Source organism: Mycobacterium sp. G7A2, from assembly GCF_041902445.1.
Taxonomy (GTDB): domain Bacteria; phylum Actinomycetota; class Actinomycetes; order Mycobacteriales; family Mycobacteriaceae; genus Mycobacterium.
In genome coordinates this window covers 4388512-4840139 of record NZ_CP169251.1, presented here as the reverse complement: position 1 = coordinate 4840139, position 451628 = coordinate 4388512, and the positions used below count along the sequence as shown (strand labels likewise).

The 451628-nt window shown below is 68.1% G+C and carries 431 protein-coding genes, 5 pseudogenes, 1 riboswitch and 1 other annotated feature (2 of these 438 only partly in view); of the genes and pseudogenes, 254 read left to right on the top strand and 182 right to left on the bottom strand.

Going from position 1 to position 451628, the window contains the following annotated elements; translation table 11 throughout:
- The 5 genes from rfbC to ACEWX3_RS22925 form a co-directional block, all read right to left on the bottom strand.
- Positions 1-492: the 5' portion of a dTDP-4-dehydrorhamnose 3,5-epimerase gene (gene rfbC, locus ACEWX3_RS22945; protein WP_374157783.1), read on the bottom strand. Its footprint begins 111 nt before the window's first position; only the first 492 of its 603 coding nucleotides appear in the window; its start codon is at positions 490-492; its stop codon lies off the left edge, out of view.
- Positions 489-1484, bottom strand: coding sequence for a dTDP-glucose 4,6-dehydratase (rfbB, locus tag ACEWX3_RS22940; protein ID WP_221349419.1), 996 nt, complete (start codon positions 1482-1484; stop codon positions 489-491). The genes rfbC and rfbB (ACEWX3_RS22940) overlap by 4 nt, the downstream gene beginning before the upstream one ends.
- 19 nt (positions 1485-1503) lie before the next feature.
- Entirely contained in the window at positions 1504-2391 is an 888-nt protein-coding gene (locus ACEWX3_RS22935; RefSeq protein ID WP_374157782.1) for an LLM class F420-dependent oxidoreductase, read from the bottom strand.
- A gap of 84 nt (positions 2392-2475) precedes the next feature.
- The gene (locus tag ACEWX3_RS22930; protein WP_207065614.1) at positions 2476-3951 is read right to left on the bottom strand and encodes an ATP-binding protein; all 1476 of its coding nucleotides are present in this window, start codon (positions 3949-3951) and stop codon (positions 2476-2478) included.
- A 109-nt stretch (positions 3952-4060) separates the two neighbouring features.
- Positions 4061-5725 carry an FAD-dependent oxidoreductase gene (locus ACEWX3_RS22925; protein WP_207065613.1) on the bottom strand — a complete coding sequence of 555 codons (1665 nt, stop codon included), beginning with the start codon at positions 5723-5725 and terminating at the stop codon, positions 4061-4063.
- 99 nt (positions 5726-5824) lie between these two features.
- On the opposite strand from ACEWX3_RS22925, the gene ACEWX3_RS22920 reads away from it, so the two are divergent.
- The gene (locus ACEWX3_RS22920) at positions 5825-6673 is read left to right on the top strand and encodes a universal stress protein (protein ID WP_207065612.1); all 849 of its coding nucleotides are present in this window, start codon (positions 5825-5827) and stop codon (positions 6671-6673) included.
- Here the strand turns inward: ACEWX3_RS22920 and ACEWX3_RS22915 are convergent, their stop codons facing one another.
- Positions 6674-7363 (bottom strand): hypothetical protein, encoded by a 690-nt coding sequence (locus tag ACEWX3_RS22915; RefSeq protein WP_374157781.1) that lies wholly within the window; start codon positions 7361-7363, stop codon positions 6674-6676.
- A 104-nt stretch (positions 7364-7467) separates the two neighbouring features.
- On the opposite strand from ACEWX3_RS22915, the gene ACEWX3_RS22910 reads away from it, so the two are divergent.
- A complete protein-coding gene (locus tag ACEWX3_RS22910; RefSeq protein WP_374157780.1) occupies positions 7468-8142 on the top strand; it encodes an SRPBCC family protein in 675 nt (224 codons plus the stop codon).
- Between the two features lie 87 nt (positions 8143-8229).
- Complete coding sequence (locus ACEWX3_RS22905) at positions 8230-9099, top strand: universal stress protein (RefSeq protein ID WP_374157779.1); 870 nt, start codon at positions 8230-8232, stop codon at positions 9097-9099.
- Positions 9100-9206: 107 nt separating this feature from the next.
- On the opposite strand, the gene ACEWX3_RS22900 is transcribed toward ACEWX3_RS22905, so the two are convergent.
- Positions 9207-9638, bottom strand: coding sequence for a nitroreductase (locus ACEWX3_RS22900; protein ID WP_221349406.1), 432 nt, complete (start codon positions 9636-9638; stop codon positions 9207-9209).
- Between the two features lie 422 nt (positions 9639-10060).
- Between ACEWX3_RS22900 and acsA the strand changes: the two genes are divergently transcribed.
- From acsA to ACEWX3_RS22870, 6 genes and pseudogenes are all read left to right on the top strand, one after another.
- Complete coding sequence (gene acsA, locus ACEWX3_RS22895; protein WP_374157778.1) at positions 10061-11857, top strand: acetate--CoA ligase; 1797 nt, start codon at positions 10061-10063, stop codon at positions 11855-11857.
- Positions 11854-12831 carry a pyruvate dehydrogenase (acetyl-transferring) E1 component subunit alpha gene (pdhA, locus tag ACEWX3_RS22890; RefSeq protein WP_374157777.1) on the top strand — a complete coding sequence of 326 codons (978 nt, stop codon included), beginning with the start codon at positions 11854-11856 and terminating at the stop codon, positions 12829-12831. The genes acsA and pdhA overlap by 4 nt, the downstream gene beginning before the upstream one ends.
- A pseudogene (locus ACEWX3_RS22885) lies at positions 12828-13804 on the top strand (alpha-ketoacid dehydrogenase subunit beta). Before pdhA ends, ACEWX3_RS22885 begins: the two are co-directional and overlap by 4 nt.
- On the top strand, positions 13801-14994 hold the full coding sequence (locus ACEWX3_RS22880; protein ID WP_374157776.1) for a dihydrolipoamide acetyltransferase family protein: 1194 nt from the start codon (positions 13801-13803) through the stop codon (positions 14992-14994). Before ACEWX3_RS22885 ends, ACEWX3_RS22880 begins: the two are co-directional and overlap by 4 nt.
- Positions 14995-15002: 8 nt before the next feature.
- Complete coding sequence (locus tag ACEWX3_RS22875; RefSeq protein ID WP_207065601.1) at positions 15003-15266, top strand: acyl carrier protein; 264 nt, start codon at positions 15003-15005, stop codon at positions 15264-15266.
- Positions 15267-15277: 11 nt separating this feature from the next.
- Complete coding sequence (locus tag ACEWX3_RS22870) at positions 15278-15565, top strand: ANTAR domain-containing protein (protein WP_374157775.1); 288 nt, start codon at positions 15278-15280, stop codon at positions 15563-15565.
- On the opposite strand, the gene ACEWX3_RS22865 is transcribed toward ACEWX3_RS22870, so the two are convergent.
- Genes ACEWX3_RS22865 through ACEWX3_RS22850 form a run of 4 tightly spaced genes read right to left on the bottom strand, consistent with a single transcriptional unit; the run spans position 15546 to position 17777 of the window.
- Positions 15546-15944, bottom strand: coding sequence for a DUF302 domain-containing protein (locus ACEWX3_RS22865; RefSeq protein ID WP_207065599.1), 399 nt, complete (start codon positions 15942-15944; stop codon positions 15546-15548). The two genes, ACEWX3_RS22870 and ACEWX3_RS22865, sit on opposite strands and share 20 nt — an antisense overlap.
- 43 nt (positions 15945-15987) lie before the next feature.
- Positions 15988-16257 carry a metal-sensitive transcriptional regulator gene (locus tag ACEWX3_RS22860; protein WP_163673220.1) on the bottom strand — a complete coding sequence of 90 codons (270 nt, stop codon included), beginning with the start codon at positions 16255-16257 and terminating at the stop codon, positions 15988-15990.
- A 60-nt stretch (positions 16258-16317) separates the two neighbouring features.
- A complete protein-coding gene (locus ACEWX3_RS22855) occupies positions 16318-17193 on the bottom strand; it encodes a sulfite exporter TauE/SafE family protein (RefSeq protein WP_207065641.1) in 876 nt (291 codons plus the stop codon).
- A gap of 5 nt (positions 17194-17198) precedes the next feature.
- A complete protein-coding gene (locus tag ACEWX3_RS22850; RefSeq protein WP_207065598.1) occupies positions 17199-17777 on the bottom strand; it encodes a rhodanese-like domain-containing protein in 579 nt (192 codons plus the stop codon).
- A 174-nt stretch (positions 17778-17951) separates the two neighbouring features.
- On the opposite strand from ACEWX3_RS22850, the gene ACEWX3_RS22845 reads away from it, so the two are divergent.
- From ACEWX3_RS22845 to ACEWX3_RS22835, 3 genes are all read left to right on the top strand, one after another.
- Positions 17952-19331, top strand: coding sequence for a rhodanese-like domain-containing protein (locus ACEWX3_RS22845; protein ID WP_207065597.1), 1380 nt, complete (start codon positions 17952-17954; stop codon positions 19329-19331).
- A gap of 33 nt (positions 19332-19364) precedes the next feature.
- Positions 19365-19739 carry a thioredoxin gene (trxA, locus tag ACEWX3_RS22840; RefSeq protein ID WP_207065596.1) on the top strand — a complete coding sequence of 125 codons (375 nt, stop codon included), beginning with the start codon at positions 19365-19367 and terminating at the stop codon, positions 19737-19739.
- Between the two features lie 361 nt (positions 19740-20100).
- Positions 20101-20697 carry a hypothetical protein gene (locus ACEWX3_RS22835; protein ID WP_207065595.1) on the top strand — a complete coding sequence of 199 codons (597 nt, stop codon included), beginning with the start codon at positions 20101-20103 and terminating at the stop codon, positions 20695-20697.
- On the opposite strand, the gene ACEWX3_RS22830 is transcribed toward ACEWX3_RS22835, so the two are convergent.
- Positions 20684-21619, bottom strand: a complete 936-nt coding sequence (locus ACEWX3_RS22830; protein ID WP_374157774.1) for an alpha/beta hydrolase — start codon at positions 21617-21619, stop codon at positions 20684-20686. The genes ACEWX3_RS22835 and ACEWX3_RS22830 overlap by 14 nt on opposite strands.
- A 186-nt stretch (positions 21620-21805) precedes the next feature.
- On the opposite strand from ACEWX3_RS22830, the gene ACEWX3_RS22825 reads away from it, so the two are divergent.
- Positions 21806-22990 carry an alpha/beta hydrolase family protein gene (locus tag ACEWX3_RS22825; protein WP_374159926.1) on the top strand — a complete coding sequence of 395 codons (1185 nt, stop codon included), beginning with the start codon at positions 21806-21808 and terminating at the stop codon, positions 22988-22990.
- Positions 22991-22996: 6 nt separating this feature from the next.
- Here ACEWX3_RS22825 and ACEWX3_RS22820 read toward each other — a convergent pair whose 3' ends face one another.
- Entirely contained in the window at positions 22997-23887 is an 891-nt protein-coding gene (locus ACEWX3_RS22820; protein ID WP_374157773.1) for a universal stress protein, read from the bottom strand.
- 273 nt (positions 23888-24160) lie between these two features.
- On the opposite strand from ACEWX3_RS22820, the gene ACEWX3_RS22815 reads away from it, so the two are divergent.
- Both ACEWX3_RS22815 and ACEWX3_RS22810 read left to right on the top strand, forming a co-directional pair.
- Positions 24161-24883, top strand: a complete 723-nt coding sequence (locus ACEWX3_RS22815) for a peroxiredoxin (protein ID WP_374157772.1) — start codon at positions 24161-24163, stop codon at positions 24881-24883.
- A gap of 105 nt (positions 24884-24988) precedes the next feature.
- Positions 24989-26260 (top strand): hemolysin family protein, encoded by a 1272-nt coding sequence (locus ACEWX3_RS22810; RefSeq protein ID WP_207065592.1) that lies wholly within the window; start codon positions 24989-24991, stop codon positions 26258-26260.
- Here ACEWX3_RS22810 and ACEWX3_RS22805 read toward each other — a convergent pair.
- The 4 genes from ACEWX3_RS22805 to ACEWX3_RS22790 all read right to left on the bottom strand — a co-directional run bounded on the left by ACEWX3_RS22805 (position 26257) and on the right by ACEWX3_RS22790 (position 31876).
- Positions 26257-28980: a cation-transporting P-type ATPase gene (locus ACEWX3_RS22805; RefSeq protein ID WP_374157771.1), complete on the bottom strand. Its 2724-nt coding sequence runs from the start codon at positions 28978-28980 to the stop codon at positions 26257-26259. The two genes, ACEWX3_RS22810 and ACEWX3_RS22805, sit on opposite strands and share 4 nt — an antisense overlap.
- Before the next feature lie 92 nt (positions 28981-29072).
- Positions 29073-29948: a universal stress protein gene (locus ACEWX3_RS22800; protein ID WP_374157770.1), complete on the bottom strand. Its 876-nt coding sequence runs from the start codon at positions 29946-29948 to the stop codon at positions 29073-29075.
- A 76-nt stretch (positions 29949-30024) separates the two neighbouring features.
- Entirely contained in the window at positions 30025-31011 is a 987-nt protein-coding gene (locus ACEWX3_RS22795; protein ID WP_207065588.1) for a magnesium transporter, read from the bottom strand.
- Positions 30995-31876, bottom strand: a complete 882-nt coding sequence (locus tag ACEWX3_RS22790; protein WP_374157769.1) for a universal stress protein — start codon at positions 31874-31876, stop codon at positions 30995-30997. The genes ACEWX3_RS22795 and ACEWX3_RS22790 overlap by 17 nt, the downstream gene beginning before the upstream one ends.
- Positions 31877-32058: 182 nt before the next feature.
- Here ACEWX3_RS22790 and ACEWX3_RS22785 point away from each other — a divergent pair, with 182 nt between their 5' ends.
- The 9 genes from ACEWX3_RS22785 to truA all read left to right on the top strand — a co-directional run bounded on the left by ACEWX3_RS22785 (position 32059) and on the right by truA (position 38855).
- On the top strand, positions 32059-33768 hold the full coding sequence (locus ACEWX3_RS22785) for a SulP family inorganic anion transporter (protein WP_374157768.1): 1710 nt from the start codon (positions 32059-32061) through the stop codon (positions 33766-33768).
- 247 nt (positions 33769-34015) lie between these two features.
- A complete protein-coding gene (gene infA / locus ACEWX3_RS22780; protein WP_003418601.1) occupies positions 34016-34237 on the top strand; it encodes a translation initiation factor IF-1 in 222 nt (73 codons plus the stop codon).
- 94 nt (positions 34238-34331) lie between these two features.
- Positions 34332-34445, top strand: coding sequence for a 50S ribosomal protein L36 (rpmJ, locus tag ACEWX3_RS22775; RefSeq protein WP_003879483.1), 114 nt, complete (start codon positions 34332-34334; stop codon positions 34443-34445).
- 155 nt (positions 34446-34600) lie between these two features.
- Complete coding sequence (gene rpsM / locus ACEWX3_RS22770; RefSeq protein ID WP_152515773.1) at positions 34601-34975, top strand: 30S ribosomal protein S13; 375 nt, start codon at positions 34601-34603, stop codon at positions 34973-34975.
- A gap of 6 nt (positions 34976-34981) precedes the next feature.
- Entirely contained in the window at positions 34982-35401 is a 420-nt protein-coding gene (gene rpsK, locus ACEWX3_RS22765; RefSeq protein WP_152515774.1) for a 30S ribosomal protein S11, read from the top strand.
- A gap of 20 nt (positions 35402-35421) precedes the next feature.
- Positions 35422-36027 (top strand): 30S ribosomal protein S4, encoded by a 606-nt coding sequence (rpsD, locus tag ACEWX3_RS22760; protein WP_152515775.1) that lies wholly within the window; start codon positions 35422-35424, stop codon positions 36025-36027.
- Positions 36028-36114: 87 nt separating this feature from the next.
- The gene (locus tag ACEWX3_RS22755; RefSeq protein WP_207065585.1) at positions 36115-37179 is read left to right on the top strand and encodes a DNA-directed RNA polymerase subunit alpha; all 1065 of its coding nucleotides are present in this window, start codon (positions 36115-36117) and stop codon (positions 37177-37179) included.
- A gap of 97 nt (positions 37180-37276) precedes the next feature.
- Positions 37277-37888, top strand: coding sequence for a 50S ribosomal protein L17 (rplQ, locus tag ACEWX3_RS22750; RefSeq protein WP_374157767.1), 612 nt, complete (start codon positions 37277-37279; stop codon positions 37886-37888).
- Positions 37889-37898: 10 nt separating this feature from the next.
- Positions 37899-38855 (top strand): tRNA pseudouridine(38-40) synthase TruA, encoded by a 957-nt coding sequence (gene truA / locus ACEWX3_RS22745; protein WP_374157766.1) that lies wholly within the window; start codon positions 37899-37901, stop codon positions 38853-38855.
- A gap of 4 nt (positions 38856-38859) precedes the next feature.
- On the opposite strand, the gene ACEWX3_RS22740 is transcribed toward truA, so the two are convergent.
- From ACEWX3_RS22740 to ACEWX3_RS22725, 4 genes are all read right to left on the bottom strand, one after another.
- Complete coding sequence (locus tag ACEWX3_RS22740; RefSeq protein ID WP_374159925.1) at positions 38860-39462, bottom strand: cutinase family protein; 603 nt, start codon at positions 39460-39462, stop codon at positions 38860-38862.
- A gap of 97 nt (positions 39463-39559) precedes the next feature.
- A complete protein-coding gene (locus ACEWX3_RS22735) occupies positions 39560-40225 on the bottom strand; it encodes a cutinase family protein (RefSeq protein ID WP_286182644.1) in 666 nt (221 codons plus the stop codon).
- A 36-nt stretch (positions 40226-40261) separates the two neighbouring features.
- Positions 40262-40888 (bottom strand): cutinase family protein, encoded by a 627-nt coding sequence (locus ACEWX3_RS22730; protein ID WP_207065636.1) that lies wholly within the window; start codon positions 40886-40888, stop codon positions 40262-40264.
- An 87-nt stretch (positions 40889-40975) separates the two neighbouring features.
- Entirely contained in the window at positions 40976-42034 is a 1059-nt protein-coding gene (locus ACEWX3_RS22725; protein WP_374157765.1) for a DMT family transporter, read from the bottom strand.
- Positions 42035-42141: 107 nt separating this feature from the next.
- Between ACEWX3_RS22725 and ACEWX3_RS22720 the strand changes: the two genes are divergently transcribed.
- Together ACEWX3_RS22720 and eccB are read left to right on the top strand one after the other, a co-directional pair.
- Positions 42142-42693, top strand: a complete 552-nt coding sequence (locus ACEWX3_RS22720) for a CGNR zinc finger domain-containing protein (protein ID WP_207065635.1) — start codon at positions 42142-42144, stop codon at positions 42691-42693.
- 42 nt (positions 42694-42735) lie between these two features.
- The gene (eccB, locus tag ACEWX3_RS22715; protein ID WP_374157764.1) at positions 42736-44106 is read left to right on the top strand and encodes a type VII secretion protein EccB; all 1371 of its coding nucleotides are present in this window, start codon (positions 42736-42738) and stop codon (positions 44104-44106) included.
- On the opposite strand, the gene mycP is transcribed toward eccB, so the two are convergent.
- Positions 44071-45375, bottom strand: coding sequence for a type VII secretion-associated serine protease mycosin (gene mycP, locus ACEWX3_RS22710; protein WP_374157763.1), 1305 nt, complete (start codon positions 45373-45375; stop codon positions 44071-44073). The genes eccB and mycP overlap by 36 nt on opposite strands.
- Positions 45372-46721 (bottom strand): type VII secretion integral membrane protein EccD, encoded by a 1350-nt coding sequence (gene eccD, locus ACEWX3_RS22705; protein WP_374157762.1) that lies wholly within the window; start codon positions 46719-46721, stop codon positions 45372-45374. Before eccD ends, mycP begins: the two co-directional genes overlap by 4 nt.
- A gap of 95 nt (positions 46722-46816) precedes the next feature.
- On the opposite strand from eccD, the gene eccCb reads away from it, so the two are divergent.
- From eccCb to ACEWX3_RS22675, 6 genes are all read left to right on the top strand, one after another.
- Entirely contained in the window at positions 46817-50401 is a 3585-nt protein-coding gene (gene eccCb, locus ACEWX3_RS22700) for a type VII secretion protein EccCb (RefSeq protein WP_374157761.1), read from the top strand.
- Positions 50398-51501, top strand: coding sequence for a type VII secretion-associated protein (locus tag ACEWX3_RS22695; RefSeq protein WP_374157760.1), 1104 nt, complete (start codon positions 50398-50400; stop codon positions 51499-51501). Before eccCb ends, ACEWX3_RS22695 begins: the two co-directional genes overlap by 4 nt.
- Before the next feature lie 86 nt (positions 51502-51587).
- Positions 51588-51929 (top strand): WXG100 family type VII secretion target, encoded by a 342-nt coding sequence (locus tag ACEWX3_RS22690; protein ID WP_207065577.1) that lies wholly within the window; start codon positions 51588-51590, stop codon positions 51927-51929.
- A 13-nt stretch (positions 51930-51942) separates the two neighbouring features.
- Positions 51943-52239, top strand: coding sequence for a WXG100 family type VII secretion target (locus ACEWX3_RS22685; RefSeq protein ID WP_207065576.1), 297 nt, complete (start codon positions 51943-51945; stop codon positions 52237-52239).
- Between the two features lie 166 nt (positions 52240-52405).
- Positions 52406-53722, top strand: coding sequence for a helix-turn-helix domain-containing protein (locus tag ACEWX3_RS22680; RefSeq protein WP_207065575.1), 1317 nt, complete (start codon positions 52406-52408; stop codon positions 53720-53722).
- 88 nt (positions 53723-53810) lie between these two features.
- Positions 53811-54737, top strand: a complete 927-nt coding sequence (locus ACEWX3_RS22675; protein WP_374157759.1) for an alpha/beta hydrolase — start codon at positions 53811-53813, stop codon at positions 54735-54737.
- Here ACEWX3_RS22675 and ACEWX3_RS22670 read toward each other — a convergent pair.
- Positions 54700-55245, bottom strand: coding sequence for a TetR/AcrR family transcriptional regulator (locus tag ACEWX3_RS22670; RefSeq protein WP_374159924.1), 546 nt, complete (start codon positions 55243-55245; stop codon positions 54700-54702). The two genes, ACEWX3_RS22675 and ACEWX3_RS22670, sit on opposite strands and share 38 nt — an antisense overlap.
- A 166-nt stretch (positions 55246-55411) precedes the next feature.
- Here ACEWX3_RS22670 and adh point away from each other — a divergent pair, with 166 nt between their 5' ends.
- A complete protein-coding gene (adh, locus tag ACEWX3_RS22665) occupies positions 55412-56935 on the top strand; it encodes an aldehyde dehydrogenase (protein WP_207065572.1) in 1524 nt (507 codons plus the stop codon).
- 249 nt (positions 56936-57184) lie between these two features.
- Positions 57185-58702, top strand: coding sequence for a glycerol kinase GlpK (gene glpK, locus ACEWX3_RS22660; protein WP_207065571.1), 1518 nt, complete (start codon positions 57185-57187; stop codon positions 58700-58702).
- 33 nt (positions 58703-58735) lie between these two features.
- On the opposite strand, the gene ACEWX3_RS22655 is transcribed toward glpK, so the two are convergent.
- Positions 58736-59140, bottom strand: coding sequence for a heme-binding protein (locus ACEWX3_RS22655; protein WP_207065570.1), 405 nt, complete (start codon positions 59138-59140; stop codon positions 58736-58738).
- 231 nt (positions 59141-59371) lie between these two features.
- On the opposite strand from ACEWX3_RS22655, the gene ACEWX3_RS22650 reads away from it, so the two are divergent.
- On the top strand, positions 59372-60082 hold the full coding sequence (locus ACEWX3_RS22650; RefSeq protein ID WP_221349290.1) for an MIP/aquaporin family protein: 711 nt from the start codon (positions 59372-59374) through the stop codon (positions 60080-60082).
- Between the two features lie 29 nt (positions 60083-60111).
- Here ACEWX3_RS22650 and cobA read toward each other — a convergent pair whose 3' ends face one another.
- From cobA to ACEWX3_RS22635, 3 genes are all read right to left on the bottom strand, one after another.
- Complete coding sequence (gene cobA / locus ACEWX3_RS22645; RefSeq protein ID WP_374157758.1) at positions 60112-61230, bottom strand: uroporphyrinogen-III C-methyltransferase; 1119 nt, start codon at positions 61228-61230, stop codon at positions 60112-60114.
- Between the two features lie 28 nt (positions 61231-61258).
- A complete protein-coding gene (locus ACEWX3_RS22640) occupies positions 61259-61909 on the bottom strand; it encodes a response regulator transcription factor (protein WP_207065567.1) in 651 nt (216 codons plus the stop codon).
- 191 nt (positions 61910-62100) lie between these two features.
- A complete protein-coding gene (locus tag ACEWX3_RS22635; RefSeq protein WP_374157757.1) occupies positions 62101-62823 on the bottom strand; it encodes a (2Fe-2S)-binding protein in 723 nt (240 codons plus the stop codon).
- Positions 62824-62955: 132 nt separating this feature from the next.
- Here ACEWX3_RS22635 and ACEWX3_RS22630 point away from each other — a divergent pair, with 132 nt between their 5' ends.
- From ACEWX3_RS22630 to ACEWX3_RS22610, 5 genes are read left to right on the top strand one after another with little or no spacing between them, the layout of a single operon-like run.
- Entirely contained in the window at positions 62956-63384 is a 429-nt protein-coding gene (locus tag ACEWX3_RS22630; protein WP_207065565.1) for a diol dehydratase small subunit, read from the top strand.
- A gap of 11 nt (positions 63385-63395) precedes the next feature.
- Complete coding sequence (locus ACEWX3_RS22625; RefSeq protein WP_207065564.1) at positions 63396-65117, top strand: propanediol/glycerol family dehydratase large subunit; 1722 nt, start codon at positions 63396-63398, stop codon at positions 65115-65117.
- Positions 65114-65719, top strand: coding sequence for a propanediol/glycerol family dehydratase medium subunit (locus ACEWX3_RS22620; RefSeq protein ID WP_374157756.1), 606 nt, complete (start codon positions 65114-65116; stop codon positions 65717-65719). Before ACEWX3_RS22625 ends, ACEWX3_RS22620 begins: the two co-directional genes overlap by 4 nt.
- Before the next feature lie 2 nt (positions 65720-65721).
- The gene (locus tag ACEWX3_RS22615) at positions 65722-67554 is read left to right on the top strand and encodes a diol dehydratase reactivase subunit alpha (protein WP_374157755.1); all 1833 of its coding nucleotides are present in this window, start codon (positions 65722-65724) and stop codon (positions 67552-67554) included.
- A complete protein-coding gene (locus ACEWX3_RS22610; protein ID WP_374157754.1) occupies positions 67547-67927 on the top strand; it encodes a glycerol dehydratase reactivase beta/small subunit family protein in 381 nt (126 codons plus the stop codon). Before ACEWX3_RS22615 ends, ACEWX3_RS22610 begins: the two co-directional genes overlap by 8 nt.
- Here the strand turns inward: ACEWX3_RS22610 and ACEWX3_RS22605 are convergent.
- Positions 67893-69407, bottom strand: coding sequence for a precorrin-2 C(20)-methyltransferase (locus tag ACEWX3_RS22605; protein ID WP_207065560.1), 1515 nt, complete (start codon positions 69405-69407; stop codon positions 67893-67895). The genes ACEWX3_RS22610 and ACEWX3_RS22605 overlap by 35 nt on opposite strands.
- Before the next feature lie 205 nt (positions 69408-69612).
- Here ACEWX3_RS22605 and ACEWX3_RS22600 point away from each other — a divergent pair, with 205 nt between their 5' ends.
- Positions 69613-70767, top strand: a complete 1155-nt coding sequence (locus ACEWX3_RS22600) for a GAF domain-containing protein (RefSeq protein WP_207065559.1) — start codon at positions 69613-69615, stop codon at positions 70765-70767.
- Between the two features lie 21 nt (positions 70768-70788).
- On the opposite strand, the pseudogene ACEWX3_RS22595 reads toward ACEWX3_RS22600, so the two are convergent.
- From ACEWX3_RS22595 to ACEWX3_RS22580, 4 genes and pseudogenes are all read right to left on the bottom strand, one after another.
- Positions 70789-71352, bottom strand: a pseudogene (locus ACEWX3_RS22595) (LysE family translocator); the annotation flags it as partial.
- A 54-nt stretch (positions 71353-71406) separates the two neighbouring features.
- Entirely contained in the window at positions 71407-71859 is a 453-nt protein-coding gene (locus tag ACEWX3_RS22590) for a PaaI family thioesterase (RefSeq protein ID WP_374157753.1), read from the bottom strand.
- A 26-nt stretch (positions 71860-71885) separates the two neighbouring features.
- Entirely contained in the window at positions 71886-73322 is a 1437-nt protein-coding gene (locus ACEWX3_RS22585; protein WP_207065557.1) for a PLP-dependent aminotransferase family protein, read from the bottom strand.
- Complete coding sequence (locus ACEWX3_RS22580) at positions 73319-74452, bottom strand: branched-chain amino acid aminotransferase (protein ID WP_374157752.1); 1134 nt, start codon at positions 74450-74452, stop codon at positions 73319-73321. Before ACEWX3_RS22580 ends, ACEWX3_RS22585 begins: the two co-directional genes overlap by 4 nt.
- A gap of 147 nt (positions 74453-74599) precedes the next feature.
- Here ACEWX3_RS22580 and ACEWX3_RS22575 point away from each other — a divergent pair, with 147 nt between their 5' ends.
- Positions 74600-75454 carry a hypothetical protein gene (locus ACEWX3_RS22575; RefSeq protein ID WP_374157751.1) on the top strand — a complete coding sequence of 285 codons (855 nt, stop codon included), beginning with the start codon at positions 74600-74602 and terminating at the stop codon, positions 75452-75454.
- Here ACEWX3_RS22575 and ACEWX3_RS22570 read toward each other — a convergent pair.
- Positions 75451-75981, bottom strand: a complete 531-nt coding sequence (locus ACEWX3_RS22570; RefSeq protein WP_152515808.1) for a helix-turn-helix domain-containing protein — start codon at positions 75979-75981, stop codon at positions 75451-75453. The genes ACEWX3_RS22575 and ACEWX3_RS22570 overlap by 4 nt on opposite strands.
- Positions 75982-76075: 94 nt before the next feature.
- Between ACEWX3_RS22570 and ACEWX3_RS22565 the strand changes: the two genes are divergently transcribed.
- Together ACEWX3_RS22565 and ACEWX3_RS22560 are read left to right on the top strand one after the other, a co-directional pair.
- Positions 76076-76849, top strand: coding sequence for an aldolase (locus tag ACEWX3_RS22565; RefSeq protein WP_374159923.1), 774 nt, complete (start codon positions 76076-76078; stop codon positions 76847-76849).
- 28 nt (positions 76850-76877) lie between these two features.
- Positions 76878-77774 carry a dihydrodipicolinate synthase family protein gene (locus ACEWX3_RS22560; RefSeq protein WP_374157750.1) on the top strand — a complete coding sequence of 299 codons (897 nt, stop codon included), beginning with the start codon at positions 76878-76880 and terminating at the stop codon, positions 77772-77774.
- Between the two features lie 9 nt (positions 77775-77783).
- Here the strand turns inward: ACEWX3_RS22560 and ACEWX3_RS22555 are convergent, their stop codons facing one another.
- The gene (locus ACEWX3_RS22555) at positions 77784-79421 is read right to left on the bottom strand and encodes a peptide chain release factor 3 (protein WP_374157749.1); all 1638 of its coding nucleotides are present in this window, start codon (positions 79419-79421) and stop codon (positions 77784-77786) included.
- 243 nt (positions 79422-79664) lie between these two features.
- Between ACEWX3_RS22555 and rplM the strand changes: the two genes are divergently transcribed.
- The 6 genes from rplM to ACEWX3_RS22525 all read left to right on the top strand — a co-directional run bounded on the left by rplM (position 79665) and on the right by ACEWX3_RS22525 (position 84666).
- Positions 79665-80108 (top strand): 50S ribosomal protein L13, encoded by a 444-nt coding sequence (rplM, locus tag ACEWX3_RS22550; protein WP_152515811.1) that lies wholly within the window; start codon positions 79665-79667, stop codon positions 80106-80108.
- A gap of 125 nt (positions 80109-80233) precedes the next feature.
- A complete protein-coding gene (gene rpsI / locus ACEWX3_RS22545; protein WP_221350824.1) occupies positions 80234-80671 on the top strand; it encodes a 30S ribosomal protein S9 in 438 nt (145 codons plus the stop codon).
- Positions 80672-80967: 296 nt separating this feature from the next.
- Positions 80968-81339, top strand: coding sequence for a hypothetical protein (locus ACEWX3_RS22540; protein WP_207065554.1), 372 nt, complete (start codon positions 80968-80970; stop codon positions 81337-81339).
- A gap of 161 nt (positions 81340-81500) precedes the next feature.
- Positions 81501-82838: a phosphoglucosamine mutase gene (gene glmM / locus ACEWX3_RS22535; protein ID WP_207065553.1), complete on the top strand. Its 1338-nt coding sequence runs from the start codon at positions 81501-81503 to the stop codon at positions 82836-82838.
- 36 nt (positions 82839-82874) lie between these two features.
- Complete coding sequence (locus ACEWX3_RS22530; RefSeq protein WP_374157748.1) at positions 82875-83189, top strand: type VII secretion target; 315 nt, start codon at positions 82875-82877, stop codon at positions 83187-83189.
- Complete coding sequence (locus ACEWX3_RS22525) at positions 83182-84666, top strand: hypothetical protein (protein WP_374157747.1); 1485 nt, start codon at positions 83182-83184, stop codon at positions 84664-84666. Before ACEWX3_RS22530 ends, ACEWX3_RS22525 begins: the two co-directional genes overlap by 8 nt.
- Here the strand turns inward: ACEWX3_RS22525 and ACEWX3_RS22520 are convergent.
- A complete protein-coding gene (locus tag ACEWX3_RS22520; RefSeq protein WP_374157746.1) occupies positions 84644-85783 on the bottom strand; it encodes an acyl-CoA dehydrogenase family protein in 1140 nt (379 codons plus the stop codon). The two genes, ACEWX3_RS22525 and ACEWX3_RS22520, sit on opposite strands and share 23 nt — an antisense overlap.
- 35 nt (positions 85784-85818) lie before the next feature.
- On the opposite strand from ACEWX3_RS22520, the gene ACEWX3_RS22515 reads away from it, so the two are divergent.
- Together ACEWX3_RS22515 and ACEWX3_RS22510 are read left to right on the top strand one after the other, a co-directional pair.
- Positions 85819-86403, top strand: a complete 585-nt coding sequence (locus tag ACEWX3_RS22515) for a TetR/AcrR family transcriptional regulator (protein ID WP_207065631.1) — start codon at positions 85819-85821, stop codon at positions 86401-86403.
- Between the two features lie 98 nt (positions 86404-86501).
- Positions 86502-87677 (top strand): geranylgeranyl reductase family protein, encoded by a 1176-nt coding sequence (locus tag ACEWX3_RS22510; protein ID WP_207065549.1) that lies wholly within the window; start codon positions 86502-86504, stop codon positions 87675-87677.
- A gap of 9 nt (positions 87678-87686) precedes the next feature.
- Here the strand turns inward: ACEWX3_RS22510 and ACEWX3_RS22505 are convergent, their stop codons facing one another.
- The 3 genes from ACEWX3_RS22505 to ACEWX3_RS22495 are packed head-to-tail and all read right to left on the bottom strand — an operon-like array spanning position 87687 to position 90067.
- Complete coding sequence (locus ACEWX3_RS22505) at positions 87687-88109, bottom strand: PPOX class F420-dependent oxidoreductase (protein WP_152515818.1); 423 nt, start codon at positions 88107-88109, stop codon at positions 87687-87689.
- 21 nt (positions 88110-88130) lie between these two features.
- A complete protein-coding gene (locus ACEWX3_RS22500) occupies positions 88131-89171 on the bottom strand; it encodes an LLM class F420-dependent oxidoreductase (protein ID WP_207065547.1) in 1041 nt (346 codons plus the stop codon).
- Positions 89172-89221: 50 nt separating this feature from the next.
- Positions 89222-90067, bottom strand: a complete 846-nt coding sequence (locus ACEWX3_RS22495; RefSeq protein WP_374157745.1) for a dienelactone hydrolase family protein — start codon at positions 90065-90067, stop codon at positions 89222-89224.
- Between the two features lie 55 nt (positions 90068-90122).
- Here ACEWX3_RS22495 and glmS point away from each other — a divergent pair, with 55 nt between their 5' ends.
- Positions 90123-91997: a glutamine--fructose-6-phosphate transaminase (isomerizing) gene (gene glmS, locus ACEWX3_RS22490; protein WP_374157744.1), complete on the top strand. Its 1875-nt coding sequence runs from the start codon at positions 90123-90125 to the stop codon at positions 91995-91997.
- A gap of 130 nt (positions 91998-92127) precedes the next feature.
- On the top strand, positions 92128-92511 hold the full coding sequence (locus tag ACEWX3_RS22485) for an STAS domain-containing protein (RefSeq protein ID WP_207065544.1): 384 nt from the start codon (positions 92128-92130) through the stop codon (positions 92509-92511).
- A 1-nt stretch (position 92512) separates the two neighbouring features.
- Here the strand turns inward: ACEWX3_RS22485 and ACEWX3_RS22480 are convergent, their stop codons facing one another.
- Positions 92513-92887: a nuclear transport factor 2 family protein gene (locus ACEWX3_RS22480; RefSeq protein ID WP_374157743.1), complete on the bottom strand. Its 375-nt coding sequence runs from the start codon at positions 92885-92887 to the stop codon at positions 92513-92515.
- A gap of 47 nt (positions 92888-92934) precedes the next feature.
- On the opposite strand from ACEWX3_RS22480, the gene ACEWX3_RS22475 reads away from it, so the two are divergent.
- The 8 genes from ACEWX3_RS22475 to tsaD are packed head-to-tail and all read left to right on the top strand — an operon-like array spanning position 92935 to position 100602.
- A complete protein-coding gene (locus tag ACEWX3_RS22475; protein WP_374157742.1) occupies positions 92935-94350 on the top strand; it encodes an NAD(P)H-hydrate dehydratase in 1416 nt (471 codons plus the stop codon).
- Between the two features lie 10 nt (positions 94351-94360).
- A complete protein-coding gene (locus ACEWX3_RS22470; RefSeq protein ID WP_374157741.1) occupies positions 94361-95767 on the top strand; it encodes a glutamate decarboxylase in 1407 nt (468 codons plus the stop codon).
- Positions 95768-95811: 44 nt separating this feature from the next.
- Complete coding sequence (gene alr / locus ACEWX3_RS22465; protein ID WP_374159922.1) at positions 95812-96963, top strand: alanine racemase; 1152 nt, start codon at positions 95812-95814, stop codon at positions 96961-96963.
- On the top strand, positions 96960-98048 hold the full coding sequence (locus ACEWX3_RS22460) for an alpha/beta fold hydrolase (protein WP_207065542.1): 1089 nt from the start codon (positions 96960-96962) through the stop codon (positions 98046-98048). Before alr ends, ACEWX3_RS22460 begins: the two co-directional genes overlap by 4 nt.
- Positions 98041-98505, top strand: a complete 465-nt coding sequence (tsaE, locus tag ACEWX3_RS22455) for a tRNA (adenosine(37)-N6)-threonylcarbamoyltransferase complex ATPase subunit type 1 TsaE (RefSeq protein ID WP_207065541.1) — start codon at positions 98041-98043, stop codon at positions 98503-98505. Before ACEWX3_RS22460 ends, tsaE begins: the two co-directional genes overlap by 8 nt.
- Entirely contained in the window at positions 98502-99131 is a 630-nt protein-coding gene (gene tsaB / locus ACEWX3_RS22450; RefSeq protein WP_374157740.1) for a tRNA (adenosine(37)-N6)-threonylcarbamoyltransferase complex dimerization subunit type 1 TsaB, read from the top strand. The genes tsaE and tsaB overlap by 4 nt, the downstream gene beginning before the upstream one ends.
- Positions 99128-99583 (top strand): ribosomal protein S18-alanine N-acetyltransferase, encoded by a 456-nt coding sequence (rimI, locus tag ACEWX3_RS22445; protein ID WP_207065539.1) that lies wholly within the window; start codon positions 99128-99130, stop codon positions 99581-99583. Before tsaB ends, rimI begins: the two co-directional genes overlap by 4 nt.
- The gene (gene tsaD, locus ACEWX3_RS22440) at positions 99580-100602 is read left to right on the top strand and encodes a tRNA (adenosine(37)-N6)-threonylcarbamoyltransferase complex transferase subunit TsaD (RefSeq protein WP_374157739.1); all 1023 of its coding nucleotides are present in this window, start codon (positions 99580-99582) and stop codon (positions 100600-100602) included. Before rimI ends, tsaD begins: the two co-directional genes overlap by 4 nt.
- Positions 100603-100615: 13 nt before the next feature.
- Here the strand turns inward: tsaD and ACEWX3_RS22435 are convergent, their stop codons facing one another.
- The 3 genes from ACEWX3_RS22435 to ACEWX3_RS22425 are packed head-to-tail and all read right to left on the bottom strand — an operon-like array spanning position 100616 to position 102521.
- Complete coding sequence (locus ACEWX3_RS22435; RefSeq protein WP_374157738.1) at positions 100616-100879, bottom strand: hypothetical protein; 264 nt, start codon at positions 100877-100879, stop codon at positions 100616-100618.
- 2 nt (positions 100880-100881) lie between these two features.
- Complete coding sequence (locus ACEWX3_RS22430; RefSeq protein WP_374157737.1) at positions 100882-101865, bottom strand: hypothetical protein; 984 nt, start codon at positions 101863-101865, stop codon at positions 100882-100884.
- Positions 101787-102521: a DUF222 domain-containing protein gene (locus tag ACEWX3_RS22425; protein ID WP_374157736.1), complete on the bottom strand. Its 735-nt coding sequence runs from the start codon at positions 102519-102521 to the stop codon at positions 101787-101789. Before ACEWX3_RS22425 ends, ACEWX3_RS22430 begins: the two co-directional genes overlap by 79 nt.
- A gap of 330 nt (positions 102522-102851) precedes the next feature.
- Between ACEWX3_RS22425 and ACEWX3_RS22420 the strand changes: the two genes are divergently transcribed.
- From ACEWX3_RS22420 to groL, 3 genes are all read left to right on the top strand, one after another.
- Entirely contained in the window at positions 102852-103154 is a 303-nt protein-coding gene (locus ACEWX3_RS22420) for a hypothetical protein (RefSeq protein ID WP_207068479.1), read from the top strand.
- A gap of 252 nt (positions 103155-103406) precedes the next feature.
- Positions 103407-103709, top strand: coding sequence for a co-chaperone GroES (groES, locus tag ACEWX3_RS22415; protein ID WP_152515832.1), 303 nt, complete (start codon positions 103407-103409; stop codon positions 103707-103709).
- An 89-nt stretch (positions 103710-103798) separates the two neighbouring features.
- Positions 103799-105427, top strand: coding sequence for a chaperonin GroEL (gene groL, locus ACEWX3_RS22410; protein WP_221349245.1), 1629 nt, complete (start codon positions 103799-103801; stop codon positions 105425-105427).
- Between the two features lie 62 nt (positions 105428-105489).
- On the opposite strand, the gene ACEWX3_RS22405 is transcribed toward groL, so the two are convergent.
- Positions 105490-105987 (bottom strand): MarR family winged helix-turn-helix transcriptional regulator, encoded by a 498-nt coding sequence (locus ACEWX3_RS22405; protein WP_374157735.1) that lies wholly within the window; start codon positions 105985-105987, stop codon positions 105490-105492.
- A gap of 133 nt (positions 105988-106120) precedes the next feature.
- Here ACEWX3_RS22405 and ACEWX3_RS22400 point away from each other — a divergent pair, with 133 nt between their 5' ends.
- Together ACEWX3_RS22400 and ACEWX3_RS22395 are read left to right on the top strand one after the other, a co-directional pair.
- Positions 106121-107065, top strand: coding sequence for an NADP-dependent oxidoreductase (locus tag ACEWX3_RS22400; protein WP_374157734.1), 945 nt, complete (start codon positions 106121-106123; stop codon positions 107063-107065).
- A 47-nt stretch (positions 107066-107112) separates the two neighbouring features.
- Positions 107113-107493: a hypothetical protein gene (locus tag ACEWX3_RS22395; RefSeq protein ID WP_374157733.1), complete on the top strand. Its 381-nt coding sequence runs from the start codon at positions 107113-107115 to the stop codon at positions 107491-107493.
- A gap of 5 nt (positions 107494-107498) precedes the next feature.
- Here the strand turns inward: ACEWX3_RS22395 and ACEWX3_RS22390 are convergent, their stop codons facing one another.
- The 3 genes from ACEWX3_RS22390 to ACEWX3_RS22380 are packed head-to-tail and all read right to left on the bottom strand — an operon-like array spanning position 107499 to position 113228.
- On the bottom strand, positions 107499-110702 hold the full coding sequence (locus ACEWX3_RS22390) for a hypothetical protein (RefSeq protein ID WP_374157732.1): 3204 nt from the start codon (positions 110700-110702) through the stop codon (positions 107499-107501).
- A complete protein-coding gene (locus tag ACEWX3_RS22385; protein ID WP_374157731.1) occupies positions 110699-111949 on the bottom strand; it encodes a polysaccharide pyruvyl transferase family protein in 1251 nt (416 codons plus the stop codon). The genes ACEWX3_RS22390 and ACEWX3_RS22385 overlap by 4 nt, the downstream gene beginning before the upstream one ends.
- Position 111950: 1 nt before the next feature.
- Complete coding sequence (locus ACEWX3_RS22380; protein ID WP_374157730.1) at positions 111951-113228, bottom strand: oligosaccharide flippase family protein; 1278 nt, start codon at positions 113226-113228, stop codon at positions 111951-111953.
- 174 nt (positions 113229-113402) lie between these two features.
- On the opposite strand from ACEWX3_RS22380, the gene ACEWX3_RS22375 reads away from it, so the two are divergent.
- The 5 genes from ACEWX3_RS22375 to ACEWX3_RS22355 all read left to right on the top strand — a co-directional run bounded on the left by ACEWX3_RS22375 (position 113403) and on the right by ACEWX3_RS22355 (position 117120).
- The gene (locus tag ACEWX3_RS22375; protein ID WP_374157729.1) at positions 113403-114188 is read left to right on the top strand and encodes a dolichyl-phosphate beta-glucosyltransferase; all 786 of its coding nucleotides are present in this window, start codon (positions 113403-113405) and stop codon (positions 114186-114188) included.
- 41 nt (positions 114189-114229) lie between these two features.
- Entirely contained in the window at positions 114230-115429 is a 1200-nt protein-coding gene (locus ACEWX3_RS22370; protein ID WP_221349231.1) for a glycosyltransferase, read from the top strand.
- 107 nt (positions 115430-115536) lie between these two features.
- Positions 115537-115878, top strand: coding sequence for an STAS domain-containing protein (locus ACEWX3_RS22365; protein ID WP_221349229.1), 342 nt, complete (start codon positions 115537-115539; stop codon positions 115876-115878).
- On the top strand, positions 115875-116255 hold the full coding sequence (locus tag ACEWX3_RS22360; protein WP_374157728.1) for an STAS domain-containing protein: 381 nt from the start codon (positions 115875-115877) through the stop codon (positions 116253-116255). Before ACEWX3_RS22365 ends, ACEWX3_RS22360 begins: the two co-directional genes overlap by 4 nt.
- Positions 116256-116439: 184 nt before the next feature.
- Positions 116440-117120, top strand: coding sequence for a response regulator transcription factor (locus ACEWX3_RS22355; protein WP_207068491.1), 681 nt, complete (start codon positions 116440-116442; stop codon positions 117118-117120).
- 7 nt (positions 117121-117127) lie between these two features.
- Here ACEWX3_RS22355 and ACEWX3_RS22350 read toward each other — a convergent pair whose 3' ends face one another.
- From ACEWX3_RS22350 to ACEWX3_RS22340, 3 genes are read right to left on the bottom strand one after another with little or no spacing between them, the layout of a single operon-like run.
- Positions 117128-117769, bottom strand: coding sequence for a histidine kinase dimerization/phospho-acceptor domain-containing protein (locus tag ACEWX3_RS22350; protein WP_374157727.1), 642 nt, complete (start codon positions 117767-117769; stop codon positions 117128-117130).
- Positions 117766-118302, bottom strand: coding sequence for a heme NO-binding domain-containing protein (locus ACEWX3_RS22345; RefSeq protein ID WP_207068493.1), 537 nt, complete (start codon positions 118300-118302; stop codon positions 117766-117768). Before ACEWX3_RS22345 ends, ACEWX3_RS22350 begins: the two co-directional genes overlap by 4 nt.
- Positions 118302-121085: a response regulator gene (locus ACEWX3_RS22340; RefSeq protein WP_374157726.1), complete on the bottom strand. Its 2784-nt coding sequence runs from the start codon at positions 121083-121085 to the stop codon at positions 118302-118304. Before ACEWX3_RS22340 ends, ACEWX3_RS22345 begins: the two co-directional genes overlap by 1 nt.
- 103 nt (positions 121086-121188) lie before the next feature.
- Here ACEWX3_RS22340 and ACEWX3_RS22335 point away from each other — a divergent pair, with 103 nt between their 5' ends.
- Both ACEWX3_RS22335 and ACEWX3_RS22330 read left to right on the top strand, forming a co-directional pair.
- Positions 121189-121764 (top strand): hypothetical protein, encoded by a 576-nt coding sequence (locus ACEWX3_RS22335; protein WP_374157725.1) that lies wholly within the window; start codon positions 121189-121191, stop codon positions 121762-121764.
- A 32-nt stretch (positions 121765-121796) separates the two neighbouring features.
- A complete protein-coding gene (locus tag ACEWX3_RS22330) occupies positions 121797-122288 on the top strand; it encodes a hypothetical protein (protein WP_207068496.1) in 492 nt (163 codons plus the stop codon).
- A 75-nt stretch (positions 122289-122363) separates the two neighbouring features.
- On the opposite strand, the gene ACEWX3_RS22325 is transcribed toward ACEWX3_RS22330, so the two are convergent.
- Complete coding sequence (locus tag ACEWX3_RS22325; protein ID WP_152515838.1) at positions 122364-122654, bottom strand: WhiB family transcriptional regulator; 291 nt, start codon at positions 122652-122654, stop codon at positions 122364-122366.
- A 394-nt stretch (positions 122655-123048) separates the two neighbouring features.
- On the opposite strand from ACEWX3_RS22325, the gene ACEWX3_RS22320 reads away from it, so the two are divergent.
- From ACEWX3_RS22320 to ACEWX3_RS22310, 3 genes are all read left to right on the top strand, one after another.
- Entirely contained in the window at positions 123049-123852 is an 804-nt protein-coding gene (locus ACEWX3_RS22320; RefSeq protein ID WP_374157724.1) for a hypothetical protein, read from the top strand.
- Positions 123853-123982: 130 nt separating this feature from the next.
- Positions 123983-124561: a sigma-70 family RNA polymerase sigma factor gene (locus ACEWX3_RS22315; RefSeq protein WP_152515840.1), complete on the top strand. Its 579-nt coding sequence runs from the start codon at positions 123983-123985 to the stop codon at positions 124559-124561.
- Positions 124554-125786 (top strand): anti-sigma-D factor RsdA, encoded by a 1233-nt coding sequence (locus ACEWX3_RS22310; protein WP_374157723.1) that lies wholly within the window; start codon positions 124554-124556, stop codon positions 125784-125786. Before ACEWX3_RS22315 ends, ACEWX3_RS22310 begins: the two co-directional genes overlap by 8 nt.
- Before the next feature lie 31 nt (positions 125787-125817).
- Here the strand turns inward: ACEWX3_RS22310 and ACEWX3_RS22305 are convergent, their stop codons facing one another.
- Positions 125818-126222 carry a DUF5319 domain-containing protein gene (locus ACEWX3_RS22305; protein ID WP_152515842.1) on the bottom strand — a complete coding sequence of 135 codons (405 nt, stop codon included), beginning with the start codon at positions 126220-126222 and terminating at the stop codon, positions 125818-125820.
- A gap of 164 nt (positions 126223-126386) precedes the next feature.
- Between ACEWX3_RS22305 and guaB the strand changes: the two genes are divergently transcribed.
- The 3 genes from guaB (at position 126387) to ACEWX3_RS22290 (ending at position 130909) form a co-directional block, all read left to right on the top strand.
- Positions 126387-127943, top strand: a complete 1557-nt coding sequence (gene guaB, locus ACEWX3_RS22300) for an IMP dehydrogenase (RefSeq protein WP_221349217.1) — start codon at positions 126387-126389, stop codon at positions 127941-127943.
- Between the two features lie 20 nt (positions 127944-127963).
- The gene (locus tag ACEWX3_RS22295; protein ID WP_374159921.1) at positions 127964-129091 is read left to right on the top strand and encodes a GuaB3 family IMP dehydrogenase-related protein; all 1128 of its coding nucleotides are present in this window, start codon (positions 127964-127966) and stop codon (positions 129089-129091) included.
- A gap of 81 nt (positions 129092-129172) precedes the next feature.
- Entirely contained in the window at positions 129173-130909 is a 1737-nt protein-coding gene (locus tag ACEWX3_RS22290; protein WP_374157722.1) for a GMC oxidoreductase, read from the top strand.
- 376 nt (positions 130910-131285) lie between these two features.
- Here the strand turns inward: ACEWX3_RS22290 and ACEWX3_RS22285 are convergent, their stop codons facing one another.
- Positions 131286-132278 (bottom strand): alpha/beta fold hydrolase, encoded by a 993-nt coding sequence (locus tag ACEWX3_RS22285; RefSeq protein WP_374159920.1) that lies wholly within the window; start codon positions 132276-132278, stop codon positions 131286-131288.
- Positions 132279-132415: 137 nt separating this feature from the next.
- Between ACEWX3_RS22285 and ACEWX3_RS22280 the strand changes: the two genes are divergently transcribed.
- The 3 genes from ACEWX3_RS22280 to guaA all read left to right on the top strand — a co-directional run bounded on the left by ACEWX3_RS22280 (position 132416) and on the right by guaA (position 137085).
- Positions 132416-133561: a glycosyltransferase gene (locus ACEWX3_RS22280; protein WP_374157721.1), complete on the top strand. Its 1146-nt coding sequence runs from the start codon at positions 132416-132418 to the stop codon at positions 133559-133561.
- A gap of 1125 nt (positions 133562-134686) precedes the next feature.
- Positions 134687-135364: a response regulator gene (locus tag ACEWX3_RS22275; RefSeq protein ID WP_207068501.1), complete on the top strand. Its 678-nt coding sequence runs from the start codon at positions 134687-134689 to the stop codon at positions 135362-135364.
- A gap of 161 nt (positions 135365-135525) precedes the next feature.
- Complete coding sequence (guaA, locus tag ACEWX3_RS22270; RefSeq protein WP_207068502.1) at positions 135526-137085, top strand: glutamine-hydrolyzing GMP synthase; 1560 nt, start codon at positions 135526-135528, stop codon at positions 137083-137085.
- A 3-nt stretch (positions 137086-137088) separates the two neighbouring features.
- On the opposite strand, the gene ACEWX3_RS22265 is transcribed toward guaA, so the two are convergent.
- Genes ACEWX3_RS22265 through ACEWX3_RS22245 form a run of 5 tightly spaced genes read right to left on the bottom strand, consistent with a single transcriptional unit; the run spans position 137089 to position 142251 of the window.
- Positions 137089-137991 carry a MerR family transcriptional regulator gene (locus ACEWX3_RS22265; RefSeq protein WP_221349211.1) on the bottom strand — a complete coding sequence of 301 codons (903 nt, stop codon included), beginning with the start codon at positions 137989-137991 and terminating at the stop codon, positions 137089-137091.
- 11 nt (positions 137992-138002) lie between these two features.
- Complete coding sequence (locus tag ACEWX3_RS22260; RefSeq protein WP_374157720.1) at positions 138003-139499, bottom strand: flavin-containing monooxygenase; 1497 nt, start codon at positions 139497-139499, stop codon at positions 138003-138005.
- A 3-nt stretch (positions 139500-139502) separates the two neighbouring features.
- Positions 139503-140429 (bottom strand): ferritin-like domain-containing protein, encoded by a 927-nt coding sequence (locus tag ACEWX3_RS22255; protein ID WP_283610437.1) that lies wholly within the window; start codon positions 140427-140429, stop codon positions 139503-139505.
- A 14-nt stretch (positions 140430-140443) separates the two neighbouring features.
- Positions 140444-141274 carry an SDR family oxidoreductase gene (locus ACEWX3_RS22250; RefSeq protein WP_207068508.1) on the bottom strand — a complete coding sequence of 277 codons (831 nt, stop codon included), beginning with the start codon at positions 141272-141274 and terminating at the stop codon, positions 140444-140446.
- A gap of 2 nt (positions 141275-141276) precedes the next feature.
- Positions 141277-142251, bottom strand: coding sequence for an alpha/beta hydrolase (locus ACEWX3_RS22245; protein WP_374157719.1), 975 nt, complete (start codon positions 142249-142251; stop codon positions 141277-141279).
- Between the two features lie 176 nt (positions 142252-142427).
- Here ACEWX3_RS22245 and ACEWX3_RS22240 point away from each other — a divergent pair, with 176 nt between their 5' ends.
- Positions 142428-143135: a hypothetical protein gene (locus ACEWX3_RS22240; protein WP_374157718.1), complete on the top strand. Its 708-nt coding sequence runs from the start codon at positions 142428-142430 to the stop codon at positions 143133-143135.
- 1 nt (position 143136) lies between these two features.
- Positions 143137-144711 carry a DNA polymerase Y family protein gene (locus ACEWX3_RS22235; RefSeq protein WP_374157717.1) on the top strand — a complete coding sequence of 525 codons (1575 nt, stop codon included), beginning with the start codon at positions 143137-143139 and terminating at the stop codon, positions 144709-144711.
- A gap of 15 nt (positions 144712-144726) precedes the next feature.
- Here ACEWX3_RS22235 and ACEWX3_RS22230 read toward each other — a convergent pair whose 3' ends face one another.
- Together ACEWX3_RS22230 and ACEWX3_RS22225 are read right to left on the bottom strand one after the other, a co-directional pair.
- Positions 144727-145755, bottom strand: a complete 1029-nt coding sequence (locus ACEWX3_RS22230; RefSeq protein WP_374157716.1) for a nucleoside hydrolase — start codon at positions 145753-145755, stop codon at positions 144727-144729.
- Entirely contained in the window at positions 145752-147767 is a 2016-nt protein-coding gene (locus tag ACEWX3_RS22225) for an SDR family oxidoreductase (RefSeq protein WP_374157715.1), read from the bottom strand. The genes ACEWX3_RS22230 and ACEWX3_RS22225 overlap by 4 nt, the downstream gene beginning before the upstream one ends.
- Before the next feature lie 72 nt (positions 147768-147839).
- Between ACEWX3_RS22225 and ACEWX3_RS22220 the strand changes: the two genes are divergently transcribed.
- The 3 genes from ACEWX3_RS22220 to ACEWX3_RS22210 all read left to right on the top strand — a co-directional run bounded on the left by ACEWX3_RS22220 (position 147840) and on the right by ACEWX3_RS22210 (position 153390).
- Positions 147840-148703 carry a MaoC/PaaZ C-terminal domain-containing protein gene (locus tag ACEWX3_RS22220; protein ID WP_374157714.1) on the top strand — a complete coding sequence of 288 codons (864 nt, stop codon included), beginning with the start codon at positions 147840-147842 and terminating at the stop codon, positions 148701-148703.
- A 216-nt stretch (positions 148704-148919) separates the two neighbouring features.
- On the top strand, positions 148920-150056 hold the full coding sequence (locus ACEWX3_RS22215) for a GGDEF domain-containing protein (protein WP_374157713.1): 1137 nt from the start codon (positions 148920-148922) through the stop codon (positions 150054-150056).
- 43 nt (positions 150057-150099) lie between these two features.
- Positions 150100-153390 (top strand): error-prone DNA polymerase, encoded by a 3291-nt coding sequence (locus ACEWX3_RS22210; RefSeq protein ID WP_374157712.1) that lies wholly within the window; start codon positions 150100-150102, stop codon positions 153388-153390.
- Positions 153391-153432: 42 nt separating this feature from the next.
- Here ACEWX3_RS22210 and ACEWX3_RS22205 read toward each other — a convergent pair whose 3' ends face one another.
- Positions 153433-153846 carry a TIGR03667 family PPOX class F420-dependent oxidoreductase gene (locus ACEWX3_RS22205; RefSeq protein ID WP_374157711.1) on the bottom strand — a complete coding sequence of 138 codons (414 nt, stop codon included), beginning with the start codon at positions 153844-153846 and terminating at the stop codon, positions 153433-153435.
- A 23-nt stretch (positions 153847-153869) separates the two neighbouring features.
- On the opposite strand from ACEWX3_RS22205, the gene ACEWX3_RS22200 reads away from it, so the two are divergent.
- Positions 153870-154511 (top strand): nitroreductase family protein, encoded by a 642-nt coding sequence (locus tag ACEWX3_RS22200; RefSeq protein ID WP_374157710.1) that lies wholly within the window; start codon positions 153870-153872, stop codon positions 154509-154511.
- A 4-nt stretch (positions 154512-154515) separates the two neighbouring features.
- Here the strand turns inward: ACEWX3_RS22200 and ACEWX3_RS22195 are convergent, their stop codons facing one another.
- A complete protein-coding gene (locus ACEWX3_RS22195; RefSeq protein WP_255729359.1) occupies positions 154516-154968 on the bottom strand; it encodes a tRNA (cytidine(34)-2'-O)-methyltransferase in 453 nt (150 codons plus the stop codon).
- Positions 154969-155039: 71 nt separating this feature from the next.
- Between ACEWX3_RS22195 and ACEWX3_RS22190 the strand changes: the two genes are divergently transcribed.
- Positions 155040-155651: a class I SAM-dependent methyltransferase gene (locus ACEWX3_RS22190; RefSeq protein WP_374157709.1), complete on the top strand. Its 612-nt coding sequence runs from the start codon at positions 155040-155042 to the stop codon at positions 155649-155651.
- Positions 155652-155676: 25 nt separating this feature from the next.
- Here the strand turns inward: ACEWX3_RS22190 and ACEWX3_RS22185 are convergent, their stop codons facing one another.
- Positions 155677-155829 carry a hypothetical protein gene (locus ACEWX3_RS22185; RefSeq protein ID WP_170311197.1) on the bottom strand — a complete coding sequence of 51 codons (153 nt, stop codon included), beginning with the start codon at positions 155827-155829 and terminating at the stop codon, positions 155677-155679.
- Between the two features lie 175 nt (positions 155830-156004).
- On the opposite strand from ACEWX3_RS22185, the gene ACEWX3_RS22180 reads away from it, so the two are divergent.
- From ACEWX3_RS22180 to ACEWX3_RS22140, 9 genes are all read left to right on the top strand, one after another.
- On the top strand, positions 156005-156715 hold the full coding sequence (locus ACEWX3_RS22180; protein WP_286183265.1) for a GntR family transcriptional regulator: 711 nt from the start codon (positions 156005-156007) through the stop codon (positions 156713-156715).
- A gap of 104 nt (positions 156716-156819) precedes the next feature.
- The gene (locus ACEWX3_RS22175; protein WP_207067642.1) at positions 156820-158340 is read left to right on the top strand and encodes an NCS1 family nucleobase:cation symporter-1; all 1521 of its coding nucleotides are present in this window, start codon (positions 156820-156822) and stop codon (positions 158338-158340) included.
- A 239-nt stretch (positions 158341-158579) separates the two neighbouring features.
- A complete protein-coding gene (locus ACEWX3_RS22170; protein ID WP_374157708.1) occupies positions 158580-161237 on the top strand; it encodes an ATP-binding protein in 2658 nt (885 codons plus the stop codon).
- Positions 161234-161647, top strand: a complete 414-nt coding sequence (locus tag ACEWX3_RS22165) for a roadblock/LC7 domain-containing protein (protein ID WP_221349184.1) — start codon at positions 161234-161236, stop codon at positions 161645-161647. The genes ACEWX3_RS22170 and ACEWX3_RS22165 overlap by 4 nt, the downstream gene beginning before the upstream one ends.
- Positions 161648-161654: 7 nt before the next feature.
- The gene (locus ACEWX3_RS22160; RefSeq protein WP_221349182.1) at positions 161655-162026 is read left to right on the top strand and encodes a DUF742 domain-containing protein; all 372 of its coding nucleotides are present in this window, start codon (positions 161655-161657) and stop codon (positions 162024-162026) included.
- Positions 162007-162582: an ATP/GTP-binding protein gene (locus ACEWX3_RS22155; RefSeq protein ID WP_207067638.1), complete on the top strand. Its 576-nt coding sequence runs from the start codon at positions 162007-162009 to the stop codon at positions 162580-162582. The genes ACEWX3_RS22160 and ACEWX3_RS22155 overlap by 20 nt, the downstream gene beginning before the upstream one ends.
- Before the next feature lie 4 nt (positions 162583-162586).
- Positions 162587-163141, top strand: a complete 555-nt coding sequence (locus tag ACEWX3_RS22150; RefSeq protein ID WP_374157707.1) for a pentapeptide repeat-containing protein — start codon at positions 162587-162589, stop codon at positions 163139-163141.
- Between the two features lie 95 nt (positions 163142-163236).
- A complete protein-coding gene (locus tag ACEWX3_RS22145) occupies positions 163237-163713 on the top strand; it encodes an Rrf2 family transcriptional regulator (protein ID WP_374157706.1) in 477 nt (158 codons plus the stop codon).
- Complete coding sequence (locus ACEWX3_RS22140) at positions 163710-164930, top strand: globin domain-containing protein (RefSeq protein WP_221349176.1); 1221 nt, start codon at positions 163710-163712, stop codon at positions 164928-164930. The genes ACEWX3_RS22145 and ACEWX3_RS22140 overlap by 4 nt, the downstream gene beginning before the upstream one ends.
- On the opposite strand, the gene ACEWX3_RS22135 is transcribed toward ACEWX3_RS22140, so the two are convergent.
- The 3 genes from ACEWX3_RS22135 to ACEWX3_RS22125 all read right to left on the bottom strand — a co-directional run bounded on the left by ACEWX3_RS22135 (position 164927) and on the right by ACEWX3_RS22125 (position 168780).
- A complete protein-coding gene (locus ACEWX3_RS22135) occupies positions 164927-165538 on the bottom strand; it encodes a TetR-like C-terminal domain-containing protein (protein ID WP_374157705.1) in 612 nt (203 codons plus the stop codon). The two genes, ACEWX3_RS22140 and ACEWX3_RS22135, sit on opposite strands and share 4 nt — an antisense overlap.
- Positions 165539-165730: 192 nt before the next feature.
- The gene (locus ACEWX3_RS22130; protein WP_374157704.1) at positions 165731-168445 is read right to left on the bottom strand and encodes an FHA domain-containing protein; all 2715 of its coding nucleotides are present in this window, start codon (positions 168443-168445) and stop codon (positions 165731-165733) included.
- 185 nt (positions 168446-168630) lie between these two features.
- Entirely contained in the window at positions 168631-168780 is a 150-nt protein-coding gene (locus ACEWX3_RS22125; RefSeq protein WP_374157703.1) for a hypothetical protein, read from the bottom strand.
- Between the two features lie 151 nt (positions 168781-168931).
- Here ACEWX3_RS22125 and ACEWX3_RS22120 point away from each other — a divergent pair, with 151 nt between their 5' ends.
- Entirely contained in the window at positions 168932-169495 is a 564-nt protein-coding gene (locus tag ACEWX3_RS22120; protein WP_221349168.1) for a TetR/AcrR family transcriptional regulator, read from the top strand.
- Here ACEWX3_RS22120 and ACEWX3_RS22115 read toward each other — a convergent pair.
- Complete coding sequence (locus ACEWX3_RS22115; protein WP_374157702.1) at positions 169479-170687, bottom strand: NADH:flavin oxidoreductase; 1209 nt, start codon at positions 170685-170687, stop codon at positions 169479-169481. The two genes, ACEWX3_RS22120 and ACEWX3_RS22115, sit on opposite strands and share 17 nt — an antisense overlap.
- A 39-nt stretch (positions 170688-170726) precedes the next feature.
- Between ACEWX3_RS22115 and ACEWX3_RS22110 the strand changes: the two genes are divergently transcribed.
- Positions 170727-171584, top strand: a complete 858-nt coding sequence (locus tag ACEWX3_RS22110; RefSeq protein WP_207067840.1) for a bifunctional methylenetetrahydrofolate dehydrogenase/methenyltetrahydrofolate cyclohydrolase — start codon at positions 170727-170729, stop codon at positions 171582-171584.
- The gene (locus tag ACEWX3_RS22105) at positions 171581-171874 is read left to right on the top strand and encodes a DUF3017 domain-containing protein (RefSeq protein ID WP_207067839.1); all 294 of its coding nucleotides are present in this window, start codon (positions 171581-171583) and stop codon (positions 171872-171874) included. The genes ACEWX3_RS22110 and ACEWX3_RS22105 overlap by 4 nt, the downstream gene beginning before the upstream one ends.
- Positions 171875-171906: 32 nt before the next feature.
- Here the strand turns inward: ACEWX3_RS22105 and ACEWX3_RS22100 are convergent, their stop codons facing one another.
- A complete protein-coding gene (locus ACEWX3_RS22100; protein ID WP_221349166.1) occupies positions 171907-172968 on the bottom strand; it encodes a diguanylate cyclase in 1062 nt (353 codons plus the stop codon).
- 213 nt (positions 172969-173181) lie between these two features.
- Here ACEWX3_RS22100 and ACEWX3_RS22095 point away from each other — a divergent pair, with 213 nt between their 5' ends.
- Complete coding sequence (locus ACEWX3_RS22095; protein WP_207067838.1) at positions 173182-174309, top strand: ferredoxin reductase; 1128 nt, start codon at positions 173182-173184, stop codon at positions 174307-174309.
- Positions 174310-174318: 9 nt separating this feature from the next.
- Positions 174319-175542, top strand: a complete 1224-nt coding sequence (locus ACEWX3_RS22090; protein WP_221349164.1) for a fatty acid desaturase — start codon at positions 174319-174321, stop codon at positions 175540-175542.
- A 108-nt stretch (positions 175543-175650) separates the two neighbouring features.
- Here ACEWX3_RS22090 and thpD read toward each other — a convergent pair whose 3' ends face one another.
- The 8 genes from thpD to ACEWX3_RS22050 form a co-directional block, all read right to left on the bottom strand.
- Complete coding sequence (gene thpD, locus ACEWX3_RS22085) at positions 175651-176541, bottom strand: ectoine hydroxylase (RefSeq protein ID WP_207067836.1); 891 nt, start codon at positions 176539-176541, stop codon at positions 175651-175653.
- A 26-nt stretch (positions 176542-176567) separates the two neighbouring features.
- Entirely contained in the window at positions 176568-176960 is a 393-nt protein-coding gene (locus ACEWX3_RS22080) for an ectoine synthase (RefSeq protein WP_207067835.1), read from the bottom strand.
- Positions 176961-176991: 31 nt separating this feature from the next.
- Entirely contained in the window at positions 176992-178278 is a 1287-nt protein-coding gene (ectB, locus tag ACEWX3_RS22075; RefSeq protein WP_374157701.1) for a diaminobutyrate--2-oxoglutarate transaminase, read from the bottom strand.
- 53 nt (positions 178279-178331) lie between these two features.
- Positions 178332-178916 (bottom strand): diaminobutyrate acetyltransferase, encoded by a 585-nt coding sequence (gene ectA / locus ACEWX3_RS22070; protein ID WP_207067833.1) that lies wholly within the window; start codon positions 178914-178916, stop codon positions 178332-178334.
- Positions 178917-179141: 225 nt separating this feature from the next.
- A complete protein-coding gene (locus tag ACEWX3_RS22065; protein WP_374157700.1) occupies positions 179142-179873 on the bottom strand; it encodes a class I SAM-dependent methyltransferase in 732 nt (243 codons plus the stop codon).
- Positions 179870-180997 carry a homoserine O-acetyltransferase gene (locus ACEWX3_RS22060; RefSeq protein ID WP_374157699.1) on the bottom strand — a complete coding sequence of 376 codons (1128 nt, stop codon included), beginning with the start codon at positions 180995-180997 and terminating at the stop codon, positions 179870-179872. The genes ACEWX3_RS22065 and ACEWX3_RS22060 overlap by 4 nt, the downstream gene beginning before the upstream one ends.
- Positions 180998-181007: 10 nt before the next feature.
- Positions 181008-182369: a bifunctional o-acetylhomoserine/o-acetylserine sulfhydrylase gene (locus tag ACEWX3_RS22055; RefSeq protein ID WP_374157698.1), complete on the bottom strand. Its 1362-nt coding sequence runs from the start codon at positions 182367-182369 to the stop codon at positions 181008-181010.
- 128 nt (positions 182370-182497) lie between these two features.
- A riboswitch (SAM riboswitch) is annotated at positions 182498-182617 on the bottom strand.
- Between the two features lie 69 nt (positions 182618-182686).
- Positions 182687-183529: an alpha/beta fold hydrolase gene (locus ACEWX3_RS22050; RefSeq protein WP_207067829.1), complete on the bottom strand. Its 843-nt coding sequence runs from the start codon at positions 183527-183529 to the stop codon at positions 182687-182689.
- A 74-nt stretch (positions 183530-183603) separates the two neighbouring features.
- Here ACEWX3_RS22050 and ACEWX3_RS22045 point away from each other — a divergent pair, with 74 nt between their 5' ends.
- Positions 183604-184416: an exodeoxyribonuclease III gene (locus ACEWX3_RS22045; RefSeq protein ID WP_374157697.1), complete on the top strand. Its 813-nt coding sequence runs from the start codon at positions 183604-183606 to the stop codon at positions 184414-184416.
- A gap of 12 nt (positions 184417-184428) precedes the next feature.
- Here the strand turns inward: ACEWX3_RS22045 and ACEWX3_RS22040 are convergent, their stop codons facing one another.
- Positions 184429-185454, bottom strand: a complete 1026-nt coding sequence (locus ACEWX3_RS22040) for an esterase/lipase family protein (protein ID WP_374159919.1) — start codon at positions 185452-185454, stop codon at positions 184429-184431.
- Between the two features lie 35 nt (positions 185455-185489).
- Complete coding sequence (locus ACEWX3_RS22035; RefSeq protein ID WP_374157696.1) at positions 185490-186152, bottom strand: TIGR03086 family metal-binding protein; 663 nt, start codon at positions 186150-186152, stop codon at positions 185490-185492.
- Positions 186153-186236: 84 nt separating this feature from the next.
- Here ACEWX3_RS22035 and ACEWX3_RS22030 point away from each other — a divergent pair, with 84 nt between their 5' ends.
- From ACEWX3_RS22030 to yhjD, 3 genes are read left to right on the top strand one after another with little or no spacing between them, the layout of a single operon-like run.
- A complete protein-coding gene (locus ACEWX3_RS22030) occupies positions 186237-186623 on the top strand; it encodes a MarR family winged helix-turn-helix transcriptional regulator (protein WP_374159918.1) in 387 nt (128 codons plus the stop codon).
- 34 nt (positions 186624-186657) lie between these two features.
- Positions 186658-187674, top strand: a complete 1017-nt coding sequence (trpS, locus tag ACEWX3_RS22025; protein WP_374157695.1) for a tryptophan--tRNA ligase — start codon at positions 186658-186660, stop codon at positions 187672-187674.
- Between the two features lie 39 nt (positions 187675-187713).
- The gene (yhjD, locus tag ACEWX3_RS22020) at positions 187714-188754 is read left to right on the top strand and encodes an inner membrane protein YhjD (protein ID WP_374157694.1); all 1041 of its coding nucleotides are present in this window, start codon (positions 187714-187716) and stop codon (positions 188752-188754) included.
- Between the two features lie 3 nt (positions 188755-188757).
- On the opposite strand, the gene ACEWX3_RS22015 is transcribed toward yhjD, so the two are convergent.
- Entirely contained in the window at positions 188758-189969 is a 1212-nt protein-coding gene (locus ACEWX3_RS22015; protein WP_374157693.1) for a D-alanyl-D-alanine carboxypeptidase family protein, read from the bottom strand.
- Positions 189970-190188: 219 nt separating this feature from the next.
- Here ACEWX3_RS22015 and ACEWX3_RS22010 point away from each other — a divergent pair, with 219 nt between their 5' ends.
- Together ACEWX3_RS22010 and ACEWX3_RS22005 are read left to right on the top strand one after the other, a co-directional pair.
- A complete protein-coding gene (locus ACEWX3_RS22010; protein WP_207067823.1) occupies positions 190189-191355 on the top strand; it encodes a metallophosphoesterase in 1167 nt (388 codons plus the stop codon).
- A 123-nt stretch (positions 191356-191478) separates the two neighbouring features.
- On the top strand, positions 191479-191640 hold the full coding sequence (locus ACEWX3_RS22005) for a hypothetical protein (RefSeq protein WP_207067822.1): 162 nt from the start codon (positions 191479-191481) through the stop codon (positions 191638-191640).
- A gap of 116 nt (positions 191641-191756) precedes the next feature.
- Here the strand turns inward: ACEWX3_RS22005 and ACEWX3_RS22000 are convergent, their stop codons facing one another.
- Positions 191757-192059 carry a hypothetical protein gene (locus tag ACEWX3_RS22000; protein WP_207066579.1) on the bottom strand — a complete coding sequence of 101 codons (303 nt, stop codon included), beginning with the start codon at positions 192057-192059 and terminating at the stop codon, positions 191757-191759.
- A 231-nt stretch (positions 192060-192290) separates the two neighbouring features.
- On the opposite strand from ACEWX3_RS22000, the gene ACEWX3_RS21995 reads away from it, so the two are divergent.
- Together ACEWX3_RS21995 and ACEWX3_RS21990 are read left to right on the top strand one after the other, a co-directional pair.
- On the top strand, positions 192291-193115 hold the full coding sequence (locus tag ACEWX3_RS21995; protein WP_207067821.1) for an alpha/beta fold hydrolase: 825 nt from the start codon (positions 192291-192293) through the stop codon (positions 193113-193115).
- A gap of 5 nt (positions 193116-193120) precedes the next feature.
- The gene (locus ACEWX3_RS21990) at positions 193121-193591 is read left to right on the top strand and encodes a nuclear transport factor 2 family protein (protein WP_221349139.1); all 471 of its coding nucleotides are present in this window, start codon (positions 193121-193123) and stop codon (positions 193589-193591) included.
- A 74-nt stretch (positions 193592-193665) separates the two neighbouring features.
- On the opposite strand, the gene ACEWX3_RS21985 is transcribed toward ACEWX3_RS21990, so the two are convergent.
- The 3 genes from ACEWX3_RS21985 to ACEWX3_RS21975 all read right to left on the bottom strand — a co-directional run bounded on the left by ACEWX3_RS21985 (position 193666) and on the right by ACEWX3_RS21975 (position 196676).
- Positions 193666-194691 (bottom strand): SMP-30/gluconolactonase/LRE family protein, encoded by a 1026-nt coding sequence (locus ACEWX3_RS21985; protein WP_374157692.1) that lies wholly within the window; start codon positions 194689-194691, stop codon positions 193666-193668.
- Positions 194692-194772: 81 nt separating this feature from the next.
- Positions 194773-196158, bottom strand: coding sequence for an aspartate aminotransferase family protein (locus ACEWX3_RS21980; protein ID WP_374157691.1), 1386 nt, complete (start codon positions 196156-196158; stop codon positions 194773-194775).
- Complete coding sequence (locus ACEWX3_RS21975) at positions 196155-196676, bottom strand: Lrp/AsnC family transcriptional regulator (RefSeq protein WP_152516030.1); 522 nt, start codon at positions 196674-196676, stop codon at positions 196155-196157. Before ACEWX3_RS21975 ends, ACEWX3_RS21980 begins: the two co-directional genes overlap by 4 nt.
- A 134-nt stretch (positions 196677-196810) precedes the next feature.
- Between ACEWX3_RS21975 and ACEWX3_RS21970 the strand changes: the two genes are divergently transcribed.
- Positions 196811-198304 (top strand): gamma-aminobutyraldehyde dehydrogenase, encoded by a 1494-nt coding sequence (locus ACEWX3_RS21970; protein WP_374157690.1) that lies wholly within the window; start codon positions 196811-196813, stop codon positions 198302-198304.
- A gap of 75 nt (positions 198305-198379) precedes the next feature.
- On the opposite strand, the gene ACEWX3_RS21965 is transcribed toward ACEWX3_RS21970, so the two are convergent.
- A complete protein-coding gene (locus tag ACEWX3_RS21965; RefSeq protein WP_221349130.1) occupies positions 198380-199237 on the bottom strand; it encodes a universal stress protein in 858 nt (285 codons plus the stop codon).
- 16 nt (positions 199238-199253) lie between these two features.
- Complete coding sequence (locus tag ACEWX3_RS21960) at positions 199254-200768, bottom strand: APC family permease (protein WP_374157689.1); 1515 nt, start codon at positions 200766-200768, stop codon at positions 199254-199256.
- A gap of 123 nt (positions 200769-200891) precedes the next feature.
- Here ACEWX3_RS21960 and ACEWX3_RS21955 point away from each other — a divergent pair, with 123 nt between their 5' ends.
- Entirely contained in the window at positions 200892-201809 is a 918-nt protein-coding gene (locus tag ACEWX3_RS21955; protein WP_374157688.1) for a sigma-70 family RNA polymerase sigma factor, read from the top strand.
- Here the strand turns inward: ACEWX3_RS21955 and ACEWX3_RS21950 are convergent.
- Positions 201793-202773, bottom strand: coding sequence for an LLM class flavin-dependent oxidoreductase (locus ACEWX3_RS21950; protein ID WP_374157687.1), 981 nt, complete (start codon positions 202771-202773; stop codon positions 201793-201795). The genes ACEWX3_RS21955 and ACEWX3_RS21950 overlap by 17 nt on opposite strands.
- 39 nt (positions 202774-202812) lie before the next feature.
- Positions 202813-203415: pseudogene (locus tag ACEWX3_RS21945) on the bottom strand (carboxymuconolactone decarboxylase family protein); the annotation flags it as partial.
- A gap of 96 nt (positions 203416-203511) precedes the next feature.
- On the opposite strand from ACEWX3_RS21945, the gene ACEWX3_RS21940 reads away from it, so the two are divergent.
- The 6 genes from ACEWX3_RS21940 to ACEWX3_RS21915 all read left to right on the top strand — a co-directional run bounded on the left by ACEWX3_RS21940 (position 203512) and on the right by ACEWX3_RS21915 (position 211949).
- Complete coding sequence (locus ACEWX3_RS21940) at positions 203512-205707, top strand: MMPL family transporter (RefSeq protein ID WP_374159917.1); 2196 nt, start codon at positions 203512-203514, stop codon at positions 205705-205707.
- Between the two features lie 114 nt (positions 205708-205821).
- A complete protein-coding gene (locus ACEWX3_RS21935; protein ID WP_374157686.1) occupies positions 205822-206910 on the top strand; it encodes a polyprenyl synthetase family protein in 1089 nt (362 codons plus the stop codon).
- Complete coding sequence (crtI, locus tag ACEWX3_RS21930) at positions 206910-208418, top strand: phytoene desaturase family protein (RefSeq protein ID WP_374157685.1); 1509 nt, start codon at positions 206910-206912, stop codon at positions 208416-208418. Before ACEWX3_RS21935 ends, crtI begins: the two co-directional genes overlap by 1 nt.
- On the top strand, positions 208415-209359 hold the full coding sequence (locus tag ACEWX3_RS21925; protein ID WP_221349119.1) for a phytoene/squalene synthase family protein: 945 nt from the start codon (positions 208415-208417) through the stop codon (positions 209357-209359). The genes crtI and ACEWX3_RS21925 overlap by 4 nt, the downstream gene beginning before the upstream one ends.
- Positions 209360-209403: 44 nt before the next feature.
- Positions 209404-210951, top strand: a complete 1548-nt coding sequence (locus tag ACEWX3_RS21920; protein WP_374157684.1) for an FAD-dependent oxidoreductase — start codon at positions 209404-209406, stop codon at positions 210949-210951.
- Positions 210948-211949 carry a DUF5914 domain-containing protein gene (locus ACEWX3_RS21915; RefSeq protein WP_374157683.1) on the top strand — a complete coding sequence of 334 codons (1002 nt, stop codon included), beginning with the start codon at positions 210948-210950 and terminating at the stop codon, positions 211947-211949. Before ACEWX3_RS21920 ends, ACEWX3_RS21915 begins: the two co-directional genes overlap by 4 nt.
- Before the next feature lie 48 nt (positions 211950-211997).
- Here ACEWX3_RS21915 and idi read toward each other — a convergent pair whose 3' ends face one another.
- Positions 211998-212543 (bottom strand): isopentenyl-diphosphate Delta-isomerase, encoded by a 546-nt coding sequence (gene idi, locus ACEWX3_RS21910; RefSeq protein WP_221349114.1) that lies wholly within the window; start codon positions 212541-212543, stop codon positions 211998-212000.
- A gap of 104 nt (positions 212544-212647) precedes the next feature.
- On the opposite strand from idi, the gene ACEWX3_RS21905 reads away from it, so the two are divergent.
- Both ACEWX3_RS21905 and ACEWX3_RS21900 read left to right on the top strand, forming a co-directional pair.
- On the top strand, positions 212648-213859 hold the full coding sequence (locus ACEWX3_RS21905; RefSeq protein ID WP_374159916.1) for a glycosyltransferase: 1212 nt from the start codon (positions 212648-212650) through the stop codon (positions 213857-213859).
- 90 nt (positions 213860-213949) lie between these two features.
- Positions 213950-215143 (top strand): AI-2E family transporter, encoded by a 1194-nt coding sequence (locus ACEWX3_RS21900; protein WP_207067807.1) that lies wholly within the window; start codon positions 213950-213952, stop codon positions 215141-215143.
- A 7-nt stretch (positions 215144-215150) separates the two neighbouring features.
- Here ACEWX3_RS21900 and ACEWX3_RS21895 read toward each other — a convergent pair whose 3' ends face one another.
- Positions 215151-215654: a CGNR zinc finger domain-containing protein gene (locus ACEWX3_RS21895; RefSeq protein ID WP_207067806.1), complete on the bottom strand. Its 504-nt coding sequence runs from the start codon at positions 215652-215654 to the stop codon at positions 215151-215153.
- A gap of 85 nt (positions 215655-215739) precedes the next feature.
- On the opposite strand from ACEWX3_RS21895, the gene ACEWX3_RS21890 reads away from it, so the two are divergent.
- Together ACEWX3_RS21890 and ACEWX3_RS21885 are read left to right on the top strand one after the other, a co-directional pair.
- Positions 215740-216603 carry an alpha/beta fold hydrolase gene (locus ACEWX3_RS21890; protein ID WP_207067805.1) on the top strand — a complete coding sequence of 288 codons (864 nt, stop codon included), beginning with the start codon at positions 215740-215742 and terminating at the stop codon, positions 216601-216603.
- Positions 216604-216674: 71 nt separating this feature from the next.
- Positions 216675-217433: a MerR family transcriptional regulator gene (locus tag ACEWX3_RS21885; protein ID WP_374159915.1), complete on the top strand. Its 759-nt coding sequence runs from the start codon at positions 216675-216677 to the stop codon at positions 217431-217433.
- 6 nt (positions 217434-217439) lie between these two features.
- Here the strand turns inward: ACEWX3_RS21885 and ACEWX3_RS21880 are convergent, their stop codons facing one another.
- From ACEWX3_RS21880 to sdhC, 4 genes are all read right to left on the bottom strand, one after another.
- Positions 217440-218219: a succinate dehydrogenase iron-sulfur subunit gene (locus ACEWX3_RS21880; RefSeq protein ID WP_163673331.1), complete on the bottom strand. Its 780-nt coding sequence runs from the start codon at positions 218217-218219 to the stop codon at positions 217440-217442.
- A gap of 4 nt (positions 218220-218223) precedes the next feature.
- A complete protein-coding gene (gene sdhA / locus ACEWX3_RS21875) occupies positions 218224-219978 on the bottom strand; it encodes a succinate dehydrogenase flavoprotein subunit (RefSeq protein WP_374157682.1) in 1755 nt (584 codons plus the stop codon).
- Positions 219979-219993: 15 nt separating this feature from the next.
- Complete coding sequence (locus ACEWX3_RS21870) at positions 219994-220413, bottom strand: succinate dehydrogenase hydrophobic membrane anchor subunit (protein WP_152519566.1); 420 nt, start codon at positions 220411-220413, stop codon at positions 219994-219996.
- Between the two features lie 71 nt (positions 220414-220484).
- On the bottom strand, positions 220485-220913 hold the full coding sequence (gene sdhC, locus ACEWX3_RS21865) for a succinate dehydrogenase, cytochrome b556 subunit (protein WP_221349105.1): 429 nt from the start codon (positions 220911-220913) through the stop codon (positions 220485-220487).
- Between the two features lie 242 nt (positions 220914-221155).
- On the opposite strand from sdhC, the gene ACEWX3_RS21860 reads away from it, so the two are divergent.
- The 3 genes from ACEWX3_RS21860 (at position 221156) to ACEWX3_RS21850 (ending at position 224232) form a co-directional block, all read left to right on the top strand.
- Positions 221156-221560: a cytidine deaminase gene (locus ACEWX3_RS21860; protein ID WP_207067803.1), complete on the top strand. Its 405-nt coding sequence runs from the start codon at positions 221156-221158 to the stop codon at positions 221558-221560.
- 263 nt (positions 221561-221823) lie between these two features.
- Positions 221824-223134 carry a thymidine phosphorylase gene (locus ACEWX3_RS21855; RefSeq protein ID WP_221350800.1) on the top strand — a complete coding sequence of 437 codons (1311 nt, stop codon included), beginning with the start codon at positions 221824-221826 and terminating at the stop codon, positions 223132-223134.
- A 9-nt stretch (positions 223135-223143) separates the two neighbouring features.
- On the top strand, positions 223144-224232 hold the full coding sequence (locus ACEWX3_RS21850) for an adenosine deaminase (protein ID WP_374157681.1): 1089 nt from the start codon (positions 223144-223146) through the stop codon (positions 224230-224232).
- A gap of 24 nt (positions 224233-224256) precedes the next feature.
- Here ACEWX3_RS21850 and ACEWX3_RS21845 read toward each other — a convergent pair whose 3' ends face one another.
- The 4 genes from ACEWX3_RS21845 to ACEWX3_RS21830 form a co-directional block, all read right to left on the bottom strand.
- Positions 224257-225522, bottom strand: a complete 1266-nt coding sequence (locus tag ACEWX3_RS21845; protein ID WP_207067801.1) for a primosomal protein — start codon at positions 225520-225522, stop codon at positions 224257-224259.
- A gap of 66 nt (positions 225523-225588) precedes the next feature.
- Positions 225589-225807 carry a hypothetical protein gene (locus ACEWX3_RS21840; protein ID WP_207067800.1) on the bottom strand — a complete coding sequence of 73 codons (219 nt, stop codon included), beginning with the start codon at positions 225805-225807 and terminating at the stop codon, positions 225589-225591.
- 76 nt (positions 225808-225883) lie between these two features.
- Positions 225884-226990, bottom strand: coding sequence for a C40 family peptidase (locus tag ACEWX3_RS21835; RefSeq protein WP_374157680.1), 1107 nt, complete (start codon positions 226988-226990; stop codon positions 225884-225886).
- On the bottom strand, positions 226990-227295 hold the full coding sequence (locus ACEWX3_RS21830; protein ID WP_207067798.1) for a type VII secretion target: 306 nt from the start codon (positions 227293-227295) through the stop codon (positions 226990-226992). The genes ACEWX3_RS21835 and ACEWX3_RS21830 overlap by 1 nt, the downstream gene beginning before the upstream one ends.
- 51 nt (positions 227296-227346) lie before the next feature.
- On the opposite strand from ACEWX3_RS21830, the gene upp reads away from it, so the two are divergent.
- The 3 genes from upp to ACEWX3_RS21815 all read left to right on the top strand — a co-directional run bounded on the left by upp (position 227347) and on the right by ACEWX3_RS21815 (position 229512).
- A complete protein-coding gene (gene upp, locus ACEWX3_RS21825; protein ID WP_207067797.1) occupies positions 227347-227970 on the top strand; it encodes a uracil phosphoribosyltransferase in 624 nt (207 codons plus the stop codon).
- Positions 227971-228078: 108 nt separating this feature from the next.
- A complete protein-coding gene (locus ACEWX3_RS21820) occupies positions 228079-229068 on the top strand; it encodes an IS481 family transposase (protein WP_099961896.1) in 990 nt (329 codons plus the stop codon).
- 69 nt (positions 229069-229137) lie between these two features.
- Positions 229138-229512 (top strand): DUF202 domain-containing protein, encoded by a 375-nt coding sequence (locus ACEWX3_RS21815; RefSeq protein ID WP_207067796.1) that lies wholly within the window; start codon positions 229138-229140, stop codon positions 229510-229512.
- A gap of 21 nt (positions 229513-229533) precedes the next feature.
- Here ACEWX3_RS21815 and ACEWX3_RS21810 read toward each other — a convergent pair whose 3' ends face one another.
- Positions 229534-231132, bottom strand: a complete 1599-nt coding sequence (locus ACEWX3_RS21810) for a phospho-sugar mutase (RefSeq protein WP_374157679.1) — start codon at positions 231130-231132, stop codon at positions 229534-229536.
- 49 nt (positions 231133-231181) lie between these two features.
- Positions 231182-231643: a MarR family winged helix-turn-helix transcriptional regulator gene (locus ACEWX3_RS21805; protein WP_283613428.1), complete on the bottom strand. Its 462-nt coding sequence runs from the start codon at positions 231641-231643 to the stop codon at positions 231182-231184.
- A gap of 91 nt (positions 231644-231734) precedes the next feature.
- On the opposite strand from ACEWX3_RS21805, the gene ACEWX3_RS21800 reads away from it, so the two are divergent.
- Positions 231735-232859 carry an AbrB family transcriptional regulator gene (locus tag ACEWX3_RS21800; RefSeq protein ID WP_374157678.1) on the top strand — a complete coding sequence of 375 codons (1125 nt, stop codon included), beginning with the start codon at positions 231735-231737 and terminating at the stop codon, positions 232857-232859.
- Here the strand turns inward: ACEWX3_RS21800 and ACEWX3_RS21795 are convergent.
- On the bottom strand, positions 232805-233608 hold the full coding sequence (locus ACEWX3_RS21795) for a purine-nucleoside phosphorylase (RefSeq protein WP_374157677.1): 804 nt from the start codon (positions 233606-233608) through the stop codon (positions 232805-232807). The genes ACEWX3_RS21800 and ACEWX3_RS21795 overlap by 55 nt on opposite strands.
- A 68-nt stretch (positions 233609-233676) precedes the next feature.
- On the opposite strand from ACEWX3_RS21795, the gene ACEWX3_RS21790 reads away from it, so the two are divergent.
- Together ACEWX3_RS21790 and ACEWX3_RS21785 are read left to right on the top strand one after the other, a co-directional pair.
- Positions 233677-234858 carry a M20 family metallopeptidase gene (locus ACEWX3_RS21790; protein ID WP_374157676.1) on the top strand — a complete coding sequence of 394 codons (1182 nt, stop codon included), beginning with the start codon at positions 233677-233679 and terminating at the stop codon, positions 234856-234858.
- The gene (locus tag ACEWX3_RS21785; RefSeq protein ID WP_207067790.1) at positions 234855-236024 is read left to right on the top strand and encodes an amidohydrolase; all 1170 of its coding nucleotides are present in this window, start codon (positions 234855-234857) and stop codon (positions 236022-236024) included. Before ACEWX3_RS21790 ends, ACEWX3_RS21785 begins: the two co-directional genes overlap by 4 nt.
- 60 nt (positions 236025-236084) lie before the next feature.
- On the opposite strand, the gene ACEWX3_RS21780 is transcribed toward ACEWX3_RS21785, so the two are convergent.
- Both ACEWX3_RS21780 and ACEWX3_RS21775 read right to left on the bottom strand, forming a co-directional pair.
- Positions 236085-236573 carry a beta-class carbonic anhydrase gene (locus ACEWX3_RS21780; RefSeq protein WP_374157675.1) on the bottom strand — a complete coding sequence of 163 codons (489 nt, stop codon included), beginning with the start codon at positions 236571-236573 and terminating at the stop codon, positions 236085-236087.
- A 55-nt stretch (positions 236574-236628) separates the two neighbouring features.
- A complete protein-coding gene (locus ACEWX3_RS21775) occupies positions 236629-237585 on the bottom strand; it encodes a sulfite exporter TauE/SafE family protein (RefSeq protein ID WP_374157674.1) in 957 nt (318 codons plus the stop codon).
- Between the two features lie 300 nt (positions 237586-237885).
- Here ACEWX3_RS21775 and ACEWX3_RS21770 point away from each other — a divergent pair, with 300 nt between their 5' ends.
- Positions 237886-239130: an ROK family protein gene (locus ACEWX3_RS21770; RefSeq protein ID WP_374157673.1), complete on the top strand. Its 1245-nt coding sequence runs from the start codon at positions 237886-237888 to the stop codon at positions 239128-239130.
- Between the two features lie 25 nt (positions 239131-239155).
- On the opposite strand, the gene ACEWX3_RS21765 is transcribed toward ACEWX3_RS21770, so the two are convergent.
- The 4 genes from ACEWX3_RS21765 to ACEWX3_RS21750 all read right to left on the bottom strand — a co-directional run bounded on the left by ACEWX3_RS21765 (position 239156) and on the right by ACEWX3_RS21750 (position 243322).
- On the bottom strand, positions 239156-239620 hold the full coding sequence (locus ACEWX3_RS21765; protein WP_207067786.1) for a GreA/GreB family elongation factor: 465 nt from the start codon (positions 239618-239620) through the stop codon (positions 239156-239158).
- Positions 239621-239744: 124 nt separating this feature from the next.
- Positions 239745-240998 carry an NAD(P)/FAD-dependent oxidoreductase gene (locus ACEWX3_RS21760; RefSeq protein ID WP_374157672.1) on the bottom strand — a complete coding sequence of 418 codons (1254 nt, stop codon included), beginning with the start codon at positions 240996-240998 and terminating at the stop codon, positions 239745-239747.
- Positions 240999-241109: 111 nt separating this feature from the next.
- Complete coding sequence (locus ACEWX3_RS21755) at positions 241110-242663, bottom strand: PucR family transcriptional regulator (RefSeq protein WP_374157671.1); 1554 nt, start codon at positions 242661-242663, stop codon at positions 241110-241112.
- Positions 242664-242749: 86 nt separating this feature from the next.
- On the bottom strand, positions 242750-243322 hold the full coding sequence (locus ACEWX3_RS21750) for a TetR/AcrR family transcriptional regulator (RefSeq protein WP_207067783.1): 573 nt from the start codon (positions 243320-243322) through the stop codon (positions 242750-242752).
- Positions 243323-243533: 211 nt separating this feature from the next.
- On the opposite strand from ACEWX3_RS21750, the gene ACEWX3_RS21745 reads away from it, so the two are divergent.
- Entirely contained in the window at positions 243534-246428 is a 2895-nt protein-coding gene (locus ACEWX3_RS21745; protein WP_374157670.1) for an RND family transporter, read from the top strand.
- Between the two features lie 557 nt (positions 246429-246985).
- On the opposite strand, the gene ACEWX3_RS21740 is transcribed toward ACEWX3_RS21745, so the two are convergent.
- Entirely contained in the window at positions 246986-247465 is a 480-nt protein-coding gene (locus tag ACEWX3_RS21740; RefSeq protein ID WP_207067781.1) for a gamma-glutamylcyclotransferase, read from the bottom strand.
- 77 nt (positions 247466-247542) lie between these two features.
- Here ACEWX3_RS21740 and ACEWX3_RS21735 point away from each other — a divergent pair, with 77 nt between their 5' ends.
- From ACEWX3_RS21735 to ACEWX3_RS21710, 6 genes are all read left to right on the top strand, one after another.
- Entirely contained in the window at positions 247543-248958 is a 1416-nt protein-coding gene (locus tag ACEWX3_RS21735) for an NAD(P)H-quinone dehydrogenase (protein ID WP_374157669.1), read from the top strand.
- Between the two features lie 79 nt (positions 248959-249037).
- On the top strand, positions 249038-250777 hold the full coding sequence (locus ACEWX3_RS21730) for a hypothetical protein (protein ID WP_374157668.1): 1740 nt from the start codon (positions 249038-249040) through the stop codon (positions 250775-250777).
- A 33-nt stretch (positions 250778-250810) separates the two neighbouring features.
- Positions 250811-252529 (top strand): glycerol-3-phosphate dehydrogenase/oxidase, encoded by a 1719-nt coding sequence (locus ACEWX3_RS21725; RefSeq protein ID WP_152519568.1) that lies wholly within the window; start codon positions 250811-250813, stop codon positions 252527-252529.
- Between the two features lie 50 nt (positions 252530-252579).
- Positions 252580-253380: an RluA family pseudouridine synthase gene (locus ACEWX3_RS21720; RefSeq protein WP_374159914.1), complete on the top strand. Its 801-nt coding sequence runs from the start codon at positions 252580-252582 to the stop codon at positions 253378-253380.
- Positions 253381-253808: 428 nt separating this feature from the next.
- A complete protein-coding gene (locus ACEWX3_RS21715) occupies positions 253809-254153 on the top strand; it encodes an RNA-binding protein (RefSeq protein ID WP_221350794.1) in 345 nt (114 codons plus the stop codon).
- Positions 254153-254923 carry an SDR family NAD(P)-dependent oxidoreductase gene (locus tag ACEWX3_RS21710; RefSeq protein WP_374157667.1) on the top strand — a complete coding sequence of 257 codons (771 nt, stop codon included), beginning with the start codon at positions 254153-254155 and terminating at the stop codon, positions 254921-254923. The genes ACEWX3_RS21715 and ACEWX3_RS21710 overlap by 1 nt, the downstream gene beginning before the upstream one ends.
- Before the next feature lie 2 nt (positions 254924-254925).
- Here the strand turns inward: ACEWX3_RS21710 and ACEWX3_RS21705 are convergent, their stop codons facing one another.
- Complete coding sequence (locus ACEWX3_RS21705; RefSeq protein ID WP_374157666.1) at positions 254926-255525, bottom strand: TetR/AcrR family transcriptional regulator; 600 nt, start codon at positions 255523-255525, stop codon at positions 254926-254928.
- A gap of 141 nt (positions 255526-255666) precedes the next feature.
- Here ACEWX3_RS21705 and ACEWX3_RS21700 point away from each other — a divergent pair, with 141 nt between their 5' ends.
- Complete coding sequence (locus tag ACEWX3_RS21700; RefSeq protein WP_221350792.1) at positions 255667-256836, top strand: aromatic ring-hydroxylating dioxygenase subunit alpha; 1170 nt, start codon at positions 255667-255669, stop codon at positions 256834-256836.
- 108 nt (positions 256837-256944) lie between these two features.
- Here ACEWX3_RS21700 and ACEWX3_RS21695 read toward each other — a convergent pair whose 3' ends face one another.
- Positions 256945-257721 (bottom strand): enoyl-CoA hydratase/isomerase family protein, encoded by a 777-nt coding sequence (locus tag ACEWX3_RS21695; RefSeq protein ID WP_374157665.1) that lies wholly within the window; start codon positions 257719-257721, stop codon positions 256945-256947.
- A 10-nt stretch (positions 257722-257731) separates the two neighbouring features.
- On the bottom strand, positions 257732-258421 hold the full coding sequence (locus ACEWX3_RS21690) for a TetR family transcriptional regulator (RefSeq protein ID WP_152516077.1): 690 nt from the start codon (positions 258419-258421) through the stop codon (positions 257732-257734).
- Between the two features lie 69 nt (positions 258422-258490).
- On the opposite strand from ACEWX3_RS21690, the gene ACEWX3_RS21685 reads away from it, so the two are divergent.
- The 4 genes from ACEWX3_RS21685 (at position 258491) to ACEWX3_RS21670 (ending at position 262994) form a co-directional block, all read left to right on the top strand.
- A complete protein-coding gene (locus ACEWX3_RS21685) occupies positions 258491-259567 on the top strand; it encodes a ferredoxin reductase (protein WP_221349060.1) in 1077 nt (358 codons plus the stop codon).
- Positions 259568-259615: 48 nt separating this feature from the next.
- Positions 259616-260782: a fatty acid desaturase gene (locus ACEWX3_RS21680; protein WP_374157664.1), complete on the top strand. Its 1167-nt coding sequence runs from the start codon at positions 259616-259618 to the stop codon at positions 260780-260782.
- A gap of 32 nt (positions 260783-260814) precedes the next feature.
- Positions 260815-261282: a hypothetical protein gene (locus ACEWX3_RS21675; RefSeq protein WP_283612103.1), complete on the top strand. Its 468-nt coding sequence runs from the start codon at positions 260815-260817 to the stop codon at positions 261280-261282.
- Positions 261283-261422: 140 nt separating this feature from the next.
- On the top strand, positions 261423-262994 hold the full coding sequence (locus tag ACEWX3_RS21670) for a phospholipase D-like domain-containing protein (RefSeq protein WP_374157663.1): 1572 nt from the start codon (positions 261423-261425) through the stop codon (positions 262992-262994).
- A 15-nt stretch (positions 262995-263009) separates the two neighbouring features.
- Here ACEWX3_RS21670 and ACEWX3_RS21665 read toward each other — a convergent pair whose 3' ends face one another.
- The 3 genes from ACEWX3_RS21665 to ACEWX3_RS21655 form a co-directional block, all read right to left on the bottom strand.
- Positions 263010-264434 (bottom strand): PE-PPE domain-containing protein, encoded by a 1425-nt coding sequence (locus ACEWX3_RS21665; protein WP_374157662.1) that lies wholly within the window; start codon positions 264432-264434, stop codon positions 263010-263012.
- A 343-nt stretch (positions 264435-264777) separates the two neighbouring features.
- A complete protein-coding gene (gene nei2, locus ACEWX3_RS21660) occupies positions 264778-265530 on the bottom strand; it encodes an endonuclease VIII Nei2 (RefSeq protein ID WP_207065527.1) in 753 nt (250 codons plus the stop codon).
- The gene (locus ACEWX3_RS21655; RefSeq protein WP_374157661.1) at positions 265530-270065 is read right to left on the bottom strand and encodes an ATP-dependent helicase; all 4536 of its coding nucleotides are present in this window, start codon (positions 270063-270065) and stop codon (positions 265530-265532) included. Before ACEWX3_RS21655 ends, nei2 begins: the two co-directional genes overlap by 1 nt.
- Before the next feature lie 184 nt (positions 270066-270249).
- On the opposite strand from ACEWX3_RS21655, the gene ACEWX3_RS21650 reads away from it, so the two are divergent.
- Both ACEWX3_RS21650 and ACEWX3_RS21645 read left to right on the top strand, forming a co-directional pair.
- The gene (locus tag ACEWX3_RS21650; protein WP_207065525.1) at positions 270250-270504 is read left to right on the top strand and encodes a hypothetical protein; all 255 of its coding nucleotides are present in this window, start codon (positions 270250-270252) and stop codon (positions 270502-270504) included.
- 32 nt (positions 270505-270536) lie between these two features.
- Complete coding sequence (locus tag ACEWX3_RS21645) at positions 270537-270896, top strand: heme-binding protein (RefSeq protein WP_286182635.1); 360 nt, start codon at positions 270537-270539, stop codon at positions 270894-270896.
- Between the two features lie 3 nt (positions 270897-270899).
- Here the strand turns inward: ACEWX3_RS21645 and ACEWX3_RS21640 are convergent, their stop codons facing one another.
- Positions 270900-271550 carry a TetR/AcrR family transcriptional regulator gene (locus ACEWX3_RS21640; protein WP_374157660.1) on the bottom strand — a complete coding sequence of 217 codons (651 nt, stop codon included), beginning with the start codon at positions 271548-271550 and terminating at the stop codon, positions 270900-270902.
- Positions 271551-271599: 49 nt separating this feature from the next.
- On the opposite strand from ACEWX3_RS21640, the gene ACEWX3_RS21635 reads away from it, so the two are divergent.
- Together ACEWX3_RS21635 and ACEWX3_RS21630 are read left to right on the top strand one after the other, a co-directional pair.
- Positions 271600-272964: a cytochrome P450 gene (locus tag ACEWX3_RS21635; RefSeq protein ID WP_374157659.1), complete on the top strand. Its 1365-nt coding sequence runs from the start codon at positions 271600-271602 to the stop codon at positions 272962-272964.
- A 92-nt stretch (positions 272965-273056) separates the two neighbouring features.
- Complete coding sequence (locus tag ACEWX3_RS21630) at positions 273057-273422, top strand: carboxymuconolactone decarboxylase family protein (RefSeq protein ID WP_374157658.1); 366 nt, start codon at positions 273057-273059, stop codon at positions 273420-273422.
- Here the strand turns inward: ACEWX3_RS21630 and ACEWX3_RS21625 are convergent.
- A complete protein-coding gene (locus ACEWX3_RS21625; RefSeq protein WP_221349048.1) occupies positions 273419-274228 on the bottom strand; it encodes an SDR family NAD(P)-dependent oxidoreductase in 810 nt (269 codons plus the stop codon). The genes ACEWX3_RS21630 and ACEWX3_RS21625 overlap by 4 nt on opposite strands.
- Before the next feature lie 102 nt (positions 274229-274330).
- A complete protein-coding gene (locus ACEWX3_RS21620) occupies positions 274331-275875 on the bottom strand; it encodes an aldehyde dehydrogenase family protein (RefSeq protein WP_374157657.1) in 1545 nt (514 codons plus the stop codon).
- A 75-nt stretch (positions 275876-275950) separates the two neighbouring features.
- Between ACEWX3_RS21620 and ACEWX3_RS21615 the strand changes: the two genes are divergently transcribed.
- Positions 275951-276409: an Lrp/AsnC family transcriptional regulator gene (locus ACEWX3_RS21615; RefSeq protein ID WP_374157656.1), complete on the top strand. Its 459-nt coding sequence runs from the start codon at positions 275951-275953 to the stop codon at positions 276407-276409.
- A 49-nt stretch (positions 276410-276458) separates the two neighbouring features.
- Complete coding sequence (lat, locus tag ACEWX3_RS21610) at positions 276459-277802, top strand: L-lysine 6-transaminase (RefSeq protein ID WP_374157655.1); 1344 nt, start codon at positions 276459-276461, stop codon at positions 277800-277802.
- Here lat and ACEWX3_RS21605 read toward each other — a convergent pair.
- Positions 277771-278331: a restriction endonuclease gene (locus tag ACEWX3_RS21605; protein ID WP_374157654.1), complete on the bottom strand. Its 561-nt coding sequence runs from the start codon at positions 278329-278331 to the stop codon at positions 277771-277773. The two genes, lat and ACEWX3_RS21605, sit on opposite strands and share 32 nt — an antisense overlap.
- Before the next feature lie 99 nt (positions 278332-278430).
- Here ACEWX3_RS21605 and ACEWX3_RS21600 point away from each other — a divergent pair, with 99 nt between their 5' ends.
- Complete coding sequence (locus tag ACEWX3_RS21600) at positions 278431-278781, top strand: hypothetical protein (protein WP_221349040.1); 351 nt, start codon at positions 278431-278433, stop codon at positions 278779-278781.
- Positions 278782-278990: 209 nt separating this feature from the next.
- A pseudogene (locus ACEWX3_RS21595) lies at positions 278991-279867 on the top strand (hypothetical protein).
- Between the two features lie 154 nt (positions 279868-280021).
- Here ACEWX3_RS21595 and ACEWX3_RS21590 read toward each other — a convergent pair.
- Both ACEWX3_RS21590 and ACEWX3_RS21585 read right to left on the bottom strand, forming a co-directional pair.
- Positions 280022-280264 carry a CsbD family protein gene (locus tag ACEWX3_RS21590; RefSeq protein WP_207065514.1) on the bottom strand — a complete coding sequence of 81 codons (243 nt, stop codon included), beginning with the start codon at positions 280262-280264 and terminating at the stop codon, positions 280022-280024.
- Positions 280265-280489: 225 nt separating this feature from the next.
- Positions 280490-280636, bottom strand: coding sequence for a hypothetical protein (locus tag ACEWX3_RS21585; protein WP_207065513.1), 147 nt, complete (start codon positions 280634-280636; stop codon positions 280490-280492).
- Between the two features lie 119 nt (positions 280637-280755).
- On the opposite strand from ACEWX3_RS21585, the gene ACEWX3_RS21580 reads away from it, so the two are divergent.
- Positions 280756-281187: an ATP-binding protein gene (locus ACEWX3_RS21580; RefSeq protein WP_163673375.1), complete on the top strand. Its 432-nt coding sequence runs from the start codon at positions 280756-280758 to the stop codon at positions 281185-281187.
- A gap of 62 nt (positions 281188-281249) precedes the next feature.
- On the top strand, positions 281250-281972 hold the full coding sequence (locus tag ACEWX3_RS21575; protein ID WP_374157653.1) for an RNA polymerase sigma factor SigF: 723 nt from the start codon (positions 281250-281252) through the stop codon (positions 281970-281972).
- Here ACEWX3_RS21575 and ACEWX3_RS21570 read toward each other — a convergent pair.
- Positions 281943-282386, bottom strand: a complete 444-nt coding sequence (locus tag ACEWX3_RS21570) for an STAS domain-containing protein (protein ID WP_374157652.1) — start codon at positions 282384-282386, stop codon at positions 281943-281945. The two genes, ACEWX3_RS21575 and ACEWX3_RS21570, sit on opposite strands and share 30 nt — an antisense overlap.
- 281 nt (positions 282387-282667) lie before the next feature.
- Between ACEWX3_RS21570 and ACEWX3_RS21565 the strand changes: the two genes are divergently transcribed.
- Together ACEWX3_RS21565 and ACEWX3_RS21560 are read left to right on the top strand one after the other, a co-directional pair.
- Positions 282668-283183 (top strand): NTP transferase domain-containing protein, encoded by a 516-nt coding sequence (locus ACEWX3_RS21565; RefSeq protein WP_374157651.1) that lies wholly within the window; start codon positions 282668-282670, stop codon positions 283181-283183.
- A 123-nt stretch (positions 283184-283306) separates the two neighbouring features.
- Entirely contained in the window at positions 283307-283549 is a 243-nt protein-coding gene (locus ACEWX3_RS21560) for a hypothetical protein (protein WP_152516103.1), read from the top strand.
- Between the two features lie 115 nt (positions 283550-283664).
- Here the strand turns inward: ACEWX3_RS21560 and ACEWX3_RS21555 are convergent, their stop codons facing one another.
- From ACEWX3_RS21555 to ACEWX3_RS21545, 3 genes are all read right to left on the bottom strand, one after another.
- Entirely contained in the window at positions 283665-283982 is a 318-nt protein-coding gene (locus ACEWX3_RS21555; RefSeq protein ID WP_374157650.1) for a hypothetical protein, read from the bottom strand.
- A 384-nt stretch (positions 283983-284366) separates the two neighbouring features.
- Positions 284367-286169 (bottom strand): acetyl/propionyl/methylcrotonyl-CoA carboxylase subunit alpha, encoded by a 1803-nt coding sequence (locus ACEWX3_RS21550; RefSeq protein ID WP_207065510.1) that lies wholly within the window; start codon positions 286167-286169, stop codon positions 284367-284369.
- A 95-nt stretch (positions 286170-286264) separates the two neighbouring features.
- Complete coding sequence (locus ACEWX3_RS21545; protein ID WP_374157649.1) at positions 286265-287398, bottom strand: diguanylate cyclase; 1134 nt, start codon at positions 287396-287398, stop codon at positions 286265-286267.
- A 286-nt stretch (positions 287399-287684) separates the two neighbouring features.
- Between ACEWX3_RS21545 and ACEWX3_RS21540 the strand changes: the two genes are divergently transcribed.
- Positions 287685-288923 carry an EAL domain-containing protein gene (locus tag ACEWX3_RS21540; protein WP_374157648.1) on the top strand — a complete coding sequence of 413 codons (1239 nt, stop codon included), beginning with the start codon at positions 287685-287687 and terminating at the stop codon, positions 288921-288923.
- A gap of 254 nt (positions 288924-289177) precedes the next feature.
- Positions 289178-289783, top strand: coding sequence for a CBS domain-containing protein (locus ACEWX3_RS21535; protein ID WP_207065507.1), 606 nt, complete (start codon positions 289178-289180; stop codon positions 289781-289783).
- 6 nt (positions 289784-289789) lie between these two features.
- Here the strand turns inward: ACEWX3_RS21535 and ACEWX3_RS21530 are convergent, their stop codons facing one another.
- A complete protein-coding gene (locus ACEWX3_RS21530) occupies positions 289790-290569 on the bottom strand; it encodes a DeoR/GlpR family DNA-binding transcription regulator (RefSeq protein WP_207065506.1) in 780 nt (259 codons plus the stop codon).
- Between the two features lie 136 nt (positions 290570-290705).
- On the opposite strand from ACEWX3_RS21530, the gene ACEWX3_RS21525 reads away from it, so the two are divergent.
- The 11 genes from ACEWX3_RS21525 to ACEWX3_RS21475 all read left to right on the top strand — a co-directional run bounded on the left by ACEWX3_RS21525 (position 290706) and on the right by ACEWX3_RS21475 (position 303522).
- Complete coding sequence (locus ACEWX3_RS21525) at positions 290706-291587, top strand: class II fructose-bisphosphate aldolase (RefSeq protein WP_374157647.1); 882 nt, start codon at positions 290706-290708, stop codon at positions 291585-291587.
- Positions 291584-292906: a D-tagatose-bisphosphate aldolase, class II, non-catalytic subunit gene (locus ACEWX3_RS21520; RefSeq protein ID WP_374157646.1), complete on the top strand. Its 1323-nt coding sequence runs from the start codon at positions 291584-291586 to the stop codon at positions 292904-292906. Before ACEWX3_RS21525 ends, ACEWX3_RS21520 begins: the two co-directional genes overlap by 4 nt.
- Positions 292903-294033, top strand: a complete 1131-nt coding sequence (locus ACEWX3_RS21515) for an SIS domain-containing protein (RefSeq protein ID WP_221349018.1) — start codon at positions 292903-292905, stop codon at positions 294031-294033. The genes ACEWX3_RS21520 and ACEWX3_RS21515 overlap by 4 nt, the downstream gene beginning before the upstream one ends.
- On the top strand, positions 294030-295052 hold the full coding sequence (locus tag ACEWX3_RS21510) for an N-acetylglucosamine kinase (RefSeq protein WP_374157645.1): 1023 nt from the start codon (positions 294030-294032) through the stop codon (positions 295050-295052). The genes ACEWX3_RS21515 and ACEWX3_RS21510 overlap by 4 nt, the downstream gene beginning before the upstream one ends.
- Positions 295049-296020, top strand: a complete 972-nt coding sequence (locus tag ACEWX3_RS21505; RefSeq protein ID WP_374157644.1) for a DMT family transporter — start codon at positions 295049-295051, stop codon at positions 296018-296020. Before ACEWX3_RS21510 ends, ACEWX3_RS21505 begins: the two co-directional genes overlap by 4 nt.
- Positions 296017-297321: an alpha-glucosidase/alpha-galactosidase gene (locus ACEWX3_RS21500; RefSeq protein WP_374157643.1), complete on the top strand. Its 1305-nt coding sequence runs from the start codon at positions 296017-296019 to the stop codon at positions 297319-297321. The genes ACEWX3_RS21505 and ACEWX3_RS21500 overlap by 4 nt, the downstream gene beginning before the upstream one ends.
- A 12-nt stretch (positions 297322-297333) precedes the next feature.
- Positions 297334-298611 carry an ABC transporter substrate-binding protein gene (locus tag ACEWX3_RS21495; protein WP_374157642.1) on the top strand — a complete coding sequence of 426 codons (1278 nt, stop codon included), beginning with the start codon at positions 297334-297336 and terminating at the stop codon, positions 298609-298611.
- Between the two features lie 106 nt (positions 298612-298717).
- Positions 298718-299659: a carbohydrate ABC transporter permease gene (locus tag ACEWX3_RS21490; RefSeq protein WP_374157641.1), complete on the top strand. Its 942-nt coding sequence runs from the start codon at positions 298718-298720 to the stop codon at positions 299657-299659.
- Positions 299656-300501, top strand: a complete 846-nt coding sequence (locus ACEWX3_RS21485) for a carbohydrate ABC transporter permease (RefSeq protein ID WP_374157640.1) — start codon at positions 299656-299658, stop codon at positions 300499-300501. Before ACEWX3_RS21490 ends, ACEWX3_RS21485 begins: the two co-directional genes overlap by 4 nt.
- An 11-nt stretch (positions 300502-300512) precedes the next feature.
- Positions 300513-301589 carry an ABC transporter ATP-binding protein gene (locus ACEWX3_RS21480; RefSeq protein ID WP_374157639.1) on the top strand — a complete coding sequence of 359 codons (1077 nt, stop codon included), beginning with the start codon at positions 300513-300515 and terminating at the stop codon, positions 301587-301589.
- Positions 301590-301743: 154 nt separating this feature from the next.
- Positions 301744-303522 carry an SLC13 family permease gene (locus ACEWX3_RS21475; RefSeq protein ID WP_374157638.1) on the top strand — a complete coding sequence of 593 codons (1779 nt, stop codon included), beginning with the start codon at positions 301744-301746 and terminating at the stop codon, positions 303520-303522.
- Between the two features lie 48 nt (positions 303523-303570).
- Here the strand turns inward: ACEWX3_RS21475 and ACEWX3_RS21470 are convergent, their stop codons facing one another.
- A complete protein-coding gene (locus tag ACEWX3_RS21470; RefSeq protein WP_374157637.1) occupies positions 303571-303936 on the bottom strand; it encodes a hypothetical protein in 366 nt (121 codons plus the stop codon).
- 196 nt (positions 303937-304132) lie between these two features.
- Between ACEWX3_RS21470 and ACEWX3_RS21465 the strand changes: the two genes are divergently transcribed.
- Together ACEWX3_RS21465 and ACEWX3_RS21460 are read left to right on the top strand one after the other, a co-directional pair.
- A complete protein-coding gene (locus tag ACEWX3_RS21465; RefSeq protein ID WP_152516112.1) occupies positions 304133-304507 on the top strand; it encodes a metalloregulator ArsR/SmtB family transcription factor in 375 nt (124 codons plus the stop codon).
- Positions 304504-306138, top strand: coding sequence for a SulP family inorganic anion transporter (locus tag ACEWX3_RS21460; protein WP_207065494.1), 1635 nt, complete (start codon positions 304504-304506; stop codon positions 306136-306138). Before ACEWX3_RS21465 ends, ACEWX3_RS21460 begins: the two co-directional genes overlap by 4 nt.
- Positions 306139-306181: 43 nt before the next feature.
- On the opposite strand, the gene ACEWX3_RS21455 is transcribed toward ACEWX3_RS21460, so the two are convergent.
- A complete protein-coding gene (locus ACEWX3_RS21455; protein WP_207065493.1) occupies positions 306182-306592 on the bottom strand; it encodes a SufE family protein in 411 nt (136 codons plus the stop codon).
- Positions 306589-307497, bottom strand: a complete 909-nt coding sequence (locus ACEWX3_RS21450; protein ID WP_152516115.1) for a sulfurtransferase — start codon at positions 307495-307497, stop codon at positions 306589-306591. Before ACEWX3_RS21450 ends, ACEWX3_RS21455 begins: the two co-directional genes overlap by 4 nt.
- Positions 307498-307729: 232 nt before the next feature.
- Here ACEWX3_RS21450 and ACEWX3_RS21445 point away from each other — a divergent pair, with 232 nt between their 5' ends.
- Complete coding sequence (locus ACEWX3_RS21445; protein ID WP_374157636.1) at positions 307730-308083, top strand: hypothetical protein; 354 nt, start codon at positions 307730-307732, stop codon at positions 308081-308083.
- A gap of 250 nt (positions 308084-308333) precedes the next feature.
- Positions 308334-309719 carry an MFS transporter gene (locus ACEWX3_RS21440; protein ID WP_207065490.1) on the top strand — a complete coding sequence of 462 codons (1386 nt, stop codon included), beginning with the start codon at positions 308334-308336 and terminating at the stop codon, positions 309717-309719.
- A gap of 60 nt (positions 309720-309779) precedes the next feature.
- Here the strand turns inward: ACEWX3_RS21440 and ACEWX3_RS21435 are convergent, their stop codons facing one another.
- A complete protein-coding gene (locus tag ACEWX3_RS21435) occupies positions 309780-311042 on the bottom strand; it encodes an aspartate aminotransferase family protein (RefSeq protein ID WP_374157635.1) in 1263 nt (420 codons plus the stop codon).
- Between the two features lie 78 nt (positions 311043-311120).
- Here ACEWX3_RS21435 and ACEWX3_RS21430 point away from each other — a divergent pair, with 78 nt between their 5' ends.
- The 4 genes from ACEWX3_RS21430 to ACEWX3_RS21415 all read left to right on the top strand — a co-directional run bounded on the left by ACEWX3_RS21430 (position 311121) and on the right by ACEWX3_RS21415 (position 314415).
- Positions 311121-312575 carry an NAD-dependent succinate-semialdehyde dehydrogenase gene (locus ACEWX3_RS21430; protein ID WP_374157634.1) on the top strand — a complete coding sequence of 485 codons (1455 nt, stop codon included), beginning with the start codon at positions 311121-311123 and terminating at the stop codon, positions 312573-312575.
- A 113-nt stretch (positions 312576-312688) separates the two neighbouring features.
- Positions 312689-312937, top strand: a complete 249-nt coding sequence (locus ACEWX3_RS21425; RefSeq protein ID WP_221348992.1) for a ribbon-helix-helix protein, CopG family — start codon at positions 312689-312691, stop codon at positions 312935-312937.
- Positions 312931-313275, top strand: coding sequence for a type II toxin-antitoxin system PemK/MazF family toxin (locus tag ACEWX3_RS21420; RefSeq protein ID WP_374157633.1), 345 nt, complete (start codon positions 312931-312933; stop codon positions 313273-313275). Before ACEWX3_RS21425 ends, ACEWX3_RS21420 begins: the two co-directional genes overlap by 7 nt.
- Positions 313276-313587: 312 nt before the next feature.
- Positions 313588-314415, top strand: coding sequence for a hypothetical protein (locus tag ACEWX3_RS21415; protein ID WP_374157632.1), 828 nt, complete (start codon positions 313588-313590; stop codon positions 314413-314415).
- Position 314416: 1 nt separating this feature from the next.
- Here ACEWX3_RS21415 and ACEWX3_RS21410 read toward each other — a convergent pair whose 3' ends face one another.
- On the bottom strand, positions 314417-315097 hold the full coding sequence (locus ACEWX3_RS21410) for a GntR family transcriptional regulator (protein ID WP_374157631.1): 681 nt from the start codon (positions 315095-315097) through the stop codon (positions 314417-314419).
- Complete coding sequence (locus tag ACEWX3_RS21405; protein WP_374157630.1) at positions 315094-315819, bottom strand: maleate cis-trans isomerase; 726 nt, start codon at positions 315817-315819, stop codon at positions 315094-315096. The genes ACEWX3_RS21410 and ACEWX3_RS21405 overlap by 4 nt, the downstream gene beginning before the upstream one ends.
- Positions 315820-315867: 48 nt before the next feature.
- On the opposite strand from ACEWX3_RS21405, the gene ACEWX3_RS21400 reads away from it, so the two are divergent.
- The gene (locus tag ACEWX3_RS21400) at positions 315868-318720 is read left to right on the top strand and encodes an FAD-binding and (Fe-S)-binding domain-containing protein (RefSeq protein WP_374157629.1); all 2853 of its coding nucleotides are present in this window, start codon (positions 315868-315870) and stop codon (positions 318718-318720) included.
- Positions 318721-318831: 111 nt separating this feature from the next.
- On the opposite strand, the gene ACEWX3_RS21395 is transcribed toward ACEWX3_RS21400, so the two are convergent.
- The gene (locus ACEWX3_RS21395) at positions 318832-319554 is read right to left on the bottom strand and encodes an Asp/Glu racemase (RefSeq protein WP_374157628.1); all 723 of its coding nucleotides are present in this window, start codon (positions 319552-319554) and stop codon (positions 318832-318834) included.
- Between the two features lie 80 nt (positions 319555-319634).
- Between ACEWX3_RS21395 and ACEWX3_RS21390 the strand changes: the two genes are divergently transcribed.
- From ACEWX3_RS21390 to ACEWX3_RS21380, 3 genes are read left to right on the top strand one after another with little or no spacing between them, the layout of a single operon-like run.
- Positions 319635-320615 carry a D-2-hydroxyacid dehydrogenase gene (locus ACEWX3_RS21390; RefSeq protein ID WP_374157627.1) on the top strand — a complete coding sequence of 327 codons (981 nt, stop codon included), beginning with the start codon at positions 319635-319637 and terminating at the stop codon, positions 320613-320615.
- Positions 320615-322039, top strand: coding sequence for an amidase (locus tag ACEWX3_RS21385; RefSeq protein WP_374157626.1), 1425 nt, complete (start codon positions 320615-320617; stop codon positions 322037-322039). The genes ACEWX3_RS21390 and ACEWX3_RS21385 overlap by 1 nt, the downstream gene beginning before the upstream one ends.
- Positions 322036-322542 (top strand): DUF3830 family protein, encoded by a 507-nt coding sequence (locus tag ACEWX3_RS21380; protein ID WP_374157625.1) that lies wholly within the window; start codon positions 322036-322038, stop codon positions 322540-322542. The genes ACEWX3_RS21385 and ACEWX3_RS21380 overlap by 4 nt, the downstream gene beginning before the upstream one ends.
- On the opposite strand, the gene ACEWX3_RS21375 is transcribed toward ACEWX3_RS21380, so the two are convergent.
- A complete protein-coding gene (locus ACEWX3_RS21375) occupies positions 322530-323819 on the bottom strand; it encodes an acyltransferase family protein (RefSeq protein WP_374157624.1) in 1290 nt (429 codons plus the stop codon). The genes ACEWX3_RS21380 and ACEWX3_RS21375 overlap by 13 nt on opposite strands.
- Before the next feature lie 240 nt (positions 323820-324059).
- On the opposite strand from ACEWX3_RS21375, the gene ACEWX3_RS21370 reads away from it, so the two are divergent.
- Entirely contained in the window at positions 324060-324401 is a 342-nt protein-coding gene (locus ACEWX3_RS21370) for a hypothetical protein (RefSeq protein WP_374157623.1), read from the top strand.
- Between the two features lie 10 nt (positions 324402-324411).
- Here ACEWX3_RS21370 and ACEWX3_RS21365 read toward each other — a convergent pair whose 3' ends face one another.
- The 3 genes from ACEWX3_RS21365 to ACEWX3_RS21355 are packed head-to-tail and all read right to left on the bottom strand — an operon-like array spanning position 324412 to position 327023.
- Positions 324412-325041, bottom strand: a complete 630-nt coding sequence (locus tag ACEWX3_RS21365) for a nucleoside triphosphate pyrophosphatase (RefSeq protein ID WP_374157622.1) — start codon at positions 325039-325041, stop codon at positions 324412-324414.
- A 28-nt stretch (positions 325042-325069) separates the two neighbouring features.
- Positions 325070-325348, bottom strand: a complete 279-nt coding sequence (locus tag ACEWX3_RS21360; protein ID WP_374157621.1) for an acyl-CoA carboxylase subunit epsilon — start codon at positions 325346-325348, stop codon at positions 325070-325072.
- Positions 325349-325397: 49 nt separating this feature from the next.
- Positions 325398-327023 (bottom strand): acyl-CoA carboxylase subunit beta, encoded by a 1626-nt coding sequence (locus ACEWX3_RS21355; RefSeq protein WP_374157620.1) that lies wholly within the window; start codon positions 327021-327023, stop codon positions 325398-325400.
- Between the two features lie 483 nt (positions 327024-327506).
- Between ACEWX3_RS21355 and ACEWX3_RS21350 the strand changes: the two genes are divergently transcribed.
- The 7 genes from ACEWX3_RS21350 to ACEWX3_RS21320 all read left to right on the top strand — a co-directional run bounded on the left by ACEWX3_RS21350 (position 327507) and on the right by ACEWX3_RS21320 (position 335935).
- Entirely contained in the window at positions 327507-327935 is a 429-nt protein-coding gene (locus ACEWX3_RS21350; protein ID WP_374157619.1) for a hypothetical protein, read from the top strand.
- Positions 327936-328202: 267 nt separating this feature from the next.
- A complete protein-coding gene (locus tag ACEWX3_RS21345) occupies positions 328203-329900 on the top strand; it encodes a DUF4012 domain-containing protein (RefSeq protein ID WP_374157618.1) in 1698 nt (565 codons plus the stop codon).
- A gap of 226 nt (positions 329901-330126) precedes the next feature.
- The gene (locus ACEWX3_RS21340; protein WP_374157617.1) at positions 330127-331641 is read left to right on the top strand and encodes a polysaccharide biosynthesis tyrosine autokinase; all 1515 of its coding nucleotides are present in this window, start codon (positions 330127-330129) and stop codon (positions 331639-331641) included.
- Positions 331642-332331: 690 nt separating this feature from the next.
- Positions 332332-333219 (top strand): N-acetylneuraminate synthase family protein, encoded by an 888-nt coding sequence (locus ACEWX3_RS21335; protein WP_374157616.1) that lies wholly within the window; start codon positions 332332-332334, stop codon positions 333217-333219.
- Positions 333220-333274: 55 nt separating this feature from the next.
- The gene (locus tag ACEWX3_RS21330) at positions 333275-334123 is read left to right on the top strand and encodes a phytanoyl-CoA dioxygenase family protein (RefSeq protein WP_374157615.1); all 849 of its coding nucleotides are present in this window, start codon (positions 333275-333277) and stop codon (positions 334121-334123) included.
- Between the two features lie 88 nt (positions 334124-334211).
- Positions 334212-335090 (top strand): FkbM family methyltransferase, encoded by an 879-nt coding sequence (locus tag ACEWX3_RS21325; protein WP_374157614.1) that lies wholly within the window; start codon positions 334212-334214, stop codon positions 335088-335090.
- A gap of 41 nt (positions 335091-335131) precedes the next feature.
- Entirely contained in the window at positions 335132-335935 is an 804-nt protein-coding gene (locus ACEWX3_RS21320; protein WP_374157613.1) for a methyltransferase domain-containing protein, read from the top strand.
- 107 nt (positions 335936-336042) lie between these two features.
- Here ACEWX3_RS21320 and ACEWX3_RS21315 read toward each other — a convergent pair whose 3' ends face one another.
- From ACEWX3_RS21315 to rfbA, 7 genes are all read right to left on the bottom strand, one after another.
- On the bottom strand, positions 336043-336960 hold the full coding sequence (locus ACEWX3_RS21315) for a glycosyltransferase family 2 protein (protein ID WP_374157612.1): 918 nt from the start codon (positions 336958-336960) through the stop codon (positions 336043-336045).
- Between the two features lie 564 nt (positions 336961-337524).
- On the bottom strand, positions 337525-338736 hold the full coding sequence (locus tag ACEWX3_RS21310; protein ID WP_374157611.1) for a hypothetical protein: 1212 nt from the start codon (positions 338734-338736) through the stop codon (positions 337525-337527).
- Between the two features lie 160 nt (positions 338737-338896).
- Positions 338897-339946 (bottom strand): hypothetical protein, encoded by a 1050-nt coding sequence (locus ACEWX3_RS21305; protein ID WP_374157610.1) that lies wholly within the window; start codon positions 339944-339946, stop codon positions 338897-338899.
- Positions 339943-341109: a cytidylyltransferase domain-containing protein gene (locus ACEWX3_RS21300; protein ID WP_374157609.1), complete on the bottom strand. Its 1167-nt coding sequence runs from the start codon at positions 341107-341109 to the stop codon at positions 339943-339945. Before ACEWX3_RS21300 ends, ACEWX3_RS21305 begins: the two co-directional genes overlap by 4 nt.
- A 237-nt stretch (positions 341110-341346) precedes the next feature.
- Positions 341347-342765, bottom strand: coding sequence for a sugar nucleotide-binding protein (locus ACEWX3_RS21295; protein ID WP_374157608.1), 1419 nt, complete (start codon positions 342763-342765; stop codon positions 341347-341349).
- Between the two features lie 14 nt (positions 342766-342779).
- On the bottom strand, positions 342780-343778 hold the full coding sequence (rfbB, locus tag ACEWX3_RS21290; protein ID WP_374157607.1) for a dTDP-glucose 4,6-dehydratase: 999 nt from the start codon (positions 343776-343778) through the stop codon (positions 342780-342782).
- Entirely contained in the window at positions 343778-344647 is an 870-nt protein-coding gene (gene rfbA / locus ACEWX3_RS21285; protein WP_374157606.1) for a glucose-1-phosphate thymidylyltransferase RfbA, read from the bottom strand. The genes rfbB (ACEWX3_RS21290) and rfbA overlap by 1 nt, the downstream gene beginning before the upstream one ends.
- 1321 nt (positions 344648-345968) lie before the next feature.
- On the opposite strand from rfbA, the gene ACEWX3_RS21280 reads away from it, so the two are divergent.
- Positions 345969-347393: a hypothetical protein gene (locus tag ACEWX3_RS21280; protein WP_374157605.1), complete on the top strand. Its 1425-nt coding sequence runs from the start codon at positions 345969-345971 to the stop codon at positions 347391-347393.
- A 594-nt stretch (positions 347394-347987) separates the two neighbouring features.
- Here ACEWX3_RS21280 and ACEWX3_RS21275 read toward each other — a convergent pair.
- Positions 347988-349210 (bottom strand): annotated as a pseudogene (locus ACEWX3_RS21275) (IS3 family transposase); the annotation flags it as partial.
- Positions 348795-348926 (bottom strand) — a sequence feature (AL1L pseudoknot). Its footprint overlaps the pseudogene before it by 132 nt.
- A 183-nt stretch (positions 349211-349393) precedes the next feature.
- Here ACEWX3_RS21275 and ACEWX3_RS21270 point away from each other — a divergent pair.
- On the top strand, positions 349394-350725 hold the full coding sequence (locus ACEWX3_RS21270; RefSeq protein ID WP_163676268.1) for an IS256 family transposase: 1332 nt from the start codon (positions 349394-349396) through the stop codon (positions 350723-350725).
- A gap of 128 nt (positions 350726-350853) precedes the next feature.
- On the opposite strand, the gene ACEWX3_RS21265 is transcribed toward ACEWX3_RS21270, so the two are convergent.
- Positions 350854-352038 carry an IS30 family transposase gene (locus tag ACEWX3_RS21265; RefSeq protein ID WP_374159913.1) on the bottom strand — a complete coding sequence of 395 codons (1185 nt, stop codon included), beginning with the start codon at positions 352036-352038 and terminating at the stop codon, positions 350854-350856.
- 901 nt (positions 352039-352939) lie between these two features.
- Positions 352940-354436, bottom strand: a complete 1497-nt coding sequence (locus ACEWX3_RS21260) for a sugar transferase (protein WP_374157604.1) — start codon at positions 354434-354436, stop codon at positions 352940-352942.
- A 702-nt stretch (positions 354437-355138) separates the two neighbouring features.
- On the opposite strand from ACEWX3_RS21260, the gene ACEWX3_RS21255 reads away from it, so the two are divergent.
- Complete coding sequence (locus ACEWX3_RS21255; protein ID WP_374157603.1) at positions 355139-355840, top strand: low molecular weight phosphatase family protein; 702 nt, start codon at positions 355139-355141, stop codon at positions 355838-355840.
- Between the two features lie 408 nt (positions 355841-356248).
- Positions 356249-356767 carry a PH domain-containing protein gene (locus ACEWX3_RS21250; RefSeq protein ID WP_374157602.1) on the top strand — a complete coding sequence of 173 codons (519 nt, stop codon included), beginning with the start codon at positions 356249-356251 and terminating at the stop codon, positions 356765-356767.
- Between the two features lie 10 nt (positions 356768-356777).
- Here the strand turns inward: ACEWX3_RS21250 and ACEWX3_RS21245 are convergent, their stop codons facing one another.
- On the bottom strand, positions 356778-357440 hold the full coding sequence (locus ACEWX3_RS21245; RefSeq protein ID WP_152516163.1) for a GtrA family protein: 663 nt from the start codon (positions 357438-357440) through the stop codon (positions 356778-356780).
- Positions 357441-357582: 142 nt separating this feature from the next.
- Here ACEWX3_RS21245 and ACEWX3_RS21240 point away from each other — a divergent pair, with 142 nt between their 5' ends.
- On the top strand, positions 357583-358743 hold the full coding sequence (locus ACEWX3_RS21240; protein ID WP_374159912.1) for a 5-(carboxyamino)imidazole ribonucleotide synthase: 1161 nt from the start codon (positions 357583-357585) through the stop codon (positions 358741-358743).
- Complete coding sequence (gene purE, locus ACEWX3_RS21235) at positions 358725-359240, top strand: 5-(carboxyamino)imidazole ribonucleotide mutase (protein ID WP_207067413.1); 516 nt, start codon at positions 358725-358727, stop codon at positions 359238-359240. Before ACEWX3_RS21240 ends, purE begins: the two co-directional genes overlap by 19 nt.
- 57 nt (positions 359241-359297) lie before the next feature.
- Here the strand turns inward: purE and ACEWX3_RS21230 are convergent, their stop codons facing one another.
- Entirely contained in the window at positions 359298-359981 is a 684-nt protein-coding gene (locus tag ACEWX3_RS21230) for a GntR family transcriptional regulator (protein ID WP_374157601.1), read from the bottom strand.
- Between the two features lie 85 nt (positions 359982-360066).
- Here ACEWX3_RS21230 and ACEWX3_RS21225 point away from each other — a divergent pair, with 85 nt between their 5' ends.
- Genes ACEWX3_RS21225 through ACEWX3_RS21205 form a run of 5 tightly spaced genes read left to right on the top strand, consistent with a single transcriptional unit; the run spans position 360067 to position 364621 of the window.
- On the top strand, positions 360067-360849 hold the full coding sequence (locus tag ACEWX3_RS21225) for an HpcH/HpaI aldolase/citrate lyase family protein (protein WP_374157600.1): 783 nt from the start codon (positions 360067-360069) through the stop codon (positions 360847-360849).
- Positions 360846-361643, top strand: coding sequence for a carbon-nitrogen hydrolase family protein (locus ACEWX3_RS21220; RefSeq protein ID WP_207067410.1), 798 nt, complete (start codon positions 360846-360848; stop codon positions 361641-361643). Before ACEWX3_RS21225 ends, ACEWX3_RS21220 begins: the two co-directional genes overlap by 4 nt.
- A gap of 10 nt (positions 361644-361653) precedes the next feature.
- A complete protein-coding gene (dctP, locus tag ACEWX3_RS21215) occupies positions 361654-362724 on the top strand; it encodes a TRAP transporter substrate-binding protein DctP (RefSeq protein ID WP_374157599.1) in 1071 nt (356 codons plus the stop codon).
- Positions 362721-363239, top strand: coding sequence for a TRAP transporter small permease subunit (locus ACEWX3_RS21210; protein WP_374157598.1), 519 nt, complete (start codon positions 362721-362723; stop codon positions 363237-363239). The genes dctP and ACEWX3_RS21210 overlap by 4 nt, the downstream gene beginning before the upstream one ends.
- Positions 363236-364621 carry a TRAP transporter large permease gene (locus ACEWX3_RS21205; RefSeq protein WP_374157597.1) on the top strand — a complete coding sequence of 462 codons (1386 nt, stop codon included), beginning with the start codon at positions 363236-363238 and terminating at the stop codon, positions 364619-364621. Before ACEWX3_RS21210 ends, ACEWX3_RS21205 begins: the two co-directional genes overlap by 4 nt.
- 77 nt (positions 364622-364698) lie before the next feature.
- On the opposite strand, the gene ACEWX3_RS21200 is transcribed toward ACEWX3_RS21205, so the two are convergent.
- The gene (locus ACEWX3_RS21200; protein ID WP_374157596.1) at positions 364699-364896 is read right to left on the bottom strand and encodes a hypothetical protein; all 198 of its coding nucleotides are present in this window, start codon (positions 364894-364896) and stop codon (positions 364699-364701) included.
- Between the two features lie 126 nt (positions 364897-365022).
- Between ACEWX3_RS21200 and ACEWX3_RS21195 the strand changes: the two genes are divergently transcribed.
- A complete protein-coding gene (locus ACEWX3_RS21195) occupies positions 365023-366192 on the top strand; it encodes an acyl-CoA dehydrogenase (protein ID WP_374157595.1) in 1170 nt (389 codons plus the stop codon).
- A gap of 149 nt (positions 366193-366341) precedes the next feature.
- Positions 366342-366713: a hypothetical protein gene (locus ACEWX3_RS21190; protein WP_374157594.1), complete on the top strand. Its 372-nt coding sequence runs from the start codon at positions 366342-366344 to the stop codon at positions 366711-366713.
- Here ACEWX3_RS21190 and ACEWX3_RS21185 read toward each other — a convergent pair.
- From ACEWX3_RS21185 to ACEWX3_RS21165, 5 genes are all read right to left on the bottom strand, one after another.
- A complete protein-coding gene (locus ACEWX3_RS21185) occupies positions 366710-367501 on the bottom strand; it encodes a biotin--[acetyl-CoA-carboxylase] ligase (RefSeq protein ID WP_374157593.1) in 792 nt (263 codons plus the stop codon). The two genes, ACEWX3_RS21190 and ACEWX3_RS21185, sit on opposite strands and share 4 nt — an antisense overlap.
- A 137-nt stretch (positions 367502-367638) precedes the next feature.
- Positions 367639-369387, bottom strand: coding sequence for a PecA family PE domain-processing aspartic protease (locus ACEWX3_RS21180; RefSeq protein ID WP_374157592.1), 1749 nt, complete (start codon positions 369385-369387; stop codon positions 367639-367641).
- A gap of 399 nt (positions 369388-369786) precedes the next feature.
- Positions 369787-370119 carry a hypothetical protein gene (locus ACEWX3_RS21175; protein ID WP_374157591.1) on the bottom strand — a complete coding sequence of 111 codons (333 nt, stop codon included), beginning with the start codon at positions 370117-370119 and terminating at the stop codon, positions 369787-369789.
- Between the two features lie 96 nt (positions 370120-370215).
- The gene (locus ACEWX3_RS21170) at positions 370216-370932 is read right to left on the bottom strand and encodes a TIGR03089 family protein (RefSeq protein ID WP_374157590.1); all 717 of its coding nucleotides are present in this window, start codon (positions 370930-370932) and stop codon (positions 370216-370218) included.
- Between the two features lies 1 nt (position 370933).
- Positions 370934-372415: an LCP family protein gene (locus ACEWX3_RS21165; RefSeq protein WP_374157589.1), complete on the bottom strand. Its 1482-nt coding sequence runs from the start codon at positions 372413-372415 to the stop codon at positions 370934-370936.
- A gap of 66 nt (positions 372416-372481) precedes the next feature.
- On the opposite strand from ACEWX3_RS21165, the gene rfbD reads away from it, so the two are divergent.
- The 3 genes from rfbD to ACEWX3_RS21150 all read left to right on the top strand — a co-directional run bounded on the left by rfbD (position 372482) and on the right by ACEWX3_RS21150 (position 375391).
- Positions 372482-373354, top strand: coding sequence for a dTDP-4-dehydrorhamnose reductase (gene rfbD / locus ACEWX3_RS21160; protein WP_374157588.1), 873 nt, complete (start codon positions 372482-372484; stop codon positions 373352-373354).
- Positions 373355-373418: 64 nt separating this feature from the next.
- On the top strand, positions 373419-374312 hold the full coding sequence (locus tag ACEWX3_RS21155) for a glycosyltransferase family 2 protein (RefSeq protein WP_207067399.1): 894 nt from the start codon (positions 373419-373421) through the stop codon (positions 374310-374312).
- Positions 374312-375391, top strand: a complete 1080-nt coding sequence (locus ACEWX3_RS21150) for a sugar phosphate nucleotidyltransferase (RefSeq protein ID WP_374157587.1) — start codon at positions 374312-374314, stop codon at positions 375389-375391. Before ACEWX3_RS21155 ends, ACEWX3_RS21150 begins: the two co-directional genes overlap by 1 nt.
- Before the next feature lie 77 nt (positions 375392-375468).
- Here ACEWX3_RS21150 and ACEWX3_RS21145 read toward each other — a convergent pair whose 3' ends face one another.
- The 4 genes from ACEWX3_RS21145 to cofD all read right to left on the bottom strand — a co-directional run bounded on the left by ACEWX3_RS21145 (position 375469) and on the right by cofD (position 379405).
- Positions 375469-376302 (bottom strand): hypothetical protein, encoded by an 834-nt coding sequence (locus tag ACEWX3_RS21145; protein ID WP_374157586.1) that lies wholly within the window; start codon positions 376300-376302, stop codon positions 375469-375471.
- An 86-nt stretch (positions 376303-376388) separates the two neighbouring features.
- Positions 376389-376937, bottom strand: coding sequence for an NUDIX hydrolase (locus tag ACEWX3_RS21140; protein ID WP_374159911.1), 549 nt, complete (start codon positions 376935-376937; stop codon positions 376389-376391).
- 141 nt (positions 376938-377078) lie between these two features.
- Complete coding sequence (locus tag ACEWX3_RS21135; protein ID WP_374157585.1) at positions 377079-378422, bottom strand: coenzyme F420-0:L-glutamate ligase; 1344 nt, start codon at positions 378420-378422, stop codon at positions 377079-377081.
- Positions 378419-379405: a 2-phospho-L-lactate transferase gene (gene cofD / locus ACEWX3_RS21130; protein ID WP_374157584.1), complete on the bottom strand. Its 987-nt coding sequence runs from the start codon at positions 379403-379405 to the stop codon at positions 378419-378421. The genes ACEWX3_RS21135 and cofD overlap by 4 nt, the downstream gene beginning before the upstream one ends.
- A gap of 448 nt (positions 379406-379853) precedes the next feature.
- Here cofD and ACEWX3_RS21125 point away from each other — a divergent pair, with 448 nt between their 5' ends.
- Positions 379854-380123 carry a WhiB family transcriptional regulator gene (locus ACEWX3_RS21125; protein ID WP_207067430.1) on the top strand — a complete coding sequence of 90 codons (270 nt, stop codon included), beginning with the start codon at positions 379854-379856 and terminating at the stop codon, positions 380121-380123.
- Between the two features lie 68 nt (positions 380124-380191).
- Here the strand turns inward: ACEWX3_RS21125 and ACEWX3_RS21120 are convergent, their stop codons facing one another.
- Complete coding sequence (locus ACEWX3_RS21120) at positions 380192-380614, bottom strand: metallopeptidase family protein (RefSeq protein ID WP_207067429.1); 423 nt, start codon at positions 380612-380614, stop codon at positions 380192-380194.
- Between the two features lie 132 nt (positions 380615-380746).
- Here ACEWX3_RS21120 and ACEWX3_RS21115 point away from each other — a divergent pair, with 132 nt between their 5' ends.
- The 4 genes from ACEWX3_RS21115 (at position 380747) to manA (ending at position 385035) form a co-directional block, all read left to right on the top strand.
- The gene (locus ACEWX3_RS21115; RefSeq protein ID WP_152516189.1) at positions 380747-381175 is read left to right on the top strand and encodes a DUF3499 domain-containing protein; all 429 of its coding nucleotides are present in this window, start codon (positions 380747-380749) and stop codon (positions 381173-381175) included.
- A gap of 130 nt (positions 381176-381305) precedes the next feature.
- Positions 381306-382697 (top strand): phosphomannomutase/phosphoglucomutase, encoded by a 1392-nt coding sequence (locus ACEWX3_RS21110; RefSeq protein ID WP_163673470.1) that lies wholly within the window; start codon positions 381306-381308, stop codon positions 382695-382697.
- The gene (locus tag ACEWX3_RS21105; RefSeq protein ID WP_163673471.1) at positions 382694-383803 is read left to right on the top strand and encodes a TobH protein; all 1110 of its coding nucleotides are present in this window, start codon (positions 382694-382696) and stop codon (positions 383801-383803) included. Before ACEWX3_RS21110 ends, ACEWX3_RS21105 begins: the two co-directional genes overlap by 4 nt.
- A 5-nt stretch (positions 383804-383808) precedes the next feature.
- Positions 383809-385035: a mannose-6-phosphate isomerase, class I gene (gene manA / locus ACEWX3_RS21100; RefSeq protein ID WP_163673472.1), complete on the top strand. Its 1227-nt coding sequence runs from the start codon at positions 383809-383811 to the stop codon at positions 385033-385035.
- Here the strand turns inward: manA and ACEWX3_RS21095 are convergent.
- Positions 384980-386350, bottom strand: a complete 1371-nt coding sequence (locus tag ACEWX3_RS21095) for an FAD-dependent oxidoreductase (protein WP_374157583.1) — start codon at positions 386348-386350, stop codon at positions 384980-384982. The two genes, manA and ACEWX3_RS21095, sit on opposite strands and share 56 nt — an antisense overlap.
- A 66-nt stretch (positions 386351-386416) precedes the next feature.
- Here ACEWX3_RS21095 and ACEWX3_RS21090 point away from each other — a divergent pair, with 66 nt between their 5' ends.
- From ACEWX3_RS21090 to ACEWX3_RS21055, 8 genes are all read left to right on the top strand, one after another.
- Entirely contained in the window at positions 386417-387895 is a 1479-nt protein-coding gene (locus tag ACEWX3_RS21090; RefSeq protein ID WP_207067390.1) for an APC family permease, read from the top strand.
- A gap of 77 nt (positions 387896-387972) precedes the next feature.
- Positions 387973-388836: a type IV toxin-antitoxin system AbiEi family antitoxin domain-containing protein gene (locus ACEWX3_RS21085; RefSeq protein ID WP_374157582.1), complete on the top strand. Its 864-nt coding sequence runs from the start codon at positions 387973-387975 to the stop codon at positions 388834-388836.
- 153 nt (positions 388837-388989) lie between these two features.
- A complete protein-coding gene (locus ACEWX3_RS21080; protein WP_374159910.1) occupies positions 388990-390231 on the top strand; it encodes an alkane 1-monooxygenase in 1242 nt (413 codons plus the stop codon).
- The gene (locus tag ACEWX3_RS21075) at positions 390228-390398 is read left to right on the top strand and encodes a rubredoxin (RefSeq protein WP_163673477.1); all 171 of its coding nucleotides are present in this window, start codon (positions 390228-390230) and stop codon (positions 390396-390398) included. The genes ACEWX3_RS21080 and ACEWX3_RS21075 overlap by 4 nt, the downstream gene beginning before the upstream one ends.
- A gap of 81 nt (positions 390399-390479) precedes the next feature.
- The gene (locus ACEWX3_RS21070) at positions 390480-390668 is read left to right on the top strand and encodes a rubredoxin (RefSeq protein WP_207067388.1); all 189 of its coding nucleotides are present in this window, start codon (positions 390480-390482) and stop codon (positions 390666-390668) included.
- 74 nt (positions 390669-390742) lie between these two features.
- Complete coding sequence (locus ACEWX3_RS21065) at positions 390743-391375, top strand: TetR family transcriptional regulator (RefSeq protein ID WP_207067387.1); 633 nt, start codon at positions 390743-390745, stop codon at positions 391373-391375.
- Between the two features lie 119 nt (positions 391376-391494).
- Positions 391495-392958 carry an adenosylhomocysteinase gene (ahcY, locus tag ACEWX3_RS21060; RefSeq protein ID WP_207067386.1) on the top strand — a complete coding sequence of 488 codons (1464 nt, stop codon included), beginning with the start codon at positions 391495-391497 and terminating at the stop codon, positions 392956-392958.
- A 1-nt stretch (position 392959) separates the two neighbouring features.
- Positions 392960-393484, top strand: coding sequence for a hypothetical protein (locus tag ACEWX3_RS21055; RefSeq protein ID WP_374157581.1), 525 nt, complete (start codon positions 392960-392962; stop codon positions 393482-393484).
- A 60-nt stretch (positions 393485-393544) separates the two neighbouring features.
- Here the strand turns inward: ACEWX3_RS21055 and ACEWX3_RS21050 are convergent, their stop codons facing one another.
- Both ACEWX3_RS21050 and ACEWX3_RS21045 read right to left on the bottom strand, forming a co-directional pair.
- Positions 393545-395911 carry a sulfatase-like hydrolase/transferase gene (locus ACEWX3_RS21050; protein WP_374157580.1) on the bottom strand — a complete coding sequence of 789 codons (2367 nt, stop codon included), beginning with the start codon at positions 395909-395911 and terminating at the stop codon, positions 393545-393547.
- Positions 395912-395949: 38 nt separating this feature from the next.
- Positions 395950-398691: an alpha/beta hydrolase fold domain-containing protein gene (locus ACEWX3_RS21045; RefSeq protein ID WP_374157579.1), complete on the bottom strand. Its 2742-nt coding sequence runs from the start codon at positions 398689-398691 to the stop codon at positions 395950-395952.
- A gap of 98 nt (positions 398692-398789) precedes the next feature.
- Between ACEWX3_RS21045 and ACEWX3_RS21040 the strand changes: the two genes are divergently transcribed.
- From ACEWX3_RS21040 to lpqB, 6 genes are all read left to right on the top strand, one after another.
- Positions 398790-399419, top strand: coding sequence for a dTMP kinase (locus ACEWX3_RS21040; protein ID WP_374157578.1), 630 nt, complete (start codon positions 398790-398792; stop codon positions 399417-399419).
- A 117-nt stretch (positions 399420-399536) separates the two neighbouring features.
- The gene (locus ACEWX3_RS21035; RefSeq protein ID WP_374157577.1) at positions 399537-400214 is read left to right on the top strand and encodes a hypothetical protein; all 678 of its coding nucleotides are present in this window, start codon (positions 399537-399539) and stop codon (positions 400212-400214) included.
- Between the two features lie 349 nt (positions 400215-400563).
- The gene (gene mtrA, locus ACEWX3_RS21030) at positions 400564-401250 is read left to right on the top strand and encodes a two-component system response regulator MtrA (RefSeq protein ID WP_152516202.1); all 687 of its coding nucleotides are present in this window, start codon (positions 400564-400566) and stop codon (positions 401248-401250) included.
- A complete protein-coding gene (locus tag ACEWX3_RS21025) occupies positions 401247-401459 on the top strand; it encodes a hypothetical protein (RefSeq protein ID WP_374157576.1) in 213 nt (70 codons plus the stop codon). Before mtrA ends, ACEWX3_RS21025 begins: the two co-directional genes overlap by 4 nt.
- The gene (gene mtrB / locus ACEWX3_RS21020; RefSeq protein WP_374157575.1) at positions 401456-403111 is read left to right on the top strand and encodes an MtrAB system histidine kinase MtrB; all 1656 of its coding nucleotides are present in this window, start codon (positions 401456-401458) and stop codon (positions 403109-403111) included. The genes ACEWX3_RS21025 and mtrB overlap by 4 nt, the downstream gene beginning before the upstream one ends.
- Positions 403112-403128: 17 nt before the next feature.
- Complete coding sequence (gene lpqB, locus ACEWX3_RS21015) at positions 403129-404871, top strand: MtrAB system accessory lipoprotein LpqB (protein WP_207067773.1); 1743 nt, start codon at positions 403129-403131, stop codon at positions 404869-404871.
- A gap of 59 nt (positions 404872-404930) precedes the next feature.
- On the opposite strand, the gene ACEWX3_RS21010 is transcribed toward lpqB, so the two are convergent.
- From ACEWX3_RS21010 to ACEWX3_RS21000, 3 genes are read right to left on the bottom strand one after another with little or no spacing between them, the layout of a single operon-like run.
- Complete coding sequence (locus tag ACEWX3_RS21010; protein WP_374157574.1) at positions 404931-405941, bottom strand: VOC family protein; 1011 nt, start codon at positions 405939-405941, stop codon at positions 404931-404933.
- The gene (locus ACEWX3_RS21005; protein WP_207067717.1) at positions 405941-406789 is read right to left on the bottom strand and encodes an alpha/beta fold hydrolase; all 849 of its coding nucleotides are present in this window, start codon (positions 406787-406789) and stop codon (positions 405941-405943) included. Before ACEWX3_RS21005 ends, ACEWX3_RS21010 begins: the two co-directional genes overlap by 1 nt.
- Before the next feature lie 28 nt (positions 406790-406817).
- Positions 406818-408365, bottom strand: a complete 1548-nt coding sequence (locus ACEWX3_RS21000) for a bifunctional 3-(3-hydroxy-phenyl)propionate/3-hydroxycinnamic acid hydroxylase (RefSeq protein ID WP_374157573.1) — start codon at positions 408363-408365, stop codon at positions 406818-406820.
- A gap of 195 nt (positions 408366-408560) precedes the next feature.
- Between ACEWX3_RS21000 and ACEWX3_RS20995 the strand changes: the two genes are divergently transcribed.
- From ACEWX3_RS20995 to ACEWX3_RS20975, 5 genes are all read left to right on the top strand, one after another.
- Entirely contained in the window at positions 408561-409340 is a 780-nt protein-coding gene (locus ACEWX3_RS20995) for a 2-keto-4-pentenoate hydratase (RefSeq protein WP_207067718.1), read from the top strand.
- A gap of 17 nt (positions 409341-409357) precedes the next feature.
- The gene (locus tag ACEWX3_RS20990) at positions 409358-410311 is read left to right on the top strand and encodes an acetaldehyde dehydrogenase (acetylating) (protein ID WP_374157572.1); all 954 of its coding nucleotides are present in this window, start codon (positions 409358-409360) and stop codon (positions 410309-410311) included.
- Complete coding sequence (gene dmpG / locus ACEWX3_RS20985; RefSeq protein WP_374157571.1) at positions 410308-411321, top strand: 4-hydroxy-2-oxovalerate aldolase; 1014 nt, start codon at positions 410308-410310, stop codon at positions 411319-411321. Before ACEWX3_RS20990 ends, dmpG begins: the two co-directional genes overlap by 4 nt.
- 120 nt (positions 411322-411441) lie before the next feature.
- Positions 411442-412092, top strand: a complete 651-nt coding sequence (locus tag ACEWX3_RS20980) for a TetR/AcrR family transcriptional regulator (RefSeq protein ID WP_374157570.1) — start codon at positions 411442-411444, stop codon at positions 412090-412092.
- 117 nt (positions 412093-412209) lie between these two features.
- A complete protein-coding gene (locus ACEWX3_RS20975) occupies positions 412210-412647 on the top strand; it encodes a ubiquinol-cytochrome c reductase iron-sulfur subunit (protein ID WP_374157569.1) in 438 nt (145 codons plus the stop codon).
- A gap of 52 nt (positions 412648-412699) precedes the next feature.
- Here ACEWX3_RS20975 and ACEWX3_RS20970 read toward each other — a convergent pair whose 3' ends face one another.
- A complete protein-coding gene (locus tag ACEWX3_RS20970) occupies positions 412700-413440 on the bottom strand; it encodes an IclR family transcriptional regulator (protein WP_374157568.1) in 741 nt (246 codons plus the stop codon).
- A gap of 135 nt (positions 413441-413575) precedes the next feature.
- Here ACEWX3_RS20970 and ACEWX3_RS20965 point away from each other — a divergent pair, with 135 nt between their 5' ends.
- From ACEWX3_RS20965 to secA, 8 genes are all read left to right on the top strand, one after another.
- Positions 413576-414337: an MIP/aquaporin family protein gene (locus ACEWX3_RS20965; RefSeq protein ID WP_374157567.1), complete on the top strand. Its 762-nt coding sequence runs from the start codon at positions 413576-413578 to the stop codon at positions 414335-414337.
- Between the two features lie 17 nt (positions 414338-414354).
- A complete protein-coding gene (dhaK, locus tag ACEWX3_RS20960; protein ID WP_374157566.1) occupies positions 414355-415353 on the top strand; it encodes a dihydroxyacetone kinase subunit DhaK in 999 nt (332 codons plus the stop codon).
- A gap of 15 nt (positions 415354-415368) precedes the next feature.
- Positions 415369-415989 carry a dihydroxyacetone kinase subunit DhaL gene (dhaL, locus tag ACEWX3_RS20955; protein ID WP_207067775.1) on the top strand — a complete coding sequence of 207 codons (621 nt, stop codon included), beginning with the start codon at positions 415369-415371 and terminating at the stop codon, positions 415987-415989.
- A gap of 5 nt (positions 415990-415994) precedes the next feature.
- The gene (gene ptsP / locus ACEWX3_RS20950; protein WP_374157565.1) at positions 415995-418418 is read left to right on the top strand and encodes a phosphoenolpyruvate--protein phosphotransferase; all 2424 of its coding nucleotides are present in this window, start codon (positions 415995-415997) and stop codon (positions 418416-418418) included.
- 183 nt (positions 418419-418601) lie between these two features.
- Positions 418602-419432 carry a hypothetical protein gene (locus ACEWX3_RS20945; RefSeq protein ID WP_374157564.1) on the top strand — a complete coding sequence of 277 codons (831 nt, stop codon included), beginning with the start codon at positions 418602-418604 and terminating at the stop codon, positions 419430-419432.
- 294 nt (positions 419433-419726) lie between these two features.
- Positions 419727-420449 carry a ComF family protein gene (locus tag ACEWX3_RS20940; protein ID WP_374157563.1) on the top strand — a complete coding sequence of 241 codons (723 nt, stop codon included), beginning with the start codon at positions 419727-419729 and terminating at the stop codon, positions 420447-420449.
- 325 nt (positions 420450-420774) lie between these two features.
- Positions 420775-421416: a ribosome hibernation-promoting factor, HPF/YfiA family gene (hpf, locus tag ACEWX3_RS20935; protein ID WP_374159909.1), complete on the top strand. Its 642-nt coding sequence runs from the start codon at positions 420775-420777 to the stop codon at positions 421414-421416.
- Between the two features lie 123 nt (positions 421417-421539).
- A complete protein-coding gene (gene secA, locus ACEWX3_RS20930; RefSeq protein ID WP_207067729.1) occupies positions 421540-424347 on the top strand; it encodes a preprotein translocase subunit SecA in 2808 nt (935 codons plus the stop codon).
- A gap of 89 nt (positions 424348-424436) precedes the next feature.
- Here the strand turns inward: secA and ACEWX3_RS20925 are convergent, their stop codons facing one another.
- Positions 424437-424931 (bottom strand): Rv3235 family protein, encoded by a 495-nt coding sequence (locus ACEWX3_RS20925; protein ID WP_374157562.1) that lies wholly within the window; start codon positions 424929-424931, stop codon positions 424437-424439.
- 206 nt (positions 424932-425137) lie between these two features.
- Between ACEWX3_RS20925 and ACEWX3_RS20920 the strand changes: the two genes are divergently transcribed.
- The 5 genes from ACEWX3_RS20920 (at position 425138) to ACEWX3_RS20900 (ending at position 430521) form a co-directional block, all read left to right on the top strand.
- Positions 425138-426547 carry a wax ester/triacylglycerol synthase family O-acyltransferase gene (locus ACEWX3_RS20920; protein WP_207067731.1) on the top strand — a complete coding sequence of 470 codons (1410 nt, stop codon included), beginning with the start codon at positions 425138-425140 and terminating at the stop codon, positions 426545-426547.
- A 19-nt stretch (positions 426548-426566) separates the two neighbouring features.
- Positions 426567-427412 carry a polyphosphate kinase 2 gene (gene ppk2 / locus ACEWX3_RS20915; RefSeq protein ID WP_207067732.1) on the top strand — a complete coding sequence of 282 codons (846 nt, stop codon included), beginning with the start codon at positions 426567-426569 and terminating at the stop codon, positions 427410-427412.
- A 47-nt stretch (positions 427413-427459) separates the two neighbouring features.
- Positions 427460-427972 carry a hypothetical protein gene (locus tag ACEWX3_RS20910; protein ID WP_207067777.1) on the top strand — a complete coding sequence of 171 codons (513 nt, stop codon included), beginning with the start codon at positions 427460-427462 and terminating at the stop codon, positions 427970-427972.
- A gap of 68 nt (positions 427973-428040) precedes the next feature.
- The gene (locus ACEWX3_RS20905) at positions 428041-429195 is read left to right on the top strand and encodes a ferredoxin reductase (RefSeq protein WP_374157561.1); all 1155 of its coding nucleotides are present in this window, start codon (positions 428041-428043) and stop codon (positions 429193-429195) included.
- 69 nt (positions 429196-429264) lie between these two features.
- Positions 429265-430521: a fatty acid desaturase gene (locus tag ACEWX3_RS20900; protein WP_374157560.1), complete on the top strand. Its 1257-nt coding sequence runs from the start codon at positions 429265-429267 to the stop codon at positions 430519-430521.
- A gap of 108 nt (positions 430522-430629) precedes the next feature.
- Here ACEWX3_RS20900 and ACEWX3_RS20895 read toward each other — a convergent pair whose 3' ends face one another.
- The 3 genes from ACEWX3_RS20895 to aroA form a co-directional block, all read right to left on the bottom strand.
- Entirely contained in the window at positions 430630-431478 is an 849-nt protein-coding gene (locus ACEWX3_RS20895) for an aldo/keto reductase (RefSeq protein WP_374157559.1), read from the bottom strand.
- A gap of 83 nt (positions 431479-431561) precedes the next feature.
- Positions 431562-432542 carry a ribosome small subunit-dependent GTPase A gene (rsgA, locus tag ACEWX3_RS20890; RefSeq protein WP_374157558.1) on the bottom strand — a complete coding sequence of 327 codons (981 nt, stop codon included), beginning with the start codon at positions 432540-432542 and terminating at the stop codon, positions 431562-431564.
- A complete protein-coding gene (aroA, locus tag ACEWX3_RS20885; RefSeq protein WP_374157557.1) occupies positions 432539-433846 on the bottom strand; it encodes a 3-phosphoshikimate 1-carboxyvinyltransferase in 1308 nt (435 codons plus the stop codon). The genes rsgA and aroA overlap by 4 nt, the downstream gene beginning before the upstream one ends.
- A gap of 97 nt (positions 433847-433943) precedes the next feature.
- Here aroA and ACEWX3_RS20880 point away from each other — a divergent pair, with 97 nt between their 5' ends.
- On the top strand, positions 433944-434717 hold the full coding sequence (locus ACEWX3_RS20880) for an SOS response-associated peptidase (protein ID WP_221348839.1): 774 nt from the start codon (positions 433944-433946) through the stop codon (positions 434715-434717).
- Complete coding sequence (locus ACEWX3_RS20875) at positions 434714-436216, top strand: methyltransferase (RefSeq protein WP_374157556.1); 1503 nt, start codon at positions 434714-434716, stop codon at positions 436214-436216. The genes ACEWX3_RS20880 and ACEWX3_RS20875 overlap by 4 nt, the downstream gene beginning before the upstream one ends.
- A 2-nt stretch (positions 436217-436218) precedes the next feature.
- On the opposite strand, the gene ACEWX3_RS20870 is transcribed toward ACEWX3_RS20875, so the two are convergent.
- From ACEWX3_RS20870 to ACEWX3_RS20850, 5 genes are all read right to left on the bottom strand, one after another.
- The gene (locus ACEWX3_RS20870) at positions 436219-436995 is read right to left on the bottom strand and encodes a class I SAM-dependent methyltransferase (RefSeq protein ID WP_374157555.1); all 777 of its coding nucleotides are present in this window, start codon (positions 436993-436995) and stop codon (positions 436219-436221) included.
- 194 nt (positions 436996-437189) lie between these two features.
- A complete protein-coding gene (locus ACEWX3_RS20865; protein ID WP_374157554.1) occupies positions 437190-438035 on the bottom strand; it encodes an SDR family oxidoreductase in 846 nt (281 codons plus the stop codon).
- A gap of 345 nt (positions 438036-438380) precedes the next feature.
- On the bottom strand, positions 438381-438869 hold the full coding sequence (locus ACEWX3_RS20860) for a YbaK/EbsC family protein (RefSeq protein WP_374157553.1): 489 nt from the start codon (positions 438867-438869) through the stop codon (positions 438381-438383).
- Between the two features lie 18 nt (positions 438870-438887).
- Positions 438888-439832, bottom strand: coding sequence for a hypothetical protein (locus ACEWX3_RS20855; protein ID WP_374157552.1), 945 nt, complete (start codon positions 439830-439832; stop codon positions 438888-438890).
- Complete coding sequence (locus tag ACEWX3_RS20850; RefSeq protein ID WP_374157551.1) at positions 439829-440491, bottom strand: hypothetical protein; 663 nt, start codon at positions 440489-440491, stop codon at positions 439829-439831. The genes ACEWX3_RS20855 and ACEWX3_RS20850 overlap by 4 nt, the downstream gene beginning before the upstream one ends.
- Before the next feature lie 273 nt (positions 440492-440764).
- Between ACEWX3_RS20850 and ACEWX3_RS20845 the strand changes: the two genes are divergently transcribed.
- Together ACEWX3_RS20845 and rsrA are read left to right on the top strand one after the other, a co-directional pair.
- Positions 440765-441403, top strand: a complete 639-nt coding sequence (locus ACEWX3_RS20845) for a sigma-70 family RNA polymerase sigma factor (RefSeq protein ID WP_207067744.1) — start codon at positions 440765-440767, stop codon at positions 441401-441403.
- Positions 441400-441735: a mycothiol system anti-sigma-R factor gene (gene rsrA, locus ACEWX3_RS20840; protein WP_374157550.1), complete on the top strand. Its 336-nt coding sequence runs from the start codon at positions 441400-441402 to the stop codon at positions 441733-441735. The genes ACEWX3_RS20845 and rsrA overlap by 4 nt, the downstream gene beginning before the upstream one ends.
- A gap of 96 nt (positions 441736-441831) precedes the next feature.
- Here rsrA and ACEWX3_RS20835 read toward each other — a convergent pair whose 3' ends face one another.
- Positions 441832-441924, bottom strand: a complete 93-nt coding sequence (locus ACEWX3_RS20835; RefSeq protein ID WP_003882799.1) for a 50S ribosomal protein bL37 — start codon at positions 441922-441924, stop codon at positions 441832-441834.
- A gap of 145 nt (positions 441925-442069) precedes the next feature.
- On the opposite strand from ACEWX3_RS20835, the gene ACEWX3_RS20830 reads away from it, so the two are divergent.
- On the top strand, positions 442070-442285 hold the full coding sequence (locus ACEWX3_RS20830) for a biotin/lipoyl-binding carrier protein (protein ID WP_152516226.1): 216 nt from the start codon (positions 442070-442072) through the stop codon (positions 442283-442285).
- A 6-nt stretch (positions 442286-442291) separates the two neighbouring features.
- Entirely contained in the window at positions 442292-443788 is a 1497-nt protein-coding gene (locus ACEWX3_RS20825) for a sensor histidine kinase (protein ID WP_207067746.1), read from the top strand.
- 121 nt (positions 443789-443909) lie between these two features.
- Here ACEWX3_RS20825 and whiB1 read toward each other — a convergent pair whose 3' ends face one another.
- Positions 443910-444164 (bottom strand): transcriptional regulator WhiB1, encoded by a 255-nt coding sequence (gene whiB1 / locus ACEWX3_RS20820; protein ID WP_152516228.1) that lies wholly within the window; start codon positions 444162-444164, stop codon positions 443910-443912.
- Positions 444165-444453: 289 nt separating this feature from the next.
- Entirely contained in the window at positions 444454-445410 is a 957-nt protein-coding gene (locus ACEWX3_RS20815; RefSeq protein WP_221348825.1) for a diacylglycerol kinase family protein, read from the bottom strand.
- 127 nt (positions 445411-445537) lie between these two features.
- Between ACEWX3_RS20815 and ACEWX3_RS20810 the strand changes: the two genes are divergently transcribed.
- The 3 genes from ACEWX3_RS20810 to ACEWX3_RS20800 are packed head-to-tail and all read left to right on the top strand — an operon-like array spanning position 445538 to position 446598.
- A complete protein-coding gene (locus ACEWX3_RS20810; protein WP_207067748.1) occupies positions 445538-445687 on the top strand; it encodes a metallothionein in 150 nt (49 codons plus the stop codon).
- Positions 445688-445744: 57 nt separating this feature from the next.
- On the top strand, positions 445745-446188 hold the full coding sequence (aroQ, locus tag ACEWX3_RS20805) for a type II 3-dehydroquinate dehydratase (RefSeq protein WP_221348823.1): 444 nt from the start codon (positions 445745-445747) through the stop codon (positions 446186-446188).
- Positions 446188-446598, top strand: coding sequence for a hypothetical protein (locus tag ACEWX3_RS20800; protein WP_207067750.1), 411 nt, complete (start codon positions 446188-446190; stop codon positions 446596-446598). Before aroQ ends, ACEWX3_RS20800 begins: the two co-directional genes overlap by 1 nt.
- Here the strand turns inward: ACEWX3_RS20800 and ACEWX3_RS20795 are convergent.
- From ACEWX3_RS20795 to ACEWX3_RS20785, 3 genes are read right to left on the bottom strand one after another with little or no spacing between them, the layout of a single operon-like run.
- Positions 446547-447032, bottom strand: a complete 486-nt coding sequence (locus ACEWX3_RS20795) for an N-acetyltransferase family protein (RefSeq protein WP_374157549.1) — start codon at positions 447030-447032, stop codon at positions 446547-446549. The two genes, ACEWX3_RS20800 and ACEWX3_RS20795, sit on opposite strands and share 52 nt — an antisense overlap.
- Positions 447025-448125, bottom strand: coding sequence for an isochorismate synthase MenF (locus ACEWX3_RS20790; RefSeq protein ID WP_207067752.1), 1101 nt, complete (start codon positions 448123-448125; stop codon positions 447025-447027). Before ACEWX3_RS20790 ends, ACEWX3_RS20795 begins: the two co-directional genes overlap by 8 nt.
- Positions 448122-448733, bottom strand: coding sequence for an acid phosphatase (locus ACEWX3_RS20785; RefSeq protein WP_207067753.1), 612 nt, complete (start codon positions 448731-448733; stop codon positions 448122-448124). Before ACEWX3_RS20785 ends, ACEWX3_RS20790 begins: the two co-directional genes overlap by 4 nt.
- An 82-nt stretch (positions 448734-448815) precedes the next feature.
- Here ACEWX3_RS20785 and ACEWX3_RS20780 point away from each other — a divergent pair, with 82 nt between their 5' ends.
- Positions 448816-449619, top strand: coding sequence for a ParA family protein (locus tag ACEWX3_RS20780; protein WP_152516236.1), 804 nt, complete (start codon positions 448816-448818; stop codon positions 449617-449619).
- 73 nt (positions 449620-449692) lie between these two features.
- Here the strand turns inward: ACEWX3_RS20780 and ACEWX3_RS20775 are convergent, their stop codons facing one another.
- Positions 449693-450904 carry a hypothetical protein gene (locus ACEWX3_RS20775; protein ID WP_374157548.1) on the bottom strand — a complete coding sequence of 404 codons (1212 nt, stop codon included), beginning with the start codon at positions 450902-450904 and terminating at the stop codon, positions 449693-449695.
- 20 nt (positions 450905-450924) lie between these two features.
- On the bottom strand, positions 450925-451628 hold the final stretch of the coding sequence (locus tag ACEWX3_RS20770; RefSeq protein WP_207067755.1) for a DEAD/DEAH box helicase. It continues 817 nt past the right edge of the window; only the last 704 of its 1521 coding nucleotides appear in the window; the start codon falls outside the window, past its right edge; its stop codon occupies positions 450925-450927.

Here is a 451628-nt window from a genome sequence, read left to right as displayed (position 1 = left end):
CGCGAGGTGGTGTTCGATGGGCCACTGGATGCCGATCGCGGGATCGGTGGCCAGGATCGTGTGCTCGCGCGCCGGGGTGTAGGGGGCCGAGCACAGGTACATCACCGTCGAATCGTCCTCCAGCGCAAGGAATCCGTGGGCGAGCCCCTCGGACAGATAGATGCTGCGGCGGCTGCGGTCGTCCAGCAACACGCCGTCCCAGCGCCCGAACGTGGGCGAGCCCAGCCGGATGTCGACGGCGACGTCGAACACCGCCCCGCGCACGCACGTCACGTACTTCGCCTGGCTCGGCGGCAGCTCGGCGAAGTGCAGACCGCGCAGGACACCGGCCGAGGACACCGAGCAGTTGGCCTGTGCGAGCGCGAAGTCGTGTCCGGCGAACTCACGAAACGCCGACTCGGTGAACCACTCGAAGAACGTCCCCCGGGCGTCACCGTGCAGGCGCGGGGTGATCTCCCACGCGCCGGGGACGGCCAACTCGCGCGCGGTCACTGGCCGCGGCCCGCGTAGGTCGCTTCCACGGCGTTCTTCAAAGGCCCCCACCATGATTCGTTGGCCTCGTACCAGTCGATGGTGGCGCGCAGCCCCTGCTCGAAGTCGGTGTGGCCGGGCCGCCAGCCGAGTTCCTGATACAGGGCCGACGGGTCGATGGCGTAGCGCAGGTCATGCCCGGCGCGATCGGTGACGTGATCGAAGTCGTCCTCGGAGCGGCCCATCAACCGCAGAATCGTGCGCATCACGGTCAGATTGTCGCGCTCGCCCTCGGCGCCGATCAGGTAGGTGCGTCCGAGGGTGCCGTCGGTGAGGATGCGCCACACGGCGCTGTTGTGGTCCTCGACGTGGATCCAGTCCCGCACGTTGGCGCCGCGCCCGTAGAGCTTGGGGCGCCGCCCGGTCAGGATGTTGGTGATCTGGCGCGGGATGAACTTCTCGACGTGCTGGTACGGGCCGTAGTTGTTCGAACAGTTCGAGATCGTCGCAGCCACCCCGTAGGACCGCACCCAGGCCCGCACCAGCAGGTCGGCGGCCGCCTTCGTCGACGAATAGGGGCTGGACGGCTGATACGGCGTGGACTCGGTGAACCGGTCCGGCGCATCGAGCGGCAGGTCCCCGTACACCTCGTCGGTCGAGACGTGATGCAGGCGCACGCCGTGGCTGCGCACCGCTTCGAGAACGGTGAACGTTCCCACGACGTTGGTGTGTACGAACGGTGCGGGGTCGGCCAGCGCGTTGTCGACGTGCGTCTCGGCGGCGAAGTGCACGACGGCGTCGGCGTCGGACACCAGGCTGGTCACCAGGGCGGCGTCGGTGACGTCGCCCTCGATCAACCTGACCTGGTCCGCCACCGGCGCCAGCGACTCCCGGCTGCCGGCATAGGTGAGCGAATCGAGCACGCTGACCTGCACGTCCGGGCGCTCACGCACGGTCGCGTGGACGAAGTTGGCACCGATGAACCCGGCGCCGCCGGTGACCAGCAACCGCATAGCCCGCAAGCGTAGCGGCCTAGCTGGACAACCCCAGCGGACCCGCCAGCTCCTCGAGCGTCGACAGCAGCTCGTCGGGACCACCGAGCACCTGGATGGCGACGTGGTCGGCGCCGGCCTGCAGGTGCTCGGTCAGCCGCGCGGCGATCTGGTCGGGCGACCCGTAGGCGACGAGGGAGTCGATCAACCGGTCGCTGCCCGGGCGCTCCACGTCGTCGTCGGTGAATCCGAGACGCTTCCAGTTGTTCACGTAGTTCGACAGCCCGAGGTAGAAGTCGACGGTTTCGCGACCGACCTCACGGGCCTTCTCGGCGTCGTCGGTGAGCACGACCTTGTGTTCGGGCGCGATGAGGACCGTGGGGCCCAGCAACTCGCGCGCCTGACCGGTGTGCACCGGGGTGGTCAGGTACGGGTGCGCGCCCGCGGACCGCTGGGCCGCCAGCTGCAGCACCTTGGGACCCAGCGCGGCCAGCACCCGCCGACTGGTCGGCACCGTGGCCGAGTCGAGCACGTCCAGATACTCCTCGAGCGCCTCGTAGGGCTTGGTGTACTGCTCGGTGTGCTCGGGATGCCCGACGCCGACGCCCAGCAGGAAGCGGCCGGGAAACGCTTCTTCGATGCGGTGATACGACGAGGCCACCTCGCGCGCGTCGGCGGTCCAGATGTTCACGATCCCGGTGGCGACCTGCAGGTTCTCGGTCTTCTCCAGGATCGGCTCGACGAAGGCGAGGTCGGCCGCCGGAGAGGCGCCCACCCACACCGTGCCGTAGCCGAGTTTTTCGATCTCCACCGCCTGCTCAGGGCTGACCGGTGCGCCGGTCCACACCCCGAAATCCCCGAGTGCGGGCTTGAGGGAGACACCCTGTGTGGTCTGGTCGTCCTCGCGCGAGCGCTCGTCGGATGTCATGGGGGAGGGGTTCCTTCCGGTCGGAGGTGGCGTCGGTGCGGTATCAGCTTCTCAGTCACCGGGGGTACCCGCGCCGAAGCCGGGTCAGTCTCCCTCGCCGGCGGTCATCGGTGCGTCGGGGGCCGGCGCCTGCAGCGGAAGGCAGACGATGAACGTCGTGTCGCCGGGCTTGGACTGCACCGACAGGTTGCCGAGGTGCTTCTTGACGACGATCTGCCAGGCCAGGTCCAGACCGAGCCCGGTACCTTCGCCGAACGGTTTGGTGGTGAAGAACGGTGTGAAGATGCGCTCGATGTTGTCCTCGGAGATGCCGGGCCCGGTGTCGCCGATCTCCACCCGGATCATGTCCTCGTTCTCCCGCCGGGTGCGGATGGTCAACGTGCCGTGGCCGTCCATCGCCTGGATCGCGTTGTCGATGATGTTCGTCCACACCTGGTTGAGATCGCCCGGGTAACACAGCAGTTCGGGCAGCGACGTGTCCTTCTCCCACACCAGCTCGACCGGTTTGTCCTTGCCGACCTTGTCGCCGAAGATCGTCTTGACGGTGCTGTAGAGCAACTCGTGCACGTTGGCGCTCTGGTATTCGGCACGGTCCATCTGCGAGTACTGCTTCGCGCCGGCCAGCAGTGCCGAGATCCGCTTGCTGGCCTCGGCGATCTGGTTCATCAGCAGCTCGTTGTCGATGGTGTACTTCAGCCAGCCGATCGCTCCGGGCAGCGTCGCCGAGCAGTCGACGTCGTCGATCGACGCCTGTACCCGTTCCAGCCAGTCCACGTCCAGGCCGGCCTCGACGAACGTGGGGGCGTAATCCCAGGCGCTGGAGATGCCGTGTGACTCCAGCCAGTCGCCGATGTGGTCCTCCCGGTCGGAGGTCTCCAGCGCGGTGAGCTCCTGGGACTTCGACTTGGCGACCTGTTCGGCGACTTCGTCCTGGATGCTGACCAGCACCTTCAGTGCGGCGGGGGTGAATTTGCCCTCGGCCAGCATGGCCAGCTTGTGGCGCATCTTGCCGACCCCTTCGCGCAGGTCGGCCACCGCGCGGGCGGTCGCGCCGGCGGGGTTGTTGAGCTGGTGGGTCAGCCCTGCGGACAGTTGGCCCAGCGCCAGCAGCTTCTCGCGTTGCCCCACGATCTGGCGTTGGCGCATCCCGCCGACCATGTGGCCTTCGAGCAGGTGCACCGCCATCGGGAACTCGTCGCGCATGAACCGGGCGAACGCGTCGGCGTCGAGGACGAAGAACCGCGACGGGCGGGTCACCCGCACCGAGGCCTGGTAGACGTGCTCTTCACCGGGGATGTAGGCCGACCAGGCCCCGCAGTACACCCCGCGTTGCGACGTCCGGTTGGTCTCGATGTCCACACCGCCGGAACGCTTGGACATGACCAACTCGCCGTCGATCAGGACGTAGAAGCAGGTGGCGGGTTCGCCCTCGACGTGGATCGGACCCGGTTCGAACGTCGCGATGTGGCCGTTCTCGCACAGAATCTGCAGCTGACGGTCGGACAGCGCCTCGAACAGGAACAGGCTGCGCAGCTCATCGGGCAGGCATTTCTCACCCACGGTGGATCCTTCCAACGGTCAACTCGGAACCTGCTGTGTCGGAGCGTGCAGGGGCACTGGAGAAGTGAAACGCGAATCACCCGGTGTGGATTCCATGACCGGCTCGGCCCTACGTTTCGGCCAGGTAGCGGTGCACGAGCATGACGGCCATCGACCCCTCACCGACCGCGGCGGCCACCCGCTTGGCGGAGTCGGCGCGCACGTCGCCGGCCACGAACACCCCTGGCACGCTGGACTCCAGGTGGTGCGGCGGGCGTTCCAGGGTCCATCCGCTGACGTCGCGCAGGTCCGGGCCGGCGACGACGAATCCGTGGTCGTCGCGCACCACGACGCCGTCGAGCCAGTCGGTGCGCGGTTCGGCGCCGATGAAGATGAACATCCGGCCGCAGTGGAACTCTTCGCGTTCGCCGGTCTGGTTGTTCTCCAGACAGATGCTCTCCAGGTGTCCGTCCCCCTTCACCGCGTGCACGACGGTGTAGGGCAACTCCTTGATGTTGTCCTGGGCGCGAATCTGCTGGATCAGGTAGTGCGACATCGAGTCTTCGAGGGTGCGCCGGCTGACGATGGTCACCGACTTGGCGGTGCGGGCCAGGTACATCGCGGCCTGCCCGGCCGAGTTGGCGCCGCCGATGACATAGACCTCGTCGTCCTCACAGTCCGAGGCGACCGACGTGGTCGCGCCGTAGTACACGCCGGCACCGGTCAGATCCGCACACCCCTCCGCCGACAGCTGGCGGTATTCCACACCCATCGCGAGGATCACCGCGCGCGTGCCGATCGAGCGGCCGTCGGACAGGTGCACCGTGCGGGCGTTGCCGTCGATGTCCAGACCGGTGACCTCGGCGGCGGTGATCAGTTCGGCGGAGAACTTCTCGGCCTGCCGACGGGCGCGCTCGGCGAGCTGTGATCCCGGAACGCCGTCGGGGAAGCCGAGGTAGTTCTCGATGCGGGAGCTCTGGCCGGCCTGTCCGCCGGTGGCGGTCCGTTCGATGAGGACGGTCTTGAGCCCCTCGGATGCTCCGTAGACGGCGGCGGCCAGGCCGGCGGGCCCACCGCCGACGACGACGAGGTCGTAGAAATCGCCCGCGGGCGTCGTCGTGAGGCCCAGCGTCGCGGCCAGCTCCGCGTCGGTGGGGTCGACCAGCGTCTCGCCCTGCTCGGTGATCACCACCGGCAGGATCAGACCGTCCTGGCCCGCGGCTTCGAGCAGTTGCGCGCCACGCGGTTCGTCGGACCGAAACCAGGTGTAGTACAGCCGGTTCCGGGCCAGGAACTCACGCACTTCGGACGACCGCGCGTTCCACGGGTGCCCGATGATCTTGGTGTGCGGGATGGCCCGGTCGCCGGCCGCCCGCCACGCCTCGATCAGCGCGTCGATGACCGGGTAGAGCTTCTCCTGCGGAGGATCCCAGGGCTTGAGCAGGTAGTGGTCGAGGTCGACGACGTTGATCGCGTCGATCGCGGCGTGGGTGTCGGCGTAGGCGGTGAGCAGCACGCGCCGGGCCGCCGGGTAGACATCCATCGCGGCTTCGAGGAACTCGATGCCGCTCATCTGCGGCATCCGGTAGTCGGCGACGAACACCGCGACGGTCTCTCCGCGCAGCTTCAGCTCGTTGAGGGTCTCCAGCGCGTCAGGGCCCGACTCGGCCCGCACGATGCGGAACTTCTCGCCGTAGTGCCGACGAAGGTCGCGGGCTACCGCACGGGACACCGCGGGGTCGTCGTCGACGGTGAGGATCACCGGTTTGCGGGGCTGGTGCTCAGGTCCAGTCATCGCCTCAAGTATGCGCCTCGTGTCCAGCGGAAATCGCGGTCGGGTTGGCGGGTGAAAGGTACCCTTCCCCGCCGCGGCGGAGCGGCCTAGCGTGGGTGCATGCCGACCAACGTGATCGTGGGATACGACGGCTCGCCCTCGGCGGGTGAGGCCATCAGCGCCGGGGCGTCGTTGTTCCCCGAGGCGCATGCCTGGGTGGTGTACGTCTGGACGCCGCCCTTCGGCAGCACGAGGCTGCGTCGGCGGTTGCGCACCTCGGCTCGCGACATCGACGACCTGGTCGAGCTGATCGAGCGCGAAGGGCAGCGGGAGGCCGACGCCATCGCCGCCGCCGGAGTCGCGCTGGCCACCGCGGCCGAGTGGGACGCCGAACCGCTCGTCAATCGCACGATGGGATCCGACGGCCTGCGGCTCGCGCAACTGGCCGAGCAGTTGCACGGCGATGTCATCGTCGTGGGCAGCCGGGGCCTCAGCGGTACCGACGCGGTGCTGGGCAGTGTCTCCGATCTGGTCGTGCATTACGCGACGGTGCCGGTGCTGGTGGTGCCCAATCCGCTGTTGATCAAGGAGTTCGAGGCGCTGGCCGACGGGCCGGTGGTGGTGGGCTATGACGGTTCCGACGGCGCCGAGAAGGCGCTCGACAGCGCGCGCCGGCTGTTTCCGGGCCGGCGGCTGCTGCTCGCCGCCGTCCGCGACGGGGACGAGGACGTGCCGCTGGGTCCCGCGGCGCGTGACGCCGAGCTGCTGTCGCTGCGGATGCCGAAGCTCGCCGGCCCGGCTTCGCGGGTGGCGGCCGACCTGCTCGTCGAGTGCGCCGACCAGCACGACGCCGCGGTGCTGGTCGTAGGCTCGCGGGGACGCTCGACCATCCGCGAGGTGCTGCTCGGGAGTGTCGCGCGCGGGGCGGTACACCGTACGCACCGCCCGGTGCTCGTCGTGCACGGATGATCAGGGCGTGGGAAGTGCGGCGACTTCCGCATGGGGTGCGGTGGCGCCCCGTGAACGCTCAACGCGGCGGGCGATGCCGCGCAGCATCTTCTGCTCCATCACGAAATGCGGGACATCGAACCAGAAGTGCCCGACGGGGCCGCCGCTGCCGCGCGCGATCAGCCGGGTCCGGTCGCCGTCGGGGCGAAGCGTGAACGACCAGCAGCCCGAAGCCTTCTGCCCTCGATCCAGACGGTCGAAATCGGCCGGCGAGACGAGCACGAGGTGGGAGCCGGGCTCGACGGCGGCGACGATCTGCCGGGCGGCGGGACCGTAACGGCGCGCCAGCCACACGGTGTCGCCGGTGTTGAGCTGCTGCCATTCGGGATGCACGATGGCCGCGTTGTGCATGTCGGCGCCGACCGCGCGTTCCAGCAACGAGTAGCTGTAGAAGCCGCCCCGGTCCTCGCCGATCTGAGCAAGCCACGGCCAGACCTCGGCCGGCGGTGCGTCGACGGTGACCGCCCGTGTGGTGCGGGGGGACGGCCGCGACGGAATAGCCTCGACCACGTCGTCACCCGGCATCACCGCGGCGATCTCGTCGTTGCGGGCGCCCCAGGTGTACATCCACGGCCGCAGGTGGACGTGGTACCACGCTGCGATCCCGACGGCGGCCATGATGTCCGCCAGCCCCGGCCGGTACCTTCCCATGGTTCGACGGTATGACGGGGCGTCGCTTGGTGATAGGGACAAAGGTCCTCCTCTGAGGACTACCGGCCCTATCGTGTGCGCAGAAACGACGTGAAGCTCGGATCATGGCGAACACGATCGTGAAGGCTCTCGCAGCCGGGGCACTGCTGTATGCGGCGCGCCGGTACTTCCGCGACTGGGGCACCACCAAGGCCGAATCCAGCGGAAAGATGCCCGGCGATGAACTTCTCGCAGCACCGGTGCTGCAGGCCACCGAAGCGGTGTGGATCGATGCCGGTGCAGAGACGGTCTGGCCGTGGCTGGTGCAGATGGGGCAGGACCGCGGTGGTCTCTACAGCTTCGAGAAACTCGAGAACGCGGTGGGTTTGGGTTATCGCAACGCCGACCGTATCCACCCGGAATGGCAGCACATCTCCGTCGGCGACGTGGTCCGGCTCGTCCCGAAAGGCTGGCTGGGCTTGCCGGACGGGATCGAGCTCAGCGTCGCGGAGCTGATCGACGGCCAGTCGATCGTGTTGCGTGCGCAGCCGGGTCGGCCGTGGGACGTCGTGTGGTCCTTCCACGTCATCCCGCACTGGGATGACCGGTGCCGGTTGGTGATCCGGTCGCGCCTGGCCCTGCGCCACCCCGCCGAGGTCGCGGTCGGCGAGCTTCTCGGCCCGGCCAGAGCCTTCATCACCCGGGGGATCCTGCTGGGTATCAAGCGGCGCGCCGAGGGCCGGGGCCAACCGGGGGCACCGGCGGCAGCGTCCGGCGCCGCTCTGCACCGTCCGGGTTAGACGGGCGAACAAGCGAGAGAGATATCCAGGTGCACAAGATGATTCGCGGGCGCTGACGTGTCTGGAAGGTCCGCCGCTCATGGAGTTGTGGTCGGCACGGACGGATCGTCCAACGCGCTCGTGGCGGCGCAATGGGCCGCCCGGGCCGCCGCGTTCCGAAACGTCGACGTGACCGTCGCGCACGTCGTCGGAAACCACGCGGACGACACCGTGGTCGCGACCTGGTCGTGGCCGACCGGCCGGGCACCCGACGCGGTTCGCGAACTCGCCGAACGCGACACCGGTGGCGTGCTCGCCCGCTCGGTCGCGGCCGCCGCGGAGAGCGGAGAGGGGGACCGGAAGGTCCGTTCCGTGCTGTGCCACGGCAGACCGGTGGCGGCACTTGCGGAGCTGTCCAGGTCGGCCCAGTTGGTCGCGGTGGGCGGCCACGGGGTCACCGGTCGGCATCGGCGCGGGCTGGGCCCGGTGAGCCGGGGCGTCATCCAGCATGCGCACTGCCCGGTGGCCGTCGTCCGGGAGGAGCCCAGCCACCCGTCGCCACACCATCGCCCCGTGCTGGTCGGTGTCGACGGGTCCCGCGCCTCGAACCTCGCCGCGGTCATCGCGTTCGACGAAGCGGCGTGGCGCGGTGTGGATCTGCTCGCGATGCATGTCTGTCACGACTCCGAGGCGCCACCGGCCGGCGGGAAGCGTGACCCGTTGCTCGTCGAGGCGGCCGAGGCCATCCTGACGAAGTCGCTGTCGGCGTTGCGGACACAACATCCCGCCGTCCGGGTCCACCACCTGGTGCGGTTCTGGAATCCGGTACGCCAACTCCTCAGGCAAGGCGAGCGGGCGCAGCTCATCGTGCTCGGGAGCCACGGTCGTGGCAGCGTCAGCGGCGCCCTGCTCGGATCGGTCAGTGCGGCGGTCGCCGAGCACGCCCGGGCTCCGGTGATCGTGGCGCGTCACCGCTGAGCTCGCCGGAATCCGATTCGTTTCTGTCCAGGTGTTCGAGGCGTGGCGGCACAGCTACCCGTCGCAGTACGACGAGTCCCGGTGGGTCGACGAGTATGCGGACGCGTTCACTGGTCTCGATCCCGCCCGGTGAGGTCGGACGCCAGAGCAAACCTGGCGAAGTGATCGATCCCGAAGCGCTGGAAAACACGCAGTCGACCGGGCGGGAGCAGACCAGCTGCCGTCGAGGCGTCGACGATCGTCGGACCCGCCACCTCGTACGTGTCACCTTTGGACGTGATCGTTGCGCCGCCGGCCGCCTGGGTGTTGCGAAGCCAGTCGACGGTGGTTCCGTAGGGAAGGGGGACGAGGAACCCGCCCGCGACCTTGTCCGCCACGACGGGGGTGGCGTACCTCCTGCCGGAGCAACGCCCCTCGTGCTCGACAAGCGCTGCATACCAGTGTTTGCGTCCGGCGGCCCGCACCATCATCGGGTTGAGCACGTGCTTGTTGAACGTCCGCACCGCGTCGCGCACCGGGCTCATCGTGTCGCGAGACATGCCCACATGGTCGCCGGGCCCCGAAGTCGCGCGTCAGGGCCGAGCGGACTGTCCTGTAAGGACCAAAGGCATCCGATCTCCGGGATGTGACTTTCGTCTCTATTGCCGGGCACCCGGCTGGAAAACGATGGGTTCGGTTCGTCTGTCGACAGGAGTGACGATGACATCGACCGACCACACAGCCGGGGTCCGCAGTGCGCTCGACGACGTCGCCTGGCAGTTCCTCCGTTCGGAGTTCGCCGGCGAGATCTACCTGGGCTGGCCATCGACCGCCGACTCGACGCGTTTCTGCGCCACCGCGGATACGACCAGCTCCACGACGACGGGACCGCCTACGAGGCCCTGTTGGACAGGGTCATGGCCAACATCGGTGCCGCCCTGCAAACCGGCGTTGTGCCGCAGCAGAATTAGGGAAGCCTGCCATGAATGTGATCCACAAACGCGCCGATGACTGGCGCGTGGAACCGAATTTCACGGATTACGAGGGAACGCGGGCGAGGTTCGCGTGGCAGGACGCACCCGACGTGTGCGAAGGGATGGAGGGCGGCGGGTGCAACATCGCCTTCGCGGCGCTCGATCGGCATGTGCACGGTCCGGCGGCCACGCGGACCGCATTGCGGTTCGTCTCCGCCGCGGGCTCGGACGGTGCCGTGCAGACCCGAGATCTCAGCTACGCCGAATTGGCGGGCTGGGCGCACCGATTCACGAACGTCCTGCGCGCCCTGGGTGTGGGCAAGGGCGACCGGGTGTTCACGCTGACCAGCCGCTGCCCCGAGCTCTACGTCGCGATTCTCGGCTCATTGCGCAACGGAAGTGTGGTCTCGCCCCTGTTCTCGGCCTTCGGACCCGAGCCCATCGCCACCCGCCTGACCCTGGGCGAAGCGAACGTCTTGGTCACCACCAAGGCGCTGTACCGCAAGAAGGTCGCGACGATCCGCGACCGGGTGCCGTCGCTGCGCCACGTGCTGATCATCGATGGCGATGCCGACGACGCCGTTCCCGGAACGCTGGGATTCTGGCCGTTGCTGGACGCGGCCGGCCCCGAGGCCCCGATCGAGGTCACCACCGCCGAGGATCCGGCGTTGCTGCACTTCACCAGCGGCACCACCGGCACACCCAAGGGCGCCCTGCATGTGCACGGCGCGGTGACGATGCACTATGTCACCGGGAGGTACGCGCTGGACCTGCATCCCGACGACATCTACTGGTGCACAGCGGACCCGGGCTGGGTGACGGGGATGTCCTACGGGGTCATCGCGCCGCTTCTGCACGGGGTGACCTCCATCGTCGACGAAGCGGACTTCGACGCCGAGCGCTGGTACCGCATCCTGGAGAGCCAAGGCGTCACGATCTGGTACACCGCACCGACCGCGATCCGCATGCTGATCAAAGCCGGTCCCGAACTCGCTTCGCGGTTCCGTTTCCCGAAGCTGCGCTTCATCGCCAGTGTCGGCGAGCCGCTCAACGCGGAGGCGGTCTGGTGGGGCCAGCGGGTACTGGGATTGCCCATCCACGACAACTGGTGGCAGACCGAGACCGGCGGCATCATGATCGCCAACACCCCGGCCTTCGACATCAAGCCTGGCTCCATGGGCCGCCCGCTGCCCGGCGTCGAGGCGTACATCGTCCACCGCCGCGACGACGGGACCGTCGCCGTGGTCACCGAACCCGGCGTCGACGGGGAGTTGGCGCTCGAGCCGGGGTGGCCGTCGATGTTCCGGGGCTACCTGAATCAGGAGCAGCGCTATCGCGACAGTTTCGTCGACGGTTTGTACCTGTCGGGTGACCTGGCCAGCCGGGACTCGGACGGCTACTTCTGGTTCGTCGGCCGCGCCGACGACGTCATCAAATCAGCGGGACATCTGATCGGACCGTTCGAAGTCGAGAACGCGCTGACCGACCACCCCGCCGTCGCTGAAGCGGCGGTCATCGGCATCCCGGACGCCACGTCGGGTGAAGTGGTCAAGGCCTTCGTCACGCTGAAGAACGACTACACGGCCGGTGAGGACCTGCGCCGAGAACTGATGGCGCACGCCCGCACCCGACTGGGCACGGCAGTGGCCCCCAAACAGATCGAGTTCACCGACGCGCTGCCGCACACCCGCAGCGGCAAGATCATGCGGCGGTTGCTCAAGGCCCGAGAGTTGGGGCTCCCGGAGGGCGACACGTCCACGATCGAGACGGTCGAGCGTCCCGATGTGCAGGAGGTGCGCTCATGAGCGCCGACCCGCTGGCCCGGCCGCTGTTGGCGGACATGGTCCGGGTGCGTCGCATGGAGGAGAAGTGCGCCGAACTCTACGGTGAGACGAAGATCCGCGGGTTCCTGCACCTGTACGTGGGGGAAGAGGCGGTGGCCGCGGGATCGCTGCGGGCCCTCGACGCCGACGATGCGGTGGTCGCGACATACCGCGAACACGCGCACGCGCTGCTGCGCGGAGTGCCCATGGCGTCGATCATGGCCGAGATGTTCGGCAAGCAGGAGGGCTGCTCGCGGGGCCGTGGCGGGTCGATGCACCTCTTCGACGCCGACCGCAGATTCTACGGCGGTAACGCCATCGTCGCCGGGGGACTGCCGCTGGCCGTCGGACTGGCACTCGCCGACGCCATGCAGCAGCGAAACCGCGTGACCGGGTGTTATTTCGGTGACGGTGCGGTCGCCGAGGGCGCCTTTCACGAATCGTTGAACATGGCGGCGCTGTGGCAACTCCCCGTGTTGTTCTGTTGCGAGAACAACCTGTACGCGATGGGCACCGCGCTCGAACGTGCCCAGTCCCAGACCGATCTCGCCGCCAAGGCTGCCGCCTACAACGTGGCGACGTTGACCGTCGACGGAATGGATGTCGCGGCATGCCATGACGCCACAGCGAAGGCGGTCGACTCCATCCGCACCGCGGGCGGCCCCTTCTTCCTGGAGTTCCGCACCTACCGCTTCCGCGCTCACTCGATGTTCGACCCCGAGCTCTACCGCGGCAAGGCCGAGGTCGAGGAATGGCGCACCCGGGACCCGATCACGCTGTTCACCGATCGGTGCCTACGCGACGGACTGCTGGCTCCCCAGGACATCGCCGACCTCGAGCAGGCGGCCGACTCCGAGGTCGATGCGGCCGTGGCCTTCGCCGACGCCGGCACGTGGGAGGACGTCGCGGACCTGGAACGTGATGTGCTCACCCCGGCAGCGGAGGTTCGGCGATGAAGACGACATATCGCACCGCAGTCCACGACGCGCTCCGAGACGCACTGCGCGACGACCCCCGCGTGGTGTTGATGGGCGAGGACGTCGGCCGTTACGGCGGCACCTACGCGGCGTCCAAAGGCCTGCTGGAGGAATTCGGCCCCGACCGGTGCGGGACACACCGCTGTCGGAGCTGGGGTTCGTCGGGGTCGGAATCGGTGCCGCGCTGGGGGGACTCCGCCCGATCGTCGAAGTGATGACCGTCAACTTCAGCCTGCTGGCCCTGGACCAGATCGTCAACACGGCCGCCACGCTGCGCCACATGTCCGGAGGTCAATTCTCGGTTCCGCTGGTGGTGCGGATGGCCACCGGGGCGGGACGGCAGCTGGCGGCTCAGCACTCGCACAGCCTGGAGAACTGGTATGCGCACATCCCGGGCATCAAAGTCGTTGCCCCCGCGACGGTGCAGGACGCGTACGGGATGCTGGCCTCCGCGCTGGCCGACCCCGATCCGGTCGTGGTGTTCGAGCACGTCACGTTGTACAACACCGCTGCCGATGTCGACACGCTGGCGGCGCAGGACATCTGCTCGGCGGCCGTGCGCCGGACGGGCTCCGACGTCACGGTGATCGCCTACGGCGGCTGTCTGGCCAAAGCACTGGACGCCGCCGACGAGCTGTCTCTGGCCGGAATCAACTGCGAGGTCATCGATCTGCGGGTGCTGCGTCCGTTGGACACCGAGACGATCCTGGACTCGGTGCGCAAGACCCATCGCGCTGTCGTGGTCGACGAAGCATGGCGGACAGGGAGTCTGGCCGGTGAGATCAGTGCCCAGATCGCCGAGAACGCGTTCTTCGACCTCGACGCGCCGATCGCCCGTGTCTGCAGCGCGGAGGTGCCGATGCCGTACGCGAAGCATCTGGAGCAGGCGGCGTTGCCGCAGCGTGACGACATCGTCGCGGCGGTGCGCACCACGATGGGTGGGCAGCCGTGATCGAGTTCACGATGCCGGCCCTCGGTTCGGACATGGACGAAGGCACGCTCGACCAGTGGCTGGTTTCCCCCGGTGACACGGTGGAGCGCGGTCAGGTCGTCGCGGTCGTCGAAACGACCAAGGCGGCAGTCGAAGTCGAGTGCTGGCACGAAGGAACGGTCGGGGAGCTGCTGGTGCCGGTGGGGCAGACCGTAGAGGTCGGGACGCCGCTGGCGACGTTGCTCGAGCCCGGGGAGCGCCCCGGTCAGACACCTGCTGTGAAACCCGCGACCGTCCCTGAGCCACCCGCGGTCGTCGAGCCGGCTCGAGGGGAGATCATGCCGGCTCCGACCGCGGGTCCCGCGGCAACCTCACACCGCCGGTGGGTTTCGCCGGCGGCGCGCCGTCTTGCCCACACGCTGGGCGTCGACGTCGATGCCGTGACCGGTTCCGGCCCGCAGGGTGCGGTCACCATCAGGGATGTCGAACACGTTGCGGCCGAGGCGAAGAAGCCCCTGCGCGGGCGCACCCCAGCAGACCGGGCTGTGGAGATGCGCCGGTCCATCGCGGCCGCGATGAGCAGGTCCAAGCGTGAGATCCCGCACTACTATCTGGCCGACGAGGTCGTGATGGACTCGGCAATGGCGTGGCTGGGTGAGCGCAACGCCGCTCGGCCGATCACCGAGCGGGCGTTACCGGCGGTCCTTCTGCTCAAGGCGGTCGGCATGGCGGCGCAACGGTTTTCGGAGTTCAACGGCTTCTGGCGCGACGATCGGTTCGTTGCGGCTGACGCCGTGCACGTCGGGGTGGCGATCTCGTTGCGCGGCGGCGGCCTGGTGGCGCCGGCGATCCACGAAGTCGGCGCCAAGAATCTCGACGAGCTCATGGCCGACCTCACCGACCTGGTGGCGCGCGCCCGCGCCGGCTCGCTGCGGAGCTCCGAGATGTCGGACCCGACGATCACGGTCACCAACCTGGGCGATCAGGGATCGGCGACCGTTTTCGGCGTGATCTATCCACCGCAGGTCGCGCTGGTCGGATTCGGTAAGCCGGCCCAGCGGGTGTGCGCGGTGGACGGCGGCATCCGGATCGCGACCACCGTCCAGGCCACGCTGGCGGCCGACCATCGGGCCAGTGACGGGCACCGGGGGGCGCTGTTCCTCAGCGCCATCAACGACCTGTTGCAGCAACCGGAACTCCTGGAGAAGTGAGAGAAGAGATGACGCAGACCCACCTTGGCATCCGCGACGAGGTCCTGGCGGTGCTGACCGCGATCGCTCCCGAAGTCGAGCCGGACGAGATTCGCGACGACGCGCTGCTTCGTGACCAGGTCGACCTCGACTCGATGGACTGGCTGAACTTCCTGGTCGGCCTGCACAAGCGGTTCAGTGTCGACATTCCCGAAGCCGACTACCGGAAGTTGCGCACGCTGAACGACGTCATCGGCTACCTCGCCGACCGCTCCGCGATGGGGTCGGCGTGAGGAGCGTCATGATGCGTGCCGAGTCCACCCGCACCGAACTCGATACCGCCGTCGGAGTACTGATGGGGCGTCGACATTGTTCGGCCGCAACGGCGTTCGCGGAGATCGCGGAGGCCGCCCGTCAGACGGGCATCGGCGCGACGGCGTTGAGCCGCGCCCTGATCTCGTTGACCAGTGGTGTCTCCAGTCGTTTCGACCATCGTGACGAAGTCGAGTCACGCTGGGGCGAGGTGCTGGGCCTGGCGGGACGCGCCGGCGGCCCCGACCCCGGCGACGACGTCAGTTCTGCAGCGAGTTGATGGCCGCGCGCAGTTTGGCCGCGACCTCGTCGGCGACCGGCTTCACCTGCTCTTCACCGGTGACGTCGACGAGGACCTGCGGATCCATCGCCTCGACGAGCACCGCGGCCTCATCGGACGGGTCGGCGCGCACAACGACGTTGCAGGGCAACAGGAGACCGATCTGGCGATTGACGTCGACGGCGCGGTGGGCCAGCGGGGGGTTGCATGCGCCGAGGATCAGATACTGCTCCATGTCCTCACCGAGCTTGGCTTTCAGGGTGGCCTGCATGTCGATTTCGGTGAGCACGCCGAATCCTTGCGCCGCGAGTGCTTCTCGGGTGCGGGTCACGGCGTCGTCGAAGGAGGTGCGCAGCACGGTGGACAGTGCGAATCCCATGGGATCTCCTTTTCGGGGAAGTACGTTTCTTCGGCCTGTGGTGTCACGCTAGCGCCAGAAAGAGCTTCTCCAGTTCGTCTTCGGTCATCGGCTTGCCGGCGTCCGAGGTGTCGCCGGTGGCGCATTCCCGCAACCCGGTCGCGACGATCTTGAATCCCGCCCGGTCGAGCGCCCTGGACACCGCCGCCAACTGCGTGACGACCTCCTTGCAGTCGCGCCCTTGCTCGATCATCGCGATGACGCCGGACAGCTGTCCCTGGGCGCGGCGAAGCCGGTTGAGCACCGCTGCGGTGGAGTCTTCATCTCCGGTCATGGCGGTCACTCCTTTCTGTCACTATGACTCCATGGTACGCCCCGGGGTATTCTCCCCGGGTCACGTCGCTGCGGCAGTGGTGTCACGCCGCCCGGCCAACCGCGCCAGCGGGCACCGCGCGTACCGGGCACAGACCAGCGAGGTTGCCCCTGCGAGGGCGACCACCGCGGCGGTGGCGGCGCCGACGGCCGGGCCCACCTCCTGCCACAGGATCACCGAGGACATCGCCAGCACGAACCAGCCGAATGCCTTGCGCAGGGAGTCGGGGTCGATCACCGCGGTCAGGCGCGCGCCGATGAGCGCGCCGACCAGGGCTGCCGCGGTGACGGCACCGGCCAGCGCCCAGTCGATCTGCACGCTGGACAGGTATCCGGCCAGGCCGGCGAACGACTTCATCGCGATCACGACCAGTGAGGTCCCGACCGCAATCGGCATGGGCAGCCCGCCGAGCAGGGCCAGCGCCGGCACGACGAGGAAGCCGCCGCCCGCACCGACCAGGCCGGTGACCAGGCCGACGACCAGGCCCTCGGCCACGACCTTGCCGACGGGCAACGACGACGGCGCGGCACCGGGGTCGACGTCCTTTCGGCCGCGCAGCATCGCCACGGCAGTGGCGATCATGATCGCCGCGAAACCGATCAGCAGCACCGATCCCGGGATGAAGCGGGCCAGCAGGCCGCCGCCGTAGGCGCCCGCCATGCCGGCGATGCCGAAGAAGAGGCCGGTGCGCCATTGCACCCGGCCGGCCCGGGCGTGGGAGATGGCGCCGACGGCGCTGGTGGCCCCGACCACCAGCAGGGATGTCGCGATGGCCTGCTTGGCGTCCATGCCGGCCACATAAGCCAGCAGCGGCACAGTCAGGATGGATCCGCCGCCTCCGAGCAAGCCGAGGGAGACGCCGACCAGCACGGCCAGGCCCACCGTCAGCGCGATCATGGCAGTCATTTCGCGTCCACCAACTGGGCAACCACCGTGCGCAGATCACAGCTTGCGCCGCGGTTGTAGGGCAGCTTGGCCAGCAGCATGCCCATTGCGCACGTGTTGGTCACGGCGGCGAAGGTCAGGCCGGCCCCGATGGCGAAGGCCACCCATTTCAGCCCGGGCACCAGGATGCTGGCGAGGATGCTGACGGCGACGATCAGCCCGGCCACCAGACGCACCTGACGTTCCAGGTCCCAGCGCTGGCCGCGCTGGTTCACCACGAATCCTCCTGTCTGCCAGGCGGTGATCCCCCCGTCGAGGATGTGCACGTTGGGCAACCCCGCTTTGCGCAGGGTCTCCTCGGCCTGGGCGGCGCGCTGCCCGGAGCGGCACACCAGCACCACGTCCTCGTCCACGTGGGCGATGATTTCGTCGCGGTGTTCGCGCAGCAGGTCGAGCGGCACGTTGTACGAGCCGGGCATGTGGACGGTCTCGAACTCGCCGGGGGTACGGACGTCGAGCACGCGCGGGGGCGCGGCAGAAGCCAGGCGCCGGTTCAGTTCGGCCGAATCGATCATGGCGGGCATCGGTGCGGTCATCGGTGAATCCTTTCTCAAGATACCCATAGGGGTATAAACTGACATCATTCATACATACCCTAGGGGGTATAGTCAAGCGGGAATAGCAACGGCGGAACCGGTGCTCATAATACCCATAGGGGTATATAGGCGAGCGACGTTCTCGCCGCCCACCACGTCAGGAAGGGAAATCCGATGGTTCTGGAGCAGTACTACATCGAATGCCTGTCACACGCGTCGTATCTGATCGGCGACGAGTCCACCGGTCGCGCGATCGTCGTCGACCCGCGCAGGGACATCACCGACTATCTCGCCGATGCCCAGAGGTACGGGCTGACCATCGAAGGGGTCATCAACACCCACTTCCACGCCGACTTCGTCTCGGGGCATCTCGAACTCGTCGAGGCGACCGGAGCGTGGATCGGTTTCGGTGAAGCCGCCGAAACCGACTACCCGATTCGCCGCCTGGCCGATGGGGAGCATCTGTCGCTCGGCGAGGTCGATCTGGAGATCTTGTCCACGCCCGGTCACACCTGGGAATCGATCAGCGTGCTCGTGCGTGAGCACCCCGACGCCGTGCCCACCGCGGTGCTGACCGGCGACTCGCTGTTCATCGGCGATGTCGGGCGCCCCGACCTGGTCAACATCGGCGACAGCTCGACCAGCGATCTGGCCAGGGCGATGTATCACACCCTCCACGACAAGCTGCTGAGGCTGCCCGACAGCGTCACGGTGATGCCCGCACACGGCGCCGGATCGTCCTGCGGCAAGAATCTGTCCACCGAGCTGACCTCGACCATCGGCGAACAGCGCCGCACCAATCCGTCGGTGCAGCCGATGTCCGAGCAGGACTTCGTCGAACTGGTCACCCACGGTCAACCCGCCGCGCCGGCGTACTTCTCGGTCGACGCCGCGATGAACAAGCGCGTCCACCCGCTTCTGGTCCAGGACCGCAGTATCCCGGTGCTGACGGCGACGCAGATCCGCCAGGCGCTGGCCGACGGGGTGCGCGTCGTCGATGCGCGCAGCGTCGAGGACTTCGCCGCGGGCCACCTCCGGGGTTCGGTCAACGTCGGCTTCGACGGCCGCTTCGCCGAGACCGGGGGCATGGTGGCCGGGATCGGTGACAGGATCGCGCTGATCGCCTATCCCGGGGAGGAGCAGGAAGCCGCGCTGCGGCTGGCCCGGGTGGGGTCGGACAACGTCATCGGCTACTTCGCGGTGGGTCGCGCTGGTGGGTTCCCCGCCGAGTTGGCCGATCTGGTCCGCACCGCGCCCCGCGTCACGGTGGCCGAGCTGGACCGCATGCTCACCGACGATGCCGTCACCCTCGTGGACATCCGCAACCCGGGCGAAGTCGAGGCGGGCAGCATCCCGGGCGCGATCCCGATGCCGCTGGCGAACCTGCGGATGCGGCTGGCCGACATCCCGAAAGAGCGCCCGATCGTCGTGCACTGCGCCGGCGGGTGGCGCTCCAGCGTCGCGGCCTCGCTGCTGCGCGCCGAAGGGTTCGACACCGTCTCGGACCTCGAGGGCGGCTACCACGCCTGGGCCGACGCGCACGTGAGTGCCTGACCGAAAATACCGACACGAGAACAGGATCAACCGATGAACACCCGCAACCTCACCCTCGCCGACTTCGAAGCCACCATCACGGAAAGCCCTGTCGTCCTCGTGGACTTCTGGGCCTCGTGGTGTGGACCGTGCCGCGCCTTCGCCCCCGTCTTCGAGCGATCCGCCGCGGCCCACCCAGATGTCGTGCACGCCAAGGTGGACACCCAGGCCGAGCAGCAGCTCTCGGCACTCCTCGGCATCCAGTCGATTCCGACGGTGATGGCATTCCGAGAGGGAGTCCTGGTCTACAGCCAGGCCGGTGCGATGCCGCCCGCTGCGCTGGAGGACCTGATCGGACAGGTTCAGGGACTGGACATGGCGCAGGTGCGCGCCACGATCGCCGAGCGCCAAGCCGACGCGCGGGTCTGACCCGCTCGATCACCGAGGAGGTTTCCCATGTGTTATCCGGCCACGTGTCCCGTCTGCGGAAAGACGGGCTGGCAGGGATGCGGTCAGCACGTCGACGAGGTCATGCGCTCTGTGCCGCCCTCGCAGCGCTGTACCTGTCCGTCCCACGGTGCTGACCCGAATCCGCCGCGAAGACGGGACCTACGGCCCTGATGCCAGGGCTGTCACGGTCATAGCGTCGTCCGTGACGGGGTTTCGTATCGATCGCTTCGGGAGGGCGCCATGGATTGGCCGACCGCCGCCGTGCTCATCGCCGCCATCATCGCCGTGATGGCGGTGGTCAGCACCTACATCGCGTCTCGAACGTCGAAGTGACATCGAGATGACCCAGTCCGCGTCGCCGCCGGGTGCGCACGCCGGGCACCCCGGCACCTGCCCGGCGTGTGGGGCGCAGCTCGACGCGTGGCTGGAGCCCGCAAACCGCCCCTGGTACCGCCGGTTTTCTGTGTGGATCGCCGCGACGGTGGTCGGCACCGTGGTACTGACGTCGGCGTTCCTCGCCGTCACCCTGTCCGATCACCCGGACGACACGGCACGCCTCACGCCCGCGGACCGCACTGCACTGGCCGAATGGTGGTCGAGCGCCTACCCGGCCGTCCACGATCTCGAAACCGGCGTCAACGACACGACCCGCGCCATGCAGCAGCTGGACGCAACGGTGGTCGCATCGGCGTGCCAACGGATGCACGACGCCGCGGCGGTGGCGGTTCCCGCGCACCTGCCGGCGCCCGACCCGTACGTCACCGCGGAGTTGACTGCGGCCGCCGGCGACGCCCACGCCGCGGCGCACATGTGCCTCTCGGTGCTGCAGCGATCGCTGAACAACTACGACGGCGAGTTCGCCTCCACACTGGAGCAGGCCGACAGGCATCTCGACGATGCGCTGGAGTTGGTGAACCGCAGCATCACCGAGCAGTAAGCGGCATCAGGTGACGCAGCAGGAAGTCGCGGTGGTCCCGGGCGACCTCGTCGCGGACGGCACCGTGGTACATGTCGAAATGCCCGACCGGGTATATCCGGATCTCGGGATGCTGTGCCCGGCCCACCTTCTGCAACACCAAAGCCGATGACACCTCCGAATCGTCACGGGCCAGTGTCACCAGGAGTGGGCAGCGGATCTTCTCGACCGAGCCGGCTCGGTACCGGGGAGCGTGAAACAGGAACCGCGGGGTGAACTCGTTACGCCAGCGGGGAGAGCCCTGCTCGACCTGTCGGAACAGGCCCGCCAGCGCGGGATCGCTGAACGCGGCATGGCCGAGACGTCCGTAGACGGGCAGGTAGTGCGGTGACGCTCCGAGCCGTCCCCGAGCCGCGTCGAGAAGGGCCGAACCCACCAGTCGCGCCGCGGCCAGCGCACTGCGCGCGGGGCCGGGGTGAAAATGCGGTGGTCTGTAGCGCCCCCGCAGACCCCTGTACATGTCGAGAGCGGGCACGTTGGCGACCACCGCTGCCAACCCGGGGTCCTCGGCCGCGATGACGATGACGTGGCTGCCGCCCAGCGAGGTCCCCCACAGGGCGACACGATCGGCGTCCACGTCATCGCGAGACCGAACGTGGGCGAGCGCGCTGCGGATGTCCGCCAGTTGGCGCTGCGAATCCACCAGTTGCCGCGGCCGGCCCTCGCTCGCGCCGAAATGGCGGTAGTCGAACGTCAGCACGGCGAACCCGGCGGCGGCGAACACTGCGGCGAAGTCGGGGAGAATCCAGTCCATCGTCCCGGAGAAGCCGTGCGCCATCACCACGCACGGATGACGCCCCGGTCGGTCCGGTCGGTAGAACACAGCGGCGATCGTCGACCCGCCGGACTCGAAGGCAACCTCGCGGGCTCCGTACCCGACCATGTGTGGAGCGTATGCCGGATTTTCGGCCAGGCGGTCACCCGCCGTGTGACCAAGGACTCCTGTGGGCGTCCCAGGCCTGCCGCTAGCGTCGGGGGAATGGATTCCAGCGACGCCGCCGGATCGAGCCGGCCACTGCGGCGTTCCGTCGTCGACCGCGTGCCTGGTTCGGCTCCCGTGCGCAACGTCATTGGGCCTTTGACCAGGACAGGAAGGTACTACGCACGGTCGTGGCGCGACTATCTCGACGACGGGCCCCAGCAGATGCCGATCGCCCGGCCCACCGTCGCGCTGGCCGCCGAGGCCCTGCGCGACGAAGTCGTCCTGCTCGGCCTGCGGGCGCGCCGTCCGGTCAGCGATCCCCAGGCGTTCGAACGTATCCACGCCGAGGTCCTGGCGGCGCTCGAGTTCTACGGCGCCGGTGGATGGCTGGACAAGCCGAAGGGGTTCTTTCGTGCCCCGGGGCGGTTGGACGAGCTGGAGGTCCGCCCGGTGCAGCGTCGAAACCGGTCGTATTTTCGGCTGCGCTGGAACAGCGGCTATCGCCCGCGTCGCGACGAGCCCGGCGCCGACAGATGGTTGGGCTACCAGGCGGTCAGTCATGGCTACGGTCTGATGCTGCGCCACCGCGAGCCTCGGCCGTGGCTGGTGTGCGTTCACGGCACCGAAATGGGCCGGGCGGCGATCGACCTGGCGCTGTTCCGGGCGTGGTACCTGCACGAAAGGCTCGGGCTCAACGTCGTTCTCCCGGTCCTGCCCCTGCACGGTCCCCGTGCGAAGGGGCTGCCCAAAGGCGCTGTGTTCCCCGGTGAAGACGTGCTCGACGACATCCACGCCACGGCCAACGCCGTCTGGGATGTCCGGGGCGTGTTGGGCTGGATCCGGGCACAGGAACCCGACGCCTCGATCGGGATTTACGGGTTGTCGCTGGGGGGCTTCGTCGCCGCTCTCGTGGCCAGCCTCGACGACCACCTGACCTGCGCGGTGCTCGGTGTTCCGGTCGCCGACCTGATCGAACTGCTCGGGCGGCATTCGGGGTTGTCGCAGGACGATCCCCGTCGAGAGACCATCGCGCTGGCCACTCCGCTCGGCCGAATGATCTCGCCGCTCTCGCTGACACCGAAGGTGCCGATGTCCGGCCGCTTCATCTATGCCGGTCTCGCCGATCAGGTGGTTCATCCGCGCGAGCAGGTCAACAGGCTGTGGGACCACTGGGGCCGGCCCGAGATCGAGTGGTACCGAGGCGGTCACGCGGGCTTCTTCCAGTCCCGTCCGGTGCAGCAGTTCGTCACCGACGCCCTGATCCAGTCGGGGTTGGTCATCGGAGCCGACCCCGCCGACCGGTCCGGTCGTCCGGACACCCAGACCGGCTGAGGCGAATCAGTCCTGCCGCGCGACGATCACCGGAACTTGCGCCGAGTGCACGAGCGCACTGCTCACCGACCCCAGCAGCATGCCCGAAAAGCCGCCGCGGCCATGGCTGCCCACCACCACGAGCTGGGCGCGGCCGGCATGTTCGAGTAGCCGCAGGCCCGGCCGGTCGGCGACGACCACCCGTTGCACTCCCACGTCGGGGTACTGAGCCTGCCAGCCGGACAGCCTCTCGGAGAGCACCTCTTCTTCGCGCTCTTTGATGTTGCGCCACTCGATCGGCGCCCAGTTGACACTCGGGAATTCGAGGGGGCCCATGTCCGTCCACGCGTGCAGCGCAACCAGGTCGACGCCACGGCGGGACGCCTCGTCGAACGCGATCGCCGTGGCCCGTTCCGACGCCGGTGAACCGTCGATACCCACCAGGACGGGATCCCGTGGGGAAGGAGTGTGTTCGGTGTGGATGACCGCGACCGGGCAGTGCGCATGATGGACCAGTCCGGAACTGACCGAACCCAACAGCGCACGGTCCACGGCACTTTGTCCGAGGCAGCCGACCACCACCAGCGCGGCCGACTTCGACATGTCGACCAGTGTGGGGACGATCGGCCCCATGATCACCTCGGTGTTGACTCGCGACATGTGTTGTGGCGCCACCTCGCAAGCCAACTTGCGGGCGTCGTCGACGATGCGACGTGCCCGATCCTCCTCAGCCCGCGCATAGCTCGCCGGCATGTCCGGCATCGGCGACGACGGCAGCACGATCGGCGGCACCACATGCACCAGGCTCAGGGCCACGCCCCGCGATTGCGCGTCCTGCGCGGCCCAGGTCACTGCGGCGGCCGAGGACGCGGACCCGTCGACCCCTACCACGACGCCATGAGATGACATGTCGGTCATGTGGCTCTCCCGTCCCCGCTTCGTTGCAGCTTCACTCTATTCAGGAATCCCTCGCGGATCCGGAGCAGTTGGTCGTCGCTGTGAGGGACTTCAGACCTTTCTTCGCAGCCGATTTCGTCGCCGTACAGGGCCCGTCGGCGTATCGGTTGCACACTGCCTCCCACTGTGTGGCATCACACAACCGAGCTGTTCAGGTCGGGTCATTGGACCCTATCGTCGGATACCCCATAGGGTATAGTTCATCAGTAGTGATCGCGCAGAGAGGAAGCATTCATGACCGCCATCGAGACACCGATCCCCGTCACGGGAATGCCCCGAATCGGTGACCCCGCACCGTCGTTCACCGCAAGCACGACCCAAGGGGACATCAGTTTTCCGTCCGACTACGTCGGCAGGTGGGTCATCCTGTTCTCCCATCCGGCAGACTTCACCCCGGTGTGCACCAGTGAATTCATGACATTCGCCTCGATGCAGAAAGAGTTCGCGGCCTACAACACCGAGCTGGTCGGGTTGTCGGTAGACGGTCTCTACAGCCACATCGCATGGTTGCGCACCATCAAGGACAAGATCGCGTTCCGTGACATGCGCGACGTCGAAGTGACGTTCCCGCTCATCGACGACGTGTCGATGGAGATCGCGCAGAAGTACGGCATGATCATGCCGGGTGAGGACTCCACCAAGGCGGTTCGCGCCGTGTTCGTCATCGATCCCAAGGCCGTGATCCGGGCCATCATCTACTACCCGCTGAGTCTGGGCCGCAACTTCGACGAGCTGCTGCGCGTGGTCAAGGCACTGCAGACCGCCGACCATTTCGAGGTCGCGACCCCGGCGGACTGGCGCCCCGGCGACGCCGTGATCGTGCCGCCGGCCGGCTCGTGTGGGACGGCCGACGACCGGATGACCGGCGGCGTCGACGGGGTGGAGTGCGAGGACTGGTTCTTCTGCACCAAGCAGCTTCCCGCCGACGAGGTGGACGCAGCGATCCGCCACCGCTGAGGCATTGTCCGGCCCGGCCTCGCCGGAGGCGCATACTTGCGCCGCAGGCGGCGGCCCAGCAGGCTGCTAAGCGTGACCAGCATGACGGTTCGCGGGTAGCGAGCGATGGACGGATATTGGTTCGACCTGGCACTGGTCGCGTTCCTCGTTCTGGTCAACGGGCTGCTGGCCGGCAGCGAGGCGGCGTTCATCTCGTTGCGGGAAGGGCAGCTGCGTGAGCTGGAACGCCGGGGCAAGCATCGTGATCGGCTCGTCGTGCGTCTGGCGCGCGAACCCAATCGGTTCCTGGCGACCATCCAACTCGGTATCACGCTCGCCGGCTTCCTCGCCTCGGCGACCGCCGCCGTCACGCTCGCCGAACCGCTGACCGCCCAACTCCAATTCCTCGGCGGCGCAGCGCAACCGGTCGGTATCGCCATCGTCACGGTGGTGGTCACGGCATCGACGTTGGTGGTCGGTGAGCTCGCACCCAAACGTCTCGCGATGCAGCACTCCCGGCGCTGGGCAGCGTTGGTCGCCTCGCCGCTCAGCGCCCTTGCGACGATCACCGGGCCCATCGTGTGGTTGCTGGGCAAGGCGACCGATGTGGTGGTCCGCGTGCTCGGCGGCGACCCGCATCGGGGGCGCGAAGAGCTGACCTTCGAGGAACTGCGGCAACTGATCACCAGCCACGGGGGCCTGACCGCCGAGCAGCGCACCATCATCTCGGGTGCGTTGGAGATCCACGAACGTCCGCTGCGCGACGTGGTGGTGCCACGCACGGCGGTGTTCCGGCTGAACGGGGACATGCCGGTGGTGCAGGCGCGTGCCGAGCTCGCGGAGTCGGGGCACACCCGGGCGCCGGTCGTGGCCGCCGGCGAGCTCGACGACACTGTCGGAGTGGTACACCTGCGCGAGCTACTCGGTGCCGACGGCACGGTCTCCGACGTGGCGCGCGCGGTGCTGAGCCTGCCCGACAGTGTCCGGGTCACCGCCGCACTGAACCGGATGCTCGCCGAACGCGAACAGTTCGCGCTGGTGATCGGCGAACGCGGCGGCGTGGCGGGCATCGTCACCCTCGAGGATCTGCTCGAGGAGATCGTGGGCGAAATCTACGACGAAGCGGACCAGGACATCCGATCGGCACGGGTGCTGTCGGACGGTAGCCGGATACTGCCCGGCACCTTCCCCGTTCACGATCTCGTCGACGTCGGTATCGATGTCACCGACTTCCCCGGCGGTGACTACACGACCATCGCCGGGTTGGTGTTGTCGGTCCTGGGCCGCATCCCGACAGAGCCGGGAGACCACGTCGAAGTCGGGACTTACCGCATCGATGTCACTGCCGTAGACCGCAACGCGATCACCGAGGTGCGGGTGCGCCCGCGGTACTCCTAGATTCGACGAACCGTGCTGCTGCGGGCGCGTAGCCACTTTTCGGACGCCACCACCAGGCTCACGACGACGGCGATGCCGAAGATCCGTAGCCAGACCTCGGCGTCCAGAGGGGCGGTATCGAAGATCGTGTTCATCACCGGCAGATAGGTGATCGCCATCTGCGCGACAGCCTGCACAGCGACGCCGACGATCAACCACCGATTGGTGAAAAGGCCGATCCGCCAGGCCGAGCGGGTGAGCGATCGGCAGCTGAACAGGTAGAACGCCTCGACCACGACGAACACGTTGAGAGCCGTGGTGCGCGCTTCGGCCAGCGAAGCGCCCTGTGCCAGTTCCCATTCGAACAACCACCAGGAGCCCGCGACGAGCAGGCTTGATACCAGAAGGATTCGGCCCATCAGAGCTCGGGTCAGCAACGGTTGACCGGGATCGCGTGGCGGCCGCGTCATGATTCCGGCCTCCTTGGGTTCGAAGGCCAGCATCAGGCCGAGCGCCACGGCGGTGGTCATGTTGATCCACAGGATCTGGGTGGGCAGGATCGGCAACATCGCCCCCATCGCGATGGCCGCCAGGATCACCAGTCCCTCACCGATGTTGGTGGGCAGCGTCCACGTGATGAACTTGGTCAGGTTGTCGAACACCCCGCGGCCTTCCTCGACCGCGGCCTCGATGGTGGCGAAGTCGTCGTCGGTGAGCACCATGTCGGCTGCGTCCTTGGCGACCTCGGTGCCACCCCGGCCCATCGCCACACCGATGCTGGCCTGCCGTAACGCCGGTGCGTCGTTGACGCCGTCGCCCGTCATCGCGACGACATGTCCTTTGGCCTGAAGAGCTTCGACCAGGCGCAACTTCTGTTCGGGGGAAACCCGCGCGAAGACGCTGGCCTCGTCGACGAGGTCGGGGAATTCGTCCGCGCTCGACGCGGCGAGTTGCGCGCCGGTCATCACCGACCGCTGTCCGGGCCCTCCCGGGGCGAGAACGCCCACGGACTCCGCGATCGCGCTGGCGGTACCCGGATGGTCGCCGGTGATCATCTTCACCGCGATACCCGCGGAGTGGCAGGCCGCGACCGCCGGTGCGGCCGCGTCCCGCGGCGGATCCAGCATGGCCTGCAGGCCCGTGAACGTGATCGATCCCGCTATCTGCGCCTCGGTGAAGCGCGACGGATCGGCCGGTACCGCCACTCCGCACGCGAGGACCCGTAACCCCTCGGCGGCCAGCGCTTCGGCCGCAGCCACCGCCGCGGATCGGTCGACGCGGCGTAGCGTGCCGTCGGCATCCATCTGTCGTTCACACAACTCGAGCAGGCGCTCGACCGAACCCTTGACCAGCACGACGTGACGGTGCCGTGCGGACTGGTGCAGGGTGGCCATGTACTGGCGTTCGGAGCTGAACGGGATCGCCCCCACCCGCGGAAAGTCGTTCCGAAGGTCCTCGATCGCCAGGCCCGCCTTCGCGGCGACCACGAGCATCGCGGCCTCGGTCGGATCGCCGGCGATCTGCCACCGTGGCCCGTCGGGCGAGAGTGCGGCGTCATTGCACACGGCACCGGCGACCAGCGTCCAGCGCAACGACTCGTCGGCGTCGACCGGCATCGGCTCGCCGTCACCTGTGAGGAGTGCTCCGGTGGGCGCGTAGCCGGATCCGGTTGCGGTCACGGCACGTTGTGGAGTCCACACCTTGCGCACCGTCATCTGGTTCTCGGTGAGGGTGCCGGTTTTGTCGGCGCAGATGACTGTGGTGCCGCCCAGCGTCTCGACCGCGGGCAGCCGCCGGATGACCGCACGTCGCTTGGCCATTCGTGCGACACCGATGGCCAGTGTGATGGTGACCGCCGCCGGCAGGCCTTCCGGAATGGCGCCGACCGCCAACGCGACCGCGGCGGTGAAGGTCTCCACTGCGTCCTGCCGGCGCGCCAAACCGAGGGCAAAGGTGGCAGCGGCCAGGGCGAGGATGCCGATCGTCAGGATCTTGCTGAACCAGGCGAGTTTGGCGGTCAGCGGCGTGGCGAGCGTCTCGGCCGCGCCGACCAGGCGGTGGATCTCACCGATCTCGGTCTCCGAACCGGTAGCCACGACGATCCCGGCTCCCGAACCGGCGGTCACCAGCGTCCCGGAATAGACCATGTTGCAGCGGTCGGCCACCGGCGTGGCTTCCGGCAGCATCACCTCGGTCTTGTCCACCGGCACCGACTCCCCGGTGAGCGCGGACTCGTCCACGCGCAGTTCGCTCTCCCGGATCAGTCGGACGTCGGCCGGCACCTTGTCGCCGGCCTCGACCAGGACGAGGTCACCGGGCACCAGCTGATCGGAGCCGATGGTGCGTTCGCGGCCGTCGCGAATCACCTTGGCCTCGGTGCGCACCATGGAGCGCAGGCTCTGCAGGGCGGTTTCGGCCTTGGTCTCCTGCACGAATCCGACGATGGCGTTGACCGCCACCACGGCGAAGATCACGACCGAATCGACATATTCGCGCAGCGTGGCGGTCACGACGCCGGCTACCAGAAGCACATAGATCAGGGGGTGGTGGAACTGGCGAAGTACCCGGGTGACCAGGCCGGCCCCTCGCGGCGCGGGAAGAGTGTTGAGCCCGAACTCTTTCAGCCGTTCGTCGGCCACCTCGGTGGTCAGCCCCCGATGGGGGTCGGTCTGCAACAACAGCACGACCTCGTGGGCGGCGAGACCGTGGTGCGCGTTCGCCGTCACTGCGTCGGTGTTCACTTCTGTACCGTCTCAAGCCGACGCGGCTGCTGCCAGGCCCGGTCGACGGCTATCCGTAGGGACTTTCGTCCCTAGCTGTGAGAGTGCTTCGCTCAGCGGGGCCGCACGACGACGACCGGCACCGTGGCTGCCTGCACCACCGCGCTGCTCACCGACCCCAGAAGTGTCGCTGCGACGGTGCCGTGGCCGTGGCTGCCGACCACCAGCAACTGGGCGGACTCGGCCTGTTCCACGAGGCGACGGGCGGGCTGGTCGACGACCACCACGCGTCGTGTCGTCACATCGGGGTAGCGCTGGTGCCACGGGCTCAGCTGTTCGGTCAGTTCGGCGTCGACCGCGGAGCGCACCTCCTCGAAGTCGAAACCGGGCATCTCGAAGGCGCCGGGTGACCACCAGGCATGCACCACCACCAGTTCCACGCCGCGACGACTCGCTTCGTCGAAGGCGAACGCGATAGCCGGCTGCGAGGCGGGCGATCCGTCGTAGCCCAGCACGACCGGCGCCGCGGGATCGGGTTCGTTCTCCATCTCCGGGATCACCGCCACGGGGCCGTGACCGCGGTGCACCAACCCGGTGCTGACGCTGCCCTGGAAGATCCGGCCGAGGGCGCCGCGGCCGTGGGTGCCGACCACGACGAGGCCGGCGGTCTTGGAGCGTTCCACCAGCGCGGCCGTGGGGGTGGTGACGGCGAACTCGGCGGAGACGGGGACGGAGTCCCCGGTGATCTCTCTGGCGATCGTCGTGGCGTCGTCGAGGATGTCCTGGCCGATCTGACGCTGGAAGTCCATGATGCCGGTCGGCACCGGCGCGATCGGCCACGTCCCCATCGGCAGGGTGGCTGCGTAGACGACGACCAGTGCCGTCTGGCGCAGCTTCGCGTCTAGGGCTGCCCACTCGAGTGCTGCCTGCGAAGACGGCGAATCATCAACCCCGACAACGATCTCCGTGCTCTCGGCGGCGTCAGTCATCAGGGGCTTCCTTTCGCTGTCTACGGGCGTCGGGCCGGATGACCCGGCCGCTATGGGCGACTCTATGACGACCGGCTCAACCGAGGAACACCGAGACCGCGGCGAAGTACAGCAGGATCGACAGCAGATCCTGCACGACGGTGGCCAGTGGTCCCGAACCGAACGCCGGGTCCTTGCCGAGGCGGTGCAGCAGCCACGGCAGACACAACGCCACCACGGTGGCCACCGTGCTCGCTCCCAGAATCGCCACCGAAACCGCCAGCGCCAGCGCGACGTTGCCCGTCATGACAGCGACGAGCGGCCACATCACAGCACCGAGCAGCAGACCCATCGACAACCCGGTCAGCGCTTCACGGCCGGTGATCCGGCGGATCCCGACCCCGACCGACAGCCCCCGGATCGCCAGCGTCTCGGTCTGGGTGCCCACCGCGTCTGCGAGGTAGACGATGCCGGGGACGAAATAGGCGACCGCGAGGTCGGCCGACAACTGCGCCTCGAACGCCGTCATCAACACCGCCGACACCATGGCCCCGAGCAACCCGATCAACAGCCAGGGCAACCGGTGCCACAATCGCCGCCCGATCGACTCGACGCTGGTGGACCGCGCATGCTCGACATCGCTGAGGAAGCCGCCGAGGCGGGCCAGGTCCTCGTCGTGTTCCTGGAGCAGAACGGTGAGCAACTGCTGAGGCGAGATCAGTCCACGGAAGCGACCGTCCTCGTCGACCACCGCCAGCCCTGGCTCCCCACGCTGCACGGCCTGCCACGCGGCGTGCTCGCGGTCCGTGTCCGGGGCGACCACCGGCGGGTTGGCATCCATGACGTCACGCAGGCAGGCGCCGGCAGGCGCGGCCAACAACTGTTCGATGGTGGCGACGCCCACCAGGTGCCGGCCGTCGAGCACGGCCACCGCTGCGGCGCTGTCGAACCGGCGGCCCCGCATGGCGTCGAGCGCCGCGTCGACCGGGGTCAGCTCATCAGCGGTGGGGACCCGGGTCGAGGCGTGGTGCAGCGCCGCGTCGGCGGAGGCGAGCAGATCGCCCGGTTCAGCTGGAGCGTGCAACGATCACCGGCGTCCGGGCGGACTGGGCCACCGCGGTCCCCACCGAACCCAGCAGCATGCCGGCGAAACCGCCGCGGCCGTGACTGCCGACGACGACGAGCTGGGCGGACTCGGCCTGCTCGAGCAGCTGATGGGCGGGCCGGTCGCGCACCACCACGCGCCGTACCTGCACCTCCGGGTAGCGCTCCTGCCAGCCGGCCAACCGCTCGGCGAGCAGCTCCTCGGCCTGGGGGCGCAACGTCATCCACTCTTCGTTGGGGAACGCATAGATGGTGGGGTCACTCCAGGCGTGCACCGCCACCAGTGGCACCGCCCGCCGGGACGCCTCGTCGAAAGCCACCGCCACCGCGGTCTCCGACGCCGGCGACCCGTCGACACCCACCACGACCGGGGCCTGCTCGGACTGCATCGTCGCGTCGGCCTGCTCGTGGACCACCGCCACCGGGCAGTGGGCGTGGTGGATGAGGCCGGAGCTGACCGAGCCCAGCAGAGCCCGGCCCACCCGGCCGAGTCCCCGGTTGCCGACCACGAGCAGTTGCGCGTCCTTGGACATGTCGACCATCGTCTTCGTGGCGTTGCCTTCTTCCACGTGTTCGCTGATCGTGATCGGACCGTCGTCGGCGACTGCCTGCTCGGCCACCAGCGTTGCCTGGCGCAGGATTTCGCGGGCGCGGCGCTGCGCGATCTCGTCGAGTTCACCGGATACCGACACCTCGTACCAGGTGAGGGCTTGCGCGGTGGGCAGAACGTGGGCCAGCGTCAGCGGTACCCCGTGCAGGAGCGCTTCCCGCGTGGCCCATTCGACGGCCGATTCGGCCTCCGGCGAGCCGTCCACCCCGACCACGATTCCTCGATGTGATGCCATGATGACCTCCTCGAACCGACGATCCGGCAGTGCCGGCGAACCTGGATCGACGGTATGGCGCAGCGACGACCGGCGCCGGAGGCATACGTCACCGTGCGGCAGGGTCCAAATGCCTCTACCGGTCAGCGCCGGATGATCTAACGTCGATCCGGACCGGGGAGGGCCGCACGCCGAGGAGGGCCATGATCGGCGCCGGGTGGGTGACGCAGGTCGTACCCGGGCTGGCCAACTTCCGCGGCTACCCCCGTACCGCGGTGCGCGGCGACGTCCTGGGCGGTCTGACGGTGTCGGCCTATCTGGTGCCGCAAGCCCTCGCCTATGCCACCCTCGCCGGGCTCGCTCCCGTTGCCGGTTTGTGGGCCGCATTGCCTCCGTTGGTGATCTACGCGTTTCTGGGCTCGTCGCGCCAGCTGTCCATCGGTCCCGAGTCCACCACCGCGCTGATGACGGCAGCGGTGCTGGTGCCGGTGGTGGGTTCCGCCGACCCCGGCCGTTACGCCGCACACGCCGCGACGTTGGCGCTTCTGGTCGGGGTGATCTGCGTCGTCGCCGGGCTGCTCCGGCTGGGTTTCCTGGCGAACCTGCTCTCCCGGCCGGTGCTGGTCGGATATCTGGCCGGCATCGCCGCGATGATGGTGGCCAGCCAGCTGGGCCGGCTGACCGGTGTGACGGTCTCCGGCGACTCGGTCATCGAGCAGGTGCGCACCTTCGTGACCGTGGTGCCCGAGTTGCACTGGCCCACAGTGGCACTCAGCGCGGCGGTGCTGGCGGTGATCTTCGCGCTCGACTCTCGCGCGCCGCGCCTTCCCGGCCCGTTGATCGGCATCCTCGCGGCGACCGCCGCGGTCGCGCTGTTCGCGGGGTCCCGCAACGGCGCCGACGTGGTCGACGTCGTCGGCGCGATCCCGGCAGGACTGCCCGTTCCGGACTGGCCTGCGTTGTCCGGCGAGATGCTCGGCGACCTCGTCGTCCCCGCACTGGGGATCGCCGTCGTGGCGTTCTCCGACAACGTGCTGACCGCGCGGGCCTTCGCCTCGCGCCGAGGTGAGGACATCGACCCCCATGCCGAGCTGCGTGCGCTGGGGGTGTGCAACCTCGTCGCCGGGATGTTCCGGGGATTCCCGATCAGCTCGAGTGGCAGCCGTACCGCGCTCGCCGACGCCGCAGGGGCCCGCACCCAGGTCTACTCGCTGGTGGTGCTCGGGGTGCTCGCCACCGCGCTGGTCTTCGGGGGAGGCGTCATGGCCGCCATCCCGTCCGCCGCGCTGGGAGCGCTGGTCGTCTTCGCCGCCACGAAGCTGGTCGACGTCGCCGAGTTCGGCCGGCTGGCCCGCTTCCGCCGCAGTGAGTTGGTGATCGCACTGGCCACCACCGCGGCGGTGGTCGTCTTCGGGGTGCTCAACGGCGTGCTGGTCGCGATCGGGTTGTCGGTGGCAGACCTGTTGCGCCGGCTGGCGCACGCCCACGACAGCGTCCAGGGCCTGGTGCCCGGCCTGCCGGGAATGCACGACGTCGACGACTATCCGGCGGCGACGGTGGTGCCCGGACTGCTGGTCTACCGCTATGACGCGCCGCTGTTCTTCGCCAACGCCGCCGACTTCCGTCGCCGCGCCCTGGCGGCGATCGAGGACTCGCCACGACCCGTGCGCTGGTTCCTGCTCAACGCGGAATCCAATGTCGAGGTGGACCTGACCGCTCTGGACGCGCTGGAACAGCTGCGAACCGAGTGCGAGCGGCGCGGCATCGTGTTCGCGATGGCGAGAGTGAAACAGGATCTGCGCGACGCGCTCGCCGCAGCGGGGCTTCTCGACCGCATCGGGCCCGACCTGATCTTCATGACGCTGCCCACCGCGGTCGAGGCGTATCGCCAGGCCCACCCCGACTGCGGGTGACCACGGCTGGGTTTGTCGTGCCGGGACCGCTGGTCAGCGGATTTTGGGCCCGGACGCTCTCGGAGTAGCATGGACCAACGGTGCGGCTACCGCGCCGACTTCTTTGCGTGCCCTGTCGGGAATTCCCGGGAATTCTCCAGATCCGGCCCACGTTTTCAAGTCGGACCGAAGGCTGTGCTGACCAGGCCGATGAGGCTGAGCAGGCCAACAAGCCGATACGAAACGAAAGCAAGGATCGCTACAGAGTATGGCCAAGAAAGACGGTGCCATAGAGGTCGAGGGCCGTGTTGTCGAACCTCTGCCCAATGCGATGTTCCGCATTGAGCTGGAGAACGGACACAAGGTCCTCGCCCACATCAGCGGAAAGATGCGGCAGCACTACATCCGCATCCTCCCGGAGGACCGCGTCGTGGTGGAGCTGTCTCCCTACGACCTGTCCCGCGGCCGCATCGTGTACCGCTACAAGTGACGATCGCTCGCGCGAGGGATCGACAACCGAGCGCACGCGTCCGTCGCACACGCACAACCACCCCGACCGAAGCAAGAGAAGGATCGAACGAGCCGTGAAGGTGAACCCGAGCGTCAAGCCGATCTGCGACAAGTGCAGGGTGATCCGCCGGCATGGGCGGGTCATGGTGATCTGCTCCGATCCCCGCCACAAGCAGCGGCAGGGCTAGACAGCAGACCAGCTGAGCAGCACCCACAACTGAATGCAGAAATCCCAGCACCACTGAGGGCATAGGGCCCTCGACACACGTCCGGCACGGAGGCCGGACCCCACACGGGGAACGGGCTGGGACAAGACCTCCGCAGAGAACGAGGAATGGCACACATGGCCCGACTAATGGGCGTTGACCTCCCGCGCGACAAGCGCATGGAGGTCGCACTGACCTACATCTACGGCGTCGGCCGCACCCGGTCGCAGGAGATCCTGGACGCCACCGGCATCAGCCGCGAACTGCGCACCAAAGACCTCACCGACGACCAGGTGACCCAGCTGCGCGACTACATCGAGGGCAACCTCAAGGTGGAGGGTGACCTGCGCCGCGAGGTGCAGGCCGACATCCGTCGCAAGATCGAGATCGGCTGCTACCAGGGCCTGCGGCACCGCCGCGGCCTGCCGGTGCGCGGCCAGCGGACCAAGACCAACGCGCGCACCCGCAAGGGTCCCAAGCGCACCATCGCCGGCAAGAAGAAGGCCAGGTAATCAGACATGCCACCACAGAAGAAGGCCGCGGGTACCGCCGGTAAGCGGGGTAAGACCACCCGCCGCAGGGAAAAGAAGAACGTCCCGCACGGCGCCGCGCACATCAAGAGCACGTTCAACAACACGATCGTCTCGATCACCGACCCGCAGGGCAACGTCATCGCCTGGGCGTCGTCGGGGCACGTCGGCTTCAAGGGGTCGCGCAAGTCGACACCGTTCGCCGCGCAGCTGGCCGCCGAGAACGCGGCCCGCAAGGCGCAGGAGCACGGCGTGAAGAAGGTCGACGTCTTCGTCAAGGGCCCGGGTTCGGGCCGCGAGACCGCGATCCGTTCGTTGCAGGCCGCCGGTCTCGAGGTCGGCGCAATTTCCGATGTCACCCCGCAGCCGCACAACGGCTGCCGTCCGCCCAAGCGGCGCCGGGTCTAGGGAAGAGGAGTTAGAAACACATGGCTCGTTACACCGGACCCGTCACCCGCAAGTCGCGCCGCCTCGGCGTCGACCTCGTCGGTGGAGATCAGTCCTTCGAGAAGCGCCCTTACCCGCCCGGCCAGCACGGCCGTGCGCGGATCAAGGAGAGCGAGTACCGCCAGCAGCTGCAGGAGAAGCAGAAGGCCCGCTTCACCTACGGCGTGATGGAGAAGCAGTTCCGTCGCTACTACGAGGAGGCCAACCGCCTCCCCGGCAAGACCGGTGACAACCTGCTGCGCATCCTGGAGAGCCGGCTCGACAACGTCGTCTACCGTGCCGGCCTGGCCCGGACCCGCCGGATGGCGCGTCAGCTGGTCAGCCACGGCCACTTCACCGTCAACGGCGTGAAGGTCGACATCCCCAGCTACCGGGTCGCGCAGTACGACATCATCGACATCAAGGACAAGTCGATCAACACCCTGCCCTTCGAGGTCGCCCGCCAGACCGCCGGCGAGCGTCCCATCCCGGGCTGGCTGCAGGTCGTCGGCGAGCGTCAGCGCATCCTCGTGCACCAGCTGCCCGAGCGTGCGCAGATCGATGTTCCGCTCACCGAGCAGCTGATCGTCGAGCTCTACTCGAAGTAGCGCTCACTGTTCCGGGGCGGCATCCGCCGCCCCGGAAACACCTAACGGCATCAAATAGCGGTTGCCGAGAAGGAGAAGAGAAACACCATGCTGATCTCTCAGCGTCCCACCCTCAGCGAAGAGACCGTCGCCGAGAACCGCTCGCAGTTCGTCATCGAGCCCCTCGAGCCGGGATTCGGTTACACCCTGGGCAACTCGCTGCGGCGCACGTTGCTGTCGTCGATCCCGGGCGCGGCCGTCACCAGCATCCGCATCGACGGAGTGCTGCACGAATTCACCACCGTCCCCGGGGTGAAGGAAGACGTCACCGACATCATCCTGAACCTCAAGAGCCTGGTGGTGTCCTCCGAGGAGGACGAGCCGGTCACCATGTACCTGCGCAAGCAGGGACCCGGTGAGGTCACCGCGGGCGACATCGTCCCGCCGGCCGGTGTCACCGTGCACAACCCGGACATGCACATCGCCACCCTCAACGACAAGGGCAAGCTCGAGGTCGAGCTCGTCGTCGAGCGCGGCCGCGGCTACGTGCCTGCCGTGCAGAACAAGGCTTCCGGCGCCGAGATCGGCCGTATCCCGGTCGATTCCATCTACTCGCCGGTGCTCAAGGTGACTTACAAGGTCGAGGCGACCCGCGTCGAGCAGCGCACCGACTTCGACAAGCTGATCCTCGACGTCGAGACCAAGAACTCGATCAGCCCGCGCGACGCGCTCGCCTCGGCGGGTAAGACGCTGGTCGAATTGTTCGGTCTGGCACGGGAACTCAACACCGAGGCCGAGGGCATCGAGATCGGTCCGTCACCGGCCGAGGCCGACCACATCGCCAGCTTCGCGCTGCCGATCGACGACCTCGACCTGACCGTGCGCTCGTACAACTGCCTCAAGCGCGAGGGTGTGCACACCGTGGGCGAGCTCGTGGCCCGCACGGAGTCCGACCTGCTGGACATCCGCAACTTCGGCCAGAAGTCGATCGACGAGGTGAAGATCAAGCTGCACCAGCTGGGTCTGTCGCTCAAGGACAGCCCGGCCAGCTTCGACCCGTCCGAGGTCGCCGGCTACGACGTCGCCACCGGCACGTGGAACAGCGACGCCGGCTACGACTCGGGCTACGAGGCCGACGACAACCAGGACTACGCCGAGACCGAACAGCTCTAGGCGCGAAACCGAACAGCTCTGAGCCCACCGGCTCTGAAGAAAAACCGTCCCGGTCCTACCTGATACGGGGGCCGGCCCCATTTAGGAGATAGTCGCAATGCCCAAACCCACCAAGGGTCCTCGCCTCGGCGGGTCGTCCTCGCACCAGAAGGCGCTGCTGGCCAACCTGGCCACGTCGCTGTTCGAGCACGGCCGCATCAAGACCACCGAGCCGAAGGCCCGGGCGCTGCGGCCGTATGCGGAAAAGCTCATCACCCACGCCAAGAAGGGCACGCTGCACAACCGGCGTGAGGTGATGAAGAAGATCCGCGACAAGGACGTCGTGCACATCCTGTTCGCCGAGATCGGTCCGTTCTACGCGGACCGCAACGGCGGCTACACCCGCATCGTCAAGGTCGAGAACCGCAAGGGCGACAACGCCCCGATGGCGGTCATCGAGCTGGTGCGGGAGAAGACGGTGACGTCGGAGGCCGACCGGGCGCGCCGGTCAGCCGGGGCCCAGAAGGTCGCCGCCGCCGCTGCGCCGCAGGCTGCTGTCGAGCCGGAAGCCGCCGAGGGGCCGACCACAGAGGACGAGTCGGTCGAGGAGACGGTGGACGAGATCAAGGCCGAGGACGCCGCGATCGAGGAGGCGCAGGCCTCCGAGGCCGAGGCCGTCGCGACGGAAGAGGCCGCCGAGGCAGCCGACGAGGATGACAAGAAGTCCTAGCGATTCTGCTGTGAACAAGCCCGCCATCGACACCGGTGGCGGGCTTGTTCCGTTTCCCTCCTCGCGTGCGGGGTCTCCCTTTTCCTCCTCGCGTGCGGGTGCTCCTTCTTCGTCGAGTGACGAGACCCGTCTGCGTCTCGACATCGCTTACGACGGAACGGACTTCGCCGGCTGGGCGACGCAGGCCGGGCAGCGCACGGTGGCCGGAGTGCTCGACGAGGCCCTGTCGACGATCTTCCGGGTGCCGGTCGTCACCAGAGCGGCGGGACGCACCGACGCCGGCGTGCACGCCGCCGGCCAGGTCGCCCATGCCGATATCCCGTCGACCGTGGTGTCGCACGCCTATCCGCGGACGGTGCGTGCCGGTGAAGCCGAGTTCGGGCCGCTGGTGCGCCGCCTCGCCCGGATGTTGCCCGAGGACGTCCGGGTGCGGGACATCACTCGCGCCGCGACCGGATTCGATGCACGGTTCTCGGCGCTGCGGCGTCACTACGTCTACCGTCTGACGACGGCGCGGTACGGCGCCGATCCGCACGAGGCGCGGTTCGTGACCCCCTGGCCGCGTCCGCTGGACGTGGCCGCGATGGCTGACGCCTCCACCGCGCTGCTGGGCCTGCACGACTTCGCCGCGTTCTGTCGGCACCGCGACGGGGCGACGACGATTCGGGAGCTGCAGCGGCTGGACGTGACCGCCGACGGCGACCGGGTGAGCGTGCTGGTCAGCGCCGACGCGTTCTGCTGGAACATGGTCCGTTCACTGGTCGGAGCGTTGCTCGCGGTGGGGGAGCAGCGCCGCGACTCCCGGTGGTGTGCGCGACTGCTGACCGCGACGGCGAGGTCCAGTGACTTCGCGGCCGCCCCGGCCCGGGGCCTGACCCTGGTGTCGGTGGATTACCCGCCCGACGCCGAACTGGCCGAGCGCAACCGGGTCACCCGGGACATGCGCACGTCCGACGAGGTCGGCTGACCGCTCAGAGCCGGCCCGCGACGAAGTCGGCGGCCTGGTTGACCATGCCGGCGTTGATGTAGGCCGGGGCGAGGTGGTCAGCCCAGTAGTCCTGCCAGTTCTCCGGATCGGTGGGGTTGCAGATCGGGTCGTCGCCGTGACACAGCTCGATGGTCCGGTCACTGTAGAGCGGATTGAAGTTGGAGATCGGCCCGACCCAGGCGATGCCGTTGCCGAACAACGCCACCGCGGCGATGTGCCGGTCGGCCCCGGCCGGCAGCGGGTTGCGGAATCCGAACGCTGCGATCGGCACGGCGAGGACCACGTCGGTGACGGCCGCGCCCAACGAGTAGCCGCCGAGCACCAGCCGGGTGTCCGGGCAGTTGTCCATCATGTACTGGATGCGCCGGCTCATGTCGTTGGCGCCGATGTCGATCTCGGTGTCGGCGGGATAATTGACCGAATACAGGTCGATGTCCATGCCGGTCTTCTGGCGCAGCGCACCGATCAACGCGCTGCCGATCTGCCCGGCGCCCGCCGGTTCGACGCGGCCCCGCGCGAAGATCAGTTCGGCCTGCGGGCAGGACTGGGCCGCGGCACCAGGGGCCAACGCCACGACGGTCGGCATCAGCACGGTCAGGACGAGGAACAGGGCTCGGCATCGCCGGGCCAGAGCAACGATCACCTGCCCGATATTAACGGCGAAGGTGAAAGCGGGCAGGCGGTCAGACCCTTCCCGCGACGAAGCCGGCCGCCGGTCCGATGAACTCGGGGGTCTCATAGCGGGTGTGGGCGAACGGGTTGCGGCCGTCCGAGCAGATCGGGTCGCCGTCGGCGCACAGGTCGATGGCCTTGCCCGCGAACGAGCCCGTCGCCGACACCGGATTGCCGAACTTGGTCGCCGGGTTGCCGAACACCGCCACCGCCGCGACGTTGCCGTTCAGGCTGCCCGCCAACGGGGGCGCCGAGCCGATGGTGCCGATGCGGTTGCCCAGCGGAGGCACCCCGGCGAGCATGTCGACCACCGCGGCACCTTGGGAGTAGCCGCCGAGCACGATGCGGGTGCCGGGGCACTGCTGGGCCATCAGCGCAATGCGGTTCTCGGCATCGGTGGCGCCGCCCGCGGCGTTGAGGAAGTCATACGTCGCCGGATAGTTCACTCCGTAGGTGCCGACGGTGCGGCCGCCGAGCTGTGCGCGCAGCGAATCTGCCAGCGCCTGCCCGACTCGTCCGACCCCTGGCGCTTCGCTGGTCCCGCGCGCGAACACCACCTCGACGTCCGGGCAGGGCTGCGCGGACGCCGTGGCAGGCGAGAGGACTGTCGCCGCCACCGGGAACACCGCGGCGGCGGTCGCCGCCAGGACGCGGCGGACGAATCGGTGGGAAAGCACAAGACACCGTAGCGTATGCCGGTCAGACGTCCGAAGTCAGACGAGACCGGCGACGAACGACGCGGCCTCGTTGGTCAATCCGCTGGACACGTAGGCGCTGTGGGCCGGGACGCTGTCACCGTCCGAGCACACCGGGTCGCCGACCGTGCACAGGTCGATCGCCCGCGTTCCCCAGACCGGGCTGGCTGTCATCGGCAGGCCGACCTTCGCGGTCGGGTTACCGAACACGGCGACCGCCGCGACGAAGTCGGGAGCGTTGGGCGGCAGTGGGTTGGTGAACCCGACCGCGGGGAACGGCACGGCGGCGATGATGTCGATGACCGCCGCACCCTGCGAGTAGCCGCCGAGCACCATCCGGGTGCCGGGGCAGTTGGCCATCATGAACTGGACCTGCCTGCTGGCGTCGTTGGCCCCACCGGCCGCGGCGAGGAAGTCGAAGCTGGCCGGATAGTTGACCGCGTACGCGTTGACCGACCGACCGCCGACCTTGCCGCGCAGCGAGTCGACGAACGCCGCGCCGACGCGGCCCAGGCCGGGTGTGTCGTCGGTGCCGCGCGCGAAGATCACCTCGATGTCGGGACAGCCCTGGGCCTGCGCCGTGGTGGCGCCCGGGCCGAGGACGACGGCGGTGGCCGCGACGAGCGCCGCGGCGCACACCGACATCAGCCGGGTGATCGGTCGGGTGGGCCGGGCATCAAGATCGGAGGTCACCCTCGCGATGATAGCTAGCCGGGCTATCGGCCGCCCGTACTAGCGCAACGCCTCCGGGGCTGCGGGTGCATCGGGCCACGTCACCGTGTCGTCGAGACCCAACGCCTCGCCGCGGTCGCCGGCCCGCGCGAGCGCGAGTCCGGCCAGCACGATGGCGCCTCCGATGGCCTGGGTGCCGGTGATCGCCTCGCCGAGCAGCAGCCAGGCGGCGAGCACGGCGAACATCACCTCGGAGAGCCCGACCAGGGAGGCGAAGCGAGGCTGCAGCTTGGCGATGCCGACGATGCCCAGGGTGTAGGCGATCGCGGTGGGGATCAGCCCCAGGGCGACGACCGGCACGATCCACGACGTGGTCATTCCGGCGATCACGGCGTCGTTGGCGGTGAAGGTCAGCGGCATCACCCCCGTGGCCCCCAGCGCGGCGACCGCCGCCGCGCCGACGACGAGGCCGGCGGCGGCCAGCGTGATCGGGTGCAGCGGCGCCGCGTCCCCGGCGCCGGGCTTGGCGGTCCGCGAGGTGTCCGACCAGAGGAAGTAGCACGCCGCGCACACCGCGGCGGCCAACCCGAACCCGACGCCGACGAGGTTGATGTCGGCACCGGAAACCCCGTGCGGCCCGACGACGCCGAGCACCAGCATGATGCCCGCGATGGCGAGGGCCACACCGCCCAGTGTCAGGTTGGTGGGGCGCCGACGCGTGGTGGCCCACAGCCAACCGACCACCAGGATCGGTGCGGTGTACTCGAGAAGCAGCGCCACGCCGACCGACAGGTGGGCCACGGCGTTGTAGTAGAACAGCTGGGCGCCGGCGATGGGTACCAACCCGTAGAGCACCACGGTGCGGGCATGGGCCCGCGCCTCGGTGAGCCACCCCGGCCGCACGAACGAGGCGAACACGGCCATGGCCAGCGCGCCGCCGGCCAGCCGTGCGGTGACGGCACCGGTGGGGCTCCACCCGGCTTCCATCAGTGATTTCGCGAACGGTCCGGACGATCCGAAGGCGAGCGCGGAGCCGATGGCGAAGAGTAGACCCATCTGGAACTGGTGCGCCTGGGTGGCGCCGGCGCGCGGCGAGGACTGCGTCAGATCGGCGGCCATGGTTCCACCTCCAGAGAAAGGCCAGGTAGCCCGCCTACGCGGGCTGGATGTAAGGAGTAAAATGAGCTTCGGTCATGACAGTACTGGCGGAGGAGGTCATGAGTCAAATGCTTTTCAATCATGACACCGAGCACACGCTGCGCGCCGTGGCTGTCCTGATCAACAGCGACCGGGTCGACGGTGAACGGCTGGGCGATCTCGCCGCGCTCGACGAGTATCTCGACAGCTTCGGCTGGACGGGCCGGCGCGACCACGACGCTGCCGAGTTGGCTGCCGTCCACCGGCTGCGTGACCGGCTCGGCCGGATCTGGGAGGCCGCCGACGACGAGGCCCGCGCCGTCGGAGGAGTGAACGCGCTGCTCTCCGACACCCGGGCGGCGCCGTGGTTGACCCGCCATCCCGAGATGCCCGAGTGGCACCTGCACCTGGCGTCGATCCACGATCCGCTGTGGCAACGGATGGGCGCCGAGATGGCGATGGCGCTGGCGGACCTGATCCGGTCGGGGGAGCTGCGCCGCCTCAAGATCTGTGCCGCCCCCGACTGTGAAGCGGTGCTGGTCGACCTGTCGCGCAACCGGTCCGGCAAGTTCTGCGACACGGGCAACTGCGGCAACCGCCAACATGTCGCCGCCTACCGGGAGCGCCGCTCCAACAAGTGATCTGAGCCCGCCCCGGCCGTGGTTACGCTCACCAAGGGGCTCATGAGACGACAACCGACCACGCGGCTACAGATCAGCGGACACCGGTTCCTGATGCGGCGCACCGCACATGCGCTGGTGCGCGGCGACGCCCGGATGCTCGACGATCCGCTTGCCGCTCAGTCGATCTCGTTGGTCATCGGGGCGGTGCTCGCGGTGGTGGCCGTCGCGGTCGCGGCCGTGCCGGCAGTCCTACGACCGGCCGGGGATCTCGGCGACGCACCGATCATGCTGGTCCGGGACAGCGGCGCGTTGTACGTGCGCATCGACGACCGCGTGCACCCGGTGTTCAACCTCGCCTCGGCCCGGTTGATCATCGGTTCCCCTGCAGAACCCCGGATCGTCTCGCAGCAGGCGGTCGACCGCGCATTGCGTGGACCCATGGTCGGCGTTCCCGGCGCCCCACCGCACGTTGCGCCGCCGGTGGCCGACGGTCGGTGGACGGTGTGCGATGACGCCCGTTCCGAGCTCACCACCGTCATCGCCGGAGCAGCGCCCCGGGACCTGACCGAGGGGCGCAGCGTGTTGGTCACCGCGCGCGGCGAACCCGCCGCCCCCACCTACCTGCTGTACGGCGCCTGGCGCGCACGTGTCGACCTGCGCCATCCCGCCGTGGTTCGCGCCCTGCGGCTCGACGGACTCGTGCCGCAGCCGGTGTCCCCGCTGCTGTTGGCTGCCATTCCGGAGGCACCGGCGATCGTGCCGCCACACATCCCCTCCGGTCGCTCCGCGCTGCCGGGCATGGCGGCCGGCACCGTGCTGAGGGTGCCCGGCGCTGCGCCCGCCTCCGACGAGCTGTTCGTCGTCCTCGCCGGCGGCGTCCAGCGCGTCGGGCAGGTCGCCGCCGATCTCATCCGCTACACCGACGCCCGGGCGGCCCGGGAGATCCCTGCCGTGGGCGCCGACCGCATCGGTGCCCTGCCGGTGGTCGACAGCCTGCCCGTCACCACCTTTCCACAGCGTGCCGGTGTCAGCGCCGATCCCGTCGTGTGTGCGCGCTGGGACGCCGACGCCGAACCGCACACTGCGCTGCTCACAGGTGCCGAGCCGGCGGCAGGCCACACCTCGCTGCCTCTCGCACAAGCCGATGGTGGCGGTCCGGCGCTGGACGCGGTGGCGATCCCGGCGGGTCATGGCAGCTATGTCCGTTCCGTCGGCCTCAGCGGCGACACACACCAAGCCGGACCCACGTTCCTCGTCAGCGACGCCGGGGTGCGATACGGCGTCCCCGACGCCGACGCCGCGGCGGCACTGGGTCTGCCCGACCCGCCGGTGCCCGCCCCCTGGCCGGTGCTGGCTGCACTGCCCGCCGGACCGGACCTCAGCCGGGCGGCGGCCTCAGTCGCCCGGGACGGGGTCGCGGCGTCGCCGTGACCGGGCACCCGCGGCGACGGCCACACTGAGCGCCACGCAGATTCCCGCTGCCCGCAGCGCGGTGTCCCGGGCGCCGGTATCGGTGACCGGCGCCGCCGGGGTGAGGGTGAGGGGCTCTGTCGACGGCGTCGGGCGCGGCGATGATCCGCCGCTGACCGCTGCCAGCGCGTCGACCAGGCCGTGGCCGACCTCGGCGTTCCAGCCGGCGCCGGGATGGCGTGCGGTGTCCTCGATACGGCGCATGACCTGGCGTGCGGTCAGTTCGGGAAAACGGGCCCGCACCAGCGCGGCGACCGCGCTCACCGTCGGTGCGGCGTAACTCGTGCCCGTGACCCGCACCGTGTCCTCACCGACCGCTGCCAGCGACACGATGTCCTCGCCGGGCGCGGCCACGTCGACCCACGGCCCGGCAAGCGTGAACGGCGAGGCGACGCCGCCCGGCCCGACCGAGGCGACGGTCAGCACGAAGTCGTCGTACCAGGCCGGGCTCGCCACGACGGCGACGTCGGCCCAGTCGCTCGAGGCGTCCGGGTTGCCTGCCGGGCACTGACCCGGCCCGTCGGTGTTGCCGGCCGCGGTCACCACGACGACGTTCTTGACGTCGACGGCGTACGCGAGCGCAGCGCCGAGCGCGCGGTCGTCGAGGCCGGCGCCGGCCGGCAGGCAGGCCACCGATGAGATGTTGATGACGGTCGCACCCAGGTCGGTGGCGGTCCGCACCGCGGCTGCCAGCGTGGCCACATCGCCGTAACCCGAACCGGCCGGATCGGTGTCGGCCCGGAACTTGTTGCTGGACTGGCGGATCGCCATGATCGAGACGTCTGGGGCGATACCGGTGAACCCGTTCCCGGTGGGGTCGGGCGCCGCCCCGATGATCGCGGCGACCGCGGTGCCGTGCCCGTCGCAATCGTCGGTGCCGTCACCGCTCGAGACATAGTCGCCGCCGGCGCGCAGGTGCGGCAGACGTCGGTGCCGGGCCACCCCGGTGTCGATCACGGCGACGGTCTGGCCCGCTCCTCTGGTCAACGCCCACACCGCGCGCAGATCCTGTCCGGCGACCTGGCCCGGCCGGCCGCCGGTGTCCGACGCCGTCGGATCGGCGGTGACACAGTCGCCGAACCGGGTGGTGGGCTGCGGCGGACCCGGCGGAGCCGGTGCCGGCAGGAGATTCTCGTCCACCGGCGGCGGGGTGACCGCGGACGCGGAGGGTGGGGCCCACACCGCGGCGGCGACCAGCGTCGCGGCGGCCAGAGTCCTGGGCGACCTCACGGCAAGCCCAGGTTGCGCGCTACGTCATACAGGCCGCCCGCCCACGCCGCCAGCGGCACCACCGCCGCGGCGGACAGATAGTCCAGCACGTTGACCGACTGACGCAGAACAGGATTGGCGATCTCATCCCCACGGCGCACACCGATGACAGCAAGGCCCGCTGCCCCGGTGACCCCGGCCATCCAGTACGCCTGCGCCGGTGCGGTGACCGCTGCGCCCGCGAGGGCGGTCGCCAGCGCGGCCATTGCGGCGAAGCCCAACGCGATACGGCGTCGGCCGTCGGAGTGCACACGCTGGCGCAGCGACAACACCAGTCCGATGTCGACCGCGAGCAGCACCGCCGCGAGGCGCACGGGAAGCGTCGCCTCCGGGGACCGCGCGGCGTCGAGCGCGACCAGGGCGACAGCCAGGGCCGCGGCCCCCGCCGAACCGGTGACCACACTGGTCAACAGCCGGTGCGCATCCGCCGATCGCTTCTCGTCGACCACGCTGTGGGAAGGGCCGATTCCGGCAACGGTGATGGCGAGTTTGGGCGCCACCGACAACACGACCACCGCGGTGACCGCCAGCAGCGAGCCCGCCACCGCAATCCTCGGCGAGCTCAGCGTGCACACTGCCGCAACCGCCACCACGCCGGCGGCAGCGGTGACGACCGCACCGAGGGCGACACTGTCGCGACATGCGCTGCGCGCCATCGACGTCGACATCACCAGTGCCGCCGAGGCGGTCAGCAGCAGCGCTGCCGGCGCAGGTGGATCCGGGACGGCCAGGAATCCCGCGGCGGCGGCGAATGCCACTGCGGCAAGGCCGGCAGGCGTCGTCGCCGCGTGTGCGGTTCGTCGCACGGCCAGGGCGGCCGCCGAGCTGGACAGCGCCAGTACCGCCGCGACCCACAAGGGGCCCGGGGCCGGCGTCTGCGCCCCCGACCATGCCAGGGTCGCTGCGGCGGCCAGGCATCCCGTCAGGCCGACCCAGGACCCGGCGCGGCTCCAGCCGGTGGTGGAACCGTCCGCGGCGGTGAGTACTGCGGCACACCCGTCGCCGGGAACCCGTTGAGGCGTCGGCGGTTCGGTCGTCGACAGGAGGATCAGCTCGCCGTCGGCGATGCCGCTCTCGTGCAGGGTCAGCGACGGGTCCAGGCGCTGGCCGGCCAATCGGGACGCGTACCACCCCAGCGGTGGCGATGCCGAGCTGGGGCCGCCGGGTTCGGCGGGCCCGACGACGGCGTCGACGATCTCCAGCATCATCGAGCCCAGCGGACAACCGGTGGGCAGCATCAGATCGGCCTGCGACCATCCGCGCGGCCCGGCGGCGTGAACGGTCACCCGGCACAACGTATCCGTCACGGCATCAACGTAACTCGGGTGCAACCCGGCGTCGCGCAGATCTTCGTCCGCCTGTGGATGGAACCCGCTAATGCCTCGATGCGTCTATTCAGATGATGGAGCACACCGAAACGCCGCGGTCCCGGCCGCCGCCAGGCCAACTCGTGATCGACCCTCCGCCGGAGGTGCCGCGGACACCACCACCCAACCCGATGGCCAGACTGCTGCCGGTCGTGATGATCGTCGCCGTCGCGGGTATGAGCGCGGTGTATCTGACCTCGGGTGCACCGCGCAGCCCGACCTTCCTGCTCTTCCCGGTCATGATGGCCGTGTCCCTCGTCGGCACCCTCGTCTACGGTGCCAGGGGAGCGGGCCGGGGCGCCGAGATCAATGCCCAGCGGGCCGAATACCTGCGCTACCTCGACACCGTGCACGCCATACTGGCGGAGTCGGCCGACCAGGAACACCGCCGCCTGCATCGGGCCCACCCGGAACCCGCGGCGCTCTGGAACCTGGCCGGTGGCGACCGGATGTGGGAGCGGGGCCCGGCGCACCCCGATCACCTGACCGCCCGGATCGGGGTGGGCGAGGGGCCGTGCGCCACCACCGTGGTGGCGCCGCGGACCCCGCCTGCCGGCGCGGCCGACCCCGTCACCGTCGCCGCGGTGCACGAGCTGGTGCGTCGGTGGTCGCTGAGCAGGGGTGTTCCGGTCCTGTTGCGGCTGAACGACAGCCGGAGCATGTCGGTCGAGGGTGAGCCGGCGGCGGCACGATCGGTCGCGCGTGCGCTGCTGTGCCAGTTGGCGATGCTGCACGCACCCCACGATCTCGGTGTCACCGCCCTGCTCGACGACGCGGCGGCGCCGCACTGGGACTGGCTGAAATGGTTGCCGCACACCCGCGACCCCGATGCGGCGTCACACCGGGTGCTCCTCGTCGACGGTGCAGCGGAGCCGCCGGCCGCGCCGGGCTGCACCGTTGTCGTCCTGCATGCCACAGAGCCGGCGGCCGCGCCGACGATCCGCGTCGACGGGGTGGTGTACCAGGTGGCGCTCGACGTGCTGGCGTTACCCGACGCCACCGCCTGCGCGCGGCGGATCGCCGGGAGTGCCGATGCGGCCCCGGGCCGGCAGGCGGGGGCGGGTCGGGCGCCGGACTGGCCGGCGCTGATGGGCATCGAGGATCCGGCGGGGATCGACGTGGACCAGGTGTGGGGCGCGAGGTTGACCGCGCCGATCGGAGTGGCCGCCGACGGCGCGCCGCTGCATCTCGACATCAAGGAGGCCGCCGCAGGAGGCATGGGGCCGCACGGACTGTGTGTCGGCGCCACCGGATCCGGCAAGTCGGAATTCCTGCGGACACTGGCCCTGGGCATGATCGCCGCCCACTCACCCGAGTCCCTCAACCTCGTGTTGATCGACTTCAAAGGTGGCGCAACATTTCTGGGGATGGACACCGCGCAACACGTCTCCGCTGTCATCACCAACCTCGCCGAGGAGGCGCCACTGGTGGCCAGGATGCGCGACGCACTGACCGGGGAGATCAATCGGCGCCAGGAACTCCTTCGGGCCGCCGGCAACGCCACCGACATCGGCCAGTACCGGCGAATGTGGGAGCGTGATCGGTCCATGGCGGCGCTGCCTGCACTGTTCATCGTCGTCGACGAATTCTCCGAACTGCTCAGCCAGCATCCCGACTTCATCGACGTGTTCGTCGCGATCGGGCGGCTGGGCCGCTCGTTGGGCATGCACCTGCTGCTCGCCAGCCAGCGTCTCGACGAGGGCAGGTTGCGCGGACTGGAAACCCACCTGTCCTACCGAATCTGCCTGAAGACGTTCTCGGCCGCGGAATCCCGGGCGGTCATCGGTGTCGCCGACGCCCACCACCTGCCACCGGATCCCGGAGCCGGCTATCTCAAGACCGCCGACGGCCGGCTGACCCGGTTCCACACCGCGTTCGTCTCCGGTCCGCACCTGTCCATGGTTCGTCGAGAGGGGCCTGTCGCGGTGCGGCGGTTCACCCTGGCCGACACCGCGTCGCCTCCCGCCCCGGCATCGGCCAACTCGTCGCGGCCGCTGCTGGAGGTGGTGCTGCACGCGCTGGCCGGCCGCGGACCGGCCGCGCACCGCATCTGGTTGCCGCCGCTGCATCGGGCGCCGCCACTACCGGCGCTGCTGGCGGCGACCCCCGCCGCGCCCTTGCGGGCGCCCGTCGGCATCGTCGACTCCCCGTTCGAGCAGCGATACGATCCGCTGCTCGTGGACGTGTCCGGGGCGACCGGTCATGTCGCCGTTGTCGGTGCGCCGCGCTCGGGCAAGTCGACGGCGCTCGCGACGGTGATCACCGCGCTGGCCGCGACCCACGATGCGGCTCAGATGCAGTTCTACTGCCTCGATTTCGGCGGGGGCGCGCTGGGCGCGGTGGCAGGGCTGCCGCACGTCGGCTCGGTCGCCACCCGCGCCGAGGCCGACCTGTGCCGACGCACCGTCGCGGTGCTGGAATCACTGCTGCGAACGCGGGAATCGGCGATGCGCAGGCTCGGCCTCACGTCGTTCACCGAGTACCGCCGCCGCGCCGCGGCCGAGCCGGACAGTGTCGACGACCCCTACGGCGACGTGTTCCTCGTGGTCGACGGCTGGGCGGTGCTGCGCCAGGAGTTCGACGGGCTCGACTCGGCGATCACCGCGATCGCCGCACAGGGGTTGGCCTTCGGCGTGCACGTCATGCTCTCGACGGCGCGCTGGGCGGATTTCCGCCCGGCGCTCAAAGACCAGATCGGCACCCGGATCGAGCTCAGGCTGGGTGACCCGGCCGATTCGGATATGGACCGGCGGCGCGCCCGCGAACTCACCACCCGACCGCCCGGACGCGGCCTGACCCGCGACGGAAAGGAGATGCTGCTCGCCCTGCCCGACGCAACCGCGGTGCGCCGACCGTCCGACACCGGCCGGGCCCGGCCCGTCGAGGTGCTGCCGGCGCTGATTCCCCACCACCGGATCGACCGCCGCGGCGACGTGGTGCTCGGTCTCGGTGAACGTGAGCTCGCGCCCATCACCATAGATTTCGACCGACACCCACATCTGCTGGTCCTCGGTGACGGTGAATGCGGCAAGACCGCGGCGCTGCGGCTGCTGTGCACCGAACTGATCCGCACCGCAGAGCCCAGCAGCGCACGCATCGAGCTCGTGGACTATCGGCGCACCCTGCTCGGCGTCGTCGAAACCGCCCATCTCGGCGGCTATTCGGTGTCAGGGCCGGCGCTGTCGGCCCGCATGGCGACGCTGTCTGCCCAGCTGGACGCTCGGATGCCGGACGAGACCGTCACCCAACAGCAGCTCAGGGACCGGTCCTGGTGGGACGGGCCGGACATCTTCGTCGTCGTCGACGACTACGACCTCGTCGCCGGCGCCACCGGCAACCCGCTGACGCCGCTGGCCGACTACCTGCCCCACGCCAAGGACCTCGGGCTGCATCTGATCGTCGCGCGCCGCTCCGGCGGCGCCGCGCGGGCGATGTTCGATCCCGTCCTGGCCCGGCTGCGCGACATGGGCTGCTCGGGGTTGATGATGAGCGCCGGCCCCGACGAGGGTGTGTTGCTCGGCGCCACGCGGCCCACGCTGCAACCGCCGGGCCGTGGCACCTTGCTGGTCCGGGGCCGGGCCGACGAACTGATCCAGCTCGGCTGGGTGCCGCCACCGTGACGGCGGTGATCGAGGTCGGTCCGGTGACGGTGAGAGGTCCGGGAGCTGCTGCACCGCAACGGAGCCGACAGGCCGTCGACTGTATCGACGACACGACCACGCTGCTGGACGATCGACCGCTGCCGGTGGGCAGGCTCTGGTGCGACGTGCTCGGCGCCGCAGCCGCCGGGAGCGGGGGACCTCTGGCGGTGGTGGTGCCCACCTGGTGGCCGGTCGCCCGGGTCGAGGTGCTCACCGCGGCCGCCCGAGGTCTCGGTGCCGGGGTCACGGTGGTGCGACGGGCCGCGCTTCTCGGCGGGGACACCCGCGCCACCGTCGTCGAACTGAGCAGCGAGCTGGTCGTGATCGCCGCTCCCGGAGTGTCGCCCACGGTGCTTCGCCGCGACGACGAGGCTCTGGTCGATCTCCTGGGGGGTGCGAACGAGGTGATCGTCGATGTCCCCGCGGCCGTGGCACCGCCGGCCCCGGCGGTCACCGCACGCCTTCGCGCCGGGGGCGCACCCGTGTCCTTCACCGACCGTGCCCGGGTGGCAGCGGCCGCCGAACAGAGGTGCGCCGTCGCGCCCCGGCCGGTGCCGGCGGCGTGGTGTCGTCGACGTCTGCCGGCGCTGTTCGCCGGGGCGGCTGTCACCGTGGCGACCGGGGCGGTTCTGGCGCATGGGCCGGCGGAACAGGTTGACGCGACAGCGATCCTGGTGGAGGGTCGCGCCGCCGTGCGGGTGCCCGCCGACTGGGTCGCCGAGCGCCTCACCGACGGCCCCGGCTCGGCTCGGGTACGCGTCGGTCCGCCTGGTGGGTCGACGGCGCTGCACGTCACTCAGTCCGATGGTCCCACCGCGCAGCCGGTGGGCGAGTCGCTCAGACGCGCCCTGCAAGCTGAGCCGCCCGGCGTGTTCTCCGATTTCGACGCCGGCGCCCGAGTCGCGGGCAGACCGGCGGTCACCTACCGCGAGCACCGGGCCGGAACCGAAATCACCTGGGCCGTCGTCGTCGACGGCACGCTGCGTATCGCGATCGGCTGCCAGAGCGCCGCCGGACACCGCGACGCCGTCGCCGGGCCCTGTCTGGAGGCGGTGCGGTCCGCGCGGGCGGTGCGGTGAAAGTTTTCGTCGACGGCACGGAACCGAACGGGCGCCTCGGCGCGTCCAATCTCATAGATCACCCGCCCGAACCCGGAAGGATCGCGATGCCGACCCCGCCACCGCCCCCGCAATCTGCAGGATCTGCCCTCACCACCGACTTCGACCTGATGCTGGCGGTCGCCGGGAAGACCGACGCCCGCAACGACGAGATCCGCGCGATGCTGCAGTCGTTCGTCGCCGCGATGAGCAGTGTGCCGCCCTCGGTGTGGGGCGGGGTCGCGGCCACCCGGTTCCGTGAGGTCATGGAGCGCTGGAACGGCGAGTCGCTGAAACTGCACGCCGCGCTGCAACGGATCGCCGAGACGATCCGGGACAACGAGCGCATCCTGCGGACCACCACCGACGGCCACGCCGACCGCATCGGCTCCGTCGCCGCCACGATCTGAGGAGCCCACATCCATGAACGCCACACTGTCCTACGACTTCGGTGAGATCGAGTACACCGTGCGCCAGGAGATCCACGCCACCTCTGCCCGGCTGAACGCGGCACTGGATGACCTGCGCGCTCAGATCGCGCCGCTGCAGGCGACCTGGAGTCGCGAAGCGGCCGAGGCCTACCGCGTCGAACAGGCCCGGTGGGAGCAGGCCGCCGCGGCGCTCAACGACATCCTGATCAGCCTCGGCAACGCGGTCCGCGACGGCGCCGACGACGTCGCCGCCACCGACCGCAGCGCCGCCCGAGCCTGGGGCGGGTGATCGCCGCCCCACCAGAGTCTGCGCGGCCTCGGCACGGAGGGGAGCCGGCCGGGGCCGCGCAGTACACCCTCAGACGCGTCTCGTGCGCTACCCTGGCGCCAGGTGTGATGACCGGCACAGTGCCCGTTGCTGCTGCCAGGTCCACCGCGAGGAGCGTGAACGGCGGGTGACAACTCCGAAAGCATCGCGCGGACGGGCGACGACCCGCCCGTCGTCTTCTGCGCTGCGTACGGTCCACGAATTGTTCGTCGCCGGCGAGGTCGACGCCAACTTCCTGAACACGAATTCGGTGCGGCCCGTCGTCGCACAGAGCTGGCAGCGCAGCCTGGCCGGCGGGGTCGATCCAGACCTGGACGGCGCCCGCGCGGCCGCGGCCGTCGCCGCGGTCGAACGACTGCGCGAGACGCACCCGCTGGCGCCCGCACTGCCCGTCATCCGGCGGCTGCTGGTCGCCGACGCCGCCGACTCCGGCGTCGTCGTGGCGGTCAGCGCCGCCGACGGCACACTGCTGTGGGTCGAAGGGGACCCGGCCGCATGCCGCAAGGCCGAGGCGATGAACTTCGTGCCCGGCGCCGACTGGAGCGAGCGCGGCGCAGGTACCAACGCGCCCGGTACCGCCCTGACCCTGGATCGCGAGATGCAGATCCGCGGTTCCGAACACTTCTCCCGCGTCGTGCAGCCGTGGAGTTGCACCGCGGCGCCGGTGCACGACCCGAGCACCGGCGCGCTGCTGGGCGCCATCGACCTGACCGGCGGCAACCAGGTGGCCACCACCCAGACCCTGGCGCTGGTGCGCGCCACCGCGGTCGCCGTCGAGAACCATCTGGCGCTGCTGCGGGTGTCGGGTATCTCCGGGATCTCGGCCGAACCGGCTGCCCGCAAACCGCATCTGGTCGTCCTGGGCGGCGACCGCCCCCGCTGGGTCACCACCGACAGCTACGGCCATCTGCGGGCGGCCAGCCTGACCGGCCGGCACGCCGACATCCTCGTTCTGCTCAGCCGGCACCCCGAGGGTCTGTCGGCCGATCACCTGGCGGTGCTGCTCGACGACAAGAGCCTCGACGTCGTCACCGTGCGCGCCGAGATGTCGCGGCTGCGCAAAGTCGTCGGTGCCGAGAACCTCGGGTCACGGCCCTACCGGCTGCTCGCCCCCATCACCAGCGACATCGGCGAGGTGTTCGCCGCCCTCGACGCCGGTGACGTCGAGACCGCGCTGACGCGCTACCCCGGCCCGCTGCTCACCCATTCGGTGTCGCCGGCCATCGGCCGGCTGCGCACCCAGCTGTCGACCACGCTGCGGGAAGCGGTGCTCGCCGAACACGCCCAGGGGCGCAGCAGCCCGCTGCGTCGCTGGCTCGAGCTTCCGGAGGGACGCGACGACCGCGACGGCTGGCAGGCGCTGCGAGACAGCGCCGGCCTCACCGCGGTGGCCCGTGCCCAGGCCGGCGGCCATCTGGCCGGCCTGGACTTCGAGCTCGGCTGAGCAAACCTGAGCAACAGAAACAATCCCCAGCTCAGCGGCCATGCCAAGGCGAGTTGTCAGCGGCGCCCGCGCTTCCGACCATGAGTCCATGGACTACCGGAGCTACGCACAGTTCCTGCCCGCCCGCTACGTGAACAATCTCGCGCCACCGACCAGCACCTGGTGGCAGTGGCGCGGCACCCGGGTGCACATCTCCAGAGCGCCGGCGCCCGGAGCCGACGTGCGCATGATGCTCATCCACGGCGGCGGTGGGTACAGCGGGGCACTGTGGCCCGTCGCGGCGGTCGCCGCGGGCAGCGATGTCGACGGGGCCGACGTGCTCGCCCCGGACCTGCCGTTGTACGGGGACACCGTCGTGGCGCAGCCCGCGCGGGTGCGCTATCCGGACTGGGTGGCGCTGTTGACCGATCTGGTGACCGCCGAGCGCGCCGCCGACCCGCGCCCGCTGATCCTGTTCGGCGCCAGCATGGGCGGCATGCTCGCCTACGAGGTGGCCGCGCGGACGGGTCAGGTGGCCGCCGTGGTGGCGACCTGCCTGCTCGACGTGGCCGACCCTGCCGCGCGGGCCGCCGCCACCCGCTACCCGTTCCTGGGCCGGTCCGCGCCCGCTGTACTGCGTGCGCTCGACCCGGCCCTGGGCCGTGTTCGGGTCCCGATCCGTTGGCTGGCCGACATGACCCAGATGAGCAACGACCCCGCGCTCTCCCGTCAGTGTGCGGCCGATCCCCGCGGCGGCGGAGCCAGCGTGCCGCTGGGCTTCGTGTCCAGTTGGATGAACTTCCCGCACACCGCTGCTGAAGATTTCACCGCCGCGCCCGTCACCCTGGTCGCGCCCACCGCCGACACCTGGACTCCGCCGGAGCTGAGCATCCGTTTCCTGCAGCGCATTTCGGCGCCCACCAGTCTGGTGCGGCTGGAGAACTGCGGGCACTACCCGATCGAGGAGCCCGGGCTGGGCCAGCTGCGCGAGGCGATGCTCACGGTCCGCGGCCAGGTGGCGGCACAAGCTGGTTGACGGTCGCCATCAGGGCGTCGATGTCGAAGCCGTGCCGGGTCATCACCCGGTGCAGGTGCGCGTCGACGGTGTGCACCACCGTGCGCGCGGCCCGCTGCGGGTCGTCGCCACCGCGGTCGCAGCGCTTCAGATGAAACGCCACCTCGTCGCAGATCCGGTCCTCGAGCGCCTGCACGGTGGCCAGCTCGTCGAGCCCGCGCGGTGCCAGCCGGTGCACCAGCGCGTGCAGCCGCGGCCGGTCGGCGTGCTCGGCGACGACGGCGTCGAGGAGTGTGCGCAGGGTCGTGTCGAACGGGGGAGCGTCGGCGCGCAGTCGCGCGAACACCTCGGTCAGCCGGCGATCGGCGTCGTTCAGGTGCTTCTCGGCCACCGCGCGCAACAACGCCAGCTTGTCGGGGAAGTACTGGTAGAGAGTGCCGATCGAGAACCCGGCGCGCTCGGCGATGCGGTTGGTCGTCGCGCCCGCACCCTCCCGGGAGAACACCGCAGCGGCGGCTTCCACCAGCATGTCGACCGTGTCGCGGGAGCGCTTCTGGCGGGCACGGCGGCGAGGTGTGTTGCTCGGTGGGGCGATGCCCGGAATTGTCCTCGCTTTCCGCTCCACGATGCAACCGTGCTGCAACGGTTCCGCGCGTAGGTTGAGTGACGCACCACACACGAGCAGGAGACTCACCATGACTGTGTACGCCCGACCCGGGACGGACGGCTCGTTGATGTCGTTCAAGGCCCGCTACGACAACTTCATCGGCGGTCAGTGGGTACCGCCGAACGCCGGTCGCTACTTCGAGAACCCGACACCGGTCACCGGACAGCCGTTCTGCGAGATCCCGCGATCGGACGAAACCGACGTCGAGAAGGCCCTCGACGCCGCCCACGCCGCGGCGCCGGCCTGGGGTAAGACCGCCGCCGCCGAGCGCGCGCTGATCCTGAACAAGATCGCCGACCGCATGGAGGAGAACCTCGAGTCGATCGCGCTGGCCGAGTCCTGGGACAACGGCAAGCCGATCCGCGAGACGCTGAACGCCGACATCCCGTTGGCCGTCGACCACTTCCGGTATTTCGCCGGCGCGATCCGCGCGCAGGAGGGCTCGCTGTCGGAGATCGACGACGACACCGTCGCCTACCACTTCCACGAGCCGCTCGGTGTGGTCGGACAGATCATCCCGTGGAACTTCCCGATCCTGATGGCGACGTGGAAGCTGGCGCCGGCGCTGGCCGCGGGCAACGCGGTGGTACTCAAGCCCGCCGAGCAGACGCCCGCCTCGATCCTGTACCTGTTCGAGCTGATCGGTGATCTGCTGCCCGCCGGTGTCGTCAACATCGTCAACGGGTTCGGCGTCGAGGCGGGTAAGCCGCTGGCCTCGAGCAACCGGATCGCCAAGATCGCGTTCACCGGTGAGACCACCACCGGCCGGCTGATCATGCAGTACGCGTCGCAGAACCTGATCCCGGTGACGCTGGAGCTCGGCGGCAAGAGCCCGAACATCTTCTTCAACGACGTGATGGCCGCGGCCGACAACTATCAGGACAAGGCGCTCGAGGGCTTCACGATGTTCGCCCTGAACCAGGGTGAGGTGTGCACCTGCCCGTCGCGCTCGTTGATCCAGGCCGACATCTACGACGAGTTCCTGGCGCTGGCGGCGATCCGCACCAAGGCGGTGCGCCAGGGCGACCCGCTGGACACCGAGACGATGATCGGCGCGCAGGCGTCCAACGACCAGCTCGAGAAGATCTTGTCCTACATCGAGATCGGCAAGAGCGAAGGCGCGCAGGTGGTCACCGGCGGCGAGCGGGCCCAGCTCGGGGGTGAACTCAACGGCGGCTACTACGTCGCGCCGACGATCTTCACCGGCAACAACAAGATGCGGGTGTTCCAGGAGGAGATCTTCGGACCGGTGGTCGCGGTCACGTCCTTCACCGACTATGACGACGCGATCAGCATCGCCAACGACACGCTCTACGGCCTGGGCGCCGGGGTGTGGAGCCGCGACGGCAACACCGCCTACCGGGCCGGCCGGGACATCAAGGCCGGCCGGGTGTGGACGAACTGCTATCACCAGTACCCGGCGCACGCCGCGTTCGGTGGCTACAAGCAGTCCGGCATCGGCCGCGAGAACCACAAGATGATGCTCGACCACTACCAGCAGACCAAGAACCTGCTGGTCAGCTACAGCGATCAGGCCCTCGGGTTCTTCTGACGAGCGCTCGCGCGAGGAATCGAGCACTCTGAGCACCCTGATCTCCTGGACGCAAACTCGCACGGATTTCCCTCGATCCGTGCGAGTTTGTGTTTTCACCGGTAGTCGCCCGACATGCTCAAGCACGGCAACGCTTTTCGGCCCCACCGTTCGGATAGTTTGCGGCAATACGGCCTGAGTCCGCAGCACGGCCGATAGGTTGGACGGTGTCACCGGCGGGGCGCCGGTCGAGGATTCAAGGAGCGGGAATTGGGCGACTTCGTAGCTGCTATCGACCAAGGAACGACCAGCACCAGGGCGATGGTGTTCGACCACGCCGGACGTGAGGTGGCCCGACACCAACTCGAGCACGAGCAGATCCTGCCCCGGGCGGGGTGGGTGGAGCACAATCCCGTCGAGATCTGGGAGCGCACCGGCTCGGTCCTGCAGACGGCGCTGAACAAGTCCGATCTGTCGGCACAGGACGTGGTGGCTCTCGGCATCACCAACCAGCGCGAGACCGCGCTGGTGTGGAACCGCAAGACCGGCCGGCCCTACTACAACGCCATCGTGTGGCAGGACACCCGCACCGACCGGATCGCCTCGGCGCTGGATCGTGACGGCCGCGGTGACGTCATCCGCCAGAAGGCCGGTCTGCCGCCGGCCACGTACTTCTCCGGCGGCAAGATCCAGTGGATCCTGGAGAACGTCGACGGGGTGCGTGAGGCCGCCGAACGCGGTGACGCCATCTTCGGCACCTGTGACACCTGGGTGCTGTGGAACCTCACCGGTGGTACCCGCGGCGGGGTGCACATCACCGACGTGACCAATGCCAGCCGCACCATGCTGATGAACCTGGAGACGCTGGACTGGGACGATGAACTGTTGTCGTTCTTCGGGATTCCGCGCCAGATGCTGCCCGCGATCGCGTCGTCGTCGTCCCCGGACGCCTACGGTGTGACGCATCCGGCCGGTCCGCTGGACACCGAGATCCCGCTGACCGGAATCCTGGGTGACCAGCAGGCCGCCATGGTGGGTCAGGTGTGCCTGAGTTCCGGTGAGGCCAAGAACACCTACGGCACCGGCAACTTCCTGCTGCTCAACACCGGTGAGAAGATCGTGCGCTCCGAGCATGGGCTGCTGACCACCGTGTGCTACCGCTTCGGCGACGCCAAACCGGTCTACGCCCTGGAAGGGTCCATCGCGGTGACCGGCTCGGCGGTGCAGTGGCTGCGCGACCAGCTCGGCATCATCAGCGGTGCGGCACAGAGTGAATCGCTGGCGCGCCAGGTCGAGGACAACGGCGGGGTGTACTTCGTGCCCGCGTTCTCCGGGCTGTTCGCCCCCTACTGGCGTTCGGACGCCCGCGGCGCGATCGTCGGGCTCAGCCGCTTCAACACCAACGCCCATCTGGCCCGGGCGACGCTGGAGTCGATCTGTTACCAGTCGCGCGACGTCGTCGACGCGATGGAAGCCGACAGCGGTGTGCATCTGGAGGTACTGAAGGTCGACGGCGGCATCACCGCCAACGAACTGTGCATGCAGATCCAGGCCGACGTGCTCGGCGTCGACGTGGTCAAGCCTGTCGTCGCCGAGACCACCGCGCTGGGCGCGGCGTACGCCGCCGGGCTGGCCGTCGGGTTCTGGAAGGACGAGGAGGAATTGCGCGCCAACTGGCAGGAGGGGCAGCGCTGGTCACCCGACTGGAGCGAGGAGCAGCGCGAGTCCGGGTACGCGGGGTGGCAGAAGGCCGTTCAGCGGACGCTGGACTGGGTGGACGTCGACTGATCGGTCGACGGACCGCGCGGCGCCGGGCCGGCGTCAGCCCGCCAGGGCTGCGACGCCGGCCTCGGCCACGGTGACGTCCTGAGCAGCGCTGCCGGCGCTGACACCGATGGCGCCGACCGTGACGCCGTCGAGTTGGAGCGGGATGCCGCCCCCGAACACCACCAGTCCACCGGAGAGCTGTTCGAGTCCGTACAGTTCGGCACCCGGCTGCACCAGGCCCATCAGGGCGGCGGTGGGCGCGTTCATCAACACCGATGTGGTGGCCTTGCGCGTGGAGATGTCGATGCTGGCCTTGATCGCACCGTCCATGCGGGCGAACGTGACCAGGTGCCCGCCGTCGTCGACGACGGCGATGTTCATCGGCTGACCGATCTCGTCGGCTTTGGCGATGGCGGCCTCCAGGACGGCCTGGGCTTTCGTCAACGGCAACGAGGTCATTGGTGAACCTTTCGAAAGAGCGGTACGGCAACTGTTTTGATTCGGCTCCGATGCTATGGCCTGGAGCGCCGAGACACACCGTGTTCGTGCGGCTTCGGCGTCGCCGGGCCCGCCAACCTAACCGAAAGCCCAGTGCTACGGCCAGTTGCCGGTTGGGACCTGCTCTGTAGCGAGGCTTTCCGCGCCGCCGGCGCCGACACTGGCAGGACACCCACTTCGGAAAGGCTGGCAGTGTCGTACACCGACATCTTCATCTGGGAGCTCCTGGGCACCGGCGTACTCGTGTTGATCGGCAACGGTTCCGTCGCGGCGGTCGTGCTGAAGAACTCGTTCTCGCACGGCGGCGGTGGCGACTGGCTCGTCATCGTATTGGGTTGGGGCTTCGGCGTCTTCACCGGTGCCAGCATCGCCGAGCCGTCAGGCGCGCACATCAACCCCGCGGTGACGTTGGCGGTGGCCATCAACGGCGGTGTCCCCTGGGGCAGTGTGCCGTTCTACATGGGCGGTCAGTTGCTGGGCGGCATCCTCGGCGCGGTTCTGTGCTGGGCGGCGTTCAAGCTGCAGTACGACCACAACGACGACAACTCCGGCACCCGGGCGATCTTCTGCACGGCCCCCGCGATCCGCAGCACCGGGTGGAACCTGGTCACCGAGGTGATCGCGACTTTCGTATTGCTGCTGTGGATCTTCACCACCCCGGCCGTGAACGACACGCTGGGTTACGCCGGGGTCACCTTCGTCATCATGGCCATCGGGTTCGGCCTCGGTGGTCCCACCGGCTACGCCATCAACCCCGCCCGCGACCTCGGTCCCCGCATCGCGTACGCGCTGCTACCGATCAAGGGCAAGGGTGACCCGCTGTGGTCCTACTCCTGGGTGCCCATCGTCGGCCCCTTCATCGGGGCGGCGCTGGCAGCACTGCTGGCCGGCGTGCTCACCTGAGCCGCCGGCGGCGGCGACGAAAGTGCTTGTCAGGCTTGCAGGATGGCGACCGGCTGAACCGACTCGGCGGTCACCCGCCCGGGGATGAATCCGGCCACCGCGCCGATCACCGTCGTCGCGGGCGGGCCGATCCGGGCGAACCGGGCGGCCTGCGCGATCGTGGCCAGCGTGGCGCGCACCTGCCGCTGGCTGGACAGGCATCCGTCGGCGATCACCGCGGCCGGGGTGTCAGGATCGAGTCCGGCCTCGGTGAGCGCGCGGCTGATGGCTTCGAGATTGGCGACGGCCATCATCAACACGATGGTGGTGTTCGCCTGCGCCAGCGCGGCGTAGTCGACGGTGGAGTCGGGGTGCCCCGGCGGCACGTGCCCGGACACCACCGTGAATCCCTGGGTGAGGCCACGATGGGTCACCGGGATCAGCGCAGCGGCGGGCGCGGCGATCGAGGCGCTGACGCCCGGGATCACATCGACCAGGATCCCGGCGCGCAGACAGTGGTCGAGCTCCTCGCCGCCCCGGCCGAAGACGAATCCGTCCCCGCCCTTGAACCGGACGACGGTGCGGCCCGCCGCGGCATGCTCGACGAGCAGCGCGTTGATGGTGCTCTGCTCGGTGCGCCGCCCGCCGGGGATCTTGGAGACGTCGACGATCTCGGCGTTCGGTGCGAGGGTGGCCAGCGCCGCGACCGGTGCCAGCCGGTCGGTGACGATCACGTCCGCGCCGGCCAGCGCGTCGCGCCCGGCGACCGTCAGCAGGCCCGGGTCGCCGGGTCCGCCGCCGACGATGACGACCCGGCCGGGGCCCGCACGGCGGGTGGTGGGGGCGGCCGGCGGTTCGGCGCAGATGCAGAGCCGGTTGAGTTGTTCTGCCCGTCGCGCGATGTCGTGGTCGCCGTCCCGGCTGCCGGTCTGCGCGAACACGATTGTCGCGGAGCCGATGTCGGCGGCCGTCGGCTCGCGCCGGTGCAACGTGAGCAGACCGCGTTCGGCGAGATCGTCGAAGTACGGGGCGGGGGAGGGGCAGGCGATGGTCAGCACGGCCCCGGCATCGACCAGCGCCGCTGCGGTCGAGATGGCGCGTGCCGAGGCTCCGGCGAGCAGGACGCGACGTCCGTGCACCGGTAACTCGACGGTGACACCCGCGGTCATCGGTTCGTCCCGACGGCGGCCGAAGTCATCACCGTCCCCCGATCACCCTGCCGCGCAACGCCGTCGACACCAGCGCGGCCCTGCGGTGCACACCGAACTTGCCCATGATGTTGTGCAGGTGGAACTTCACCGTCGCCTCGCTGATGAACAGGTTGCGTGCGATGGTGCGGTTGTCCAGGCCGTCGGTGAGCAGGTGCAGTACCTCGTGCTCCCGACGCGTCAACACCGGTGTGCATGCCTCGTCCGGTGCGGCGACCGGCGCGCGCAGCCGGGTGATCACGGCGTTCGCGCACGACGCGTCCAGCGCGTTGTGCCCGGCGGCCACCCGCATCAGGGTGGCGAGCAACTCGTGGGAGGTCGACCGCCGGTCGATCAGTCCGTCGGCGCCCGCCCGGATCAGATCCAGCGGGTCGGTCTGGGGGTCGTCGGTGTCGATGACGACGACCACCTTCGGCCGCGGATGCAGATCGGCCAGCAGCGTGGGGAGTGTGACGTCGCGGTCGGTGCCGAACACCAGCAGGTCCGGTCGCAGGCTCTGCAGTCGGCCCACCAGTTCGGCCCCGGGGCGCATGTTGCCGACGAGCAGGACGCTGTCGGTGCGCGACATCATGTGCACCAGGCCGTGCCGGAGCAGTTCGTCGTCGGTCACCACCGCGGCCCGCATTCGGCGCGGTGACACCAAACCCCTTCGTGCGCTGGGAATTTGCGTGCTTCTGGCTAGGTCGGCGCGCGGCGGGGGCGCGGTGCGCACTGCGTAGTCGCTGGGGGACAAACTCATCGGTGACTCCGTCCGGTCGGTCGGCGGGCCGAATGCTAATGAGGCCTGCGTTGCATCGACGTTGCAATGAGACCCGGGTCCGAGGGCGGCGCTCAGCGTGGCGCGTCGGCGCCGTGCAGCACGCAGTCCCCGCACAGGCCCCCGTGCGGTGCCTGATAGAACAGGCAGCAGCTGCGCCTGCGGAACGCGCCTTGGGCAGTGTCGACGGTCCCGCGCAGCCTCTGCGTGTCGGCCAGCGCGGTGACGAGCTGGCGGCCCGCGCTCACCAGCGACCGGTCTGTCATGCCCAGCACGGTCACCGCTCCGTTGGCCGACGAGACGACGTTGCCCCACATGACCTGCGGAGACAGCGCGACGTCGGCATGCAGGCGGTCGATCAGCGGCGCCAGGGCGTCGCCGAGCAGCGCGGTGTCGATGGCGCGGGCGGCGGTGAGCGCGTCCCCGGTGTCGCGCCACTCGAGCCCGGTGGCGCCGAACTGCACCGAATGCCCCGCGGTGCGCCAGCGCAGCGATCGCGCGGTCAACATGGGGACGGCGCGCAGCGCGGCGAACGATCCGAGCGCCGGTGACATCAGTCGGGCCGCGATCGCCATCTGCAGCGAGGAGGCGGCCACCCGCACCGGGACATCGGTGGGTGCGCACCCCGAGAAGCCGGCGATCGCCGCCCGGGTGGCACCCACCCGATCGGCGAGGGCCGCGGTGTCGAGCAGTTCGGCCAGGGGCCGCCAGCCGGAGCCCGTCGCCGTGTCCAGCGCGAAGTATCCGCCGAGGCGGGCAACGCGTTCCGGCACGGCCGGATCGGTGTGGTCGTCCATCGGGCGCACACGCTAGTACCGGCGAAACTGCAACGTCGGTGCAACGTGACCCGAGCCACACTGGTTCGCGGACTTTCCCAAGTCACGACACACCTGGGCGGCCGGTGCCGCCCCGTACCGCTGGAGAAGTGCATGACGGAACCCGACCTCGACCCCGCGGTGGACTACCCGTTGAGCGTGAACCGCAGGGACCTGCTGGTCACGCCCACCGGCAAGCCGCTGGATGCGATCACGATGCCCGCGGTGATGGCCGGCGACGTGGACGCCGCCGATCTGCGGATCAGCCCGGAGACGTTGCGGTTGCAGGCTCAGATCTCGGAGAAGTCCGGCCGCCCCGCGCTGGGCGCGAACCTGCGTCGCGCCGCGGAGATGACCGCGCTGTCCGACGAGCGGGTCCTGCAGATCTACAACGCGCTGCGCCCGAACGCGTCGAGCAGGGCCGAGCTGGAGGCGATCGCCGACGAACTGTCCTCGACGTACCACGCGGAACTGCTCGCCGCGTTGGTGCGCGAAGCCGCGGAGGTCTACGAGCGCCGCGACATTCTGGCCACGAGCGAATAGGAGAGACGGACATGACTGCCTCAGTTGCCCCTCAGGGTTCCCCGCTCGACGGGGTGCGTCACTCGCTGCGCACCGAGGTGCTGGAGAACCGGCCGGTCAACCTCGACGGCTTCGTCGAGGAATGGCCCGAGGTCGGCATGGTCGCGATGGACAGCCCCTTCGACCCCGCGCCCAGCGTGCGGGTGCAGGACGGGGTGATCGTCGAGATGGACGGGGTCGCGCGGGCCGACTTCGACTTCATCGACCAGTTCATCGCCGACCATGCGATCGACATCGAGACCACCGAGGACTCGATGGCGTTGCCGGCCGTCGAGATCGCCCGGATGCTGGTCGACCCGAACACCTCCCGCAGCGACGTCATCGCGGTCACCAAGGGTTTGACCCCGGCGAAGCTGCTCGAGGTCGCCAAGACGATGAACATCGTCGAGATCATGATGGGGATGCAGAAGATGCGCGCCCGTCGTACCCCGGCGAACCAGGCGCACTGCACCAGCGCCCGGGACAACCCGGTGCAGGTGGTGTGTGAGGCGGCCGAAGCCTCGATCCGTGGATTCTCCGAGGTGGAAACGACTTTGGGCGTGGTGCGCTACGCCCCGCTGGTGGCCATGGCGTTACAGATCGGCAGCCAGGTCGGCGAGGGGGTGGCGCTGACCCAGTGCGCCCTCGAAGAGGCCACCGAACTCGAACTCGGCATGCGCGGCATCACCGCCTATGCCGAGACGATCTCGGTGTACGGCACCGAACCGGTGTTCGTCGACGGAGACGACACCCCGTGGTCGAAGGCGTTCCTGGCCGCGGCCTACGCCTCCCGGGGCATCAAGATGAGATTCACCTCGGGTACCGGCTCGGAGGTGCAGATGGGCAACGCCCAGGGCAAGTCGATGCTGTACCTGGAGATCCGCTGCATCCTGGTCACCAAGGGTGCCGGTGTGCAGGGCCTGCAGAACGGCTCGATCTCCTGCATCGGCGTGCCGGGTGCGGTGCCGGCCGGAATCCGCGCGGTGGCTGCCGAGAACATGATCGCCTCGGCGGTCGACCTGGAATGCGCCTCGGGTAACGACCAGTCGTTCTCGCATTCGCCGATGCGCCGAACCGCCCGGTTGATGCCGCAGATGATGCCCGGCACCGACTTCGTCTGCTCCGGATACTCGGCAACGCCCAACTACGACAACATGTTCGCCGGCTCCAATGTCGACAGCGACGACTTCGACGACTTCAACACCATTCAGCGCGATCTGCAGATCGACGGGGGTTTGCGCCACGTCAAGGAGGACGACATCCTCGCCGTGCGCACCCGGGCCGCCAAAGCGCTGCAGGCGGTGTTCGACTACCTGGATCTGCCGGTGATCTCCGACGCGGAGATCGACGCGGCGGTGTACGCCAACGGCTCGGCCGACCTGTTGCCCCGCGATGTGCTGGAAGATCTCAAGGGTGCCCAGCAGGTCATGGACCGCGGCATCACCGGCCTGGACCTGGTGAAGGCGCTCGAGTCGACCGGGTTCTCCGATGTCGCCGCCAACCTGCTGGCCGTGCTGCGTCAGCGGGTGTCCGGTGACCTGTTGCAGACCTCGGCGATCATGACCCCCGCGCTGGAGCCGTTGTCGGCGGTCAACGACGCCAACGACTACCAGGGGCCGAGTACCGGCTACCGCCCGTCGGGGGCGCGGTGGGAAGAGATGAAGAAACTGCGACACGTGACCAGCGCGTCGAACCCCGAGATGGAGGTCGAGTGACCGTGGCGAGCACCACCAGCGACGTACAGCGGACGATGAGCTTCAGCGAGATCGGGCCCGCGCAGCGCGGATCCCGTTCCGACGAGGTGGTTCTCGCCGTCTCGCCGGCGTTCGCGGACTTCTTCACCCAGACCATCGTCAACATCCCGCACGCCGAGGTCATCCGTCAGATCCTGGCGGGAATCGAGGAGCAGGAGGTCGCGGCCCGGGTGATCCGGGTCCGGCACAGCTCCGATCTGGCGGTGGTGGCGCACACGGCGGCCAAGTTGTCCGGTTCGGGCATCGGTATCGGGATCCTGTCTCGCGGCACGTCGATGATCCATCAGCGTGACCTGCCGCGGTTGTCGAGTCTGGAACTGTTCCCGCAGTGTCCGTTGCTCACGCTCGAGACCTACCGCAACATCGGCTCCAACGCCGCCCAGTACGCCAAAGGTGAGTCGCCGCAGCCGGTTCCGACGCTCAACGACCAGATGGCCCGTCCGCGGTGGCAGGCCAAGGCGGCGCTGCTGCACCTGAAGGAGACCGAGCAGATCAGCAAGGGCGCCAAACCGGTCGAGGTGCAGGCCGAGTTCTCCTCGGCGGCCCCGGCGGCGCTGTCCTGACGGTGCACCGGACGGTCGTCGGGGTCGACATCGGCAATTCCACCACGGAAGCCAGTCTCGCCCGCATCGGCCCCGACGGCACGGTCGACTATCTCGGCGGCGCACTGACCCGCACCACCGGGATCAAGGGCACCGTCAAGAACGTCGACGGTGTCGTCAAGGTCGTCACCCGCGCCGCCGAGCACGCCGGGGTCGGGCTCGGCGCCGTCGACGTGGTGTTGCTGAACGAGGCGACGCCGGTCATCAGCGGGCTGGCGATGGAGACCATCACCGAAACGATCATCACCGAGTCCACCATGATCGGCCACGATCCGCGGACGCCGGGAGGCCGGGGCCTGGGCGTCGGCACCATCGTCGCCGCCGAGACCCTGTCCGATCAGGCACCGGGCGAACCGGTGATCGTGCTGGTCGCCGGTGGCGTGGACTTCGATGTCACCGCGGCCACCCTCAATGCCGCGATGGCACGCGGAATCGACGTCGTCGCAGCGATACTCGGCAACGACGACGCCGTGCTCGTCGCCAACCGGCTGACGGTGCCGATGCCGATCGTCGACGAGGTGTCGCGGATCGACGCGGTGCCGGTCGGCATGCTGGCCGCCGTCGAGGTGGCCGCGCCCGGGCAGTCGATCCGCACGCTGTCCAACGCCTACGGTCTGGCCACGATCTTCGGCTTGGACGCCGAACAGACCAGGACGGTGTCCCCGGTCGCGCGGGCGTTGACGGGTAACCGGTCGGCGGTCGTGGTGCGCACCCCGTCCGGAGACGTCGAGGACCGTCCCATCCCGGCCGGGTCACTCGAGCTCATCGGGGTCAACCGCACGGTGTGTGTCGACGTCTCCCGCGGCGCGGCAGAGATCATGGCCGAAGTCGAACGGGTCTCTCCGCTGGCCGATGTCGCCGGGGAGTCGGGCACGAACACCGGCGGGATGATCTCCACCGTCCGCCAGAGCATGGCGGACCTCTCCCAGCACGAGCTGCGCGACGTCAAGATCAGGGATCTCCTCGCGATCGACACGCTGGTCCCGCAGGAGGTGCGCGGCGGGGTGGCCGGCGAGGTCGCGCTCGAGAACGCGGTCGCGCTCGCGGCGATGGTGCGAACCCGGGAAAGCGGTATGCAGGCTGTCGCGGCCGTCATCGCCGAGCAGCTCAGCGAGGCCGCGGGCCGGGACATCACCGTGCGGGTCGGGGGGGTGGAGGCCGAGATGGCGGTCCGGGGCGCGCTGACCACGCCCGGCACCGATACGCCGCTGGTGGTGCTCGACATGGGCGGCGGCTCGACCGATGCCGCGGTTCTCGGGACGCGCGGCGATGTGCAGGCGGTGCACCTGGCCGGGGCGGGCGATCTGGTGACCAAACTCATCGACGCCGAACTCGGCCTGGAAAACCTGGAACTCGCCGAGGGCGTCAAGAAGTACCCGGCGGCCAAGGCGGAGAGCTTCTTTCACGTCAGGATGGAGAACGGCACCGCGCAGTTCTTCGAGAAGGCTCTCCCCGCCACCGCATTCGCCCGGGTGGTGACGCTGTCGCCCGAGGGTATGTCGCCGATCCCGACGCGGCATTCCCTCGACCGCATCCGGCAGGTGCGCCGTACCGCCAAGGAGCGGGTGTTCGTGGTCAACGCGCTGCGCGCGTTGCGTTCGGTCGCCCCCGGCGGCGATCTGCGCCGGATCGGGTTCGTCGTGCTGCTGGGCGGTTGTGCACTGGACTTCGAGATCCCCGAGCTGATCGCCGACGCGTTGGCGCCCTACGGCATCGTCTGCGGCACCGGCAATGTTCGTGGCAGTGAGGGGCCCCGCAACGCGGTGGCCACCGGCCTGGTGGCGGCCTATGCGTGACGGTGGTCAACCCGAACGGCCGGCAGTCCACGTGCTCAGTGTCGCCGCCGGACCTGTCGAGCGCGAGGTCCTCGCGGGGATCGAGGAGGAGGGGGTGCCGTTCGAGCTCAGCCGACCCGCCACCGACACCGACGCCGACGAACTCGCGCACACCGCGGCGCGGGCGTCGTCGCTCGATGTCGGGGTGGGCATCGACCGGCGCGGCCGGGTGCGCATCAGCCACGAGATGCTCACGGCGCCGATGCCCGACCTCGCGTGTGACGGCGCCGCGTCCGCCGGCGCCGCGCGACGGGCCGGGCACAACGCGGCACGCATCGTCGTGGGGGTGCCCCTGCGGCTCAGTCCGCCGGCTGCTCGTAGCGCCGCGACGTGAACACCAGGTCCCCGGCGGCGCGAGCGACGACGCGGGTCGTCGACGACCCGATGATGAGCAGGGTGCGCATGTCGACGGCGGCGGGATCCAGCCCGGCGACCGTGGTCGAGGTCAGGCGCTGCTGCTCACCGCCCACGTCATGACCGAGGATGACGGGCCGGTCTGCCGGCAACCGTTGCTGCAGCAGCTCCTTCAAGGCTGCCACCTGCCAGCCGCGGCTGCGCGACCCGGGGTTGTAGACGGCGATCACCAGGTCGGCGTCGAGGGCGCTGTGCAGGCGGCGTTCGATGACCTCCCAGCTCTTGAGCCGGTCGGACAGCGAGATCGTCATGTAGTCGTGGCCCAGCGGCGCGCCCACCGCCGCAGCGACGGCGTTGGCCGCCGTCACCCCCGGCACCACCCGCACCGCCACGTCGTGGAACTGCGGTTCGGCGGCCACCTCGGCCACCGCTGCGGCCATCGCGAAGACGCCGGGATCACCGGAGCTGACCACCGCGACCCGCGCGCCGCGGCGGGCGAGATCCAGGGCCATGCAGGCGCGCTCGGATTCGACCTGGTTGTCGCTGGGGTGCATGCGTTGGCCGGGACGCGGACAGATCCGCCCCAGGTAGGTCTTGTAGCCCACCAGATCGGTGGCCCGCGACAGCTCGGTCCGCACCTCGGGGGTGGTCCACCGGTCGGCGCCGGGGCCGAGTCCGACGACGACGACCTCGCCGGCCTGGGCCGGATCGCCGACCGACGGGTTGTTCAGCGGCCCGGGCACCACCACCATCGAGAAGTACGGCACCGACGCCGGGTCGACCTCGTCGACCGGTGCGACCTTCTGGGCACCGGTGGACGCGCGCTCGACGTACCATGCGCGATCGGCGACACCGGCCGCGTCGAGGGCCTCGCGGACCTTCGCGAAGTTGCGCCCCAGCTTCATGATCGCCGCGGCGTCACAGTCCCGCAGGCGGCGCACCAGTTCGGCGGTCGGCAGCGTGCCGGGCAACACGGTCAGCGTCTCCTCGCCCTCGACCAGCGGAGTCCCCACCGCCATCGCCGACGCGGACACCGAGGTCACACCGGGAATGATCTCGGTGTCGAACCGTCCGGCGAGCCGCTTGTGCATGTGCATGTAGGAGCTGTAGAACAGCGGGTCTCCCTCGGCCAGCAGCGCGACGTCACGGCCGGCGCTCAGATGGGCCGCCAGCACGTCGCTGGCCGCGGTGTAGAACTCCGCCAGCGCACCCCGGTAGCCGCCGGGATGGTCGGTGGTCTCGGTGGTGACCGGGTAGACGAGCCGCTCGTGGATCTGCCCGTCGCGCAGGTACGGCTGAGCCACCGACAGCGCGATGCTGCGGCCGTGCCGGGCGCAGTGGAACGCGACCACGTCGGCCCGCTCGATTGCGCGTGCCGCCTTGAACGTGACCAGCTCGCTGTCGCCGGGGCCGAGGCCCACCGCCCAGAGTTTCCCCGGCGCCCGCTCATCACTGCCCATGCGTTGACGTTAACCCGGCCTGCCCGCGCCGGACAGGCTGAGTCCCGCCTTCCCGACGAACGTCTAGGCCCGCCTCCGGACCGGGCAAGAGAGATCTGGTTCACAGGAAGTTCGGCTAACGTTTCATTAGACAGGTCATTAGGACAGATCACGGGAAGGAGGCGGCTGCTCCCCGCCGTCGGCTGGCAGCGTGCCGCATAACCGGATGGCCCACAGGCAGGTGCAGGAGCTGCACGAACTCGTCGTGGCCGGCCAGGTCGACCCGACCGAGCTCGGTGACATGGCGCTTCGCGAGATCGTCGCCGACAGCTGGCGCCGAAGCATCAGCAGAGGGGTCGATCCCGATCGTCAGGGCCCTCAGTCGGCAGACGACAACGAACTCGAGCGTCTGCGCCGTGCGCACCCGTTGACCACGGCGATGCCGCTGATCCGCCGTCTGCTGGTCGACGACGCCGCCGAGGCCGGGCACATGGTCGGCGTGGCCGACGCCTCCGGGACGCTGCTGTGGGTGGAGGGCAACCGCCGGGCGTGCCGCAAGGGCGAGGCGATGAACTTCCTGCCCGGCGCGGACTGGAGTGAACGCAGCGCAGGCACCAATGCTCCCGGGACGGCGTTGGTGGTGGACCGCGAGGTGCAGATCAGGCGGTGGGAGCATTTCTCCCGCGTGGCCCAGCCGTGGAGTTGCACGGCCGCTCCTGTGCGCGACCCGACCACCGGAGAGCTGTTGGGCGTGATCGACCTGACCGGCCACGCGGACGCGGCCGCACCCCAGACCCTGGCCTTGCTGCGGGCCACCGCGCTCGCCGTCGGCAAGTACGTCGCGTTGCAGCGGCTGACGCAGACCGCCGCCGAGGCGGGGCCCGGCTCCTGCAGCGCGCGGTTGACCGTGTTGACGGCCCGCCGCCCCACGTGGACGGTCTGTCGCGGCGCAGGTGCCGGGCAGTCGGTCAACCTGGCCCCGCGCCACGCCGACATCCTGGTGTTGTTGATGCAGCACCCCGAGGGGCTCAGTGCCGACCATCTGGCGGTGTTGCTCGACGACAACGACCTCGACGCGGTCTCGGTGCGCGCCGAGATGTCGCGGCTGCGCCGCGCGATCGGGGCCCGATTCCTGGGCTCGAAGCCCTACCGGCTGCTCGAACCGGTGACCAGCGACCTCGACGGTGTGCTCGACGCGCTGGCGACCGGGGACATCTCGCGGGCGCTGGACCTGTGCTCCGGCCCGCTGCTGCCGAATTCAGGTTCGCCGGGAATCGCCCGGCTGCGCGTCGAGGTGTGTGCCGCGCTGCGGTTGGCGGTCATCGAGGCCAATGACGACGCTCTGCTCGCGCGCTGGCACCGCACCGGCCACGGCAGCTGAGGCCTGGCCCAGCGCGTAGACGCCGAAGCCGAGAAGGCAGAGCCCACAGATCGATTCGAGGACTGCACGGTTGTGTGGGCGGCTCAGGCGTCGCCGGGCCAATCCGGACATCACAGAAACGCCGGTGAGGAAGACCATCCCGACGGCGGCGTGGATCAGTCCCAGCAGCGCGCCCAGCCAGACGGTGACGGGCCGGCCGAAGAACAACGCCGGCATGACCGAGAGGTAGAAGACGCCGATCTTCGGGTTGAGGACGTTGGTGGTCAGGCCCGTCAGGAAGTGGGTGACCGCCGCCCTGCGGTGCGGTGGGTGCGGCGGCGCAAGGTCGATGTCGACCGCCTCACGCCACGAAGCGCGGGCGGCCGCGAAGCTGCGGATCGCGAGGTGACACAGATAGATCCCGCCTGCCGCGGCAATCAGTCCGGAGGCCAGCGGGTTCCGGCCCAGGATCATCGCGGCGCCCAGCCCCGCCAACGCGCCCCACAGCACCGGCCCGCACACCACCCCTGTCGCGGTGACGATGCCGGCGCGGGTGCCGTCGCGCAGGCTGGCGTTGAGCACGAGCACGGTGTCGGCCCCGGGCATGAGCACGACGACGACGGCGATCCCGGCGAACGCCGCAACGGCGCGATCCACCCGTCACTCCGTGTCGGCGGTGTCGACCAGCCGGATCAGGGTCTGTCGCCCGGTCGCCACGTGGGTGCGGCTTCCGGCGTTGACGGCGAAGGCCTCGAGTCGGCACACGGTCAGGGTCCGACCGCTCTTGAGCACGGTCGCTTCGGCGACCAGGACGTCGCCGATCGCCGGGGCCAGCAGGTTGACGGTGAAATCGACGGTCAGCACCGAGTCCCGCGGCGAATAGGTGGACATCCCGGCGTAACCGCCGGCGGTGTCGACCAGGGCACTGGTGGCACCGGCGTGGAAATAGCCGTGTTGCTGGGTCAATTCGGCGCGATAGGGCAGGTGCAGGGCGCAGAAGCCGCGACGCAGCTCGGCGATGGTCGCGCCGAGGTGTGTCATGAGCCCCTGGCGGGAGAAGCTGTCGGTGATGTGCCGGGTGATGTCGGCGTCGAGGTCGCCGGACTTCGCCATGGGCGGTCCTTTCGCTGGTCGAGGTGCTACAGGGTCGGTGGGAGCCGGTGGTGCGCGGCCGCACCGGCGAGCGGGAGCAGCGACTCCCACGTGTCGCGCAGGATGCCGACGCCGCGCCGGATGCGGTCGGGGTCGCCGGTGAACGGCACTCTGATGAATCGTTCGTGCGCTCCGTCGGTGCCGAACTTGGAGCCCGCGGTGATCCGGACCCCGCGACGTTGCGCGGCCTGTGCCAGCGCCGAACTGATCGGGGCTCCCAGCCCCACCCACAGCGAGAGCCCGCCGCGGACGACGGGGATGTCCCAGTCGGGCAGCTGGGTGCGCAACAGTTCGGTGAGCAGGTCGCGTCGATCGCGCAGCAGCGCGCGCCGGTGGGTCAGGAAGTCGTCGTAGTTTGCGAGCACGTCGGCGGCGACCGTCTGGTCGAGTACCGATGTGCCGAGGTCACCGGCGGGACGGGCGCCGACCATCCGGCTGAGCAGAACAGGGTCGGCGCGGACCCAGCCGATGCGCAGCCCACCCCAGATGGTCTTGCTCAACGACCCGACGCTGACCACGGTGCCGGCCGAGTGCCGGCCGGCCAGACAGGCGAACGATGGTGGCGCGCTCGGCCTGTCGATGTCGAGGTCGGCGGTGGTCTCGTCGACGAGCAGCAGCGTCCCGCTCCGGCGTGCCGCATCGAGGACCCGCTCGCGGACCGCTTCGGGCATCGTTGCACCGGTCGGGTTGTGAAAGTCCGGAATCAGGTACGCGAGCTGCGGTCGCACGCGCGTGACGACGCTGGCGAGATGCTCGCCGTCCCAACCGAGATTCGACACCGGCGTGCTCGCCAGGCGGCCGCCGGCGGTGAGAACGGCCTCGTAGGCATGGGGGTAGGTCGGTGCTTCGACGACGACGTTGTCCCGGTGCCGCAGCACTGTTCGGCACACCAACGCGATGGCGTGCTGGGCGCCGACGGTGATCATGATCTGTTCGGCGGTTGTCGGGGCACCCAGCGCGCAGTAGCGCTCCGCGATCTGTTCCCGGAGGTGCCGTTCCCCCACGAGATCGAAACCCGGGTGCGCCAGGATGGTCGTCGCGGCTTCACCGGCGCGGCGTAAGACGTCGCTCAGTCCGGGGACCGGCGGGGGAACGGCGCGCGCGAAGTCGACCTCGGTTCCCGACGTCGCGGTGGGGGAGGTGGGCAGCACGGCGACGCTGCCGGAACCCCGCACGCTGATGAGATGTCCGCTGTCCCGCAGGGCGCGGTAGGCGGCGACCACGGTGGTGCGGCTGCGTCCGAGGGCGTCGGCCAGTTCCCGCTCGGCGGGTAACCGGGTGTAGGTGGCGATGCGGCCGTCGTCGAGCAGGAGGGCGATGCGCGCGGCCAGCGCGCTGTACACCGCATCGCCGACCTCCCACTCACCCAACAGCGCGACCAGTTGCCTGGCTCCGATGTGTGCCCGGGCGAGAGACCGCGTCATCGCCGGGCAGGTCCCAGATCGAGCAGCCAGCCTCTCCGGTCCGGGATCGTGCCGTGCTGGATGCCGGTGAGCTGCGCCCTGAGTTCCCTTGCCATGGAGGCGCTTCCGCTTGCGCGGGTGGCGATCACCGTGTCTTCGGTGACGAGTTCGGCGATCGGTGTGATCACCGCGGCAGTGCCCGCGGCGAACACCTCGGTGAGCTCACCCGTGGTGGCCGTCGCTTTCCACTCCGCGATGCTGATCGGCCGCTCCTCGACCCGATGGCCGCGATCGCGAGCCAGTTCGATCACGCTGTCGCGGGTCACCCCGGCCAGGATGGCCCCGTTCAACGGCGGCGTGACCAAGGTTCCGTCGGCGAAGACGAAGAAGATGTTCATGCTGCCGGCTTCCTCGACCCAGGTACGCGTGGCGGCGTCGGTGAACAGCACCTGCTGGCAACCGTGTGCCTTGGCCTCGGTCTGGGCCACCAGCGCGGCGGCGTAGTTACCGCCACACTTGGCTGCGCCCGTGCCGCCCGCGCCGGCGCGGGAATGACTCGGCGACAACCACAGTGAAATCCCGGACTCGGCGTCGTCGAAGTACGAGCCGGCGGGGCTGGCGATCACCCCGTACGTCGCGTGCCGGGCCGGTCGCACACCGAGGAGAGCCTCCGTGCCGATGACGAACGGCCGCACGTACAGGCTGTCTCCGGGCCGGTCGGGCACCCACGCGGCGTCGACGAGGGCCAGCTGGCGGATCGATTCGACGAACAACCCGGTGGGCACGGCCGGCAAGGCCAACCGTGCCGCCGAGGCGGCGAACCGCCGGGCATTCATGTCGGGCCGGAACAGGCGCAGGTGACCGTCGCGGTGGCGGTACAACTTCAAACCCTCGAAGATCTCCTGCCCGTACTGCAGCGCCGTCGCGGCCGGATCCATCGGCAACGGCCCGTAGGGCACCACGCGCCGGTCGTGCCAGCCGTTTCGCTCGCTGAAGTCGACGAGCACCATGTGATCGGTGAAGTGCGCGCCGAAGCCCGGGGCGGCCAGCACCGCCGCCCGGTCTCGCTCGGAGCGGGCGGCCGGATTGAGAGTCACGCGGAAACCACCGTGGGCAACGGTGTCGGGCGCGTGCAGCGTCTGCTGGGTCACGCTCGTCTCCTCCTCAGGATCGGTCGGACTGCCCAGTCAACGTGATCCAATCGCCGCTGTCAGCGGCCAATTCGGCGAAAGTGGACTGGTCCACCGCTGCGGGATTGGCGCTGCCCGCAGGTCGGGCGGGCGTGCAGAATGCCGCGCATGGCCATCGAACGACCCGAACGCCGGTTCTGGCGGGTCTACGAACCCGTGCACGCCGTCTGCTACTTCGACCCGGCATTCGCCGCGGCCATGGTCGAGGCGGGGCTCACCGGCGGCTGGAACGGCTACTTCGCCGGTCGCGCCTTTCCGCTCGGCGCTCCGCCTGCGCAGGTGGTGACCGCGCTGTTCTACGGGTTTGCACCGGCGATGGTGGCCCGTGCCGTCCCCAAGATCTGGAACCGGATCACCCCCGCCGGTGTGCGTGAGGCGCGCTTCGCGGCCGCCGACGCGGTGGTGGGGGTTCACGCGGCGGCCGGGTCCACCGACGACCTCCGCCGGGTCACCGCCAACGTGGAACGGGTGGTCGACTCGCTGGCGGTCGACGGCCGAGCGCTGGCCGGCGCGTGGCAGTCGGTGGCGCGTCCGGCGTCGTGGTGTGCGCGCCTGTGGTTGGCGGTGACGGCGCTGCGGGAGCACCGCGGCGACGGGCATGTGGTCGCCGCGACCGCGTGTGGCTTGACCGGTCTGCAGGCATCGATCACCCATGTCGCCACCGGAGCGCTGGATCGCGATGTGCTGCAACGTAACCGGGGTTGGACGGACGAGCAGTGGGCGAAAGCGATCGAGGAGCTGCGGGAGCGCGGGGTGCTCAGCGCCGACAGCGCGCTCACCGGCGCAGGCGTGGCGTTACGCGAGAACGTGGAGCGGCTCACCGATGACCTGGCGACCGGCCCGTGGCGCGCGCTCGACGACGCCGAATGGACCATGCGCACCCTCGGCCGGCTCGCCACTGTCCTCGTCGATCGCGGAGTGGTGCCCGTGCCCAATCCGATGGGGGTTCCCCGGCCCGCCTAACGCCCCGGTGCCCGCGGACCGTCGTGCGTGACGACGACGACTTCGGGGGTCTCGGAGCTCGTCTGGCGCAGCTTGTGCGGACGTGATGCATCCAGATAGGCGCTGTCACCCGTCTCGAGCGCAATGACGTCGCCGTCGTAGCTGAGCTCCACACTGCCGCGATGCACGAAGATCAGTTCCTGGCCCTGGTGCGACGCATGAGGGTGGGTGGTGAACTGCCGGCCCGGCCGGACGAGGAACGGGACCATGGTCTTTCCCAGCATCGCTGCGGCGATCGGGTGGTGGCGCTCGGCCGCGCCGACGGGTGCCCGCTCGATGCAGATTCGCGCGGCGGACGGGTCATCGTTGAACAGCTGCGCGACGTCGACGCCGAGGGCGCGGGAGATCCGTAGCGCCGCCGCGATCGACGGATTGCTCTGCCCGCGTTCCACCTTGGACAGGTAGCTCTTCGTCAGCCCGGTCTCTTCGGCGAGATCGTCCAGCGTCAGTCCGCTCTGCTGGCGTACCGCTCGGAGGAGGGTGCTCACCGCGCCACCCTAGCATTTCCGATATGACACAAAGTGTCCTATAGTGAACGCGTTGTCATTTCATCCACCGGAAGGGAGCCTCGTGACCACAACCATGAGCACAGCCAAGACCGACTTGATGAAGCGAGCGTTGGACGGCATGAAGCGCAACGTCGCGGAGTCCCCGCTGACGGTCCGCGAGAAAGTGGCGCTGACTTGCCGTGCGCTGTTCGATGCCGGGCACGACTCCGGTCTGGCGGGGCAGATCACCGCCCGTGCCGAAACGCCTGGCACCTACTACACCCAGCGACTGGGACTGGGCTTCGACGAGATCACCGCCGGCAATCTGCTGCTGGTCGACGAGGACCTCACCGTCCTGCAGGGCGAAGGAATGGCGAACCCTGCCAACAGGTTCCATTCGTGGATCTATCGGGCGCGTCCGGATGTCCACTGCATCGTGCACACCCACCCCTTTCACGTCGCTGCCCTGTCGATGTTGGAGGTGCCGCTTGTCGTCTCGCAGATGGACATCGCGCCGCTCTACGACGACTGTGCCTTCCTGCCCGAGTGGCCCGGAGTTCCGGTGGGAAACGAGGAGGGTGAGATCATCTCGGGCGCGCTGGGTGACAAGAAGGCCATCCTGTTGGCCCATCACGGCCACGTCGTGGCGGGCTCGAGCGTCGAAGAGGCATGTTCACTGGCGATGCTGATCGAGCGCGGAGCGAAGCTGCAACTGGCTGCGATGGCGGCGGGCACGATCGCTGAGCTTCCGGATCGCCTGGCCCGAGAAGCCCACGACTGGACGCTGACACCCAAGAGAAGCCAGGCCAACTTCGCCTACTACGCCCGCAGAGCGTTGGTTCACCATCCCGACGCATTGACGAACTGACCTTCCACCCCAACAGAACGGAGCCACCATGTCCCAATTCGATCCACTGCAAGGAATTGTCGCCTACCCGATCACGCCGTTCACCGATGGCGGCGACGCTGTCGACACCACCGAGCTCGCCGCGCTTGTCGAGCGATTGGTGACGTCTGGCGTGCACGCCATCGCCCCGCTCGGGAGCACCGGTGAGTCGGCGTACCTCACCGAAGCGGAGTTCGATGCCGTGGTCGACACCACGGTCGCCGCCGTCGACGGCCGGATCCCGGTTGTCGTCGGGGCCTCGGACCTCACCACCGCCAACACGATCCGCCGCGCCAGGTACTCCGAGCGCGCAGGTGCCGACGCGGTGATGATCTTGCCGGTGTCCTACTGGAAGCTCACCGACCGTGAGATCGCCCAGCACTACACCCGGGTCGCGGCCGCAGTCGACCTGCCGATCATGGCCTACAACAATCCGGCTACCAGCGGCATCGACATGTCCCCGCAACTGCTGGTGCAGATGTACGCCGACATCGACAACGTGACGATGGTCAAGGAGTCCACCGGCGACCTCTCCCGGATGCTGCGCATCAAGGAGCTCACGGATGGGGCGCTGCCCTTCTACAACGGCAGCAATCCGTTGGTGTTGGACGCGTTGAAGGCCGGCGCCGCCGGATGGTGCACTGCGGCACCGAACCTTCGCCCGCAGCCGTGTATCGACCTGTATGCGGCGGCGTCGGCCGGTGACTACCGGAAGGCCCAGGCGATCTATGACGACCTGGCGCCGCTGTTGCGGTTCATCGTCGCGGGCGGTCTGCCGACCACGGTCAAGGCCGGCCTGGACGTGCTGGGTCGCGGCGCCGGCGACCCGCGGGCACCGTTGCTGCCGCTGGACATCGAGGGTCGCGCGGAACTCGCGGCGATGCTGGATATTCCCCGGCCCGCCTGACCGAACGCCTCAGCTCTGGGCGGCTACCAGGGAATGCAACGTGATGTCCGGGTTGTCGCGCTGGAAACCCTGGAGCCGCCACGGAGTGGAGAACAGCACCAGCATCACCCCGTCGGAGCGGGTCAACACCTCCGCCGACACCTGCTTGTTCATGAACTCGGCGTCCTCGGGGTCGACGATGCGGGCCACCTGGTAGGGCAACGGTTCCAGCGCGATCGGGGCGCTGAGTTCGGTGGCCATCCGGTGGGTGGCCACCTCGAACTGCATCGGGCCGACGGCCGCGAGCACGGGAGCCTGTTCGCCGCGCAGGTCGGATCGCAGCACCTGCACCACGCCCTCCTGCTCGAGTTGTTCGATTCCCCGGCGGAACTGCTTGTGCTTGCTCGGGTCGGTGCCGCGGGCGACTGCGAAATGCTCGGGGGAGAAGCTCGGGATCGGTGGAAACTCCACGGGCACATCCCGATACAACGTGTCGCCCGGACGCAGCGCGGCGGCATTGGCCAGGCCGATCACGTCGCCGGGCCACGCGGTGTCGAGCGTCGAGCGCTGCTGGCCGAACACCGACTGCGCGTACTTCGTCACGAACGGTTTGCCGGTGGCCGCATGGGTGAGGACCTCACCGCGTTCGAAGGTGCCCGAACACACGCGCGCGTAGGCGATCCGGTCTCGGTGCGCGGAGTCCATTCCCGCCTGGACCTTGAACACGAACGCACTGAACGGCGACGCGACGGCGCGCCGATTGCCGTCGACGTCCACCGCGCCGGCGGGCGCCGGGGCGAGCTCGACGAGGACATCGAGGAGCTGGTTGACCCCGAAGTTCAGTGCCGCGGAGGTGAACAGCACCGGTGAGGCTGCGCCGCTGCGGAACTGGTCCTCGTCGAAGTCGGACCCGTCTGCGGAGAGCAGCTCGGACTCCTCGACAGCGGTATCCCAGTCCACTCCCGCGGCGGCGTGGGCGTCGGAGGCGGCGATGTGTTCCTCCGGTGCCGCGGTGGCGCCGCCCGCGGTGCGGGTGAAGCGGATGAACATCCCGGACCGGCGGTCCAGCACGCCCCGGAAGTCCCCGGCGATGCCCACCGGCCACGTCAGCGGGGTGGTCCGCAGCCCGATGCGCTCGTGGATCTCGTCCATCAACTCCAGGGCGTGTCGGCCCGGCCGGTCCCACTTGTTGATGACGGTGATGATCGGGATGCCCCGGTGCTTGCAGACCTGGAACAGCTTCAACGTCTGTGGTTCGAGCCCCTTGGCGGCGTCGATGAGCATCACCGCGCAGTCCACCGCGGTCAGCACCCGGTAGGTGTCCTCGGAGAAGTCGGCGTGGCCGGGCGTGTCCAGCAGGTTGATGACACAGTCCCGGTACGGGAACTGCAGTGCCGTCGAGGTGATCGAGATGCCTCGGGCCTTCTCCATCTCCATCCAGTCCGACACGGTCGAGCGGCGACCCGCCTTGCCGTGGATGGCGCCGGCCTCGGTGATCACCCGCGCATGCAGGGCCAGGGCCTCGGTGAGCGTCGATTTACCGGCGTCGGGATGGCTGATCACGGCGAAGGTGCGGCGGCGCTGCGCTTCGGCGGCGATGCGAGCGGTGGCGCGGTCACCGCCGCCGGTGGTGGTCGGCGAGGCGGCGTCGAGGGCAGAGTCGGTCATGTCAGAGGAAATGGTATGGCCGATTCGGCGTCGATCCGTAATCGAGCCGCGGGCCGCGCCCGGGAGCGCGTTTTGACCTGCGCAGACACCCCCGGGTAGGCTGCCACGTTGGCGTGTGCTGGCCTTGCGGCCACAGGTCGCCTCGGGTCCCCGCCGGTCGCCGAGGTCGTGCTGACGTGCACGCCGGACCGGCACCCGGGATCACCCCGGGATCCACCCGAGTAAGAGGAAGAGGTACGCGCTGTGCCTACGTACACGCCGAAGGCGGGTGACACCACGCGTTCGTGGTACGTCATCGACGCCACCGACGTGAGGCTCGGCCGGCTCGCCGTAGCAGCTGCCAATCTGCTGCGCGGCAAGCACAAGCCGACGTTCACGCCCAACGTCGACGGCGGTGACTTCGTCATCGTCATCAACGCCGACAAGATCTCCGTCAGCGGTAACAAGCCGCAGCGGACGTTCCACTACCGCCACTCGGGTTATCCCGGTGGTCTGCGCCGCCGCTCGGTCGCCGAGATGCTGGAACGGCATCCCGACCGCCTCGTCGAGAAGGCGATCGTCGGCATGCTGCCGAAGACCAAGCTCGGCCGCCAGATCCAGAAGAAGCTGCGCGTGTACACCGGATCGGAGCATCCGCACACCGCTCAGCAGCCGATTCCGTACGACGTCAAGCAGGTGTCCCAGTGACTGAATCCGACTTCACCGAAACCGCCGCGGTGCCCGAGCCGATCGAGACCGCCGAGGCCGTCGAGGTCCCCGAGGCCGTCGAGGTCGCTGAGGGCGCCGAGACCCCCGTGGCTGTCGAGGACGCGGTGTTCGCCGACGACCACGATGCCCACGTCGCGGCCGACCCGTTGCTGTTCGACCGTCCGATCCAGACCGTCGGCCGCCGCAAGGAGGCCGTGGTGCGGGTGCGCCTGGTGCCCGGCACCGGACAGTTCCACCTCGACGGGCGCACGTTGGAGAACTACTTCCCCAACAAGGTGCACCAGCAGCTCATCAAGGCTCCGCTGGTGACCGTCGACCGCCTCGAGCAGTTCGACATCTACGCCCACCTCGACGGTGGCGGCCCCTCCGGGCAGGCCGGCGCGCTGCGGTTGGCGATCGCCCGTGCGCTGATCCTGGTCCAGCCCGAGGACCGTCCGGCGCTCAAGCGGGCCGGGTTCCTGACCCGTGATCCGCGCGCCATCGAGCGCAAGAAGTACGGCCTCAAGAAGGCGCGCAAGGCGCCTCAGTACAGCAAGCGCTGATCTCAGCACGGCATGGCGCCCGGTTCGTTCGCATCGCGAGCGGCCGGGCGTCAGTCGTCTGTACGGGTTTGCACAGCGAACTCGCAGCGGCAGTTCTGGTAACGCGCTATTGCGGTGTGAACTGTGTTGATGCCGGTTCAGCTACCTAGTCACCCTCACCGACGGGTCGTTTGCGGGACCGGACCGACGCTATCTGGCCGAGCGCAGCTTGAATTCCCCGGCCGGGTTCGGACAGCCTCGATTGCGGAGCGCGGCAACGACAGTCCGCGGCTCCGCGACTGAGAAGGAGTGAATTGATGAGCTTCGTGAAGAACGCCGCAGCGGGTGCCGTCCTCGGAGGGTCGGTGCTGTTCACCGCGGGACTCGGCGTAGCGAATGCGCAGCCCGTCGAGACGACCCCGGACGGTCTTGTGAACATCGCCGTCGGCGACACGACGATCCTGCAGGGCGTGCCCACCGACGCGGCCGCCGCCACGGCGGGGGCCCTCTGTGCCAGCGCCCCCGAGGACGTCAACGCGCTCGCCGAGCAGGTCGATGCCGACGGCACCGACCAGACCGTGTGTGCGGGCCTGCCGGGTGGCGATCTGATGCTCACCCAGAACGTGAGCGCAGAAATGGAGCAGCCTGAGGCCGGCGCTGCGGACGACGCTGGTCAAGAGGCTGGGTAAGTAGCAGCCGACTCACCGCCCACACCCGCACCGGGTGTGGGCGGTGAGCTCTGTTCGGGGCTCGGCGTGGGAGAATCACGCGGTTGTATCGATCCGGCGACGGCACGGACCGGCCTGTCGCCGGTTGGCTTCCTCGCGGGCGGCTGTGAGAGGTTGGCACGATGGCTCGACTGTTCGGCACCGACGGAGTGCGCGGCGTCGCCAACCAGGACCTGACCGCTGAGCTCGCGGTAGCGCTGGGGGCGGCCGCGGCCCGGCGGCTCATCAGAACCGGCGCGACCCGCAGGCGGGTCGCGGTCGTCGGTCGGGACCCGCGCGCCAGCGGGGAGATGCTGGAAGCTGCGGTGATCGCCGGGCTGACCAGCGAAGGAGTGGATGCGCTGCGGGTCGGCGTGCTGCCCACCCCCGCCGTGGCGTATCTGACCAGCGCCTACGACGCCGACTTCGGCGTGATGATCTCCGCGTCGCACAACCCGATGCCCGACAACGGCATCAAGATCTTCGGCCCCGGCGGCCTCAAGCTGGACGACGCGACCGAGGATCGCATCGAGGAGCTGGTCCGTCAGGGCCCGGGCAACCGCCCGACCGGCGCGGGAATCGGGCGAATCGTCGACGCCGAGGACGCGTTGGAGCGTTATCTGCGCCACGTCGGCAAGGCCGCCACCACCCGGCTCGACGGATTGACCGTGGTGGTCGACTGCGCGCACGGTGCCGCGTCGACGGCCGCGCCGGACGCCTATCGGGCGGCCGGCGCCACCGTGGTGCCGATCCACGCCGAGCCGGACGGGTTGAACATTAACGACGGGTGCGGCTCGACGCACATGGAGACGTTGCGCGCGGCCGTGGTCAGCCACGGTGCCGATCTGGGCCTGGCCCATGACGGTGACGCCGACCGCTGCCTGGCCGTGGCCGCGGACGGCACGGTGATCGACGGTGACGCGATCATGGTGGTGCTGGCCCTGGCCATGCAGGAGGCCGGCGAGCTGGCTTCCGACACGCTGGTGGCGACCGTGATGAGCAACCTGGGTCTGCACCTGGCGATGCGCGCGGCCGGTGTGCAGGTCCGCACCACCGGTGTCGGCGACCGCTATGTGCTCGAAGAACTCCGTGCCGGTGAGTTCTCGCTCGGCGGCGAGCAGTCCGGCCACATCGTGCTGCCGGCGTTCGGCACCACCGGCGACGGCATCGTCACCGGGTTGCGGCTGATGGCCCGGATGGCCCAGACCCGCCGAAGCCTGGCCGCGCTGGCCGAACCGATGCAGACGCTGCCTCAGGTGCTGATCAACGTCGAGGTCACCGACAAGGCGGCGGTGGCCCGAGCGCCGTCGGTGCAAGAAGCGGTCGCCCGGGCGGAGGCCGAGCTCGGCGACACCGGACGGATCCTGCTGCGCCCCTCGGGCACCGAGCAGATGGTGCGCGTGATGGTCGAGGCGGCGGATGAGGACACCGCCAGACAATTGGCGGCGCGGGTGGCCGAGTCGGTCAGCGCCCAGAACTGAGGGAACCGATCGCGGGTCGCCCGCGTCTGATCTCGTATGGGATCGGCTGGGGCGACGCGGGTGGACACCGCAGGACTGCGCGCGATGGCGCGCGAATACGACACGGCATCGGCGATCATCGACGCGGCGGTGCGTAACCAATTGGGAAGTCTACGTTTCGGCGCCGCGCTTTCGGGCCGTGCCTACGCCGCGCACGGCGGCGAGCTGGCCACGGCCCTCGCCGAGCTGTCGACGGCGCTGCGTCTGTGGTCGCGCGCCGCAGCCGAGATCGCTGTGGCATTGCAGAACTCGGCGATCCGGTACGGGGCGGCCGCTGACCGGTCGGCCGACCAGATCGCCGCACATGGCTGAGAAGCGTGACGTCACAGCGCGATTGGCCGACGGCATGCCAGCGGTACTGACGGTGCAACAGTATGTCGCCGCCAGCGCGCAGGTGGGGTACCGGCACCCCGACCTGACCGTGCACGCGGGCCAGTTGCAGGACTGGTACCGCAGCGAGGACGGCATGGACCTCGAAGCGCTGCTCCACGATTGCGGTGTGCTCGAGGCGGCCGCATCTGCCGCGGACGAGGCCGTCCAGGTGCAGGACCGGCAACGCGCCGCGCTGCCGGACATGTGGCAGGGAGTCGGCGCGGCCACGTCCGCGGAGTTCCTGCGCCGTCACAGTGACGCATCGGCCACGGTGGCGGCCGCCCTGCATACGGCGCGCGAGGCGATGGAGGCGCTGCGGGAACAACTCTGGGAAGCCGTTGACGACAAGGTCGGCGCGGTGATCGAGATCGAGGGCAGAGCCGCCACGACGCGGACCGACTGGTCGGCGGCCGCTGCGACCGTCACGTCCGGTGTGGGTGACCGGTCCACGGCCGGCGAGCTTGTCGACCACGCGGTGAAACCGTTCGTGGACAGCGTGATTCGCACCGACTGGCTCGCAGCGATGCGGACCGCGATGTCGTCGGTCAGTACCGCGTATCAACAGGCCACGGGCGACATCGCGGGAGCGCGGCTTGCCGATTTCGCGATTCCCGGTGATCTCGGCCCCGTGTGGAGCGCCCCGACACCGCCGAGCGGTGACCGGCCCGATGAGGAGCCATGGTCGGTGGCATCGATGCCGGCTCCGGCTCCGGCGCCGGTTGTCGGTTCGGCCGGCGGCGTCACCGCTCCCGCGGTACCTGCTCCTGCCACGGTGCCCGCCGCGTGGCCGGCACCCGCTCCGGCTGATATGTCTCCTGCGCCCGCGGAAGCGGCTCCGCCTGCCATGTCGTCACTGGGTTCGGCGGGCCCGGCGCTGCCCGGGCTCGGCGGGGGCGGCGGTCTGTCCGGTTTGGGTCAGCCGTTCACCGACGCGCTGACCGGGCTCGGCGGGGGCGGCGGTCTGTCCGGTTTGGGTCAGCCGTTCACCGACGCGCTGACCGGGCTGTTGGGCGGCGGCGGTGGCCTGCCGGAGCCCGCACCTCTCGACGTTCCCGAATTGGACGACCCTGTCGACACCGTGGAGGACGAGGACGAGGACGCCGACGAGGACGCCGACGAGGACGACGCCCACGAGGACGACGAGGACGACCAGGACCCCGAGGGCGACGCCGGTGAGGGCCCGGGGCAGGACCCCGACGAGCCCCCCGGGGGCGAGCCCGAGGAGCCGGGAGAGGGTGCCGCCGCCGAACCGATGCCCGCGCCGACACCGCCGCCTCCGCCGCCCCCGCCACCGCCGGCCGAGCCACTGCCGCCGGTGGCGGAGACCGAGGTCGACGAGCGGACTCCGTGCGAGATCGCGGCCGACGAACTACCGCAGGTCGGCGAAGCGCAACCTAGCGAGCCAGGTGACGGCTGATCACCAGCCGCTGAATCTGGTTGGTGCCCTCGAAGATCTGCATGATCTTGGCCTCGCGCATGTACCGCTCCACCCGGTAGTCGCGGGTGTAGCCGGCCCCGCCGAACACCTGCACGGCATCGGTGGTCACCTTCATCGCCGCGTCCGTCGCGATGAGCTTGGCGACCGACGCCTGGCGCGAGTACGGCATCCCGGCGTCGCGGCGGCGGGCCGCGTCGAGATAGGTGGCCCGTGCGGCGTCGACCGCGGCGGCCATGTCGGCGAGCAGGAATCCCAGCCCCTGATGGTCGATGATCCTGCGGCCGAACGTCGTTCGCTGCTGACTGTAGGAGACTGCCTCGTCGAGGGCGGCCTGCGCCAGCCCGACGGCCACCGCGGCGATACCGAGGCGCCCGGAATCCAGTGCACTGAAGGCGATCTGCAGACCCTGCCCCTCGGACCCGATGCGCCGGTCAGCTGGCACGAATGCGTCGTCGTAGTGTGCGGCCGTGGTGGGCACCGCATGCAGCCCCATCTTCTCTTCGGGTCTGCCGAACGTGAGGCCGGCGGTGTCGCGGGGCACGAGGAAACACGAGATGCCCTGCGAACCCTCCGCGGTGCGGGCGAACAGGTTGTAGAAGTCCGCGATCCCGCCGTGGGTGATCCACGCCTTGGCGCCGGTGATCCGGTAGCCGTCGCCGTCGGCGGTGGCTCGGCAGCTCAGGGCGGCGGCGTCCGACCCGGCCTGTGGTTCGGAGAGGCTGTAGGCGCCGATCGTGGCACCGCCCAGCATGTCCGGTAGCCAACGCTGCCGCTGTTCGTCGGTGCCGAAGGACATCAGCGGATGACACGAGAGGCTGTGCACACTGACCGCGACGGCCACGGCCGCCCAGCGGGCGGCAAGTTCCTCGAGTACCTGCAGGTAGACCTCGTAGGGCTGCCCGCCGCCACCCCACCGCTCGGGGTAGGGAAGGCTCAGCAGCCCGGCTTCGCCGAGCGTGGCGAACACGCCTTCGGGATAGGTCTCGTGCTTCTCGTGATGGTCGACGATCGGCGCGAGGGTCTTGTCGGCGATCTGTCGCGCGAGCTCGACGACGTCGCGGGCCTCGTCGGTCGGCAGCAGCCGGTCTACAGCCATACCGCGAACAGTACTATAGGACGTTCTGCAGTACTATCGAGCGGGTGACCAGGCCAGCGTTCGCCACCCGGCGGCGGACCGAATTGTTCGACGCGCTGGTCGCGCTGTTGCTGGCCGAGGGTTTCGCGCATCTGACCCTCGACGACATGGCCGCACGGCTGCGCTGTTCGAAGTCCACGCTCTACACGCTCGCGGCGAGCAAGGAGCAGCTCGTCCAGGCGGCGACGGTGCACTTCTTCCGCTCGGCGACCGAGTTCGTCGAGGACCGGGTGGCGGCCACCACCGGTGCGCGGGACCGGATCGCCGCCTATCTGTCCGCGGTCGGGGCGGCACTGGACCCCGCCTCCGAGCAGTTCATGACCGACCTCGACGGCTTCGCTCCGGCTCGGGCGGTCTACGAGCAGAACACCGGCATCGCCGCCCGCCGGGTGCAGGAACTGATCGCCGAAGGCGTCGCGGCCGGCGACTTCCGTGACGTGCATGCCGCGTTCGCCGCCGATCTGGTTGCCGCGGCGATGGTGCGCATCCAACAGCGCGTGGTGCGGCGCACCACCGGGCTCGACGACGCCGATGCCTACCGCGAGCTCGCCGCGATAGTCACCGCGGGCATCCGAGCCTGATGGGCAGGGTATTCCTGTCAGTTTGCTGAACGGGCAGTCCGCAACGCTGACAGCGTCGAATACCTGACGACCACTCAGGCGAGCGAAGGCGGTATTCGATGACTGACCGATACGACGTAGTGGTGGCCGGCGGTGGGCCGGCTGGATCGGCGGCCGCCTGGCAGGCCGTCCGGAACGGGGCCCGCGTGTTGTTGTGTGACAAGGCGGAATTCCCGCGGGACAAGCCGTGCGGCGACGGACTGACTCCACGCGCGGTGAGTTACCTGCAGAAGATGGGGCTGGGTGACGAGGTGGCTCGCTTCCACCGGCTCAACCGCGCCACCATCTTCAGTCCCAGCGAATGGGAGCTGTCTTTCCCGAACCGGCCCGGGATGCCCGACCACGGCCACGGCATCCGCCGCACCCAGTTGGACACCATGCTGATCGACCACGCCGCATCGGCCGGGGCCGACGTGAGGCAGGGTGAGGAGGTTGTCGGTGCCGTCACCGACGAGGACGGCCGCGTCACCGGCATCACGCTGAAGGGCGGCGAGCAGGTGCGTGCCGACGCGGTGATCGCTGCAGACGGCGCCTATTCGCCGGTCAAACGCTCACTGAAGCTGGACAGTCGCTATCACGGTTACTCAGCCATCGCGATACGTGCCGAGATGTCCGCGGTGCGCCCCGACTCCGACTCTCTGGACATTCATCTGAAGATCTCCCACCGCGGCGATCAACTGCCCGGCTACGGCTGGGTGTTCCCTCTGGGCGACGGACGGGTCAACGTGGGGCTGGGTTACGTGAACAGCTACCGGCACTGGAAACAGATCAACGCAGCCGAGTTGCTGGGACAGTTCATGGCCACTTTGCCGCCTGACTGGGAGCTGCCGCCGGTCGGCGCTCTGCAGAAGTCCAAGGCGTTGCAGGGCTGGCGGTTACCGATGGGTTTCACGGCCTGGCCGCCCTGGCGCCCGGGCGTGCTGTTCGCCGGTGATGCGATGGGCGCCGCCCGCCCGGTATCGGGTGCCGGGATTTCCAAGGCGCTGCAATCGGGGCTGGCCGCCGGGGAGTGCGCGGTCGCCGCGCTGGCCAACGGTGGGCCCACCGACTTCACCCACTACGAGCAGGCGGTCAACGCGACGTGGGGCCGCGAGTACCGGCGCGGGAGAATGTTCCACCGCTTGGTCGGCGTGCCCGCCCTGACCACAGCCGGGCTCACGGTGCTGGACAAAGTGGCTCACCCCCGGTTCCGCGCGCGACTGCTGTTCTGGGAGAACACCCTGTCGGGCAGTTGAGGCCGGCTGTCAGTCGGCCAGGTTGAAAGCCTTGACGATCTTGGTCGGCCGCACGCGCACGACCAGTTCACCAGGCACTCCGTTGCGGCGGCCGAACTCCTGGGCGCGGTCGGCACCCATGTAGCGGCCGCCGATCCGGGTGGCGGTGGCGACCAGCTCCTCGGGGTCCTCGCTGAGCGTCACCTCGCCCTGCACCTGGACGAACGAGAACGGCGGCCGTTCGTCGTCGACGCACACCACGACCCGCGGGTCCCGGCGCAGCGCCCGGCCCTTGGCGGTGTCTTTGCCCGTGTTGAAAACGAGCTCGCGGCCGTCGACGACGAACCACACCGGCGCGACCAGTGGCCGCCCGTCGGCGGCGACGTAGCCCAGCTTGGCGGTGCGGGTGCCCTCGGCGAGGAATTCGATGACGTCGTCGGTCAGCTCAGCCATGGACTCAGCCTACGGTCGTCGTCAGGGCAGCAGCTTCTGCAATTCCTCGACGAAGCCGACGGTCTCGCGGCGATCACCCGACAACGGATGCACCAACAAGGTCGTGACGCCGGCATCGGCGAAGGCGGCTACTCGCTCCTTGACGAAGCCGGCCGGTCCGACGAGCGAGACCTGCCGAACCAGGTCATCGGGAACCGCGTCGATGGCCTCGGCCTTCTTGCCCGCCAGGTACAGATCCTGGATGTGGTCGGCGACCTCACCGAACCCGTACCGCGTGGCCAGGCTGTGATAGAAATTCCGGCCGCGTGCCCCCATACCGCCGATGTAGAGCGCCAGCTGCGGCTTGGCCCACGACAGCCGTTCGTCGACGTCGTCGCCGATGGCCAGGCTCGCGCTGACCATCACGTCGAGCGGACCCAGGGCCGGGTCGCGTTTGGCGGCACCGGCGCGCAGCGCGTCACCCCAGACCTCGTCGGCCTTCTCCGGGTAGAAGAACACCGGCTGCCACCCCTCGGCGATCTCGGCGGTCAGCTCGACGTTCTTGGGTCCGAGCGCAGCGATCGTGATCGGGATGCGCTCGCGGACCGGATGGTTGATCAGCTTGAGAGGTTTGCCCAGGCCGGTGCCCTTCTCGGCGGGCAGCGGAAGCTGGTAGTGCTTGCCGTCGTAGGCCAGCCGCTCCCGTCGCCACACCTGCCGGCAGATGTCGACGACCTCCCGCGTACGCCCGAGCGGTGCGTCGAACGGGAGACCGTGAAAGCCCTCGATGACCTGCGGGCCGGAGGTGCCCAGTCCCAGCCGGAAGCGGCCGTCGGAGACGTAGTCGAGGCCGGCGGCCGTCATCGCCATCAGAGCGGGGGTGCGGGTGTAGATCGGGACCACGCCGGTGCCCAACTCGATGCGGGAGGTGCGGGCGGCCAGGAAACCCAGCTGGCTGATCGCGTCATAGGAGTAGGCCTCGGCCACCAGGGCCAGGTCGACCCCGAGCTTCTCGAGTTCGACGACCTCGTCGACGGCCTCCAGGAAGCCGCCCGCGTAACTCAGGAAGATGCCGGTGCGCATCACCAAGTTATATACCCCAACCGGTTGGTTGGGCGCGCGTGGGCGGGATGCTACGGCTTGAGCAGCGCGACGACCTTGTTCTCGAGGTCCACGGGATCGTCGGCGAACGGGTCCATCACCGGCGCCTTCGGCAGCTCGACCTCGGCATCGGCGAAGTCGCGGTACTCCTTGTCGCCCGCGAGCTGGTACAGCAGATATCCGGTCATCAGCGCCCGCACGGTTTTCTGCGAGCTCTTGTCGGCGCCGGGCAGTCCGACGACACGGCCCAGCCGCCGGCCCTCCACCAGGCCGCCGGACTTGGCTTTGGGTGTCGAGCGCAGGGTGGCGGATTTCCACACCCGCGCCAGCTCGACCGCGTTGGATCGCAACGTCATAGGGTCACCGGGGGCGGTCAAGATCAGCCCCGGCACCGTCAGGGTGGCCGCAGGTTGCTCGGCAGGCGGGCTGCTGACCGTGGGATAGGCCGCGAAGGCCGCTTTGACTCTGCTCGGCATCCCCGCCGCGGCGAACACCGCCGCCGACGCACCGAAGCCGTGACCGGCGACCCCGAGCTTCTCGGGATGCACGCTGATGTCGCCGGTGCCCAGGCGCACGCCCGCGATGATGTCGAGCGCGGTGCCCATGTCATAGGCCAGATTCAGTGCCGACGGGGCGAACCCGATCTCGGTGTCGACACCGGCCGCGACGATGCCCCAGGAAGCCAGATGCTCGAGTGTCGCGTGGTAGCGGTGTGCCGATGTGATCCAGTCGTGAGCGAACACCACTCCAGGCAGGTTCGTACCCGCCGCCGGGGTGTAGACGACCCCGGGCAGACCGGCAAAACCCAGGTCACCCCGCATGACGCGCTGTGGACCGCGCCGGGTCAGCGCGCCAAAGAGCTTCTTGGTACTCGCCACCCGAAGACCGTAGCCCACCAGGGTTCGAGGTGCTTCTGCCGTACCCTGGTTGCCTATGTGCGGAATCGTCGGCTACGTCGGGCAGCGCCCTGCCTGCGAGATCGTCGTCGATGCGCTGCGCCGCATGGAGTACCGGGGTTACGACTCGGCAGGCGTCGCGCTTCTCGACGGTAGTGGTGGGCTCATCGTGAGTCGCAAGGCGGGTCGCGTGGCGAACCTGGAAGCAGCGCTGGACGAGGCCGGTATCAACGGCGCCAGCGGAGCGACCGGGCTCGGACACACCCGGTGGGCGACGCATGGCAGGCCCACCGATCGCAACGCCCACCCGCACCGCGATGCCACCGGCAAGGTCGCGGTCGTGCACAACGGCATCATCGAGAACTACGCCGCGTTGCGTCACGAGCTGGAGCTCGCAGGCGTGGAGTTCGCCAGCGACACCGACACCGAGGTCTCGGTGCACCTGGTGGCGCGCGAGTTCGCCCACGGCAGGCACGCCGGCGATTTCGCGGCGTCGGTGCTGGCCGTGCTGCGCCGCCTGGAGGGGCATTTCACCCTGGTGTTCGCCCATGCCGACGAGCCGGGCACGATCGTGGCTGCGCGCCGCTCGACCCCGCTGGTGCTCGGTGTGGGCGACGGCGAGATGTTCGTCGGCTCCGACGTCGCGGCGTTCATCGAACACACCCGCGAGGCCGTCGAGTTGGGCCAGGACCAGGCGGTGGTCGTCACCGCCGGGGGCTACCGGATCACCGATTTCGACGGTAACCCCGCCGTGGCCGATGTCGACTACCGCAGGTTCCACATCGACTGGGACACCTCGGCCGCCGAGAAGGGCGGCTACGAGTACTTCATGCTCAAGGAGATCGCCGAGCAGCCCGACGCGGTGTCGGACACACTGTTGGGCCATTTCGTCGACAACCGCATCGTGCTGGACGAGCAGCGCCTGTCGGACCAGGAGCTCCGCGACATCGACAAGGTCTTCGTCGTCGCCTGCGGCACCGCCTACCACTCCGGGATGCTGGCCAAGTACGCCATCGAGCACTGGACGCGGCTGCCGGTCGAGGTCGAACTGGCCAGCGAGTTCCGGTATCGCGATCCGGTCCTGGACAGCCACACGCTGGTCGTGGCGATCTCACAGTCCGGTGAGACCGCCGACACGCTCGAGGCGGTGCGCCACGCCAAGGAGCAGAAGGCCAAGGTGCTGGCGATCTGCAACACCAACGGCAGCCAGATTCCCCGGGAGTGCGACGCGGTGCTCTACACGCGCGCCGGACCGGAGGTCGGGGTGGCCTCGACGAAGACGTTCCTGGCCCAGATCGCCGCCAATTATCTTGTCGGGCTTGCCCTCGCCCAGGCGCGCGGCACCAAATACCCCGACGAGGTGGCCCGCGAGTACCACGATCTGGAAGCCATGCCCGAGATGATCTCGCGGGTGCTGGCCACCTCCGAGCCGGTGATGCAGCTGGCGCAGCAGTTCGCTCCGTCGCCGACGGTGCTGTTCCTCGGTCGCCATGTCGGGTTCCCGGTGGCGCTCGAGGGAGCCCTCAAGCTCAAGGAGCTGGCATACATGCACGCCGAGGGCTTCGCGGCCGGCGAGCTCAAACACGGCCCGATCGCGCTGATCGAGGACAACCTGCCGGTGATCGTGGTGATGCCGTCGCCGAAGAACGCCGCGATGCTGCACGCCAAGCTGTTGTCGAACATCCGGGAGATCCAGGCCCGCGGGGCCATCACGATCGTCATCGCCGAGGAGGACGATGACACGGTGCGGCCCTACGCCGATCACCTGATCGAGATCCCTTCGGTGCCAACGCTTTTCCAGCCGCTGCTGTCGACCATTCCGATGCAGCTGTTCGCTGCCGGCGTGGCCCGGGCTCGCGGCTACGACGTGGACAAGCCGCGCAACCTGGCCAAGTCGGTGACCGTCGAGTAGTAACGCCGAAGCATGTGGGTTCGATAAGAAAAGTATGAGTTTTCTGGCAGCTTGGTCGCCGCTGCCGTGGCTCCTCTGACGAATCCGGTGCGACCGCGCTTATCTGCGCAAACAAAGGTCGGGAAATCACATGCTGGAACACCATGGGTACGAACGCAGCGGTCGCTGCACGGTGAGCCCACGCCGCGACGGTGACGCGCTGGTGCTGCACGTCGCCGGCGATCTGGACGTGCTCACCGCGCCGACGCTGATGACACACCTGGACGTCGCGTTGAGCGGCGGTGCTGCGCTGCTGATCGTCGACCTCCTCGACGTCACGTTTCTGTCCTCGGCGGGAATCAGCGTGCTCGTCGAGACGCACCGCCTGACCGAACCGGCGGGGGTGTCGCTGCGGGTGGTCGCCGAGGGGCCGGCGACGAGCAGGCCGATGCGCCTGATGTGCGTCGACCAGATCATCGACCTCTATCCGACCCTCGAGGACGCGCGAGCCGGACGACCGGCCACCGCGACCTGACTCAGCCGCGAGGCGACTGCTGGTACAGCACCAGTCTCCACCCATCGGCTGTGCGGTGATACACCGACGACATCGCCGCCACGAACGGTTCGGGCTGTCCGTCCCGGTGCGCGGTGCCGGTGTAGACCAGCGCGGCGGTGTCCGCGGAGATCTCGATCACCTGCACGTCGGTGATGTCATAGCGCGACCACGGCGGCGACTGGCCCAGCGCCGCCGTCACGGTCGCACGGTCCATCACCATGCCGTTGGCCAACACCATGACCGCGTCGTCGGTCATCAGCGAGCCGTAGAACTGATCGCCGGTGCCGTCGCACAGCGACCGCCAGCCGGCGTGTTCGAGTTCGAGCAGTTCACTCAACGTCATGCCTGTCGTCATACCCACTGTGCTCCATGACCAGAACGTCGCCGCGTAGCGTGGAACTCATGCGGTCCTACTACACCGCCCAGCAGATCCGTGACGCCGAGGCGCCGCTACTGGCCGCGCTGCCCGACGGGGTACTGATGCGCCGCGCGGCGTTCGGGCTGGCCACCGCGATCAGCCGGGAGCTGGGAACTGTCAACGGTCGCACCGTGTGCGCAGTCGTCGGTTCCGGCGACAACGGCGGAGACGCGCTGTGGGCGGCGACGCTGCTGAAGCGTCGCGGTGCCGGTGCCCGCGCGGTCCTGCTCAACCCCGACAACGCGCACCCCAAGGCGCTGTCCGCATTCCGCGCCGCCGGTGGCCGCATCGTCGAAACCGTGCCAGCGGCAACTGATCTGGTGATCGACGGCGTCGTCGGAATCTCGGGCTCAGGTGCGTTGCGGCCGAATGCGGCCGAGGTGTTCGCCGCCGTGGAGCAGGCCGGTATCCCCGTCGTCGCCGTTGATCTGCCCAGCGGTCTGGACGTGCACACCGGGGCCGCCGAGGGGGCCCACGTCGACGCCGCGCTGACCGTCACGTTCGGCGGACTCAAACCGGTGCATGCGCTCGGACGCTGCGGCAGGGTCGAACTCGTCGACATCGGGCTGGACCTGCCGCCCTCGGACATTCTCGGGTTCGAGGCCGCCGACGTCGCCGCGCGCTGGCCGGTGCCCGGACGTGCCGACGACAAGTACAGCCAGGGCGTCACCGGCGTGATGGCAGGGTCGTCGACGTACCCCGGGGCGGCGATCCTGTGCACCGGTGCGGCGGTCGCGGCCCACTCGGGCATGGTGCGTTACGCGGGAACCGCGGCGGGCGAGGTGGTTTCGCACTGGCCCGAGGTGATCGCCACACCCAGCCACGCCACCGCGGGCCGGGTCCAGGCCTGGGCGGTGGGACCCGGGCTGGGCACCGACGAGGCGGGCGCGTCCGCGCTGTGCTTCGCGCTCGAGTCCGATCTGCCGGTGATCGTCGACGCCGACGGGCTGACGATCTTGTCGGCGCACCCGGAGCTGGTGGCCGATCGGGAGGCGCCCACGGTGCTGACACCGCATGCCGGCGAGTTCGCCCGTCTGGCGGGGTCGCCGCCGGGCGACGACCGCATCGCCGACACCCGCAAGCTCGCCGATCGGTTGGGGGTGACCGTCCTGTTGAAGGGCAACGTCACCGTCATCGCCGAGCCCGGGGCCGGGCCGGTCTACCTCAACGTCGCCGGCAATTCCTGGGCGGCCACCGCGGGCTCGGGTGACGTGCTCACCGGGGTCATCGGAGCGCTGCTGGCCGGCGGTCTGCCGCCGGGTGAGGCCGCAGCAGCGGCGGCGTTCGTGCACTCGCGCGCCGCCGAGGCGGCGGCCTGCGATCCTGGTCCGGCTCCGGTGCCGACGTCGTCGTCGCAGATCCTGGCGCATCTGCGCACAGCGTTGGGTTCGATCCTCTAGAAATAGGGGCATGCCCAACGTCTCACGTCACTCGTCTCTGACCCCCGCCTACACGGGTCGGATGTCCACCTCACCCATCCCGGCGCTGCGGCTGCCCGACGAGTCCCTCGACCCGGAGAATGCCTACCGGTTCATCCACGACGAGTTGATGCTCGACGGCAGCTCACGGTTGAACCTGGCGACGTTCGTCACCACGTGGATGGATCCCGAAGCGGGGCAGCTGATGTCGGAGACGTTCGACAAGAACATGATCGACAAGGACGAGTATCCGGTCACCGCGGCGATCGAGCAGCGCTGCGTGTGCATGGTGGCCGACCTGTTCCACGCCGAGGACCTGCGCGACGACGATCCGTCCAGTGCGACCGGGGTGTCCACCGTGGGCTCCAGCGAGGCGGTGATGCTCGCCGGGCTGGCGATGAAGTGGCGGTGGCGCGAGCGGGCCGGTTCCGGAGAGGGACGGGACTGGAAGAACCGCACCCCCAACCTGGTGATGGGTTCCAACGTGCAGGTGGTGTGGGAGAAGTTCTGTCGCTACTTCGACGTCGAAGCCCGCTATCTGCCGATGGAGGACGGGCGCTACGTCATCACCCCCGAACAGGTCGTCGACGCCGTCGACGAGAACACGATCGGGGTGGTGGCGATCCTGGGCACCACGTTCACCGGCGAACTCGAGCCCGTCGGGGACATCTGCGCCGCGCTGGACAAGCTCGCTGCTGACGGCGGGTGCGATGTGCCGGTGCACGTCGACGCCGCCAGCGGCGGGTTCGTGGTGCCGTTCCTGCATCCGGACGTGGTGTGGGATTTCCGGCTTCCCCGGGTCGTGTCGATCAACGTCAGCGGACACAAATACGGGCTGACCTATCCCGGCATCGGCTTCGTGGTCTGGCGCAATGCCGAGCACCTGCCCGAGGACCTGGTGTTCCGGGTCAACTACCTCGGCGGCGACATGCCGACGTTCACGCTCAACTTCTCCCGGCCCGGCAACCAGGTGGTGGGTCAGTACTACAACTTCCTGCGGCTCGGCCGCGACGGCTATCTGCAGGTGATGCGGTGCCTGTCGGAGAACGCGCAGTGGCTGGCCCATGAACTGGCCGGGATGACCGGACCCGACCGGAAGCCGGTCTTCGAGGTGATCTCCGACGGATCGGCCATCCCAGTGGTGGCGTTCAAGCTGGTCGACGGCATCAAATACACGGTCTTCGACGTCTCGGCGCTGCTGCGCGGGTTCGGCTGGCAGGTCCCGGCCTACACCATGCCCGACGACGCGGCCGACATCGCGGTGCTGCGCATCGTGGTCCGAGAGGGCTTCTCGGCGAACCTGGCCCGCGCCCTGCGTGACGACCTGGTCAAGGTCCTCGACAAGCTCGATGCCATCGACGTGGGCGGGTTCGCCGACGAGGCGCATTTCGCCCACTGACACCGCGCCTGGGACAATCGGGCGCAGTGACCACCACGCCGAACATGACCCAGCACCTGTCGGGGGCTCTGCCCGTCGCGTCAGTCGACCTCGACGCGATCGCCGACAACGTCGCTGTGCTGCGCGAACGCGCCGGGTCAGCCGCGGTGATGACCGTCGTCAAGGCCGACGGCTACGGCCACGGCGCCACGGAGGTGGCCCGGGCGGCGTTGGAAGCGGGTGCCGCCGAGTTGGGGGTCGCGACCGTCGCCGAGGCGGTGCACCTGCGCCAGACCGGTATCACCGCACCGGTGCTGGCCTGGCTGCACCCGCCCGGCACCGACTTCGCGCCCGCACTGCAGGCCGGCGTCCAGATCGCCGTCTCCTCGCCCCGCCAGCTCGCCGACCTGCTCGACGCGGTGTCGCGCACCGGCTGTCAGGCCACGGTGACCGTCAAGACCGACACCGGTCTCAACCGCAACGGCGTGGGGGAGAGCGACTACCCGGCGGTGCTCGACGGGCTGCGCAGGGCCTGCGCCGACGACGCGGTGCGGGTACGGGGGCTGATGTCGCACCTGGCGCACGGAGACGACCCCGAACATCCCTTCAACGACGAGCAGGCCCGCCGGCTCACCGCCCGCGCGATGCTGGCCCGCGACTTCGGACTCGAGTTCGAGGTCGTGCACCTGAGCAACTCGCCCGCCACCATGACGCGCCCGGACCTGGCCTTCGACATGGTGCGCCCGGGCCTGGCGACCTATGGACTCAGCCCTGTTCCCGAGCGCGGCGATCTCGGGCTGCGTCCGGCGATGACGGTGACGTGCCCGGTCACCCTGCTGCGCCCCGTCGCCGCGGGTGAGAGCGTGTCCTACGGGCACACCTGGACGGCGACGCGCGACACCACACTGGCGCTGATCCCCGCCGGTTACGCCGACGGCGTGTTCCGGTTGCTCAGCAATCGGATGCAGGTGAGCATCAACGGACGTCGCTACCCCAATGTGGGCCGGGTCTGCATGGACCAGTTCGTGGTCGACCTGGGACCCGGAGCCGTCGACGTCGCCGAGGGCGACCAGGCCGTCCTGTTCGGGCCCGGTGACCACGGGGAACCGACCGCACAGGAGTGGGCGGACCTGCTCGGGACCATCAGCTACGAGGTCGTGACCAGTCCCCGCCGGCGCATCGCACGGGCCTACCTGCGCGGAGGTCGGTCCCGGTGAGCGCCCGGGCGGGGTGGCTGGCCGGTGCGGCCGGGGTGACCGCCGTGGGCACTGCCGCGGGTCTGTCGGTGGCGAAGTCGTTGCGGCGCAAGTTCAGCGACGACGATCCGTACCGGGACGAGGATTTCGAGCTGCTCGACGCCGACCGCAGCTCTGTCGTCACCACGCCCGACGGAGTGCCGCTGGCCGTGCGCGAGGTCGGTCCCGAGAACGCAGGCCTCACTGTCATTTTCGCGCACGGGTTCTGCCTTCGGATGGGATCGTTCCACTTTCAGCGGGCCCGGCTCAGCGAGCAGTGGGGTGAGCAGGTCCGCATGGTTTTCTACGATCAACGCGGGCATGGCCAGTCCGGGGAGGCGCCACCGGACACCTACACCGTCGAACAGTTGGGCCAGGACCTCGAGAGCGTGCTCGCAGTGGTGGCCCCCCGCGGCCCGGTGGTGCTGGTCGGGCATTCGATGGGCGGCATGACGGTGCTGTCGCATGCTCGGCAGTATCCGCAGCGCTATCCCACCAGTGTCGTCGGTGCGGCGTTGATCGCCTCTGCCGCAGAGGGGGTGGCGCGTTCGCCATTGGGTGAGATCCTGAACAACCCGGCGTTGGAGGCGGTTCGGTTCACAGCCAGGTACGCCCCTGCGCTCGTACATCGGGGACGCGGTGCGGCGCGTTCGGTGATCGGTCCGATCCTGCGAGCGGCGTCCTATGGGGATCACCGAATCAGCCGCAGCGTGAATGCCTTCTCCGAGCGGATGATGCACGACACCCCGATCGCGACGCTGGTGGAGTTCCTGCATGCGCTGGAGGTACACGACGAGACCGCGGGGCTGACGACGCTGAGCAAGGTGCCGACTCTGGTCGCGTGCGGGGACCGTGACCTGCTCACGCCGATGGACTACTCGCAGGACATGGCCGACCAACTGGCCAAGTCTCAGCTCGTGATCGTCGGCGGCGCAGGTCATCTCGTGCAGCTCGAGCGTCCCGACGTCATCGACGACGCGCTGGTGCGTCTCGTCGAGCGGGCGACGCCGTCCAAACTCGTGGCGTTGACCCGTCGGATGCGGCAGCGGGTGGGGTTGCATGGCTGACCGGGGAGGTACGGCCGAGCTGTCGACCGCCGAGGACACGATCGCCTTGGGCGCCTCTTTGGGGCGCTCCCTGCGGGCCGGAGACGTGGTGGTGCTGTCCGGGCCGTTGGGTGCCGGGAAAACGGTGCTGGCCAAGGGGATCGCACAGGCGATGGACGTCGAGGGCCCGGTGATCTCGCCGACGTTCGTGCTGGCGCGGGTGCATCGGGCTCGTCGCGCCGGCGCGCCGGCGATGGTGCACGTCGATCTGTACCGGTTGCTGGACCAGACGTCGGTGGACCTGCTCGGCGAGCTGGACTCCCTGGATCTCGACACCGACCTCGACGACGCGGTCGTCGTCGTCGAATGGGGTGAAGGCGTCGCCGAGCGGCTGTCCGACAGCCACCTCGACATCCGGCTGGAACGCGCCCCCGACACCGAAACCCGCACGGCGATCTGGAATTGGAGTCGGCCGTGAGCAGGGTGGTCCTGGCGATCGACACCGCCACCCCGGCCGTCACCGCGGGGGTGGTGCGGTGCGACGAGTCGGGTGATGAGGTGCTCGCCGAGCGTGTCACGGTCGACGCGCGCGCCCACGCCGAGCAGTTGACCCCCAACATCGTGGGCGCCTTGTCCGACGCTGGGCTGGCCGCAGATCGTCTCGACGCGGTCGTGGTGGGTTGCGGGCCCGGCCCGTTCACCGGACTGCGCGTCGGGATGGCGACCGCCGCAGCGTTCGGGCATGCGCTCGGGATCGCGGTGCGCGGGGTGTGCAGCCTGGATGCGATCGCGGCGGGGACGACGGGCGACGTGCTGGTCGTCACCGATGCGCGCCGCCGGGAAGTGTATTGGGGTCGCTACCGTGACGGTGTGCGTGTCGAAGGTCCGGCCGTCAACGCTGCGACCGACGTGCCCGCAGGTGCCGGGGCGGTGGCCGGTTCCCCTGAACACGCGGCGTTGTTCGAGTTGCCTAGGCTGGCGCCGGTGTATCCGAGCGCCGCCGGACTGGTTGCCGCCGTGGCTGATTGGGATGTCGAGCCACAGCCGTTGGTGCCACTCTATCTGCGCAGACCCGACGCGAAACCGCCGGCGGCCTCGCGATGAGCACGGTCGTGTACGGCCCGCTGACCCCGCGTGATGCCGCCCGCTGCGCGGAGCTCGAGTCGCTGTTGTTCGACGGCGACGACCCCTGGCCCGAGCGCGCGTTCCTGGCCGAGCTCGCCGCAAAGCACAACCACTATGTCGCGGCACGCGTCGACGACAAGCTGGTGGGATACGCCGGAATCGCACGCCTGGGCCGCGTGAAGCCCTTCGAGTACGAGGTCCACACCATCGGCGTCGATCCGGCCTATCAAGGGCAGGGAATCGGCCGGCAGCTGCTGCGCGGCCTGTTCGACTTCGCCGGCGACGCCACGATTTTCCTGGAGGTCCGCACCGACAACGCGGCGGCGATCGCGCTGTACGAGAGCGAGGGCTTCGAACAGGTGGGGCTGCGTAAGCGGTACTACCGGGTCAGCGGCGCGGACGCCTACACGATGAAACGGGATCGGCGATGATCATTCTGGCTATCGAGAGTTCCTGCGACGAAACCGGTGTCGGGATCGCTGAACTCGGCGGCGACGGTTCGGTCACGCTGCTCGCCGACGAGGTGGCGTCCAGCGTCGACGAGCATGCCCGGTTCGGTGGGGTGGTGCCCGAGATCGCCTCGCGTGCGCATCTGGAGGCGTTGGGGCCGACGATGCGCCGTGCCCTGGCCGCGGCCGGGATCGCGCGGCCCGACGTCGTCGCGGCGACGATCGGCCCGGGGTTGGCGGGCGCGTTGTTGGTCGGGGTGGCCGCGGCCAAGGCCTACGCGGCGGCCTGGGGGGTTCCGTTCTACGCCGTGAATCATCTGGGCGGACACCTGGCCGCCGACGTCTTCGACCATGGCCCACTGCCCGAAGCCGTCGGGTTGCTGGTGTCGGGCGGACACACCAATCTCCTGCATGTGCGCTCGCTGGGGGAGCCGATCGTCGAGCTCGGCTCTACCGTCGACGACGCTGCCGGGGAGGCCTACGACAAGGTGGCGCGGCTGCTCGGGCTGGGCTATCCCGGGGGCCGGGTGCTCGACGAGCTCGCCCGTGACGGGGACCGCGACGCCATCGTGTTTCCGCGGGGGGTGACCGGGCCGCGCGACGACCCGCACGCCTTCAGTTTCTCCGGCCTGAAGACCGCCGTGGCCCGCTATGTGGAGCGCCATCCCGAGGCTTCGCAGGCCGACATCGCCGCGGGCTTCCAAGAGGCGGTGGCCGATGTGCTGACCCTCAAGGCAGTGCGCGCCGCACGCGAGTTGGGGGTGTCCACGCTGCTGATCGCCGGAGGAGTGGCGGCCAACTCGCGGCTTCGGGAACTGGCCGCCGAGCGCTGTGAGGAGGCCGGGATGACGCTGCGCATTCCACGCCCGCGGTTGTGCACCGACAACGGCGCCATGATCGCCTCCTTCGCCGCGCACCTGATCGCGGCCGGCGCTGAGCCGTCCCCGCTGGACGCTGTCAGCGATCCCGGGTTGCCGGTGGTGCAGGGCCAGGTGGCCTGACAGCACGCCCCGGTCAGAACGGTGGTGGGTCATTGGGGTCGTTGCGGTAGTCGGGTGGGCGGTTGATGGATTGCCGGAGGGCGTCGACTGCCTCTTGGCGGGCGTGCCATTCGGGGTCTCGGGGGTTGTGGGGGATGGCGTTGCGGCGGGCGCGGCGTTGTTCGGCGGCTGCTTGTTCGGCGGCGCGGTCGAGTTCGGCTTGGAGCGCGTTGTGTTGGCGGGCGGCGGTGATGTAGGCGGCGCGGTTTTCGGCGCGGGTGCGTTGGCGTAGCGGCATCTTCAGTGCCCGTCTCGGGTGGTGGCGGGGCGGTGTGGGGCGGGTGGGTTGTCGTGGTGGGGGTGGGTCTGTGGTGGTGGCCCAGGTGGGGAACAGCAGCGCCGAGAACGGTCGTGTGGTGTAGGTGTGCCCGGTGGGGGTGCTGATGTGCAGGGTGCCGTCGGGTTGTTGCTGTTCGGTCCAGCCTTCCCAGAATGTTTTGAGCAGGTGGTGCAGGCGGCATTTGCCGTTGAGGTTGCTGGGTGGGTGGGTCCGGCCGGCCAGGGGTCGCTGTGGTCGAGGTCGGTGTCGAGGGCGGGGCGGTCGCAGCCGGGGACGCGACAGGTCAGGTCGCGGCAGCGCACGAATTCGTCGTGGGCGGTGGTGGGCCGGTAACCGGGGGTGACCGGCAGGGCGCGGGGGTCGGCCACTGTACGAACTTTGGCGCCGCGGGTGAGGACTTCGGCCAGCACCGCGGGGGGTAGCACCGCTGCGCGCAGCCCGAGGATCACCGCCGGACGAGCCGGGGCGGCGGGGGCAGGTTGAGGGGCCGGAGCAGGGTGAGGCGCCCTCGCCGGTGGCGGGGTGGTCTGCGGGGCAGCGGGTTTGGGCTGCGGCGGGGGCTGTGGGGCAGCCTCGGGCTGTGAAAGAGGCTCCGGCTCGGGGTCGGGTTCCGCCCCAGGTTCGGGTGGGGGTGCGGGCGGTCCAGCACTGTGCGCGGGCGCGGGGCTGGATTCGCAGACAGCATCAGGTTCGAGTTCGGCGTCGGTGTCGGTGTCGGTGTTGGGGGTGTCTCCGTTGCCGTGTAGGGCGGGGTCGGGGGTGGCGGTGAGGGTGGTGTGGTCGGCGACGACGTGGACGGTGATGCTGGTGGCGCGGGCGTCGGGGACGGCGGCGACCGGGCAGTCGGGTTTACCGCACTGGCAGCTCAGATGGAACGCTCCGGCGAACACCGCGCCGAACGCGTCGGCGCGTTTTGGGCGGTGGTGCGCGGATCCTCGCCGCACACGCTGTTGACCATGGCTTTGAGGCGGGCCGCGGCGATCGCGGCGTCGAGGGAGTTGATCCGGCCCCACACGCTGGTGGTGCCCGCGGCTTGATCGCGGCCGCCGATGCGGACATCGCGGCCGCGGTGGGCGGTGGCCGCGCGCCGGACTGCGTCGGGGTCGAGGGTGTGGATCCACACGGTGATCGCGGTGTCGAGTTTGTCGCCCGACAGCGTCCCCCAGGTGCTGGCCGCGGTGGCGAACTGTTCGTCGAGTTGGGCCCACACCTGTTCGTCGACGACCAGGGCGCACAGCCACACGATGCGCGCGACCACGCGCTCGCTGACGTGGCCGGCCAGGAAGCGGGCGTTGAGGCGGGGCAGGTGATCGCGCAGGGTGACCGCGGTGTCCATCAACGCCACGGCGCGGCCGTGGGAGACGGTCAGTGCGCACCCGATCTGGGCGGCGGCCTCATCGACGGGGTCACAGGCCCAGCGGGTGCGCACCGGATCAGCGTCGGCGGTGGTCTCGGCGCGGCGGCGCCGTTCGGCGACCGCGGCCAACAGTCGGGCCTGGGCTGCGGCCGCCGTGCTCGACCAGCCGGTGATCGCCTCGATCAACTCGCCATCGGAGATGTCGGCCAGAGCGGCCGGACCAGGAAGCGAACCATCGAACATGTGTGCGATTTTATCGACGCAGAGCGACCGCACACCCGCGGATCGACCGTCCGCCGTCCACGTTGGGGATGAAAACGCGATTGGGGATAACCCCAAGCAGGGTTCAACTCGCGACTCGGGACAACCCCAAGGCGGAGCGGGGTCCGTGATTGGGATCAACGCCAAGCAGGGCTCGACTCGCGACTCGGAACAACCCCAAGCAGGGCTCGACTCGCGACTGCGGATAACCGCTTTCTGCCACCCGCCGCTCAATTTCTGCCAACGGAAATCAACCGCCTGACCTGCGGGTTACACCGGGCAGACCTCAAGATCAGAAAAGGGGAAGTCGACATGAACAAGATCACTTTCGCTACCGTCGCCGCCGCCGGCCTGTCCGCCGCCATCCTCGGTCTGGCCGCTCCGGCCGCCGCTGCACCTAGTGGCTCGGACGCCCAGGCGACCATCAGCCAACTGGAAGCCGACGGCAATCGCGTCATCGTCAACCGGCTGTCGAGTGCGCCGTTGTCACAGGCGGAGGTTGTCGCGGTACGGCCCGGACCGGCGCTGCGCGGCACCGTGCCCAACGCGGGCTACAACGACGACAATCGCCAGGGTGTCGTGACCGGCCAGGTCTACTACGTCGACGTCCGCTGAGCGGACGGTCGGGCAGGAGTCCGCTGAGCGGATTGTCGACGACGAGGGGCGCCCAACCGGGCGCCCCTCGTGCGTCTGTTGCCCCTGGAATCGAGATGTACAGACCCAAGCCTTGAGTGCTAGCACTCGCGTGTATAGAGTGCTAGGTGGCAGTCGGACCGCCACGTGTCGACACCCGCGACGACGGCGCGAGGAGGACCACCGACCGCCACGTACACACACCTACATCAGTAACAGTGAAGGGGCTCCATCGTGGCGAGCGTGAACATCAAGCCACTCGAGGACAAGATCCTCGTACAGGCCAATGAGGCCGAGACCACGACCGCTTCCGGTCTGGTCATCCCCGACACCGCCAAGGAGAAGCCGCAAGAAGGCACCGTCGTCGCAGTTGGCCCCGGCCGCTGGGATGAGGATGGCGAGAAGCGGATCCCTCTGGACGTGTCGGAGGGCGACGTGGTGATCTACAGCAAGTACGGCGGCACCGAGATCAAGTACAACAACGAGGAGTACCTGATCCTCTCGGCCCGCGACATTCTGGCTGTCGTCAACAAGTAAGCGATCGTGTTCCGCCCCGGACGTTCCCGCACGCGCGGGTGATGTCCGGGGCGGCACGCGTTTTACCCCTCGACTAGGGAAAGACATCTATGAGCAAACAGATTGAATTCAACGAAACCGCGCGCCGCGCGATGGAGGCCGGTGTCGACAAGCTGGCCGACGCTGTCAAGGTGACGCTCGGCCCGCGTGGTCGGCACGTGGTGCTGGCCAAGGCTTTCGGTGGACCGACCGTCACCAACGACGGTGTGACCATCGCCCGCGACATCGATCTCGAGGACCCGTTCGAGAATCTCGGCGCGCAGCTGGTCAAGTCGGTCGCCACCAAGACCAACGACGTTGCCGGTGACGGCACCACCACCGCGACCGTGCTCGCACAGGCCATGGTCAAGGCCGGGCTGCGCAACGTTGCCGCGGGCGCCAACCCGATCGCGTTGGGGTCGGGCATCAACAAGGCCGCCGATGCCGTGTCGGAGGCGCTTCTGGCAGCGGCCACCCCGGTCAACGACAGCAAGGCCATCGGCCAGGTCGCCGCCGTGTCCTCGCGCGACCAGCAGGTCGGCGAGTTGGTGGGCGAGGCGATGACCAAGGTCGGCACCGACGGTGTCGTGACGGTCGAGGAGTCCTCGTCGCTGAGCACCGAGCTGGAGATCACCGAGGGTGTGGGCTTCGACAAGGGATTCCTGTCGGCCTACTTCGTCACCGATTTCGACTCGCAGGAAGCCGTCCTGGAGGACGCGCTGGTGCTGCTGCACCGCGAGAAGATCAGCTCGCTCCCCGATCTGCTCCCGCTGCTGGAGAAGGTCGCCGAGGCCGGTAAGCCGCTGCTGATCGTGGCCGAAGATGTTGACGGCGAAGCGCTCTCGACTCTGGTGGTCAACTCGATCCGCAAGACGCTCAAGGCCGTCGCGGTCAAGGCGCCGTTCTTCGGCGACCGCCGCAAGGCGTTCCTGGACGACCTCGCCGTCGTCACCGGCGGACAGGTGGTCAACCCTGACGTCGGCCTGATCCTGCGCGAGGTGGGCCTGGAGGTGCTGGGCACCGCCCGCCGCGTCGTCGTCGACAAGGACAGCACCGTCATCGTCGACGGTGGCGGCACCCAGGAAGCCATCGACGGCCGAAAGGCGCAGCTGCGCGCGGAGATCGAGAACAGCGACTCCGACTGGGACCGCGAGAAGCTCGAAGAGCGGTTGGCCAAACTGGCCGGCGGCGTCGCCGTCATCCGCGTCGGTGCTGCGACCGAGACCGACCTCAAGAAGCGCAAGGAGGCGGTCGAGGACGCCGTCGCCGCGGCCAAGGCCGCCGTAGAAGAGGGCATCGTCGTCGGCGGCGGTGCGGCCCTGGTGCAGGCCCGGGCCAGCCTCGAGGACCTGCGCAAATCGCTGAGCGGTGACGAGGCGTTGGGTGTCGAGCTGTTCGCCGGCGCGCTGGCGTCGCCGCTGTACTGGATCGCCACCAACGCCGGCCTGGACGGTTCGGTCGTGGTCAACAAGGTGGCCGAACTGCCTGCGGGGCAGGGCTTCAACGCCGCCACGCTGACCTACGGCGACCTGGCCGCCGACGGTGTGGTGGACCCGGTGAAGGTCACCCGCTCGGCGGTGCTGAACGCGGCGTCGGTGGCGCGCATGGTGCTGACCACCGAGACCGCGGTCGTCGAGAAGCCCGAAGAGGCTGAGGACGACGGCCACGGCCACGGCCACGGGCATCACCACCACCACTGAGTGCACAACGAGAAGCGCCCCCGATCCGACAGGGTCGGGGGCGCTTTCGTGTGTCGGGTCTGTCATCGCGGTCCGGAACGTTCGCGCCGCCGTGGGGCGGCGGAACGGGGTGGCAGCGCGCGCATCTGCTGCAGGGTCCGGCTCATGATGTCGCCGAGTGCGGACACGTCCTGGTCGGACAGCGGGTCGAACAGCAGCCGGCGGACCACCTGGATGTGACCGGGAAGCACCCGGGCGACCCGGTCCCGCCCCTCCGTGGTGATCTCGACCAGGGTGGCGCGCTGGTCCTGCGGATCGCTGTGGCGACTGATGAGCCCCGATCTCTGCAGCAGCGCAGCTTGATGGGTCAGCCCGCTGCGGCTGTACACGACGCCGTCGGCGAGTTCGGTCATGCTCAATGCGCGCCCGGCGTCGACGAGCTTGGCGAGGATCTCGAACTGGACATAGCTGAGCCCACCTTCGGCCTGCAGCTGTTGCTGCACTGCGTGCTGCAGCAGGCTCACCGCCTCGGTCAACGCGAAGTAGGTGCGCATCTGGGCCGGTTCCAGGGGATCCACCACGGCTCGAGCATAATGCTTCGATATCGAAGTAGTGAGACGGTTGTCACATCTCATCCGGAAATGCTTCGCGGTCGAAGCAGGTTACTCCCCACGGAACCGCTTCGAAATCGAAGCAAATACCAGAGGAGAGATCATGAAGGCAGCTCTGTACCGCCGCTACGGCGACGCGGACGTCGTGGAGTACGCAGACATCGCCCGCCCGGTCCCGGGTACGGGGGAAGTACTGGTGAAAGTTGCCGGGACCTCGTTCAACCCGGTCGACTCGGGTATCCGCGGCGGCTACCTGACCGAGGCCTTTCCCATCAGCCTTCCGCACGTGCCGGGGATCGACGTCGCGGGCACGGTCGCCGAGGTCGGCGACGACGTGACCGAGTGGAAGGTCGGAGACGCCGTGGTGGGACTGCTTCCGATGACCGCCCCGGGAGCGGCCGCGGAGTACGTCATCTCTCCAGCCGATGTGCTGGCGCCTGCTCCAACGACAGGCGTGCTGGCCGACGCTGCGGCGTTGCCGACCGTGGGTTTGACCGCGTGGCAGGCGTTGTTCGAGGTGGCGCACCTGCACGACGGACAGACGATCTTCATCAACGGGGCCGGGGGCGCGGTCGGAGGCTACGCCGTTCAGTTGGCGAAGGCGGCCGGGGCAGTGGTGACCACGACCGCGAAACCCACTGACGCCCAACGCCTGCGTGACCGAGGCGCCGACCGGGTCGTCGACTACATCGACTATCGGACGACGCCATTGGCCGTCGACGGACAGCCGTTCGACGTGGTGCTCAACCTCGTCAGCACCGATCCGGAGCAGACGGCGGCGCTCATCGACATCATCACCGACGGAGGGGTCTTCGCGGGAACCATGACGTCGGGACCTGACGCACCCCCGCGCGGTGTGCGGGCACAACGGGTCTTCGTGCGCAGCGATGCGGCCCAGTTGCGCGATCTGGTTCAGCGCGTCGACACCGGACAACTCGTGATCGACGTCGCCGACCGCCGCCCCTTGAGCGCGATCGCGGCCGTGCACGCCGACGCCGACGCGGGACGGCTTCCCGGGAAGACGATCGTCACGCCCGCCACGGACTGACGCGAAACGGGATACGCTGCTCGTGGACTCGGGTCACTGGAGGATTCATGTCCGATACGCGTCGGCGTCGCGCGGCGGCCGGGCTTCTCGCCCCGGCCGCCGCGCTGACCGCGATCACGACGGCGGCGCCACCGGCAGCCGCCCAACCGATGGACCCCATCCCGGGCAACGGTTTCTTTCTCGTCGCGCCCGACATCTCGCCCGGCCTCTACCGCACCGCAGGGACGGCGTCGGTGTTCGGGGTGTGGATCAACGATGTCCCGACACAGGACTCGATGTGCCTGTGGTTCACCTACAGCACCCCCGATGCGAACAAGGACAACGTGGTGTCGACCAACATCTCCATGGGCCCGATGTTCGCCAACATCAACTCCACCGTGATGGCATTCGAGTCGCGCAACTGCCAGCCCTGGACCCGGGTGAGCTGAGCCGGTCACCGCTCGTCATCCGGGTCGCGCCGGATGTGACGGCGGATGAACGCAAGGGCGGCAAGGACGAGCAGGACCGTCGCCGCGAGGTGCAGCCACCGCCCGCCGATACCGCCCGGATCGGCCGTCTTGAGGTCGTCCATGCCGCCGAGCAGTTCGAGAAGCTGTTCGAGGGTGGGGCCTTCGTTAACCTCACCACCGACGGCGTCCGACGACTCCAGGATTCCGGAGCGGACATCCGAGCGCTGCGCGCAGTCGAGGTCATTCACGTTCTGAACCACATTCACCGACGGCGGCAGGGCAACCTGCTGGTATTCCTGCTCCGGGATCATCAGCAGTCCCTCGAGCAGCATCGGGTTGTCGTCGAGTTTGTCGATCACCACGGAGTGCGCGCCGCCCTCCGCGGTCACCACACCGAGATCGAAGTACGCGTAACGAAGGTTCACCGGAATGAGCTCATTGGGAATCAGTTGTGCCAGTTGGTCTGCCGAGAGTCCCGAAACCGGCGTGGCGGTGCGGTTGGGGTCGTAGACGACCTGCTTGCCGAAGAACTGGAGCGAATCGGGCGGAGAACGCAGCTCCAGCTGGTTGTCGAGACCGAGGGACTTCGATCTCACGTCGAGATCATTGGCGGTCGCGGCGGCGCGCATCAAGACCCGGTATCGACCTGTCTCCGGAACGCGAACCGGCACTTTCACTTCCGTGGCCCGTGGCAGTCCGGTGAACGACCCCGCGAGGGTGCCGAAGATGCCGGGGGTGACCATCTCGGTGCGATTGAACTTGGTGAACGAGAACATCAGGAACAACCGGAACATCGGTGACAGATAGTAGGCCGAGGTGATGACGTCGGAGTTGAAGGCGTTGCCGGTCGGGGTGGGCGGGAAGAAGCTCGGTGGGTGGTCTACCGACCAGATGTCCAGGGCAGCCTCCCGCGGATCGGCGGCGATGAGGTTGACGGGCTTCCCGTCCTCGGTGCCCTCGAAGTCCGAGATGTAGGCGAAGTCGTAACACCGGCTGAGGTCCAGCCGGTCGAAGACTGTGTTGAGGAAGCCATTCCACGAGGTGTCGAACAATAGGACCGGTCTGTCCGGCGGGTCCGGGTCGTCAAGTCGGTACAGCACGAAGCTGTCGTTCTCGTAGAGCTGCTGCACGTGGTTCGGAACCGATTCGATGCCTTCTCGCAGATAGGTTTCGATGTCCGGCAGATACTCGGCACCGACGCCGCGGTTGTTCTCGATCTGCTTGTTGAGCACCAGGTACTCCAGGCCCATGTCGCGTGCGATGTCGACCCACCAGTCCTGCTTGTAGTACAGCGCGCGCAGCAGCAGGAAGAACTCGAATTTGTTTTTCTTGTCCCCCGTCAAGCCGTAGTAGAAGCTCGGCTGGTCCAGGTAGTAGATGTAGAACTTGTCGATGAATTTGTGCGGCACTCCATCTGGGCCGACGACGAGCTTGGCGGTCTCCGTGGGTGGAAGGACGACGGTCTTGCCCTTGGGCAGTTCGACCAGCTGTTCTTTCAGGGCCCGCAGATCTTCCAACGGATAGGCTGAGAAGAAGTCGTCGAAGTCACCGGTGGTGTAGGCCGACCGGTAGCTCTCGTTGGACAACAGCGGTGTGAAGAGTCCGACGCCCAGTGCGACCGTCAGCGCGACCGGGATCGCGGCGGTGCCCCGCACCCGCGGTCCGGCACGCGCGGACATCCGCCGGCCGAGCACTCCCAACGCCCACGCCACGGCCAAGCCCAGCAGCAGCGGGCCCAGCATGAACAGGATCAGCTGGAATCGATGCGGAAACCGCAGCACCTGAACGACCGTCGAGGCGATTCCGAGCGTGGCGTCGCCTGCGGTCGCGTTGATCTCGGCGACCGACCGGGTGAGCGCGGCGACGGAGCGGTGGAAGGTCGGGAACCAGGTCGGGTCGCCGTATCCGACGGTGGCCCAGATCGCGAAGGCCACGTTGACGTAGATGACCCCGAAGAGCTGGCGTTGCGGTCGTCCGGTCAACAGGGTGCGCCGCACCGCCGGCACCATCACCGGCACCAGGATCAGGATCGTGTAGACGATGTTGGAGACACGGGGAACCTTGGCGAGGTAGTCGCCGAAGTTGACCTTGTCCATGATCCCGGCGAGATCCCAGGACAGGATGTGCACCAGCGACACCGACGCGTCTCGGATGAAGTAGTAGTCGCCGGGCACGGTTTCGGAGAGGTCCGGTACACCACGCAGTGCAACGAATTTCACGAACAACGCATAGGGCACCAGCGCGAAGACTCCCAAGGACGCAAGCGCCCAACCGCATTTCATCGTCGTCGTGGCGTTCACGCGCGCGAGCGCTGCCCGCAGCTTCGCCACGCGTCCCGCGGATCGCCGGAAGTCGCGCAGTTGGGCTCGTCGGGTTCGAACCGGAACCCGGGCCGCCGCCCAGAATCGGCTGAGCCCACCGGAGCGCACGGCCTTGGCCGTCTCGCCGATGACGAGTGTCATCACCGCCAGTCCGAGGAACAGGGCGAACAGCACCAGGTAATGCACCGCGGGATTCAACAGCGTCACCAGGCACGCGGCGATCATCCGGCGACCCCACCGTGTCGCCCGGAACAGCAACGCGTCCATCATCATGTAGGCGCTGATCGTCATCAGGCACATGCCCAGGACCAGCGTGTAGAAGTGGGTCACCTTCGCATAGATCATGATCATGTAGATCAGGGCCGTCGGCGCGGCGGTCGCGAGGTAGACATTCGTGGCGGGCAGAGCGGGAAAGCTCCGGCGCATGAACCACGAGGTGGTGAGGTAGGCGGCGCTGACGATGGCGGGCAGCACGAGCAACACCGCGAACGGGAGCACCATGTAGTGCCGCAACCAGGTGGTCAGAAACGAATATCGGACCCTGAACTCGTATCCGTTGGTCAGTTCGTTGAATTCACCCGCCGCCTGTTCGAAAAGCTGGCTGTCGGGGTTGAAGAACGGGACCAGTTCGTCGCCGACCAGGACCCGCTTCCCGGACAGGATGTCGGGTATCGCCAGCGCCACGTCGCGGAAGACGACGAAGCTCGCGACGAAATACACTGCGCAGACCACCGCCGCGATGCGGTGGTGCGCGCAATTGTCCGCGGTGAAACGGGATCGGTGTCGACCGGTACCGGCGGCGCCGTCATGCGCAGGCCGCGACCCGCGGGGACGGGTGTCGTCGGTCTGCTCGGCGGCGATCGTCACGCGGCGGGCAACTCCCATGTTCGCGACGGGGCCGCGACCCAGGCACGCAGCGATGCGAATGCCGACGCGGCGTCGCGCCGCTTGACAGCTGCCACGGCGGCGATTCGGTTGCGTTCAGCGCCTCCCGAATCGGCCGCGCGCAGGATCGACTCCGCAAGAGCGGCCGAGTCCAGATCGGCGGAGACGTCGAAGGACCGGCTTTCGATGCCCAGCTGGGCGACGAGCTCGCGCACCTTCACGTCGTAGGGCAGCGCGACGACCGGACGGCCCACGACCACTGCGAGAACGATGGCGTGCAGTCGCTCGCTGACGACGACGTCGCAGTCGGCGATGAGGGAGGCCACCTCGTGATGGTCGGCGGGGGCGTGGACGTACACGCGGGCTTCCGCGCGGCCACTGACCCGCTCGAGGACCCCCTCGAGCACCTCGAGATCGGTGCCGGCCTTGAAACCGCACTGCATCGGCAGCGCGTGGAACTCGACACGGCGCGTGTGGGCCACCTCGTCGAGCGCGGCGACGAGTCGATCGAGGAACTCGTCCCATTCGTCGGCGGCGTCGACGTCTTTGTTCAGATTGACGGCGATCCGGAGCGGACGGTCGGAGCCGGGCCCGGGACGATCGTGTTGGCCGAGTGAGACGGCGTCGCGCGCCCACACGGCGTCGGGCACCAGCCGCACCTTGCGCCGCGGGCAGCCGACGGACAGCGCGAATCGGTATGACCCCTCGTCCCGCACGGAAATGAGCCAGACGAGACGCAGGATGGCCTTGACCAACAACCTGCCCGGCGCGGACGCCACGGGACCGATGCCGACGTTGGCCATCATGACGGGCTTGCGGGCCAGTCTGGCCAGCAGCACCACGGCGAGCACCATGGTCAGCGTGGCGTACCGCCATCTGCCGACCGAGCGGTACAACTCCTTGAGAATGTTCCCGCCGCCGAAGATGACGACGTCGCAGCGCCACAGGTGCGTGAGCAGTCCTCGCCGGTCCGAGGCGGTGTCGAAGACCGTGACGTCGAACCGCTGGGCAAGCTGGGCGGTGGTCGCGGCGGGCGCGTACGAGTTGACCGCGTAGGCGTTGTCGGGCCCCAGCTCGGTGAGGAACGTGTCGAGCAGAAGCTCGTCGCCGACGTTGGCCTGACCGTGGGTGCCGAGGAACAGGACCCGGCGGCCGTGGGGTTGCGGCGACACGGACGACAGGCGGGGGGACACGGTCGCCCCGCGGGCGCTGTGCGTGGTGGCGCTCATGTCATCGGTCTCCGTGCTCGTCGGATCGATTGTCGCAGAGGTGTGCGCCGCCCACGAGCAAACCGGTGACGGCCATCGCAGCGACCTGGGAGAGCGCCATCGCCATCGGTGTGGTGCCGAAGGTGATCAGCAGAAGTGTCTGCAGCGCAGCGCCCAGCAGAAGGGCAATCGGTGCCCGCCAGCGGCCGGCGGCGAGGTCGAGGCTGGCGATCAGATTGGCCACAGCGAACAGGGTGGTCGCGATGGCGTACGGAACGAGGATGTCGACCGCGTCGGTGTAAGCCTCTCCGAGCAGGAGCGGTGCGAGCGTGTCGCCGACCAGCGCGAGTCCGAGAATGCCTATCGTGCAGGTGGATACCACCATGGCGAGAGCTCGGGACGAGGCCGCGCGCCGCTCCGCGGTGTTCTCGGCGCGGGCGATGACGGGAAACGTGCTGTGCACCACGGCCCACGAGAGGAAGAACAGTCCCCTTCCGATGACGGCGGCCGCGGCGTAACCGCCGGCGGCCTCTGGTGACATCAGGGCCTTGGCCAGCACGACATCCCCGTTGGCGATGACGACCTGGCCGACGAGCAGGACGGTCGCTGCCACCGAGACGGCGGCGGTTGCAGGGGGCGCGGCGGATGTGGTGTCCCGTTCGCCGTGGGTCGCGGTCACCACACGGTGGCGGACGACGAGCGCAGAGGCCACGAACGACACCGAGATCGCCACTGCCGCCCCGATCACCCCGAACCCGAGGGCGAGCATGACCAGCGCGATCCCGACTCGGGTGACCGCCTCCACGGCGTAGCTGATGGCCAGCCGGCCCAGCCGCAGATCGCCCTGCAGCGCCCCGCGCATCACCGCCTGCGCCAGGTAGACCGGGAGACCGATCCCGATCACGACGAACAGCAGCGGTGTCGAGGCGCTGAAGGTGTGCGCGAGCACCGTCGAGCCCAGCACCAGCGCGGCCGCCGCAGCGCCGCCGAGCCCCCAGGCCCAGCGTGTCAGCCTGCGGCGCATCGCAATGGCCACCGGATCGTCGATCGCCCCGCTGCGGGCCGACAGCAGCTGCAGCGTCGCCGCGGCCGCGGCCGCGATCAGGACCACGTTGACCGCGAGGTTCGCGTCACCGAACTCCGCCGGCGACAGGAACCGGGCGAGCACCAAATTGAGTGCGTAGTTGGCGGCGCTGACCCCGAGCATCGTGACGGTCAGGATCGCTGCGCCGTCGAGATGCCTGCGGGCCGCGCTCGGCGGCGTCGGTTTCACCGCGTTGGGCGGTTCGGTGGTGAGCACACGTGTCATCGTCGGCGGTGGTTCTCAAGCGGGTACGCGGTGAAGTCTCAAGAAATCGTCAAGATTGTCGAGCGTCGGTGGGATAGCTGGAAACTTGTCCATCCCTTGAGATTTCGTAGCAGGTCTTCTTGAGGCGCCGTCCTTACGTTCGATCGCAGAGCGAAAGGACCCCCCATGACCTACCCCGATTACGCCCACTGGCGCGACACCCGACTCGCCGGCACGCCGGATGTGACGGTGGTGATCCCGGCCTACAACGAATGCGACCGGATCGTCCCGACCATCGGAGCCATCTCGGCGCATCTGTGTGCATCGGGGTTGTCCTGGGAGTTGGTCGTCTCCGACGACGGCAGCACCGACGGCACCGCCGACCTCGTCAGGTCGCTGCGATTGGCCAACGTCACGGTGCTCGAACCGGGGGTCAACCGCGGCAAGGGTGCAGCTGTCCGAGACGGTGTGATGGCGGCACGAGGCCGGTTCGTTCTGTTCAGTGACGCCGACATGTCCACGCCGATCGAGGAATTCGACCGCCTGCTGACGGCCGTCCGACGCGGAGTCGGTGTCGCGATCGCCTCCCGGGCAGCCGAGGGAGCCCAGGAGTGCGGTCGTGGACGCCTGCGCAGCTTCATCAGCGCGGCGTTGCGCGGTGGCGTGCGCGCAGCCACCGGGGTGCGCGTCAAGGACACGCAGTGCGGCTTCAAGCTCTTCACCCGCGAGTCGGCCCGGATGCTGTTTGCCGCGTCGCGCGTCGACGGCTTCTCATTCGACCTGGAGGTCCTCTGGTTGGCCCAACGCTGGGGTCTGGACATCGAAGAAATCCCCGTGCAGTGGATCGAGGCCCCGGGCTCCAAAGTCAAACCCGGCCGGGAATCGCTGCGCTTCCTCCGCGACGTTGCCGCGCTGCGCTACCGCGATCTGCGCGGCCAGTACACCTCCAGCGCGGTCGCCGCCGCCGCGTGATGCGACCCGTCCACCCTTCACTGCCCGAGACGAGGAAGAACATGACAGTCACCGAACGCTTGCGGGTCGGCCTGGTCACCGCGTATCCGCCGAGTCAGACCACCCTCAACGAATACGGATACCACCTGGCCCGTCACCTGGCTGCCAAGCCGGAAGTCGACGAGCTGGTCCTGTTCCACGACGACGTGGCCGACGGTGTCGGCGATGTGCCCGACGGGGCGCGGGCGGTGCCGGCCTGGCGGTACGGCTCGCTACGAAACCCGGTGCGCATCGCGCGTGCGGTCCGGGCGGCTGACGTCGACGTCGTTCTCGTCAACGCCCACTTCACCAGCTTCGGCGCCACCAAGGTCGCGGCGGCACTGGGACTGTTCCTGCCGGTGCTCCTTCGCGCGCTCGGGATTCCGAGCATCGTGTTGCTGCACAACCTGGTCGACACCGTCGACCTCGAAAAGGCCGGATACTCGTCGAGTCCGCTGCTGACCAGGATTCTGTCACTGGCGGGCAGCCTGGTCACCAGAATGGTGCTCGCCGCCGACAAGGTCTGCGTGACCATGCCCCAATACGTGGACGTCTTGCGGACGAAGTACGGCGCACGGCACGTGTACCTGGCACCACACGGGAGCTTCGAGGAGCCGGACGCCATCGAACGTGACCTCCTGGCGACGCCGTCACTGCTGGCATTCGGCAAGTGGGGGACCTACAAGAAGGTCGAGGTTCTTCTCGACGCGCACGCGCTGCTGCGTTCGCAAGGGGTGGACGTCGAGGTCGTCATCGCCGGCACCGACAGCCACAACGCGGTGGGCTACCTCGACGCGATCAAGCGCACCTACCGTGATCTGCCGGGCGTGCACTTCACCGGCTACGTCCCCGAGGAGGACGTCCCGAGCGTGTTCGGCTCGGCGACCATCGCGGTCTTCCCCTACACGAGTACGACGGGATCCTCGGGCGTCCTGCACCAGGCCGGCTCCTACGGCTGCCCGGTGGTCCTGCCCGACATCGGCGACCTGGCCGAATGCGTGCGTGAAGAGGGCTTCGAAGCGCTCACCTTCGATCCCGGCGATGCGGACTCTCTTGCCGGGGCCGTGCGCGCGTTGCTCGTCGACGCCGACCGCAGGAACGCCATGGGGGAGGCCAACCGGGCTGCGGCATGCGGCATTCCGCTCACCGACGTGGCCGACTGGCACCTGGCCCATCTCCAGGAGATCCGTGTGCTGCCGCACCTCACCGGCGCCGAATCTTGACCCGATCCTGACAATTGCGCCCCCTCGGCCTTGCAGATGGCTCCCTAACGTCAGAAGTGGCCGGACCGCGGCCCTGAACCGACCCGACAACTCACACGAGGTGAACCATGATCGCAACGACGACGGCGGTGACCGCCGACATCCCCGTGACACCAGCGCACACCACCGCGGAGGCGATCGTCCTGCCGCGACGCTTCGACGTCCACGAGGTCGCGCGCTTCGAAGCGGCGGTCAACCGGGTGTCGATGCCAGGGACGCTGGTGGCGATCGACGGGTCCGCGGTGCGTTACCTGGACCGGGCGGCGATGGACGCGCTGATCCAGGCCCGGTTGCGGTGCATCGACCACGGCGGAGACCTCGCACTGTCCGATCTCAGCGTGGCCGCCCGCGTCATCCTCGAGCTGACCGGACGGTACGACGCGCTCAACCCGCGCAGGGATGCGGCATGAGCGTCACCATCCTTCGGCCCCGGACCGAGTGCGATCCGGTCGAGGCAATGCGGCTCCGGACGAGCTTCACGACGGCTGTCGGCAACGGAGCCACCGGCGTCATCGTCGACCTCACCGGTGTGCGTGAGCTCTCGGGAGCGGGCCTGGCGGCGGTCACCCATCTGGTCACCCAAGGCGCGCGGACCGGCATCGCGGTCCGGGTGTTGTTGCCAGAGCAAGGATCCCGGGCCGCGCGCATCATCGAGCAGGCCGATCTCGCACGGTTCCTCCGCCCTGGCGGGCTGTGGAACCCGACACCAGCCGGTCGAAACCGAACAGCAGCCGGTTGCGGCGTGACGATCGCGAGCCGCCGCGCTGCGTCATTGCAGCGGTCGTGACACCCGACAAGGAGTGACTTCCCATGGACCCGGACATACTGTGCGCATTCCGCAACAACCGGCGCCTGCGCCGGTCCGCGTGGGGGTGCAAGGATCCTTTGCCGCACCGGCTGAGCGAACGACCCCCCAACGCGAGGTTTCGGCCCGCGGCCGCCGGTGATGAAGGCACACTGGGGGAGTGCGCGTGTTGATCGTCGATGACTCCCCCGAGGTGGTCGAGTTGCTGCGGCCGGTGCTCATCCAGGACGGCCACGAGGTCGCTGTCGCCGACAACGGCCGCGACGGTCTCGACCTCGTCGGCAGCTTCCGACCCGAGATCATCCTGCTCGACGTGGTGCTGCCCGAGATCGACGGTCTCGAGGTGTGCAGACGTCTGCGAGGATCCTCGGACGCCCACGTCATCATGCTCACCTCGAAAGACCACGAAGTGGACCGGGTCGTCGGGTTGTCGATCGGCGCAGACGACTACGTCACCAAGCCGTTCTACCCACGGGAGGTTTCTGCCCGGATCAGCGCAGTGGGCAGGCGGTCCCGAGCCACGACAATCGAATCGCCCTCCGAACCGCAGGAGCGGGTGTTCGGTGACCTGCGCATCGATCCGGCAGCGCGCCGGGTGTCGGTCTCCGGCCGGGAGGTGGTGCTGACGAAGAAGGAGTTCGACCTGCTCGACGCGATCACCTCCCGCCCGAAAGTCGTGCACACCCGGGAGATGTTGCGCGACGGCATCTGGGGTCCGGACTGGTTCGGCGACGACCACGTCGTCGACGTGCACATCGGCAACCTCCGCAAGAAAATCGACAGTGCCGGCGACAAGAGCCGCATCGAAACCGTGCGGGGTGTCGGCTTCCGTCTCGCCGGCAGCTGACTTTCCGTCACCGTAGTTCGAGGCCGGCCGGTCCGACGGCGAGATGCACGTCGATGACCGGGTCGTCTCCGTTCAGCCGCTCACGGATCAGAAGGAGAACCTGGCGATCGAACTCGTCTGGGCTGCCGGGGTACACCTGCCCGGGTGGGGCGTCGCTGTGCAGGATCAACAACTTGCCCGACCGCGCCGCCAGCTGATGCCAGCCACCTTCATACGCCGCCACGAGATCGGCCAGCGGCACGCGCTCCCGCGCCCCGTCGGTTCCGGCGGCGGCCGCGGCGACATCGAGGGCCCCGCGCATCTGCGCGAGGAGGTTTCGCAGTTCGGCGAGCTGCTGCGCACTCAGAGATGTTTCCTCGGAAAGTGATTCGGCCATGAAGAAGAGCGCTGTCAGCGGTGTGCGCAGATCATGGGTCAGTGCGGCCAGGCGCCGCTCGCTGTCAGTCACCGCCTCGGATGCCGCTCGGCGCGCCGCCTCCAACTCCGAGGTCCGCAGGGCGAGCTTCTCTTCCAGCTGCTGGCGCAGCTCCCAGCGCTCAGACGCGACTCGCTCGGCGATCGCCTCGGCCTGATGTCGGGCCGACTTCTCGCGGGCCAGCCGGCGCTCGAGGCGCGCGACGGTCGCGGCGTGATCCTCGGGTTCGCTCAACCGGCGGCCTTGATGCGGATGGTGCAGCGGGAATCCCCACGCTGACGGCAGCTGGGCTGGTCGACCACCACCGCTTCACCGTAGAAGTCCGCGACCCCCATCACCAGCCCCTCGGCGAGCATGCACATGTCGCGTACCGACAGGTAGTCCAATTCGAGTTCGTCACCGTTGTCGCGCAGCGCGAAGCGGGGCACGCTCGCTCCGGGATAGAGCTTGAGGACCTCGGGGTGGATGACGGCGTTGACCTTCGGCAGAAACTCACGCAGCGAGGTCGGCGCCTCGGGAAAACCGGCGTAGCGGGCCATCAGCGGCTTGAAGGTGAGCCGCCCGAGCGTGCGTTGGACGTCGTCGACCGAACACCCGAGCCGGTCCGCCGCGGCATGCGCCAGAGCAACCAGCTCGGCGTCGGGGTAGTTTCCCAGAGCCGTGTAGGCCCCTTCCAGATCACACGCGGTCAGCAGCTCATCCCACATCTGCTCACCCCAGCGCGCCGACACCGCCTCCTCGACCGCGTTGAGCAGGACACCCTTCATCACGATCCTCCTTGGTTGACAAGCCGCCCGAGTCGCGCCTGCAGGCACGCGATCGAGGCATCCACCAGGTCCTCGAGCCCGGTCTCCGACATCTCAGCGACCGGGTCGGCTGAATCCTCGACGGCTCTGAGCCGTTCGGCCAGCGCCACTGCACCGAGCATCACGCTCGGGGATCGGATGGCATGGGCACTGCGCCGCACCGCATCCGCGTCGCGGTCGGCGGCAACGTGACGCAGCTCCGCGAGCCGGCGCGGCATTTCGGCCACGAAGGCCGCGACGACCTTCTGCAGTGGCTCGGTGCCGAGCTCCTCGATCATGCGGTCGATCCGCGCCTCGTCGAGGATCTTCGCGTCCGTTGTGTTCTCCAGCTGACCGTTGGTGTCCGGCCTGCCCGTCGCGTCCTGTGGGCGACCCGCACCGACGAAGCGGCTGATCTCCGCGGCAAGGGTGGACGACAGAAGCGGCTTGCCCAGGAAACCGTCCATTCCCGCCCGTTCGCACGCGTCCCGGTTGGAACCGACCGTCGATGCCGTCAGCGCCAGGATCGGGATGTGCGCGCCGGTGCTGCGCTCGGCGGCCCGGATACGGCGGGTCGTCTCGTATCCGTCCATGACCGGCATGTTGCAGTCCATCAGCACCACGTCGAAGCGTTGCGTATCGAGTCGTTGCAGCGCCTCGTGTCCGTCGGCGGCGGACACACAGTCGTAGCCGAGCTTCTGCAGCTGCGTCTCGACCAGCAGCCGGTTCGTCGGATTGTCGTCGACGACCAGAATCAGCTTGCGCGTGGTGTTTTCGCCGGCGGCCGGCGCCGAGACCGACCTCGGCTCCGGCGGTTTCGCCTCCGGCAGCGGCAGGGTGAAGTGAAAGGTCGAGCCGTGGCCTTCGAGGCTGGCGACCTGAAGACCGTCACCGCCCATGGCTTTGACGAGCCTGTCGGAGATGGCCAGCCCCAGCCCGCTGCCACGCTCGGCGTCGGAGCCCCGCACCTGGGCGAAGGGCTCCATGATTCGCGCGATGTCCTCGCCCGGGATCCCGGGGCCGGTGTCGGTGACGGCGAACCGGATCAGATCTGTGCTCGTCTCGTCGACACCGGAGACCTCGAGATCGACACGGCCTTCGCGGGTGAATTTCTTGGCGTTCGACACCAGGTTGCGCAGCACCTGGTGCAGTCTGTCCGCATCTCCGGTCCGCCAGTTCGAGATGGTGGGGTCGACGGAGACGCCGAGTTGCAGGCCCTTCGCTTCGGCCTTGAGCCGCGACATCTCGATGACCTCGTCGACCATCTCGCGGAGCGGAAACGGCTCGGCCGCGATCGTGGTGCGCCCGGCGTCCAGGCGTGACAAATCGAGCAGATCCGCGACCAGGCGGGTGAGACGTTCGGCTTCCATCCGGATCCGGCGCGACCACTCGGCGGCTTCGTTGCGGCCCTCAGCGCTGAGCTGATGCTCCAGCAGTTCGGCGAAGCCGAGGATGGCGTGGATCGGGGAGCGGATCTCGTGGCTCACCGTCGCCACGTAGTCAGATTTCTGACCGGCCAACCCGATCGCATAGTCGAGAGCCCGTTGCAGCTCCAGTTCCACCTCCACCTGAGTGTCGATGACCCGAAGCGAGACGATGACGCCGTCCACACCGCCTTCGACATCGGTGTAGGGCTTGCCGTGTCCTTCGACCCACCGGTATCCGCCGTCGGCGGTCGCGATCCGGAATCGTTCCACCGCTGCCTTGCCGTCGGCGATCCTGCCCAGCGCGGCGAACACGTCCTCGAGATCGTCCGGGTGAATCCGGGGCACGAAGTCCGCGCCCGTCCAGACCTCCGGGGACCAGCCGAACGCCGCCTCGATGGACGGGGAGACCCAGGTGGGTACGGTGCCCCGCAGGTGAGCGACGATGTCGACGGCGTTGTCGGCGAGTATCCGATACCGCTCCACTGCTTGAGCCCGGTGCCGCTCGGCCTCCTCACGGGCACGGCTCTGGGCCAACTGGTCGCCCATCATCCGGTGGACCCGGCGGCTGATGAGGAAGAAGGGGATACCGAGAATGAGGGTGGCCATCGTGACCGACAGAACCCACACTTCGTTGCCGCGAAGGCCGAACTGCAGCAGGATCAGGCGCCAGATGGCGACCCAGATCGGTACCAGCGCGAACGTCAGCACCAGCCGCACCAGCATCCTGCGGTCGGGCCGGGCCACCAGCCAGGCCACCGGCTGGCGGTCCGGACGTGAAGCCATGGTCGCGTCGACGAGAAGCGCGAGCGCGACCGCCGTGGTGGCGTTCATACCGACCACCGGCGATCCACTGAGCATCTGCGCGGCATCGAGCAGGTAGGTCACCAGCGCAACGAGCGGCAATGCCCCGGCCGCCACAACGCTCACCGACCAGGCCCGGGCGACCCAACGCCCGTCCTGTTCCAGCAGCGCCACCGCCGCGGCGAGTGCGGCAACGGACAACGCGGTCTGCGCGGCCGGGCTCGCGGGGCCCGTCTGCTGCAGCAGATCCCGCCCGAGCAAGACGACCGCGAGCGCGCCGGCCACCACCGCCAGGCCGCGCCCGACCCGCACTGTGCGCGGGGTCGGCCGTCCCGACTGCAGCCACACGGCTGTGCCGAGCGCGGCCAGCAGCCCGGCACTCCACGGAGCCATCGCCGGCCAGTCGGGGTGAATCTGCGCCAGCAGTTCGATGCCGGTGGTCCGGTCGAGGAGGTCGAGCAGTATCAGAGCGAACACCAGCGCGACGGCGCCGCGAATCCACCACACCAAAGGCACGTCAGCGTCGGTTTCAGCCACCCGAATCACCCACCCCTCAGCGATTGGAGCGTACTCGGCACTGGTCGCTCGCGGGCCCAAAGTCCCTAGTGAAGCCCGGCATCTGACGGCACACTCGATGGTCATGGCCACCCCGATCACGCGTCGCGTTGCGCTCACCGCCCTGGGCGCCCTCGCGGCGGGAAGTGTGGTGGGCATCGGCTGTGCGCGACGGATCGTCGGCGGGCCGGGCCTGGACGGGATCCGCCTGACCCAGGGGCCCGGCGGGGGCATGGGTGTCGGCCCGGTCGACATGCGGGCCTACATGGACATGTTCCGGCGGCACACTCAGATCAACCGGTCCGTCGAAGCGATCCCCGGCGGTGTGCGCACCATCACCGAGTCGGACGTCCCTGAACTCGCTGCGCAGCTGCAGGCGCACGTCTCATCCATGTACTCCCGCCTTACTGACGGCCGCGAGGTGTCGTGCCTGAGCTCGAGCCTGCCCACGCTGTTCCGTCATGCCGCGGACTACCAACGGGCGCTGACGTTCACCTCTACCGGGGTGATCGTCGAGGAGACCGCCGGGGACCCGGTGTTGGTGCAGGCTATTCGGGACCACGCGGCGGAGGTCAGTGGGTTCGTGCGAGACGGGATGCCCGCGATGATGCAGGACCTGATGGGGCCGGGCGGGATGATGCCGGGGCCACATCACCGGTGATCCGGTGGGGCGGCCTGACATGATCTCCAACCATGGCATGGGAGTGGGTGCCCCACGTCGCGACGGCCACCGTCGGCGTGGCGGGCATTGTCGGGACGTGGCTCACCGCCAACAGGGGACTGGCGCACGAACGCCGGCTGGCTACCGAAGCGCGCCAGCAGCAGCGGCTGGAGAACGCCTACGTCGGCCTCCTCGATGTCGCCGAGCGGGTGGGGCACTGGGCGCAGCTGGCCTGGCCGGTACTCGACAGCGACCCGCCCCGGCCGGTCCCTGAGCTGCCCCCGCTGGCCGAGCAGGCCCACACCGAGGCCCTGGTGCGCGCATTCGGTTCGGACAAGGTGCTCGAGCGGATGAAGACCTGGCGCGACATCGTGCGCACGATGCGCGCGCTGGACATCCAGATCCGGGCAGCGGACGGCGGTCAGCCGGACGCCAGGAGGGACTTCGAGGGCTTACGCGCCCAGGAGATGGTGGCCCGCGAAGCGCTCGGCGATCAGGTCGCCGTCGACCTCGGGCACCGCTAGACACATCTGGACGCGACGACACCCCGACGGCAAAGACCGGCCGGGGTGTCGCGACACTTCGGGTAGAGGGACGGTTCAGGCGGTACGGCGGATGCCGCGCTTGAGGAGCAGTTCGCGCTCGGACTCCGACAGGCCGCCCCAGATGCCGTACGGCTCGCCGACTGCCAGCGCATGAGTGCGGCACTGGGTGATGACCGGGCAACGCCGGCACATCTCCTTGGCGCGCATCTCACGCTGAGCGCGGGCCCGGCCGCGCTCTCCGTCGGGATGGAAGAACATCGCGGAATCGACGCCCCGGCAAAGCCCTTGCATCTGCCAATCCCAGATGTCGGCGTTCGGACCGGGTAACTGCTGCGGCTGTGGCATTTCGAATACCCCTCTCTACACACCCATTTCGCTGCTCACTGGATGCGTGAGTCGTGGAACAGATCCGAGCACAGTCGCCGATGACCACTCGTGCACACAACGTAGAAGGGCTTCGGAATTCGCGTCAATACTCTGGGTATGTGCGGAACCGCATATCGGCGGGCGCAGAATTTACATTCCGTTCATCGTCGTGACCCGTGCGCAGCGAGTTCGGTGCTAGTCGCGCGTGAACCGGGTATGGCTGTCGCACCGTTTGTGCTGATCAGTCGGCGCCGTACTGCTCGGGTATTCAAGGCGGCCGAGTAGGCAGTTGACATATCGGTAACACGCGATCAATCAACTGTTAACTGACGCAATTCTCAAAAACCATCCGAATCGGTAGCCTCGCCTTTCGATGAGTATCGGCACCGGGTCGAATGTTGCCGTTCTGGCCGACGTCGCGTTCGGCAGCAACCCCGGGATGTGGCCGCTGCCGCGAGCGGTGACGGCATCCGAGTTGTGGCTCCGCGCCGTCGCCTCGGCCGGGCAGGGTCGCTACAGCTGCGCGCTGGCCGACCTCGAGCAGCTCGACCGCCTCGCCGACGCCGGCCCGCTTCGTGCGCTGGGGCTCAGCACCAGAGCGTCCTTTCACCGCCAACTCGGCTGGCATGATCGGGCGCGCCCGCTGGACGGTCAGGCACTGGCCCTCGCGGGTGGGGACGCCCAGAGCGGCGCCGACGCGTTCATCGGACTGGCCGCCGACGCACTGGGGGTCGGCCGGTTCGCGGCCTCGGCGTGTGCGCTGGCCCGCGCATCCCGGCTGGTGGACGACGCCGGCGCGCCGCGGCTTCCGGTTCGGCACGCCTGGGTGTCGGCGGAGCTGGCCATGGTGCGGGGTGAAGGTCCGGACGCGGTCGCCCACGCCGACACCGCGCTGGCCCTCGCCGACGACCTCGGCTCGGTCCGGCACCGCGTCAAGTCGACGGTCGTCCTGGCTGCCGCCCTGTGCTGTCGGGGCGAGACGGCCGCCGCGAGCCGCCGGGCCGACGAAGCGCTCGCCGGTGCCGGGCAGGCCGGTCTGATTCCGCTGCGATGGGCGGCGGCCGGCTTGCTCGCCGACATCGGGAGTCAGACGCACTCACCAGCTCAGATTCGGGGCATTCGGGACGACTGCGTCGCAATCGTGACCAGATGGGGCGGCGTGTGGCGTCCACGGTAAGCGGGTTGGGCCCACGTCAATAGTTATTGTTTAGCTGAGCCACGCCCCGAGGCGGGCTTCTGCCGCCAGGCAGCATCACCTCCCACCAACGGGATGTGTCCCGCACGTAACGCTGGAGATATCGGCCACGATGACATTTTCGGGAGAACGTCTCGATGCTGTCGTTGCCAAGGCCGTGGCAGGCGATCGAGATGCCCTTCAGGAAGTGCTGGCGACCATCCGCCCCATCGTTGTCCGGTATTGCCGGGCTCGGGTGGGGACCACGGAACGCAGCGGTCTGTCAGCTGATGACGTTGCACAGGAGGTGTGCTTGGCCGCCATCACGGCGCTGCCGCGCTACAAGGATCAGGGACGACCCTTCCTGGCCTTCGTCTACGGCATCGCTGCACACAAGGTCGCTGACGCGCATCGTGCCGCCGGACGCAATCGGGCTGACCCGATGGACGTCGTTCCGGAACGGTCCTCGAACGACGCCAGCCCCGAGCAGCTGGCGATCGACTCCGAATCGTCGGCCCGGATGGCCGTCCTGTTGCAGACCTTGCCCGAGAAGCAGCGCGAGATCCTGATCCTGCGCGTCGTCGTCGGGATGAGCGCAGAAGAGACCGCGGAAACGGTCGGCAGCACTCCGGGCGCCGTGCGCGTCGCCCAGCATCGCGCGTTGGCGAAACTGAAGGCCGAGCTGACGGCGGCGGGGCGTGACCATGCCTGACTTCGGACGCTGGAACGCCAACGGCGGTGATCCGTCCCTGAGCGACATCAACCGCAGCGATCAGTTCCTCGACGCGCTGGCGTCGGGGGGCCCGGTGTACGCCGCCGATCAGGGCGAGGCGGAGCTGGCCGATCTGCTGGCCGGCTGGCGCGACGACATTCGCGAGACTCCGACCTCGGTCAGGGTGACGCCGCAGCAGGCGGCGCAGGCGCTGGAGCGCGCCGGTTCGTCGAGCAGACGCCGGCGCCTGTCGCTCGCGGTGGTCGGTTCGGCCGCCGCCGCGGTGCTGTGCCTGGGCGGGTTCGGCGCCGTCATCGCCGGCGCAGGCCCCGGTGACGCGCTGTACGGGCTGCGCACCATGCTGTTCGGTGAGCAGGCTGCCCCGCGCGACGACGCGGTGATCCTGGCCGCCCAGACTGAGATGCAAGAGGTCCAGCAGCTCATCAACCAGGGCGACTGGCAGGCTGCGCAGGCCAAGCTGGAGGCGGTCACCACCACGGTCGCGACCGTCGGGGACGTCGAGCGCAAAGAGGAACTGGTGAGTCAGTGGCAGGAGCTCACCGTCAAGGTGGAGGCACAGGACGCCGCCGCGACGGTCCCGCCGGGCGCGCCGCTGCCGACCTTCCCGGAGTTGCCCGCCGTGGTGCTCGACCCGCTGACGCCGGCCTCAGAAACCTCGGGAACCTCCGAAACCTCGGGAACCTCGGAAACCTCGGAAACCTCGGGAACCTCGGGAACCTCGGCGACAGAGACGACTGCTCCGACCTCGGAGACGACGGCACCGTCGGGAACGACGAGTTCCCCGACCTCCGGGACGACGGCGCCGAGCACTTCGGAACAGGAGGAGGCGACTTCTCCGTCGGCGACGACGTCGAACGCTCCGTCGACGCCGACATCGACCTCCACGTCGGGGACGCCGCGGGCCACCACCACGGCGCCGTCGGCGACAACGACCACCCCGTCGGCCGCCCCCTCCTCTGCGGGACAGTCCACGTCGACGTCGGTCGTCACGCGGGCCTCGTCGTCGGTGGCCGCCACAGCATCGTCGGCCGCGCCGAGTGCGACACCGTCGGTGACGCCGCGTGGCACGGTGACGACGACGGCCGCGGCACCGTCCGCGGCGGAGGAAGAGGTCGAAGAGCCTGCATCGACACCCGCAGTGCCCCCGGTGACCACGACGACAGTGCTTCCGGTGGCGCCGATCGTGCCCGACGAGCCGAACTAGCCGCAGGCGGCCCCGCCGAGGAGTTCAGCTCTCAGCGATAGCCGTCGGACTCCGACGCGGCTTCGTTGAGCGAGGCGTCGGCGTAACCACGGCAGTAGTCCCACGTGACATAGGCGTCGGGCTCGGGATCGTAGGCGGGTTCGTGGGGCCGGACCGTGCCGTCGACGAGCAGCTGCAGCAGGTTCGCCCGCAGCATGTCCCAGTCGTGATAGTGGTCCTGCTGGCATTCGTCACAGCAGACCACGAGACCGCGAATTCCCTTGTGCGCGAGCAATGCTTCATACACGGCCAGATCGGCCAGATCGGCCTCGACCGCGATCCGCTCCTGCGGATCGAGCGGTTGTCCCGGCTCCAGGGCGTCCAGCGCTGCCGACGGGTCGCTCGGGTCGTCGGCGAACGGGTCGGGAGGCAGTCCTGGGGGCAGGTGGTCTCGCACGTTTCCAGACTACGCAGCACCCCTGGGATCGCGCCAGCGCTCCGGCGGCACGTCGCGGAGGGACTCGCGCAGCAACTTCGGGTGTGACACACGATGCCGATAGGATGTGGTCTTCAGGGCGGGTCTCTCGCCTAGCTGCATCTTTGTCACTGGAGGCTTCATCTATGTCGATCGCCGAAAGCAGCGTCCCGATCGCCGTGCCCGTGCCGACCGGGGGCGACGATCCCACGAAGGTCGCGATGCTCGGGCTGACGTTCGACGACGTGCTGCTGTTGCCGGCGGCATCCGATGTGATTCCGGCCACGGCCGACACGTCGAGTCAGCTCACCCGCAGGATCCGGCTGAAGGTGCCGCTGGTGAGCTCGGCGATGGACACCGTCACCGAGGCGCGGATGGCGATCGCGATGGCCCGCGCCGGCGGGATGGGCGTGCTGCACCGCAACCTGCCGGTCGCCGAGCAGGCCGGTGCGGTCGAGACCGTCAAGCGGTCCGAGGCGGGGATGGTCACCGATCCGGTGACGTGTTCGCCCGACAACACGCTCGCCGAGGTCGACGCCATGTGCGCGCGGTTCCGCATCTCGGGGCTGCCGGTCGTGGACGACCGCGGCGCGCTGGTGGGCATCATCACCAACCGTGACATGCGCTTCGAGGTCGACCAGTCCAAGCCGGTCTCGGAGGTGATGACGAAGGCTCCGCTGATCACCGCCCAGGAGGGGGTGTCGGCCGAAGCCGCGCTGGGGTTGTTGCGCCGCAACAAGATCGAGAAGCTGCCGATCGTCGACGGGCACGGCAGGCTGACCGGGCTGATCACCGTCAAGGACTTCGTCAAGACCGAGCAGTTCCCGCTGGCCACCAAGGACAGTGACGGCCGGCTGCTGGTAGGTGCCGCGGTCGGCGTCGGTGAGGATGCCTGGACCCGCGCGATGACGCTGGCCGACGCCGGGGTCGACGTCCTCGTGGTGGACACCGCGCACGCTCACAACCGGGGTGTGCTCGACATGGTGCGCCGGCTCAAGACGGTGGTCGGCGACCGGGTCGAGGTGGTCGGCGGCAATGTCGCCACCCGTGCCGCGGCCGCCGCGCTGGTCGACGCCGGCGCCGACGCGGTCAAGGTGGGCGTCGGGCCCGGCTCCATCTGCACCACCCGCGTCGTCGCCGGAGTGGGTGCACCGCAGATCACCGCGATTCTGGAGGCGGTCGCGGCGTGCGCCCCGCACGGCGTGCCGGTCATCGCCGACGGCGGTCTGCAGTATTCGGGTGACATCGCCAAGGCGCTGGCGGCGGGGGCCTCGACCGCGATGCTGGGGTCGCTGCTGGCGGGCACCGCCGAGTCGCCGGGTGACCTGATCCTGGTGAACGGCAAGCAGTTCAAGAGCTACCGCGGCATGGGTTCGCTGGGCGCGATGCAGGGCCGGTCGAGCGGAGGAGGCGGGGCCAGGGTGTCCTACTCCAAGGACCGCTATTTCCAGGACGATGTGCTCTCCGAGGACAAGCTGGTGCCCGAGGGCATCGAGGGCCGGGTACCGTACCGGGGGCCGCTCTCGACGGTCATCCACCAGCTGACCGGCGGACTGCGCGCCGCGATGGGTTACACCGGTGCGGCGACCATCGAGCAGCTGCAACAGGCTCAGTTCGTGCAGATCACCGCGGCCGGGCTGAAAGAGAGCCACCCCCACGACATCACGATGACCGTGGAAGCCCCCAACTACACCACCCGCTAGAGGACCTCCGCATGCGCGACATGGTCGAGATCGGCATGGGCCGCAACGCCCGCCGGACCTACGAGCTCCACGACATCAACATCGTGCCGTCCCGGCGCACCCGGTCGTCGAAGGACGTGTCGACGGCGTGGCAGCTCGACGCGTACCGATTCGACATCCCGGTGGTCGCGCACCCCACCGATGCGTTGGTCAGCGTCGAGTTCGCGATCGAACTGGGCCGTCTCGGCGGGCTGGGGGTGCTCAACGGCGAGGGGCTGATCGGCCGGCACGCCGACGTCGACGCCCGCATCGCCGAGGTCGTCGAGGCCGCCGAGAAGGAGCCCGACCCGGCCGTCTCGATCCGGCTTTTGCAGCAATTGCACTCGGCGCCTTTGGATCCCGATCTGCTCGGGGCGGCGGTCGCCCGCATCCGCGAGGCCGGGATCACCACCGCGGTGCGGGTCAGCCCGCAGAACGCGCGGGCGCTGACCCCGGCGCTGGCCAGCGCAGGGCTGGACCTGCTCGTCATCCAGGGCACAATCATCTCCGCCGAGCGCGTGGCCCAGGACGGCGAGCCGCTGAACCTGAAGACGTTCATCTCCGAACTCGACATGCCGGTGGTGGCCGGCGGGGTGCTCGACCACCGCACCGCCCTGCATCTGATGCGCACCGGGGCGGCCGGCGTCATCGTCGGCTACGGCTCGACGATGGGGGTGACGACCTCCGACGAGGTGCTGGGCATCAGCGTGCCCATGGCGACCGCGATCGCCGATGCCGCCGCTGCGCGCCGCGAGTACCTCGACGAGACGGGTGGGCGCTACGTGCACGTGCTCGCCGACGGGGACATCCACACCTCCGGCGATCTGGCCAAGGCCATCGCCTGCGGCGCCGACGCCGTGCTACTCGGGACACCGCTGGCCTCGGCGGCCGAGGCGCAGGGCGGGGGATGGTTCTGGCCCGCCGCGGCCGCGCACCCGTCGCTGCCGCGCGGAGCACTGCTTCAGGTCGCCGCGGGCGAGCGCCCGTCTCTCGAACAGGTGCTCACCGGCCCGTCGGATGATCCGTTCGGGGCGTTGAACCTGGTCGGCGGCTTGCGCCGGTCGATGGCCAAGGCGGGTTACTGCGACCTCAAGGAGTTCCAGAAGGTGGGGCTGGCGGTCGGCAACTGAGTGCGGGCTCGAACGACCCTGCTTTACAAATTAGGCTTCCCTGTCTAGAAATCTACCCGTTGGTAGGTCCATACTGGGCGGATGCAGCCTGACTACGACGTCGTGATCATCGGTTCCGGATTCGGTGGCAGCGTGACCGCGTTGCGGCTCACCGAGAAGGGCTACCGGGTGCTGGTGCTCGAGGCCGGACGGCGCTACGAGGACGCCGACTTCGCCAAGACGTCGTGGAATCTGCGCAAGTTCCTGTGGGCGCCGGCGCTGGGTTGCTTCGGCATCCAGCGCATCCACCTGCTGCGCAACGTGATGATCCTGGCCGGCGCCGGCGTCGGCGGCGGGTCGCTGAACTATGCCAACACGCTGTACGTGCCACCGGAGCCGTTCTTCAACGACCCGCAGTGGAAAGACATCACCGACTGGCGCGGCGAGCTGATGCCCCACTACGACCAGGCCCAGCGGATGCTCGGCGTGGTCACCAACCCGACGGTCACCGACGCCGACAAGATCATGCAGCAGGTCGCCGACGACATGGGCGTCGGCGACACCTGGGTGCCGACCCCGGTGGGCGTGTTCTTCGGCAACGACGGAGAGAAGACGCCCGGCAAGACCGTGCCCGACCCGTACTTCGGCGGGGCAGGTCCGGCGCGCACCGGCTGCATCGAATGCGGATCCTGCATGACGGGGTGCCGCTACGGAGCGAAGAACACGCTGCTGAAGAACTACCTCGGCCTGGCCGAGAAAGCCGGCGCCCACGTCCGGGCGATGAGCACCGTCACCGACTTCCGCCAGCGCCCCGACGACCTGTGGGAGGTGCGCACCGTGCGCACCGGCAGCAAGCTGCGACGCGGCAAGCGCACCGTGACAGCGACGCACGTGGTGCTGGCGGCGGGCACCTACGGCACCCAGCGGCTGCTGTTCAAGATGCGCGACACCGGCCGGTTGCCGCAGCTGTCGGACCGTCTCGGGGTGCTGACGCGGACCAACTCGGAGTCGATCGTCGGCGCCGGACGCCTCGAGGTCTCCCCGGACATGGATCTGACCCACGGCGTGGCGATCACGTCGTCCATCCATCCCACCGCCGACACCCATGTCGAACCGTGCCGCTACGGCAAGGGCTCCAATGCGATGGGCCTGCTGCAGACGCTGATGACCGACGGCGCCGGCCCGCTGGGCACCGACGTGCCGCGGTGGCGGCAGCTGCTGCAGCTCGCGGCTGCGGATCCGCGGGGAATGCTGCGGATGCTCAACCCGCGCCGGTGGAGCGAGCGCACCGTCATCGCGCTGGTGATGCAGCATCTCGACAACTCGATCACCACCTTCACCAAGCGCAACCGGTTCGGCATCCGCCGCTACTCGAGCAAACAGGGCCACGGCGAACCCAACCCGTCCTGGATCCCGGTCGGCAACGAGGTGACCCGCCGCATCGCCGAGAAGATCGACGGGGTCGCGGGCGGCACGTGGGGGGAGTTGTTCAACATCCCGCTCACCGCGCACTTCCTCGGGGGCGCGGCGATCGGTGACAATGCCGACCACGGCGTGATCGACCCGTATCACCGGGTGTACCACTACCCGACGCTGTCAGTCGTCGACGGTGCGGCCATCTCGGCGAATCTCGGCGTCAACCCGTCACTGTCGATCACCGCCCAGGCCGAACGGGCGGCAGCGCTGTGGCCGAACAAGGGCGAGCAGGACCTGCGGCCCGCGCAGGGGGAGGCGTACCGGCGGTTGACGCCGATCGCCCCCGCGCATCCGGTGGTGCCGGCCGAGGCTCCCGCGGCGCTGCGCAACCTCCCGATCGAGCCGGTCAGCTCGGCGGGGTAGCGGAGTCGACGCCGCTGCGACTATTCAGGGTTCATCGGCCTCGTTATCGTGTGGGCGTGAACTGTACGTACGCGGTGGAGATACCTGCAACTTGCGAGATTATCCGCCATCAATAGGGCTCGTAGTGTCGAAGTCAGCCCGGCGCAGTCACCACGTTGGGCACTTAAAGCATCGTTGGTTGCAGTAGCGGGCTGCGAGCAACGATTTTTCTGACCGTTTCAGTTTGGTGACACGTGCTCCTCTCGAATTCGTCGACTCGGCAGGAATGTTGCAACTCTCTCGAACGACGGACCGATTAGCCATGCGGTCGTTCGGCTCAGATCGTTGCCCGTCAGGATTCGACTTCGTCGATCGTGTGTTGCGGAAGCCTGCAGGCTTACCCAATAGTGAGAAGCGAACTGAGCACCAAGCTGCTTAAGCAGTCGCGGTCCTCGTGGTGCGCTAAATGGCCCGCGCCAGTAATGAGATGGACCTCGCAATTTCCGAATGTTGACGCTAGCCGGTCGATTTCAGCAGCCGTCGACATGGGATCGCGATCGCCCGCAATAATTACTGTGGGAGCTGTGATTCTGGAAGCCGAGTCTAGGCAACTATTGCTTGCCGCAATTGTGAGTTGGTCGGCGATATCTTTTGGCGAAGGCGCGAAGCCGCGCTCTCTAAGGGAATTTTTGCGAATGTGCCACATCCCGCCAATTCCGCGCCGAGCTAGCATGCTATTCGACACGTTTTCGAGCGTTCGCACGCCAGTGGCGATATTTGCGGTCCACATCGGGCCGCGTAGCACCTTTATAGCGACTGACAATGCTGCTCGATTCAGCACCCCGCCTAGCCCAACTCGTTTCGTTGAAGGCACGCAGGCCACAGGTGAAATTAAAATGAGCCCCAGTAAGTTGACGTTGCTGGATTGCGCAGCGGCCGCTGCGGCAATCGTGGCGCCGAAGGAGTGCCCAAGCAGTACCACTGGTCGTCGACCGACGATCGACTCAATAACGTCGATTGTTAGCTTTGACAGACTGGAAATTGACGCACGCTGGTCGGTAATTGAGTTTTGAGAAACACCGTTCCCTGGAAGGTTGACCGTTAGCGTGCGGTATCCGTTCGCTACAAGGGGTGTGAGCACCGCTCTCAAGCCGAGGTCAGTCCCCTTCCAGCCGGGTAAAGCCACCACGGAGAAAGCGTGGTGGTCCGAAACCGAGTCCGCAACCACTATCGGTTGCCCGCTCTGCGACTGCACTTGCAGATAGCGAACCGTCAGGGCGGTTGGGCGCCTTCGTGGTGTTGACACGACATCATGCGCCGCGGACCCGTGCCAGCGCGGTTCTGCTGGTCCTGAGTAGTCGCGCACCGCTCCATCCTCTCTCGAGCGCATTCCCACCCATGGGCGGAATCGGCCCATCGTATGACCCAAGAGTTCGACAGCGTAGATCTTGGTCGAGCCTTAACAGGTGAATGCCGCTTTGAGATGGGTAGATCGTAAGTTGGAGCTCCCTTCGCTAACGTTGCGCCGTGAGGATTTTACTTGCCGGTGATACGTACCCGCCGGACGTTAATGGTGCCGCCGTATTCGCGCGCCGCCTCGGCGAAGGTCTCGCGAGGAGAGGTCATGAGGTGCACTGCATTGCGCCGTCTCCTGCGGGTTTCTCGTATAAGGAAAGATCGGCAAATGTATGGGTTCACCGAACGCCGTCTTTTAAATATCCTTGGCACGCACATTTTTATATTGCTGACTTGAGGCGAGTAAATAGATACGTCGATACGGTCGTAGCCGACGTTGCCCCAGATATTGTGCATATCCAATCTCATTTTCTAGTCGGTCGAGCCGCTGCCAGGTCCGCCATGCAGCGACACATTCCGCTCGTAGCAACTAACCACTTCATGCCCGAGAACTTACGACACCAGCTCCCTTTTGGGATGGGAGGATCTCTTTACCGCCTTCTAGCTAAATGCTCGTATTTGGACCTTAGGCACGTACTGCGCGCTGCCGCGACTGTCACTGCGCCGACAACGCACGCTGCGAATCTGCTCAGCGCCCAAGCTCACGTGCACAATGTCATTCCGATTTCGTGCGGAATTGATTTGAAGGAATTCCGTCCGAATAACGTTAAGCGAAAAGCCGCGGGGGATACTGTACTCTTCGTCGGACGCCTCGAGGTTGAGAAGCATGTAGACGAAATTCTGAATGCTTTAACCTTACTGGACTCCAAAATACAGCTGAATATTGTTGGCATCGGCTCGCAAGAAATCGTGCTGCGAAAGCTTGCCACGTCACTCGGGATCGATGACCGCGTCCACTTTCGGGGTTGGCTCAACGACGAAGATCTCCGCGCCGAGTATCGTAACGCTGACGCGTTCTGTATGCCTGGCACTGCAGAGTTGCAAAGTATTGCTACCTTGGAAGCAATGGCTGCAGGTCTTCCCATCGTGGCAGCTAATTCGCATGCGCTACCGCTGCTAGTCAAGCCCGGGGTGAACGGAGAACTTTTCACTTCGGGTAATGTCGTCGAACTTGCTGGTGCAATCAGTCGTGTCCTGGCGACAACTGCGAATTGGCGGGAGTTAAGCGAGGGAAGCCGTTTGATGGCGGGTAGCCATGACCTCTCCTCCACTCTGGATTCATTTGAGGCGGTGTATATGGCATGCAAACCTACGTAGGTGCGTGCATTGTAAACCGCTCTGCTTACCGGACTTCAAGAGCGCAATACTCTGGACGCCCAAGATTATGTACACGACTAAAATTACGGCATAGATTAAGAGGAAAGGCCAATAAGCACGGTAAACCCAGACATGAAAAATGGTAAGTTTTGGTAGGCTAAAGATCGCTATTGCCGCGAGAATGAGGGCGTAAAAATATGGAGGGAGAAATGCGAAAAACTGGACGATCGGGACTACCTTTCCAGATCTGCCATAATTCACTCGGTCAGTCTCGGCCTTCGATCCAATTTCGCTAGGAGAAGAATTCCAGTTGCGCTGGACGGAGGGGCTGCATTGCTTTATTATCTCCATTTCGAGCCACTCAATCGAGCGTGAGCGAATGGCACTCGTACCAAAAAGTATGAGATGGTAACCTGCGAAAGCGCACGAGATAATCGGGAGGGTCAGCACCACCCAAACCTTCGCTACTGTGTCCACATCGATGGTTTGATTTTGCATCAACACTAATAGGCCTACGGCGGCAGTAAAAAACGTCGTTGCCGCAAACCATACGGCCAAAGTGTCTTTCTGTAGTGCGGATCCGATCTGTCGTTCGACCGCGTACAAGCCGGCAATTCCTGGCGGGTAGGTCGGGGGATCTCCCCCAGCCTCATAAAACCTGCCGGTGCTATCAATAGGCAACTTTCCCCCTGCGTGGAACGGTAATTCTTACGGAAGACAATAACCGCGATTGCTGCAAGTGCTTGGCTCTGACGTCTGTGATCCTGACGATCGTCGGGGTCGGCGAGGGCGACGAGCACCGCGATCGAGTTGACGGTGTGACGCATGAGGAGGCCAACGGTGGCGGCGCGCGTCATAAGTTCACGGCGGGACGCCTCGCCCATGCGGTCGCCACCGTGTCCGGCCATGCGATCCCCCATGCGTTCACCCATTGTCGCCACGGCCCTCCCCAGCCAAGCCAGCAGGTCGGTCGAACGTATCAATTCGCTGCGTGGACTGTTCTCCAGCGGGTATCTCGCTAACTTCCGGCGCGTTCCTGTCGCGTCGCGTCGGTGGCCTGGGATTAAATACCGGGCAGGGGCAAACAGATTTCTGTCTGTGTTCAGTCGGGGGGTGTGACGGGGGATGGCCCGCGAGGGGGACGCGCGGACGCCGGTGCGGATCGCGATCATCGACGATCACGACGTCGTGCACGCGGGGATACAGGCGTGGTGTGGGGAGGCGGAGCCGCCGATCGAACTCGCGGCGAGTTTTCTGCAGCCGGCCGAGTACTTCGCCGCCTACACCGAGCCGGCCCGCGACATCGACGTGGTGCTGCTGGACCTGCAGATCGAGGGCCACCGGCCCGACTTCGACACGCTGCGCCGACTCGCCGACGGTGAGCAGCGCGTCATCATCTACTCACACATCAACACCGACGAGGTGATCCTGCGCTGCCTGGAGTTGGGCGCGGTCACCTATCTGGTGAAGTCCGAGGGCAAACGCCACCTCATCGAGGCGATCCATTCCGCGCACACCGCGACGCCGTATGTGGGGCCGCGGATGGGCAAGGCGATGCTCAACGACGGCACCGTCGGCAGGATCAAGCTCTCCGAGCGGGAGAAGCAGGTGCTCATCGCCTGGTTTCAGACCGAGAGCAAGGATCTGGTCGCCAAGAGGTTGTTCATCGCCCCGACCACGGTTCGTACGCACCTGCAGCGGGCGCGGGCCAAGTACGCCGCGGCGGGCCGGCCGGCGTCGACGAAGTCGGCGTTGTTGGCGCGTGCGATCGAGGACGGCATCTTGAGCCTGAAGGATCTGTAGCGATTTCGGTCGTTCGGGTGACAGACCCGCCCAGCCCACGCGGGATAGCGTGGGCGTGCTCATGAGCGAGGGGGGATCGCCGGTGGCGCCGACTGCATCGGGGGGACGGTCGGCGCGCCGGCGATCGCCGTGGTGGACACCCTGCCCACTAAGCTGACCGGGTGGAGTCAGCAGCCCCCCGCCCCGTGTTGGTCGTCGACTTCGGCGCGCAGTACGCACAGCTGATCGCTCGTCGCGTCCGGGAGGCGCGGGTGTACTCGGAGGTCATCCCGCACACCGCCAGCGTCGAGGAGATCAAGGCCCGGGACCCGCGCGCCGTGGTGCTGTCCGGCGGACCGGCCAGTGTCTACGCCGAAGGTGCCCCGCAGCTGGACCCCAAGCTCTTCGACCTCGACGTGCCGGTGTTCGGCATCTGCTACGGTTTCCAGGCCATGGCCCAGGCCCTCGGTGGCACCGTGGCGCACACCGGCACCAGTGAGTACGGTCGCACCGATCTGAAAGTGACTGGCGGTCAACTGCATTCCGATCTGCCGGAGACCCAGCCGGTGTGGATGAGCCACGGTGACGCCGTCACCGCAGCTCCGGCCGGGTTCGACGTGGTGGCCACCAGCGCTGGGGCACCCGTGGCGGCGTTCGAGGACCGGGCGCGGGGCTTCGCCGGTGTGCAGTACCACCCCGAGGTCATGCACAGCCCGCACGGTCAACAGGTGCTCAGCCGCTTCCTGCACGAGTTCGCCGGCATCGACGCGGTGTGGACACCGGCCAACATCGCCGACGCGTTGGTCGAGCAGGTGCGGGCACAGATCGGTGACGGTCGGGCGATCTGCGGCTTGTCCGGTGGCGTCGACTCCGCGGTGGCGGCCGCGCTCGTGCAGCGGGCCATCGGGGACCGGTTGACCTGTGTGTTCGTCGATCACGGCCTGCTTCGTTCGGGCGAGCGGGCGCAGGTGCAGCGTGACTTCGTCGCGGCGACGGGCGCCAACCTGGTGACCGTGGACGTCGCCGACCGCTTCCTCGAGGCGTTGACCGGCGTGCTGAACCCGGAGGGCAAGCGCAAGATCATCGGCCGCGAGTTCATCCGCGCGTTCGAGGGTGCGGTGCGTGATGCGCTGGGTGCCGCGGACGGTGAGATCGAGTTCCTCGTGCAGGGCACGTTGTATCCCGACGTGGTGGAGTCCGGCGGCGGATCGGGAACCGCGAACATCAAGAGCCACCACAACGTCGGTGGTCTGCCCGGTGACCTGAAGTTCACGTTGGTCGAACCGCTGCGGCTGTTGTTCAAGGACGAGGTGCGCGCCGTCGGCCGCGAGCTGGGGCTGCCCGAGGACATCGTTGCGCGGCAACCGTTCCCGGGTCCCGGCCTGGGCATCCGCATCGTCGGCGAGGTGACGGCCGAGCGCCTGGACACGTTGCGCCGCGCCGACGCCATCGCCCGCGAGGAGCTGACGTCGGCCGGCCTGGATCGCCAGATCTGGCAGTGCCCGGTGGTGCTGCTCGGCGATGTCCGCTCGGTCGGCGTGCAGGGTGACGGCCGCACCTACGGTCACCCGATCGTGCTGCGGCCGGTGTCCAGCGAGGACGCGATGACCGCGGACTGGACCCGGGTGCCCTACGAGGTGCTGGAGCGCATCTCGACCCGGATCACCAACGAGGTCCGCGAGGTCAACCGGGTGGTGCTCGACATCACCAGCAAGCCGCCGGGCACCATCGAGTGGGAGTAGCGCCTACGGGTCGGGGGTGTGCTCGTCGGGAGTGTGCTCGACGGCCTGGGCGAGGATGCCCGCGATGACCGATTCGACGGCGGTCTCGATCGAATGAGCCAGCGTCGCCGTCACCGCTGACACCGCCTGCGTGCGGAACCGCACCAGCATCGTGATCATCTCGGCGACCTCGGTGTCGGGCGGCAGGGCGGTGCCAGGGTTGAGCCGGTCCCCGATGTGTTCGACACCCGCGGTCACCAGGATGGCGCTGATCTGGTCGACCAGCGGGGCGATCTGTTCGTGCAGGTCGATCAGTTTGTCGGTGCTGACGCCGTACTGGCGGATCTCGGTGAACGCCTCGATCAGCTTGGGTCGCACGATGGTGGCGTCGTGGCCGTCGTCCTCCAGCTTGATCACGCCCAGGCCGACCATCCGGTCGAAGCCGGCGTCGTCGTCGACCAGTCGCCTGGCCTCGGCGACGGACATGCGTTCGGGCTTCTCGGCGGCCCAGGTGCCCGCGATCGCCGATTCCAGCCCGAGCATGTCGCCCACGTCCTTGCCCTGCTCCCACGCCGAGAGCATCTCGTTGACGTGGGCGATGTTGTACCCGCGGTCGAGCAGCGAGGTGATCATCCGCAACCGGGTCAGGTGGGTGTCGTTGAACAGCGCGATGCGTCCGACTCGCAGCGGCGGATGGAGCAGACCCCGGTCGCGGTACACCCGGATGTTGCGGGTGGTGGTGCCGGCCAGCCGGGCGAGGTCGTCGATCCGGTACTCACCCGAGGCCGCCACCCCGTGGGGCTGCACCGCCGCGTCGAACAGCTGCGACACCGCGGATTCGATCACGTCCCGGGAGCCGCGCCGGATCCGGCGCAGGATGCTCGGGATCGGCCCGGTGGGGCGGGGGGAATCGGGTGCCGACGACATGTCAGGCGATGTCAGGCCGACGACGTGAGGGCCCGCGGACGTGCGTCCACGGCCTCGTAGTCGGAGAATCGGAAGGCTCGCATCTGTCGACGATACTGCGTGGCCAGTCCGGGGTACATCGAGGCGTTGAACCCGTCGGGGGTCAGGTACCAGCTCGTGCATCCCGACATCCACGTGGTCTTGGCCAGCCGGCGCTGCAACCGGTCGTTGTAGCGCCGCTGCACGTCGGCACGCACGTCCAGGTAACGCAGGTTCTGCCGCAGGATCGTGGTGATCCCGGTGACCGCGTACTCGATCTGCCCTTCGACGTAGACGAGCAGCGAGTTGTGCCCCGGCCCGGAGTTCGGCCCGGTCATGAAGAACAGGTTCGGGTAGCCGTGTGCGCTGGCACTCTTGTAGGCCTCGGCGTGGTCGCGCCATTCCTGCTGTAGTGACCGGCCGCCGAGCCCGGTCACCGGAAACGGCGGGCCGGACAGGTGCACGTCGTAACCCGTGGCGAACACGATGGCGTCCAGGTGGTGTTCGACGCCGTCGCTGGTGCGGATCCCGGGTGGGCTGAGTGTCGCGATGGGCCAGTCGATCAGCTTGCAGTTGTCGCGCTGCAAGGCCGGGTAGTAGTCGCTGGAGACCAACATCCGTTTGCAGCCCGGGGTGAAGTCGGGGGTGAGCTGGCGCCGTAACCAGGGGTCGTCGACGGCGCGGCGCAGATGCGCCTTGCCCAGTCGCGCGACGAGACCGCTGAGCGGGGTGTTCCACACCAGGGCGGCGGCGCTGGCCTCGTGTCCCCAGTAGAGGGCCTGCCGGGCGAGTTCCTGCGCCGCGGGCACCTTGGCGAACAGGGTCTGGACGGCGGCCGGCATCGGGGGATCCACCCGCGGCAGCACCCAGCCCGGGGTGCGCTGGAACACCTTGACGAATCCCGCGGTTTCGACGAGCTCGGGCACGATCTGCACGGCGCTGGCCCCGGTCCCGATCACGCCGACGCGCTTGCCGGTGAAGTCGTAGTCGTGGTCCCACGCCGCGCTGTGGATCTTCGTGCCCCGGTAGGTGTCCAGGCCGCGGATGTCGGGGAACTTGTGATCGGCCAACGGGCCGGATGCCATGACGACGGTCCGGGCGTGGAACGTGGTGCGGGTCCCGGTTTTCGCCGTCCACACCCCGGCCGCCTCGTCGAAGCTCAGGCGGGTGATCTCGGTGCCGAACCGGATCAGCGGCCGCAGCCCGAACTGGTCGGTCAGCTCTTCGATGTGGGCGCAGATCTCGGCCCCCGACGGGTAGGCCCGGGACCAGGCGGGGTTCTTGACGAACGACAGCGAGTACAGCAGCGACGGGATGTCGCAGGCGATGCCGGGGTAGGTGTTGTCCCGCCACGTGCCGCCGACACGGTCGCTGCGCTCGACGATGACGATGTCGTCGACGCCGGCCTCGCGCAGCTTGATGGCGGTGCCCAGGCCGGTGAACCCGGCGCCGATGATCAGGGTGTCGTGAATGTGCTTGGCAGAAGGCATCGGTCAGGCCGCCGGCTCGTGGGTCAGCTCCTTGAACCAGCTGGGTATGGGTCGCAGCAGCGCCTTCGGGTAGCGGTCGGAGGCCCACACCATCGAGTTGGCCAGCAGGTGGTAGGGGTGGCGCGGGTTGACGACCATCGAGGCGTGCTTGCGCAGCACCCGATAGGTGGGCACCCGATGGGTGTGCTCACCGCGTTCGCCGAGGGTGCGGAACCGCTTGACCGCGTTGTAGAGCCGTTCGGGCTCCAGGCCCATGCCGACGATCTCGTTGCGGATCCGGTTGAGCAGCGGGATGTACATCACCGCGCCGATGATGAGCCCCGGGGTGGCGACGCTGCCGACGAACTCGATGGCCAGCCGTCGCACATCGGCGTGGCCGATCATGTTCAACACCTCGAAATCGACGGTGATGTGCCGGGATTCGTCGTTGTTGATCTTCTCGAACACCCGGTGACAGACGGGGTCGTCGACCTCTTCGAGCAGGAATTTCAGCAGTGCACCGTCCAGGGCCACCTCGAGCATCGGAATCACCGTGCCCAGGATCGACAGCGACATGTCGTCGGCGTAGGTGTCCAGCCAGTCCATCGCGAGGCGGATGTTGACGTTCGGCTCGGGCATCTCGCCGTCGTCGAGCATGCCCCACCGTTTCATCAGCGCCAGTTCGGCATTGGCGTGGCGTTGCTCTTCGGCGTGGAAGTAGCGGTAGATCTCGGCGATGGTGGGGGTGGGTGCCTTCTTGGCCAGCGCGGCGAAACCGCGCGCGCCGATGTTCTCGATCCAGCACAGGTCGGCCATGAACGCCTTGAGCTTGGGCCGCTGCTCGTCGGTGATCAGCTCGGCGCCGGGCGCGTCCCAGTCGATGTCGGCCAGTGCCCACTGGCGGTCCTTGATCTTGGCCAGCATGGCATCCATGTCGATTCTTGATTTCATGGCCACGGCCCTCTCTAGGTGGTGATGCGGGTGGTGACGCCGACGGCGCGGGTGTACACCGTCGGGGTGAATCGTTTGACGCCCCAGAAGATCCGGGAGTCGGGTTGGGGCATGCAGTACAGGCCGCCGCGGTCGTTGGTGTCCAGACACATGCGGGCGACCCGGTCGGCGGAGAAACCGGTCCACCGCATCAGCTGGTCGGCGAGTTGGGTCGAGCGATCCGAGATCCGTCCTGCCCCGACGATGTTGGTCTTGACGAAGGTCGGACACAGTGCCGTGACGTGGATACCGGTGCCGGCGAGTTCGGCGGCCAGTGTCTCCGACAGCGACAACGTGCCGGCCTTGCTGACGTTGTAGGCGGCCATGCCCGGCAGGGCACCGAACGCTGCGGCGGAGGCGACGTTGATGATGCCGCCGTATCCGGCCTCCCGCAGCAGCGGCGTGAACACGTGACAGCCGTGGATCGGCCCCCACAGGTTGATGTTCAGCACCCAGGTCCAGTCCCGCAGGTCGGTCTCACCGATGGGGCTACCGCCGGCGCCGACACCGGCATTGTTGATCACCAGCGTCGGCGGACCGTCGAACCATGACTGCGCCTGCTGAGCCAGCCGGTACACCGCGTCGACATCGGTGACATCGCACTGCTGCGCGATCGCCTGCCCGCCCCGGTCGGTGATGGCGGCCGCGGTGCGTTGCGCGGCGTCGAGATCGATGTCGCTGCACACCACTCGGCCGTCGCGACGCGCCAGTTCGGTGGCGAAGGCCGCTCCGATCCCGCTTCCGGCGCCGGTGATCACCGCGTCGGCGCGGTGGCTGCGGCGGCGGGACGACCCGAAGAAGAGCATGGTCAGCCCACCTGTTCGATGCGGTCGCCGGCCAGGGCCCCGGTGACGAACGCGGCGATCTCCCGCATCGCCGGTGCCGCCTCGGGAGACAAGCGGGGCAGCGCCTGGAAGACGTGGACCTGGTCGGGCCAGATCTGCAGATCGCACCGACCGCCTGCGGCCCTCAGGTCGTCGGCGAGTGCGACGGCGTCGGCCGAGAGCATCTCGGCGCCACCGGCCTGGATCAGGGTGGGCGGCAGAACGCGGCCACCGGCGACGTCGAGCATCAACCGCGGGTGGGCGGGATCGATTCCGGTGCAGTACAACTCGACGAGCCGGGCGGCGTCGCGGGCGCGGATGGCCGGGTCGCGACGGTGCTGTTCGGCGGTGCGTGCCAGTGCGAACGTCAGATCCACCAGCGGGGAGAGCAGGACCAGTGCGGCGGGATGGGCGACGTCGGATTGCAGGAGCAGATCGACCGACAGGTGTCCGCCGGCGGAGTCACCGGCGACCACGACCTGCTCGGGCGCCACCCCGTGCTGGGTGGTCATCCAGTGCCAGCCGCGGTGGACATCCTCTGCGGCAGTGGGGAACCGGTGCCGGGGGGCCAGTCGGTAGTCGATGCTGAAGACAGGAAGTCCGGTCAGCCTTGACAGCCAGGCGGTCAGTCGGCGGTGGGTGCGCGGTGAGCACAGGGCGTAACCGCTGCCGTGCACGAAGTAGATGGCGCCGCGGTCGAATATGTCGTTCTGCGAGACCCCGGCGCCGTACACCCATTCACCGACGACGCGGCCGCCGTGGGCGTCGACGGTGTCGACCGGGGTCACCGTGGTGCCGGTCAGGCCGGGTCCGCAGGTGTCCATGATGCGGGCGACGATCTGGCGGGAGGTCCACAGTCCCCAGGCTTGCTCGGCTGGGAGCACCCTGCTGATCTCCCGCAGGGTCATGCTGCTGACCGCCGCCGCGGTGCGGGAGCGCAGGGAACCTCGAGTCGGCATGGGGGGATACAACTCCGAATGATGACAGTTGTCAATGTCACTATTTTTGGATGGCACTGATCGCATCCCGCTTTGGTTGACGGTTGTCGGTGGGCCGGTGTTTACTGGCGATATCGAACAAACTTTCGAACAACACGCCTGAGTCGGATGATCCGGATGAGGAGGAAGGTGCTGCTGTGACAACGGCAAGAAGCCTGGGCCGATCTCCGGAAAGCCGTGCTGAACAGGTAGAACAGCTGCGACGCCGGATCGCCTCGATGTCGGCCAAGGGTGCGGGGAAGGTCGGTGGCAGCCGGCGTGCCGTGGCGGCCGAAACCGGTCTCCCGATCGACCATGATTCTTTGCTGCCGATGCCGGAATCGCTGGCCGAACTACTCCCCGGTTCGTTGCCCCGCGGAACTGTGGCGGTGGTGTCGGGCGCCAGATCGCTGGAAGTGAGTCTCGTGGCGGCCGTGACGGCCGAGGGTGGACACGTCGCTGTCGTCGGGCGGCCCGATCTCGGGCTGCTGGCCGCGGTGGAGATGGGTGCGGACCTGAGCCGGATCGCGATGGTCCCGCATCCGGGCAGCGACCCGGTGGAGGTGGCCGCGGTCCTGCTGGACGGGATGGATCTGGTGGTCCTCGGCCTGGGCGGGCGGTCGGTGCCGGCGAGCCGGGCGCGTGCACTGGTCGCGCGGGCCCGCCAACGCGGTTGCACCCTGCTGGTGGCCGACGGGGACTGGCAGGGCGCCTCGACCCGGCTGGAGGCCCGGGTCAGCGGCTACGAGATCGCCGGCGGACGAGACGGGGTCCCCACCCCCGGATGTGGCCGGATCAGCCGGGTGCGGCTGGCAATGCGCGCTCGCGGCCGCTCCGTGCGTCCGGTCCAGGCGGTCGGCGGATGAGATGAGTTCCAGGGTCTTGGCGCTCTGGTGCATGGACTGGCCGGCCGTCGCCGCCGCCGCCACGATCGGCGTGGCGCCGACCATGCCGATCGCGGTCACACTGGCCAACCGGGTTGTCGCGTGCTCGGCGGCGGCGCGGGCGGTCGGCGTCCGGCGAGGTCTGCGGCGCCGCGAAGCGCAGGCGCGCTGTCCCGAGTTGCATGTCGTCGCCGCCGATCCCGCGCGCGACGCCCGCCATTTCGAACGCGTCACGGGCGCGGTCGACGAGTTGGTCCCGCGTGCCGAGGTGCTCCGGCCGGGACTGTCGGTCCTGCCGGTGCGCGGAGCCGCCCGTTACTTCGGGTCCGAGCAGGCCGCCGCCGAGAAGCTGGTCGACGCCGTGGCCGCCGCCGGAGCCGAATGCCAGGTCGGGATCGCCGACCAGTTGCCGACGGCGGTCTTCGCGGCCCGTCCCGGCCGGATCGTCGAACCGGGTCAGGACGCGGTGTTCCTGTCCGGACTGTCCATCCGGCAGCTGGCCGCCGAGCCCAGCCTGGCTCCCGCCGACCGGGAGAATCTGACAGATCTGCTGTGGCGAATGGGCATCCGCACGGTCGGACAGTTCGCCGAGCTGCCACGCGGCGATGTGGCGTCGCGGTTCGGCGCCGACGCGGTCACCGCTCACCGCATCGCCTGTGGCGAGCCGGGCCGGCCGCCGTCGGGGCGGGACGCCGAGGACGAACTCGACGCGGTGATGAACTGCGACCCGCCGATCGACCGGGTGGACGCGGCCGCGTTCGCGGGCCGGTCCCTGGCCAGCGTGCTGCACCGCAGCCTGCTCGCCGCCGGGGTCGGATGCACCCGGCTGGCCATCCACGCCGAGACCACCAACGGTCAAGAGCTGGAACGTGTCTGGCGATGCGCCGAGCCGTTGACCGAGGATGCCACCGCCGACCGGGTGCGCTGGCAACTGGACGGGTGGCTCAACCGCAGGCATCAGCAGGACCGGCCCTGCGCACCGATCAGTGTGCTGCGGTTGCGGCCGGTCGAGGTGGTATCGGCCGAGGCGTTGCAGTTGCCGTTGTGGGGCGGACTCGGGGAGGAGGACCGGCTGCGGGCGCGGCGGGCCCTGGTCCGGGTGCAGGGATTGCTGGGCCCCGACGCCGTCAAGGTTCCGATACTCAGCGGCGGGCGCAGCCCCATGGAACGGATCACCTTCATCGCGCTCGGGGACGAACCGGTCCCCGCGGCGAACCCCGACCAGCCGTGGCCGGGCCAACTGCCCGAACCGTCACCGACGGTGCTTCTCGACGATCCGGTCGAGGTGCTCGATGTCGACGGCAATCCGGTGCGGGTCACCGCGCGGGGGCTGTTCACCGCCGACCCGGTCCGGTTGGAGGCCCCCGGGTGCACCGGAAGGCTGTCCTGGTGGGCGGGCCCGTGGCCGGTCGACGAACGATGGTGGGATGCCGCCGCGGAGGCGCGCAGCGGGCGAGCGGCGCGGGCTCAGGTCTTGGTGGGTAGCGGCGGAACCGCTCGCGCGCTGCTGCTGTGCTACCGGCAGCGGCGGTGGTACCTCGAGGGGGCCTATGAGTAGGTGATCCGGAACGACTTATGAATGAACTGACGGACCGGGGTGGCCCAGTTGCCTGGCGAACGCAGCCACCCGGGCGATGAACCGGTCGAAGAACGCGGCAGGGTCGACGTCGACTCCGATGAGCGCGTGGGGTTCTCGACCCCAGTGACCACTCCAGTCGGCGATGGTCATTCCCCGGGTCAGGGTGCCGGTCAGCTCGACGTCCACCGCCGCCGGGCGGCAGGTCACCAGCTCGGGGTCCAGCGCCACGGCGGCGGCCACCGGGTCGTGCAGGTGGGCCAGATAGCCCTCGCCCTGGCTCTCGTGGAACTCGAAGTAGAACCGCATCGCGTCCGACAGCACCCGGATCAGCGGGTTCGGTCGCTGTCGGATGTCGGCGGCTTCGGCCTCCCGCGCGAGCCGATCCAGCAGCGCGGGCGTCATGACGACGTTCTCGGTCAGGTTGAGCCCCAACACGACCGGCGGTTGTCCTGCCCGCCAGGCCGCATAGACCTGCTGTGTCGCCTCGGGGTCGACGCTGGTGTTCCACTCCGCCACCGGGGTGGTGTTGCCGCGGTAGTCGAAGGACCCGCCCATGATCACCAGCCGGCGCAGTAGCTGCGGCAGAGCCGGCTCGGCGCGCAGGGCCAGCGCCAGGTTGGTCAACGGGCCGGTGGCGATCCCGATCAGTTCGCCGGGATGGGCGTGGGCCGCGCGCACCCACGCCTCGGCGGCATCGTAGGACGTGGGGGTAGCGGTCGGCTCGGGTAACTCGGCATAACCGAGCCCTTGCGGTCCGTGCGTGTCCTCCGCGGTGCGCAGCGGCGCCGACAACGGGATCTCGGATCCCGTGGACACCGGGACCCCGGTGATCCCACACAATTGCAGCAGCGCCAGGTTGTTGCGGCACACCTCGTGCACGCCGACGTTTCCTGCCGTGGAGGCGATACCGACCAGGTCGGCCTCCGGGCTGGCGAACAGGTAGGCCAGGGCCATGGCGTCGTCGACGCCGGTGTCCACGTCGACGAAGACAGGATGGGTCGGCCCGACCGGCACGGCACTCACCAGTGGACGCCGGGCACCAGCCGTACCGCCTGCTTGACCGGACGCGGTACCCGTACCGCGGGCACCGGGCTCACCCGCCGGCGGGGCCGGCGGGAAGCGGGCCGTTGCGCCGGGGCGGGACGGTTCTCGACCACGCCGCGCGCTGCCGCGGAATCGGGGTAACCCAGATAGAGCTGATGCAGCACGCGACGCGACAGCCTCGGGGTGAAGTACATGCCGACATCGGCCAGTGTGCCGACCGGGGTGTCGATGCGAGCCGGCTTGTCCACCAACCCTCGGACCACCATCGCGGCGGCGTGTTCGGCGGAGATCGGGGGCATCGGGTTGAGCCTACGGGACGGTGCGATCATCGGCGTCTTCACCAGCGGCATGTGGATGGTGGTGAAGGTGATGTGGTCCGAGAGGGTTTCGGTGCCAACGACTTCGGCGAACGCGTCGAGAGCGGCTTTGCTCGGGATGTAGGCGCTGTACTTCGGGCTGTTGGCCTGCACACCGGCACTGGAGACGTTGACCACGTGGCCGAACCGCCGTTGCCGCCAGTGCGGCAGCAGAGCCAGCACCATGCGCACCGGCCCGAAGTAGTTGACCGCCATCACCCGCTCGTAGTCGTGCAGCCGGTCGGTCGACGCGATCACCGATCGGCGGATCGACCGCCCGGCGTTGTTGACCAGGTAGTCGACGTGGCCGAAGCGGTCGAGGATGTCGGTGACGGTGCGGTCGACGGCTGCCGAGTCGGTGACGTCGCAGCTGAACGCATACGCCTGCCCGCCGGTGGCGCGGATCTCGGCGATCAGTTCCTCGAGCGCCTCTCCGTTGCGCGCCAGCGCGAACACCGTCGCACCGCGCGCGGCGACCGCCACCGCCGAGGCGCGGCCGATGCCGCTGGAGGCACCGGTGATGATGACGTGCTTGCCGACCAACGGGCCGGCGGGATCATCGCGACGGGCCCGGCCCGGATCCAGGTGACGCGCCCAGTACCGCCACAGCGTTCCGGCATAGGAGCCGAACTCGGGCACCGTGATTCCGCTGCCCCGCAGCGCCTCTGCCGTGTGCTCGCTGCGGAAGGTCGGCATCAGGTCGACGACGTCGAGGATCTCGGCGGGGACCCCGAGCTGGGTCGCGGCCATGTTGCGCAGGATCTTGGCCCGACCACCGACCTGGAGCAGCGGTGCGGCGGCGGCCCGGGGCAGCGACCCGACCAGGGGCGGCAGCCCGGCCGCGGGGGCGATGCCGCGATAGATGCCGCGCAGGCCCGTCTTCGTCGGCGCGGTCAGGTGGAAGGTCTGGCCGTCCCGGCCGTCGAGGTGCATCAACGCCGTCATCGCCGAGACCACGTAGTCGACCGGCACGATGTTGGTGCGCCCGCTGTCGGGCAGCATCATCGGGGTGAAGCGCGGCAGCCGCGCGAGTGCGGACAGCACACCGAAGAAGTAGTAGGGGCCGTCGACCTTGTCCATCTCCCCGGTGCGCGAATCGCCGACCACGACCCCGGGCCGGTAGATGCGGTACCGCAGCCCGTCGGCGGTGCGGACCAGGCGCTCGGCGTCGAACTTGGTCCGGTGGTAGGGCGTCGGCAGATCCTGGCCGAGGTCGAAGTCGTCCTCGGTGAACACGCCGCGATGCGTACCGGCCACCGCGATCGACGACACGTGATGCAGCGTCGCGTCCAGGCGCCCGGACAGTCCGATCACCGCGCGGGTGCCCTCGACGTTGGCGATTCGCTGGCGGTCCTCGGCGGCGGTGATGTCGTAGACCGCAGCGCAGTGCACCACGTGGTCGATGGCACCCAGCGCGTCGACGACGGCGTCGCTCAACCCGAGGTCCGGCGCGGTGAGGTCGCCGACCAACGGCTGCACCCGCTCGTCGGCCCACCCGACGGCCAGGCGGTCGAAGCGGCCGAGCGACTCGGCGCGCACCAGCACGTGCACGGCCTCCGTGCCCGGCAGCGAGAGGATTTCGGCGATCAGTCGGCGGCCAATGAACCCGGTACCGCCGGTAACGACATAGCGCATGCGAGTCATCGTCACGGGTCGCCGAACAAAGGTCAACACCCGACGCAAACCCCGCCGGATACAGTCGCGTCCATGCCGATCGATCCCCACGCCGTTGGCGTCACCACCGACCCGCAGGTATTCGAATGGACAGACCGCGACACCCTGCTGTACGCGCTCGGCGTCGGAGCCGGGACGGCTGACCTCGCGTTCACCACCGAGAACAGCCATGACGTCGAGCAGCAGGTGCTGCCGACCTACGCGGTGATCGCCTGCTCGCCGTTCGCCGCGGCCACCACGATCGGCAGCTTCGACTTCAGTCGTCTGCTGCACGGTTCCCAGGCGATCCGGGTGTTCAGCCCGCTGCGGCCGGCGGGGCGGCTCAGCGTCGTCAGCGAAGTCGCCGACATCCAGGACAAGGGTCCGGGCAAGAACGCCGTCGTCATGCTCAAGGCCACCGGCAGCGACCCCGACACCGGCGAGCGGGTCGCCGAATCGCTGATGACGCTGGTGATCCGCGGCGAGGGTGGATTCGGCGGTCAGCCCGGGCAGCGGCCACCCGCTCCGGAGTTTCCCGCGCGGGAACCCGATGCGCGGCTGGCCCTGCCCACGCGTGAGGACCAGGCGCTGATCTACCGCCTGTCGGGTGACCGCAACCCGCTGCACAGCGACCCGTGGTTCGCCCAGCTCGCCGGTTTTCCGACGCCGATCCTGCACGGCCTGTGCACCTACGGGGTCGCCGGCCGGGCTCTGGTCGCCGAGTTGTGTGACGGAGACGCCACCAGGATCGCCGCGATCGCGGCGCGGTTCAGCTCGCCGGTCTTTCCCGGCGAGACGCTGACCACGTCGATCTGGCGCCAGGAGTCGGGCGCCGCGGTGTTCCGCACCGAGGCCTCTGCGTCCGACGGGTCCAACGCCCGCGTTGTGCTCGACGACGGCGTCGCCGAGTTCCGCTGACGCGAGAGCCCGCCACCGGATTCGTCGCCAAGGTTTCCTCGACCCTGGGCATCGGTTTGCTGGGCTGGTAGATTTCCCGAAGGCGGGGGTGTGGTGAACTGCCTCTTGAGGGTGTCCAGACGGGGTGGGTGGGTGTTTGAAAATTTGCGGCATTCCGCCGCCTCGGTCATAGCGCCAGCGCTGTGGCGCTCGGATCAGTATTACTGGTTTACTGCCGTGCTGGCCGCCCGCGGCCTCCAGACCGTCTCCTGCCGCGTGGTGGCGACGTGCATCGTCGCCCTGGGTGTGGTTCCGATGGTGTTGATGGCCAGCGCGCTGGGCCCACAGACCGCGGCAACCCGCGGCCTCGCGATCTTCGTCGGGCTGGGTTGTCTGGGCGTGGCGGCGCTGTGGTTGCGCCAACACTGGCCGACGCGGGCGCAGTCGCTGCTGTCCGTCGTCGTCGGCACGGTGGGCATCGGGGTGTCCGCGCTGAACGTGTCCAGTCCCATCGCCGGCTTCTTGGGTGCGACGACGTACGTGTTGCTGACGGCGTTCGTGGTGTGTTTTCACTCGGCTCGGTTCCTGGTCTTCTCCTGGACCGTGGGAGCCGTCGTGGTCGCGGTGCTGTTCGCCCGGCTGGCCCCTGACGATCTTGCGCTGGCCCTGTGTGCGGCAGGTGTCGTGGTATCGCTCAACGTGTTCATCGCGCTGGTCTGCCGGGCGGCGGTCACCCTGGTCCAGCCCGACGCGCACCACGGCGACATCGAGCAGGTCACCGGGTTGCTGCACCGCGACGCGTTCTACCGCGGGGTGGCCACCCTGTTGGCGTCCCGCAGTCGCAGCGACGACCAGTACCTGGTCATGGTCGCGGTCAACATCGACAGCTTCTCGCTGCTGATGGGTCTGTCCGGTGCACAGGCCGGCACCAGGGCACGCGTCGCCGTGGGACAGGCGCTGCGGGAAACCGTCCGGCACAACGCGATCGTCGCGCACGTGTCCTCCGGCGGTTTCCACGACTTCCTGATCGCCGACTCGTTCACGACCCCGGATGCCTCTCCGCTGGTCGAGCGCATCCGGGGGGCGATCGCCGGGACCCCGCAGAAACTCACCGCCAGCATCGGCGTCGTCTGCACACCGCTGCCGCCGCTGGCCGCCGAACCGCCCGACGAGGTGGTGGACAAGCTCATCTCGGTCGCCACCACGGCCATCGAGCAGGCCCGGATGGCCGGGGGCAATCAGGTCCGCTACGTGTTGCGACCCGACCTCGCTGAGGACTCGGGCGACGCGGATGACACGGATGACGCGGGCCACTCCGACGGCCCCGGCGCCCCGGGATTCGACGACTGGCCGGACAACGGCAAGAGCGCCTGAGAACCCCTCGCGCTGTCGAATGTTTGTTCGATAGACTGGCGCGGTGGGATGGCACAACGGCCCGCCGAGCTGGACCGAGATGGAGCGCGTGCTCAATGGTCGGGCGCGCCGGGCCGGCCGGCCCATTGACGAGCAGGCCGGCGACGGTGGGGACAGCCCGGCCTGGTCGCGCAAGCGGGGGGAGTACCGGGCCCCGGACAGACGCCGCAGCCCGCCGGTCGCGACGCCCTATGCCGAGTTGCACGCACATTCGGCCTACAGCTTTCTCGACGGCGCCAGCACGCCGGAGGAACTGGTGGAGGAGGCGGCCCGGCTCGGTCTGCGTGCCCTGGCCCTGACCGATCACGACGGGCTCTACGGGGTGGTGCGGTTCGCCGAGGCGGCCCGGGAGCTCGACATGGCCACCGTGTTCGGTGCCGAGCTGTCGCTCAGCGGGGTCAGCCGCACCGACGAGCCCGATCCGCCGGGGCCGCATCTGCTGGTGCTCGCCCGGGGGCCGGAGGGGTATCGGCGGTTGTCGCGGCAGCTGGCTCACGCGCACCTGGCCGGTGGGGAGAAGGGCGTGCTGCGCTACGACTTCGACGCGTTGACCGAGGCGGCGGGCGGGCACTGGCACATCCTGACCGGCTGTCGCAAGGGGCATGTCCGGCAGGCGCTGGCCTCCGGTGGTCCGGCGGCGGCCGAGGCGGCGCTGGCCGACCTGGTCGAGCGGTTCGGGCGGGATCGGGTCAGTGTCGAGCTCACCCACCACGGTCACCCGCTCGACGACGAACGCAACGCCGCGCTCGCCGCGTTGGCGCCCCGCTTCGGGCTCGGCGTCGTCGCCACCACCGCCGCGCATGTCGCCGGACCCGACCGGGCCAGGCTCGCCATGGCGATGGGGGCGATCCGGGCCCGCAACTCGATGGACGACGCCGCGGGGTATCTTGCGCCGCTGGGGGGTTCGCACCTGCGCTCCGGCGCGGAGATGGCCCGGATCTTCCCCGCCGGCGTGGTGACGGCTGCGGCCGAGCTCGGCGAGCAGTGCGCGTTCGGGTTGGCGCTGATCGCGCCGAAGCTGCCCCCGTTCGACGTCCCCGACGGCCACACCGAGATCAGCTGGCTGCGGCACCTGGTCGCCGAAGGCGCCCGGGACCGATACGGCCCACCCGAGCGCGCCCCCCGCGCCTACGCCCAGATCGAGCACGAGCTGGCCGTCATCGAGCAACTCGGCTTTCCGGGCTATTTCCTGGTGGTGCACGACATCACCCGGTTCTGCCGGCTCAACGACATCCTCGCCCAGGGCCGAGGTTCGGCGGCCAATTCGGCGGTCTGCTACGCACTGAAGGTCACCAACGTCGACCCGGTGGCCAACGAGTTGCTGTTCGAGCGGTTCCTGTCCCCGGCCCGTGATGGTCCGCCCGACATCGACATCGACATCGAATCCGACCTGCGGGAGAAGGCGATCCAGTACGTCTACCAGCGTTACGGTCGCGAGTACGCCGCCCAGGTGGCCAATGTGATCACCTACCGCGGCCGCAGCGCGGTACGCGACATGGCCCGCGCCCTGGGATTCTCCCAGGGGCAGCAGGATGCCTGGAGCAAACAGATCAGCCGATGGAACGGCCTGGCCGATTCCCCGGACGTGGAAGGCATTCCGGAGCAGGTGGTGGACCTGGCCATGCAGATCTCCAACCTGCCCCGGCACATGGGCATCCACTCCGGCGGCATGGTGATCTGCGATCGCCCCATCGCCGACGTGTGCCCGGTCGAGTGGGCCAGGATGGAGAACCGCAGTGTGCTGCAGTGGGACAAAGATGACTGCGCGGCAATCGGTTTGGTGAAGTTCGACATGCTGGGCCTGGGGATGCTGTCCGCGCTGCACTACTGCATCGACCTGGTCGCCGAGCACAAGGGCATCGACGTGGACCTGGCCAAGCTGGATCTGGGTGAGGATGCGGTGTACGAAATGCTGCAGCGGGCCGACTCTGTCGGGGTGTTCCAGGTGGAGTCCCGCGCGCAGATGGCCACCCTGCCCCGGCTCAAGCCCAGGGTGTTCTACGACCTCGTGGTCGAGGTCGCCCTGATCCGCCCGGGCCCGATCCAGGGCGGCTCGGTGCACCCCTACATCAAGCGGCGTAACGGTGAAGAAGCCGTCACCTACGACCATCCGTCGATGGAGTCCGCACTGCGCAAGACGTTGGGGGTGCCGCTGTTCCAGGAGCAGCTGATGCAGTTGGCGGTCGACTGCGCGGGTTTCTCGGCGGCCGAGGCCGATCAGCTGCGCCGCGCGATGGGCTCGAAGCGGTCGACGGAGAAGATGCGCCGGTTGCGGGGCCGATTCTTCGACGGGATGCGCGAGCTGCACGGCATCACCGGGGAGGTGGCCGAACGGATCTACGAGAAGTTGGAGGCGTTCGCCAATTTCGGTTTCCCGGAAAGTCATTCGCTGAGCTTCGCGTCGCTGGTGTTCTATTCGTCGTGGTTCAAACTGCATCATCCAGCGGCGTTCTGCGCAGCGCTGTTGCGGGCACAGCCGATGGGTTTCTACTCGCCGCAATCGCTGGTCGCCGATGCCCGCAGGCACGGGGTCGTCGTGCACGGCCCGGATGTCAACGCCAGCCTCGCCCACGCCACGCTGGAGAACGCCGGCATGGAGGTCCGGCTGGGCCTGGGCAGTGTCCGGCACATCGGCGACGAGCTGGCCGAGAAGCTGGTCGACGAACGGAAAGCCCACGGCCCGTTCATTTCTCTTCTCGACATGACCGCCCGCGTGCAGTTGTCGGTGCCGCAGACCGAGGCGCTGGCCACCGCAGGAGCACTGGGGTGTTTCGGCATCACCCGCCGTGAGGGACTGTGGGCGGCGGGGGCGGCGGCCGCCGAGCGGCCCGACCGGTTGCCGGGGGTGGGCTCGTCGGCGCAGGTGCCGTCGTTGCCCGGGATGACCGAGTTGGAGCTGGCGGTGTCGGACGTGTGGGCGACCGGGGTGTCCCCGGACAGCTATCCGACCCAGTTCCTGCGGGCCGATCTCGACCGGATGGGAGTGGTGCCCGCCGACCGCCTGCTGGGTGTGCCCGACGGCACCCGGGTGCTGATCGCCGGGGCGGTGACGCACAGACAGCGGCCGGCCACCGCGCAGGGGGTGACGTTCGTCAACCTCGAGGACGAGACCGGCATGGTCAACGTGCTGTGCTCGCCGGGGGTGTGGTCGCGTCACCGCCGATTGGCGCAGTCGGCGTCGGCGCTGGTGGTGCGCGGCATCGTGCAGAACGCCACCGGCGCGGTCACCGTGGTGGCGGACCGCATGGGTCCGCTGAGCATGCGGGTGGCCTCGAAGTCCCGCGACTTCCGCTGAACGGGGCGTGTCGTGTGCAAAAGCGCGCGCTCGCTGGACGTTTCAGCCCGGCGTCGGTGTGGTCCACACCTTGTCGATGCTGATGCGCAGGCGCAGGTCGTACTGGCCCATCGAATCGGTGAGACCGATCTGCTCGGCGTCGCCGGCGTACTTCGCCCAGTACGGGGCGTCCTCGCGCGGGTCGGCGCCTTGCGCGTCGACGGTCGTGATGCCGCCGACGACGATGATGCCGGAGCCGTGGCCGTCGGAGTCCAGGTTCAGGCTGGCCCGGGGATGGCGGCCGATGTGGCGGACCTTCGCCGCGCCCGGCTCGGTGTAGACCAGCACATCGGCGCCGTCGAAGTAGAACCACACCAGGCGTGGCACCGGTTGCCCGGATCGGGCGACGGTGGTCAGCCAGCCGTAGTGATCGGACTGGAGTCGTTCGATGACGTCCTGCGGTAATTCGATTGCCATGTCGCGAATGTAGTCTCGAAAAAATGACGCTGAACTTATCTGCCGATGAAGTCCTGACCACCACCCGTTCGGTGCGCAAGCGACTGGATTTCGACAAGCCGGTTCCGCGGGAGGTGCTGGTGGAGTGCCTCGACATCGCTCTGCAGGCGCCCACCGGGTCGAACAACCAGGGCTGGCAGTGGGTGTTCGTCGAGGATGCGGACAAGAAGCGCGCGTTGGCCGAGATCTACCGCACCAACGCCACCCCGTATCTGGCGATGGAGAAGCCGCAGACCGGCGACCTGCGTGACCAGCAGCGTCCCCGGGTCGAGGACTCGGCGCGCTACCTCAACGACCACCTCCACGAGGTTCCGGTGATGCTGATCCCCTGTCTGGAGGGCAAGCCCACCGACACGCCGTCGGGGCAGAGTGCCGGGTACTGGGGTTCGTTGCTGCCGGCGGTGTGGAGCTTCATGCTCGCGTTGCGCTCGCGGGGCCTCGGGTCGGCATGGACCACGCTGCATCTACTCGGTGACGGTGAGCGTCAGGCCGCCGAGCTCCTCGGCATTCCGTTCGACTCCTACAGCCAGGCGGGCCTGTTCCCGGTGGCCTACACCAAGGGCACCGACTTCCGGCCGGCCAAACGGCTGCCGGCCGAGCAGCTCACCCACTGGGACACCTGGTAGCCGTTCAGCCGGCTCCCGCATAGCCGTGCTGGCGCCAGGCCTCGTAGACCGCGACGGCCGCGGCATTGGACAGGTTCAGGGAGCGCCGCCCGGAAAGCATCGGAATGCGCACCGTCGCGCTGATGTGCGGGTCAGCCAGCGTGGCCTGATCCAGGCCGGTGGGTTCGGGGCCGAACATCAGCACGTCGCCCGGTTGATAGGCCACCTCCGCGAACGACGTCGATGCGTGCGCGGTGAACGCATAGACCCGGGCCGGCATCAGTGCCTGCCACGCAGTTGCCAGATCGGCGTGCACCGTCACCGAGGCCAGATCGTGGTAGTCCAGTCCGGCGCGGCGCAGCTTCGGTTCGGACAGGTCGAACCCGAGGGGCTCGACCAGGTGCAGCGCACAGCCGCTGCCCGCCACCATCCGGATCGCATTGCCGGTGTTGGGCGCTATCCGCGGCGAGAAGAACATCACGTTGAACACAACTGCCCATCTTTGCGGGTCCCCGCGCGGCCTCCGACACCATCCCCGACACTGAGGCCATGGTCGAAACGAGCTTGTGGATGCAGAAGGTGGCGGCCGACCCGGGGCATTCGGCGTGGTACATCGAGCGTTTCCGGGCCATGGCGCGGGCCGGTGACGACCTGGGCGGCGAGGCCCGCTTCGTCGACGCGATGGCGCCGCGCGGGGCGCACATCCTCGATGCCGGGTGCGGTCCCGGCCGCGTGGGCGGATATCTGGCCGCGGCCGGTCACCGGGTGGTCGGGGTCGATGTCGACCCCGCGCTCATCGCGGCGGCAGAACAGGACCATCCCGGACCTCGTTGGCTTGTCGGCGATCTCGCCGAGCTCGACCTGCCGGCCCGGGGCGTCGGTGAACCCTTCGACGTCATCGTGTCGGCCGGCAACGTGATGACGTTTCTGGCGCCGAGCACCCGGGTGCCGGTGCTGTTCCGGCTGCGGTCCCACCTGCGGGCCGACGGGCGGTTGGTGATCGGCTTCGGCGCCGGCCGCGATTACGAGTTCGGCCAGTTCCTGGCCGATGCGGTCACCGCGGGACTCGCCGCCGAGCTGCTGCTGTCCGCCTGGGACGTCCGGCCGTTCACCGAGGACTCGGGTTTCCTCGTCGCACTGCTGGTGCCGACCGTGCCGTGATGGCCGACCGGGTCGCCAGAGTCGTTCAGTCCAAACAGGTTTCGTATGCAGCGATGGAGACCAACCCCGCGAATGTCTCGGCGTCGACCACTTCGCTGCTCATCGCTCGCATCATCGGTGAGTCGCCGATCTCGGACGCCTCGGCCAGCGTGGCCACCTCTACCCCGTTACGGACCATCGTCGCACCTCCTTGTGCAGTGTCCAGGTTACGCGCCTCGCGCTGACCAACCCGGCTCCGTCCCCAACCAGTGTCGCGTGCGTGTCGCCGTCGTGGGCCTCAGGGGCGTAACGATCCCCTTGCGGTTCAGACGCTGTTACGGTGGCTGGGCAGTCCACAGGCGGCGGGAGGACGCGTGGCGAGGATTCGGCGCGGCCCGCGATTCACTGCGCACCTGCAGAATTCGTTCACCCAGACCGGGCAGAGCCACGTCGTCGACGATCTGCGGCACGCCATTCTGTCCGGTGACCAACCGCCCGGCACGGTGATTCCCGTCGACGAAGTCGCGGCCCACCTCGGCGTCAGCCCGATCCCGGTACGGGAGGCGCTGATGACATTGATCGGTGAAGGTCTGGTCGAACGCCGGCCCCACGTCGGCTACCGGGTGACGACGCTGACGTTCGAGGAGTTCACCGACCTCTACGAGGTGCGCGAGGTGCTGGAGGCCTCCGCCCTGGTCTCGTCGGTGCGCAACGCCGGCGTCGACGACGACGTGCAGATCAGGGCCAGTCACACCGAGTTGGATGCGGCCATCCGCTGCAGTGATCACCGCTCCTTCCACACCGAATCGCGCCGGCTGCATCTGGCGCTGATGCGTCCGTCGAAGATGAGCCGGCTGATCAGCATGTACGAGTCGGCGTGGAACCTGACCGAGCCGACCAGCCCGATGTCGCACGTCTCCGAGGAAGCGCGCCGGCAGTTCCACGCCGATCACGCCGAGATGATCGACGCGTTCGTCGACCGCGACGTCGACGCCCTGGTGGCCGCGTCGCACCGACACTACGAGCACCTGCGGGCCGGGTTCGATTCCCTGCGCGGGGACGCGGAGCTGTTTCGCGCTCCGTAACTCCTATATGTGATCGGTAACACCGGGTTGACATTGTGGTTGCGTTGCCGGAAACACCGCGTTCCTAGCGTGACGTGTCGAGCCCACCGCGCTAGGAGACTGCATTGACCACCGAAGCAGCGCCGTTGACCGCTGGTACCCACACTGGGCCAGCCGGAACGTCGATCATCAAGCCGTCGTACCACCCCCGGCTGACCAACGAGGATCTCGCGCCGCTGGTCGAACAGAAGTGGAACTGGTACAACATCTTTGCGTTCTGGATGGCCGATGTGCACAGCGTCGGCGGGTACGTGACCGCAGGCGCGCTGTTCGCCCTGGGCCTGACCAGCTGGCAGGTGTTCGTCTGCCTGATAGTCGGCATCTGCATCGTGCAGTTGTTCTGCAACCTGGTCGCCAAGCCCAGTCAGGTTCAAGGCGTTTCCTATCCGGTGGTGGCGAGGGCTTCGTTCGGGGTGATGGGCGCCAACATCGCCGCCATCATCCGGGGCAGCATCGCCATTGCCTGGTACGGCGTGCAGACCTTCCTGGCCGCCGGCGCGCTGACCATCGTCATCCTGAAACTGTTCCCCAGCCTCGAGGCGTATGCCACCGACGAAACCAGCTTCCTCGGGTTGTCCTACGTGGGTTACGTGAGCTTCGCGATCCTGTGGGTGGTCCAGGCCGTGGTGTTCTGGTGGGGCATGGAGATGGTGCGCTGGCTCTGCGACATCAGCGGCCCGTTGATCTACGCGATGATGTTCCTGCTGTGCATCTACATGATGGCGCGCGCCGATTGGCAGATCAGCCTGACTCTTTCCGACGAGCAACTCTCGACCGGACAGCAGATCGGCGCGATGTTCGGCGCGATCGCGTTGGTCGTGTCCTATTTCGCGGGACCCATGCTGAACTTCGGTGACTTTGCGCGCTACTCGAAGTCGTTCAAGCAGCTGAAACTGGGCAACCTGATCGGTCTGCCGATCAACTTCGTCGTCTTCTCGCTGCTGGTCGTGCTGACCGCGTCGGCGACCCTGCCGGTGTTCGGCGAGGTCATGACCAATCCGATCGACACGGTGGAGGCCATCGACACCTACACCGCAGTGCTGCTCGGCGGGTTCACCTTTGTGCTCGCCACCATCGGTATCAACATCGTGGCCAACTTCGTCGCGCCGGCGTTCGACTTCTCCAACGTCAACCCGCAGAAGATCAGCTGGCGTACCGGCGGCATGATCGCTGCCTGCGGGTCGGTGTTGCTGACCCCGTGGAACTGGTACAACAACGACGAGGCCATCTTCTGGACGCTGGGGCTGCTGGGCGCGCTGATCGGTCCGCTGTTCGGCATCCTGATCGCCGACTACTACCTGGTGCGCAAGCAGCATGTCGTCGTGGACGACCTGTTCTCGATGGAGGAGTCGGGCACCTACTGGTACAGCAAGGGCTACAACCCGGTGGCGGTGAAGGCGACGATCATCGCAGGGATCGCCTCGATCGGTTCGGTGGTGGTGCCGAAGGTCACCGGGGTGGTGTCCGACCTCGGGTCCTACAGCTGGTTCATCGGATGCGCGGTTGGGTTCGCGGCGTATTACCTGCTGGCCTACCGCGCGAATGTCGCGAACGTGGCCGGTCGGGACGTTGTCGAGGCCGGCTGACTGATACGGCCCGGTACGTCGTAATCCGGGTTTGCCAGCATGAAACGTGCTGGGAGGCGCGCAGTTTGCCGGGCCGCTGTTGACATGGCCAAGTGTGGAATCCGCGGGGCTCGGCTGGCATACTCGTCCAATTGCCAGGCCAGGTAGGCCGGCATCCCCAGGGCGACATCAGCAGGAAGCCGGATGAACGACGACCGAACTGTGATCTGCGCGCACGCCGTCGACAGCGTGCGCCGCCGATGAAGTCCGCCGACCGCCCGTCGCGGGTGGCTCTGTCCAACTGGCCGGTGCGGTGGAAGGTGCTCGCCATCGCGGCGGTCCCGCTGATCCTCGCCGGCGTGTTCGGTGGGCTGCGGATCCACTCCAGCGTCACCGAGGCAGGCGAGCTGCAACGGGCCGCAGAACGCGCCGAGATGGTTCCGGCGATCGCGGACTACATGGGCGCTCTCGAGCAGGCGATGGTCACCGCCACGCAGGGCGGTGACACCGGGTCGGCGTTGACGGTGTACGGCTCGGCGCGCTCGGAGTTGGAGCGGCGCGTCACCGACACCGATCTGCCGGACAGCACCCGGCTGGCCGCCAACACACTGCTCGATTACGGCCAGGATCTGCTGGACGGGATCTCGGCCAACACGATCGACCTGCGCGGCCGGGTGACGACCTACGCGCCGTTGTTGCTCACCGCCGAGACGGCGATCACCGGGCTGGTGGATACCGATGACCAGACCGTGCAGGCAGAAGGGGACGCGCTGGCGCGGGCGGTCGGCGCGCGCGGGCAGATGGCAATGCAGCAGATGCTGGTCACCAGCGGTGGCGGGCTGCCCGAGCCGGAGCTGCGTTCGGCGATGATCACCATCGCGGGCACGGAGCCGTCCACGGTGTCGGCCATGGGCGGCTACTTCGGTGGCGCGACCGATCAAGCCGCCTCGCTGCGCTCGGAGATGGTGCGGCGGATGTCGATGCTGTCCGACCCTGCGTCCGTGCTGGTCGGAAACCCTGACCTGCTGGCTTCCCAGCAGGTCACCCGCGACATCGCCGACGGGCTGATCGCCCAGACCACCCACTCGATCCCGGCCACCGTGAACAGGCAGGCGGCCGATGCTCGGACGGCGGCGATCCGGGACGCCGCACTCGTCGGCGCGGCGATCGTGGTGGCGCTGTTGCTCGTCACGCTGGTGGCCCGCACGCTGGTGCGGCCACTGCGCACGCTGCGCGACAGCGCGCTCAAGGTCGCCCACGAGGACTTGGCGCGCGAGGTCGAACACGTGCGCACCGACGGCAAGACCTTCCCCGTCCAGCCGGTCCCCGTGCACACCTCCGAAGAGGTGGGTCAGGTCGCGCACGCCGTCGATGAACTACATGAGCAGGCGGTGCTGCTGGCGGGTGAGCAGGCCCGACTGCAGCTGCAGGTCACCGACATGTTCGAGACGCTGTCGCGGCGCAACCGCACACTGGTGGACCAGCAGCTGTCGCTGATCGACCAACTGGAGCGCGACGAGGAGGACCCCGACCGGCTGCAGAGTCTGTTCCGGCTCGATCACCTGGCGGCGCGGATGCGGCGCAACGGCGCCAACCTGATGGTTCTCGCGGGTGCGCGGATTCCGCGCGAGCAGGCCGAACCGGTGGCGCTGACGGCCGTCGTGAATGCGGCTGCTTCCGAGGTCGAGGACTACACCCGGGTGGAACCGGCCGACCTGCCCGACACCGAGGTCTCCGGCGCCGTCGCCGGTGACCTGGTGCATCTGTTGGCCGAGCTGCTCGACAACGCGCTGCGTTACTCTCCACCGGCGAACCCGGTGCGGGTGTCGGCGGTGCACACCGGTAACGGCGGTCTGGTCGTCGAGGTCAGCGACACCGGTCTGGGCATGACCGAGTCCGATCTGCGGGTCGCCAACACCCGGCTGGAGTCCGGCGGTGAGGTCAATCCCTACACCGCCCGCCACATGGGACTGTTCGTGGTCGGCAGGTTGGCCATGCAGCACGGTCTGGTGGTTCGGCTGCGCAGCACCACCGCCACCCGCGAGCCCGGGGCGGGCACCACGGCCGGGGTGTACGTGCCGGCGACGTTGCTGGCCACCAGGGCCCGTCGGCAGCCGGCGGTGACCGCGGCACCGGCGGCGGAACCTGCCGCGCTCCCTGCCGTGGCGGCCCCTGCGCCGGCGCCGAGGAAGGTGACACCCGACCCCGCGACCGCACCGGCCGAGCTGCCCCGGCGCAGACCGGGTTCCAGTCGTAGGGGTGGTGTCTCCGGACCGGCCGGACAGCCGGTCCCGCCGCAGCGTTCCGACGTCGCCGCCTTCTTCGCCCCCAGACCCGAACGCATCTGGTCGCCGCCGGTGACCGAGGACGTCTCGCCGCCGGCAGCCAACGGCGACATTCGGCCCGTCCAGGAGTCCCCGGTGACCCGGGAGGTCGAGGACGCCCCGGTGACCCGGGAGGTCGAGGTGACTGGGACCGCCGAGGACGATGATGCGATCTACCAGAAGATGCTGTCGGAATGGCTGGTCGATCCGCACGAGTTGTCGCAGAATCCCGACCTGAACTGGAAGTCGGTCTGGGACCACGGCTGGTCGGCGGCCGCAGCCGCCGAGAAGACCCCCGTGAGCGCCCACACCGTGGACGGTCTGCCGGTGCGCCAGCCCGGTGCGCGCCTGGTTCCGGGGGCGGCCGGCCAGGACAGCCACCATCACGGCGGTCACCCGGTAGCATCGCCGGTCAGTCACGACCGCAGCCACGACCGCAATGGCAACGACACCGGCAACAGCGCTGGGAACGGCGCGCACGGCAGGCATCTGCGTGATCCCGACGCCGTGCGCACCAGCATCGGCCGTCACTTCGGTGGCGTCCACGCCGCCAGGGCGAAAGTGCAGGAGACCGGAGGAGCCCACGCCGAATGACCCCGCATCCGCAGAACGAGCGGGATTCGCTGGATTGGCTGGTGTCCAGATTCGCTCGGGACGTGTCCGGGGTGTCCCACGCCGTGCTGGTGTCGGCCGACGGTCTGCTGATCGCGGCCAGCGAGCACATGCCGGGGGAGCGCGCCGACCAGCTCGCCGCGGTGACGTCCGGGTTGGCGAGCCTGTCCACCGGGGCAGCGCAGTTGTTCGACGGCGGTTATGTCCTGCAGTCGGTGGTGGAGATGGAGAACGGATATCTGCTGCTGATGCGTGTCGGCGACGGGTCCAACCTGGCCGCGTTGGCGACCCGGCACAGCGACATCGGGCAGATCGGCTACGAGATGGCGATGCTCGTCGAGCGCGTCGGTGCTGTCGTCTCGCCGCCGCGCCGGACCCCGCAGCACTCGTGAGCGATCCATGGCTGGCGATGGTGACCGCGGTACCGGTGAGCCCAGCCTGGTCCGGCCGTACACGCTGACGGCCGGACGAACCGACGCGCAGGTCCAGTTGGCCCTCGAGGCCGCGGTCGGCATGGTCGCGGCGGTGCCGCCGCCCCGCTGGCCGTCCACCGACGTGCGGTGCCAGATCCTGGCGCTGTGCACCGGGCGGCCTTCGGTAGCCGAGATCGCGGCGCATCTCTCACTGCCGCTCGGCGTGGCGCGGGTGCTGGTGGGGGACCTGGTAGTGCAGGGTTACGTGCAGGTGCACGCCACCCTCGGCGCGACCGACACGGTCGATGCCCGGCGAGAACTGATCGGAAGGACGTTGCGTGGCCTCAGGGCGCTCTAGCGGACAGGCGTCGACGAAGATCGTCATCTCCGGCGGGTTCGGCGCCGGCAAGACGACGTTCGTGGGTGCGGTGTCGGAGATCGTTCCGCTGCGCACCGAGGCCCTGTTGACCAACGCCTCGGAGGGCGTGGACGGGCTGGAGGCCACACCGTCGAAGTCGACCACCACGGTGGCGATGGACTTCGGCCGGATCAGCCTGGGCGACGATCTGGTGCTGTACCTGTTCGGCACCCCGGGGCAGCGCCGCTTCTGGTTCATGTGGGACGACCTGGTCCGCGGGGCGATCGGCGCGATCATCCTCGTCGACACCCGCCGGCTGGCCGACAGTTTCGCGGCGGTGGATTTCTTCGAGGCGCGCCGACTGCCGTTCCTGGTCGCCGTCAACGAATTCGACGGTGCGCCACGCCATCGGCTGTCTGCGGTGCGCGAGGCGCTGGCGCTGTCCGAGCAGGTGCCGATCCTGCGGGTCGATGCCCGCAGCCGCGAGTCGGCCAAGGCCGCGTTGATCGCGGTCACCGAATACGCGCTCAGCAGGCTGCCCGCCGCGGCCGGCTGAACCGGTGCGCGACGTCGAAACCGACCGGGAGTTCACCGGCGAGGACTTCCGCGACGAAGACCTGAGCCGGTTGCGCACCGAGCGGGTGGTGTTCACCGAATGCGACTTCTCGGGCGTGGACATGGCGGAGTCCGAGCATGAGGGCTCGGCGTTCCGCAACTGTACGTTTCGCCGCACGTCGCTGTGGCACAGCACGTTCCGGCACTGCAGCTTCCTCGGCTCGACGTTCGTCGAGTGCCGGATGCGGCCGTTGACGCTGGTCGAGGTGGACTTCACCCTGGCCGTGCTCGGCGGGGCCGACCTGCGTGAACTCGATCTGTCGGACTGCCGGTTTCGCGAGGCCAGTCTGGTCGGCACCGACTTGAGGCGCGCGGTGCTGGCCCGATGCGACCTGACCGGGGCGCGTGTGCAGGGTGCTCGGATGGACGGTGCCGACCTGCGCGGCGCCCGCAGCGATGCGTCGCTCTGGACGACGGCCGGGCTGCGTGGCGCCAAGGTCGACGTCGAGCAGGCGGTGCGGTTCGCCGCCGCCCACGGTCTCGACATTCACGGCGGCTGAAGACCGCGCAGGTCAAAAAACCGCACGTCACGAGGTGTTTGACGGCACACCCGTAAAAGTCGCATTTGCGATGCGCAATTTATAGCGTGCAAGGCATGCAGCTCACCCGGTTCACCGATCTCGGCCTTCGGGCCGTGATGTTGCTGGCCGCGGGCGAAGCCGACGGTCGGCGGGTCACGACCGGATCCATCGCCGCCGGCGCGAATGCCTCGGAGAACCACATCGCCAAGGCGGTGGCCCGGCTTTCCGACCTGGGACTGGTATCGGCCCGGCGCGGCCGGCTCGGAGGTCTGACACTGACCGACGAGGGCCGAAACGCCTCGATCGGGTGGCTCGTTCGCCGTCTCGAAGGTGACCGGGAGGTCGTCGAGTGCGGTGGCGCCGCCCCCTGCCCGCTGGTACCGGCGTGCCGGCTGCGGCGGGCGCTGGCCGACGCCAAGGAGGCGTTCTACCGCGAGCTCGACCACCACACCGTCAACGACTTGGCCCGAGGCGCAAGCCTTCCTGTGCTCGCCGTGCCCGCTGTGCCCAGACCGCACCATCCGAAAACCGAAAGGACCGATCACCCATGACCGAGACCATCGTCGCCGCCGAGCTCGACCCCGCCCACGCGGAGCTGATCTCGGCGACGCTGCCGCTGGTCGGCGCACACATCGACGAGATCACCCGCGAGTTCTATCGCCGGATGTTCGCCGCGCACCCCGAGCTGCTGCGCAACCTGTTCAACCGGGGTAACCAGGCCCAGGGGGCCCAGCAGAGGGCGCTCGCGGCGTCGATCGCCACCTTCGCGACCCACCTGATCGATCCGGCGCTGCCACACCCCGCGGAGTTGCTGTCGCGCATCGGACACAAGCACGCCTCGCTCGGCGTCACCGCCGACCAGTACCCGATCGTGCACGAGCATCTGTTCGCCGCCATCGTGGAGGTGCTGGGCGCGGACACCGTCACGGCTGAGGTGGCCGAGGCCTGGGACCGGGTGTACTGGATCATGGCCGACACGCTGATCGAGCTCGAGCGCGGGCTCTACCGCGCGGCCGGGGTCGGGGAGGGCGACGTCTACCGCCGCGCCCGGGTGGTGTCGCGCGTCGACGACCCGTCCGGCACCGTTCTGGTCACGGTGCGCACCGACGGTCAGATGTGCGGCCTCGCGCCCGGGCAGTACGTGTCGGTGGGCGTGACGATGCCCGACGGTGCCCGGCAGTTGCGGCAGTACAGCGTGGTGAACTCTGCCGGGTCCGGGGAACTCACGTTCGCGGTCAAGCCCGTCGTCGCGACCGGCGGGCAGCCCGCCGGGGAGGTGTCCAGCTGGATCGCGGCGAACCTGCGCGTCGGCGACATCCTCGACGTCACGGTGCCGTTCGGTGACCTGCCCGTGCCCACCGGCGCCGAGCCGCTGGTGCTGATCTCGGCCGGCATCGGCGCCACCCCGATGATCGGTGTGCTGGACTACCTGGCCGTGGAGGCTCCCGAGGTGCGCGTGCACGTGCTGCACGCTGACCGCAGCGCGCAGAGCCACCCGCTGCGCGGGCGGCAGCGGGAACTGACCGACCGGTTGCCCAACGCCACCCTCGAGGTCTGGTACGAGGACGGGGTCGGCGCAGACGCCCCGGATGCACACGCCGGGCTGCTGAATCTCGACGCCGTGCCGCTCGCCGAGGACGCGCAGATCTATCTCTGTGGCAACAACGGCTTCGTGCAGGCGGTGCGCGCGCAGTTGACGCAACGCGGGGTGCCCGCGTCGCGGGTGCACTGCGAGCTGTTCTCGCCCAACGACTGGCTGCTGGGCTAGGCGCGGGTCACCGCGCGCGCGACCAGGTCGGCGACCGCCTGGCAGTAGTCATGCGTCGCCGGCCGGTCGCTGTACAGGGCGAGGGTGTGCAGCGGTGAGCTCACCAACTGCATGACCACGGTGGGGCGGACGTCCTCGCGCAGTTCGCCGCGCGCCTCCGCCCGGCGCAGGATCTCGTTGACGGCCTGCTGGCGCGTGGCCCAGAACTGTGCCCGGGTCTCGACGTCGACCTCGTAGGACTTGCTGTCGACGACCATCATCCGCGCGATCCGGCGGCCGACCGGGTCGTTGAGATACCGGGCGATGCAGTGGGTGAGCGCGGACAGATCCCCGTGCAGAGAACCCGTGTCGGGCATCTCGGTGATCTCCCGGGTGTAGTTGAGCAAGGCATCGACGATCAGCTGCCGTTCGGTTCCCCACGTCTGCCGGAAGAAATCCGGGGTGAGCTGAGCGCGATTGGCGGCGCCTTCGATGCTGAAGCGGTCCACGCCCCACTGCTGCAACTCGTCCAGCGCTGCGTCCAGCGCCGCCTCGCGTGTCGACCCGTGTGACACCTGATCGTCCCCCCGGTTGTGCCGTACCCGGGCTGAGAGTACGGAAAATGACATGTTCTGCCCAAATCTAGGACAACATGGCGTGCCGCGGCTAGATCAGGCTGTGCGGAATGGCCCTCGCCCGCGTCGTCGTCAGGCTGTGCAGGATTGCCCGACTCCTCACGGGCTCGTCCCTCGCCCGCTTCGTCGTCAGGCTGTGCAGGATTGCCCGACTCCTCACGGGCTCGTCCCTCGCCCGCTTCGTCGTCAGGCGGCCTTGAGCCTGATTCGCCAGCGCACGAAGCCCAGATAGAAGACGCTGATCGCGGCCAGCATCGCCATGTCGAACAACCAGGCGCCCGAGGTGTGCTCCCAGTGCCTGTCCTGCGGGGTCAACGGCCCGGGCACCAGCCGGATCAGGTCGATGGTCGACGCCGACGCCGCGAAGCCCCAGCGCGCCGGCGTCGCCCAGGACAGCTGATCCAACACGATGCGGTCCGTCACCGGGATCATGCCGCCGGAGAACACCAGCTGGCTCATGACCGCGACGACCAGCAGGGGCATGATCTGTTCGGCGGATTTGGCCAGCGCCGACAGCGCCAGACCGACCATCGCCGAGGCCACCGTGGTGGATGCGATGTCGACGAACAACTCGAGGCTGCGGTTGCCGATGACCGCGCCGCTGTCCACCGCGCCGGGTCCCCACCCCTTGCCCAGGATCGCGATGGAGGTGACGATCGCCGACTGGACGACCGCGAACACGGTGAACACGAACACCTTGGCCAGCAGGTAGGCGGTGGTGGACAAACCGACGGCCTGTTCACGGCGGAAGATCGCACGTTCGCCGATCAGTGCGCGGATGGTCAGGGCGGTGCCCATGAAGATGGCGCCGACGTTGAGCATGACCAGGATCTGTCCCGGTTCGTTGGGTGCCGGGCCGCCTTGGATGGCGGTCACCGGGACGCCGAAGCCGACGTCGCCGGGCACCGACAGCGACAGCACGCCCATGATGAACGGAAGCGCCATCAGGAACGCGAAGTAGCCGCGGTCAGACACCACCAGGCGCACCTGCCGGCGCGCGATCGTCGACAACTGCCGGCGCACGCTGGTGCGAGTCGGGTTCCCCAGTTCCGACGGTGCCAGCGCAGCTGGCTGAGGTGGGGGAGGGCCGTGTTGGGCCAGGTAGCGCTCGTGGGCGCCGGTCGGGTCGCCGGCGACGCTGGAGAAGATGTCGGCCCAGTTGGTGGTACCCATCGACGGACCGATCTGGCTGGGCGGACCGTAGAACGCGGTCATGCCGCCCGGGGCCAGCAGCAGCACCTGGTCGCAGACGTCCAGATAGGTCAGCGAGTGGGTGACGACGAGCACGACGCGGCCGGCGTCGGCCAGCTGGCGCAGCATCGTCATCACCTGGCGGTCCAGGGCGGGGTCGAGACCGGAGGTCGGTTCGTCGAGGATCAGCAGCGACGGGCCGGTCAGGAGTTCGAGTGCGACCGAGGCGCGTTTGCGCTGCCCGCCGGAGAGCTTGTCGACGCGGGTGTCGGCATGCTTGGTCATCTCGAGTTCTTCGAGGACCTGCGCCACGACCTGGGCGCGGTCGTCCTTGGTGGTGTCCGGCGGCAGGCGTAACTCGGCGGCATACATCAGCGCCTGATTGACGGTCAGCTCACCGTGGACCACGTCGTCCTGGGGGACCATCCCGATCCGGGAGCGCAGCGACGCGTACTCGGCATGGATGTCGTGGCCTTCGAAGGTGACGGTGCCGGACGTCGGATGGGTGTAGCCCGCGACCTGCCGGGCAAACGTGGACTTGCCGGCGCCGGAGGGGCCGATCACCGCGGTCAGCGTGCCGGGACGGGCGGTGATGGAGATGTTGTCGAGCAGCGTCTTGTCGCCCTCGATGGTCCACGTCAGTCCGCGCACGTCCAGACCGCCGGTGGCGGTGTCGGCGGCGGTCTCGGTGCGGCGGGCCAGGGCGCCGCCGTGGAACACCAGGTCGACGTTGCCGATCGTGACGGTGTCGCCGTCGTTGAGCAGCGCGGTGTCCACACGGGCGCCGTTGACGAATGTGCCGTTGATGCTGCGGTTGTCGCGGATCTCGGTTCCGGCCGCGGTAGGCACCAGCGTGGCGTGGTGCCGCGAGGCCAGCACATCGGGGATGACGATGTCGTTGTCACCCGCACGGCCGATCTTCGTCGACCCGGGCGGTGTCTCTGCGGGCCGGCCCGGCCGCAGGATCCGCAGCATGCTGGTCGCGATGTTGCCGTCCGCGGACCGGGGTGCGGCGGCGGGGCCCATCATCGTGGCCGACTCCATCTCCGAGGACGAGATGGGCTGGGGTGCACCCGGTTGGGCGACCGAGGGCGGAGCCGTCGAATAAGACACCGAGGGCGGAGTAGTCGAATGGGGCACCGACGGCGGAGTAGTCGAATGGGGCACCGACGGCGGAGTCGTCGAATACGAGCCTGACGCCGGGGCCGGTGAATAAGCCACGGACGGCGGAGCTTGGGGGGCGGGTCGCGGGGGTGGCGCGCTCGGCGGGTAGGTGCCCGGTGCGCTCTGGTACGGCCGGGCGCCGCTGGGATAGCCCGGCTGCGGCGGGACCGGCGAACCGCTCGGACGGCCCGGCACCCGGATCGACGTCGTGGAGGGCGGCCGGCCGGCCGATCCTTGGTGGCGGCCGACGTCGAAGGTCAGCAGCGGACCGTCAGGATTGCCGAGGTGGATCTGCTGACCGTCGACGATCTCGACGGTCGGCACCCGTCGTCCGTTGACGAAGATGCCGTTCAGCGAACCGTTGTCGACGGCGAGCCATCGGCCCTGCTCGAATCGCAGCACCAGATGGGCACGCGAGATCAACGGGTGGGCGATGCGGACGTCGGCGCGCAGGTCCCGACCGACCACGACGTCGCTTCCGGCCGCAAAGGTCCGTGTGGAACCGTCGTGCCGCACGGTCAGCGCAGGGGATGCGGGTCGGCTCACGGAGCCGCTCCGGCGGCGACATTAGACATCGCGACAACTCTAACCGGCGCTTCCAGGCGCGGATGCTCCACCTGACGGTGTCTGTGATCTGTTGCAGCGCCGTTATCCGTCCGTTTCGTACGGCGATGACGTGTGCGAACGCCGCGTCGACGCGGGTGTGGCGTCGCGTGCGGCGCCTCGGTACGTCACCATGAGGGCGACGTGTCGCCGGCGCCGATCTCGAGGAAAGCCACGGCCGGGTCGTACGCCGCATCGGTGCGCCCCCGCACCTCGGCGATCGTCGCGACACGCCCGTGGTGCTCGCCGCCGACGCCGTGCGGCATCGCGACGCTCACTGTCGCATGGAAACCTGCTGAGAGCGCGGCGGATAACGCGACGGCATCACCGTCGGAAAGGGCGCGACAGACGGGCTCGGCGACGGCGATGGCGGTGGGCGCGGGCGGCTGCCGTCATATTAGAGATGTACCTCTACTTTAGGGTGGTGCAATGCCGCGGCCCGCCCGATACTCCGTAGACCTCCTTCTCGATGTGGCCGCGGAGCTGCTGGCCGCCGAAGGGCCTTCGGCCGTCACGATGTCTGCGGTCGCCCGCGCCGCGGGAGCGCCGAGCGGCTCGGTGTACCACCGCTTTCCCACTCGCGCCGCCCTGTGCGGCGAGCTGTGGGTGCGCACCGAGGAGCGGTTCCAGGAGGCGCTGATCGACGCGCTGTCGGAGGACAACGACGCGCAGCAGCGCTGCGTCGCCGGGGCGTTGCGGATCGTGCAATGGTGCCGCGAGAACTCGACCGAAGCGCAGGTGCTGCTGGCCGGCCCGCACGAGCTCGGTCTGGGGGACTGGCCGGACACGATCGCCGGTCGGCGGAAGCGCTTGCAGCGCAAGCTCCGTAAGGCGATGAACGACCTGCCCGACGAGGAGGGACGGGTCAGTGCGGCCGTGCTCGACGTGCCCGGCGCCATCGTGCGCCGTCATCTCCGGGCTCGTCAGAGCATTCCGGTCAGCGCCGACACGATCGTCGCCGACTGCGCCCGGGCGCTCATACCCCCGGTGTGACGGTGTCCGGGGAACCGGTCACCACACAGTGCGTGTGGCTGTAGATCGTCGCCATGCACTGATTGCAATGCGTGCACAACGATTTCACCGCCTCACCGTCGGCCTGGATCCGGTTGAGCAGATCCGGTTCGGCCAGCAGCGCGCGCCCCATCGCGACGAAGTCGAACCCCTCGGCCATGGCCAGGTCCATCGTCTGGCGGTTGGTGATGCCGCCCAGCAGGATCAGCGGCATCGACAGCTCGGCGCGGAACTGCTTGGCATCACGCAGCAGGTAGGCCTCTCGGTAGGGGTACTCCCGCAGGAACTTGGTGCCCGTCATCCGGATGCCCCAGCGCAGCGGCGGCTTGAAGGCGCCGGCGAACTCCTTGATCGGCACATCGCCGCGGAACAGGTACATCGGGTTGACCAGAGAGCTGCCGGCCGTCAACTCGATCGCGTCCAATCCTCCGTCCTCCTCGAGCCACTTCGCGGTCTGCAGCGCTTCCTCGGTCGAGATGCCACCCCGCACCCCGTCGGCCATGTTCAACTTCGCCGTCACCGCGATCGGTGTGCCGGCCTTCTCCACTGCCCGGCGCACCGCCAACACTGTTCTGCGGGCGACCTTGGCCCGATTGGCCAACGACCCGCCGAACTCGTCGGTGCGCCGGTTGATCAGCGGCGACAGGAACGAACTCGCGAAGTAGTTGTGCCCGAGATGGACCTCGACAGCGTCGAAGCCGGCGTCGATGGCATAGCGTGCCGCCGCGGCATGGGCCGCCATGACGTCGTCGATGTCGGCTCGGGTGGCGTGGCGGGCGAACCGCATCGACAGCGGGTTGAAGAACCGCACCGGCGCCAGCGCGGTGGCCTTGTTCGACCGCGCGTTGGCCACCGGACCGGCGTGACCGATCTGAGCGCTGATCGCCGCACCCTCGGCGTGGATGGCGTCGGTGAGGCGACGCAGCCCGGGGATCGCCTCCGGACGCCAGTAGATCTGGTTGCCCTCGGTGCGGCCGCCCGGGGACACCGCCAGGTACGCCACGGTCGTCATGCCGACCCCACCGGCGGCAGGCAGCCGATGGTAGGTGATCAGATCATCGGTGACCAGTGCATTCGGGGTCGACGCCTCGAAGGTCGCCGCTTTGATGACACGGTTGCGCAGGGTGATCGGGCCCAGCTTGGCAGCAGTGAACACATCGTTGGGGGCTGTCATGTCGCAGAGCCTGCCACGGCTGCTGTCAGAATGGCAGCCGTGGGTGCAATCACTTTGGACGGCAAGGCCACGCGCGACGAGATTTTCGTCGATCTCACCGAGCGGGTGAAGAAGCTCACCGACTCCGGTCGCACGCCGGGGCTGGGCACGGTGCTGGTCGGTGACGACCCCGGTTCGCAGGCCTACGTGCGGGGAAAGCACTCCGACTGCGCCAAGGTGGGCATCAACTCGATCCGTCGCGACCTGCCCGCCGACATCAGCCAGTCGGCGCTCGAGGAGGTCCTCGACGAGCTCAACGCGAACCCTGACTGCACCGGCTACATCGTGCAGTTGCCGCTGCCCAAGCACCTGAACGAGAACGCTGCGCTCGAGCGGGTCGACCCCGGCAAGGACGCCGACGGGCTGCACCCGACGAACCTGGGCCGGCTCGTGCTCAACGAGCCGGCACCGTTGCCGTGCACGCCGCGCGGCATCGTGCATCTGCTGCGCCGCTACCAGGTCGAGATCGCCGGCGCGCACGTCGTGGTCATCGGGCGCGGTGTCACGGTGGGCCGGCCGCTGGGGCTGCTGCTGACCAGGCGCTCGGAGAACGCGACCGTGACGCTGTGCCACACCGCCACCCGGCATCTGCCACAGATCACCCGGGAGGCCGACATCATCGTCGCCGCGGCCGGGGTGCCGCACATGGTGACCGCGGAGATGGTGCGTCCGGGCGCGGCCGTCGTCGATGTCGGGGTCAGTCGCGACGACGCCGGCAAGCTCGTCGGCGACGTGCATCCCGGGGTTTGGGACGTCGCCGGCCACGTCTCCCCGAATCCCGGCGGGGTGGGTCCGCTGACCCGGGCGTTCCTGCTGACCAACGTCGTCGAGCGCGCCGAGGCCGCCGCAGCCTCGTGACGCTGAAGGATGTCGCCCGCAAGGTGTTCGCCGGGCAGTGGCCGATCTTGCTGGTCGGCCTGTTCCTGGTGGCCGCGTTCGGGTTGGTCGCCTTCGGTTACTGGCGTCGCGGTGCCGCCGTGATGGCGGTCGGTGTCGGAGTGGCCGCCGGCTTGCGGCTGATGCTGTCCGAGGATCGTGTGGGGTTGCTCGCGGTGCGCAGCCGCACGGTCGACGTGGTGACCACCGCGTCGGTCAGCGCGGCGATGCTGTACATCGCCTGGACCATCGATCCTCTCGGTACCAGCTGAGGCGCCCTCGTCGGTTGCGGACGGGCCGGCTCTCATGCACGGTGTACCCGGTTGCCCCCGTTGCGCTTTGCGACATACATCGCCGAGTCCGCGGTTGCGATGAGCTGGTCGATCTGCGGAGAACTGTCGTCACCTGGCAGCTGTGCGAGCGCGGCGGTGCTGATTCCGACGCTCGCCGTCACGTGGTGGGGTAGCTCAGCGATGTGTTCGCACAGACGATGCACGTCGTTTTCGATCGTTTCCGCCGACCCGATCGCGGCGACGAGGAACTCCTCCCCGCCGGCCCGGCACACCGTCGCGCCGGGCGGACCATTGCGCCGCAGCACGTCACCGACGGCGCGCAGGGCACGGTCGCCAGCCGGGTGCCCTTTGGAGTCATTGAGATATTTGAAGGCGTCCAGATCGACCATCGCGACGACGAGTTCCCCGTCGGCGGGGGTGCCGCCCTTCAGGCGGCGGAGGAGGATGTCCGTGAAACCCCGCCGGTTCAACAACCCGGTGAGCGGGTCCACGTCCGATCGCATCGCGTAGGTGCCGAGGGCTCGGGATGCTCCAGCGATGGCCGCCGGCAGCGCGGCGTTCAGGAACAGGATGAGCCAGAATGCGGCAAGCGCGGTGGCCAGATTGGTTTCGGCACCGAGTTTCGCGCACGCCACCGTCGCTGTCCCCGTTGCCACACCGAAGTTGAACAGCACGAGCCTGAGGTTGTGGAAGAACGCGACATACCCGCCGGTGACCGTGGTGGCGGTTGCGCCGAGAACGGCCAGTGCAGGGGTGGGTTGGATGAAGCTCCACCCCGATATCAACAGGATGCCCGCAACCATGGCCAGCGCGGACTGCCGGCGGGTGGGCCAGCGGATCAACCAGAACGCCGCCATCGACGCCGCGAAGCAGGCGAAGAGTGAGACGAGAATGTACTTGGGCGCCGAGGGCAGACTCAGTGCGAAGAGCGAAGTCGCGGTGATCAGCGCCGTCGAGACGGACAGGACCGCCATCATCCATTGCGCCGACCGGCGCAGTCCCCGCTCCGCCAGAAACTGGCTGGTCCAGTCGAACCGGTCCGGATCGCTCCACCGTCGTTGGGTCCGTGCCATTCAGGGGCGCCCCGCTCGGGAATCAAGATCGGCGAATCCTGTCGACAAGACTATACAAATCGGCACGGCTGTCGTCATGTTCGGCGGGGCCTGGCGGCCCGCATGAATGTGGCGGGCCCCGCCGCAGGCGATGTTTGGTTACTGCTCAGTAAGGTTACTCGTCCGCCGTCAGCGTTGTGACAGCTGTCACAGCACCGAGAGACGGGAGGCCTGATGTCGGCGATCAAAGCGTTGGCCCGGTGGAGCAAGGCTCCCGCGCGGGACGTCGAAACGGCGTCGGGACCCTGGGTCAACATCGTGCGGGGATTGGCGGCCCGGGCGACCACTCCGTTGCTGCCCGACGACTACCTGTCTTTGCTGAACCCGCTGTGGTCGGCGCGCGAACTGCGCGGCGAGATCATTGCGGTGCGGCGGGAGACCGAAGACACCGCCACGGTGTTCATCCGCCCGGGATGGGGTTTCGCCGGGGACTACCGACCCGGCCAATACGTCGGCATCGGACTGCGGGTCAACGGCCGGTGGCACTGGCGGTCGTATTCGTTGACCTCGGTGCCCGAACAGGACGGTGAGCAGATCTCGATCACGGTCAAGGCCACCCCCGAGGGGTTTCTGTCGACCCACCTGGTCAACGGTGTCGAACCGGGCACCGTCATCCGGTTGGCGGCGCCGAAAGGGGACTTCGCGCTGCCCGATCCGCCCCCGCCGGCACTGTTGTTCATCAGCGCCGGCAGCGGGATCACCCCGATCATGGGCATGCTGCGCTCGCTGCGGGCGCGCGAACAGCACCCCGACATCGTCCACGTGCACTCGGCGCCGTCGGCTGACGCGGTGATCTTCCACGACGAGCTGCGCGAACTGGAGAGCAAGCAGGACGGATACCGGCTGCATCTGCAGCTGACCGACAGCGATGGCCATGTCGACTTTGCGCAGTTCGACACGGTGGTGCCCGACTGGCGGGAACGTTCGGCGTGGGCCTGCGGTCCCGCGGCAATGCTCGATGACGTCGAAAACCTCTGGAAGGAGCACGGTCTCGACAGCGAGCTGCACATGGAGCGGTTCACCATCGCCGCCACCGACAAGGGCGGCGAGGGCGGCACCGTCACGTTCGCCATCTCCGACAAGCAGGTCGAGGTCGACGGGGCGACGACCCTGCTCGAAGCCGGTGAGCAGGTCGGCATCCAGATGCCGTTCGGCTGCCGGATGGGAATCTGCCAGACCTGCGTGCTGCCGCTGGACGGCGGGCACGTCCGCGACATCCGCTCCGGTGACGAGCACGGCGCCGGCGATCGTATCCAGACCTGTATCTCCACCGCATCCGGCGACTGCACCATCAACATCTGAGAGGCAACCATGGCCATCACCGACATCAAGGCGTACGCCCACCTGACCGACGAGGACATCGAAGCGCTGGCGGCCGAACTCGACGCGATTCGCGCGGAGGTCGAGGAGTCCCGCGGCGAGCGCGACGCTCGCTACATCCGGCGCACCATCCAGTTGCAGCGGGCGCTGGCCGCGGGCGGGCGTATCGCGTTGTTCGCCAGCAGCAGTCGCCTGGCCCGCATCGCGGGAACGGCGATGCTGGCCAGCGCCAAGATCATCGAGAACATGGAGCTGGGCCACAACGTCATTCACGGTCAGTGGGACTGGATGAACGATCCCGAGATCCACTCCACCGAGTGGGAATGGGACACCGCCTGCCCGTCGGCGCAGTGGAAGCACTCCCACAATTTCGTCCATCACAAGTACACCAACGTCGTCGGACTCGACAGCGACGTCGGCTACGGGATCATGCGGGTGACGCGTGACGAGCCGTGGGAGCCGTGGATGATCGGCAACCCGGTGTACAACCTGCTGCTGGGCACGCTGTTCGAGTGGGGCGTGGCGCTGCACCACATCGAGACCGAGAAGATCCGCAACAAAGAGAAGACCTGGGCCCAGGCGATGAAGGATCTGCGGGTCATGGGCAAGAAGATGGGCAGGCAGGCCGGCAAGGACTACCTGGTGTATCCGGCGTTGGCGGGGACGAACTGGAAGAGCACCCTCAAGTGCAATGTGGTCGCCAACCTGATCCGCAACTACTGGGCCTACATGGTCATCTTCTGCGGGCACTTCCCCGACGGGGCCGAGAAGTTCACCGTCGAGGAGTTCGAGAACGAGACGCGCGGGGAGTGGTATCTGCGGCAGATGCTGGGGTCGGCCAACTTCAACGCCGGACCCGTGATGGCGTTCATGAGCGGCAACCTCTGCTACCAGATCGAGCACCACCTGTTCCCCGACCTGCCCAGCAACCGGTACGCGGAGATGAGCGTGCGGATACGTGAGCTGTGTGAGAAGTACGATCTGCCCTACACCACCGGACCATTGGCCCGTCAGTACTGGCAGTCGTTCTGGACGATCCTCAAACTCGCGCTGCCCGATAGGTTCCTGCGGGCCACGCCCGACAACGCGCCCGAGACGAACTCCGAGCGCCGCTTCGAGGCGGCGGTGCCGCTGGCCAAGACCAACGGGGACACGTCGGGACGGCGTCGCGGTCTGCGCACGGCGATCCGGCAGCGGATGACGTCCGCAGCCTGACAATCCTGCCTGTGCTGCGCCGAACGTGCTCTGCCGGTAACGGTTTCACTCAACGGTCTACCGTGCGAGCACGTTCGGCGCCGACGTCGGGCCACGCCGGCGGGGACGCTACTGCAGGCCGGCGGGGACGATGTCGCGGGCGGCCAGGAAGCTGGGGCGCCGGGATTTGGCGGCGAACGGCTCGACGAGGCCGTTGTCCACCGAGTTGAACACCAGGAACACGTTGGAGCGCGGATACGGCGTGATGTTCGAGCCCGACCCGTGCAGCAGGTTGGCGTCGAACCACAATGCGGTGCCCGCCGGTCCGGTGAACTGGTCGATGCCGCGTTCGTCGCACGCTTTGACCAGGGTGTCCTGGTCGGGGGTGCCGATGCGCTGGGATACCAGCGACGACGTGTAGTTGTCGTCCGGGGTCGCCCCCACGCACGGATAGAACGTCTGGTGCGAACCCGGCATCACCATCAGCGAGCCGTTGAACGGATAGTTGTCGGTGAGCGCGATCGAGCAGGAGACCGCCCGGATGGCGGGCATACCGTCTTCGGCGTGCCAGGTCTCGAAGTCCGAGTGCCAGTAGAAACCGCTCCCGGTGAAGCCCGGCATCATGTTGATCCGTGCCTGGTGGATGTACACGTCGCTGCCGAGCAGTTGACGCGCCACCGGCAGGACGGTCTCCAGGCCCACCACCTCGGCGATCAGATTGCTGAGCAGGTGCGGTTCGAACACCGAGCGGATGCCGCCACCGGGCTCGCGGATGACCCGCGGGTCATCGTGATCGAGCTCGGCGCCGAGGCGGTTGAGCTCCATCGACAACGGCGGCAGCCACTCCGGCCCGACGGTGCGGGGCCGGATGAGGTAGCCGCCATCGGCATAGCTCTGAAGCGCCTCGTCGTCGAGCGGGCCCTGATCGGCACTGCCCCACACACCGGGTTCGATGCGCGGGATCGGCGGGATCGCGTGGTCGAGTCGGGTTGGATAGTGGTCGTCAGTGCGTGTGTTCATAGGCAAAAACTTCGTTGGCTAGTTGGTCATGCGATTTGCGCTGGCGGAGGGTACGCCCCTGTCTCGTCGTGGACCTCACGGCCGGTGACCGGCGGGTTGAACACACACAGCATACGCATCTGCTCGTCGCAGCGGATGCGATGGCGTTCATGCCCGTTGAGCAGGTACATCGAGCCGGCTTTGAGCGGATGTTCCTCGCCGGTCTCGAGGTTGGTCAGCACGCCGGAGCCCTCGACCAGCCAGACGGCCTCCACGTGGTACTGGTAGTGGAACTCGTTGACCGAGCCGGCCTGAATCGTCGTCTCGTGGAACGAGAATCCGACCCCGTCGTCGGCCAGGATGATGCGCTTCGATCTCCAGGTCCCGTCCGACACATCGCGTTCGGTGCCGGTGATGTCGTCAGTGGTGCGCACGATCATGAAATTGTCACTCCTCGGGTGTGGGTTTCGGTCAGCCGAGTGCGGCGGAGATGGACTCGTCGAGCACCTCGAGCCCGGCGGTCAGGTCGGCCTCCGATGTGGTCAGCGGCGGCAGCAGCTTGACGACCTCGTCGGCCGGGCCACTGGTTTCGGCGAGCAGACCACGTTCGAACGCAGCCTTGCAGACCGCGCCGGCCAGATCGGCATCCTCGAATTTCAGCCCCTGGACCATACCGCGGCCGCGGGCGCTGATGCCGTCCCGGTTGGCGGCCATCTTCTCCATCAGATCGCGCATGAGCGTGCCCTTGGACAGCGTCTCATCGCTGAATGTGCTGTCCTGCCAATAGGTTTCCAGCGCCTTGGTGGCGGTGATGAATGCCGGGTTGTGCCCGCGGAAGGTGCCGTTGTGCTCGCCGGGGGTCCACACGTCGAGATCGCGGCGGAACAGCGTCAGCGCCATCGGCAGCCCATAGCCGCTGATCGACTTGGACAGCGTGACGATGTCGGGGGTGATCCCGGCTTCTTCGAAGCTGAAGAACGGCCCGGTGCGCCCGCACCCCATCTGCACGTCGTCGACGATCAGCAGGATGTCGCGCTTTCGGCACAGCTGCTCCAGCGCCTGCAGCCACTCGGCGCGGGCGACGTTGACGCCGCCTTCACCCTGCACCGTCTCCACGATCACCGCGGCCGGCCGGTTCAGCCCGCCGCCGGAGTCGTCGAGCACCCGCTCGAACCAGTGGAAATCTTCGGTGACCCCGTCGAAGTAGTTGTCGTAGGGCATCGGGGTGGCGTGCACCAGCGGGATGCCGGCGCCGGCCCGCTTCATCGAGTTACCGGTCACCGACAGCGCGCCCAGCGTCATACCGTGAAAAGCGTTGGTGAAGTTGATGATCGATTCGCGACCGGTGACCTTGCGGGCCAGTTTGAGTGCTGACTCCACGGCGTTCGCGCCGGTCGGGCCGGGAAACTGCACCTTGTAGTCAAGTTTGCGCGGAGCCAGGATGACGTCGTTGAAGGTCCGCAGGAAGTCGGTCTTGGCCACCGTGGCCATGTCCAGCGAGTGGACGATCTTGTCCGAGGTCAGGTAGTCGATCAGGGCCTGCTTGAGCGCCGGGTTGTTGTGGCCGTAGTTCAGCGCGCCGGCACCGCCGAAGAAGTCCAGGTAGCGGCGCCCGTCGACGTCGGTGACCCAGGAACCCTGGGCGGTGTCCATGACGGTGGGCCAGCCGCGGCAGTAGCTGCGGACCTCGGACTCGATGCTGGTGTACTCGTCGGGAAGGCTGGGTTGCGACAGTGTCGACTCCGTAGTGATGGTCATTGACATCCTTTCGTTCGACCTATTGCAGTTCTGCACTAGTCGTTTCAATTACTTCAATCGTTCAAAGGGGCCGTGATCGGTCCGATTCGCAGCAGTGGTTCGTCCTCGTGTGCGCCCTCGGGGTCCAGGTCTGCGGCCGAGAAGTGGTCGTGCTCGGTCATCGGCACACCGTGCCGGCGGGCCAGCCCGCCGAACAGCGCGCGCGATGATGCGTTACTCGGTGCGACGGTCGCCTCCACCGTCACCGGGTGTCCGCCGCGTTCGCTGCGGATGCGGTGCACAAGTGCGTCGAGCATGGCTCCACCGAGTCCGGTGCCACGCTCCGAGGCGGCGACCACGACCTGCCACACGAACAGCACGTCCGGTCGCTGCGGAGGGTGGTACCCACCGATGAACCCGCATACACGTCCATCTCGCTCCGCAACGATGGAACTATCGGCAAAGTCGGTGCACAGCAGCACATAGGCGTAGGTGGAGTTCAGGTCCAGCACACCGCTGTCGGCGACCAGCTTGTGCACGGCCAGCCCGTCGGCCGCGCGCGGACGGCGCAGGTGCTGTTCCCTGGGTTCAGGGCGTGGTTGCCCGCCTGGGGCGCTTTCACCTGAAAGATCGTTTAGCGCAGGGTTGACCGATTCCATAAGTTGTTAGCTGTCACCACCGAGTTACGTATCGCGTGTCGAATTTCAAATCGTCGGCCCAACGAACGTATGCGAGGTGACGTGCCGACTTCAAGTTGCTCGACGACGCAGTTGACCAGGTAGTCAGCCGTCCGCACCGTGCTCAGCTGGGCAAACACGCACGAAGGCGTGTGCAAAACCTGTGAGCGTATTGTTTCCGAATTGTTACCTCGGCTGTGGGCTGGGTCATGCGATCATCGCGCGCACGCACACCGTCACGTAGGGCAGTGCCAGGCCGTTGGCGCCCGCCAGCGCGGGGTGCGTGTCAAGTAGCCGGCGGACCTGCTCGAGTGTGCGCGTGCGAACGTTCTCCGGCGAGGTGATGCAGTAACTGCGCGAGGCCACCAGGTCGATCAACGCCTGCGGAGTCAGGTAGCTGGTCCACTCCACCTGGTGCCGTGCGACATCGGTGAACGGCGTCGGCAGCTCGACCGTCTGGCTGAATGGGTCGGCCTCGTGGCCGATGATGCGCCCCAGCTCTTTGACCCAGCCGAGACGTTCGTCACGGTTGTTCCACACCAGCCCCAGCCGCCCCCCTGGTCGCAGTACCCGGGCCACCTCCTGGATCGCCCGCTCGGGGTCGAACCAGTGCCAGGCTTGGGCCACCAGCACGGCGTCCACGCTGTCGTCGGGCAGGGGAATCTCCTCCGCCGTGCCCAGCAGCGCCGGCGTGTCGGGCAACGACCGGGTCAACAGCTCCAGCATCTCCGGAACCGGGTCGACGGCGACGACGTCGAGGCCGCGCTCGGCCAGGCGGGTGGTGAGCTTGCCCGTCCCGGCGCCCAGGTCCAGGACACGGCGTGCACCGTCGGGGAGCAGCCAGTCGATGGCCTCGGGCGGATACGACGGGCGACCGCGCTCGTAGGCGGCGGCCTCGGCACCGAACGACAGGGAGCGCTGTCGCGAGGTCTCGGTCACCGCTCCGCGAGTTCCAGGGTCCGGCGGATCAGTTTGCCGACAGCCTCGGTTTCGAGCAGGAAGCCGTCGTGTCCGTATTTCGAGTCCACCACGTCGAGACCGTCGCAGCCGGGCAGCAACTCGGCCAACTCGGCCTGCAACCGCAGCGGGTACAGCCGATCGGAGGTGATGCCACCGACCACCGCGGGCACCGGGCAGCCCCGCAGCGCGGCTTCGATCCCCCCGCGGCCACGGCCGACGTCGTGGCTCGACAGCGCGTCGGTGAGAGTGACGTAGGTTCCGGCGTCGAAGCGCGCGACCAGCTTTCGGCCCTGGTACTGCAGATAGCTCTGCACCGAGTAGCGTCCGCCGCCACCGGGGTCCTCCCCGGCCTGCGGGTCGTTGCCGAATCGGTCGTCCAGTTCGTGCTCGCCGCGGTAGGTCAGATGTGCGAAGCGCCGCGCGATCTCGAGGCCGACGTCCGGGCTGCGGCCTGTGCCGTAGTAGTCGCCGCCGCACCAGTTCGGGTCGGCCTTGATGGCCGCGACCTGGTTGGACTGTGTGCCGATCTGGTCGGCGGTCGCGCGGGCGCCGACGGCCAGGACCAGCCCGGCCCGGACCCGGTCGGGATGGGTGATCATCCACTCCAAGGCACGGGCACCGCCCATCGAGCCGCCGACGACGGCGGCGACTTCGCTGATACCGAGGCGGTCCAGCACCGCGATGTCCGCGGCCACCTGATCGCGGATCGACACCGCGGGAAAGCGTGAGCCCCAAGCTTTTCCGTCGGGCGCGGGCGAACCCGGCCCGGTGGAGCCGCGGCACCCGCCCAGCACGTTGGTCGAGATCGCGCACCAGCGGTCGGTGTCGATCGGGGCACCCGGTCCGGCCACCCCGTCCCACCATCCGGCGGTGGGATGACCGGGTCCGGCCGGTCCGGTGATGTGCGAGTCGCCGGTCAGCGCGTGCAGCACCATCACCACGTTGTCCCGCTCGGGCGACAGTGTGCCCCAGCGTTGCACCGCGATCGACACGTCCTCGACGACCTGACCGTTCTCCAGGGTGAGCGAGCCGATGTCGATGACACCCACCTCGCCTTCGGGGGGCAGCGTCACCGGGTGCGCAACCACGTCCACGATTGTCACGTCACGATCCCTAGAACGAGGCAACGGTGTGCGGATCCGTACTCGTGGAAGCCGACCGGGTACGGGCGGCCCCGGCGGCGGCGAAGCCCTGCTCGAGGTCGGCGACGATGTCGTCGATTCCTTCGATGCCGACCGCGAGACGGACCAGCCCCGGGGTCACCCCGCTGGCGAGCTGCTCCTCGGGTGACAACTGCTGGTGCGTCGTCGACGCCGGATGGATGACCAGGGAGCGGACATCGCCGATGTTGGCGACATGGCTGTGCAGGGTCAGCGCGTTGACGAAGGCCTTGCCGGCATCGATGCCGCCCTCCAGTTCGAAGGCCAGCACCGCGCCGGTTCCCTTGGGTGCCAGCTTCTTCCCGAGCTCGTGCCACGGTGAGCTGGGCAGCCCGGCGTAATTGACCGAGATGACGTCGGGGTGTGCGGCCAGGTATTCGGCCACCCGCTGCGCGTTGGCCACATGGCGTTCCATGCGCAGGCTCAACGTCTCCAGGCCCTGCGCGATCAGGAAGGCGTTGAACGGTGAGGCCGCCGAACCGAGGTCGCGAAGCAATTGCACCCGCGCCTTGAGCGCGAACGCCGGCGCGCCCAGTTCGGCGAACACCACACCGTGGTAGCTCGGATCGGGGTTGGTGAAGCCGGGGAAGCGGCCGTTGGTCCAGTCGAAGGTGCCGCCGTCGACGATCACGCCGGCGATCGCGGTGCCGTGTCCGCCCAGATATTTGGTCGCCGAGTGCACGACGATGTCCGCCCCGTGGGCGAGCGGCTGGATCAGATACGGCGTGGCGATCGTGTTGTCGACGATCAGCGGGACCCCGGCGTCGTGGGCGACGGCTGCGACGGTCGGAATGTCGAGGACGTCGATCTGCGGGTTGGAGATCGTCTCCCCGAAGAACGCCTTGGTGTTCGGCCGGACCGCGGCACGCCACGACTCGGCATCGTCGGGGTTGTCGACGAAGGTGACGTCGATGCCGAGCTTGGGCAGCGAGTAGTGGAACAGGTTGTAGGTTCCGCCGTACAGGCGCGGGCTGGAGACGATGTGATCGCCGGCGTTGGCGATGTTGAGGACCGCGAACGTCTCCGCGGCCTGGCCGGAGGCCAGGAACAGGGCGGCCACCCCGCCCTCGAGGGCGGCGATGCGCTGTTCGACGACGTCGGTCGTCGGGTTCATGATCCGCGTGTAGATGTTGCCCGGTTCAGCCAGGCCGAACAGCGCCGCGGCGTGATCGGTGCTGTCGAAGCTGTAGCTGGTGGTCTGGTAGATCGGCAGAGCCCGCGCGTGGGTGGCGGTGTCGGGCTGCTGTCCGGCATGGACCTGCTTGGTCTCGAACGACCACCGGGCGCTGGGGTCGGTGTTGTGCTCGCCGCTCATTGTTGTGTTCTCCTCCGCGAAGGGGCCTGGAATGGGTGAGGTGATCGCTGCTGCGCGTTACCGACAACAGTGGATCGGTGACCTCGCCATCAGGTGTCCCCATCTACTCAGGGGGCCCGTTCACGGCGGACCCGCGCTTGCCGCGTAGCCGGTGTGGCTACTCAACCTGGTTCATCACCCGGGGCACCCCACCGCGGTTGGAGGGTTGCCGGCCAGCAAGCCGGGGCTTCACGCTGGCGCTCATGACCGAGACGAAGCGTAGCGCACTGCGCAGCGACGATGCCAGCGGGTTGGACGCGCGGAGGTGCTGACCGGCGTCAGCCGGTGGCCTGCCCGGGGTCGGCGCGGGAGTCGGAGTGCCGGTCGATGAAGTCGGCGATCAGCGCCGAGATCTGGTCGGGTGCCTCGAGCATCGGAATGTGTCCGACGCCGGGCAGGCGGACGACCTCGGCGCTGTCGGGCAGATGCTGCAGGAAGTAGCGGTTGCCGCGGGGAGTCGGGAACACCCGGTCCTTCTCGCACAGCACCAGTTGGGTCGGCGCGCCGAGACCGGCCAGCTCCAGCAGTCCGGGTAGGTGCAGCGTCTTGACCAGCAGCTGCAGGTAGGCGCGGCAGTGGGTGGCGTCCTCGACGAGGGCGCGCAGCTCGGCCTCGGGCGGTCCGTCGGCGGGTCCGCTGACCGGAAGGGTCGCCAGCCGGCGGACGAACGGCCACGTCAGGATGCGCGGACCCACCAGCCGGGCCGCGATCAGCGCCGGGCCGCCGAGGACGAACTTCAGCACGGTTTCGTACTTGGACAGCGAGTGGTGCGGCCACCCTCCAGCCGGGGCGATCGCGGTCAACGTCCGGGCCCGGCCGCGGCGCTCGAGCTCGAATGCGGCCCAGCCGCCCAGCGAATTGCCCACGATGTGGGCGGTCTGCCAGCCCAGCTCGTCCATCCGCTGCTCGATGTCGTCGACGAGCATCGCGGTGTGCAGCAGCCAGCTCGGCGACGGACGCCCGCCGTGGTGGCCCAGCATCGTCGGGGCGTACACCTCGAACCGACCCGTGGCGGCCAGGTCGGCAGCGACGGTGTTCCAGACGTTCTGCGAGCACAGGAAAGGGTGCAGCAGCAGGACCGGCTCGCCGGTTCCGGCGTGGATCGGCTCTCGTTGTGCCATGCGCCCGACACTAAGGTGATACCGCCGGTACCGCAAGAATGTGCGCGCCGTCCGGCCCGTTATGGTCGGCGGTCGTGACAGGCCCTCTCACGGTGAGCACCGTCAACGTCAACGGCATCCGGGCGGCGGTCAAGCAGCGCTCGGCCGAGAACCTCGGGTTGTTGCCGTGGCTGAGGCAGACCACCGCCGACGTGGTGTGCCTGCAGGAGACCAGGGCGGACGACGAGCAGCTCGCCGCCGCGCTGGCCCCGGCATTGGCCGACGGCTGGCATCTGGCCTCGGCCACGGCGCACGTCAAAGGCCGCAACGGTGTCGCCCTGCTGTCCCGCGCGCCGTTCGACAACGTCAGGATCGGCTGCGGCGCCGAGGAATTCGCCTGCCACGGCCGCTACATCGAGGCGGACACGGCCGGGGTGACGGTGGGCAGCGTGTACGTGCCCACCGGCGAGGCGGAGACCGAACGGCAGCGGGAAAAAGAGCGCTTCATGGCCGCCGTGCAGGCCCGGATGGCCGATCTGCTGGCGCGAGGTGCCGATGCGGTGCTGTGTGGGGACTGGAACATCGCGCACACCGAGAACGACATCAAGAACTGGAAGGGCAACGTCAAGAAGGCCGGCTTCCTGCCTCAGGAGCGGCAGTGGTTGACCGACCTGCTGGCCACGGGCTGGACCGACGTCGTGCGCCAGGCGCATCCCGGGGTGCCCGGCCCGTACGCGTGGTGGTCGTGGCGCGGCAAGGCGTTCGACAACGACGCCGGCTGGCGCATCGACTACCAGCTCGCCACCCCGAAGCTGGCCGCGCGCGTGGCGTCGGTGCGCACCGAACGGCCGGCCGCCTACGCGTTGCGCTGGTCCGACCACTGTCCGGTCACCGTCGAATACCGCTGACCACGAGGACACTCAGGCCGCCGGGCAGCCCTCCCGGTTGGGGCCGTCCAGGGCCGCGGGGGCGTTCTCGATGGCGGCGTGCACCGCGTCGAGGACCGCCGGATCCCACGTCAACGCGGTCTGCCAATCCAGGTCGGCCAGGTTGGACACATAGATGCTGTGCGTGTCGTCGAACACATGGCAACGCCGGTGCGGCAGCACGGGATCGCCGATATCGGCGGCCAGCGCGCTCTGCAACGCCACCAGGCCGTCGTTGGGCCAGACCGCCGAGTTCACCGGACCCTGCTTGGTGAACTTCTTACCGGCGATCAGCACCACCGGGATCTGGTCGAGGACCCCTGACTGGAATTCGTTCCAGCCGTTCTCGCCCATCAGGTACGCCTGATTGACTTCTCGGCCCGAACCGGCCATCAACCGCTGCACCTCGGTCTTCATGTCCTTCATCGCGCTCTCGCAGAATTCGTCGCCGAGGCAGTCGGACAGCGGAAGCAGACCGTTCGCGTAGTCGGACAGGTAGGAACCCTGCCACGGTGTCCCGAGGGTGGTCAGCGAGCGGACGCGCACCGGAGAATCCGTCGACACGAGCACCCGGATCGCGGCGCGGGAGTACAGACCGCCCATCGAGTGGCCGACCAGATCGACCTCGTTGACGCCTTTCTCGGTGTGCAACCACGTCAGGAAGCGCGCCAGGTGCTCGCCGGCGGTGTCGATGCTGCCGGTGGAATTGACCGTCATGTTCTCCGGCAGCGTGACCGGGCAGACCCCGAACGCGCCGAAGCCGGTCTGGTCGACCACCTGGCCGCGTCCGGCCATCGCCGGCGAGGTGTACACCGTCAGCCCCTTGTCGAGCAGGTACTCCCGCAGTGCGGTGTCGGTGTTGCCTGCCGCGAGCCCGGTGGCACACGCCTGGTCCGGGGTGGTGAACGGGCTCGTCGCGTCGCCTCCTGAGACGATGACCGCCGCGCTCGTCGAGTCGCGGGACGCGGATCCACCGTCGCTCTGGCATCCGGCCAGTGCCGCCGTCATCAAGGCGGTCACACTCAAAGCCAGCAATCGTCGCACGAAGCGGAATGCTAGCCCTGCCGTCGGTGACCCGTACCGGAGTTGGCCGCAGACATCGCAGCAATCCCGTCAGCGTCACGGCCCAGATGGCGCAGGAGTTGGGCGAAGTCGTCACCGACGTCGGCGTCGGTCTCGGTTGGCTGGACCGAGCGCGCGAACGGGAAGGCGCGGTCGTCACGAATCTCGCCGTCGGGCACCGCCATTGCGATGGGCAGCGCAGCGGCGATGACATCGGCGGGCAAGCGGTACGGCCGTCCGAGCGTGGTGGCGACGTCCCATCCGTGCACCACGTAATCGACGAAGTGGAAGCCCAGTGCCATCGCGCCGGGCACGGTGATCTCGGGTCCGAGTTCAGGCAGAGCGAACAGCGCGTCTTCGACGCCGTCGGTGGCGAACGCCCGGAGCGCGTCGTCGGCGGCCGAAGCGTAGGTGCCGGCCGGATCGGCAGTCACGGCGCCCGCGTAGGACTCGGCGTTCCACACCGCGTGCTCGCGACCGCCCCCGCGCGCCGCCGCGGCGAATCCATGATGCTGGGCGGTCATGTGGGTCAGCAGGTCCGCAAGCGTCCATCCGGCGCACGGCGTGGGCAGCGTCAGCATGTCGGGCCGCACGCGTCGGACCACCGCGACGGAGGACTCGATGGCGGTCCGGTGCTGAGCGTTGAACGTGTACATGAGCAGATAATAGGCATCCGCATATCATTGTGCAATGCTTATGCTGTCGCGGTGGCCTCCGGAACGCGCCCCGATCTCGCGGCGATGCTCACGCCGCTGCTGCGCGAACTGGTTGCCGCAGAGAAGCCGGCTCTCGCCCGACACGACCTGACCATGTGGGGTTATGTCGTGCTGTGTGCGTTGGATCGAGGGACAGTACGGACACAGGCCGCGCTCGCGCAGGCGGTGAACGCCGACAAGACCCGGATCATCGGCACTCTCGACGAACTGCAGGACCGGAATTTGATCGAACGACGTCCCGACCCTGAAGACCGACGGGTTCGGCTGCTGGCGATCACCGATGCGGGTCGTGCGGTCAAAGAAGCGGCGCAGGCGGAGATCCAATCGGGCGAAGAACGATGGCTGGGCCTGTTGACCGCCGAGGAACGCTCGGTGTTCCTGCGCGCGCTCCAGCGGATGACCCACGCGTGACCTCGCGCCCAGCAATGGGAAAATGGTCAGCACCATGAGCACCACAACCAAGCCGGTCGTCTTCTCCGGCGCGCAGCCGACCTCGGATTCCCTGCATCTGGGCAACGCCCTGGGCGCGGTGGCCCAGTGGGTGGGTCTGCAGGACGGCCATGACGCCTACTTCTGCGTAGTCGACCTGCACGCGATCACCATCGCGCAGGAACCCGAGACTCTTCGCAAACGCACCCTGGTCACCGCCGCGCAGTACCTGGCCCTGGGTATCGACCCGCAGCGGGCCACCGTGTTCGTCCAGAGCCACGTCCCAGCCCATGCTGAATTGTCCTGGGTGCTGGGGTGTTTCACAGGTTTCGGACAGGCCTCGCGGATGACGCAGTTCAAGGACAAGTCGCAGAAGCAGGGTGCTGATGCCACCACGGTCGGCCTGTTCACCTATCCGGTGTTGATGGCTGCCGACGTGTTGCTCTACGACACCGACCTGGTGCCCGTCGGTGAGGACCAGCGCCAGCACCTGGAACTGGCACGCGATCTGGCGCAACGGATGAACGCCCGATTCCCGGACACGTTCGTGGTGCCCGAACCGATGATCCCCAAGGCCACGGCCAAGATCTACGACCTGGCCGACCCGACCGCGAAGATGAGCAAGTCGGCGGCCACCGACGCGGGGCTGATCTCGCTCCTCGACGATCCGGCCAAGACCGCCAAGAAGATCCGTTCCGCGGTCACCGACAGTGAACGCGAGATCCGCTTCGACCCGGAGGCCAAACCGGGGGTGTCCAACCTGCTCACCATCCAGGCCGCGGTCACCGGCGCCGACATCGACAAGCTCGTCGACGGTTATGCCGGACGCGGGTACGGAGACCTCAAGAAGGAGACCGCCGACGCGGTCGTGGAGTTCGTCACCCCGATCAAGAACCGGGTCGACGAGCTTCTTGCCGACCCCGCAGAACTGGAGAGTGTGCTGGCCACCGGTGCACAGCGCGCACGTGAAGTGTCTGGACAGACGTTGCGGCGGGTATATGACCGCCTAGGGTTCTTGCCAGCGAAACCATAAAGCCGTCGCTGGGCGACGATGACAGATCCAGGGGGTCGGATGACCGGGCCGTCCGCGACCGAGGCCGACGAGAAGCCCGGTTTCCTCGACCGGATGCGTGCCCGCATGCCGTGGTTCGACCACGTCATGCGGGCTCAGGAGCGGTACAAGACGAGCAAGGGCGATTTCTACGCCGCGGGCATCACCTACTTCACGATCTTCGCGTTGTTCCCGCTGCTCATGGTGGGCTTCGCCGTCGGAGGCTTCGTGCTGGCCAGCCGGCCGGAACTGTTGGTGGAGATCCAGGACCAGATCAGGGGCAACGTCTCCGGTGACCTCGGGCAACAACTCGTCGAGCTGATGGAGGCGGCCATCGAGTCGCGCACCACGGTCGGCATCATCGGGTTGGCCACCGCCGCGTGGGCCGGTCTGGGCTGGATGAACAACCTGCGCGAGGCGCTCAGCCAGATGTGGGGGCTCTACCGCGACGAACTGCCCGGGTTCGTCAAGACCAAGCTGTCGGACCTGCTCGCCCTGGTGTCGCTGTTCCTGGCCAGCGTGCTGACGTTGTCGCTGACGGCGCTGGGCAACACCGGTGTCATCGAGGACATTCTGTTGTGGCTGGGGTTCCCCGACTCCACGGCGTTGACCGTGGTGCTGCGGGTGGCCTCGATCGTCATCTCGATCCTGGTGTCCTGGTTGCTGTTCACCTATGTGATCGCGCGGTTACCGCGGGAGTCGGTCAGCTTTCGTAGCAGCATGCGCGCGGGGTTGATCGCCGCGGTGGCGTTCGAGGTGTTCAAGCTGGTCGCCTCGATCTATCTGAAATCGGTGCTGACCGGCCCGGCGGGCGCGACGTTCGGTCCGGTGCTGGGCCTGATGGTGTTCGCCTACATCACCGCGCGGCTGGTCCTCTTCTCCACGGCATGGGCGGCGACGCTGCCGGAGAACATGGGGGAGGAGCCGGTCCCGCCCCCCGGGCCGGCGGTCATCAACAACCGCATCATCCACCGTCCCGGCCTTCGTCCCTGGCAGGCCGCTGCGGCCGTCGCCGCGGGAGCCGTTGGTGCGCTGAGCCTTTCGCGGTGGCGGCAGCGGTAGTCGTCAGTGCTGCGGGCGCCGGTTGAGTGCTCGGGCGCCCATGATGAGGCTGAACACGATCACGCTGCCGATCACGCCCACGCCGACCCGCACCGGCATCGCGTCAGCGTCGGGCAACACGGCGTCGGCCATCGTGGTCGTCGTCGCGGACTCGGGGCCCGGTTCCGGCGCGACGAGCGCCGGGTCGGGTTCGATCAAGGTCCCCACCTTGGTGCCGGGCGCGGTGGCGAATCCGTAGTCGAGCAGCCGAACCGCTTGCTCCCACGGCGCGATCGGTTGGCGGGTTCCGCGCAGCAGCACCGCGATCAGCCGGCGGCCGTCGCGTTCGGCCGCGCCGACGTACGTCTGGCCCGCATCGTCGGTGAAGCCGGTCTTGCCGCCCAGCGCCCCGAGATAGTTGGCGAGCAGCTTGTTGTCGTTCTCGATCGGGTAGCTCGACCCGTCCCGGCCGGGGAAGGTGAAGTCGCGGGTGGCCACGATGTCCGCGAACACCGGGTTCTTCCAGGCGTATCGGTAGAACAGGCCCAGGTCGTACACCGAGGTGCTCATGCCGGGGCCGTCGAGTCCGGACGGGGTGGCGATCCGGGTGTCGCGAGCGCCCAGTTGCCCGGCGAGCACGTTGAGCTTGTTCAGCGTGGTCTGCATGCCGCCCATCTGCATGGCCAGCGCGTGCGCCGCGTCGTTGCCGGAGTACATCAGCAGCCCGTGCAGCAGGTCGTTGATGGAGTAGAAGCCGCCCTCGCCGACCCCGACCTTGGTGCCCTCCTGGGCCGCGTCGTCGGCGGTGCCCGGCACCACTTTGTGCAACGGCAGATCGCGAAGGGCCTGCGCGGCGGTGGCGACCTTGATGACGCTGGCGGGTCGGTGCCGGCCATGCGGGTCCCGGGCGGCGATGACGTCACCGGTGTCGAGGTCGGCGATTAGCCATGCCTCCGCCGAGACCTCCTCGGGCACCGGCGGGGTCCCCGGGGCGGTGATGATGCCGCAGCCGGACAGCGCGTCGCCGCCCATCGGTTTGGCGGGCACGGGCAGCGGAGCCGGCGGATCACCGAACTCGGGTACCTCCGACAGGTCGACAGCCGGCGGTGTCGTTTCGCGGTAAGGGCAGATGTTGGGGTCGACCGCGGGGTCGGCCGCCGCGCCCGGGGCCATCACCAGCATCCCGGCCATGACCAGCGCCGACGCGCGCACGCAGAAGTTCCGTAGGGTCGCCATCGTGAGCGCAGATTAAGCGATGCGGGCCGTCGGATCGGTGCGCCACGCGGTGACTGTTGTGATCAGTGTTGCAATTGTGACTCACCCTCTGCGTTCAGACTGCGACCACTGCGGGGTCCTCTCGCACTTTCCCGCCAGGAGCGCAGCCTCAACGCAGGGGCCGTGACTTTCGTCGGCCGAACTAGGGTGGTGCCAACGCCGCGTCACGCTAAGGACCCCATGTTCATCCTTGTTCTCGGCTCGATCCTCGGGCTGATGCATCTCTATGTCTGGAAGCGGACGGTCAAGGACACGACCTCGCCCGGCCGGACGAGAGTCCTGATGTCGGCGGCTCTGGTGCTGCTGCTGGCGCTGTTGATCGCCGCCCTCGTGTTGCCCCGGACACTCGGGGTGACCCACACCGGGTGGGTGGCCTGGCCGGGATACCTGTGGTTCGGCGTGGTGGTGTACCTGTTCCTGCTGCTGCTCGCGGTGGAGCCGGTGCGGCTGGTGCTGTGGCTGGCGCGTCGGCGCCGGCGCGCCGACCCACCGGCGGCGGAGCCGACCGTGGATCGCCGGGTGTTTCTGGCCCGCACCACCGCCGCAGCAGCGGGAGTCGCGGCCGTCGGGTTGGTCGGCGTCGGCGCCACCACCGCGCTGAGGCGCCCCGATCTGCTCCGCGTTCCGGTCCGCCTGCGGCGCCTCGACCCTGCGATGGACGGCTTCCGCATCGCCGTGGTGTCCGACATCCATCTGGGACCGCTGCGCGGACGGGCACACACCGAACGGATCGTGTCGATGATCAACGCGACCGAACCCGACCTGGTAGCCGTCGTCGGCGATCTGGTCGACGGGACCGTGGCCGAGCTCGGCTCCGCCGCACAACCGCTGCAGGACTTGGTCTCCCGCGAAGGGACATTCTTCGTGACAGGCAATCACGAGTACTTCGTCGAGGACACCGCCGAGTGGTTGACCGAACTCGAAAGGTTCGGGATGAACATTCTGCGCAACGAGAGCACCCGGATCCGTCGCGGCAGCGGTGGTTTCGTCCTCGCCGGTGTCAACGATCCTGCCGGCGACTCGGATTCAGCCGGGCCGGACTACGAACGGGCGCTGGCCGGTGCGACCCCCGACCAACCCACGATCTTGTTGGCGCACCAACCGGTCCAGGTACAGCAGGTGGCGCAGCGGGGCGTCGACCTCCAGCTCTCCGGTCACACCCACGGCGGTCAGATGTGGCCGTTCCACTACGCGGTCGAGCTGGCCCAGCCCGCGTTGGCCGGGTTGTCCGAGGTGGACGGGACGCAGCTGTACGTCACCCGCGGAGCAGGCTTCTGGGGACCACCCGTCCGTATCGGGGCGCCGCCGGACATCAGCGTATTGACGTTGCGCAGCGACAGCGTTTAGCCCCCGACCGGGCCGGGCATTTCTTATCAAGTTCACGGCAAACGACGACGCAAATACTCAGGTCACCTGGGCACGCTTGTCGTATCCAGCCTCAGCGGAAGGGCTCTGAACATGATGCCGACCATGACGACGAAGACCGCCGCCAACCCAGTTGTCCACCTGGAATCGCACCCGGCCTGGCGTGCCTCGCGACGGCGTGCCCGCGAGCTCGACGAGGCCATGCGCCGACACCCGTCCTACCAGTCGAGGACAGAACTGCCGCCGGTCCGGCTGCACAGCGTCTAGCACCGCGACGAAAAGGGGCACCCCGGGTACTCGGGGTGCCCCTGTGTCGTCGGGCGGTCCGCTCAGCGGACTCTTGTTTGATTATCCGCTCAGCGGACTCTTGCCTGATTATCCGCTCAGCGGATGTCGACGTAGTAGACCTGGCCGGTGACGACGTCCTGGCGGTTGTCGTCGTTGTAGCCGGTGTTGGGCACGGTGCCGCGCAGGGCCGGTCCCGGTTGGACGGCGACGACGGTCGCCTGCGACAGCGGGGTGTCGGACAGGCGGTTGACGATGACGCGGTTGCCGTCGGCTTCGAGCTGGCTGATGGTCTGCTGGGCATCGGAGCCACTCGGGGCGGCGGCGGCGGGGGCGGCCAGTCCCAGGACGGCGGCGGTCAATCCGGCAGCGGCGGCGGTGGCGACAGTGATGCTCTTCATCTCGGTTCCTCTTTCTGATCTTGAGTTCTGCCCGGTGTAACCCGCAGGTCAGGCAGTTGATTTCCGCTGGCAGAAATTGACCGGTCGCTGGCAGGAATCGACTACTCCCGCGCCAAAACCGGGTGGTAGCCGGAATACTGTGATGGTCGTCAGCGTCGATGACACACGCCGGCCTCACGAGCACGATCGACGCCAGGCAGGTCCGAACCGATCGACAGCGAAGGAACCCGCATGGCCACCATCACCACGTCCGACGGCACCGAGATCTTCTACAAGGACTGGGGTTCCGGCCGGCCCATCGTCTTCAGCCACGGCTGGCCGCTGTCGTCGGACGACTGGGACAACCAGATGTTGTTCTTCGTGCAGCAGGGCTACCGCGTCATCGCCCATGACCGACGCGGTCACGGCCGCTCCACCCAGACTCCCGGCGGTCACGACCTCGACCACTACGCCGACGATCTCGCGGCGCTCACCGAGCACCTCGACCTGCGCGGCGCCATCCACGTCGGTCACTCCACCGGCGGCGGCGAGGTCGTCCGTTATCTCGCGCGCCACGGACAGAGCCGGGTCGCCAAAGCCGCCCTCATCAGCGCGGTGCCGCCGTTGATGGTGCGCACCGAGGCCAACCCCGACGGGTTGCCGAAGGACGTCTTCGACGATCTGCAGTCGCAACTGGCCGCCAACCGGTCGGTGTTCTACCGCTCGCTGGCCGCCGGACCGTTCTACGGGTTCAACCGACCCGACACCGAGCCGTCGGAGGCGATCATCGAAAACTGGTGGCGCCAAGGCATGATGGGAGACGCGTTGTCCCACTACGACGGCATCGTGGCGTTCTCCCAGACCGATTTCACCGAGGATCTGACGAAGATCACCGTGCCCGTCCTGGTGATGCACAGTGTCGACGACCAGATCGTCCCCTACGTGGCGTCGGGTCCGAAATCGGCTGAGCTGCTTCAGAACGCGACGCTGAAGACCTATCAAGGCTTTCCGCATGGCATGCCGACCACCCACGCGGACACCATCAACGCCGACCTCCTCGACTTCATCAAGGAGTGACGGCCGTGTCTCCCGTCGCGCCGGCGCCACCGTTCACACGCGACACCGCCGCCGCCAAAGTCCGCGCCGGAGAGGATCTGTGGAACACGCGCGACCCGCACCGCGTCGCGCTCGGTTACACCGTCGACAGTTGGTGGCGCAACCGGTCGGAGTTCCTGCGCGGCCGCGAGCAGATCGTCGACTTCCTCACCGCCAAATGGCAACGGGAGCTGAACTACCGGCTGATCAAGGAGCTCTGGGCACACGGACCCGACCGGATCGCGGTGCGGTTCGCCTACGAGTACCACGACTCGTCGGGACAGTGGTTTCGCGCCTACGGAAACGAGAACTGGCAATTCGAGTCGGACGGTCTGATGAAGACCCGGCACGCCAGCATCAACGACGTCGCGATTGCCGACTCAGAGCGGTTGTTCCATTGGGACTCATCCGGTCCCCGTCCGCCGGACCACCCCGGACTGAGCGATCTGGGTCTGTGAGAAGAACGGACTCACCGCGTTCAGAATGCGCTCACGGTGCTGCTCTCTCGCACTTTCCCGCCACAGCCGCAGTCTCAACGCCGGGGGAGTCGGGTCTGCTCGAGGTCGACCCAGCCGAGGTATCCCGCGCCGATGCTGCCCAGCCAGAGCCGCCCGTGGGCCTCGACGGCTGCGGTGACCATGCTGAAGTTCGGATGGGTGGTGCGCAGACCCGCAACCGGTTCGCCGCTGTCGGGGTCGAACGCCACCGCCCACACCACCGACGCCGGCTTCGGCTGCAGGCGTGGCGGTAGCCGCCACACCATCTTGCGCAGCATCGGTGGCCCTGCCGCCAGGCGATCGGCCACCGGGTTGGCCGGGGTGACCATGGCGCACCAGATCCGGCCTTCGGCCCCGGTCGACAGGTTGTCGGGCATTGCGGGCAGGTTGACCGCCAGCGGTGTCAGCTGACCGGCCTGCGGGCCGGTCAGCCAGTACTTGGACAGGCGCCGGCCCTGTGTCTCGGCGATCACCAGCGCCGAGCCGTCCGCGGTCAGCGTCACCCCGTTGGCGAAGTACAGACCGTCGACAACGGTGGTGACGGTGCCGTCCGGGTCGAGGCGGTGCAGCGCCCCGCGCCCGCGCGCCTCCAGGATGGCCCCGACATAGTCGGCGACCGTGAACGCGCTCGTCGACTCGGTGAAATAGACGGTGCCGTCCGCGGTTTCGACCACATTGGAGCAGAACTGCAAGATCCGGCCACCGACCTGCGTGACGAGGGTCGTGACATCGCCGGTGGCGGTGTCGACGGAGAGCAGCCCCTTCGGGCTGTCGCATACCAGCAGCCGTCCGTCCGCACGGAAACCCAGGCCGAGCGGACGCCCGCCGGTGTTTGCGACGACCTCGGCGGCGCTGCCGTCGGGTCGCAACCGCACGATGCCGCCGTCGTGGGCACCGGTCCACAACTGCCCGTCACTGCCGACGCGGACATCCTCGGGCTCGCCGCCGGGCACCGGTACCAGGTTGATCACCGGAGCGGGGACCTCGGGTAGCGCGTCCACGGCGGGGGCCTGCCACCGCACCGGATCGACGGGTGGCTTGGATCTCGCGGGGACGTTCACACCAGAAGTCTCGCCGGAATTGCGCTCCGCGAGGGGAGTTCGCGCGAAAACGCGCTCGGAACGCAATTCCGGCGGAGACGTCTACATGCGTGCCGAGGCCTCGCTCAGTACGCCGTGCAGGATGTCGTAGATCGCGTCGAACTCCTTCTGCCCGCAGATCAGCGGCGGAGCCAACTGCACCACTGGGTCGCCGCGGTCGTCGGCGCGGCAGTACAACCCCGCCTCCCACAACGCCGGCGTCAGGAACCCGCGCAGCAGCCGCTCGCTCTCCTCGTCGTTGAAGGTCTCCTTGGTGGTCTTGTCCTTGACCAGCTCGATGCCGTAGAAGAACCCTTCACCGCGCACGTCACCGACGATCGGCAGGTCGTGCAGCTTCTCGAGCGTGGCGCGGAACGCCGGCGCCATCTGCTTGACGTGGTCGTTGATGCCTTCACGCTCGAAGATGTCGAGGTTGGCCAGGGCCACCGCCGAGGACACCGGGTGCCCGCCGAAGGTGTAGCCGTGCCCGAACGTGGTCTTGCCGTCGTTGAACGGCTCGAACAACCGGTCGCTGGCGATCATCGCCCCGATCGGGGAGTACCCCGAGGTCAGACCCTTGGCGCAGGTGATCATGTCGGGTACGTAATCGAAGTCGTCACAGGCGAACATCGACCCGATGCGGCCGTAGGCGCAGATCACCTCGTCGGAGACCAGCAGCACGTCGTACTCGTCGCAGATCTCGCGGACCCGTTCGAAGTAGCCGGGCGGCGGCGGGAAGCAGCCGCCGGCGTTCTGCACCGGCTCCAGGAAGACGGCCGCGACGGTGTCGGGGCCCTCGAACTCGATGGCCTCGGCGATGCGGTCGGCGCAGTAGGCGCCCCACGCCTTGATGTCGGTGTCATACGGCGCGGGTGCGCGGTAGAAGTTGGTGTTCGGCACCCGGAACCCGCCGGGGGTCAGCGGCTCGAACGGCTTCTTGAAGTCGGGCAGGCCGGTGATGGCCAGCGCGCCCTGGGGGGTGCCGTGATAGGCGATGGCCCGCGAGATCACCTTGAACTTGCCGGGCTTGCCGGTCAGCTTGAAGTACTGCTTGGCCAGCTTCCAGGCTGATTCGACGGCCTCGCCGCCGCCGGTGGTGAAGAACACCCGGTTCAGGTCGCCGGGGGCGTAGTGGGCGAGACGCTCGGCGAGCTCGATCGCCGTCGGCGTGGCGTAGGACCACAGCGGGAAGAACGCCAGCTTCTCGGCCTGCTTGGCGGCGGCTTCGGCGAGCTCCTTGCGGCCGTGGCCGGCCTGGACCACGAACAGTCCGGAGAGCCCGTCGATGTACTGGCGGCCCTGGTCGTCCCAGATGTGGACACCCTCGCCGCGGGTGATGATCGGCGGGGTGATGCCGGCGCCGTGCCGGGCGAAGTGTCCCCACAGATGGCGGTTGGCCTTGGCGCCCAGATCTGTGGACACCTCGGGTGCGATATCGGTTGTTGTCATCGTGTTCCCCAATTATATTGCTGCTTAACAAGTTTGAGATAGACGAGCGTTTCTGTGGATATCACTCCCGGCAATGCGCGGATCTGGGTGTTGAGTAGGTCGAGCAGGCTGTCGTCGTCCTCGCAGACCACTTCGACGATCGCGTCGAAGGATCCTGCGGTGAGCACCACGTAGTCCACCGACTCGATGGCGGCGAGTTTCTCCGCGATCTTGGTGGTGTCGCCGGTGCAGCGGATGCCGATCATCGCCTGGCGCGCGAAGCCCAGCTGCATCGGATCGGTGACCGCCACGATCTGCATGACGCCGGCGTCGACCATGCGCTGCACGCGCTGACGCACGGCCGCCTCGGACAGGCCGACCGCCTTGCCGATGCCCGCATAGGAGCGGCGGCCGTCCTGCTGCAGCTTCTCGATGATCGCCTTCGACAGCTCGTCGAGCTGGAACGCGGCCCCGGGGCGGGACTGGTTGACGCGGAAAGAGACGGGGCCGACGGCGCGCGGTATCCCCGGGTTAGCCATGCCGATGATTGTGCACGGAATCCGTCGTCGCAAGCAACCAGAACCATGAAATCACGCGTGGCGGGTATCTGACGCTGAGGTAATACGTACCCGCGGCATGGCTATCCCGCACGCTGCGCGATAGCGTTGGGTGCATGACTGTGGTTTCTTCGCAGACGGTGGCCGGCAGCTGGATCGACGGAGCGCCGGTGACCACCGGCGGCCCGGCGCACACGGTGACCAACCCGGCCACCGGCGCCCCCGTCGTCGAATTCGCGCTGGCGGGCCCCGGTGACGTCGACGCCGCGGTGGCGTCGGCCCGTCGTGCCCTGCCCGGCTGGGCCGGGGCCACCCCGGCCGAGCGCTCCGCGGTGCTGGCCAAACTCGCCAAGCTGGCCGAGGAAGCCACCGACACGTTTGTCGCTGAGGAGGTCGCCCAGTGCGGCAAGCCGGTGCGGCTCGCCCGAGAGTTCGACGTGCCCGGCAGTATCGACAACATCGACTTCTTCTCCGGCGCCGCCCGGCTTCTCGAGGGCAAGGCGTCGGGGGAGTACTCCGGGGATCACACGTCGTCGATCCGCCGGGAGGCCGTCGGTGTCGTCGCGACCATCACGCCGTGGAACTACCCGCTGCAGATGGCGGTGTGGAAGGTGATCCCGGCGCTGGCCGCGGGCTGCAGCGTCATCATCAAGCCCGCCGAGATCACCCCGTTGACGACGCTGACACTGGCACGGCTGGCCAGTGAGGCCGGCCTGCCGGACGGGGTGTTCAACGTCGTCACCGGCGGCGGCGCCGACGTCGGCACCCGGCTCGCGGGACACGCGGGCGTCGACATGGTGACGTTCACCGGCTCGACACCGGTGGGCCGCAAGGTGATGGCCGCCGCCGCGGTGCACGGGCACCGCACCCAGCTCGAACTCGGCGGCAAGGCGCCGTTCGTGGTGTTCGACGACGCCGACCTCGACGCCGCGATCCAGGGTGCGGCCGCCGGCGCGCTGATCAACACCGGCCAGGACTGCACTGCGGCCACCCGCGCGATCGTCGCCGCCGACCTGTACGACGATTTCGTCGCCGGTGTGGGCGAGTTGTTCGGCAAGATCGTGGTGGGCGACCCGGAGGACCCCGACACCGACATCGGCCCGCTGATCACCGCGGCGCACCGCGCCAAGGTCGCGGGCATGGTGGAGCGGGCGCCCGGCGAGGGGGGCCGGATCGTCACCGGCGGTGTCGCACCTGACGGGCCGGGATCGTTCTACCGGCCGACGGTGATCGCCGACGTGTCCGAGCAGTCCGAGGTGTGGCGCGACGAGATCTTCGGGCCGGTGCTGACGGTGCGCCCGTTCACCGATGACGACGACGCGCTGCGCCAAGCCAACGACACGGCCTACGGGTTGGCGGCCTCGGCGTGGACGCGTGACGTGTATCGCGCGCAGCGGGCGTCACGCGAGATCCACGCCGGCTGCGTGTGGATCAACGACCACATCCCGATCATCTCGGAGATGCCGCACGGCGGGTTCGGCGCCTCCGGGTTCGGCAAGGACATGAGCCAGTACTCGCTCGAGGAATACCTGTCGATCAAGCACGTGATGAGCGACATCACCGGCGTGGCCGACAAAGAATGGCACCGCACGGTTTTCGCCAAGCGGTAGGTGGCCGCGAACGTGCATTCCCGGTAGCCGCCGAGAGGTTCGCGCTACCACCTGTGCACTCTCGCGACACCAGCCTCAGGCGTGCGGCACCACGATCACCGGCACGTCCACCCCGGCGAGGATGCGGGCCGCGGTCGACCCCAGGAATATCCGGCGCGGGGCCGCGAAGCGGGCCGACCCGACCACCAGCAGATCGCCGTCCTCCCACTTGAGCTTCTTCAGCGCCGATTCCAGCGTCATGCCGGAGGCGACCAGGGATTCGATGTCGGGACTGTCCGGCACCGCCCGCGCCGCCTCGACGAGGTTCTTCTCGGCGGCGGCGACCTGCGCGGCCCGCACCTCCTTGGCGTCGGCGGCCTCGGCGAGGTTCTCCGCGGACACCAGCGACAGCATCCGGATCTCCAGTTGCGCCGCGCTGGCCAGCGTCAGTGCGAACGGCAGCGGGTTGTCCTCCCCGGGTCGGGTGGGCACCGCGGCGGTCACGGCGTCGAACGACTCGTCGGGATCCTCGGCGTAGCCGCGCGGGGCCAGCGCCACCGGGATCGGCGAGGTGTGCAGCAGTGCCCCGGTGACCGGGCCGATGGTGTGGCGGCCGAAGAAGCCGTCGCGGGCACCGCCGACGACGATCAGATCCGAGTCGTGCTGCTCGGCGAACTCGATCAGCTTCTGCGCGAACGACTCCCCGACGGTCACCGTCGCGGTGGCGTGGACGCCGTCGGCCGCCAATGCGGCCACCGCTTTGCCGGCCCACTGTTCACCGTGCTCGATCAGCCACTGCTGGTACTCGGCCCGGCCGGGGTGCCCGTCGGGCAGTTCCTCGCGGACGACCAGCACGACGTCGACCGTCGCGTCGAAAGTGCGGGCGAGCGCGCTGGCCAGCGCGACGCCGTCGTCGCCGGTCGGGGTGGCAAGGTAGCCGACGGTCAGATGCATTGCAGGGCCTGCCTGTTCAGAAGGTGTCGGGAACTTTGACTTCGGTGGTGGCGTTGAGCGTCTCTCCCCGGAAGAACCGCTTGGTGCCGAAGGCGAAGCACAGCAGCATCAACGGGATGCCCAGCACCAGCATGCCGACGCCGAGCACGAACACCCCGCCCAGCGAGCCGAACGCGGTGTAGCCGTAGTCGGGCTGGATCATGTCCTTGGCGCTGATGACGAACGCCACCGCCATGAAGGTGCCGCCCAGGAACGGGAAGATCCCGCGGAAGAACAGGTTTCGCGTCGACTCGAACAGCGTGCGGCGGAAGTACCACACGCAGGAGAATGCGGTGATGCCGTAGTAGAACGCCACTGCCAGGCCCAGTGAGGCGATGGAGTCGGCCAGCGCGTTCTCCGACAGGATCGTCAGCAGAAGGTAGAAGAACAACGCCGACAGGCCCATCACGATGGTGCCGAAGGCGGGAGTCATGTACCGCGGGTGCACGTAGGCGAACCGCTTCGGGATGGCCTCGTAGACGGCCATCGACAGTGTTCCGCGCGCGGTCGGCAGGATGGTGGTCTGTGTCGAGGACAGCGCCGACACCGACACGGTGAGCAGCAGCAGCGACGCGGCGAGGCTGCCCGCGACCGGTTCTCCCAGCACGGTGAGCACGTCGTCGGTGTTCATCGCGTTGTTCAACCCGATCCCGACGTCGCCGAACCCGGCGAACGACTGGATGGCGTAGGCCACCAGCACGTAGGTGCAGACCAGGATGACGGTGGTGATCAGCGCCGCGATGCCCGGTGTCTTGCCGGGGTCCTTGGTCTCCTCGCCGACGGCCAGGCACGCGTCCCAGCCCCAGTAGATGAACACGCACAAGATGATCGCCGCGGCGATCGACGAGAGGTCGAGCCCGCTGGGCCACAGCCACGACAGCTGCGGCGTGATGGCCTGTGCGCCTGCGGTGCCGGCAAAGACCCGGACAAGTGCGATGATGCTGACGACGATGAGCACACCGAACTGGATGGCGATCAGCACGTTCTGCATCCGTTCGCTGACCACGATGCCGCGCGCGGACAGTGCGGTCATCGCCAGGATGAAGAACGAACCGAGTGCCACCTTGGCGAAGACGTTGTCGGCCAACGCGTCCAGGCCCAGGAAATTGAACAGGTAGATCGCCGCGATCTCGGCGACGTTGGCCAGCACGATGATCGCCGACACCGCCAGTCCCCAGCCGCCGATCCAGCCGACCCAGGGGCCGAACGCCTTGACACCCCAGGTGAAGGTGGTGCCGCAGTCGGGGGTGTCCTGGGACAACTCCTTGTAGGCGAACGCCACCAACAGCATCGGGATGAACGCCAGGACGAACATCGACGGCGCCTTCTCGCCGACCGCCAGCACGACGTAGCCCAGGGTGGCCGCCAGGCTGTAGGCGGGGGCCACCGCGGCCAGGCCGATGACGACGTTGCCGACGAGGCCGAGTGCCCCCGCTTGCAGACCCTTGCCACCGACGGCAGGCGTCACGGGAGGTTCATCGGTGATTGCCATGCGCGAAATATACGGTTCCGATGGTTGTTGTGCGCGCCGTACGCTGAAATAGTCGCGACTGCGCTGATCTGCAACGAAATCCGATGGTGCTGAGATGTCGGCAGCGAGTTTTACACTCGTTTCATGACCGCGGGCACCGGCGCCGGTGACTTCGAGCAATTGCGGCCGCATCTGGTCGCCGTCGCCTACCGATTGACCGGTACGGTCGCCGACGCCGAAGACGTCGTGCAGGACGCCTGGCTGCGGTGGGAGGCCCACCGCGAGACGGCAATCGATGATCTGGCGGCATGGCTGACGACCGTGGTCAGCCGGCTGAGTCTGGACCGGCTGCGCTCGGCGGCGCGTCGGCGCGAGATGTACGCGGGGCAGTGGTTGCCCGAGCCGGTCGTCACGACGGTCGACGGCGACGATCCGCTCGCGGCTGTGGTGGCCGGTGAGGACGCCCGGTTCGCGGCGATGGTGGTGCTCGAGCGGCTGACGCCCGACCAGCGGGTGGCTTTCGTCCTGCACGACGGCTTCGCGATGCCGTTCTCTGAGATCGCCGAGGTGCTCGGGGCGACGCCGGGGGCTGCGCGGCAGCTCGCCTCACGGGCGCGCCGGGCCGTCGCCGGGGCCTCGAAGCCTGCCGACGAGCACGCCGAGGTGGTCGGGAAGCTACTGGCCGCGATGGCGTCCGGGGATGTGGCGGCGGTGGTCGAGCTGCTGCATCCCGAGGTCACGTTCACCGGGGATGCGAACCGCCGCGCCCCGACTGCCCCGCAGGTCATCCGGGGCAGCGACAAGGTGACGCGGTTCCTGTTCGGGCTGGCTCGCCGCTACGGCCCACGGCTGTTCGAGGTCGCTGCCCCGTGCCTGGTCAACGGTGAGTTGGGGTTGTTCACCGCCGGTGCCGCAGCCAACGATGAGTGGCCGGCGATCGCACCGCGCATCCAGGCGATGACGGTCAGCGACGGCCGGGTGGTGGCGATCTACGACATCGCGAACCCGGACAAGTTCACCGGCTCCCCTCTCGGCCGGGACCTGGTCACCCGTCTGGGGTGAGCTGGGGGATGACGTATTCGGCGAAGCAGCGCAGGGACTCCACTGTTCGCGCCGGATCGCCGATCGCCTCGTGGTAGACCGCTATCCGGTGGGCGCCGGTCTCGAGGATGAAATCGCCGAGCTCGTCGACGACGCAGCCCACCGAGCCGATGATCGCGGATTCGGCCACCATCTCTGCCATCGCTTCCGGCCCGGCGGGGGTGCCGTCGGGTCCGAGGTGACGATTCGGCGCCTGTGGTACGTGCGGATGGTCACCGTCGCGGAAGGACTGCACCAGCGCATTGCGGAGCCGGTCCCGCGCGTCGGTCGAGTCGTCGACGATCGCGATCACGGTGTGTAGATGGTCGGGCTGGTTGACGCCGCCGGCGGCGCGGTAGCGCTGCTCCAGTGCCACCCGGGCCGCTACGGGCGTGGCGAAATAGTGTTGCAGCGCAAGTCCGTTGGTGGCCGCGCATTTGATTCCCGGTTCGCTGCCGGTGGCCAGCAGCAGCGGCGGATGCGGTCGGGTCCGTGGTGCTGGCTGGACGTCTCCGGGGGTCTGGGTCGACCACAGGTCCAGCAACCGGTCCACTGTGGCGTGCGGCTCGTCGTCCCACCGGGCCACGTCGATGTCGAGTCTCTGGTAGTCACGCAGGTAGCCGCCGCGGCCGAGGCCGAGCTCGAAGCGGCCGCCGCTGAGCTGATCGAGCAGTGCGGCGCGCTCGGCCAGATCGACGGGGTGGGCCAGCGGCGAAAGCACCACCGAGGTGCCGACCCGGATGGCGCGGGTGCGGCCGAGCAGGAAGCCGGCGGTGGTCAGCGCGCTGGGGTTGAGTCCGAAGCGGATGAAATGGTGCTCGGTGACCCAGAGTTCGTCGTAGCCGAGCTGTTCGGCGAGCTCGGCTTGGGTCAAGGTCAGATCGAAGACGTCCTCGGGGGTCGCGCCGAGGTTCGCGCTCATGTTGAGCAGGACACCGAATCGCATGGCGACTTAGGCTACCCTAAGTCGCCATGCGGTTGGGGCTCAGTGCCACGGCACCCGGCAGGCGTCCCCGGAGTTGAACCCCTGCTCGGCGATGCCCAGCGCGGTGTTCATCCGGGCCCGCATGTTCTCCACACCGATCTGATACGTCAACTCGATCACCCCGCGCTCGCCGAAGCGGTGACGCAGATCGTCGACCTGTCCGTCGGTGACGGTGTGCGGGTCGGCGGTCATCGCATCGGCGTAGGCGATCGCGGCGCGCTCGTCGTCGGAGAAGTGCGACGACGTTGCGTAGTCGTCGATCTCGGTGAGTCGTGTCAGGTCCAGACCTTCCATGCGCATCAGCATCGAGCCGAAGTCCACACACCATCCGCAGCCGATGCGGCGCGCGGTCCAGTACACCGCCAACTCCCGCACGCTTGCCGGCAGGGTGTGTGACGTCCGCTCCAGCAGGGTTTCGTGCACCGCCCCGGCCAGCAGCAGCCCGGGGTGGTGCGCGGTGACGGTGAAAGGTTCGGGCACCTCACCGAAGCGACCGCGGGTGATGCGATACATCAGGCGGGTGATGAGCGGGGCGCGGTCGGGGGACAGGGCGGGGATTCGAGGGGTCATGTCCCTTTGACGAGACGGCCCGCCGGCATGTGACAACGCTGACGCATCCCTGACGAATCCCCGCCCCGGCTTTCCGGCGGGCCGCGCGGTGACGCACTCTGCAGGCAGAAACTGACGTGAGGGTCAACCCTGCTGTATCGGATTGCACTGCTGGCCATTGCCGCGCCTCGTCGAATCGTGGCGGTCGCGGCGATGGTGATGGTTGCCTCGGCCATCTTCGGTATTCCGGTGGCAAGCCAGCTCACCGCGGGTGGGTTCCAGGACCCGACCTCGGAGTCCGCCCGCGCCGCCCGGGTGCTCACCGACACCTTCGGCCGCGGGGATCTGCAACTGGTGTTCGCCGTCACCGGGCCCCGTGTACAGGCCGAACCCGTCGGGCGGAGACTTGTCGACCGACTCGAGTCGGACCCGAACGTGGTGCGCGTGGTCTCCGCGTGGACCGCACCCGAGCAGGCGGCGGCGTTGGTCAGCCGCGACGGGCAGACCGGCCTGGTGGTGGCCGAACTGACCGGCGGCGAGGAACGAGCCCCCCGCTACGCCGAGCAGATCGTCGACGAGGTCGAGCCGGCGATCCTGCCCGGCTACCCCGACGTCACTGTGCGCGCCGGCGGCTCGGCGATGGTGTACGCCCAGATCAACGCCCAGACCCAGCGCGACGTCCTGGTGATGGAGGCCATCGCGCTGCCGCTGAGCTTCCTGGTGCTGGTGTGGGTGTTCAAGGGGCTGCTGGCCGCCGCGGTGCCGGTGGCGGTGGGGGCGCTGGCGATCGTCGGTTCGATGGCGGTGTTGCGGCTGGTCGCCCTGGGCACCGATGTGTCGATCTTCGCGCTGAACCTGACCACCGCGCTGGGTCTGGCGCTGGCCATCGACTACACGCTGCTGATCGTCAGCCGCTTCCGCGACGAGGTGGCTGCGGGGGCGCCGCGTGAACAGGCGCTGGTGACGACGATGGTCACCGCGGGCCGGACCGTGCTGTTCTCGGCGTTGACGGTCGCGCTGTCGATGGCGGCGATGGTGCTGTTCCCGATGTATTTCCTGAAATCGTTCGCCTACGCCGGGGTGGCGACCGTGGCGTTGTGTGCGGCCGCCGCGGTGCTGGTGACGCCGGCGGCGATCATGATGCTCGGTGACCGGCTCGACGCACTCGATGTCCGGCGGGTGGTGCGGCGCCGTCCCGACCCCGTCGACGCCCACGAGCGGTTCTGGTATCGGTCGACGAAGTTCGTGACCCGCCGCGCAGTGCTCGTCGCGCTGGCGGGCACGGTGCTGCTGGTGGCGTTGGGCCTGCCGTTCCTGCGCGTGTCCTGGGGGTTGCCCGACGAACGGGTGCTGCCGCGGTCGGCGTCGGCGTATCAGGTCGGCGAGCTGGTGCGCACCGCGTTCCCGGACAACGCCGAGGCCTCGCTGACGGTGGTGGTGCCCGACGCCGGCGGGCTGACCGCGCAGGACTACGAGCGCTACGCCACGGCCGCATCCCGCATCGGCGGGGTCACGACGGTCAGCGCGCCGCCGGGCCTCTACGCCGACGGCCGCTGGGTCGGTCCGCCCTCGGAGGCGGCCGGGACCGGTGCCGGGGCGGCGTTCCTGACCGTCGGCAGCACCACGGCGCTGTTCACCGATGCCTCGCAGCGCCAACTCGACGCCCTCCGGGCGCTGCCCGGGCCGGGGGGCCGCGATGTCGCGATCACCGGGATCGCGCAGGTCAACCGCGACAGCGTCGCCGCGATCGAACAGCGTCTGCCCGTGGTGCTCGGGGTGATCGCCGCCATCACCCTGGTACTGCTGTTCGTGCTGACCGGCAGTGTCGTGCTGCCGATCAAGGCACTGATCCTCAACATGTTGTCGCTGACCGCGGCGTTCGGAGCGCTGGTGTGGATCTTCCAGGAAGGGCATCTCGGCGCGTTCGGCACCACTCCGACCGGAGCGCTGGTGGCCAACATGCCGGTGCTGCTGTTCTGTATCGCGTTCGGCCTGTCGATGGACTACGAGGTGTTCATCATCGCCCGTATCCGGGAGTTCTGGCTGGCCAGCGGCCGGACCCGGGCCGACAACGACGAGAGCGTGGCGCTGGGGCTGGCCCATACCGGGCGCGTGGTGACCGCGGCCGCGCTGATCATGTCCATTTCGTTCGGCGCCCTGATCGCGGCGCAGGTGTCGTTCATGCGGATGTTCGGCCTCGGCCTGACGCTGGCGGTGCTGGTTGACGCGACGCTGGTGCGGATGGGGCTGTTGCCGGCATACATGCGTCTGATGGGCCGATGGAACTGGTGGGCTCCGCCGGTTTTGAGCAGACTGGTGAGCAGACCGGGAACGTCGCGAAATTAATCCAGGCGTCAACCCATCCGTTCGGGGTACTGCTCCGAATGCAGGTGTGAGCAGCGCAGACCACACAGAAGGAGCGGTCGTTTGAACAGGGGTGATCGACCGGGAGCGCGCCTGATGGCGCCCAACGGCTGGGGCGGGCCATCGCTCGGCCTGGCGACGTGGCGCGAAGAGGTGCGCGACGCGGTGCGCGAGCACGTCAGCGAGTTCGTGCGCGGCGAGTGCGTGGATCGCCTGGGCGACGCCAACGTGGGTGTGGCCGGGGAACTGCTGTGCAACTTCCTCGAGGGCGGCAAATACGTGCGCTCGACGTTCATGTACCTGGGCTGGCTGTGCGGCGCCGACGAGGACCCCGCCGCGTTGCGCGCCTCGGCCAGCCTGGAGCTGCTGCACGCGTTCGCGCTGATGCAGGACGACGTCATGGACGGTTCGCCGATGCGGCGCTCCCGCCCCGCCGCGCACGTCGTGTTCGCCGGCTGGCACCGCGACCGCGCGATGACCGGATCCCCCGAGCGGTTCGGCGAGTCCGCGGCGATCCTGCTCGGCGATCTGTGCCTGGTGTGGGCCGAGGAGATGCTGCGTCGCAGCGGTGTCGGTGAGCACGCGCTGTCGCGGGTGTGGCCGCGCTACGACGCGATGCGCACCGAGTTGGCGATCGGCCAGTTCTCCGATCTGGTCAACAGCTCCCAGACCTACCCCCGCCTCGACCAGGTGCTCGACGTGCTGCGGCGCAAGTCCGGCAACTACACGGTGCGTCGGCCGCTGGAGATCGGCGCGGCGATGGCCGGCTGCAACCGCGGCGTCATCGACGCGCTGGCCGGCTACGGCGCCGCCATCGGCGAGGCGTTCCAGCTGCGCGACGACATCCTCGGGGTCTTCGGCACCCCGGCCCTGACCGGGAAGTCGGCCGGCACCGACATGGAGGACCGCAAGGCCACCAGCGTCATCGTCGCGGCCTACGAGCTCGCCGACCCGTCGCTGCGCCGCCAGCTCGCCGAGCTGATGGTCGCCCCCGACATCGACGCCGCCGCCGTCGAGCAGTGGCGCAACCTGATCGTCGCCAGCGGCGCCGTGCAACGGATCGAGGACCTGATCGCCGACCGGCACGCCGAGGCGCTGAGCCACCTCGACCGCGCCACCATCCCCGACCGACCCCGAGCCGCGCTGGCCGACATGGCCATCGCCTGCACCCAGCGAGCAGCCTGATGCGCACCGTGAACGGAAAGACCGATCGAGTCGTCATCGTCGGGGCCGGGCTGTCCGGCCTGTCGGCAGCACTGCAGCTGGCCGGACGTGGACGCGCCGTCACCGTCGTCGAGCGCGGCGAGCATCCCGGCGGGCGGGTCGGCCGCGCCGACATCTCCGGTTACCGCATCGACACCGGCCCGACGGTGCTGACGATGCCCGACATCATCGACGACGCGTTCGCCGCGGTCGGGCGCTCGCTGGCGGAGTGCCTGCCGATCGACCCGGTCGCCCCCGCCTACCACGCCTCGTTCGCCGACGGCAGCGCGCTGCACGTGCACACCGACGCGACCGCGATGGCCACCGAGATCGAACGGTTCGCCGGCCGCGCCGAGGCCGACGGCTATCTGCGCCTGCGGGACTGGCTGACCAAGCTGTACCGCACCGAGTTCGACGGTTTCATCGGCGCGAATTTCGATTCGCCGCTGTCGCTGCTGACCCCCCAGCTGGCCCGGCTCGTGGCGCTGGGCGGGTTCCGCCGGTGGGAACCGTTGATGCGCAAGTTCCTCACCGACGAACGGCTGCTGCGGGTGTTCACCTTCCAGGCGCTCTACGCCGGGGTGCCGCCGCAGGGCGCGCTGGCGGTGTACGCGGTGATCGCCTACATGGACACCGTGGCCGGGGTGTACTTCCCGCGCGGCGGTATGCGCGCGCTGCCCGACGCGATGGCCGCCGCCGCAGCTGACGCAGGCGTCGAATTCGTCTATGGGGCAACGGTTTCGGATCTGGAGTTCGCCGGGTCCCGCGTGACGGCCGTGCGTACCGCCGAAGGTCACCGGGTGCCGGCCGACGCGGTGGTGCTGACCACGGAGCTGCCCGACACCTACCGGATGATCGGTCGCACCCCGCGACGGTTGTTGCGACACCGGGCGGCCCCGTCTGCGGTCGTCGCCCACGTCGGTTGCGCGGCAGTCGATCCCGGCGTCGGGCATCACACCATCCTGTTCGGCGAGGCGTGGAAGCAGACCTTCCGCGACATCATCGACGACGGCCGCGCCATGGGTGATCCGTCGCTGTTGGTGACCCGCCCGACCGCCGGTGACCCGTCGCTGGCGCCCACCGGGCGCGACCTGCTCTACGTGCTGGCCCCGGCGCCCAATACCGAGGTCGGCACCGTGGACTGGGATGCCGCGGGACCGGGTTACGTCGACCAGATGCTCAGCGCCGTGCGGGGGCGGATGCCCGGTGTCGCGGAGGACGCCGAGGTGCTGCACGTCGTCACCCCGACCGACTGGGGCCGGCAGGGCATGGCCGCCGGTTCGCCGTTCGCGTTGGCGCACACCTTCGCCCAGACCGGGCCGTTCCGCCCGGCCAACACCGTCCGCGGCATCGACAACGTCGTGCTCGCGGGCTCATCGACGGTCCCCGGAGTCGGGGTTCCGACGGCGATCCTGTCCGGCCGGTTGGCCGCCGACCGGATCACCGGTGTCGTTGCCCCTCGCCCCACATCAGAGGTGAACCGCTCATGATCAGCACCGAGCTCGACGCCGCCGGCGTACGCGAACCGTCGCTGCGCGCGGCTTATCAGCACTGTCGCACCGTGAACGCCCAGCACGGCAAGACGTTCTTCCTGGCCACCCGGCTGCTCGCGCCGCGTCAGCGGCCCGCCGTGCACGCGCTGTACGGGTTCGCCCGCGGCGCGGACGACATCCTCGACGACTTCGACGCACGCACCAACGAGGAGCGCGCCGACCAACTCCAGAAGCTGTCCACCCGGCTGTTCAACAGCCTGGTCGAAAACCGTTCCGGTGACGGCAATCCGACGTTGACGGCGGTGGTCGACACTGCCCGCAGATACGACATCGGCTGGGATCTGTTCGACGATTTCCTGGCGTCGATGCGGATGGATCTGACCGTCACCGACTACCCGGACCGCAAGTCGCTCGAGCGTTACATGTACGGCTCGGCCGAGGTGATCGGACTGCAGCTGCTGCCCGTCCTGGGGACGGTCGGACCCCGCGAGGAAGCCGCTCCGTACGCCGCGGCGCTGGGAAAGGCCTTCCAGCTGACCAACTTCCTGCGCGACATCGATGAAGACCTGTCCCGCGGTCGCGTGTACCTTCCGGCCGACGAGCTGGCCGCCCACGGGGTGGACCGCGACCTGCTCGAGTGGTGCCACACCAACCGGCGCACCGAGCCGAAGGTGCGTGCCGCGCTGGCCGAACAGCACGCCATCACACGTGCGGTCTATGAGCAGGCCCGCCCCGGCATCGACACGCTGGCACCGAGTTCGCGTCCGTGCGTGGCCGCCGCGCTGACGCTGTACTCCGACATCCTGGCGCGCATCGAGGCAATCGATTTCGAGATCTTCGGCCGCCGCGCCACGGTGAGCAAACCGCGGCGGTTGGCGGTCGCGGTGGCGGGTATCGGCAGGGCGTGGGCGAACCGTATCCGGTATGGAAGTGTGTGACGGGTGGATCGCCGGCCGTACCTGATTACGAAGAACGCAGGAGCGTGGCGGTGATCCCGGACGGGGTGGACCGGCACAGGCAGACGCTGCCGGGTTCACCCGGGCCGTCGGCCGTGCCCGCCGGATCGCCGCGCCCGCGGGTGGTCGTCGTCGGCGGTGGCATCGCCGGGCTGGCCGCAGCCACCGGGCTGGCGGAGCGGGGCGTGGCGGTCGACGTCATCGAGGCGGAGAATCACCTGGGCGGACGGGTCGGCGGCTGGCCCGACACCCTCGCCGACGGGTCTCCGGCGGCGATGAACCGGGGCTTTCACGCGTTTTTCCGGCAGTACTACAACCTGCGGGCCCTGTTGCGGCGCACCGACGCCGGCCTCACCGCACTGAGCCCGGTCGACGACTATCCGTTGATCGACGGGCAGGGACGCGTCGACACGTTCCGCGGGCTGCCCACCGCACCCCCGTGGAACGCGTTGGTGTTCGCGTTGCGCAGTCCCACCTTCCGGCTGCGGGACCTGCTGTCGCTGGACGCCAAGGCCGCCGCACCGTTGGCGGCGGTGTCGGTGCCGCAGACCTATGAGTTGCTCGACGACCGCGATGCGGCAACGTTCCTGCGCGACATCAACTTCCCCGAGGCGGCGCGCCATCTCGCGTTCGAGGTGTTCGCCCGCAGCTTCTTCGCGCGGCCCGAGGCGTTGTCGGCGGGCGAGTTGGTCACGATGTTCCACATCTACTTCCTCGGTTCCAGCGAGGGGCTGATCTTCGACGTCGCGAACGCCAACTTCGATGTGGCGCTGTGGAATCCGTTGAAGGCCTATTTGCAGGACCGTGGGGTGGAATTTCACACCGGGGTCCGGGTCGACACCGTGGCCACGAACGACACCGTGGTGGTGACGAGTGCGACCGGCCGCTCGTTCAGCGCCGACGCGGTGGTGTTGGCCACCGACGTGCCGGGACTGCGCCGCATCGTGGCCGCCTCGCCGGGCCTGGGTGATGCGCAGTGGCGCGACCGCGTCGCGGCCCTGCAGACCGCGCCGCCGTTCGTGGTGCTGCGATTGTGGCTGGATCGGCCGGTCCGCGCCGATCGTGCCCCGTTTGTCGGGACAGGAGGCCGTGAACCGCTGGACAATGTCAGTGTGGTCAGTCGCTATGAAGCCCAGGCCCGTCAGTGGGCCGCGCGCACCGGCGGCTCGGTGGTCGAGCTGCACGCCTATTCGGTGTCCGACGAGGACGGCGACGACATGGTGCGTGAGGCGCTGTTGAAACGCATGTACGAGCTGTATCCGGAAACGGTCGACGCGACGATCGTCGACGAGCGGTTGCTGCGCCGCGCCGACTGCCCCCGCTTCGCGCCCGGCGACTTCGCCGACCGGCCCACGGTGACCACCCCCGACCCGCGGGTGGTGTTGGCCGGAGACGGGATTCGCATCGATCTTCCGGTGGCGTTGATGGAGCGCGCGGCGACGACCGGGTGGAGTGCCGCCAACCAGCTGCTCGGCGGCTTCGGGCTGGCCGGGCATCCGCTGCAGACCGTGCCCAACCGGGGCCGCTCGACGCTGCTGCGACGACTGGCCGGTTCGACGACGGGGGCGAGATGAGCACGGGAATCGGGTGGCGTGACCGGCTGAAGAAGGCGTGGCCGTTCGAGATTCTCGCGCCCGCGGAGTGGGCGGCCCAAACACCGACCTGGCAGGACGCGAACCCGGCGGTCATTCGCGCGGCGCTGGCGCGCGCCCAGCGCCGACCGGGCGGCAACTGGTTCGTCTTCGCGGCGAGTTCGTCGATCGGCGACAAGCCGTTCGGGACCTCGGTGGCCGGCCACGAAGTGGTGGCCTGGCGCAAACCCGACGGCACGCTGGTGGTGGCTCCGCGCGCCTGCCCGCACCTCGGTGCCGACTTGGCCTCGGCGCCGGTGGACTGCGGCGAGCTGGTGTGTCCGTGGCACGGCTTGCGGCTCGGTCAGCGCCGGCACGGCACCTGGAAGCCGTTCACCGCCGACGACGACGGCGTGCTGTGCTGGGTCCGCCTCGACGACACCGCCGAGGTCACCCCGGCCGAGGTGCCGGTGGTTCCGCCCCGCCCCGAGCAGCCCAGGATCGCGGCCGTCACCCGACTCGACGGGGTCTGCGAACCGCAGGACATCGTCGCCAACAGGCTCGACCCCTGGCACGGCGGCTGGTTCCATCCCTACTCGTTCACCAAGCTGCGGGTGCTCAGTGCCCCGCCGATCGACACCGAGCTTCCCGAGCAACTCGACAAGTTCGTCGTCGAGGTGACCTTCCGGATCGGGCGGCTCGGGGTGCCCGTCATCGCCGAGTTCACCACGCCCGGACCGCGCACGGTCGTCATGCGCATCGTCGAGGGCGAGGGGCTGGGCAGCGTCGTCGAGACGCACGCCACCCCTGTCGCCGTCGGCCTCGACGGTCGGCCGCGGACCGCGGTGATCGAGGCGGTGATCGCCCACTCCGATCGGCCCCACTTCGGCAAGGGCATGGTCGCGGCGCCGCTGATCCGGCCGGCGATGAAACAGGCCGCGACGCGGCTGTGGCGCGACGACCTGGCGTACGCCGAGCGGCTCTACCAGCTCCGGTCCTAGCCGCTGCTCAGGTCATCACGACAGCTCAGGTCCTCCCCAGCTCAGGTTTCAACGATGATGTCCCACACCCTCCGCGTCGAGCAGTGGAACCTGTTTGGCCGCCCACGGGCTGATCGCCCAGCCGAACTCGGCGGCTGCCCGCAGTTGCTGCCACGGAACCCAGGTGTAGTCCATGATCTCGTCGCGGTCGGCGCGCACCGGTCCGACGACGCGCGCGCTGAACACCGGGCACACCTCGTTCTCGACGACGCCGTCGGCGGCGATCGCGACGTAGCGGAAGTCGGGCAGCACGCAGCGCAGATCGGTGATCTCGACGCCGAGTTCCTCCCGCACCCGCCGGGCCACCGCATCGGCCATCGCCTCGCCGGGGGCGGGGTGCCCGCAGCAGGAGTTCGTCCAGATGCCGGGGAACGTCTTCTTGTGCAGCGCGCGGCGGGTCAGCAGCACCGAACCGGCGTCGTCGAACAGATAGCAGGAGAACGCCAGATGCAGCGGCGTGGCGGTGTGGTGGACGTCGGCCTTTGGCGCCGAGCCGATCGTGCGGCCCTCGTCGTCGAGCAGGACCACCAGCTCCGGGGTGTCTACGGCTGTCATGTCAGGCATTCGTCACTGGATACCCACCGGATGGGTTCGCGATGTCGGCGTGTCCGCGCGCGCCCGCCGCGACTGCCCACGCCGACGTCACCGGGGCGGGTGCGATGGCGGTAGTGCTGGCCTACACCCCGCCCGCGTTCGGGCATCTGTTCCCGTTCTGCGCCCTGCTGACGGAGATGGCGGGGCGCGGTCACGAGATCCACGTCCGGACGCTGGCCGCCGGGGTGGACATGTGCCGAGGTCTGGGCTTCAAGGCCGCCCCCGTCGACGCTCACCTCGAGGACCTGCAGCCCTCCAGTGCGGCGGGTGTCCTGGTGTCAGCCAGCAAGACGGTGCGCGAGCTGGCCGAACGCGCGGCGGCGGAGGTCGGGGATTTCCAGCGCGCGGTGCGGGCGACCGACCCGGACCTGATCATCGTCGACGCGAACTGCTGGGGAGCCCTCTCTGCGGCGGAGGCCCAGTCGCGGCCGTGGACGGCGTTGTCGCCGTTCGTGCCGTACCTGCGCAGCCCCGGTTCTCCGCCGTTCGGCGCCGGCAAGCGTCCGTTGCCCGGGCGGTGGGGCCGCGTGCGGGACTGGGGCGTCGGCACCGTCACCGGGGTCGTCTTCGATCGGCCGTTCCGCACAGGCATGGCCCCGGTGCGCGCGGGGCTGGGCCTTGCCGCGGTGGACAGCGCCGATGCGCTGTTGCGGCGCGCGCCGCTGCTGTTGGTCACCACGGGCAAGCCGTTCGAGTATCCCCACACCGACTGGGGGGATTCGGTGGAGTTGATCGGTCCCGCAGAATTCGACCCTCGGGCGGATCGTCCTGGCTGGCTCGACGAGATCGACGAGCCGGTGGTGTTGGTGACCACCTCGTCGGTGCGGCAGGCCGACGAGGCGCTCGTCGATGCCGCGGTGGCGGCGCTGCGCGACGAACCGGTGCACATCGTGGCGACGCGGCCGGCCGACGAGGACGCCGAGGTGTTTCGCCGTCCCGGTGTGACGATGGCTCGGTTCGTGCCGCACTCGTTGGTCCTCGAACGGGCGGTCTGCGTCGTCACCCACGGCGGTATGGGAATCACCCAGAAGGCGTTGAGTCGCGGAATCCCTGTCTGCGCAGTGCCGTTCGGTCGCGATCAGTTCGAGGTGGCGCGCCGGGTGGAGGTCGCCGGGTGCGGCACCCGGTTGCCGGCGCGCCGGTTGACCGTGCCCCGGCTGCGTTCGGCGGTGCGCACCGCGATGACGATGACCGACGGTGCCGCCGCCGTCGCGGCGGGATTCGCCGCGACAGGCGGTGTGCGCCGGGGCGCCGACCTGCTGGAGCGCCGGCTCTAGTCGGCGAATCGGGCGCGCTATCGGCCGCGGGTGACGCGTTTCGCGCCGGATTCGCGGTGACGGGGGTGCGCGGTGGGTAAGAAGAGGGGCGTGAACGAGGAAACGACGCAAGGCCGTGATCGCGGGTCGGTGTACGCCGTGCATCTACGCTCCAGTGCGGTCGTCGCCGTGCAGTTCGTCGCCGTCGCCGCGGCGCTGTGGGTGTTGGCCTGGGTGGTGGGGGAGACGTGGGTGATCCTGCTGCCGGTGTTGCTGGCGTTGATCGCGTGCACCGTGCTGTGGCCGCCGGTGCGCTGGCTGCGTAGCAAGGGCCTGCCGCCGGCGGCGGCGGTGATGGCGACGCTGCTGCTGGCCGTCCTCGTGGTCGCCGGGGTGATCGCGGCCGTGGCCCCGGCGGTGGTGGAGCAGTCCACCGAGCTCGCCCAACAGGCCTCCGCCGGTGTCGTCAAGGTCCGCGACTGGCTCGGCGGCCCGCCGCTGAACATCAGTGAATCCCAACTCAATTCGGCGGTGTCGGCGATCACCGATCGGCTCAACTCGAGCGGGACCCAGATCGCCACCGGGGTGTTCTCCGGGGTGGGCGCTGCGACGTCGGCGCTCGTCACCGTGTTCACCGCGATCGTGGTGACCTTCTTCTTCCTCAAGGACGGGCCGCGGTTCCTGCCGTGGCTGCGTCGCCATGTCGGCCGTCCGGCCGGGCCGCATCTGGCGGGGGTGTCCGAGCGGGTGTGGTCCACCCTAGGCGGATTCATCCGCACCCAGGCGGTGGTCAGCCTCATCGACGCGGTGCTGATCGGCATCGGTCTGGTCATCGTGGGGGTGCCGCTGGCCTACGCCCTGGCGATCATCACGTTCATCGGCGGCTTCGTGCCGATCGTCGGCGCGTTCGTCGCCGGCGGCCTGTCGGTGTTGATCGCGCTGGTGTCCAACGGTCCGGTCGACGCCCTCATCGTGCTGGGCATCATCGTCGCGGTGCAGCAGCTGGAGGGCAACGTGTTGCAGCCCTGGCTGCAGTCGAAGTCGATGAACCTGCACGCGGTGATCGTCCTGCTGGCGGTCACCCTGGGGGCGTCGACGTTCGGGGTGATCGGGGCGTTCCTGGCGGTTCCGGTGGCCGCCGCGGCAGCCGAGATCATCCGCTACTACGGCGAGCACGTGTCCGGGCTGACCGGCGACGGGGCCGAACCCGACGCCGACTCCGAAGCAGAAGCCGGCCCCGAATCCGACGCTGGGGCCGAGCCGGACAGCGAGGACGACGCGGACGCCGCGGCGGAGGTGCCCTGACCGTCGATCAGGCGCGGGTGCGCTGATAGTGCCTGCGGGCCTTCATCCTGTTGCCGCAGACGGCCATCGAGCACCAGCGCGCGTTGTTGGGTCTGCTGCGGTCGAGCAGGAACAGATGACACGCGGTGTTGGCGCACGGCCGGAGCCGGCCCGGATGGCTGATGCGCAGGCCGTCCCAGGCCAGCGCCATGCGCGCCGCCGTGTCGGCGCCGCTCACCTGCCACGTCACTCCGCTGTCGTGCACCACCGGGCGCAGGTCGACTCCGGACAGGAAGGGTGCCAACAGTTCGGGTGAGGCGCCGTCTCGGACCACCGCGTGCAGCGCCGCGCGCACCCGGATCAGGGCGTCGCGTTCGGCTGGTTCCAGGGCGAGGCCGCGCGCGGCCAGCCACGCCTCGGCGTCGTGAGGGTCGGCGAGGTCGTCGGTCGGGACACCGTCGATGACGGGGGTGGTGTTCAACAGGTCCAGCAGCAGCGCCTCGTCGTCGGTGCCGGTGACGCACAACTCCATCGCTAACCTCCAAACGTCTCTTGACAGGTTACATGCTTTCCGGTTGACTGCGGCTAACCAGCAAAACAGCGATTAGGAGTTAGTTATGTCGGCCGTTCATCATCGCTACGCCACCGTCGCCGGTCGCGCAGTCTTCTACCGGGAGGCCGGCCCCGCCGACGCCCCCGTCATCGTCCTGCTGCACGGCTTCCCGACCAGCTCGTTCATGTTCCGCAACCTCATCCCGGAACTGGCCGACCAGTACCGGGTGATCGCGCCGGACTTCCTCGGTTTCGGCTATTCGGACGCACCCCCGGTCGAGGAGTTCGACTACACCTTCGACGCGCTGGCCGATCACACCGCGGGCCTGCTCGCACAGCTCGGAGTCGACCGGTACGCGATCTATGTCCAGGACTACGGGGCGCCGGTCGGGTGGCGGCTGGCGCTGCGCGACCCCGCGGCGATCACGGCGATCGTCACCCAGAACGGCAACGGCTACGACGCCGGCTTCGTCCCCGAAGGCTGGCAGCCGGTATGGGCCTACCAGCGGGAACAGAACCCCGAGACGGCCGCCGCGCTGCGCGAGTTCCTGTCGTTCGAGGCGACCCGGCACCAGTACCTCGCCGGCGTGCCCGACCCCAGCGTGGTCAGCCCCGACACCTGGCATCACGACTACGCGCTGCTGTCGCGGCCGGGCAATGACGCCGTCCAGCTGAAACTCTTCCTGGACTACGCGAGCAATCCCACGCTGTACCCCAAGCTGCACGACTACCTGCGCGCCAGCGGAGTGCCCGTGCTCGCGGTGTGGGGTGACGGGGACCCGTTCTTCGGCCCGGACGGCGCGCGGGCGTTTGCCGAGGACGCCGTGGACCCCGAGATCCACCTGTTCGAGGGCGGCCATTTTCTGTTGGAGAGCGCGCTGCCGGAGGTGACCGAGCTGATGCGCGACTTCCTGGTCCGCCGGGGATGAGTCACGATTGACGCCTTGACCCTCACGTGGCGTCAGGCGCCACCCTGATCGACATGACGCAGGAGAAGCAGGTGGACGAGCTCACGGTGGGTGAGGTCGCGGAGCGCTTCGGCATCACCGTCCGCACGCTTCACCACTACGACGACATCGGGTTGCTGACCGCGAGCCGGCGAACGGCCTCGGGTTACCGGGTCTACACGTCGGCAGACCTCACCCGCTTGTCCCAGATCATCATCTACCGCAGGCTCGAGTTCCCGCTCGACGAGATCGCGAGCCTGCTGGCAGAAGGGGACGAGGTCAGCCACCTGATTCGCCAGCGCGAACGCGTCATGTCCCGGCTCGACGAGATGGCCACGCTCGTCGAGGCAATCGATCAGGCACTGGAGAAGGCGATGACGAACACCCCCATGACCGACGACGACATGCGTGAGCTGTTCGGTCCCGGCTTCGACGACTATCAGGCCGAGGCCGAGCAGAAGTGGGGTGAGACCGACGCCTGGCAGGAGTCGCAACGCCGGGCCAAGTCCTACGGCAAGGCCGAATGGGTCCGGATCAAGGCCGAGGGCGAAGCGGTCGAAAAGGCCCTGTCCGACGCGTTCCGGGCCGGGCTACCCGCCGACTCGGCCGAGGCGATGGACGCCGCCGAGCAGCACCGCCTGCACGTCAACCGCTGGTTCTACGACTGCCCGCCGGACTTTCACCCCAACCTGGGTGACATGTACGTCAGCGACCCGAGATACGTCGAGACCTACGACGAGACGTTCGGACTGCCCGGGCTCGCGGCCTACTGCCGCGACGCGATCCACGCGAACGCGGACCGCCTCGCCTGATGCGCCCTAGCGGGCGAACATCAACGCGCGCTTGACTTCCTGGATCGCCTTCGTGACCTGGATGCCGCGCGGGCAGGACTCCGTGCAGTTGAACGTCGTGCGGCAGCGCCACACCCCGTCGACGTCGTTGAGGATGTCCAGCCGCTCGGCGGCACCCTCGTCACGCGAGTCGAAGATGAACCGGTGGGCGTTGACGATCGCCGCCGGGCCGAAGTAGGAGCCCTCGGTCCAGTACACCGGGCAGCTGGTGGTGCAGCACGCACACAGGATGCACTTGGTGGTGTCGTCGTAGCGGGCCCGGTCGGTCTGGCTCTGGATGCGCTCGCGGGTCGGCTGGTTGCCGGTGGTGATCAGGTACGGCTTGATCGCGCGGTAGGCGTCGAAGAACGGCTCCATGTCGACGACCAGATCCTTTTCTACGGGCAGACCGCGGATCGGCTCGATCGTGATGGTGAGCTGTTTGTTCGGGTTCTTGGGCAGCATGTCGCGCATCAGCACCTTGCACGCCAGCCGGTTGACGCCGTTGATGCGCATCGCATCCGAGCCGCACACCCCGTGCGCGCAGGAGCGGCGGAAGGTCAGCGTGCCGTCCAGATACCACTTGGCGTAGTGCAGCAGGTTCAGCAGCCGGTCGGTGGGCAGGCACGGCACCCGGAAGCTCTGGAAGCCGGCGGCATCCGGGTCCTCGGGGTTGAACCGCGCGATCTTCAGCGTCACCATCACCGCGCCCTCGGGAACGGGTGGCAGTTCGGGATCCTTCGTCTCGACCTCGGGAGCGATAGTCATCTTCTCAGTACTTCCGTTCCATCGGCTCGTAGCGCGTCTGCACGACGGGCTTGTAGTCCAGGCGGATGTCGGCCAGCAGGCCCTCGCCGGCCTTGTAGGCCATGGTGTGGCGCATGTAGTTGGTGTCGTCGCGGTTCGGGTAGTCCTCGCGGGCGTGCCCGCCGCGAGACTCCTTGCGGTTCAACGCCCCGGCGACGGTGACCTCGGCCAGCTCCAACAGGAAGCCCAGCTCGATCGCCTCGAGCAGGTCGCTGTTGTAGCGCTTGCCCTTGTCGTGCACCGTGATTCGCGAATACCGCTCCTTCAGCGCGTGAATGTCGGTCAACGCCTGCTTGAGGGTCTCCTCGGTGCGGAACACCGCGGCGTTGTTGTCCATCGACTGCTGCAGCGCTCCGCGGATGTCGGCGACGCGCTCGTTGCCGTGGTCGGACAGGATGTCGCCCACCCAACCGGCCACCATGCCGGCCGGGTTCTCCGGCAGCTCGACGAAGTCGTGGCCCAGCGCGTAGTTCGCCGCGGCGATGCCCGCGCGACGGCCGAAGACGTTGATGTCCAGCAGCGAGTTGGTGCCCAGCCGGTTGGCGCCGTGCACCGACACACACGCGCACTCGCCGGCGGCGTAGAGGCCCGGCACGACGGTGGTGTTGTCGGAGAGCACCTGGCCGTTGACCGTCGTCGGGATGCCGCCCATCACGTAGTGGCAGGTGGGGTAGACCGGCACGAGCTCCTTGACCGGGTCCACCCCGAGGTAGGTGCGGGCGAACTCGGTGATGTCGGGCAGCTTGGATTCGAGCACGTCCTCGCCGAGGTGGCGCACGTCGATGTAGACGTAGTCCTTGTTGGGTCCGGCGCCTCGGCCCTCGAGGACCTCGAGGACCATGGAGCGCGCGACGATGTCGCGCGGGGCCAGGTCGACGATCGTCGGCGCGTAGCGTTCCATGAACCGCTCGCCGTCGCCGTTGAGCAGTCGGCCCCCCTCGCCGCGCACGGCCTCGGAGATCAGGATGCCCAGCCCGGCCAGACCGGTCGGGTGGAACTGGTGGAACTCCATGTCCTCCAGCGGAAGTCCCTTGCGGAAGATGATGCCCAGGCCGTCGCCGGTCAGCGTGTGCGCGTTGGAGGTGGTCTTGTACATCCGGCCCGAACCGCCGGTGGCGAACACGATCGCCTTGGCGTGGAAGACGTGGACGTCCCCGGTCGCCAGCTCGTAAGCGATGACACCGGTGGCCACCGGGCCCGACGGGGTCTGGGTCATGGCGATGTCGAGGGCGTAGTACTCGTTGAAGAACTCGACGTCGTGTTTGACGCAGTTCTGGTACAGCGTCTGCAGGATCATGTGGCCGGTGCGGTCGGCGGCGTAGCACGCGCGCCGGACCGGCGCCTTGCCGTGGTCGCGGGTGTGCCCGCCGAACCGGCGCTGGTCGATGCGACCCTCAGGGGTGCGGTTGAACGGCATCCCCATCTTCTCCAGGTCGAGCACCGCGTCGATGGCCTCCTTGGCCATGATCTCGACCGCGTCCTGGTCGGCGAGGTAGTCGCCGCCCTTGACGGTGTCGAAGGTGTGCCACTCCCAGTTGTCTTCCTCGACGTTGGCCAGTGCGGCGCACATCCCGCCCTGGGCGGCGCCGGTGTGGGACCGGGTCGGGTAGAGCTTGGTCAGCACCGCGGTCCGCGCCCGCGGACCGGCCTCGACGGCGGCACGCATGCCCGCGCCGCCCGCGCCGACGATGACGACGTCGTGGCGATGTTCAACGATCATGGTTTCTGCTCCTCGTCAGGAGATCGTGGCGTCGAAGGTCAGCAGCACATAGGTGCCCAGCACCAGCGTGAAGGCGACCGACAGCGCCAGCAGGGTGTTCAGCCAGAACTTGGTGGAGTCCTTGCGGCTGTAGTCGGCGATGATGGTGCGCATACCGTTGCCGCCGTGCAGCTGGGCGAGCCAGAGCATCAGCAGGTCCCAGGTCTGCCAGAACGGCGAGGCCCAGCGCTGCGCGACGTAGTTGAAGTCGATGCGATAGACGCCGCCATCCCAGATGAGCCCGATGAACAGATGGCCCAGCACCAGGAAGATCAGCGCTACGCCGGAAAACCGCATGAACAGCCAGGTGTACTTCTCGAAGTTCGGCATGCCGCCGCCGCGCCGCTTGGAGCGCGGGTTGTCCAGGCCGGCGGGCCGGTCGTAGCTGCTCTGCATCACCGGGGCGGGACCGCCGCGGTCGCTGATGTGGTCGTAGGGGTTCTCGCCCCGGCGGTGTTCGACGGCGCTCACAGGAACCGCTCCGCCATGTGCATGCCGATGACCCCGACCGCGGGGATCATCACGGCCAGCCACACGCCGGCGATCACCCACAGCATGAGCCTCTGGTACTTCGGTCCTTGTTGCCAGAAGTCGATCAGGATGATGCGGACCCCGTTGAGCGCGTGGTAGAGCACCGCGGCGACCAGGCCGATCTCCATCAGGCCGACGATCGGGGTCTTGTAGGTGTCGATGACCTCGTTGTAGGCCTCGGGGCTGACCCGCACCAGCGCGGTGTCGAGCACGTGGACGAACAGGAAGAAGAAGATCGTCGCACCGGTGATGCGGTGCAGCACCCACGACCACATCCCGGGATCGCCGCGGTAGAAGGTGCGTCGACGCAGCCGCGGGGCGGGTGCCGCCTCGCTTCCGGTCAGACTCGGTGTCTGCGTGCTCATCTGGCCTCCAACGCCATCGGTGGACGCTCGGGGCGGGGCCCTCGAGGCCCCCCCGTGACAGGCGTGGCCTGGACCGCTGCCCCAAACCTCGGGGCGACTCTAAACCCATCATCCACCTCGATCGAACTAGCGTGGAGCCGATCAGGGCGTCAAAGGTGTGAAGTTAGGTCTGCCTATTCGGCCGGCCGAGCCGACGGACGGGGATTCGGAATGCATTCAGATGAGGGGTCGGTGAGTCGGAAATGACGGCCGGGATCGATTGGGAGACATTGCGGGACAAAGCGATTGCGGCATCGAAGGACGCCTATGCGCCGTACTCGCGGTTCCCGGTGGGGGCGGCAGGGCTGACCGACGATGACCGAATGGTGACCGGCTGCAATGTGGAGAATGTCTCATATGGCCTAGGTCTCTGTGCCGAGTGCGGTGTGGTCTGCGCACTACATTCCGGTGGCGGCGGACGGCTGGTCGCGCTCGCCGTCGTCGACGCCACCGGCGCCCCGTTGATGCCGTGCGGCCGGTGCCGTCAGCTCCTGCTGGAGCACGGCGGTCCGGAGCTGCTCGTCGACCATCCCGCCGGGCCCCGCCGGCTGGCCGACCTGCTGCCCGACGCCTTCGGGCCCGACGACCTGGCGCGGGTGCGGTCATGACCGGGTCGTTCGACGCTCCGGTACCGAATGTCGCGCCCGGGGGCGCTCCGGTGTCGAATGTCGCGCCCGGGGGCGCTCCGGTGTCGAATGTCGCGCCCGGGGGCGCTCCGGTGTCGAATGTCGCGCCCGGGGGCGCTCCGGTGTCGAATGTCGCGCCCGGGGGCGCTCCGGTGTCGAATGTCGCGCCCGGGGGCGCTCCGGTGCCGAATGTCGCGCCTGGGGGCGCTCCGGTGTCCGACAGCGCGTTCGACGCGCTGAAATCGATGTCGCATCTCGATGCTCCGTCCGTGATCCGGACCAAGCGCGACGGGGGAGCCCTGTCCGACGAGGCCATCGACTGGGTCATCGACGCCTACACCCACGGCCGGGTCGCCGACGCCCAGATGTCGGCGCTGCTGATGGCGATCTTCCTGCGGGGGATGACCGGCGCCGAGATCACCCGCTGGACCGCGGCGATGATCGACTCGGGGGAGCGGCTGGACTTCACCAACCTGCGGTCGATGGACGGCACGCCGCTGGCGCTGGTGGACAAGCACTCGACCGGCGGCGTCGGCGACAAGATCACCATCCCGCTGGTGCCGGTGATCATGGCCTGCGGAGGAGCGGTCCCGCAGGCGGCCGGGCGGGGGCTCGGTCACACCGGCGGCACGCTGGACAAATTGGAGTCCATCCCCGGATTCAGCGGCGAGCTCACCAAAGCCCAGATCCGCCAACAACTCTGCGACCTCGGCGCGGCGATCTTCGCTGCCGGCGAGTTGGCGCCGGCCGACCGCAAGATCTACGCGCTGCGCGACGTCACCGCCACGACGGAGTCGCTGCCGCTGATCGCCAGCTCGATCATGAGCAAGAAGATCGCCGAGGGCACCCGCGCGCTGGTGCTCGACTGCAAGGTCGGCTCGGGCGCCTTCCTGGCCACCGAGGCGGAATCCCGTGAGCTGGCCCGCACGATGGTCGACCTCGGTACCGAGCACGGACTGACCACCCGCGCCCTGTTGACCGACATGGAGGTGCCGCTGGGCCGTACCGTCGGCAACGCGGTCGAGGTCGCCGAGTCGCTGGAGGTACTCGAGGGCGGCGGTCCCGACGACGTCGTCGAGCTGACGCTGGCGCTGGCCCGGGAGATGCTCGACGCCGCCGGACTCGACGCCGTCGACCCGGCGCAGACCCTGCGCGACGGCACGGCGATGGACCGGTTCCGCGCGCTGGTCGAGGCCCAGGGTGGTGACGTGGCGGCGCTGCGCGCCGAGGCGCTACCGCTCGGCGAGCACAGCGAGACCCTCACCGCGCCGCGCGGTGGCACGATGGGTGACATCGACGCGATGGCGGTAGGGCTTGCGGTGTGGCGGCTCGGAGCGGGCCGCTCGATGCCCGGTGAGCAGGTGCAGTTCGGGGCGGGCCTGCGCATCCACCGCCGGCCAGGTGAACCCGTCGCCGCCGGTGAGCCGCTGTTCACCCTCTACTCCGACACGCCGCAACGTTTCGGGGCAGCATTGGCCCAACTCGACGGCGCCTGGTCCGTCGGGGACGAGGCTCCCGTCGCGCGCCCGCTGATCATCGACCGGATCGGGATGTAGGAGGTTGCAGTGACCACACCGTTGACGCTGGAGACCATTCGGCAGGCGCCCAAGGCGCTGTTGCACGACCACCTCGACGGCGGCCTGCGCCCGGCCACCGTGCTCGAGCTCGCCGATCAGTACGGCTACGACCAGCTGCCTGAATCCGATGTCGACAAGCTGGCCACGTTCTTCCGCACCGCGGCGCACAGCGGGTCGCTGGTGCGTTATCTGGAGCCGTTCGCACACACGGTCGGCGTCATGCAGACCCCCGAAGCGCTGCACCGGGTCGCCCGCGAGTGCGTCGAAGACCTCGCCCGTGACAACGTCGTGTACGCCGAGATCCGGTTCGCCCCTGAACTGCACATCGACGGCGGGCTCTCGCTGGACGCGGTCGTCGACGCGGTGCTGGCCGGGTTCGCCGACGGGGAGAAGGTCGCCGCGGCCGAGGGCCACGCGATCGTGGTGCGCTGTCTGGTCACCGCGATGCGTCATGCCGCGCGGTCCCACGAGATCGCCGCGTTGGCGGTGCGGTTCCGGGACCAGGGGGTGGTCGGTTTCGACATCGCCGGGGCCGAGGCCGGCCATCCGCCGACCCGCCACCTCGACGCGTTCGAGTACATGCGCAGCAACAACGCCCGGTTCACCATCCACGCCGGGGAGGCGTTCGGGCTGCCGTCGATCCATGAGGCGATCGCGTTCTGCGGGGCCGACCGGCTCGGCCACGGCGTGCGCATCGTCGACGACATCGAGGTCGATTCCGACGGCACGGCGCGGTTGGGTCGGCTGGCGGCGCTGCTCCGGGACAAGCGGATCCCGTTCGAAATGTGCCCGAGTTCCAACGTGCAGACCGGCGCGGTGGCCAGCATCGCCGAGCATCCGTTCGACAGGCTGGCCCGGTTGCGCTTCCGGGTCACGGTCAACACCGACAACCGGTTGATGAGCGACACCACGATGAGCCTGGAGATGCTGCGGCTGGTGGAGGCGTTCGGCTACGGCTGGAGCGATCTGGAGCGGTTCACCATCAACGCGATGAAGTCGGCGTTCATCAGTTTCCCCGAGCGGTTGGCCATCATCGACGAGGTCATCAAACCCCGCTACGCCGTGCTGATCGGCTGACCCCGCGCACCTGGCGCGGCGAAATCACTCCTGGCGCAGGCGGGACTCGACGAAGGACTCCAGCGACTCCCACTGCTCGACGGCGTCGGCGAACGATCCGCCGGTCGGGCGTCCGGTCTCGTCCGGCTCGAGGACGTGGCCGATGACCCGGCCCAGCGCGGTGTCGGGCGCCAGCTTGGTCTCGACGCTGGCCTCTTCGGCATAGTCGCCGACATCGCGGATCAGCTCGACCGCGAGTTCGAGCTGGTCGCGGTCGAGGGCATCGGGCCCCTCGGCCAGGTCGTCGGCGATTCCGGTGAGCACGTAGACGTTGTCGTCGGTGACGTCGATGCGCAACGAGCCGTCGGTGGCCGCGGTGCGGATGTCGTCGTAGGTGGCCAGGTCGGACAGGTCGTGGTCGTGTTCGTCGGCCAGATAGCGCGCCAGCGCGCGCTCGGAGCCGAACACGCTGATGCGGCCGTTGCGGCCCAGGAAGATCGGCCGGTCGTCGAGGTAGCAGCGCAGCGTGAACAGCGTGCCGCCACTGGTCATGATGCGCACCGGGTCGATGCCGACCCGCTGCCAGAAGTCTTCGTCGCTGCCGAGCACCCGGGTCTGAGCCGCTGCTTCCAGCTCGGCGGACTCTTCGTCGGTGTCCACCACGTCGTCGATCACGACGTCGTCCTCGGCCACGTCGTCGTCCAACTCGGGGGCCGGCTCGTCGAGCTCGGCCTGCGCCTTCTGCGCGGCGGTGCGGTCGACGTCGGGAGTGGTGATGATCGCGTCGATGGCCTCCAGGACGTTGTCCCAGCCGCGGGCGATGATCTTCTCGATCTCGGCCCACCGCTTGCGCCCGGCGCGCCCGGCGAAGGCCTCGACTCCGCCGCCGACGGTGCCGAGCACCGGGTTGCCGTTGAAGAACTTGGTGACGGCGGGCAGCTCACACACCGATCCGATCGACGAGACCACGGCCAGTGCACCGTGCACGGCGCTGACGCTGTCGTCGGTGGGCTTCTCGGCCAAAACTTCCTCGAAGCCGACCACGTCGTGCGTGTGTGCCTCGGACGGGACCAGCCTGTGCGCGTTGGCCTCGGTCAGCTTCTCCCACGCGGGATGGTCGGCGAGGTCGTTGTCGGTGTCGGTGCGCACAAAGGCCACCAGGTCGGCGACGGACTCGAACACGTAGAAGTCTTCGTCCTTGCCGAGGAAGGCCTCCCACTCGTCGCCGTCGGCGCGCCACCGCGGGGCCCACAACGTGTACACGTCGCCCTTCGTCAGCTTGAGCTGGATGGGCACGATGTCAGCAGCCATGCGGCACAGCCTAGCTACCGGGCACCGCTGGCCGGCCGCGCCCCGCGGGCCTCCGACCCGCGGCGATCACCGGGCGACCTCGCGTGCGCACGCGCTGACGTCGTCATCGAGGATCCGCCGGTCCGGCACGACGTCTTCCTCCATCGTCTTGATCCGGAAGCAGTCGATGATCCGGCTTCGCTCCAGGTCGCGGAGTTCCAGATAGGCCCACCCGCCGAGGACCCCGCCGGCGGCCGCCAGGAACACCCCTGCCGCACAGATCCACACTTTCGCTCTCCACCCCACGCAGGGAAATTAGCCGCACGGCACCGGCGATGGCTGAGGTCAGCCTGAGGGTTGCAGCGGGATTTGCTAAGCGTTTTCAGGCCGTCGGCCGCCAGAAACCCTGGAAGCCCTGCCCGGCGTTGCTGGTCCGGATCGGGGACAGTTTCACCGGGTCGCCGGCCTCGATCATCAAGTTGTTTCCCACGACCATCGCGACGTGCCCGTCCCACACGGCGAGGTCACCGGGCCGCAGATCACCGGGGGCGACCGCGGCGCCGATGTCCTGTTCCTGCGCCAGCCGCGGAATGTTCAACCCGGCCTCGCGATACGCCCACTGGGTGAGCCCACTGCAATCCAGGCCCACACCCGGGGTGGTCCCGCCCCACTGATAGGGCACGCCGAGTTGGGTGAGTGCGTGCCGGACGGCGGCGGCGGCCGCGGCGTTGGGCGCCAGCACCACGCTGCCGTCGGGTAGCCGGATCTCGACGCCTTCGCCGAAGTTGGCCGCGTCCGGGGTGTCGGCCCCGTGGGTGAATGCCGCCCACTCGCCGGCGCCGCCGCCAGAAGTGCCGACGCCAGCGCCGCCATAGGTTCCGGGTGAGCCGCCGCCCCAGCCTCCCGGTGTCTCAGCACCCCAGCCGCCGGCGCCCGGCGCGGCAGGCGTGCCCGAGGCGGCAGGCACGGTCGGCGCGGCCCCCGCCGTGTGGGTGTCCAGCGCCGCAGCATGCCGGTCGAGTTCGCCGAGGAGTGCCTCGACCACGGTGATGGCCTGATGCAGCGCCTCCCGCGCCTCGGCGAGCAGCTCGTGCGCGACGCCAGGCGAGTCCAGCCGCGGTTCCAGCGCGCTCGCGACGGCCTCGAAGTCGTCGAGGATCTGTCGCAGCCGCCGCCGCGCGTGCGCCACGGCGTCGGCGGCCTGCCCGGCGACGACGCCCATGGTGCCGGTGCGTGCGGCGGCGTCGTCGATGGCCGCGGTCGTCGCAGCGGCGTATTCGGCGGCCGTGTCGGCACCAGACCCGCGCCATCCCTCGCCGGTGACCCGCCAGGCCCGGGCGGCCGCTGCGGCCGTGTCGGCCAGTGCGTTCCGCGCGTCCCGCAGCGCCGCGGACGGGTCACCGGCCGGCCCGGCCGACCAGCCCGGACCGACCAGCGCCTGCAGGCGTCGGATGGGCTCGGCCAGAACGGCGGTCACAGCGCCGGGCATCACCACCCGCCGAGCAGCTGTGCACCGGCGTCTCCGTCGGCGCGGTGGTAGTTCGACGCCGCCTGCTGAGCGGCGCGGTGCGTGCCGGCCAGCGCCGCGCACACGCCGGCCAACGTCTCGGTCTCCCGTGCGACGGCGCGGTTCAGCCGTGCCAGGAACGCCGCCCCCACCGGGCCGAACAGCGATGCATCGGTACCCACGGTGGCCAGGCGGGCGGTGACGGCCTGCAGGTCGTCGGCGTGTCCGGCGGAGGCCGAACCGTAGGCGCGGATGAGGTCGGTGTCCGCGGTCAGACGCGCGTGCATATGGATACGACGTCGCGAAACCGCCGTCGGTTCCCATTAAGGTGCGAATTCATGGATGTGCGCGTTGTCGACCACCCGCTGGCCGCGGCGCGGCTGACCACCCTGCGTGACGAGCGCACCGACAACGCCGCGTTCCGGGCCGCGCTCAGAGACCTGACCCTGATGCTGGTCTATGAGGCCACGCGTGAGCTCGTCACCGACACTGTGGCGGTGCGCACTCCGCTGGTCGAGACCGCGGGCGCCCGCTTGGCCAACCCGCCGCTGCTCGTGCCGGTGCTGCGCGCCGGGCTGGGCATGGTCGACCAGGCGCACGCGCTGATCCCGGAGGCGCGGGTCGGCTTCGTCGGGATCGCCCGAGACGAGGACACCCACCAGCCGATGCCCTACCTCGAGTCGCTGCCTGACGACCTGAGCACCCAGCCGGTGATCGTGCTCGACCCGATGCTGGCCACCGGCGGGTCGATGGTGCACACGCTGGAACTGCTCTACGCCCGCGACGCGGTCGACATCACCGCGATCTGCGTGGTCGTGGCGCCGGAAGGGATTGCCGCGCTGGAGAAAGCCGCCCCGGAGCTCCGGCTGTTCACAGCGACGATCGACTCGGGCCTCAACGACATCGCCTACATCGTGCCGGGTCTGGGTGACGCCGGTGATCGCCAATTCGGGCCCCGCTAGCTGTACTGACCACGGACGTTGGTGACGGCGTGGTGAGGTGACAAGACGAAGACCTCCGAGTGAAGTGCGAACTGCCTAGGAACGCACCAACTCACTTCGGAGGTCTTCGTGTCTCACCGTAATGCCCCTTTGTCCGAAACCGGTCGCCTGCGGCTGGCTCGTTGCGTCGTCGATGATGGCTGGTCTTTGCGTCGGGCTGCCGAACGTTTCCAGGTGTCGGTGTCCACGGCCTCGCGGTGGGCGGGCCGCTATCGCGAGCAGGGTGAGTCGGGGATGGCCGACCGCAGCTCACGCCCACACCACAGCCCCAATCGCACACCTACACGCACTGAGCGGCGCATCATTGGCGTGCGCGTCACCCGGCGGTGGGGGCCAGCCCGTATCGGCTATCTGCTCGGGATTCATCCCTCAACGGTGCATCGGGTGCTGAGCCGCTACCGGATCGCCAAGCTGCGCTGGCTCGACCGCGCGACCGGACGCGTCGTTCGCCGAATGGAGTCCGCAGGCTGCGGCGACCTGGTGCACGTCGATGTCAAGAAACTCGGCAAGATCCCCGCCGGCGGCGGCTGGCGCATGGTGGGCCGTACGAAGGGCAACCGCAACGCCAGGGCCGACAAGAGCAGCGGGGTGACCAACAAGTACGGCAACCCGGTCCGCGGTTACCACTTCATCCACACCGCCATCGACGCGCATTCGCGGCTGGCCTACTCCGAATTACTCGCCGACGAGGGCAAGGACACCGCCGCCGGCTTCTGGCGGCGTGCCAACGCGTGGTTCACCGATTGCGGCATCACCGTTCGAAAGGTGTTGACCGACAACGGGAACTGTTATCGATCGCACGTCTTCCGCGATGCCCTCGGCGATATCGAGCATCGTCGCACTCGGCCCTACCGGCCGCAGACCAACGGCAAGGTGGAGCGCTTCCATCGCACTCTGGCCGACGAGTGGGCCTATGCGCGGCTCTACACCAGCGACGCGCAACGCTGCGACGAATACCCGCGCTGGTTGCACACCTATAATCACCACCGCGGCCACACAGCACTCGGCGGTCAAGCACCAGCCAGCCGCGTACCTAACCTCTCAGGTCAGTACAGCTAGCTCGATCGGCATCGCCGCCCACAGGCGCGGGGTAGCGTCGCGCTGACGGCGAAAGGGTGAACCCAGGCCATGCCAGACGAGTTGGACGCCAACACCCGCTTGGCGGTGGAACGCACCAGGCTCGCCCACGAGCGCACGTTGATGGCGTGGGTACGGACCTCGCTGGCGTTGATTGCCTTCGGCTTCACCATCTATCAGATATTTCGATATCTGGCGGGCTCGCAGCGGCTGCGCGAACCGCTGATCAGTCCGACGGTGTTCGGCGTCATCACGATCCTGATCGGATTGGTTGCGCTCGTGCTGGCGTGGGTCCAGCACCGTCAGGACATGGCTGCGTTGCGGGAGACCTTCGGGCCGACGCCGTGGTCGATAGCCAGTGTGGTCGCGGCCATGGTCGCCGGGTTGGGCGTCGTTGCGCTTCTGGGCGTGGTACTGCGGGTGTAGCGATCGGTGCTTCGGTGACGCTCACCACCGGCGCACGGCCTCGGCGGCGGCGTTCTGCAGTTCGGCGGCCCGTCCGCGGGCAGTGATCAGCTCTTCGTCGCAACGGATTTCGAGGTAGCACTTGAGTTTCGGTTCGGTTCCTGACGGACGCACCACCACCCGCACGGTCGCGGTGTCGTCGCCTCCGGTGAACACCAGCGCGTCGGTGCGGGGTTGCAGGTCGGTGACGGTGAGGTCGAACCCCACCAGTGCCGCCGGCGGTTGATTGCGCAGTCGGGTCATGATCTCGGCCGCCTGCTGCGGGGAGGTGACGCGGCGGGTGACGGCGGCGGTCGTGTGCACGCCGTGCCGCCGGGCCAGGGCATCAAGCGCGTCGAGCACCGACAGTCCCTGCGCCCGCAGCGCGGCCACCATGTCGCAGGCCAGCACGGCGGCGCTGATGCCGTCCTTGTCCCGCACCGCTTCCGGGTCGACACAGTGCCCGATCGCCTCTTCGTAGGCGTAGCGCAACGTGCCGGGAACGTCGTCGTCGGCGCGGGCCAGCCATTTGAACCCGGTCAGTGTCTCGACGTGACGCGCGCCGTACGAGGCGGCGATTGCGGCCAGCATGCGCGAGGACACCACCGTGCTCGCCACCACCGCCGACGCGGGGTCATTACACCGGGACAACACGTAATCACCCAGAAGCCATCCGGTTTCGTCACCCGACAGCATCCGCCAACCAGCTGTCGACGGGACCCCGATCGCGCAGCGGTCGGCGTCGGGGTCCAGCGCTATCGCCACCTCCGCGTCGACGTTGGCGGCCAGGGCCAGCAGCGCGTCGACGGCTCCCGGCTCCTCGGGATTCGGAAACGCCACGGTGGGGAAATCCGGGTCCGGCGCGAACTGGCCGGTCACCACGTGGACGTCGGCGATCCCGGCCAATGCCAGCGCATCCAACGCGAACTCGCCGCCGACGCCGTGCATCGGGGTCAGGGCCACCCGCACCGAACCTGCGCCGCGGCGGACCGTGGCGGCCCGTTCGGCATAAGCGCTCAGCAGATCTGCACCGGACTCCTCGACGGGGGTCCGCGGTATCTGGTCGGCGGGCGGCGCCGACGCGATCGCCTGCTCGATGTCCCGGTCGGTGGGAGAGACGATCTGCAGTCCGCCTTCGAGGTAGACCTTGTACCCGTTGTCGGTGGGCGGGTTGTGCGAGGCGGTGATCTGCACCCCGGCCACCGCGCCGCTGCGGCGCACCGCGAACGCCACCACCGGGGTGGGCACCGGGCCGGGCAGCAGCGTCACAGAGAAGCCCTGAGCGGCAAACACTTCAGCGGCAGCGCGGCCGAACTCGGCGGAGCGGTGGCGGGCGTCGTAGCCGACGACGACGTGCCCGCCGCCCAGTCCCCGCTCGGCCAGCACCGCGGTCACGCCCCGGGTGGTGCGCAGCACGACGGCCAGGTTCATCCCGTTCGGTCCGGCGCGCAGCGGCCCGCGCAGCCCGGCGGTGCCGAACGTCAGGCTGTGCGCGAAGCGCTCGCGCAGTTCCTCGGCGCTGCAGGCCGCGAGTTCGGCCGTGGAGCCGGGGTCGGGGTCGTGGGCGAGCCACTCCTGCACGGTCGGCGGCCAGGACGTCATGGGTTCACCCCACCACGAATCGGGCGCGGTAGGCGACATCGAGTGTCGCCTAACGCGCCGAATCCGCCGAGTCGGCGAGCTTGCGCAGGATCGGCGCCACCAGCATCAGCAGGTCGAACTCCAGCGGCGACAGCGTCTCCTGCATGCGCCGGTGCAGCCAGTCGTCGCGTTCGGCGCGGTCGGCGGCCAGCAGTGCCTCGCCGTCAGGGGTGAGTTCGACGAGCTGGCGGCGCCGGTCGGAGGCGTCGGGGCGGCGCCCGATCAGCTGGCGCGTCTCCAGTTCGTTCAGCGAGTCGGTCAGCGACTGGACCCGGACGTGCATGCGGGCGCCGAGCTCGGCGGGGGTCGTGACCCCTGCTCGGCTGATCTCGCCGAGTAGCTGCATCTGACTCAGGGTCAGGCCGTTGTCGGGGCGGTGCCGGCGCATCTGGCGGGTGACCGCCATCATCGACTCCCGCAGTTCGGTGGCCGCGGGACGGGCAGCGTCAGCAACGACCGCGTCCTCAGTCATTACCAAGTTATACCTTGGTAATTCTGCGGTGTCACCGCTGATAGTCGGCGCGTTGTGATCATGAATCGCCAAGAGCATACTTGTCATCACGATGAGGTGGACGCGGGAATTGCTCAGATGGGCGGTGCTCCTGGCGGTGACCGCCGGGGTGACCGTTCCGCTGACGATCGTGGGGGTGCCCTCGGCGGCGCTGTTCGCCGCACTGGTGGTGGGCATCGTGCTGGCGCTGCTGTCGTGGGGGCCTGCCAGGGTGCCGCGATCGCTGGGGCTGGCCGCGCAGGGCACCCTGGGCGTCTACATCGGCACGATGGTGCAGGACGACGCGCTGGCCGCGCTCGGCGACGACTGGGCGATGGTGCTGGGCATCGGGGTCTCGACGCTGGTTCTCAGCGTCGCCGCCGGCGCGCTGCTCGGCGTGCGCCGCGACGTCACCCCGCTGACCGGATCCCTGTCGCTGGTGGCCGGCGGCGCTTCCGGACTGGTCGCGATCGCCCGCGAACTCGGCGGTGACGATCGCGTGGTCGCGGTGCTGCAGTACCTGCGGGTGGGGTTGATCACCGCGTCGATGCCGGTGGTCGTCACGCTGATCTACCACGCCGACCGGTCCCGGCCGCCCACCGTCGACCCCGGGCAGGGTCCGACCGCGCCGTGGTACCTCAGCGTGGGCATGCTCGTCGCGCTGGTGCTGGTGGGCTCCACGGTCGGGCGGCTCATCCGACTGCCCGGAGCCGGCCTGCTCGGCCCGCTCGCGCTGACGGTCGCCCTGGAGGTCAGCGGCCTGTCCCACGGGCTGTCGGTGCCGGTGGTGCTGGTTCAGGCCGGCTACGCGCTCATCGGCTGGCAGGCCGGCCTGGCGTTCACCCGGGAGTCGCTGCGCGCGGTCGGCCGGCTCCTCCCGGCCGCGGTGGCGCTGATCGTCCTGCTCGGTGTCGCGACCGCCGGGCTGGGCGTGCTGCTGAGCCGGGTGGCCGGCCTCACGTTGCTCGAGGGGTACCTCGCGACCAGCCCCGGAGGGGTGTACGCGGTGCTGGCCACCGCGGTGGAGACCGGATCCAACGTCACGTTCATCATCGCCGCCCAGGTGGTGCGCATTCTGCTGATGCTGTTCGCGGCCCCGCTGCTGGCCCGTGCGGTGGTGTGGGCCGGGGCCCGGTTCGGCCGTCAGAGCCGGGCGATCACCGACGCCAGCAAGGACCCCATCCGCGTCGCCGACTGACGGCCCGCGGCCAGCACCTCGTCGTGGCTGAGCGGCTGTCCGGTCATGCCGGCGGCCAGGTTGGTCACCAGCGACACCGCCAGCACGTCGGCGCCGGCTTCGCGCGCGGCGATGGTCTCGTGCACCGTCGACATCCCCACCAGGTCCGCGCCGAGCGTGCGCAGCATGCGGATCTCGGCGGGCGTCTCGTACTGCGGGCCGAACAACCCCGCGTACACCCCCTCGGCCAGCGTCGGGTCGATCTCGCGGGCCAGTGCCCGCAGCCCCGGCGAGTACGCGTCGACCAGGTCGACGAACCGCGCCCCGACCAGGGGGGAGCGCGATGTGAGGTTCAGGTGGTCGCTGATCAGTACCGGCTGCCCGACGGCGTAGTCCGCACGCAACCCGCCCGCGGCGTTGGTGAGCACCACGGTCCGGACGCCGGCCGCCGCCGCGGTACGCACCGGATGCACGACGTGGCGCAGGTCATGGCCCTCGTAGGCGTGGATGCGCCCGAGCAGCACCAACACCCGGTGCGGCCCGATGCGCAGCGAGAGCACCTGCCCGCCGTGGCCCTCGGCACTGGGCGGGGTGAAGCCGGGCAGCTCGGCCATCGGCACCGCCGAGGTGGGGTCCCCCAAGCGGGCCGCCGCGGGCGCCCACCCCGAGCCGAGCACCACAGCCACGTCGTGGGCGTCGACTCCGGTGCGTTCGGCGACCGCGCCGGCAGCCCGGCGGGCCAAGTCGTACGGGTCGGCGGCCTGTGACACGTCCCGCAGCCTAACCGGCGGGCTTCGACCCGGTCGGCCACCGCCGAACGCAGTGAGATACTGCCTGCATGCCTACCGCCGCCGCGTCGACATGTGTCGAGGACGTCGTGGCCCGGCGGCGCGGCGACCTGATCGAGCTGTCGCACGACATCCACGCCGAGCCCGAGTTGGCGTTCGCGGAGCACCGCAGCTGCGCCAAGACCCAGGCGCTGGCCGCCGAGCGCGGGTTCGACGTCTCCACGCCCGTGGGGGGTCTGGACACCGCGTTCCGCGCCGTCTACGGCAGCGGGTCGCTGGTGGTCGGGGTGTGCGCGGAGTACGACGCGCTGCCCGGCATCGGCCACGCGTGTGGGCACAACATCATCGCCGCGTCCGCGGTCGGCACCGCGCTGGCTCTGGCCGAGGTCGCCGACGACCTCGACCTGACCGTGGTGCTGCTGGGCACCCCGGCCGAGGAGGCCGGCGGCGGGAAAGTGCTGATGCTCGAGGCGGGGCTGTTCGACGACATCGCCGCCACGGTGATGCTGCATCCCGGCCCGCTGGACATCGCCGCGGCCCGATCGCTGGCGCTGTCCCAGGTGGCGGTCAGCTATGTGGGCCGCGAGTCGCACACCGCGGTCGCCCCGCACCTGGGCATCAACGCCGCGGACGCGGTGACGGTGTCGCAGGTCGCGATCGGCCTGCTGCGCCAACAGCTGGCGCCTGGGCAGATGGTGCACGGCATCGTCACCGACGGCGGGCAGGCCAGCAACGTCATCCCGGCGCACGCCGAGATGCAGTACACGATGCGCGCCGACGACGCTGCCAGCCTGGCCGCGCTGGAAGCCCGGATGGCCGACTGCTTCCTGGCCGGCGCGGTGGGCACCGGCTGCGACTACGACATCGCCGCGACCGAGCCGCCGTACCTGGAGCTCACCCCCGACGGCTGGCTTGCCGACACGTTCCGCGCCGAGATGCAGCGGGTGGGGCGCAGCCCGGTGGGACGCGAGCTGGAGGTGGCGCTTCCACTGGGCAGCACCGACATGGGTAACGTCACTCAGGTCATGCCCGGCATCCATCCGATAGTCGGCATCGACGCCAACGGGGCCTCGGTGCACCAGCCGGGGTTCACCGCGGCGGCCGTCGGCCCGAGCGCCGACAAGGCCGTGGTGGAGGGTTCGATCATGCTGGCGCGCACCGTGGTGGCGCTGGCCGAGAACAGCGCGGAGCGTGAGCGCGTGCTGGAGCTGCAGAGGAGGCGGACGTCATGAGCGCGTTGCAGCACGCCGCCGCGCGCTGGCTGTCCGCCCACTACGACGACCTGGTCGGGTGGCGCCGCCATCTGCACCAGCACCCCGAGCTGGGCCGCCAGGAGTTCGCCACCACGCAGTTCGTGGCGGCGCAGCTGGCCGATGCGGGCCTGAACCCCAAGGTGCTGCCCGGCGGCACAGGTCTGCTGTGCGACTTCGGGCCCGACGACGGGCCGCGGGTGGCGTTGCGGGCGGACATGGACGCGCTGCCGCTCGACGAACGCACCGGTGCGCCCTATGCGTCGCTGGTGCCGGGGGTCGCCCACGCCTGCGGGCACGACGCGCACACCGCCGTGCTGCTGGGGGCGGCGATGGCGCTGGCTTCGGCGCCCGAGCTGCCGGTGGGCGTCCGGCTGATCTTCCAGGCGGCCGAGGAGTTGATGCCCGGCGGCGCGATCGACGCGATCGCCGCGGGAGCGTTGACCGGGGTGTCACGGATCTTCGCGCTGCACTGCGATCCGCATCTCGCGGTCGGCCGCGTCGCGGTCAAGGCCGGTCCGATCACGTCGGCCGCCGATCACATCGAGGTGACCCTGCGCTCCCCGGGTGGGCACACCTCGCGCCCGCATCTGACGTCGGATCTGGTCTACGGGCTGGGCACGTTGATCACCGGTGTGCCCGGGGTGTTGTCACGGCGCATCGATCCGCGGCACTCCACGGTGATGGTGTGGGGCGCGGTCAACGCCGGGGTGGCCGCCAACGCGATTCCCCAGATCGGCACGCTGGCAGGGACCTTGCGCACCGCCAGCCGCGAGACCTGGCTGACGCTGGAAGATATTGTGCGCGAGACGATTTCGTCGCTGCTCGCGCCGCTGGGCATCGAACACATGCTGCAGTACAAGCGCGGCGTGCCGCCGGTGGTCAACGAAGAGGGGTCCACGCGCATCATCACCCACGCCGTCGAGGCGATCGGCCCCGAGGTACTGGCCGACACACTGCAGTCCGGCGGCGGCGAGGACTTCTCCTGGTACCTGGAGGAGGTGCCCGGCGCCATGGCCCGCCTGGGGACGTGGAGCGGCCACGGCCCGCAGCTGGATCTGCATCAGCCGACGTTCGACCTCGACGAGCGCGCCCTCGGTGTCGGGGTGCGCCTGCTGGTCAACCTGATCGACAACGCCCTGGTCTAGTTCCGCGAACGCGCGTGTCTGCCCGGCGGCGCGCCGGCAATTCCGGCATCCAGCGCGCGGTCACACCACCTCCCCGAGCAGTCCGGTGGCCACGTCGAAGACGAATCCGCGCAGCGAATGGTGCAGCGTCACGAACGGGCTGGCCTCGATCCGGCGCAGCGACTGCCGCACGTCCTGCTCGAGATCACCGAACGACTCCGCCGACCACGCAGGCTTGATGCCGACCTCCTCCTGGATCGCGCGCTTGAAGTCGTCGTCGGTGAACGTCAGCATGCCGCAGTCGGTGTGATGGATGAGGATGATCTCGCGGGTACCTAGCAGCCGCTGGCTGATCGCCAGCGAGCGGATCTCGTCATCGGTGATGACCCCGCCGGCGTTGCGGATGACATGGGCCTCACCGTCTTTCAGCCCAAGGATGCGGTAGACGTCCATCCGCGCATCCATGCAGGCCACCACTGCCACGTGCCGGCTCGGCGGCAGCGGCAACGGGCCCTCGAAGCCCTCGGCGTAGGCACGGTTGTTCGCCAGGTACTCGTCGGTCACGGACATGGGCGTCTCCTCGAGATGTCGGCCAGGACGTGGGGCTCGACGATGATAGGGCGGGCTACGAGTCCGTCGCGCCCAAATCGCGCGGCGGGGCGTCGGAGGACGGGCGGGCCGTCACCGGCGCTGCCGCGATCAGCCGTCGTTCGTCGTCGCGGTGGCGGCGATGCTGCGAAAACGAGTACGCCACCGCAGCGGCCCAGATCACCGAGATCGCGGCATAGAACACGGCGCGGATGCCGTCGGGTGCGTCGATCCAGTCGCTGCGCAGCAGCGTGCGGGTGTTGGTCAGCACGATCAACCCGCCCACCGCGGCGCCCAGCACACGAGGCGGAAGGTGGCGCACCAGCCACGCCGCGACGGGTGCGGCGATCACCCCGCCGATGAGCAGCGCCGCGACCCACGCGTAGTTCACCCCCGCCGAACCGATGCCGAGGATGAACCCGATACTCGCGGCCACCGCGACGAGGAACTCGCTGGTGTCGATCGAGCCGATCGTCTTGCGCGGTTCCAGGCGTCCGCTGGCCAGGATGGCGGGAGTGCCGACCGGGCCCCACCCGCCGCCACCGGTGGCGTCGACGAAACCGGCGACCAGGCCGAGTGGCCCGAGAAAGCGCTTGCGCAGGGGAGTTCCGAGACGGCTCGTGGGTAAGCCCAGCGCGGTGAACCGGGCCAGTACGTACACCCCGAGCGACAGCAGCACGATGGCCATCAGCGGCGCGGCGACCTCGGTCGACAGGTTCGACAGGAATGTCGCGCCGAGGAACGCGCCGACGGCCCCCGGGACACCGATCTTGGCCACCACCGCCCAGTCGACGTTGCCGAACTTCCAGTGCGCGGCACCGGACATCAGCGTGGTGCCGATCTCCGCCAGATGCACCGTCGCCGACGCTGCCGCCGGGTTGGTGCCGATGGCCAGCAGCAAGGTCGTCGACGTGACGCCGTAGGCCATGCCGAGGCTGCCGTCGACGAGTTGGGCGCCCAGGCCCACGAGCGCGAGGAGAAGCAGTTGCCTCATCAGAATCCTGTTCTTGTGCCGACGGTTTCCGCTGCGGTGTCCGTCTCGGTGGGCACAGGGTCCACGGCCGGACGGCAGAAGTCAGCATTTGAAATCGCGGTGAGCGAATTGTCCACGTGCGCACGATGACCCCGAACCTGCTAGATTCCTCGTCATGTTCGTCCCCGGATCACCGTCGGCCGCCCTCGGCCGCGAGTGTTGTCGTCGCGCATCGCGCCGCGACTGACCCGACCGGACGTTTCGGTATCCCCCTGAGTCGGCGCGGCATCGGCCACCGCCCCCCGACTCCTGAGGATCCTCATGCTTTCCACCACCACCGTCATCACCGCCCCCGCCGCACCGCTGGTGGTGGCGCCGAGGCTGGGCGTCGCCGACACCGCCGCAGCCTCGGTGCTGGCGGTGGTCCGTCGCCGCGGTCCCGTCACCCGGGACGTGATCGTGAAGGTGACGTCGCTGAGCGTCGCGACGGTCAACCGGCAGGTCGGCAGTCTCATCGACGCCGGATTGCTGCAGGAGCGCCCCGACCTCGCGGCGAGCGGCGCCGTCGGGCGGCCCCGGATCCCGGTCGAGCTCAACCACCGGCCGTTCCTGACGCTGGGCCTGCACATCGGTGCCCGGAGCACCAGCATCGTGGCGACCGACATCCGGGGCCACACCCTCGACGCCATCGAAACGCCAACGCCGCAAAGCGATCCCGCGACAGCGCTGCCCGCCCTGGCGGACGCGGCGCAGCGCTACCTGCAGCGTTGGCGCAAGCGCCAGGTGCTCTGGATCGGTGTCGCCGTCGGCGGAACGGTGGACAGTGCCTCGGGTTCGGTCACCCATCCGCGGCTGGGCTGGCGAGCGGCTCCGGTCGGCACCGTCATCGCCGAGCGTCTGGGTGTGCGGGTGTCGGTGGCCTCGCACGTCGACGCGATGGCCGCCGCCGAGCTCGTCCTCGGGCTGCCGAGACGAGACGAGCCGGCCGCGACGACGCTGTACGTCTACGCCCGGGAGACAGTGGGTTTCGCGCTGACGATCGGGGGTAAGGTGCACACCCCGGCGCGCGGGCCGGGCAGCATCGCAGGGCTGCCGGTGCAGCGCGACCTCACTGGCCGACCCGCAACACTGGAAGCCGCCGTCAGCGACGACGCCGTGCTGCGGGCGGCCCGGGCGGCGGGGCTCGTGCCGGGCGCGACCACCGTGGCAGCGCTGACGCGGGCGGCGCGCGCCGGGGACACGGGCGCGGCGGCGTTGCTGACCGACCGGGCCCGCATCCTGGGGGAGTCCGTCGCGCTGCTGGCCGATCTGCTCAACCCTGACAGCGTCGTCGTCGGCGGGCAGGCCTTCACGTGCTATCCCGAGGGCATGACCGAGGTGCAGGACACCTTTACGCGCCGGTCGAGCGTCTCGGGCGGCCGGGTCCGCGCCACCGTGTTCGGCGACAGGGTTCAGGAAGCCGGCGCGGGCGTGGTGTCCCTCAGTGCGCTCTACGCCGATCCGGTCTCGGCGATGCGGCGGGCTCGGGCCATGGCGGCGGGCGGACGGGGACGCTTCGACACCTGATGACGCTGGTGCGCAGCATGATTCGTCAGGGGTGACGATGGAGCCCGTAGGGCACCGCGGCGAGCAGTGTCACCGAGATCGACGACCCGCCGGGCGTGCGGTAGACGCGTTGCTCGCCGGGCCGGGCGCCTGCGATCGCCGCGCCGAGCGGCGAACGCAGCGAATAGACCTCCATGCCGTTGTGCTCGGTTCCCCGCACGCCGAGCAGGAACGTTTCGGTGTCGCCCGCCTCGTCGTAGCGCACCGTCAGGACCATGCCGGGCTCGGCGACCCCGTCGTCGGGTGGGTCTTCGCCGACGACCGCATACACGAGCAGGTCGTGGATCTGCTGTATCCGTACCTGCCGCACACGCTGGATCGCGGCGAGGTTCTCGTCGCCGCCCGCGCTGCCGTCGACATCGCGCGCGAGCATGGCGCGCAGTTCGGTCAGCTCGTCGTGCAGACGTTGGTGTGCCGACTCGGAGATCCATACTCGGGTTGGGGTGCTCATAGCCGTTCTCCTGCTGGTTCGTGGATGTGCCTGGGCGCGGGTGGGGGTCGTCGTCAGGGGCGGGATGCTCGCCGCCCCTGACGACACGCTGGGCCTGGACGGGGCCCGTGGAACGGTGTTCGCGCTATCGCCGGGGATCGAAGGGGCGCAGCGCGGCGGGTTGCTTACCGGTCGTGATCTGTTCTGCCAGAAGCCGGCCCGTGACGGGTCCGTGCGCCAGTCCCCACATGCCATGGCCGCCGGCCACATAGATGCCGCGCGACACCTCGCCGATCAGGGCCCGGCCGTCGGGCGTCACCGGGCGTGGCCCGACCCAGATGTCGCTGCGTTCCTCCCACCGCACACCGTCGAGCAGCGGTCCGGCGGAGTCGAGGATCGCACCGATTCGCCGGGGCGCCAGAGGTTCGTCGGGTCCCCGTAACTCCATGGTGCCGGCGACCCGCATCGCGCCCTGGTAGGGGGTGCAGGCGACGCGGATGTCGGGCAGGTAGATCGGGCAGGGCATGGCCCGCTCCACGGGGACGGTGAACGAGTAACCACGTCCCGCGCGCACCGGGACGCGGACCTGGGGGCTGATCAATTCGGGTAACCAGGCGCCGGTGGCGACGACGACGGCGTCGGCGGTCATGGGCTCGGCCGCCAGCGGACGCACCTCGACGCCTGTGCGTGACGTGCCCACCCGGCCGATGTCGAGTCGCCGGATTTCGGCGCCGCGGTCCTGCACCGAACAAGCCAGGGCGTCGACGAAACGGCCCGGGTCGACGAAACGTTGACCGCTGATGCTGATTCCGGCGGTGATGGCCGGCGACACCAGCGGCGCCTGTGTCCGAAGGTCCTCCCCGGACAGGGTCGTCGCCGTCACCGGTTGACCCTCGTTCTGCATCAGGCGCAGTTCGTGCATCAAGTGTTGTGCTTGGTGCCGGCTTCGGAACACCGCGGTGATCGGCGCATCGGTGGTGGGTGCGTCGACCCCGTTGGCGGTGAGGACGTCATAGGCTTCGAGGCACTCCTCGTTGAGCGGAACGTTGGCCTTCACCGCACGGCGCCAGGACGACCACCGGCAGTTGGCCGCGAATCTCACCAGGAACGCTGCCAGTGCGGGATCGGCGCGCAGGGGAATGTGCAGGGCCGATTTCGGGTCGCGGAGAGCGGTGAACGCGTACCGCAGCACCGACGGCTGGTTGAGCGGGATCGTCAGCGCGGGGGACACCCATCCGGCGTTGCCCCAGGAGGCTCCCGCCGCGACCCCGGAACGGTCGACGACAGTGACGTCGACTCCGCGTTCCTGCAGGAACCACGCCGTGGACAGTCCGACGATCCCCGCTCCGATGACGATCGCGGAGCGCGGTCCACCGTCGAATCGTTCGCCGCCGACCATCGCGCACCTCCCCACTGACTTGTCGTTGACACCCAGCATGGGTGCCTGGCGTCCGTGGGGCTTGCGTGTTCCCGACAATCGTGAGGGGCTCGATTGTCGGGCTCCGACAGCTCAATGCTCGTTGGTCGCCGCCGGCTCCTGCTCGTCGGTCGCCGCCAGCTCGATCATCGTGGCCAGACGCCACTGGGGGTCTGTCAGATCGAGAGCGGCGACATCGGCCATCTTCCGCAGCCGGTAGCGCACGGTGTTCTCGTGGACACCGAGCAGCGCACCCGCGTCGGCGAGGTCGCCCATCGCCGCCAGCCACGCCTGCAGGGTGGCCACGTAGCGCGTGTTGGTCTCGGCGTCGTGGCGACGCAGCTCGGCCACCGGTCCGCGGTTGGGGGTGCGGCCCGACCGGGCGGCGATGCGCAGCCGCTGCAGCAGGATGTCCTGCCAGGATTCGTCGTACGCAGGTGCGGGACCGCGCGAGGCCCGGAGTTCGTGCAGTGCCAGGCACTCGTCGGCTTCCGGCCGGGCTGCGCTCAGCTCGGTGGACGAGGCGACGCCGCTGATTCCCGCCGACACCACTGCGCCGTCGATCAGCGCGGCTCGTAACCCGTTGACCCACCGGCGTGCAGCGTCGGCATCCTCGGCGGGCAACACGGTGTAGACAGCGTTGCCGGACAGTGCGCTGCGGCCTGGCCGTGACCAACCGAAGCCGGAGGTCGCACGGTCGAACAGCATCAACAAGGCGGCATCGCGATCGGCATCCAGCTGCGCGTGCACGGCGATCACCCGCAACCCTTCGGCCGGCAATCCGAGCCGGCTGGCCGCCGTGGCGGCGTCGGCGGAGCCTTCGAGCAATCGGATGACCAGGTCGGATTCGACCTGGCGTTCCAAGTCGGCGCTGGCGCGGGAGCGCAGGAGGTGAAGTGCGACGGTCTTGGCGCCGTCGGCCAGCGCAGCGCGCCGGGTCTCGTCCAGCGGCGTCGGCGTCGCCACCCACACCGATCCGAGCAGCCGACGTCCGGCTCGGGCAGCAACGACCATCCGCCCGGACAGGCCGTGGTCGGGCGCGGCGGACACGTACAGGGGTTCGTCGGAGTCGGCCAGATGCGCGAAGACGCCGCGTTGTTCGAGCAGCGCGCGCACCTGCTTCGGGGCTTGCCGACCCATGATGGTCTCGACGCGGGCCTGGTCGGCGTGGGTGTGCTGTCGCGAATACGCCAGCACCCGCGACAGCCGGTCTTCGATGGTCACCGCTGCCCCGACCGCGTCGGCGAGGCTGTCGGCCAGCGCGAACAGATCGGTCGGGCCGCGGCCGGACTCGGTCTCTCGCCCTTCGAGGACCAATCCGTAGACGACTGCCGCCAGCTCGCTCCAGGCCACCGCGGGGTCGACGGTCAACACCGCCACCGCGACGTCGGGGTCGACGACCGTGGCGTCCTGATCCGGTTGTCGCACCAGCACCGCCGAGGACTGCGCCAGTGCTGCCCAGCGCACGGCCTGCTCGACCGAGTCCGCGCCGACGGCCAGGAGTACATCACCGGTGACCACGACGCGTTCCGCCGTCGATTCGTGCAGCGCGACGCTGCTCAGTTGGGTGTCGCGGGGGAGGGAACAGGGCCTCAGTCGCACTCCGCTGCCGCCCAGCACATTCACCAGACGATCCAGCGTCACCATCGGCCACTCCTCACTCTGCGAAGGCCATCAGCCTAGGAACCGCGGCGGGCGATCCCTCGCGAAGTGCTGAACGGGCTCGTCGGGCGCTACTGCGCCGGCACGCACACCTCGAGGAACCGCTTGGTGAAGTCGAGCAGGATCTTCTGCAGTTCGGCGTCCTCGAGGTCGGCGATCATCGGGTCGTTGACACAACCGTGAACCCCGGCGCTGAGCATCGAGATCGCCACCCGCGACGCGGTGTCGGGGGCGGGGCCGAGCAACACGTCGGCGAGCCGTTCCCCGATGCGGCGGTACTCGTCGTTGGTCTCCAGCAGGTGGTGCACGGTGGGATCGCCGTAGAACACGCTGGAGACCCGGCGGTGCCGGATGATCAGCTCGACCATGCCGCTCATCGACACGCTGCGCCGGGCCTCGGCGGTGGGCAGCGTCTCGGTGATCCGCAGCAGGTGCTCGATGTCGTCGTACACCGGTTTGACGACGGCGAGTGCGATGTCGTCCTTGGAGTGGAACTGGTAGTAGACCGCGGCCTTGGTCACCCCGAGCCGGTCGGCGATCATCTGCAGCGACGTGCCGCTGACGCCGTGGGCGGCGAACAGGTCCAGGGCGGCGTCGAGCACCCGCTCGCGCGCGAAGCCGCGCGTCGCCACCGGTTTGGCCACCGTGCCTCCTCGATCGACGTCGGGACGCCGAACTGTATCCCCGCTCACATCGCGGAAGGATCCCGGCTCAGGTCACTAGTTAACCTAACGGCTTGTTTCAAGTTAGCCGCTTGGATAGGGTAAACCTGCTGATCGGGCATCGCGCACTGATTGCCCGGCGGGGCAGCGCATCTCAAGGCGCCCGTCACGATCACCTCGGTTCGGAAGGAGTTTGGTGGCTCCGAGCACTGCGCTGACCGAAGCCCCTTCCGGTCACGAGCGGCCCCACTTCTACCGCATCGCACGCGCCATCCGGCTCGCCTCGCTGCCGATCATCCTGATCTGGATCGCCGTCGCGGCATTCCTGAACATCTCGGTGCCACAGCTCGAAGAGGTCGGCAAGCAGCGCTCGGTGTCGATGAGTCCCGACGAGGCGCCCGCCGTCATCTCGATGCAGCGCATCGGCGAGGTGTTCGAGGAATACGAGTCCAACAGCTCGGTGATGATCGTGCTGGAGGGCGACCAGCCTCTCGGTGACGACACCCGGGCGTACTACGCCGACCTGATCGACCGGCTCGAGGCCGACACCCGGCACGTCGAGCACATCCAGGACCTGTGGAGTGACCCGCTCACCGCGTCGGGCGCCCAGAGCGCCGACGGGCGGGCCACCTATTTCCAGGTCTATCTCGCCGGTAACCAGGGTGAGGCGCTGGCCAACGAGTCGGTGGCCGCCGTCCAGGACATCGTCGCCGAAAGCCAGCCACCCGACGGCGTCGCCGCCTACGTCACCGGTGCGTCCGCGTTGGCCGCCGAACAGGAGAACGCGGGCCACGAGAGCATGCGCACGGTCGAGGCGCTGACGTTCCTCGTCATCACGATCATGCTGGTGCTGTTCTTCCGTTCGATCGTCACCACGCTGCTGATCCTGGTCATGGTCGGGCTGAGCCTGCTGACCGTCCGAGGCGCGGTGGCCTTCCTGGGTTTCCACGAGATCATCGGACTGTCCACGTTCGCGACGAGCCTGCTGGTCACCCTCGCGATCGCGATCGCGGTGGACTACGCGATCTTCCTCATCGGCCGATACCAGGAGGCCCGGGGCCGAGGAGCGAGCCCCGAGGATGCGTATTACACGATGTTCGGCGGGACGGCGCACGTCATCGTCGGCTCCGGCCTGACCATCGCCGGCGCGACGTTCTGCCTGAGCTTCACCCGGTTGCCGTACTTCCAGACGCTGGGCGTGCCGCTGGCGCTGGGCATGCTGGTGCTGATCTGCGTGGCGATGACGTTCGGCCCGTCGGTGGTCACGGTGGCCAGCCGCTTCGGCCTGCTCGACCCCAAGCGCGACATGCGGGTGCGCGGGTGGCGCAAGGTCGGCGCGGCCACCGTGCGCTGGCCCGGTGCCATCCTGGTGGCCAGCATCGCGGTGTCGCTGATCGGGCTGCTGGCCCTGCCCGGCTACCAAACCAGCTACAACGACCGCAACTATCTGCCGGCCGACATCGAGTCCAACGTCGGGTATGCCGCGGCCGAGCGGCACTTCTCGCCGGCGCGCCTCAACCCCGAGGTGTTGATGGTCGAGTCGGACCAGGATCTGCGTAACCCGGCCGACTTCATCGTCATCGACAAGATCGCCAAGGCGATCTTCGGGGTGGAGGGCATCGGCCGGGTGCAGACCATCACCCGGCCTGACGGAACCCCGATCGACGGCACCACGATTCCGTACATCATGAGCCGGCAGGGCAACACGCAGAAGCTCAACGAGAAGTACATGCTCGACCGGATGGACGACATGTCCGTTCAGGCGGCGGCGCTGCAGAACACCATCGACACGATGGGACGGATGCAGGCGCTGATGACGCAGATGTCCGATGTGACCCAGAACATGGTGGCCAAGACCAAGACCATGGCTGACGACATCACCCAGTTGCGCGACCACATCGCCGATCTGGACGACTTCCTGCGGCCGATCCGCAACTACTTCTACTGGGAACCGCACTGCTACGACATCCCGGTGTGCTGGTCGATCCGGTCGGTGTTCGACCTGATCGACGGCACCAACCTGTTGACCGACAACGTCCAGGAGCTGGTGCCCGAGATCGAGAAGCTCGCGTCGCTGATGCCGCAGCTGATCGAGCTGATGCCCTCGCAGATCGAGTCGATGGAATCGCAGCGCGACATGATGCTGACGATGCAGCAGACCCAGGGCGGACAGCAGGAGCAGCAGGCCGCGATGGGCGACGACGCGACGGCGATGGGCGACGCGTTCAACGACGCGATGAACGACGACACGTTCTATCTGCCGCCGGAGGCGTTCGACAACGCCGACTTTCAGCGCGGCATCGAGCAGTTCATCTCGCCCAACGGGCACGCGGTGCGCTTCATCATCGCCCACGAGGGTGATCCGTTGTCGCCGGACGGCATCGACAAGATCGACGCGATCGAGACGGCGGCCAAGGAGGCGATCAAAGGCACCCCGCTGGAGGGTTCGAGGATCTATCTCGGTGGCACGGCGGCCACCTTCAAGGACATGGCCGACGGCACCCGCTACGACCTTCTGATCGCCGGAATCGCCGCCATCGGACTGATTTTCGTGATCATGCTGCTGCTCACCCGCGCCGTCGTGGCGGCCGCGGTGATCGTCGGGACGGTGGTGCTGTCCCTGGGTGCGTCCTTCGGGCTGTCGGTGCTCGTGTGGCAGCACCTGGTGGGCATCGAGTTGCACTGGATGGTGTTGCCGATGGCCGTCATCATCCTGCTGGCGGTCGGTGCGGACTACAACCTGCTGGTGGTGTCGCGGCTCAAAGAAGAGGTGCATGCCGGGTTGCACACCGGGCTGATCCGCACCATGGGTGGTAGCGGGTCGGTGGTCACCGCCGCGGGCATGGTGTTCGCGCTGACGATGATGACGATGGCGGTCAGCGACCTGACGATCATCGGTCAGGTGGGCACCACGATCGGCATGGGATTGATCTTCGACACGCTGGTCATCCGGTCGTTCATGACGCCGTCGATCGCGGCGCTGCTGGGCCGCTGGTTCTGGTGGCCGCAGCAGGTGCGCACTCGCCCCCGCCCGGTCCCGTGGCCCAAGGTCTCTCCGTCGTCGGGTCTGCACACCGACACGCCGTGATCTCTGGCATTCAGCGCGCGCTCGCGCCCCGCCAGCCATCCCCCATTGCCACCAGATCTCCGGCGCTGACGCGCTGAGCATCGCAACCCGCACGGGTGGCGTTCGAGCATGGCCCCGTGGCCGAGCGCTCCGGCGCAGGGTGGGGTGGCCACCAGCTGACAGATCCTGGGCCACCTCAACCGGGCGGGGATTCGAGCGCGCAGTGAATACCGTTGTGCTGGAACGCCTGTGGCAGGGGATCTACTGCCTCGGCGAACCCTCCGACGAGCTGCGCTTGCGTGGCTTGGAGCTGTCGGCGGTCGCCCGGTTGGCGGTGTGCCTGCGGCATCGCCGCAGCGATGTATGGCTTCGAGACCGAACCGCCAGATCGTCGTGTGATCAGGAACCTCAGCGAGGTGGCGACACCGCCGACCGGGGCCGCCGCCCGGGGCCGCCGCCCACCACAATGTCGTTCTGAGAGCAGTGTTGCGCGCATATATCCGCAGCGCACCGCTCAGAACGACATTGCGTCTACCAGGAGCCCGCCCGCCGAAGTCGAACTCGCGCGCTCGCCGGACTCACGACCCGGGGCCGGGGCCGATGTTGCTGGCCGGGCGGGTCCGCAGGTCATGCACGTACTCGGCTGGTGCCCCGGCGATTTCGGCGGCCTCGGCGATCACCCCCAGATAGCGCGCCGACGGGATGCCACCCTCCCAGGCGTCCACCACATACAGCCACGCCAGCACGGGGTCGGTGTCGGTGTCCGACGAGATCCGCTCGACGCGGCACCGGATCTTCTTGTGGAAGCCGAGCTCGGAGCCTTCCCAGCGGTCGAGGTTGTCCTCGTCCTCTTTGGTCATGTCGTAGAGCACGACGAACACCTTCGATGCCGGATCCTCGACGAGAGTGGCCAGCGCACCTTCCCAGGCGATGTCCTCGCCGCCGAAGGTCAGCCGCCAACCGTGCAGCCAGCCGGTGCCGGCCACCGGGGAGTGCGGGGCCCGTTGCAGCATCTGCTCGGGATGCATGTTCGATCCGTAAGCGGCGTAGAGCGGCACCCGAGAAGCTTAAACGCATTGTGAACCCCTGCTGTATCCGAACGCCCGCCTCGGGGTCGGTGCAATAGGTTGGTGGCGTGGTAACGCGCATCGTGATCATCGGAGGAGGACCGGCGGGATATGAGGCGGCGCTGGTCGCGGCCGCCCACGGACGTGACGTCGTCCAGGTGACGGTCGTCGACTCGGACGGCCTGGGCGGGGCGTGCGTGCTGTACGACTGCGTCCCGTCGAAGACGCTGATCGCCTCGACCGGGGTGCGCACCGAGCTGCGCCGCGCGTCGGGTCTGGGCTACGACATCGGTATCGACGCCGCGCCGATCTCGCTGCCCGACATCAACAACCGGGTCAAGACGCTGGCCGCGTCGCAGTCCGCCGACATCGGCCGGCAGCTGCTCAACCACGGTGTGACGATCATCGGCGGTCATGGTGAGCTCGTCGACGACACCTCCGGCATGGCGCATCACCGGGTGAAGGTGACCACCCCGGACGGCAAGGTCGGCGTGCTCAAGGCCGACGTGGTGCTGATCGCCACCGGCGCGAGCCCGCGGATCCTGCCCAACGCCGAGCCCGACGGCGAGCGGATCCTGACCTGGCGACACGTCTACGACCTGCCTGAACTGCCGGAACATCTCATCATCGTGGGCTCGGGGGTGACGGGCGCGGAGTTCTGCAACGCCTACACCGAGCTCGGGGTGACGGTGACGGTCGTGGCCAGCCGTGACCAGATCCTGCCCCACGAGGACTCCGACGCGGCCGCGGTGCTCGAGGAGGTCTTCGCCGAGCGCGGCGTGACGCTGGTCAAGAATGCCCGGGCCGACTCGGTGACCCGCACGGATTCGGGGGTGAAGGTGACGATGGCCGACGGCCGTTCTGTGGAGGGCAGCCACGCGCTGATGACGGTCGGATCGGTGCCCAACACCGCGAACCTGGGCCTGGAGCGGGTCGGCGTCGAACTCAAGCGGGGCGGCTACATCCCCGTGGATCGGGTGTCGCGGACCCCCGCATCGGGGATCTACGCCGCCGGTGACTGCACCGGTCTGCTGCCGTTGGCCTCGGTGGCCGCGATGCAGGGCCGGATCGCGATGTATCACGCGCTGGGGGAGGGGGTGTCCCCGATCCGGCTGCGGACGGTGGCCTCGGCGACGTTCACCCGCCCGGAGATCGGGGCGGTCGGCATCCCGCAGTCGGCGATCGACAGCGGCGAGGTGCCCGCCCGCACGCTGATGCTGCCGCTGAGCACCAACGCCCGGGCCAAGATGAGCCTGCTTCGCCACGGCTTCGTCAAGATCTTCTGCCGACCCGCGACCGGCGTGGTGATCGGGGGCGTCGTGGTGGCGCCGATCGCCTCGGAGCTGATCCTGCCGATCGCGCTGGCCGTGCAGAACCGGATCACGGTGACCGACCTGGCGCAGACGCTGTCGGTGTATCCGTCGCTGTCGGGCTCGATCGTCGAGGCGGCCCGCCGACTGATGACGCATGACGACCTGGACTGACGCAGCTTTGCGTGTACAGAGATCGACGCCTCTGAGCTGGTAATTTGCGCTTCAGTTAATTCGCTGGAACATTGGTGGCGTGTTCGTTCGCAGTGGTGTGGCCGTTCTCGGGGTGCTGGCCGCCGTCACGATCAGCCCCGGCGTGGCATTTGCTGACGGTGACGGCTCAAGTGGTGCGGACACCGCGAGCCAGTCGACCGGGACGTCTTCCGATACCCAGACCGGGTCGGGGGAGCGGGACGGCGGCGACGCCGACACCACCGGCGCCGACGTCACCACCACCACCGACGTCGACGCCGCCGGTACCGCCGGTGATGAGGCGGATGTAGCCGAAGAGGTCACCGACGACCTGTCTGCGGACGGCACCGTCGACGACGAGGAGACGGATCTCGTCGAGCCGGTCGGAGAGCCCGTGGCCGAGACCGTGGCCGATGCGCCCGCGGAGCAGCCCGTGGCCGACGAATCTGCGTCCGAGGGATCCGTGGCCGACGAATCCGTGGCTGACGGCGGCGGAGACACCGTCACGACCGACCGCCGCGAAGGAACCGGCGCGACCGACCGTGGCGGGGACACCGTCACGCCCGACCCGGCCGACGCGCCCGCCCCGAAGACCGAATTTGCGGCCGGATCCGCCGCCGAGCCCGAGACGGAGCCGACCGGCGAAGCGGAGCCGGAGCGCACCCTCGGCGGTGACCTCGCATCCCCGACCCAGCCGACCCTCGTCCCAGCCTCGGACGCCACCGCAGAGACGGGCGAGTCGACGTCGACCGCGCTGGCCACGATGACGGCCGCCGCCGCGTCGAGCACGGCCGAAGCGGTGCGGCCGTCGCCGCTGGAGCTGATCGGGTCGTGGCTGTTCTCGGCGCTGGCCGGGCTGGTGCGGCTGTTCGATCCCAAGCCGTCGATCCCGGCGGGCAGCCTGGTCACCAGGCAGACCTCGAAACTGGAGGTCGGGTGCGGCTGCGGTGAAACCCTCGACGCCGACTGGTATTTCCCCAACCAGGCCGAGGAGCCGGCGGGCCTGATCTATCTGCAGCACGGCTTCTTCCGGTCGAAAGCCAACGTGTCGGCGCTGGCGGTGCAGCTGGCCGAGCAGACCAACAGCGTCGTCGTCGTGCCCACGGTTGCGTCCGATCCGTTCGCCCAGGGCGGTTGCTGGGTCAACGGGGACGCGATGCACCGCGCGGTCGCTGACCTGTTCGTCGGTGACATGACGGCTCTGACGGCCAGCGCGACGGCAGCCGCCGGGCATGCGGTCATCCTTCCGGCGCAGTTCGTGCTGGCCGGCCAGTCCGCGGGCGGCAACCTGGCGGCCTCGGCGGCGGCCTTCAGCGTCGACAACGGCGCGATCGACCGCCTGCGGGCCGTGGTGATGTTCGACGGCGTCGACAACGGCGGCCGCATCGCCGCCGGCTCGGCGGCGTTGACCGGCGTGAACGCCCGTCCGGTGTTCCAGATCGCCGCCGAATGCGCCCTGTGCAACGTCTTCGGCGCCGGCACGTCCGCGTTGGTGGACAGCCGCCCCGACGGCTTCGTCGGGGTCCGGCTCGAGGGCGGCAAACACACCGACGCCGAGGGCGCCAGCAGCGGTCTCATCGGCATGCTCACCTGCGGCGTCCCGGACTCGGCGAATGTGGCGGCCGTCCCGGTGATCGCCGCCGGCTGGATCAACGACGTGTTCACCGGCTCGCAGGACGGGCTCTACGGTGCGGGCGGTGAACGTTTCCACGTCGGCGCGGCGACGGCCGTGGTCCTGGGAACGGGCTCCGGGCTGGCGCGAGCATCCGCGCCAGTCCACGTAGGCTGGTCTGAGTACTGACCGGTAACAAGGGAGTCCTGCGTGGGCAACGAGATGCCCGATTCCGTCCTTCATCCCGAGGGGCGTGTCCGGGCCTGGGAGCGACTCGGCAGTGAGCAGTTCGACGTCGTCGTGATCGGCGGTGGCGTCGTCGGTGCGGGGGCTGCGTTGGACGCCGCGACGCGGGGCCTGAAGGTGGCGCTGGTCGAAGCGCGCGACTTCGCGTCGGGCACCTCCAGTCGCAGTTCGAAGATGTTCCACGGCGGGTTGCGCTACCTCGAGCAGCTGGAGTTCGGCCTGGTCCGGGAAGCGCTGCACGAACGGGAGCTGTCGCTGACCACGCTGGCGCCGCACCTGGTCAAGCCGTTGCCGTTCTTGTTCCCGCTGACCAAGCGGCTGTGGGAGCGGCCCTACATCGCCGCCGGCATCATGCTCTACGACCAGCTCGGTGGCGCGAAATCCGTTCCCCCGCAGAAGCACCTGACCCGTGCCGGGGCATTGCGGCTGTCGCCGGGGTTGAAGCGTTCGGCGCTGATCGGCGGGATCCGGTACTACGACACCGTCGTCGACGATGCCCGCCACACGATGACGGTCGCGCGCACCGCCGCCCATTACGGGGCCGTGGTGCGGACCTCGACGCAGGTGGTGGCGCTGCTGCGGGAAGGCGACCGGGTCACCGGGGTGCAGGTCCGGGATTCGGAGAACGGAGCGGTCACCGATGTCCGGGGCCATGTCGTGGTCAACGCGACCGGGGTGTGGACCGACGAGATCCAGGCGTTGTCCAAGCAGCGCGGCCGTTTCCGGGTGCGGGCCTCCAAGGGCGTGCACGTCGTGGTGCCCCGCGACCGCATCGTCAGCGAGGTCGCCATCATCCTGCGCACCGAGAAGTCGGTGTTGTTCGTCATCCCGTGGGGGACCCACTGGATCATCGGCACCACCGACACCGACTGGAACCTCGACCTGGCACACCCGGCCGCGACGAAGGCCGACATCGACTACATCCTGGGCCATGTGAACACGGTCCTGGCCACTCCGTTGACCCATGACGACATCGACGGGGTGTATGCCGGGTTGCGGCCGTTGTTGGCCGGGGAGAGCGAGGAGACCTCGAAACTCTCCCGCGAGCACGCGGTCGCGGTGCCCGCGCCGGGCCTGGTCGCTATCGCCGGCGGCAAGTACACCACCTACCGGGTGATGGCCGAGGACGCCATCGATGCGGCCGCCGAGTTCGTGCCCACCCGGGTGGCGCGTTCCATCACCGAGAAGGTGCCGCTGGTCGGCGCCGACGGCTACTTCGCGTTGGTCAACCAAACCCAAAGGGTGGGAAGCTTCTACGGACTGCACCCGTACCGGGTGCGCCACCTGCTGGATCGCTACGGCTCGCTGATCAGCGAGGTGCTCGCGATGGCCGACGACCGCCCGGAGTTGCTCGAGCCGATCACCGAGGCGCCGGTCTATCTCAAGGTCGAGGCGGCCTACGCGGCGGCGGCCGAGGGCGCCCTGCATCTGGAGGACATCCTGGCGCGCCGGATGCGGATCTCCATCGAATATCCGCATCGCGGCGTGGACTGTGCCCGCGAGGTCGCCGAAGTCGTTGCGCCGGTGCTGAACTGGACGGCAGAGGACGTGGATCGCGAAGTCGAGACCTATCGGGCCCGGGTGGAGGCCGAGGTGCGTTCGCAGGCCCAGCCCGACGACGAGTCGGCCGATGCGTTGCGTGCCGCTGCTCCGGAGGCGCGCGCCGAGATCCTCGAACCGGTGCCGCTGAATTGAGCAAGGCTCCGCTTCCCGTGCGCGAGGGTCTCGGTCCCGCGCGGGTGCGGATGCACGGCGGCAACGTCGCCGAGGAGTTCGAACGCCGGTGGGGTGCTGGTGCGAAAGTCTCTGCTGGAGAAGTGTTTGGCGCTGACGGCTCGGTGCTCGACGCGACATCGGTGCTGCCCGCCGGCGCCGTGGTCTACTTCTACCGCGACGTTGCCGACGAGGTCGTCGTCCCGTTCGACATCCCGGTGCTGCATCGCGACGAGGACATCCTGGTGGTGGACAAGCCGCATTTCCTGGCCACGATGCCGCGCGGTCGGCACGTGATGCAGACGGCGCTGGTGCGGTTGCGGCGTGAGCTGGGTTTACCCGATCTGGCGCCCGCGCACCGGCTCGACCGACTGACCGCGGGTGTGCTGGTGTTCACGGTGCGCCCCGAGGTTCGTGGCGCCTACCAGGTGTTGTTCGCCCAGGGAAGGGTGTCGAAGACCTACCTCGCGTGTGCCGGCGTCGCCCCGGGGTTGACGTTCCCGCTGACGGTACGCAGCCGGATCGTCAAGCGCCGCGGGTGTTTGCAGGCGGTCGAGGAGCCTGGGGCGCCGAACGCCGAGACGCTGGTCGAGCACCTGGGCGACGGGCGCTATCGCCTGACGCCGCGCACCGGGCGCACCCATCAGCTACGGGTGCACATGGCGTCGTTGGGTCTGCCCATCATCGGGGATCCGCTCTACCCGGACGTCGTCGAGGTGGCGGCCGACGATTTCGCCACGCCGCTAAGCCTTCTCGCGCATACGTTGGCATTCGACGATCCGCTGACCGGTGTTCGCCGGACGTTCACCAGCACCCGGTCGTTGTGGCTTTAGTGTGCGTCCAGATCGCAAGCACCCCTCGAACAACTGCGATCTGAACGCACCAGGTGCGCGACCCGTTGGTTGCGCACAGTACGAAAATGTACGACATCGTCAAAGAGTTCGCTGGGTGAATCGTTGATCTCGGCAAAGACTTTCTGACAAGCGATCTTTTACAGATCGACGAGAATGACAAGTTTGCTCGCTATCTCGCGGATTCCGCTACGGATGAGGGTTCGAGCGTGGGGTCCGGAGTATGCCCAGAACCTGTGGCAACACAGAGCGCAGACGACGCACGGTGCTGATCTGGCAAACCGTCCGGTGTCGTCATCGGCGCCGCGACCCGGCACCGGGACGCGGGTTCGCCCGCGCACGTCCGAGTCGACTGTCACAATCAACGTGGTGTCGCGGCCCCGGCCGCTGAGAACGTGAAGGAGCTCGACTTGCGCCAGACCTGGCTCGTCGCAGTCGCCGCGGTCTTCGTCGGCGGGGTGCTCAGCCCCGTGGTCATGCCCGCACCGAAGGCGGAGGCGATCTGCGGTTCCATCGGTGGACGATGGGTCGACGTCTCGGGATGTTCGGACCCGCTCTGGGAGATGAACTACGTGCCTCCCCCGCCGCCGCCTCCGCCACCGCCACCCCCGCCGCCACCGCCGGGTGCTCCGCCTCCGCCGCCACCACCTCCGCCTCCGCCACCACCGCCGCCGCCTCCGCCGCCGGTGTACACACCCAACGTGGCGGTGTGTGCTGATGTGGGCCGCCGCATCAGCGTCAGCGGCTGCATCTAGTGGACCGCTCGTCGTTCGACCGGTTGTTCGACATGGCCGGTCGGACCGTCGTCGTGACCGGCGGCACCCGCGGGATCGGACTGGCGCTGGCTGAGGGATATGTGCTCGCCGGAGCGCGGGTCGTCGTGGCCAGCCGCAAGCCGGACGCGTGCGAACAGGCCGCGGCGCACCTGTGCGGGATGGGTGGCGCGGCGATCGGCGTGCCGACCCATCTCGGTGAGGTCGACGATCTGGCCGCGCTGGTCGAGCGCACCGTCGCCGAGTTCGGTGGTCTCGATGTGCTGGTCAACAACGCCGCCAATCCGTTGGCGCAGCCGCTGGGACAGATCACGGTGGACGCGCTGACCAAGTCGTTCGACGTGAATCTGCGCGGTCCGGTGATGCTTGTGCAGGAAGCGCTCCCGCACCTGAGGAACAGCGCGCACGCCGCGGTGCTGAACATGGTGTCGATCGGCGGGTTCATCTTCGCACCGGCGCTGTCGATCTACGCGTCGATGAAGTCGGCGCTGATGTCGTTCACCCGCTCGATGGCCGCCGAGTTCGCCGGTGACGGGATCCGGGTCAACGCGTTGGCGCCGGGGCCGGTGGACACCGACATGATGCGCAAGAACCCGCAGGAGGTCATCGACGGGATGGTCTCCGGGACGTTGATGCGGCGGCTGGCCTCGGCCGACGAAATGGTCGGCGCCGCACTGCTGTTGACCTCCGACGCCGGTAGTTACATGACCGGTCAGGTCATCATGGTCGACGGCGGCGGCACCCCGCGCTAGCGTCAGCGGCGCCGGTGCTCGATCGCGGCGCCGGTCCATCGGCGAAGGTACTCGCGGAGCTCTTCGCCCGTGCGCGGGGGTCTGCCCGGGTCGAGGACGAAGGACTGCAGCGTGCGCAGCATGTGTTCGGCGATGTCGTCGGTGTCGCGCTCGGAGAATCCCTCTGCGGCCCAGTCGACGCTGAACCGCTGCAGGATGGACCGCGCCAGGTGCAGCGCAGTGTCGGACGTGACGCTGGTGCTGAACAATCCGGTCCGTTCCGCGGTGAGAAGCACCCTCATGTAGGGATTCGCCGGCAGCGCTTCGAGGGTGTAGGCGACACCTTCGACCACGGCGCCGGCCGGATCGGTCAGCCCGCTCAGGTGGGCCGCCAGTTGGTCGAGGAAGTCTGACGCCGAGTCGAATGCGGCCGCCACCAGTAACGCGTCCGCGCTGGGGAAATAGCGGTAGACGGTCTGGCGGGTGACGCCGACGGCGCGGGCGATGTCGGCGATGTTGACGTCACCGTCGCGCTCGATGGCGATCTTGGCGGCGGACAGGATGCGGGCGGCCGCCTCCTCGTCACTGGACGGGGTGGCGCCGGACCAACCACGGGTGCGCATCAGGCCGAGGCGGCGACGGTCTGAGATAGGTCGATCACCTCGGCAGAATACTCGCGCCGCCTCGCCGATCCGTGATCATACGGTTGTACTCAAGTGTATGATCGACGGCGACGTGCTGACGCGAAGGAGCTCGACGTGACCATCGATACCGCTGGCGCCACCCGAACGCCGCTGGACCGCAGTCTGACCGAGCGCGGTCTGGAACTGGTCAACTCCGGCACGACGGACATGGCAGATGCAGTGCTGCGGGTGCCGTTGCATTACTACCGCGACCCGAAGATCACCGAGATCGAGGAGTCGTCGATCCTGCGCCGCACCCCGCTGGCCATCGTTCCGAGTGCGCAGATCCCGAACAGCCATGACTTCGTGGTCCGCTCGGTTCTCGGTGACTCGCTGTTGGTGACCCGCGACGCACACGGCGAGGCGCACGTGTTCCTCAACTACTGCCGGCACCGGGGCGCGATGCCCGCCTGCGGCAGCGGCAACAGTCGACGCTTCGTATGTCCCTACCACGCATGGAATTACGACACCGCCGGCAGGCTGGTGCGGGTGCCGGGTAAGGCAGGCTTCGCCGAGCTGCAGACCGAGTCGTACGGACTGGTCGAGCTGCCGAACGAGGAACGTCACGGGTTCATCTGGGCGGTGCTGACCGTGGATGCCGAGCTGAACCTGGACAGGCACCTCGGCGATTTCGCGGCAGAGCTCGACCAATGGAACTACAGCGCCTTCGGCTACCACGATGAGCGCGAGTTCACCTCGGAGACCAGTTGGAAGGGTGCGTTGGAGGCATTCGCCGAGGGCTATCATTTCCCGTTCGTGCACGGGCAGAGCGTCATCGGCCTGAACACGGTGGCCAACACCCACGTCTACGACGAATGGGGTCGACACCACCGAATCGGATTTCCGTTCAACAACATCCGCGACCTGAACGACGATCCGACCCAGGACTGGAGCCCGATCGGCCGGATGGGTGTCATCTATTGGATCTATCCGAACCTGATCCTGGCCAACAGCCCGGTGGGCGTCGAGATCATCGACATGCTGCCGGCGGGTTCACCGACGCGCTGCACGGTTCGACATAGTTGGATGGCGCGTTACCCCGCGGCCGACGACGCGCAGCGGGCGTTCTACGACGACGTTTTCAGCCAGGTGCACGCGGCGGTGCGCGACGAGGACTTCGTGATGCTGCCTCAGTGCGGAGAAGGAGTGCGGCATGGTCAGCACGATCACATGCTGATCGGCCGCAACGAAATCGGCGTTCAGCACATGATTCGGGTGTTGGCGGCCGAATTGAAGGTTGCTCTGGAATGACGGTCGGTGCTCCGCCCCACCGTTGCCGCGAGCGTGCACACACGGTAGCTGCCGAGCGCGCGGAACTACCGGGTGTGCACTCTCGCGAGGCGCTGTGGGCTACACGCCTCAGCGCTTGAGCATCTTCGACGCGGCGTCACGCATCTCGCCACTGGTCGAGGCGAGGATCTGGCTGCGGTTCTCCAGATGCAGTGCCGCCTCCAGGCTGGAGGACTCCAGGTTCGCCCACATCACCTGCTTGGTCGATTCGACACCGAATTTGCCGTATCCGCAGAGTGTCTCGGCGACGGCCAGTGCCTCGTCGAGCGGAGATTCGACGAGGCGCGACACCAGACCCAGCCGTAGCGCCTCGTCGGCGTCGACGGCCCGGGCGGTCAGGATCAGATCGAAGGCCGGCCCGGCGCCGATCAGCCGCGGCAGCGTGTAGCTGACGCCGATGTCGCAGCCGCCGAGGCCGAGTTTGATGAACTGGGTGCAGAATCGAGCCGCCGGGCCCGCTACCCGCAGGTCGCAGGCCAGCGCGATGCCGAGTCCACCCCCGTAGGCGACGCCGTTGACGGCGGCGATCACCGGCTGGCGCAACCGGTGGATCTTGGCGGTGAGGTCGGCGATGCGTTCCTGCCAGCGCATCCCCGAGCGGGGGAACTCGGTGCCGCCGCCGGCCTCGACGGGGTTGGGAGCGCCCAGGTCCAGACCGGAACAGAAGCCCCGGCCTGCGCCGGTCAGCACGACCACGCGGCAGGTGTTGTCCGCGGCCAGGGCGTCGAGTGCCTCGTGCAGCTGTTCGACCAGCTGGTAGGACAGCGCGTTGAGCTTCTCGGGCCGGTTGAGGGTCAGGACGGTGATCTCGGGTCGGGGATGGCTGGTCTGCAGGACGGGCGGCATGGCCGTCACGTTAACTGCTGCGCCACCCCGCCACGCCGATCGTGATCATCCGCAGTTGTTTGACCGCGACGCGCTTGATCTCGGCGATCGCCGCGGGGTCGGTGGTTTCCTCGAGGGACTCGGCGATGACGATCATGGCGTTGACGAACACGCTGGCCAGGATGTTGAGGTCTTCGCTGCTCCAGGACTGTAGGCCGGGGAAGCGCGCGAGGTCGATGGCCAACTCGGAGGTGATCAGGCGGATCTCGGTGCGAATGGCGTAGCGCAGTACCGTCACGCCGCTGGAGCGTTCCCGGCCGATGAACCGCCAGTGTTCGCGGCGTTGCTGTACGCCGTCGATGAGGATGTCGACCGAGGACTCGATGACGCGGGTCGGGTCCAGTTTGCCCGCGCGGGCGCCGCGCAGCATGTCCCGCAGGCTGCGGAAGGACTCGTCGATCAGCACCAGGCCGAGGGCTTCCATCGACTCGAAGTGACGGTAGAACGCGGCCGGGGAGATGCCCGCCTCGCGGGTCACCTCGCGCAGGCTCAGGCCGCTGAAGCTGTGCTCGGCGAGCAGGTGCAGTGCCGCTGAGACGATCGCCCGGCGGGTGGCCTCTTTGCGTTCTTCACGGCTGAGTTGGTCGTGTGCCCGGTCGCGGCTTCTGTCGTGCCGCCGTGACGACGACCGAGATCGTGACTCGGGCGTACGACTGTTCACTGTGTGAAACCTACCACAACCTGCTCCTTTCTCTTGACCGTCTTAGTCTATGTGGCCGACAGTGAACATATGTTTACTCAAACCCTGACCAAGCGGGTGCGGCGCTCCTCGCTGCTGGACCTGCTCACCGGTCCGCACGGAGTGGACCGCTACACCGAGTTGGTCGACCCGACATGGACACGGGGCGAGGGCCGTGCCCGGGTCGTCGGGGTGCGGCGCAACACGCCGCGCAGCGTCACGCTGACGCTGGACCCCAACCGCGCCTTCCGGGCGGGCATGCCCGGGTTCCGTGCCGGCCAGCACGTCAACGTCACCGTCGAGGTCGACGGCCGGCGACGGACCCGGCCGTACTCGATCGCCAGCGCCGAGGGCGACCGCTACCTGGAGCTGACGATCGGACGGCACGACGGCGGCGTGGTCTCGCCCTACCTGGTCGAGCATGCCCGTCGCGGCCTGGTCGTCGGTCTGGACTCGGTGGGTGGCGAGTTCACCCTTCCCGAGACCCTGACCGAACCCGTGCTGCTGGTCTCCGGCGGCACCGGCATCACGCCGGTGATGTCGATGCTGCGCACCCTGCGTGCGCGCCGTCACCGCGGTCGCGTGGTGTTCCTGCACTACGCCCGCTCGGCGGAGGAGGCGTGCTACCGCGACGAGCTCGCCCTGACCGCGGCCGAGATGCCCAACGTGACCGTGCTGCACGGCTACACGCGCGAGCCCGCGGCCTCGGACCTGGTCGGGCGCTTCGGTTCCGACCACGTCGCCGCCGCGGACATCCAACCCGAACACGTCTACGTGTGTGGGCCGCCCGCCCTCGTCGACGCGGTGCGGGAGCAGTTCCCGAATGCGCAGTCGGAGAGCTTCGTGCCGCCGGTACTCACCCCGCAGCAGGCCTCCGGTGGCCGGATCCGGTTCAGCGACAGCGAGATCGAGATCGACGACGACGGCACTCCACTGCTCGGTCAGGCCGAGGCCGCCGGCCTGACCCCGGAAAGCGGCTGCCGCATGGGCATCTGCTTTTCCTGCACCCGCCGCAAGAACAGCGGCGCCGTGCGCAACGTGATCACCGGCGCGGTGTCCTCCACCGACGAGGAGGACGTGCAGATCTGTGTGTCCGCACCCGTCGGCGACGTCGACATCGCCCTGTAACGAGATCGCCCGGTAAGACATCGCTCTGTAAAAGCCCAAGGAGACATGATGACTGACACCTTGACCACCACTGACAAGACCCCCACCGACGAGACCGCCACCGTCGAGACCACCACGACTCAGCCCGGTCCGGCCCAGACGATCTCCAAGACCGTCGCGGGAAAGACCGTCACGCTGACCCCCGAGCAGGCCGAGGCGTTCGGCCGCGAGCTCGACGAACTCAAAGAACGCGTCATCGCCGACCTGGGTGAGCGCGACGCCACCTACATCCGGCGGATGATCAAGGCGCAGCGCACCCTCGAGGTCGGCGGTCGCGCGCTGCTGTTCGGCGGGATCTTCCCGCCGTTCTGGCTGGCCGGCACCGCGATGCTGGGGCTGAGCAAGATCATCGACAACATGGAGATCGGCCACAACGTCATGCACGGCCAGTACGACTGGATGGGTGACCCGGCACTGTCCAGCCGCGGATTCGAATGGGACACCGCGTGCCCGGCCGACCAGTGGCGGCACTCGCACAACTACATGCACCACACCTATACCAACATCGTCGGACTGGACCGCGACGTGGGCTACGGCATCCTGCGGATGAGCTCCGACCAGAAGTGGAAGCCGTACTACCTCGGCAACCCGGTGTACGCGTTCCTGCTCATGGTGCTGTTCCAGTACGGCGTGGCGCTGCACGAGATGGAGAGCGAGAAGATCGCCTCCGGTGAGATCTCCATCAAGGACAAGCGTGAGATCCTCGAGGGCATCTGGGCCAAGACCAAGCGCCAGACGCTCAAGGACTACGTGGCGTTCCCGCTGCTGGCCGGGCCGTTCGCGCCGTGGGTGTTCACCGGCAACCTGACGGCGAACCTGATCCGCAACGTGTGGTCCTACATGATCATCTTCTGCGGACACTTCCCCGAGGATGTGCAGGAGTTCACGATCGAGGAGACGAAGGCCGAATCCCGCGGCCAGTGGTACTTCCGTCAGATCCTCGGCTCGGCGAACCTGACCGGGGGCAAGCTGTTCCACATCCTGAGCGGCAACCTGTCGTTCCAGATCGAACACCACCTGTTCCCCGACATCCCCGCGCACCGGCACGCCGAGATCTCCGAGAGTGTGCGCGAGATCTGCGGCCGCTACGGCATCCCGTACAACACCGGGCCGTTGCCGCGGCAGTTCGCCACCGTGGTCCGCAAGATCGTCAGGCTCGCGCTGCCCTGGACGTAGACCTTGTGGAGGGGCCCGGCCCGTGGTGTGGTGTGCCGTGGGTCGGGCCCAACGGTGAGGAGTGGTTCATGCGCGCGGCGATGGCTGGAGCGGCAATGTCGGTGATGGCGGTCGGTGTCCTCGGCGGCGTGGGCGCTGCCTGGGCGCAGCCGGCGGCCCCGAATGCCGGTGAGTTGACCGCCGACCTGCGGCAGGTCCTCGACACCGGGGCGCCGTCCGACGCGCGGGCGGCCAAGCTGGCCGGTGGGCAGGCGGCGGTACCGACCGCGGACAACATCGCCAACCGGTTGAACACCTACGGCGGGATGGTGTCGTGGGAGGTGCAGAATCCGGTGCTCAACGGCGACCGGGTGGACGCGCAGCTGGCGGTCAGCATCCCGATCTTCGGCACCAAGACCCACAACATCTACTGGGTCGACCAGGACGGGCAGTGGAAGCTGTCGAACCCGTCGGCCTGTGTCATCGCCCACGACGTCGCCGGAGTCGACTGCACGGTCTGACCCCCCGGCGCCCGGATCGTGAGTGAGAACACAGATCCGAGGTGTGCGGTTTCGGGTGCCACGACCGTCCCTCACAGAGCACGATTGAATCCGTCGCCGTGTCGGCGCGATCATGGAGTTGCCTGACGGGAGGTGCAGTGATGGCGAACGCCACGATTGAGGCTGCGCTGGTCGTGCCTGGACACACGTGCTGGCAGACCGCGCGCGCCGACCGGTTCGCGACGATCGTCGACGGAGCCGACTACCTCGCGCATGTGAAGGCGGCCATGCTGCGCGCCAAGCGTCGCATCATGTTGATCGGCTGGGACCTGGACTATCGGACCACCTTCGAACCCGGGCATCCGACGCAGCTGGGCCCGAACACGCTCGGCCCGTTCCTGCACTGGTTGCTGTTCCGCGAACCCGGCCTGCACGTGTATCTGCTGAAGTCCAACCTGCGACTGCTGCCGGCGTTGGACGGGTTCTGGTTCGGCGTGACTCCGGTGGCGCTGCTCAACCAGGTGACCTCGCGGCGCATCCATTTCGCGGTGGACGGCGCCCGCCCCACCGGGGCGGTGCACCACCAGAAGATCGTCGTCGTCGACGACGATGTCGCGTTCTGCGGGGGCATCGACCTCACCGTCGGCCGATGGGACACCCGCGACCATGCCCCCGGCGACCGACGCCGCACGACATCGGGCGAGCCCTACGGGCCACGTCACGAGGTGGCCACCGCTGTCGACGGAGCCGCGGCCCGTGTGCTCGCCGAACAGGCGCGGCAGCGGTGGCAGGCCGCGACCGGCAAGTCGCTGCCCGCGCTCGCGGCCGCGGGGTCGATGTGGCCGAACCAGTTGGAGCCGGCCCTGCGCGACGTGGAGGTGGGCGTGGCCCGCACCATGCCCGCCCTGCCGGGCCGGGCCGAGGTGCGCGAGGTGGAAGCACTGAACCTGGCGGCCATCGCCGCCGCGCGTCAGGTGATCTATCTGGAGAACCAGTATCTCGCCGCGCGCAGTCTCGCCGAGGCGCTCGCCGAGCGGCTGCGCGAACCCGACGGCCCCGAGGTGGTGATCGTGCTGCCCCGAAGCTCGGAGAGCCGGCTCGAGCAGGAGTCGATGGACAGTGCCCGGGAGCGCATGCTGCGGCTGCTGTGGGACGCCGACGTGCATCAGCGGCTGGGCGTGTACTGGCCGGTGGTCAAAGGTGGCGAATCGGTGTACGTGCACTCGAAGGTTCTGGTCGTCGACGACCGGTTGCTGCGCATCGGCTCGTCGAATCTGAACAACCGTTCGCTGGGCTTCGACAGCGAATGCGATGTCGTGATCGAGGCGCCGGCCGAGGGCGGCGACGACATCCGCGACCACATCGTGGGTGTGCGTGACGATCTGGTGGCCGAGCACCTCGGTGTATCCCCGCTGCGTTTCAGTTCCGAAATCCGCGAACGCGGTTCGTTTCTGGGGGCGGTCAACGCCCTGCGCGGTACGGGGCGGTCGCTGCGCACCTTCACCGAGTTCATGGTCGCCGCTGATGCGTCACCCTTCGCGGAGAACGACCTGATGGACCCCGACACCGTGCCGTCCTCGATCGCCGACAGCGTGCAGAATCTGGCGGTCCGGGTCATCACCTGGCCCTTGGCCAACGGCGCTCCCCAGCTGTGGTCGATCGTGCGGGACTTCACCGGCGGTGGTGATCCAGGGCCGGAGTACTCGGTCGACGTGGCCGCCGACGCCGGGTGAGTCCGACTCGGACGACTACGAGTCGCCGTCGCCGGAGTTGTCGTCGGCCGAAACGCCGCCCCGGTCATTCTCCTTTGCCGCAGCCGTTTCCGAATCCGTCGCCTTGGGTCCGGTGACGCCGGCGCTCCCGGTCGTCCGATCCAGCCGTTCGTCGCTGGTGGACGATCCGTGGCTGGTCTCGCGCGTAGGCAGGGTCGTCGAGTTCGTGGGATCGTCGACCGTCGCGTCCGGGCCATCGATATCCATGTCCAGGTCGTCCTCGGCGGCCGTCTCGGCGCCGATCTCCTGCGCGGGCAGGGTTGTCGAATTCGTGGGACCGTCAGGCTTCGCCACCGTCTCGTCGAGGTCACCGGTGCCAAGCTCTTCCGCGTCGAGGTCAGGCTCCTCCGCGTCGAGGTCAACAGTGCGGAGGTCGTCCGCGGCGGCCTCGTCCGGCTTGGAGACAGGCAGTGCAGCGGCAGCCGAGCCGTCGGAATCTTCGGACAGCGATGCGGCGATACCAGTGGCGGCCGAATCATCGTGGTCGACGTCTGACGGCCCCGGTATCCGGGCGGACGCCGGAGTCGAGGACGGCGCAGACATCGCGGCCGGTTCGTCCGGCGTCGTCGGCAGGTAGGACCGATCGTAGGCCCGCTCCACGATCTTCTTCAGCGGCCCGTTGAGTGCGTCCGCCAAGCCCGTCAGCCCCAGGTTCCGCAGCGGCTCGAGCAGCGGAAGGTTCTCGGTCGGCACGAACACGTAGGTCGTGTTGCCCTCTTTCCACACGATATTGGCGGGGTCGTAGAGGTTCACGCCTTCGTACTCAGTGTGGATGACCGTGAACGCCGCCAGGGAATTGAGCAAGGCGATCAGGTTGGTGGGGTCATCGGGGAAGTCGGAGGCCGGGTCGTACTGCCGCGACACGTCGATCACGTCGTACTGGGTCTGCGGCATCACCTTGCTGTCCGAGCCGCCGTAGGCGCGAGTGGGATTGCCGATCAGCACGAACGACAGTTCGTCCGGTGAGGGGGCGTCGGCGTCGTCCGCGTGCTGCTCCAGCCAGGCGGTGACCGATCGAGCACCCTCGCTGTAGGAGAACACGACCTTGGTGCCCGGCGTTGCGTCGATGGTGGTTTCGATGGTCGTGATCCCGTTGGGGTCCCAGAGGAACTGCCGGATCTGCACGCAGTTGTTGGGTGCTTGGCACAGCGTTCCTTGGAGTTCATCCTCCATGGAGCCTTCCCAGGGAAAGACGGTCAGTACCGTCGCGGGACTCGGCACCGAGGGCACCGGGGCTGCTGTCGCTGCTGCGGCAGCCGCGGCGGTCGGCGCAGGCAGGAGCGGCAGAACGGCTGCGCTCACAGCAAATTTCAGCACCGTTCGCTTGACGGTGAAGCCCGAGCGGCGCAGGGGCAGGCTCGCCCTGGTCGTGCCTCCATCCGACGGCACATGACGGTCCACAGGACTGTGCGTGTCGTGTGTCCTCAGATGTCGCTGCCACCTCGACGGTCGATGAGACCGCGTTCTCCGACAAGACATTGTTCGATTCCCCCCAGATCACGTGAATGCGCCGCCCCCCGACGGACCGGACGACTCCGGCTTGGGTAAGCCGCGCGCCCGTCAGTGCAGTATGCCCCATCTTGGGCGATTACTGAAGGTCTTGCATCTTGTCACTGATCCGGTGCATGCGATTTGGGCAAATCGTCTTGCGCGCCGACATGGGCGATCCTGTCGCGCTCCGATACGAGGGCCGCGGGCCGTGGCCGTGGCCGTGGGCCGTCCCTCGTCCACGGCGTCGCGGCGTCTATCGCTGGCAGGTCGGGCACCAATACGTCACCCGGTCACCGCCCTTGTCGGTCTCGATGCGGGTACCGCACCGCCGACACGGCAGGCCCGCGCGGCCGTACACCCAGACATCCTGACCGGGGCGGGTGTTGCCGGTGGTCGTACGGTTGATGCGTAACCGGTTGGCCCACAACATCTGCTGGGCGCGGGTCGCCATCCGCACCGGATCGGGCAGCTGTGCCACCGCCGTGCCCGGCAGCAAGCCGAATACGAAGCACAGTTCGTTGGCGAACACGTTGCCCACGCCGGCCATCACCCGCTGATCCAGTAGCGCCTCGGCCAGCGGCCGGTCGGGGTCGGCCATCAGGTTGGCCGCGGCGGTCTGGGCCGACCAGTCTTCACCGAGCAGGTCCGGGCCCAGGTGGTCGACCGCGGTCATGTCGGTGGCGCGGTCGAGCACTTCGAGCACGCCGAGATCGATTCCGGAGGCGCGCGATTCGGCGGTCTCGAGCACGATGCGGATCTTGTAGGCCGGAGCCCGCACCCGGCCGATGATCCACGCGCCGTCCATCTTCAGGTGGGAGTGGATGCTGGCCGCGCCGACGCGGATGAACAGGTGCTTGCCGCGGCTGAGCACTTCGTCGACGGTCTGCCCGGACAGGTCCACCGCCGCGAAGCGCGGCACCCGCACGTCGCAGCGGGTCAACACCTTGCCCTCCAGGGCTGTGCGCAGCTTGTCCGCGGTCCGGAACACGGTATCGCCCTCGGGCATCAGCGCAGCCGCAATCCGCGAGGCGTGCGGGAGAAGCCAGCGGAGACCAGCGACTCGACGACCACGGAGTCGCGCTGCTCGAGCACCGGAACACCGTCGATCCGTTCCACCAGCAGCGCCGGAACCCGTTGCCGGGTGACCAATTCGGCCAGCGCGGCGGCCGCCGCGTTCGAGGTCTCGGCGTCACCGGTGAAGCTCAGCAGCGACCGGCCGCCGCGTTCGACGAACCAGGCCAACGCGCCGTCGACGAGCACGACCAGCGCTCCGGCTTTTCGGCCGGGCCGGTGTGCGGTGTCGGCGTCGGGGTCGCGGACCGGCCACGGCAGTGCCGCTCCGAAGGGGTTGGCCGGGTCGGTCGCGGCCAGCGCCACCGCGCGCAGCGCACCTTGGCGGTCGTCGATGCTGTCGGCGTGGGTGCGCAGGCGGTCGACGGTGCTGGCCGTGGCGAACTGCGCGCCGCCGAGGGATTCGACGAAATAGCCGCGCTGGCAGCGCCCGGCCTCTTCCATCGTGGTGAGCACCTTGTACAGCGAGGCGAACCCGCCCGGGACATTCTCGGCAGCCGCGGCGCCCTTGGTCAGCACCCCGTGGCGGGCCAGCAGTTGGTCGGCCTGGAAGTGTGCGCGGACCGTGGTGTCGGTCTCGGGCACCGGCAGCGCCGACCACCGACCGGCGACCGTCGGGTCGGAGTCGCGGTGGCTCAACGCACTCGAGCTCAGGCTGTAGCGGCTCAGCCGGGGGGCGCGCCGGTGCCGGTGCGACGGGGTGGCCGCTCGCCGCGCGCCCGTACCGCGGGTGCCGGCCAGCAGCGCCCGTACCGGGGCGAACGTGTCGCCGCTGACGTAGCCGGACCAGATCAGCTGCCACAGCGCCTCTTTCAGGGACTCGCTGCTGACGCCGTCCACCGACAGCTGCCGGAAGAAGTACGCGCCGCCCCCCGACAGCGCGTCCAGAAGCGCGCGGTGCACGTCGGTCATGTCGACCTCGCTCGGCGGCGCCATTGACAGCGGTGCGGTCTCGGCGGGATGGAACGCGACCCAGCCGTCTGCGGTGGACAGCGCGCCGACACCCGACCACAGCACTTCACCGGAGGCGAGCAGTTCGTCGAGCATGCCGGGCTGGTAGTCGCGCACGCGCTGTCCGAAGATCAGCGGTTCGACAGCCGAGGCGGGCATCGGCACGCCGGCGAGTTGATCGATCACCGCGGCCAGTCCGTCGACGCCGGACACCGATTCGCTGCCGAGCAGCTGCCAGGACGGCAGGAAGCGGCCGAACGCGGTGGTGCTGACCGGTTCGATCTGTGCGCGCAGCGCCGCCAACGAGCGGCGGCGCAGGATGCGCAGCACCTCGGCGTCACACCACTGTTCCCCGGAATCGGCGGGAGCGTCGCTGAATTCGCCGCGGACCAACTTGCCGTCGACGGTGAGGCGACCCAGCACGTCGGCGGCGACCCGCACTCCGAGTCCGAACCGGGCGGCGGCCTCGGCGGTGGTGAACGGGCCGCGGGTGCGGGCGAACCGTGACAGCAGTTCTCCCAGCGGGTCGATGACCGGTTCGAGGAACGCGATCGGCACCCCGACCGGCACCGCGACTCCGACACCGTCCCGCAGTCGGGCGATGTCCTCCACCGCGGCCCACCAGCTCTGCCCGGCATAGGACACGGTCACCACCCGCTTGGCCGTCAACAGGCCTTCCAGCCAGCCGCCCACGTCGTCGGCGGTGCTGCGCGCGGCGACCTCGTCGGTGGTCAGCGGGCCGAGCAGGCGCAGCAGGTCGGCGACGCCCTCGGCGTCGCGGGCCAGCCGCTCCTCGGTCAGATGTTGCAGCTGGCGTGACGTGCTGGCGACGACGTCGGCGTCGAGCAACTCGCGCAGCTCGACACGGCCCAGCAGCTCGGCCAGCAACGTCGGGTCGAGCGCCAGCGCGGCGGCCCGCCGCTCGGCCAGCGGGCTGTCGCCTTCGTACATGAACGCCCCGACGTAGCCGAACAGCAGCGACGCCGCGAACGGTGAGGGGGTCGGGGTCTCGACCTCCAGCAGCCGCACCCGGCGCTGCGCGATGCGGCCCATCAGCGCCGTCAGCATCGGCACGTCGTAGACGTCCTGCAGACACTCCCGCACCGCCTCGAGCACGATCGGGAAGTCCGGATAGTTGCGGGCCACGTCGAGAAGCTGGGCGGCACGCTGACGCTGATGCCACAGCGGCGAGCGCTTGCCGGGGTGGCGGCGGGGCAGCAGCAGCGCCCGCGCGGCACATTCGCGGAACCGTGAGGCGAACAGCGCCGAGCTGCTGACCTCGGTGGTGACCAGCGGCTCGATCTCGTCGGGGTCGAACACGAAGATGTCGGCGCCCGGGGCGGCGTCGTCGGTGTCGGGCAGCCGCACGATGATGCCGTCGTCGGAGGCGGTGGGCTTTTCGTCGATGCCGTAGCGGTCGTAGAGCCGCTTGCCGACGGCCAGTGCCAGCGGCCCGTGCACCCGCAAGCCGTAGGGGGAGTGCAGGATGACCCGCCAGTCGCCGAGTTCGTCGCGGAACCGTTCGACCACCAGCGTGGTGTCCGACGGCACCGCTGAGGTGGCCTGGCGTTGCTCGTCGATCAGCTGCCACAGGTTGTCGATCGCAAAGTCGTCGAAACCGATTTCCCGGCAGCGGGTTTCGAACTTCTCCCGGTCCAGGCGGGCCAGCTCGCCGGTGAACGCCCCGATCGCCGCGCCCAGCTCCGCGGGCCGGCCGACGCCGTCACCGCGCCAGAACGGTAGCCGCGCCGGCTCGCCGGGGGCGGGGATCACCAGCACCCGGTCGTGGGTGATCTCGGTGATGCGCCAGCTCGTGGCGCCCAGCGAGATGACGTCACCGGGCCGGGACTCGTAGACCATCTCCTCGTCGAGTTCGCCGACCCGGGAGGGCTTCTCGGAGTCCGCCGAGGAGGCCAGGTAGACGGTGAACAGCCCGCGGTCGGGGATCGCGCCACCGGAGGTGACGGCCAGCCGCTGGGCGCCCGGCCGAGCGGTCAGCGTCCCGGCATCGCGGTCGTAGACGATGCGTGGACGCAGCTCGGCGAAGTCGGTGGACGGGTACTTGCCGGCGAGCAGGTCCAGTGTCGCCTCGAACGCGCTGCGCGGCAGCGTCGCGAACGGGGCGCTGCGCCGCACGGTGTCGAACCAGCGGTCGGCGTCGATCGGTTCCAGCGCGCTGGCGGCGACGGTGTGCTGGGCCAGCACGTCGAGCGGGTTGGCCGGCACCTTCATCGTCTCGATCTGCCCGGTCAGCATGCGCTGCACACTGACCGCGCACCCGATCAGGTCGGTGCGGTGCTTCGGCAGCAGCACACCCTGGCTGATCTCGCCGACCTGGTGTCCGGCCCGGCCGATGCGTTGCAGCCCGCTGGCCACCGACGGCGGGGTCTCGACCTGGATGACCAGATCGACCGAGCCCATGTCGATGCCGAGCTCGAGGCTCGATGTCGCGACGACGGCCTTGAGTCGCCCGCTCTTGAGCGCGTCCTCGACCTCGGCGCGGGCTTCTTTGCTGACCGAACCGTGGTGCGCGCGGGCCAGCACCGGCTCGGCGCCGTAGGTCTGTCCGCTGCCCATCAGGTGCGCCGGCGCCCCGCCGGCGACGCCGGGGTTGTGGGAGCCGAGCTCGACGCCGGCGCGTTCGGCGTGGATCTCGTTGAGGCGCGCGGTCAGTCGCTCGGCCAGCCGCCGCGAGTTGGTGAACACGATCGAGCTGTGGTGCGCCTCGATCAGGTCGACGATGCGCTCCTCGACATCGGGCCAGATCGAGTTGTCCTCCAGGTTGGCCATGTCGGGTACCGGCACCTGCACGGCGAGATCGAAGGTCTTGGCCGCCGGCGGCGCGACGATCGTGGTCGGGGACGCGCCGGACAGGAATCGGGCCACCTCCTCGGGCGGGCGCACCGTCGCCGAGAGCCCGATTCGTTGCGCGGGCCGCTCCAGCATCGCGTCGAGGCGTTCCAGCGACAGCGCCAGGTGTGCGCCGCGTTTGGTGCCCGCCACGGCGTGCACTTCGTCGACGATGACGGTCTGCACGCCGGCCAGGGAGTCGCGGGCCGCCGAGGTCAACATCAGGAACAGCGACTCGGGGGTGGTGATCAGGATGTCAGGCGGTTTGGTGATCAGCTCGCGCCGCTTGGCGGGGGTGGTGTCGCCGGAGCGCACGCCGACGCTGATCGCCGGCGGCGTCTGGCCGGTGCGCTCGGCGATGCGGGAGATGCCGGTCAGCGGCGTGCGCAGGTTGCGCTCGACGTCGACGGCCAGAGCCTTGAGCGGGGACACGTACAGCACCCGGGTCGAGCGGGTGGGGGAGGGTTCACGGGCCAGCCCGTCGATCGCCCACAGAAACGCCGCGAGCGTCTTCCCCGATCCGGTGGGGGCGATGACCAGGGTGTTGTCGCCGTCGGCGATCGCGTTCCATGCTTGGGCCTGCGCCGGGGTGGGTTCGTGGAACGTGCCGGTGAACCACTCGCGCGTCAGCGCGCTGAAGCGGGCGAGCGGGTCGGTGGTCACGGGCACCCGTCCATGGTGCCTGCTGGGTCCGACAACTGCTCTGAGCAGGGGTGAAGTCGTCGAAAACGGGGGCTGCCGGCGTCCGTCGCGGCGTATTCTGAGCGCTGCGACCCATCGGGCGCCCTCATGCGGACGCCGTGGGACGCGCCGGACGCGCGACCTCGTCGTGCGCTGGTGGATGGAGTGAGACATGCGATGGATCTGTGCACCGGTGGTTCCCGTCCTGCTTGTGTCGTCGGTGGCGCTGGCCCCCGTCAGCGGGGCCGAATGCTCCAACGCGGGGGCGACGACGATCTGTTCGCAGGGTGAAGTGCGCTCATCGGGCACCGGCACCGGACCCGTGGGCTCGACCGGGCCGTACGTGCCCTACCCCTGCGAGTGGGGCTACTACGCCTGCGACGACTTGTGGAACGTGGGCATCAACCTGGGCTTCAACAGACCGTGATGGGTCAACGACAGCGAATCAAGGAGAACGGCATGGCTGATGGGATGTCCACCCGGCGCGTGGTGGCCGCAGTGCTCGGACTGGGCGCGTTGTCGCTGGGCGTCGCCGCGCCGGCCGCATCCCAGCCGCCGCCGAACTGCTCGTCGGCGGACCTGGCGGGGGTGATGACCGGGGTGCTGGCGTCGACGACGGCGTATCTGTACACCCATCCGCCGGTCAACGCCTTCTTCACCACGATCGGCGACCTCGATCCCGAGCAGCGGCGGGTGGCGTTGGCGGAGTTCCTCGACACGAATCCTCAGGTCAAAGCGGAGTTGCAGGGAATCCGGCAGCCTGCGGTGGACTTCCGCAACCGCTGCGGCCGCGACATTCCCGACCTCGGCGAGAGCTGATCCTCAGCGCGCGTCGAGCGCGACCGCCTCGGCCAGCGCGGCCGGGATCCCCGGCACGCGGGCGACCGCGTCGAGCAGTCCGTGCGCGCACAGGTCGGCGATCAGGTCGGCGTCCAGAGCCGGATCGAGCAGGCGCTGGCGGCACATCTCGAACGTGAACGCCAGCCAGCCGTAGATGGTGGCCCGGAGATCGCGCTCGACATCAGCGCCCATCGCGCCACCTACCGCGTCGCTGATCCGGCCGATGATGCGGTTGGCCTGGCGGTCGTTGTCGATGTCCTCGATGCCGCGGAGCACCGGGTCTGAGCGGCCCATTCCCATGTATGCCGCCCAGGCGCCGTGCGGATGCCCCTCGTCGTAGTGCAGGTAGGCCAGCACGCCGGCGCGGACCTGGGCGAACAGCGTCTGTCCCGGCTCCGGCGGGGTGTTGGTGGCCTCGAACAGCCGCTCACCCTCGGCTCGGACGACGGCGGCGAAGAATGCCCGCTTGTCGGGAAAGTAGTGGTACATCAGGGCCCGCGACACCCCGGCGCGCTCGGCGATCTCGTCGATGCGCACCTCGTCGTAGGGCCGCTGGCCGAACACCTCGGCGCCGAGCGCCAGCAGCTCGTTGCGGCGGTCGTCGGGTGAGAGTCGTCGTCGTGGTTCCCCCATGACCGCCATCCTACTTGACACATGTACAACAGCAGCGGAGGCTGGGGTCATGTCCATCGTCGACGACCGGCGCGCGTTCCCCAAGTTGCCGCACCCGGGTCGCCGGTTGCCGCTCATCGGTGATGTGCTGTCCTTCGACGCCGACACCCCGTCCCAGTCGGCGATGAAGCTGGCCCAGCTCGGGCCGGTGTTCGAGTTCCGGTTCCTGGGTGCGCGCTATGTCGTGGCCGCCGGATCCGATGTCGTCGCCGAACTCAATGACGAGAGCCGCTTCTGCAAGCACGTCGGTCCCGACATCGAGGCGCTGCGGCTCCTCGGCGGCGACGGCTTGTTCACCGCCTACAACGACGAACCGAACTGGCAGAGAGCCCACGATGTGCTGATGCCCGCCTTCAGCCAGCAGGCGATGCGTCAGTACCACGCGATCATGTTCGACGTCGCCGACGAACTGACCGCCCGCTGGGATGAGCGCGAGACCGTCGACGTGTCCGCCGACGCCACCCGGGCGACACTGGAGACCATCGGGAGGTGCGCGGCCGGACATCCGTTCGGCGCGTTCGACTCCGAAGATCCGCACCCGTTCGTCGAGCACATGGTGGCCGGACTGAAGGGTTCCGACCGCGTGGGTGTGCTGCGGCAGACCTTCCTGCCGCGCTGGTTCGCCCGTCGTGCCGAGCGGCATGTCCTGGTGCACGCCGCGGCGATGCACCGGATCGCGGACGAGATCGTCGCCGAACGGTTGCGCGAGGGCCCGGGCCGTCACGACGACCTTCTCGAGCTGATGCTGCAGTCCGACCTCGAGCCGGCCAACATCCGCTATCAGCTGATCAACTTCCTGGTCGCCGGGCACGAAACCACCTCGGGCGCCTTGTCGTTCGCGCTGTACTTCCTGGCCCGGCATCCGGAGATCGCCGACCGCGCCCGCGCTGAGATCGCCGAGGTCTGGGGCGAGCAGCAGCGCCCGGACTTCGACCTGATCGCCAAGCTGCGCTATGTGCGGCGGGTGTTCGACGAGGCGCTGCGCCTGCACCCGACGGTGCCCGGCTACTATCGCGCGGCCCGCGACGACACGTTGCTGGCCGGGGTGCACCCGATGCGCAAGGGCGACTGGGTGCTGGCGTTGACGATGACGCTGCACCGCGACCCGCGCTGGGGTGACGATCCCGATGCCTTCGATCCGGACCGTTTCGCGCCCGAGAACGTCAAGGCCCGTCCGGCGGGGTTGTACAAGCCGTTCGGCACGGGACCCCGGTCGTGCATCGGTCGGCAGTTCGCGCTGCATGAGGCGGTGCTGCTGCTGGCGGTGCTGCTTCGCCGCTACGAGTTGATCCCCGACCCGGACTACGAACTGCAGGTCGCCGAGCGGTTGACTCTGATGCCCAAGGATTTCCACCTCACCCTGCGCCGCCGATAGCCCCACCTCCTGCACCCAGCGCCCGCTCGCGCCCGGCGAGTGAGTACTTTCGGCCCTTCTCGCCTCCCATGCCCGTCGCCACACTGGGCGGTATGGACGATGGCGAGCGGCACTATCACGACGTTCTCGACGAGTTGCGGCCCGAACACCGGGCGCTGCGGCAGGCAATCCCGGAGGTGTATCAGGGCTTCAACGCCATCAGCGCGGCGGCCCTGTCCGACGGTGCGTTGAGCCGCAAGGTCAAAGAGCTCATCGCGATGACGATCGGTGTCGTCCACGGCTGCGACGGGTGCATCGCCTCGCACGCCAAAGGAGCGGTCCGGGCCGGGGCCACCGAGCAGGAGGCTGCCGAGGCGATCGCGGTGGGCATCATGATGCACGGCGGACCGGCGACCGTCTATGGGGCGCGGGCCTTTTCGGCGATCCGAGAGTTCTCCGCGGAGACGGTGACGAGCTAATCGTTGCGCAGCGTCCGCTGGTAACGGCGCATCCCGGCGATCCACCGGTCGTAGTCGGCGCCCTTGTGCCGGTACATCTCGAGCAGCTCGGGATGGGGGAGCACCAGGAACCGGTCGGTGCGCATCGCCTCGAGTGTGGCCGCCGCGACGTCGTCGGCGCTGATGACCGCCGCCGAGTGTTCGATCGACGACGCGCCGAGCCGGGCGTCGGCGTCGTCGATGCCGCGGATGTTCTGCAGCAGAGGCGTTTCCACGCCCAGCGGGCACACACAGCTGACCCCGATGCCGTCGTCGCCGTAGGTGATCGCGAGCCATTCGGCGAACCCGACGGCGGCGTGTTTGCTCACCGCGTAGCCCGCGGCACCGAGCTGGGTCAGTAGGCCCGCGGCCGAGGCCACCGACACGAAGTAGCCACTACCGATCGAACGCCAATGCGGCACCAGCAGGCGCGCGGCGCGGATATGGGCACGCAGGTTCACGTCGAGGGTCACATCCCAGTCGGCTTCGGAGCCGAGCGCGGGCGCCCCGATGACTCCGGCGTTGGCGACGTAGATGTCCACGGGTGCGAACTCGTCGCCGGCCAGCCGTAGCAGCGCTGCGATGTCCTCGGTGTCCGCGGCATCGGCCCGCAGGGCGATGGCCTGGCCGCCGGCCGCCCGGATGTCCGACGCGCTCTGATGCGCACCGGCCTCGTCCAGGTCGCCGACCACGACCCGCACGTCTTGTTCGGCCAGTTGCCGGGCCAGTGCCTGCCCGATTCCCGATGCTCCGCCGGTGACGACGGCGACCTTGCCCGCGAGATCCATGTACAGAGTGTGCCTTCGCGCGCCACGAGCGCGCGGAGAATCACAGCGTGGAGCGGCGTGTCGTCGTGCAGACTCGCACGCTCGCGGGGCAGGGAGTGCCGGTCAGCCGAAATGCACACCCTGGGCCAGCGGCAGCTCCGAAGAGTAGTTGACCGTGTTCGTCGCGCGTCGCATGTAGGCCTTCCACGCATCCGATCCGGATTCGCGACCGCCGCCGGTCTGCTTCTCGCCGCCGAATGCGCCGCCGATCTCCGCGCCTGACGTGCCGATGTTCACGTTGGCGATGCCGCAGTCCGAACCGTCGGCAGCCAGGAACCGCTCCGCCTCGCGCACATCGGTGGTGAAGATCGACGACGACAACCCCTGCGGCACCGCGTTGTTCAGCGCGATCGCCTCGTCGAGCGTGTCATAGGTCAGCACGTAGAGGATCGGCGCGAACGTCTCGGTGTGCACGATGGCGGTCTGTTCGGGCATCCGCACCACGGCGGGTTCGACATAGAAGGCCTCGGAGGCGCCGGTGTCGACGCGCTCCCCGCCGGTCACCTCGCCGCCTTCGTCACGTGCCTGCTGCAGCGCGCCCACCATGTCGCGGTAGGCGGTCTCGTGGATCAGTGGCCCCACCAGGGTGTCCGAGGCGAACGGATCGCCCACCGGCAGCTGCCGGTACGCCGCCACGATCCTCGACACCAGGTCATCGGCAACCGACGAGTGCACGATCAGTCGGCGCAGCGTCGTGCATCGCTGTCCCGCGGTTCCGGCGGCAGAGAACACGATGCCGCGCACGGCGAGGTCCAGATCGGCGGCCGGGGTCACGATCGCGGCGTTGTTGCCGCCCAGTTCGAGCAGAACCTTGCCGAAGCGTTCGGCGACCCGGGGGCCGACCTGCTTACCCATGCGCACCGATCCCGTCGCGCTCACCAGCGCGACCCGGGAGTCGTCGATCAGGCGCTCGCCGACCTCGCGGCCGCCCAGGATCAACCGGCTCACGCCGGCGGGTGCGCCGACGTCGGCGCAGGCCCGCTCGAGCAGCGCCTGACAGGCCAGTGCGGTCAGCGGAGTGAGCTCAGAAGGCTTCCACACCACGGTGTCCCCGCACACCAGCGCGACGGCGGTGTTCCACGCCCACACCGCTACCGGAAAGTTGAAGGCGGTGATGACGCCGACGACGCCGAGCGGATGCCAGGTTTCCATCAGTCGGTGCCCGGGCCGCTCGGAGGCGATCGTCTTGCCGTACAGCTGGCGCGACAACCCGACGGCGAAGTCGCAGATGTCGATCATCTCCTGGACCTCGCCGGCGGCTTCGGAGGTGATCTTGCCGGCTTCGATGGTGACCAGGGCCGCCAGCGCGGCCTTGTGTTCCACGAGCAGCGCCCCGAGCCGGGCCACCAGCGCTCCGCGCACCGGCGCCGGGGTCACCCGCCAGGCCGAAAATGCTTCCGCTGCTTGGCCGATCGCCGTGTCAGCGTCGGCGGGCGTCGATTCGGGGACGGTGAACAGCACGTCTCCGGTGATCGCGGTGCTTGCGGGCAGGCCGCCGTCGTTGGGGCTGCCGGGTTCGACCGTCGCGCCGACGGAAGCCAGGGCGTCGCGGACGCGGGAGCGCAGGTCGTCGGCGGTGGGCAGGGCGGCGGACACGGCGGTGCTCATGGGCGGCTGGCTTTCTGGTCGGTGTGATGGGGCTTGTCGGCGCGGGTCGGCGCGGCGCTCGGATACAGTGCGCCCATGGGCGACGGCGAACTCGACGAGATCGACCGCACGCTGGTCCGGGAGTTGGTGGCCGATGGTCGCGCGACGTTGGCGCAGCTGGCGGCGACGGCGGGGTTGTCGGTCTCGGCGGTGCAGGCGCGGGTGCGACGGCTGGAATCGCGCGGGGTGGTGGCCGGATACACCGCGCGCATCAACCCCGAGGCGGTGGGCGCCATGCTGTCGGCGTTCGTCGCGATCACCCCTCTCGATCCCTCTCAACCCGATGATGCCCCCGCCCGCCTGGAGCACATCCCCGAAATCGAGGCGTGTTACTCGGTGGCCGGCGAGGACAACTATGTGCTGCTGGTGCACGTCGCCTCGGCGCGCGCGTTGGAGGCGCTGCTGCAGCGCATCCGTACCGCCGCCGACGTGAAGACGCGCAGCACGATCATCCTACAGAATTTTTACAGTGAAAGGCGATACGTGCCGGATTAGTTGCGGTCTAGAAGCGACATGGCAGGAATATAAGCGGTACCATGGCGGAATGACTGCCGTCCTTCCTGCGCTGGTTCCGGCCGATGTCCGCCCCGTTCTGTCCCGCAGCATCCTCGCCGACGGCCTGGATCTGGTTCTCGACCTCGATCGCTCGCGCGGTTCACGCCTCGTCGACGCGCGCACCGGACGCAGCTTCCTGGACATGTTCACGTTCTTCGCGTCGTCGGCGTTGGGGATGAACCATCCGGGCCTGGCCGATGACGAGCAGTTCCGTGCCGAGCTCACCGCCGCCGCGTTGAACAAGCCAAGCAACTCCGACGTCTACAGCATTCCGATGGCGCGTTTCGTCGACACGTTCGCCCGCGTGCTGGGTGATCCGGCGCTGCCGCACCTGTTCTTCGTCGACGGGGGAGCGCTGGCCGTCGAGAACGCCTTGAAGGTCGCGTTCGACTGGAAGAGCCGGCTCAACGAGAGTCGCGGGATCGATCCGGCGTTGGGTACCAAGGTGCTTCACCTGCGCGGCGCCTTCCACGGTCGAAGCGGCTACACCATGTCGCTGACCAACACCGACCCCAACAAGGTGGCCCGCTTCCCGAAGTTCGACTGGCCGCGCATCGATGCACCCTATGTCCGGCCCGGTTTCGACGACGACGCCATGGCTGCGCTGGAAGCCGAATCGCTGCGGCAAGCGCGCGCCGCCTTCGAGGCGAACCCGCATGACGTCGCCTGCTTCATCGCCGAACCGATCCAGGGCGAGGGCGGCGATCGCCATTTCCGGCCGCAGTTCTTCGCCGCGATGCGCCGCCTGTGCGACGAGTTCGACGCGCTGCTGATCTTCGACGAGGTGCAGACCGGATGCGGCATCACCGGAACCGCCTGGGCCTATCAGCAATTGGGTGTCACCCCCGACGTGGTCGCGTTCGGCAAGAAGACGCAGGTGTGCGGCGTCATGGCGGGTGGGCGCACCGACGAGGTGGCCGACAACGTCTTCACCGTCAGCTCGCGGATCAACTCGACCTGGGGTGGCAACCTGGCCGACATGGTGCGGTCGCGCCGAATCCTGGAGGTCATCGAGGCGGACGGGTTGTTCGAGCAGGCCGCCGAGCGGGGCCGCTACCTGATCGAACGGCTACAGGAACTCGAGGAGCATTTTCCCGACCTGGTGCGCGACGTGCGCGGCCGAGGCCTGATGTGTGCGTTCAGCATGCCCGACGCCGCGCAGCGCGACGCGCTGATCGACGGTCTGTGGCGGCGTGGGGTGATCATGCTCGGATGTGGAGCCGACAGTGTCCGGTTCCGGCCGGCGTTGACCGTGTCGCACGACGAGCTGGACGCCGCGGTCGACGCGGTGCGGGCGGTGCTCAGGTCGATGTCGGTTCGCTCGGCCGGGTGAGCCGGCGGATCGTCGTCCGCAGCGCCGCCAGCTCCGCGCCACTGACGAGCTCGCAGCCGTGACGTTCAGCCAGTTTGCGTGCCGCCGGGGTGAATTCGTGGTTCGTGACGACCATCGTGCGGGTGCAGTCCTGCATCGCGGCACCGGCGACGACCTCCTGCACGGCGCTGGCGCCGACCGGGCGTGAGTACCGTTTGCACTGCACGGCAAGCCGATTGGGGCGATGCCCGACGATCAGGTCGACACCCCAGTCCCCGCTGATCGACGTCATGATCACCGGCACCCCGGCCGAGCGCGCGATGTGCGCGACGTAATCCTCGAACTCGGTGCCGGACATGGCATCGGCGCGATCGCGCTCCCGGTGACCGGGGGTGGCGGCAGCCACCACGGTGGCGATGAGAAAGCTGGGCGCGGCCATCGCGAGCAGCCCGGCGGCCACGCTCCACGGCGGTGACGCGCCGGCCAGGTAGGCGGTGACGGCGGCGGCCACGCCGAGCGCCAGCAGCACCGTCCACCGCAGCCTCGTCACGCGCGCATCGTAGGCCGCGACCCCGACAGACCCGGTTTACCGGGCGGGGTGTCCGGGAACTTCTGGTTCCACAGTTGTACGACACGAAAGAGCCAGGCCATGACCGACCTGTCCCAGCATGGGCATCGCAGCATCGACGGCGACACCGGGGTCCGGGATGCTTTGCGGACGGGCCTGGGCTTCGCCGCTGCGGGGCTGGTGTTCTTCGTCCTGGCCGGGTTGTGGCTCGGGACGTGCACCGGAGCGGTCGCGGACCCGCTGGCCTGCGGCGTGCCGCAGCGCACGGCGCTCACGCTCGGGGCGCCGGTCATCCTCGCCGCGGGCGGAGTGTTCTCGTTGGCGCGGCTGATGCGGGTGCGGCGAGACGAGTTCGCCTGGTGGGCGTGGCTGGGTGCGGCCTGGTTGCTGCTGGCGCTGGCGGTCCTCGGGCTGTTCGGCGCGGCACGCTGAAGCGGGCACCCGCCGCACCTTGTTCGCGACATTGCGCTGACGCGGGCACCCGCCGCAGCTTGTTCGGCGCGGCACGCTGAAGCGGGCACCCGCCGCACCTTGTTCGCGACATTGCGCTGAGGGTTGCGTTCTTCGGTTGTCCACAGCCCTGGCCGCAATGTGGGTGTTAGACGCGCCGCTGTGTCGGGGCTGCCAGTGAGCATCGCCTCATGCGAAGGGTGTTCATCGGCAGTGAGGCCTTGGCCGGCGGCGGGCTCACCCGTGCGGCGTTGCGCTGGAACTATCGCAGATTGTTCCCCGGCGTCTATGTCCCGGCCGCAATCAGTCCGTCGACCGCACCCTCGGAGCGTGGCTGTGGTCGGGCCGCAACGGAGTGATCGCGGGACGCGCGGCAGCCGCCCTGCATGGAGCCCGTTGGGTCGACCGACAGACCCCTATCGAGATGATCTATCGGTGCGGACGACCTCCGCCCGGCATCATCGTTCGCAACGAGAGACTCGACGGTGACGAGATCACACAGGTCGGTTGCCTGCTGGTGACCACCGTGCAGCGAACCGCGTTCGATCTCGCTCGGCATCGACCACGCAACGAGGCCGTGGCCGATCTCGATGCGCTTGCTCAAGCGACGGGTGTGAAGGCCGTCGACGTGCTGACTCTGGTGCAGCGATACCCCGGGGCGCGGGGTACCCGCAGGGCCGCCACTGCACTGGGCTTGATGGACGCCGGTGCGCGATCGCCCAGGGAGACGCGACTGCGACTGATCCTGGTCGACGAATGGCTCGACCCTGTGCGGACCCAGATCAAAGTGACCGACGGGTCGACCGTGGCCTACCTGGACATGGGCTACGACGAACCGATGATCGGCCTGGACTACGAAGGCAGCCATCACAGTGACGATCGCCCGACGTACGTCTATGACATCGGGCGAGCCGAGTTCGTCGAGCAGCAGGGATGGCATGACATCCGGGTCGTGAACGCGCACAGCGCCGAGTTCATCAAGTTCCGCGTGCGGCAAGCTTTTCAGCGGCGCGGATACATACCGAGATTGCGCAGGCGGTCGTAAGTAGGCGCGATCCACAGCCTTGACGGCAATTTCAATGCTCGGCGGCGTTCGGCGGCGCAGGCAATGCTGCCCCGCACGCCAACCCAGCCCCGCACGTCAACCCAGCCTCGCTCGGCGCCAGCCCACACACACGGCGAAGGGCCCGGCCGATCGGCCGGGCCCCTCGATGCGAAGCTCCTACTGGTTGGACTCTTGACGCTTCTCAGCGGCGTCGGCGCCGGAGCGGGCCGCTTCGGCCTCTGCTTCCTTCTTGGCGGCGTCACGCTGAGCGTCGGCCTTGTCCTGCTGGGCCTTGCCCTCGTCGACCATGTCGTTGCGACCGGTGACGGTACCGACCGCTTCCTTGGCCTTGCCCTTGACGTCTTCGACGACGCCCTTGATGCCCTCTTCGGGACCGCTGTTGTTCTTGTCGTCAGCCATGTTCACCCTCCGCTGTTGTGTGGACAGGTCGTTCTTGGCCCGCTTCTTGAGCTCAGTTCGAGTCTTCCCGGTGCCCCACGCGCCCAAACGAGTGATCTGGATCGCAGTGAAAACCATTCCGTGACAACGCCATCACGGCGGCAAAACACGGCGTTGACGGGTGTTTGGCTTCTGAGGAGCAGGGGGTACTGATCTGTCACCATGTCCAGCATTCACAGAGCACCGTCACTGCATCATCGGTGCCAGCATCAAGAACGCCACGGCGTAGACCGCCACCGCTACCAAGATCAGGGCCGCCAGCGTCGATCCGGCCACCACGAGAACGCGTCGCAACCGCCTGGAGCCGGGCTCTTCCGTGCGTTTTGCGTCCATGACATGGGGTTACCCCAGCCTACGGGGACCGTAACGTCCATCAGCCACGCGCAGGAGTGCCCATGGCCGGGAGGGGTTCGGCCTGGGGTAGTCTCGCTGGCAAGTTTCCGGGAGGTCAGATGGCTGATGTAGTGAGCCGCAGCAACGGACACTCGCACAGTCCACAAGCGGTCGAGCTGCGAGTGGCGGCTTCGCTGGAGAATCTGGCCGTCCTGCGCACCCTCGTCGCCGCGGTCGGCACGTTCGAGGACCTCGATTTCGACGCAGTGGCCGATCTGCGGCTGGCCGTCGACGAGGCGTGTACGCGGCTGGTCCGGTCTGCGGTGCCCAACTCGACCCTGTTGGTCGTCGTCGACCCGCAGCCCGAAGCGCTGTGCGTGCACGCCTCGACCACCTGTGAGAGCTCCGACATCCTCGCGCCGGGCAGCTTCAGCTGGCATGTGCTGACGTCGTTGACCGACGAGGTCAACACGTTCACCAACGGGTCGTCGCCAGACGGGCAGGTGTTCGGGATCTCGATGATGACGCGACGAGCGAGTTCCTTGCAGTGACGCGGTCGTCGTCCAGGGGTTCGTCCTCACGGCCGAGCTCTGAATATGCCGACGTTGCCGACATGTTCCGCGAGTTGGCTGAGCTCGATGCGGACTCGGCAAAGTTCCAGCGCCAGCGTGACCGCATCGTCGAGCGGTGCCTGCCTCTGGCCGATCACATCGCCCGGCGATTCGACGGCCGCGGTGAACCACGCGACGATCTTGTCCAGGTTGCGCGCGTAGGTCTGGTCAACGCGGTCATCCGCTTCGACGTGACGGCCGGCTCGGACTTCGTGTCGTTCGCGGTGCCCACCATCATGGGCGAGGTTCGCCGACACTTCCGGGACAACAGCTGGTCGGTGAAGGTGCCGCGCCGCCTGAAGGAACTTCACCTGCGGTTGGGTTCGGCCACCGCTGACCTGTCGCAACGCTTGGGCCGCGCCCCGACGGCGTCGGAGCTGGCAGCCGAGCTCGAGATGGATCGCGACGAGGTCATCGAGGGCCTGGTCGCGGGCAGCTCGTACAACACGCTGTCGATCGACAGTGGTGGCAGCGGAAACGAGGACGCTCCCGCGATCGCCGACACGCTCGGCGACGTCGACAACAGCCTGGATCAGATCGAGAATCGCGAGTCGCTACGGCCGCTGCTCGAGAGCTTGCCCGAGCGCGAGCGCACCGTGCTGGTCCTGCGGTTCTTCGAGTCGATGACGCAGACGCAGATCGCCGAGCGGGTCGGCATCTCGCAGATGCACGTGTCCCGCCTGCTCGCGAAGTCGCTAGCGCGACTCCGTGACCAGATGGAGTAGCGGAGGCGGATCCTGGTGGACGGCGTGCAGCGCTTCGTCGACGTCGACGAAGACGGGCAGCGTAGCGTCCGGATCGCAGATGCGCAGCACACGCTGCACCGACGGCGCCGAGGCTAGTGCCCAGCGGACTTCCTGTCCGACGGTCTGCACGTTGAGGGTGTGCAGTGCGGTGAAGCCTGCGGTGGCGAAGAACGTCAGGCCCGTCAGGTCGATGACCAGGTGCTGGGCGCGCTCGGCCTGGGCCATCGCGTAGGCGACGAACTCCGCGCCGTTGGCTGCGTCGAGTTCGCCGAAGGCGGCGACGACCGCTGTGCCGCCCTGCGGCCAGGTGGTCTGGAACTGCGCGGTGTGGCTGACCTGCAGGTCAGTGGCCGCAAGTGCAGTGTTCGTGTCGTGGGTGGGCACGTGAGGCATGGTGAACTCCATCAGTCGTTTTCTCTGTGTGTTCACGCCAAGGCTTGGGCCCTATTTCTAAAAGCCGATAACGAGGGCGGTCAGATTCTCGCCCCTGTTGACGATGACGCTGGGAGGCTGTCTTGATCAACCTCGATTTGAACGATACGCCCTTTGGTCGATCTTGGACAATGATCGTGAGAGCTTATTAACAAACGTTCAGGGTCGCATTCACACAGTCGTCACCGGCGCGGAGGTGCCCTACGAAAAAGGCTGAGCAACAACAGTTTTCGGCTTCAGGCGTGTTACTGGCCGCGGGGGCCGGAACCCGCTACGGAAAGCCGAAGGTGCTGGCCGGGGGAGGATCGTGGCTGCGTGCGGGCGTCGCAGCGTTGCATGAGGGTGGCTGCGGGGACGTCGTGGTGGTGCTGGGGGCCGCGGTGGTCGAGGTTCCCCCGCCGGCTCGCGGCGTCGTCGCTGGTGACTGGGCTGACGGGCTGAGCGCCTCGGTGCGCGCCGGCCTGGCTGCGCTTCCCGAGACTGCGCGATATGCGGTGCTGACGACGGTGGACACGCCCGACATCGGCGCGGCGGTGGTGCGCCGGGTGCTGGCTGCGGCGCAATCGACAGGTCTGGCCCGCGCGGTCTACGGGGATCGGCCCGGCCATCCGGTGGTTTTCGCCCGCGAGTACTGGCCCGCACTGCTGGACAACCTGCACGGGGACCAGGGGGCAGGACCGTTCCTGCGGGCCCGCGACGACGTCGTGCTCGTGGACTGCGCCGACCTCGCCACTGGTCGCGACGTCGACGTCAGCTGAGTCTTCCCCCGATCGGGGGAACGCCGACTCATCCTCTGCGCCGGCTGATCCGCCGACAGACGGGGCGGCCGTGGTGGGAGAGAGTTGTCTCAGCGAAACACCCACCACCACAAGGAGATCGACATGAACCGCATCATCCAGCTGATCGCTCTGCCCCTCGTCTCCGCCGGAATCATCGGCGGTGCCGCGCTCGGCCTGGCCGGCACGGCGAGCGCGTCGATGACCGTCAACGACGACGGCAGCATGGTCGCCACGCCGGACACCTACGCCCATCAGACGATGATGTACCCGCACTGGGGCTATTACTACTGGCCCTCGCAGGCGACCGGGCCGCACACCGACACCACGGTGCACCAGAGCCGCTGAATCCCGGCGAATCGGGCGCGCTACGGCACCCTGCGGGTGCCTCCGCGCGCCAGATTCGCAGGGGTAACCGCGCTACGGCACCGTGCGGGTGCCTCCGCGCGCCAGATTCGCAGCGTCAGCCGAGCATGGCGTCGGCGAACCGGCGGACCGCATCGGCCCCGGTCTGTGCGGCCTGCGCGTGACCGCGGCGCGCCTGCAGCCCGATGTTGCCGCTGGCCGGATCGAGGGTGACCTCGGCGAGCAGTTCGCCGGTGGTCGGTTCGCAGACCGCCCAGGAGTACAGCGCGTCCGTCTCCCACTGTGTCGTGCGGCGGGCGACGTGCTCGGCGTCGTGCTGGCCCATGTCGGCCAGGGCCGGGCGGTCATCGACGCGGTCGTCGGCACGCAATGCGCGCAGGTACCAGGCGCCGGCATTGATTTCGATGGGCTCCACCCGCACAGCTTCGCACAGGGATCGGCCCCGCTGCCCATGCAGGCAGCGGGGCCGTTCCACCCCTCGGTCCACTGTTGAGTCGGGTCCGCTCAGCAAACCTCTGACCGCAACGTGAGCAAACGATATACGAGGAGGCCGGGGGAGGGGAAGTAATTCACGAAAGAGCAAATTGCCAGCTTCGCGGGATACGCGGTGCCGGCGCTATGCCCGCCCAGCGTAGCCTAGCCATACCCGCATAGGCAGCACAGCTAATCATCGAGCGGCGCACTGCATGCCCGACCGGTGAACCGGCCCGCAAACGCGACGAGCGCACGCACCTGCACGAAAAACGACGGAGTGTCGTGTGCAGACGCGCGCGCTCGCGCATTCACAAAGCGGGAAAGACTAGTCGCCCTTGATCTCGCAGATCACGGTGCCCTGGGTGATGGCGGAGCCCGGCTCGGCGTTCAGGCCGGTGATGACGCCGTCCTTGTGAGCGGTGACGGGGTTCTCCATCTTCATCGCCTCGAGCACCACCACCAGCTCGCCGGCGGCCACGGTCTGGCCCTCTTCGACCGCGACCTTGACGACAGTGCCCTGCATGGGCGCGGTCACCGAGTCGCCGGAGGCCGCGGCCCCGCCGGCACCACCGCGCTTGCGGGCCTTGGGCTTCTTGCGGATGACCCCGGAGGCCGGGGCGCCGCCGCCCCCGCCGAGCGCCAGGTCACCGGGCAGCGATACCTCGAGGCGACGCCCACCGACCTCGACGACGACGGTCTGGCGCGGCAGGGTGTCTTCCTCTTCGATCGGGTCGCCACCGGTGAACGGCTCGATGGTGTTGTCCCACTCGGTTTCGATCCAGCGGGTGTGCACGTCGAACTTGGTGCCGTCACCGATGAAGGCAGGATCGGAGACCACCGCGCGGTGGAACGGGATGACGGTGGCGAGGCCCTCGACGACGAATTCGTCCAGCGCGCGCCGCGAGCGGGCCAGCGCCTCCTCGCGGGTGGCGCCGGAGACGATCAGCTTGGACAGCATCGAGTCGAACTGGCCGCCGATCACCGAGCCGGCTTCCACACCGGAGTCCAGCCGCACGCCGGGGCCGGTCGGGATGTCGTAGCGGGTGACGGGTCCGGGGGCGGGCAGGAAGCCGCGGCCGGCGTCCTCGCCGTTGATGCGGAACTCGATGGAGTGCCCGCGCGGGGTCGGGTCCTCGGTGATGGACAGCGGCTCGCCGTTGGCGATCTTGAACTGCTGCAGCACCAGGTCGATGCCGGAGGTCTCCTCGGTGACGGGATGCTCGACCTGCAGGCGGGTGTTGACCTCGAGGAAGCTGATCAGGCCGTCCTGGCCGACCAGGTACTCGACGGTGCCGGCGCCGTAGTAGCCGGCCTCCTTGCAGATCCGCTTGGCGGACTCGTGGATCTCCTTGCGCTGCGCGTCGGTCAGGAACGGCGCCGGGGCCTCCTCGACCAGCTTCTGGAAGCGGCGCTGCAGCGAGCAGTCGCGGGTGCCCGCGACGACGACGTTGCCGTGCATGTCGGCGATGACCTGGGCTTCGACGTGGCGCGGCTTGTCCAGGTAGCGCTCGACGAAGCACTCGCCGCGGCCGAAGGCGGCGACGGCCTCGCGGGTGGCCGAGTCGAACAGCTCGGGGATCTCCTCGATGGTGCGGGCCACCTTCATGCCGCGCCCGCCGCCGCCGAACGCGGCCTTGATCGCGACGGGGACGCCGTACTCCTTGGCGAACTCGACGACCTCGTTGGCGTCCTTGACCGGGTCGGGGGTGCCGGGCACCAGCGGGGCCTCGGCGCGGGCGGCGATGTGACGGGCGGTGACCTTGTCGCCGAGGTCGCGGATGGACTGCGGGCTGGGCCCGATCCAGATCAGCCCGGCGTCGAGGACGGCCTGGGCGAAGTCGGCATTCTCGCTCAGGAAGCCGTAGCCGGGGTGCACGGCGTTGGCGCCGGACTTGGCGGCGGCGTCGAGCAGCTTCTCGAAGACCAGGTAGGACTCCGCGGAGGTCTGCCCGCCCAGCGCGAACGCCTCGTCGGCGAGCCGGACGTGGGGTGCGTCGGCGTCGGGTTCGGCGTAGACCGCCACGCTCTGCAGCCCGGCATCCCGTGCTGCGCGGATGACTCGGACGGCGATCTCTCCGCGGTTGGCGATGAGTACCTTGGAGATCTTCGAGCTGGCGTGACTGGCCACAGCGCCTCCTGTTGACACGATTTTTTAAGAGCTTCCTAAAGACGATATCCCGGGCAGTTTATGCGGCCCACCTTGAGTGTCGGCGAGCCGGTCCCTTACCCGCCGGTAACGTTGCGGCCGTCTTCGCGTTCGACGTCGGAGGCTGCCCGGTGGGTGTGCAGCGGACCGTGGTGGTGCACCCGGTTACCGCCGGCGCGTTTGGCGGTGTACATCGCGACGTCGGATTGCACGGTGAGCCAGTGCAGCGAATCGACGATGGTGGCGGTGTTCAGCGCGGTGACGTCGACGGCGGCAGTACCGACGCTGGCGGTCAGTCCGTAGCGGGTCGTGGTGACGGCCGCGCGGGCCTGTTCGCCGAGGGTCTCCGCTACCGGTGAGGTGATGATGTCGGCGACCAGGAACTCCTCACCGCCGACCCGCCCCACGATCGCCGACGACGGCAGCGTCGCGCTCAGGGCGCGGCCGACCTCGACCAGGGCGTCGTCGCCGGCGTTGTGGCCGAGGGTGTCGTTGAGCGCCTTGAACCGGTCCAGGTCGATCATTGCGAAGGCCAGATAACGGCCGGCACGGTGACCGTCGAGAACCGTTGCGACGACGGCACGCTGGAATGAACGCCGGTTCAGCAGGCCGGTGAGCGGGTCACGATCGGATTTGATGAGGTCGATCCCCAACGCGTGCACCATGATCTGGATGGCCAGCGGGACGGCGGCGTTGAGCTCGACGACGAGGAAGACCATGGTCAACGCCAGCACCAGCTCGCCGTGCGTGGCCATCGCCCAGACGTGTGTGGTGGCGACGGCGAGCGCGACGACGAAGTTGGCGGTGACCAGCCGAGCGGAGTGGAAGAAGGCGAAGTAGCCGCCGGATACGGCCAGCGCAGCGCAGGCCATCAAGCCGATCTGCGGGTCGGCGGAAGCCCAGCTGCCGAGGCCGATGCTCAGGCAGATGAACGACGCGAATCCGATGGACTGCGCGCGGGTGGGCCACCGCGTCAGCCACAGCGCGGTGTAGCCGAGGCCGGCCACTCCCGCGACCACCGCCGCGGGAATGAGGAGTGCGAAGTTGGCCGGAGCCGGGCTCCACAACGCGTTGGCGGGGACGAGCGCGCCGGACGCAGCGATCACGGCCATCAGAATCTGCGCCGGGCGGGTGAAACCGCGGGCATGCATGTAGCTCGACAACCAGTCGTATTGATCCGGGCTCCGCCACCAACGCAGAATCGACCGCATCCGACCCCCGTCGTCGTCTGCTCAGCCGCTTTGCTGAGCATGGACAGAGCCTAACCCCGGTCGTGCACCCGGCCGCGCGGTTGGCCCGATTTGCGCACCGTGTCCGCGCGCTCGGCGTTGGTCCGAGCCTGAAAGCCGCGAGGCTCCTCCGCGTGTCGTCGACGGCGCCTCGGTGCGATCAGTGACGGGGGGATGTACGGGAGGGTCCGAGTGCGTAACTGTTGCACCGGTGCGTCGGTGGACACTCCCGTAAAGTTGTATGTTCCACTCGACTGAGGGGAATGTGATGTCGAGCGTGCTTGACGACGCCGCTGCGGGCCAGGGGGTCGAACCGCAGTTCCAGCGCGTGGTGTCGCTTCCCGATGAGACCGTGGTCGGCTACGAGGCCTTGGCACGGTGGCCGGGGTTGCGGGATGTCGGTCCGCTCGACGTGTTCGCCCGGGCGAGGGTCAACGGAACGCTCGACGCGCTGGACCACCACTGCGTCGGCTCGGCGGCGCAGGCGGCGATGCAGGGCGGTGCGGCCTCGGGCATGCTGCTGTTGATCAATGTCGAGCCGACCACGGCGGCTCTGGACCCGGGCGCTGCGGCAAAGGTGACCGCTGCCGCCGAGGAGTGCCACCTGGTCTTCGAGTTGACCGAACGTGAGTTGCTGACCAATCCGAGCGCTCTGCTTCGCAAGGTCGCCGCTCTGCGTGCCGGCGGATATTCGATCGCGCTCGACGACATCGGGGTGCACAGCGATTCGTTGGCGCTGCTGGATCTGGTCGCTCCCGACATCCTGAAGCTGGACATGCAGTTGGTGCAGAATCAGCCCAACAGGCTGCAGGCCCGCACGATCGCCGCGGTGATCGCCCACCACGAGCGCACGGGCGCGACGATCCTGGCCGAAGGCATCGAGACCGACGAGCATCTGGAGCAGGCCCTGGCCTACGGCGCGACGCTGGGGCAGGGGTTCCGGTTCGGCCGGCCCGGTGACCTGCTCGTTCCGCCCCAGAGCAGCTACCGCCCGACCCACACGGCTCAGTCACCGCTACCGGCCCAGGCGTCGGCCTTCGACCTGGCGGCACCGGGACTGATGACCCGCGCGGTGCGTAAGCCGACCGTGTTGCAGCTGTCTCGCCACATCGAGCATTTGGCGTCGGTGGCCGACAGCCCACCGATCGTGCTGGCCGCGGTGCAGGAGGCCAAATACTTCACCGGCCTCACTGTGGACGTCTATCTCGGGTTGGCGGAGCGCTCGCCCCTGGTCGCAGTGCTCGGCGGGGGTACGTCGAGAGCCCCCTGCCCCGGGGTGAAGTGGGTGAGCCTGGACGACGGGGACCCGCTGCTGGCTGAGTGGGGGGTGGTGGTGCTCGGCCCTGACATGGCGGCCGGCCTGCTGGCCCGCGAACGGCCGGGCGCGGGACTCTCGCCGGGTGGGGAGAAGAGATTCGACATGGTGATGACGTTCGACCGCGCGCGGGTGGCCGCGGCGGCGCGCTGCATGCTGGACCGCTTTCCCGATCGGCGGGGTCCGGGCTGAGCTATTGTCACGGGGGATCTCGTCGTCCTCGGGAGTCGGCGGCCCGGCCAATGCCGTTGCGCGGACGGCGAAGACGCCGGGCGGTGGTCCATGGTGTCTCGCTTCCGGCGCACCGTTCGCCGTAACTCAAGTCGAAGCAATATTGGCGAATAGAACTTCGTAGGTGCATGCCCGGCCACCCAAAAACTACGCAACGTGCTTCGTGTATTGTGGTTCGTAACGTGCTCGCACTCGCCCAGGGAGGCACCCCCATCATGTGGTCCGCTGTGAACTTCATGACCAGGCCGGTGGTCACCGTCCGGCATGCCACGCCGTTGTCCGAGGCGGGGGCGATTCTCGCCAACTGTGGTTATGCCGCGCTGCCGGTGGTCGACGACGGCGGACTGCTGCTGGGTGTGATCACCGCCGGAGACGTGTTGCGCGCCAACCATCGTGGTCACACCACAGCCGGCGAGGCGATGGCGTGTCCCGCACTCGCCGCCGAGATGTTCGCCGATGTCCATGTCGTGGGCCAGCTGTTGCTGGGCCAGGGGATTCGCAGCCTGCCCGTCGTCGACGACGAAGGACGGGTGATCGGCATCATCAGCCGAGGGGATCTGCTGCGCCTCGACCTGACCAGTGACGACGCGATTGCGGTCGGCGTGCAGAAGTTGCTCGACGACTACACCGGTAAGCGGCGCTGGGTCGCGCAGGTGCGCGGCGGTGACGTGACGCTGGCGGGGCGCTTCGACGACGACCCGGAGCGTCGCATCGCCATCGCGCTGGCCCGGACGGTGCCCGGCGCGAAGACGGTCCGCATCGGCCGCGGCGGCCGGGCAGAGCCCGCACAGGTTCCGCAGGCCGCCGACGTGTCGCCGTGAACGAACTCAGTCGACGGTGATCTCGTGGACCTGCACCCCGGCGGCATGGATGAGCTTCAGTTGCTGCCGGTCGGCGGTCGAGTCGGTCACCAGGTGATGGATCCGTTCCAGCGGAACCATTTTCGCGAGCGTGACGGTGCCGATCTTGGAACCGTCGACGGCGACGATGACGCGCTGGGCGTTGGCGGCCATCGCGATCGCGGTACGGGCCTCGGCTTCGTCGAAGGTGGTGGCGCCGACCTCCGCTGACATTCCGTCCGCGCCCAGCACCGCCGTGCCGACGGTGATGACCTGGAACGCATGCTCGGACATCGGGCCGACCGCCTCCAGGGTGTTGGCGCGCACCAGGCCCCCGGTCGCGATCACCTTCATGTGCGCGTCGACGGCGCAGTCGGCAGCGATGGTCAGCGAGTTGGTGACGATCGTGATGTTCGGCCTGCCCTTGAGCGCCCGGGCGACCTCGCCGGTGGTCACTCCGCCGGTCAGCGCGACCGCCTGCGGCCCGGGCGGCACCAACGCCGCGGCGTGCTGGGCGATCCGTCGCTTGATCGCCACCATCCGGTGATCGCGCAACCGGACCGGGATCTCGCTGCCGCTGGGGTCCAGCGCGCGCGCACCGCCGTGGGTGCGCACCAGCAGGCCCTGCTCTTCCAGCTCGGCGAGGTCGCGGCGCAGCGTGGCCACCGAGACGCGCAACTCCGCACACAGCACCGTCGACGAGACCTCGCCCCGGTCGCGGAGCAATGACAGCACCTCCCGCATCCGGTCGGTGCGCTTGATCGACATGGCCGGTACTCCTCGGACGGTGGCCGAACCGCGCAGTTTTGTTGAGCGTTTGGCCGGTTGGTATTGCGCGCTTTGAGCGAGCTTCTCATGCTCGAGTGATGTCCCACACATCCGACCCCGCCGCCGAGGCCGTGTCATGGCGTTGACCGCCACCGCCGACCTGATCATGTCCGCGGCGGTGACCGGTGCCGCTGTGCCGGCCTTCAACGCGATCACCCTCGAGCATGCCGAGGGCATCGCCGCCGGCGTCGAGCGCAGCGGTGCCGCGGCCCTGATCCAGATCAGCGAGAACACGATTCGTTTCCACGGCGGGCGCATGGCGCCGCTGGTGTCGGCGTGCGCGCGGATCGCCGAAGGCTCCGATGCCGCGCTGGGGGTGCACCTGGACCACCTGCAGGACCCCGCACTGATCGACGAGGCGATCGCCACCGCCGGCGACCTCGGCGTCACCTCGCTGATGATCGACACGGCGCACCTGTCCTACCGCGACAACGTCGAAGCGACGCATGGCTTCACGCGCCGCGCACACGAGGTGGGTCTGTGGGTGGAGGCCGAACTCGGCCAGGTCGGCGGCAAGAACGGTCACGCGATCGGCGCCCACGAACCGGGCGCCCGCACCGATCCGGCCGAGGCCGCCGAGTTCGTCGCCGCCACCGGAGTGGACGGGCTGGCGGTCGCCGTCGGCAGCTCGCACGCCATGACCACCCGCGACGCCGAATTGGACCTGGCCCTGATCGGACGCCTCAGTGGCAGTGTCGCGGTTCCCCTTGTGCTGCACGGCTCTTCGGGGGTGTCGGACGACAACCTCGGCGCCGCGGTGCGCGCGGGGATGCGAAAGGTGAACATCGGTACCGCGCTCAACCTGGCCTACTCCGGTGCGGTGCGCGCCGTCCTCGACGGGCAGGCGTCGGTGACCGATCCCCGCACGTATCTGGCACCGGCCCGCGAGGCCATCGCCGACACCGTCGCCGAACTGTGCCGCGTCATCACCGCGCCGGCCACGTTGGAGGCGCGATGAGTTCGGCATCGACGCTGCGGCGGGTCGACTGGCTGGCCGACACGATCGGGCGGCACAAGGCGGGTGAACCTGTGGGGGTCTACTCGGTGTGCTCGGCGCACCCCACCGTGCTGGAGGCAGCGATTGTCCAGGCCGTCGCCGACGACGGCTTCGTGCTCATCGAAGCCACCTCCAATCAGGTCGACCAGTTCGGCGGCTACACCGGGCTCCGGCCCGCGGAGTTCCGGGAGCTGGTGCTCGGCATCGCCGACACCCACGGCTTCGCCCGCGACCGGGTGGTCCTCGGGGGCGATCACCTCGGGCCCAACCGTTGGCAGCGCGAGAACGCCGCGGTGGCGATGGATCACGCGGAGACGCTGATCGCCGCCTACGTCGAGGCCGGCTACACCAAGATCCATCTGGACTGCAGCATGCGCTGCGCCGACGACCCCGCCGTGCTCGCCGACGACGTTGTCGCACAGCGCAGTGCGCGGCTGCTGCGGGTGGCCGAGGACACCGCCCATCGGGTGGGCTCCGACGGTCCGGTGTATGTGATCGGCACGGAGGTGCCCGTCCCCGGTGGCGCCCACGAAACCCTGGAGCAGCTCACCCCGACGCCGGCCGAACGGGCCCGCGCCACGCTGGCCGCGCACCGCAGTGCGTTCGCCGACGCGGGCCTGGGTGAGGTGTGGCCGCGGGTGATGGCGCTGGTGGTACAGCCGGGCGTCGAGTTCGACCACCTCAACGTCTTCGACTACGTGCACGGCGCCACCGCGGAGCTGCGGCACGTGCTCGACACCGAGCCGCACCTGGTGTTCGAAGCGCATTCGACCGACTACCAGCGACCCGCACAGTTGCGCGAACTGGTCGACGACCACTGGGCCGTCCTCAAAGTGGGTCCCGGGCTGACCTTCGCGATGCGTGAGGCGCTGTTCGCGCTGGCGCGGATCGAAACCGAGCTCATCGCGCGACCGGCCCGGTCGAACCTGATCGAGGTCGTGGAACGACGGATGCTGGCCGAACCGAAATACTGGCAGTCCTACTACGAGGGCAGCCCGGCCGCGCAGCGCACCGCTCGCCGCTACAGCTACAGCGACCGGTTGCGCTACTACTGGGCCGACGAGGAGGTGGACGCGGCGCGACAGATGCTGCTGGCCAACCTCGACCGGGTCGGTATCCCGCTGCCGCTGATCAGTCAGTTCCTGCCGCTGCAATACGAACGCATCCGTGCCGGTGGCCTCGACGACTCCGCGCAGGCGCTCGTCATCGACCGGGTCCGTGACGCGCTCAGACCCTACGCGGACGCCTGCCGCGCCCCGAGCCCCGAAGGAGCCCGATGACCACCCACACCGCTGTGCCCGCCCAACAGGACGGCGGCGCAACGATTCTCGAGATCGCGCAGCAGCCCGACGCGTGGCGTGAGGTTGCGGGCCGATCCGACGAGCAGGCAGCGGCGTTTCTCGCCGATGTCCTGGCGCGGCGCGACCTGCGCGTCATCCTGACCGGGGCGGGCAGCTCCGCATTCGCGGGTGACATCGCCGCGCCGGCGCTGCGGCGCCACCTGAACCGCCGGGTGGAATCCGTCGCGACCACCGACATCGTCGCCGGCCCGCTGGACCACCTGGAGCCGGGTACCCCGACGCTGCTGGTGTCGTTCGCCCGCTCCGGCAACAGCCCCGAGAGCCTGGCCACCACGGCACTGGCGGACCAGTTCGTCGACCAGGTGTGGCATCTGGTGCTGACCTGCGATCGGGACGGCAAGCTGGGACGCGCGCATCTCGACCGCGACGACTCGCTGGTGGTCTACATGCCCGAGCGCACCAATGACTCCGGGTTCGCGATGACGTCGAGCCTGACGTCGATGCTGCTGAGCTGCCTGACACTGCTGGGTGGCGCCCGGGGCATCGACGCGTTGGCCCGCGGTGCCGAGCACGTGATCGGTCTGCAGGACGACATCCGCGTGCTGGCGCGGGCCGGCAAGCAACGCTTCGTGTATCTGGGCAGCGGCCCGCTGCAGGGCCTGGCGCAGGAGTCGGCGCTCAAGCTGCTCGAACTCACTGCGGGGGAGGTGGTGACGTACTTCGACTCACCGCTGGGTTTTCGGCACGGCCCGAAGTCGGTGCTGGACGCCGACACGTTGGCGGTGGTGTACGTCTCGACCGACCCGTACACCCGCCGTTACGACCTCGACATCGTCGCCGAGCTGCGCGCCCAGCTCGGCGCGGAGAACGTGCGGGTGATCAGCACCGAACCCCTGCCGGGTGAGTCGGGGCCGGCGATGGTGATCCCGGGCCTCGACGGTCTGTCCGACTCGCTGGTCGCGCTGCCGTATCTGGTGTTCGCCCAATATCTGGCGCTGTTCACGTCATTGGCGCACGCGAAGACCCCGGACAACCCGTTCCCGTCCGGTGAAGTCAGCCGGGTGGTGCGGGGCGTGACGATCTATCCGATGGACGGCCGGCGATGACGGCGCGGTATCTCGGCGTCGACGGCGGCGGCTCCAAGACGGCGTTCGCGTTGATCGACGACGCGGGCCGGGTCCTGGCCCGCGCGACCGCGCCCACGTCGTACTACTTCAGCGCCGCGGCCGGAGCCGATTCCGCCACCCGGTTCGACGGCGTGGAACGCGTTCTGGCCCAGGGCATCAACGACATCTGCGCGCAGGCGGGCATCGTCACCGAGGACATCGATCGGGCCTTTTTCGGTCTGCCGGGATACGGAGAGGCCAGCGCCGACATCGCCGCGCTGGATGCGGTGCCGGCGAAGGTCCTGGGACATGACCGCTACGGCTGCGACAACGACATGGTGTGCGGTTGGGCGGGGTCACTGGCGGGCGAGGACGGCATCAACGTCATCAGCGGCACCGGGTCGATGACCTACGGCGAGCGGCGCGGCACCGGGCACCGGGTGGGCGGCTGGGGTGAGCTGTTCGGCGACGAAGGGTCGGCGTACTGGGTGGCCGCGCACGGCCTGAACGCCTTCAGCCGGATGAGCGACGGCAGAGCGCCCCGCGGACCGCTCTACGACCTGCTCAAGCAGCGCCTCGGGATCACCAGCGACCTCGACGCGGTCAGCCTGGTCATCGACACCTGGGGCGGGGCCCGTGGGTCCATCGCGGCGCTGGCCACCACGGTGTGTGCGGCCGCGGCGGCCGGTGATGCCGCCGCCGACCGGATCCTCGTCGACGCCGCCGGCGAGCTCGCGGCACTCATCGACACCACCGCCACGCTCGTCGGCTTCACCGCCGCCGAGACGGTGCCGGTGTCGTATTCGGGCGGCATGTTCTCCGACCCCGGTTTCCTGCAGCGTTTCCGGGTGGCGCTGGACGCGTCGCCCACGGCGTTCGACCTGCGCCGGCCGCTGCTCGATCCCGCCGTCGGCGCGGCGCTGTACGCCGCCAAACAGAGCGGACATCCGCTGAGCGCGGAAGCGGTGCAGCAACTCGCCGCTGCCGCAACCGATTCCGAGAAGGTGACCTCACCATGACGGACGTGACGACGACATCTGCATCCAGCCGCAGCTGGATCTTCTATGCGACCCTGCTGATCCTGTTCTGGGGTGTGTGGGGCGCGTTCTCCGCGCTGCCGGCCACCTGGTACGGCTACCCCGACGAGATGATCTACTGCGTCTGGGCGCTCACCATGATCATCCCCGCCGCGTTCGCGCTGCGCGGCCAGCGTTTCGACCGGCGGCCCCAGGCCACCATCTACGGTCTGCTGATCGGGTTGACCGGCGCCGGCGGCCAGCTGCTGCTGTTCCAGGCGCTGACGATCGGCCCGGCCTACCTGATCTTTCCCATCGTGTCCATCTCCCCGGCGATCACGGTGCTGATGGCGATGCTGCTGTTGCGGGAACGCATCAGCGGGCTGGCCGTCGTCGGGCTGATCGCCGCACTGGCCGCGATCGTGCTGTTCAGCATCTCGAGCGGCGACGCCGAGGGGTCCTCGGGGCCGTGGCTGCTGCTGGCCATCGCGGTGTGCGTGGCCTGGGGAGTGCAGGCCTACTTCATGCGCAAGACCGCCACGCTGGGTGTCAACGAGGCCACCACGTTCGGCTGGATGGCGATCACCGCGATCGCGCTGATCCCGGTCGCGCTGCTGTCGCTGGGCGGCCTGCCGCTCGACTTCCCCTGGCAGGCACCGGCATTGACCGCGGCGACGCAGATCCTGAACGCCGTCGGCGCGCTGTTCCTGGTGATGGCGCTCTCGCGCGGCAAGGCGACGATCGTCGCGCCCACCACCAACGCGCTCGCCCCGGCGCTGACCATCGTGGTCTCGCTGATCGCCTACCAGGCACTGCCCACCCCCTACGGTGCGGTCGGCATCGTGCTGGCGCTGGTCGGTTCGACACTGATGGTGTACAGCGACGAGAAGCGTGGTGAGGCGCCCACCGCCGCGGTGCAGCCCACCGTGGCGCCGACGGCCACGTCGGCCGAGAAGAGGAGCCGGGCATGAAACCGTCCATCGTGATCATCGGTGCCGGCAGCGTCGAGTTCACCCGGGAGCTGCTCGGCGACATCCTGTCGTTCCCCGAGCTCGGCGGGGTGCGGGTGGTGCTGCACGACATCGACGCCGAGCGGCTCGAGACCGCCGAGGCCATCACCCACGCGACGGCCCGGGCGGCCGGTGCGCACCCGGAGGTGGTGTCCACCACCGATCGCCGCCGCGCCCTCGACGGCGCCGACTACGTCATCAACGTGATCCAGGTCGGCATGCACGAGGCGACGGTGCGGGACTTCGAGATCCCGGCCCGCTACGGGCTGAACCAGACGATCGGGGACACCATCGGCATCGGCGGGATCTTCCGGGGTCTGCGCACCTTCCCGGTGCTGGCGGGCATCGCCGCCGACATGGCGCAGGTGTGCCCGGACGCGTGGCTGCTGAACTACACCAACCCGATGGCGATGAATGTCACCTTCCTGCACCGCGTGGCGCCGAACCTGAAGGTGCTCGGGCTGTGTCACTCGGTGCACTGGACGATGGTGGGGCTCTGCGAGCTCATCGACGTGCCCTATGACGAGGTGTCCTACTGGTCGGCCGGGGTGAACCATCAGGCGTGGGTGCTGCGCTGGGAGCGGGGCGGGCAGAACCTGTACCCGCTGCTCGATCAGCGCATCGCCGACGACCCGGAGCTGCGGCGCCGGGTGCGGGTGGACATGTACCGCCGGCTGGGTTACTACCCGACCGAAACCAGCGAGCACAGCAGCGAATACGTGCCGTGGTACCTGCACAACCCCGACGAGGTGGCCCGGCTGCGCATCAACGTCGGCGAGTACGTCGCGATCAGCGAGGCGAACCTGGCCGAGTACCGCCGCGTGCGCGACGAGTTGGCCGGTGCCGACACGCTGCCCATCGACACCGGCTCCACCGAGTACGCGCCGCAGGTGATCCACTCGCTGGAAACCGGTACCCGAAGGGTCATTTCGGCCAACATCGCCAACGACGGTCTGATCACCAACCTGCCCGACGGGGTCGCGGTGGAGGTGCCGACGGTCCTCGACGCACTCGGTGCGCACCCGATGAAGGTGGGTGACCTGCCGGCGCAGTGCGCCGCGTTGAACCGCAACTTCCTCGGCCCGGTGGACCTGACGGTGCGCGCTGCCGTCGAGGGCGATCCCCGGTTGGTGCGCGCCGCGGCGCTGGTCGACCCCAACACCGCCGCCACCTTGAGCGTCGACCAGATCGGCGAGCTGTGTGACGAGCTGACCGCCGCGCACGGCGACCTGCTACCCGAATCGTTGCGTCCCACCTACTGAGGAGTGTCCACCGTGATCCGACGCCGCTTGTGTATCGCCCTGCTCGCTGTTGTCGCGCTCGTGCTCGCCGCGTGCGGGGGCGGCGGTTCGTCGTCCGGACCCACCGAGATCGCGGTGTGGCACGGCTACCAGGACACCGAGGGGGAGGTGTTCAAGAAGCTGATCGCGCAGTACAACCAGGATCACCCCGACGTGAAGGTCAACGAGCTGTACTCCAGCAACGACCTGGTGCTGCAGAAGGTGCTGACCGCGGTGCGCGGCGGCAGCGCACCCGATGTGGCGTACATGTTCGGGTCGTGGTCGCCCAACATCGCGCAGATCCCCCAGGTCGTCGACATGGCCGACTATGTGTCCGAACCGGACTGGCAGTGGGACGACTTCTATCCCGCCGAGCGGGAGGCCGCCACGGTGGGGGAGAAGATCGTCGGGGTGCCCGCGTTGGTGGACAACCTCGCGATCGTCTACAACAAGCAGCTGTTCGCCGATGCCGGGGTCGCTCCGCCGAGCCCGGACTGGACGTGGGCGGACTTCCGTGCCGCCGCGGCGAAACTCACCGATCCGGCGAAGGGGCAGTACGGCTGGCTGATTCCGGCCGACGGCAGCGAAGACACGGTGTGGCACTACCTTCCGATGCTGTGGGAGGCCGGCGGTGACATCCTGTCGCCGGACAACGAGACGGCGGTGTTCAACTCCGAGGCCGGGGTGCAGGCGCTGACCGTGCTGCAGCAGATGGCGGTGACCGACAAGTCGCTGTATCTGGACACCACCAACGAGAACGGCCCGAAGCTGATGAACAGCGGCAAGGTCGCGATGCTGGTGACGGGACCGTGGGATCTGAGCCAGCTGCCCGACATCGACTACGACGTGCAGGTGATGCCCACGTTCGCCGGGTCCTCGGGCGGACACCAGACCATCGCCGGGCCCGACAACTGGGTGGTGTTCGACAACGGTGACGAGAAGAAGCAGGCCGCGGTCGACTTCGTCACGTGGCTGTCGGCGCCCGAACAGGTCAAGACGTTCTCGCTGGGCACCGGCGACCTGCCGATCCGGCAGTCGGTGGGCAACGACCAGGCCGTGCTGGACACGCTCAACGAGAATGTGCCGGGCACGGCAACATTCGTGGAGAACCTGAACAACGTGAAAAAGGTCCGTCCCACCGTCGAGCAGTACCCCGACATCTCCGATGCGCTGGGGCAAGCGATCGTCGCGGTGATGCTCGGCAAGGAGCAACCCGCCGACGCGCTGAACAAGGCCGCGCAGGCGGCCGATGCGGCCCTGGCCGAGAAGTGACCGGGTCCGAGAAGTGACCCAGTCCGAGAAATGGCCGTTTCCGAGAAGTGACCGTTTCCGAGCAGAGACCGTGGCCGAGAAGTGACCGTGGGACGAGGATGAATCGATGCTGATCACCCCCGACGTCGAGAAGCCGGTGACCCCGGCGCCGCCGCACCCTCGGCGGCGGCGCCGGCTCGGCGGCGGGGAGAGCGTGACGGGGTGGACGCTGGTCAGTCCCGCGGTGATCCTGATCGGCATCTTCGGGCTGCTGCCGGTGCTGATGTCGCTGCAGTTGTCCTTCCAGCACTCCGATCTGCTCACCCCGGAGACGCCGTGGGTGGGGTTCGACAACTACCGCAAGATGGCCGATGACCCGGTCTTCGTCGAGGCGATCAAACACACCATCGTCTACACGGCGCTGTTCGTGCCGGGCACGATGCTGGTCGGGTTGCTCGTCGCCGCGGCGATGAACCGGTCGCTGCGGTTCATCTCGCTGTACCGCACCGCGGCCTACATCACGATGGCGGTGTCCACGATCTCGCAGGGCATCATCTTCCTGTGGCTGACCGACCGGGATTACGGCCTGGTCAACGCGGCGCTCAATGCGGTCGGCGCGCCGTCACAGCCGTTCCTGGCGTCGCCCAGCCAGGCCATGTACGTCATCGTGGCGATGACGATCTGGGGCTGGACCGGCTTCTCGGTGATCGTGTACCTGGCTGCCCTACAAGGGGTTCCGGCCGAACTGCACGAGGCCGCCGCGATCGACGGGGCCAGCCCGTTCACCCGGTTCCGCACCATCACGGTGCCGCTGCTGGCCCCGGCCAACCTGTTTCTGCTGGTATGGCTGACCATCAACGCGCTGCAGCTGTTCGACGAGGTGTACGCCACCACCCGCGGTGGCCCGCTACGGGCCACCACCGTCATCGTCTACTACCTGTGGGATCAGGCGTTCGTGCACTTCGACGCCGGCTACGCCGCGGCGATGGCCTACGCGCTGTTCGTCGTCATCCTGATCATCACCGGCGTGCAGTTCCGGCTCACCCGCCGCTTCGGTGGCACCTCATGACGCGCCTGCGGCTGCCGTTCAGCACCTGGCATCTGGTGTTGATCCCGCTGAGCTTTTTGCTGCTGGTTCCGCTGCTGTGGATGCTGATCACGTCGCTGCAGACCGAAGGCGAGGCCAACCGCTTCCCACCGGTGTTGTGGCCGGCCAGCCCCCGGTGGCAGAACTACACCGAGGCGTGGGCCGCGGCGCCGTTCGGGCACTTCTTCCTCAACAGCTTCACCGTCACCGCGGTGGTGCTGGTCAGCAACCTCGTGGTGTGCAGCGTCGCCGGATATGCGTTCGCGCGCATCCGCTTTCTGGGTCGCGGAGCGCTGTTCGTGACGCTGATGGCGACGCTGATGGTGCCGTTCCAGGTGACGATGATCCCGGTGTTCCTGATCGTGAAGTGGTTCGGCGACAACGTGTGGGAGGTTCTGGGTATCGACCACATCGGGGCGTTGATGCTGCCCAACCTGGCGACCGCGTTCGGCATCTTCTTCCTGCGCCAGTTCTTCCAGACGGTGCCGGTGGAGCTCGAGGAGGCCGCCCGCGTGGACGGCACCTCCCGGCTCGGTGTGCTCTTCAAGATCGTGCTGCCGCTGTCGCTGCCGGCGATGTCGACGCTGGCGGCGCTGACCGTGCTGACGTCGTGGAACGACTTCCTGTGGCCGCTGATCGTCATCACGTCCCAGGAGCAGATGACGATTCCGTTGGGGCTGAGCTACTTCCAGGGCGCCCACCATGTGCAGTGGCCGCTGCTGATGGCGGCCAACGTGATGAGCCTGCTGCCGATGCTGCTGGTGTTCATCGGAGCCCAGCGCTATTTCGTGCAGTCGGTGGCCAGTACCGGACTCAAGGGTTGAGAGGCGAGACGTTGGCAGAGATCGAGTTCCGGGATGTCACCCGCACCTACCCCGGTGGCGTCACCGCGCTGAAGGGGCTGAACCTGACCGTCGCCGACGGCGAGTTCCTGATCCTGGTCGGCCCGTCGGGCTGCGGGAAGAGCACCGCCCTGCGGCTGCTGGCCGGGCTGGACAAACCCACCTCGGGCGAGATCCGCATCGGCGGAACGGTGGTCAACGACCTGGGGCCCGGGCAGCGCGACATCGCGATGGTGTTCCAGAACTACGCGCTGTATCCGCACATGACCGTGTACCGCAACCTGGCCTACGGTCTCAAGCAGCGCAAGACGCCCCGCGCCGAGATCGACCGCCGGGTCCGGGAGACGGCCGAGCTACTGGAGATCGGTGGGTTGCTGGACCGCAAGCCCGGTCAGCTGTCGGGCGGGCAGCGGCAGCGGGTCGCGATGGGGCGGGCGCTGGTGCGCGAACCCCAGGCGTTCCTGCTCGACGAGCCGTTGTCGAATCTGGACGCCAAGCTGCGCAACCAGGTGCGCGGCGACCTCAAGCGGCTGCACCGCGAGGTGCCGGTGACCTCCCTGTACGTCACCCACGATCAGGTGGAGGCAATGACGCTGGGGGACCGGTTGTGCGTGATGGCCGGCGGTGAGGTGCAGCAGATCGGCACCACCGACGAGGTCTACAACCATCCGGCCAACACGTTCGTCGCGGCGTTCATGGGCAGCCCGCCGATGAACCTGCTGCCCGGCGAGGTGCGCTCCGGGGTGCTGCACGTCGGCGGCGCCGAGCTGTCGACGGTGCCGTGTCCGGACGGGCCGGTGACGGTGGGGGCGCGGCCCGAGCATCTCGAGGTGCGCGGCGCGGGCGGCGAGGGGGTGGTGCCGGCCCGGGTGGACTTCGTCGAACCGCTCGGCAGCCACGTGCTGATCACCGCCGCCGTCGACGCCACGCGGGTGATCGTGCAGGCGCCGGCGGGTACGGACTTCGCGCCCGGCACCGCGATCGGGTTGGCGTTGCCGCCGCAGCACACCTACTTCTTCGACGCCGAGACCGGCAGGGCCCAGCTGCATCGCGAGCGCCTCACGTTGTAGCGCTGAGCACGCAGCGCCTCACGCGGTAGCCGCCAAGCGCGGCATCGGAACCATGCCGCCATCGAGCCGCCGAAATTCGGGGCGCGGTACGGTGAGGCCCCGATCGGTGTTGTGTGGCGTCTTGCTCGTTGGCGGCCCGGCGAAGAGGGGAAGCGTGACCGTTGACGCGTGGGTGACGTTGGCCGTGGTCGTCGTCACCGTCGCTGTCTTGATCGTTGACCGGTTCGATCCGGCGCTCGTCATGGGCGGTGCGGTTCTGGCGCTCTACGTTTCGGGGGTCATCGACTCCGGGCAGCTGCTGGCCGGTGTGGCCAACGAGTCCCTGGCCATCGTGGCCGCGCTGTACGTGCTGGCGGGCGCGGCCGACATCACCGGCGCGTTCGACGGGGTCACGTCCAAACTCCTGGGCGGTGCCGACCGGAACCGGCCCCGGGCCGAGTTGCTGCGGGTATGCGGCCCTTCCGCGGGGGTGTCGGCGTTCATCGCGAACACCCCGCTGGTGGCGATGCTGGCGCCGCGGGTGGTTCGCTGGTGCCGCCGCACCGGACGCTCACCGTCGCTGTACCTGATGCCACTGAGCTACGCGGTCATCCTCGGCGGGTCGATGACGATGATCGGCACCTCGGTCAACCTGTTCGTCAACGACCTGATCGACTCCGCGGGCCTGGGCCGCCTCGGAATCTTCTCCATCATCGGTGTCGGACTGCCGTTGACCATCGGCTGTGTGCTGCTGATGGTGCTGTTGGGGCCGCGTCTGCTGAAGGACCGCACCGCTCCGGGAGAGGTCCGCGCGGGGAACGAGCGCGAGTTCACCGTCGAGATGACGATCCCGTTCGACAGCGCCATGGCGGGCGCGACGGTCGCCGAGGCCGGGCTGCGCAACCTCGACGGTGTGTTCCTCGTCGAGGTGGAACGCGCGCAGCGGGTCATCGCCGCGGTCGGGCCGGACGAACCGCTGGCGGTCGGGGACCGGCTGGTGTTCGTCGGCAACCTCGCCCGCGTGCTGGATCTGCAGAACATGACGGGCCTGGCGTCGGCGGAGGCGCGCCACTTCGACGACCTGGCCCGCAACCCCCAACGCCAGTTCGTCGAGGCGGTCATCGGGGCCGGGTCACCGCTCATCGGCTCGAGTCTGAAGGCCGCCGGCTTCCGCAGCCGCTACGGGTCCGCGGTGGTGGCGATCCACCGGGCCAGTCAGCAGCTGTCCGGCAAGCTCGGCGACGTCCGGCTACGCGCCGGGGACGTGCTGCTGGTGCTGGCCGGGCCCGACTTCGCCCAGCAGTTCCGCGAGCACCGCGATTTCGCGGTGGTGGCCCCGCTCAACCAGGACCGGCCAATCCGGCGTGAACGCACCCGGGTGGTCGAGTTCTGTGTCGCCGCGCTGATCGTGCTGGCCGGCACCGGGCTGCTGGATCTGCTGAAGGCGTCGCTGCTCATCGCGTTCGCCCTGATCGTCACGCGCGTGGTGACCCTCGACGATGCCCGGCGCTTCATCAACACCAACGTGCTGCTGCTGATGGCGACGAGCTTCGCGCTCGGGTTGGCCGTCGAAGAGAGTGGGCTGGCCGCCACGCTGGCCAACCTGGTGGTCGGTGCGGCGGCGCCGCTGGGCAGCGTCGGCCTGCTGGCGGCGGTGCTGGCGGCCACCATGCTGGTGACGGAGGTGATCTCCAATCTCGCCGCGGCTGCGCTGATGTTCCCGATCGCGGTCGCCGTCGCCGAGCAGGCGGGCGTGAACGCGATGCCGTTCGCCGTGGTCGTGATCTTCGGGGCGAGCCTGTCGTTCCTGACGCCGATCGGCTACCAGACCAACACGATGGTGTGGGCCATGGGCGGCTACCGCTACACCGACTTCGCCCGTCTGGGTATCCCGCTGACGCTGCTGGTCCTGGTTGCGACGCCGTTCCTGGTGCCGGTCTTCTTCCCGTTCTGAGCCGGCGCCCCTTATTCACCTGGGTAGGGTTCGCGCCGCCAGCTGGTACTAGGACTGCCCGACGTATTCGTCGCAGGAGAGGACGAGCGTGTCGGCGGGACTCGAAATATCGACATATTGATGTCCGGGGCGGCCACCGTCTCCAAGTGCAATCAGGTCGGCGATCACCTCGCTTGCCTTGGCTTGATCGAGCCGCCAGACGACCCGAGAACGGTCTACTTCCACTTCTGGATCGCCAGGTTGGATCAGAAACTGATGGGCGAAGTCTCCATGCTGGAGTTGCCCGCCACCGTCTTTTACGGCGGCTTGCAGCGCGGAGGTGAATTCCTTCACTCCGTCTCCATCCATAGCCAGCAACACGGCATCGTCGCCGAGATTGAACCCGGGGGCGAACTCAACGCGAATGGTGCTCATGCGTCCCCCAAAAAACGATTGTGCCTGTGCTGGCAAAAAGATACTGGCGCAACGCACTCGCACCCGCGCCGCCAATTATTGGATTCAGTCACTGCGGCGCAACCTCTGAAGCGCACCAGGGAGCCGGTCACCAGTCGCGCGCGACAACCGATATGATGAATTGCGATTTTGCTCAATCCATCAAATCGGAGGTCGGATGGCGCCGAGTTTCCGGGATTCCGCCGAGCGGCCCCTCTACGAGATCAAGGCCAACCTGTTCAAGGCGCTCGCCCACCCCGCACGCATCCGCATACTGGAGATCCTGTCGTCCACGGGGCGCCCCACCCCGGTCAGCGAGATCCTCGCCGAGACCGGGCTGGAGCCGACCCTGCTCTCCCAGCATCTGGCGGTGCTCAAGCGGCACTACGTGGTCAGCGGCGAGCGGGTCGGCAACGCGGTGTACTACGAGCTCGCCCACCCCAAGATCTCGGAACTGTTGCTGATCGCCCGGACTTTCCTCACCGACACCCTGGGTGCGCGCCGCGATCAGCTCGAGATGCTGGGCTCCCTGCCCCCCGTCGGTCAGCCGTGACGCTCGTCGGCGGACTCCGGCACGCCCGCTCGCTGTTGCCGCGCCGCTCCGATTACGCCGGGCTGTCGCGGTCGTGGCGCAGGGATGTCCTGGCAGGCGTGACCGTCGGGGTTGTCGCGTTGCCGCTCGCGCTGGCGTTCGGCATCAGTTCCGGCGCGGGCGCGGCCGCCGGGCTGATCACCGCGGTGGTCGCGGGACTCGTGGCCGCGGTGTTCGGGGGCTCGCACGTGCAGGTGTCGGGGCCGACCGGCGCGATGGCGGTGGTGCTGGCGCCCGTCGTGGCGCACTACGGGATGGGTTCCCTGGCGATGGTCACGGTGCTGGCCGGGGTGCTCGTGCTGCTGGCCGGCGTGACCGGGCTGGGACGGGCGGTCACGTTCATTCCGTGGCCGGTCATCGAGGGCTTCACCCTCGGTATCGCCGCGATCATCTTCCTGCAGCAAGTTCCGGCCGCACTCGGTCAGTCCGCATCACCCGGGGCGTCTCCGCTGGTCGCCGCGTTCCGGGCTGTCCTCGGGGTCGACTGGTCGCTCGCCGGGCCGGCGCTGCTCGTCACCGTGCTGGTGGCCGCCGTGATGGTGGTGCTGCCCCGAATCCACCGCGCGATGCCGGAGTCGCTGGTGGCGGTCATCGCGGCCACCGTGCTCGTGGTCGCGCTCGGTCTTCCGGTGGCCCGGATCGGTGAACTGCCCAGCCAACTTCCGGCGCCGGTGCTGCCGCATGCCGACTTCGGGGCGCTGCGGACGCTACTCGGGGCGGCACTGGCGATCGCCGCGCTCGCCGCCATCGAATCGCTGCTGTCGGCGCGGGTGGCGGCCACGATGTCGCCCACCGGCCCCTACGACCCGAACCGTGAACTGGTCGGGCAGGGGCTGGCGTCGGTGGCATCCGGGGTGTTCGGCGGCATGCCGGCCACCGGCGCGATCGCCCGGACCGCCGTCAACGTGCGCTCGGGCGCCCGCACCCGGGTGTCGGCGATCGTGCATTCGCTGGTGTTGCTGGCGGTGGTCTACCTGGCCAGCGGTCCTGTTGCGGCGATACCGCTGACGGCGCTGGCCGCCGTGTTGATGGTGACGTCGGTGCGCATGGTCTCGTTCCGCACCGTGGGCCGGCTCCTCGCCTCGACGCGATCCGACGCGGTGACGTTCGTGCTGACCGCCGTCATCACCGTCGGGTTCGACCTGATCGAAGCGGTGCAGATCGGGGTGGTGGTCGCGGCGGTTTTCGCGCTGCGCAGTGTCGCCCGGCGCAGCAGCGTCACCCGCGAGGAGCTGCCCGGCCCGCCGCGCCCCGGCGACGAGAAGATCGCCGTGCTGCGTCTCGACGGTGCGATGTTCTTCGGTGCGGCGGAGCGCATTTCGAACACCATCACCGACGCCGAGCATCCGGACGTGAAGGTCGTGATCATCCGGATGTCGCAGCTGGGCATGCTCGACGCCACCGGCGCGCACACGCTGGCGCAGATCGCCGAGGAACTGGAATCGCGCGGAGTCACGGTGATCATCAAGGGGGTGCGTCCCGAACACCGCGCTCTGCTGGCCAACGTCGGGGTGATCGACTCACTGCGGCACGAGAACCATCTGATCGACTCGCTCGACGACGCGGTCGAGCACGCCCGCAGCCATGTCTGACGACCGCCCCGGTTGCCGTCAGAAGATCCGGGACCGCTTGCGCCTACTTGAGCCGCTTCTTGATGCGCGCCAGCATCGCCGACATGCCCCGCAACCGCAGCGGGCTGATCAGTGCCGCCAGCCCGAGGTCGGTGTAGAAGTCGTCGGGCACGGCCAGGATGTCCTCGGCCGACTGCCCGTCCAGGCCGGCGGCCAGGATGGCGGCGAACCCCCGGGTGGTCGGCGCTTCGGCCGGCGCGCTGAAATGCAGCCGCACCTGGCTGCGGTCCTCGGCGTCGACATGCAGGAACAGCGGTGACTGGCATTCGGGCACCGGTTCCATCGCCGCCTCCTCGAGGTCGGCGGGCAGGGCGGGCAGCTCGTCGGCGAACTCCAGCAGCAGGGCGAGCTTGTCCTGCCCGTCCACCTCCTGGAAGTCCGAGACGACCTCGGCCAGGGCAGCCGGCATGCTCATGAGGCGCCGGGCGCATCCCCCGGATCGGATCCGGTGGTCACGGGCACCCGCACGGCGTTGCCCCATTCGGTCCACGAGCCGTCGTAGTTGCGCACGCCCTCCATGCCGAGCAGGTGGGTCAGCACGAACCAGGTGTGGCTGGAGCGTTCCCCGATGCGGCAGTAGGCGATGACTCCCGAGTCGGTGCCGCCGGAGGGGGCGAACTGCCCGTAGAGCTCGTCGAGTTCGGCGCGGGACCGGAACTTGCCGTTGTCCTGGGCGGCCTTGGCCCACGGGATCGACACCGCGGTCGGGATGTGGCCGCCGCGCAGCGCGCCTTCTTCGGGGTAGTCGGGCATGTGGGTGCGCTCACCGGTGTACTCCTGCGGCGAGCGGACGTCGATCAACGGTTGCTTGCCCAGGATGGCCAGCACGTCTTCTTTGAACGCACGGATCGGGGCGTCGTTGCGCTCGACCACCGGGTAGCCGGTGGTCTGCTTGGACGGCACGTCGAGGGTGGTGTCGCGGCCGTCGGAGATCCACAGGTTGCGGCCGCCGTCGAGCAGGCGCACGTCGGGGTGGCCGAACAGGGTGAACACCCACAGCGCGTAGGCGGCCCACCAGTTGCTCTTGTCGCCGTAGATGACGACGGTGTCCTCGCGGGAGATGCCTTTGCGGTTCATCAGCTCGGCGAACTGCTCGCCGGTGATGTAGTCGCGCACCTCGGGGTCGTTGAGGTCGGTGTGCCAGTCGATCTTGACGGCGCCGGGGATGTGGCCGGTGTCGTAGAGCAGCACATCCTCGTCGGACTCGACGATGGCCAGGCCGGGGCGGCCGAGGTTGCCGGACAGCCAGTCGGCGGTGACCAGACGTTCCGGGTGGGCGTAGGACTGCAGGGCGGGGCTGGGATCAGGCGGTAACGGCACGCGCCCAGCCTACCGTCGGGACCGTCCGCTTCCGATGCCCGGGACCTGCGGCGCCGCCCCGGGAAGTGAGCCCGCTCACCACCTGGCTGGTGGGCCGCTGGGGGATTCCTGCCGGTTCGCTGGGGTCACCGGCTCATCGCTGGTAGAGGCCTTAATCTCAAGATCACAAGCGTGCTGGGCAGCGTCGCGCGGCAGTGAGCTTCTCTTACTCCCTGAAGGGGATGGGCAGACGATGAACAAGAATCTGGTCGCGGCGGTGTCGGCGGTGTGCGTGATGGGCGCGGTGGTGACGGCGAGTCCGGCGCTGGCCGCCAAGGGCGATCCCGCCGCCGGCGGCACCCAGTCCACGTGGGAGATGCCGGATGTGAAGGGCATGATCCTGCACCCGGCGCTGCAGTCCATCCTGTCGGCCACGGGCGGCAAGCAGGTCAAGATCAACTACGTCGACGCCGGTCGCCTGGCGGTCTACAACGACGAGAACTGGATGGTGTGCGGGCAGTCGCCGGCACCCGGCGCCGAGACGGCGAAGTACTCGGTGACGCTGAAGGTGGAGCGTCCGGCGTTCGACGAATGCCCCTCCAGCTGAGCTGAAGAATTCCCAGAAACTTCCGGGTTTCCTGATCTGATCTTGTGGGTAGGCCGCCAGGGTCGGAGTCGTGAACAGCCTGTTCTCGGCGCCGGTGCGCACAGCCAAATAACAGAAAGCCCTTGCCGCGTCAGCGGTGTGCTGACTGCTAGCCGCTGACCCTGGGGTGTCGGATCGGGAATGAGTCCCCTCGTGGGCGTTGCAGCGGAGCAGCCTTCCGACGCCGACCCTGATTTGAGGAAGGCTTCCCATGAGTAGCCCCGACAAGTCCCCGACCGCCGACTCTGCTGACGAAGCCCCACCTGGGGTATTGAAAAAGGCCATCGCCGCCTCGGCGATCGGCAACGCCACCGAATGGTTCGACTACGGCCTCTACGCCTACGGCGTCACCTACATTTCGGCGGCCATCTTCCCCGGTGACACCACGGAGGCGACGCTCTTCGCGTTGATGACGTTCGCGGTGTCCTTCCTGGTGCGCCCGCTGGGCGGGTTCGTATGGGGCCCGCTCGGTGACCGGCTCGGTCGCCGCCAGATCCTCGCCATCACGATCGTGCTGATGGCTTCGGCGACCTTCTGTGTGGGCCTGGTGCCCACCTACGACATGATCGGCTTCTGGGCGCCGGTGCTGATGATCGGCCTGCGGATGATCCAGGGCTTCTCCACCGGCGGTGAGTACGGCGGTGCCGCGACGTTCATGGCCGAGTACGCCCCGCCGCGCCGCCGCGGATTCATGGGCAGCTTCCTGGAATTCGGCACGCTGGCCGGCTTCTCCGCCGGTGCGCTGCTGATGCTCGGCTTCTCGCTGGTGCTCAACGACGACCAGATGGGCAGCTGGGGCTGGCGCATCCCGTTCCTGATCGCCGCGCCGCTGGGCATCGTCGGCATCTATCTGAGAACCAAGCTCGAGGACACCCCGGTGTTCAAGGAGTTGGAGGATCAGGGCAAGGAAGAGGCGAACATCGGGTCGGAGTTCAAGGACCTCATCACCCGCTACTGGTCTCCGATCCTGAAGCTCGGCGGCCTGGTGGTCGCGCTCAACGTGGTCAACTACACGCTGCTGTCCTACATGCCGACCTATCTGGAGCAGGGCATCGGGCTGTCGACCGACATGTCGCTGGTGGTTCCGATCATCGGCATGCTGGCGATGATGGTGTTCGTGCCGTTCGCGGGTCATCTGTCCGACCGGGTCGGTCGAAAGCCGATGTGGTGGGTGTCGCTCATCGGCCTGTTCATCATGGTGGTGCCGATGTTCATGCTGATGTCCACCGGTGTGGTGGGCGCGATCATCGGCTTCGCGGTGCTGGGTCTGCTGTATGTGCCTCAGCTGGCGACGATTTCGGCGATGTTCCCGGCCATGTTCCCGACCCAGGTGCGCTTCGCCGGCTTCGCGATCGCCTACAACGTGTCGACGTCGATCTTCGGCGGCACCGCTCCGGCGGTCAACGAGTGGTTGGTGGCCGAATCAGGCAACAACCTGTGGCCCGCGTTCTACATGATGATCGCCGTGGTGATCGGTGCCATCGCGCTGCTGAAGGTGCCCGAGACCACGCGGTGCCCGATCAACGGCACCGAGATCCCCGGCACCCCGGAAGCCCCGCCCCAGTTGGAGCTCGTCGGGGCGGGCAGCCGGTCCTGAGCCGGTCGGCGCCGCTCGGCCGATGGCGTTGCACCGCCTGGCCGAGCGGCGGTGCTTCGTTCAGCCGATGGCGTTGACGGCGTCGGCCCAGATGCCGACCGCCTCGTCGACCTGATCGGCGTCGACCACCAGCGCGGGGATGAACCGCACCACCTGGCCCCACGCCCCGCAGGTCAGCAGCAGCAGGCCGCGGCGGGCGGCCTCCTGCTGGGCCGCCGTCGCCGCTGCACCGTCGGGTTTGCCTGCGGCGTCGCGGAATTCGTTGCCGAGCATCAGGCCCAGCCCGCGCACGTCGGTGATCGCGTCGTGCTTGTCGGCGACCAGCTGCAGTCCCTGACGCAGCTGGTCGCCGCGGGCGGCGGCGTTGTCGACCAGGTTCTCGTCGCGGATCACGTCCAGCGTCGCCAGTGCCGCCGCGCAGGCCACTGCGTTGCCGCCGTAGGTGCCGCCCTGCGAGCCCGGCCACGCCTTGCTCATCAGCTCCTCGGTGGCCGCGATCGCCGAGAGCGGGAACCCGGACGCCAGGCCCTTGGCGGTGATCAGGACGTCGGGCCGGACGAACCCGTCCGAGGCGAAATGTTCGTGGCCCCAGAACTTTCCGGTACGCCCGACACCGGTCTGCACCTCGTCGATCACCAGCACGATGCCGTGCTGGTCGGCTCGCTCACGCAGCCCGGCCAGGAAGCGGGCGTTGGCCGGGACGTAACCGCCCTCGCCGAGCACCGGTTCGACGACGAACGCGGCGGTGTCGGCGGGCGCGGTCATGGTCTGCAGCAGGTAATCCAGTTGGGCCAGGGCGAAATCGGTGGCCTGCTCGACCGGCCAGCCGTAGTGCGTCGGGTCCGGGAACGGGGCGACGTGCACACCGGCCATCATCGGCGCGAAGCCGGACCGGAACTTGGTGCCCGAGGTCGTCATCGATGCGGCGGCGACGGTGCGGCCGTGAAAGCCGCCGTGGAACACCACGACGTTGGGCCGCCCGGTGGCTTGGCGCGCCAGCCGCAGCGCGGCCTCGACGGCCTCGCTGCCGGAGTTGGTGAAGAACATGCGCTCGAGTCCCGCCGGCAGCACCTCGCCGAGCCGGTCGACGAGGTCGAGCAGGGGACGGTGCATGACGGTGGTGTACTGCGCGTGGATCAGCGTGCCCACCTGGCGTTGGGCGGCCTCGACGACGTGGGGGTGGCAGTGGCCGGTGCTGGTGACGCCGATGCCGGCGGTGAAGTCGAGATACCGTCGGTTGTCCTCGTCGTAGAGGACGGCGCCTTCACCGCGGGCGGCCAGCACGCCGGTTGCTTGCTTGAGGACGGGCGAAAGAGCGGTCACAGCGAGTCCCTTGATTGTCGACGGGTAGATTGTCAACAATCTAGCGGACGTGGTTGTCGAATTTGAAGGGGTGGTGCAGTGGACCAGGCACGGGTCGTCGCGGCGGTCGAGAGAGGTCTGTTCATCGACGGCAAGTGGGTCGACGCCACCGGCGGGCGCACGTTCGACGTCGTCAACCCCGCCACCGGGCAGACGCTGTGCGCGGTCGCAGACGCCTCGCCCGACGACGGTCGCGCCGCACTGGATGCGGCGGTGGCCGCCCAGCCCGTGTTCGCAGCGATGCCCCCGCGGGAACGCGCCGACATCCTCACCCGCGCGTTCGAGCTGCTGCATGAGCGCGTCGACGACCTGGCGCTGCTGATGACGCTGGAGATGGGAAAGCCGCTGGCCGAGGCCCGCGGCGAGATCGCCTACGCCGCAGAGTTCTTCCGCCACTTCGCCGGTGAGGCGGTGCGCATCGACGGCGGCTACCAGACCGCCCCGGCCGGCGGCGCGCGCTTCCTGGTCACCCGTCAGCCCGTCGGGCCGTGCCTGCTGATCACGCCGTGGAACTTCCCGATGGCGATGGGCACCCGCAAGCTCGGCCCGGCCATCGCGGCCGGCTGCACCAGCGTCATCAAGCCGGCGCCGCAGACCCCGCTGTCGATGCTGGCGCTGATGGATCTGCTGGTCGAGGCGGGTCTGCCGCCGGGTGCGGTCAACTGCATCGCCGCCACCGACGCCGGCGCGGTGATCGAGCCGATGATCCGCTCCGGGGCGATCCGCAAGCTGTCGTTCACCGGGTCCACCGCGGTCGGGCGGAAACTCTTGGAGCAGTGTGCCGAGAAGATCCTGCGCACCTCGCTGGAGCTGGGCGGTAACGCCCCGTTTGTGGTGTTCGAGGACGCCGATCTCGACGAAGCAGTCGACGGTGCGATCGCGGCCAAGATGCGCAACATGGGGGAGGCGTGCACCGCGGCCAACCGGATCTACGTGCAGTCCTCGGTGATCGACGAGTTCGGTCGCCGGCTGGCCTCGAAGATGGCCGATCTGCGGGTCGGTCCCGGCACCGAGGACGGCGTCAACGTCGGTCCGCTGATCGACGCTGCCGCGCTGGAGAAGGTCGAGACGCTGGTCGCCGACGCGGTCTCACGCGGGGCATCGGTGCTGACCGGGGGCACCGCGCCGGGCGGGGAGGGGTTCTTCTACCCGCCGACGGTGCTGACCGGGGTGCCGCGCGACGCGCAGATGTGCGATCAGGAGATCTTCGGGCCCGTCGCGCCGCTGACGCCGTTCGACACCGAGGACGAGGTGGTCGCGGCCGCCAATGACACCGAATACGGTTTGGTGTCTTACGTGTTCACCAACGATCTGCGTCGCGCGCTGCGGGTGGCCGAGGCGTTGGAGACCGGCATGGTCGGGCTGAACCAGGGCGTGGTGTCGAATCCGGCCGCCCCGTTCGGCGGGGTGAAGGCCTCCGGTCTGGGCCGTGAGGGCGGCTCGGTCGGCATCGACGAGTTCCTCGAGACGAAATACATCGGCATCAAGATGTGACGCCAGGTTGCGTTGACACTGCGTTCAGCGCGGGGTTTTCGTCCATTTTCCCGCAGCCAGCGCAGCCCCAACGCACGAACCGGACTCCGGTTATACCGAGTTATACTCTCTTGATGAAGACGGCCATTTCCCTGCCAGACGAGACGTTCGAGCGTGTGACTCGGCGTGCCAACGACCTCGGTATGAGTCGATCCGAGTTCTTCACCCGGGCCGCGCAGAGATATCTCGACGAACTGGATGCATCGTCGCTGACCGAGCACATCAACGGTGCGTTGGAACGCCTCGTCGGCCCCGACGAAGAGGTGGCCGATGCGGTGGCAGCCGGGCATCGCGTATTGCATGACACGGATGATGAGTGGTGATCAAACGCGGGGACATCTACTGGGCTGACCTCGGGCCGCCGACAGGCAGCCGTCCCGCCAAGCACCGACCGGTGCTCATCGTTCAGTCTGAGCCATATAACTTGAGCCGTCTTGCCACCGTTCTCGCCGTGGTGATCACATCGAACACGGCGCTGGCGGTAATGCCCGGCAATGTCTTCCTACCGGCAAGTGTCACGGGACTACCCCGCGATTCGGTCGTCAACGTGACTGCCCTGATCACCTTGAACAAGACCGACCTCACCGACCGAGTTGGAGGTGTGCCGCCCAGCCTGATGGCCGGCGTCGACGGGGGGCTCCGGCGCGTGCTGGATCTCTGAGCAGTGCATGGCGAGTGCTCACCGGGCGAGGAGTGGGTGCCCTAGGCAGCTGCGGAGCGTGCCGGGACGTCGCAGCTGGCGGGTTGGCAGGAGGCAGCTGGGTCACTGCAAACCTGTTTGAGGTGCTCGGAGCGAGATCGACATGACGGCTGCTGTTTTCGCTCGATTGGGGTGTTTTCACAGCCCGGATGTCAATCTGGGCTATAGCACTGAATCGAGAGTTGTTCCCCAACATGGCCGCGATCCACAGCCGTGCTGCGGAACCCGGCTGCACCACACGGACGTGTCACACCGTCCGGCGAGCGTGGCAGCATGCACGATCCGTTCCTCGGCAGCGAGGCGATCAAGGCAGGGACGCTGACCCGTGGGGCACTGCGCTGGAACTACACCAGCCTGCTTCCCGACGTGTACATCCACAAGGACGGACGCATCACCACTTGGGTCAGAGCTCAGGCGGCCTGGCTGTGGACGGGCCGGCGCGGTGTCATCGCCGGCAGAACAGCGGCCGCGCTGGCCGGCGTCAAGTCGGTCGACCCTTGCGCGCCCATCGAGATCATCGCCCCGTCGCGGCGGACCCAGCCAGGCATCATCGTCCGCAACGAATGCATCGACACCGACGAGATCGACCCGGACGGGGTGCCGCCGCGGACGAATGCGGCGCGCACCGCGTTCGACATCGCCAGGCGTCTGCCGCTGAAGGAGGCCATCGTCATCCTCGATCAGCTCGCGGCGATAGCCGACATCACGCCGGCAGACGTCGAGCCGTTGCAGCGCCGCTATCAGGGCGCCCGCGGAACGTGGGAGGCGCGCGATGCCATCAGGATGATGGACGGCGGCTCCAGGTCTCCCGAAGAATCGCTGCTGCGGCTGTCACTGCTCCAGAGCTATCTGCCTCCTCCGCAGACCCACATCGAGATCGCCGACGAACTCTGGGATGCGGCCATCGCCATGGGGTGGCCGGACGCTCGGGTCGGAGTGGAGTGGGGTCCGCACCGCCGCGCCGTCCACCTCGACGTCAAGTTTCGGCACCTGCTCTATGAGCGGGGTTGGATCTTGATCGAGGCCATGCCGAACAAACGCGTGGGCTTCACAATCGAGAAGTGTTGGAGAGCGCTGCGTCGGCGCGGTGCGGTGCGGTGAGCTATGACACCACCGCGTCGACCGGCTCCTCGGCGGGCGCCTCGAAGAGCCGGGCCAGCGCGTCGTCCATGTGGGCGACCATCAGCCGGTCAGTCAGCTCGGGATCGCCGGAGCGCACGGCCGTGGCCAGTGTGCGGTGCTCCTCTTCGCGGAAGTCGGACTTGGCGTAGGAGTCGTCGAGCGAGTGGATGCACATGCGGGTCTCGGTGATGACGGTCTGGTGCATGCGGCGCAGATGCTTGCTGCCCGACAGCGACACCAGCAGCTCGTGGAATTCGATGTCGAGCTCGCTCATCTCGGCCGCCGACGCCGCGCGGCCCATCTTGTCCACGACGGCCAGCAGCGCATCCCCGGCGGCGACGAAGTCCCCGGACACCACGATGCTGCGCGCCGCGGCGCGTTCGATGGCCTCGCGCGCGATGTACATGTCGCGGATGTCCTCGGGCGTCATGTCGATGACGAACAGCCCGCGGTTGCGGATCGCGACCAGCAACCCCTCCTGGGTCAGCCGCTGCATGCCTTCACGCAGCGGGCCGCGGCTGACGCCGAGCTGGCGGGCGAGGTCGGCCTCCAGCAGCTGTTCGCCGGGCTTGAGTTCGCCGTAGCCGATCGCGGCACGCAGCCTGTCGGCGATGATGCTCGGCGTCGAGCGCTGCACCAGCGGCCCGATGTGCCCGGTCATCGTCGACTCCCGGATCGGAACAACGCGCCCAGGCCGGGCAGTTCGGGTACCGGCCCCAGCAGCTCCAGGCCTTTCCACACCGTCACCTGGTTGGCGGTCAGCACCGGCTTGCCCACGGCGGCCTCCAGTTGGTCGATGATTGCCAGCGTGTGCATCGCGGTGTCGGGCACCAGCACCGCCTCGGCGTCGGGGTGATCGGCCGCGGTCACCATGTCCACGACGCGCGACGGCTCCAGCGTGCCGACCTCGGCGGCGGTGTATATGCCGTGGCTGCCCATCGACACCACCTCGGCTCCGCCGTCGGTGAGGAAGCCGACGAAGTGCTGGGCGACATCGTCGGGGTAGGACGCGGCGACGGCGACGCGGCGGATCCCGAGGTGGCGCAGCGCGTCGACGAACGCGATCGACGTCGACGACGCCGGCACCCCCGCCGCGTCGGCGACGGCGGCGGCCTGCGCGCGGGCGCCCTGCGGGCCGAACACGAAGCTGCCCGACGTGCACGCCCACATCACCGCGTCCGGCTGCGCGCCGGACAGCTGGGACGCGCCGTCAGCGAGGCGGGCGTCGCTGCCGATGTCGAGCAGCGCGTCGACGCGGTGGGCGTCCTCGCCGACCGAGGTGATCACCACCGGGAGCCGCACCGCGCCGGAGATGCGTTCTTCGAGTGCGGGAAAATCGTCTTCGGCGCTGTGTCCGGGGTAGAGCAGACCGACCGTTGGCATAGAGGACCTCCTTGGCTGACCGCCACCCAGATAGGTAGATTGTCAACAATGTTAACGCCCGCGACCTACGACGTCAGGCGGCTGGGGGCCCAGCTGCGTTCCGAGGTTCGCGGCACGGTCGCCGACGACGCGTCCGCGCGGGCCCTGTATGCCACCGACGCCTCCAATTACCGGGTGGTGCCGGACCTGGTCGTGGTGCCGAGAGACGTCGACGACCTGGCTGCAGCGGTCGTGCTGACGGCGGCGGCGGGCGCCCCGGTCGTGATGCGCGGCGGCGGTACCTCGATGGCGGGCAACGCGATCGGCGGCGTGGTGATCGACGCGTCGCGCCATGTCAACAAGATCCTCGACATCGACACCACCGCCCGCACCGCGCTGGTCGAACCCGGGGTGGTGCTCACCCATCTGCTGGCCGCGGCCAAGCCGCACCAGCTGGCGTTCGGCGCCGACCCGTCCTCGGCCAGCCGCGCCACGTTGGGCGGGATGATCGCCAACAACGCGTGCGGCGCGCATTCGGTGGCGTGGGGGACCACCGCCGACAATGTTCGCGCGTTGGAGGTGCTGCTCGCCGACGGCACCCGCACCACGTTCACCTCCCACGGCGACCGTGGCGCGCTGACCACGCTGCCCGGTGCGGAGGGTGAATTGCACCGTTACCTCACCGGGTTCGTCGACACCCACGAGACGGTGATCCGGCGGCGCTTCGGGCAGTTCACCCGCCAGATCTCCGGCTACGCGCTGCACGAGCTGCTGCCCGAACGCGGCTACAACGTCGCCGCGCTGCTGTGCGGCAGCGAAGGCGGGTTCGCCGCGACGCTGCGCGCGACGGTGGCGCTGACCCCGCTGCCCGCCGCGCGGGTGCTGTGCGTGCTGGGCTTCGCCGACTCGATCGCTTCGGCCGAGTGTGTGCCGACGGTGCTGGCGCACAGCCCGCTGACGATGGAGTCGATCAACGATCAGCTCGTCGACCGGCTGCCCGGCGAGGTGCGCCGCGCCGCGATCGACGCCGGGCTGCCCGCGGGGCGGGCCTGGGTGCTGGTCGAGATGGGTGGCGAGGACCTGATGGCGGCGACCATGGCCGCCGAAAAAATGCTTGTCGCGCTGAAGGATTCGGGCTCGCCGGCGACGGCGTCGCTGGTCACCGAGCCGGCCGCGCAGGCGGTGCTGTGGCGCTGCCGCACCGACGCCGCCGGGCTGGCCACCCGGCAGCTCGACGGCGCCGAGGCGTGGGGCGGCTGGGAGGACGCCGCGGTGCCGCCGCACCGGCTGGCCGACTATCTGCGCGGCCTGGACGCGCTGATGGCCCGCTACGGGCTGGCCGGTGCGTCCTACGGGCATTTCGGCGAGGGCTGCATGCACATGCGCATCGACTTCGATCTGCTCTCCGACGACGGCATCCGCGCCTACCGGGCGTTCGTCGAGGAGGCCACCGATCTGGTGGTGTCGCTGGGCGGTTCGGTGTCCGGGGAGCACGGCGACGGCCGGGCCCGCTCGGAGCTGCTGGACCGGATGTACGGCGCCGACGGGCTGGCGCTGATGGCCGGCATGAAGGACATCTGGGATCCGCGCCGGGTGCTCAACCCCGGGGTGGTGGTGGATCCGCCGCCGCTGGACGCCGACATCCGCCACGACGGGCCGGCGAAAGAGCGCACGCTGTTGACGCTGTTCGCCTATCCGGACGACAACGGCAACTTCGCCCAGGCCCAGCGTCGCTGCGTGGGCATCGGCAAGTGCCGCCAGGCCAGCGGCGGGGTGATGTGCCCGAGCTATCAGGCCACCCGCGAGGAGCAGCACTCCACCCGCGGGCGCGCGCATCTGCTGTGGGAGATGCTCCAAGGCGACGTGGTGACCGACGGGTGGCGGTCCACCGAGGTGCGCGACGCGCTGGATCTGTGCCTGTCGTGCAAGGGTTGTCTGTCGGACTGCCCGGTCAACGTCGACATGGCCACCTACAAGGCGGAATTCACCCACCACCACTACCAGGGCCGGCCGTGGGCGCGGCCGCTGTCGCACTGGTCGATGGGCTGGCTGCCGCTGTGGTCGCGGGTCGCGGCGAAAGCGCCGAAGATCGCCAACCGGCTGGCGCGCGGCCCGCTGGTCAAACGCCTCGGCGGCATCGCCGAGGAACGTGAGATCCCGCAGTTCGCCGAGCAGACGTTCACGTCGTGGTTCGCCGACCGGCCCGTCACTGCCGGGCCGAAGGGGCAGGTGCTGCTGTGGCCGGACAGCTTCACCAATCACCTTGCCCCGCAGGTCGGTCAGGCCGCCGTCGCGGTGCTCGAAGCGGCCGGCTATCAGGTGGTGCTGCCGGAGCGGCCGGTGTGCTGCGGGCTGACCTGGATCTCGACCGGGCAGCTCAACGCCGCGAAGAGGCGGCTGACCGCGTCGCTGACGGCGCTCGCACCGCACCTGGCCGCCGGAACCCCGATCGTCGGGCTGGAGCCCAGCTGCACCGCGGTGCTGCGCCGCGACGCCCACGAGCTGCTGCCGGATGACCCCCGCGCCGCCCAGGCCGCCGAGACCACGCACACGTTCGCCGAGTTCGTCCTCGCCTCCGGCTGGCAGCCCCCGCAGCTCGGTGCGCAGGCACTGGTGCAGACGCACTGCCACCAGCACGCCGTGCTGGGCTTCGACGCCGACCGCACGTTGATGACCAAAGCCGGTATCGCCGCCGATATCCCGGACTCCGGATGCTGTGGTCTGGCGGGCAATTTCGGTTTCGAGCGCGGCCACTACGAGGTGTCCCAGCAGGTAGGGGAGCGGGTGCTGCTGCCCGCGGTGCGCAACGCCGCCCCGAACACCGCGGTGGTCGCCGACGGCTTCAGCTGCCGCACCCAGATCGCGCAGGGCACCGAAAGGCGCGCGGTGCACCTGGCGGAGCTGCTGGCGCGCGGACTCTGAGTTTGGTGCCGCCGAGATGCTTCGAGATTGTCATAGCGGCTGTCCTGAAGGAGTTCCCGCAGCCCTGGGCGCAATCTCGGCTCCCAGTCGACGGGCGCGGCGCCGAGGGCTCTACCGCTCCATCAGCTGCTGGCCGGGCCCGACGGCCTTGCGGCCGATCAGGCTCAGCGCATGCCACATGGTGACCTGGTTGGCCGTGAGCACCGGCTTGCCGAGTTCGGCTTCCAGCTCGGCGATCACGTCGTAGGTCGGCATGTTGGTGCAGCTGATGAACACCGCCTGCGCGTCGTCGGTGTCGGTCTCGCGGACCAGCCGGCGGGTGACGTCGTGCGGCACCGTCCAGATGTCCGACGTCAGCCCCAGCCCCGCGGCCGCGGTCACCTCGATGCCCGACTCACCCAGGAACGCCGTCAATCCCACGGTCAGGTCGGCGGTGTACGGGGTGGCCGTGGCGACGCGGGTGTAGCCGAGGTAGCGCAACGCCGAGAGCAGCGCGCCGCTGGTGGTCAATGCCAGCGGCGACCCTGCCGCCAGCATCGCCTCGACCAGCGCCTGCTCGGCCAACGGTCCGCCGACGAAGCTGCCCGAGGTACAGGCGTAGGCGGTGACCAGCGGGCCGATCGCCGAGACGTCGGTGACGCAGCGGGCGGCCGATTCGGGGTCGGAGATGTGCACGGCCATCTCCATGGTGGCCGGCATGGGGGCATAGGGCAGTCGGGTGAAGTGGAGGCTCACGTCATTGGGAAGCCACCGCCAGAGTTCGCGATCCAGCGCGAAATCGTAGGGCACTACAACGCCGATACCGGCTTGCTGCAGAGGTGGCGACGGGTTCATTGGCACAGTGTGGGGCCACTTAGCACACGCCGCAAGTCGATTGTTGACAATCGGACCATCTGATTCCTAACCTGTGCCCAATGCCTGGATTTCGCCCGGTTGTCGCGGTGTTGTGCGCGAAGCCAGATGACCGCCCGCCTGGGTTCGACAGTTGGGATCTCGCCGTCGACTTCCGGTTCTGTGACGCCGCCGGTCTGGTGGACGCGGTGCGCGGCGCGCAGGGGCTGTTGCTGTGGGATTTCTTCTCCACCGCTGTGCGCGACGTGTGGGACCACGCCGACGCGTTGGAGTGGATCCACATCACCGCCGCCGGCGTGGACACGTTGTTGTTCGACGAGCTAAGGGATTCCGCGGTCGTGGTCACCAACGCGCGCGGGGTGTTCGACCGGCCGCTGGCCGAGTTCGTGCTCGGCGCGGTGATCGCGCACGCCAAGGACGCCCGCACCAGTTTCGCGCTGCAGGCCCGCCACGAGTGGCGCCACCGCGAGACCCGCAGCATCACCGGGGCCACCGCGCTGGTGGTCGGCACCGGCGGCATCGGCCGTGAGATCGCGAAGCTGCTGCGCGCCGCCGGGTTGAATGTGCGCGGCGCGGGTCGCCGGCCCACCACCGACGACCCCGATTTCGGTGAGATCGTCTCCAGCGCCGAGCTTTCCGCGCATGCCGGGTGGTGCGACCACCTGATCCTGGCCGCCCCGCTGACCGACGAGACCCGCGGCCTGGTCGGCGCCGACGTGCTGGCCGCGATGAAACCCGACGCGCATCTGGTCAACATCGCCCGCGGCCCGATGGTCGACGAGGCCGCGCTGCTCGACGCGCTGAGCACCCACCAGATCGGTGGTGCCACACTGGATGTGTTCGACACCGAACCGCTGCCGCCCGATCATCCGCTGTGGGACGCGCCGAACGTGACGATCACCGCGCACATGTCCGCCGACGTCGTCGGGTGGCGCGAGGAGCTTGCCGGACAGTTCGTCGCCAACGCGCGCCGCTGGCTGGCGGGGGAGGACCTGCACAACGTGGTGGACAAGAAGCTGGGCTACATCCCGGGAGGGCAGTGATGTCGGACGCGTCGATGCCCGAGGCGACCGAACTCGTTGCCGGCTACCGGGACAAGAGCCTCTCCCCGGTGGAGGCCACCCAGGCCGCGCTGGACGCGATCGAGGCCTACGACGACGCGGTCAACGCGTTTGTCCTCGTCGACCCCGAGGGTGCGCTGGCCGCCGCCAAGGAGTCCGAGGCCCGTTGGCACGCCGGGGAACCGCTCGGCCCGGGTGACGGGGTGCCGACGTCGATCAAGGACATCTTCCTGACCCGGGGCTGGCCGACGCTGCGGGGCAGCGCGCTGGTTGACACCGCCGGCCCGTGGGAGGAGGACGCTCCGTGCGTGGCGCGGCTGCGTGAGACCGGTGCGGTGATCCTGGGCAAGACCACCACCCCGGAGTACGCGTGGAAGGGCGTCACCGACTCGATCGCGTTCGGTCCGACCGGCAACCCGTGGAACCCGGCGACGACGGCCGGCGGGTCCAGCGGCGGCAGCGCCGCGGCGGTCGGGCTGGGCATGGGTCCGTGGTCGGTGGGCACCGACGGCGGTGGCTCCGTGCGGATTCCGGCCGGCTTCACCGGCACGGTCGCGCTGAAACCGACGTTCGGGCTGATTCCGCACTACCCGCCGAGCCCGTTCGGCACGCTGGCGCATTCGGGCCCGATGACGCGCACCGTGCGCGACACCGCGGCGCTGATGGATGTGATCACCGGCTTCGACGCCCGCGACTGGGCGGCGATGCCGACACCGACGCGTTCGTTCCTCGACGGCCTCGACACCGGGGTGGCCGGGTTGCGCGTCGGGTTCTCCCCGGACCTCGGCTACGTCTACAACGATCCCGATGTCGACGCCGCGGTGCGTGCGGCCGTCGCGGCGCTGGCCGAGGCGGGCGCGATCGTCGACGAGGTCGACCCCGGCTTCAGCGACCCGGTCGACGCGTTCCACGTGCTGTGGTTCTCCGGCGAGGCCAAGGTGCTCGAACCCTACGGATCGCTGGCGGAGCTGACCGGCCGCGCCGATCCCGGGCTGCTGCGTACCGCGGCGGCCGGGTCGCGTTGCTCGGCGTCGGACTATCTGGACGCGATGGCGGTGCGAATGCGGCTGGGCCAGTTGATGGGTCGCTTCCACCAGGACTTCGACGTGCTGATCACCCCGACGCTGCCGCTGCCGGCGTTTCCGGTGGGCACGGACGTGCCCGACGGGTCGCCGTCGCCGGACTGGACCAGCTGGACGCCGTACACCTATCCGTTCAACATGACCCAGCAGCCGGCGCTCAGCGTGCCGTGCGGATTCACCTCCGCCGGGCTGCCGGTCGGGCTGCAGATCGTCGGGGCCCGGCACGCCGACGCGACGGTGCTGCGGGTCGGGCAGGCCTATCAGTCGGTGACCGACTGGCACCGACGCACCCCCACAGTGATGACGCAGGAGGACAACTCGTGATCAGACTGATCACCGTCTCGTTGGACAAGCGAGGGGTGAGCTGCCCGGCGCGGCTGCTCGACGAGGCCGCGCCGCGAACGTGTGCGGCGGTGTGGGATGCGCTGGCTGACGGTCCGCTCTCGGCGCCGGTGTTTCACGGCAAGTACGCCCGCAACGAGATCTACACGCTGCTGCCGGCGTTCGCGGCGGCCGACCCGGGCCTGGAGAACACCACGGTGACACCGATTCCCGGGGACCTGTGCTGGTTCTCGTTCAGCTCCGATCAGCTCGGCAACCCGGCCTACGGCTACGAGAACTCGACCGGCACCGGCACCCAAGGCGCGATCGTCGACCTGGCGCTGTTCTACGGCCGCAACAACCTGCTGATCAACGGCGACCAGGGCTGGGTGCCGGGCAACGTGTTCGGCGAGATCATCGAGGGCCTGCCCGCGATGGCCGAAGCGTGCCAGGACCTGTGGATGGGCGGCGTGCGCGGGGAGACGCTGAGCTTTCAGCGCGCCTGAACGATCGTGATGCCCGCCGCCGGTTCGAGCGCGTCGGGCCGCATCGCATAGGACACCAGGGCCAGGGTCACCAGCACCAGCCCGGCGACCAGAGCCACCTTGGTGGCGCGCTCGATGTGCAGCAGGCCGTGCTCCATCGCGCGCATCCCGTCGCGGATCTTCTCCCGGCTGGCATGCCGCAGCGGCTTCTCGATCGCGTGGTGCAGCAGCAGCGCCAGCCCGAACGTCAGGCACAGCACGCTGGCGTAGTGGTAGACGCTGCCATGCATCAACGCGGCGAGCAGCACGATGACCGGCCAGTGCACCAGGAACAACGCGAACGCGAGGTCGCCCAGGTAAGTGCTGACCCGGTTGCGCAGCAGCGGCTGGAACGCCGGCTCGCCGCCGATGCCGGCGGCGATGACCAGCGCGGCACCGGCGACCGGCAGTAACGCCCAGGGCGCGGGGTAGCCGGCGGTGGTCTCGTTGATCACGAACACGCTGGCGACGATGATCGCCACCCCAGCCCAGGACAGCAGCGGCTTCAGCAGAACCGGGGTGCGGGCAAGGAAGCCCGCCGCGGTGGCCAGCAGTGCACCGACGCCGAGCTCCCAGACCCGGGCGAAGGTATTGAAGTACGCCCAGTCCGGTACGTTCGCCGAGCTGTACAGCGACCACGCCAGCGAGGCGGACACCAGGATGCTGGCCGCGCCGGCCACCAGCGCGGTCTTGCGGGCCTGCGACCATGCGAGGGCGGCCGCGATCGTCGCGGCCGCCAAGATGACGAGCGGCCACGCCAGCCAGAACTGCTCACCGACCGACAGCGCCCAGAAGTGCAGCAACGGCGACGCGGACATCGGACCGGCGAACGGGTCGGCCCCCAGGAAGGCGAAGTGCCAGTTGGCGGCGAAGACCGCGGCCAACACCGCGTCGATGCCGACCTGCTCGGCGCGGGTCTGCGGGAAGACCAGCAGCGCCGCGACATAGGTCAGCAGCAGCACGACGGTAGCGGCCGGGACGATGCGCAGCGTGCGGCGCCACAGGAAGTGCCCGACCGCCATGGTTTTGCTGTGTTTCCCGCCCCGCAACAGCGCTGCCGTCACGAGGTAACCGGACAGGACTAGAAATATGTCGATTCCGACGAAGCCACCGACAGGTTGACCCCACAGGCTGTGGCCGACCACCGCGAGAACAGCCGCAGCTCGCAAACCTTCAAGGTCGAAGCGAAAGTTTGCTTCAGCCGCTTTCCGGTCTCGCCGTCGAGATGAGATGCGGTATCTATCCAGCGTAGTAGTCATCGTTGCCCCCCAGCTGAGAAATGCTACGTACGTCAAATCATGGCTGAAAAACGCAAAGCGCGAAAGTTAGCAAACCACGATGTGGCTTGGATCACGCAGCTCCAGGGCGCGACGATTCGGTGCGCTCGGCGGACCAGTAGGGCCTAGCAAACTGGGATGTGAGCGGATTGTTACCGTCGTCGAGGTTTGACTCGGTTACTGTTCTTCAGGGGGCTCACAGCAGACATGGAGGGGATTCTCGTGCGCACGCAGTTCAAAGTGGCGTTAGCGGCAGTCATGGCCGTCGGTGGAATGGTCACAGTGGCGGCGCCCGCGGCGGCGGCCCAGGAGGGCAATCCCGGTCCCTGGGAGATGCCGGACGTGCGCGGCGAGATTCTGCAGCGCGCGATTGACTCGGTTTTGGACGTCACCGGTGACGTCGACCTGGACCTCGAGATTCGTAACCGACTCAGTGCCCAAGAGGTCATCAATTACACCAATTGGGAAGTGTGCGCCCAGGCTCCGCGCGGGGGGGAGAACATCTCGCAGAAGGCCAAGCGCGTCATCTTGCTGGTAAGGCGTCCGAATACCTCCGGTTGCTGAGCCAGTCGACTCAGATCTGCCACAACCCGGTGATGGGCGTCCCGGCGCGGCGCACCATGCGGCGCACGAGCGGCAGGCTAATCCCGATGACGTTGGAGGGGGCGCCCTCGATCGCATCGATGAACCAACCGCCCAAGCCGTCCAGCGTGAAAGCGCCGGCGACGCCGATTGGTTCGCCGCTGTCGACGTAAGCTTTCAGCTCGTCGTCGCTGGGCGGCCCGAAGTGCACTGTGGTGCTGGCTGTCTCGCTGCCGGTGTGGGCGATGACTCCCTCGGATATGCGTAGTAGTGCGTGCCCGGTCAGTAGATGGCCGGTAGAGCCGGCCATCGAAATCCACTGTCGCCGCGCTGCTTCCGCTGATCCGGGCTTGCCGCACAGGGCATTTTTATGGAAGAGCATCGAATCGCAGCCCAGCACAATGCAGTCGGCAGCGACGTCATCGGGGAGTTGCGCTGCCACAGCGACCGCTTTGGCGTTGGCCAGTTTCGCGACCACCGCCTCGGGCGGGGTGTCGTCGTCCAACGAGGCGATCAGCGCGTCCTCGTCGACGTCGGACACGATGACTAGTGGATCGAGTCCGGCCTGGCGCAGCACTCGCAGTCGTCCCGCGGACGCCGACCCCAGCACGACCCGCGTCACGGCCGCGAGTCTTCGACCAGGCTGATGGTCACCTCCGAAGGTGCGTGCGCTCCAGCAACGTGACGCGCTGCCAGCTGGCGTAGGAGTAGCGCAGCTTGTCCACCGGATGTCCCCACGGGTTGAGTTCCTGGGGGCCCGGTTCGTGATGGCCACCACCTGCGCTGGCGAGCACGGTCGCCAGCGCAGCGATCTCGTCGAGACTTGGGTCGCCCTTGAGGATCTGGAAGTGCGGTTCCGGAGCGGGCGGGTTGTCGATCGTCATGTCCCTCGGGTCGGAGACCTCGGCGATGTCGGTGTCCTGGCTCATGGCTCACAGTCCTTGTCTGGCAGACGGTTTCGTCGAAGTGGGCGCGGGATCAGAGCGGGATGTTGCCGTGCTTCTTGGGTGGGGTCTGGGTGATCTTGCGCTCCAGCAGTCGCAGCGCGGTACCGATGTAGCCGCGGGTGTGCGAGGGCGGGATCACCGCGTCGACGTAGCCACGTTCGGCGGCCATGTAGGGGTTGACCAGGGTGTCCTCGTACTCCTGCTGCAGCTGCAGGCGCAGCGCATCGACATCCTCGCCCTTCTCGGCGGCTTCCTTGAGCTGCTTGCGGTAGACGAAGCCCACCGCGCCGGAGGCGCCCATCACGGCGATCTGGGCGGTCGGCCAGGCGACGTTGACGTCGCAGCCCATGTCCTTGGACCCCATCACGCAGTACGCGCCGCCGTAGGCCTTGCGGGTGATGACCGTGACCTTGGCGACGGTGGCCTCGCCGTAGGCGTAGAGCAGTTTCGCGCCGCGGCGGATGATGCCGTTGAACTCCTGGTCGGTGCCAGGCAGGAAGCCGGGCACGTCGACGAGCATGACGATCGGGATGTTGAAGCAGTCGCAGGTGCGCACGAACCGGGCTGCCTTCTCCGAGGCGTCGATGTCGAGGCAGCCGGCGAACTGGGTTGGCTGGTTGGCCACGATGCCGACGGGACGGCCGTCGATGCGGCCGTAGCCGCAGATGATGTTGCCCGCGTAGCCGGCCTGGATCTCCAGGAACTCGTCGTCATCGAGGATGCGGGTGATGACCTCGTGCATGTCGTAGGGCTGGTTCGGCGAATCCGGGATCAGCGTGTCGAGTTCGAGGTCCTCCTCGGTGAGGTTCTCCTCGATCGGGCCCGGGTGCGGGGCCGGGTAGCGGGGTGGCTCGGCGTAGTTGTTCGGCGGCAGGTAGGACAGCAGATCACGCACCCACTCGAGGGCATCCTGCTCGCCGGAGGCGACATAGTGCACGGTGCCGGACTTGGCCATGTGGGTGTGGGCGCCGCCGAGTTCCTCCATGGTGACGTCCTCGCCGGTGACGGTCTTGATGACGTCTGGGCCGGTGATGAACATCTGGCTGGTCTGATCGACCATGACCACAAAGTCGGTCAGGGCGGGGGAGTAGACGTGCCCGCCGGCCGCAGCGCCCATGATCAGCGAGATCTGCGGGATGACGCCGGAGGCCTTGATGTTGTTGTGGAAGATGCGGCTGTAGAGGCCGAGGGAGACCACGCCCTCCTGGATGCGGGCGCCGGCGCCGTCGTTGATGCCGATCAGCGGGCGGCCGGTCTTGATGGCCAATTCCTGCACCTTGACGATCTTTTCGCCGTACACCTCGCCGAGCGAGCCGCCGAACACGGTGGCGTCCTGGCTGAACACGCAGACGTCGCGGCCGTCGATGGTGCCGTAGCCGGTGACCACGCCGTCGCCGGTGGGGCGATTCGATTCCAGCCCGAAGTTCTTGCTGCGGTGCTTGGCGAGTGCGTCGAGCTCGACGAAGGAGTCCTCGTCCAGGAGCGCGAGGATGCGCTCGCGGGCGGTCAGCTTGCCTTTGGCGTGCACCTTCTCCACCGCGGCCTCACCCACCGGGTGCAGCGCCTCTTCGGCGCGCTTGCGCAGGTCGGCAAGCTTTCCGGCGGTGGTATGGATGTCGATCTCGTGCTCGGCGGCGGGCTCAGTCACGCTGGTCATGAGGTGATGGTATCGGCGGGGAATTCGGGCGTCGCGGGTGGCCCTTATTGGACCCTTAGAAAATCGGGTCGGGCAGATCTGCCCATGCTCCACCAGGTGCCGTGGCACCTGATTGGTCCGGCCCCTTCGTTGCCGGTTCCTTGCCGAACGAGTAAAGACCGGCATTTCGCGCTGCCGAGCTAGGCGCTTTCAGCCACCGGGCATGCAGCTGACGGAACGGCGTCTTGCTGAACAATTCGCTCCTACATAGCGAAGCCAGCAAATCTCAAAGAGGCTGTTGTTGCAGATAGAAACACATCGGTGTCCGGCGCACCGGCGGCAGTGCCTGACGCCGTAGCTGAAGTTGAAGACCTGCTGGTCATGCGTCTTTAGGATTTTGCGGAGAAAGTTTCACCGAAGCGGCCATTCCGGTTGACAGGGTGCCTGGAGTCTGAGAAGCTCTCAGCAACATCAAGGGACCGAACCTTCTTGGGGGGAACAGAAATGAATGCCATCGCGACCAAATTCCAGGTGGGTGCCGCAGCACTCGCTCTCGGAGCGTCCGCTGCCTTCGTGCCCGTGGCGGCCAATGCCGCTCCTGCCGTTCAGGTTCCGGCCGCGCCGGTGCATCAGGTCGCCGGCGACCTCGCGCAGGCTCCAGGTGATTTCATCTGGTTCTTCCAGGTCACCTCCGTCCAGCTCTCGGCCACCTTCACCAGGAGTGCGACCTTCTGGACCGACACGACCATCGCTATCTACGAGGCGAAATTAGCTCGGCGCCCTAATTCGATCTTCGCTCCCTTCTATCAGAATCGCATCGCTCAGCTTCAGCAGCAACGTGCGGCCTTCGGTCAACTGAGCTTGAGCGCCTGCCGCGATGGCGAGGGAATCTCGGCCGGCCCGTACGGGACCGTCACCCGGGGCGCCTGCTAACGCGCCGCCGGTCGCTTGATACGAGTCACCAAGTTCATAGTGCTGAAGCCTGCACGTCGTGTTGTTGACGTGCAGGCCTCAGCCTTGCGCAGGGAATTGTGAGTGGGATTTTTTCCGCGACGCCAGTCAGACTCGACTAGCTACGGCGACGACAATGACAACCGGGAGGGGTACGACGAAGATCGACGACGGCTCCCGGGAGCGCTAGCGCTTCGAAACAGAAAAGCCCTCTGGGGGACAGCGCTGCTGGCGCTCGTCATCTTGGGGATGGGCTGCTGGGTAGCGGTAGGTGCTTTCCAAGCCAAGTCAAGTCTTGAGCAGGCTCGAGCTAGCGCCCAGGCCGCTAAAGACGCATTGCTAGAGGGTAAGACGCAAGCTGCGTCCGAGTCGGCCGACGAAGCGCTCGACCGGGCCGAAGCCGCCCGCGCTGCCACTCATTCCATCGCCTGGAACGTCGTGGCTGTCATTCCCTGGTTGGGCAGCCCGTTCAAAACCGGTCAGCAAGTCACCGATGTCGTCCTCGGTCTCGCCTCCGAGGTTTTACGGCCTGCGGCTGACGTCGGTATCGCGATTGCACCCGATCGTTTGTACCGCGATGGAAGAGTGGATGTGGACCTGTTGCGTAGTCAACAAGCTCAATTGAGCGAGTTGTCCAGCCACGCGACGCGTCTAAACGGCGATGCCGCCGCGATCACAGATCCCCGATATGTCTCCCTATTGAGCGATGCGCGTTCCGAACTCCAGAGTCAGATCTCTAGCATCACAGCGGTCATAGAGAATACAGCCTTGGCCGCACGGTTGGTGCCGTCGATGATGGGCGCAGACGGGCCGCGAACTTATTTCATGGCTTTTCAGACTAACGCAGAGGTACGCGGCACTGGAGGGCTTCTCGGCGGGTATGGGATTCTTCGATTCGATAATGGCGTCCCGACAGTCGACACCCTAGCGCCGAACACTGACCTCGCCGGGGCAGTCGCTCCGGTCGAACTCGGGGTCGAGTACGACCAGCAGTACGGTTACGCCCAACCTTTCACGGACTTCCGTAACAGCAACCTGAGTCCTCACTTCCCCTACGCCGCTCAGATATGGAAGGCCATGTGGGCGGAGCAAACCGGGATGGAAGCGGATGGTGTGATCGCTATCGATCCCGTTGCGCTGAGCTACATCCTTGGAGCGATCGGTCCGGTGACAATGCCGGATGGTGAGGTCGTTTCTCGCGAGAATGTCGTCGAATTGACCGAATCGACCGCTTACGCTCGTTTCCCCACGGACCAAGCTGCGCGGAAACAATACCTACAGGACATTGCCAATGCTGTAGTCACGAGGATGACTGAAAATGTGCAGTCGCCGCGCAAGCTACTCGACGCCCTCGGAAAGGCGGTCAGCGAGCGGCGTATCGCCGTGTGGAGCGCCAGGCCAGGTGAGCAAGAGCTTTTGGAGCAGACACCGCTGGCGCATACACTTCCAAGCGACGAAGCTCCCTATGCTGCGGTGGTTCTTAATAACCTTGGGGGCAACAAACTCGATTACTATCTAGACACCGAGATCGAGTACGCGGCGGATAACTGCATCGGTGATACGCGGGCGTCGACCGTCACTGTAAAGCTGACTAACACAGTCGCGGAAGATTCCGTGCCAGATTATGTGGCGACTCTTGGTGGCTTCTCTCCCGACCTGGGGATCGCGGTCCCGAGGGGCACGAATATCACGTCGGTCCGTCTGTTCGCTACAAAAGGTGCGAGTTTGTCCGCTGCGATATTGAACGGCGAACGAGTTCCAGCAATCTTAAATACTGAACGGGGTCATCCGGTATTCGAGGTCCAGGTGATTATACCGCCTGGCCAGACAGCCGATATCAGCTACCAGTTGTCTGAGCCAACTGCTGCAGGCACACCGAGAGTCGGAGTGCAGCCGCTCGTGGAGACAGTGCTTCCGAGAGTGCTGGTGCCCGAGTGCAAGGATTGATCGGGTCCTATCGCCACGCGAATGGCGCGCCCACCCCAGAAGGCTTCTCCGGAGAGCGCTTCAATTCTGTAGTTAGTCGCAACCGCTGGTCCGGTGGGACCAAAAAGACGACAAACTCAGTTTATTAGCCGGGTGTGGAATAGGCACTACGCAGCATCGACGTCCAGGCAGATAGGTGACGCCGGTGGCCAAGGGAGCAAACAGCTAACATGAGGGAGTTGTGGCGATGAATCTACAAGACTTCATCAGGCTAATTCGTTCTCGTTGGATCACAGTACTTTTCTCGGCTGTGGCGTGCCTGCTGGGGGCTGTCATATATTCGCTCGTCACAACCCCAATGTACGAGGCGTCAACGAGACTGTTTGTCTCGACCACCTCTAGCGCATCATTGGCGGAGACCTATCAAGGCAATCGGTTCTCGCAGGAACGGGTTATCTCTTACACCGAATTATTGATGGGCCGTACTTTGGCGCAGAATACGATAGACAAACTGGGACTCGATTACTCTGCAGAGGAACTGCGGTCGAATATCTCAGCGACCGCGAAAATTGATACCGTTCTTATCAATGTTGCTGTTCTGGATGAGTCGCCGGTGCGGGCCCGAGATATCGCGAATACATTGGCGGACGAATTCGTAATTATGGTCCGAGAATTGGAAACCCCCGAAGATGGGTCTAGTCCGGACTCGCGAGTGGTGGTTGAGCAGCGAGCCATAATTCCGGATGAGCCTGTCGTTCCAAAAACGTCACGCAACATTGGCTTGGGACTAGTCTTTGGACTGGTTTTGGGTCTTGGGGCGGCGGTGGTGCGGGATCTGCTCGACAACACCGTCAAGAACCGAGAAGCGCTCGAAGAAATCACGGGTTCCGGTGTGGTAGGAAGTATTCCCTTGGATAAGGAGCGGCGCCGACATGCCGCTATACCGTTCGAAAGCGATAACACGGCAATCGCCGAGGCATTTCGTAAACTGCGGACAAACCTTCAGTTCCTCGCGGTGGATAATCCGCCACGCGTCATTGTTTGCACAAGTTCTATGCCGCATGAGGGTAAATCGACTACGGCGATTAACATTGCCTTAGCTCTGGCGGAGGCTGACCATAATGTCGTGCTGGTCGACGGTGATATGCGTCGACCGATGTTGCACAAATACTTGGATCTAGTGGGGGCTGTCGGTTTTAGCACTGTGCTGAGCGGTGGAGCGACGCTGACGGAGTCGCTTCAAAAGACACGTTTTCCTGGGCTGACAGTTTTGACATCTGGTCCGATTCCTCCGAATCCGAGTGAACTCTTGGGTTCGCAATCGGCAAAAAAGCTGTTGATTGAGCTCCGCGGACAGTTTGACTTCGTGATCGTGGACTCGACGCCGCTTCTGGCCGTGACGGACGCGGCAATATTGGCCGCGGCGGCCGATGGAGTGCTCGTTATCGCGCGATTCGGACACACACGGCGTGAACAGCTCGCACACGCTGTGGCAAGCTTGAAGGATGTGGGAGCCCGCCTACTCGGCGCAGTTTACACAATGGTTCCGACCCGGGGTCATAACTCGTATGGTTACGGCTACACCTATTATGGCGAAGACAGCATGAATCGACCGCGGCGGCGAGCTCTTCAGAAAACGGACGCTGGAGACGATGAATCTTCTGCGCAATCGCCGAACTCCGGTTCGTCGAACTCCGGTTCGTCGCAAAGGGCTAATGGAGGGCAGCGAGTAGCCGGAAGGCGAAGGCGTGCGGAGCCCTAGTCCCCAGCCTCGACAGCTGCCGGCTTGATGGTCGACTCTTTGCGGAATGCGCATCTGGTTTTCCACCCAGCTAGGTCCCCCGTGCCGCATCGTCGAACTTGAGCAACGTCGACGTCGAACGCGTGCTGACCGAGTGTCGGCCCTGCCGACCACGCTCTGGCGAAGCGCTCGCTGCCGGGCAATCGTCCAGCCGCAGTGCAAGCCGAGCTTCGGGGTTGCCACGGTCCAGCGACGCACCGGTTCCGGCCCAACGTCGTGGCGGTTGTGCTGGCCACGAGGCAGGATTTGGATAATCGATCGCGGGGCTCCCGGCTACCTCTCTGACCCGGAGCCGCGGCGCGATGGATTAGAGCACGGCGGGCGAACGTAATCGGAGCCCGCGAAGCTCATTACTCCCCGGACGAACGAGAGGAAACGGTGTTACGATTGCAGAGCATGGGGAGTTAGCCGGGGGCAAAATTTGAAAGTTGCGTGGGGAGCGGGTCCGGGCAGTGACGACTGCCAATTTCTTACTTGGCGACATGCGCCGACGGGAACGAAGGGTCGCGTCGGTTTCGGTGACGTCAGCGCAGCACCGATTGGCGGTGGCGCTGCGGCCTACCCATTCCTAAGAATGGTGATGATGGGTCCGTTCCGTTCCGTTCCGTACCAAGCCAGCGTTTCCGGACTGTTCTGATCGGAGTGAAAAAGATGGTTGAAACGCCCAAGGTAGTTGCCGAAATAGGCTGCAACCACAAAGGTGAATTGGACATTGCCAAGGAGTTGATCTCCACTGCAGCCATATTCTGCAAGGCTGACTACGTTAAGTTCCAAAAACGTAATAACACCGAGTTGCTCTCGCCGGAGGCGTACAACGCCCCCCATCCGAACCCAGCTAACAGTTACGGTGCAACCTACGGTGAGCACCGCGAGTATCTCGAATTCTCGGTTGACCAACATCGTGAATTGATGGACTTTTGTAGCCAAGTGGGCATTGGTTACTCAACTTCGGTCTGGGATGTGACCTCGGCACGCCAGATGGCCACTTTGGAACCTGACTTCCTGAAAGTGCCGTCGGCGTCGAACCTGCATTGGGAGATGCTCGCGGTTCTGTGCGACGAGTTCGGTGGCGGAATCCAGCTCTCGCTCGGCATGACCACTCGGGCCGAGGAAGAAGAGATAGTTTCATTCTTCGAGGCCAGGGGTCGCGCTAATGACCTTTTGCTCTATGCTTGCACTTCGGGATATCCTGTTGCCTTCGACGACATTTGTCTTGCTGAGATAACTCGGCTGAAAGAACACTATGGCTCCCGCGTCCAAACAATCGGTTTTTCTGGGCACCACCTGGGGATCGCCGCTGACGTAGCAGCGGTCACGCTCGGGGCGACTTGGGTGGAACGCCACTTTACGCTTGACCGAACCTGGAAGGGAACCGACCACAGCGCATCGCTCGAGCCAGACGGCATGCGCCGCTTGGTGCGCGACGTCCGGAACGTCGCCCGAGCGCTCAAGCCCAAGGGAACCGAAATCCTGCCAATCGAGGTAGAAACTCGTCGCAAGTTGAAATGGGAACCGATCACCTCAGGCACGGCCGTCTGACATGGCGAGCGTATGCGAATTCGATGCTGGATCCGCGGCTGACGATGGAGCGGCGATGCGACAGGCGCTCGACAAAGATGGGATCTTTATCGTCCGGGACGCCCTTTCGCAGGACGAGATTGAAGAATTGCGCGACATTTTGGTCCATTACCTCCCAAGACGCGGGCGACGCTTTGGCCTTGGGAAGACGCAGCCCAACGCTGCCCAGCAGGCTCCTGAACTCGCCTTTGTGTTTGCCCATCCGCGAATCCTGGCAGTCGTCAAACAGGTGCTAGGTGAGACGGACGTCGTTTTCACCGGACACTGCGACATCCACATGAATATGTTATCGGGCTGGCATAAGGACAGCGGCGAGACTGTCCCAGGTGGCTATTTCACTGGCCCGTATATGAGCTCGGAGGACTGCCGTGTGTACAAAGTGGCGATCTATCTTCAGGACACGGGCAAACGAGATGGTTTCACGGCTCGACTTGGCTCACATCGCGAGGTCGATCTGAGCGTAGGTGAAGCGGTTAGTGTTCAGAGTCGCAGGGGAGACATCGTCGTATTCGATGTGCGTATCACTCACACCGGACAGCTTCCCGATCCTGTCGAGAAGGGGCTGAAAGGCCTCAACCTCGCGCTGAACCACGGTCACCGCGATCGTGAAGATAGGCAGTGGGTTTCTCGTATCAAATCGAGCTACTGGAAGTTGATTGGTCGTCGCGATCGACTATCAGTTTTTTTCACTTATGGTGCGCCGAACTCGTTCACTGACGACTTTGCCAGAGCGAACATGAGTCGACAAGCCCGCCAGGGTTCCGTAGGGCCCTCGGCAGGGCTGCCGCCAGAACTTGGGGCAGCGCTGGAGCGCGGTGGTGTCAAACTCTCAGGCGCTCTCCGAAGCCAGGATTGCGAGTGGTAAGGACGCATATAACGAAGTGCCGGCCGTGTGCAACAACTCGGGGTGGAAGCCTTGGACGTCCGTGGACACGACGCGGAGGGGCGAAGTGATGAAATCCCCCGAAGAAGCTGTCAGGTCACCGCATCGCCGAATTCGCGGTTTAGATTCGCTGCGGGAAAGGGTGAGGGGTAACCGTTTCGTGGCCCGGTTTCCATGGCTCCGTGCGGCGTTGCGTGCGGCGTGGCATAGCGTCGACTTCTTACGTGTGCGCAAGAGCCGCAGCTATATACATGGGCTGTTGTTTGATTTAAAAGGGGGCACATATTCGACTGAAGGAATGAGCTTTCGGATCGCGTCGGACCAATTCCCGCGTAGTTTTCGTTCGCGCTTGTACTTCGACATTTACGAAGCCCCTGAGCGCGAATTAGCGCATAGATGGATCGAACCTGGCGCATCTGTTCTAGAGCTCGGAGGTTGCATCGGCGTTGTTTCCTGCGTTGTCAACAAGCTCTTGGAACACCCACGAAACCATGTTGTTGTCGAGGCCAACCCCACCCTCATAGGCGTTCTCAGCCAGAATCGCGATGCCAACGGCTGTTCATTTCGGATCGAGAACTGCATCGTATCCCGCGCAGCGGAAGCTGAGTTCTACATTTCTGGCATCATGACGGCTAGCCGGAAAGACTCGGGTGTGGGCAAGCGCATCGCCGTTAGCGCGAAACCACTTGAGGAACTTGAAGACCAGTACGGAATTAAGTTCGATACCCTCATTCTCGACATCGAGGGCGGTGAGTTCGATTTCTTTACCGAAAATTGCACGCGCCTGGAGGAAGTGAAATTGGTTATACTGGAACTTCACAGGCGCATTCTCAGTCCGCACGAGTTAGAGGTTTGCACCAGTATTTTGGAAAGGGCTGGTTTGGTCCGGGTAGATGCGCAGGACGAGACTGAGGTGTGGGCCCGACCCAGAGATTCCTGTGCTCTATGAAGCTATAGCGCTAGGTCGCGTTCTACGGGGGCTTGATCTTCATGAATGACTTGCTGAAGCGGTTTGTGGACGCAAATGTCGCTTTGAGCGATCGAATTTCACCATTGACAGTGGAGACGACTCACGCCTACACGCGATACGATGTGGCGGGGGCGGAACTGCTACGCCGTGGACCAGATAGCGTCCTAGACGTGGGGGCCGGAAAAAAGTGGCACTTCAACCCGTCGTTAAAGACTTCGCGAATGCAACTGATCGGCTTCGACATCGATTTGAGTGAGATGTCCGGTAACTCACTGTTAGATCAAAAGATATGCGGTGACGCATGTGAAGGTCTGGGAGTTCCGCCCGAGTCGGTCGACTTGATCATGGGACGCGCAGTCATTGAGCACCTCCACGATAATGCGTCCTTCTTGGCGGCGGCAAATCGCGCGCTGCGCGAGGGTGGCCGATTAATTGTAACTTTTCCGAGCAGGTACGCGACTTTCGCAGTCTTGAACCGTATATTGCCTCGGAAAATTTCGCAGTGGCTTCTGCGCAGACTGGTGCCGAATTCGGCAGGCGTGCTTGGCTTCGAAGCTTTCTATGATCGCACTACGCATCGTGAATTCGGAACAATGCTTAGGAATGCAGGCTTTGAAATAGAAGAAGAATATGCCAGCTACTTTTCGAGCTCTTACTACCGCTTTTTTGTTCCGTTGTTTATAATTGGCCTAACTTATGACTACATTTGCTATGCGATAGGTAATCCGCGTTTCGCCTCCTATCTTATGTTCGTAGCTAGAAAAAGTCCTAACGCACGAATAGGGGGCAGTGAGAGCGGCTATGACACGAACTATAGCCAATAACCCTGTCCCGCGGGCATCTGCCTCGTCTTCGGCAGTCGTCAGCAACCCAGTCCAATCAGTCGCCGGCTGACTTGGCCCCCGGACAACGCTTTCGCAGGCCCAACGCATTACTCGGGCCAGCGATCGCGAGGCTTCGGCTGGCCGAGAGGCTTACTGCGCATAGCGCATTCGCGTGTTCGTATCATCGCAGCGGCGTTGCAGACAACAGTGGCTGTCTGGACGAGTGTAAACCGCAGGTAGATGGCAAGAATGACCAACACGTTGAGCAAATGACCATTGGACGGCCCGAGATGGCGGTGGTAAAAAATCGCCATGCTTCGGTGGAAGTGGTAGTTCAACAGCAGGCTCCGCCGCTTGCCTGAACTGGCGCCTTTAACATGGAGTGCAGTCACGCGGCCGTCATAGACAACGCGCCAGCCCGCGTTTCGGAACCTAACGCACCAATCCAAATCCTCGGCATACATCCAATAGCGTTCATCGAGGCCGCCGACGGCGCTTAGTGCGTCACGGGTTAGTAGCATGAAGGCGCCGTTCAGCGCATCCACATCGCCCGTCCCCGTTTCGGGAATATCGTTCGCAACATATTGTCCTTCCGTTCGCCCGATCGCGCGCGACGTGAAATATCGCAGCGCCTGTAATGGGCTGGGAATCCGCCGCTTAGCCGCGTGGTCGAAGGAGCCGTCATTGAGCAACAGGCGACAACCAATCATGCCGATAGTAACGTCTTGCTCTAGCTCGTCTATTAGATGTTGGAGCGTTGGCCAGCGTGCTTCCGTGTCAGGATTCAATAGCAGAATAAAAGGCGCAGTTGCTAGCGCGAGCGCTTGGTTATTTGAAACTGCGAATCCGGGATTGTCTACTCTTCGGAGCAGGCGCACTTGCGGGAATTCAGCAGATATCACGTCTGGCGTATCGTCGGGCGAGTTGTTGTCGACCACTGTGACGCGTAATGTGCCGGCGGGAGCGCTCGTCAGCAAAGCGTCAAGGCTGTTTCGCACGAGATCCGATCGCCCGTATGTGACCATGATTACGTCTAAAAGTGGTGTTTCTGCGTTGAAGGCTCGATTACTGATCAATTTAAATTAGTCTTTCGGGGAAGTGTGGGTAGCTCGTGAATAAAGATGGTCTGCCTAACGTTCAGTGTGTGTCAATCTAGCGCGGCGCTAACCCTAGGGGCAGTCGGTTAGTAGGTTCTTGTGCCGACGTCCGCGATTTCAGCTATTTCTGCAGATTATCACTTCCGGTGACGATATGTTGCCGAAGTCAGTGGTGTTTGAAGCGTTACGCAGCATTTAAAGCCCCGTTTGGGTTCGCTGTTCGTTCATTCGCTGGTGTCTGGCACTGGGCAACGCCATCGGGTGAGCTGGTTACGTGAGGGGCCACAATGCTGGAAGTGTCGCTGGCCGGCCAGGGTCTATACGTTCAGATATCGACACTGCCTGCCGCGTAAACGGAGTTGCGTCGGTGAATCCATGCCGCGCCCGAGTCGGTAGCAATTCGTCCTTGCTGCAAACTTCTCACAGCTAGCATATTTTGACAAGAAGTCGGAGGTTAACCAGATGCGTTCCACCAACTGGCCCGCGCAGTCGTCAGTAATTCAAAGTCCGGGCAGCGCGAATCTTCAGTACTAGCAGCGCGAACGCTCCGAGTAGGACGGCCGCGGCAGCGCCGACGATGCCCCACAACTGAGTTGCAAAAACAGATGTAACAACCATCACGACACATCCGGCTATACCGGTTGTCATGATGGCCGTATCGTTATGCCGCCGGTAAAGCCTATAGTGTGCCGGTTGCGCTAGCGTTAAACATGCGAATGCTAGGCAGAGAAGGCCGAAGCTGACTAGCTCCTCATTCGGTGGAACTACGCCGGTGAGCCACGTGCTCGCAGCGAGGCCCAACATCGAGCATAGGGTCCCGCCGACGATTACGGCGATGGTTATGCGGTAGAACTCGCGATCAATATCCTCATCCACGTCGAGTCCGCTTAACCGGGGGTGGTAGATCGGCTCCGCCACACCCTTCTGCGCCACGTAGCTGAGCGACGCTAACATCGAAACGAATGTAAACCGGCCGGCGGCAGCGTCCGAGATCATCCACGCGCAGACGAAGCGCCCACCGGTTTCGATGACGCGCAAGCTCGCGGTGAAAACCACCCACGTCCGACTTCGGCCGAGTACTTCGATGAGCAGCGTCCACGCGTGCAGCGGATGGAAGTCGCTGGAGCGCGGACGAAATCGGCGCCAAATTGGCGAGCCTGCTAGCACGGCTCCGGAAGCACCGACGATCCAGAACCAGAGTACTGTCTGAAATGTCCACGGCGACGGTATCGCGCCGAGGAAGAACATCGCAGGGACCGCTACGCCCCACGCGCCGGTACGCAACGCCACACTCAATACCGCCAGCGTTGGCAGCCTCTCGTTAATGAGATTCCGTGAAGTCTCCAGCCCAATGTGCTCGAGAACCAGAATTACGGCGCCGAGTCCCACCTCGGTAGCGGACCAACCGAAGGCGGAGAGCGTTAAGGCGCCGATCGCGCCCGATAGGAGCGACCCGACGATCATAAAAACGGCGTAGAAGCGACGTGAGTCTGCCGCTCGCCCAGGCTCTTGCAGGATGCGGCGGAGTAACACCTGATACGCTTCGAGGCCGACTACCACCGGAATTAGTAGCGCTAGGCCGGCCAACAAGCCGAAGCGGCCGAAGTCCGCCGCCAGCATGTACTTCGCTGCGAAGATGACGAATACAAAGCGGCCGCCGAGCGCAGTGCCGCGTAGGGCCAATGCCGAGAGCAAATTGCCCAACGTGCTCTTTGAACCACTCACGCGTGCGCTGCCGGTGCACGTATATTGCTAGGCTTTCCCCGCGGACCAAAGGCGTCATACTCGCTAATAGCGTGCATCCGGCACGAGGTGCGCGTCGATCCCCGGCGAGTATTTCCTAGCATTCTCCGTAGCGCCCGATTCATGTCATCGTCGGGCCCTGCGAGTACGACCCGGGCATCTGAATTAGCGTCACGCCTGTCGCCGATAACAGGGTTTTTACGCTGTTATCTCCGTGATAGGCGTGTTCGCTGTAATAGTCCGAACCAAAATCAATGCAACGTAGATCTGGTCTCATCAGTTTGAACGTGACAAGTGCCGTGCAGCACGTGCCTACGACGGTGCCAGCCTCAAGATCGGCAGCCATACTCTCGGTTGTTACACCTACACCTACCTCTTCGTGACCTTCCAACAACTCCTCAATCAGGCCGCCAGGGATACGCGGGTGCTTTTTCACCTGGATCTTTTGAAAGCCAGAATTTTCAAGCCAGGCAACAAAAGCCTGAGCGAAGAATTCGAACTTTTCTACTTCCATCCATTGATGCAACCCTGTCAGAACGACGAGCGCGATTTTCGGATCGCTCTTACGCGGTGGTTCAACAGGCTGAAAGGTCCGCCTAACCACCTTATTTTCCGGGGCTTTCAAGCCCTCCAACGCGAAGCTGATTATTCGGCTTGTCCGCGGTTCAAATGCGCCTGACAGATGGCTTCTTGGTTGTCTGTATCGATAACCCAACAGGCGTGCGGCCATAGGCTTGATTTGCCATCGCCATCGCGCTCGATTTGAAAGACTGATCTCCTGAAAGTTCATGATGCCCTCCACTACGACGCTTACTTCGATGGATGGGCGGTGTTCGGCTATGGAGAATAGGTGAGCCGTGATGAGGCTGTCGTTATTCACTAGATAGATATGTCGGATGTCCGCCCGCTTCTCCAAGTCTCGTAAGAGTCGCGCGGCAGCTCGGTAAAAACCGATGAAGCGCCATTGCCCCAGAAGTCCACTAGCCGGGCGGCCTGGATAACGGAGTACCAAGCCACATTGTTCCATCCACGGCTCCGTTACGTCGCGGAGTAAAACTAAGGCGACTGATTTCAACGGGATCTCGCGCAACACTAAATCTTGTCTTGCGAGCTCGGCAGAAATTGCATTATTCACTGCTACGACGGTCGTCAAGTCACGCAAGAAATTCACGTGACCGCTCCGAGGATCATGTCCGCTAGCTCGCGAACTGCCCCCCTACCCCCTTGAGCACGGAGGACGATCGACGCAGCCGCAAGCGCGGCGGGATGCGCATCCGAGGGGGCAACAGAAACCCCGGCTGCGGCCATACATTCAAGGTCGTTGACGTCGTTGCCCACGTAGATCAAATGTGTAGGATCAATTCCTTGGTCGCCGAGCCAGTCCTCGAGGGCACCGATCTTACTGTGTTGCCCTTGGCGGTATTCGAGCTGCAACTTCTCACAACGCTGCGCGACTACCGCATTACGCTCCTTTGAAAGCACAATCATAGGTAGGCCGGCATCGCGCAGCATTTCGACGCCCATTCCGTCGCGACGAGAGCAGCGAACTGCTTCAGTGCCGTGCTCATCGACAACAACGCAATCATCCGTAAACACCCCGTCAAAGTCGAATGCGATCCCTTCAATTCTGGACGGCAGCCTCGTTGTCGGTTTCTTCTTCCGGTCGATACGCTCCGCGGCAAGTTCGAAGTCTTCGGGGTCGTCGATCTCCAGCACGCGCGACGCGGGCATCTCGTGGACAACGGTTCGACCAAAGAATCGGTGCTTCGCCGTTCGGAATCCTTCTGCGGTCATTGCATAGACAGCGCCCGTTTCGAGATATTCGTTATCACGGTCCTGGCGACGCTGTCGAACAGCCTTATCGTGGTTAACTCCAATCGCATTGCCGTCGGCATCTTGCTTCCATACGAAATAATGAAAGCGTGTCACAGCCACTGCTGTGTCAGCATCGGCATCGATCAACGCAGCCAGCACATTGTCAACGTCCTCGGCGGTTGTCAAAGGCGAAGTACATTGCAGAAAGCAAAGGATATCGGGCCGGTAGCCTTCCGTATCCTTCAGATAGTCGAGCGCGTGAAGCAGCGCGGACTCGGAGCTAGCCTCGTCCCCTGCGAGTTCGATCGGACGAGGAACCACATGTGCGCCGAAGCGTCGCGCGATCGCCGCGATTTCGGCGTCTTCGGTTGAGACAGCGACACGACTCACGAGCGAGGCAGATTGTGCGGCGAGGATCGTGTGGGCGATGAGGGGGAGACCCCCCAGTGGAAGCACATTCTTCCGGGGCACTGTTTTTGAACCGCCCCGGGCAGGGATAAGCGCAAGTATTTCTGGCATGTTTCATTCCACCGTGTTTGCAGTCGTTAGACGACACGAACGGCGCTGTCGCGTCTCTAGGCTATTCGGGACGGCAGTCGGTTGGAATCTCGCTGCAGGGGACAGAGGTGTACTTTGGCAGTGTTTCGGAGCAAGATCACGCGCCCGCACCCCTGTTGCCTCCCCTGCTCCCGTTCGAGTCTTCAATGGCGCCACACTACTGGGCGTCAGTTCTGTTCTCTTAGTAGTCATTGTTCCTCACGACCAGCATTGCTCGACGTACTGTTTGAGCGTGTTGTCAGCGTCACGTGGCGAAAGCCCAGTGGACCTAATCCGCTCAAGATCCAGCACACTGTTATGTGGCCTCGGCGAGATTGGCCCCGAGGTTCCGATCGAATACTCAGCTGTACTTACGTCGGTGATCCGGTTCGGGTCCGACCCCGCGAGGGCGAAAGTCCGTCGCGCAATATCTGCCCATGAGCCAACGGGGCCAGATCCGCTGACGTTGTAGATGCCATATGGTGGGCGCCTCTCGAGCAAGTGGCGAATGGCCTGAGCTAGTTCGGAAGTGAAGGTCAGTCGTCCGTATTGATCGTTGACAACCCGCGGGCTGATTCCGCGGGCCGCCAGCGACAGCATGGTGCGAACGAAGTTGTGGCCGTCGCCGATAAGCCAAGAGGTGCGCACGATGTAGTGCCGCGGCACTGTAGCGGTGATCTGGTCACCTGCAGCCTTGGTTTGTCCGTAAACGCCCATTGGAGTCACCGGGTCATCTTCGCGGTAGGGGCGCTGGGCGGTGCCGTCGAATACATAGTCACTCGAAATCTGTACGAGCGTTATGCCGTTAAGAGTCGCGATACGCGCCAGTCGAGCCAACCCGGTTACATTAGTGGCCCAAGCATCGGCGCGTCCGCCCGGGGTTTCAGCCGTGTCGACGGCAGTGTAGGCGGCGGCATTGATGATCGTGTCGTAATCGCGCCAGCATCGATCTAAGGCGGTCCCTGGCATTGCCAGGTCGAAGTCGGAACGGCTGGCGAACTCAACATTCGTTCTTTCGCCATAGACTTTTCGTAACGCGCGGCCAAGTTGCCCGTCGGCGCCCAAGATCAAAGTTTTTCGGGTAGCAATCGGGGCGATGTCTGCTAGGCGCGGATTACCCCGATCCTTCGTCGATAATTCAGAGCGGCACAACGAGATTGGCCAGCCGATCGCAAGTGTCTCGTCTGCTAGGTCCACAGAGACGTACTCTCTGTCAGCCGTCCAGTGGTCGTTAACCATGTAAACGTAGCTGGTGTTGGGTTGCAATGTCTGAAAGGCGTTGCCTACCCCTCGCGGCACAAAGACTGCCCTCGACGGGTCGAGTTCAGCGGTAAAGACCGTCCCGAAGGTTTCGCCTTCCCTTAGGTCGACCCATGCTCCAAAGACCTTTCCGGTGGCGACCGAAACAAATTTGTCCCATGGTTCAGCATGGATGCCGCGGGTTGTGCCTACCGCAAAATTGAACGAGACGTTGGTCTGGACGGGGCCGAAGTCTGGCAGTCCCGCGGCCAGCATCTTCTCGCGCTGCCAAGTCTCTTTGAACCAGCCACGATTATCGCCATGCACGGTCAAGTCCCACAACAGCAAGCCCGGAATCGGAGTTTCGCTAGAAAGCAGCGGCTTTTCGTACTGGGTCAACGCTAGATCCTCTGCTAACACTCAAGACGGGCGTAGAACGCCTCGGCGGCACCCTTGGCCGAGGACCACCAGGTCTCGTTGTCGCGGTACCAAGCGATCGTGGCAGCGAGGCCCTTCTCAAAGTCTCGGTAGCTTGGCTCCCAACCGAGTTCGGCCCGCAATTTGGTCGAGTCGACGGCATACCGAAGGTCGTGGCCAGCGCGGTCAGCGACGTGGTCGTAGGCGTCGGCAGGCTCGCCCATTAGCCTCAGAATTAGCTCAACAACCGATTTGTTGTCTTTCTCGCCGTCCGCGCCGATCAGGTAGGTTTCACCCATACGACCATTTTCCAGGATCGAAAGCACCGCCGAAGAGTGGTCATCAGCATGAATCCAATCACGAACGTTTGATCCGCTGCCGTATAGTTTTGGCCGAATACCTTGCAGTACGTTCGTAATCTGGCGCGGGATGAATTTCTCCACATGCTGGTACGGGCCGTAGTTATTCGAGCAATTGGAGATTGTCGCTGCGACGCCGAATGACCGAGCCCACGCTCGGACCAAGAGGTCGCTGCCGGCCTTGGTCGACGAGTACGGAGACGAGGGATTGTAGGGCGTGGATTCTGTGAATCTTTTGGTGTCTTCGAGAGTCAAGTCCCCATACACTTCGTCGGTGGATATGTGGTGCAACCGGGTCCCATACATGCGGGCCGCCTCGAGTAGAGTGTATGTACCTACTAGGTTGGTCTCCAAAAAAGGACGCGAGTCGTGCAGCGAGTTATCGTTATGAGTTTCTGCGGCATAGTTTACGATCGCGTCGGCTGAGGCCATCAGGTCATTGACGATATTTGCGTCGGCGATGTCACCGCGGACGAAAGTCAGACGGTTGTCGGGCAGGTCGTTCAGCGAGGCCTGGTTGCCAGCGTAGGTCAGTTTGTCCAGGACGGTGACGTGGTACTGCGTGGTGTGAATGACGTGGCGCACAAAATTGGAGCCAATGAACCCGGCTCCCCCCGTTACGAGCAGTCGCGACACTAGAAGTCCCTGTCCAGTAAATTCAGCAGATATTTCCCATAGCCGGACTTCACAAGCTTTTCGGCCCGCTCGCGGAGTTCGTCTGAGGTGAGAAATCCCTGCTGCCAGGCGATTTCTTCTGGTGCGCCGATCTTCAAGCCTGTGCGTCGTTCCATGGTTCGTACATACTCGGTCGCATCGGTCATCTGGTCAAACGTCCCTGTGTCGAGCCAGGCCGTGCCGCGGGGCAGTACCTCGACGTGCAATCGGCCCTGGTTCAAGTATGACCTGTTGACGTCAGTAATCTCGTACTCGCCGCGCTCGCTCGGCTTAAGGCTTCGCGCGATATCGACCACATCGTTGTCATAGAAGTACAACCCGGGGACGGCGTAGTTACTCTTTGGTTCTTCCGGTTTTTCTTCCAGCGATAGGGCTAGGCCGTCGGCGTCGAATTCGATTACGCCGTAGGCAGAAGGTTCGGCGACCCAGTATGCGAAAATTGCTCCCCCATCAACGTCGGTAAAGCGACTCAATTGCCTACCCATCCCTGGTCCGTAGAGGAGGTTGTCGCCGAGCACCAATGCGACCTTGTCCAATCCGATAAAGTCTGCACCGATGGTGAACGCCTGAGCTAGTCCGTCAGGTGACGGTTGCTGGGCAAACGTGATCGAGATCCCGAGATGAGAACCATCGCCCAGTAGACGCCTGAAGTGCTCGGTGTCGTGGGGCGTGGTGATCACCAGAATGTCGCGAATGCCTGCCAACATCAACGTTGACAGGGGGTAATAGACCATCGGCTTGTCGTACACAGGAATCAATTGCTTGGATACCCCAAGCGTGATCGGATGAAGGCGGGTACCAGAACCGCCCGCCAGAATGATCCCCCTCATGGAACTTATGGTTACACAGGGATGCGGACCAAGCCATCCAGCGGCCGAGGTGACCGTGACGGCACCCGTTTGGTGTCCAGTGGTCGTCCGCGCCTGTCGAATCATGGACTGCATCTGCTCGGCGCTGACCCGACTCGCTGCCTGCCGCCCTCGTAGCCTGCTTGCAGATCTCCGGCGGCTTTAATGCGATCGATCACCTCGGATCCGGGCACCGAGATTCCGCGCGATTTCGCTACAACACACGGGCTCGGCGCCCCGTCTACTTCTTCGACTCCCGATCACCCTGGCAACGCGGAACGAACGAAGACACCAACGTCCTGTTCCGGGACTACCCCCGAAGGGCGTTCGTCTTCATCAACTACCCACCAGGCACCTGTTGGCGGTCGAGGGCGAATTCAACAACTGTCCCGATGTTGTCCTCCAAAGCCGTTGCCCCGCAGACCTCCTCGCTGCCGTGCTGATTCCATATGGTCCGTCGGTGTTGCGACGTTGATTAGAACTCGCCCCGAGCTGACAACTTGTGTCGCGACGCCGCCGTCAGCAGAAGAGGTAGGGCGTGGCGCTCTCTGGGATCAACACATCAACTAGATTGATATAGGCGCGCTCGTGCAAATCGCGATGGTTTGCTCCCCGCTACACTGCCCCGGATTGGGGGGATTACGAGGCGTGCCGCCTCTGTTACGGCAGACTACGACGTTAACTCCGGCCGGTCACCTTTCTGCTGGGCTTTGAATGCAGTTATCGCGGCGATCTACACGAACATGGCAATTACTGTCGGCGGATTCGTAGCGCCAGGCGTGTTGGGCTTAGGCGGGGTTGCACTTCTCGTGCGCCACATGCGCAATATTCTTGGATCGGCGCACTGGTCGCGTTTCTGACGCTGTTCCTTGTCAGTGGAGGGTCGGATTGCTTTAGCTATCAGTTCCCGCCCTACCTGCATATGGTCGCCGCGCGCGGTTGTGCGCACTTTGGTGCGGATGAACTCGCCGGAGTAGTCGGTGCATTTCACTAACCGCTCCACACTGTCGCGGGTGACGGGGGAGGCGTCCAGGTTGAGGTGCGCGCTGCCCGGACCGCCACTTCTCACGTCCACCCGGCGTTACGGGCTCTTGAACAGCTCGCCGCCGAGGTGGTCGCGGCCCAGAAGCTTGCCGGTGTACCCCGCGAGGCACAGAGTGGTGCTGACGACCAGGCGCTCTCAGGGTAGGGGCCGTGGGTGCCACCGTTAGTTGATTGCGGTCGACGCGGCGTAGGCAACGCTGGTGAGGGCGAGGGTGCGGATACCTGCGCGCATAGTCGGCCTCCTCGCTACGATGCCCGGATGGGGGGATTGGCGGGAACGAAGCCGCTACAGGACACCGACCAGCGTCGCGTTCATCTCTTGATGTCGCTGCTAGGTGCCGCATTGTTCGCGTTCGGCTTCGCGGTTCCGCTTGAAAAGGGATCAACGTATCTGCTGTGGACCGGCTGCTGCGTGCTATTCAGCATCTACACGGCATCAATGCTGCTGATGCACCGCATGTTCTTATTTGCCGCGCTGGCAGTCTTCCTCACCTACGGCGTTGTAACAGTGTGGGTGTCGAACTTCGTATTGGAGTTACCGATGTCCAGTTGGCGCGTCGGATGGGGCGCTCGCGCAGACTTCCCCGAGGCGCTGGGACAGAGCATCTTCTACCTCACATTCTTCGGGATACTCGCCAACCTCGCGATATCCCAAGCCCCCAGCTACCCGACTGGACGGTTCACCCCAGACCAGGCAGCCCGCTACCAAGTGCCCGTGCTCGGGCTCACCATTCTGTCCGCCGGCGCGCTGGTCGCCGTAGCGGGAACAACCGCACGGGACGAGTACCTGCTGACCGCCGACGTTGAATCAATGTTCCTGGTCCAGGCGTCCTCGATCATGCTCTCGGCGCTGTTCGCTTATGCGATGTTCTTCGTGCCAGCCGGGGGCTACCGGCGGCTAATCCTTCTAACCTTGGTCGGGGCTGCGCTGCTGGTGACGCTGAACGGTTTCCGGTTCCTGATCGTCATCTTCGCGTTCATCTGGCTGTTCCACACGCTGTCCACCCGGAAGCTGCCTATACGTCGAGTGGTTGCTGTCAGCACCGCCGCCGCCGTGGCGTACCTGTTCCTGCTATGCCTGGCGTACACCCGCTCGGTGGGAATGACATCCGGCGAAGCACTCGACTTCCTGCTTGCCCCCGACCTCAACGCGGCCCTGGCCTACATGGGCGCCGCCGATCAAGTCAACATCATCGCACAGGATTACTACGCCCGCCGCATCGACACCGGGGAAGCACTCTCGGGTCGCACCTACCTCGACGCGTTTCTTCGGCTGGCCCCGAACTTCGTTCACACCAGCTTGTTCGACACCATCCGAAGCCAGGATTACATCGTCGCTAACGGGTCGTTCGTGCCCGAAGTGTTCCGCCGTAACAACTGGACCATCGGCTCGCACCTGTTCGTTGAAGCCATCATCAACTTCGGCAAGTACGGCCCCTACCTCGTACTGACCGTGTTCGCCGCGCTGATGACTTCGTTGGACCGCCTGGCGCGCAGATCCCCCGGCTTGTTCCTCGGCTACGTGGTGATGTCGGCAATGGGCTACTCACTGGCCTGGTACGGCTTCGGCAACTTTCTCAAACAAAGCATGTTCGCTTTCGTGTGCTGCGCCATTATCGTCGTCATTTGCCGCCAGTCGAAGCAGCAGTTCGTGGCTGAAGCTCAGCCCCACACAATGCGATAGCGCACCACACACGCCGCCGGGGTAACCGCCCGCAGCAGGAGGATTGCCGATCTTCACCTGTACCTGATTCGCGGCGGACACCTTCGCAAAATACGTCAGGCGAGCCTACCTGCCCTACAAACCAATTGCCTCGACCACATAGTGCCCAGTGTCGGCGCGCTGCACCGTCAGCGTCCACTGCGCCGATGCACCCGCCGCGGTGGAACCGGCGTTCACCACAGCGGTGTACTCGTCCATGTCCGCGATGCGGGTGATACCATCGAACGGGGTGCCGTCAGTGAGGCTCCCCGTCGACAACCCCGCCTCGATCAGCATGACACTGCCTGTGTCAGCGGTCGCGGCCAGATCACTGCCCACGTTAGGAACCTTGAACGTCATCGTGGGCGGCACCTCCAGGATCAGGGCGTCGTCGGTGGTGAAACAGGAGTCGTCGGCGCGAATCGCTACCCGCAACCCCACACCGGAGGCGTTCGTGGGGTCGGAGCTGTAGAGGCCGTGGTCAGCGGTGGTCGTGATGGTGGCGTAGGTGCCGGAGTGAACCGTCCTGGTCTGGATGGAGACCTGGGTTATGCCACCTCCGCGATGGAGGTGACGGTCACGGTAGCGGTTCTCGTAGTCGAGGGGTGGGAGATAGCCGAGAGACGAGTGCAGGCGGGTGGTGTTGTACCAATGCACCCAGCTGGCGGTTTCGCGTTCGACTTCGGCGCGGCCGGTCCAGGATTTGTGGCGGTCGATCAGTTCGGTGTTGTATAGCCCGATCGCTGATTCCATCAGCGCGTTATCCAGGGCGTCACCGACCGGGCCGATCGAGCCGGCGATCCCGGAATCACGCAGCGCCTCGGTGAACGCCAGCGAGGTGTATTGGCTTCCGGCATCGGTATGATGAACCAATCCTGTTGTGGTGAAACGGAAATCAGTCCTACGTCGGGTGAACACGGCCTGCTCGAGGACGCTGGTCACCAGTGGGGTGGCCTTGGTCGACATCACCCGCCATCCCAGGATCCGCCGCGAGTACACATCGACGCAGAACGCGGTGTAGACGAACCCGGCCAGCGTCCAGGTGTAGGTGAAATCAGCCACCCACCACTGATCCGGACGCGCCGGCACACCCCATTGCCGATCGATGAGATCCGGATGCCGGGCCGCGGTCGCATCGGCGGTGGTGGTGACGGTGCGACGCTTTCCGCGCACCGCTCCGGTGATTCCGCACAGGCGCATCAGCCGGCCCACGTGATCCCGGCCAACGTCGTGACCAGCGTGTTTCATCGCATGCCAGAGCTTGCGCACCCCGTAGAGCCGCCGATTGGCCACGAACAACTGGTGCACGGTGTTGGCGGCGTGCGCATCGGCCCAGTCGGTGTCACTGACCGGGCCGCGGGCCTTGGCCGCGTAGTAGGTGGACGGGGCGATCTGTAGCCCGTGCTCGCTCAACACGGCGCAGATCGGGTCGACCCCGAAATGGTCTCGGTGAGCGTCGATGTAGTCGACGATCACCGCAGTCGGCGGTCGACCTCCGCCGCGGCGAAAAACGCTGACGCTGTCTTGAGGATCTCATTGGCCCTGCGTAACTCGGCGACCTCCTTGCGCAGCGCCACCACCTCGGCCGACTGATCGCCACCGTCGTCACTGACCGTCGAGCGGCTGCCGAAGTGCCGGTCCTCGACCCAGTTACGCAACGTCGCCTGATTGATCCCCAGCAGCTCTCCGACATGGCGGCGAGCCGCCAACTTCGAATCATCACTATGGGCCAGACGGTCGTGATACATCCGTACCGCCCGCTCCCGGGTCTCTGGGTCGAACTTCCTCGGCGCAGCCACAACCACATCCTCCTGGTGCGATCACGATCTCCACCAGACCCAGGACGGTTCACCGCGCCTTGATCGACCTCGGCGTCGGACTGTGGCTCAACGAACCGGCAGCCAAAAGTACGCCCAGGGACTGTCGCAGTAAGGGTGTAAACGGCCTGATCGGCCCCGGTGTGTCGGGGCCGGAAAGGTCGCATGATGACCGAAACTGTCGTGGCTGTGGAGCTATCACAGAATCCCGATGATGAGGCCGCCGCAGCGGCCATTGCAGTCCCGGATAGCCGTGAGGTCGACGAGCTCGAGGTCGCCCGGGAGCTGGTGCGTCAGGCCCGCGAGGCCGGCGTATCGCTGACCGGTCCGGGTGGGTTGCTCAAGGCGATGACCAAGACGGTCATCGAGACCGCCCTGGACGAGGAATTGTCCGAGCATCTGGGCTATGACCGTCACGATCCGGCCGGGTACGGCTCGGGCAACTCCCGCAACGGAACCCGTGCTAAGACCGTGCTCACCGATGCGTGCGGGCAGATCGAGATCGATGTGCCGCGCGACCGGGCGGGCAGCTTCGAACCCGAGATCGTCAAGAAGCGTCAACGCCGCCTGACCGATGTTGATGAGGTGGTGTTGTCGTTGTATGCCCGCGGGCTGACCACCGGCGAGATCAGCGCCCATTTCGCCGACATCTACGGTGCGGCAGTCTCCAAGGACACGATCAGTCGGATCACTGACCGTGTGGTCGAGGAGATGACTGCCTGGCACACCCGCCCGCTGGAGCGCGTGTACGCCGCGGTGTTCATCGACGCCCTGCACGTCAAGATCCGCGACGGCCAGGTCGGCCCCCGCCCGGTCTACGCGGCAATCGGGGTGGATCTGGCCGGGCACCGCGACGTACTGGGGATGTGGGCCGGCGAGGGCGACGGGGAGTCGGCCAAGTACTGGCTGGCCGTGCTGACCGAGTTGAAGAACCGCGGGGTGGCCGACATCTTCTTCCTGGTCTGCGACGGACTCAAAGGGTTGCCGCAATCGGTAGGCGCGGCGTTTCCCGACACGGTCGTGCAGACGTGTGTCATCCATTTGATCCGCGGCACGTTCCGCTACGCCGGGCGCCAGCACCGCGACGCGATCGCCAAGGCGTTGCGACCGATCTACACCGCGGTCAACGCTGAGGCTGCAGCGGCGGCGCTGGACGCGTTCGAGGCCGAGTGGGGTAACCGATATCCGGCAGCAATTAGGTTGTGGCGCAACGCCTGGAGTGAATTCATACCGTTCCTGGACTACGACACCGAGATAAGGAAGGTGATCTGTTCGACCAACGCCATTGAATCGTTGAACGCCCGCTACCGGCGCGCTGTCCGGGCCCGCGGTCATTTCCCGACCGAGCAGGCAGCGCTGAAATGCCTATACTTGGTCACCCGGTCACTGGACCCGACCGGGACCGGACAGAAGCGATGGACCATGCGCTGGAAACCAGCACTGAACGCCTTCGCGATCACCTTCGCCGACCGCATGCCGGGCAGCGAAACCACCTAACCGAAGATGCCGCTTACACCGTTAATCTGACGGACCCTACGCCCATGGGCTTAAAGACCGCGGCAAGCACGGTGGCATCTGTTGACGACGGTTGAAAACTAGGCCAGAAGCGACGGGGTGAGTTCTAGTCAACGTCGCAACACTGACCGACGTCCTGAGGCTAGCAGCGCGGCGAATAAGTCAGCGGGACAGCGGTCTTGCAGGACCATTCGGGGGCGGTTGTTGAGTTCGTGCTCGACGGCCATGAGGTGCTCGGGCAGATGCCCGGCGAGGCTGACTCCTTTGGGGAAGTAGTCGCGAAGCAGGCCGTTGGTGTTCTCGTTGCTTCCCCGTTGCCAGGGCGACCGGGAATCGCAGAAGTAGACCGCTGCGCCGAGCTTGTCGGTGGTGGCCAGGTGGCGCGCCATCTCGGTGCCCTGGTCCCAGGTGATCGACCGCATCAGGGTCTGCGGTAGGTCCCGCATCCGCCCCACCAGAGCGGCGTGCAGCGAGTCCGCGTCACACCGGGGCAGGTGCACCAGCCGCAACATCCGGGTCTGGCGCTCGACGAGCGTACCGATAGCCGAGAGGTGGTTGTTGCCGATGATGAGGTCTCCTTCCCAATGGCCGGCTTCAGAGCGGTCGACAGGCTCGAAGGGTCGCTCGTGGATGCTCAGCATCGGCTGTTGAAACCGGGGGCGGCGGCGCTGTTGGCGTCGGTGTGCTCGACGGTGATCGCGTCCGGTTCGCAGTGGCGAGCGCCGGTGCGGCGCCAGACGCGTGGGGCGCATGAATCGTGAATTCGGCTGATACACAGCTTGATAGATGCTCTCAGCGCACAGCCACATCGACGGGTCAGCAGGATAGCGCTGGCGCAGGTGGCGGCAGATCTGCTGCGGGCTCCACCGCTGGGCAAGCAGCTCGGTCACCACGGCGCTGAGCTGATCGTTGGTGTCGACCCGGCGCTGTCGCTGACGTGCCCGTCGGGCGGTGGCTCTGCGATGAGCATCAAATGGTCGATATCCGCGGCCGGCGGTGCAGTTGCGCCGCAGCTCTCTCGAGATCGTCGAGGGAGCTCGACCCAGCCGCGAGGCGATCGACCGCACGCTGAGCCCGGACCGCCGTAGATCGGCGATTTCGATCCGCTCATCCTGGGAGAGGTATCGCGGGCTGATCTCGCGGACCGCCAGGCGATCCAGTGGCGGGACGAACCCGACCGCGACGCCGTTGCGGTAGGTCTTGTAACCGCGTGTCCAGTTCGTCGCTGCAGACCGCGACACACCGACTTCCCGCGCCGCTGCGCGGACACTCCACCCGCGGGCCCGCAACTCCATGAACCGCTGACGCTTGGCCGATTGCGGACGACGCCCCGGCCCCTTCTTCACCCGACGCGACGATGTCAACACAACCTCCAGAACTTAGAGAAAGTGTTGCGACCCCACCTAGAAACCACCCCGTCGCCACCGGCCTACATTTCGACCGTCGTCAACAGCATCGTGGCCTGCGCGTTGGCCCATCGCGCCAACCGTATCGCCTACGCCTTGGTACGCGACCGCACCATTTACCAGCCGACCCGCTGGACCTGAAACTCAACCCCGAAAGGATCGACCAGCCCCTTCACAACATCTGTCGGTGGCGGCACGCTAAGCGGACGGGACGAAGGGCCGGACCAGATGCCGAACCCGCTATGGCGGACCCCTCACCGGGCTACGCCGTGCCTAGCTTGGCACCCGACCCTTCGTCTCCACGGCAGCCCGAACGACGCCAGATAACCCACACCGAGGTTGCATACGTCAGCGTGGGCGCCAGGCACCCAACCCACACCAGCATCACCATCGACCGCACGAACCCAACACCTCCACCGAGAGGTGTCGACCCACTACGGCCTCCACACCGATTGACTCGAACTACAGCCAGCTGAACGCTGAGAAAATCGACAGACGTCTGCTTCCCAGCCGCTGCCGATGGTGCGCGCTCGCCGGTTACGGTAAGAGACGACCGTTGCGATGCAGTGAGCCGACCTGACAGTTCCGCGCGCCGTGGGGGCGGGGCGAACAACGTAGCCAAATCTACTGCATTTTGCGTTCGATTGGCCCCGCCGCTGAGTTGTCCGCAGCTATAGGTTTGGTGGCGAGAACCGCAAGTTGCTTCGGGCACCGCGACGTCGTTGGTGCCGCTGAAGCCCTCTGACGTGCACCTGGAGGCTGCCCAATTGTCGGGGCGCTGATGCCGACGTCATCGCTCTCTGTAGAACAGGACCTCACGGAAGGTACGGAAGATAATCGTGATATCGAGCCAGAGTGACCAGTTCTCGATATAGAAATTGTCGTGCCGAGCGCGATCAGCGATAGATGTGTCACCCCTCAGGCCACTGACTTGAGCAAAACCAGTCAGCCCGACCTGGACCCGGTGACGGTCGGTGTACCTATCGAACTGCGTTGAAAACTGCTCGACGAAGTGTGGTCGCTCGGGTCTTGGACCCACCACAGTCATGTCGCCCCGAAGTATGTTCCACAGTTGGGGCAGTTCGTCAATCGAGCTGCAGCGCAAAAAACGTCCCACGGGTCCGACACGGTCGTCTTTGGCAACACTCCATTGCGTCTGTGACTCCTGTTCGGTCGCCGGCCGCATCGAACGGAACTTCAACAACTCAAAGTGCTTGCCATCGCGTCCCACTCTGACTTGCCGGAAAATAACTCCGGGACCTCCCTCGATGCGTACTGCCAGGGCCGCTAGTGCCAGTACTGGCGACAAGACGATCAACGCTGTTGCTGCGACTACGATGTCAAACGCACGTTTGATTAGCCTCGCTGGACCTTTGAGGTTGGGATTGCGAATCCGCATGATCGGAATTGAGCCTATGTGGTCGGCCATTCCCGTAAGCGTATGAAAGTGGTGCATCCGCGGAACTAGAAGCAATTCTGTGTGCTGACATGCGGTAGTGCGGACCGCATCCATTAACGTGCGCTCTTCAAAGCCGCCGTCAGCGACAAGCAGGATTTCTGCACCGGTCGACGCTACTACGATGTCTAGATCGGCAAGACTCCCCAAGCGCGGTAGATAGCTGTCAGTCGGACAGTCCTGGCCGTCATCTACGAAGCCACGCAGTACGATGCCGTACTCGCGGTGCTCGGCAAGGATCCTCGCCAACTCCGCTGCCAGCGGGCCTCCGCCGATAAGAACAGTGCGCCGCTGAGCAACCCCCTTGCGCCGACACATAGCAAGTGCGCGGGTGGTAATAATGCGGCCAATGATGACCAGTGCGACGGACTGGCAAGCCGTCTCGAGGAATATCCAAACCTGCGACTTGTGATGCAGGTAGAGGATGATGGTGGCGACCGCCGCCACGGCAGTAAGTAGCCGAGTAACGATGTTCGGTAGCTCGTCCAAGACACTGAGATGGAGACGGGCGACATACCGTCCGCCGCCGGTGAGCAACAGCGTGGCAAGAACTGCCATCGTGACGACCGCGTACACCTGGGGTGGCCGCCAAAGAAGGGGTGCCATCACTAGTGCGAAGTCGACGACGGGCACGACCATCCATGCACGGATTCGGCCAAGCGGTCCGAGGCGTGGGCCGCGTCCTTTCGGCATCGAAGTATGGCCAACATCCTTGATGAGTTTGAGGGATGGTGGTCTGTGGACGTCCGGAACGGCGATCTTGGCCTCGGAGACCCCGTTCACGGACTTCCACTCATAGGCGGACGTGACCGGGTCGACGACTTCTGTCATGACTTAAAACCCACCGATGGAAGGATCAATTCTTCGAGGTCGTGCCCCCGCGGGCACCCCCCCGAGTTCCAAAGGTGAGCGATTACCCCACAACAGCCTTTGCCGCGCGTGTGCGCAGAGCCCCCTACCGATAACACAGCACCCCCCTGTAACCTCTCGCCCGAGCCGTCGATCCGACGGCTTTGCTAGCGAGCTAATGCTACTTGCTTTCGTTATAGCCGTGACCCGCCACGGAGCTAAAACGTCGTCCCCCGCTCATTCGATCGGTAGCTAGAATACTAGTGCCAGAGGTCGCGGATGACCATCCGATTCGGTCAGTTCTCCCAGATTTAACCGGAGCACTTCGGGCGTCTTGCAGCCGTCACGCCTGAAGCCGAGTTCGCGGCCGTCCACATACAACCGTGAATAGCATTTGCCGACGGATGCGGCTCAACCTGACAGATGTCAGATGCTCGCGTCCGTGTCCCTATCGCCACGAAGACGTTATGTTGCTGAGGGCCGGTTACCGAACGGCCTCACGTCAGTGGCCGAACCGCATCTGCTCCAACTTTCCGACTCTAAGCCGGGGTGTGTCGGCTCGCCTTCTATTGGCCGACTCTCGAGCCTTTTCTTTCCACAGCCTTGGGGACTCTCGCCGCGAACGTTGCTTCATCCACTACCGTTTCGAGCCAATTCGGCGGACCTGGGTTAGTCGATTACCACATGAGCGCATACTGTGTATCTAGGTGCTCGACGGCGCGGGACATTGGTCTAGGGCACCCACTGACGTGGAGCATTTGGCCGGGCTGGCCCATATTTGCTGTTCTTCGGCACGGTTGCCGCGCGGTGGAGCGTTCTCAGCTGCACGGTCCAGACGAGGAGATTGACCTGCACGTCCTGTTTGTATGCACTGGTAACATCTGCCGCTCCCCGATAGCTGAGCGGCTCTCGGCTGCGCATGGAGTGCATCGAGGGGCCCGAGATTTCGTTGCCTCCAGCGCCGGGACGCGCGCGGTAATAGGTCATCCGATTCATCCGGATGCTGCGCTCGTCCTAGAGAGTTTGGGTGGTGACGGTTCAGATTTCGCTGCGAGACAGCTGACACCGAAAATCGCGGCAGGTGCCGATCTTGTCCTGACGATGACGAGGGCGCAACGCGAAACTGTCCTGGAACTAGCCCCGCAGATGCTGCATAGAACCTACACACTCCGTGAAGCCGCTCGACTCGCAATCGAGTGCAATGCGCACACGGTTGCGGATCTCTGTGAACTTAGGTCGCAGTTGGCTGCTGATGAGTCCTTTGACATCGTTGACCCTGTCGGCCAAGACGCGGAGGTCTTCTCGATGGTCGGTTCTAAGATCGCGGACCTCTTGCCGCCAGTACTCGAGGTCGTCTGGCGGACGTCTGCTTGCACAAGCGGCTAAATTCGCCCCGCTCCGCTAAATGGCGCCTCGCGGGCAGGCGTCTAAGGGGTGTCCTCGAACGTGACCATCACAGAACAAAGGCGGGTCAGGCGTTAAGCAGTCGCGCAGTCAGACGATACAGCTCAGCGCGCAGGCCACTGCCGCGTTGCTGAAACCGAGGGCACTCGCAGGCCGAGCAGTCCTTTCCGGCTCGGTAATGCTTGTGGGTCGAAAGGTTGTGGCCGCATCGACGACAGTGGACCACGTCCATCGCGAAAACGATACGCTGCGCACGCATCGTCCTGCTGGTCCTAAAGGGTTTAGGGCCGCGGTGTTCTTTGAGCGCTGTGAAATGAAGCCACGGCTATGCCCGCCCGCGATAATTGTCGGGAACGAACGTTGTTGCGCGGTTCTGACTACAGTTCTCCCGTGGGCTACCCGAACAACGTCCTGGCCAAGGACGAGCACGTCGTGTTGCACCGCCACCCGCACTGGGGGCGGCTGACCGTCCCAGCACTGCTGCTCATCGTCGCCAGCGCCGCCGCCGCGTTCATTGCCGGGTACGTGAACACACTGAACTGGGAGTCCAACGCCAAGAACATCGTGCACCTGGTCATCGCCGGCATCTGGCTGATCCTGGTGCTGTGGCTGGCAGTGTGGCCGTTCCTGAACTGGTGGACCACGCACTTCGTCATCACCGACCGCCGCGTCATGTACCGTCACGGCCTGGTCACCCGCCAGGGCATCGACATCCCGCTGGCCCGCATCAACAGCGTCGAGTTCCGGCACAGCCTGATCGACCGGATGCTGCGCACCGGCACGCTCATCATCGAATCTGCCGCGCAAGACCCCCTGGAGTTCGAGGACATCCCGAACGTCGAACGGGTGCACTCACTGCTCTATCACGAGGTTTTCGACACCGTCGGCACCGAAGAAGCGCCCAGCTGAGGGAAGTGAACTAGGAGCTCTTCGAGATCCGGTCGCCGGCATCGCTGGCCGGGCGCTGCCGGCGAGCTCGGCGCGGCCGCATCGGCGTGACGTTGTCGCCCTGATGGCGGTGCTCGTATTCGTCCTCGGCGACCTCGGCGAACCCGCCGCCGGTCAGTGTGGACTCCAGCGCCTTTTCCGGGTTGCGGCCGAACTCGTCAGGGAAGACGAACCGGCGGAACGCCCAGAACCGGAACGCCATCTGCAGCAGATTGCCGATGATGTAGGCCGAGACGAAGTCGGCGATGTTCTCGGTGGCCAGCGTGACCATCGGCACCCGCAGCATGAACACGTAGCTCGAGATCCACAGCGGCACCATCGCCAGCACCACACCGACACCGCTGACCACGAAGAACAGCAGCGCCTCGTGGTGACGTTCGCGGCCGCCGCGGTCACGGAAGCTCCATTCCCGGTTCAGGATGTAGGAGGCGATCACCGCGACGATGCCGGCGATGATCTTGGCCGTAACCGGCTTGGGCTCCAGGATCGTCAGCTTGAGGGTGAAGAACACCGCCATGTCGATGACGAAGGTGGTCGCGCCCACGATGGCAAACTTGATCAGCTCGTGGTGCCGCTCCGCGAAAGGACGGAGCGGCCCTGGGAGGCGCTCTATCGTCGCATCGGCAAAGGACACAAAGAGCGAGTGTACGGAACCAATTCAAGATCTACCGCATCGCTGCTCCACCGCAGGTCAACCGTGTGGCCTGGGTCATGACACGATAGGCGGCGTGGCTGTAGACCCCACCCGTGCTCCCGCAACTCCGCCCGTCGTCGCCATGGTCGGTGGCGGCCAGCTCGCTCGCATGACCCACCAGGCGGCAATCGCGCTGGGTCAGACGCTGCGGGTGCTGGCCACCCGCAGCGACGAACCCGCCGCCCAGGTGTCACCCGATGTGGTGCTCGGATCGCACACCGACCTGAACGCGCTGCGCCGCGCCGCCGACGGCGCCACGGTGCTGACGTTCGACCACGAGCACGTCCCCACCGAACTGCTGGAGAAGCTGGTCGCCGACGGGGTGGCCGTCGCCCCGCCGCCGGAAGCGCTGGTGCACGCCCAGGACAAGCTGGTGATGCGTCAGCGCCTGGAGGCCCTCGGCGCGCCGGTGCCGCGCTACGCGACGGTCGCGTCCGTCGAGGACGTCAGGATGTTCTCCGACATCGTCGGCGGGCCGGTGGTCATCAAGACGATCCGGGGCGGCTATGACGGCCGCGGTGTGGTGATCACCGACAGCGCCGACGAGGCCGCCGCCGCGGTGCAGCGCTACCTCGACGACGGGGTGCCCGTCATGGTCGAGGAGAAGGTCGCGATGCGCCGCGAGCTGGCCGCGTTGGTGGCCCGCTCCCCGTTCGGGCAGGGCGCGGCGTGGCCGGTGGTCGAGACGGTGCAGCGCGATGGCATCTGCGTCACCGTGCTGGCCCCCGCGCCGGGGCTGTCGGAGCAGCTGGCGTCGGAGGCGTCGTCGCTGGCGCTGCGGCTGGCCGCCGAGCTGGGGGTGGTCGGGGTGCTGGCCGTCGAGCTGTTCGAAACCGAAGCCGGGAAGCTGGTGGTCAACGAGCTGGCGATGCGTCCGCACAACTCCGGGCACTGGAGCATGGACGGCTGCCGCACCAGCCAGTTCGAGCAGCACATCCGCGCGGTGCTGGACTATCCGCTCGGCGACACCGCGGCGCTGGCGGAGTGGACGGTCATGGGCAACGTGCTCGGCGCCGAGCAGACACCGGCGATGTCGATGGACGAACGGGTGCACCACCTGTTCGCGCGGATGCCCGACGCCAAGGTGCACCTCTACGGCAAGCAGGAGCGGCCCGGCCGCAAAATCGGGCACGTCAACCTCGTCGGCTCCGGTGACGTGGAGGCCCTGCGGGAGCGTGCCGAGCGGGCGGCACACTGGTTGTCGCACGCAGTCTGGACCGACGGATGGGATCCGCACGCATGAACCCTCGGGTAGGCCTGATCATGGGCAGCGACAGCGACTGGCCGGTGATGGGCGACGCCGCCGAAGCGTTGGCGGAGTTCGACGTGCCGTTCGAGGTCGGGGTGGTCTCGGCGCACCGCACACCGGGCCGGATGCTGTCCTATGCCCGCGACGCGGCCGGGCGCGGCATCGAGGTGATCATCGCCGGCGCCGGTGGTGCGGCGCACCTGCCGGGCATGGTGGCCTCGGCGACCCCGCTGCCGGTGATCGGGGTGCCGGTGCCGCTGGCGCGCCTGGACGGGATGGATTCGCTGCTGTCGATCGTGCAGATGCCCGCGGGCGTGCCGGTGGCCACGGTGTCGATCGGGGGAGCGCGCAACGCCGGACTGCTGGCGGTGCGGATCCTCGGCGCGTCGGATCCGGCGTTGCAGGAGCGGATGATCAGCTTCCAGGCGGGGCTGGAGCAGATGGTGCTGGAGAAAGACGAAGCTCTGCGCAAGAAGCTGCTCGGCGACTGACGTTGAGGCTGCGCCCAGCGCGGAGAAGTGCGAGTAGAGGCCGCGGCCAGCGCAGCATCAACGAGGTTCGGTGCCGCCGAAGGCGCTCACCAACTCCGGGACCTCGCGCAGGTGCGTCAGTAGAACGCTGACACATGCATCGGCGTCAGCGGCGCGCATCGCGGCGATGAGTTGCTGATGTTCGCTCTCGATGGTCGACAGCCGTCCGGGGGCTTCCATCATGGTGCGGGTTCCCAGCCGGACCTGGCGGGGTTGTAGCGCGTCGTAGAGATCGGCGATGACGGCGTTGCCGTGATGCCGCACGATCGCGGCGTGGAACCGGTAGTCGAGCTGGGCGAAGCTGTTCCAGTCCTGTGCTTTGCCGGCCTGCTCCATCTCGGCGATGAGCGCCACGGCCGCGTCCGGCGCCCCAGCGCCTCGCGTGCAAATGCCGCGCAGCGCATCGGATTCCAGCAGGATCCGCGCCTGGTAGATCTCGCGCATCTCGGTGGCCGTAACCACCCGTACCTGCGCGCCGCGCCGGGGGAGTAGGTCGATGTAGCGCTCGACCTGCAACCGCTGCAGGGCTTCGCGCACCGGGGTGCGTGACGTGTTCACCCGCTCCGACAGGGCGACTTCGTCGATGAACTCACCCTCGGCGAAGTCACCGCGCAAGATCGCATCGCGGATCCACTCGTATGCCCGCTGGCCTGCGGAGGTCCTGGCAGGCCGCGCATCGATCGGAGGAGTCGGCACGGGCATGCAGCTATTGAACCATTTACACCGCGTGCATCCGTCGTGTATACAACGTGTCTACAGTGATCCTGACTGCTCGGAAGGGTGCCGCATGCCATCACCACTCGAAAACGGAGCGGCCGCGCCTGGTCCGCACGCCGCGATATGGCTCACCGAGCCCTCGGCGCCGGCGGTCGAGATGGGGCACCTGGCCGGCTACGACACCGTGGTGCTCGACATCGAACACGGCTACTTCGACCTGCGTGAACTCGACACCATCATCCCGTTCATCCGCGCGAAGGGGATGCGCGTCATCGCGAAAGTGCTGGGCCCTGAACGCGGCCCGATCCAGCAGGCACTCGATTTCGGTGCCGACGCGGTGGCCATTCCGCACATCACCTCCGCCGCACACGCCGCCGAGATCTGCGGCTTCGCCAAGTTCCCGCCGCTGGGCGACCGCTCGTTCGCCGGCGGTCGAACCTCCAACTACCGGGGCTTCACCGACGACTGGGTCGCCACGCAGGACGCCGCCACCCACTGCTACCCGATGATCGAGGACGGCTCGGCTTTCGACGAGATCGACGCGATCTTGGCGCTGCCCGTCGTCGACGGGATCTTCATCGGCCCGTCGGATCTGTCGCTGCGCCGTGACCGCGGCGCCTACTCGGCCGGCGACGCCGACCTCGCCGACCTGCGTCACCTCGGCCGCTCCGCGAACGCCGCGGGCAAACCCTGGGTATTGCCCGCCTGGACCGAACCCGAGCAGCAGCTCGCCGTGGAAGAAGGCGCGCACACGATCGTCGCGGTGATGCAGTTCGGCGCCATGCTGAGTGGCTTCACCGCGACACGACAGAATCTGCGCCGGATCGAGGCCGAGATGGGGAGCATCCGATGAGCCTGACCGCAGCGATCGCCCAGTTCGCGCCCGGCGAGGACAAAGCGGCGAACGTCGACACGATGATCGGCCTGCTGACGCGGGCCGCGGACCACGGCGCGCACCTCGTCGTGCTGCCCGAATTCGCCGTCTTCACCGCGTCCGCCATGGACGACCGCTTCGTCGACAGCGCCGAACCACTGGACGGTCCGTCGGTCACCCGGTTGGCCCAGGCGTCGGCCGAGCTCGGTCTGAGCGTCGTGGTCGGGCTCAACGAGCCCGCAGGTAACGGGCGGATCCACAACACGTTGGTGGCCCTGCAGGGCGGCGCCATCGCCGCCGTCTACCGCAAGGTCCACCTCTACGACGCGTTCGGGTACAAGGAGTCCGACCGGGTGCTGGCCGCTGACCCGTCGACCCCAGAGCTGCTCGAGCTCAACGGGTTCCGGATCGGCATGCAGACCTGCTACGACCTGCGCTTCCCGGAAACCACGCGGTGGCTTGTCGACGCCGGCGCCGACGTCATCGCGCTTCCGGCGGAATGGGTTCCGGGCCCCTTGAAGGAGTATCACTGGAACACGCTGCTGCGGGCGCGGGCGATCGAGAACACCGTCTATGTCGTGGCCGCCGACCAGATCGCGCCCGGCGGATCAGGCAACAGCGCCATCCTCGACCCGATGGGCACACCGCTGGCCGCGCTCGGCGAGGCTGCGGGAGTCGGAGTCGCGGTGCTGGAACGGGACCGCCTCGACAGCGTCCGCACCATCAACCCGGCCCTGACGCTGCGGCGTTACCGGGTCGAGCCGGACCACTGACGTGGCTCGGGTGCGGCGGGCAGCCGCGGCGGCGCTGGTCGCGCTGACCGCGTCGGCACTGGTGTCGTGCGCGCAGCGCGACGGCGAATACGTGCTGCACTACAGCACGTACTCCTCGCCGACGTCGGATCAGTCGCGCACGGTGCAGCGGTGGGCGCAGGACGTCGAGAAACTCACCGACGGGGACGTGCAGGTGCGCTTCCACTACTCGCAGAGCCTGGTCGGGGCCGACGAATCGGTGCAGGCCACCCTGGACGGCCGCGCCGACCTGGCCCAGGTCGGCTCGATCTACGCGGCCTCGGACCTGTCGATGTACACCGTGATCGAGCTGCCCTTCGAGACCAACAACCCCGAAGTCCAGATGCGCACGGCCGCACGGCTCTACACCGAAAACCAGACCTACCGCGACGATTTCGACCGTCAGGGGGTCAGCCTGCTGTTCCCGCTGCCGGTGGGGATCGCCGTGGTGGGACTCAAAGAAGGCGCCGCCGTGCCCGCCGATCTGGCCGGCCGCAGCATCCGGTCGGGCGGTCTGACGTCGCAGGCGTTGCTCGCCGTGGGCGCCAACCCGGTGGCGATGACGGCGACCGACGTCTACGAGTCGATGGAACGCGGCGTCGTCGACGGCTACACCTCGTTGGCGATCGCGAACCTGCCGACCTTCGGGCTCGCGAGCACGACGCCCTACCTCGTCGACCCGGGCATCGGCACGTACGGCTCGTCGATCGTGGTGATCAACTCCGAACTGCTGGCGCGGATGCCCGCCGAGACCCAGGATGCGCTGGCCCAGGCCTCTGAGAACGCCATCGCCAACGGGCTCGAGGAGATGGATGCGCTGGGCGAGCGTGCCTGCGCCGAACTGCGTGAGGCCGGAACGCCGTTGTCCGCCATGCCCGCCGACGCGGTGCAGCAGTGGAAGAAGCGGGCGGGCATCGACCGACAGTGGGTGCAGCGATACACCGAGCGCGGGTACGACGCCGAGGGTGTGCTGGACGACTTCCGCCGGATCGTCGCCGAGGAGACCGCACGGTCGACCTACGCCGACCCGTTCATCGAGTGTTTGGAAGGGCAGAACCGATGAGAGCCGAAGCCGCCCTGCCGCGCCCCCTGACCCTGCTCATCCGCGGGATGGGCCTGGTGGCCGGGGTGTTGCTGTTGTTCATCATTCTTCTCACCGTCGGCGATGTGGTCAGCAGGAATCTTCGGGACCGCTCGATCGTCGGTGTCGTCGATATGTCGACGATGTTGTTGGTCGCCACCGCCTACCTGGGCCTGGCGTCGGCGGAAGCTGACGGGCGGCACGTCTCGGTGGAACTGGTGGAACGCCGCTTCGGCGCGCGCGCCCGGCTGGTGTTCTCCGTGCTGCGCTCGGCCCTGCTGGTGGGGCTCGGTGTCCTGATGACGTGGGGGCTGAGCGAGGTCCTGATCAGCGCGGTCGAGCGTGGTGAGACGACCAACGACATTCTGCGGCTGCCCACCTCGCCCGCGAAAGTCGTCCTGCTGGTCTCCTTCGCGGCGTTCTTCGTCGTCGCGATCTGGCGTGAGCTGCACACCTTTTCGGCCGAGCGCGCCGCACAGGCGGGCGGTCCGCGATGACCGCCGCCACCATCGGCGCGCTCGTCGTCGTCCTGGTCCTGTTCTTCGCGCTGTTGTCGATCCGTCTGCACGTCGGGCTCGCGCTGATGGTGTCGGCACTGGCCGGCGTGCTGATCCTGCGGGGCACCGGCGCCGCGGTCAGCACCGTGTCCAACCAACCGTTCTCGACCGCGGCCGACTACTCGCTGACGATCATCCCGCTGTTCATCGTGATGGGCGTCTTCGCCGTCCGGGCCGGACTCGCCAAGGCGGCCTTCGACCTGGCGACCTCGGCGTTCCGGCGGCTTCCCGGCGGACCCGCGCTGGCTTCGCTGGCCGGATCCGGGATGTTCGCCGCGGTCACCGGGTCCAGCGTTGCGACGGTCGCGACCATGGCGCGGGTGTCGACCGACGCGATTGTGCGCGCGGGCTACACCATTCGGCTCGCCGCGGGGGTGGTGTGCGCCGGCGGGACGCTCGGCGTGCTCATTCCACCGTCGATCGTCCTGGTGCTCTACGGGGTGGTCACCGAAGAAAGCATCGGGCAGCTGCTGATCGCCGGAATCGGGCCCGGAGTGCTCACCATCGCGGTGTACGCACTGACGATCTTCGCGCTGGTCGCCTGGCAGCGACGTCGAACCCCGGACCGGGCTCGCACCCCGGACCGCGCCGAGGCGCTCGTCGGTGCGGGATCCGGTTCGGCGGCACCCGACGTCGTCGACGAGCCGGGGGAGACGATCGGGCGCGACATCACCGGCGTCGGCTACCTCGTCGTCATCTTCGCGGTCTCGGTCGGCACGATCTATCTGGGTATCGCCACCCCCACCGAAGCGGCGTCGTTCGGTGCGTTCACCGCGCTGATCATCCTGCTGCTGCGGAGCCGCCCGTCAGCGTGGTTGCGCACCATCGAGGAATCGCTGCGCGAAGCGGTCGGGCTGACCGCGATGACATTTCTGCTGATGGTCGGCGCCGGCGTGTTCACCTACGTACTGGCCCTGAGCGGCGCCAGCACCTCGCTGGTGAATGCGGTGACGACCGCCGACCTGCCGCCCTATGTGGTTCTGGTGGCCTGCCTGGCCATCCTGCTGCCGCTCGGTATGTTTCTCGACGGCATCTCGATGATCCTGATCGCCGCGCCGCTGCTGCACCCGATTCTCACCGGGTACGGCTTCGACGGGATCTGGATCGGTGTGCTGATCGTCAAGGTCGCCGAGATGGCGCTGATCACGCCGCCGGTCGGGATGAACGCCTTCGTCTACTCGGGAGCGGTGCGCGAAGCAGGTCTGGACCGGGTGTTCCGCGGACTGGTGCCGTTCGTGCTGGCCGACCTCGTCGTGGTCGCGCTGCTGATCGCCTTCCCCGGAATCGTCAGCTTTCTGCCGTCGATGTCAGGTGCGCAGTAGGTAGGCCGCGCTCATACCGGCGGGTGGCCGCACGAAGCGCGGCGGTCGCCGACGTCAGCGCAGCGTCAGCGCGGACTTCAGGACGCCTGAAGTGCGAGCGCCGGGGTGGCTTCTCTGGTCATGAACGGAACCGTGACGGGCAGATGCCCGGTCTGCGCGCCGTGCTGGCCGACGTCGAGAACGGCCGAAGCGCGGGTCAGTCGGTTGCCGCCATGCCAACCACATTCGCACTGTGCGTAATGGCGGAAGGTTCGGCCTGCGACGAATACCTGCATAGTCTGGAAAGTACCCACCCACTATGAGAGCCAACCTCGACGAAGCTGAGTCGTTACTGAGAAGACCCGACTTCGTTTCGCGCGGCGAGAACGGTAAAGTTACCGGCGAGTAGCAAGGAGATGATGATGGCTAGTTGGGCCGGAGATCCGTCGTTCGACCTGTTCCAGTTGCCGGAGGAACACCAGGAGCTGCGGACCGCGATCCGCGCGCTGTGTGAGAAGGAGATTGCTCCGCACGCCGCCGACGTCGACGAGAACTCGCGCTTCCCCCAGGAAGCGCTCGATTCGCTCGTCGCCAACGGCTTCAACGCCGTGCACGTGCCCGAGGAGTTCGGCGGTCAGGGCGCCGACTCGGTGGCCGCCTGCATCGTCATCGAGGAAGTCGCCCGCGTCGACGCCTCGGCGTCGCTGATCCCCGCGGTCAACAAGCTCGGCACCATGGGTCTGATCCTGCGCGGCTCCGACGAGCTGAAGAAGAAGGTGCTGCCGGCGATCGCCTCCGGCGAGGCCATGGCCTCCTACGCGCTGTCCGAGCGCGAAGCCGGCAGCGACGCCGCCTCGATGCGTACCCGCGCCAAGGCCGACGGCGACGACTGGATCCTCAACGGCGCCAAGTGCTGGATCACCAACGGCGGCAAGTCGTCGTGGTACACGGTGATGGCGGTCAACGATCCCGACAAGGGCGCCAACGGTATCTCGGCGTTCATGGTTCACGAGGACGACGAAGGATTCACCGTCGGACCCAAGGAGAAGAAGCTCGGCATCAAGGGTTCCCCGACCACCGAGCTGTACTTCGAGAACTGCCGCATCCCCGGCGATCGCATCATCGGCGAGCCGGGCACCGGTTTCAAGACCGCGTTGGCCACCCTTGATCACACCCGTCCCACCATCGGCGCGCAGGCCGTCGGCATCGCCCAGGGCGCACTCGATGCGGCGATCGAATACACCAAGGACCGCAAGCAGTTCGGTCGTCCGGTCGCCGACAACCAGGGTGTGCAGTTCATGCTCGCCGACATGGCGATGAAGGTCGAAGCGGCCCGGCTGATGGTCTACAGCGCCGCCGCCCGCGCTGAGCGCGGCGAGGGCAACCTCGGCTTTATCTCCGCGGCGTCGAAGTGCCTGGCCTCGGATGTGGCCATGGAGGTCACCACCGACGCGGTGCAGCTGTTCGGCGGTGCCGGCTACACGGTCGACTTCCCCGTCGAGCGGATGATGCGCGACGCCAAGATCACCCAGATCTACGAGGGCACCAACCAGATTCAGCGCGTCGTGATGAGCCGCGCCCTGCTGAAGTAAGGCTCGGCGCGGCGCGGGGCGCCGCTGGTCCGCCGCTGGACCGCGAACGTGCATTCCCTGTAGTGGATCTCGAGTTACCGCTACCGAGGGAGCACGCTCGCGGGCAATTGGTACTCCTCGATGCCGGCTCGGCTCGGTAAGCTCCCCGTATGGAGTCCGGCGACCTCGAACCGCGCGTCGAAGCTCTCGAGAACCAGGTGGGCGATCTGACCGCCAAAGTGCACGCGACGCAGCAGGATGCGGCGGCCGCGCGGGTGCTTGCCGGTGCCGCCGATCGCGACGTCAGCGAGATCCGTGGTGAGCTTGGCGACTTTCGCAACGCCACGACTGCCAGCTTCAATGCGATGCGCCAGGACTTCGTCGACCTGCGCCAGGATTTCGCCGACCTACGCGAGCATGTCGACCGCAGGTTCGAGCAGGTCGACCGAGGATTCATGGAGATGCGAGGCAGGTTCGACGCAGCTGCGGCCGGCCAACAGCAGATCGTGGACATGCTGACCACGATCATGCGGGAGCGTTAAGCCTGACGCAGGTGGGTGATGTCGCCCGCTGACACGGTGACCGTGGTGCCGGCGTCGTCGATGAGCAGTCGGCCCGCGTCGTCGACACCCGTTGCCAGACCGACGACTTCGGAGTCTCCTGGCAATACCGCCCGCACCTGGGTGCCGATCGTGGTGCTGGCATTGCGGTAGTCGGCGGCAAGGTCGGCATCCGCACCGGCCGCGGCGCGCCAATGCGCGAGGCGGCTGCTGAGGCCCTGCAGTAGAGAGATCACCAACTCGTTGCGGTCCGCGTCATGGCCCAGCATCGACAGCGACACCGCGTTGGGGTCCGGTCGCTCGGTCTCGTCGAACGACACGTTGAGCCCCAGCCCGATCACCACCACCGGGGCTGACACCTCGGCCAGGATCCCGGCCAGCTTGCCGTCGCCGACCAGGACATCGTTGGGCCACTTCAGCCCGACGTCGACGCCCAGATCGCGCACGGTCTGCGCGACGACCAGCCCGGTCAGCAATGGCAGCCAGCCCCAGCCCACGGGCGGGACCCCTTCGGTGGCGACCGCGACGGACATCGAGATCTGCGAGCGGGCCGGCGCCGACCAGCTGCGGCCATGCCGTCCCCGCCCGGCGCTCTGATATTCGGCCAGCAGCACAGCCCCGCCGATGTCCTCACCGGCCGCCGCACGCGCCGTCAGGTCGGCGTTCGTCGACCCCGTTTCCTCGACCACCTCGACGCGGCGCCACTCGGTGTCTGCGATAGCGGACCTCAACAGGTTGGCGTCGAGAGCGGGACGCTCAGAAGTGGCCATGCCGCTGAGGGTATCGGGGTAGAAGGTCCGATCGTGCATTCGCCATCGCATTCCCCCCCCCCCCCCGACGACACACACGCCCGAAACGCCAACGCGCCGCCACCCCCGGGGGAGTGGCGGCGCGAAGGCAAGACGTGTCAGTAGTTGAAGCTGGTCGACCCTGCGCCGGCGAAGCTGAAATACAGCGTGCCGAGGCTGAACGGAGTGAACCCGGTGTTGAATCGGGAATCTTCCTCGCTGTCGGTGACGCTCAAGGTGTTCTTGCGCGTCGTCGTGTACGAGTACAGCAGGGTTTCGCCGTCCGCCGTGTAGACCGACACCACCGTTCCGGGCGGAACCTCAGGGCCGTCACCGTAGACAGTGTCCGGCACGCTGCCGAGGATCCCGCCCGAATCGACCCAGGTGTCCACCGCCACTTTCTCGTCGTCGCCGATCTGCACCCGCAGAGGGGTAGACGGCGCACCCGGCACCGTGACGCGGGCGGCGTACGGATTGGGGCCCAGGATGAGGCGACGACGTCGCTCGTCGAACAGCACCCCCTGGCTCAGCAGGCCCGGCATGGACAGGAACGGGTTGAAATTGCCCGGCCCTCCGGCGTCCGCGCCGATTCCCAACACACCCACGTAGTCACCGTTGTAGTCGGTGAACCCTTGTGCGGATTGCAGCTCGACGACGAGGATCTGAGTCGGCGACGATTCCACGCCATCCACCGAAATCGGGATGTCGTAGGAGTCCCAGAAGAACACCGAAGACCCGTCGCCGTAGCTGGCGGTGCCGGTGCCGGTGGGTTCACCGATACCGTCCACACCGACGTCTCGTGGGTCGATGATCAGACCGAGCGACCCCGTGTCGACGAGCACGGGAGCCGGGTCCCCGCCGTTGACCGAAATGTAGATCACGGGCTCGGTGCGGACCGGGTTGTCACCGTTGTACTGCAACTCCATCTTGACGATCTGGTACACGAGGCCGTTGTCGGCGGCGGTGCCGATCAGCTGGCCGATCGCCTCCATCTGCGAAGCGGTTCCGAACCAGCCGACGACAGTGAGCAGTTTCTCGGCCGCCTCGAGCTGGTCCTGAACGCGGATGGTGCGCTGGATGCTGTTCTCGATGCGCACTCCGGCCAGCCAGTGAGCGAACGGATCGTCATAGGTTTCGGCGTAGCGCTGCTGCAGCAACGCGTGGTTCTGCTGCCAGCGCTCCAGTGAGGCCGACGCTCCGGACAGGTACATCTGCGGCAACATCGCCGCCAGCCCGGCCAGCACGTTGCCGCTGTCCCAGGTCGCTTCCCGCAGGTCTTCCTTGGCGTCCGAAATCTGCTCCAGCGCAACCGGAACGGTATCGACGGGATCGTCATCGTCGTCAGCGGGCTCGTCGTCGGCCGGGGTGTCCTCGTCGTCCTCATCGACGGGGCCGTCATCGACCCCGTCGCCGTCGACGTCGACGGCGTCACCCGTGACGAGTGCGTCGCGCACCGTCGTCGGGACGTAGTGCGGGCCAGGATCAGCGGCGGAGTCGTCGACTGCGGAGTCGTCGAGTGCCACGTCGTCGATCTCGGCGTTGAGGTCCGCGTCGTCGGAGTCTCCGCGGGTGTCTCCGTCGGCGTCCTCGTCGTCGTTGTCGAGGTCGGCCGAATCGCCGGCGTCGTCGGAATCGATGCCTGAGCCGCCGCCGTCGGTGGTGTCGTTGGCCCTGGAGTTGGTCGAGGCGCCGTCGCTGTCGGTGGAACTGCTGGCAGAGGTATCCGCGGCCGACGAGGCAGCAGCGCTGCTCGTCTCGGAGCCGGCATCATCGGGCGCAGCTTGCGCCGTCGACGCACACAGAAGGCAGACGCCGGTGGCGACCGCCGGGGTGGCAAGGACCGTGGCGGTCCAGGTGCTCAGTTTCACGGGCGGTATTCAAGCACGTCAATATTGCCGACGTGATGTTTTGGGGAGCTAATCAGTAAATCTTCGCTATTCGGATAGGGCCGCGATATAGAAGTGCTGGCTCATTCATCTGCAAGTGAATTGCCTGTTCAGGGGGGTTCTATCGCCGTGGGGCCACTTAGGGTAGCTACTCATTAAGGTTCTACTCAGGTGCTCAGCAAACGAAATAGGTCTGAATTAGAGGGGTTCGCCGCTTTGCTGGTTGCGGTTCCGGACTCGGGCGCGATCCGGTAAAACCACTGGTCGAAGGCTTGGGTGATGATGCACAAAGGGTGCGACAATCACCGGGGCGGCGCGATTGAGGCCCCAAACAATAAGGGCGACAACACATGCCAGTGACGAAAGAAAAGTTAGCCGGACCTAATCGCGGCGCTCGCCGGCCGGCACCGTTTCCAGGGTCTCGAGCAGCTGCGCGAACTCCGCATGGCGCGCCGTGGCCCGATTCAGCTGGGCGAAGCCCGACACGAAGGCCACCATCGCCGCCAGCGCCCATGCATTACCGAGCGCCCACTCCCACGCGGTCGCGGTGGGTGCGCTCACCAACCAGTACGCGGCGATGATCACGAGGAAGTAGCCGCAGTAGATGTTGAACCGTCCCTCGGAGCTGGCGCGCCAGCCGGGATGACGGGCGTTGCGGACATGCCAGGCCGCCAGAACTCCAATGACCGCGATCGCGGTGATGGTCGACGACATCGGCGGCCTCCGTCTTTGCCAGAACTGTAACCCCCTGACGCACTCTAGCCTCGATGATCAACCTGAGAACAGAGTGTGACTACGGAAACAATATGGTCACGGTATCGAGCGCGTCAATTTCTCGTTAACGGTTCGGCGGTCCAGCAAAGAGCTGTCCAAGTTCGCCATCTGTACCAGTGAGGCGCCTGTGACGTACACCGCGAGCAGGTTGGCGATCAGCTCGTCGGCGGTGTCCCACGCGGCCGTCGACGCCACCCGGTCCGAGTCCGTCAGTCCCTGCGCTGCCGCCGATGCCCGGGCCGCAGCAAGCACGTCGTCGACCGACCGGCCGTCCAGCGCCGGGCCCGGGGCGCGTTCGGGGATCACCTGGTCACCGTGCACACGCACGGCTGTTGCGTAATCGGTCACTCCGATGGGCAGATCGGGGACCGGCTTGCCGAACGGGTCCAGCGACAGCACCGCAACTTCGCCCATGTCGACCGCGGCGTCGGCATCGTCCAGCCGGTCGGCGGTGCACAGCGCGATGTCGCAGTCCGAACCGCCTGCCAACACCACCTCGGCGCCGATCCACCAGATACCGAACAGGACCGCCGCGGTCTGCCAGTGCGCCGGCAGCAGCACCGCGACCCGGCTGCCCGCAGTCGCACCCAATTCGTCGCGCAGCAAATTTCCGGTTTTCGCGGCCCAGTTCGCCAGAGTGACAGATGAGAGTTCGATGCGCTCACCGGTGGCGTCGTCGTAGTAGGTGATGCGCGGACCCGCCGGGTTCGCGGTCAGCAGCGGATCGAGGATCTCCGAGCTCAGATTCGTCACGTCAGTTGACGCACTTGGGGTCGTCGGTGCCCGCCGTGATGATCTGTGGCGGCGCCGGCGCGAGCTCACCGGTGTCGGTCACCACGCCCGTCTCCAGGGAATCGCCGCCCATCAACGTCACATCCGAGCCGTCCAGGCCCGAACCCGGGCCGGTGTAGTCGTCGGCGAGTACCACCCGCACCGACCCCGGCGGCACCGTCTGGTCCTCGACCACCGGCAACCCGCCCAGATCCGCGGCCACTGCCTGCGCACCCAGATCGTCGGCCGCCGCGGCCTGCACCTGGCTGGTGGTCACCTTCTCGCCCTCGTTGTTGCCGACGTTGCCGGCGGTGAAGCCCTTGGTCGACAGCACATGCGACACCGCGGCGGCCAGGCCGTTGACGTCGGTGTCGTTGAGCACCTCGGCGACCGTCTGATCCGGGCTGTAGGTCAGCTCCTCGGTCTTGCCCTCGTCCTGATCGTTGAGCAGGCCCGACACCCAGTCCTTGACCTCGGCGGGGTCGACTCGCACCACGCTCTGCATGCCGTCGTCGCTCCAGCCCGCCTCCTCGACGATCGGGATGGTGGAGAACGCCACGTTGCCGCCGGCCAATTCCTGCAGCTGGGTGATGAAGTCCATGATGTCCCAGTCGTCGGACAGCACCACCGAACGCTGCACCGCCTCTTCCAGCCGGTTCAGCGTCGCCGGGCTCGACAGCGTCTTGCTCGAGATGACGTCGTGGGCCAGCGAGGCCATCACCGCCTGCTGGCGCGTCACCCGGTCCAGGTCGCCGCGCGGCAGGTCGTGGCGCTGGCGCACGAAGCTCAGCGCCTGCGGGCCGTTGAGCTTCTGCCAGCCCGCCGGGAAATCCGCACCCGAAAGCGGTTCGTAGACCGGCTCGTTCAGGCACACATCGACCCCGCCCAGCGCGTCGGTGATCAGCGAGAAGCCCAGCAGCCCGATCTCGGCGTAGTGGTCGACCGTCACCCCGGTCAGGTTCGCGACGGTCTTGATCAGTTCCTCGCGGCCCGCCGCGATGGCCTCCGGCTCGGCGACGGCCGGGTCGACCCCCTGATCCTCGACCAGCTTCTTCAGCTCCTCCAGATGCACCGAGCCGTACACCCCGTTGATCTTCATCTTGCCCAGGCCGGGGGCCTCGACATAGGAGTCGCGGGGGATCGAGATCGCCGTCGCGGACTCGCCGTTGTTGGGGATGCGGATCAACACGATCGTGTCGGTGTTGGTGGAGACGTCGTCGCCGGCGCGCAGCACCGCCAACTCCTCGGCCGACAGCGGGTTGCCGTGCGCGTCGGTGCGGCTGTCGTTGCCGACCAGCAGGATGTCGATCGCGCCGTCCTCGCCGCCCTCACCGAGCGCCACCGGGTTGATGTGGTTGATCCCGGATTCGAACGAGCGGATCTTGCCCCACGCGACCCCCGTGGTCACGACGATCAACATCGCCACGGCCACGGAGATGACACGCATCAACTGAGCAGCAGGCATTTGCCCAGGCTACTGGCGGATGCCCCGCCAGCCCGGGAGGTGACACGGGCGTGCCAAACTCGTGACATGGACCGCCGAATCGTTATTTCCGGAGCTGGCGGCATGGTGGGACGCGCGTTGGCAGCTCAGGCCCGCGCCCAGGGCCGCAACGTGGTGGCGCTCACATCAGCCGAGTGGGACATCACCGACGCCACCGCCGCCGAACGCTTCATCACCCCCGGCGACGTCGTCGTCAACTGTGCCGCCTACACGAAGGTCGACGACGCCGAGACCGACGCCGACCGGGCGTTCGCCGTCAACGTCACCGGCGCCGAGAACGTCGCCCACGCCTGCGCCCGCACCCGCGCCGACCTGATCCACATCTCCACCGACTACGTGTTCAGCGGCGACTTCTCCGACGTGCCCGGCGGCGGGCCGCGCCCGTACGACATCGACGACGCCACCGGGCCGCTGTCGGTGTACGGCCGCACCAAGCTGCGCGGCGAAGTCGCCGTGCTGGCCGCGATGCCCGACGCCGGCGTCGTGCGCACGTCCTGGGTCTACGAGGGCGCCGACGGCTCCGACTTCGTCGCCGCGATGCGCCGGATCGCCGCGGGCGACGACGACATCGAGGTGGTCGCCGACCAGATCGGCTCACCCACCTATGTCGCCGACCTGTGCACGGCGCTGCTGCAGATCGCCGACAGCGCGATCCGCGAACCCGTCCTGCACGCCGCCAACGCCGGGGCGGTCAGCCGCTTCGAACAGGCCCGGGCCGTCTTCGAAGAGCTCGGCGCCGACCCCGAGCGGGTCAAGCCCGCCACCGGCGAACAGCAGCCCCGGCCCGCGCCCCGCCCGCCGTATTCGGCGCTGTCGGCGGCGAAATCCGAAGAGGCGGGGCTCACCCCGCTGCGGGACTGGCGCGCCGCCCTGGCCGCGGCGATCGGGGCGTCGCGCTGACGGTGGCGGCGATTTACGGCGGTGCGCCCGCTACCCTCTACGCCGTGAGATGGGCAGGCCGCGCGTGAGCGACGAACTCTACGTCGTGACGGTGACGTACTCGCCGGGCCCGCACCTCGACCGGTTCCTGGCGTCCCTGGCCCACGCCACCGAGCGGCCCGTCACCGTGCTGATGGCCGACAACGGCTCCACCGACGGCGCCCCCGAAGAAGCCGTCGAGCGCTACCCGAACGCGCGGCTGCTGCGCATGGGCGGCAACCTCGGCTACGGCAGCGCCATCAACCGCGCGGTCGCCGAATACGGGCTGACCTCGTCGACCGACTTCTTCGTCGTCGCCAACCCCGACGTGCAGTGGGGGCCCGACAGCATCGACCTGCTGATCGAGGCGGCCGGGCGCTGGCCGTCGGCGGCGTCGTTCGGGCCGCTGATCCTCGACCCGGACGGCTCGATCTACCCGTCGGCGCGCCACCAGCCCAGCATCATCCGCGGTGGCATGCACGCCGTGATCGGCCCGGTGTGGAAGTCCAACCCGTGGACTGCGGCCTACCGCCAGGACCGGGCCACCCCCAGCGAACGCGCCGTCGGCTGGCTGTCCGGATCGTGTCTGTTGCTGCGCAGCGCGGCGTTCGCGGAGGTATCGGGCTTCGACGAGCGCTACTTCATGTACATGGAAGACGTCGACCTCGGCGATCGGTTCGGCCGCGCCGGCTGGCAGAACGTCTACGTGCCCGCCGCCGAGGTGCTGCACGCCAAAGGTCACTCCACCGGCCGCGACCCGGCCCGCAACCTCGCCGCCCACCACGTCAGCACCTACACTTTTCTCGCGGATCGCTACCCCAAGTGGTGGCAGGCGCCGCTACGGTGGGCTTTTCGGGGGGCGTTGGGGGCGCGAGCCCGCCTGGTCGTCCGGAGTTCACGTCGACAGGCCCGCAGGGCGCAGGCGAAAGGGCAGCGCTGATGGTCAATCCTGCAGAAGTGGACGCCGTCATTCTGGTCGGCGGAATGGGCACGCGGCTGCGGCCGCTGACGCTGTCGGCCCCCAAACCGATGCTGCCCACCGCCGGTCTGGCGTTCCTGACGCACCTGCTGTCCCGGATCGCCGACGCCGGCATCGAACACGTCGTGCTCGGCACGTCGTACAAGGCGAAGGTGTTCGAGCAGGAATTCGGTGACGGCTCCAAGCTCGGACTGCAGATCGACTACGTCGTCGAGGACGAACCGCTGGGCACCGGCGGCGGCATCGCCAACGTCGCGTCCAAGCTGCGCTACGACACCGCGATCGTCTTCAACGGCGACGTGCTGTCCGGCTGCGACCTGGGTGCGCTGCTGGACTCGCACGCCGAGCGTGACGCCGACGTCACCCTGCATCTGGTGCGCGTCGGCGATCCCCGCGCATTCGGTTGCGTGCCAACCGATTCCGACGGGGCGGTGACGGCATTCCTGGAGAAGACCCAGGACCCGCCCACCGACCAGATCAACGCCGGCTGCTACGTGTTCAAGAAGTCGGTGATCGACCGGATCCCCAAAGGTCGGGCGCTGTCGGTCGAACGCGAGGTGTTCCCCGGCCTGCTCACCGACGGGCTCAAAGTCTGCGGCTACGTCGACTCCACCTACTGGCGCGACATGGGCACCCCCGAGGACTTCGTGCGCGGCTCCGCCGACCTGGTGCGCGGCATCGCTCCGTCGCCGGCGCTCAAAGGCCATCGCGGCGAGTCGCTGGTGCACGACGGCGCCGGCGTCGCCCCCGGCGCCCTGCTGATCGGCGGCACCGTCGTCGGCCGCGGCGCCGAGGTCGCCGGGGGAGCGCGCCTGGACGGGGCGGTGATCTTCGACGGCGTCACCGTCGGCGCCGGCGCGGTGATCGAACGCTCCATCATCGGCTTCGGCGCGCGGATCGGGCCGCGGGCGCTGCTGCGCGACGCGGTGATCGGCGACGGCGCCGACATCGGAGCCCGTTGCGAGCTGCTGCGCGGTGCTCGGGTGTGGCCGGGGATCACCATTCCCGACGGCGGCGTGCGCTTCTCCAGCGACATCTAGCCTCGGGGCCTTTTGGCCTTTTGCCGCGAAATAGGATTCCTGGCTGCTCAGGCAGGCCGATCTACCGCCCTGGCTTCTCACTCGCGGAGCAGCCAGGCCTGCTTGACGTGATGAATGAACTCGTTGTCGCCGGCGATTACCTTGATGTGGATCCAGCCCAGGGCCAATATTCTGCGTAGCCGCAGAATGTCCCATCTGTATTGGTCGGGATCAGTACGGTGGTGTTCGCCGTCGTACTCGACCGCAATCTTCTTGTCGCGCCAGCCCATATCGAGGTACGCGAACGGGTAGTCGCTAACGTCGAACAGCGGGATCTGAGTTTCGGGCCGCGGGAAACCAGCCTTGATCAATGCCAGGCGGATACGTGTCTCTTGCGGGGATTGGGCACCGGCGTCCATGAGGTCGACCGCCCGGCGGCATCTCCGTACACCTTTGGTTCCTTTGTAGCGATGGGCCAGGTTCAGAATGTCTGCCGGGGCGACGTCGGTCGCGCGCCCGATGGAGTCGAGATGTGCGACGGCTTGACCGTGCGGCAGGTAGCGTCCCAGGTCGAGGGCAGCACGCGCAGGTGTGGCCACGGGCATGCCCTTGATCCAGGTGATCTCTCCGGGCGCGATCCGGTCACGTCGGGTGATGATGCCCTTCGGTGAATAGTTGTTGGACCACAAGATCTCGACCGGCGCATCGTCGTCCACCCAGCGTGCGCCATGAAGCGCGGATGCGGCCCGGCCGGTCATGACTCCGCGCCGTCGTGACCACAGCCAAGCACCCCGGGCGCGGGTCGCCAGGTCTGGTTCGACATCACGCGGCACGTAGATGTCCGGATAGATCGCGCGGTAATTCCACCGAAGTTGGGCTCGGGTGAGCAGTCCACCCTTGATCGACGCGGACCCAACGATGACTCCCCCCATGGAGTATGAGCATGGCGGCTCGCGACACCGTCACAGCGAGTGAGAACCCAGGGTTGTGGATAACCCGTTGATAGCAGCCGGGAATCCTATTTCGCGGGTCCAGAGGGCTTGGCTGCGTGGGCGAGTTGGGCCAGGCCGAAGTCGGTGTCGGTGGGCAGCTCGGCCAGCGGCCACCACCTCAGGTCGAGTGACTCGTCGCTGACGACGATCTGCGCGCCGGCGGGAGCGCGGACGACGAACTGCACATCGAGATGACGGGTCGGCACGCCCAGCGAACACGTCACCGGGTGCACGTGCAGCGCCGCGGGCGTGGGGGCGATCGCCAGCCCGTCGATGCCGGACTCCTCGGTGGCTTCGCGCAGCGCCGCCGCGACGAGGGTGTCGTCCGACGGCTCGCAGTGACCACCCAGCTGCAGCCAGCGCCCCACCCGGGGATGCAGCGTCAACAACGCGTGGGTGCCGTCATGGTCGAGCACCAGCGCCGAGGCGGTGATGTGGCCGGGCACGCACTCACGCAGGCACGCGTCGGCGCGGGCATCGAGGAATGCCAACACCGCGTGACGCAGTGAATCCTGCGCGGGATCCTCCGGGCGCCAGGCGCCCAGCACGTCGATCGCGGACTGGTGCAGCGTCATCGGGGACAGGCTGCGAGCGCTCATCGGGACCGTCTGTTCTTCGCGCAAGCGCTCATCGACGCGACTTCGGCGTAGTTGTCGACGCGACTTCGGCGTGGTTGTCGACGCGTGGCGCAGCCAAGCACGCCGAAATCGCCACACTCACTTGCGCACCAGCAGACCGTCGGTCGGCACCGGGTCCCGTGGCGGCGGCGGCCCACCCGAGCCATGCCCGATGGCGATCGCACCCAGCGGCTCCCAGTCCTCGGGCAACTCCAGCGACGAGCGCACCAGATCCGGGGCGAAGATCGTCGACCCGATCCAGCAGCTGCCCACCCCGCGCACCGCCAGCGCGACGAGCAGCCCCTGCACCGCCGCGCCGGCCGCCACCGTGAACATCGTGTGCTCGGCGGCGGTACGACGCTCGTCGGGATAGGTGTGCGCACCGTCGGGAACCCTGAACGGGATCACCAATTCGGGCGCGTCGTAGAGAATCTGACCGCGGCCGACCCGACGCTCCACCGAATCGGGGTCCCGGCCGTCGCCGGACAGGTCGGCGCGCCACCGGTCCTTCATCGCATCCAGCAACGCCAGCCGCACGGCCCGGTCCTGCACCCACACGAACCGCACCGGCCGCGTGTGATGCGGAGCGGGGGCGGTCAGCGCCTCGGCCACCGCGGCCTCGATCACCGCCGGGTCGACGGGTTCGTCGCTGAACTCGCGGACCGAGCGGCGCAGCAGCTGCGCCTGCGAGCGACCGAGCGCGATGGCCTCTTCAGTGCCCAGCCAGAACAGGTCCTCCTCGCCGGCGCGGACCAGCGTGCGCGCCGAGGACCCGTCGTCATGCAGGTGCAGTCCGCGCACCACGGCGACCGGCACGGCTGTCAGCTTGCCCTTCACCAGGTCGGCGGCCGCGGCGATCTCGTCGGCGACCGCGATCTCGGTGACGATCAGCTCGTTGCCGTGCCGATCGTGTTCGCCTGCGTAGCCGTGCAGCACCGTCAACCCGGCCGCGCCGATCGCGACGTCGGTCTGGCCGGTGCGCCAGGCGCGGCCCATCGTGTCGGTGATCACCACACCCACGCGCACGCCGAGTCGCTCACGCAACTCCTGCACCAGCCGTCGCGCGGTGCCGTCGGGATCGACTGGCAACAGCGCCAGTTCGGCGGAGTCGACGTTGGAGCCGTCCACCCCGGCCGCAGCCTGCACCAACCCGAGCGCGTTCTCGGTGATCAGCGTGCGCCCCTTGCGGGCCAGCACCCGCACCGACTCGGCGTCGATCAGCCTGCGCCGCAACGTGTCCCGCAGCTCAGGGTCAGTCGGCGCGTCGACCATCCGGCCCTCACACTTGGAGAGCACCTTGCTGGTCACCACGACCACATCGTCGTCGCGCAGCCACGGCGCCGCGTGTGCGAGCGCCGCGGCCAGATCGTCGCCGGGCCGAAATTCCGGCAGGCCCGCGACGGGAAGAAGTTCCACCCGCGCCGACGTGCCGTGGTCGGTCACGGCCTCACCCCGGCCAGCTCCATGCCGGCGCGCACCATCTCGGCGGTCACCGCCGGCTCGGTCATCAACAACGGCACCGCCCGCACGTCGACACCGGGCACCGTGGCGTGATCGCCTTCGTGGATCAGCCAGCCGTCCAGGATCCCGGTCGACGACCGTGCGCCGTAGTGCGCCGCGACCGCCTCGGAGGTGGTGTCCACCCCGATCAGGTTCAGGCAGGTATCGGCCATGCCGCGCAACGGCTTTCCGGCGACGATGGGGGAGTAGCCGATCACCGGTGCGGGCGTCGTGCGCAGTGCGGCCCGCACGCCGCCGATACCGAGGATGGGCCCGATGCTCACCACCGGGTTCGACGGCGCGATCAACACGATATCGGCGCCCTCGATGGCCTCGGTGACACCCGGCGCTGCGGTCGCCTTGTCGGCGCCGATGAACGCGAAACTGTCCGTGGGCACTTGAGCGCGGTAGCGCACCCACCACTCCTGGAAGTGGATGGCCTTCTTCTCCCCGTCGGCCGGATCGGTGATCACGACGTGAGTTTCGGCACGGTCGTCGCTGACGGGCAGCAACGTCGCACCGGGCTGCCAGCGGGCGCACAACGCCTCGGTGACCGCGGACAACGGATAGCCGGCGCGCAGCATCTGGGTGCGCACCAGATGCGTCGCCAGATCGCGGTCGCCGAGCCCGAACCAGTCCGGCTGCACCCCGTAGGCCGCGAGTTCCTCCTTGGCATGCCAGGTTTCGTCGCGGTGTCCCCAACCCCGTTCCGGGTCGATACCCCCGCCGAGGGTGTACATGCAGGTGTCGAGGTCGGGGCAGATGCGCACCCCGAACATCCACGCGTCGTCACCGATGTTGACCACCGCGGTCAGCTCATGCGGCGATTCGTCACCGCTGCCGAACTGGCCGAGGCCGAGCAGATGCTGCACCCCGAGCAGGAAGCGTGCGCCTCCCACGCCGCCCACCAGTACAGTGACTTTCACACCGAACGAGAGTAGGCGCTGTGCGCCGAAGAGTTTCGCCGGGTGGGTTGCGGAGATCACGGGTGACCCGAACGTGACCGACACGCCATTGCGCGACGCGCCGAATTGATGTCACGGAATGATATGAATTCCTGTTCTAGCGCTTGACCCACGCTGCCTACCCGTGTGTAATCACAGCAGTGTCATTTCGCGGTTGGCCGGCCGGTTCCGGTGTCGCAGACCGAGATTCGATCACTTGTTCGAATTGAGATGGCCGCACCTTCATAGTGGGGCTTATTTTTAAACGGATCTACGAGACCTGGAGGAGGGGAACATGGCATTTGAGCAGGCCGATTTCGGCGATTCGGTCCGGTTCGACAACAGGCTCCTCGGATCGGTGGGGAGTGCTTCGCACATCCAGACCGGACCGATGCCGGCAGAGATCAATGGTCGTCCGCAGCTGAGTCTGGTGCCCAGCAGCAGCACCGACGACTTCTTCGACAACGACACCGAGTCGATCGAAGACCAGTGGCAGGAACGCGCGCTGTGCGCGCAGACCGACCCCGAGGCGTTCTTCCCCGAGAAGGGCGGCTCGACCCGCGAAGCCAAGCGAATCTGCCAGGGCTGCGAGGTGCGCGACGAGTGCCTCGAGTACGCGCTGGCTCACGACGAGCGCTTCGGCATCTGGGGCGGACTCTCCGAGCGGGAGCGTCGTCGCCTCAAGCGCGGCATCATCTAGCCGCCGCGCACGCGCGCAGGCGCTCACCGTGCAACCGAAAGCACGCCGCGCGAGCGCCCGGATCCCTCTCAGTCGTCGTCGATGCTCGGATCGATCACCGACGGTTCGACCCCCAGATAGGTGGCCACCTGAGCCACCAGCAGTTCGTGCAGCAGCTCGGTCAGCTCCAGGGTGTCCTTGGCTCGGCGCTCGATCGGCTTGCGAAACAGCACAATTCGCGCCCGCGTGGCGTTTCCGCGGACATCGACCCCGGCGGGTATCAGCCGGGCCAGCGCAATCGGACCGTCGGCGACCACCTCCGGTGGCCACTGCACGCTGTCCGGATCCTTCGGCGACAGCCGGGGAATCTCGTCGACCGCCACGTCGAGCGTCGCCACCCGGTCCTGCCACCGGCGCTCGATCGGCTCGTAAGCCTCCAGCACCGCCATGTCGAACCGCTCGGCGCGGCTGCGCCAACCCGGAACGCTCGGTGGAAGCAGTGGTCCACGCATCTCGCGGCCCCGCCGCGACCCCCGGTGGTTGCGCCGCGTCACGCAGAAGATCGTAACGGTTGAGAGTCGGCGCGCCCGCGGCTGCGCGTGTCCGCCGCGATGCCGACGACGCTGCACGATAACCTCACGTCCGTGAATGTTCCCCGTCGCTGCTGCCGGCCCGGGTGCCCTCACTACGCGGTCGCGACGCTGACGTTCGTGTACTCCGACTCGACGGCCGTAGTGGGGCCGCTGGCGACCGTGTCCGAGCCGCACTCCTGGGACCTGTGCGTCATGCACGCCGGCCGGATCACCGCGCCGCGCGGCTGGGAGCTGGTCCGCCACGCCGGCCCGCTGCCGTCGCACCCCGATGACGACGACCTGGTCGCCCTGGCCGACGCCGTACGCGAAGGCCGCGAGGGCAGAGGAGCGGGCGGGGGCCCGGTACACGGTTTCACCGGATTCACCGACCCCGTCAGCGGCGCCCAGAGCGGCGCGTTGATGGCACCGCCGACCCGCAAACCCGAGACCAACGGCCGTCGTCGCGGCCATCTGCGCGTTCTGCCCGACCCCACCGACTGACCCGATCCCCGAAATCGCTCCCCAGCAGGGACGTCGCTGATGGAATGCGATTTCGCAATCCCGGGGCGGCCATATTGATGCGCGGCGACGGCTAGGCTGGAACCACCATTCCTGTCGTCCAAGGAGCCCTATGTCCCGGTCCGCCGCGGCGGTGCAGCGCGTGATCAAGGCCTACGACGTTCGTGGGCTCGTGGGTGAGGAAATCGACGACGCATTCGTCCGCGAGGTCGGGGCCTCCTTCGCGCGGTTGATGCGCGACGGTGAGAACTCGACGCAGGTCGTCCTCGGTTACGACATGCGGGCCAGCTCGCCGGTGCTCGCCGCCGCGTTCGCCGAAGGCGTCATGGACCAGGGCCTCGACGTCGTGCGCATCGGCCTCGCCTCCACCGACCAGCTCTACTTCGCCTCCGGCTTGCTGAACTGCCCCGGTGCGATGTTCACCGCCAGCCACAACCCGGCCGCCTACAACGGCATCAAGTTGTGCCGGGCCGGCGCCAAACCGGTCGGCAAGGACACCGGCCTGACCACGATCAGCGACGAGGTCATCGCGGGCGTCCCCGGCTACGACGGCACCCGCGGAACCCTGTCCGACCGCGACGTCCTCGTCGACTACGGGCAGTTCCTGCGCTCGCTGGTCGACGTCGGCAGCCTGCGCCCGCTCAACGTGGCCGTCGACGCCGGCAACGGGATGGCCGGCCACACCACCCCGGCGGTGCTGGGACCCATCCCGTCGATGACGGTCTTCCCGCTGTACTTCGAGCTCGACGGCACCTTCCCCAACCACGAGGCCAACCCGCTGGAACCGGCCAACCTCGTGGATCTGCAGGAGTTCGTCGTGCAGACCGGCGCCGACATCGGCCTGGCATTCGACGGTGACGCCGACCGCTGCTTCGTCGTCGACGAGAAGGGGCAGGCCGTGTCGCCGTCGGCGGTCACCGCGCTGGTCGCCGCCCGCGAACTGAGCCGCGAGATCGGCGCGACGGTCATCCACAACCTGATCACCTCCCGCGCGGTGCCCGAACTGGTCACCGAACGAGGCGGCACGCCGGTGCGTTCGCGGGTCGGCCACTCCTACATCAAGGCACTGATGGCCGAGACCGGCGCCATCTTCGGCGGCGAGCACTCCGCGCACTACTACTTCCGCGACTTCTGGGGCGCCGACTCCGGCATGCTGGCCGCGCTGCACGTGCTCGCCGCGCTCGGCGAACAGGACCGCCCGCTGTCGGACCTGATGGCCGACTACCAGCGCTACGAATCCTCCGGCGAGATCAACTTCACCGTCACCGACGCGCCCGCCGTCGTCGAATCGGTGCTCAAGTCGTTCGGGCCGCGCGTGCACGGCATCGACCACCTCGACGGGGTCACCGTCGACCTCGGCGACGGCAGCTGGTTCAACCTGCGCATGTCCAACACCGAACCGCTGTTGCGACTCAACGTCGAAGCGTTGACCGCCGAAGGTGTCAGCGGGCTCGTCGACGAGATCGGCGGCTACATCCGCGCCGGCACCAGGGAATTGACGTGAGCACGCCGGCCTCGGCCGCTGTGGTGGACCTCGACGACGCCGAGGGCCTGCTCGAAGCCGACCGGATGGGGTTGCTGCGCGCCGCCTCGATGGCCGGCGCGCAGGTGCGGGCCACCGCCGCCGCCCTCGACGAGGGTGACCTCGACGCGGTGGCCTCGGACTCTCCGCCGCGCACCATCGTGTGGATGGCCGGGCGCGGCAACGCCCACACCGCGGGCACCATGCTGGCCGCGATCCTCGGCGGATCGGTCGGCGCCCCGTTCGTCGTCGTGTCCGAGCCACCCATGTGGATCGGTGCCCTCGACGTCCTGATCCTCGCCGGCGACGACCCGGGCGAACCCGCGCTGGTCTCCGCTGCGGCCACCGGTGTGCGCCGCGGTGCGCGCGTCGTCGTCATCGCGCCGTATGAAGGCCCGCTGCGCGACGCCACCTCCGGCCGCTCGGTCGCGCTGCCCCCGCGGGTGCCGATGCCCGACGACTTCACCCTGACCCGCTACCTGGCCGCCGGCCTGGCGGTCGTGCAGGTGATCACGCCCGGCGCGCAGGCCGATTTGGCCACGCTGGCCGACCAACTCGACGACGAAGCGCTGCACAACAGCGCCGCGCGCGACCTGTTCACCAACCCGGCCAAAGTGCTCGCCGAGCAGATGGCGGGTTACGACGTCGTCTTCGCCGGCGACTGCGCGGCCACCCTCGCGCTGGCGCGTCATGCCGCGACGGTGATGCTGCGCGTCGCCCACCAGACCGTCGCCGCCGTCGACCTGGCCGATGTGCTGGTCGCGATCGGCACCGGGTGGGGCCGCGGGCCTTCATCCGACAGCGACGAGCTGTCCATCTTCCACGACGAGCAGATCGACGGACCGCGACCGGCGCGCACCCGCACCTTCGTGCTGGCATCCGACGCGCAGCGGCCCGAGATCTCCGCGCGGCTCAGGGGTTTCGACGACATCAAGGTCGTCAACGCCAACGACGTCCCGGACGTCGTGATGGCGGGGGGAGATCGGGAGGTGCCGGCCACCGCGCCGGGACGTCTCGAACAACAATTAGCGCTGCTGGCGGTCCGCCTCGAAATGGCGGCGGTCTACCTGCGGCTGGTTCGAGGTTGAGGTAAGTGCATCTGCTGAGGGGAGCGGTCCGGACCTATGCATGGGGTTCGCGAACCGCGATTGCCGATTTCACCGGGGCGCCCAGTCCCACACCGCATCCGGAGGCCGAACTGTGGTTCGGTGCCCACCCGGGCGACCCGGCGTGGCTGCAGGACGACGACACCGAGCGCTCACTGCTCGACGCGCTGCGCGCCGATCCGGAAAGCGAACTCGGGCCGGCGGTGCGCGGCCGATTCGGTGACACGCTGCCGTTCCTGGTGAAGGTGCTGGCCGCCGACGAGCCGCTGTCGCTGCAGGCCCATCCGAGCAGCGAGCAGGCACTCGAGGGCTTCACCCGCGAAGAACGCATGGGCATCCCGATCACCGCGCCCACCCGCAACTACCGCGACCGCAGCCACAAACCCGAAATCCTCGTCGCTCTGGACCAGTTCGAGGCGCTCGCCGGATTCCGGCCCGTCGCGCGCACCGTCGAGCTGATGCGTGCGTTGGGCGTCGCCGACCTCGACCCGTTCATCGGTCTGCTCGACGGACAGTCCGACGGCGACGGATTGCGCGCACTGTTCACCACGTGGATCACGTTCCCGCAGCCCGACCTCGATGTACTGGTGCCCGCGGTGATCGACGGGGCGATCGACTACGTGCGTTCGGGGGCAACCGAATTCGAGCGGGAAGCCAAGACGGTGCTCGAGCTGGGTGAACGCTACCCCGGTGACGCCGGCGTGCTGTGTTCGCTGTTGCTCAACCGGCTGTCGCTGGCGCCGGGCGAGGCGATCTACCTGCCCGCGGGCAACCTGCACGCCTACCTGCACGGGATCGGCGTCGAGGTGATGGCCAACTCCGACAACGTGCTGCGCGGCGGGCTGACCCCCAAGCACGTCGACGTGCCCGAACTGCTGCGCGTGCTGGACTTCACCCCCGCCGAGGACGTCGTGGTCCGGCCCGAATCATGTTCCGACGGAGAGGAACTCGTCTACCGCACGCCGGCGCCGGAGTTCGCGGTGTCGGTGTTGCGCATCGACGAGGGCAACCTCGGCCACGAGATCGACGCGCCCACCCGCCACGACGGACCGCAGATCCTGCTGTGCGCCGAGGGTGCGGTCACCGTGCACGCCAAGACCCGCTCGGTGGTGCTGGAACGCGGCAAGGCGGCCTGGGTTGCCGCCGACGACGGACCGATCAGGCTGAGCGCGCAGGAGCCGACCCGGCTGTTCCGGGTGACCGTCGGGATCTAGACCGCCGCTCCTGCATCCACAGCCGCATGTTGTGGCGCACCGTGCGGCCCACCAGCTTCGCCGACGGCACCATGTAGAGGCTGTCGAGCAGGCTGAACCGGCGCAGAAACCATTCCGCGAGAACAGGATCGGACTCCGCAGCACCCAGGAACTGGTCGAACAGCGAGCCCACCGGGCGGTACCACCACGGCATCGGGCCCTCGGCCCGGTGCAGGATCAGATCGCCGATCGCGTTCATCGTCCACACCGGCCACGTCGTCTTGGTGGTGGCGGTCAGAAACGTCGTGGCCAGCTCGTCGGCCGGGCCCTGCAGCGCGCGGCGCAGATGCCCGGCCTGCAGCGACGTCATCGTCATGCCCTGCCCGAACGTCGGATTGAAGCTCACCACTGCGTCCCCGAACGGCAGGATGCCCGGCGGGAAGCGGTCGAGTTCGTCGAACCGCCGCCACCGACTCGCCGGATACTTGTGCACCGCGACCTCACCCACGGGCTGCGCCTGCTGCACCGCCGCGCTGAGATGAGCCGGCAACAGTTCCTCGGCCAAGGCCTGCATCCCCGCGAAATCCTCTGGCGGAGGCACTTTCCCGACCCCGAACGTCGTCATCGTCCAGACGTCGTCCTCGTAGTAGAGCATGCCCAGCCCCAGCGGCTGCTCCCGCGACGCGCCCGCCACCACGACCTTCTCCCGGACCAGATCCTCTGGGATGGTGAGCCGGTGAGTGGCGTAGCCGATGCCGACCGCGACGCTGTCCTCGCGCGGCCGCTCGAACCCCCACTGGGGCAGCCAGGCCGGCAGCCGGGTGCCGCGACCCGTCGCGTCGATGACCAGATCGGCGTCGACGACCTCGCCGTCAGCGGTGCGCACCCCGGTCACCCGGTGCCCGTCGAAGACCGGCTCGTCGACGCCACGCTGCTGCACCGTGACGTTGGACAGGGCGGTGACCCGGCTGCGGATCTGCCACTCCAGATGCGGTCGGCTCGGCACGTAGGCAGTGAACTCGTCCTGCAGGCGGTGCTGGGTGCCCAGCACATGACCGGCCGCCCCGAAATGGATGCAGTCGGGCCGGTTCTCCAAGATCGGCACCCCGTCGGCCACCATGTCGGCCAGCAGCCCGGGGAACAGCGACTCCAACTCCTCGGCGCCGCGCGCCATCAACAGGTGCACGTGGCGGTCCTGCGGCGTGGCAGCGCGGCTGGCCGGTTCCGCCGGCAGGTCGTCACGCTCGAACACCGTCACCCGGTCAGCGAACTCCGCCAGCACTTTGGCGGCGCACAACCCGCCGATGCTGGCGCCTATCACCACTGCGTGTCTCATTGGACCCATCGGATCACACGCTAGTGGGTACATTCCGCTGAAACGATGACGAAAAGGGGACGGTCGATGGTTCAGGAACCGGTGACGCAGACCGTGGGGCGATGGCGGACCAAGTCCGTCGAGCAGTCGATCGCCGACACCGACGAACCCAGCACAAAGCTCCGCAAGGACCTGAACTGGTGGGATCTGACCGTCTTCGGGGTGTCGGTGGTGATCGGCGCCGGCATCTTCACCATCACCGCCTCGACCGCCGGCAACATCACCGGACCGGCGATCTCGATCTCGTTCATCATCGCCGCGATCTCCTGCGGGCTGGCCGCACTGTGCTACGCCGAATTCGCCTCCACCGTGCCGGTGGCCGGCAGCGCCTACACGTTCTCCTATGCGACGTTCGGTGAGTTCATCGCCTGGATCATCGGCTGGGATCTGATCCTGGAGTTCGCCGTCGCCGCGGCGGTGGTCGCCAAGGGCTGGTCCAGCTACCTGGGCACCGTGTTCGGGTTCGCCGGCGGATCTGCCGAAGTGTTTGGGCTGCAACTGGATTGGGGCGCGCTGCTGATCATCGCGTTCGTCACCGCCATCCTGGCCTGGGGCACCAAACTGTCCGCCGGGGTCAGCCTGGCCATCACCGCCGTCAAGGTGGGGGTGGTGCTGCTGGTGGTCGCCGTCGGCGCCTTCTACATCAAGACCGAGAACTACTCGCCGTTCATCCCGCCCGCCGAGGCAGGGGAGGGCGGCACCGGCACCGAGCAGTCGCTGTTCTCGCTGCTCACCGGCGCCGAAGGCAGCCACTACGGCTGGTACGGGCTGCTGGCCGGCGCCTCGATCGTGTTCTTCGCGTTCATCGGCTTCGACATCGTCGCGACCACCGCCGAGGAGACCAAACAGCCGCAGCGCGACATTCCCCGCGGCATCCTGGCCTCGCTGGGCATCGTCACCGTGCTCTACGTCGCCGTGGCGATCGTGCTGTCGGGGATGGTCAGCTACACCCAGCTGCGCGACGCCGAAACGCAGAACCTGGCCACCGCGTTCGCGCTGAACGGCGTGGACTGGGCGGCCAAGGTGATCTCGATCGGCGCGCTGGCGGGCCTGACCACGGTCGTCATCGTGTTGGTGCTCGGCCAGACCCGGGTGCTGTTCGCGATGTCGCGCGACGGGCTGATGCCCACACAGCTGGCCAAGACCGGGCGGCACGGCACGCCGGTGCGCATCACGCTGATCGTCGGCCTGGTCGTCGCCGTGACTGCGACGGTGTTCCCGATCGACAAGCTCGAGGAGATGGTCAACATCGGCACGCTGTTCGCGTTCGTGCTGGTGTCGGCCGGGGTGATCGTGCTGCGCCGGACGCGACCCGACCTGAAGCGCGGGTTCCGGGTGCCGTGGGTGCCGGTGCTGCCGATCCTGGCGATCATCGCGTGCCTGTGGCTGATGCTGAACCTGACCGGGCTGACCTGGATCCGGTTCGGCATCTGGATGGCCCTGGGCGTGGTCGTCTACTTCGTCTACGGCCGCCGCCACTCGATCCTTGCGAATCGGGCGCGCTAAAGCACCCACGCTGTCGCAAAGCGCGCCGAATCCGCCGTCGGTGGAACCGTGGGGAGTCGCGGTGCGTCACACCGGGCATGCTCAGCGACTATCTGCGGCGCCAGGACGGAGTCATCACCTCCGAGCAGGCTCGGGCCGCGGGACTGAGTCGACGCAGCGTGCAACGTCGCGTGCAATCCGGCCAGTGGCGCCGCTGCGGCCGGGGCGTGTACTTCGTCGACGACCGTCCGTTCTCGGACGCGGCCCGCATCCGCGCGGCGGTGTGGGGGCACGGGTCACAGGCCGCCGCCAGCGGCCTGACCGCGGCCTCATGGCATGGCCTGACCCGGTTCGCCCCTGACATCGTCGAGGTCACGGTGCCGCGCGACAGCCACGGCCGACGCCATGAGGACACCCGGGTCCGTCGCCGTGACCTGCAGCGCTGCGACGTCATCGAGCTCAAGGGCATGCGGGTGACGTCGCTGAGCTTGACGGTCGTGGAAGCCGCCGCGCAGCGCGGAGGCGGGGCGAAATTGCTCGACACCGCACTGCAACAACGCCACGTCGACCTCCCCGGCCTCTGGCGCACCCACCTGCGCAACAAGGGTCGCACCGGTGCGCCGCGGTCTCGGCTGCTGTTACAAGCCGCAGCCGGGGGAGCCCACTCGGTGGCAGAGCGGATTCTGCATCAACTGCTACGGGAGGCCGGTATCGGCGGGTGGAAGGCCAACTATCGGGTCGGCGGTTATCGGGTCGACGTCGGGTTCGCGGCGCAGAAGGTGGCGATCGAGGTGGACGGGTTCGCGTTTCACAGCGACCCCGACGCGTTTCAGATCGATCGTCAGCGGCAGAACGACCTCGTCCTGCTGGGCTGGCAGGTGCTGAGGTTCACCTGGCTGGACCTCACCGCCTATCCGGACCGGGTCATCGCGCTGATCCGCTCGGCGATTTCGGCGCGCTGAAGCACCGCTGCTGTCGCATTGCGCGCCCGATTCACCACGGCAAGCTTTACAAAAGAGCTGCTTTGTATAGACACGCGACAAAACAGGCTCTATAGTCAACGGCACGAGGTGACTGCACTCACAGCAAGGAGGCATCGAGTGACCACGCAAGACATGCCGGCGATCGACATCGAGAACTGGCGCGACAAGAAGCGCTATCTGTGGCTGATGGGTCTGATTCCGCCCACGGCGCTGTTCGTGATGCTGCCGCTGATTTGGGGGCTCAACCAGTTCGGCTGGCACGCCGCGGCGCAGGCGCCGTTCTGGATCGGTCCGATCCTGGTCTACATCCTGCTGCCCAGCCTGGACCTGAAGTTCGGCCCCGACGGGCAGAACCCGCCCGACGAACTCATGGAGCGGCTGGAGAACGACAAGTACTACCGCTACTGCACCTACATCTACATCCCGTTCCAGTACGCCAGCGTCATCTTCGGCGCCTACCTGTTCACCGCATCGAATCTGAGCTGGCTCGGCTTCGACGGCGGGCTGGGCTGGCCGGCCAAGATCGGCCTGGCGCTGTCGGTGGGCGTGCTCGGCGGCGTGGGCATCAACACCGCGCACGAGATGGGGCACAAGAAGGATTCGCTGGAGCGCTGGCTGTCGAAGATCACGCTGGCCCAGACCTGCTACGGGCACTTCTACATCGAGCACAACCGTGGCCACCACGTGCGCGTCGCCACCCCGGAGGATCCGGCGTCGGCCCGTTTCGGTGAGACGTTCTGGGAGTTCCTGCCGCGCAGCGTGTTCGGCAGCCTGCGCTCGGCCTGGGAGATCGAGGCCAAGCGGTTGGAGCGCGCCGGCAAGAGCAAGTGGCATCCGTCCAACGACGTGCTCAACGCCTGGGCGATGTCGGCGCTGCTCTACGGCGTGCTGATCGCGGTGTTCGGCTGGGCGTTGATCCCCTACATCCTGATCTCGGCGGTCTTCGGGTTCACGCTGCTGGAGACGGTGAACTACCTGGAGCACTACGGACTGCTGCGGCAGAAGATGGACAGCGGCCGCTACGAACGGTGCGCGCCGGTGCACAGCTGGAACTCCGATCACATCGTGACCAACCTGTTCCTGTACCACCTGCAGCGCCACAGCGACCACCACGCCAACCCGACCCGGCGCTACCAGACGCTGCGCAGCATGGACGGAGCGCCGAACCTGCCCAGCGGATACGCGTCGATGATCGCGCTGACGTACTTCCCGCCGCTGTGGCGCAAGGTGATGGACCACCGGGTGCTCGAGCACTACGACGGCGACATCACCCGGGTGAACATCCACCCGCGGGTGCGCGACAAGGTGCTAGCCCGCTACGGCACCGACGAGCGCTCGCGCGAGGAGCGCAGCAACACCGAGGCGGCCCGATGAGTGCCTACCGCTGTCCCGGCTGCGACTACGTCTACGACGAGTCCAAGGGCGAGCCCCGGGAGGGCTTCCCGGCCGGGACGCCGTGGGAGGACGTGCCCGACGACTGGTGCTGCCCGGACTGCGCAGTACTCGAGAAGGTCGACTTCGAACCCGCTCTACAACGTTGAGAATGCGCCCACGGCGACAAAGTGCGAGTAGCGGCCGCCGTGGGCGCAGCCTCAACGCAATCTAGAAAGGAAAACGTCGAGATGAGTGACAACGACTACAAACTGTTCGTCTGCGTGCAGTGCGGCTTCGAGTACGACGAAGCCAAGGGCTGGCCCGAGGACGGCATCGCCCCGGGCACCCGCTGGGACGACATCCCCGAGGACTGGAGCTGCCCGGACTGCGGTGCGGCGAAGTCGGACTTCGAGATGGTGGAGGTCGTACGGCCGTGACCGCGTGGGCGGGGGTCGTCACGGGGCGGCTCGCCTCACTCGGCGGGGCACCGAGAAGCGATATTGTCGCGCGTGTGAGCAGCGCCCCGAATCGACGAGTCGCGCAGCGCGTGCCCTACGCCGAAGCGTCCCGGGTACTGCTGCGCGACTCCATCCTCGACGGCATGCGTGAACTGCTGCTCAACCGCGACTGGTCGTCGATCACGCTGTCCGATGTGGCGCGCGCCGCCGGTATCAGCCGCCAGACCATCTACAACGAGTTCGGCTCCCGGCAGGGCCTGGCCCAGGGCTACGCGCTGCGGCTGGCCGACCGGCTCGTCGACCAGATCCACGACGCGATCAACGACAACATCGGCGACGTCTACGCCGCCTTCCTGCAGGGATTCCGCGATTTCTTCGCCGAGTCGGCCGCCGACCCGCTGGTGATCTCGTTGCTGACCGGCGGCTCCAAGCCCGACCTGCTCCAGATCATCACCACCGACAGCGCGCCGATCATCAACCACTGCTCGGCGCGGCTGACCGAATCGTTCATGGCCAGCTGGGTGCGGTGCAGCCAGGAAGACGCCGGCGTGCTGGCCCGCGCCATCGTGCGGCTGGCGATGAGCTACGTCTCGATGCCCCCGGAAGCCGACCACGACGTCGCACGCGATCTGGCCCGGCTGATGTCACCGTTCGCCGAACGGTACGGTGTCATAGATACCGCTTAGCCGGCAGAGCGCCTCAGCGCCTGTCCCGCGAGCCCGCAGGCTATGGGTGTCCGTGTCCGCATGGGTGTCGCTGATGAGCTGCGACACCAGCATCGACGAACGACAAAAAGGGGCTCTATATGACTGCATCGAACATGACCGTCGAGGTCCGCAACGGCATCGACTTCAAGGTCGCCGACCTGTCGCTGGCCGAGTACGGCCGCAAGGAGATCGGCCTGGCCGAGCACGAAATGCCCGGTCTGATGGCACTGCGCTACGAGTACGCCGACGTCCAGCCGCTCAAGGGCGCACGGATCTCCGGCTCGCTGCACATGACCGTGCAGACCGCGGTGCTGATCGAGACGCTGACCAGCCTCGGCGCCGAGGTGCGCTGGGCGTCCTGCAACATCTTCTCCACCCAGGACGAGGCCGCCGCGGCCGTCGTCGTCGGACCGCACGGCACCCCCGAGGAGCCCAAGGGCATCCCGGTGTTCGCGTGGAAGGGCGAGACCCTCGAGGAGTACTGGTGGGCCGCCGAGCAGATGCTCACCTGGGAGGGTGAGCCGGCGAACATGATCCTCGACGACGGCGGCGACGCCACCATGATGGTGCTGCGCGGCGCGCAGTACGAGAAGGCGGGCGTCGTGCCGCCCGCTGAGGACGACGACCCGGCCGAGTGGAAGGTGTTCCTCGGCGTGCTGCGCGAGCGCTTCGAGCAGGACAAGACCAAGTGGACCAAGATCGCCGAGGCCGTCAAGGGCGTCACCGAGGAGACCACCACCGGTGTGCTCCGCCTGTACCAATTCGAGGCGCAGGGTGAGCTGCCGTTCCCGGCGATCAACGTCAACGACTCGGTCACCAAGAGCAAGTTCGACAACAAGTACGGCACCCGCCACTCGCTGATCGACGGCATCAACCGCGGCACCGACGTACTGATCGGCGGCAAGAAGGTCCTGATCTGCGGCTACGGCGACGTCGGCAAGGGCTGCGCGGAGTCGCTGGCCGGTCAGGGTGCGCGGGTCACCGTCACCGAGATCGACCCCATCAACGCGCTGCAGGCGATGATGGACGGGTACGACGTGCGCACCGTCGAGGAGGCGATCGGTTCGTCCGACATCGTCATCACCTCCACCGGCAACAAGGACATCATCACCCTCGACCACATGCGCCAGATGAAGGAACAGGCGATCCTGGGCAACATCGGCCACTTCGACAACGAGATCGACATGGCCGCCCTGGAGCGCTCCGGCGCCAAGCGCATCAACATCAAGCCGCAGGTCGACCAGTGGGTGTTCGACGACGGTAAGTCGATCGTGGTGCTCTCCGAGGGTCGACTGCTGAACCTGGGCAACGCGACGGGCCACCCGTCGTTCGTGATGAGCAACAGCTTCTCCAACCAGGTGATCGCCCAGATCGAGCTGTGGACCAAGAACGACGAGTACGACAACGCCGTCTACCGGTTGGCCAAGCACCTCGACGAGAAGGTTGCGCGTATCCACGTCGAGGCACTCGGCGGCACGCTGACCAAGCTCAGCAAGGAGCAGGCCGAGTACATCGGTGTCGACGTCGAAGGCCCGTACAAGCCGGAGCACTACCGCTACTGACATGGTCTCGATGAATCGGGCGCGCACCACGACCACCGCGGTCGGCGTGCGCGCCCGATTTGCGTCGGTGCTGGCCGCAGCGCTCATGTTGACGTCCTGCGGCCAAGGCGCGCAGGAGGATTCGGAAACCAGCACGGCGCCTGCGCTCGAGGTCCGTCACGACACCGCGGCGCTGGCCGAGATGTTCCCGCTACTCGGGGAACCCGAGTCGGCGTCGTGGATCATGTGGGACAACAGCCGCGTCGCCGAAGGCTCCCGGGTCAAGGTGGTGTGGATCGACGCCGTCGCTCAGGTGTCCCCGCAGACGATGGACCGCCTCGTCGCCGAGCATCCCACCGAGGCGCGCGGCCAGGAACCCGCCGTGCAGGCAGTGCTCGAGCCCGAGCTGCCGCCGGGACCGTTCCGCAGCGGCGTCGAACTGAACATGGCGTTCGGCGGGGAAGGCAAGAGCACCCGGGTGTTTCTCGACGACACCCACGACGCCGTGGTGCTGCAGTCCTACACGATGGGCGCCGCTCCGGAGTGACGTCGGCGTGTTCGTCTGCGCTGAGCGACTCTGCGCTGGGCGACGACGATCACGCCGAAATCACTGTCGGGCCATGGCGATGCGGGCCTCAGCGCGCTTCTGCTCGTCCTCGTCGGTATGCTCCGGAATCGCCGTGCTGACGGTGACCTTCTCGACGTGGCCGGTGAACGCGAACGGCGACTTGTAGCGTCGGGTGATCGGGGAACCGGCGTTGCGCCCGACGCCGACCCCGCCACCGATGCCGATCGCCATCGGGATGGTCACCGGGAAGTCCGCCTCGCCGACGACGATTCCGTCGACCAGCAGCCGCGCATGACCGGGGGTGCCCTTCCCGGACATGAAGTCCGGCAGCCCCGTCGGCTCGAATTCGTAACGCAGCGTATGTTTCCCGACGCCCACCGGATCGGTGGAGCTCACGCTGAACTCCTCGACGCCGACGTAGTTGTGCACATAGTGCAGCAGCCCGTCCTGGATGAACAGGGTGTAGCCACCGGAATTGCTGCCGTGGCACACGACCACGCCTTCGTCCCCGTCGACCATTTCGACGTCCGCCGTGATGCTGTGCGCCCGGTTGAGCACGTTGACGGCGACGTTCTGCGGGACGAGCTGAGTGCCGGGCCGATACTCGTAGGTGTCGCGCGGCGGAGCGATCTGCGGGCGCGGATCGGCGAACCGCATCGTGCCGCGGCTGTCCAACGGCAGCACGTTGTACTTGCCGGCCTCGGTGTACCACAACGCGATCATCTCGATCAGGCGTGGACGTTCCTGCGCGGCCAGGTCGCGGGTTTCGGTCGGGTCGACCTCGACGTGGTAGAGCTCCCAGCCGGTCGCATCCAGTTCGCGCAGCTTCTCCTCGGTCAACTCCAGCATGCCGAAGCTGACGCCTGCTTCCTCGAACGACGTTCCCGGGAAGGGGCACACCGCGCGCCAGCCGTCGTGATAGATCGAACGGTGGGCGAACATCTCGAAATACTGCGTGTGGTGCTTCGACGGGGCGTCGGCATCGTCGAAGGTGTGCGCGAGGCTGACGCCCTGGATCGGGGACTGGGCGACCCCGCGTACAGCCGACGGCGGGTCGATGCCCAGCGCCTCGAGCACGGTGGGCACCATGTCGATGACGTGGCCGTACTGGTGGCGCACCTCGCCGCGGGCGCTGATCCCGGCCGGCCAGTGCACCAGGAACCCGTCGGCGACCCCGCCGCGGTAGGTCTCGCGCTTCCACCGGCGGAACGGGGTGTTGCCGGCGAACGTCCAACCCCACGGATAGTGGTTGAAATGCTCGGGCCCGCCGAGTTCGTCGATCGCGGCCATGTTCTGCGCCAGATCGTCGGGCACGTTGTTGAAGAACTTGTTCTCGTTGACCGAACCGTGCGGGCCGCCTTCGGCACTGGCGCCGTTGTCGGAGATCACCATGATCACCGTGTTGTCCAGTTGGCCGGTCTTGTCCAGGTAATCCAGCAGCCGGCCGATCTGGTGGTCGGTGTGCTCGAAGAATCCGGCGAACACCTCCATCATCCGCGCATAGAGCCGGCGCTCGTCGTCGGACAGTTCATCCCAGCGCTGCACGTCAGGGTCGTGCGGGGAAAGCTGAGCATCGGGTGCCACGATGCCGAGCTCCTTCTGGCGCGCAAAGACCCTCTCCCGGTAGGCGTCCCAGCCATCGTCGAACTTGCCGCGGTATTTCTCCGCCCATTCCGGCGGCGCCTGGTGGGGCGCATGGTTGGCGCCGGTGGCGAAGTACAGGAAAAACGGCTTGTCCGGCGCGACCTGCTTGAGGTCGGCGATGAAGCTGATCGCGCGGTCGGTGAGATCCTCGGTCAGGTGATAACCCTCCTCGGGAGTCTTCGGCGGCTCCACCTGATGGTTGTCGAAGACCAGGTCGGGATAGTACTGATGGGTGTCCCCGCCGAGGAAGCCGTAGTAACGCTCGAAGCCGCGGCCCAACGGCCAGCGGTCATACGGCCCGGCGGCGCTGACCTGCTCGGCCGGGGTGAGGTGCCATTTGCCCACGCAGTAGGTGGCATAGCCGTGCGGCAGCAGCATCTCCGAGAGGAAGCCGTTCTCGAACGGGATGGCCCCGTTGGAGCCCGGATAGCCGGTCGAGCCCTCGGTGATGCACGCCATGCCGTTGGAGTGGTGGTTGCGCCCGGTCAGCATGCACGACCGCGACGGTGAACACAGCGCCGTGGTGTGCATGTTCGTGTAGAGCAACCCATTGCTCGCCAGCCGGTCCAGGTTGGGGGTGTTGATCGGCGATCCGTAGCAACCGAACTGTCCGTAACCGGTGTCGTCGAGCACGATGTAGACGACGTTCGGGGCGTCCGGCCGCGCGCGGTTCGGGGTCGGCCACGCTGGATCGGAGTCGCCGATGGTGCGGCCGATCCGGCCCGGAAACGACGTTCCGGGTGGGTATTCCGTCAGGCTCATGCGCCGAGCCTAGGACGCCGGCCTGCAAATCGGGCGCGTTATGCGACGGTCACGGTCGCAATTCGCGCCGAATTCACCTCAGGGAGCAGGCCCAGCTGCCGGTAGACGGTGGACCGCCAGATGGGCGCCTGGGAGTTGATGACGAGGCCGCCCAGCGCCCACCCGTGCAACTGACCGTCACCGATGATCACGGTGAAGTCGGCGTCGGGGTCCTGGGCCAGCAGCTTGTCCCGAAACGCCAGCGCGCCCGGGTAGAGCTGTTCCTGGGTGCCGATGTAGAGCGCCGTCGGCGGCAGCCCCGTCAGGTCGTCGCTGGAGATCGGGTTGACCCGATAGTCGTCCATGTCCAATTCGCCGTTGTAGCCGGGAATTTCGTCGGGATCCCAGCGCGGCAGAATCGGATCGTCGATCGCCTCGACCTCGGGGGTGCGCAAGGTGATGTGCAGGGCAGGGGACACCAGCACCATCCGGGAGGGTTGCGACTCGGTGAGCACGCAGCTGATCGCGGCGCGGCAGCGGCGGATCAACTCCTGCACCGCGAGCACGGCGAACGACCCGCCCGACGAATCGCCGTACACGCTGACGTTGTCCACCCCGTGCTCGTCGATGAGCAGCGACAGATAGTCGGCCATCGGCGGCACCAGTGTCGTCGCCGTGCCGGTGCCCAACGGCGGGGCCAGCGGGTAGATCGGCACCAGCACGGTGGCGCCGGTGTCGCGGGCCATCTGCCCGTAGTCCGACCAGTGCAGAATGTTCGCCTCGGCGGCGAAACCGCCGCCGTGCAGCGCGACGACGTACTCACCGGAGGGCTGCGGCGGCGCGAGCTCCCACACCGTCCAGCCGTTGAACTCGCGCTCGGTGACCGTCAATCCGAGGGTGGCGAGCATCGGCGGGTCGGTACTCGTGACACTGCCGACCACGCCGCTGAACAGGCTGATGCCGGTGGTCTCGGAGAACCAGCGCAGGAACCGCAGCGTGTCGGCGACCAGCCGGTCGCTGTACGACGGCGGCGCGGTGGTGACGGTGCGGGGTCCCGCAGCGACGCCGTTGAGGCCGAGTTGGCGGTAGATGTCGGGCCGCACTGTGGCGGCTTGGGAGTTCGGCGACCCCGCCAGCGCCCAGTCGTGGATCTGGCCCTGCCCCACCACTGTCGACACCGCGCCGCCGGCCACCGACCACTTCTGCTGCAGCGCAAGGGTATCGGGCAAGGCGAATTCGAGTGACCCGACGTACATCGTGGTGCTCGGCAGCGCCGCCAGCACGGCGTCCTCGAAGGACATGACGTTGATCAGCGGATCGGTCAGCGCCAGCCCGGCGGTCCACCTGTCGGCGTCGTTGTAGAAGTCGAGATCATCGAGGTCGAAGACCGGATCGTTGATCTCGCGGAGGGCGGGGTTGGACAGCGTGGCATCCGGGGCGAACGACAGCAACACCATGCTCGCGGGCAGCGGCTTGCCGGCGAGCACGAGCTGGCGGACCGCCGAGAGCGCCAGGATGGGGCCCGCGGAGTCGGCGTAGACGCTGACGTTGTCGGCGCCGTACTCGGAGATCTGGTCGGACAGGAACTGCGCCATCGCCGGCACCACCCTGGTGGCCGATCCGGCCTCGGTGGTGGCCAGCGGGTAGAGCGGGACGATCACCGTGGCGCCGGTGTCGCGGGCCATGGACGTGTAGTCCCGCCAGTGCAGGGCAGTGGGTTCGAGGATGAAACCACCGCCGTGCACCGCCACCACTGCTTTGCCGGTCGGATTGAGCGGCTCGAATTCCCAGACCTTCCAGGTGTTGTCCTCGGAGACTTCGTAGTCGGTCAGCCGGGCGTGCAGGCCGCGGGTCAGAAACGACGGCGGCCGGTCACTGGTGATGGCCTTGGCGAAGGCACTGTAGAGGTCGACACCGATGAGCTTCGAAATGCCTTTCAGCACATAGAGTCCCGCGAGGGCCACTTTGTCGAACAGCGACGGTGGCGCGGTGTAGGTGACGGAGTTCTCCGCCGTGGCCGGGGTGGCGAGCACCTCGGCCGTCGAGTCGGTGCCGGCCGGTGCCGACTGGTGTTTCGCCGCGGGCTCGAGTTCGCGGCGGGCGGCGGCGGTCATGACCCACGCCTGCGGTAATGCCGCGGGGTCCGTCGGGGGTGGGCCGTCACCGTTCGCGGGGGCGGGTCCGACCTCGGAGCCCGCGACGACGGCGACCTCAGTCGCCTGGTTCGCGGACTCGTCGTCGGTCACGTCGGGTTCGGTGGCGGTGCCGACGTCGGTTTCGTCCCCGGTTTCGGTGTCCGTGCCGGTCGCTGTGTCGGCTTCGGTCAGGGCGTCGCCGTTCTCGAGGGCGGCGCTGTCGTCGCCGTCGCCGTCGTCAAGGACGTCGCTGTCGTCACGGGCGGCGCTGTCGTCGCCGTCGACGAGGCCGCTGTCCTCGGCGTCGTCTCGGGAGTCGGCGTCGCTGGCCTCGAACAGGTCGACGCTGTCGCCGTCCGAAGTGAGCTCCTCGGCGTCGTCGGTGACACCCGCGTCGTCGATGACACCCGCGTCGTCGGTGACGCCCGTGTCGTCGACGGGTTGCTCATCGTCCCGGTCGCGACCATGCCGTTGACCGGCCCCCGTCGACCCGGCCCCCGTCGACCCGGCCGACGACGACCCCGCCGACTCTGAGGCCGACGACCCCGCCGACTCTGTGGATCCCGAGGCCGAGGACTCCGAAGCCTTGTCAGCCGATGCGACGCCGCATCCCCAACCGAACACGACCGCTGCCCCGACCCCGGCCACTACCGCGAATTCAGCCACTTTGCCAGTGGCGGCACCTCCCCGCACTCGCACAACTATCGGGCCTCGAGTTCGGATAGGCAAACGTTGCTCGCAGCACCTGCCCTAGGGTTGGCGGCGTGCTCATCGTCATCGAGGGCGTCGACGGCGCAGGCAAGCGGACGTTGACCAACGGACTGCGCGGCGCGTTCGAAGGAGCCGGCCGATCCGTGGCGACCCTGGCCTTCCCGCGGTACGGAGAGTCGGTACCGGCCGATCTGGCCGCCGAAGCGCTGCACGGCCGCCACGGAGACCTCGCCGACTCGGTGTACGCAATGGCCGTGCTCTTCGCGATGGACCGGGCCGGCGCGCGCGAGCAGATCGGGCACCTCATGGCGGCCTACTCCGTCGTCATCCTCGACCGCTACGTCGCCTCGAACGCCGCGTACAGCGCTGCCCGCCTGCACCAGCACGCCGGCGGCGAAGTGGTGTCCTGGGTGCACGACCTCGAATACGGTCGGCTGCGCCTGCCCGTCCCGGATTGGCAACTGCTGCTGGACGTGCCCACCGAGCTGGCCGCCCAGCGCGCCGTCAACCGGGCCGCCGAGGAAGCCGACCGGGCCCGCGACGCCTACGAACGCGACGACGGTCTGCAACGCCGCACCGCGGCGGTGTACACCGAGTTGGCCGCGGCGAACTGGGGCGGGCCCTGGGCCGTGGTGCCGACCGACGTGGACTCCGACGAGCTCGCCGCACGGCTCTCCTGCTGATTTGCTGGCAGTCTGACGGACGTCACGCGCGATCGCGCCCGGCCGCGTACGCTGCGGATCCTGGGGAGTTGCGCAGACTTCTGCGCAGCGGTCGATTCACGGGCACACGGGGGAGCCATGACTTTGACGACTCGGTCGCACACCACGCTGCTGGCGGCGCTGGACGACTACGCGCTGGCACTGGCGTCGGCGGGGGAACGATTCGACCAGGGCCGCTACATCGAGGCGCAGGTCCTGGCAGTGCACGTCCGCAAACTCGTCCACGAGGGGGACACGTCGCGGGCGCTGCTGACCGAGATCGGCTTGCGTGACGTGTTGACCTGGGTGGACACCGGTGGTGTGCCCAACCCGAAAACCGCCAGCTCGGCGGCCTGCCTGACGTTGATGAAGGTGCGCAGCGGCCTGCAGCGCGGCGGCGAATTCGTGCCGAAGCTGGCCCTGTACCCGCCGGCGCCGATCCGCACCCGAAGCGGTGAGCACATCGACCGGGGCTCACGGATCCCGTTCGAGCACTGGTGGACCAACCCCGTCATCAAGGACGCCGACGGCGCCGAGTTCTCGCGTCAACACCTGGTGCTCGCGCTGGCCGACGACTTCGACGACCCCGAGGCCCGCGCGGCTCGCGCGGCGCTGGCGGCGAGCGCTTCGCTGGGGTGGGTGCTGGAGGACGGCGCCTGGTCGGCCGCGACGCCGCCGGCCGCCAGCCCGGTGCTGGCCAGCGTGCGCCAGATCGGGTTCGAGGTGATCCAGACCCTGCGCCAGCAGCGCGACGTCATCCAGGCCGCCCTGAACTGAGCCGCCCGGACCGAGCGCGGCGGTGCCGTCACGCCCGGCTGCGCGCGGTACCTGGGTCGCGTTCGGCTGCGTGAGCGATGCTTCCGTCACGCGCGGCTGCGCGCGGTACCTGGGTCGCGTTCGGCTGCGTGAGCGATGCTTCCGTCACGCGCGGCTGCGCGCTCGTCCCGCCGCGCCCGGCTGTGTGGGCGATGCTTCCGGCATGCGGGGCTCGCTGTGCCATGAGGCCCGCGCGTACGGCTTGCCATGCGATGCTGCCGGCAGGTGCGAGGCAAATACGAACCGAATGCCGGTGAACCCGGACAACGCGCCGTGTGGTATCCGAGGATTATCGCGAACTGGTGACACCATGGACACCATGAGGCAAAGGATCCTGGTCGTCGACGACGACCCTTCGCTCGCCGAGATGCTCACCATCGTGCTGCGCGGCGAGGGTTTCGACACTGCGGTCATCGGAGACGGGACCCAGGCGCTGACGGCGGTGCGTGAACTGCGCCCCGACCTGGTGCTGCTGGATCTGATGCTGCCCGGCATGAACGGCATCGACGTGTGCCGCGTGCTGCGGGCCGATTCCGGTGTGCCGATCGTGATGCTGACCGCCAAGACCGACACCGTCGACGTGGTGCTCGGGCTGGAGTCGGGCGCCGACGACTACGTGATGAAGCCGTTCAAGCCCAAGGAGCTGGTGGCCCGGGTGCGCGCCCGGCTGCGGCGCAACGAGGACGAGCCCGCCGAGATGCTCTCCATCGCTGACATCGACATCGACGTGCCGGCGCACAAGGTGACCCGTCAGGGTGAACAGATCGCGCTGACCCCGCTGGAGTTCGACCTGCTGGTGGCGTTGGCGCGGAAACCGCGCCAGGTGTTTACTCGAGATGTGCTTCTCGAACAGGTGTGGGGTTATCGGCACCCCGCGGACACCCGTTTGGTGAACGTGCACGTCCAGAGGTTGCGGGCCAAGGTCGAGAAGGACCCGGAAAACCCGCAGGTTGTGCTCACGGTTCGAGGAGTGGGATACAAGGCCGGACCTCCGTGATCGGACCGCCCGCGGTCGCCGTGATCGGACCGCCCGCGGTCGCCGTGATCGGACCGCCCGCGGTCGCCGTGATCGGACCGCCCGCGGTCGCCGTGATCGGACCGCCCGCGGTCGCCGTGATCGGACCGCCCGCGGTCGCCGTGATCGGACCGCCCGCGGTCGCCGTGATCGGACCGGCCGGGGCCGTGCCTCCGCGGCGGTCAGCGTGATCTTCGGTTCGCGCCGGCGCATCCACCGGCGGTCGGCACCGCTGGTCCGCGGGCTCGGCGCGCTGGGCCGCGCTATCGGCCTGGCCTGGCGCCGCTCGCTGCAACTACGGGTGGTGTCGCTGACGCTCGGTCTGTCGTTGGCCGTCATCCTGGTGCTGGGCTTCGTGCTGACCAGCCAGATCACCGACCGGATCCTCGAGGTCAAGGTCGGCGCGGCCACCGAGGAGATCGAGCGGGCGCGCACCACCGTCAGCGGCATCGTCGGCGGCGAAGAGACCCGCTCGCTCGACAGCAGCCTGCAGTTGGCGCGCAACACCCTCATCGATCGCAAGGCCGACGCCGGCGCGGGACTGGCCGGCGCGTACGACGCGGTGCTCATCGTCGCCGGGGACGGCCCGCGCGCAGCCACCGCCGCAGGCCCGATCGACCAGATCCCCAACACGCTGCGCGACTTCGTCAAAGCGGGCCAGGTCAGCTACCAGTACGCCACGGTGCACACCGACAGCTTCTCCGGGCCCGCCCTGATCGTGGGCAGCCCGACCCCCGCGACGTCATCGGTGACGAATCTCGAGCTGTACCTGATCTTCCCGCTGAACAACGAAGAGTCCACGATCACGCTGGTGCGCGGCACCATGGCGACCGGCGGCGTGGTGCTGCTGGGGTTGCTCGCCGCGATCGCGCTGCTGGTGGCCCGTCAGATCGTGTTGCCGGTGCGCTCCGCGTCGCGCATCGCCGAACGGTTCGCCGAAGGTCACCTGACCGAGCGGATGCCGGTGCGCGGTGAGGACGACATGGCCCGGCTGGCGGTGTCGTTCAACGACATGGCCGAAAGCCTGCACCGCCAGATCACCCAGCTCGAGGAGTTCGGCAACCTGCAGCGCCGATTCACCTCCGACGTCAGTCACGAACTGCGCACCCCGCTGACCACGGTGCGGATGGCCGCCGACCTGATCCACGACCACGCCGAGGAGCTCGAGCCCTCGCTGCGCCGGTCCATCGAGCTGATGGTCGACGAGCTCGACCGGTTCGAAGGACTACTCAGCGACCTGCTCGAGATATCCCGCCACGACGCCGGCGTCGCCGAACTGGCCGTCGAGGCCATCGACCTGCGCTCCACCGTCAAGAGCGCCCTGGACAACGTCGGCCACCTCGCCGAGGACGCCGGCGTCGACCTGATCGTCGACATGCCGCCTGAGGGGATCATCGCCGAGGTCGACCCGCGCCGCGTCGAACGGATCCTGCGCAACCTCATCGCCAACGCCATCGACCACGCCGAACGCAAACCGGTGCGCATCCGGATGGCCGCCGACGACGACACCGTGGCCGTCACCGTCCGTGACTACGGCGTCGGGTTGCGCCCCGGCGAGGAGAAGCTGGTGTTCAGCCGGTTCTGGCGCTCCGACCCGTCCCGCGTGCGCCGCTCCGGCGGTACCGGCCTGGGGCTGGCGATCAGCATCGAGGACGCGCGGCTGCACCAGGGCCGGCTCGAAGCGTGGGGTGAACCGGGCAAGGGTGCCTGCTTCCGGCTCACGCTGCCGTTGGTGCGAGGCCACAAGGTCACCAGCAGCCCGCTCCCGGTGAAACCGATCGAAAAGCCAGCTGCTCCAAGGCGTCCCGCGCGCGAACGCGAACCCGCCGGGGAGAGCGTGTGACCCGCGCCGTCGTTGCTTTGCTCGCCATCCTGACAGTGGTGGTGGCCGGCTGCGCCGGAGTGCCCAGTTCGTCCTCCCCGCAGGCCATCGGCACCGTGGGCCGTCCCGCCCCGCCCAGCCTGCCCAAACCCACCCCGGGCATGGACCCCGACATCCTGCTGCGCGAATTCCTCAAGGCCACCGCCGATCCCGCGAACCGGCATCTGGCTGCGCGGCAGTTCCTCACCGAATCGGCCTCCAGCGGCTGGGACGACGCCGGCAGCGCACTGCTGATCGACAACGTCGTGTTCGTCGAAACCCGTGAGCCCGAGAAGGTCTCGGTGACGATGCGCGCCGATATCCTCGGCTCCCTCTCGGACATGGGGGTGTTCGAAACCGGCGAGGGGGCGCTGCCCGACCCCGGCCCCATCGAGCTGATCAAGACCTCCGACGGCTGGCGCATCGACACCCTGCCCAACGGGGTGTTCCTGGACTGGCAGCAGTTCCAGGAGACCTACAAGCGCAACACCCTCTACTTCGTCGACCCGACCGGAAAGACCGTGGTGCCCGACCCGCGCTACGTGGCGGTCTCCGAACCCGACCAACTGGCCACCGAACTGGTCAGCAAGCTGATCGCCGGTCCGCGACCGGAGATGGCCAGGACGGTGCGCAACCTGCTCGACGAGCCGCTGAAGCTGAGCGGTCCGGTAACCCGCGCCGACGGCGGCAAGACCGGTGTCGGACGCGGCTACGGCGGCGCGCGGATCGACCTGGAGAACCTGTCCACCACCGACCCGCACAGCCGCCAACTGCTGGCCGCACAGATCATCTGGACCCTGTCGCGGGCCGGCATCAACGGGCCCTACGTCATCAACGCCGACGGCGCCGCGCTCGACGACCGTTTCGCCGACGGATGGACCACCGCCGACGTCGCCGCCACCGACCCCGGCGCGGCCGACGGCGCCGCGGCCGGGCTGCACGCCTTGGTCGGCGGCTCGCTGGTGTCACTCGACGAGAACAGCGCCCCACGGGTTCCCGGCGCGTTCGGGCAGACCCCGGGCCAGGTGGCGGCGGCGCTGTCGCGGTCGGGCCAGGAGGTCGCCTCGGTGGTCGTGCAACGTCCCGGGGCCCCCGACATGGCGTCGTCGCTGTGGGTCGGGCCGATGGGCGGCAGTGCTGCCCAGGTCATGGACGGACGCAGCCTGAGCCGGCCGAGCTGGTCACTCGACGAGTCGATCTGGGTCGTCGTCGACGGACTGAACGTCGTGCGCGCGGTGCAGGACGCCTCCGGCCAGCCCGCCCGCATCCCGGTCGACTCCACCGCCGTGACGGCGCGCTTCCCCGGTGCGATCGCCGAGCTGCAGCTCTCCCGGGACGGCACCCGTGCGGCGATGGTGATCGACGGCCGCGTGATCCTGGCCGGAGTGGAGCAGACCGAGGGCGGCGGATACGCGTTGACCTTCCCGCGCCGGCTGGGTTACGGCCTGGGCAACACCGCAGTCTCACTCGCGTGGCGCACCGGCGACGACATCGTCGTCAGCCGCACCGACCCGCAGCATCCGGTGTCCTACGTCAACCTCGACGGAGTGAACTCCGATGCGTCGAGCCGCAACCTGCTGATGCCGGTGACGACGGTGGCGGCCAACCCGTCGACGGTCTACGTGTCCGACGGGCGCGGGGTGCTGCAGCTGTCCGGCGCATCCGCCGAGGACGGCGATCCGAGCTGGGTGGAGGTGCGCCCGTTGATGGTTGCGGGTGCCAAGCCGGTGCTGCCGGGCTGACACCCGCGGTGAGCCACCACACCCGGCGTTTCAGCCGGGAGGTTTCGCAGACCCCACGGTCAGTCGTCGGCGATACCGGGCGCGGCGAGCTGAGCGACGTCATCCTCGCGGTGCCCCAGTGACCGTGCAGCAACGGCGAACTGGTGGAGTCTGTCGACGACGGTCTGACCCTCGGGCGTGTGGCCCCAGATGCTGATGCCCTGGTGCGTGGTGGGCTCCCACGTGGATTCGTCGACGACGATGGGATTCCAGCCGACCTCCCACTCGAACCCCGACGGCGTCATCGCGTAGTACGACAATTCCTTGTCGTTGGTGTGTTGTCCCACCGACAACGCCATGGGAAAGCCGAGCTGCGTGACCCGCTGATAGGAGGTGAGCATGTCGTCGAGCGTCGAGACCTGGACATTGACGTGTTGCACCCGGGTGCGAATCGGGTTGAGGGGCAGCCTGTTCACCGATGCGATGGCCACCGAGTGGTGGCGTTCGTTGACCCGCAGGAACCGGATCTTGAACTTCAAGCCGTTGATGGTTTCGTCGATGTAGTCCGACAACCGCGCGTCGAACACGTGGCTGTAGTAGCCCCGCACGAGGTGCGGTTTCTTGGTGGTCAGTGCCACGTGACCCAATCCGCCCGCACCGGTGACGAAGCCGCTGCCGGGGATGTCGAGGGGCAGGAGGCCGGTCCGGGCAGTGGTGTAGACCTCCTGAGTCAGACCGTTGGGCCCCGGGAAACACAGGAACTGCTCGACACCGCGCTGCTTGGCCTCGTCGTCCGGACCCTCCGTGCCCGGCACCCCATGGTCGAGTAAGCGGCGCGCGATCTCGTCGAAGGTGCCGTGGTCGTCGAGCTGCCAACCCAGCGCGACGACATCTTCAGCCGGTCCTCGGCGCAGCAGCACTCGGCACTCGTTGGCGTCGAGTCGGAACCGCATGGCGTCAGCGTCCAGCTCATCGACGTGCATGCCGATCGCGTCGCGGGCAAACCGCTTCCAGTCGTCGAACTTCTGTGTCTCTATGACGATGTATCCGAGGTGGACGTTGCCGAACACCGAAGACGGGTGGGAAGACATCACTGTTCTTTCAGGAAGGCGGTCGTCACCGCGTTGAACAGATCGGCCCGCTCCCACTGGACCCAGTGGCCGGTGTTGGCGGTGACCAGCACGTCTGCGTTGGGCATCCGCGTGCCGAGCAGCGTTGCGCCGCCGGGCTTGTTGACCTTGTCGTCGCGGCCCCAGAGGATCAGTGTCGGTGTGGCCAGCGTGCGTAGCCGGCGGTCGCGGCTGAAGTCCATCCGCCACAACGTGCGCAGATCTGCGGGACGCTGCAGCGGCGGATTGGCGACGACCTCGGGGTCGATCGAAGCGCGATAACGGGTTTCGATCAGCGACTCGGGTACCGAATCACCGTCGTAGACGAGATGGTTGCGGATGAAGGCTCGCAGTTTGTCCATGCTCGGACCGTCGCCTCCGTAGTAGGCGAGCAGGCTCTTCAAGCCATCGGTCGGCAGCCCGCGAGTGGTGCCGACCCCGCCCGGACCCATCAACACCAGCCTGTCCACCCGGTGGGGGGTGTCCAGCGCGAGCCGCAAGGCGCACGCCCCGCCGTAGGAATTGCCCACCAGGTGCGCGCGCCCGACTCCGATTTCGTCGAGCATTCCGCGAATGTGGTCGGCGAGGTAGCCGAACGGATCGCGACGATCGACGCCCTTCGTGGAACGTCCGTAGCCCGGCATGTCGGGCACGATCACGCGAAAGTGTTCGGCCAAGGCATCGATGTTGCGGGAGTAGTTCGACACCCCCGATGCCCCCGGGCCGCCGCCGTGCAGCAGAACCACCGGGGTGCCGCTGCCCTTCTCGGCGAGGTAGATCTGCTTGCCGTTCACCCGAACCGTGCGCTCGGTCATGGTGCTGCTGGTCATGTGCGTTTCCTTGACGACGTGCCGGGATTCAGGCCCGGAATCCGGCGGGGGGAGGGGGTAGGGGCTGATCAGGCGAGGCACCGGCGTAGACGAACCCGTCCGGACGCACCGCAACGGCAGTGGCCCGCTTCTTCTCCAGCCAGCGGATCAGCGACCCGTCGGTGTCGACGATGCTGTCCGGAGCGGGCGCCGTGCCGGCCGGGGTGACTCTGAGGGTCGGGACACCGACGGATCGCCAGTCCCGCGAATCCGACGGCGAACCGGTGTACAGGACGGTCCAGCGGCCACCGGTGACGTCGTCGAGGCGGACGGTGTCGTTCTTCTCGTCGACCACCCACGGCTGCGGAATCAGCCACCCTTCGGCACCGTTTCCGCTGTTGGCCACCAGACCGTCGGTGTACCGGGCATCGGGCAGCCACCGATGCTCCCGCAGCCAGTCCAGGAAGTAGGGGAATCTGCTCGCGGTGCGGAAGATGTGGTTGCGTGCCGCGGCCCGGAAGCGGTTGCGCTGGATGATGATCTTGCCGGTCTTCACCGCGCGGTTGGTGACTTCTCTGACGTGCGGGAGCCGCTCGGCCTGGTAGGAGTCCAGGACCGATTCGGGCAGGTTATTCTGCAGCACCGCGCCGAGTTTCCAGCACAGGTTGGCCACGTCCCGGACGCCGGCGCACATGCCCTGGCCGATCCAGGGCGGCATGGCGTGGGCGGCGTCACCAGCCAGAAAGACCCGGCCGACCCGCCACCGGTCGGCGAATCGGACATGGTGGCTGTAGCACGCGAAACCGAGGATCGCGACGTTCTTCTCGCTGATTCCCTGTCCGCGCAGCACTTTCCAGATCTCGGCCTCGTCGAGCAGGTCGCGTTGGTCTTCCTCGTCGCGGACCGGGAACTCCCAGCGGTGGTGGCCGAGCGGAGTCGGGCAGTCGACCGTGGGCCGCTCGGGGTTGCAGTGGAACCGCAGCCGATCGTGGCCCGGCCATTCTTCGATCACCTTGGTGTCGATGACGATCCAGCGCTCGGCGTACGTCCGGCCACTGAACCCGACGCCCAGTTGTGCGCGGATGGCGCTGGACCCGCCGTCGGCGGCGATGACGTAGGAGGCCCGCACGCGCCGGAACTCGTCGACCGTGAGGTCAGCGAGCATCAGCTCGGCATGGTCGGGCTTCTGGACCACGCGCAGGCACTCGTGCTCGAGCAGGACCGAGACGTTCGGGAAACGGTCGACGCCGGCGCGCAGCACTTTCTCCAGCGCGGGCTGATAGATGAACTGCTGCGGCGGATGTCCGTTGCCCCGCGGAGCCGGAAGCAGCTTGACGAACGGGACCCCCTGGGCGTCGACGAAGCTCGCGCCGCAACCGGGCAGCATGTCGGCGTTGAGACGGTCGGCCAATCCCACCTGCTGCCAGATGCGGAGTACCTCTTCGTCGGTGGAGATGGCGCGCGCCCGCGCATAGATGTCGGGGTCGCGTTCGACCACGAGCACGTTGAGGCCCAGCTGGCCCAGCAGGTTGGCGGCGGTCACGCCGACCGGGCCGTAGCCGACGATCGCCACGTCGTACTTCATCGGATCAGTCACGACCGCCACCTTCGTTCGGGCTTGTTAATGTAGCGATCGATACATTAAGTTACTACGGGCGTGATCGTCAACACTTTTCGGAGGAAGCATGATCAAGACCGACACCGGCTCGGACACCCAGAATCGGACACGGCCGACCCGCGGCAGGGTCCTCGACGTCGGCACCCGGCTTCCTGCCCACGGGCACGACCACCGATGAGCGATCAACTGACGCGGGCCGCGGAGCTCCTCTTCGACGCCCACCGTCTCGCCCGCCCGGTCTCGCCGCTGACCCAGTCGTTTCCGGGTCTCACGGTCGGCGACGCCTATGCCATCCAGCGGCTGAACCTGGCGCGCCACCTGCACAGAGGTGCGGTGCAGTGCGGCCACAAGATCGGGCTGACGTCCGCCCCGATGCAGCAGTTGCTCGGCGTCGACGAGCCGGACTTCGGTTACGTCCTCGACGACATGGTGCTCGCCGACGGCGCGGCGGTGCCGACCGGCACGCTGTGCGCACCGCGCGTGGAGCCCGAGGTGGCGTTCCGGATCGGGGTGCCGCTACGGGGGCCGGGGGTGAGCGCCGCCGACGTGATGGCCGCCGCCGAGGCGGTCGCCCCCGCACTCGAGATCGTGGACAGCCGTATCGCCGACTGGCGAATCACCCTCGCGGACACCATCGCTGACAACGCCAGCTCGGGCGCAGTGGTGCTGGGGGAATGGGTCCCGATCGCCGAGGCGCCCCGGCTGCCCGATACCACCGCCACGCTGATGGTCAACGACTCGACAGTGGACACTGGCGAGGGCGCCGCTGTCATGGGGGATCCGGCCGAGGCCGTCGCGTGGCTGGCCAATGCCCTCGCCGCTTACGACATTGCCATCGACGCCGGCCAGTTCGTGATGTCTGGCTCGTACACCACCGCCGCGTTCGTGGTCAGCGGCGACCGCGCGTCGGCGCACCTCAGCGGACTCGGCACCGTCACGGTGGCTTTCGAGTGAGGGACGACAGCGATGCCATGAGCACACAGAAGTATCCGGTGGCCATCATCGGGTCGGGCAACATCGGCACCGACCTGATGATCAAGGTGCTCCGCACGGACGGGCCGCTGGAGATGGCGGCGATGGTCGGCATCGACCCCGGTTCGGATGGCCTTGCCCGGGCGAAGCGCCTGGGTGTGGCGACGTCGTCGGCGGGCGTCGACGGGCTGCTGGCCATGCCGGAGTTCAACGACATCCGGCTGGTGTTCGACGCCACCTCGGCGTCGGCGCATGTCCACCACTGGAACAGGCTGCGCGACAGGGGTGTCCGTGTCCTCGATCTCACGCCCGCGGCGGTCGGACCGTTCTGCGTGCCGGTGGTCAATCTCGACGCGCACATCGACGCGCCCAACCTGAACATGGTGACCTGCGGTGGTCAGGCCACGATCCCGATCGTCGCCGCGGTCAGTGAGGCGGCGCCGGTGTCGTACGCCGAGATCGTGTCGTCGATCTCGGCGAAGTCCGCCGGTCCGGGCACCCGGGCCAACCTCGACGAGTTCATCGAAACCACAGCCACCGCACTGCGAGAGGTCGGAGGAGCACAGCGGAGCAAGACGGTCATCATCCTGAACCCGGCCGACCCGCCGGTCCTGATGCGCAACACGGTCTACTGCCTGGTGGACGGCGAGTGTGATCACGCGGCCATCACAGCGGCCGTCGAGGCGATGGTGGGGCGGGTCAGGCAGTACGTGCCCGGGTACGAGCTCAGGCAGGCGGTGCAGTTCGAAACGTTCGACGTCGACGCCCCTTTGTACATACCGGAGACGGGGAAGTTCACCGGCACCCGCATCACCGCGATGCTTCAGGTGACCGGGGCCGCGCACCACCTGCCGGCGTACGCGGGCAACCTCGACATCATGACGTCGGCCGCGCTCGCCACCGCCGAACGCCTGGCCGAACATTCGACGACGACGATCAGAGCCGCGACATGACCGAGCGGCTCTACGTCAGCGACGTCACGCTGCGTGACGGGATGCACGCGGTGCGCCATCAGTACAGCCTGCGGCAGGCCACCGCGATCGCAGCGGCGCTGGACGCGGCGGGCGTCGACTCCATCGAAGTCGCGCACGGCGACGGGCTGGCCGGCTCCAGTTGCGTCTATGGCTTCGGCGCGCACACCGATCTCGAGTGGATCGAAGCCGTCGCGGGCGTAGTGCGCAGCGCGAAGGTCGCGACGCTCGTGCTGCCGGGCATCGCGACGATCCGTGACCTCGCCGCGGCGCACCGCGCGGGCGCCACCGTGGCCCGCGTCGCGACGCACTGCACCGAGGCCGACATCTCGGCCCGCCACCTCGCTGCCGCACGCGAGATGGACATGGACACTGTCGGTTTCCTGATGATGAGCCACATGACGAGCCCGGTTCACCTCGCCGAGCAGGCTCGATTGATGGAGCGTTACGGCGCCGGCTGCGTCTATGTCGTGGACTCCGGCGGCGCCATGACGATGCGCGACGTCGCCGAGCGGGTCGACGCGGTCCGTCAAACCCTCGACGGCGCAACAGAAATCGGCATCCATGCACATCACAATCTGTCGTTGGGCGTGGCCAACTCCATCGTGGCGGTCGAGCGTGGGGCTCGACGAGTGGACGCCTCTCTCGCCGGCATGGGTGCCGGTGCCGGAAACGCTCCGCTGGAGGTCTTCGTCGCCGCCGCGACCCGGATGGGCTGGCAACACGGGTGCGACCTGCATGCGCTCGAAGACGCCGCCGACGGCCTGGTTCGGCCGCTGCAGGAACGCCCGGTCCGCGTCGACCGCAAGACGCTCACCCTGGGTTACGCCGGGGTGTACTCGAGCTTCCTGCGCCACGCCGAGGCGGCCGCGGAGCGCTTCGGCGTCGACGCCCGAACGCTGCTCGAGGAGGCGGGTCGCCGGGGGCTTGTCGGCGGCCAAGAAGACATCCTCGTCGAGATCGCCCTGGAGCTCACCGACGCGCCGGTGTGAGTGCGCGTCGCACGGCAGTCGGGCGAGTCACAGCGATCGGCCGTCCGTCAGGTCCATTAATGTAGTGATCTCTACAGTGAGCCGAGAACCACTGATCGGCAGCATCGGCGAGGAGACCGCGTGACCGACACTCACCCGGAGAAGCCGTCCGCCAAGCGCGCACGCCGAACCCGCGTCAACGGCGAGCAATCGCGCGAACGCATCCTCGACGCCGCGACCGAAGTCGCCGCCGAGCGGGGTTACGACGGCACCACGATCTCACTGGTGAGCAAGAAGAGCGGGCTGCCGCCCACCTCGATCTACTGGCATTTCGCCGACAAGGACGACTTGATCGCGGCCGTCATCGAGCGCAGCTTCGCGCGCTGGCTGGCCGCACTGGACCTGCCCGGTGGCGAAGAGATCACCGGCCGGGTGCGGGAGCTGGGGCCGCAGGTGGCCAACGCTCTGCTGGACGCGCCGGACTTCCTGCGTCTGGGGCTGATGCTGGCGCTGGAACACCGGCCGGTCGAGCCGCGCGCACGAGAGATGTTCCTGCAGGTCCGCGCGGACGCCTCGCGCCGCTTCGAAGGCATCGTCCGCGAGTTGGCGCCCGAGCTCGACGAGGAGCAGGCACAGCTGATCGCCACCTACGCGATCGCGGGCGCCGACGGGCTGTTCATCGCCAGGGAGGTCGGCGGGGACTCGGTGGACCTGATCAGGCTTTTCGAGCTGCATGCCCGCGTGGTCTTCGAAGTCGCCCACACGTTGGTGACGTCCGCGGGACCGTCGTAGGGCGATACCGGGGGCGCGTTGTTGCCGATTGCGCGTGCGAAGACGGGTCTGCCTGGCCGACACTGGTCCTGCCGCGCGGTACAGCCCATCGGCGGCCAGCCCACCGAAAGGTCAGTGATGGAGATCCACGACGTGCAGATTCCGCGCAAAACCGTGCTCGCCGGCTTCGGCGCGGGGGCCGCGGCGGTGACGCTGGCGGCCTGCTCGAGCGGAGACTCCGCGCCCGACCCCGACGCCGGGGCGGACGCCAGCCCGGGTGGTGATGCCTCGGCCGCGCCGGAGGCGCTCACCTCGACCGCCGACGTTCCCGTCGGGTCCGGGGTGATCGTCGGCGACGTCGTCGTGACCCAGCCCGTCGCAGGGGATTACCAGGCCTTTTCGGCGGTCTGCACGCATTCGGGCTGTCTGATCAACCAGGTCGCCGACGGCACCATCAACTGTCCATGCCACGGCAGCAAGTTCAGTCTCGACGGCCAGGTGGTCAACGGGCCGGCAGCCCGGCCGCTCACTCCGGTGTCGGTCGAGGTGCAGGGGGATTCGATCGTCCTGACCTGACGGCGCGTCACGTGCGCGGCTGACACGGGCGTGAACGCCACGGGAGTGCCCGTCACGTCCGGGGCGGCCACACCGGGGCGCCCAGCTCGCGCGACACGGTGCGTGCGGTGTCCCGCAACGCGTCGACCGCCTCGGTCGGCAGCGGCCAGCGGCCGGCGGGCACCACCAGGCTGATCGCGCCGGCCGGCTGTTCGGTGGTGTCGAAAACCGTTGCCGCCAGAGCGCATTCCCCGAGAATCGCTTCCTCGACTTCGCTGGCGATGCCGGTGGCACGGACCTCGACCAGCTGCTCGGCCAACGTCGCCGGGTCGGTGATGGTGTCACCGGTCATGCTGCGCAGCGGCCCGGTCAGCGCTTCGGGGGAGAACGCCAGCAACGCCTTCCCCAGTGCGCTGGCATGGGCGGGAATGACGATGCCGACCTCCGGCATCTGACGGGTACCGTCAGGCCGGGGCTCGTGGGCCACCACCACCACCTCATCGCGCAGCAGCACCGCGGTGCGCACCGCGCAGCCGGTGCGCCGGGCCAGTCCCTCGGCCCAGATCGCCACCCGCGATCGCAGTTCCAGCGTGTCGAGGTAGACGTTGCCGAGTCGCAGCGTCGCCGGGCCCAACCGGTAACGGCCGGAGTCGGCTTCCTGCTGGACCATGCCGTGGGCCAACAACGTGCGCACCAGGCCGTGCACGGTGGATGGAGCCAGGTCGATGGCGGTGGAGATCTCGCCGAGGCTCATCCGGCGACCGCCGCCGAGAACGGCCAGGATGCGCAACGCGCGGTCCACCGCCTGGATCATCAGCGCGCCACCCCTCCCAAAACCACCCTTGTGTCCACCGAAGCATAGGCGTATGGTCCAGATCACATTCGATAATGTCGAATGACATACGAGATAGTCGAGCAGCACTCAGTTCAGACTCAACGGAGAGCAAGCATGGACGAGCCATCCCTCACCCAGAAACTGGCCGCCGAAGCGCTCGGTACCGCCTTCCTGGTGTTCATCGGAGTGGGGTCGGTGCCGGCGACGATCATCGTCAACGGCGACGCCCCGTTCACGATGGCCGACCTGGGCATGATCTCCTTCGCGTTCGCCACCGTGGTGGTGGCGACCGTCTACGCGCTGGGCCACATCAGCGGCAACCACATCAACCCGGCCGTCACGGTGGGCCTCGCCGTCACGGGCAAGTTCCCCTGGTCGCGGGTGCCGGCCTACCTCACCGCCCAGGTGGTCGGCGCCATCGCCGGCGCCGCGGCGATCATCGGCGTGCTGGGTCTGGCTGCGCGTGACGCCGGCCTCGGCGTCGCCACCTACGCTCCCGAAATCAGCCCAGCTCAGGCCTTCTTCGCCGAGTTCATCGGTACGTTCATTCTTGTGTTCACCGTGTTCGGCGTGATCCACCGCAAGGCCTCGGTCGGGTTCGCGGGCGTCGCGATCGGCCTCGTGGTGTTCGCCGCGATCATCCCCGTGGCGCCCACCACCGGTGCGTCGATCAATCCGGCCCGCACCCTCGGCCCGATGCTGGTGCAGCAGCTCGCCGGCGGCACCGTGCAGTGGAACCAGCTGCCCGTCTACCTCAGCGCCGAACTGCTCGCCGGCGTGCTTGCTGCCCTGGCCTACGTCGCAATTTCCCGCACCCGCGCCGACACTGCACCGGCAGCAGTGCCCGAACCCGCCGCCACACCCACCACCGCCTGACCTCGAGGAGCCACACCATGAAGAAGCTGATCAACGACCCGGCCGACGTCGTCGCCGAGGCCCTGCGCGGAATCGCCATCGCCCACCCCGAGCTGCGCGTCGACCACACCCACCGCATCGTCTACCGCGGCGACGCCCCCGTTTCGGGAAAGGTGGGCCTGATCTCCGGTGGCGGCTCCGGGCACGAACCGCTGCACGGCGGCTTCGTCGGTCCCGGAATGCTCGACGCCGCCTGTGCCGGTGAGGTTTTCACCTCACCAGTACCCGACCAGATGCTCGAAGCAACCCGCGGCGTCAACGGCGGCGCCGGCGTGGTGCACATCGTCAAGAACTACACCGGTGACGTGATGAACTTCGAGATGGCCGCGGAACTGGCCATGGCCGAGGATATCCCGGTGGAGTCGGTGATCGTCGACGACGACGTCGCCGTGCAGGACAGCACCTTCACCGCCGGGCGACGCGGAGTCGGCGCTACGGTCCTGGTGGAGAAGCTGGCCGGCGCCGCCGCCGACCAGGGCCGCCCGCTGGCCGATGTGGCCGACGTCGCGCGTCGCGTCAACGCCGCCTCCCGCAGCATGGGCGTGGCGCTCACCTCGTGCACCGTGCCCGCCGTCGGACACCCCACGTTCGAACTGTCCGACTCGGAAATGGAAGTGGGCATCGGAATCCACGGCGAACCGGGCCGCGAACGCATGCCGATCCGGCCCGCCCGTGAAGTCGCCGAACTGATCTGCGAACCGATCCTCGCCGACCTCGACTTCGCCGGCCCGGACGGCGCCATCGTGTTCGTCAACGGAATGGGCGCCACGCCGCTGCTCGAGCTCTACGTGATGTACGCCGAAGTGGCTGCCATCCTGGAGAAGTCGGGCGTGCAGATCGCCCGCTCGCTGGTCGGCCCGTTCATCACCAGCCTGGACATGGCCGGATGTTCGGTGACGCTGCTGCGTGCCGACGACGACCTGCTGAGGTTGTGGGACCACCCGGTGAACACACCGGCACTGCGGAAGGGCTGCTGAATGACTCAGGCGGACATCGACGTCACCACTCTGACCGACTGGATCCGGGAGTATGCGCGCGTGATCGGCGAAAACGCCGGCTATCTCACCGATCTCGACGCGGCCATCGGCGACGCCGACCACGGCACCAACATGGAACGCGGCATGAGCGCCGTCGTCGCGGCGCTCGACGAGACCCCCGCGCCGGACCCCGCCGCGCTCGCCAAGAAAGTCGGGATGACGCTGGTGAGTTCGGTCGGCGGAGCCAGCGGTCCGCTGTACGGGACGTTCTTCCTGCGGATGGCCACCGCGCTGGCAGACGGCGCGAGCGCGACCGACTTCGCCAAGGCGCTGCGCGCCGGGGTGGACGGGGTGGTGCAGCGCGGGCGCGCCGAGGCCGGCGACAAGACCATGTTCGACGCACTGGCTCCCGCGCTGGACACCCTCGATGCCGAACTGGCAGCAGGATCCGGTCTGGCGGCTGCGCTGGTCGCCGCCGAGGCGGCCGCGGTGGCCGGGCGCGACGCCACCGAAGCGATGGTCGCACGCAAGGGTCGCGCCTCCTACCTCGGTCAGCGCAGCGTCGGGCACATCGACCCGGGCGCGGCCTCGTCGGCGATGCTGATCGGCGCGGCGGCAACGGCATTCGGGGCGTGACCGCGATGGCGCCCGTCGGACTGGTCGTCGTCTCCCACAGCCGAGCGCTGGCTCGCGCCGCGGTCGCGCTGGCCCAGGAGATGGTGCACGGCAAGCAACTTCGCATCGCCGTCGCCGCAGGCCTCGACGAAACCACCTTCGGCACCGATGCCGCGCAGATCGTCGACGCCATCACCTCCGCCGAGCAGGGTGCCGGCGTGGTGGTGCTGATGGACCTGGGCAGCGCCGTGCTGTCGGCCGAACTCGCTCTGGAGTTGATTGACGACGACGTCCGCGATCGGGTGGTGCTGTGCCCGGCGCCGCTGGTCGAGGGTCTGGTGGTGGCCGCGGTGGCCGCCGCCGGTGGCGCCACGATCGACGAGGTCGTCGCCGAGGCCGGCGGGGCATTGGCCGGCAAGGCCGGACAGCTGGGTGAGGTCGCCGACGCGGGCGCCGCGGGCACTCCGGCCGACGACGGCCTGGTCGGCACCTTCACCGTCGAGAACCCGCACGGCCTGCACGCCCGCCCCGCTGCCCGGCTGGTACAGGAGGTCCGTCACCGCGACACCCGCGTACTCCTGCGAAATGTGCGCACCGACTCCGAATGGGTCGACGCCACAAGCCTTTCCAAGATCGCCACGCTGGGCGTCAGAAAGGGCGACACCGTCGAGCTGCGGGTCTCGGGTAGCCGGGCCGCCGAGACGCTCGAGCATGTGCTGGCGCTGGCCGCCCGCAATTTCGACGAATCCGCCGAATCGGCCACTGCTGTGGCAAGTGCGCCCGTGGCCCGGCAACCCATAGGCGCGGTGGCAGGGCTGGGCATCGGTCCGGCCCGGTCGGCCCGGCAGAGCCCCATCGAGGTGCCCGACGAACCCGCCGCCGACCCCGCAACCGAGTGGCGACGGCTCGGCAAGGCGATCGCCACCGTCCGTCGCGACATCAGCGCTCAGCGCGCCCACACCGCCCGCGACGTCGGGGAGGCCGAGGCAGGGATCTTCGACGCCCACCTCCTGCTGCTCGACGACGCCGAACTGCTCGACGCCGCCCGCGCCCGCATCGACGACGGCTCGTCGGCCGCCGCCGGTTGGTCGGCCGCGGTCAGCGCACTGGCGGGCAGGTTCGCCGCCCTGACCGACCCGTACCTGCAGGCCCGCGCCGCCGACGTCACCGCCGTCGGTGACCAGGTGTTGCGGGCGATGCTCGGCGTCGCGCCGGGAACGGCGGGCAGCGGCGTCCTGATCGCCGACGACCTGACCCCCGGAGAAGCGGCCGCCCTGGACCCAGCCCAGGTGGTCGCGGTAGTGATGGCCTACGGCAGTCCCCACGCCCACAATGTGATCCTGCTGCGCGCCAAGAACATTCCCACGATTGTCGGTGCAGGACCCGACGTGTTGACGGTCGCCGAGGGCGCCACCGTCGCCGTCGACGGCACCCGCGGTGAGTACCTGGTCGACCCGCCCGCCGACGTCCGCGCCCGGTTCCTCGAGCAGGTGCATGTGCTCGAGGACCGCCGCCGCGCTGCCCACGCCCGGTCGGACCGGCCTGCCGTCACCACCGACGGCGTCACCGTCGGCGTCGGCGCCAACATCGGCTCGGTCGACGACGCGCGGGCCGCCGCCGCCCACGGCGCCGACTTCGCCGGGCTGGTCCGGACCGAATTTCTGTTCCTCGGCCGGCCTGATGCACCCAGCGTCGACGAACAGGTGGCCGTCTACCGCAAGATCGCCGAAGCTCTCGACGGCCGGCGGGTCACCCTGCGCACCCTCGACGTCGGGGGGGACAAGCCGCTGGAGTTCGCGCCCGGGCCGGCCGAGCTCAACCCGTTCCTGGGCGTCCGGGGCATCCGAATGTCGTTGCAGCACCCGCAGCTGTTGTCCGACCAGTTGTTGGCGATGGCGCTGGTGGCCCAGCACACCCCCGTCAGCGTGATGTTCCCGATGGTCAGCACGCTCGACGAGTTGCTCGCCGCGCGCCAGTTGCTCGACGACGCCGTCGCGAAGGCCGGGCCCGCTCCCGCCGGTCTCCAGGTCGGGATCATGATCGAAGTTCCTGCCGCCGCGCTGAAGTCCGCGGCGCTGGCGCCCCACGTGGACTTCATGTCGATCGGCACCAACGACCTGACCCAGTACGCGTTGGCCGCCGACCGCGGCAACGACGCGGTGGCCACGATCGGTGACTCCTACGACCCGGGGTTGCTTGCCCTGATCCGCGCCACGTGCGCGGGCGCGCAGGGACGGACGTCGGTGTCGGTGTGTGGGGAGTTCGCCGCCGACGAACGTGCCGCCGGGCTGCTGATCGGGCTGGGCGTCGACGCGCTGTCGGTCGCCCCGCCCGCGGTGCCCGCGGTCAAGGAGGCGGTGCGGGCCGTCGACCGGGCGGCGGCCCAGGAGTTGGCCGTGCGTGCGGTGGCCGCGGAGTCCGCCGATGGGGTGCGGGAGCTGCTCGGGTAGTCGGCTGGGTGCGGCGATGGGTGCGGGAGGTGCTCGGGTTGTCGCCGTGGTTGGCGGCGCGGTGCATGGGTGCGGGAGGTGCTCGGTGGTCGCCGAGCGTGAACTGGTTGCGATTTCCGGTCCGTCTTTTCGCACAGGTTTCACAATCGGCGGCATGTCGGTAGTCGCGAGCACACTCGCGGCATGGGGGAGCCCTTCATCGGCAGTGAGGCGGTCCGGTCAGGCCGGTTGACACCGTATGCACTCCGCAGCCGCTACCGCACGCTCCTGCCCGGGGTGTATCTGGCGGCCGACGCCGAGATCACCCGCGCCAAAGCCGGCTGGCTGTGGACGGGGCGCGCGGGCGTCGTCGCAGGTCAGTCCGCCGCCTCGCTTCACGGCGCGAAGTGGGTCGACGCCCGCCGTCCCGCCGAAGTTCTGTGGAGCAACAGACATGCGCCGCGCGGGGTCACCGTCTGGTCCGCCAGCGTCGCCGACGACGAGCTCGAGGTGGTCCGAGGGGTGCGGGTCACGACGCCCGAGCGCACCGCCCTCGACATCGCGTGCCGGTATCCGCTGGGCCGAGCCGTCGCGGCCGTCGACGCGTTGGCCCGCGCCACCAAGCTCAAGCTCGCCGACGTCGAGATGCTCGCCGAACGCCACAGGGGGCGTCGCGGCATCCGTCGTGCCCGCGAGGCGCTCGACCTGGTCGACGCAGGGGCTGAATCGCCCCAGGAGACCCGCATCCGGCTGCTGTTGATCCGAGCCGGCTTCCCGCGCCCGGAGACTCAGATCCCGGTCTACGACGACTACGGCGGTCTGATCGCCGAGCTCGATATGGGCTGGCGGGACACGATGATCGCGGTCGATTACGAAGGTGACCACCACCGCAGGACGCCCCGGGAGTTCAACAAGGGGATTCGTCGCCACGACGCTGTCACCGAACGTGGCTGGGACGACATCCGGGTGACCTCTGCGGACACCGACGGCGGGATCGTGGCGAGGGTGAGGACGGCGTGGCAACGCCGAGCGTGAACTCTGTGCGAAAAGTCGGCCCGGATATCGCAGAGGATTCACTCTCGGCGAGGGGACCGCAGAGGATTCACGCTCGGCGGGGGGACGTGGTGAGGGTGAGGCGAACGCGGGGCCACCCCGGGCTCTGCCGAGCCGAACGCCGCGGGCACCCGGGGCACCGCCGACGCGAAGGCGGAGGCGGCCGGCGCGGAAGGCGCCCGGAGCTCTGCCGCGGGCACGTGTGGGCACCCGGGGCTCTTCCGACGCGAAGGCGGAGGCGGCGGCCGGCGCCGAAGGCGCCAGGAGGGAGGACAGATGCTCGATCTGATGCTGCCGCTGCAATGCGGCGGGTGCGGCGCCCCCGCGACGCCGTGGTGCGCGGAGTGCGAGCGCGCGCTGACCGTCCAGCCCGACGAACCCCATCTCGTCACGCCCCGGATCGATCCCGGCGTACCCGTGCTGTCGCTCGGGCGCTACGCCGGACCACGCCGCAAGGCGATCGTCGCGGTCAAGGAGCACGGCCGCACCGACCTGATCCGACCGCTCGCCCATGCGCTGCACGACGGTCTGGTGCATCTGCTGACCTGGGGAATCCTCGGAAGCCCCCTGGCGGTGGTGCCCGCGCCCACCAAGCGGTCGTCGGCCCGCAAGCGCGGCGGTGACCCCATCAGCCGCATCGCCCAACTCGCCGTCGCGAGTCCCGACCTGAGCGCTGTCGCCGGCACACACCCGGATGCTGTCGCCGGCCCCGACCTGAGCGCCGTCGCGAGTCCCGACCTGTGCGCCGTCGCCGGCACCGGCCTGAGCATCGTCGCGGCACTGCGCCTCAAGGCATTCACCCGCGACTCGGTGGGCCTGTCCAGCGCCGGCCGTCAGCGCAACATCGCCGGCCGGGTCCGCCGCGTCAGAGCCGTCGACGGGCCCGTGCTGCTGGTCGACGACATCGTCACCACCGGCGCCACGGCGGCCGAATCCGTCCATGTCCTGCAAACCGGCGGAGCCCACGTGGTCGCCGTGCTCGCGCTGGCGAACGCCTAGCCGCGATTACCCCGAGATCAACCCGGCATGAAGAACTGAAAACAGGTCTGCCGAATTAGTGGCACGAACACGTGAACTCGGACTACCGTCGGCACCAACGAACCGTGAACAACTCACGGCGGCGCTCCTGTAGGTGACGCGCCGGTATCGCGCCAGCGGTAGGAGGTGAGTCCTCGACACCTTGCACCGGCGAGCGGCGCGACCACATATGCCCCGTCGGCGCGATTTCTTCCCAGCCGGGCACGCAGCAGGCGTGCGTAAGCGAGAGAGAATCGAGTTGCCAAGCATGTCAAGTTTTTCCGTGGACACCGACAGCGCAACGGTCATGGACGGCGAGCCGTCCGAATCCTCCGGTAACGCCGACGTCGTCGTGACGGGGCGCAACGTCGAGGTGCCTGACCACTTCCGTCAGCACGTGACCGACAAGCTGTCCCGCCTGGAACGATTCGACCGCACCATCTACCTCTTCGATGTCGAGCTCTACCACGAGAAGAATCGCCGGCAACGCAAGAACTGTCAGCACATCGAGATCACCGCTCGCGGGCGCGGCCCGGTGGTGCGCGGCGAAGCCTGCGCCGACAGTTTCTACGCCGCCCTCGAAGCCGCCTACAGCAAACTCGAATCCCGGCTGCGCAAAAGCAAGGACCGGCGCAAGATCCACTACGGCGACAAGCGGCCGGTGTCGCTGCACGAAGCGACCGCGCTCGACCACCTCGACGCCGCGTTCGCCATGCCCTCCACCGAGAGCGTCGACGGGCAGCGCAGCGACGTCGTCGACGACCACGAACCCGGCCAGATCGTGCGCGTCAAAGAGCACCCGGCCGCACCGATGACCGTCGACGACGCGCTCTACGAGATGGAACTCGTCGGCCACGACTTCTTCCTGTTCCACGACAAGGAAAGCGACCGTCCATGCGTGGTCTACCGCCGCCACGCCTACGACTACGGGTTGATCCGGCTGGCCTGAGGACCGCCGCGGCCCGATCCGGCGCGCAACCGCACCCCAGGTGTCGGTTTGCGCGCCGGATCCACCCGTACGATGGTGTCCGTCCACCGGTGACGAATCCATCGAGGAAAAAGGGTTAACAGCGTGCTCTCGAAGTTGCTCCGTCTCGGCGAAGGCCGCATGGTCAAGCGCCTCAAGGGGGTGGCTGACTACGTCAACACCCTGTCCGACGACGTCGAGAAGCTCTCCGACGCCGAACTGCGCAACAAGACCGTTGTGTTCAAGGACCGCATCGCCGACGGCGAAGACGTCGACGACCTGCTGCCCGAGGCGTTCGCGGTGGCTCGCGAGGCGGCCTGGCGGGTGCTCAACCAGAAGCACTTCGACGTCCAGATCATGGGTGGGGCGGCGCTGCACTTCGGCAACGTCGCCGAGATGAAGACCGGTGAGGGCAAGACCCTGACCGCGGTGCTGCCGGCCTACCTCAACGCGCTCTCCGGTAAGGGCGTGCACATCGTCACCGTCAACGACTACCTGGCCAAACGTGACGCGGAGTGGATGGGCCGAGTACACCGCTTCCTCGGCCTGGACGTCGGGGTCATCCTGTCGCAGATGTCGCCGGAGCAGCGGCGCGCCGCCTACGCCGCCGACATCACCTACGGCACCAACAACGAGTTCGGCTTCGACTACCTGCGCGACAACATGGCACTGCGCCTCGAGGACTGCGTCCAGCGCGGCCACCACTTCGCCATCGTCGACGAGGTCGACTCGATCCTCATCGACGAGGCCCGCACGCCGCTGATCATCTCCGGGCCCGCCGACGGCGGCTCGAACTGGTACACCGAGTTCGCGCGGCTGGCTCCGCTGATGGAAAAAGACGTCCACTACGAGGTCGACATCAAGAAGCGCGTCGTGGGCGTGCACGAACTCGGCGTGGAGTTCGTCGAGGACCAGCTCGGCATCGACAACCTCTACGAGGCCGCCAACTCGCCGCTGATCAGCTACCTCAACAACGCCATCAAGGCCAAGGAGCTGTTCGAGCGCGACAAGCACTACATCGTGCGCAACGGCGACGTGCTGATCGTCGACGACTTCACCGGCCGCGTGCTGATGGGCCGCCGCTACAACGAGGGCCTGCACCAGGCGATCGAGGCCAAAGAGCACGTCGAGATCAAGGCCGAGAACCAGACCGTCGCCACGATCACGCTGCAGAACTACTTCCGCCTCTACGACAAGCTCGCCGGCATGACCGGCACCGCCGAGACCGAGGCCGCCGAGCTGCACGAGATCTACAAACTCGGCGTCGTCCCGATCCCCACCAACCGGCCGATGGTCCGCGCCGACCAGTCCGACCTGATCTACAAGACCGAGGAAGCCAAGTTCATCGCGGTCGTCGACGACGTCTCCGAACGCTATGAGAAGGGGCAGCCGGTCCTGATCGGCACCACCAGCGTGGAGCGCTCGGAGTTCCTGTCGCGCCAGTTCCAGAAGCGGCGCATCCCGCACAACGTGCTCAACGCGAAGTACCACGAGCAGGAGGCCGGCATCATCGCCGAGGCCGGCCGGCTCGGCGCGGTCACCGTCGCGACCAACATGGCCGGTCGTGGCACCGACGTGGTGCTCGGCGGCAACGTCGACTTCCTACTGGACCGTCGGCTGCGTCAGCGCGGTCTCGACCCGATCGAGACCGCCGACGAGTACGAGGCCGCCTGGCACGAAGAGCTGCCCCACGTCAAAGAAGAGGTGGCCGCCGAAGCCAAAGACGTGCGCGCCGCCGGCGGGCTGTACGTGCTCGGCACCGAACGCCACGAGTCCCGCCGCATCGACAACCAGCTGCGCGGCCGCTCCGGCCGTCAGGGTGACCCCGGCGAGTCGCGGTTCTATCTGTCGCTGGCCGACGAGCTCATGCGCCGCTTCAACGGCGCCACGCTCGAGACGCTGCTGACCCGGTTGAACCTGCCCGACGACGTCCCGATCGAGGCCAAGATGGTCTCGCGCGCCATCAAGAGCGCCCAGACTCAGGTCGAGCAGCAGAACTTCGACATCCGCAAGGAAGTTCTCAAGTACGACGAGGTGATGAACCAGCAGCGCAAGGTGATCTACGCCGAGCGCCGCCGCATCCTGGAAGGCGAGAACCTCGCCGAGCAGGCCCACAAGATGCTCGTCGACGTCATCACCGCCTACGTCGACGGCGCCACCGCCGAGGGCTACTCCGAGGACTGGGACCTGGAGAAGCTGTGGGAAGGGCTCAAGGCGCTCTACCCGGTCGGCATCGACCACCACGACCTGCTCGACTCCGACGCCGTGGGCGAGCCCGGTGAGCTGACCCGCAACGAGCTGCTCGACGCGCTGATCGCCGACGCCGAGCGGGCCTACGCCGAGCGGGAGAGCGAGATCGAGGGCGTCGCCGGTGAGGGCGCGATGCGCCAGCTCGAGCGCAACGTGCTGCTCAACGTGCTCGACCGCAAGTGGCGCGAGCACCTCTACGAGATGGACTACCTGCGCGAAGGCATCGGCCTGCGCGGGCTCGCCCAGCAGCGGCCCGAGGTGGAGTACGCCCGCGAGGGATACGACATGTTCGTCGGCATGCTCGAGGGCATGAAGGAGGAGTCGGTCGGCTTCCTGTTCAACGTCCAGGTCGAGGCCGCGCCGACGCCGACCGTGGCGCCGGTGGCTGCGCCGTCCGGGCTGGCCGAGTTCGCCAAGTCCGCGGCGGCCGCCGCCGAGCAGCAGGGCGGGGTGGCCACCAAGGAGCGTACGCAGTTGCGCGCCAAGGGGATCGACGACCAGTCCCGGCCGCTGACCTACTCGGGCCCGTCGGAGGACGGCGGCGTGGAGATCAAGCGCTCCGGCTCCGGTGACGGGAAGCCCGCCGGGGGTGGCAGCCGCCGTGAGCGGCGCGAGGCCGCCCGCCAGCAGGGCCGCCACGCCAAGGGCAGCCGCCGCCGCTAGGACGTTGAGACTGCGCTCCCAGCGGAGAAGTTCGAGTGGACCCCGCGCTGGACGCAGTCTGAACGGTATCGGCGCAGTCTGAACGGGAGCTAGCCGATCTGCAGTGCGCAGAAGCGCCAGCTGCCACGGTGCGCCTCGATGCGGCCGGCGACGGCGTGCACCCTGCCGCGCCGCAGGAACGTGGCGAACACCTCGGCGGCGGTCAGCTCGGCGTCGCCGGTGTCCACGCATCGCACCCGCACCCGGCGCAGCGTCGCACTGCCCGGTGGTGTGACCGCGGCGCGGGCGATGACCTGTTCGACGAGCACCGGGGTCATCAGCGGTTTCAGTTGCGCCACCGGCCGTCGCCGGTCGATCACCTCGACGAGCTGTCGCAGCGCCGTCTCGGCGAACACCACCGCCGACTTCGGCGGTCGCGGTTCGAGGGGCTGCGCGCGCCGCCGGCTCGACAGGCGGTGCGTCGACGGTGCTGTGCACGACGGCCGGTGCGTACTCAGTGGCTGCGGCGCGGGTTCGTAGTCGATGACCGGAGCGGTACTCCACTGAGATTCGACGGGGGAGACGGGGGCGGGGGATGCGGACATGCGGATACTCCAGCGGCCGAGACGGACGCGGGACGGTGCGTCCCGCGGTGAACGCCTGCTGGAGAGTGGCAGACCACATCATGTTCGCACGGTCCACGGACACCCCTGCGCACCTATTGAGCACCCGATTGTGCGCGCACGCAGGAACTGCCGTTACCGTGGCAGGGTCTTGACCGAGGGGTGATCGAGGGGAGGCGGCCGCCGCAATGGTGACCAGGCTGTCGGCGTCGGACGCATCCTTCTACCGGCTGGAGAACTCGTCGACCCCGATGTACGTCGGGTCGCTGCAGATCCTGCGCAAGCCCCGCAACGGGTTGAGCTACGAGACGCTGCTGGCCACCGTCGAGCAGCGGCTTCCGCAGGTCCCGCGGTACCGGCAGAAGGTACGCGAGGTGACGCTGGGCCTGGCCCGCCCGGTCTGGGTCGACGACCGCGACTTCGACATCACCTACCACATCCGCCGCTCTGCCCTGCCGTCGCCGGGCAGCGACGCCCAGCTGCACGACCTGGTGGCGCGGTTGGGGTCGCGACCGCTGGACAGGTCGCGCCCGCTGTGGGAGATGTACCTGGTCGAGGGCCTGGCCAAGAACCGGGTCGCGATCTACACCAAGTCGCATCAGGCGCTGGTCAACGGGATGACGGCGTTGGAGATCGACCACGTCATCGCCGACCGCACCCAGAAGCCGCCCGAGTTCGGGGAGGACATCTGGATCCCCGGCCGCGAGCCCAGTGACCGGCAGTTGCTGTTCGGGGCGCTGGGTGAGTGGATCACCCGGCCCACCGCCCAGGCTGCGGCGGTGCGCACCGCGGTGACCGAGACCGTCACCAGCAGCACGCAGATGCTCGACCTCGGCCGGCGGATGGCCGAGGTGGCACGCATCGTGGCGCGCGGCAACGCGCCCAACAGCCCGCTGAACACCCGGGTGTCGCGCAACCGGCGGTTCTCGGTGGCGTCGGGCAGCCTCGAGGAGTTCCGCGCCATCCGCGCCCGCTACGACTGCGACATCAACGACGTGGTCCTGGCCATGGTGGCCGGAGCGCTGCGCAACTGGTTGCTGTCGCGCGGCGAGCCCGTGACGACGTCGACCACCGTGCGCGCCATGGCGCCGATGTCGGTGTATCCCGACGCCGAGATCGAGTCGACCGGTCCGGGGCAGGCGATCAGCGAGGTGGCGCCGTTCCTGGTGGACCTGCCCGTCGGCGAGGCCAACCCGGTGGTGCGGCTGTCCCAGATCGCCCACGCCACCGAATCGCATCCGACGGCCACCAGCCTGGTCGACGCCCGCACCATCGTCACGCTGTCGGGCTTCGCGCCGCCCACGCTGCACGCGATGGGCATCCGCGTCGCGACCAGCTTCTCGGCGCGGCTGTTCAACCTGCTGATCACCAACGTGCCCGGCGCGCAGAAGCAGATGTACGTCGCGGGCACCAAACTGTTGGAGACCTACGCGGTGCCGCCGCTGCTGCACAACCAGGCGCTCGCGATCGGCGTGACGTCGTACAACGGCACGCTCTACTTCGGGATCAACGCCGACCGCGACGCGATGGCCGATGTCGACATGCTGCCCAGCCTGCTGCGCGAATCGCTCGACGAATTGGTCGAGGCCGCGAAGTAACCGCGCCTAGAATTCGGCGGTGGGCACCACCAAAACCACGGCCGAGAGCGGCAAGCACAAGAAGGCCAAGATTCCCAAGAAGGTCTACGCCGCCGAGTTGTTCCGGCTGCAGACCGAGCTGGTGAAGTTGCAGGAATGGGTGCGCGCCACCGGTGCCCGCGTCGTCGTCGTGTTCGAGGGCCGCGACGCCGCCGGCAAAGGCGGAACCATCAAACGGATCACCGAGTACCTCAGCCCCCGGGTCGCCCGCATCGCGGCGCTGCCCGCACCGTCGGATCGTGAACGGGGGCAATGGTATTACCAGCGCTACATCGAGCATCTGCCCGCGCGCGGGGAGATCGTGCTGTTCGACCGGTCCTGGTACAACCGGGCCGGTGTCGAGAAGGTGATGGAGTTCTGCACCCCGGCCGAGCACATGCTCTTCCTGCGCCAGACACCGATTTTCGAGCAGATGCTCATCGACGACGGGGTGCTGCTGCGCAAGTACTGGTTCTCGGTCTCCGACGACGAACAGCTGCGGCGGTTCCGGTCCCGGCTCAATGATCCGGTGCGGCAGTGGAAGTTGTCGCCGATGGACCTGGAGTCCATCTACCGCTGGGAGGAGTACTCCCGGGCCAAGGACGAGATGATGGTGCACACCGACACCCCGATGAGCCCCTGGTTCATCGTCGAGTCCGACATCAAGCGCAATGCGCGGCTGAACATGATCGCCCATCTGCTGTCCACGATCGACTACCACGAGGTCGACCTGCCCACGGTGGACCTGCCCGACCGGCCGATCGTCGGGAACTACCGCAGGCCCGCCCGGGAACTGTCGACCTATGTTCCCGACCACGCTGCAGCGTTGATCGGCGATCCCGAATAGCGGCTACCCTCGGCGTCGTGCGTGTCTATGTCCCGGTGACCCTGGCCATGTTGCAGCGACTGGTCGCCGACGAGTCGGTGCAGCCCGTGAGCGGGACGGCGTTCGCGGTGACCCCGACGCTGCGGGAGGCGTACGCGCACGGTGACGAGGACGAACTGGCCGACGTGGCGCTGCGTGACGCAGCGCTGGCGTCCCTGCGGCTGTTGGCCGACGACTCGCACGACACCGCGGACTCGGCCGGGACCGCTGATGCGGCCGGCCCCGCCGGCACCATGCCCACCCGGCGCGCGGTGGTGGAAGCTGATGCCGACGACGTCACGCTGCGCCCCGACCTCGACGACGCGGTGGTGCGCGTGCGGGGGCCGATTCCACTGACGAATGTGATCGCGGCCTACGTCGACAACGCCGGCGCCGAGCCGGCCGTCAAGGCCGCCGTCGAGGTGATCGACGCGGCGGATCTGGGCAACGAGGACGCCGAGTTGACCGTCGGTGACGCCCAGGACCACGATCTGGCGTGGTACGCGCCCCAGGAACTGCCGTTCCTGCTCGAGCTGCTGTGACGGGCTGGCTACGGAGCCGTAAGTTACGGTACCGTAGGTTGAGCAACAGCGACCCTGCAGGAGCCCCCATGGCCAAGAGCACGATCAAGACCGCGGCCCGGGTTGCCGACACGGTGCGACCCACCGTCGCCGGCGCGAAGGAACGCCCCGGGTGGCATCTGCTGCGCACCGTCGCCGGCCGCATCACCACCCCGCTGCTGCCCGACGACTACCTGAAGCTGGCCAACCCGCTGTGGTCGGCGCGTGAGCTGCGCGGCAGGGTGCTCGAGGTGCGCCGGGAGACCGTCGACTCGGCCACGTTGGTGATCAAGCCGGGCTGGGGCTTTTCGTTCGACTACCAGGCAGGCCAGTACATCGGTATCGGTCTGCTGGTCGACGGCCGGTGGCGCTGGCGGTCCTACTCGCTGACCAGCGTGCCGGTCGACCGGCAGTCGGGGAGCAGGGGTGCGCGCACCATCACCATCACCGTCAAGGCCATGCCCGAGGGCTTCCTGTCCACGCACCTGGTCGGCGGCGTCGAACCCGGCACCATCGTGAGACTGGCGGCGCCGCAAGGCAATTTCGTGCTGCCGGATCCGGCGCCGGCGAAGATTCTGTTCCTGACCGCCGGCTCGGGGATCACGCCGGTGATGTCGATGCTGCGCACTCTGGTCCGCCGCGACCAGCTCGGCGATGTGGCCCACGTGCATTCCGCGCCGACCGCGGCCGATGTCCTGTTCGCCGGGGAACTGGCCGAACTCGCCGACGCCCACGAGGATTACCGACTGACGGTGCGGGCTACCCGGACTGAGGGCCGGGTGGATCTGGCCCGGCTCGACGAGATCGTCCCCGACTGGCGGGAGCGCCAAACCTGGGCGTGTGGACCCGAGGCGATGCTGGAAGGCGCTGATCGGACATGGAAGGCGGCGGGCATCCCCGAACGCCTGCACCTGGAGCGGTTCGCCGCGGTGCGTACGTCCGCGCACGGCAGTGGCGGCACCGTCGAGTTCGCCCGGGCGGGCAAGACGGCCACCGTCGACGGTGCGACGTCACTGATGGACGCCGGCGAGGCGGCCGGCATCCAGATGCCGTTCGGCTGCCGGATGGGCATCTGCCAGTCCTGTGTCGTCGGGCTGCTGGACGGGCACGTCCGGGACCTTCGGACGGGTGTGGAGCACGAACCCGGTAGCCGCGTGCAGACCTGCGTGTCTGCGGCGTCGGGGGACTGCACACTGGATGTGTAAGCTTTACTAGCGAGTAACCTACGGAGTCGTAGGTTACGATAGCGTAGGTACGCGAAAGGAGGGCTGAAGATGGCGATCACCGATGTACCCGAGTTCGCGCATCTGACCGATGCAGACGTCGAGAACCTCGCGCGCGAACTGGATGCGATCCGACAGGACGTCGAAGAGTCCCGCGGCGCGCGGGACGCGCGCTACATCCGCCGCACCATCGCGGCCCAACGCGCGTTGGAGGTCACCGGCCGGCTCCTGCTGGCGGGCAGCTCCAAACGGTCGTTCTGGTGGGCCGGCGCGACGACGCTGGGCGTGGCCAAGATCATCGAGAACATGGAGATCGGCCACAACGTCATGCACGGCCAGTGGGACTGGATGAACGATCCCGAAGTTCATTCCTCCACCTGGGAATGGGACATGAGTGGCGCGTCCAAGCACTGGCGCTTCACCCACAACTTCATGCACCACAAGTACACCAACATCCTCGGCATGGACGACGACGTGGGCTACGGCGTCATCCGGGTCACCCGCGACCAGAAGTGGAGGCCGTTCAACCTCAGCAACTTGTTCTTCAACACGCTGCTGGCGGTGGCCTTCGAATGGGGCGTGGGGTTGCAGCACCTGGAGCTCGGCAAGATCTTCAAGGGCCGCGACGACCGCAAGGCCACGATGGTGCGGGTCCGCGAGTTCAGCGTGAAGGCCGGCAACCAGCTGCTCAAGGATTACGTCGCCTATCCGGCCATCACGTCGATGTCACCGGGGGCCACGTACAAGTCCACGCTCAAGGCCAACGCGGTGGCCAACGTCATCCGCAACGTGTGGGCCAACGCGGTGATCTTCTGCGGGCACTTTCCCGACGGCGCGGAGAAGTTCACCAAGACCGACATGGTCGGTGAGACCCGCGGCGAGTGGTACCTGCGACAGATGCTGGGCAGCGCCAACTTCGAGAACGGCCCGGTGCTGCGCTTCATGAGCGGCAACCTGTGCCACCAGATCGAGCATCACCTGTTCCCGGATCTGCCGAGCAACCGGTACTACGAGATCTCCCTGCGAGTGCGCGAACTCTGCGACAAGTACGACCTGCCCTACACGACCGGCAACTTCGCTGTGCAGTACGGCAAGTCGTGGCGCACCATCGCCAAGCTCTCGCTGCCGGACCGGTTCCTGCGTGACACCGCCGACGATGCGCCCGAGACGCGCAGCGAGCGGATGTTCGCCGAGCTGGAGCCCGCTCAGCGCACGGGGCTGAAGTCGGCGATCGCCGCGGTGCGGGCCCGCCGGCGCGCCAAGCGCGCCGAGAAAGCTGCCGAGCAGCGACCGGAACTGGCCGCCTGATCGTCCATCCAGCAGCGGCCTGATCGTTCAGACTGCGATGAGGGCGGGGTCTTCTCGAAGATCCCCGCCCTCACCGCAGTTTCAACGTGTCTCTCGGCTGGGTGTCTGTCAGCTGGGCACGTAGTCGAATGTGTCGGGGTTCGGTCCGGTGCGGCCCGACTCACCCTGATCCAGCGTGGTGATCGCGTCGACGTCGTCTTGGCCGAGCTCGAAGTCGAACAGCGCGAAGTTGTCCTTGATGCGCTGCGGCGTCACCGATTTCGGGAACACGATGTCGCCGCGCTGGATGTGCCAGCGCAACACCACCTGCGCCGGTGACTTGCCGGCCGCCTCGGCGATGCGGGTGATCACCGGATCGTCGAGCACCTTGCCCTGCGCGATCGGCGACCACGCCTCGGTTTCGATGCCATGCTGCTGGCCGTACACGCGGACCTCGTTGTTGGCGAAGTACGGGTGAACCTCGACCTGGTTGACCGCCGGCACCGTCTCGGTCTCCTGCGCCAGCCGCTTGAGGTGCTCGACCTGGAAATTCGACACCCCGATGCTGCGGGCCCGGCCGTCTTTCTTGAACTCCTCCAACGTCTTCCACGTCGATACGTAGTCGCCGCCGTAGAGAGTCGGCAGCGGCCAGTGGATCAGGAACAGATCCACATAGTCGAAGCCGAGCGCGGACAACGTCTCGTCGAACGCGCGGCGTGCGTCGTCGGGCTTGTGGAAGCCGTTGTTGAGCTTGGAGGTGATGAACACCTCGGAACGGTCGATGCCGGCATTGCGGATGCCGTCACCGACGCCCTTCTCGTTCTGATACATCTCGGCGGTGTCGATGTGACGGTAGCCGACGTCCAACGCGGTCTTGACCGCATCGGCCGTGTCGTCGGGCGGAATCTGGAAGACGCCGAATCCCAACTGCGGGATCCTGTTGCCGTCGTTGAGGTCAATGGTGGGAACTGTGCTCACGTGTGCTCCTTTCGCCGACAGCGTGCCCCGTGCACACCGTGCGGAAACCTCGCCCCCAGCACCCGTAACGACGACGTCAGGGCTCACCCTTCCCGCATCGCGGCCAGCAACCGGCGTGCCGCCCCCACCCGGTCCGCCGCCGGCCCGGTCAGCTCGTCGAGAGCGCACTCCGGATCGGCCGGCGGGCCCATGTGACCGCAGCCGCGTGGGCAGTCGTCGATCGCCTCGGCCAGATCGGAGAACGCCAACACCACATCGTCGGGCTCGATGTGGGCCAACCCGAACGACCGGATCCCCGGGGTGTCGATCACCCAGCCGCCGGACGCCAGCGGCAGCGCCACCGACTGAGTGGAGGTGTGCCGTCCACGCCCGATCTCGGTGACCGCGCCGGTGGCGCGCTCCGCCTCGGGCACGAGCCGGTTGACCAAGGTGGATTTACCCACCCCGGAATGACCCAGCAACACGGTCACCTTGCCGGTCAACAGGGACTCGACCTCCGCCAGCTCGTCGTCGCGCCCGGCGGTGACGATGGTCAGGTCCAGCTCGGCGAACAACTCGGCGAACGGCTCCGGAGGAGCCAGATCCGTCTTGGTCAGACACAGGATCGGCACCAGGCCGCCGGCGTAGGCGGCGATCAGCGTGCGCTCGACCAAACCGGTGCGCGGCGGCGGGTCGGCCAGCGCGGTGACGATCAGCAGCTGGTCGGCGTTGGCGACGACGACCCGCTCGGTGGGGTCGTTGTCGTCGGCGGTACGGCGCAGCAGCGTGCGCCGATCCCCGCGCCGCACGATCCGCGCCAGCGTGTCGGGGCGGCCGGACAGGTCACCGACGACGTCGACCTCGTCACCGACGACGATCGGGGTGCGGCCGAGCTCGCGGGCCCGCATCGCCGTCACCCGCCGGGCCGGGTCGCCACCCAGCACACAGCCCCAGCGGCCCCGGTCCACCGTCACCACCATCGCCTCCTCGGCGTCGGCGTGCTCGGGGCGGGTCTTGGTCCGCGGCCGCGAGCCCCGGCCGGGGCGCACCCGCACATCGGACTCGTCGTACTCGCGGCGGCTCAAGACGGATGGACCACCGCATCACTGGCCTGCCCGGCGAGCATGCCGGCCCACAGCGCGGGGAAGTCGGGCAGCGTCTTGGCCGTGGTGGCGATGTCCTCCACCTCGACCCCCGGCACCCGCAGCCCGATGATCGCGCCGGCCGTGGCCATCCGGTGATCGGCGTAGGACCGCCACACCCCGCCGTGCAGCTGCGCCGCGGTGATGGTCAACCCGTCCGGGGTCTCCTCGCAGTCTCCGCCCAGCCCGGTGATCTCGGCGCACAGCGCGCTGAGCCGGTCGGTCTCGTGCCCTCGCAGGTGGGCGATCCCGCGCAGCCGCGACACCGACCCCGGGGTGGCCAGCGCAGCCAGCGCCGCCACCGACGGGGCCAGCTCGCCGACGTCGTGCAGGTCGACGTCGATGCCGGTGTAGCTGGCCGAGCCCTGCACCTCCAGGAAGGTGTCGCCGCGCCGCACCACCGCGCCCAGGCTCTCCAGGATGGACAGGATGGTGCCGGCCGGCTGGGTGCTGTGCGGCGGCCAGCCGGTGATGCGCACGCTGCCGCCGCTGACCACGGCCGCGGCCAGGAACGGCACCGAGTTCGACAGGTCGGGCTCGATGACCCACTCCCGGGCGGTGATCCGTCCCGGCGCGACCCGCCAGCGGTTGGGACGCGAATCGTCGACGTCCACGCCGGCGTCGCGCAGCATCGACACCGTCATCGCGACATGCGGTGCCGACGGAACCGCCTTCCCGGTGTGCACGATCGTCAACCCGTCGGTGAACGCCGCGCCCGACAGCAGCAACCCCGACACGAACTGCGACGAACCCGAGGCGTCGATCTCCACGGTGCCGCCGGGCACCGCACCGCTGCCCTGCACGGTGAACGGCAGGCCGTCGCCGTCGATCTGCACCCCCAGCGCGCGCAGCCCGTCCAGCAGCGGCGCGATCGGTCGGGACCGAGCCTGCTCGTCGCCGTCGAACACCACGCTCTCGGTGCTCAGCGCGGCCACCGGAGGCACGAACCTCAGCACCGTGCCGGCGAGCCCGCAGTCGATCCGGTTCCCCGGCGGCGCCAGGGTGCCGCTGACCGTCAACTCGGTGCCGTCGGTGTCCGACGGTTCGACGGTGAAGCCCAGAGCCTGCAGGGCGCCGATCATCAGGTCGGTGTCGCGGCTGCGCAACGCGCCGCGCAGCGTGGACGGGCCGTGGTCGGCGGCCAGCGCGGCCAGGATCAACGCCCGGTTGGTCTGCGACTTCGAGCCGGGCACGGTCACGGTGGCGTGCACGGGTGTGGCGATCGACGGGGCCGGCCAGGTGCTCACGATGGTCCATTCTTGCCTGTCGGTGATTTCGGCGTGCGTAGGCACCCTCAGCGACGATGTTCGCGCCGAAATCGCGATGTCTGGAACCATGGAAGCCATGTGCGGGCGATTCGCGGTGACGACCGATCCGGCGCTGCTGGCCGAGAAGATCAAGGCGATCGACGAGAGCACTGCGGCCGACGCGCCCAGCCCCACCAACTCGGGGCCCAACTACAACGTGGCCCCGACGACGACCGTGGCCACCGTGGTCAAGCGGCACAGCGAGCCCGACGACGACGCCACGCGGCGGGTGCGGCTGATGCGTTGGGGCCTGGTGCCGCCGTGGGCCAAGACCGCCGACGACGGCGCGCCGGACACCTCCGGTCCGCTGCTCATCAACGCCCGCTCGGACAAGGTCACCACCTCGCCGGCGTTCCGCAGCTCGGCCAAGGCCAAGCGGTGCCTGGTGCCGATGGACGGCTGGTACGAGTGGAAAGGCGCCAAGGGCAGCAAGACGCCGTACTTCATGTACGCCGGTGACGGTGAGCCGCTGTTCATGGCCGGACTGTGGACCACGTGGCGGCCCAAGGGTGCCCCCAAGGACAGCAAACCGCTGTTGAGCTGCACGATCATCACCACTGACGCGGCGGGGCCGCTGGCCGACATCCACGACCGGATGCCGTTGAGCATCAGCGCGGCCGACTGGGACCGCTGGCTGGATCCCGACGCGCCGATCGACGAGGGGCTGCTTCGCGGGCACGGCGACCTCGACCGGGTGCAGATCCGCGAGGTGTCCACGCTGGTCAACAGCGTCCGCAACAACGGGCCCGAACTCATCGAACCGGCCGAAGCCCGCCCGGGCCGCGACGCCGAACAGGCCGAACTGTTTTGACCCCGCTGCACACCCCGGCCGTCGTCGACGCGCTGGCCACCGACCTGCGCGCAGCCGCCTACACCACCGACGGGGTCGCCGAACTGCTCGGCGCCGACGCCGGCGCCTTCAGCCGCGGGTTGTCCTGGTCGGCGCTGCGCGCCACCGAACGGGCACCCGAAAACCAGCGTTCGCTCGCCGTCCTCGTGCGGTTGCTGCTGCTGGGCACCGAGGAGAACCGCGACCGGGTGGCGGGCGCGCTGCCCACCGCAGGGCTCGACGCGCTGGTCGCCGACGGGGCGCTGGAAATCACCGCGCGCGGCGGCGTGCGTGCCGCGCTGGACATCCGCCCGCACAGCGACGGTGCCACCGACTTCCTCGTGGTGTCAGACCTCGACGCCGGCCAACGCCCCGGCCCCGTGCACGCCGACCATGTCCTCGGGATCGGGGGAGCGTCGGTGTCGCTGGCCCACGCGGTCATCCGGGAGCCGGTCGGGCGGGCACTGGATCTGGGCACCGGCTGCGGCATCCAGGCGCTACACCTCGACAGCCACTGCGACGCAATCGTCGCGACCGACACCAACGCCCGTGCCCTCGCGCTGGCCGCGGCGACCGCACGGCTGAACGCGATGTCCTGGGATCTGCGCCGCGGCAGCCTCTTCGACGCGGTGGCCGGCGAACGGTTCGACCTGATCGTGTCGAATCCGCCGTTCGTGGTGGGTACCGGGTCGCTGGACTACCAGTACCGCGACTCCGGTATGGCCGGAGACATGTTGTGTCGCACGATGATCGAACAGGTCGGTGATTATCTGGAACCGGGCGGCACCGCGCAGATCATGGCGAACTGGATGGTGGTCGACGGCCAGGACTGGCGCGACCGAGTCGCCGGGTGGCTGGCCGGGACCGGGCTGCACGCCTGGGTGGTGCAACGCGAGTTCGCCGACCCCGTCAGCTATGTGTCGCTGTGGACCTCCGACGCCGGCGAGCTGCCCGAGGATGCCGCCCGCCGCGGCGGACAGTGGCTGGACTGGTTCGACGAACACCGCATCGCCGGGGTCGGCATGGGCATGATCACCGTCCGCGCGCCCCGCCGCGGCGAACGTCGGGCGCCCGACCAGGTGCTCGAAGAGATCACCGGGGCAGGGGAGGCGCTGACCGGTCCGGAGGTGGCGGCGTTCTTCGCCCGCCGCGAGTACCTGCACGACACCACCGACGAGCAGCTGCTGGCGGCCCGGTTGTCGACCGCACCGGTGTTCCTGGAAGAACAGTCCCTGCTCGGTCCCGACGGCTGGCAGGTCGTCGGGGCCGCGGTGCGTCGCCCCGGCGGACCGGGAGCGGTGCTGGGCGTGGACGAGGTGTCGCGGGCGCTGCTGGCGGGCTGTCGCGGGGAGGTACCGCTGGGCATGCTGATCGAGCTGCTGGCCGCCACCCACGGCGTCGACGACGCCGCCCTGGCCGACGCCGCGCTGCCGGTGGTGCGCGAGGCGATCGGCCGCGGAATCCTGTACCAGGCGAACTGAGTTCAGCTGCACCGAGTCGCGCTGACGACGACGTACGGCGCGCCGAAAGTCACCGCGCCGCCGTTGTCGACATGCGGCTGCAACGCCGCCTCGAAAGCCGCCGCCAGCCGGTCGCGCTGGTCGGCGGCCCGCCGGAACGTCGCCACGTGCACCGGTGATTCCTCCTGCAGGAACCGCAGCGCCGCCGCCATCGAATCGAACTGCCAGCGGTGCAGCCCCCGGTGCAGCTCGATGTCGTCGAAATGCGGCGCCAACCGGTCGGTGACCGTGTCGGCGTCTCCCCACTGCTCCGGGGAGAACGACGCGGCCGCCGGCGGACCGAGCACCGCCACCACCGGGTCGAACAGCGGGTTGTCACCGTCGCGGACCCACGCCGAAAAAGCCAGCACACCTTCGGGTTTCACGATCCGTGCGAGTTCAGGAACCTGGCTGCCCGGCTCGACGAAGATGATGCCCATGTTCGACATGGCCGCGTCGAAGCCGCGGTCGGGCAGGCCGGTGGCCGACGCGTCGGCGCATCGCCACGTGACCGCGTCCGCGCCTTCGCGGCCCCGGGCGATCGTGAGCAGCTCCGGCGTGAGGTCCACGCCGGTGACGCGAGCCCCGCGTGCCGAGGCGAGCAGCGCTGCGCTGCCGGTGCCGCACCCGAGGTCGACCACGTCGGAACCGCGCAACGGACGTCTGCGCTCAACGGCGTCACAGAGCTGCCCGGCGATGTGCGCGATGCGCTCCCCGACCGCGTCGTAGCGGCCGGCGGACCAGAGGCTCGGCGATGTCACAGCCACCACCCTGCCACGGCGGCGGTCGCAAAAGTGCGCTCCGTCAGCGGCCGGACGGGGTCAGCGCTTCGGGCCGACCAGGCGCCCGGCGCTGCCGGTGGCGGCCAGTCGCCGAGGGTGGCCGGTGGCGACCGGCGCCCGGCACTGCCGAGAATGCACGTTCGCGAGCAGGGGTGCCCCAATTCGCGACAGCGTTACGGGGCGGTGTAACCCGGCGGGTTGGCGGCGTCGACCCAGAAGTCGACGCCGAGATCGGAACCCGGCACGCAGTCGTAGGCCGACAGGTCGGTGACACCGGATTCGAGCAGCACGTCCTCGCACAGCAGCGTGTGGCCGGTGTAGCTGGCCGGCTTGTTGAGCACGACGTAGGCGGCGTCGGAGTACACCTCCGGTTTGCGCGAGCGGGCCATCGACTCGTCGCCGCCGAGCAGGTTCTGCACCGCCGCGGTCGCCACCATGGTGCGCGGCCACAGCGTGTTGGACGCGATGCCCGCATCCCGCATCTCTTCGGCGATCCCCAACGCGCACAACGTCATTCCGAACTTTGCCATCATGTAGGGCGTCGGCCGCAGCCATTTGGACTCCAGCAGCACCGGCGGCGACAACGTCAGGACGTGCGGGTTGTCGCGGCCCTTCATGTGAGGCAGGCAAGCCTGCGACACCGCGTAGGTGCCGCGCACCTGGATGCCGTTCATCAGGTCGAACCGTTTGAGCGGCACGTCCTCGATGGAACCCAGGTTGATCGCCGAGGCGTTGTTGACACACATGTCGATGCCGCCGAACTGCTCGACGGTCTTGGCGACCGCGGCGGCCACCGAGTCCCCATCGCGGACGTCGCCGACGATCGGCAACGCCTGACCGCCGGCCTCCTCGATCTCCTTGGCCGCGGTGTAGATGGTGCCGGGAAGCTTGGGGTGCGGTTCGGCGGTCTTGGCGACCAGTGCGATGTTGGCGCCGTCGGCGGCGACCCGCTTGGCGATCGCCAGCCCGATTCCGCGGCTGGCACCAGAGATGAACATCGTTTTTCCGGCAAGCGACATGGGCCCACCCTAATGCCACCGCCTCCGCGCCGAACGTACGGTTTCTGACGGATTTCGCCCGTTTCTCGTCATATTCCGTACTGTCGCGGGTCCGAACTGTCACGCGTTCGCCCGGCGCGGGTGACTGTCGCGAGTCCGAACTGTCGCGCGTCCGAACTGTCGCGCGTCCGTCCGGCGCGTGCGCTCGGCGCGTCCGAACTGCCGTGCGTCCGTCCGGCGCGTCCGTCCGGCGCGTCCGTCCGGCGCGTCCGTCCGGCGCGTCCGTCCTGCCCGTGCGCTCGGCGCGTCCGTCCTTCCCGTGCGCTCGGCGCGTCCGAACTGCCGTGCGTCCGCTCGGCGCGTCGGTCAGGCGCAGATGTCGGCTGTCACCGCGTTCGTCAGCCGCACCAGGTCCTGCGGGGACAGGCTCACGTCCCACCCACGCTTGCCGGCACTGCACAACACCCGGTCCCACTGCAGCGCCGAGGAGTCGACGACCGTGGGTAACGGCTTGCGCTGGCCCAGCGGCGAGATCCCTCCGACGACGTAACCGGAGGAGCGCTGCGCTGCGGCCGGGTCGGCCATGGTCGCCTTCGGTGCGCCGAGCGCGGCGGCCGCCGCCTTGAGCGACAGCTTCGACGGGACCGGCACCACCGCGACGCCAAGGCCGCTGGGCATCGCGACGACCAGGGTCTTGAGGATCTGCCCGGGCTGGACGCCTTCCCGCTCGGCGAGGGCGGCGACCGCCTCGTCACCGAACGACTCTGCGCGGGGGTCGTGCGGGTACTGCACCACCGCATGAGGTGCCCCGGCCGCCACCAGAGCGGCAATGGCGGGGGTCGCTGCGCGCGCCACCGGCCCAGCGTAATCCGGTCAGCGCGGTCCGCTGCGCCAGGTGATTCGGGGAGGGTCGTCGTTGCCGGTGCGGGTGAGCCGGCGGCAGGTGTGCACACCGGCCACAGCGACCGCCACGGCCAGCGCACCGTTGACCCCGGCCAGCACGACCACCATGCGCCCGGTGCGCTCGGCGGCGGGCCGGAAGCGGTCCAGAAACGTGTCCGCATCCCCGGCGGCGACGATCCGCACGTCGGCCAGCCCGGTGTAGGACGTCGCGCCGCCGCCCATCCCGCCGCGCAGGTGTCCCCACACCACCACCCGATCGCCGGTTCGCAGGACACAGTTGCCGGTGCCGCCCGCCGGCCACCCCCAGGCCTGGCTGCCCGACGAGATGCCCGCCACCACGACGGGCGGTCCGCCGGGGAAGTCGACCAGATAGCGGTCGGGAAACCGGCCACCCGGCAGCAGAAGGCGATGCGTCCCGACCGTGACGCACCCGTGCGTTGCCACCACCGGCGATCCCGTCGGCCCTCGCAGGGTCCCCTGCAACAACACCCCGGCCTGACGCGCCGGTGCGTCGCGCGAGGCGACGAACTGGTCGCGATCCACCAGGACCTCGGCGTCGGCGACGCTGGCGGTGTCGTCAGCAGCCACCAGGAGGAACACCGCGACCGCGACATACATGGCCGACAGCGCCGCGCACACCACGGCGACGCCGCTGCGGTCGCTCCTGCTGACCAGCTGCGGGAGACCCTTGGTCCACAGCAGCGCGGTCAGCACCGACAACACCACGGTGGCCGCCGTGATCGTCGCGGCTCGTAGCGCCAGGTCGGCCGCCACCTCCCCGGTGATGACGACGACCAGGAACAGCGCCGGAACCGTGGCCACTGTCAGCACGCACAACGGGATGGTTCGGCGGCGCCAGCGCCACGCCAGCACCGCGGCGGCGCCGACCACCGAGGTGGCCAGGACCAGGCTCACGCCCGGCCGAGGGAGCCCCGGCAGCGCAGGCCCAGGTTGACGAACGCGTCGGCCATCTCGACCGAGCGCAACACATCGGTGCGCACGCGCACCGAGATCCCGGTCCGGTCGACGGTCAGCACAGGCTGCTCCCGCTCGGCGTCGAACCGGCCGCACCAGTCGCCGATCGCGTCGGCCACGTTGCGCATGGTCCCGGTGGGGCCGATGCCGTCGGTGGCGAACACCAACAGCCGCTGGTCCATCGCCGGCAGCGCCCGCAGCGGGCGTCCGCCGCTGAACCGGTCCAGGCCCAGCCATTCGGTCAGCGGCGCGGGCAGCGTGCTGATCAGACCGGTGGCCAGCTCGCGCAGCTCCCCGGGTGGGGAGGGGCCGGCGACCAGCACCGGACCGAGCGTGGCCGGGGTGGGGCACGCCCAGGTGCTGGTGACGATGTGGGTGCTCGGCGGCGACATCTGGCTGGCGAACGACCGGGTCATGGTCAGCGTCCAGTCCCCGGCGACGGGGAGGACGACGGTGTCCTCACCATGCGTCTCGACCCGCCACCCGCGCTGCTGCAGCGCGGAGTGGAAGGACGCGCGGCGGCGCAGCCACCACGCCAGAGCCGTGGCGAGCACCAGCAGCGTCAGCGCGCCGACGACGAGGGTGGTTGACACGTCCATCGAGACAGTGAGTATTCCCGACCGGCGGGGTCACCGGCGGCAGTACGGCCAGACGGTGGGGAACACCGCGCGCGGCAGCGCTGTTGTTGACCACAGCAGTGGCTGGTCGCTGAGCCGGCCACGGCCTGTAGTCGGTGTCAACCTCTAGGATCGGCGGAAGGGGATTTTCCGGTGCCAGTGTTGACTGCATTGCCCATGAAGGCCCTGGAGCGTCCGGTGGACACGCCGGAGCTGTCTGGTGGCGCCGCTACAGAAGGGACGGTGTTCCCCACGATGACCGACACCGATGCACAGTCGGACGGCCAGATCGGGCACGAAGAGACCGACGCCGAGTTGACCGCGCGCTTCGAACGTGACGCGATCCCGATGCTCGACCAGCTCTACGGCGGCGCGCTGCGGATGACCCGCAACCCCGCCGACGCCGAGGACCTGCTGCAGGAAACGATGGTCAAGGCGTACTCGGGGTTCCGGTCGTTCCGGGAAGGAACCAACCTCAAGGCGTGGTTGTACCGGATCCTGACCAACACCTACATCAACAGTTACCGCAAGAAGCAGCGCCAGCCGTCGGAGTATCCGACCGAGGAGATCACCGACTGGCAACTGGCGGCCAACGCCGAGCACTCCTCGACCGGGTTGCGCTCGGCCGAGGTCGAGGCGCTGGAGCTGCTGCCCGACAACGAGATCAAAGAAGCCCTGCAGGCACTTCCGGAAGACTTCCGGATGGCGGTCTACTACGCCGACGTCGAGGGCTTCCCCTACAAGGAGATCGCCGAGATCATGGACACGCCGATCGGAACGGTGATGTCGCGGTTGCACCGCGGCAGGCGTCAACTTCGCGAGTTGTTGGGCGGTGTGGCCCGCGACAGGGGCTTCCTCCGCGGCCAGGACGCTCCGGAGGAGGTTTCGTCATGAGCGGCACCGAGAACCCGTCTGGCGGCGCCGACCAGCCTGAACCGCAGGACCGCTGGACCCCGCCGGTGGGGCCCGTGGATCCCGAGCATCCCGAGTGCGCCGCCGTGATCGCCGAGGTGTGGACGCTGCTCGACGGCGAGTGCACCGTCGAGACCCGCGACCGGCTGCGCCAGCACCTCGAGGAATGCCCCACCTGTCTGCGCTACTACGGCATCGAGGAGCGGGTGAAGAAGCTGATCGCCATCAAGTGCAGCGGGGAGCGCGCCCCCGACAGCCTGCGCGAGCGGTTGCGGCTCGAAATCAGCCGCACCACGATCATCCGCCGGGGCTGAGCGCCGCAGCAGCCGCCCCCGCAACGACAAGCACGTCGCCCCAACGACAACCGCCCGGCCTCTCACGAGGACCGGGCGGTGTTGTTGCTGGTGGAGTCAGCGCACTGACTTCGAACCGGCGTTGGGGCGCTTGCCGTGGTTGGCCTTGCTGTGCTTGCGGTCGCGCTTCTTCCGGCCTCGCTTGGCCATGATGTACCTCCGAATGGCTCTGTCGTGGGTGCCCGTCGATCGGGCGTTGTCTGCGATTGTCTCACGTGCCGGTTGATGCTCTGTCCACCCTGTCGTGTGGTTCGATAGACGCGTTCAGGCACAGCGGTGAGTGAGTGGGGTGAAGATGGCCGAGGATGTTCGCGCCGAGATCGTGGCCAGTGTGCTCGAGGTCGTGGTCAGCGAGGGCGATCAGATCGGTGAAGGCGACACCTTGGTGCTGCTGGAGTCGATGAAGATGGAGATCCCGGTGCTCGCCGAGGTCGCCGGCACCATCAGCAAGGTCAGCGTCGCGGTCGGTGACGTGATCCAGGCCGGCGACCTGATCGCGGTCATCAGCTAGCGCTGCATGTCGACCCTCGGTGACCTGCTCGCCGAGCACACCGTGCTGCCCGGAAACGCGGTCGATCACCTGCACGCCGTCGTCGGCGAGTGGCAGCTGCTGGCCGACCTGTCGTTCGCCGACTACCTGATGTGGGTTCGCCGCGACGACGGCCTGCTGGTCTGCGTGGCGCAGGTGCGGCCGAACACCGCGCCGACGGTGCTGCTGGCCGACTCGGTGGGCACGCTGGCCGAGCCTGAGGACCTCCCGATCGTGGCCGCGGCGTTCGACTCGGGCACCATCGGCGCCTCCGCCGTGCAGGGCGGTGACGGCACCCCGGGCATTCGGGTCGAGGCGGTGCCGGTGCGCTACCAGAGCGACGTGGTGGCGGCGCTGACCCACCAGACCTCGCTGGCGCCGCGTCAGGCCAGCCCGCTGGAGACGGCGTACGGGGCCTGTGCGGTCGATCTGCTGCACATGCTGTCGGAAGGCACCTTCCCCAACGTGGGTGACCTGGCGATGTCGCGGTCCAGCCCGCGCGCCGGGGACGGCTTCATCCGACTCGACGAGACCGGCGTGGTCACGTTCGCCAGCCCGAACGCGATCTCTGCGTATCACCGCATGGGGTTGACCGCCGAGCTGGAAGGCCACAACCTCGTCAGCGTCACCAGACCGTTGATCTCCGACCCGTTCGAGGCCCAGGAGTTGGCCAACCACGTCCGTGATTCGCTGACCGGCGGTTCGAGCATGCGCATGGAGGTCGACGCGGGTGGGGCGGCGGTGCTGCTGCGCACGCTGCCGCTGGTGGTGCACGGCGCCGGGGTGGGCGCGGCGGTGCTGATCCGCGACGTCACCGAGGTCAAACGCCGCGACCGCGCGCTGCTGTCCAAGGACGCGACGATCCGCGAGATCCATCACCGGGTCAAGAACAACCTGCAGACCGTGGCCGCGCTGCTGCGCCTGCAGGCCCGCCGCACCAGCAACCCGGAGGGTCGAGAGGCGCTCATCGAGTCGGTTCGGCGGGTGTCGTCGATTGCGCTCGTGCACGACGCGTTGTCCATGTCGGTCGACGAAGAGGTCAACCTCGACGAGGTCATCGACCGGATCCTGCCGATCATGAACGATGTCGCGACCCCTGACATCTCCAACGCCCCGGTGCGGATCAACCGGGTGGGGGAGCTGGGTGTGCTGGACGCCGACCGCGCCACCGCGCTGGTCATGGTCATCACCGAGCTGGTGCAGAACGCCATCGAGCACGCCTTCGACAGTGCCGCCCCGCAGGGATGCGTGACGATCCGCGCCGAACGCTCCGCACGCTGGCTCGACGTCGTCGTCAACGACGACGGGCGGGGCCTGCCCGAGGGGTTCAGCCTGGAGAAGTCCGACCGGCTCGGTCTGCAGATCGTACGCACCCTGGTGGCGGCCGAACTCGACGGCTCGCTGGGTATGCATGCGGCTTCCGGCGGCGGCACCGATGTCGTGCTGCGGGTGCCGTTGGGCCGCCGGTTGCGCAGCGCGCAATAGTGACGCGCGCAACAACGGAATTCTGCGTAATTGCTGTGCAATTCGCGCAGTAATTCATTTCACATAGTTACGGCCCCGACTTTCGTCGGGGCCGTCGCTCGAGTGTGTGCGGGGGAGTCGATCAGACCCCGGTGCGAGCCTTCGTCCGGGCATTGCGACGCTTGAGCGCGCGACGCTCGTCCTCGCTCATGCCGCCCCACACGCCGGCGTCCTGCCCGGACTCCAACGCCCAGCTCAGGCACTCCGCGGTGACGGGGCAACGTGCGCAGACGAGCTTCGCGTCAGCGATCTGAGCGAGCGCCGGACCGCTGTTCCCGACCGGGAAGAACAGTTCGGGATCCTCGTCGCGACACACCGCCTTGTGGCGCCAATCCATGAGTCATACTCCTTGTCCTGTGCGCAGCAATACGCACGAGCTTTACTTCGGCTGTTAACGCAAGCGCACCAAATGTTTCTGCGCTGTTGCATCCGATGCTTTCACAGGCTGAACAGATGTCAATAGCAGTTCGTTAACACGTGGGCAATGTCACTGCCTGCTACTGCCACCGCCCCGTTACCGGATGGCTAACACGTTAGTACTACTCTTAAACAACCTGTGCCCTGAATTCCCGCTGTGACCTAGCTCAACATCGGCATCGGTGCAGATCAGGCGGTGTTTTTGTGTGTTACTTCGGCGGCGCGGCCGGCGGGGCGACCACCGCCAGCGCATCCGGGACGGCGGTGAACCGCATCGAATCCCGCGCGCCGACGAAATCCCCATCGATCTGACAGGCCACCGGGGTGTCACTGGTCACCTTCAACCAGGGCAGGTCGTCGTCGCGGATCAGATGCTTGGCCGCCAGCCGCGGCTTACGGGCCAGCATCTGACGCACCAGCCTCAAGTTGGACCACACGTTCATGCTGGTGATGGCGAACACGCCGAGCCCCGTCTCGAACGTCGTATCCGGGTTCGTCCACACCGGACGGCTGTTGGCGTAGGTCCATGGGCTGGAGTTGGACACGAACGCGAAGTGCACGCCGGAGATCGGCTCGGCGTCCGGTCGTTCGACCGTCAGCTGCGGCTCCCGCCGCGCGCTGGCCAGCATCTCGCGAACCGCGACGCGGATGTAGCGCGACGCGGTGACCTTGCGGCCCTTCGCCCGCTGGGCCTCCACCGCGGCCACCACGTCTCCGTCCACGCCCATCCCGGCGGTGAACACCGCCCAGCGCTCGCCGCAGTCCATCAGCCCGATCCGGCGCCACGCCTGTCCACGCCGGTAGTCGCCGAGCAGGTCGACCAGCTGATTGGTGGCCTCGATGGGGTCGGGGCTGATGCCCAGGGCGCGGGCGAACACATTGGCCGACCCGCCCGGCACAACCCCGACCGCCGGGCCACCCGCACCGGGGGCGAGGGCGCCGCGGATGCCGTTGACCACCTCGTTCACCGTGCCGTCGCCGCCGTGCACGATCAGCACGTCGACCGCGTCGGCGGTGGCCTGCTGCGCGATCTCGATCGCGTGGCCGCGGTGATCGGTGTGGGCGACGGTGAGCTGGACCCGGCTTTCCAGCGCATGGGCGAGAAGATCCCGGCCTGCCGCCGTCGTCGAGGTCGCATTGGGGTTCACGATCAGCACGGCACGCACGATGGGCCAGCCTAACCGGGCCGGGTGGCCGGGGGACCAACGGGCGATGCCGCCGTTCGGTGGCCGGTCAGCCGACACATCAGCACAATGGCATGTGTCCGCTGAGACCGAGTGAACGGAGTGACAGATGGCCGTGGTTGCCGAGGGCACCGTACTGACCTGCGCGCACGACGGGTGCGGGTGCCGGGTGCTGATCCAGTCCGAATGCCACTGTGAGGGCTCCGACCAGTCCTACACGTGCGCCTGCGGGACGGAGATGGTGCCGGTCAGCGAGTAGCCGAGGAGCTCGGCCGCCGCGGGTCCTGACCGCGGCCCGCGCCGGTACCGTACAACGGTGACCGAACGTCGACTGCTGCTCGTCAACGGGCCGAACCTGAACCTGCTGGGCACCCGCCAGCCCGAGGTGTACGGCACCACCACCCTGGCTCAGATCGAAGCCCGCGTCGCCGAGGTGGCCGGGCAGGCGGGGCTGCAGGTCCGCACCGTGCAGAGCAACCACGAAGGTGTGCTCGTCGACGCCATCCACGCCGCGGCCGGCGATTGTGCGGCCATTGTCATCAATCCCGCCGCCTACAGCCACACCTCGGTGGCGATCGCCGATGCGTTGCGATCGGTCGGGCTGCCGGTGGCCGAGGTGCATCTGAGCAACATCCACGCCCGCGAGCAGTTCCGCCACCACTCCTATGTCTCGGCGGTCGCGGAGATGGTGGTGGCCGGCGCCGGTCCGCTCGGCTACGAGATGGCGGTGCAGTACCTGGTCGAGCGGCTCGCTCGGTGATGCCGCGCGCGCTGCGGGTCGCCGGGGTGATCGCGGCGTTCGAGGGAACGCTGGGGCTGGTGATGGCCGTCGTGCTCGTCGTGCGCGAAGCCGGGGGGCATCACGAGGCCGCGATCAGCGGCTACGGCACCGCCGCCTGGTTCGCGGTGATGGGTGGCGCGGTGGCGGCCGCCGGGTGGGCGCTGTGGAACGGGCGCCGGTGGGGCCGCGGTATCGCCGTGTTCGCCAACCTGCTGCTGCTCGGCGTCGCCTGGTACGTCTTCACCTCGGGTCAGCTGCGCTACGCCGTGGCGGTCGGCGTCGTGGCGATCGCGGTGTTGGGGCTGCTGTTCAGCCCGGCCGTGCTGGGATGGCTCGCTCAGCCGGACTCGGCGGCCAACGCCGACAAGCGGGGTCCGGACACCCGGTAGGTGATCCATTCGCTCTGCGGGGCGCCGCCCACACCGTCGTACAGCGCGATCGCGTTGACGTTCCAGTCCAGCACCGCCCAGCTCAGCCGCGTGTAGCCGTTGTCGACACAGGTCCGCGCCAACGTGGCCAACAGTTTGCGGGCCAGACCGCGGCGGCGGAACTGTGGCCGCACGAACAGGTCCTCGAGGTAGATGCCGGGCACCCCGTCCCATGTGGAGAAGTTCAAGAACCACAACGCCGCGGCCGCGGCCTGCCCGTCGACCTCGACGAGGTGTGCGTGCACTGTGGGTTGCGGCCCGAAAAGTGCCGAGCCCAGCTGCGTTTTGGTCACCGTGCACTCGGCCGCGGCATGCTCGAAGTCGGCCAGCTCATGGATCATCGCGGTCAGTTCGGCTTCGTCACCCGGCCGTGCCGCGCGGATCGTCTCAGTCATCGGACACCCCCAGCGCGCTCAGAATGGTTCGGAATTTCGTTGTGGTCTCGGCGAGTTCGTCGTCGGGGTCCGATTCGGCGACGATGCCGCCCCCGGAGTGTGCCAGGGCGCTACGCCGGTCGGCCGACAGCTGCGCGCACCGGATCGAGACCACCCACCGGCCGTCGCCGCGCCGGTCACACCAGCCCACGGCGCCGGCGTAGAAACCGCGGTCGCCCTCGAGCTGTTCGATCAGCGCGGTGGCCGGCGCGGTGGGAGACCCGCCGACCGCGGGCGTCGGGTGAAGCGCCACCGCCAGATCCAAAGCTGTGGTGGATCTTTCCCGCAGACGGCCCGAGATGGGCGTGTACAGATGCCAGACCGCGGCGGTCTTGGACAGCTGAGGCTCGGGCGCGATCTGCAGGTCGGTGCACAGCGGATCCAGCGCGGCGGCCAGCGCGTCGACCACCAGTTGATGTTCGTGGCGGTTCTTCGCCGAGTCGGCCAGCGCGGCCCCGCTGGCCGCGTCGTCGCCCGGATCGGGCAGCCGTGGGGCCGAACCCGCGAACGGCCGGCACAGCACCTGATCACCACGCCGGGCCACCAGCAGTTCGGGGCTGGCACCCACCAGCGCGGTGCCCGAGTAACCCTCGCCGGCCGCGGACAGGTCGACCAGATACTTCGTTGCCTGGGCGTCGGCGGTGGCCAGCGCGTCGAGCACGCTGCGGGCGTCCAGTGGCCCGTCGGCGCTGAGCTGCAGGGCCCGCGCCAGCACCACCTTGTGCAGCGGATTGCCGCTGTCGCGCAACTGCTCGAGGGCGGTGGCGATTCGGGCGCGGTGCGCCTCGGCCTCGGGCACCAGCTCGGTGATTGTCACGGCAGGCAGTTCACGGTGTGGCCACTGCGGCATCGAGTCGCTGAAGCGCACCGATTGGGGCCGGATCAGCGCCGCCGGTCTGGACGTATCGAATGGCAATGCGCCCACCACGATCGACGCGCTGTGCGAGGCCAGTGCGGCCCGGGCGTCGCCGATCTGGCTGAAGGCGGTGTGCACACCGTCGGCGACGAGCGCGCCGTCCGGGCCGGCCAGGACGAACGTGGGTTCGCGCGTCACGCCGACGTGGCCGGGTCGGGATGGCCCGTCAAGCCCAGTGCGGTCAACTGGCGTACCCCGTGTTCGAAGCCGCACACGGCGATCGAGACCGCCGGCATGGCGAAGCGGATGCCCTCGTAGACGGGCTGCTCGATCCATCGGGTGATGACGGCGCGGGAGAAATGCCCGTGGCCGACGAACACCACGTCGCGGGTCTCCATGTGCGCAAGCGCCAGCGCGATCGCCTTGTCGGCGCGCTCACACACCTGCGCCGAGGTCTCCCCGCCCGGGCAACCGTGCGTCCACACCAGCCAGTTCGGTACCGCCTTGCGGATCTCGACGGTCGTGGTGCCCTCGTAGTCGCCGTAATCCCATTCGCTGATCAGTGGATTGACCTCGTCGATGGTCAGGCCGGCCAACTCGGCGGTGGTCTGGGCGCGCACCCGCGGGCTGCACACCACATAGGGATCCCGCAGCGCCATCTGGCTAAGCGTGTCGGCCGCGGCCTGGGCCTGCCCGCGGCCGTGAGGGGTCAGGTCGAGCTCGGTCCGGCTGGTGTGCTTGCCGGTCTTCGACCACTCCGTCTCGCCGTGACGGAGCAGGATCAACCGGTGCTCGGTGAGTGCCACACCGAACGATTCTGCCGCACCCGGTGCCGCCACAGGGGTGTGCGGGTCAAACAAGATTGGGTACAGCAGGGATCATGACAGGATGGGAAGCGTGACGCGGGTACTTGCTGTCGCCAATCAAAAGGGTGGGGTCGCCAAAACCACGACGGTGGCGTCGCTGGGTGCGGCGATGGTCGAGCTGGACAAACGGGTGCTGCTCGTCGACCTCGACCCGCAGGGATGTCTGACCTTCTCGCTGGGCCAGGACCCCGACAAGCTGGCGGTGTCGGTGCACGAGGTGCTGCTCGGCGACGTCGAGCCGGACGCGGCGCTGGTCAGCACCGCGGAGGGAATGACGTTGCTGCCGGCCAACATCGATCTCGCCGGCGCTGAAGCCATGCTGTTGATGCGGGCCGGCCGTGAGTACGCGCTCAAACGTGCGCTGGCCAAGGTCGCCGACTCCTTCGACGTGGTCATCATCGACTGTCCGCCGTCGCTGGGGGTGTTGACCCTCAACGGGCTGACCGCCGCCGACGACGTGATCGTGCCGCTGCAGTGCGAGACGCTGGCACACCGCGGCGTCGGGCAGTTCCTGCGCACCATCAACGACGTCCAGCAGATCACCAATGCCGACCTGACGCTGCTGGGTGCGCTGCCGACGCTGTACGACTCGCGCACCACGCACAGCCGTGACGTGCTGCTCGACGTCGCCGACCGGTACTCGCTTCCGGTCATCGCCCCGCCCATTCCGCGCACGGTGCGCTTCGCCGAAGCCAGCGCATCGGGTTCGTCGGTGCTGACGGGCCGCAAGAACAAGGGCGCGCTGGCCTACCGGGAACTGGCGACCGCGCTGCTCAAGCACTGGAAGAACGGCAAGGGACTGCCCACCTTCACCCCGGAGGTGTGACGGCGCCACCCGATGGCCTGTCCGTCGGCCAGGAGAGGGCCAGGAGAGGGCTGGGAGAGGGGCGAGGAGAAAGCTAGGAGAGCGCGACGAGCTCGTCGCCGCGCTGCTCGAGCACCGTCGACCCCGCCACGCCCGGTACCACCGGGCCCTCTGCGGGCGGCCGCTGCAGCGGAATGTGCTTCTCGCCGGCCCCGGTCGCCGCGTCGAACACGTCGTAGCCGCTGCTGACCGGCACCAACAACTTGCCGGCCATCGTCGTCGCCGGACCCACCGGCGCATTCGGTCCGACCGCCTGCACGGTGTACTTGTACTGAAGGTCGTTGGCCGAGAAGACCATCACGCTGTCACCGGTCCACCACGTGATCAGATCCCCGGTGCGGGTGGTGATGGCGTCGTCGACCGGGGGACCGCTGACCACGGTGCTGTCGGTGACCGCGCCGGTCTCGTCGACGATGTCCACCCGCGGTTTGGGGGTGGGCACGTACACGGCGGTCAGCGTGTCGGCCACCGCCACCACGCGGGCCCCGGTGCCGTCGCTGACGCCCTTCTGCTGGACGTACTTGACTTCCGGGGTGTCCTCCTCGTCGGACGGACGCAGCAATGTCAGCCGCAGGTCGGACTGGTTGGCGCAGGTTTCCAGCACCGACACCGCCGCCGAACTCGCCGCCGCGGAAACGAACCGGCACAGCGGCGATGCGGGCACCCCCGGTTTGATGGGTGCGTCGAGTGCCCCGTAGCTGAGCATGCGCACCATGTCCGACCGCCACATCTCCAGTCGGGTGTCGCCGGCCGAGAGCACCGTCGTGCCGTCGGCCGACAGCGTCACGTGGTCGTCGGCGTAACTCGACCGGGCCGGGCCCCGGGTGCCGGTCTTGGCGTCGATGGTGTTGACCTGCCCGCATCCGCGCCCGTCGGGATAGACCGCGACGGCGTAGTTGTAGACCCAGGTGACCCCGCACAACGGCAGATCACGCGCGTAGCTCCACAGCGGCTCGCCGGTGGCCGGATCACGGCCCTGCACCGTCTGGCCGTCGCCGGTCACCACCGCCCCGCCGACCACGACGGGCCGGCTGGTCGCGTCGCTGGGCGCCTCCCAGCGTCGCGTCAGTGAATCCGGTACCGCGGCCGCGGGTTCCAGCGCCGGGACCGGGCTGGCCGCCGGACGGCTTTCGGTCGCCCGGGCGTCACTGGTCCACCACACCACCCCCGCGACGACGGCGATCACGACGGCGATCGCCACCGCAGCGATGATGTCGCCTCGCGTGCGGCGCTCAGGTTTGACCATCGCGCGGTGTCTCGTGCCGGCTAGTTCGCGGCCGAAGCCTTGCTGGGGCGGCGACGCCGGCGCCGGCGACCCGAGCTCGGCGCCTCACCCTGCTCGGGGGAGGCCCCGTCACCGCCGGTGGCCGCACTCGGTGCGCTCTGCTCGCCGCCTTCGGGGTGGTTGCCCACCGGCTTACCGCCCCGGGTGCGCCGCCGGCTGCGGTTGCGTCGGGCCGGCTTGTCCTCGGTGCTCTCGCCCGAGCTGCGCCGAGACGACTGGGTGCGGGTGCCCGTCGCCGAGCGGGTGCCGCTGGCGCTGCGCGCCTTGCCCACCGTGCCGCCGGCCTCGGCGGGGATGTTGAGCTCCTCGTACAGGTGCGGCGAGCTCGAGTAGGTCTCCGCCGGATCGGGGGTGTCCAGCCCGAGCGCCTTGTCGATCATCGACCAGCGCGGCAGCTCGTCCCAGTCGACCAGCGTGACAGCGATGCCCGTCTTGCCGGCTCGTCCGGTGCGGCCGATGCGGTGCACGTAGGCCTGCTCGTCCTCGGGGATCTGGAAGTTGATGACATGGGTGATGTCGTCGATGTCGATACCGCGCGCCGCGACGTCCGTGGCCACGAGGACGTCCACCTCGCCGGTGCGGAACGACTTCAGCGCCTTCTCCCGGGCCCCCTGGCCCAGATCACCGTGGACCGCCCCCACCTTGAACCCGCGTTCGGCGAGCTCGTCGGCCACCTTCTGCGCGG

Bases quoted from the DNA above. Each gene is read 5' to 3' on its own strand.
- ACEWX3_RS21325 (WP_374157614.1), top strand. From the start codon at position 334,212: ATGAAATCCCCCGAAGAAGCTGTCAGGTCACCGCATCGCCGAATTCGC.
- ACEWX3_RS21240 (WP_374159912.1), top strand. From the start codon at position 357,583: ATGGTCGGTGGCGGCCAGCTCGCTCGCATGACCCACCAGGCGGCAATC.
- ACEWX3_RS22310 (WP_374157723.1), top strand. From the start codon at position 124,554: ATGCCTGACTTCGGACGCTGGAACGCCAACGGCGGTGATCCGTCCCTG.
- ACEWX3_RS20940 (WP_374157563.1), top strand. From the start codon at position 419,727: ATGCTCGATCTGATGCTGCCGCTGCAATGCGGCGGGTGCGGCGCCCCC.
- ACEWX3_RS22030 (WP_374159918.1), top strand. From the start codon at position 186,237: ATGCTCACGCCGCTGCTGCGCGAACTGGTTGCCGCAGAGAAGCCGGCT.
- ACEWX3_RS21530 (WP_207065506.1), bottom strand. From the start codon at position 290,569: ATGTCGATCAAGCGCACCGACCGGATGCGGGAGGTGCTGTCATTGCTC.
- ACEWX3_RS21315 (WP_374157612.1), bottom strand. From the start codon at position 336,960: ATGGTCACATACGGGCGATCGGATCTCGTGCGAAACAGCCTTGACGCT.
- ACEWX3_RS21960 (WP_374157689.1), bottom strand. From the start codon at position 200,768: ATGGCAATCACCGATGAACCTCCCGTGACGCCTGCCGTCGGTGGCAAG.
- ACEWX3_RS21680 (WP_374157664.1), top strand. From the start codon at position 259,616: ATGACTGACACCTTGACCACCACTGACAAGACCCCCACCGACGAGACC.
- ACEWX3_RS22165 (WP_221349184.1), top strand. From the start codon at position 161,234: ATGACCCCGCATCCGCAGAACGAGCGGGATTCGCTGGATTGGCTGGTG.
- cobA (WP_374157758.1), bottom strand. From the start codon at position 61,230: ATGACCGCGGGTGTCACCGTCGAGTTACCGGTGCACGGACGTCGCGTC.
- ACEWX3_RS22375 (WP_374157729.1), top strand. From the start codon at position 113,403: ATGACCTACCCCGATTACGCCCACTGGCGCGACACCCGACTCGCCGGC.
- ACEWX3_RS20945 (WP_374157564.1), top strand. From the start codon at position 418,602: ATGGGGGAGCCCTTCATCGGCAGTGAGGCGGTCCGGTCAGGCCGGTTG.
- ACEWX3_RS22325 (WP_152515838.1), bottom strand. From the start codon at position 122,654: ATGCCACAGCCGCAGCAGTTACCCGGTCCGAACGCCGACATCTGGGAT.
- ACEWX3_RS21510 (WP_374157645.1), top strand. From the start codon at position 294,030: ATGACGGCGCGGTATCTCGGCGTCGACGGCGGCGGCTCCAAGACGGCG.
- ACEWX3_RS21815 (WP_207067796.1), top strand. From the start codon at position 229,138: ATGCCAGACGAGTTGGACGCCAACACCCGCTTGGCGGTGGAACGCACC.
- ACEWX3_RS21390 (WP_374157627.1), top strand. From the start codon at position 319,635: ATGCCTGGATTTCGCCCGGTTGTCGCGGTGTTGTGCGCGAAGCCAGAT.
- whiB1 (WP_152516228.1), bottom strand. From the start codon at position 444,164: ATGGATTGGCGCCACAAGGCGGTGTGTCGCGACGAGGATCCCGAACTG.
- ACEWX3_RS21415 (WP_374157632.1), top strand. From the start codon at position 313,588: ATGCACGATCCGTTCCTCGGCAGCGAGGCGATCAAGGCAGGGACGCTG.
- ACEWX3_RS22685 (WP_207065576.1), top strand. From the start codon at position 51,943: ATGAACGCCACACTGTCCTACGACTTCGGTGAGATCGAGTACACCGTG.
- ACEWX3_RS21385 (WP_374157626.1), top strand. From the start codon at position 320,615: ATGTCGGACGCGTCGATGCCCGAGGCGACCGAACTCGTTGCCGGCTAC.
- dmpG (WP_374157571.1), top strand. From the start codon at position 410,308: ATGACCGAGCGGCTCTACGTCAGCGACGTCACGCTGCGTGACGGGATG.
- ACEWX3_RS22315 (WP_152515840.1), top strand. From the start codon at position 123,983: ATGACATTTTCGGGAGAACGTCTCGATGCTGTCGTTGCCAAGGCCGTG.
- ACEWX3_RS21345 (WP_374157618.1), top strand. From the start codon at position 328,203: ATGGGCTGCTGGGTAGCGGTAGGTGCTTTCCAAGCCAAGTCAAGTCTT.
- ectA (WP_207067833.1), bottom strand. From the start codon at position 178,916: ATGGAATCGGTCAACCCTGCGCTAAACGATCTTTCAGGTGAAAGCGCC.
- ACEWX3_RS22050 (WP_207067829.1), bottom strand. From the start codon at position 183,529: ATGGCACAACGAGAGCCGATCCACGCCGGAACCGGCGAGCCGGTCCTG.
- ACEWX3_RS21765 (WP_207067786.1), bottom strand. From the start codon at position 239,620: ATGAGCACCCCAACCCGAGTATGGATCTCCGAGTCGGCACACCAACGT.
- ACEWX3_RS21890 (WP_207067805.1), top strand. From the start codon at position 215,740: ATGTCGGCCGTTCATCATCGCTACGCCACCGTCGCCGGTCGCGCAGTC.
- ACEWX3_RS21485 (WP_374157640.1), top strand. From the start codon at position 299,656: ATGACGCGCCTGCGGCTGCCGTTCAGCACCTGGCATCTGGTGTTGATC.
- eccB (WP_374157764.1), top strand. From the start codon at position 42,736: ATGAGACGACAACCGACCACGCGGCTACAGATCAGCGGACACCGGTTC.
- ACEWX3_RS21590 (WP_207065514.1), bottom strand. From the start codon at position 280,264: ATGGCTGACGACAAGAACAACAGCGGTCCCGAAGAGGGCATCAAGGGC.
- ACEWX3_RS20965 (WP_374157567.1), top strand. From the start codon at position 413,576: ATGGACGAGCCATCCCTCACCCAGAAACTGGCCGCCGAAGCGCTCGGT.
- ACEWX3_RS21790 (WP_374157676.1), top strand. From the start codon at position 233,677: ATGCCTACCGCCGCCGCGTCGACATGTGTCGAGGACGTCGTGGCCCGG.
- rpsM (WP_152515773.1), top strand. From the start codon at position 34,601: ATGGCCCGACTAATGGGCGTTGACCTCCCGCGCGACAAGCGCATGGAG.
- ACEWX3_RS22360 (WP_374157728.1), top strand. From the start codon at position 115,875: ATGAGCGTCACCATCCTTCGGCCCCGGACCGAGTGCGATCCGGTCGAG.
- ACEWX3_RS20850 (WP_374157551.1), bottom strand. From the start codon at position 440,491: ATGGACGTGTCAACCACCCTCGTCGTCGGCGCGCTGACGCTGCTGGTG.
- ACEWX3_RS21355 (WP_374157620.1), bottom strand. From the start codon at position 327,023: ATGACCAGCGTGACTGAGCCCGCCGCCGAGCACGAGATCGACATCCAT.
- ACEWX3_RS20775 (WP_374157548.1), bottom strand. From the start codon at position 450,904: ATGGTCAAACCTGAGCGCCGCACGCGAGGCGACATCATCGCTGCGGTG.
- ACEWX3_RS22095 (WP_207067838.1), top strand. From the start codon at position 173,182: ATGTCGGCGATCAAAGCGTTGGCCCGGTGGAGCAAGGCTCCCGCGCGG.
- ACEWX3_RS21375 (WP_374157624.1), bottom strand. From the start codon at position 323,819: ATGACTACTACGCTGGATAGATACCGCATCTCATCTCGACGGCGAGAC.
- ACEWX3_RS22845 (WP_207065597.1), top strand. From the start codon at position 17,952: ATGGTTCTGGAGCAGTACTACATCGAATGCCTGTCACACGCGTCGTAT.
- ACEWX3_RS22555 (WP_374157749.1), bottom strand. From the start codon at position 79,421: ATGACCGACTCTGCCCTCGACGCCGCCTCGCCGACCACCACCGGCGGC.
- ACEWX3_RS22345 (WP_207068493.1), bottom strand. From the start codon at position 118,302: ATGAAGGGTGTCCTGCTCAACGCGGTCGAGGAGGCGGTGTCGGCGCGC.
- ACEWX3_RS22160 (WP_221349182.1), top strand. From the start codon at position 161,655: ATGGCTGGCGATGGTGACCGCGGTACCGGTGAGCCCAGCCTGGTCCGG.
- trxA (WP_207065596.1), top strand. From the start codon at position 19,365: ATGAACACCCGCAACCTCACCCTCGCCGACTTCGAAGCCACCATCACG.
- rfbB (WP_221349419.1), bottom strand. From the start codon at position 1,484: ATGCGGTTGCTGGTCACCGGCGGCGCCGGGTTCATCGGTGCCAACTTC.
- ACEWX3_RS22520 (WP_374157746.1), bottom strand. From the start codon at position 85,783: ATGGCTGTAGACCGGCTGCTGCCGACCGACGAGGCCCGCGACGTCGTC.
- ACEWX3_RS21810 (WP_374157679.1), bottom strand. From the start codon at position 231,132: ATGACGTCCTGGCCGCCGACCGTGCAGGAGTGGCTCGCCCACGACCCC.
- ACEWX3_RS21950 (WP_374157687.1), bottom strand. From the start codon at position 202,773: ATGCGATTCGGTGTCCTGCTCAACATGAGCGCGAACCTCGGCGCGACC.
- ACEWX3_RS21360 (WP_374157621.1), bottom strand. From the start codon at position 325,348: ATGAGCCAGGACACCGACATCGCCGAGGTCTCCGACCCGAGGGACATG.
- ACEWX3_RS21635 (WP_374157659.1), top strand. From the start codon at position 271,600: ATGTCCATCGTCGACGACCGGCGCGCGTTCCCCAAGTTGCCGCACCCG.
- ACEWX3_RS21540 (WP_374157648.1), top strand. From the start codon at position 287,685: ATGTCGAGCGTGCTTGACGACGCCGCTGCGGGCCAGGGGGTCGAACCG.
- ACEWX3_RS22235 (WP_374157717.1), top strand. From the start codon at position 143,137: ATGAGTTCCAGGGTCTTGGCGCTCTGGTGCATGGACTGGCCGGCCGTC.
- ACEWX3_RS21670 (WP_374157663.1), top strand. From the start codon at position 261,423: ATGGCGAACGCCACGATTGAGGCTGCGCTGGTCGTGCCTGGACACACG.
- ACEWX3_RS22195 (WP_255729359.1), bottom strand. From the start codon at position 154,968: ATGTTCTTCTCGCCGCGGATAGCGCCCAACACCGGCAATGCGATCCGG.
- ACEWX3_RS21695 (WP_374157665.1), bottom strand. From the start codon at position 257,721: ATGCCGCCCGTCCTGCAGACCAGCCATCCCCGACCCGAGATCACCGTC.
- ACEWX3_RS22260 (WP_374157720.1), bottom strand. From the start codon at position 139,499: ATGCCTTCTGCCAAGCACATTCACGACACCCTGATCATCGGCGCCGGG.
- ACEWX3_RS21225 (WP_374157600.1), top strand. From the start codon at position 360,067: ATGCCATCACCACTCGAAAACGGAGCGGCCGCGCCTGGTCCGCACGCC.
- ACEWX3_RS21270 (WP_163676268.1), top strand. From the start codon at position 349,394: ATGATGACCGAAACTGTCGTGGCTGTGGAGCTATCACAGAATCCCGAT.
- ACEWX3_RS20795 (WP_374157549.1), bottom strand. From the start codon at position 447,032: ATGACTGAGACGATCCGCGCGGCACGGCCGGGTGACGAAGCCGAACTG.
- ACEWX3_RS21600 (WP_221349040.1), top strand. From the start codon at position 278,431: ATGACCGACCTGTCCCAGCATGGGCATCGCAGCATCGACGGCGACACC.
- rfbD (WP_374157588.1), top strand. From the start codon at position 372,482: ATGGACCGCCGAATCGTTATTTCCGGAGCTGGCGGCATGGTGGGACGC.
- rpsD (WP_152515775.1), top strand. From the start codon at position 35,422: ATGGCTCGTTACACCGGACCCGTCACCCGCAAGTCGCGCCGCCTCGGC.
- ACEWX3_RS20900 (WP_374157560.1), top strand. From the start codon at position 429,265: ATGGCGATCACCGATGTACCCGAGTTCGCGCATCTGACCGATGCAGAC.
- ACEWX3_RS21440 (WP_207065490.1), top strand. From the start codon at position 308,334: ATGAGTAGCCCCGACAAGTCCCCGACCGCCGACTCTGCTGACGAAGCC.
- ACEWX3_RS21800 (WP_374157678.1), top strand. From the start codon at position 231,735: ATGAGGTGGACGCGGGAATTGCTCAGATGGGCGGTGCTCCTGGCGGTG.
- ACEWX3_RS22220 (WP_374157714.1), top strand. From the start codon at position 147,840: ATGCCGATCGATCCCCACGCCGTTGGCGTCACCACCGACCCGCAGGTA.
- ACEWX3_RS22470 (WP_374157741.1), top strand. From the start codon at position 94,361: ATGCCCAACGTCTCACGTCACTCGTCTCTGACCCCCGCCTACACGGGT.
- ACEWX3_RS22370 (WP_221349231.1), top strand. From the start codon at position 114,230: ATGACAGTCACCGAACGCTTGCGGGTCGGCCTGGTCACCGCGTATCCG.
- rimI (WP_207065539.1), top strand. From the start codon at position 99,128: ATGAGCACGGTCGTGTACGGCCCGCTGACCCCGCGTGATGCCGCCCGC.
- ACEWX3_RS21640 (WP_374157660.1), bottom strand. From the start codon at position 271,550: ATGGGGGAACCACGACGACGACTCTCACCCGACGACCGCCGCAACGAG.
- ACEWX3_RS20780 (WP_152516236.1), top strand. From the start codon at position 448,816: ATGGGAAGCGTGACGCGGGTACTTGCTGTCGCCAATCAAAAGGGTGGG.
- yhjD (WP_374157694.1), top strand. From the start codon at position 187,714: ATGACCGGGCCGTCCGCGACCGAGGCCGACGAGAAGCCCGGTTTCCTC.
- ACEWX3_RS22200 (WP_374157710.1), top strand. From the start codon at position 153,870: ATGACGCTGAACTTATCTGCCGATGAAGTCCTGACCACCACCCGTTCG.
- ahcY (WP_207067386.1), top strand. From the start codon at position 391,495: ATGACTGCATCGAACATGACCGTCGAGGTCCGCAACGGCATCGACTTC.
- ACEWX3_RS21190 (WP_374157594.1), top strand. From the start codon at position 366,342: ATGGAGTCCGGCGACCTCGAACCGCGCGTCGAAGCTCTCGAGAACCAG.
- ACEWX3_RS20865 (WP_374157554.1), bottom strand. From the start codon at position 438,035: ATGTCGCTTGCCGGAAAAACGATGTTCATCTCTGGTGCCAGCCGCGGA.
- ACEWX3_RS20970 (WP_374157568.1), bottom strand. From the start codon at position 413,440: ATGATCCAGGCGGTGGACCGCGCGTTGCGCATCCTGGCCGTTCTCGGC.
- ACEWX3_RS21780 (WP_374157675.1), bottom strand. From the start codon at position 236,573: ATGTCCGTGACCGACGAGTACCTGGCGAACAACCGTGCCTACGCCGAG.
- ACEWX3_RS21405 (WP_374157630.1), bottom strand. From the start codon at position 315,819: ATGCCAACGGTCGGTCTGCTCTACCCCGGACACAGCGCCGAAGACGAT.
- ACEWX3_RS21395 (WP_374157628.1), bottom strand. From the start codon at position 319,554: ATGAACCCGTCGCCACCTCTGCAGCAAGCCGGTATCGGCGTTGTAGTG.
- ACEWX3_RS20910 (WP_207067777.1), top strand. From the start codon at position 427,460: ATGTTGCAGCGACTGGTCGCCGACGAGTCGGTGCAGCCCGTGAGCGGG.
- ACEWX3_RS22090 (WP_221349164.1), top strand. From the start codon at position 174,319: ATGGCCATCACCGACATCAAGGCGTACGCCCACCTGACCGACGAGGAC.
- ACEWX3_RS22420 (WP_207068479.1), top strand. From the start codon at position 102,852: ATGAACAAGATCACTTTCGCTACCGTCGCCGCCGCCGGCCTGTCCGCC.
- ACEWX3_RS21320 (WP_374157613.1), top strand. From the start codon at position 335,132: ATGAATGACTTGCTGAAGCGGTTTGTGGACGCAAATGTCGCTTTGAGC.
- ACEWX3_RS21095 (WP_374157583.1), bottom strand. From the start codon at position 386,350: ATGAGACACGCAGTGGTGATAGGCGCCAGCATCGGCGGGTTGTGCGCC.
- rpsK (WP_152515774.1), top strand. From the start codon at position 34,982: ATGCCACCACAGAAGAAGGCCGCGGGTACCGCCGGTAAGCGGGGTAAG.
- ACEWX3_RS22145 (WP_374157706.1), top strand. From the start codon at position 163,237: ATGCAGCTCACCCGGTTCACCGATCTCGGCCTTCGGGCCGTGATGTTG.
- sdhA (WP_374157682.1), bottom strand. From the start codon at position 219,978: ATGATCGTTGAACATCGCCACGACGTCGTCATCGTCGGCGCGGGCGGC.
- ACEWX3_RS22170 (WP_374157708.1), top strand. From the start codon at position 158,580: ATGAAGTCCGCCGACCGCCCGTCGCGGGTGGCTCTGTCCAACTGGCCG.
- ACEWX3_RS22565 (WP_374159923.1), top strand. From the start codon at position 76,076: ATGAGCACAGCCAAGACCGACTTGATGAAGCGAGCGTTGGACGGCATG.
- ACEWX3_RS22480 (WP_374157743.1), bottom strand. From the start codon at position 92,887: ATGACGACAGGCATGACGTTGAGTGAACTGCTCGAACTCGAACACGCC.
- ACEWX3_RS21330 (WP_374157615.1), top strand. From the start codon at position 333,275: ATGCGACAGGCGCTCGACAAAGATGGGATCTTTATCGTCCGGGACGCC.
- ACEWX3_RS21785 (WP_207067790.1), top strand. From the start codon at position 234,855: ATGAGCGCGTTGCAGCACGCCGCCGCGCGCTGGCTGTCCGCCCACTAC.
- ACEWX3_RS22920 (WP_207065612.1), top strand. From the start codon at position 5,825: ATGCCGACCAACGTGATCGTGGGATACGACGGCTCGCCCTCGGCGGGT.
- ACEWX3_RS22815 (WP_374157772.1), top strand. From the start codon at position 24,161: ATGACCGCCATCGAGACACCGATCCCCGTCACGGGAATGCCCCGAATC.
- tsaE (WP_207065541.1), top strand. From the start codon at position 98,041: ATGGCTGACCGGGGAGGTACGGCCGAGCTGTCGACCGCCGAGGACACG.
- ACEWX3_RS21685 (WP_221349060.1), top strand. From the start codon at position 258,491: ATGTTTACTCAAACCCTGACCAAGCGGGTGCGGCGCTCCTCGCTGCTG.
- ACEWX3_RS21185 (WP_374157593.1), bottom strand. From the start codon at position 367,501: ATGGCCACTTCTGAGCGTCCCGCTCTCGACGCCAACCTGTTGAGGTCC.
- ACEWX3_RS22900 (WP_221349406.1), bottom strand. From the start codon at position 9,638: ATGTCTCGCGACACGATGAGCCCGGTGCGCGACGCGGTGCGGACGTTC.
- ACEWX3_RS21260 (WP_374157604.1), bottom strand. From the start codon at position 354,436: ATGACAGAAGTCGTCGACCCGGTCACGTCCGCCTATGAGTGGAAGTCC.
- ACEWX3_RS21110 (WP_163673470.1), top strand. From the start codon at position 381,306: ATGTCCCGGTCCGCCGCGGCGGTGCAGCGCGTGATCAAGGCCTACGAC.
- ACEWX3_RS21980 (WP_374157691.1), bottom strand. From the start codon at position 196,158: ATGACAACAACCGATATCGCACCCGAGGTGTCCACAGATCTGGGCGCC.
- ACEWX3_RS22910 (WP_374157780.1), top strand. From the start codon at position 7,468: ATGGCGAACACGATCGTGAAGGCTCTCGCAGCCGGGGCACTGCTGTAT.
- ACEWX3_RS21570 (WP_374157652.1), bottom strand. From the start codon at position 282,386: ATGCCTCACGTGCCCACCCACGACACGAACACTGCACTTGCGGCCACT.
- ACEWX3_RS22655 (WP_207065570.1), bottom strand. From the start codon at position 59,140: ATGACCTCGTTGCCGTTGACGAAAGCCCAGGCCGTCCTGGAGGCCGCC.
- ACEWX3_RS22865 (WP_207065599.1), bottom strand. From the start codon at position 15,944: ATGGGATTCGCACTGTCCACCGTGCTGCGCACCTCCTTCGACGACGCC.
- ACEWX3_RS21650 (WP_207065525.1), top strand. From the start codon at position 270,250: ATGCGATGGATCTGTGCACCGGTGGTTCCCGTCCTGCTTGTGTCGTCG.
- ACEWX3_RS22475 (WP_374157742.1), top strand. From the start codon at position 92,935: ATGCGGTCCTACTACACCGCCCAGCAGATCCGTGACGCCGAGGCGCCG.
- ACEWX3_RS21870 (WP_152519566.1), bottom strand. From the start codon at position 220,413: ATGCAGAGCAGCTACGACCGGCCCGCCGGCCTGGACAACCCGCGCTCC.
- ACEWX3_RS21775 (WP_374157674.1), bottom strand. From the start codon at position 237,585: ATGAGGCAACTGCTTCTCCTCGCGCTCGTGGGCCTGGGCGCCCAACTC.
- ACEWX3_RS21090 (WP_207067390.1), top strand. From the start codon at position 386,417: ATGGTTCAGGAACCGGTGACGCAGACCGTGGGGCGATGGCGGACCAAG.
- ptsP (WP_374157565.1), top strand. From the start codon at position 415,995: ATGGCGCCCGTCGGACTGGTCGTCGTCTCCCACAGCCGAGCGCTGGCT.
- ACEWX3_RS22605 (WP_207065560.1), bottom strand. From the start codon at position 69,407: ATGGGCAGTGATGAGCGGGCGCCGGGGAAACTCTGGGCGGTGGGCCTC.
- ACEWX3_RS22285 (WP_374159920.1), bottom strand. From the start codon at position 132,278: ATGCGCTCGAGAGAGGATGGAGCGGTGCGCGACTACTCAGGACCAGCA.
- ACEWX3_RS21575 (WP_374157653.1), top strand. From the start codon at position 281,250: ATGTTCCGCGAGTTGGCTGAGCTCGATGCGGACTCGGCAAAGTTCCAG.
- trpS (WP_374157695.1), top strand. From the start codon at position 186,658: ATGAGCACCACAACCAAGCCGGTCGTCTTCTCCGGCGCGCAGCCGACC.
- ACEWX3_RS21150 (WP_374157587.1), top strand. From the start codon at position 374,312: ATGGTCAATCCTGCAGAAGTGGACGCCGTCATTCTGGTCGGCGGAATG.
- ACEWX3_RS22245 (WP_374157719.1), bottom strand. From the start codon at position 142,251: ATGCCGACTCGAGGTTCCCTGCGCTCCCGCACCGCGGCGGCGGTCAGC.
- ACEWX3_RS21520 (WP_374157646.1), top strand. From the start codon at position 291,584: ATGAGTTCGGCATCGACGCTGCGGCGGGTCGACTGGCTGGCCGACACG.
- ACEWX3_RS20825 (WP_207067746.1), top strand. From the start codon at position 442,292: ATGTCGACCCTCGGTGACCTGCTCGCCGAGCACACCGTGCTGCCCGGA.
- ACEWX3_RS22225 (WP_374157715.1), bottom strand. From the start codon at position 147,767: ATGCGCTATGTCGTTACCGGCGGTACCGGGTTCATTGGCCGCCGACTG.
- ACEWX3_RS22205 (WP_374157711.1), bottom strand. From the start codon at position 153,846: ATGGCAATCGAATTACCGCAGGACGTCATCGAACGACTCCAGTCCGAT.
- ACEWX3_RS22870 (WP_374157775.1), top strand. From the start codon at position 15,278: ATGCGTGCCGAGTCCACCCGCACCGAACTCGATACCGCCGTCGGAGTA.
- ACEWX3_RS20880 (WP_221348839.1), top strand. From the start codon at position 433,944: ATGTGCGGGCGATTCGCGGTGACGACCGATCCGGCGCTGCTGGCCGAG.
- ACEWX3_RS22320 (WP_374157724.1), top strand. From the start codon at position 123,049: ATGAGTATCGGCACCGGGTCGAATGTTGCCGTTCTGGCCGACGTCGCG.
- ACEWX3_RS22915 (WP_374157781.1), bottom strand. From the start codon at position 7,363: ATGGGAAGGTACCGGCCGGGGCTGGCGGACATCATGGCCGCCGTCGGG.
- ACEWX3_RS21915 (WP_374157683.1), top strand. From the start codon at position 210,948: ATGAGCACGGGAATCGGGTGGCGTGACCGGCTGAAGAAGGCGTGGCCG.
- ACEWX3_RS20810 (WP_207067748.1), top strand. From the start codon at position 445,538: ATGGCCGTGGTTGCCGAGGGCACCGTACTGACCTGCGCGCACGACGGG.
- ACEWX3_RS22875 (WP_207065601.1), top strand. From the start codon at position 15,003: ATGACGCAGACCCACCTTGGCATCCGCGACGAGGTCCTGGCGGTGCTG.
- ACEWX3_RS21035 (WP_374157577.1), top strand. From the start codon at position 399,537: ATGACTTTGACGACTCGGTCGCACACCACGCTGCTGGCGGCGCTGGAC.
- alr (WP_374159922.1), top strand. From the start codon at position 95,812: ATGACCCAGCACCTGTCGGGGGCTCTGCCCGTCGCGTCAGTCGACCTC.
- ACEWX3_RS21755 (WP_374157671.1), bottom strand. From the start codon at position 242,663: ATGGTGACGCTGGATCGTCTGGTGAATGTGCTGGGCGGCAGCGGAGTG.
- ACEWX3_RS20835 (WP_003882799.1), bottom strand. From the start codon at position 441,924: ATGGCCAAGCGAGGCCGGAAGAAGCGCGACCGCAAGCACAGCAAGGCC.
- ACEWX3_RS22935 (WP_374157782.1), bottom strand. From the start codon at position 2,391: ATGACATCCGACGAGCGCTCGCGCGAGGACGACCAGACCACACAGGGT.
- ACEWX3_RS21935 (WP_374157686.1), top strand. From the start codon at position 205,822: ATGGCGCCCAACGGCTGGGGCGGGCCATCGCTCGGCCTGGCGACGTGG.
- adh (WP_207065572.1), top strand. From the start codon at position 55,412: ATGACTGTGTACGCCCGACCCGGGACGGACGGCTCGTTGATGTCGTTC.
- ACEWX3_RS21525 (WP_374157647.1), top strand. From the start codon at position 290,706: ATGGCGTTGACCGCCACCGCCGACCTGATCATGTCCGCGGCGGTGACC.
- ACEWX3_RS21535 (WP_207065507.1), top strand. From the start codon at position 289,178: ATGTGGTCCGCTGTGAACTTCATGACCAGGCCGGTGGTCACCGTCCGG.
- ACEWX3_RS21085 (WP_374157582.1), top strand. From the start codon at position 387,973: ATGCTCAGCGACTATCTGCGGCGCCAGGACGGAGTCATCACCTCCGAG.
- ACEWX3_RS22835 (WP_207065595.1), top strand. From the start codon at position 20,101: ATGACCCAGTCCGCGTCGCCGCCGGGTGCGCACGCCGGGCACCCCGGC.
- ACEWX3_RS20830 (WP_152516226.1), top strand. From the start codon at position 442,070: ATGGCCGAGGATGTTCGCGCCGAGATCGTGGCCAGTGTGCTCGAGGTC.
- ACEWX3_RS22720 (WP_207065635.1), top strand. From the start codon at position 42,142: ATGCTTTTCAATCATGACACCGAGCACACGCTGCGCGCCGTGGCTGTC.
- ACEWX3_RS22010 (WP_207067823.1), top strand. From the start codon at position 190,189: ATGTTCATCCTTGTTCTCGGCTCGATCCTCGGGCTGATGCATCTCTAT.
- ACEWX3_RS20995 (WP_207067718.1), top strand. From the start codon at position 408,561: ATGAGCGATCAACTGACGCGGGCCGCGGAGCTCCTCTTCGACGCCCAC.
- ACEWX3_RS21970 (WP_374157690.1), top strand. From the start codon at position 196,811: ATGACTGTGGTTTCTTCGCAGACGGTGGCCGGCAGCTGGATCGACGGA.
- eccCb (WP_374157761.1), top strand. From the start codon at position 46,817: ATGGAGCACACCGAAACGCCGCGGTCCCGGCCGCCGCCAGGCCAACTC.
- ACEWX3_RS21470 (WP_374157637.1), bottom strand. From the start codon at position 303,936: ATGAGCACCATTCGCGTTGAGTTCGCCCCCGGGTTCAATCTCGGCGAC.
- ACEWX3_RS22505 (WP_152515818.1), bottom strand. From the start codon at position 88,109: ATGGCTGAGCTGACCGACGACGTCATCGAATTCCTCGCCGAGGGCACC.
- ACEWX3_RS21350 (WP_374157619.1), top strand. From the start codon at position 327,507: ATGAATGCCATCGCGACCAAATTCCAGGTGGGTGCCGCAGCACTCGCT.
- ACEWX3_RS22820 (WP_374157773.1), bottom strand. From the start codon at position 23,887: ATGACCGACATGTCATCTCATGGCGTCGTGGTAGGGGTCGACGGGTCC.
- ACEWX3_RS21830 (WP_207067798.1), bottom strand. From the start codon at position 227,295: ATGCACGCGCGTCTGACCGCGGACACCGACCTCATCCGCGCCTACGGT.
- ACEWX3_RS21895 (WP_207067806.1), bottom strand. From the start codon at position 215,654: ATGGAGTTGTGCGTCACCGGCACCGACGACGAGGCGCTGCTGCTGGAC.
- ACEWX3_RS22530 (WP_374157748.1), top strand. From the start codon at position 82,875: ATGGGATCGGCTGGGGCGACGCGGGTGGACACCGCAGGACTGCGCGCG.
- groL (WP_221349245.1), top strand. From the start codon at position 103,799: ATGAGCAAACAGATTGAATTCAACGAAACCGCGCGCCGCGCGATGGAG.
- ACEWX3_RS21580 (WP_163673375.1), top strand. From the start codon at position 280,756: ATGGCTGATGTAGTGAGCCGCAGCAACGGACACTCGCACAGTCCACAA.
- ACEWX3_RS22525 (WP_374157747.1), top strand. From the start codon at position 83,182: ATGGCTGAGAAGCGTGACGTCACAGCGCGATTGGCCGACGGCATGCCA.
- ACEWX3_RS21220 (WP_207067410.1), top strand. From the start codon at position 360,846: ATGAGCCTGACCGCAGCGATCGCCCAGTTCGCGCCCGGCGAGGACAAA.
- ACEWX3_RS21445 (WP_374157636.1), top strand. From the start codon at position 307,730: ATGAACAAGAATCTGGTCGCGGCGGTGTCGGCGGTGTGCGTGATGGGC.
- ACEWX3_RS21005 (WP_207067717.1), bottom strand. From the start codon at position 406,789: ATGACCAGCAGCACCATGACCGAGCGCACGGTTCGGGTGAACGGCAAG.
- infA (WP_003418601.1), top strand. From the start codon at position 34,016: ATGGCCAAGAAAGACGGTGCCATAGAGGTCGAGGGCCGTGTTGTCGAA.
- ACEWX3_RS22610 (WP_374157754.1), top strand. From the start codon at position 67,547: ATGCGTGACGGTGGTCAACCCGAACGGCCGGCAGTCCACGTGCTCAGT.
- ACEWX3_RS21340 (WP_374157617.1), top strand. From the start codon at position 330,127: ATGAATCTACAAGACTTCATCAGGCTAATTCGTTCTCGTTGGATCACA.
- ACEWX3_RS22365 (WP_221349229.1), top strand. From the start codon at position 115,537: ATGATCGCAACGACGACGGCGGTGACCGCCGACATCCCCGTGACACCA.
- ACEWX3_RS22635 (WP_374157757.1), bottom strand. From the start codon at position 62,823: ATGGACGACCACACCGATCCGGCCGTGCCGGAACGCGTTGCCCGCCTC.
- ACEWX3_RS20990 (WP_374157572.1), top strand. From the start codon at position 409,358: ATGAGCACACAGAAGTATCCGGTGGCCATCATCGGGTCGGGCAACATC.
- ACEWX3_RS22670 (WP_374159924.1), bottom strand. From the start codon at position 55,245: ATGCTGGTGGAAGCCGCCGCTGCGGTGTTCTCCCGGGAGGGTGCGGGC.
- ACEWX3_RS22790 (WP_374157769.1), bottom strand. From the start codon at position 31,876: ATGGCATCACATCGAGGAATCGTGGTCGGGGTGGACGGCTCGCCGGAG.
- ACEWX3_RS21070 (WP_207067388.1), top strand. From the start codon at position 390,480: ATGAGTGACAACGACTACAAACTGTTCGTCTGCGTGCAGTGCGGCTTC.
- ACEWX3_RS22510 (WP_207065549.1), top strand. From the start codon at position 86,502: ATGACTGACCGATACGACGTAGTGGTGGCCGGCGGTGGGCCGGCTGGA.
- ACEWX3_RS21050 (WP_374157580.1), bottom strand. From the start codon at position 395,911: ATGAGCCTGACGGAATACCCACCCGGAACGTCGTTTCCGGGCCGGATC.
- ACEWX3_RS21140 (WP_374159911.1), bottom strand. From the start codon at position 376,937: ATGACGCTGCACCAGTCCGCGATCGACGTGCTGGGCGCCTGGCGCCCG.
- ACEWX3_RS22725 (WP_374157765.1), bottom strand. From the start codon at position 42,034: ATGGCCGCCGATCTGACGCAGTCCTCGCCGCGCGCCGGCGCCACCCAG.
- ACEWX3_RS22015 (WP_374157693.1), bottom strand. From the start codon at position 189,969: ATGGCGACCCTACGGAACTTCTGCGTGCGCGCGTCGGCGCTGGTCATG.
- ACEWX3_RS22600 (WP_207065559.1), top strand. From the start codon at position 69,613: ATGGCCCACAGGCAGGTGCAGGAGCTGCACGAACTCGTCGTGGCCGGC.
- ACEWX3_RS22485 (WP_207065544.1), top strand. From the start codon at position 92,128: ATGCTGGAACACCATGGGTACGAACGCAGCGGTCGCTGCACGGTGAGC.
- ACEWX3_RS20845 (WP_207067744.1), top strand. From the start codon at position 440,765: ATGACCGACACCGATGCACAGTCGGACGGCCAGATCGGGCACGAAGAG.
- ACEWX3_RS22435 (WP_374157738.1), bottom strand. From the start codon at position 100,879: ATGCCGCTACGCCAACGCACCCGCGCCGAAAACCGCGCCGCCTACATC.
- sdhC (WP_221349105.1), bottom strand. From the start codon at position 220,913: ATGAGCACGCAGACACCGAGTCTGACCGGAAGCGAGGCGGCACCCGCC.
- ACEWX3_RS22625 (WP_207065564.1), top strand. From the start codon at position 63,396: ATGACTGCCTCAGTTGCCCCTCAGGGTTCCCCGCTCGACGGGGTGCGT.
- ACEWX3_RS22115 (WP_374157702.1), bottom strand. From the start codon at position 170,687: ATGACAGCCCCCAACGATGTGTTCACTGCTGCCAAGCTGGGCCCGATC.
- ACEWX3_RS22135 (WP_374157705.1), bottom strand. From the start codon at position 165,538: ATGTCATTTTCCGTACTCTCAGCCCGGGTACGGCACAACCGGGGGGAC.
- ACEWX3_RS22255 (WP_283610437.1), bottom strand. From the start codon at position 140,429: ATGAAATCAAGAATCGACATGGATGCCATGCTGGCCAAGATCAAGGAC.
- ACEWX3_RS21925 (WP_221349119.1), top strand. From the start codon at position 208,415: ATGATCAGCACCGAGCTCGACGCCGCCGGCGTACGCGAACCGTCGCTG.
- ACEWX3_RS22785 (WP_374157768.1), top strand. From the start codon at position 32,059: ATGATCGGCGCCGGGTGGGTGACGCAGGTCGTACCCGGGCTGGCCAAC.
- ACEWX3_RS22425 (WP_374157736.1), bottom strand. From the start codon at position 102,521: ATGTTCGATGGTTCGCTTCCTGGTCCGGCCGCTCTGGCCGACATCTCC.
- ACEWX3_RS22080 (WP_207067835.1), bottom strand. From the start codon at position 176,960: ATGATCGTGCGCACCACTGACGACATCACCGGCACCGAACGCGATGTG.
- ACEWX3_RS22275 (WP_207068501.1), top strand. From the start codon at position 134,687: ATGGCCCGCGAGGGGGACGCGCGGACGCCGGTGCGGATCGCGATCATC.
- ACEWX3_RS20920 (WP_207067731.1), top strand. From the start codon at position 425,138: ATGGTGACCAGGCTGTCGGCGTCGGACGCATCCTTCTACCGGCTGGAG.
- hpf (WP_374159909.1), top strand. From the start codon at position 420,775: ATGGACGGCGAGCCGTCCGAATCCTCCGGTAACGCCGACGTCGTCGTG.
- ACEWX3_RS22265 (WP_221349211.1), bottom strand. From the start codon at position 137,991: ATGTCGTCGGCACCCGATTCCCCCCGCCCCACCGGGCCGATCCCGAGC.
- ACEWX3_RS22395 (WP_374157733.1), top strand. From the start codon at position 107,113: ATGTCCGATACGCGTCGGCGTCGCGCGGCGGCCGGGCTTCTCGCCCCG.
- ACEWX3_RS21545 (WP_374157649.1), bottom strand. From the start codon at position 287,398: ATGCGGTCGATTCTGCGTTGGTGGCGGAGCCCGGATCAATACGACTGG.
- ACEWX3_RS21965 (WP_221349130.1), bottom strand. From the start codon at position 199,237: ATGCATCTGACCGTCGGCTACCTTGCCACCCCGACCGGCGACGACGGC.
- ACEWX3_RS22295 (WP_374159921.1), top strand. From the start codon at position 127,964: ATGGTCGAGATCGGCATGGGCCGCAACGCCCGCCGGACCTACGAGCTC.
- ACEWX3_RS21515 (WP_221349018.1), top strand. From the start codon at position 292,903: ATGACCACCCACACCGCTGTGCCCGCCCAACAGGACGGCGGCGCAACG.
- ACEWX3_RS22800 (WP_374157770.1), bottom strand. From the start codon at position 29,948: ATGACTGACGCCGCCGAGAGCACGGAGATCGTTGTCGGGGTTGATGAT.
- ACEWX3_RS22540 (WP_207065554.1), top strand. From the start codon at position 80,968: ATGAGCTTCGTGAAGAACGCCGCAGCGGGTGCCGTCCTCGGAGGGTCG.
- ACEWX3_RS21055 (WP_374157581.1), top strand. From the start codon at position 392,960: ATGGTCTCGATGAATCGGGCGCGCACCACGACCACCGCGGTCGGCGTG.
- ACEWX3_RS21455 (WP_207065493.1), bottom strand. From the start codon at position 306,592: ATGAGCATGCCGGCTGCCCTGGCCGAGGTCGTCTCGGACTTCCAGGAG.
- ACEWX3_RS21465 (WP_152516112.1), top strand. From the start codon at position 304,133: ATGGCGCCGAGTTTCCGGGATTCCGCCGAGCGGCCCCTCTACGAGATC.
- ACEWX3_RS22830 (WP_374157774.1), bottom strand. From the start codon at position 21,619: ATGGTCGGGTACGGAGCCCGCGAGGTTGCCTTCGAGTCCGGCGGGTCG.
- ACEWX3_RS22690 (WP_207065577.1), top strand. From the start codon at position 51,588: ATGCCGACCCCGCCACCGCCCCCGCAATCTGCAGGATCTGCCCTCACC.
- ACEWX3_RS21300 (WP_374157609.1), bottom strand. From the start codon at position 341,109: ATGCCAGAAATACTTGCGCTTATCCCTGCCCGGGGCGGTTCAAAAACA.
- ACEWX3_RS21880 (WP_163673331.1), bottom strand. From the start codon at position 218,219: ATGACTATCGCTCCCGAGGTCGAGACGAAGGATCCCGAACTGCCACCC.
- ACEWX3_RS20975 (WP_374157569.1), top strand. From the start codon at position 412,210: ATGGAGATCCACGACGTGCAGATTCCGCGCAAAACCGTGCTCGCCGGC.
- ACEWX3_RS21195 (WP_374157595.1), top strand. From the start codon at position 365,023: ATGGCTAGTTGGGCCGGAGATCCGTCGTTCGACCTGTTCCAGTTGCCG.
- ACEWX3_RS21845 (WP_207067801.1), bottom strand. From the start codon at position 225,522: ATGGCTGCTGACATCGTGCCCATCCAGCTCAAGCTGACGAAGGGCGAC.
- ACEWX3_RS22250 (WP_207068508.1), bottom strand. From the start codon at position 141,274: ATGCTCTTCTTCGGGTCGTCCCGCCGCCGCAGCCACCGCGCCGACGCG.
- ACEWX3_RS22005 (WP_207067822.1), top strand. From the start codon at position 191,479: ATGACGACGAAGACCGCCGCCAACCCAGTTGTCCACCTGGAATCGCAC.
- ACEWX3_RS22810 (WP_207065592.1), top strand. From the start codon at position 24,989: ATGGACGGATATTGGTTCGACCTGGCACTGGTCGCGTTCCTCGTTCTG.
- mtrA (WP_152516202.1), top strand. From the start codon at position 400,564: ATGGACACCATGAGGCAAAGGATCCTGGTCGTCGACGACGACCCTTCG.
- ACEWX3_RS22630 (WP_207065565.1), top strand. From the start codon at position 62,956: ATGACGGAACCCGACCTCGACCCCGCGGTGGACTACCCGTTGAGCGTG.
- thpD (WP_207067836.1), bottom strand. From the start codon at position 176,541: ATGAACACACGCACTGACGACCACTATCCAACCCGACTCGACCACGCG.
- ACEWX3_RS22335 (WP_374157725.1), top strand. From the start codon at position 121,189: ATGGCCACCCCGATCACGCGTCGCGTTGCGCTCACCGCCCTGGGCGCC.
- ACEWX3_RS21500 (WP_374157643.1), top strand. From the start codon at position 296,017: ATGAAACCGTCCATCGTGATCATCGGTGCCGGCAGCGTCGAGTTCACC.
- ACEWX3_RS22855 (WP_207065641.1), bottom strand. From the start codon at position 17,193: ATGATCGCGCTGACGGTGGGCCTGGCCGTGCTGGTCGGCGTCTCCCTC.
- ACEWX3_RS22140 (WP_221349176.1), top strand. From the start codon at position 163,710: ATGACCGAGACCATCGTCGCCGCCGAGCTCGACCCCGCCCACGCGGAG.
- ACEWX3_RS22740 (WP_374159925.1), bottom strand. From the start codon at position 39,462: ATGCCGACCGTCGTGGCGTTGGCCCCTGGTGCCGCGGCCCAGTCCTGC.
- ACEWX3_RS22400 (WP_374157734.1), top strand. From the start codon at position 106,121: ATGAAGGCAGCTCTGTACCGCCGCTACGGCGACGCGGACGTCGTGGAG.
- ACEWX3_RS21615 (WP_374157656.1), top strand. From the start codon at position 275,951: ATGGGCGACGGCGAACTCGACGAGATCGACCGCACGCTGGTCCGGGAG.
- ACEWX3_RS21995 (WP_207067821.1), top strand. From the start codon at position 192,291: ATGGCCACCATCACCACGTCCGACGGCACCGAGATCTTCTACAAGGAC.
- ACEWX3_RS21205 (WP_374157597.1), top strand. From the start codon at position 363,236: ATGACCGCCGCCACCATCGGCGCGCTCGTCGTCGTCCTGGTCCTGTTC.
- ACEWX3_RS22035 (WP_374157696.1), bottom strand. From the start codon at position 186,152: ATGTACACGTTCAACGCTCAGCACCGGACCGCCATCGAGTCCTCCGTC.
- ACEWX3_RS21975 (WP_152516030.1), bottom strand. From the start codon at position 196,676: ATGGCTAACCCGGGGATACCGCGCGCCGTCGGCCCCGTCTCTTTCCGC.
- ACEWX3_RS21905 (WP_374159916.1), top strand. From the start codon at position 212,648: ATGGCGGTAGTGCTGGCCTACACCCCGCCCGCGTTCGGGCATCTGTTC.
- ACEWX3_RS21255 (WP_374157603.1), top strand. From the start codon at position 355,139: ATGAGCGCATACTGTGTATCTAGGTGCTCGACGGCGCGGGACATTGGT.
- ACEWX3_RS22755 (WP_207065585.1), top strand. From the start codon at position 36,115: ATGCTGATCTCTCAGCGTCCCACCCTCAGCGAAGAGACCGTCGCCGAG.
- ACEWX3_RS22185 (WP_170311197.1), bottom strand. From the start codon at position 155,829: ATGGTCCGTAACGGGGTAGAGGTGGCCACGCTGGCCGAGGCGTCCGAG.
- ACEWX3_RS21080 (WP_374159910.1), top strand. From the start codon at position 388,990: ATGCCGGCGATCGACATCGAGAACTGGCGCGACAAGAAGCGCTATCTG.
- ACEWX3_RS21620 (WP_374157657.1), bottom strand. From the start codon at position 275,875: ATGAGCACCGCCGTGTCCGCCGCCCTGCCCACCGCCGACGACCTGCGC.
- glmS (WP_374157744.1), top strand. From the start codon at position 90,123: ATGTGCGGAATCGTCGGCTACGTCGGGCAGCGCCCTGCCTGCGAGATC.
- ACEWX3_RS22925 (WP_207065613.1), bottom strand. From the start codon at position 5,725: ATGACTGGACCTGAGCACCAGCCCCGCAAACCGGTGATCCTCACCGTC.
- ACEWX3_RS21425 (WP_221348992.1), top strand. From the start codon at position 312,689: ATGAAGACGGCCATTTCCCTGCCAGACGAGACGTTCGAGCGTGTGACT.
- ACEWX3_RS22330 (WP_207068496.1), top strand. From the start codon at position 121,797: ATGGCATGGGAGTGGGTGCCCCACGTCGCGACGGCCACCGTCGGCGTG.
- ACEWX3_RS22850 (WP_207065598.1), bottom strand. From the start codon at position 17,777: ATGACCGCACCGATGCCCGCCATGATCGATTCGGCCGAACTGAACCGG.
- ACEWX3_RS21505 (WP_374157644.1), top strand. From the start codon at position 295,049: ATGACGGACGTGACGACGACATCTGCATCCAGCCGCAGCTGGATCTTC.
- upp (WP_207067797.1), top strand. From the start codon at position 227,347: ATGGATGTGCGCGTTGTCGACCACCCGCTGGCCGCGGCGCGGCTGACC.
- ACEWX3_RS21145 (WP_374157586.1), bottom strand. From the start codon at position 376,302: ATGGGGGGAGTCATCGTTGGGTCCGCGTCGATCAAGGGTGGACTGCTC.
- ACEWX3_RS22730 (WP_207065636.1), bottom strand. From the start codon at position 40,888: ATGTCGGTGTGCGCCGCGGCGCTCGTCGCGGCCACCGCCGTCGTCCTC.
- ACEWX3_RS21200 (WP_374157596.1), bottom strand. From the start codon at position 364,896: ATGCAGGTATTCGTCGCAGGCCGAACCTTCCGCCATTACGCACAGTGC.
- ACEWX3_RS22575 (WP_374157751.1), top strand. From the start codon at position 74,600: ATGGCCATCGAACGACCCGAACGCCGGTTCTGGCGGGTCTACGAACCC.
- glmM (WP_207065553.1), top strand. From the start codon at position 81,501: ATGGCTCGACTGTTCGGCACCGACGGAGTGCGCGGCGTCGCCAACCAG.
- ACEWX3_RS22290 (WP_374157722.1), top strand. From the start codon at position 129,173: ATGCAGCCTGACTACGACGTCGTGATCATCGGTTCCGGATTCGGTGGC.
- ACEWX3_RS21725 (WP_152519568.1), top strand. From the start codon at position 250,811: ATGCCCGATTCCGTCCTTCATCCCGAGGGGCGTGTCCGGGCCTGGGAG.
- ACEWX3_RS22120 (WP_221349168.1), top strand. From the start codon at position 168,932: ATGCCGCGGCCCGCCCGATACTCCGTAGACCTCCTTCTCGATGTGGCC.
- pdhA (WP_374157777.1), top strand. From the start codon at position 11,854: ATGAGCGCCGACCCGCTGGCCCGGCCGCTGTTGGCGGACATGGTCCGG.
- crtI (WP_374157685.1), top strand. From the start codon at position 206,910: ATGCGCACCGTGAACGGAAAGACCGATCGAGTCGTCATCGTCGGGGCC.
- nei2 (WP_207065527.1), bottom strand. From the start codon at position 265,530: ATGCCCGAGGGCGATACCGTGTTCCGGACCGCGGACAAGCTGCGCACA.
- ACEWX3_RS21335 (WP_374157616.1), top strand. From the start codon at position 332,332: ATGGTTGAAACGCCCAAGGTAGTTGCCGAAATAGGCTGCAACCACAAA.
- ACEWX3_RS22860 (WP_163673220.1), bottom strand. From the start codon at position 16,257: ATGACCGGAGATGAAGACTCCACCGCAGCGGTGCTCAACCGGCTTCGC.
- acsA (WP_374157778.1), top strand. From the start codon at position 10,061: ATGAATGTGATCCACAAACGCGCCGATGACTGGCGCGTGGAACCGAAT.
- ectB (WP_374157701.1), bottom strand. From the start codon at position 178,278: ATGACCATCACTACGGAGTCGACACTGTCGCAACCCAGCCTTCCCGAC.
- ACEWX3_RS21490 (WP_374157641.1), top strand. From the start codon at position 298,718: ATGCTGATCACCCCCGACGTCGAGAAGCCGGTGACCCCGGCGCCGCCG.
- ACEWX3_RS20925 (WP_374157562.1), bottom strand. From the start codon at position 424,931: ATGTCCGCATCCCCCGCCCCCGTCTCCCCCGTCGAATCTCAGTGGAGT.
- idi (WP_221349114.1), bottom strand. From the start codon at position 212,543: ATGACAGCCGTAGACACCCCGGAGCTGGTGGTCCTGCTCGACGACGAG.
- ACEWX3_RS21955 (WP_374157688.1), top strand. From the start codon at position 200,892: ATGACCGCGGGCACCGGCGCCGGTGACTTCGAGCAATTGCGGCCGCAT.
- ACEWX3_RS22385 (WP_374157731.1), bottom strand. From the start codon at position 111,949: ATGAGCGCCACCACGCACAGCGCCCGCGGGGCGACCGTGTCCCCCCGC.
- ACEWX3_RS21645 (WP_286182635.1), top strand. From the start codon at position 270,537: ATGGCTGATGGGATGTCCACCCGGCGCGTGGTGGCCGCAGTGCTCGGA.
- ACEWX3_RS20800 (WP_207067750.1), top strand. From the start codon at position 446,188: ATGCCGCGCGCGCTGCGGGTCGCCGGGGTGATCGCGGCGTTCGAGGGA.
- ACEWX3_RS21165 (WP_374157589.1), bottom strand. From the start codon at position 372,415: ATGCCTGCTGCTCAGTTGATGCGTGTCATCTCCGTGGCCGTGGCGATG.
- dhaK (WP_374157566.1), top strand. From the start codon at position 414,355: ATGAAGAAGCTGATCAACGACCCGGCCGACGTCGTCGCCGAGGCCCTG.
- rfbA (WP_374157606.1), bottom strand. From the start codon at position 344,647: ATGAGGGGGATCATTCTGGCGGGCGGTTCTGGTACCCGCCTTCATCCG.
- ACEWX3_RS22055 (WP_374157698.1), bottom strand. From the start codon at position 182,369: ATGAGCGGCGAGCACAACACCGACCCCAGCGCCCGGTGGTCGTTCGAG.
- ACEWX3_RS21010 (WP_374157574.1), bottom strand. From the start codon at position 405,941: ATGTCTTCCCACCCGTCTTCGGTGTTCGGCAACGTCCACCTCGGATAC.
- ACEWX3_RS21075 (WP_163673477.1), top strand. From the start codon at position 390,228: ATGAGTGCCTACCGCTGTCCCGGCTGCGACTACGTCTACGACGAGTCC.
- ACEWX3_RS21175 (WP_374157591.1), bottom strand. From the start codon at position 370,119: ATGTCGTCGACCATCACCGCGATCGCGGTCATTGGAGTTCTGGCGGCC.
- rsrA (WP_374157550.1), top strand. From the start codon at position 441,400: ATGAGCGGCACCGAGAACCCGTCTGGCGGCGCCGACCAGCCTGAACCG.
- ACEWX3_RS21560 (WP_152516103.1), top strand. From the start codon at position 283,307: ATGAACCGCATCATCCAGCTGATCGCTCTGCCCCTCGTCTCCGCCGGA.
- ACEWX3_RS21805 (WP_283613428.1), bottom strand. From the start codon at position 231,643: ATGACTGAGGACGCGGTCGTTGCTGACGCTGCCCGTCCCGCGGCCACC.
- purE (WP_207067413.1), top strand. From the start codon at position 358,725: ATGGGATCCGCACGCATGAACCCTCGGGTAGGCCTGATCATGGGCAGC.
- ACEWX3_RS21835 (WP_374157680.1), bottom strand. From the start codon at position 226,990: ATGCCCGGCGCTGTGACCGCCGTTCTGGCCGAGCCCATCCGACGCCTG.
- ACEWX3_RS21760 (WP_374157672.1), bottom strand. From the start codon at position 240,998: ATGGTCGGCGGCGAACGATTCGACGGTGGACCGCGCTCCGCGATCGTC.
- ACEWX3_RS21230 (WP_374157601.1), bottom strand. From the start codon at position 359,981: ATGCCCGTGCCGACTCCTCCGATCGATGCGCGGCCTGCCAGGACCTCC.
- ACEWX3_RS22100 (WP_221349166.1), bottom strand. From the start codon at position 172,968: ATGGCACGGACCCAACGACGGTGGAGCGATCCGGACCGGTTCGACTGG.
- tsaD (WP_374157739.1), top strand. From the start codon at position 99,580: ATGATCATTCTGGCTATCGAGAGTTCCTGCGACGAAACCGGTGTCGGG.
- guaB (WP_221349217.1), top strand. From the start codon at position 126,387: ATGTCGATCGCCGAAAGCAGCGTCCCGATCGCCGTGCCCGTGCCGACC.
- ACEWX3_RS21705 (WP_374157666.1), bottom strand. From the start codon at position 255,525: ATGCGCACCCGTGGTTGGTCCGGCGCCACCCCGTCCAGTGACGAGGAG.
- ACEWX3_RS21770 (WP_374157673.1), top strand. From the start codon at position 237,886: ATGCTTTCCACCACCACCGTCATCACCGCCCCCGCCGCACCGCTGGTG.
- ACEWX3_RS21585 (WP_207065513.1), bottom strand. From the start codon at position 280,636: ATGGACGCAAAACGCACGGAAGAGCCCGGCTCCAGGCGGTTGCGACGC.
- ACEWX3_RS22190 (WP_374157709.1), top strand. From the start codon at position 155,040: ATGGTCGAAACGAGCTTGTGGATGCAGAAGGTGGCGGCCGACCCGGGG.
- ACEWX3_RS21720 (WP_374159914.1), top strand. From the start codon at position 252,580: ATGCACGGCGGCAACGTCGCCGAGGAGTTCGAACGCCGGTGGGGTGCT.
- ACEWX3_RS21625 (WP_221349048.1), bottom strand. From the start codon at position 274,228: ATGGATCTCGCGGGCAAGGTCGCCGTCGTCACCGGCGGAGCATCGGGA.
- lat (WP_374157655.1), top strand. From the start codon at position 276,459: ATGACTGCCGTCCTTCCTGCGCTGGTTCCGGCCGATGTCCGCCCCGTT.
- ACEWX3_RS21120 (WP_207067429.1), bottom strand. From the start codon at position 380,614: ATGCGTGGACCACTGCTTCCACCGAGCGTTCCGGGTTGGCGCAGCCGC.
- ACEWX3_RS22500 (WP_207065547.1), bottom strand. From the start codon at position 89,171: ATGCGCACCGGCATCTTCCTGAGTTACGCGGGCGGCTTCCTGGAGGCC.
- ACEWX3_RS21400 (WP_374157629.1), top strand. From the start codon at position 315,868: ATGTTAACGCCCGCGACCTACGACGTCAGGCGGCTGGGGGCCCAGCTG.
- ACEWX3_RS21410 (WP_374157631.1), bottom strand. From the start codon at position 315,097: ATGACCGGGCACATCGGGCCGCTGGTGCAGCGCTCGACGCCGAGCATC.
- ACEWX3_RS21630 (WP_374157658.1), top strand. From the start codon at position 273,057: ATGGACGATGGCGAGCGGCACTATCACGACGTTCTCGACGAGTTGCGG.
- ACEWX3_RS21210 (WP_374157598.1), top strand. From the start codon at position 362,721: ATGAGAGCCGAAGCCGCCCTGCCGCGCCCCCTGACCCTGCTCATCCGC.
- ACEWX3_RS22675 (WP_374157759.1), top strand. From the start codon at position 53,811: ATGGACTACCGGAGCTACGCACAGTTCCTGCCCGCCCGCTACGTGAAC.
- ACEWX3_RS22000 (WP_207066579.1), bottom strand. From the start codon at position 192,059: ATGAAGAGCATCACTGTCGCCACCGCCGCCGCTGCCGGATTGACCGCC.
- ACEWX3_RS21265 (WP_374159913.1), bottom strand. From the start codon at position 352,038: ATGGAGTTGCGGGCCCGCGGGTGGAGTGTCCGCGCAGCGGCGCGGGAA.
- ACEWX3_RS21280 (WP_374157605.1), top strand. From the start codon at position 345,969: ATGGGGGGATTGGCGGGAACGAAGCCGCTACAGGACACCGACCAGCGT.
- ACEWX3_RS22585 (WP_207065557.1), bottom strand. From the start codon at position 73,322: ATGACGCGGTCTCTCGCCCGGGCACACATCGGAGCCAGGCAACTGGTC.
- ACEWX3_RS21860 (WP_207067803.1), top strand. From the start codon at position 221,156: ATGACGGCCGGGATCGATTGGGAGACATTGCGGGACAAAGCGATTGCG.
- rplQ (WP_374157767.1), top strand. From the start codon at position 37,277: ATGCCCAAACCCACCAAGGGTCCTCGCCTCGGCGGGTCGTCCTCGCAC.
- ACEWX3_RS22590 (WP_374157753.1), bottom strand. From the start codon at position 71,859: ATGGCGAAGTCCGGCGACCTCGACGCCGACATCACCCGGCACATCACC.
- ACEWX3_RS20905 (WP_374157561.1), top strand. From the start codon at position 428,041: ATGGCCAAGAGCACGATCAAGACCGCGGCCCGGGTTGCCGACACGGTG.
- ACEWX3_RS21855 (WP_221350800.1), top strand. From the start codon at position 221,824: ATGTCGCATCTCGATGCTCCGTCCGTGATCCGGACCAAGCGCGACGGG.
- ACEWX3_RS22560 (WP_374157750.1), top strand. From the start codon at position 76,878: ATGTCCCAATTCGATCCACTGCAAGGAATTGTCGCCTACCCGATCACG.